This window comes from Solibacillus sp. FSL W7-1464, from assembly GCF_038004425.1.
Lineage (GTDB): Bacteria > Bacillota > Bacilli > Bacillales_A > Planococcaceae > Solibacillus.
In genome coordinates, this window is the sequence record NZ_JBBORC010000001.1 from 2531858 (window position 1) to 2993230 (window position 461373).

The 461373-nt window shown below is 39.7% G+C and carries 425 protein-coding genes, 40 tRNA genes, 3 rRNA genes, 3 pseudogenes, 5 riboswitches and 5 other annotated features (2 of these 481 only partly in view); of the genes and pseudogenes, 102 read left to right on the forward strand and 369 right to left on the reverse strand.

Annotated features, from left to right (window positions below; all coding sequences use genetic code 11):
- A protein-coding gene (locus MKZ25_RS12565) for an MFS transporter (RefSeq protein WP_340801801.1) crosses the window boundary here: on the reverse strand, positions 1 to 963 show its 5' portion. The gene continues 186 nt to the left of window position 1, outside the view; only the first 963 of its 1149 coding nucleotides appear in the window; the start codon lies at positions 961 to 963; the stop codon falls past the left edge of the window.
- 103 nt (positions 964 to 1066) lie between these two features.
- Here MKZ25_RS12565 and yeiL point away from each other — a divergent pair, with 103 nt between their 5' ends.
- The gene (yeiL, locus tag MKZ25_RS12570) at positions 1067 to 1735 is read left to right on the forward strand and encodes a transcriptional regulator YeiL (RefSeq protein WP_340801802.1); all 669 of its coding nucleotides are present in this window, start codon (positions 1067 to 1069) and stop codon (positions 1733 to 1735) included.
- A gap of 45 nt (positions 1736 to 1780) precedes the next feature.
- Here yeiL and MKZ25_RS12575 read toward each other — a convergent pair whose 3' ends face one another.
- Positions 1781 to 3013 (reverse strand): NupC/NupG family nucleoside CNT transporter, encoded by a 1233-nt coding sequence (locus MKZ25_RS12575; protein WP_340801803.1) that lies wholly within the window; start codon positions 3011 to 3013, stop codon positions 1781 to 1783.
- Positions 3014 to 3344: 331 nt separating this feature from the next.
- Entirely contained in the window at positions 3345 to 5840 is a 2496-nt protein-coding gene (gene recD2 / locus MKZ25_RS12580) for an SF1B family DNA helicase RecD2 (protein WP_340801804.1), read from the reverse strand.
- A 162-nt stretch (positions 5841 to 6002) separates the two neighbouring features.
- On the opposite strand from recD2, the gene hisA reads away from it, so the two are divergent.
- Positions 6003 to 6764: a phosphoribosylformimino-5-aminoimidazole carboxamide ribotide isomerase gene (hisA, locus tag MKZ25_RS12585; RefSeq protein WP_340801805.1), complete on the forward strand. Its 762-nt coding sequence runs from the start codon at positions 6003 to 6005 to the stop codon at positions 6762 to 6764.
- 101 nt (positions 6765 to 6865) lie between these two features.
- Here hisA and MKZ25_RS12590 read toward each other — a convergent pair whose 3' ends face one another.
- From MKZ25_RS12590 to MKZ25_RS12630, 9 genes are all read right to left on the reverse strand, one after another.
- On the reverse strand, positions 6866 to 7759 hold the full coding sequence (locus MKZ25_RS12590; protein WP_340801806.1) for a manganese catalase family protein: 894 nt from the start codon (positions 7757 to 7759) through the stop codon (positions 6866 to 6868).
- 65 nt (positions 7760 to 7824) lie between these two features.
- Positions 7825 to 8031 carry a YuzF family protein gene (locus MKZ25_RS12595; RefSeq protein ID WP_251689991.1) on the reverse strand — a complete coding sequence of 69 codons (207 nt, stop codon included), beginning with the start codon at positions 8029 to 8031 and terminating at the stop codon, positions 7825 to 7827.
- A gap of 70 nt (positions 8032 to 8101) precedes the next feature.
- Positions 8102 to 8548 carry a D-aminoacyl-tRNA deacylase gene (gene dtd / locus MKZ25_RS12600; protein WP_340801807.1) on the reverse strand — a complete coding sequence of 149 codons (447 nt, stop codon included), beginning with the start codon at positions 8546 to 8548 and terminating at the stop codon, positions 8102 to 8104.
- A gap of 18 nt (positions 8549 to 8566) precedes the next feature.
- Complete coding sequence (locus MKZ25_RS12605; protein WP_340801808.1) at positions 8567 to 10762, reverse strand: RelA/SpoT family protein; 2196 nt, start codon at positions 10760 to 10762, stop codon at positions 8567 to 8569.
- A 195-nt stretch (positions 10763 to 10957) separates the two neighbouring features.
- The gene (locus MKZ25_RS12610) at positions 10958 to 11470 is read right to left on the reverse strand and encodes an adenine phosphoribosyltransferase (RefSeq protein ID WP_340801809.1); all 513 of its coding nucleotides are present in this window, start codon (positions 11468 to 11470) and stop codon (positions 10958 to 10960) included.
- 16 nt (positions 11471 to 11486) lie between these two features.
- On the reverse strand, positions 11487 to 13808 hold the full coding sequence (gene recJ / locus MKZ25_RS12615; protein ID WP_340801810.1) for a single-stranded-DNA-specific exonuclease RecJ: 2322 nt from the start codon (positions 13806 to 13808) through the stop codon (positions 11487 to 11489).
- A gap of 234 nt (positions 13809 to 14042) precedes the next feature.
- The gene (locus MKZ25_RS12620) at positions 14043 to 14414 is read right to left on the reverse strand and encodes a LapA family protein (RefSeq protein ID WP_340801811.1); all 372 of its coding nucleotides are present in this window, start codon (positions 14412 to 14414) and stop codon (positions 14043 to 14045) included.
- A gap of 106 nt (positions 14415 to 14520) precedes the next feature.
- Positions 14521 to 16794 carry a protein translocase subunit SecDF gene (gene secDF / locus MKZ25_RS12625; RefSeq protein WP_340801812.1) on the reverse strand — a complete coding sequence of 758 codons (2274 nt, stop codon included), beginning with the start codon at positions 16792 to 16794 and terminating at the stop codon, positions 14521 to 14523.
- A 219-nt stretch (positions 16795 to 17013) separates the two neighbouring features.
- Entirely contained in the window at positions 17014 to 17322 is a 309-nt protein-coding gene (locus MKZ25_RS12630) for a post-transcriptional regulator (protein ID WP_340801813.1), read from the reverse strand.
- A 132-nt stretch (positions 17323 to 17454) separates the two neighbouring features.
- Here MKZ25_RS12630 and MKZ25_RS12635 point away from each other — a divergent pair, with 132 nt between their 5' ends.
- On the forward strand, positions 17455 to 18924 hold the full coding sequence (locus MKZ25_RS12635; RefSeq protein ID WP_340801814.1) for a putative polysaccharide biosynthesis protein: 1470 nt from the start codon (positions 17455 to 17457) through the stop codon (positions 18922 to 18924).
- On the opposite strand, the gene MKZ25_RS12640 is transcribed toward MKZ25_RS12635, so the two are convergent.
- From MKZ25_RS12640 to MKZ25_RS12675, 8 genes are all read right to left on the reverse strand, one after another.
- Positions 18904 to 19545: a DUF421 domain-containing protein gene (locus tag MKZ25_RS12640; RefSeq protein WP_340801815.1), complete on the reverse strand. Its 642-nt coding sequence runs from the start codon at positions 19543 to 19545 to the stop codon at positions 18904 to 18906. The genes MKZ25_RS12635 and MKZ25_RS12640 overlap by 21 nt on opposite strands.
- A 95-nt stretch (positions 19546 to 19640) precedes the next feature.
- Positions 19641 to 19901 carry a preprotein translocase subunit YajC gene (yajC, locus tag MKZ25_RS12645; RefSeq protein ID WP_340801816.1) on the reverse strand — a complete coding sequence of 87 codons (261 nt, stop codon included), beginning with the start codon at positions 19899 to 19901 and terminating at the stop codon, positions 19641 to 19643.
- Between the two features lie 128 nt (positions 19902 to 20029).
- Positions 20030 to 21187 (reverse strand): tRNA guanosine(34) transglycosylase Tgt, encoded by a 1158-nt coding sequence (tgt, locus tag MKZ25_RS12650; RefSeq protein ID WP_340801817.1) that lies wholly within the window; start codon positions 21185 to 21187, stop codon positions 20030 to 20032.
- A gap of 117 nt (positions 21188 to 21304) precedes the next feature.
- Positions 21305 to 22342 carry a tRNA preQ1(34) S-adenosylmethionine ribosyltransferase-isomerase QueA gene (gene queA / locus MKZ25_RS12655; protein ID WP_340801818.1) on the reverse strand — a complete coding sequence of 346 codons (1038 nt, stop codon included), beginning with the start codon at positions 22340 to 22342 and terminating at the stop codon, positions 21305 to 21307.
- Between the two features lie 15 nt (positions 22343 to 22357).
- Positions 22358 to 23362 carry a Holliday junction branch migration DNA helicase RuvB gene (gene ruvB, locus MKZ25_RS12660; RefSeq protein WP_340801819.1) on the reverse strand — a complete coding sequence of 335 codons (1005 nt, stop codon included), beginning with the start codon at positions 23360 to 23362 and terminating at the stop codon, positions 22358 to 22360.
- 15 nt (positions 23363 to 23377) lie between these two features.
- Positions 23378 to 23998, reverse strand: a complete 621-nt coding sequence (ruvA, locus tag MKZ25_RS12665) for a Holliday junction branch migration protein RuvA (RefSeq protein WP_340801820.1) — start codon at positions 23996 to 23998, stop codon at positions 23378 to 23380.
- A 152-nt stretch (positions 23999 to 24150) separates the two neighbouring features.
- Positions 24151 to 24933, reverse strand: coding sequence for a phosphotransferase (locus MKZ25_RS12670; RefSeq protein ID WP_340801821.1), 783 nt, complete (start codon positions 24931 to 24933; stop codon positions 24151 to 24153).
- 50 nt (positions 24934 to 24983) lie between these two features.
- On the reverse strand, positions 24984 to 26105 hold the full coding sequence (locus tag MKZ25_RS12675) for a LysM peptidoglycan-binding domain-containing protein (RefSeq protein ID WP_340801822.1): 1122 nt from the start codon (positions 26103 to 26105) through the stop codon (positions 24984 to 24986).
- 124 nt (positions 26106 to 26229) lie between these two features.
- On the opposite strand from MKZ25_RS12675, the gene MKZ25_RS12680 reads away from it, so the two are divergent.
- Positions 26230 to 26757 (forward strand): transcription repressor NadR, encoded by a 528-nt coding sequence (locus MKZ25_RS12680; RefSeq protein ID WP_340801823.1) that lies wholly within the window; start codon positions 26230 to 26232, stop codon positions 26755 to 26757.
- A gap of 51 nt (positions 26758 to 26808) precedes the next feature.
- On the opposite strand, the gene MKZ25_RS12685 is transcribed toward MKZ25_RS12680, so the two are convergent.
- From MKZ25_RS12685 to MKZ25_RS12800, 24 genes are all read right to left on the reverse strand, one after another.
- Positions 26809 to 28101 (reverse strand): FtsW/RodA/SpoVE family cell cycle protein, encoded by a 1293-nt coding sequence (locus MKZ25_RS12685; protein ID WP_340801824.1) that lies wholly within the window; start codon positions 28099 to 28101, stop codon positions 26809 to 26811.
- Complete coding sequence (locus tag MKZ25_RS12690; RefSeq protein ID WP_340801825.1) at positions 28091 to 28486, reverse strand: helix-turn-helix transcriptional regulator; 396 nt, start codon at positions 28484 to 28486, stop codon at positions 28091 to 28093. Before MKZ25_RS12690 ends, MKZ25_RS12685 begins: the two co-directional genes overlap by 11 nt.
- A complete protein-coding gene (locus MKZ25_RS12695) occupies positions 28479 to 29024 on the reverse strand; it encodes a sigma-70 family RNA polymerase sigma factor (RefSeq protein WP_340801826.1) in 546 nt (181 codons plus the stop codon). The genes MKZ25_RS12690 and MKZ25_RS12695 overlap by 8 nt, the downstream gene beginning before the upstream one ends.
- 451 nt (positions 29025 to 29475) lie before the next feature.
- A complete protein-coding gene (locus MKZ25_RS12700) occupies positions 29476 to 29865 on the reverse strand; it encodes a thiol-disulfide oxidoreductase DCC family protein (RefSeq protein WP_340801827.1) in 390 nt (129 codons plus the stop codon).
- A 10-nt stretch (positions 29866 to 29875) separates the two neighbouring features.
- The gene (pheA, locus tag MKZ25_RS12705; protein WP_340801828.1) at positions 29876 to 30748 is read right to left on the reverse strand and encodes a prephenate dehydratase; all 873 of its coding nucleotides are present in this window, start codon (positions 30746 to 30748) and stop codon (positions 29876 to 29878) included.
- Between the two features lie 157 nt (positions 30749 to 30905).
- Positions 30906 to 31361 carry an ACT domain-containing protein gene (locus MKZ25_RS12710; RefSeq protein ID WP_008405215.1) on the reverse strand — a complete coding sequence of 152 codons (456 nt, stop codon included), beginning with the start codon at positions 31359 to 31361 and terminating at the stop codon, positions 30906 to 30908.
- A gap of 17 nt (positions 31362 to 31378) precedes the next feature.
- Entirely contained in the window at positions 31379 to 32668 is a 1290-nt protein-coding gene (gene obgE / locus MKZ25_RS12715; protein WP_340801829.1) for a GTPase ObgE, read from the reverse strand.
- 12 nt (positions 32669 to 32680) lie between these two features.
- The gene (locus MKZ25_RS12720) at positions 32681 to 33196 is read right to left on the reverse strand and encodes a Spo0B domain-containing protein (RefSeq protein ID WP_340801830.1); all 516 of its coding nucleotides are present in this window, start codon (positions 33194 to 33196) and stop codon (positions 32681 to 32683) included.
- A gap of 188 nt (positions 33197 to 33384) precedes the next feature.
- Positions 33385 to 33681, reverse strand: coding sequence for a 50S ribosomal protein L27 (rpmA, locus tag MKZ25_RS12725; RefSeq protein WP_008405208.1), 297 nt, complete (start codon positions 33679 to 33681; stop codon positions 33385 to 33387).
- A gap of 13 nt (positions 33682 to 33694) precedes the next feature.
- Positions 33695 to 34036, reverse strand: a complete 342-nt coding sequence (locus tag MKZ25_RS12730) for a ribosomal-processing cysteine protease Prp (protein WP_008405207.1) — start codon at positions 34034 to 34036, stop codon at positions 33695 to 33697.
- 16 nt (positions 34037 to 34052) lie between these two features.
- Positions 34053 to 34361, reverse strand: coding sequence for a 50S ribosomal protein L21 (rplU, locus tag MKZ25_RS12735; RefSeq protein WP_008405205.1), 309 nt, complete (start codon positions 34359 to 34361; stop codon positions 34053 to 34055).
- Positions 34362 to 34375: 14 nt separating this feature from the next.
- Positions 34376 to 34453, reverse strand: a sequence feature (ribosomal protein L21 leader region).
- 45 nt (positions 34454 to 34498) lie between these two features.
- Complete coding sequence (locus MKZ25_RS12740) at positions 34499 to 35110, reverse strand: site-2 protease family protein (RefSeq protein ID WP_340801831.1); 612 nt, start codon at positions 35108 to 35110, stop codon at positions 34499 to 34501.
- Entirely contained in the window at positions 35111 to 35650 is a 540-nt protein-coding gene (locus MKZ25_RS12745) for a hypothetical protein (RefSeq protein WP_340801832.1), read from the reverse strand.
- A 217-nt stretch (positions 35651 to 35867) separates the two neighbouring features.
- Positions 35868 to 36665, reverse strand: a complete 798-nt coding sequence (minD, locus tag MKZ25_RS12750) for a septum site-determining protein MinD (protein ID WP_340803018.1) — start codon at positions 36663 to 36665, stop codon at positions 35868 to 35870.
- Positions 36666 to 36752: 87 nt separating this feature from the next.
- Positions 36753 to 37421, reverse strand: coding sequence for a septum site-determining protein MinC (locus MKZ25_RS12755; RefSeq protein ID WP_340801833.1), 669 nt, complete (start codon positions 37419 to 37421; stop codon positions 36753 to 36755).
- Positions 37422 to 37512: 91 nt separating this feature from the next.
- The gene (mreD, locus tag MKZ25_RS12760; protein WP_340801834.1) at positions 37513 to 38031 is read right to left on the reverse strand and encodes a rod shape-determining protein MreD; all 519 of its coding nucleotides are present in this window, start codon (positions 38029 to 38031) and stop codon (positions 37513 to 37515) included.
- Complete coding sequence (mreC, locus tag MKZ25_RS12765) at positions 38031 to 38948, reverse strand: rod shape-determining protein MreC (protein ID WP_340801835.1); 918 nt, start codon at positions 38946 to 38948, stop codon at positions 38031 to 38033. Before mreC ends, mreD begins: the two co-directional genes overlap by 1 nt.
- A 12-nt stretch (positions 38949 to 38960) precedes the next feature.
- Positions 38961 to 39977, reverse strand: coding sequence for a rod shape-determining protein (locus tag MKZ25_RS12770; RefSeq protein ID WP_079528052.1), 1017 nt, complete (start codon positions 39975 to 39977; stop codon positions 38961 to 38963).
- 385 nt (positions 39978 to 40362) lie between these two features.
- Complete coding sequence (radC, locus tag MKZ25_RS12775) at positions 40363 to 41061, reverse strand: RadC family protein (RefSeq protein ID WP_340801836.1); 699 nt, start codon at positions 41059 to 41061, stop codon at positions 40363 to 40365.
- Positions 41062 to 41072: 11 nt separating this feature from the next.
- Positions 41073 to 41666 (reverse strand): Maf family protein, encoded by a 594-nt coding sequence (locus MKZ25_RS12780; RefSeq protein WP_340801837.1) that lies wholly within the window; start codon positions 41664 to 41666, stop codon positions 41073 to 41075.
- A 106-nt stretch (positions 41667 to 41772) separates the two neighbouring features.
- On the reverse strand, positions 41773 to 42369 hold the full coding sequence (locus MKZ25_RS12785; protein WP_340803019.1) for a translation initiation factor 2: 597 nt from the start codon (positions 42367 to 42369) through the stop codon (positions 41773 to 41775).
- Between the two features lie 207 nt (positions 42370 to 42576).
- Positions 42577 to 43824 (reverse strand): bifunctional folylpolyglutamate synthase/dihydrofolate synthase, encoded by a 1248-nt coding sequence (locus MKZ25_RS12790; protein WP_340801838.1) that lies wholly within the window; start codon positions 43822 to 43824, stop codon positions 42577 to 42579.
- Entirely contained in the window at positions 43821 to 45092 is a 1272-nt protein-coding gene (locus MKZ25_RS12795; protein WP_340801839.1) for a bifunctional folylpolyglutamate synthase/dihydrofolate synthase, read from the reverse strand. The genes MKZ25_RS12790 and MKZ25_RS12795 overlap by 4 nt, the downstream gene beginning before the upstream one ends.
- Positions 45093 to 45186: 94 nt before the next feature.
- Positions 45187 to 47829 carry a valine--tRNA ligase gene (locus MKZ25_RS12800; RefSeq protein ID WP_340801840.1) on the reverse strand — a complete coding sequence of 881 codons (2643 nt, stop codon included), beginning with the start codon at positions 47827 to 47829 and terminating at the stop codon, positions 45187 to 45189.
- A gap of 57 nt (positions 47830 to 47886) precedes the next feature.
- Positions 47887 to 48274 (reverse strand) — a binding site (T-box leader).
- A 117-nt stretch (positions 48275 to 48391) separates the two neighbouring features.
- Here MKZ25_RS12800 and MKZ25_RS12805 point away from each other — a divergent pair.
- Complete coding sequence (locus tag MKZ25_RS12805) at positions 48392 to 48583, forward strand: hypothetical protein (protein ID WP_079528065.1); 192 nt, start codon at positions 48392 to 48394, stop codon at positions 48581 to 48583.
- Between the two features lie 50 nt (positions 48584 to 48633).
- Here MKZ25_RS12805 and MKZ25_RS12810 read toward each other — a convergent pair whose 3' ends face one another.
- The 16 genes from MKZ25_RS12810 to MKZ25_RS12885 form a co-directional block, all read right to left on the reverse strand.
- Entirely contained in the window at positions 48634 to 49239 is a 606-nt protein-coding gene (locus MKZ25_RS12810) for an alanine racemase (protein ID WP_340801841.1), read from the reverse strand.
- A 63-nt stretch (positions 49240 to 49302) separates the two neighbouring features.
- Positions 49303 to 50592, reverse strand: a complete 1290-nt coding sequence (hemL, locus tag MKZ25_RS12815) for a glutamate-1-semialdehyde 2,1-aminomutase (RefSeq protein WP_340801842.1) — start codon at positions 50590 to 50592, stop codon at positions 49303 to 49305.
- Position 50593: 1 nt separating this feature from the next.
- Positions 50594 to 51574 (reverse strand): porphobilinogen synthase, encoded by a 981-nt coding sequence (gene hemB, locus MKZ25_RS12820; protein WP_340801843.1) that lies wholly within the window; start codon positions 51572 to 51574, stop codon positions 50594 to 50596.
- On the reverse strand, positions 51571 to 52314 hold the full coding sequence (locus tag MKZ25_RS12825) for a uroporphyrinogen-III synthase (protein WP_340801844.1): 744 nt from the start codon (positions 52312 to 52314) through the stop codon (positions 51571 to 51573). The genes hemB and MKZ25_RS12825 overlap by 4 nt, the downstream gene beginning before the upstream one ends.
- Positions 52304 to 53236, reverse strand: a complete 933-nt coding sequence (hemC, locus tag MKZ25_RS12830) for a hydroxymethylbilane synthase (RefSeq protein WP_340801846.1) — start codon at positions 53234 to 53236, stop codon at positions 52304 to 52306. The genes MKZ25_RS12825 and hemC overlap by 11 nt, the downstream gene beginning before the upstream one ends.
- A 23-nt stretch (positions 53237 to 53259) precedes the next feature.
- Positions 53260 to 54087 carry a cytochrome c biogenesis protein CcsA gene (gene ccsA, locus MKZ25_RS12835; RefSeq protein ID WP_340801847.1) on the reverse strand — a complete coding sequence of 276 codons (828 nt, stop codon included), beginning with the start codon at positions 54085 to 54087 and terminating at the stop codon, positions 53260 to 53262.
- Between the two features lie 139 nt (positions 54088 to 54226).
- A complete protein-coding gene (gene hemA / locus MKZ25_RS12840; protein ID WP_340801848.1) occupies positions 54227 to 55582 on the reverse strand; it encodes a glutamyl-tRNA reductase in 1356 nt (451 codons plus the stop codon).
- A gap of 345 nt (positions 55583 to 55927) precedes the next feature.
- Complete coding sequence (locus tag MKZ25_RS12845; RefSeq protein WP_340801849.1) at positions 55928 to 58897, reverse strand: vWA domain-containing protein; 2970 nt, start codon at positions 58895 to 58897, stop codon at positions 55928 to 55930.
- A gap of 12 nt (positions 58898 to 58909) precedes the next feature.
- Positions 58910 to 60355, reverse strand: a complete 1446-nt coding sequence (locus MKZ25_RS12850) for an S-layer homology domain-containing protein (RefSeq protein ID WP_340801850.1) — start codon at positions 60353 to 60355, stop codon at positions 58910 to 58912.
- An 82-nt stretch (positions 60356 to 60437) separates the two neighbouring features.
- On the reverse strand, positions 60438 to 62138 hold the full coding sequence (locus tag MKZ25_RS12855) for a phosphate ABC transporter ATPase (protein ID WP_340801851.1): 1701 nt from the start codon (positions 62136 to 62138) through the stop codon (positions 60438 to 60440).
- A gap of 77 nt (positions 62139 to 62215) precedes the next feature.
- Positions 62216 to 62488: a putative motility protein gene (locus MKZ25_RS12860; RefSeq protein ID WP_340801852.1), complete on the reverse strand. Its 273-nt coding sequence runs from the start codon at positions 62486 to 62488 to the stop codon at positions 62216 to 62218.
- 92 nt (positions 62489 to 62580) lie between these two features.
- Positions 62581 to 63162, reverse strand: a complete 582-nt coding sequence (gene yihA, locus MKZ25_RS12865; protein ID WP_340801853.1) for a ribosome biogenesis GTP-binding protein YihA/YsxC — start codon at positions 63160 to 63162, stop codon at positions 62581 to 62583.
- Complete coding sequence (lon, locus tag MKZ25_RS12870; RefSeq protein WP_340801854.1) at positions 63162 to 65504, reverse strand: endopeptidase La; 2343 nt, start codon at positions 65502 to 65504, stop codon at positions 63162 to 63164. The genes yihA and lon overlap by 1 nt, the downstream gene beginning before the upstream one ends.
- 258 nt (positions 65505 to 65762) lie before the next feature.
- Positions 65763 to 67034: an ATP-dependent protease ATP-binding subunit ClpX gene (gene clpX / locus MKZ25_RS12875; protein ID WP_340801855.1), complete on the reverse strand. Its 1272-nt coding sequence runs from the start codon at positions 67032 to 67034 to the stop codon at positions 65763 to 65765.
- A gap of 384 nt (positions 67035 to 67418) precedes the next feature.
- Positions 67419 to 68708: a trigger factor gene (tig, locus tag MKZ25_RS12880; protein WP_340801856.1), complete on the reverse strand. Its 1290-nt coding sequence runs from the start codon at positions 68706 to 68708 to the stop codon at positions 67419 to 67421.
- Positions 68709 to 68817: 109 nt separating this feature from the next.
- Positions 68818 to 69807, reverse strand: coding sequence for a DUF3196 family protein (locus MKZ25_RS12885; RefSeq protein WP_340801857.1), 990 nt, complete (start codon positions 69805 to 69807; stop codon positions 68818 to 68820).
- Positions 69808 to 70146: 339 nt separating this feature from the next.
- Here MKZ25_RS12885 and proC point away from each other — a divergent pair, with 339 nt between their 5' ends.
- From proC to MKZ25_RS12905, 4 genes are all read left to right on the forward strand, one after another.
- Positions 70147 to 70956 carry a pyrroline-5-carboxylate reductase gene (gene proC / locus MKZ25_RS12890; protein WP_340801858.1) on the forward strand — a complete coding sequence of 270 codons (810 nt, stop codon included), beginning with the start codon at positions 70147 to 70149 and terminating at the stop codon, positions 70954 to 70956.
- 201 nt (positions 70957 to 71157) lie between these two features.
- Positions 71158 to 72387, forward strand: a complete 1230-nt coding sequence (locus MKZ25_RS12895; protein ID WP_079528102.1) for a saccharopine dehydrogenase family protein — start codon at positions 71158 to 71160, stop codon at positions 72385 to 72387.
- A 32-nt stretch (positions 72388 to 72419) separates the two neighbouring features.
- Entirely contained in the window at positions 72420 to 73580 is a 1161-nt protein-coding gene (nspC, locus tag MKZ25_RS12900; protein ID WP_340803020.1) for a carboxynorspermidine decarboxylase, read from the forward strand.
- A gap of 192 nt (positions 73581 to 73772) precedes the next feature.
- Positions 73773 to 74819 (forward strand): LLM class flavin-dependent oxidoreductase, encoded by a 1047-nt coding sequence (locus MKZ25_RS12905; RefSeq protein ID WP_340801860.1) that lies wholly within the window; start codon positions 73773 to 73775, stop codon positions 74817 to 74819.
- Positions 74820 to 74880: 61 nt separating this feature from the next.
- On the opposite strand, the gene MKZ25_RS12910 is transcribed toward MKZ25_RS12905, so the two are convergent.
- Positions 74881 to 76344 (reverse strand): protein adenylyltransferase SelO, encoded by a 1464-nt coding sequence (locus MKZ25_RS12910; RefSeq protein ID WP_340801861.1) that lies wholly within the window; start codon positions 76342 to 76344, stop codon positions 74881 to 74883.
- A 185-nt stretch (positions 76345 to 76529) separates the two neighbouring features.
- Between MKZ25_RS12910 and MKZ25_RS12915 the strand changes: the two genes are divergently transcribed.
- Both MKZ25_RS12915 and MKZ25_RS12920 read left to right on the forward strand, forming a co-directional pair.
- Complete coding sequence (locus tag MKZ25_RS12915) at positions 76530 to 77120, forward strand: biotin transporter BioY (RefSeq protein WP_340801863.1); 591 nt, start codon at positions 76530 to 76532, stop codon at positions 77118 to 77120.
- 106 nt (positions 77121 to 77226) lie between these two features.
- Positions 77227 to 77676: a universal stress protein gene (locus MKZ25_RS12920; protein ID WP_340801867.1), complete on the forward strand. Its 450-nt coding sequence runs from the start codon at positions 77227 to 77229 to the stop codon at positions 77674 to 77676.
- Positions 77677 to 77717: 41 nt separating this feature from the next.
- Here the strand turns inward: MKZ25_RS12920 and MKZ25_RS12925 are convergent, their stop codons facing one another.
- From MKZ25_RS12925 to MKZ25_RS12935, 3 genes are all read right to left on the reverse strand, one after another.
- Positions 77718 to 80903: a DEAD/DEAH box helicase gene (locus MKZ25_RS12925; protein ID WP_340801868.1), complete on the reverse strand. Its 3186-nt coding sequence runs from the start codon at positions 80901 to 80903 to the stop codon at positions 77718 to 77720.
- A 199-nt stretch (positions 80904 to 81102) separates the two neighbouring features.
- The gene (locus tag MKZ25_RS12930; RefSeq protein WP_340801869.1) at positions 81103 to 82146 is read right to left on the reverse strand and encodes an acyl-CoA dehydrogenase family protein; all 1044 of its coding nucleotides are present in this window, start codon (positions 82144 to 82146) and stop codon (positions 81103 to 81105) included.
- A gap of 20 nt (positions 82147 to 82166) precedes the next feature.
- Entirely contained in the window at positions 82167 to 82682 is a 516-nt protein-coding gene (locus tag MKZ25_RS12935; protein ID WP_340801870.1) for a DUF4242 domain-containing protein, read from the reverse strand.
- A 163-nt stretch (positions 82683 to 82845) separates the two neighbouring features.
- On the opposite strand from MKZ25_RS12935, the gene MKZ25_RS12940 reads away from it, so the two are divergent.
- The gene (locus MKZ25_RS12940) at positions 82846 to 83274 is read left to right on the forward strand and encodes a winged helix-turn-helix transcriptional regulator (RefSeq protein WP_340801871.1); all 429 of its coding nucleotides are present in this window, start codon (positions 82846 to 82848) and stop codon (positions 83272 to 83274) included.
- Positions 83275 to 83289: 15 nt separating this feature from the next.
- Here MKZ25_RS12940 and MKZ25_RS12945 read toward each other — a convergent pair whose 3' ends face one another.
- From MKZ25_RS12945 to MKZ25_RS12955, 3 genes are read right to left on the reverse strand one after another with little or no spacing between them, the layout of a single operon-like run.
- Positions 83290 to 84051 carry an ABC transporter permease gene (locus tag MKZ25_RS12945; protein WP_340801872.1) on the reverse strand — a complete coding sequence of 254 codons (762 nt, stop codon included), beginning with the start codon at positions 84049 to 84051 and terminating at the stop codon, positions 83290 to 83292.
- A 19-nt stretch (positions 84052 to 84070) separates the two neighbouring features.
- On the reverse strand, positions 84071 to 85009 hold the full coding sequence (locus MKZ25_RS12950; RefSeq protein ID WP_340801873.1) for an ABC transporter substrate-binding protein: 939 nt from the start codon (positions 85007 to 85009) through the stop codon (positions 84071 to 84073).
- Between the two features lie 11 nt (positions 85010 to 85020).
- Positions 85021 to 85797 (reverse strand): ABC transporter ATP-binding protein, encoded by a 777-nt coding sequence (locus tag MKZ25_RS12955; protein WP_340801875.1) that lies wholly within the window; start codon positions 85795 to 85797, stop codon positions 85021 to 85023.
- Between the two features lie 205 nt (positions 85798 to 86002).
- Here MKZ25_RS12955 and MKZ25_RS12960 point away from each other — a divergent pair, with 205 nt between their 5' ends.
- On the forward strand, positions 86003 to 86566 hold the full coding sequence (locus MKZ25_RS12960) for a GNAT family N-acetyltransferase (RefSeq protein ID WP_340801876.1): 564 nt from the start codon (positions 86003 to 86005) through the stop codon (positions 86564 to 86566).
- Between the two features lie 35 nt (positions 86567 to 86601).
- Here MKZ25_RS12960 and MKZ25_RS12965 read toward each other — a convergent pair whose 3' ends face one another.
- Complete coding sequence (locus tag MKZ25_RS12965; protein ID WP_340801877.1) at positions 86602 to 88395, reverse strand: carbon starvation CstA family protein; 1794 nt, start codon at positions 88393 to 88395, stop codon at positions 86602 to 86604.
- 365 nt (positions 88396 to 88760) lie between these two features.
- Between MKZ25_RS12965 and MKZ25_RS12970 the strand changes: the two genes are divergently transcribed.
- Together MKZ25_RS12970 and MKZ25_RS12975 are read left to right on the forward strand one after the other, a co-directional pair.
- Positions 88761 to 89057, forward strand: a complete 297-nt coding sequence (locus tag MKZ25_RS12970) for a KGG domain-containing protein (protein WP_340801878.1) — start codon at positions 88761 to 88763, stop codon at positions 89055 to 89057.
- Between the two features lie 280 nt (positions 89058 to 89337).
- Complete coding sequence (locus tag MKZ25_RS12975) at positions 89338 to 89889, forward strand: integrase (protein ID WP_340801879.1); 552 nt, start codon at positions 89338 to 89340, stop codon at positions 89887 to 89889.
- A 103-nt stretch (positions 89890 to 89992) separates the two neighbouring features.
- On the opposite strand, the gene MKZ25_RS12980 is transcribed toward MKZ25_RS12975, so the two are convergent.
- Entirely contained in the window at positions 89993 to 91657 is a 1665-nt protein-coding gene (locus MKZ25_RS12980; RefSeq protein WP_340801880.1) for a ribonuclease J, read from the reverse strand.
- A 163-nt stretch (positions 91658 to 91820) separates the two neighbouring features.
- Here MKZ25_RS12980 and MKZ25_RS12985 point away from each other — a divergent pair, with 163 nt between their 5' ends.
- Complete coding sequence (locus MKZ25_RS12985; RefSeq protein WP_340801882.1) at positions 91821 to 92504, forward strand: TraR/DksA C4-type zinc finger protein; 684 nt, start codon at positions 91821 to 91823, stop codon at positions 92502 to 92504.
- Between the two features lie 50 nt (positions 92505 to 92554).
- On the opposite strand, the gene MKZ25_RS12990 is transcribed toward MKZ25_RS12985, so the two are convergent.
- Positions 92555 to 93646 carry an NAD(P)-dependent alcohol dehydrogenase gene (locus MKZ25_RS12990; RefSeq protein ID WP_340801883.1) on the reverse strand — a complete coding sequence of 364 codons (1092 nt, stop codon included), beginning with the start codon at positions 93644 to 93646 and terminating at the stop codon, positions 92555 to 92557.
- A gap of 166 nt (positions 93647 to 93812) precedes the next feature.
- Complete coding sequence (locus MKZ25_RS12995; protein ID WP_340801884.1) at positions 93813 to 95117, reverse strand: globin-coupled sensor protein; 1305 nt, start codon at positions 95115 to 95117, stop codon at positions 93813 to 93815.
- A gap of 201 nt (positions 95118 to 95318) precedes the next feature.
- Here MKZ25_RS12995 and MKZ25_RS13000 point away from each other — a divergent pair, with 201 nt between their 5' ends.
- Positions 95319 to 96311 (forward strand): EAL domain-containing protein, encoded by a 993-nt coding sequence (locus tag MKZ25_RS13000; protein WP_340801885.1) that lies wholly within the window; start codon positions 95319 to 95321, stop codon positions 96309 to 96311.
- Positions 96312 to 96393: 82 nt separating this feature from the next.
- Here MKZ25_RS13000 and MKZ25_RS13005 read toward each other — a convergent pair whose 3' ends face one another.
- The 10 genes from MKZ25_RS13005 to MKZ25_RS13050 all read right to left on the reverse strand — a co-directional run bounded on the left by MKZ25_RS13005 (position 96394) and on the right by MKZ25_RS13050 (position 107180).
- The gene (locus MKZ25_RS13005) at positions 96394 to 97302 is read right to left on the reverse strand and encodes a glycine betaine ABC transporter substrate-binding protein (protein ID WP_340801886.1); all 909 of its coding nucleotides are present in this window, start codon (positions 97300 to 97302) and stop codon (positions 96394 to 96396) included.
- 142 nt (positions 97303 to 97444) lie between these two features.
- The gene (locus tag MKZ25_RS13010; protein WP_340801887.1) at positions 97445 to 98359 is read right to left on the reverse strand and encodes a glycine betaine ABC transporter substrate-binding protein; all 915 of its coding nucleotides are present in this window, start codon (positions 98357 to 98359) and stop codon (positions 97445 to 97447) included.
- Positions 98360 to 98560: 201 nt separating this feature from the next.
- The gene (locus MKZ25_RS13015) at positions 98561 to 100924 is read right to left on the reverse strand and encodes a bifunctional 2',3'-cyclic-nucleotide 2'-phosphodiesterase/3'-nucleotidase (RefSeq protein WP_340801888.1); all 2364 of its coding nucleotides are present in this window, start codon (positions 100922 to 100924) and stop codon (positions 98561 to 98563) included.
- 125 nt (positions 100925 to 101049) lie between these two features.
- Positions 101050 to 101667: a thiamine phosphate synthase gene (gene thiE, locus MKZ25_RS13020; RefSeq protein ID WP_340801889.1), complete on the reverse strand. Its 618-nt coding sequence runs from the start codon at positions 101665 to 101667 to the stop codon at positions 101050 to 101052.
- The gene (gene thiD, locus MKZ25_RS13025) at positions 101651 to 102463 is read right to left on the reverse strand and encodes a bifunctional hydroxymethylpyrimidine kinase/phosphomethylpyrimidine kinase (RefSeq protein ID WP_340801890.1); all 813 of its coding nucleotides are present in this window, start codon (positions 102461 to 102463) and stop codon (positions 101651 to 101653) included. The genes thiE and thiD overlap by 17 nt, the downstream gene beginning before the upstream one ends.
- Positions 102460 to 103203: a hydroxyethylthiazole kinase gene (gene thiM, locus MKZ25_RS13030; protein ID WP_340801891.1), complete on the reverse strand. Its 744-nt coding sequence runs from the start codon at positions 103201 to 103203 to the stop codon at positions 102460 to 102462. Before thiM ends, thiD begins: the two co-directional genes overlap by 4 nt.
- Positions 103181 to 103873, reverse strand: coding sequence for a thiaminase II (gene tenA, locus MKZ25_RS13035; RefSeq protein WP_340801892.1), 693 nt, complete (start codon positions 103871 to 103873; stop codon positions 103181 to 103183). The genes thiM and tenA overlap by 23 nt, the downstream gene beginning before the upstream one ends.
- 75 nt (positions 103874 to 103948) lie before the next feature.
- Positions 103949 to 104047, reverse strand: a riboswitch (TPP riboswitch).
- 66 nt (positions 104048 to 104113) lie between these two features.
- A riboswitch (TPP riboswitch) is annotated at positions 104114 to 104212 on the reverse strand.
- Between the two features lie 182 nt (positions 104213 to 104394).
- The gene (locus MKZ25_RS13040; protein ID WP_340801893.1) at positions 104395 to 105375 is read right to left on the reverse strand and encodes an NAD(P)H-dependent flavin oxidoreductase; all 981 of its coding nucleotides are present in this window, start codon (positions 105373 to 105375) and stop codon (positions 104395 to 104397) included.
- Between the two features lie 16 nt (positions 105376 to 105391).
- On the reverse strand, positions 105392 to 105604 hold the full coding sequence (locus MKZ25_RS13045; RefSeq protein WP_340801894.1) for an acetyl-CoA carboxylase biotin carboxyl carrier protein subunit: 213 nt from the start codon (positions 105602 to 105604) through the stop codon (positions 105392 to 105394).
- 13 nt (positions 105605 to 105617) lie between these two features.
- The gene (locus MKZ25_RS13050) at positions 105618 to 107180 is read right to left on the reverse strand and encodes an acyl-CoA carboxylase subunit beta (RefSeq protein WP_340801895.1); all 1563 of its coding nucleotides are present in this window, start codon (positions 107178 to 107180) and stop codon (positions 105618 to 105620) included.
- A gap of 262 nt (positions 107181 to 107442) precedes the next feature.
- Between MKZ25_RS13050 and MKZ25_RS13055 the strand changes: the two genes are divergently transcribed.
- The 4 genes from MKZ25_RS13055 to rpoN all read left to right on the forward strand — a co-directional run bounded on the left by MKZ25_RS13055 (position 107443) and on the right by rpoN (position 113205).
- Positions 107443 to 109524, forward strand: a complete 2082-nt coding sequence (locus MKZ25_RS13055) for a sigma 54-interacting transcriptional regulator (RefSeq protein WP_340803021.1) — start codon at positions 107443 to 107445, stop codon at positions 109522 to 109524.
- Between the two features lie 110 nt (positions 109525 to 109634).
- On the forward strand, positions 109635 to 110768 hold the full coding sequence (locus tag MKZ25_RS13060) for an acyl-CoA dehydrogenase family protein (protein ID WP_340801896.1): 1134 nt from the start codon (positions 109635 to 109637) through the stop codon (positions 110766 to 110768).
- Positions 110765 to 111802 carry an acyl-CoA dehydrogenase family protein gene (locus MKZ25_RS13065; protein WP_340801897.1) on the forward strand — a complete coding sequence of 346 codons (1038 nt, stop codon included), beginning with the start codon at positions 110765 to 110767 and terminating at the stop codon, positions 111800 to 111802. Before MKZ25_RS13060 ends, MKZ25_RS13065 begins: the two co-directional genes overlap by 4 nt.
- A gap of 125 nt (positions 111803 to 111927) precedes the next feature.
- A complete protein-coding gene (rpoN, locus tag MKZ25_RS13070) occupies positions 111928 to 113205 on the forward strand; it encodes an RNA polymerase factor sigma-54 (RefSeq protein ID WP_340801898.1) in 1278 nt (425 codons plus the stop codon).
- A 50-nt stretch (positions 113206 to 113255) separates the two neighbouring features.
- Here the strand turns inward: rpoN and MKZ25_RS13075 are convergent, their stop codons facing one another.
- From MKZ25_RS13075 to MKZ25_RS13115, 9 genes are all read right to left on the reverse strand, one after another.
- Positions 113256 to 114806, reverse strand: coding sequence for a class I adenylate-forming enzyme family protein (locus tag MKZ25_RS13075; RefSeq protein ID WP_340801899.1), 1551 nt, complete (start codon positions 114804 to 114806; stop codon positions 113256 to 113258).
- An 18-nt stretch (positions 114807 to 114824) separates the two neighbouring features.
- Positions 114825 to 115127 (reverse strand): AtuA-related protein, encoded by a 303-nt coding sequence (locus MKZ25_RS13080; RefSeq protein ID WP_340801900.1) that lies wholly within the window; start codon positions 115125 to 115127, stop codon positions 114825 to 114827.
- Positions 115128 to 116498, reverse strand: coding sequence for an acyclic terpene utilization AtuA family protein (locus MKZ25_RS13085; RefSeq protein WP_340801901.1), 1371 nt, complete (start codon positions 116496 to 116498; stop codon positions 115128 to 115130).
- A 12-nt stretch (positions 116499 to 116510) separates the two neighbouring features.
- Positions 116511 to 117299: an enoyl-CoA hydratase/isomerase family protein gene (locus MKZ25_RS13090; RefSeq protein ID WP_340801902.1), complete on the reverse strand. Its 789-nt coding sequence runs from the start codon at positions 117297 to 117299 to the stop codon at positions 116511 to 116513.
- A 4-nt stretch (positions 117300 to 117303) separates the two neighbouring features.
- Positions 117304 to 118383: an acyl-CoA dehydrogenase family protein gene (locus tag MKZ25_RS13095; protein WP_340801904.1), complete on the reverse strand. Its 1080-nt coding sequence runs from the start codon at positions 118381 to 118383 to the stop codon at positions 117304 to 117306.
- A 4-nt stretch (positions 118384 to 118387) separates the two neighbouring features.
- Positions 118388 to 119563, reverse strand: a complete 1176-nt coding sequence (locus tag MKZ25_RS13100) for an acyl-CoA dehydrogenase family protein (RefSeq protein WP_340801905.1) — start codon at positions 119561 to 119563, stop codon at positions 118388 to 118390.
- 4 nt (positions 119564 to 119567) lie between these two features.
- Positions 119568 to 120359, reverse strand: coding sequence for an enoyl-CoA hydratase/isomerase family protein (locus MKZ25_RS13105; RefSeq protein WP_340801906.1), 792 nt, complete (start codon positions 120357 to 120359; stop codon positions 119568 to 119570).
- 475 nt (positions 120360 to 120834) lie between these two features.
- Entirely contained in the window at positions 120835 to 122193 is a 1359-nt protein-coding gene (locus tag MKZ25_RS13110) for an acetyl-CoA carboxylase biotin carboxylase subunit (RefSeq protein ID WP_340801907.1), read from the reverse strand.
- A gap of 124 nt (positions 122194 to 122317) precedes the next feature.
- Complete coding sequence (locus MKZ25_RS13115) at positions 122318 to 123574, reverse strand: LysM peptidoglycan-binding domain-containing protein (RefSeq protein WP_445326869.1); 1257 nt, start codon at positions 123572 to 123574, stop codon at positions 122318 to 122320.
- A gap of 203 nt (positions 123575 to 123777) precedes the next feature.
- Between MKZ25_RS13115 and MKZ25_RS13120 the strand changes: the two genes are divergently transcribed.
- On the forward strand, positions 123778 to 124218 hold the full coding sequence (locus MKZ25_RS13120; protein WP_340801908.1) for a cell wall hydrolase: 441 nt from the start codon (positions 123778 to 123780) through the stop codon (positions 124216 to 124218).
- A 76-nt stretch (positions 124219 to 124294) separates the two neighbouring features.
- Here MKZ25_RS13120 and MKZ25_RS13125 read toward each other — a convergent pair whose 3' ends face one another.
- Positions 124295 to 124498 carry a hypothetical protein gene (locus MKZ25_RS13125; RefSeq protein ID WP_008405113.1) on the reverse strand — a complete coding sequence of 68 codons (204 nt, stop codon included), beginning with the start codon at positions 124496 to 124498 and terminating at the stop codon, positions 124295 to 124297.
- Between the two features lie 136 nt (positions 124499 to 124634).
- Between MKZ25_RS13125 and MKZ25_RS13130 the strand changes: the two genes are divergently transcribed.
- Positions 124635 to 124796 carry a hypothetical protein gene (locus MKZ25_RS13130; protein ID WP_340801909.1) on the forward strand — a complete coding sequence of 54 codons (162 nt, stop codon included), beginning with the start codon at positions 124635 to 124637 and terminating at the stop codon, positions 124794 to 124796.
- A 64-nt stretch (positions 124797 to 124860) separates the two neighbouring features.
- On the opposite strand, the gene MKZ25_RS13135 is transcribed toward MKZ25_RS13130, so the two are convergent.
- Entirely contained in the window at positions 124861 to 125013 is a 153-nt protein-coding gene (locus MKZ25_RS13135; protein WP_079528172.1) for a YpzG family protein, read from the reverse strand.
- A gap of 193 nt (positions 125014 to 125206) precedes the next feature.
- Between MKZ25_RS13135 and MKZ25_RS13140 the strand changes: the two genes are divergently transcribed.
- Positions 125207 to 125491: a hypothetical protein gene (locus MKZ25_RS13140; protein WP_079528174.1), complete on the forward strand. Its 285-nt coding sequence runs from the start codon at positions 125207 to 125209 to the stop codon at positions 125489 to 125491.
- Between the two features lie 42 nt (positions 125492 to 125533).
- Here the strand turns inward: MKZ25_RS13140 and MKZ25_RS13145 are convergent, their stop codons facing one another.
- The 17 genes and pseudogenes from MKZ25_RS13145 to MKZ25_RS13225 form a co-directional block, all read right to left on the reverse strand.
- The gene (locus MKZ25_RS13145) at positions 125534 to 126724 is read right to left on the reverse strand and encodes a M14 family metallopeptidase (protein WP_340801910.1); all 1191 of its coding nucleotides are present in this window, start codon (positions 126722 to 126724) and stop codon (positions 125534 to 125536) included.
- A 172-nt stretch (positions 126725 to 126896) separates the two neighbouring features.
- Positions 126897 to 127433, reverse strand: coding sequence for a hypothetical protein (locus MKZ25_RS13150; RefSeq protein ID WP_340801911.1), 537 nt, complete (start codon positions 127431 to 127433; stop codon positions 126897 to 126899).
- 144 nt (positions 127434 to 127577) lie between these two features.
- Positions 127578 to 128042 (reverse strand): hypothetical protein, encoded by a 465-nt coding sequence (locus MKZ25_RS13155; protein ID WP_340801912.1) that lies wholly within the window; start codon positions 128040 to 128042, stop codon positions 127578 to 127580.
- Positions 128043 to 128147: 105 nt separating this feature from the next.
- Positions 128148 to 128222: pseudogene (locus MKZ25_RS13160) on the reverse strand (DUF600 domain-containing protein); the annotation flags it as partial.
- Positions 128223 to 128273: 51 nt separating this feature from the next.
- Complete coding sequence (locus MKZ25_RS13165; protein WP_340801913.1) at positions 128274 to 129059, reverse strand: ABC transporter ATPase; 786 nt, start codon at positions 129057 to 129059, stop codon at positions 128274 to 128276.
- A 305-nt stretch (positions 129060 to 129364) separates the two neighbouring features.
- Positions 129365 to 130423 (reverse strand): YkvI family membrane protein, encoded by a 1059-nt coding sequence (locus tag MKZ25_RS13170; RefSeq protein WP_340801914.1) that lies wholly within the window; start codon positions 130421 to 130423, stop codon positions 129365 to 129367.
- A 173-nt stretch (positions 130424 to 130596) separates the two neighbouring features.
- A complete protein-coding gene (locus MKZ25_RS13175) occupies positions 130597 to 131247 on the reverse strand; it encodes an SIMPL domain-containing protein (protein WP_340801915.1) in 651 nt (216 codons plus the stop codon).
- 105 nt (positions 131248 to 131352) lie between these two features.
- A complete protein-coding gene (locus MKZ25_RS13180; RefSeq protein ID WP_340801916.1) occupies positions 131353 to 132294 on the reverse strand; it encodes a sensor domain-containing diguanylate cyclase in 942 nt (313 codons plus the stop codon).
- A gap of 204 nt (positions 132295 to 132498) precedes the next feature.
- Complete coding sequence (locus MKZ25_RS13185; RefSeq protein ID WP_340801917.1) at positions 132499 to 133125, reverse strand: precorrin-2 dehydrogenase/sirohydrochlorin ferrochelatase family protein; 627 nt, start codon at positions 133123 to 133125, stop codon at positions 132499 to 132501.
- A gap of 2 nt (positions 133126 to 133127) precedes the next feature.
- Positions 133128 to 134867 carry an assimilatory sulfite reductase (NADPH) hemoprotein subunit gene (cysI, locus tag MKZ25_RS13190; protein WP_340801918.1) on the reverse strand — a complete coding sequence of 580 codons (1740 nt, stop codon included), beginning with the start codon at positions 134865 to 134867 and terminating at the stop codon, positions 133128 to 133130.
- Between the two features lie 52 nt (positions 134868 to 134919).
- Positions 134920 to 136743 carry an assimilatory sulfite reductase (NADPH) flavoprotein subunit gene (locus MKZ25_RS13195; protein WP_340801919.1) on the reverse strand — a complete coding sequence of 608 codons (1824 nt, stop codon included), beginning with the start codon at positions 136741 to 136743 and terminating at the stop codon, positions 134920 to 134922.
- Positions 136744 to 136767: 24 nt separating this feature from the next.
- Positions 136768 to 136911, reverse strand: coding sequence for a YezD family protein (locus tag MKZ25_RS13200; protein WP_340801920.1), 144 nt, complete (start codon positions 136909 to 136911; stop codon positions 136768 to 136770).
- Positions 136912 to 136931: 20 nt separating this feature from the next.
- Positions 136932 to 137660: a sirohydrochlorin chelatase gene (locus tag MKZ25_RS13205; RefSeq protein WP_340801921.1), complete on the reverse strand. Its 729-nt coding sequence runs from the start codon at positions 137658 to 137660 to the stop codon at positions 136932 to 136934.
- Between the two features lie 14 nt (positions 137661 to 137674).
- Entirely contained in the window at positions 137675 to 138454 is a 780-nt protein-coding gene (gene cobA / locus MKZ25_RS13210) for a uroporphyrinogen-III C-methyltransferase (protein ID WP_340801922.1), read from the reverse strand.
- 520 nt (positions 138455 to 138974) lie between these two features.
- Positions 138975 to 140159, reverse strand: a complete 1185-nt coding sequence (locus MKZ25_RS13215; RefSeq protein WP_340801923.1) for a peptidase — start codon at positions 140157 to 140159, stop codon at positions 138975 to 138977.
- 126 nt (positions 140160 to 140285) lie between these two features.
- Positions 140286 to 141461, reverse strand: a complete 1176-nt coding sequence (locus MKZ25_RS13220) for an HD-GYP domain-containing protein (protein ID WP_340801924.1) — start codon at positions 141459 to 141461, stop codon at positions 140286 to 140288.
- Positions 141462 to 141844: 383 nt separating this feature from the next.
- A complete protein-coding gene (locus MKZ25_RS13225; RefSeq protein ID WP_340801925.1) occupies positions 141845 to 143296 on the reverse strand; it encodes an aldehyde dehydrogenase family protein in 1452 nt (483 codons plus the stop codon).
- Positions 143297 to 143607: 311 nt separating this feature from the next.
- Between MKZ25_RS13225 and MKZ25_RS13230 the strand changes: the two genes are divergently transcribed.
- The 3 genes from MKZ25_RS13230 to MKZ25_RS13240 are packed head-to-tail and all read left to right on the forward strand — an operon-like array spanning position 143608 to position 145827.
- Positions 143608 to 144486 (forward strand): carbon-nitrogen hydrolase family protein, encoded by an 879-nt coding sequence (locus MKZ25_RS13230; RefSeq protein WP_340801926.1) that lies wholly within the window; start codon positions 143608 to 143610, stop codon positions 144484 to 144486.
- On the forward strand, positions 144476 to 145156 hold the full coding sequence (locus MKZ25_RS13235) for a GNAT family N-acetyltransferase (protein ID WP_340801927.1): 681 nt from the start codon (positions 144476 to 144478) through the stop codon (positions 145154 to 145156). Before MKZ25_RS13230 ends, MKZ25_RS13235 begins: the two co-directional genes overlap by 11 nt.
- Complete coding sequence (locus MKZ25_RS13240) at positions 145156 to 145827, forward strand: GNAT family N-acetyltransferase (RefSeq protein WP_340801928.1); 672 nt, start codon at positions 145156 to 145158, stop codon at positions 145825 to 145827. Before MKZ25_RS13235 ends, MKZ25_RS13240 begins: the two co-directional genes overlap by 1 nt.
- A gap of 82 nt (positions 145828 to 145909) precedes the next feature.
- On the opposite strand, the gene MKZ25_RS13245 is transcribed toward MKZ25_RS13240, so the two are convergent.
- Positions 145910 to 146986 (reverse strand): aldo/keto reductase, encoded by a 1077-nt coding sequence (locus MKZ25_RS13245; RefSeq protein WP_340801929.1) that lies wholly within the window; start codon positions 146984 to 146986, stop codon positions 145910 to 145912.
- Positions 146987 to 147274: 288 nt separating this feature from the next.
- Between MKZ25_RS13245 and MKZ25_RS13250 the strand changes: the two genes are divergently transcribed.
- Complete coding sequence (locus MKZ25_RS13250) at positions 147275 to 147784, forward strand: nucleoside-diphosphate sugar epimerase (protein ID WP_340801930.1); 510 nt, start codon at positions 147275 to 147277, stop codon at positions 147782 to 147784.
- Between the two features lie 175 nt (positions 147785 to 147959).
- Here the strand turns inward: MKZ25_RS13250 and MKZ25_RS13255 are convergent, their stop codons facing one another.
- From MKZ25_RS13255 to MKZ25_RS13305, 11 genes are all read right to left on the reverse strand, one after another.
- Complete coding sequence (locus MKZ25_RS13255) at positions 147960 to 148109, reverse strand: hypothetical protein (RefSeq protein ID WP_340801931.1); 150 nt, start codon at positions 148107 to 148109, stop codon at positions 147960 to 147962.
- Positions 148110 to 149086: 977 nt separating this feature from the next.
- Entirely contained in the window at positions 149087 to 149587 is a 501-nt protein-coding gene (locus tag MKZ25_RS13260; RefSeq protein ID WP_340801932.1) for a metallophosphoesterase family protein, read from the reverse strand.
- A gap of 106 nt (positions 149588 to 149693) precedes the next feature.
- A complete protein-coding gene (locus MKZ25_RS13265; protein WP_340801933.1) occupies positions 149694 to 150287 on the reverse strand; it encodes an XTP/dITP diphosphatase in 594 nt (197 codons plus the stop codon).
- Positions 150287 to 151039 carry a ribonuclease PH gene (gene rph / locus MKZ25_RS13270; RefSeq protein WP_340801934.1) on the reverse strand — a complete coding sequence of 251 codons (753 nt, stop codon included), beginning with the start codon at positions 151037 to 151039 and terminating at the stop codon, positions 150287 to 150289. The genes MKZ25_RS13265 and rph overlap by 1 nt, the downstream gene beginning before the upstream one ends.
- A gap of 124 nt (positions 151040 to 151163) precedes the next feature.
- Positions 151164 to 151964, reverse strand: a complete 801-nt coding sequence (gene racE / locus MKZ25_RS13275) for a glutamate racemase (RefSeq protein ID WP_340801935.1) — start codon at positions 151962 to 151964, stop codon at positions 151164 to 151166.
- 16 nt (positions 151965 to 151980) lie between these two features.
- Entirely contained in the window at positions 151981 to 152424 is a 444-nt protein-coding gene (locus tag MKZ25_RS13280; RefSeq protein ID WP_340801937.1) for a MarR family winged helix-turn-helix transcriptional regulator, read from the reverse strand.
- Positions 152425 to 152497: 73 nt separating this feature from the next.
- Positions 152498 to 152719 carry a helix-turn-helix domain-containing protein gene (locus MKZ25_RS13285; protein ID WP_008405041.1) on the reverse strand — a complete coding sequence of 74 codons (222 nt, stop codon included), beginning with the start codon at positions 152717 to 152719 and terminating at the stop codon, positions 152498 to 152500.
- Positions 152720 to 152788: 69 nt separating this feature from the next.
- Positions 152789 to 153232 (reverse strand): acyl-CoA thioesterase, encoded by a 444-nt coding sequence (locus MKZ25_RS13290; RefSeq protein WP_340801938.1) that lies wholly within the window; start codon positions 153230 to 153232, stop codon positions 152789 to 152791.
- 140 nt (positions 153233 to 153372) lie between these two features.
- A complete protein-coding gene (gene sdhB / locus MKZ25_RS13295; RefSeq protein ID WP_340801939.1) occupies positions 153373 to 154149 on the reverse strand; it encodes a succinate dehydrogenase iron-sulfur subunit in 777 nt (258 codons plus the stop codon).
- 16 nt (positions 154150 to 154165) lie between these two features.
- Positions 154166 to 155911: a succinate dehydrogenase flavoprotein subunit gene (sdhA, locus tag MKZ25_RS13300; protein ID WP_340801940.1), complete on the reverse strand. Its 1746-nt coding sequence runs from the start codon at positions 155909 to 155911 to the stop codon at positions 154166 to 154168.
- A gap of 95 nt (positions 155912 to 156006) precedes the next feature.
- On the reverse strand, positions 156007 to 156621 hold the full coding sequence (locus tag MKZ25_RS13305) for a succinate dehydrogenase cytochrome b558 subunit (protein WP_340715903.1): 615 nt from the start codon (positions 156619 to 156621) through the stop codon (positions 156007 to 156009).
- Positions 156622 to 156892: 271 nt separating this feature from the next.
- Between MKZ25_RS13305 and MKZ25_RS13310 the strand changes: the two genes are divergently transcribed.
- The gene (locus MKZ25_RS13310) at positions 156893 to 157309 is read left to right on the forward strand and encodes a YslB family protein (protein WP_340801941.1); all 417 of its coding nucleotides are present in this window, start codon (positions 156893 to 156895) and stop codon (positions 157307 to 157309) included.
- A 96-nt stretch (positions 157310 to 157405) separates the two neighbouring features.
- On the opposite strand, the gene MKZ25_RS13315 is transcribed toward MKZ25_RS13310, so the two are convergent.
- The 15 genes from MKZ25_RS13315 to zapA all read right to left on the reverse strand — a co-directional run bounded on the left by MKZ25_RS13315 (position 157406) and on the right by zapA (position 174380).
- Positions 157406 to 158638 carry an aspartate kinase gene (locus MKZ25_RS13315; RefSeq protein ID WP_340801942.1) on the reverse strand — a complete coding sequence of 411 codons (1233 nt, stop codon included), beginning with the start codon at positions 158636 to 158638 and terminating at the stop codon, positions 157406 to 157408.
- A gap of 100 nt (positions 158639 to 158738) precedes the next feature.
- A complete protein-coding gene (locus MKZ25_RS13320; protein WP_340801943.1) occupies positions 158739 to 159224 on the reverse strand; it encodes a group II intron maturase-specific domain-containing protein in 486 nt (161 codons plus the stop codon).
- Positions 159128 to 160024, reverse strand: a complete 897-nt coding sequence (gene ltrA, locus MKZ25_RS13325) for a group II intron reverse transcriptase/maturase (RefSeq protein ID WP_340799763.1) — start codon at positions 160022 to 160024, stop codon at positions 159128 to 159130. Before ltrA (MKZ25_RS13325) ends, MKZ25_RS13320 begins: the two co-directional genes overlap by 97 nt.
- A 590-nt stretch (positions 160025 to 160614) precedes the next feature.
- Positions 160615 to 160793: riboswitch (Lysine riboswitch) on the reverse strand.
- 32 nt (positions 160794 to 160825) lie between these two features.
- Complete coding sequence (gene uvrC, locus MKZ25_RS13330; protein ID WP_340801944.1) at positions 160826 to 162616, reverse strand: excinuclease ABC subunit UvrC; 1791 nt, start codon at positions 162614 to 162616, stop codon at positions 160826 to 160828.
- A 135-nt stretch (positions 162617 to 162751) separates the two neighbouring features.
- Positions 162752 to 163066: a thioredoxin gene (gene trxA, locus MKZ25_RS13335; RefSeq protein WP_079528262.1), complete on the reverse strand. Its 315-nt coding sequence runs from the start codon at positions 163064 to 163066 to the stop codon at positions 162752 to 162754.
- A 270-nt stretch (positions 163067 to 163336) separates the two neighbouring features.
- Positions 163337 to 164314, reverse strand: a complete 978-nt coding sequence (locus MKZ25_RS13340) for an electron transfer flavoprotein subunit alpha/FixB family protein (protein WP_340801946.1) — start codon at positions 164312 to 164314, stop codon at positions 163337 to 163339.
- A gap of 57 nt (positions 164315 to 164371) precedes the next feature.
- Positions 164372 to 165145 (reverse strand): electron transfer flavoprotein subunit beta/FixA family protein, encoded by a 774-nt coding sequence (locus MKZ25_RS13345; RefSeq protein WP_008405030.1) that lies wholly within the window; start codon positions 165143 to 165145, stop codon positions 164372 to 164374.
- 62 nt (positions 165146 to 165207) lie between these two features.
- Complete coding sequence (locus tag MKZ25_RS13350; RefSeq protein WP_340801947.1) at positions 165208 to 165981, reverse strand: enoyl-CoA hydratase; 774 nt, start codon at positions 165979 to 165981, stop codon at positions 165208 to 165210.
- Between the two features lie 14 nt (positions 165982 to 165995).
- Positions 165996 to 166577 (reverse strand): TetR/AcrR family transcriptional regulator, encoded by a 582-nt coding sequence (locus tag MKZ25_RS13355; RefSeq protein WP_340801948.1) that lies wholly within the window; start codon positions 166575 to 166577, stop codon positions 165996 to 165998.
- A gap of 104 nt (positions 166578 to 166681) precedes the next feature.
- Positions 166682 to 168373, reverse strand: coding sequence for a long-chain-fatty-acid--CoA ligase (locus tag MKZ25_RS13360; protein ID WP_340801949.1), 1692 nt, complete (start codon positions 168371 to 168373; stop codon positions 166682 to 166684).
- 403 nt (positions 168374 to 168776) lie between these two features.
- Positions 168777 to 169190, reverse strand: a complete 414-nt coding sequence (locus MKZ25_RS13365; protein WP_340801950.1) for a DUF350 domain-containing protein — start codon at positions 169188 to 169190, stop codon at positions 168777 to 168779.
- Positions 169191 to 169260: 70 nt separating this feature from the next.
- Positions 169261 to 171627 carry an endonuclease MutS2 gene (locus MKZ25_RS13370; RefSeq protein ID WP_340801951.1) on the reverse strand — a complete coding sequence of 789 codons (2367 nt, stop codon included), beginning with the start codon at positions 171625 to 171627 and terminating at the stop codon, positions 169261 to 169263.
- A gap of 14 nt (positions 171628 to 171641) precedes the next feature.
- On the reverse strand, positions 171642 to 173357 hold the full coding sequence (gene polX, locus MKZ25_RS13375) for a DNA polymerase/3'-5' exonuclease PolX (RefSeq protein WP_340803023.1): 1716 nt from the start codon (positions 173355 to 173357) through the stop codon (positions 171642 to 171644).
- A 217-nt stretch (positions 173358 to 173574) separates the two neighbouring features.
- On the reverse strand, positions 173575 to 174114 hold the full coding sequence (locus MKZ25_RS13380; RefSeq protein ID WP_340801952.1) for a CvpA family protein: 540 nt from the start codon (positions 174112 to 174114) through the stop codon (positions 173575 to 173577).
- Positions 174115 to 174119: 5 nt separating this feature from the next.
- Positions 174120 to 174380 (reverse strand): cell division protein ZapA, encoded by a 261-nt coding sequence (gene zapA, locus MKZ25_RS13385; RefSeq protein WP_340801953.1) that lies wholly within the window; start codon positions 174378 to 174380, stop codon positions 174120 to 174122.
- A gap of 261 nt (positions 174381 to 174641) precedes the next feature.
- Between zapA and rnhC the strand changes: the two genes are divergently transcribed.
- Complete coding sequence (gene rnhC / locus MKZ25_RS13390; RefSeq protein ID WP_340801954.1) at positions 174642 to 175571, forward strand: ribonuclease HIII; 930 nt, start codon at positions 174642 to 174644, stop codon at positions 175569 to 175571.
- A 42-nt stretch (positions 175572 to 175613) separates the two neighbouring features.
- Here rnhC and MKZ25_RS13395 read toward each other — a convergent pair whose 3' ends face one another.
- Both MKZ25_RS13395 and MKZ25_RS13400 read right to left on the reverse strand, forming a co-directional pair.
- Positions 175614 to 175985 carry a VOC family protein gene (locus MKZ25_RS13395; RefSeq protein ID WP_340801956.1) on the reverse strand — a complete coding sequence of 124 codons (372 nt, stop codon included), beginning with the start codon at positions 175983 to 175985 and terminating at the stop codon, positions 175614 to 175616.
- 91 nt (positions 175986 to 176076) lie between these two features.
- Positions 176077 to 177600, reverse strand: a complete 1524-nt coding sequence (locus MKZ25_RS13400; RefSeq protein WP_340801958.1) for a DHA2 family efflux MFS transporter permease subunit — start codon at positions 177598 to 177600, stop codon at positions 176077 to 176079.
- 230 nt (positions 177601 to 177830) lie between these two features.
- Here MKZ25_RS13400 and MKZ25_RS13405 point away from each other — a divergent pair, with 230 nt between their 5' ends.
- Entirely contained in the window at positions 177831 to 178724 is an 894-nt protein-coding gene (locus tag MKZ25_RS13405; RefSeq protein ID WP_340801959.1) for a TetR/AcrR family transcriptional regulator, read from the forward strand.
- Positions 178725 to 178793: 69 nt separating this feature from the next.
- Here the strand turns inward: MKZ25_RS13405 and MKZ25_RS13410 are convergent, their stop codons facing one another.
- Entirely contained in the window at positions 178794 to 180239 is a 1446-nt protein-coding gene (locus tag MKZ25_RS13410; protein ID WP_340801960.1) for a DEAD/DEAH box helicase, read from the reverse strand.
- 22 nt (positions 180240 to 180261) lie between these two features.
- Complete coding sequence (locus MKZ25_RS13415; RefSeq protein ID WP_340801961.1) at positions 180262 to 181155, reverse strand: LysR family transcriptional regulator; 894 nt, start codon at positions 181153 to 181155, stop codon at positions 180262 to 180264.
- A 153-nt stretch (positions 181156 to 181308) separates the two neighbouring features.
- Here MKZ25_RS13415 and MKZ25_RS13420 point away from each other — a divergent pair, with 153 nt between their 5' ends.
- Entirely contained in the window at positions 181309 to 182499 is a 1191-nt protein-coding gene (locus MKZ25_RS13420; RefSeq protein WP_340801962.1) for a coenzyme F420-0:L-glutamate ligase, read from the forward strand.
- A gap of 139 nt (positions 182500 to 182638) precedes the next feature.
- Here MKZ25_RS13420 and MKZ25_RS13425 read toward each other — a convergent pair whose 3' ends face one another.
- From MKZ25_RS13425 to MKZ25_RS13440, 4 genes are all read right to left on the reverse strand, one after another.
- Entirely contained in the window at positions 182639 to 183526 is an 888-nt protein-coding gene (locus MKZ25_RS13425) for a glycine betaine ABC transporter substrate-binding protein (protein ID WP_340801963.1), read from the reverse strand.
- 1 nt (position 183527) lies between these two features.
- A complete protein-coding gene (locus MKZ25_RS13430; protein ID WP_340801964.1) occupies positions 183528 to 184391 on the reverse strand; it encodes an ABC transporter permease in 864 nt (287 codons plus the stop codon).
- Entirely contained in the window at positions 184384 to 185583 is a 1200-nt protein-coding gene (locus MKZ25_RS13435; RefSeq protein ID WP_340801965.1) for a quaternary amine ABC transporter ATP-binding protein, read from the reverse strand. The genes MKZ25_RS13430 and MKZ25_RS13435 overlap by 8 nt, the downstream gene beginning before the upstream one ends.
- Before the next feature lie 226 nt (positions 185584 to 185809).
- Complete coding sequence (locus MKZ25_RS13440; RefSeq protein ID WP_340801966.1) at positions 185810 to 186460, reverse strand: TrkA C-terminal domain-containing protein; 651 nt, start codon at positions 186458 to 186460, stop codon at positions 185810 to 185812.
- 331 nt (positions 186461 to 186791) lie between these two features.
- On the opposite strand from MKZ25_RS13440, the gene MKZ25_RS13445 reads away from it, so the two are divergent.
- Both MKZ25_RS13445 and MKZ25_RS13450 read left to right on the forward strand, forming a co-directional pair.
- Complete coding sequence (locus MKZ25_RS13445; RefSeq protein ID WP_340801967.1) at positions 186792 to 188186, forward strand: amino acid permease; 1395 nt, start codon at positions 186792 to 186794, stop codon at positions 188184 to 188186.
- A gap of 198 nt (positions 188187 to 188384) precedes the next feature.
- Positions 188385 to 188924: an ECF transporter S component gene (locus tag MKZ25_RS13450; protein ID WP_340801968.1), complete on the forward strand. Its 540-nt coding sequence runs from the start codon at positions 188385 to 188387 to the stop codon at positions 188922 to 188924.
- A gap of 416 nt (positions 188925 to 189340) precedes the next feature.
- On the opposite strand, the gene MKZ25_RS13455 is transcribed toward MKZ25_RS13450, so the two are convergent.
- Complete coding sequence (locus MKZ25_RS13455; protein ID WP_340801969.1) at positions 189341 to 189880, reverse strand: hydrolase; 540 nt, start codon at positions 189878 to 189880, stop codon at positions 189341 to 189343.
- A gap of 126 nt (positions 189881 to 190006) precedes the next feature.
- On the opposite strand from MKZ25_RS13455, the gene MKZ25_RS13460 reads away from it, so the two are divergent.
- Positions 190007 to 190480 carry a nucleoside-diphosphate sugar epimerase gene (locus MKZ25_RS13460; RefSeq protein WP_340801970.1) on the forward strand — a complete coding sequence of 158 codons (474 nt, stop codon included), beginning with the start codon at positions 190007 to 190009 and terminating at the stop codon, positions 190478 to 190480.
- A 49-nt stretch (positions 190481 to 190529) separates the two neighbouring features.
- On the opposite strand, the gene pheT is transcribed toward MKZ25_RS13460, so the two are convergent.
- The 7 genes from pheT to MKZ25_RS13495 all read right to left on the reverse strand — a co-directional run bounded on the left by pheT (position 190530) and on the right by MKZ25_RS13495 (position 199751).
- Positions 190530 to 192935 (reverse strand): phenylalanine--tRNA ligase subunit beta, encoded by a 2406-nt coding sequence (gene pheT, locus MKZ25_RS13465; protein ID WP_340801971.1) that lies wholly within the window; start codon positions 192933 to 192935, stop codon positions 190530 to 190532.
- 17 nt (positions 192936 to 192952) lie between these two features.
- A complete protein-coding gene (pheS, locus tag MKZ25_RS13470; RefSeq protein ID WP_340801972.1) occupies positions 192953 to 193990 on the reverse strand; it encodes a phenylalanine--tRNA ligase subunit alpha in 1038 nt (345 codons plus the stop codon).
- Positions 193991 to 194317: 327 nt separating this feature from the next.
- Positions 194318 to 194548: a binding site (T-box leader), on the reverse strand.
- A 68-nt stretch (positions 194549 to 194616) separates the two neighbouring features.
- The gene (qoxD, locus tag MKZ25_RS13475) at positions 194617 to 194898 is read right to left on the reverse strand and encodes a cytochrome aa3 quinol oxidase subunit IV (protein ID WP_340801973.1); all 282 of its coding nucleotides are present in this window, start codon (positions 194896 to 194898) and stop codon (positions 194617 to 194619) included.
- Between the two features lie 3 nt (positions 194899 to 194901).
- A complete protein-coding gene (qoxC, locus tag MKZ25_RS13480) occupies positions 194902 to 195501 on the reverse strand; it encodes a cytochrome aa3 quinol oxidase subunit III (RefSeq protein ID WP_340801974.1) in 600 nt (199 codons plus the stop codon).
- Positions 195501 to 197465 (reverse strand): cytochrome aa3 quinol oxidase subunit I, encoded by a 1965-nt coding sequence (gene qoxB, locus MKZ25_RS13485; RefSeq protein ID WP_340801975.1) that lies wholly within the window; start codon positions 197463 to 197465, stop codon positions 195501 to 195503. The genes qoxC and qoxB overlap by 1 nt, the downstream gene beginning before the upstream one ends.
- Positions 197466 to 197502: 37 nt before the next feature.
- Entirely contained in the window at positions 197503 to 198387 is an 885-nt protein-coding gene (gene qoxA, locus MKZ25_RS13490; protein WP_340801976.1) for a cytochrome aa3 quinol oxidase subunit II, read from the reverse strand.
- A gap of 602 nt (positions 198388 to 198989) precedes the next feature.
- Positions 198990 to 199751 (reverse strand): TrmH family RNA methyltransferase, encoded by a 762-nt coding sequence (locus MKZ25_RS13495; protein ID WP_340801977.1) that lies wholly within the window; start codon positions 199749 to 199751, stop codon positions 198990 to 198992.
- 124 nt (positions 199752 to 199875) lie between these two features.
- Between MKZ25_RS13495 and sspI the strand changes: the two genes are divergently transcribed.
- Complete coding sequence (gene sspI / locus MKZ25_RS13500; protein WP_008407703.1) at positions 199876 to 200085, forward strand: small acid-soluble spore protein SspI; 210 nt, start codon at positions 199876 to 199878, stop codon at positions 200083 to 200085.
- Positions 200086 to 200351: 266 nt separating this feature from the next.
- Here sspI and argF read toward each other — a convergent pair whose 3' ends face one another.
- Complete coding sequence (argF, locus tag MKZ25_RS13505) at positions 200352 to 201317, reverse strand: ornithine carbamoyltransferase (protein ID WP_340803024.1); 966 nt, start codon at positions 201315 to 201317, stop codon at positions 200352 to 200354.
- A gap of 290 nt (positions 201318 to 201607) precedes the next feature.
- Here argF and MKZ25_RS13510 point away from each other — a divergent pair, with 290 nt between their 5' ends.
- Positions 201608 to 202060 (forward strand): CoxG family protein, encoded by a 453-nt coding sequence (locus tag MKZ25_RS13510; RefSeq protein ID WP_340801978.1) that lies wholly within the window; start codon positions 201608 to 201610, stop codon positions 202058 to 202060.
- 204 nt (positions 202061 to 202264) lie between these two features.
- On the opposite strand, the gene MKZ25_RS13515 is transcribed toward MKZ25_RS13510, so the two are convergent.
- The 5 genes from MKZ25_RS13515 to MKZ25_RS13535 form a co-directional block, all read right to left on the reverse strand.
- Positions 202265 to 203377, reverse strand: coding sequence for a Ger(x)C family spore germination protein (locus MKZ25_RS13515; RefSeq protein WP_340801979.1), 1113 nt, complete (start codon positions 203375 to 203377; stop codon positions 202265 to 202267).
- A 13-nt stretch (positions 203378 to 203390) separates the two neighbouring features.
- Positions 203391 to 204503, reverse strand: coding sequence for a GerAB/ArcD/ProY family transporter (locus MKZ25_RS13520; RefSeq protein ID WP_340801980.1), 1113 nt, complete (start codon positions 204501 to 204503; stop codon positions 203391 to 203393).
- Positions 204500 to 206080, reverse strand: a complete 1581-nt coding sequence (locus MKZ25_RS13525) for a spore germination protein (protein WP_340801981.1) — start codon at positions 206078 to 206080, stop codon at positions 204500 to 204502. The genes MKZ25_RS13520 and MKZ25_RS13525 overlap by 4 nt, the downstream gene beginning before the upstream one ends.
- 196 nt (positions 206081 to 206276) lie before the next feature.
- A complete protein-coding gene (locus tag MKZ25_RS13530) occupies positions 206277 to 207365 on the reverse strand; it encodes a M42 family metallopeptidase (RefSeq protein ID WP_340801982.1) in 1089 nt (362 codons plus the stop codon).
- An 83-nt stretch (positions 207366 to 207448) separates the two neighbouring features.
- Positions 207449 to 207931: a dUTP diphosphatase gene (locus MKZ25_RS13535; protein ID WP_340801983.1), complete on the reverse strand. Its 483-nt coding sequence runs from the start codon at positions 207929 to 207931 to the stop codon at positions 207449 to 207451.
- Positions 207932 to 208021: 90 nt separating this feature from the next.
- Between MKZ25_RS13535 and MKZ25_RS13540 the strand changes: the two genes are divergently transcribed.
- The 3 genes from MKZ25_RS13540 to MKZ25_RS13550 all read left to right on the forward strand — a co-directional run bounded on the left by MKZ25_RS13540 (position 208022) and on the right by MKZ25_RS13550 (position 210225).
- The gene (locus MKZ25_RS13540) at positions 208022 to 208402 is read left to right on the forward strand and encodes a sigma-w pathway protein ysdB (RefSeq protein WP_340801984.1); all 381 of its coding nucleotides are present in this window, start codon (positions 208022 to 208024) and stop codon (positions 208400 to 208402) included.
- 90 nt (positions 208403 to 208492) lie between these two features.
- Positions 208493 to 209170, forward strand: a complete 678-nt coding sequence (locus tag MKZ25_RS13545; RefSeq protein ID WP_340801985.1) for an ABC transporter ATP-binding protein — start codon at positions 208493 to 208495, stop codon at positions 209168 to 209170.
- A gap of 2 nt (positions 209171 to 209172) precedes the next feature.
- Positions 209173 to 210225, forward strand: coding sequence for an ABC transporter permease (locus MKZ25_RS13550; protein ID WP_340801986.1), 1053 nt, complete (start codon positions 209173 to 209175; stop codon positions 210223 to 210225).
- A gap of 38 nt (positions 210226 to 210263) precedes the next feature.
- On the opposite strand, the gene MKZ25_RS13555 is transcribed toward MKZ25_RS13550, so the two are convergent.
- The 5 genes from MKZ25_RS13555 to infC form a co-directional block, all read right to left on the reverse strand.
- Positions 210264 to 210854 carry a peroxidase-related enzyme gene (locus MKZ25_RS13555; protein WP_340801987.1) on the reverse strand — a complete coding sequence of 197 codons (591 nt, stop codon included), beginning with the start codon at positions 210852 to 210854 and terminating at the stop codon, positions 210264 to 210266.
- Positions 210855 to 210981: 127 nt separating this feature from the next.
- Positions 210982 to 211242, reverse strand: coding sequence for a DUF1294 domain-containing protein (locus MKZ25_RS13560; protein WP_251686520.1), 261 nt, complete (start codon positions 211240 to 211242; stop codon positions 210982 to 210984).
- Between the two features lie 69 nt (positions 211243 to 211311).
- Positions 211312 to 211671: a 50S ribosomal protein L20 gene (rplT, locus tag MKZ25_RS13565; protein ID WP_340801988.1), complete on the reverse strand. Its 360-nt coding sequence runs from the start codon at positions 211669 to 211671 to the stop codon at positions 211312 to 211314.
- 77 nt (positions 211672 to 211748) lie between these two features.
- Positions 211749 to 211949, reverse strand: a complete 201-nt coding sequence (gene rpmI / locus MKZ25_RS13570; RefSeq protein WP_008407727.1) for a 50S ribosomal protein L35 — start codon at positions 211947 to 211949, stop codon at positions 211749 to 211751.
- A gap of 35 nt (positions 211950 to 211984) precedes the next feature.
- Positions 211985 to 212488 carry a translation initiation factor IF-3 gene (gene infC, locus MKZ25_RS13575; protein ID WP_039967350.1) on the reverse strand — a complete coding sequence of 168 codons (504 nt, stop codon included), beginning with the start codon at positions 212486 to 212488 and terminating at the stop codon, positions 211985 to 211987.
- A gap of 458 nt (positions 212489 to 212946) precedes the next feature.
- Between infC and MKZ25_RS13580 the strand changes: the two genes are divergently transcribed.
- Complete coding sequence (locus MKZ25_RS13580) at positions 212947 to 213783, forward strand: manganese catalase family protein (RefSeq protein WP_340801989.1); 837 nt, start codon at positions 212947 to 212949, stop codon at positions 213781 to 213783.
- Positions 213784 to 213843: 60 nt separating this feature from the next.
- On the opposite strand, the gene MKZ25_RS13585 is transcribed toward MKZ25_RS13580, so the two are convergent.
- The 15 genes from MKZ25_RS13585 to MKZ25_RS13655 form a co-directional block, all read right to left on the reverse strand.
- A complete protein-coding gene (locus tag MKZ25_RS13585) occupies positions 213844 to 214668 on the reverse strand; it encodes a manganese catalase family protein (RefSeq protein ID WP_340801990.1) in 825 nt (274 codons plus the stop codon).
- A 134-nt stretch (positions 214669 to 214802) separates the two neighbouring features.
- Positions 214803 to 216734 (reverse strand): threonine--tRNA ligase, encoded by a 1932-nt coding sequence (gene thrS / locus MKZ25_RS13590; RefSeq protein WP_251686517.1) that lies wholly within the window; start codon positions 216732 to 216734, stop codon positions 214803 to 214805.
- 569 nt (positions 216735 to 217303) lie between these two features.
- Positions 217304 to 218263: a primosomal protein DnaI gene (gene dnaI / locus MKZ25_RS13595; protein WP_340801991.1), complete on the reverse strand. Its 960-nt coding sequence runs from the start codon at positions 218261 to 218263 to the stop codon at positions 217304 to 217306.
- Entirely contained in the window at positions 218256 to 220997 is a 2742-nt protein-coding gene (locus MKZ25_RS13600) for a DnaD domain protein (protein ID WP_340801992.1), read from the reverse strand. The genes dnaI and MKZ25_RS13600 overlap by 8 nt, the downstream gene beginning before the upstream one ends.
- A 22-nt stretch (positions 220998 to 221019) precedes the next feature.
- Entirely contained in the window at positions 221020 to 221487 is a 468-nt protein-coding gene (gene nrdR / locus MKZ25_RS13605) for a transcriptional regulator NrdR (protein ID WP_079528369.1), read from the reverse strand.
- 248 nt (positions 221488 to 221735) lie between these two features.
- The gene (locus MKZ25_RS13610) at positions 221736 to 222755 is read right to left on the reverse strand and encodes a glyceraldehyde-3-phosphate dehydrogenase (protein ID WP_340801993.1); all 1020 of its coding nucleotides are present in this window, start codon (positions 222753 to 222755) and stop codon (positions 221736 to 221738) included.
- 185 nt (positions 222756 to 222940) lie between these two features.
- On the reverse strand, positions 222941 to 223537 hold the full coding sequence (coaE, locus tag MKZ25_RS13615) for a dephospho-CoA kinase (protein ID WP_340801994.1): 597 nt from the start codon (positions 223535 to 223537) through the stop codon (positions 222941 to 222943).
- A gap of 12 nt (positions 223538 to 223549) precedes the next feature.
- A complete protein-coding gene (gene mutM, locus MKZ25_RS13620) occupies positions 223550 to 224422 on the reverse strand; it encodes a bifunctional DNA-formamidopyrimidine glycosylase/DNA-(apurinic or apyrimidinic site) lyase (protein WP_340801995.1) in 873 nt (290 codons plus the stop codon).
- 12 nt (positions 224423 to 224434) lie between these two features.
- Positions 224435 to 227065: a DNA polymerase I gene (gene polA / locus MKZ25_RS13625; protein ID WP_340801996.1), complete on the reverse strand. Its 2631-nt coding sequence runs from the start codon at positions 227063 to 227065 to the stop codon at positions 224435 to 224437.
- A 541-nt stretch (positions 227066 to 227606) separates the two neighbouring features.
- Entirely contained in the window at positions 227607 to 229289 is a 1683-nt protein-coding gene (locus tag MKZ25_RS13630) for a methyl-accepting chemotaxis protein (protein WP_340801997.1), read from the reverse strand.
- Positions 229290 to 229702: 413 nt separating this feature from the next.
- Positions 229703 to 230143: a DNA polymerase I gene (locus tag MKZ25_RS13635; RefSeq protein ID WP_251686508.1), complete on the reverse strand. Its 441-nt coding sequence runs from the start codon at positions 230141 to 230143 to the stop codon at positions 229703 to 229705.
- A 166-nt stretch (positions 230144 to 230309) separates the two neighbouring features.
- Positions 230310 to 231383, reverse strand: coding sequence for a protease modulator HflC (hflC, locus tag MKZ25_RS13640; RefSeq protein ID WP_340801998.1), 1074 nt, complete (start codon positions 231381 to 231383; stop codon positions 230310 to 230312).
- Positions 231380 to 232351, reverse strand: coding sequence for an FtsH protease activity modulator HflK (gene hflK, locus MKZ25_RS13645; RefSeq protein ID WP_340801999.1), 972 nt, complete (start codon positions 232349 to 232351; stop codon positions 231380 to 231382). The genes hflC and hflK overlap by 4 nt, the downstream gene beginning before the upstream one ends.
- Positions 232352 to 232619: 268 nt before the next feature.
- Positions 232620 to 234158 (reverse strand): two-component system histidine kinase PnpS, encoded by a 1539-nt coding sequence (pnpS, locus tag MKZ25_RS13650; protein WP_340802000.1) that lies wholly within the window; start codon positions 234156 to 234158, stop codon positions 232620 to 232622.
- On the reverse strand, positions 234158 to 234868 hold the full coding sequence (locus MKZ25_RS13655) for a response regulator transcription factor (protein WP_340802001.1): 711 nt from the start codon (positions 234866 to 234868) through the stop codon (positions 234158 to 234160). Before MKZ25_RS13655 ends, pnpS begins: the two co-directional genes overlap by 1 nt.
- Positions 234869 to 235229: 361 nt before the next feature.
- Here MKZ25_RS13655 and MKZ25_RS13660 point away from each other — a divergent pair, with 361 nt between their 5' ends.
- The 3 genes from MKZ25_RS13660 to MKZ25_RS13670 are packed head-to-tail and all read left to right on the forward strand — an operon-like array spanning position 235230 to position 237734.
- Complete coding sequence (locus tag MKZ25_RS13660) at positions 235230 to 236003, forward strand: ATP-binding cassette domain-containing protein (protein WP_340802002.1); 774 nt, start codon at positions 235230 to 235232, stop codon at positions 236001 to 236003.
- 13 nt (positions 236004 to 236016) lie between these two features.
- Positions 236017 to 236955 carry a sulfonate ABC transporter substrate-binding protein gene (locus MKZ25_RS13665; RefSeq protein WP_340802003.1) on the forward strand — a complete coding sequence of 313 codons (939 nt, stop codon included), beginning with the start codon at positions 236017 to 236019 and terminating at the stop codon, positions 236953 to 236955.
- An 11-nt stretch (positions 236956 to 236966) separates the two neighbouring features.
- A complete protein-coding gene (locus tag MKZ25_RS13670; protein WP_340802004.1) occupies positions 236967 to 237734 on the forward strand; it encodes an ABC transporter permease subunit in 768 nt (255 codons plus the stop codon).
- Between the two features lie 43 nt (positions 237735 to 237777).
- Here the strand turns inward: MKZ25_RS13670 and mdh are convergent, their stop codons facing one another.
- The 5 genes from mdh to citZ form a co-directional block, all read right to left on the reverse strand.
- Positions 237778 to 238716, reverse strand: a complete 939-nt coding sequence (gene mdh, locus MKZ25_RS13675) for a malate dehydrogenase (RefSeq protein WP_340802005.1) — start codon at positions 238714 to 238716, stop codon at positions 237778 to 237780.
- 126 nt (positions 238717 to 238842) lie between these two features.
- On the reverse strand, positions 238843 to 239328 hold the full coding sequence (locus tag MKZ25_RS13680; RefSeq protein WP_340801943.1) for a group II intron maturase-specific domain-containing protein: 486 nt from the start codon (positions 239326 to 239328) through the stop codon (positions 238843 to 238845).
- Entirely contained in the window at positions 239232 to 240128 is an 897-nt protein-coding gene (gene ltrA / locus MKZ25_RS13685) for a group II intron reverse transcriptase/maturase (RefSeq protein WP_340799763.1), read from the reverse strand. Before ltrA (MKZ25_RS13685) ends, MKZ25_RS13680 begins: the two co-directional genes overlap by 97 nt.
- Positions 240129 to 240822: 694 nt before the next feature.
- Positions 240823 to 242085 carry an NADP-dependent isocitrate dehydrogenase gene (gene icd, locus MKZ25_RS13690; RefSeq protein WP_340802006.1) on the reverse strand — a complete coding sequence of 421 codons (1263 nt, stop codon included), beginning with the start codon at positions 242083 to 242085 and terminating at the stop codon, positions 240823 to 240825.
- 79 nt (positions 242086 to 242164) lie between these two features.
- On the reverse strand, positions 242165 to 243280 hold the full coding sequence (gene citZ, locus MKZ25_RS13695) for a citrate synthase (protein WP_340802007.1): 1116 nt from the start codon (positions 243278 to 243280) through the stop codon (positions 242165 to 242167).
- A gap of 262 nt (positions 243281 to 243542) precedes the next feature.
- Between citZ and MKZ25_RS13700 the strand changes: the two genes are divergently transcribed.
- Positions 243543 to 244511 carry an AI-2E family transporter gene (locus MKZ25_RS13700; RefSeq protein WP_340802009.1) on the forward strand — a complete coding sequence of 323 codons (969 nt, stop codon included), beginning with the start codon at positions 243543 to 243545 and terminating at the stop codon, positions 244509 to 244511.
- On the opposite strand, the gene MKZ25_RS13705 is transcribed toward MKZ25_RS13700, so the two are convergent.
- The 8 genes from MKZ25_RS13705 to MKZ25_RS13740 form a co-directional block, all read right to left on the reverse strand.
- Positions 244495 to 244884, reverse strand: coding sequence for an FxsA family protein (locus MKZ25_RS13705; RefSeq protein ID WP_340802010.1), 390 nt, complete (start codon positions 244882 to 244884; stop codon positions 244495 to 244497). The genes MKZ25_RS13700 and MKZ25_RS13705 overlap by 17 nt on opposite strands.
- 234 nt (positions 244885 to 245118) lie before the next feature.
- Positions 245119 to 246879: a pyruvate kinase gene (gene pyk / locus MKZ25_RS13710; RefSeq protein WP_340802012.1), complete on the reverse strand. Its 1761-nt coding sequence runs from the start codon at positions 246877 to 246879 to the stop codon at positions 245119 to 245121.
- 28 nt (positions 246880 to 246907) lie between these two features.
- Positions 246908 to 247867: a 6-phosphofructokinase gene (gene pfkA / locus MKZ25_RS13715; RefSeq protein WP_340802013.1), complete on the reverse strand. Its 960-nt coding sequence runs from the start codon at positions 247865 to 247867 to the stop codon at positions 246908 to 246910.
- Between the two features lie 155 nt (positions 247868 to 248022).
- Entirely contained in the window at positions 248023 to 248979 is a 957-nt protein-coding gene (accA, locus tag MKZ25_RS13720) for an acetyl-CoA carboxylase carboxyl transferase subunit alpha (protein WP_340802015.1), read from the reverse strand.
- Complete coding sequence (gene accD, locus MKZ25_RS13725; RefSeq protein ID WP_340802017.1) at positions 248972 to 249844, reverse strand: acetyl-CoA carboxylase, carboxyltransferase subunit beta; 873 nt, start codon at positions 249842 to 249844, stop codon at positions 248972 to 248974. The genes accA and accD overlap by 8 nt, the downstream gene beginning before the upstream one ends.
- 26 nt (positions 249845 to 249870) lie before the next feature.
- Entirely contained in the window at positions 249871 to 250506 is a 636-nt protein-coding gene (locus MKZ25_RS13730; protein ID WP_340802018.1) for a FadR/GntR family transcriptional regulator, read from the reverse strand.
- Positions 250507 to 250745: 239 nt separating this feature from the next.
- Positions 250746 to 253820, reverse strand: coding sequence for a DNA polymerase III subunit alpha (gene dnaE, locus MKZ25_RS13735; RefSeq protein WP_340802019.1), 3075 nt, complete (start codon positions 253818 to 253820; stop codon positions 250746 to 250748).
- A gap of 19 nt (positions 253821 to 253839) precedes the next feature.
- Entirely contained in the window at positions 253840 to 254784 is a 945-nt protein-coding gene (locus MKZ25_RS13740; protein WP_340802020.1) for a DHH family phosphoesterase, read from the reverse strand.
- Positions 254785 to 254876: 92 nt separating this feature from the next.
- Here MKZ25_RS13740 and MKZ25_RS13745 point away from each other — a divergent pair, with 92 nt between their 5' ends.
- The gene (locus MKZ25_RS13745) at positions 254877 to 255188 is read left to right on the forward strand and encodes a YtpI family protein (protein ID WP_340802022.1); all 312 of its coding nucleotides are present in this window, start codon (positions 254877 to 254879) and stop codon (positions 255186 to 255188) included.
- A gap of 47 nt (positions 255189 to 255235) precedes the next feature.
- Here the strand turns inward: MKZ25_RS13745 and MKZ25_RS13750 are convergent, their stop codons facing one another.
- Both MKZ25_RS13750 and MKZ25_RS13755 read right to left on the reverse strand, forming a co-directional pair.
- Positions 255236 to 256543 carry a DRTGG domain-containing protein gene (locus tag MKZ25_RS13750; protein WP_340802023.1) on the reverse strand — a complete coding sequence of 436 codons (1308 nt, stop codon included), beginning with the start codon at positions 256541 to 256543 and terminating at the stop codon, positions 255236 to 255238.
- Between the two features lie 212 nt (positions 256544 to 256755).
- On the reverse strand, positions 256756 to 257436 hold the full coding sequence (locus MKZ25_RS13755; RefSeq protein WP_340802024.1) for a metal-dependent hydrolase: 681 nt from the start codon (positions 257434 to 257436) through the stop codon (positions 256756 to 256758).
- 117 nt (positions 257437 to 257553) lie between these two features.
- On the opposite strand from MKZ25_RS13755, the gene MKZ25_RS13760 reads away from it, so the two are divergent.
- Both MKZ25_RS13760 and MKZ25_RS13765 read left to right on the forward strand, forming a co-directional pair.
- The gene (locus tag MKZ25_RS13760; RefSeq protein ID WP_340802026.1) at positions 257554 to 258642 is read left to right on the forward strand and encodes a M24 family metallopeptidase; all 1089 of its coding nucleotides are present in this window, start codon (positions 257554 to 257556) and stop codon (positions 258640 to 258642) included.
- Between the two features lie 188 nt (positions 258643 to 258830).
- The gene (locus MKZ25_RS13765; RefSeq protein ID WP_340802027.1) at positions 258831 to 259463 is read left to right on the forward strand and encodes a 5,10-methylene tetrahydromethanopterin reductase; all 633 of its coding nucleotides are present in this window, start codon (positions 258831 to 258833) and stop codon (positions 259461 to 259463) included.
- 64 nt (positions 259464 to 259527) lie between these two features.
- On the opposite strand, the gene ald is transcribed toward MKZ25_RS13765, so the two are convergent.
- Positions 259528 to 260661, reverse strand: a complete 1134-nt coding sequence (gene ald, locus MKZ25_RS13770) for an alanine dehydrogenase (protein ID WP_340802028.1) — start codon at positions 260659 to 260661, stop codon at positions 259528 to 259530.
- 330 nt (positions 260662 to 260991) lie between these two features.
- Between ald and MKZ25_RS13775 the strand changes: the two genes are divergently transcribed.
- Positions 260992 to 261438, forward strand: a complete 447-nt coding sequence (locus MKZ25_RS13775; protein ID WP_340802029.1) for a universal stress protein — start codon at positions 260992 to 260994, stop codon at positions 261436 to 261438.
- A gap of 59 nt (positions 261439 to 261497) precedes the next feature.
- Here the strand turns inward: MKZ25_RS13775 and MKZ25_RS13780 are convergent, their stop codons facing one another.
- The 9 genes from MKZ25_RS13780 to ezrA all read right to left on the reverse strand — a co-directional run bounded on the left by MKZ25_RS13780 (position 261498) and on the right by ezrA (position 271336).
- On the reverse strand, positions 261498 to 262439 hold the full coding sequence (locus MKZ25_RS13780) for a class I SAM-dependent methyltransferase (protein WP_340802030.1): 942 nt from the start codon (positions 262437 to 262439) through the stop codon (positions 261498 to 261500).
- Between the two features lie 146 nt (positions 262440 to 262585).
- Positions 262586 to 263092, reverse strand: coding sequence for a thiol peroxidase (tpx, locus tag MKZ25_RS13785; protein ID WP_340802031.1), 507 nt, complete (start codon positions 263090 to 263092; stop codon positions 262586 to 262588).
- A gap of 179 nt (positions 263093 to 263271) precedes the next feature.
- A complete protein-coding gene (locus tag MKZ25_RS13790; protein ID WP_340802032.1) occupies positions 263272 to 263763 on the reverse strand; it encodes an RDD family protein in 492 nt (163 codons plus the stop codon).
- 14 nt (positions 263764 to 263777) lie between these two features.
- The gene (gene sppA, locus MKZ25_RS13795; RefSeq protein WP_340802033.1) at positions 263778 to 264788 is read right to left on the reverse strand and encodes a signal peptide peptidase SppA; all 1011 of its coding nucleotides are present in this window, start codon (positions 264786 to 264788) and stop codon (positions 263778 to 263780) included.
- A gap of 244 nt (positions 264789 to 265032) precedes the next feature.
- On the reverse strand, positions 265033 to 266595 hold the full coding sequence (gene mbcS / locus MKZ25_RS13800) for an acyl-CoA synthetase MbcS (protein ID WP_340802034.1): 1563 nt from the start codon (positions 266593 to 266595) through the stop codon (positions 265033 to 265035).
- Positions 266596 to 266772: 177 nt separating this feature from the next.
- Positions 266773 to 266979 carry an alpha/beta-type small acid-soluble spore protein gene (locus MKZ25_RS13805; RefSeq protein WP_008407794.1) on the reverse strand — a complete coding sequence of 69 codons (207 nt, stop codon included), beginning with the start codon at positions 266977 to 266979 and terminating at the stop codon, positions 266773 to 266775.
- Positions 266980 to 267089: 110 nt separating this feature from the next.
- Positions 267090 to 268301, reverse strand: coding sequence for a tRNA uracil 4-sulfurtransferase ThiI (gene thiI / locus MKZ25_RS13810; protein WP_340802035.1), 1212 nt, complete (start codon positions 268299 to 268301; stop codon positions 267090 to 267092).
- A complete protein-coding gene (locus tag MKZ25_RS13815) occupies positions 268298 to 269446 on the reverse strand; it encodes a cysteine desulfurase family protein (RefSeq protein WP_340802036.1) in 1149 nt (382 codons plus the stop codon). Before MKZ25_RS13815 ends, thiI begins: the two co-directional genes overlap by 4 nt.
- Positions 269447 to 269632: 186 nt before the next feature.
- Complete coding sequence (ezrA, locus tag MKZ25_RS13820; protein WP_340802037.1) at positions 269633 to 271336, reverse strand: septation ring formation regulator EzrA; 1704 nt, start codon at positions 271334 to 271336, stop codon at positions 269633 to 269635.
- 142 nt (positions 271337 to 271478) lie between these two features.
- Between ezrA and hisJ the strand changes: the two genes are divergently transcribed.
- Positions 271479 to 272282, forward strand: a complete 804-nt coding sequence (gene hisJ, locus MKZ25_RS13825; protein ID WP_340802038.1) for a histidinol-phosphatase HisJ — start codon at positions 271479 to 271481, stop codon at positions 272280 to 272282.
- A 12-nt stretch (positions 272283 to 272294) separates the two neighbouring features.
- Entirely contained in the window at positions 272295 to 272774 is a 480-nt protein-coding gene (locus MKZ25_RS13830; protein ID WP_340802039.1) for a GAF domain-containing protein, read from the forward strand.
- A gap of 44 nt (positions 272775 to 272818) precedes the next feature.
- Here MKZ25_RS13830 and MKZ25_RS13835 read toward each other — a convergent pair whose 3' ends face one another.
- A complete protein-coding gene (locus MKZ25_RS13835; RefSeq protein WP_340802040.1) occupies positions 272819 to 274681 on the reverse strand; it encodes a sensor domain-containing diguanylate cyclase in 1863 nt (620 codons plus the stop codon).
- Between the two features lie 483 nt (positions 274682 to 275164).
- Here MKZ25_RS13835 and rpsD point away from each other — a divergent pair, with 483 nt between their 5' ends.
- The gene (gene rpsD / locus MKZ25_RS13840; protein WP_251686472.1) at positions 275165 to 275767 is read left to right on the forward strand and encodes a 30S ribosomal protein S4; all 603 of its coding nucleotides are present in this window, start codon (positions 275165 to 275167) and stop codon (positions 275765 to 275767) included.
- Positions 275768 to 275938: 171 nt separating this feature from the next.
- Positions 275939 to 276094: a YjcZ family sporulation protein gene (locus MKZ25_RS13845; protein WP_340802042.1), complete on the forward strand. Its 156-nt coding sequence runs from the start codon at positions 275939 to 275941 to the stop codon at positions 276092 to 276094.
- Positions 276095 to 276326: 232 nt separating this feature from the next.
- Here the strand turns inward: MKZ25_RS13845 and MKZ25_RS13850 are convergent, their stop codons facing one another.
- From MKZ25_RS13850 to tyrS, 3 genes are all read right to left on the reverse strand, one after another.
- Complete coding sequence (locus tag MKZ25_RS13850) at positions 276327 to 276944, reverse strand: Yip1 family protein (RefSeq protein ID WP_340802044.1); 618 nt, start codon at positions 276942 to 276944, stop codon at positions 276327 to 276329.
- 97 nt (positions 276945 to 277041) lie between these two features.
- Entirely contained in the window at positions 277042 to 278214 is a 1173-nt protein-coding gene (locus MKZ25_RS13855) for a PstS family phosphate ABC transporter substrate-binding protein (RefSeq protein ID WP_340802045.1), read from the reverse strand.
- A gap of 93 nt (positions 278215 to 278307) precedes the next feature.
- Positions 278308 to 279579 (reverse strand): tyrosine--tRNA ligase, encoded by a 1272-nt coding sequence (gene tyrS / locus MKZ25_RS13860; protein ID WP_340802047.1) that lies wholly within the window; start codon positions 279577 to 279579, stop codon positions 278308 to 278310.
- Between the two features lie 73 nt (positions 279580 to 279652).
- Positions 279653 to 279858 (reverse strand) — a binding site (T-box leader).
- Between the two features lie 101 nt (positions 279859 to 279959).
- On the opposite strand from tyrS, the gene MKZ25_RS13865 reads away from it, so the two are divergent.
- Entirely contained in the window at positions 279960 to 282830 is a 2871-nt protein-coding gene (locus MKZ25_RS13865) for a transglycosylase domain-containing protein (RefSeq protein WP_340802048.1), read from the forward strand.
- A gap of 52 nt (positions 282831 to 282882) precedes the next feature.
- On the opposite strand, the gene MKZ25_RS13870 is transcribed toward MKZ25_RS13865, so the two are convergent.
- The 5 genes from MKZ25_RS13870 to acsA all read right to left on the reverse strand — a co-directional run bounded on the left by MKZ25_RS13870 (position 282883) and on the right by acsA (position 289151).
- Positions 282883 to 284034 (reverse strand): acetylornithine transaminase, encoded by a 1152-nt coding sequence (locus MKZ25_RS13870; protein WP_340802049.1) that lies wholly within the window; start codon positions 284032 to 284034, stop codon positions 282883 to 282885.
- Positions 284031 to 284807 (reverse strand): acetylglutamate kinase, encoded by a 777-nt coding sequence (gene argB / locus MKZ25_RS13875; protein WP_340802050.1) that lies wholly within the window; start codon positions 284805 to 284807, stop codon positions 284031 to 284033. Before argB ends, MKZ25_RS13870 begins: the two co-directional genes overlap by 4 nt.
- Positions 284770 to 285993 (reverse strand): bifunctional ornithine acetyltransferase/N-acetylglutamate synthase, encoded by a 1224-nt coding sequence (argJ, locus tag MKZ25_RS13880; RefSeq protein ID WP_340802051.1) that lies wholly within the window; start codon positions 285991 to 285993, stop codon positions 284770 to 284772. The genes argB and argJ overlap by 38 nt, the downstream gene beginning before the upstream one ends.
- 197 nt (positions 285994 to 286190) lie before the next feature.
- Complete coding sequence (gene argC, locus MKZ25_RS13885) at positions 286191 to 287225, reverse strand: N-acetyl-gamma-glutamyl-phosphate reductase (RefSeq protein ID WP_340802052.1); 1035 nt, start codon at positions 287223 to 287225, stop codon at positions 286191 to 286193.
- Positions 287226 to 287423: 198 nt separating this feature from the next.
- Positions 287424 to 289151 (reverse strand): acetate--CoA ligase, encoded by a 1728-nt coding sequence (acsA, locus tag MKZ25_RS13890; RefSeq protein WP_340802053.1) that lies wholly within the window; start codon positions 289149 to 289151, stop codon positions 287424 to 287426.
- 164 nt (positions 289152 to 289315) lie between these two features.
- Between acsA and MKZ25_RS13895 the strand changes: the two genes are divergently transcribed.
- From MKZ25_RS13895 to MKZ25_RS13905, 3 genes are read left to right on the forward strand one after another with little or no spacing between them, the layout of a single operon-like run.
- Positions 289316 to 289948 (forward strand): GNAT family N-acetyltransferase, encoded by a 633-nt coding sequence (locus MKZ25_RS13895; protein ID WP_340802054.1) that lies wholly within the window; start codon positions 289316 to 289318, stop codon positions 289946 to 289948.
- Between the two features lie 25 nt (positions 289949 to 289973).
- The gene (locus tag MKZ25_RS13900; protein ID WP_340802055.1) at positions 289974 to 290621 is read left to right on the forward strand and encodes an acetoin utilization AcuB family protein; all 648 of its coding nucleotides are present in this window, start codon (positions 289974 to 289976) and stop codon (positions 290619 to 290621) included.
- The gene (locus tag MKZ25_RS13905) at positions 290618 to 291781 is read left to right on the forward strand and encodes an acetoin utilization protein AcuC (RefSeq protein WP_340803025.1); all 1164 of its coding nucleotides are present in this window, start codon (positions 290618 to 290620) and stop codon (positions 291779 to 291781) included. The genes MKZ25_RS13900 and MKZ25_RS13905 overlap by 4 nt, the downstream gene beginning before the upstream one ends.
- A gap of 77 nt (positions 291782 to 291858) precedes the next feature.
- Here MKZ25_RS13905 and ccpA read toward each other — a convergent pair whose 3' ends face one another.
- From ccpA to MKZ25_RS13920, 3 genes are all read right to left on the reverse strand, one after another.
- Positions 291859 to 292857: a catabolite control protein A gene (gene ccpA, locus MKZ25_RS13910; RefSeq protein WP_340802056.1), complete on the reverse strand. Its 999-nt coding sequence runs from the start codon at positions 292855 to 292857 to the stop codon at positions 291859 to 291861.
- 206 nt (positions 292858 to 293063) lie between these two features.
- Complete coding sequence (locus tag MKZ25_RS13915) at positions 293064 to 293825, reverse strand: 3-hydroxybutyrate dehydrogenase (RefSeq protein WP_340803026.1); 762 nt, start codon at positions 293823 to 293825, stop codon at positions 293064 to 293066.
- A gap of 126 nt (positions 293826 to 293951) precedes the next feature.
- Positions 293952 to 295037, reverse strand: coding sequence for a bifunctional 3-deoxy-7-phosphoheptulonate synthase/chorismate mutase (locus MKZ25_RS13920; protein WP_079528519.1), 1086 nt, complete (start codon positions 295035 to 295037; stop codon positions 293952 to 293954).
- Positions 295038 to 295214: 177 nt separating this feature from the next.
- On the opposite strand from MKZ25_RS13920, the gene pilM reads away from it, so the two are divergent.
- On the forward strand, positions 295215 to 297371 hold the full coding sequence (pilM, locus tag MKZ25_RS13925; protein ID WP_340802057.1) for a pilus assembly protein PilM: 2157 nt from the start codon (positions 295215 to 295217) through the stop codon (positions 297369 to 297371).
- 39 nt (positions 297372 to 297410) lie between these two features.
- Here pilM and MKZ25_RS13930 read toward each other — a convergent pair whose 3' ends face one another.
- The 9 genes from MKZ25_RS13930 to MKZ25_RS13970 form a co-directional block, all read right to left on the reverse strand.
- Positions 297411 to 297890, reverse strand: coding sequence for a YtxH domain-containing protein (locus tag MKZ25_RS13930; RefSeq protein ID WP_340802058.1), 480 nt, complete (start codon positions 297888 to 297890; stop codon positions 297411 to 297413).
- A gap of 39 nt (positions 297891 to 297929) precedes the next feature.
- The gene (locus MKZ25_RS13935; protein ID WP_340802059.1) at positions 297930 to 298439 is read right to left on the reverse strand and encodes a DUF948 domain-containing protein; all 510 of its coding nucleotides are present in this window, start codon (positions 298437 to 298439) and stop codon (positions 297930 to 297932) included.
- 362 nt (positions 298440 to 298801) lie between these two features.
- Entirely contained in the window at positions 298802 to 300100 is a 1299-nt protein-coding gene (gene murC / locus MKZ25_RS13940; RefSeq protein ID WP_340802060.1) for a UDP-N-acetylmuramate--L-alanine ligase, read from the reverse strand.
- Positions 300101 to 300245: 145 nt separating this feature from the next.
- The gene (locus tag MKZ25_RS13945) at positions 300246 to 303425 is read right to left on the reverse strand and encodes a DNA translocase FtsK (RefSeq protein WP_340802061.1); all 3180 of its coding nucleotides are present in this window, start codon (positions 303423 to 303425) and stop codon (positions 300246 to 300248) included.
- A gap of 210 nt (positions 303426 to 303635) precedes the next feature.
- Complete coding sequence (gene ytpR, locus MKZ25_RS13950; protein WP_340802063.1) at positions 303636 to 304250, reverse strand: YtpR family tRNA-binding protein; 615 nt, start codon at positions 304248 to 304250, stop codon at positions 303636 to 303638.
- A complete protein-coding gene (locus tag MKZ25_RS13955) occupies positions 304247 to 305062 on the reverse strand; it encodes a DUF1444 domain-containing protein (RefSeq protein WP_340802064.1) in 816 nt (271 codons plus the stop codon). Before MKZ25_RS13955 ends, ytpR begins: the two co-directional genes overlap by 4 nt.
- Positions 305063 to 305170: 108 nt before the next feature.
- Complete coding sequence (locus tag MKZ25_RS13960; RefSeq protein ID WP_340802065.1) at positions 305171 to 305689, reverse strand: hypothetical protein; 519 nt, start codon at positions 305687 to 305689, stop codon at positions 305171 to 305173.
- Between the two features lie 83 nt (positions 305690 to 305772).
- Positions 305773 to 306372: a DUF84 family protein gene (locus MKZ25_RS13965; RefSeq protein ID WP_340802066.1), complete on the reverse strand. Its 600-nt coding sequence runs from the start codon at positions 306370 to 306372 to the stop codon at positions 305773 to 305775.
- Positions 306373 to 306452: 80 nt separating this feature from the next.
- Complete coding sequence (locus tag MKZ25_RS13970; protein WP_340802067.1) at positions 306453 to 307529, reverse strand: M42 family metallopeptidase; 1077 nt, start codon at positions 307527 to 307529, stop codon at positions 306453 to 306455.
- Positions 307530 to 307675: 146 nt separating this feature from the next.
- Between MKZ25_RS13970 and MKZ25_RS13975 the strand changes: the two genes are divergently transcribed.
- Entirely contained in the window at positions 307676 to 307990 is a 315-nt protein-coding gene (locus tag MKZ25_RS13975; RefSeq protein ID WP_079528542.1) for a peptidase M4, read from the forward strand.
- 119 nt (positions 307991 to 308109) lie between these two features.
- On the opposite strand, the gene MKZ25_RS13980 is transcribed toward MKZ25_RS13975, so the two are convergent.
- The 6 genes from MKZ25_RS13980 to pepV form a co-directional block, all read right to left on the reverse strand.
- A complete protein-coding gene (locus tag MKZ25_RS13980) occupies positions 308110 to 308970 on the reverse strand; it encodes a YtnP family quorum-quenching lactonase (protein ID WP_340802068.1) in 861 nt (286 codons plus the stop codon).
- A 23-nt stretch (positions 308971 to 308993) separates the two neighbouring features.
- Positions 308994 to 309641 carry a tRNA (guanosine(46)-N7)-methyltransferase TrmB gene (trmB, locus tag MKZ25_RS13985; RefSeq protein WP_340802069.1) on the reverse strand — a complete coding sequence of 216 codons (648 nt, stop codon included), beginning with the start codon at positions 309639 to 309641 and terminating at the stop codon, positions 308994 to 308996.
- A gap of 65 nt (positions 309642 to 309706) precedes the next feature.
- Entirely contained in the window at positions 309707 to 310627 is a 921-nt protein-coding gene (locus MKZ25_RS13990; protein ID WP_340802070.1) for a diacylglycerol/lipid kinase family protein, read from the reverse strand.
- Positions 310628 to 310630: 3 nt separating this feature from the next.
- Positions 310631 to 311629, reverse strand: a complete 999-nt coding sequence (locus tag MKZ25_RS13995; protein ID WP_340802071.1) for a nuclease-related domain-containing protein — start codon at positions 311627 to 311629, stop codon at positions 310631 to 310633.
- Between the two features lie 167 nt (positions 311630 to 311796).
- Positions 311797 to 312648 carry a D-amino-acid transaminase gene (gene dat, locus MKZ25_RS14000; RefSeq protein ID WP_340802072.1) on the reverse strand — a complete coding sequence of 284 codons (852 nt, stop codon included), beginning with the start codon at positions 312646 to 312648 and terminating at the stop codon, positions 311797 to 311799.
- 19 nt (positions 312649 to 312667) lie between these two features.
- The gene (gene pepV / locus MKZ25_RS14005; protein ID WP_340802073.1) at positions 312668 to 314062 is read right to left on the reverse strand and encodes a dipeptidase PepV; all 1395 of its coding nucleotides are present in this window, start codon (positions 314060 to 314062) and stop codon (positions 312668 to 312670) included.
- A 326-nt stretch (positions 314063 to 314388) separates the two neighbouring features.
- On the opposite strand from pepV, the gene MKZ25_RS14010 reads away from it, so the two are divergent.
- Positions 314389 to 314610, forward strand: a complete 222-nt coding sequence (locus MKZ25_RS14010) for a DeoR family transcriptional regulator (protein WP_008408196.1) — start codon at positions 314389 to 314391, stop codon at positions 314608 to 314610.
- A gap of 193 nt (positions 314611 to 314803) precedes the next feature.
- On the opposite strand, the gene MKZ25_RS14015 is transcribed toward MKZ25_RS14010, so the two are convergent.
- Positions 314804 to 315514, reverse strand: coding sequence for a pseudouridine synthase (locus tag MKZ25_RS14015; RefSeq protein ID WP_340802074.1), 711 nt, complete (start codon positions 315512 to 315514; stop codon positions 314804 to 314806).
- A gap of 50 nt (positions 315515 to 315564) precedes the next feature.
- On the reverse strand, positions 315565 to 317181 hold the full coding sequence (locus MKZ25_RS14020) for a putative polysaccharide biosynthesis protein (protein WP_340802075.1): 1617 nt from the start codon (positions 317179 to 317181) through the stop codon (positions 315565 to 315567).
- A 262-nt stretch (positions 317182 to 317443) separates the two neighbouring features.
- Here MKZ25_RS14020 and MKZ25_RS14025 point away from each other — a divergent pair, with 262 nt between their 5' ends.
- Complete coding sequence (locus MKZ25_RS14025) at positions 317444 to 318697, forward strand: BaiN/RdsA family NAD(P)/FAD-dependent oxidoreductase (RefSeq protein WP_340802076.1); 1254 nt, start codon at positions 317444 to 317446, stop codon at positions 318695 to 318697.
- Positions 318698 to 318785: 88 nt separating this feature from the next.
- Positions 318786 to 319601 carry a cysteine methyltransferase gene (locus tag MKZ25_RS14030; protein WP_340802077.1) on the forward strand — a complete coding sequence of 272 codons (816 nt, stop codon included), beginning with the start codon at positions 318786 to 318788 and terminating at the stop codon, positions 319599 to 319601.
- Between the two features lie 40 nt (positions 319602 to 319641).
- Here the strand turns inward: MKZ25_RS14030 and trhA are convergent, their stop codons facing one another.
- A complete protein-coding gene (trhA, locus tag MKZ25_RS14035) occupies positions 319642 to 320283 on the reverse strand; it encodes a PAQR family membrane homeostasis protein TrhA (RefSeq protein ID WP_340802079.1) in 642 nt (213 codons plus the stop codon).
- A gap of 336 nt (positions 320284 to 320619) precedes the next feature.
- Here trhA and MKZ25_RS14040 point away from each other — a divergent pair, with 336 nt between their 5' ends.
- A complete protein-coding gene (locus MKZ25_RS14040; RefSeq protein ID WP_340802080.1) occupies positions 320620 to 321567 on the forward strand; it encodes a nuclease-related domain-containing protein in 948 nt (315 codons plus the stop codon).
- Positions 321568 to 321734: 167 nt separating this feature from the next.
- On the opposite strand, the gene MKZ25_RS14045 is transcribed toward MKZ25_RS14040, so the two are convergent.
- The 3 genes from MKZ25_RS14045 to MKZ25_RS14055 form a co-directional block, all read right to left on the reverse strand.
- Positions 321735 to 322169: a CoxG family protein gene (locus MKZ25_RS14045; protein WP_340802081.1), complete on the reverse strand. Its 435-nt coding sequence runs from the start codon at positions 322167 to 322169 to the stop codon at positions 321735 to 321737.
- A 162-nt stretch (positions 322170 to 322331) separates the two neighbouring features.
- Positions 322332 to 324746: a leucine--tRNA ligase gene (gene leuS / locus MKZ25_RS14050; protein ID WP_340802082.1), complete on the reverse strand. Its 2415-nt coding sequence runs from the start codon at positions 324744 to 324746 to the stop codon at positions 322332 to 322334.
- A gap of 112 nt (positions 324747 to 324858) precedes the next feature.
- Positions 324859 to 325073, reverse strand: a binding site (T-box leader).
- A 51-nt stretch (positions 325074 to 325124) separates the two neighbouring features.
- Positions 325125 to 326294, reverse strand: a complete 1170-nt coding sequence (locus MKZ25_RS14055) for an MDR family MFS transporter (protein WP_340802083.1) — start codon at positions 326292 to 326294, stop codon at positions 325125 to 325127.
- Positions 326295 to 326427: 133 nt separating this feature from the next.
- Here MKZ25_RS14055 and MKZ25_RS14060 point away from each other — a divergent pair, with 133 nt between their 5' ends.
- The 3 genes from MKZ25_RS14060 to MKZ25_RS14070 are packed head-to-tail and all read left to right on the forward strand — an operon-like array spanning position 326428 to position 328411.
- The gene (locus MKZ25_RS14060) at positions 326428 to 327384 is read left to right on the forward strand and encodes a TIGR01212 family radical SAM protein (protein ID WP_340802084.1); all 957 of its coding nucleotides are present in this window, start codon (positions 326428 to 326430) and stop codon (positions 327382 to 327384) included.
- Positions 327381 to 327962, forward strand: a complete 582-nt coding sequence (locus MKZ25_RS14065; RefSeq protein WP_340802085.1) for a class I SAM-dependent methyltransferase — start codon at positions 327381 to 327383, stop codon at positions 327960 to 327962. Before MKZ25_RS14060 ends, MKZ25_RS14065 begins: the two co-directional genes overlap by 4 nt.
- A 41-nt stretch (positions 327963 to 328003) precedes the next feature.
- Complete coding sequence (locus tag MKZ25_RS14070; RefSeq protein WP_340802086.1) at positions 328004 to 328411, forward strand: pyrimidine dimer DNA glycosylase/endonuclease V; 408 nt, start codon at positions 328004 to 328006, stop codon at positions 328409 to 328411.
- 18 nt (positions 328412 to 328429) lie between these two features.
- Here the strand turns inward: MKZ25_RS14070 and MKZ25_RS14075 are convergent, their stop codons facing one another.
- Both MKZ25_RS14075 and MKZ25_RS14080 read right to left on the reverse strand, forming a co-directional pair.
- Positions 328430 to 329893, reverse strand: a complete 1464-nt coding sequence (locus MKZ25_RS14075) for an alanine/glycine:cation symporter family protein (RefSeq protein ID WP_340802087.1) — start codon at positions 329891 to 329893, stop codon at positions 328430 to 328432.
- A 129-nt stretch (positions 329894 to 330022) separates the two neighbouring features.
- The gene (locus MKZ25_RS14080; RefSeq protein WP_340802088.1) at positions 330023 to 330826 is read right to left on the reverse strand and encodes an alpha/beta hydrolase; all 804 of its coding nucleotides are present in this window, start codon (positions 330824 to 330826) and stop codon (positions 330023 to 330025) included.
- Between the two features lie 253 nt (positions 330827 to 331079).
- Here MKZ25_RS14080 and MKZ25_RS14085 point away from each other — a divergent pair, with 253 nt between their 5' ends.
- Positions 331080 to 331592: a gamma carbonic anhydrase gene (locus MKZ25_RS14085; protein ID WP_251686428.1), complete on the forward strand. Its 513-nt coding sequence runs from the start codon at positions 331080 to 331082 to the stop codon at positions 331590 to 331592.
- 104 nt (positions 331593 to 331696) lie between these two features.
- Here MKZ25_RS14085 and metK read toward each other — a convergent pair whose 3' ends face one another.
- A complete protein-coding gene (gene metK / locus MKZ25_RS14090; RefSeq protein WP_340802089.1) occupies positions 331697 to 332893 on the reverse strand; it encodes a methionine adenosyltransferase in 1197 nt (398 codons plus the stop codon).
- A gap of 264 nt (positions 332894 to 333157) precedes the next feature.
- A riboswitch (SAM riboswitch) is annotated at positions 333158 to 333273 on the reverse strand.
- A 198-nt stretch (positions 333274 to 333471) separates the two neighbouring features.
- On the opposite strand from metK, the gene pckA reads away from it, so the two are divergent.
- Positions 333472 to 335058 carry a phosphoenolpyruvate carboxykinase (ATP) gene (gene pckA, locus MKZ25_RS14095; RefSeq protein WP_340802090.1) on the forward strand — a complete coding sequence of 529 codons (1587 nt, stop codon included), beginning with the start codon at positions 333472 to 333474 and terminating at the stop codon, positions 335056 to 335058.
- A gap of 289 nt (positions 335059 to 335347) precedes the next feature.
- Here the strand turns inward: pckA and MKZ25_RS14100 are convergent, their stop codons facing one another.
- The 9 genes from MKZ25_RS14100 to MKZ25_RS14140 form a co-directional block, all read right to left on the reverse strand.
- Complete coding sequence (locus MKZ25_RS14100; RefSeq protein WP_340802091.1) at positions 335348 to 336127, reverse strand: alpha/beta hydrolase family protein; 780 nt, start codon at positions 336125 to 336127, stop codon at positions 335348 to 335350.
- The gene (locus MKZ25_RS14105; RefSeq protein WP_340802092.1) at positions 336111 to 336578 is read right to left on the reverse strand and encodes an NUDIX hydrolase; all 468 of its coding nucleotides are present in this window, start codon (positions 336576 to 336578) and stop codon (positions 336111 to 336113) included. Before MKZ25_RS14105 ends, MKZ25_RS14100 begins: the two co-directional genes overlap by 17 nt.
- 66 nt (positions 336579 to 336644) lie before the next feature.
- Positions 336645 to 336953 carry a transposase gene (locus tag MKZ25_RS14110; protein ID WP_340802093.1) on the reverse strand — a complete coding sequence of 103 codons (309 nt, stop codon included), beginning with the start codon at positions 336951 to 336953 and terminating at the stop codon, positions 336645 to 336647.
- Between the two features lie 169 nt (positions 336954 to 337122).
- On the reverse strand, positions 337123 to 337608 hold the full coding sequence (locus tag MKZ25_RS14115) for a group II intron maturase-specific domain-containing protein (protein WP_340801943.1): 486 nt from the start codon (positions 337606 to 337608) through the stop codon (positions 337123 to 337125).
- Entirely contained in the window at positions 337512 to 338000 is a 489-nt protein-coding gene (locus MKZ25_RS14120) for a reverse transcriptase domain-containing protein (protein ID WP_340802094.1), read from the reverse strand. The genes MKZ25_RS14115 and MKZ25_RS14120 overlap by 97 nt, the downstream gene beginning before the upstream one ends.
- On the reverse strand, positions 337976 to 338728 hold the full coding sequence (gene istB / locus MKZ25_RS14125) for an IS21-like element helper ATPase IstB (RefSeq protein ID WP_340716297.1): 753 nt from the start codon (positions 338726 to 338728) through the stop codon (positions 337976 to 337978). The genes MKZ25_RS14120 and istB overlap by 25 nt, the downstream gene beginning before the upstream one ends.
- Complete coding sequence (gene istA / locus MKZ25_RS14130) at positions 338728 to 340281, reverse strand: IS21 family transposase (RefSeq protein ID WP_340716296.1); 1554 nt, start codon at positions 340279 to 340281, stop codon at positions 338728 to 338730. The genes istB and istA overlap by 1 nt, the downstream gene beginning before the upstream one ends.
- An 87-nt stretch (positions 340282 to 340368) precedes the next feature.
- Positions 340369 to 340869 carry a reverse transcriptase domain-containing protein gene (locus MKZ25_RS14135; protein WP_340802095.1) on the reverse strand — a complete coding sequence of 167 codons (501 nt, stop codon included), beginning with the start codon at positions 340867 to 340869 and terminating at the stop codon, positions 340369 to 340371.
- A 569-nt stretch (positions 340870 to 341438) separates the two neighbouring features.
- Positions 341439 to 341882 carry a Dps family protein gene (locus MKZ25_RS14140; RefSeq protein ID WP_340802096.1) on the reverse strand — a complete coding sequence of 148 codons (444 nt, stop codon included), beginning with the start codon at positions 341880 to 341882 and terminating at the stop codon, positions 341439 to 341441.
- A gap of 205 nt (positions 341883 to 342087) precedes the next feature.
- Between MKZ25_RS14140 and MKZ25_RS14145 the strand changes: the two genes are divergently transcribed.
- The 3 genes from MKZ25_RS14145 to MKZ25_RS14155 all read left to right on the forward strand — a co-directional run bounded on the left by MKZ25_RS14145 (position 342088) and on the right by MKZ25_RS14155 (position 343574).
- Positions 342088 to 342240 (forward strand): hypothetical protein, encoded by a 153-nt coding sequence (locus MKZ25_RS14145; protein ID WP_340802097.1) that lies wholly within the window; start codon positions 342088 to 342090, stop codon positions 342238 to 342240.
- Positions 342241 to 342242: 2 nt separating this feature from the next.
- Complete coding sequence (yidD, locus tag MKZ25_RS14150) at positions 342243 to 342476, forward strand: membrane protein insertion efficiency factor YidD (protein ID WP_340802098.1); 234 nt, start codon at positions 342243 to 342245, stop codon at positions 342474 to 342476.
- A 105-nt stretch (positions 342477 to 342581) separates the two neighbouring features.
- Complete coding sequence (locus MKZ25_RS14155) at positions 342582 to 343574, forward strand: metal ABC transporter solute-binding protein, Zn/Mn family (RefSeq protein ID WP_340802099.1); 993 nt, start codon at positions 342582 to 342584, stop codon at positions 343572 to 343574.
- A gap of 49 nt (positions 343575 to 343623) precedes the next feature.
- Here the strand turns inward: MKZ25_RS14155 and MKZ25_RS14160 are convergent, their stop codons facing one another.
- The 5 genes from MKZ25_RS14160 to MKZ25_RS14180 form a co-directional block, all read right to left on the reverse strand.
- Entirely contained in the window at positions 343624 to 345060 is a 1437-nt protein-coding gene (locus MKZ25_RS14160) for an o-succinylbenzoate--CoA ligase (RefSeq protein ID WP_340802100.1), read from the reverse strand.
- A gap of 78 nt (positions 345061 to 345138) precedes the next feature.
- Entirely contained in the window at positions 345139 to 345963 is an 825-nt protein-coding gene (gene menB / locus MKZ25_RS14165) for a 1,4-dihydroxy-2-naphthoyl-CoA synthase (RefSeq protein ID WP_340716047.1), read from the reverse strand.
- A 21-nt stretch (positions 345964 to 345984) separates the two neighbouring features.
- A complete protein-coding gene (menH, locus tag MKZ25_RS14170; protein ID WP_340802101.1) occupies positions 345985 to 346797 on the reverse strand; it encodes a 2-succinyl-6-hydroxy-2,4-cyclohexadiene-1-carboxylate synthase in 813 nt (270 codons plus the stop codon).
- Positions 346779 to 348512: a 2-succinyl-5-enolpyruvyl-6-hydroxy-3-cyclohexene-1-carboxylic-acid synthase gene (gene menD / locus MKZ25_RS14175; RefSeq protein WP_340802102.1), complete on the reverse strand. Its 1734-nt coding sequence runs from the start codon at positions 348510 to 348512 to the stop codon at positions 346779 to 346781. The genes menH and menD overlap by 19 nt, the downstream gene beginning before the upstream one ends.
- On the reverse strand, positions 348505 to 349887 hold the full coding sequence (locus MKZ25_RS14180) for an isochorismate synthase (protein ID WP_340802103.1): 1383 nt from the start codon (positions 349885 to 349887) through the stop codon (positions 348505 to 348507). Before MKZ25_RS14180 ends, menD begins: the two co-directional genes overlap by 8 nt.
- Before the next feature lie 241 nt (positions 349888 to 350128).
- On the opposite strand from MKZ25_RS14180, the gene MKZ25_RS14185 reads away from it, so the two are divergent.
- Complete coding sequence (locus MKZ25_RS14185) at positions 350129 to 351046, forward strand: 1,4-dihydroxy-2-naphthoate polyprenyltransferase (RefSeq protein WP_340802104.1); 918 nt, start codon at positions 350129 to 350131, stop codon at positions 351044 to 351046.
- A 41-nt stretch (positions 351047 to 351087) separates the two neighbouring features.
- On the opposite strand, the gene MKZ25_RS14190 is transcribed toward MKZ25_RS14185, so the two are convergent.
- From MKZ25_RS14190 to MKZ25_RS14430, 49 genes are all read right to left on the reverse strand, one after another.
- Positions 351088 to 351432 (reverse strand): TraR/DksA C4-type zinc finger protein, encoded by a 345-nt coding sequence (locus tag MKZ25_RS14190; protein ID WP_340802105.1) that lies wholly within the window; start codon positions 351430 to 351432, stop codon positions 351088 to 351090.
- A 64-nt stretch (positions 351433 to 351496) separates the two neighbouring features.
- A complete protein-coding gene (locus MKZ25_RS14195; protein ID WP_340802106.1) occupies positions 351497 to 352255 on the reverse strand; it encodes a MerR family transcriptional regulator in 759 nt (252 codons plus the stop codon).
- A 94-nt stretch (positions 352256 to 352349) separates the two neighbouring features.
- Positions 352350 to 352976, reverse strand: a complete 627-nt coding sequence (locus MKZ25_RS14200; RefSeq protein ID WP_340802107.1) for an NUDIX hydrolase — start codon at positions 352974 to 352976, stop codon at positions 352350 to 352352.
- 74 nt (positions 352977 to 353050) lie between these two features.
- Positions 353051 to 353122, reverse strand: a tRNA-Glu gene (locus MKZ25_RS14205).
- Between the two features lie 2 nt (positions 353123 to 353124).
- Positions 353125 to 353215: transfer RNA gene (locus tag MKZ25_RS14210), tRNA-Ser, on the reverse strand.
- A 14-nt stretch (positions 353216 to 353229) separates the two neighbouring features.
- Positions 353230 to 353305, reverse strand: a tRNA-Asn gene (locus MKZ25_RS14215).
- A 9-nt stretch (positions 353306 to 353314) separates the two neighbouring features.
- Positions 353315 to 353391, reverse strand: a tRNA-Ile gene (locus tag MKZ25_RS14220).
- 11 nt (positions 353392 to 353402) lie between these two features.
- Positions 353403 to 353476, reverse strand: a tRNA-Gly gene (locus MKZ25_RS14225).
- A gap of 3 nt (positions 353477 to 353479) precedes the next feature.
- Positions 353480 to 353555: transfer RNA gene (locus tag MKZ25_RS14230), tRNA-Phe, on the reverse strand.
- A gap of 5 nt (positions 353556 to 353560) precedes the next feature.
- A tRNA-Asp gene (locus tag MKZ25_RS14235) sits at positions 353561 to 353636 on the reverse strand.
- A 3-nt stretch (positions 353637 to 353639) separates the two neighbouring features.
- Positions 353640 to 353714: transfer RNA gene (locus tag MKZ25_RS14240), tRNA-Met, on the reverse strand.
- 45 nt (positions 353715 to 353759) lie between these two features.
- Positions 353760 to 353852: transfer RNA gene (locus tag MKZ25_RS14245), tRNA-Ser, on the reverse strand.
- A 20-nt stretch (positions 353853 to 353872) separates the two neighbouring features.
- Positions 353873 to 353949 (reverse strand) — tRNA-Ile (locus tag MKZ25_RS14250).
- Positions 353950 to 353956: 7 nt separating this feature from the next.
- A tRNA-Met gene (locus tag MKZ25_RS14255) sits at positions 353957 to 354030 on the reverse strand.
- 28 nt (positions 354031 to 354058) lie between these two features.
- Positions 354059 to 354134: transfer RNA gene (locus MKZ25_RS14260), tRNA-Ala, on the reverse strand.
- 8 nt (positions 354135 to 354142) lie between these two features.
- Positions 354143 to 354219: transfer RNA gene (locus tag MKZ25_RS14265), tRNA-Pro, on the reverse strand.
- Positions 354220 to 354227: 8 nt separating this feature from the next.
- Positions 354228 to 354304, reverse strand: a tRNA-Arg gene (locus MKZ25_RS14270).
- A gap of 19 nt (positions 354305 to 354323) precedes the next feature.
- A tRNA-Leu gene (locus tag MKZ25_RS14275) sits at positions 354324 to 354412 on the reverse strand.
- A gap of 6 nt (positions 354413 to 354418) precedes the next feature.
- A tRNA-Gly gene (locus tag MKZ25_RS14280) sits at positions 354419 to 354493 on the reverse strand.
- Positions 354494 to 354539: 46 nt separating this feature from the next.
- Positions 354540 to 354624 (reverse strand) — tRNA-Leu (locus tag MKZ25_RS14285).
- Between the two features lie 18 nt (positions 354625 to 354642).
- A tRNA-Lys gene (locus MKZ25_RS14290) sits at positions 354643 to 354718 on the reverse strand.
- A gap of 6 nt (positions 354719 to 354724) precedes the next feature.
- Positions 354725 to 354800: transfer RNA gene (locus tag MKZ25_RS14295), tRNA-Thr, on the reverse strand.
- Between the two features lie 9 nt (positions 354801 to 354809).
- Positions 354810 to 354885, reverse strand: a tRNA-Val gene (locus MKZ25_RS14300).
- Between the two features lie 984 nt (positions 354886 to 355869).
- On the reverse strand, positions 355870 to 356355 hold the full coding sequence (locus MKZ25_RS14305; RefSeq protein WP_340801943.1) for a group II intron maturase-specific domain-containing protein: 486 nt from the start codon (positions 356353 to 356355) through the stop codon (positions 355870 to 355872).
- Positions 356259 to 357155 (reverse strand): group II intron reverse transcriptase/maturase, encoded by an 897-nt coding sequence (ltrA, locus tag MKZ25_RS14310; protein ID WP_340799763.1) that lies wholly within the window; start codon positions 357153 to 357155, stop codon positions 356259 to 356261. The genes MKZ25_RS14305 and ltrA (MKZ25_RS14310) overlap by 97 nt, the downstream gene beginning before the upstream one ends.
- A 584-nt stretch (positions 357156 to 357739) precedes the next feature.
- A tRNA-Glu gene (locus tag MKZ25_RS14315) sits at positions 357740 to 357811 on the reverse strand.
- A 2-nt stretch (positions 357812 to 357813) separates the two neighbouring features.
- Positions 357814 to 357904: transfer RNA gene (locus MKZ25_RS14320), tRNA-Ser, on the reverse strand.
- Between the two features lie 13 nt (positions 357905 to 357917).
- Positions 357918 to 357993, reverse strand: a tRNA-Asn gene (locus tag MKZ25_RS14325).
- 6 nt (positions 357994 to 357999) lie between these two features.
- Positions 358000 to 358076: transfer RNA gene (locus MKZ25_RS14330), tRNA-Ile, on the reverse strand.
- 11 nt (positions 358077 to 358087) lie between these two features.
- Positions 358088 to 358161: transfer RNA gene (locus MKZ25_RS14335), tRNA-Gly, on the reverse strand.
- Between the two features lie 3 nt (positions 358162 to 358164).
- Positions 358165 to 358240: transfer RNA gene (locus MKZ25_RS14340), tRNA-Phe, on the reverse strand.
- A 5-nt stretch (positions 358241 to 358245) separates the two neighbouring features.
- Positions 358246 to 358321, reverse strand: a tRNA-Asp gene (locus tag MKZ25_RS14345).
- A 3-nt stretch (positions 358322 to 358324) separates the two neighbouring features.
- Positions 358325 to 358399: transfer RNA gene (locus tag MKZ25_RS14350), tRNA-Met, on the reverse strand.
- A 45-nt stretch (positions 358400 to 358444) separates the two neighbouring features.
- Positions 358445 to 358537 (reverse strand) — tRNA-Ser (locus MKZ25_RS14355).
- Between the two features lie 20 nt (positions 358538 to 358557).
- A tRNA-Ile gene (locus MKZ25_RS14360) sits at positions 358558 to 358634 on the reverse strand.
- A 7-nt stretch (positions 358635 to 358641) separates the two neighbouring features.
- A tRNA-Met gene (locus MKZ25_RS14365) sits at positions 358642 to 358715 on the reverse strand.
- A 28-nt stretch (positions 358716 to 358743) separates the two neighbouring features.
- Positions 358744 to 358819 (reverse strand) — tRNA-Ala (locus MKZ25_RS14370).
- 8 nt (positions 358820 to 358827) lie between these two features.
- Positions 358828 to 358904 (reverse strand) — tRNA-Pro (locus MKZ25_RS14375).
- Positions 358905 to 358912: 8 nt separating this feature from the next.
- A tRNA-Arg gene (locus MKZ25_RS14380) sits at positions 358913 to 358989 on the reverse strand.
- 19 nt (positions 358990 to 359008) lie between these two features.
- Positions 359009 to 359097, reverse strand: a tRNA-Leu gene (locus MKZ25_RS14385).
- Positions 359098 to 359103: 6 nt separating this feature from the next.
- Positions 359104 to 359178 (reverse strand) — tRNA-Gly (locus tag MKZ25_RS14390).
- Positions 359179 to 359224: 46 nt separating this feature from the next.
- Positions 359225 to 359309: transfer RNA gene (locus tag MKZ25_RS14395), tRNA-Leu, on the reverse strand.
- An 18-nt stretch (positions 359310 to 359327) separates the two neighbouring features.
- A tRNA-Lys gene (locus MKZ25_RS14400) sits at positions 359328 to 359403 on the reverse strand.
- 6 nt (positions 359404 to 359409) lie between these two features.
- Positions 359410 to 359485: transfer RNA gene (locus MKZ25_RS14405), tRNA-Thr, on the reverse strand.
- Positions 359486 to 359494: 9 nt separating this feature from the next.
- Positions 359495 to 359570, reverse strand: a tRNA-Val gene (locus tag MKZ25_RS14410).
- Positions 359571 to 359579: 9 nt separating this feature from the next.
- Positions 359580 to 359695, reverse strand: a 5S ribosomal RNA gene (gene rrf, locus MKZ25_RS14415).
- A gap of 162 nt (positions 359696 to 359857) precedes the next feature.
- Positions 359858 to 362786: ribosomal RNA gene (locus MKZ25_RS14420) — 23S ribosomal RNA — on the reverse strand.
- A 318-nt stretch (positions 362787 to 363104) separates the two neighbouring features.
- Positions 363105 to 364660 (reverse strand): 16S ribosomal RNA (locus MKZ25_RS14425).
- Together the 16S, 23S and 5S rRNA genes with 20 tRNA genes alongside form the textbook arrangement of a ribosomal RNA operon.
- A gap of 324 nt (positions 364661 to 364984) precedes the next feature.
- On the reverse strand, positions 364985 to 365875 hold the full coding sequence (locus tag MKZ25_RS14430) for a DMT family transporter (RefSeq protein WP_340802108.1): 891 nt from the start codon (positions 365873 to 365875) through the stop codon (positions 364985 to 364987).
- Positions 365876 to 366020: 145 nt separating this feature from the next.
- Here MKZ25_RS14430 and MKZ25_RS14435 point away from each other — a divergent pair, with 145 nt between their 5' ends.
- Positions 366021 to 366740 (forward strand): MgtC/SapB family protein, encoded by a 720-nt coding sequence (locus MKZ25_RS14435; protein WP_340802109.1) that lies wholly within the window; start codon positions 366021 to 366023, stop codon positions 366738 to 366740.
- Between the two features lie 14 nt (positions 366741 to 366754).
- Complete coding sequence (locus MKZ25_RS14440; RefSeq protein ID WP_340802110.1) at positions 366755 to 367744, forward strand: cation diffusion facilitator family transporter; 990 nt, start codon at positions 366755 to 366757, stop codon at positions 367742 to 367744.
- A 49-nt stretch (positions 367745 to 367793) separates the two neighbouring features.
- Here the strand turns inward: MKZ25_RS14440 and MKZ25_RS14445 are convergent, their stop codons facing one another.
- The 3 genes from MKZ25_RS14445 to yugI form a co-directional block, all read right to left on the reverse strand.
- The gene (locus MKZ25_RS14445) at positions 367794 to 368957 is read right to left on the reverse strand and encodes an iron-containing alcohol dehydrogenase (protein ID WP_340802111.1); all 1164 of its coding nucleotides are present in this window, start codon (positions 368955 to 368957) and stop codon (positions 367794 to 367796) included.
- Between the two features lie 68 nt (positions 368958 to 369025).
- The gene (locus MKZ25_RS14450; RefSeq protein ID WP_340802112.1) at positions 369026 to 370270 is read right to left on the reverse strand and encodes a Glu/Leu/Phe/Val family dehydrogenase; all 1245 of its coding nucleotides are present in this window, start codon (positions 370268 to 370270) and stop codon (positions 369026 to 369028) included.
- A 230-nt stretch (positions 370271 to 370500) separates the two neighbouring features.
- Positions 370501 to 370875 carry a S1 domain-containing post-transcriptional regulator GSP13 gene (gene yugI / locus MKZ25_RS14455; protein WP_340802113.1) on the reverse strand — a complete coding sequence of 125 codons (375 nt, stop codon included), beginning with the start codon at positions 370873 to 370875 and terminating at the stop codon, positions 370501 to 370503.
- Between the two features lie 246 nt (positions 370876 to 371121).
- On the opposite strand from yugI, the gene MKZ25_RS14460 reads away from it, so the two are divergent.
- Both MKZ25_RS14460 and MKZ25_RS14465 read left to right on the forward strand, forming a co-directional pair.
- Positions 371122 to 372450, forward strand: coding sequence for a sodium-dependent transporter (locus MKZ25_RS14460; RefSeq protein ID WP_340802114.1), 1329 nt, complete (start codon positions 371122 to 371124; stop codon positions 372448 to 372450).
- Positions 372451 to 372567: 117 nt separating this feature from the next.
- Positions 372568 to 372774: a helix-turn-helix domain-containing protein gene (locus MKZ25_RS14465; RefSeq protein WP_340802115.1), complete on the forward strand. Its 207-nt coding sequence runs from the start codon at positions 372568 to 372570 to the stop codon at positions 372772 to 372774.
- A 37-nt stretch (positions 372775 to 372811) separates the two neighbouring features.
- Here MKZ25_RS14465 and MKZ25_RS14470 read toward each other — a convergent pair whose 3' ends face one another.
- A complete protein-coding gene (locus tag MKZ25_RS14470) occupies positions 372812 to 373072 on the reverse strand; it encodes a DUF1871 family protein (protein ID WP_340803027.1) in 261 nt (86 codons plus the stop codon).
- A gap of 78 nt (positions 373073 to 373150) precedes the next feature.
- Here MKZ25_RS14470 and MKZ25_RS14475 point away from each other — a divergent pair, with 78 nt between their 5' ends.
- On the forward strand, positions 373151 to 374326 hold the full coding sequence (locus tag MKZ25_RS14475) for a MalY/PatB family protein (RefSeq protein WP_340802116.1): 1176 nt from the start codon (positions 373151 to 373153) through the stop codon (positions 374324 to 374326).
- Positions 374327 to 374406: 80 nt separating this feature from the next.
- On the opposite strand, the gene MKZ25_RS14480 is transcribed toward MKZ25_RS14475, so the two are convergent.
- Entirely contained in the window at positions 374407 to 374640 is a 234-nt protein-coding gene (locus MKZ25_RS14480) for a hypothetical protein (RefSeq protein WP_340802117.1), read from the reverse strand.
- 22 nt (positions 374641 to 374662) lie between these two features.
- Positions 374663 to 375250, reverse strand: coding sequence for a peptidylprolyl isomerase (locus tag MKZ25_RS14485; protein WP_079524164.1), 588 nt, complete (start codon positions 375248 to 375250; stop codon positions 374663 to 374665).
- 207 nt (positions 375251 to 375457) lie between these two features.
- Between MKZ25_RS14485 and MKZ25_RS14490 the strand changes: the two genes are divergently transcribed.
- Both MKZ25_RS14490 and MKZ25_RS14495 read left to right on the forward strand, forming a co-directional pair.
- A complete protein-coding gene (locus MKZ25_RS14490; protein ID WP_340803028.1) occupies positions 375458 to 376666 on the forward strand; it encodes an MFS transporter in 1209 nt (402 codons plus the stop codon).
- 122 nt (positions 376667 to 376788) lie between these two features.
- The gene (locus MKZ25_RS14495) at positions 376789 to 378639 is read left to right on the forward strand and encodes a transglycosylase domain-containing protein (RefSeq protein WP_340802118.1); all 1851 of its coding nucleotides are present in this window, start codon (positions 376789 to 376791) and stop codon (positions 378637 to 378639) included.
- Between the two features lie 64 nt (positions 378640 to 378703).
- On the opposite strand, the gene MKZ25_RS14500 is transcribed toward MKZ25_RS14495, so the two are convergent.
- The 3 genes from MKZ25_RS14500 to MKZ25_RS14510 form a co-directional block, all read right to left on the reverse strand.
- Positions 378704 to 379264 (reverse strand): YufK family protein, encoded by a 561-nt coding sequence (locus MKZ25_RS14500; RefSeq protein ID WP_340802119.1) that lies wholly within the window; start codon positions 379262 to 379264, stop codon positions 378704 to 378706.
- Positions 379265 to 379365: 101 nt separating this feature from the next.
- Positions 379366 to 379572, reverse strand: a complete 207-nt coding sequence (locus MKZ25_RS14505; RefSeq protein ID WP_340802120.1) for a hypothetical protein — start codon at positions 379570 to 379572, stop codon at positions 379366 to 379368.
- 119 nt (positions 379573 to 379691) lie between these two features.
- Positions 379692 to 381191, reverse strand: a complete 1500-nt coding sequence (locus MKZ25_RS14510; protein WP_340802121.1) for a leucyl aminopeptidase — start codon at positions 381189 to 381191, stop codon at positions 379692 to 379694.
- Positions 381192 to 381348: 157 nt separating this feature from the next.
- On the opposite strand from MKZ25_RS14510, the gene MKZ25_RS14515 reads away from it, so the two are divergent.
- On the forward strand, positions 381349 to 381828 hold the full coding sequence (locus MKZ25_RS14515) for a divergent PAP2 family protein (RefSeq protein ID WP_340803029.1): 480 nt from the start codon (positions 381349 to 381351) through the stop codon (positions 381826 to 381828).
- 76 nt (positions 381829 to 381904) lie between these two features.
- On the opposite strand, the gene MKZ25_RS14520 is transcribed toward MKZ25_RS14515, so the two are convergent.
- The 6 genes from MKZ25_RS14520 to MKZ25_RS14545 form a co-directional block, all read right to left on the reverse strand.
- Positions 381905 to 382231 carry a YuiB family protein gene (locus tag MKZ25_RS14520; RefSeq protein ID WP_340802122.1) on the reverse strand — a complete coding sequence of 109 codons (327 nt, stop codon included), beginning with the start codon at positions 382229 to 382231 and terminating at the stop codon, positions 381905 to 381907.
- Between the two features lie 123 nt (positions 382232 to 382354).
- The gene (locus tag MKZ25_RS14525) at positions 382355 to 382852 is read right to left on the reverse strand and encodes an NUDIX hydrolase (RefSeq protein WP_340802123.1); all 498 of its coding nucleotides are present in this window, start codon (positions 382850 to 382852) and stop codon (positions 382355 to 382357) included.
- Between the two features lie 144 nt (positions 382853 to 382996).
- A complete protein-coding gene (locus MKZ25_RS14530; protein ID WP_340802124.1) occupies positions 382997 to 384208 on the reverse strand; it encodes an NAD(P)/FAD-dependent oxidoreductase in 1212 nt (403 codons plus the stop codon).
- Between the two features lie 149 nt (positions 384209 to 384357).
- Complete coding sequence (locus tag MKZ25_RS14535; protein ID WP_340802125.1) at positions 384358 to 385569, reverse strand: EAL-associated domain-containing protein; 1212 nt, start codon at positions 385567 to 385569, stop codon at positions 384358 to 384360.
- A 253-nt stretch (positions 385570 to 385822) separates the two neighbouring features.
- Positions 385823 to 387574 (reverse strand): methyl-accepting chemotaxis protein, encoded by a 1752-nt coding sequence (locus MKZ25_RS14540; RefSeq protein ID WP_340802127.1) that lies wholly within the window; start codon positions 387572 to 387574, stop codon positions 385823 to 385825.
- Positions 387575 to 387894: 320 nt separating this feature from the next.
- A complete protein-coding gene (locus tag MKZ25_RS14545) occupies positions 387895 to 388269 on the reverse strand; it encodes a HesB/IscA family protein (protein WP_340802128.1) in 375 nt (124 codons plus the stop codon).
- Positions 388270 to 388480: 211 nt separating this feature from the next.
- On the opposite strand from MKZ25_RS14545, the gene MKZ25_RS14550 reads away from it, so the two are divergent.
- Positions 388481 to 389173, forward strand: a complete 693-nt coding sequence (locus MKZ25_RS14550) for a DUF2225 domain-containing protein (protein ID WP_340802129.1) — start codon at positions 388481 to 388483, stop codon at positions 389171 to 389173.
- A gap of 52 nt (positions 389174 to 389225) precedes the next feature.
- Here the strand turns inward: MKZ25_RS14550 and MKZ25_RS14555 are convergent.
- Positions 389226 to 389518, reverse strand: a pseudogene (locus MKZ25_RS14555) (NifU family protein).
- A 28-nt stretch (positions 389519 to 389546) separates the two neighbouring features.
- Between MKZ25_RS14555 and MKZ25_RS14560 the strand changes: the two are divergent.
- Entirely contained in the window at positions 389547 to 389879 is a 333-nt protein-coding gene (locus MKZ25_RS14560) for a YuzD family protein (protein ID WP_008409039.1), read from the forward strand.
- Between the two features lie 95 nt (positions 389880 to 389974).
- Here the strand turns inward: MKZ25_RS14560 and MKZ25_RS14565 are convergent, their stop codons facing one another.
- Positions 389975 to 391042, reverse strand: a complete 1068-nt coding sequence (locus MKZ25_RS14565; protein ID WP_340802131.1) for an NAD(P)/FAD-dependent oxidoreductase — start codon at positions 391040 to 391042, stop codon at positions 389975 to 389977.
- Positions 391043 to 391320: 278 nt separating this feature from the next.
- Here MKZ25_RS14565 and MKZ25_RS14570 point away from each other — a divergent pair, with 278 nt between their 5' ends.
- Positions 391321 to 391560 (forward strand): YuzB family protein, encoded by a 240-nt coding sequence (locus MKZ25_RS14570; protein ID WP_340802132.1) that lies wholly within the window; start codon positions 391321 to 391323, stop codon positions 391558 to 391560.
- Positions 391561 to 391581: 21 nt separating this feature from the next.
- Here the strand turns inward: MKZ25_RS14570 and MKZ25_RS14575 are convergent, their stop codons facing one another.
- Positions 391582 to 392346, reverse strand: coding sequence for a TIGR01457 family HAD-type hydrolase (locus MKZ25_RS14575; protein ID WP_340802133.1), 765 nt, complete (start codon positions 392344 to 392346; stop codon positions 391582 to 391584).
- The gene (locus MKZ25_RS14580) at positions 392346 to 392798 is read right to left on the reverse strand and encodes a DUF86 domain-containing protein (protein ID WP_340802134.1); all 453 of its coding nucleotides are present in this window, start codon (positions 392796 to 392798) and stop codon (positions 392346 to 392348) included. Before MKZ25_RS14580 ends, MKZ25_RS14575 begins: the two co-directional genes overlap by 1 nt.
- A 91-nt stretch (positions 392799 to 392889) precedes the next feature.
- Here MKZ25_RS14580 and MKZ25_RS14585 point away from each other — a divergent pair, with 91 nt between their 5' ends.
- Entirely contained in the window at positions 392890 to 393156 is a 267-nt protein-coding gene (locus MKZ25_RS14585; RefSeq protein WP_340802135.1) for a DUF3055 domain-containing protein, read from the forward strand.
- A gap of 40 nt (positions 393157 to 393196) precedes the next feature.
- Here the strand turns inward: MKZ25_RS14585 and MKZ25_RS14590 are convergent, their stop codons facing one another.
- From MKZ25_RS14590 to MKZ25_RS14615, 6 genes are all read right to left on the reverse strand, one after another.
- Positions 393197 to 393544 (reverse strand): YutD family protein, encoded by a 348-nt coding sequence (locus MKZ25_RS14590; RefSeq protein ID WP_340732945.1) that lies wholly within the window; start codon positions 393542 to 393544, stop codon positions 393197 to 393199.
- Positions 393545 to 393699: 155 nt separating this feature from the next.
- Positions 393700 to 394611: a lipoyl synthase gene (gene lipA, locus MKZ25_RS14595; protein WP_340732946.1), complete on the reverse strand. Its 912-nt coding sequence runs from the start codon at positions 394609 to 394611 to the stop codon at positions 393700 to 393702.
- A gap of 112 nt (positions 394612 to 394723) precedes the next feature.
- Positions 394724 to 395494 carry a sporulation protein YunB gene (gene yunB, locus MKZ25_RS14600; RefSeq protein WP_340802136.1) on the reverse strand — a complete coding sequence of 257 codons (771 nt, stop codon included), beginning with the start codon at positions 395492 to 395494 and terminating at the stop codon, positions 394724 to 394726.
- A 42-nt stretch (positions 395495 to 395536) separates the two neighbouring features.
- Positions 395537 to 396640, reverse strand: a complete 1104-nt coding sequence (locus tag MKZ25_RS14605) for an HD-GYP domain-containing protein (protein ID WP_340802138.1) — start codon at positions 396638 to 396640, stop codon at positions 395537 to 395539.
- A 64-nt stretch (positions 396641 to 396704) separates the two neighbouring features.
- Positions 396705 to 398069, reverse strand: coding sequence for a bifunctional metallophosphatase/5'-nucleotidase (locus MKZ25_RS14610; protein ID WP_340802139.1), 1365 nt, complete (start codon positions 398067 to 398069; stop codon positions 396705 to 396707).
- Between the two features lie 25 nt (positions 398070 to 398094).
- Positions 398095 to 398946 carry a DUF72 domain-containing protein gene (locus MKZ25_RS14615; RefSeq protein ID WP_340802140.1) on the reverse strand — a complete coding sequence of 284 codons (852 nt, stop codon included), beginning with the start codon at positions 398944 to 398946 and terminating at the stop codon, positions 398095 to 398097.
- Positions 398947 to 399015: 69 nt separating this feature from the next.
- Here MKZ25_RS14615 and MKZ25_RS14620 point away from each other — a divergent pair, with 69 nt between their 5' ends.
- Positions 399016 to 399369, forward strand: a complete 354-nt coding sequence (locus tag MKZ25_RS14620) for a thioredoxin family protein (protein ID WP_445326883.1) — start codon at positions 399016 to 399018, stop codon at positions 399367 to 399369.
- 46 nt (positions 399370 to 399415) lie between these two features.
- On the opposite strand, the gene MKZ25_RS14625 is transcribed toward MKZ25_RS14620, so the two are convergent.
- From MKZ25_RS14625 to MKZ25_RS14715, 19 genes are all read right to left on the reverse strand, one after another.
- Positions 399416 to 399559 (reverse strand): hypothetical protein, encoded by a 144-nt coding sequence (locus tag MKZ25_RS14625; RefSeq protein ID WP_340802142.1) that lies wholly within the window; start codon positions 399557 to 399559, stop codon positions 399416 to 399418.
- 340 nt (positions 399560 to 399899) lie between these two features.
- The gene (gene sufB, locus MKZ25_RS14630; RefSeq protein ID WP_340802143.1) at positions 399900 to 401297 is read right to left on the reverse strand and encodes a Fe-S cluster assembly protein SufB; all 1398 of its coding nucleotides are present in this window, start codon (positions 401295 to 401297) and stop codon (positions 399900 to 399902) included.
- Positions 401298 to 401543: 246 nt separating this feature from the next.
- On the reverse strand, positions 401544 to 401984 hold the full coding sequence (sufU, locus tag MKZ25_RS14635) for a Fe-S cluster assembly sulfur transfer protein SufU (RefSeq protein ID WP_008408670.1): 441 nt from the start codon (positions 401982 to 401984) through the stop codon (positions 401544 to 401546).
- Entirely contained in the window at positions 401974 to 403203 is a 1230-nt protein-coding gene (locus MKZ25_RS14640) for a cysteine desulfurase (RefSeq protein WP_340802144.1), read from the reverse strand. Before MKZ25_RS14640 ends, sufU begins: the two co-directional genes overlap by 11 nt.
- Entirely contained in the window at positions 403203 to 404510 is a 1308-nt protein-coding gene (gene sufD, locus MKZ25_RS14645; protein WP_340802145.1) for a Fe-S cluster assembly protein SufD, read from the reverse strand. The genes MKZ25_RS14640 and sufD overlap by 1 nt, the downstream gene beginning before the upstream one ends.
- Before the next feature lie 18 nt (positions 404511 to 404528).
- Complete coding sequence (sufC, locus tag MKZ25_RS14650; protein ID WP_251690089.1) at positions 404529 to 405308, reverse strand: Fe-S cluster assembly ATPase SufC; 780 nt, start codon at positions 405306 to 405308, stop codon at positions 404529 to 404531.
- 611 nt (positions 405309 to 405919) lie between these two features.
- The gene (locus tag MKZ25_RS14655; RefSeq protein WP_340802146.1) at positions 405920 to 406858 is read right to left on the reverse strand and encodes a hydroxymethylglutaryl-CoA lyase; all 939 of its coding nucleotides are present in this window, start codon (positions 406856 to 406858) and stop codon (positions 405920 to 405922) included.
- Positions 406859 to 406871: 13 nt separating this feature from the next.
- A complete protein-coding gene (locus MKZ25_RS14660; RefSeq protein WP_340802147.1) occupies positions 406872 to 408068 on the reverse strand; it encodes a CaiB/BaiF CoA transferase family protein in 1197 nt (398 codons plus the stop codon).
- Between the two features lie 6 nt (positions 408069 to 408074).
- On the reverse strand, positions 408075 to 409409 hold the full coding sequence (locus MKZ25_RS14665; RefSeq protein ID WP_340802148.1) for an MmgE/PrpD family protein: 1335 nt from the start codon (positions 409407 to 409409) through the stop codon (positions 408075 to 408077).
- A gap of 64 nt (positions 409410 to 409473) precedes the next feature.
- On the reverse strand, positions 409474 to 410211 hold the full coding sequence (locus MKZ25_RS14670) for an IclR family transcriptional regulator (protein ID WP_340802149.1): 738 nt from the start codon (positions 410209 to 410211) through the stop codon (positions 409474 to 409476).
- A gap of 31 nt (positions 410212 to 410242) precedes the next feature.
- On the reverse strand, positions 410243 to 410953 hold the full coding sequence (locus MKZ25_RS14675) for an ABC transporter ATP-binding protein (RefSeq protein ID WP_340802150.1): 711 nt from the start codon (positions 410951 to 410953) through the stop codon (positions 410243 to 410245).
- Positions 410946 to 411674 carry an ABC transporter ATP-binding protein gene (locus MKZ25_RS14680; protein WP_340802151.1) on the reverse strand — a complete coding sequence of 243 codons (729 nt, stop codon included), beginning with the start codon at positions 411672 to 411674 and terminating at the stop codon, positions 410946 to 410948. The genes MKZ25_RS14675 and MKZ25_RS14680 overlap by 8 nt, the downstream gene beginning before the upstream one ends.
- Positions 411661 to 412650, reverse strand: a complete 990-nt coding sequence (locus tag MKZ25_RS14685; protein ID WP_340802152.1) for a branched-chain amino acid ABC transporter permease — start codon at positions 412648 to 412650, stop codon at positions 411661 to 411663. The genes MKZ25_RS14680 and MKZ25_RS14685 overlap by 14 nt, the downstream gene beginning before the upstream one ends.
- The gene (locus MKZ25_RS14690) at positions 412647 to 413519 is read right to left on the reverse strand and encodes a branched-chain amino acid ABC transporter permease (RefSeq protein WP_340802153.1); all 873 of its coding nucleotides are present in this window, start codon (positions 413517 to 413519) and stop codon (positions 412647 to 412649) included. Before MKZ25_RS14690 ends, MKZ25_RS14685 begins: the two co-directional genes overlap by 4 nt.
- 107 nt (positions 413520 to 413626) lie before the next feature.
- Positions 413627 to 414865 carry an ABC transporter substrate-binding protein gene (locus tag MKZ25_RS14695; protein ID WP_340802154.1) on the reverse strand — a complete coding sequence of 413 codons (1239 nt, stop codon included), beginning with the start codon at positions 414863 to 414865 and terminating at the stop codon, positions 413627 to 413629.
- Between the two features lie 12 nt (positions 414866 to 414877).
- A complete protein-coding gene (locus MKZ25_RS14700) occupies positions 414878 to 416251 on the reverse strand; it encodes a dihydroorotase (RefSeq protein ID WP_340802155.1) in 1374 nt (457 codons plus the stop codon).
- Between the two features lies 1 nt (position 416252).
- Positions 416253 to 416966: an isochorismatase family protein gene (locus tag MKZ25_RS14705; RefSeq protein WP_340802156.1), complete on the reverse strand. Its 714-nt coding sequence runs from the start codon at positions 416964 to 416966 to the stop codon at positions 416253 to 416255.
- A gap of 2 nt (positions 416967 to 416968) precedes the next feature.
- A complete protein-coding gene (locus MKZ25_RS14710) occupies positions 416969 to 418351 on the reverse strand; it encodes an FAD-dependent oxidoreductase (protein ID WP_340802157.1) in 1383 nt (460 codons plus the stop codon).
- Between the two features lie 11 nt (positions 418352 to 418362).
- On the reverse strand, positions 418363 to 419565 hold the full coding sequence (locus MKZ25_RS14715) for an MmgE/PrpD family protein (protein WP_340802158.1): 1203 nt from the start codon (positions 419563 to 419565) through the stop codon (positions 418363 to 418365).
- A 239-nt stretch (positions 419566 to 419804) separates the two neighbouring features.
- Here MKZ25_RS14715 and MKZ25_RS14720 point away from each other — a divergent pair, with 239 nt between their 5' ends.
- Genes MKZ25_RS14720 through MKZ25_RS14730 form a run of 3 tightly spaced genes read left to right on the forward strand, consistent with a single transcriptional unit; the run spans position 419805 to position 421956 of the window.
- A complete protein-coding gene (locus tag MKZ25_RS14720; RefSeq protein ID WP_340802159.1) occupies positions 419805 to 421058 on the forward strand; it encodes a 3-isopropylmalate dehydratase large subunit in 1254 nt (417 codons plus the stop codon).
- Positions 421048 to 421536: a 3-isopropylmalate dehydratase small subunit gene (locus MKZ25_RS14725; protein WP_340802160.1), complete on the forward strand. Its 489-nt coding sequence runs from the start codon at positions 421048 to 421050 to the stop codon at positions 421534 to 421536. Before MKZ25_RS14720 ends, MKZ25_RS14725 begins: the two co-directional genes overlap by 11 nt.
- Positions 421537 to 421956 carry a nucleoside deaminase gene (locus tag MKZ25_RS14730; RefSeq protein WP_340802161.1) on the forward strand — a complete coding sequence of 140 codons (420 nt, stop codon included), beginning with the start codon at positions 421537 to 421539 and terminating at the stop codon, positions 421954 to 421956.
- A 202-nt stretch (positions 421957 to 422158) separates the two neighbouring features.
- Here MKZ25_RS14730 and gltD read toward each other — a convergent pair whose 3' ends face one another.
- Positions 422159 to 423646 (reverse strand): glutamate synthase small subunit, encoded by a 1488-nt coding sequence (gene gltD / locus MKZ25_RS14735; protein WP_340802162.1) that lies wholly within the window; start codon positions 423644 to 423646, stop codon positions 422159 to 422161.
- A gap of 15 nt (positions 423647 to 423661) precedes the next feature.
- Complete coding sequence (gene gltB / locus MKZ25_RS14740) at positions 423662 to 428182, reverse strand: glutamate synthase large subunit (protein WP_340802163.1); 4521 nt, start codon at positions 428180 to 428182, stop codon at positions 423662 to 423664.
- A 118-nt stretch (positions 428183 to 428300) separates the two neighbouring features.
- Here gltB and MKZ25_RS14745 point away from each other — a divergent pair, with 118 nt between their 5' ends.
- Positions 428301 to 429203: a LysR family transcriptional regulator gene (locus MKZ25_RS14745; RefSeq protein ID WP_340732954.1), complete on the forward strand. Its 903-nt coding sequence runs from the start codon at positions 428301 to 428303 to the stop codon at positions 429201 to 429203.
- A 90-nt stretch (positions 429204 to 429293) separates the two neighbouring features.
- Here the strand turns inward: MKZ25_RS14745 and MKZ25_RS14750 are convergent, their stop codons facing one another.
- The 10 genes from MKZ25_RS14750 to MKZ25_RS14795 all read right to left on the reverse strand — a co-directional run bounded on the left by MKZ25_RS14750 (position 429294) and on the right by MKZ25_RS14795 (position 439734).
- On the reverse strand, positions 429294 to 430100 hold the full coding sequence (locus MKZ25_RS14750; RefSeq protein ID WP_340732955.1) for a MetQ/NlpA family ABC transporter substrate-binding protein: 807 nt from the start codon (positions 430098 to 430100) through the stop codon (positions 429294 to 429296).
- A gap of 153 nt (positions 430101 to 430253) precedes the next feature.
- Positions 430254 to 430922 (reverse strand): methionine ABC transporter permease, encoded by a 669-nt coding sequence (locus tag MKZ25_RS14755; protein ID WP_008408680.1) that lies wholly within the window; start codon positions 430920 to 430922, stop codon positions 430254 to 430256.
- The gene (locus MKZ25_RS14760; RefSeq protein ID WP_340716093.1) at positions 430915 to 431943 is read right to left on the reverse strand and encodes a methionine ABC transporter ATP-binding protein; all 1029 of its coding nucleotides are present in this window, start codon (positions 431941 to 431943) and stop codon (positions 430915 to 430917) included. The genes MKZ25_RS14755 and MKZ25_RS14760 overlap by 8 nt, the downstream gene beginning before the upstream one ends.
- Positions 431944 to 432087: 144 nt before the next feature.
- A riboswitch (SAM riboswitch) is annotated at positions 432088 to 432190 on the reverse strand.
- 61 nt (positions 432191 to 432251) lie between these two features.
- Positions 432252 to 432554, reverse strand: coding sequence for a thioredoxin family protein (locus MKZ25_RS14765; protein ID WP_340716094.1), 303 nt, complete (start codon positions 432552 to 432554; stop codon positions 432252 to 432254).
- Between the two features lie 7 nt (positions 432555 to 432561).
- Positions 432562 to 432888 (reverse strand): toprim domain-containing protein, encoded by a 327-nt coding sequence (locus tag MKZ25_RS14770; RefSeq protein WP_340802164.1) that lies wholly within the window; start codon positions 432886 to 432888, stop codon positions 432562 to 432564.
- Between the two features lie 89 nt (positions 432889 to 432977).
- Positions 432978 to 433358, reverse strand: a complete 381-nt coding sequence (gene gcvH, locus MKZ25_RS14775; RefSeq protein WP_008408686.1) for a glycine cleavage system protein GcvH — start codon at positions 433356 to 433358, stop codon at positions 432978 to 432980.
- A gap of 80 nt (positions 433359 to 433438) precedes the next feature.
- A complete protein-coding gene (locus MKZ25_RS14780) occupies positions 433439 to 433795 on the reverse strand; it encodes an arsenate reductase family protein (RefSeq protein WP_340802165.1) in 357 nt (118 codons plus the stop codon).
- 313 nt (positions 433796 to 434108) lie between these two features.
- Positions 434109 to 435893 (reverse strand): acyl-CoA dehydrogenase family protein, encoded by a 1785-nt coding sequence (locus MKZ25_RS14785; RefSeq protein WP_340802166.1) that lies wholly within the window; start codon positions 435891 to 435893, stop codon positions 434109 to 434111.
- Between the two features lie 163 nt (positions 435894 to 436056).
- Positions 436057 to 437229, reverse strand: a complete 1173-nt coding sequence (locus tag MKZ25_RS14790) for an acetyl-CoA C-acetyltransferase (RefSeq protein ID WP_339172880.1) — start codon at positions 437227 to 437229, stop codon at positions 436057 to 436059.
- A gap of 120 nt (positions 437230 to 437349) precedes the next feature.
- On the reverse strand, positions 437350 to 439734 hold the full coding sequence (locus MKZ25_RS14795) for a 3-hydroxyacyl-CoA dehydrogenase/enoyl-CoA hydratase family protein (RefSeq protein ID WP_340802167.1): 2385 nt from the start codon (positions 439732 to 439734) through the stop codon (positions 437350 to 437352).
- A 242-nt stretch (positions 439735 to 439976) separates the two neighbouring features.
- Here MKZ25_RS14795 and MKZ25_RS14800 point away from each other — a divergent pair, with 242 nt between their 5' ends.
- From MKZ25_RS14800 to MKZ25_RS14810, 3 genes are all read left to right on the forward strand, one after another.
- The gene (locus MKZ25_RS14800; RefSeq protein WP_079524204.1) at positions 439977 to 440294 is read left to right on the forward strand and encodes a thioredoxin family protein; all 318 of its coding nucleotides are present in this window, start codon (positions 439977 to 439979) and stop codon (positions 440292 to 440294) included.
- A gap of 139 nt (positions 440295 to 440433) precedes the next feature.
- Positions 440434 to 441627 (forward strand): MFS transporter, encoded by a 1194-nt coding sequence (locus tag MKZ25_RS14805; protein WP_340802168.1) that lies wholly within the window; start codon positions 440434 to 440436, stop codon positions 441625 to 441627.
- A 2-nt stretch (positions 441628 to 441629) separates the two neighbouring features.
- Positions 441630 to 442241 carry an NAD(P)-dependent oxidoreductase gene (locus tag MKZ25_RS14810; protein ID WP_340802169.1) on the forward strand — a complete coding sequence of 204 codons (612 nt, stop codon included), beginning with the start codon at positions 441630 to 441632 and terminating at the stop codon, positions 442239 to 442241.
- Between the two features lie 48 nt (positions 442242 to 442289).
- Here MKZ25_RS14810 and MKZ25_RS14815 read toward each other — a convergent pair whose 3' ends face one another.
- Positions 442290 to 443216, reverse strand: a complete 927-nt coding sequence (locus MKZ25_RS14815) for a hypothetical protein (RefSeq protein WP_340802170.1) — start codon at positions 443214 to 443216, stop codon at positions 442290 to 442292.
- Positions 443185 to 443709 (reverse strand): sigma-70 family RNA polymerase sigma factor, encoded by a 525-nt coding sequence (locus tag MKZ25_RS14820; protein WP_340802171.1) that lies wholly within the window; start codon positions 443707 to 443709, stop codon positions 443185 to 443187. Before MKZ25_RS14820 ends, MKZ25_RS14815 begins: the two co-directional genes overlap by 32 nt.
- 130 nt (positions 443710 to 443839) lie before the next feature.
- Here MKZ25_RS14820 and MKZ25_RS14825 point away from each other — a divergent pair, with 130 nt between their 5' ends.
- The 8 genes and pseudogenes from MKZ25_RS14825 to MKZ25_RS14860 all read left to right on the forward strand — a co-directional run bounded on the left by MKZ25_RS14825 (position 443840) and on the right by MKZ25_RS14860 (position 450427).
- Positions 443840 to 444367 (forward strand): C39 family peptidase, encoded by a 528-nt coding sequence (locus MKZ25_RS14825; protein WP_340802172.1) that lies wholly within the window; start codon positions 443840 to 443842, stop codon positions 444365 to 444367.
- An 85-nt stretch (positions 444368 to 444452) separates the two neighbouring features.
- Positions 444453 to 445544 (forward strand): endospore germination permease, encoded by a 1092-nt coding sequence (locus MKZ25_RS14830; protein ID WP_340802173.1) that lies wholly within the window; start codon positions 444453 to 444455, stop codon positions 445542 to 445544.
- Positions 445537 to 446394 (forward strand): spore germination protein, encoded by an 858-nt coding sequence (locus tag MKZ25_RS14835; protein ID WP_340802174.1) that lies wholly within the window; start codon positions 445537 to 445539, stop codon positions 446392 to 446394. Before MKZ25_RS14830 ends, MKZ25_RS14835 begins: the two co-directional genes overlap by 8 nt.
- 78 nt (positions 446395 to 446472) lie before the next feature.
- Positions 446473 to 446664 (forward strand): hypothetical protein, encoded by a 192-nt coding sequence (locus MKZ25_RS14840; protein WP_340718477.1) that lies wholly within the window; start codon positions 446473 to 446475, stop codon positions 446662 to 446664.
- The gene (gene tnpB / locus MKZ25_RS14845) at positions 446661 to 447014 is read left to right on the forward strand and encodes an IS66 family insertion sequence element accessory protein TnpB (RefSeq protein WP_340732394.1); all 354 of its coding nucleotides are present in this window, start codon (positions 446661 to 446663) and stop codon (positions 447012 to 447014) included. The genes MKZ25_RS14840 and tnpB overlap by 4 nt, the downstream gene beginning before the upstream one ends.
- 53 nt (positions 447015 to 447067) lie before the next feature.
- Complete coding sequence (gene tnpC / locus MKZ25_RS14850; protein ID WP_340732393.1) at positions 447068 to 448630, forward strand: IS66 family transposase; 1563 nt, start codon at positions 447068 to 447070, stop codon at positions 448628 to 448630.
- Between the two features lie 61 nt (positions 448631 to 448691).
- Positions 448692 to 449297 (forward strand): annotated as a pseudogene (locus MKZ25_RS14855) (spore germination protein); the annotation flags it as partial.
- Complete coding sequence (locus tag MKZ25_RS14860; protein ID WP_340802175.1) at positions 449294 to 450427, forward strand: Ger(x)C family spore germination protein; 1134 nt, start codon at positions 449294 to 449296, stop codon at positions 450425 to 450427. The pseudogene MKZ25_RS14855 and the gene MKZ25_RS14860, both read left to right, overlap by 4 nt.
- Positions 450428 to 450463: 36 nt before the next feature.
- On the opposite strand, the gene MKZ25_RS14865 is transcribed toward MKZ25_RS14860, so the two are convergent.
- From MKZ25_RS14865 to MKZ25_RS14885, 5 genes are all read right to left on the reverse strand, one after another.
- Positions 450464 to 451345, reverse strand: a complete 882-nt coding sequence (locus MKZ25_RS14865; protein WP_340716108.1) for a 5'-3' exonuclease — start codon at positions 451343 to 451345, stop codon at positions 450464 to 450466.
- A 68-nt stretch (positions 451346 to 451413) separates the two neighbouring features.
- Positions 451414 to 452898 carry a histidine ammonia-lyase gene (hutH, locus tag MKZ25_RS14870; protein WP_340802176.1) on the reverse strand — a complete coding sequence of 495 codons (1485 nt, stop codon included), beginning with the start codon at positions 452896 to 452898 and terminating at the stop codon, positions 451414 to 451416.
- A 251-nt stretch (positions 452899 to 453149) separates the two neighbouring features.
- Positions 453150 to 455147, reverse strand: coding sequence for an ABC1 kinase family protein (locus MKZ25_RS14875; protein WP_340802177.1), 1998 nt, complete (start codon positions 455145 to 455147; stop codon positions 453150 to 453152).
- Positions 455148 to 455160: 13 nt separating this feature from the next.
- The gene (locus tag MKZ25_RS14880; RefSeq protein WP_340802178.1) at positions 455161 to 455598 is read right to left on the reverse strand and encodes an OsmC family protein; all 438 of its coding nucleotides are present in this window, start codon (positions 455596 to 455598) and stop codon (positions 455161 to 455163) included.
- Between the two features lie 105 nt (positions 455599 to 455703).
- Positions 455704 to 456918, reverse strand: coding sequence for a carboxylate--amine ligase (locus MKZ25_RS14885; protein ID WP_340802179.1), 1215 nt, complete (start codon positions 456916 to 456918; stop codon positions 455704 to 455706).
- Between the two features lie 176 nt (positions 456919 to 457094).
- Here MKZ25_RS14885 and MKZ25_RS14890 point away from each other — a divergent pair, with 176 nt between their 5' ends.
- Positions 457095 to 457973, forward strand: coding sequence for a DUF4003 family protein (locus MKZ25_RS14890; RefSeq protein WP_340802180.1), 879 nt, complete (start codon positions 457095 to 457097; stop codon positions 457971 to 457973).
- Positions 457974 to 458066: 93 nt separating this feature from the next.
- Here the strand turns inward: MKZ25_RS14890 and sstT are convergent, their stop codons facing one another.
- On the reverse strand, positions 458067 to 459278 hold the full coding sequence (gene sstT / locus MKZ25_RS14895) for a serine/threonine transporter SstT (protein WP_340802181.1): 1212 nt from the start codon (positions 459276 to 459278) through the stop codon (positions 458067 to 458069).
- A gap of 207 nt (positions 459279 to 459485) precedes the next feature.
- Positions 459486 to 460424 (reverse strand): bile acid:sodium symporter family protein, encoded by a 939-nt coding sequence (locus MKZ25_RS14900; protein ID WP_340802182.1) that lies wholly within the window; start codon positions 460422 to 460424, stop codon positions 459486 to 459488.
- A gap of 170 nt (positions 460425 to 460594) precedes the next feature.
- Between MKZ25_RS14900 and MKZ25_RS14905 the strand changes: the two genes are divergently transcribed.
- The gene (locus tag MKZ25_RS14905; protein ID WP_340802183.1) at positions 460595 to 460804 is read left to right on the forward strand and encodes a hypothetical protein; all 210 of its coding nucleotides are present in this window, start codon (positions 460595 to 460597) and stop codon (positions 460802 to 460804) included.
- A gap of 34 nt (positions 460805 to 460838) precedes the next feature.
- Here MKZ25_RS14905 and MKZ25_RS14910 read toward each other — a convergent pair whose 3' ends face one another.
- Positions 460839 to 460997, reverse strand: a complete 159-nt coding sequence (locus MKZ25_RS14910) for a hypothetical protein (RefSeq protein ID WP_340802184.1) — start codon at positions 460995 to 460997, stop codon at positions 460839 to 460841.
- Positions 460998 to 461124: 127 nt separating this feature from the next.
- Positions 461125 to 461373, reverse strand: partial view of a hemolysin family protein gene (locus MKZ25_RS14915; protein ID WP_340802185.1) — the end only. Its footprint extends 819 nt past the window's final position; only the last 249 of its 1068 coding nucleotides appear in the window; the start codon falls outside the window, past its right edge — the gene reads right to left on this strand; the stop codon is at positions 461125 to 461127.

The following is a 461373-nucleotide window of genomic DNA, read 5'->3' on the forward strand; positions in this document are numbered from 1 at the left end:
CTGTGGTAAAGCTTTGGAAATATAGCGGATAAAGGCATAATGCGCCATTGCAAATGAAAGGGCGTGAAGTGCCTGAGATATGATAAACATCGGCATATTCGGAAATGCGTAAACTAGAATCCAACGAATGCTCGAGCCAATTGCCGCGATAAGCAATAATGAGGAAGGCTTCCATTTTGTCAAAATTGTATCGGCCTTATAAAAATAAAGAACTTCGAATACTACTGCGACATTTAAAATCATACCGATATAAAACGGATTGACATTCAGATCCTGTAAATAAATATAGCCGTAGTTATAGTATGATGCGTGTGCCCCCTGAAGCAGAATGACAACAAATAATACGATGATAAAGCTTTTCACTTCAAATAGGCCTTTCATCGAGAGCGTTTTTCGCTCCTCTTTTACAGGCGTTAAACTTAATACTTGAGGTGCAGGCATGAACTGAATGATGAGCAATGCTGCTAAACCTAAAATCATCATCCATAAAATCATATGCTCCCCGTACATCCCGCTGATCATACTGATGATCAGTACAGCGACGACAAACCCGAACGACCCTAACGAACGCGCTTTTCCATAATGTATGGATCCATGTTGCATTAATGTGGAGGCACTGCTCTCAACAGCCGGTAATAATGCCGGGTAAAAAGCACTGAACAGCAACGTCATTAAAAATAAGCCGCCGAATGAATTAATCGGTATGTATAGCAGCGTCACAATTAGTGAACTTGCTGTAAAAAAGATCAGTACATTTTTATTGCTCATCACTTTAGAAACAAACGGGAAAATAAACATCGTTGAGACCGCCCGTGCAACAAGTCCAAATCCCATTATGATACTCGCTTCTGAAACCGTAAGCCCTTTATCGTTAATAAGCCAACCTGTCCAATATGGCAGGAAAATACCCCATGTAATAAAGAACATAAAGAAGTTTTTCGCGAGCCAACGCTGATTATTCATAGTCTTCATCCTTTTTCATTTTTATTAAGTTGAATATTAACATGAGAAATACTACAATAATGTGAGAAATCTCATATTTAATTGGAAGGAGTTGCTCTATAATTTGAGAAAGTTACCAATAGATGAAAGTCTCTCATATATCGAAAAATACCCGATTTCCCAATACTTTTCATTTGATATCGTTCCATTTATCCATGTGTATGAATTCGATAAAGGCGAATTTATTTTCCATGAGCATTCCTTCCCCGACTATTTGTATTACATGGTTGAAGGAAAAGCTAAATTATATATTACCCATAAAAACGGGAAAATTTCGCTCATCGATTTTATTACAGCTCCGACATTTATGGGGGAAATGGAACTGTTAAATGCTGAACGCTATTCAAAAGGTATTCAAACTTTATCAAAGTCAGTTTGTTTTGCGATTTCGATTCAGGAAGTGAAGGAAAAATTATTGGCAGATCCTGTGTTTCTGAAAATGCTCTGTATTTTTTTAAGTCACAAAGCAACGACAGCAACAGCAAAATATACACAAAACCAGGCCTATCCGTTGGAAAACCGATTAGCCTCATTCATTCTACTATCATCAGATCAACAATTCTATAAAGAAAAACATACTGAAGTATGTGATTACTTAGGCGTATCCTATCGCCACCTGCTATTTGTCCTTGCACAATTCAGCGAAGCCGGCTATATAACGAAACAAAATCGCGGATATATTTTGACAAACCGGTCCGAACTGGAAAAACTTGCATCAGAAATTACGTATTAAAAAAAGACTGCGCTAAAATATTTTTAGCACAGTCTCTGAAATATATTAAATAAACATACCGGCAATTGCAGCTGATAATAATGATGCCAATGTTCCTGCAGCAACCGCTCTAATAGCAAGCTGTGCAATCATTGGACGTTTATCCGGTGCCATACCACCTAAACCACCGATTAAAATACCCATTGAGCTTAAGTTTGCAAAACCACACAGTGCAAACGAAATAATAATGGCTGTTTTATCAGAAAGCTCGCCGATAACTGGACCGAAGTTAGAGTAGGCAACAAATTCATTTAAAATTAATTTTTGACCGATGAATGAACCTGCACGTACTGCTTCATCCCAAGGAACACCGATTAAAAATGCCAGCGGCGCAAATACATAACCTAAAATACCTTCAAGCGTAATATTATCAAGTGCTGACCAACCCGTTAAATCACCAATCCATCCTGCAACGCCGCCTAAAAGACCGTTCAGTAAGGCAATTAATGCGATGAAACTTAATAGCATTGCCCCAACGTTTACAGCTAATTTCAACCCGTCAGATGCACCTGATGCAGCTGCATCAATAACATTCGTCGCTTCAGAGTTACGCTCTAATTTAAAGTCATCTTCATTCACTTCTTCTGTTTCAGGAATCATTAATTTCGCCATTACCAGTCCAGCTGGAGCAGCCATGAAACTCGCCGCCAGTAAGTATTCTAGTGGAACACCTAATAATGAATAGCCGATTAATACCGAACCTGAAACCGATGCAAGTCCACCTGTCATAACAGCGAACATTTGCGATTTTGTCATTTTATTTAAGAACGGACGAATTACAAGCGGCGCTTCTGTTTGTCCAACGAAAATATTGGCAGCAGCATTTACTGATTCCGCTTTTGTTGTACCTAATACTTTTGATAAGAAACCACCAATAATCTTAATGACAAATTGCATAATTCCCAAGTAGTAAAGGACAGAGATTAAAGATGAGAAGAAAATAATAATTGTTAATACGCTCATCGCAAATACAAATCCAACACTGTCAGGATTTGCTAAACCGCCGAATACGAAGTTAATCCCTTCATTCGCATAACCAATCAGCTTCTGAACACCTTCAGAAAGTTGCATAAGCTTTTCGCGGCCGTAAGACCACTTTAATACGATAAATGCAAAAATCAACTGGACAACTAATCCTGAAATAATAATTCTCCATTGAATTGCTTTACGGTTATTAGATAACCCGATGGCAATCAGTACGATTCCCACAATACCTATGATTCCCCATACGAAATCCATGTATGTGCACCTTCTTTTTTAGTTTTGAAAACCTTTTCATTTTGTAAATATTGACATCGAATTTCAGACGTCATATAAGTTTTTTTCATACTATCATATCCACACAAATAATATTAATTAATAGTTTCTTTCAAAAGTTCTGATTTTTCCGCAAAAATTTATCATTTTTTTATTATGCCCCGTTTTGTTTCAAACTTTTAATATATTTAAAACATTTTCCCTCTACCTTTGAACATAAACACATCATTTATTAAATTTGTCCAAAATAGTACATTTCCATGAGCAAAAAAACTAGCCATTCCCATTCAAACATGAACGAAAATGGCTAGTTCTATTCTTCATTGAAGTCATACGGAGAAATATTTGCCATACCAATTAATGGATGAATATATGGTGCTGTTTCTGCCGTTAAATGATTTGGCAACGATTCACCGATTTTATGTGAAGCTGAAACATTCAGGAGACCAAGCTGCTCTGTAGAAGGAATTTGCTTCACTTCCTTAACGGACGCATTTACCTCTTCTTTTTCCGGTAACTCTTCTGTCTTTTCAGCAGTGATAAATTCCGGATTTAATCGTGCCTTTAATGTTGTTAATCGAGTTAAATCATCAGTCTTCGCTAATCCATTCGCTAATACATCCGGCTCACCACATAAAATCAAAAAGTTTTTGGCACGTGTAATCCCCGTATATAGTAAGTTTCTGCGAAGCATTTTCGAGTAGCCTCTGACAATCGGCATAATGACCGTTTGAAATTCCGAGCCTTGTGATTTATGAATTGAACAGCAATAAGCCAATGTGATCTGATTTAAATCTGCACGCTGGTATGTTACTTCAATCCCATCATAGCTGACGATAAGCAAATCCTGCTTTTCCACAGTTTCCTTTGCACGTATTATGGAAATCACTTCACCCATATCCCCGTTAAATACATTATTATCCGGTTGATTCACTAGCTGCAGCACTTTATCCCCGATACGGTAAATCGTATCCCCGAAAACAAGTTCTTTTCTTGTCCCATCATTTGGATTGACAAGCTGCTGAATTTCTTTATTTAAATTATCGATGCCTGCAGGACCTTTGTACATAGGCGCCAATACTTGAATATCTCGAATTGCCTGTCCTTTTGCAAGCGCACCTTTTACAACTTGTGTGACAACGCTCGTTACTTGTCCGGCTCCTGCCTGAATAAACGAGCGGTCCGTTGTTTTTGCTGTCAATGTATCCGGGACTTTGCCTTTTTTAATTTGGTGGGCCATTTCGATAATTGTAGACCCTTCTGCCTGACGGTAAATATCCGTTAATTCAACGGTCGGAATTTGCTTTGATGCAAGCAAATCCTTTAATACTTGCCCTGGTCCAACAGGCGGTAACTGATCCTGGTCCCCTACAAAAACGACCTGAACATCTTCATGCAGTGCTTTTAAAAGCTGATGTGCCAACCACGTATCCACCATTGACATCTCATCGATGATGATGAGTCGTCCTACAACTTCACGCTCTGTTTCTTCATCCTTTTCCTGCCCATTAAATCCTAATAGACGGTGTATTGTCATTGCAGGCAATCCAGTCGATTCCGCCAGCCTTTTTGCTGCACGTCCAGTAGGCGCTGCAAGGACGATCGGAAACGGTTCCTCTTTTTCAGCATACGTTTTCGGATTTAATGATAACCCGTGAAGCTCAGCATATACTTCGACCAAACCTCGGACAACAGTCGTTTTTCCCGTCCCTGGCCCGCCTGTTAAAATCATTACAGCGGAATTGATCGCCGTTTCAATCGCCTGTGCCTGTGTTGGCGCATAGGTCACATCATACTGTTCTTCAATATCTCCAATTGCTTTTCGGATTTCATCTTTCGAGAAACTTTCGGCTATTTTGTTTTTTTCTTTCAATTCATTAATCTTACTCGCAATGCCCACTTCACTAAAATAAAGTGATGGCAAGTACATGCGTGTTTCTTCACCGGATATTTTCGATTCCTCTCGCATTTCGATAGCCGCTTTTGATATCGCTTCATATGGAATTTCAATGCGCTGACTTTGTTCAAGTATATCTTTCACTATTGGAAGCACCATTTCCGCGTCCATATAGACATGGCCTTCAGATAATGCTGCATTTGTCAGTACATGGAAAATAGCTGCTTTTATTCGATCCGGATGATTCCCTGTTATCCCCAGCTTCGCACCAAGTTCATCCGCACGTATAAATCCTACTCCTTCCACTTCTTCAATCAAACGGTAAGGGTTTTCTGTCAACAGCTGAATTGTTTCTTCACGATACGCCTGATAAATTTTCATCCCGAGCTGTGGTCCGAAGCCCCAATCGTTCAGCCGTACCATTACCCGTTCCAGTCCAAGGTTTTCCTCGATCGTTTGGCGAATATGTAATTTCTTTTCAGCAGATAAACGGGGAACAGCATCAAGTGCTGACGGATCTTCCAGTATTTTCGTGAGGGCATCCATTCCGAGCTTTTCTACGATAGTCTCTGCCGTTTTTCTGCCGACCCCTGTAAATAAGTCACTTGATAAATAATGGACGATCCCCTGCTCTGTTGTCGGCACTTCTTTTTCAAATGTGTCAATTTGAAACTGCATCCCGTATTTCGGATGACTTTTTAACTGCCCAGTAAAGCGGTATAGTTCATCATTTACCAATTGAGGAAAATAACCAACTACGATGATTTCTTTTTCGTCATACTGAATATTAGTTTCTTGAATTTTGACACGAACAATGGAGTACATATTCGTTGCATTATGAAAAATTGTTACAATTGGTCGACCTAAAATAAATAGCTTATTTACGTCAAACAAATTTAGATTTTCCGCCATTTTCATGCCACGCTTTCTAATAAATTGTAAGCCCATTTTATCATACCGATTAAAGCCTGTCTTACAATAACGCAAACAAGACATTACGTCTGATTTTTCTATTAATTTAGCTCACTAAAATGTTATGATACGTATAGAATGTAAGAGAAAGTAGTGAAGAACATGAATTTTAGACCTTGTATCGATTTACACGACGGAAAAGTGAAGCAAATTGTCGGAAGTACGCTTGGCTATGACAATAAAGAAGTGGTTGAAAATTTCACTTCTGACCAGGATGCCTCGTATTACGCTTCACTGTTTCTGCAGAACAAACTGACAGGTGGCCATGTTATTATGCTTGGACCAGGCAATGAAGAAGCGGCGATTTCTGCATTGCAGGCTTATCCGAACGGCCTTCAAATTGGCGGCGGTATTACAGCCGACAATGCACAGAAATATATCGATGCAGGTGCTTCGCATGTCATTGTGACATCATATATTTTTCATGACGGGCAGCTTGATATGGATCGCTTGCAGCAATTGGTTAAAACAATCGGCAAAGAAAAACTTGTCCTTGATCTGAGCTGTCGAAAACGTGATGGTAAATGGTATGTTGTAACAGACAAATGGACAAAATTCAGCGACTTCGAAGTAAATTCGCAGTCAATTAAGGAAATTGAAGAATTTTGTGATGAACTCCTCATTCATGCGGTGGATGTGGAAGGAAAACGAAGTGGTATGCAGGAAGATTTAGTACGTGATCTGGCGGAATGGACATCGATTCCAACAACATATGCTGGAGGCGTCCGTTCAATTGATGATTTGAAAAAGTTCGAATCGCTTTCAAATGGGAAATTGCACGTCACAATCGGTAGTGCCCTTTCCATTTTCGGCGGTGATCTGGACTTCCAAACAGTAGTGAATTACTGCGAAGGTATTACGTAGACAGCACGGATATAAAAATTTCAATAAAAACCATAAGAAACAACACTAAGATCCATTTTTCACTGAGTGAAAAATGGATCTTTTTTTAACACGCTTCTTTTTTACATATTGAACATAAGGCGTTTTGCGATCATCTGGAACTCTTCCGGACCGATTCCCGGTGCAAACTCTTCCGGCAATTCGTCCAGATCCGGCATCTTTGCACCTTTTGGCATCCCCTCTTCTACGATGAGCGGTGCATTTGTTGTCGGATGCGGTCCTTTCCAGATTTTATTTATATCCTGATAATCCCCTACGTAATTCCATGTAAATAATACATTTCCATAACCACGCTCTTCATATTTTCTCGCGTGGTCAAATACATGATTGTCGAGGCTCGGAATTGGAAGCATTCGTGTTACATCTACACCCGTCGCCATTTCCAGTGCTTTTGCGTAAGCCACAACATGTGTGCCGCCACGAACCAGTAAATAACCAATCATTTCGCGAGCTGTCGGATGATCCGTCATTTCATACACACGCATTTTATGTGTCCGCGCACCACACTCCAAGAAGAAATTATGCAGTAAATCGAGTACTAAATTCCCGCTGGAAAACACATATTCCCCGTTCCACGGTTTCCCCATCGAATCGACAGGTAAAGCTGTCTGCGCTGAAGCGATAAAACTCTGCGTATTGCGCATATTTTTGGCGTTCATCATCGGTGCCAGATTCGGGTTTCCGGAAAACGTCGTATCTTTGCCGAGTAAATTGATTGTCGTCGCCACGAGCTCCACATGTCCAAATTCTTCTGCTGTAATACTCGCAACTAAATCATAAAAAGGCTTTAATTTCTTTTTTCCCCGGAAATTAAATGATTGATACATATAGTTATTCAAAGTCGACATTTCGCCAAATTTCCCGCCTAATAATTCCTGTACCGCACTTGCAGCATTTGCGTCTCCATATTCAACCTGTGGTAAATCAATAAGTAATCGATTGACGCGTTGAAACAATATTGCACCCCCTAATTGTCATAGTAAGCTTATGACGATTAGGGGGTGCGTAGACCACATTCATTTCATTTTTTTAAAAATGGCATAATCCAAACGATTTTGTCGATACGGATATAAAATGGTGTCTGACACACATCAAGCACAATATAATCCGGACAGATTGCGGCCAATATTCCTTGCTGAACCCGATTCCCCTCTTGCTGGACAGCAACCATCTGCCCTAAATAGTTTTGGATCGCTTCAAGCCAGTACGCGTTTGGATATGTGTTCATTTGAACCAAAAAATCACTCCTTTGTATGCATACTGTACAATATGCGAAAAAGGAGTGATCCGTTCATTCATTATTTGCCTTTAGACTCAATCGTGATCGTTACAGGACCATCATTAATAAGTGCAACATCCATCATTGCACCAAAAACACCTGTTTCAACATGCAGTCCATTCGCCTTTAATTGTTCATTGAAAGCTTCCCATAAAGGTTTTGCCTGTTCGGGTCTTGCGGCTTCCACAAAACTAGGCCGCTTCCCTTTACGAGTATCCGCATAAAGTGTAAATTGTGAAATTGATAAAATATCACCGCCTGCATCTAAAATGGAACGATTCATCTTGCCGTCCTCATCTTCCCAAATGCGCAAGTCGGTAATCTTTTTCGCTACATAGTTGATATCTTCCTCTGTATCACTATGCGTAATGCCTACAAGCAGCACATAGCCTTTTTGAATGGCACCTGTTACTTGCCCATCGACTGTAACAGAAGCCTGTTTTGAACGTTGTAATATTACGCGCATCTTTTCCCCTACTATCTATTAATTAATTACACGCTGAACGGAGTAAATATCCGGTAGCTGTTTAATTTTTTCGACAACACGATGTAGCCCTGAAATATTGGTAATGGCAATCGTTAAATGAATCGTGGCAATTTTTTCACGATCCGCCCGACCTGTAACGGCCAAAATATTTGTTTTCGCCTCACTGACAGCATGCATGACATCATTTAAAATGCCTGGACGGTCATATGCCGAAATCTCTATATCCACAGGGTAGTCTTTACGAGTCTGCGTACCGTCATTTTCCCATTCCACTTCAATAAGACGCTCCAGGTTTCCGTCTTCCTGGATATTCGGACAGTCCGCACGGTGTACCGAAACACCGCGGCCTTTTGTAATAAAGCCGACAATATCATCACCCGGTACCGGTGTACAGCAACGTGATAAACGAATTAGTAAATTATCGATTCCTTTTACAATTACACCTGATTCCGTACGCTTTTTCGGTGTCGGATTGTTCATACTTTTAACGATTTTTTCGAGTGCTTCTTCCTGTTCACGCTCTTTACGCATTTTTTCGGCAAGACGATTGACGATTTGCTGAGCCGTAATTCCGCCTACGCCGACAGCCGCATATAAATCATCTTCATGGGTATAGTTGTATTTTTCAATCACACGTTTAATATTTTCCGGTGTTAAAACTTCCTTCATATCGAACTCTTGGGTCTTTATTTCTTTTTCAACGAGTTCTTTTCCTTTAACAACACTTTCTTCACGTACATGCTTTTTGAAAAATTGCTTGATTTTGTTTTTCGCCTGTGAGCTTTGTGCAATCTTGATCCAATCACGGCTCGGGCCGAATGATTGTTTCGAGGTTAATACTTCAACAATATCCCCTGTTTTCAATGGTGTATCAAGCGGTACCATTTTTCCGTTAACTTTTGCACCAATTGTTTTATTCCCGACTTCCGAGTGTACGCGGTATGCAAAGTCAATCGGCACAGAACCGGATGGAAGCTCAATAACGTCCCCTTTAGGCGAGAATACATATACCATGTCGGAGAATAGGTCGAATTTCAGTGATTCCATAAATTCAGCAGCATTCGATGATTCATTTTGGAACTCCAGAATTTCACGGAACCAAGTCAGCTTCTGGTCAATTGTTTCAGCGTTTTGCTCAACAGTTTTCCCTTCTTTATAAGCCCAGTGAGCCGCGATACCGAACTCCGCTATTTTATGCATTTCCTTTGTACGGATCTGCACCTCAAGCGGATCCCCATATGGTCCGATGACCGTTGTATGTAGGGATTGGTACAAATTTTGCTTTGGCATTGCAATATAATCTTTAAAGCGTCCGGGCATCGGTTTCCATAATGTATGGATAATCCCGATTACCGCGTAGCAATCTTTAATACTATCGACTAAAATACGTACCGCAAGTAAATCATAAATTTCATTAAATTGCTTTTTTTGAAGCACCATTTTGCGGTAAATGCTGTATAAATGTTTCGGACGACCAAAAATATCCGCTTCAATTTCCACTTCTTTCAACTGGGAATTGATTTCGTCCATTACGTTATCCAAATAAGCCTCACGTTCGTCACGCTTTTTCTTCATCAAGCTGACGATTCGGTAATACTGCTGCGGATTTAAATAACGTAATGCTGTATCCTCCAGCTCCCATTTCACTTTTGAAATTCCTAATCTGTGTGCTAACGGAGCGAAAATTTCCAGTGTTTCCTGTGAAATGCGGCGTTGTTTTTCTGCCGGCAAATGCTTTAATGTACGCATATTGTGCAAACGATCCGCCAGCTTAATTAGAATTACCCGGATATCCTGAGCCATCGCGACGAACATTTTCCGGTGGTTTTCGGCTTGCTGCTCTTCTTTTGACATATATTTAATCTTCCCAAGCTTTGTTACCCCGTCCACTAGCTTGGCCACTTCTTCACTAAATTCATTTACAAGATCTTCGCGCGTCACTTCCGTGTCTTCCACGACATCATGCAGAAATCCTGCCGCTACTGTTTCAGGATCCATCTGCAGCTCTGCCAAAATACCGGCCACTTGTACGGGGTGAATAATATATGGTTCTCCAGAGCTGCGGAACTGCTCTTTATGTGCTTCTTTCGCTACCTCATATGCTTTTACAACAAAGGTAACATGTTCTTCGTTCATATAGGATTTGACGAGCTCGAAAACATCTTCGGGCGCCAATATTTGTTCTTTCGCCATTATGAGTCCACCTGTTCTTTCTATTTTCGCTTTAAGTATAAATTCAATTGTATAAAAGATATCTACTAAATGTAAAGGCACGTGGGCATTTAGTTTTGCAGAAAGTCGAAATTTGTAGAATTATTGAACAGCTTCTAGTAGATAATTCATTGAAAAAAACTACCCCGTAAAGAATATACGGGATAGTTCAGTCGATTAATATTGAATTAAAGTTTTAATTGGAATATTGTTGATTTTGTTACGGCCATTCAATTCTGAAAGCTCGATAATGAATGCTGCACCCACTACTTCGCCACCTAATTGTTCGATTAAGCGAACAGTTGCTTCTACTGTACCGCCTGTTGCAAGCAGATCATCACAGATTAAAACTTTTTGGCCTGGTTTTACTGCATCTTTGTGCATTGTTAACGTGTCTGTACCGTATTCTAAACCATAATCTGCAGAAATCACTTCACGCGGAAGTTTTCCTGGTTTACGAACTGGTGCGAAACCGATTTCTAATGCATAGGCAACCGGACAACCAATAATAAATCCGCGTGCTTCAGGACCTACAATGATTTCAGCGCCAACTTCTTTTGCATATTTTACAATTTCATCAGTCGCATATTTATATGCCGGACCATTATCCATGATTGTTGTAATATCTTTAAAGCTGATGCCCTCTTTCGGCCAATTTTCAACTGTTGTTACGTACTGTTTTAAATCCATTCTTCCTATGTCCTCCTCAAGAACTCAATCGTTCATTAAACCATTGCTTAAGTTCACTGTATGTTGCATATAACAGCTTCTGCTCAAGTTCAATCTTTTGTGAACGCAATTTATATGACGGTGCTTCGGATAATGCTTTTTTCGGTGCATTTTCGTTTACTGTCGTCAAACCATTCTCTATTGTAACAAATCCTAGCTCAAAAAACACTTTTGTCATAAATTTAATTACTTCTATATTTAGTCCGATATGTTCGGATAATTGTCGAATATGTTGTTTCAAGTTAAAATCCGGACGTTTTTTCAGAAATCCGAAATACCATTTGAAGTGTTCCCTTGTCGGCATTCCATTAAAATATGCAGATTGATCGGTATTTAAATGAGCATAAATTCTTTCAATTTGAACATCCTGCAGTAATTTTTCCAGTGCGGAAACATTTTCCGGCAAATCGAGTAACACGATATTTTTGTGTAATTTATCAGTTTCAGCCTCTACTGTAAAATAGACAATTTCTTTGGGGATTTCCAGTTCGAAATGTTGTTTTGTCTGTTCGGAAAAAGCAATAAAATCTGTTTTTTCCACGTTAATTTTTGCAAGCCAGTTTGCTGTCTTGCTTTTCCCCCGGTAATCATATAGCTGCCATTCACTAACCCGGACATCCTGAATCATGAATTGCGGCTTTTTATTGCCCTGCCATTCATTGATTTGCAAATCCCCAACTAATGACAAAGCAACCCCATATGAAATTTCATCATGTAAGGACCCTTTATTGAACCCAATTGCATCAAGAGAATGGTATGGATCTTCCAGTTCCATCTTCAGATGATTTTCGCCTGAACCGATTTTGCGCATCGATTTTACTTTTACATCCTGAATTCCGAAAACCGGCTTCGGAAATTCTGTACCAAATGGAGCCAACTGCCGCAGTTCTTCAATCGCATCCACAGTAATTTCACTTAGCTCAATCGGCACATCAATCTGCATCTTCTGTACAAGCTGCTCTTCGGTTAAACAAAGGCGTGCCTGTTCATTTAAACGTGCACGTAATGATTCCACATGTTCTATCGGCAATGTCATCCCTGCTGCCATCGGGTGTCCACCGAAATGCGGTAATATATCACGGTTTTTCGCCAACTCATTATACAGATGAAATCCTTCAATACTTCTCGCGGAACCTTTCGCGATCGCTTTTTCATGGTTAAGTGAAAGAACGATTGTCGGACGGTAATATTTTTCGACTAATCGCGATGCAACAATCCCCACAACCCCCGGATTCCAGCCTTCCCCTGCTACAACCAGAACTAGAGAATCTTTTAGAGTAATATCACTTTCAATCATTGCCATTGCTTCATTTGTAATGTCTTCAACAATTTTTTTCCGTTCCATATTTTTATCATTCAGTTGGGTTGCCAATGCATTTGCCTGTAGCGGGTCTTCACTCATTAAAAAATGCACACCCGGCTCGGCACTGCCTAAACGCCCAATTGCATTAAGGCGCGGACCGAAATAAAAACCAACTGTTTCTTCATTAATCTCTCTCTGTTTTGATCCCGAAGCATCACAGATAGCTTTAACCCAAGGATTCGGCGACTGTTTTAATGCCTGCAAACCGCGCTGAACTAAATAGCGGTTTTCGCCAACGAGCGGTACTAAATCAGCAATTGTTCCGACCGCCACATATTCAAATAAATGGTCCGGCAACTCGCCATATAATGCATGCGCCAACTTGAAAGCAACACCTACTCCCGCAAGCTCACCAAACGGGTAATGACCCTCTGGGACACGTGGATGGATGATAACAGTGGCATCCGGCAAAACTTCACCGGCTTCATGGTGATCGGTAATAATGACATCCATACCAAGCTCTCTTGCCACTTTTACTTGTTCAATTCCGCTTATTCCATTATCGACTGTAATAATCAAATTTACGCCATCTTCATAAGCTTTTTTGAAAAGTTCTTCATTTGGTCCATATCCATGAATAAACCGGTCTGGAATGACAAAGCTGACATCTGCCCCCAAATCAAGTAAAGCATTAAGCAGCACTGTTGTACTTGTAATACCATCGGCATCGTAATCGCCGTATACGAGGATTTTTTCACCGTCATCCAATGCTTGTTCAATACGCATAACCGCGTCTTCCATCCCGGCCATTAAAAACGGATCATGATATTGGGTTTCATCAATTTTCAATAATGGCTTTGCCTGTTCTATCGTTGTGCAGCCACGGGCAATTAAGATTTTTGCTGCGATCGTTGAAATATTCAGCTGTTCACTAAATTGTTTTACAAGTTGCTCATCTTGCTGTGTAATCGTCCATAATTTTTGTGACTGTATCATATATATTCACTTCCTCACGCAGTTCATTATAACGGAAATCTATTACGTTTCCCAAATTTTCTTCTGATATTAATAGAAAAATTGATATGTAATTTCAGGAAAACTGCTCGTTAAAAACATTACATTGAACTGTCTCAACGAACGATTTTTCAATTGGATTATTAATGGCCAATAAAAAAAGCTATTCGGAACGGGCTTCGCGTTTCAAATAGCTGCCATGATGGTAGATGACCCTTAAATTTTCTCTGCTGTTCCGGCATCATCATCCGGAACTTCTTCTGTCACAAATGCGGAAGCGCCCCGTTCCCGAAGCTCGTTTTTCAGTCGTACTACCTCCGCATCCTTTTCATTGATCAGTACACGGGCTGCCTCAAGTTCTTTTCGAACGGCTTTCGTTTGCCTTTTGCCTCCGTACATGCGGAATGCCGAAAAACAAAAGCTGATGATAAAACCAATTAATACCGACCCTAAAATGACTAATATCAATGGCCAGCGCGCTTCTCCAAAAACATAATTGACCTGAACACTATCCACATTTACTGTAGCAAAAACAGCAATAATAATTGCAAAAATAAGTCCAACTACTAATGTCCATTGAATTTTCATATTAGTCTCCTCTCACACTTTATTTAAAAAATTTATTCCTTTTTTTGAGAGAGGGTAAACAAAAAACCGCGTAATTTGCAGAAGTGCAATTACGCGGTTCATATTTTTATACTTGCGGCTCGTCTGAACCCCATTGTTTTTTCTCTTTTTTCACAACAGAAGTACCTTTTTTGTCCATTTCACGGCATTTCAGTGAATACCAAACTTGTGCCGCGATACAGATTGAAGAATAGATACCTGTAATTAACCCGATTAATAAAGCGATCGAGAAGTTTTGAATTGAAGGAGCACCTAAGAAAATCAGTGCAATGACTACAACAATAACCGTCAATACCGTATTAACAGAGCGCCCCATTGTTTGACGAAGAGATTTGTTGACGATCAACGCAAGCTCTTCTTTCGTCGTAATTTTTTCGTGACGGTCAATATTTTCGCGAATACGGTCAAATGTTACAATTGTATCGTTTATCGAATAACCGACAATCGTTAAGACCGCAGCGATAAACGTAATATCTACCTCTAAACGCAGCATACTGAAAACCACAATGATAAAGAATACATCATGCAATAATGAAATGATGGCACCTAGCCCCATACGCCATTCAAATCGGATCGCTACATAGATAATAATCCCGAGTGCTGCCAATGCCAATGCATAGATTGCATTTTTTGCCAGTTCTTTTCCGACTGTAGCCGAAACAGTACTTAAGCTTGGCTCATGACCGTACTTTTCGTTAACCTGCGCTGTAAAATCAAGGACTTCCTGTTGAGAGAAGTCATCTTTGTAACGCATTACCGCGATTGACTGATCATCGCCTGAAATCACGACATCCTCGTTTGCAAAGCCGATTTCATCCAGATAATCTATAACTTCTTCCTGTACCAGTGCTGTCTCGGATTTTATCTCTACACGCGTACCACTTGAGAAATCAATTCCTAAATTAAGCTTGAATACACCAAGCACAACAATACCCGCTACTAAAATAAGTGTTGATATCGCATAGAATTTTTTACGGTTTCCAACGAAGTCGAACTTATCAAATTTCGTTGTCAAGTCAAGCGAAGTGATTTCTTCATCAAGTGAATGCTGTTTCGATCTGCTAATTCCGAACCATGCCGGATTATTGAAGTAGCCGCTGTTTACAAGTAGCCCCTGCAATAAGCGAGAGCCCCATACCGCAGTTACAAATGATAGTAAAATCGAAATAATCAATGTTGTTGCGAAACCTTTAACAGAACTCGTACCGTAGTAGAATAATACAACAGCAGCAAGTAAAGTTGTCAATTGCGCATCAATGATTGCCGATAGTGATTGTTTTGAACCTAATTTAAATGCGTCTTTCACAGTATGGCCAACACGCAGTTCTTCACGAATACGCTCAGCTGTTAAGATGTTCGCATCAACGGCCATCCCGATCCCTAATACAATCGCTGCAATCCCCGGTAATGTTAAGACAGCATTAATACCATTAAAGACGATTAATACTAAATATGTGAATACCGATAATGTAATAATTGAGATAAAGCCCGGTAAACGGTAGTAGATCAGCATGAACAGGAAGATTAACAGGACACCGACAACCCCTGCGAATACTGTATCATTTAAAGCATCTTCACCGAACTGTGCACCAACAGATGTTGAATAAATTTCCGTTAACTTAACAGGTAAAGAACCTGCATTTAATACAGATGCAAAGTTTTTCGTTTCTTCTACTGTGAAGTTACCCGAAATCATAACATCCGTTGTATTTAAAACTTGTGTTACAGAAGCAGCTGACTGGAATTTCTGCTCGCCTGGTGGCTTTTTGCTTTCTGCAGCATAGGAATCTACACCCTCTTCAAAATCCAACCAAACTACCAATAAGTTATTCGGTGCGCCCATGCTCATGACTTTTTGCGTCACTTCTGCAAATTTTGCCGCGTCTTTCAATGTTAAAGTTACAATTGGCTGGTTTTGCTGGTCAAATGACGCTGCTGCGCCACCTTCCTTTAAATCTGTGCCATCCAATAAAATATTATCATTTACATCACGGAATGTTAAATTCGCTGTACTTGATAATAGCTCACGAGCAGATTCCTGATCTGCCAATCCTGCAAGCTGTACACGAATCCGGTCTTCCCCTTCAATTTGAATGCTTGGCTCACTAACCCCAAATGCATTAATACGATTGTTCAATGCCGTTGTTGTATCCGCCAATACATCTTGGGTAACCGCCTGTCCATCAACCAGTGATTCCACTTCATAAAGCACTTCAAATCCACCCTGAAGGTCCAATCCAAGTTTTACATCGTTTAAAACCTTCTCTACCGTTGTGCCCATTCCTGTAAAAAGCAGTGCTACGACAAGAACGAACGTAATGATACGGTTTGCTAATTTCATTAAAAAATCCTCCTCAATATCACACTAAACGCGGTGTGATGTAAAACGTAAAAAAAAATTACCTTCCATAAATTATGTATTTATTACAATAATTTTCTGAATCACTTTTCAAAAATAACAATCCGATAGTTTGAAAAGCACAACACTCTCATTATGAAACAGCTAATGGAAACTGTCAAATTATTACTAGATAATTTATTATATAATTCTTATTTTCCCCTACTCTTTTAGCGGATGGAATAAAGTTTGCAGCTCTTCATTGGAAAGCCTTAAATTCATTTCATTGCGCTTAAAATCCTTAATTTGCATATAGCTTAACACTTCCGAAGCAGTTGCACCGAAAATACCGGCCGTCAGCTCATGCAATCGCATATTTTGCACATCTCTTTTGCGCCACACCTTATCGATGCAATATTTCCATAAATCCTGTTCTGTTATCGAATCATATCCATAGTAATGAAATTCCTCGATTTTGTTCGTCAATATAAGCTGTACGTTTTCGTAAAGACTGAAAAATGGAATTTGCATGTCGATCACTCCTGAACTTAGGTTTTAACTGCGATTACTATTGCATACTTTATTGTATATGAATGAAATTAAATTGAGAAGGGAGAAAGCAGAAGTTATTTGGGCTCATTTCTAAAAGGAACATTATTTTTAATGTTTGTCATATTTATTTCAAAATGTCTCGGGTTTATGTACAGAATGCAGTTTATGCGTATTGCCGGGGAGGAAGCGGTCGGGCTCTATATGACGGCTTATCCGACATTTATATTTTTCATTTCGCTTATCCAATTAGGTATTCCGATTGCCATCTCCAAACTGATCGCCGAATACACTGCGAAACGGAAAACGGAACATGTCACATCGGTCATGAAAACAGCAATCAAAATTTCCGCCATTTCGATTATTTTATTCAGCCCATTCATTTATTTTGCTATTCCGTATATCGCAAAAGTGCTTTTACATAATGAGAATCTTATTTTCACACTTTATATTAGCCTTTTCACAATTCCGATCGTTATCTTTTCAAGCTTGATAAAAGCATATTTACAAGGTTTAGCGAAAATAGCACCAACTGCATGGGCACAACTTCTTGAACAGCTAGTACGGATCGGTCTCATCGTCGCATTGCTGCCGTACTTTATTTCAGAGTCACCAGCATTGACAGCAGCTGCCGCGATGGGCATCACAGCAATTGGTGAGATTTTTTCATTACTGTTTTTAGCAATTTTTTATAAACGCTCAAGTAAAATGTTCAAAAAGGGGTCAACAGACACTTCCTTTACAAAACCGATTTTTAATATTGCACTTCCTTCAGCGGGCAGTAAATTGTTTGGTACATTCACATGGTTTTTGGAACCCATCATTTTCTTAAAAGCACTGACGGTTTCAGGATTGGCTGCAGGCGCTGCCACTACATTGTATGGAATCATCTCAGGTGTGCATATACCATTACTGCTGTTCCCTGCTTTCATACCTGCCGCATTGGCTATTGTACTTATTCCTGCAGTAAGCAGCGCACTGGCAAGCAGTAATTACCCGTTGCTGAATAAACGCATTACACATTCATTACGACTCTCTTCATTAATTGGCTGTATGGCCGCTACCGTATTTTTCATACACGGCGATGAGTTGACAATGGTGCTGTTTCATCTTGAAGAAAATCGTGGCTATATGAAGATATTGGCACCTATTTTTTATTTTTATTATATTCAGAGCCCGCTCCACTCCATTCTACAGGCACTCGATGAAGCACAGGCTGCCATGATGAATTCCATCTATGGAGGAATCGGAAAACTGTTTTTGCTTTTTTTCCTTGCCTCACAACCTGCCATTCAGGAAAAAGGCGCGATTATCGCTATAGGCTTTGGGGTATTAATTACATCCTTCTTACACATCGCTTCCATCAGGCAGCAGAAAAAGATTAATGTCGGTTTCCGTTTTTTCGTTCTGCCGTATGGTATTTTCATCCTTACTTGTTTTGTGCAGCCAATCATTGCCGCCGGAATGCCGCTTATCGTAAGTGTTGCCATTACAATTGGGCTTGTCTTGCTGTTACTTTTCATTACAAAGCAAATCCGTTTCAATGATTTCCATTACCTTCGTTCAATTTTTTCGCGCTCGTAATTGGACAAACCACTTTCCGTCTTCATAACTGCAGTAGAAGATATCGCGTATATTGGGATACCCGTTTATCAATAATTCATGAACGAGCCATTTTTCATCTTTACCAATAATTTTTAAATGTCTTTTATCAACATAGCCGTCCAAAATGAGAGGTAAAATAAATCCGCCTTGATCTTTTTGGTAGATCGACAGCTTTCCGGACTGTTCCAGAAAGGCGTAGGCAACATCCTGGACAGAGCAGACTCCCTGTTCGCGTAACTGCTGGAGCAAGTCATCGAGATTATAGCGCTGCTTTTTCATCTCCATTTCACAGATAAAACCATCACGAATAACAAGAGAGGGATCACCTTCAATAAAGTCACGCAGTTTTTTATTTTTTAATATGAGCCAGGAGTTTAAATATTGAATCAAAAACAATAAAATAATAGGCAAAACAGCTTTGAAGAATTGCCGATCATAATCGTCCAGTGCAATTGCAGCAATTTCGCCCATTAATACAAATATTGCCAGGTCCACTATACTGAGTTCACCAACTTCACGTTTACCCATAAGACGGAAAACAATCAGTAAAATAATATACAAAACAATTGTTCGGAATATAATTAATGTATAATCTTCCAATTGATTCACCTCTCATACAATAGCTTGTTCTAAATTGCATGAAAGATACAAAAAAGCTTGCGGAAAATTAATTTCCGCAAGCTTTTTTAGAACGTTTAAACCGTTTCAACACGACCAATTGCTTGGCGTTCGAATTTTAAACGTGTATTTCCGTCAACGATTAAATAGACTGTCGTATCTTCAATTGCATCAACTTCTCCGTGTAAGCCACCTACAGTAACTACTTTGTCACCACGTTTTAAGCTGTTTTGCATTGTAGCAGTTGCTTTTTGACGTTTTTGTGCCGGACGAATTAAAATGAACCACATCGCAACGAACATTACGATAATCGGTAAAAATTGTACTAAACCATCCATTTTCAAATTGCCCCCTTCCTCTATCTCTTTCTCACTTACCTAGTATAGTATAGAATTGCACGTTATTGCGCAAAAAACTCTTTTTTTTCTCAAAAAATTATATAGAATTTCGGTTTTCGAACATATTTTTAGAAGTTTTTAGCATTTGGCTTATTGTAACCGTATTTTTCAAAGAACTCTTCTTTGAAATCACCCAGACGGTCTTCGCGGATAGCCTGACGTACATCTTCCATCAATTTAATAAGGAAGCGCAGGTTATGATATGACGTTAAACGTAAACCGAATGTTTCTTCTGTACGCAATAAATGGCGCACATATGCACGCGTATAATTTTTACATGTGTAGCAGTCGCAATTTTCATCGATCGGCGTAAAGTCTTTTGCATATTTTGCATTTTTGATCACCATACGTCCTTCAGATGTCATTAATGTACCGTTACGCGCAATACGTGTTGGTAGTACACAGTCAAACATATCGATGCCGCGGATTGATCCGTCGATTAAAGAGTCCGGTGAACCTACACCCATTAAATAGCGCGGTTTGTCTGCCGGCATCATTGGAGCAGTAAAGTCCAATACTTTATTCATAATATCCTTTGGCTCACCAACTGATAAACCGCCGATTGCATAACCCGGGAAATCCAGCTCTACTAAAGCTTCAGCCGATTTACGGCGCAGCTCTTCATATTCTCCGCCTTGAATAATACCGAACAGTCCTTGCTCGTCAGGACGTTGGTGTGCTTCTTTACAGCGTTTTGCCCAACGTGTTGTACGGTCAACAGATGCTTCCATATATTCATATGTGGCCGGGAATGGCGGACATTCATCAAATGCCATCATAATATCAGAACCTAAGTCGTTTTGGATTTCCATTGCCTTTTCCGGTGATAAAAACAGCTTATCTCCATTTAAATGGTTACGGAAATAAACGCCTTCTTCTTCAATTTTACGGAATTTTGATAATGAAAATACTTGGAAACCGCCTGAATCCGTTAAAATCGGACGATCCCAGTTCATGAATTTATGCAGGCCTCCTGCTTCTTTTACGATATCATTGCCTGGACGCAACCATAAGTGATATGTGTTTGACAAGATAATTCCTGCATTCATTTCTTTTAATTCTTCAGGGCTCATTGCTTTTACTGTCGCTTGTGTACCGACCGGCATAAATGTTGGTGTTTCAAATGAACCGTGTGGTGTATGGACAATACCTAGTCGCGCACCCGTCTGTGCACATGTTTTAATCAATTCATAACGAATTGGTGATTGTTTTGTTGTTTCAGTCATAATAAAAAAATCCTCTCGTTTCTAAAGTAAACACAGTACTTCGAATGAAAACACCTACTAAGTTTAGTAGGTGTTGCACAAATCATTATTGTATATAGGTTTTTGTTTAATTGCAAATTACTTAGCCGGTCGGATAAACATGGCATCGCCAAAGCTGAAGAAACGGTATTTTTCCTTAACCGCTTGTTCATAGGCGTTCATAATTGTTTCCTTCGAGGCAAGTGCGCTGACAAGCATTACTAATGTCGACTTCGGTAAATGGAAGTTTGTAATCAGTCCGTCGATTGCTTTATATTCATATCCCGGATAAATGAAAATATTTGTCCATCCCTGTGAAGCAACAATTTTACCGTCATTTTTCGATGCAACTGTTTCAAGTGTACGGGTCGAAGTTGTCCCTACTGAGATAATCTTGCCACCTGCTTGTTTAACACGTTCGATTACAGTCGCTGCCTCTTCAGTAACACTGTAAAATTCAGAGTGCATATCATGATCCTCAATCGAATCCACACTTACAGGACGGAATGTACCAAGTCCTACGTGCAGTGTAATAAATACGACTTCCACACCTTTTGCTTTAATCGCTTCTAGTAAAGGCTGTGTAAAATGCAGACCTGCTGTTGGTGCAGCTGCAGAACCGCGCTCTTTCGCAAACACCGTTTGATAGCGATCTTGGTCATCCAACTTTTCACGAATATAGGGCGGTAATGGCATTTCACCAAGCTGATCTAAAATTTCATAAAAAATCCCGTCATATGTGAACTTGAATGTACGGCCGCCGTGCTCAAGCTCACCCGTACAAGTCGCCGTCAATAGTCCATCGCCAAATGTAACGACAGTGCCGATTTTAACACGCTTCGCTGGCTTCACTAATGTTTCCCACTCATCATCATTTGTCTGTTTCAACAGCAATAATTCAATGTTCGCACCCGTATCAGCTTTGACACCCATTAAGCGTGCCGGCAAAACGCGTGTATCATTCAACACTAAACAATCTCCTGCATTTAGCTCATCCAAAATATAACCGAATGTATGATGCTCCACTTCCAGTGAGTTCGGATTTACTACCATTAGACGACTCGCTGTACGGTCCAATAATGGTGTTTGGGCAATTAATTCCTCTGGCAAATAAAAATCAAAATCTTCTGCTTTCACGTTCAAAACTTCCTTCTATTCATTTTGTGTCGGCGGATAACCGAAATGGTCGTAACATAGATTTGTCGCAATTCGGCCCCGTGGTGTTCTTTGGATAAATCCGATTTGCAGTAAATATGGTTCATATACATCTTCAATCGTAATGCGCTCTTCACCGATCGATGCCGCTAATGCATCCAATCCGACAGGACCTCCGCCGAATCGTTCAATCATTGACTGCATCAATTTATGATCGATATGATCCAGTCCGCGAGGGTCGACTTGCAATAGTTCAAGTGCCTGTTCCGCCAGACTTGTGGAAACAATGCCATCTGCCAGTACTTGTGCATAGTCACGCACACGCTTTAACAATCGATTTGCAATACGCGGAGTCCCACGGGATCTACGGGCAATTTCAAATGCCGCATGCTTATCGAGCGATACACCGAACAATTCGCCTGATCGGATAACAATTTCTGCAAGTGACTGTTCATCATAATATTCCAAGCGCGATAATACACCAAAACGGTCACGAAGCGGGGCAGATAAAGCACCTGCTCTCGTTGTTGCACCAACAAGTGTAAATGGGGGCAATTCCAATCGAATCGAACGGGCTTCAGGTCCTTTTCCGACTACGATATCCAGACAGAAATCTTCCATTGCCGAATATAGCACCTCTTCAATCGCTCTAGGCAGGCGATGAATTTCATCGATAAAAAGTACATCTCCTGCTTCAAGAGAGCTCAAAATCGCTGCCAGATCGCCAGGCCGTTCAATCGCAGGACCGCTCGTCATCTTTACATTTACATCCATCTCGTTGGCTATGACGATTGCTAACGTCGTCTTCCCTAAACCTGGTGGTCCATAAAGGAGAACATGGTCAAGACTTTCCTGACGTAGCTTAGCTGCTTTGATAAAGATTTCCAGGTTTTCTTTCACTTTATCCTGGCCTATGTATTGCACTAGTCGTTGCGGCCTTAAAGATAGCTCGAACTGCTGCTCGGCATCTGTTGCTTCACCAGAAAGTACACGGTCTGACATGATTCTCACTCCTTTTTATTTCAATTTCAACAACAGTTTTAACGCCTGCTTAATATAGGCGTCTGTCGTAGATAATTTTTCGTCTTCACTTAATTGCGGTCTGATTTTATCGAGTTCTTTTTCTGAATAGCCTAATGCGACAAGTGCCAGCATCGCTTCCTGCAACTCATGCTCATTCGGATTCACTCCAAATAATGGCAGTTCGTTTTCCGCGCTCGGTAGCTCGACTTGGTCAAGCAGCATGTCCAGCTTCCCTTTTAAATCGAGAATCATCTGACGCGCTGTCTTCTTCCCGACGCCCGGGAAACGGATTAAAAATGCTTCATCTTCCATTTCAATTGCCTGGATGACAGACGTTGGATTTCCGCTCGCTAAAATAGCAAGTGCACCTTTTGGGCCGATGCCTGATACCTGAATCAGTTTTTTAAATAATTCACGTTGCTCCAAACTATTGAACCCATATAAATTTTGGGCATCTTCACGTACTTGCAGTGACACATAGATTTGTTGTTCACTTGCAGATGCACGGAATGCAAATGGATTTGGTGTATAAAGCATCCAGCCAATCCCTTGTTGCTCTAATACAATATATTCTGGGGTAACCCTAGTAACCTGTCCTTTTAAATAATCATACATCGTTTTATCCCTCACATTTCTTGCTCTATTATAGCATAAGAACTGTGAATTACCGAACGTATGTTGCTTCAAAAAGAAAAGACCGTCCTTAAAGACAGCCTTTAATAGTTTATCATATTCTTTTCCATCTATCATCGATAATAAACTGCGAATTAATTTTGCAATGTATCAATTTGCCTTGCAAAAGAATCATAATTTTTCATCCAGTCATGTACAATCGATTGAATAAATGGGTAGCAGGAAAGCTTTTGCCGGTCGCTGAGTTTCAAATAGAATAGACATTCCCTTAATATTTCATTCGGGAAAAACAGATAATGAAGCTTTTCCTGCGCTTTATGCAAATAATGATGGTCATTAACAAGTGGCTGAATTTCATACTGAACATGCGGCAATACACGATGAATCCATAAAATAATTTCATCTGATGCCTCTCCTAAAGAGGCTAAATCAAAATCGATAAGTTTTACGTCTTCACCACGTAGCATCACATTATGATGAACAACATCCCCATGTAAAATCGTTTGCTTTTCACTTGGAACTGTAATTTGGGCCATTAAACCTAAGGCATAGGAAGCATGATTGACTAAAATATCGTAATTGCTTTTTAATAAACGTCTCAGTTCTCTTTCATGGTTGATAAAACGCTCGAATCTCCTCGTCCACTTCTCCTGTAATCGATACGCGGACAAGATACCCAATTCCGCCCAAGGAATGACTTCATTTGTTTCATGCAGTTTTTCGATTGCATGCAGGGAAAGCTGCTGATGTTCAAAACGTTTATACTCCGCACTTTTCCCTTCAAACCAAAACTGCTTTAATATATGCGGCTCTTCATTTTCAACAAGTGGAATATGATATGGAAATTGTATATTTTCAAGCTCTCGATGAATCGCTTTAACTTTCTGTGCAACAAAACCATTTTCATAGTACTTCATAAAAAAGGACCCTTTATGTGTATCCCACTTCCAGCAATTTTCTTTAATTACTATTGACATGATTTCGGCGGATGTGGCATTTGTTGCATCTGAGGCATCGTATTTGCTGGATATGGCATCATTTGCGGCATTGTATTTTCTTGATACGGCATCATATGTGGCATTGTATTTTCTGGATACGGCATCATATGTGGCATTGTATTTTCTTGATATGGCATCATATGTGGGTGACAAGGGTTTGGTTGACGCATCATATGGTCAATTTCTTCATAATACTGGTGAACTAGGTGGTCCTTATCCTGGCAATGGTCTCTCTTCAATGAGGACTCTTCATGGAAAATCGGCTGCATCTGCATTTGCATCGGTACCGACATCGGCATTGGCTCCATATACATATTCGGTTGCATATGCATTGGGGATTCCATTGCCATTTGGTTACATTTCGAACATACTGGCATTTGTGGCATTGGCATTGGTTGCATCTGCATTGGAGATTCCATTGCCATTTGATGACATTTTGAACATACAGGCATTTGCGGCATTGGCATCGGCATCGGCATCGGCATCGGCATATGGTGACACGTTGGACACACAGGCATTTGCGGCATCGGCATTGGCATTGGCTGAATATATTGCGGCTGTTCGATAAAGATCGGTTGCGGTTGCGGCTGCGGCTGTTGAACAACCGGTTGCGGCGGCATTGGTGCTTGTTGCGGCGGCTGTACCGTCACCGTATTTTCAAATGTCGGCTGGACATGTACATTTGTTTGCCAGTTTGGCATTGGCATCGGCTGAGGTTGCTGGAAATAAATAATATCCCCTTGCCATATCGGTTTTTGCGGTTGTGGCATCGGCATCGGAGCCGGTACTGGAGCTGGGGCCGGGGCCGGCTTAACGATCTGCTCTTTTTTAGGCGCTGGAGCCGGGGCTGGTTTTGGCGCTGGAGCGGGTGTTGGTACCGGCTGCTCTTTAACAGACTTAGGCTGTTCCTTCACAGGTTGCTGCACTTCTTTTTTCGTAGTCGTGTCCGGTAAATAGATTTCCATTCCCGGAACAATATAGTCAGGGTTTGCTAAATGGGCGTTTAATCGCTTTAACTCATCAAAGCCAACCGCGTATTGCTTCGCGATTTTCCACAAAGTGTCTCCCTTTTGAACAATATGAACGCGCACTTCTTTCCTCCTTTTCTCGTAATAGCATATGCACAAATTGTGCTATTGCCACAATGTTCACGCTAAGCAAACGGTAAATATGATAAGATAAAAAGGAACTCGTATGCTAATTGAGGTGGATATATTGAAAAAATTATTAGGTGAAGAACGGCGTCTGGAACTGCTTGCATTGTTAAAAACTGCTGAACAGCCGATGACAGGTACGGATTTGGCGAAGCGTACAAATGTTTCAAGACAAGTCATCGTCAATGATATGAATTTATTGAAAGCACGAAATGAACCGATTGTAGCAACAAGCCAAGGGTATATTTATATGCATAACGTCCAGCAAAAACGCCTTCAGCGAAAAATTGTGTGTATGCACAATCCAAACGAAGCAAAAGAAGAACTTTTCATATTGGTCGATTGTGGGGTTACCGTCGAAAGCGTTATTGTCGAACATCCTGTATATGGAGAAATTACCGCTTCGATTATGGTATCTAACCGCTTGGAAGTTGAGCATTTTGTGAATCGCGTCCAGGAAACGAATGCTCTGTATCTTTCTGCATTAACGGATGGTACACACTTACATGTCATTAGCTCGACTTCTGAAGAGAGCCTGAATCTGGCCGAAGAGAAATTACGCCAGCGCGGGTTTTTGATTGAAAACTAATTTAAAACAGCTTATTCAAAAGACACTTGTCCGATGAATAAGCTGTTTTTTTTATGAATAATTCCGTTTTACTCCATACCTCGTGAATGTTTTCCTGCGATATACACTTAGTGCAATCCCGATGACAAATGAGTTTAATAGGAGAGATGTAAAACCATAACTTATAAAAGGAAGCGATAATCCGATAATCGGCAACCAGCCAAGGATCATCGCAATAGAATATCCAAACTGCATGCAATAAAAAGATACTGCTCCAATTACAAGCATTTTGCCATAGGAACGGGCTAATTGTTTTGCTTTCCAAAGTATACGAACTGCGATGGCGAATAAAACCGTTACAATAATAATCCCTGAGATATGACCAAATTTCTGAATTAGCAGTACTAAAGCAAAATCTGTATGGCCTTCCGGAATATAGCGAATCGTCTCAGCCCCAAACCATCCTGCTTCATTTAATGCATTTTTAACTGCCAAATAAACATAACCTTCCGTTGTCGCATAGCTGGCAGGATCCAAAAATGCGTATAACCGTACAAGCTGATATTCGTGCAGCCGGGGAATTATCAAGAACATACTGCCAGCTACAAACCCGCTCACAGCTAAACTTGTCACAATTTTTGTCTTGGCGGAATAACTGCTGACAAAAAACAATACCGTCACTACCCCTGCATAAATGAGGGCTACTATCAGGCTTGGTGCACGTAATATAAGCCACAACGGCAAAACAAATAAGACGCTTAGCTGCCAGATTTTAAGTTTTCTCTGCGTTAAAAAGCCTGCCCAAGCAATGATCAGCAATGGTAAAACGGTCCAGGCCTGAATTTGTAACGGTCCTACCATTAAATAGCTTTGCCCGTGCACCATAGCTGCAGGAAAATAATTTAACATCATTAACAAAATAAGTGCACCAAAATATATAGCCATGCTGAATCGTTCCAGCTTCCGATAATCGATGTACATCAGTGCTGCAATCAATATCACGGCACATACAAAGTGCAGCCATTTATTACGAATAAAATAATCGGTCATATCCGTTCCAAAAATGATGGTACTGTCAAATGTTACTATCGGGATAAAACTTGCACCTAACAGAATGGCAACTAAACCTATCAGCAGCCAGTCCACTTTCGGCCGATGAATTTTGTCCATCGATTTCCCGATTTCGGAAGGCGAACCCATTTCTTTAATTGCTTTTCGCTCCGCTTCCTCAGGTGTATACCCTTTTTTCATCCATGCATTTTTTGAATGTTCAATATGATGCTTTAATTCGTCATATACATGAACCTGAGCTTCCTTCGAACGAATAAATGCAGTTACTTTTCTTAAGAAGCTTTCAATCTGCATGCATACGAACCCCCATTAGACGTTCCTTCAATGTCAGTTTCACATGCCCGTCTTGCTGTAATTGTTTTTTACCGGTTTTCGTTAACTCGTACCGCTTAACGCCTTCCGTCCAATTGGCAAACACAAATCCATCGCTTTCCTGTTCATGAAGTATTGAATAAATCATCCCCTCATTGTTGACAACATCCTGTATTCCCCTTACATGGAGTAATTGCATAATTTCAATACCGGACCTTGCTTCGAAAAGAAGTGATAAAACAACTTTTTTCAACTCATCGACGCTTAACTGGCGCTGAATATTTTCTTTATGCTGCTCTGTAAATTTCGTGCTGGAAAAGGCAGTGCGATCCATCGCTTTTTTCAAGTTTTTTAAACGATCATCCATTTTCTTCACGCTCCAGATGTTTTTTTAATAGCTGCTTCCCTTTTCGAAGTCTTGTTTTTACTGTGTTCTCATTGATTTGCAGTACATCGGCCATTTCCCGCATCGTCTGATCTTCGTAATAACATAAATAAATCACTTCACGGTATTTGATCGGTAGCGCCATGACTGCCTTTACTAGGTTATCATCTTCCTGTTGCTGGATAACTTCCTGTTCAACGGAAATGCTGCTTTCCACTTGCATAAAAACTTCAGCATCTTTTGCTTCGACATTTTTGGCATACCAGCTTTTCAAATAATCTTTTGAATGGTTGATTGCAATGCGCCAAAGCCAAGTTTTTAACGACGAACCGTATTGGAATGATGGTAGTGCTTTGTAGCATTTCACGAAAATTTCCTGTGTCAGATCCTCGGCAACCGAGTTATTATGTACATATTGCATGACAAGCTTCAATACGTCTTCTCCGTAATGTTGCATTAATTCATCTATAATCTCTTCATTTGATAAGTTAACGGTATCATTTATTAAATAACTTTCCACCGGAATACCTCCTTTCACCAATTAGACGAGCCCCGTTACAGGAAAGTTTGTTTTTTTAATGGAACTTCCAATATATTTGCAGATTTTCTAAAATAAATTTTTATGTTCTAATAAAATGGCGGTTTTCTAATATACCGGCCGGATGTTCCAATATAGGATTCTTTTTTTCTAATATCGCAGCCGAATGTGCAAATATCGGTATGATTTGTGCTAATATCCCGCAGCAAAGTTCTATTATAAATGGTAAGCCTATTGTTTCAGCCTTATATATTAAAAAGTAAGCGTGCTGCATATTTGAAATTCTTGAAAGTTCTAATACCCTCACTACTTTTTCGAATAAATGGCCCAGTTCCTCTAATAAACGGCTCCACTCTTCTATTAAAAATGCCCCCAACGCAGCCGAACAATGAAAAAGTGCACTCAGCATGAAAGCAGAGTGCACCTGTATATTTTATAAAAATCGGTTTCGCTGTTCAGGTGACGGTAACATGCATTCCTGCTTTTTCCCGAACCATTTGTAGCGGTTTTTGGCTATCCAGCGATACACAGGATCTCGAACCGGTTTTGGTACAATGATAAATACATAAAACAGCTTCCACAAACCTGATAAATTCCGAGTGATTTTAAGCGCGGCCGTCGATTCCGTAAAATGCCTTTCCTCTTCTATAAACACAATACTATCTGTAGTTTCCGGCACATCATACTTTTTTAACAGAGCCATTCCAACTTCACTTTGAAGCGAGGCAAACTGAAATAATGCTTTCGGGTCACGTTGAATAATAAACTGGACGCTTGCATCACAGAAATTGCACTCTCCATCAAATAATAAGATTCGCTTCATATTTTTCACCTCATTCCGGTGTGGCGTATGTATAGTAAGTACCGAGTGACTTCACTTTGCAGCCTAGCGCAATCAGTTCTTCCATTGCACCTTTCATCATCGGTTCCTCTTCATCTGCTAGTATATCAGTAATGAAGAAATAATTCCCGAGCCCTGTTTTAAGTGGTCGCGATTCAATCTTGCTCAAATTCAGTTTACGCCATGCAAACACCGAAAGCACTTGATGAAGTGCACCAGATACATCTGTCGGTAATGTCAGCATAAACGTTGTTTTCGGTTGCGCCTGCAACGGTACTAAACCGTGCTTTATATTTTGCTTCGATAAAACGAAGAAACGCGTATGATTAAAATGGAAATCATGGATATTATGTTCAAGGATATGTAAATTATATTTTTCGGCGGCAGAAAGGTTCGCAACAGCAGCGATATAACGGTCTTCCGTTTGGGAAACTAGCTCTGCTGCGGCAGCTGTCGAAGCATATGATGTCTGTCTTACGTCGCCATGATTATAATATAAATACTTATGGCACTGGGCCAAAGCATGCGGATGTGAATAAATTTCCTCGATTGCCCCACTATTTTCCGCGAATTTTTTATTGACTAATAAATGCTGCTGGATTTTCGACATGACTTCAGCTGTAACGAAAAGATTGGATTCATGATACAAGTAGTCAATTGTCAGCGGGACAGAACCTTCCAGCGCATTTTCCACAGGGACAACCGCCAGCTCGACTTTTCCTTCCGATACGGCTTCAATGCATTCCGGGATGGATTTGTACGGGATATGCCAATCATGCGGGAACAATCCTTTTGTCGCTAAATATGTAAATGATGCTTCCGGACCTAGGTAAGCAACTCTTTTTTCCCAATTTTTTTCTGACATTAATAAGCACCTCGATTATAAGTTCTAAATTTTCTGGAAATTAACCCTATAGAAAAGCTGTCCAATATGCCCTAAAACCTATTGGACAGCAATTTTTATTTTATTATATTCTGATGTAATCGCACGGAGACATCTCCCTTTTCTCCATTGAAAAAAGTTAAAATGCGCCTGAACTGATCACTTCGGCAGATTCGATAAATTCAAGTTGATTTAAGCTACGAATAAGTTCATCCAGCTCATAAGACATGCTCGTCACATCTAAAGAAAGCGTCACATTGGCACGTCCTTGAATAGGAATTGTCTGGTGAATCGTCAGGACATTGCAATGGGCATCAGATACAGTTTCGAGTAATTTGGCAAGTGTACCCTTTCGGTCTTGTAATTGAATGAAAACCGTTAAAATACGCTCCTGCACAATCGAATGGAAAGGAAAAACTGCATCACGATATTTATAAAATGCGCTACGAGACAAATCCACTTCCTTTACCGCATCCCAAATGGAAGAAACAGATCCTTTTTGCAATAATTGTTTTGCTTCCAATGTTTTTTGCATCGCATCTGTCAGGACATCTTCACGCACTAAATAATATCGCTGATTTGCTACGTTTTTCATCGTCATCCCCCACTTAATTAGTCGACAAAGTCAAATTCGAATTCCATTAAACGTACAGTATCGCCATTTTGGGCACCACGTTTACGTAATTCTTCATCGACACCCATCGCACGTAATTGGCGAGCAAAGCGTCGAATACCGTCTTCACGGCTGAAGTCCGTCATTTTGAACAGGCGTTCGATTGTGTATCCTGAAAGAACATATGCACCATCATCATCACGCGAAATTTCGAAGTCGCCGCCTTGGCCTTCATGCTTGTACATTACGACTGCATCCGATTCTTCTTCAAGGACATCATGTAATAAGAATTCCGGTGTTACTTCTAAAAGATCCGCAATTTCAAACAGCAATGGCTTTAATCCTTGACGTGAAACAGCTGAAACCGGGTAAACTTTTATATCTTCTCCCACTTTCTTTTTGAACTCTTCCAAGTTCTCTTCCGCATTCGGCATATCCATTTTGTTTGCTACGACAATTTGAGGACGCTCAAGTAATCGTAAGTTATATTGTTCAAGCTCGTTATTAATTGTTACATAATCGTCATAAGGTTCGCGGCCTTCCATACCGGACATATCGATTACGTGTACAATTACACGTGTACGCTCAATGTGGCGCAGGAACTGCATCCCTAATCCGACACCTTGGTGTGCACCTTCGATTAGACCAGGTAAATCGGCCATTGCGAATGAACGGCCATCATCTGTTTCCACCATGCCTAAGTTCGGTACGATTGTTGTAAAGTGATAAGCACCGATTTTAGGTTTTGCAGAAGAAACAACAGATAATAATGTTGATTTACCTACTGAAGGGAAACCGACTAATCCAACATCCGCCAATACTTTCAACTCTAAAATTACTTCAAGCTCTTGACCCGGCTCGCCTTTTTCGGCTAATTCCGGTGCAGGGTTAGAAGGTGTCGCAAAACGGCAGTTACCGCGTCCGCCCCGGCCTGCTTTAGCAATTACAGCTTGTTGGCCATGTTCAACTAAATCGGCAATGACTGTTTTTGTTTCCGCATTCATCACAACTGTTCCCGGTGGTACTTTAACGATTAAATCTTCTGCACGACGACCGTGCATCCCTTTACTCATTCCGTGCTCTCCGCGTTCAGCTTTGAAGTGACGTTTGTAACGGAAATCCATTAATGTACGTAAACCTTCTTCTACTTCAAAAACAACGTTACCGCCACGTGCTCCGTCCCCACCTGCTGGACCACCATTCGGTACATATTTTTCACGGCGGAAGGCAACCATTCCATCCCCGCCGTCTCCACCTTTAACATAAATCTTTACGTGATCGACAAACATTTCTTTCACTCCTCATATGTGAAGAACATATTTCCAACTTGTATTCGTTTGTTCATATGTTTCCACATTAAAAATATTCTGTTCTATTGAAAATGGCGACTGTTCCCATTTTCCCTTTAAATGAAACGAAATATTCCATTTATCTTCATATGTTTCGATGTTTAACAGTAATTGATGCTCTTCATATGGATCAAGCTTGTCGTAAACATGAATAATTGTGTTTTCCAAGTATTGAACAATCGCTTCATCATACTTGCTTTGTATTGGTGCATTTACATTACTCGTCATGCTTAGTTGTAAAGCCGGATAGCGCCAACATAGGGTCTGAAGCCATTCCACTGTTTCCGCTAATTGAAGTCGATTGATGTTCGAAAGCATTTTACAATGTTCAGACTGATCAAAAATTACTTTTTTTGCCTCGTCCACTCGTCCTAAATCTAAGTTCATCTGGATTAAATGAAACTGATTCAAATAGTCGTGATTTGCAAAGCGCAATGCTTCACTTACAGTTAATTTTGAAACGGTCATTTTACACACCCCGTATTACAGTATTATTAGTATAACAAGTTTTTCATCAATTTTCCTTCCATACTTCATACCCATAACATATTCAATACTTAAGAAAATTTCAATCATCCATTTATAAAGGCATCTCTGTATTTTTGTGCAAAAATTTAAAAAGGACTGCAATAAATGCAGTCCTTTCATTGCAAGAATTATGCTTCTTGAGCTGTAGGGTATACAGATACTTTTTTCTTGTCGCGACCATAGCGTTCAAATTTAACAACGCCGTCAACTTTTGCGAATAATGTATCGTCACCACCGCGGCCTACGTTTGTACCTGGGTAAATTTTTGTACCGCGTTGACGGTAAAGAATTGAACCACCAGTAACAAATTGACCATCAGCGCGTTTAGCACCAAGGCGTTTAGACTCAGAGTCACGTCCGTTTTTAGTAGAACCTACACCTTTTTTAGATGCGAAGAATTGAAGATCTAAAGTTAATAATAACATTCTGTTCCACCTCCTAGATCATTTTATATTTCAATTCGATATATTCTGAATAGCTCGCAGTCATTGTATAGAACTGTGTCACCATTGTGTTCAGAATAACTTGTAATTTAGCGTCTGTTTCATCATTCAGTTCAGCTTGTGGAACAGTTACTTTTAAGTAACCGCCTTCAGCACCTTGTTCGATTTCAGGAGTAATTCCTGTAATTTGAGGGATTGCGTTTACTGCACCAAAGGCAACAGCAGAAGCACCTGCACAAACTAAATCTCGACCATAGATATCCGATAATGCATGTCCTGAAATTTCAAATCCATACGATTTACGATTTTCGTCACTATAAATAGTTACTGTAATCATGTCCATCACCTACTTATTAAGCGTTGATTGCTTCAACTACTAATTTAGTGTATGGTTGACGGTGACCTTGCTTACGACGGTAGTTCTTTTTCGCTTTAAGTTTGAAAACAGTAATTTTCTTTTGCTTACCTTCTTTAACAACTTTCGCTGTTACAGTAGCGCCAGCAACTGTTGGAGCTCCAACTTTAACTGTTTCTCCACCTACGAATAAAACTTTGTCAAAAGTTACGATTTCGTCAGCAGCCACACCTAGTTTTTCAACATAGATTTCTTGACCTGCTTCAACTTTGATTTGTTTACCACCAGTTTCGATAATTGCGTACATTAAAATGCACCTCCTCTTAGACTCAGACTCGCCCGGAATTGCAGGTGACCTATAAAGGTACTTAAACCTGTTCAGCGCGGTTGCAGTAGCACGGGTGCTACAAACAATAACATTAAAATACTACCACATCGAAATTATCAAGTCAACCGCTTCATTACTATTTTCTCAAAAGCAGAACGGTATTTCCGATATTTCCAATCTCCAATTACTTTGCTCCATAAAAAGAGGCTAATAATTACTAAAGATAATGATTGCGGCAATAAATATAATAGTACGATAATTGTTACAGTAAGTAAATAAAAAGAAGCCGTTAAATAAAATTCGAAAATTTTAGAAAACGGCCGCCACTTCAATATACTGTAACATACTATTCTTCCACCATCGAGGGGCCAAATGGGGATAAGATTAATGGCCAGAATAAACAACTGAACTTCTATTAATTTCGCACTCAGCATTTCAGGCAGAAATAAACTGATAAAAATCCCTAGACAAGTAGCAACCGGCCCTCCAATGGCGATAATGATCAGCTGATTATAGGAGAGCTGCAGTTCATCCTTAATCGTCATCTCCCCGCCGTACGGAACGATTTTACATTGTGTTATTTTCGCTCCGACAAGTTTTGCAGCGATAAAATGACCTAATTCATGAAATAATAGCGAAACAATAATAATGCTGTATAAAGCAATATCTCCATATAAAACAATTGATAAGAGCAGTAACAAAAATAATGGATGAATCGTAACCTTCATCTAAATCGGCTGTTCCTTTAGCCAGCGAATCGTATCTTCCATATTCAACACTTGCCCGTCACGTTCGATCTGAATGTAGAGTTCCCCGCTTTTTTTTGTTGCGACAATTGCTCCTTTTGTAACTGTCGTATAGGGCAATACATAAAAGTCGTCCACAAACCCAAACGTAACCGTATCGCCTGTATCATAAACAATCGAAACTGTTTTCCCGTTATATTTTGTATGACCTGTAAACACAATCATTCCATCATACAATGCATTTAATACAAACGGTTCATCATACACGAGTAAATATCCGTCATTAAAACGATCAATCGTCTGAAACAGCTGTAATTGACTAATCGATATATCTGCACTAACAGGGAGCTGCTGGTCTTCATTAGATAACATATTTACGACCGCCTTTCGCATCATGACTAAATCATCCGAACTGTAGACAACGGAATGGATGACACGTTTTGTAGCGATATCCCCATAATAATTACAGCTATAAACAATAACAAAGACAATACTCGCGATGAGCCACTGCCATTTTTTCAAGCTCACCATCCAATCTTTTTGCACTAGTATATGTTAGGAACGACAATACAATTCAAGAAAGCATGTACATATAGGGGACCTAATGGCGCGGGGAGCTGGCGGTTTAGCCTAGACGGGAAGTAACCCTGCTTCAAAGTGATCCAAATTGCAAAAACCTTTAATTTCATTAACAGAAAAAAAGCTGTACAGAATAATAGCATCCCATACAGCTTACTTCTTATTTAAACAATGCTTTCAGTTTTGCAAAAACGCCTTTTGGCTGATCATCTTCCAAGGACATTAACGGCACAGAATCCCCTAATATACGGCGAGCGATATTACGGTATCCCAATGATGCTTTATTATTCGGATTCATGACAATCGGTTCACCTTTATTGGATGAACTGATAACATCTTCACTATCGACAATGATTCCCAATAAATCAATCGATAAATGTGTCGTTACTTCTGTAATATCCATTGCATCACCGGTGTTCATCAAGCTTTTACGGATTCGGTTAATAATAAGTTTGGGCGGTTCAATCGGCTCCTGCTCCAATAGTCCGATAATGCGATCCGCATCTCTTACTGCTGAAATTTCGGGTGTCGTTACAACAATTGCACGGTCCGCACCAGCGACTGCATTGCGGTAGCCTTGCTCAATACCAGCCGGACAATCAATTAAAATATAATCAAATTCACGCTTCAACTCATCTATTAAAACTTTCATCTGTTCCGGGTTGATGGCGTTTTTATCCGTATTTTGGGCAGCAGGCAGCAAGTATAGACGTTCATCTACACGTTTGTCCTTTACTAATGCCTGATGAATTTTGCAGCGGCCCTCAATTACGTCCACTAGATCATAAATGATCCGATTTTCCAAACCTAATATAACGTCTAAATTACGCAGTCCGATATCCGTATCGACTAGACAAACTTTCTTTCCTTGAAGAGCCAATGCAGTCCCTAGGTTTGCAGTCGTAGTAGTTTTTCCTACTCCACCTTTTCCTGAAGTTATAACGATTGCTTCTCCCACATTAGCGGCCCCTTCCTTATATAAGGTAGCTTTTTGAGCTCCAGTATCATCAGTATTCTTAGAGAATAATAATTCTTCATCACTCATTTAGCTTCCTCCTTTGAATGTTGATAAATTCGGTCGTATATTTCTTATTTCCTGGATTCTATCATATGCTATTACATTATTTTCTCCAAGATAGGCAAAAATTTGATCGGTATTTTCCAAAATATATTGCGACTCGTTCGTCATTACTTCCACATAATTCCCAATTAATATATGTGTCGGTTCAAAATGGGACGCGGATACAATTGCCTGTTCATTGCCATCCATTCCTGCATGCACAATGCCCTTTAACTTACCCGCAATATGTACATTACCCCCTGCCTCAATACGCCCGTTTGGATTGACATCACCTAACACAAGAATATCACCAGTTACCCGAATTGTTTGTCCGGAACGCACAATTCCGACATATGTTTCAGAACGGCTTGTCTCAAGCAGTTTATGACTTTCTTCCAATGTAATGACATCACTTTGAATTTTCTTTACACATAGCTTTTGCTGTTCTTCCACAATCTCAGTAAGCTGATCTTTTTGCTCCTGTGTACAGTAACGTTTCCCTAAGTGCAATTGTACATCTATTTTACCATCAAGATGGCCGTCTGTAACTTTTTTTCCAAGTTCTTCTAACAATTCTGTAAAAGAACATTGATCATCCAAACGCAATACTAACCCATCTTTTGTTCCTTTAATATGGATAAGTTGTTTTTTCATAGCTTTTTCAAGTCACCTCGCGCTACATAATAACGAAAAGAAAACAACCGGATTATTGATCCGCTTTGTTTCTTTTCGTTTTTTTAAACTGCTATTGTGCCCGTTGAAATACACGAGCGTTAAGACAATATTTAAACGCCCATGCAAGCATTATCAAAAATAATAGATTACCAATTGTTGTCGGAACTAATCGATTCACTAGGAACGGCTGAAGCCCCATCGTTGTAAATTGGAGCATATAGAAAAATTCATATACAACAAATTCGAAAACAATCATTAGCAATAATGCCAAAATCGTAGAAAATACTAAATGTGGATGAACGCGTTTTACACACCAAGCCGCAATATAACAGATAGCAGGATATAAAACCGTATAAAGACCAATAATATTAATATAAAACACATCAAAACAAAGTCCAAAAATAAGACCATAAATCATGGCTTTTTTTCGGCTGTAATAAATGGATAGAAAAATTAAGTATAAAATTAAAAAACGCGGAATCAAATAATAGATTCCTTCGCCTAACTGTAATGGGGAAAATACGGCGAACTCGGATTCAAGTAAAAATAGCAAGACAGCAACGAAGCCAATTAAAAATCGAGCGAGCATTACTCATCCCCCTCATTTTCATCGGCCGGTCCATTTACTAAATCTTCATTTGTACTGCCGCCGTCGGAACCATCTACCGAAATTGTTTTGCGCTTAGCGATAATCACATGTTCAATCATTGAAAAATCTGCTGCTGGTTTGACATAGGCCATTTTCGTTAAACCGAAATCATCCGTTGTTACTTCTGTAATCTCACCGATTAAAATACCTTTCGGGAAGATTCCACCGAGTCCGGAAGACAATACTTTCCCGCCTTCTTTAACATCCACTTTAGAATCGATCCGCTTTAATAATAATTCGTTACGCTCAACGTCATAACCTTCTACTAAACCATGAATTTCCTTATTCTCCCCATCATGTACAACCGCTGATACACGATAGTTTTCATTATTCGTATAAAGCAGCTCCACTTCGGAAGTATACGGGGTTGCGATGACAATTTTACCAACTAGCCCTCGAGAAGTCATAACAGCCATGTTTTTTTCGACACCATGTGCTGTCCCTTTATTTAAAATAATTTTTTCTTCCCACTGATCAGGGTTTCTCGCGATGACCGTCGCCTGAATCGGGTCGAAATCACGCAAACTTTCCTCGATTGATGCGAGTTCACGCAATGAAGAATTTTCGGCCTTTAAAGTACTCACTTCCGCCTTTAGTACTGCAAAGTCTTCTAGACGCATTTTTAAGCGCTGGTTCTCTTCATACGTATTTAACAGCGAATCAATATTGCTAAAAATACCTGTTATGTAATTAGCCGGCTTTGCAACAAGCGATTGTGCAAAGCCAACTGTATCTTTAATAATTTTCTCGGGTAATGTTGCGTTATGACGATCACGTAAAGAGAAACCAATCAATGCCACTAGAAAAATCACGCTTACTAATAGTACAATTAACTTTTTATTAGAAAAATGTGGCACTGCCAGTCCTCCTTACTTCAATTGTTGTGCACGAATTAAAGCGATGTTGTCTAATGCTTTACCCGTTCCGATTGCAACACAATCCAGCGGATCCTCAGCAATAAATACAGGCATTTTTGTTTCGTCACTGATCACTTTATCTAAATTACGTAATAAAGCGCCACCGCCTGTTAAAACAATGCCACGCTCCATTACGTCTGCAGATAATTCAGGTGGAGTTTGTTCCAGTGTTTTCTTAACACCATCTAAAATAACAACAATAGCTTCATGTAAAGATTTTGAAATTTCATCTGATGTGATTTCAATCGTTTTTGGTAAACCAGTTAACAGGTCGCGTCCACGAATTTCCATCGTTTCGGCAGGTCCTTCTGCACGTGCCGTACCAATTTCTACTTTGATGCTTTCCGCTGTACGCTCACCAATTGTTAAGTTATATGTTTTACGGATATAGGCAATGATAGACTGATCCATTGCATCACCGCCAACACGTACTGATTCACTAGTAACAATACCGCCAAGAGAAATAACAGCAACTTCTGTTGTACCTCCACCGATATCAACTACCATCGAACCTGTAGGCTCCCATACCGGCAAGTTAGCACCGATTGCCGCCGCAAACGGTTCTTCAATTGTAAATGCTTCTTTTGCGCCTGCCTGACGGCTTGCATCAATAACAGCACGCTGCTCAACTGAAGTAATACCATATGGTACACAAATCATGACATTCGGTTTCTTCCAGTTAGAACCCGATGCTTTCATTGCTTCTTTTAAATAATATTGAATCATTGCTGTTGTAATTTCAAAATCGGCAATAACGCCATCTTTCATCGGGCGGATAGCCACGATAGAACCCGGTGTACGACCGATCATATTTTTTGCATCGTTTCCGACTGCTACAATATCGCCAGTTTTTGTATTTTTCGCTACTACTGATGGTTCACGCAATACAATTCCTTTACCTTTTACAAATACTAATGTATTAGCTGTGCCAAGATCGATCCCGACATCTTTATTCCCTAATCCAAACAAATTAAGTACTCCCTTTCTTATTAAAACGATTTCTAATTTATGATGCTAGCAAAATCATACGCTCTATTATAACGAATTACATCAAAAAATTATAGTGTTACAAGCACCGAATCGCGACTTTTGTCGAATGTTTTTTTCTACAACACTACTTTACTATTGTATTTCTATTTCCGTTACGAAACAAATAAAATTAATATGTAAGATTTAACAAAATCGCCACATGCTTATGACGAATATAACAAATAAAAGTTGCAATTGCGAAAATTGTCGACGAATACTTAAATCCGTAATAATTGTTATCGCAATGTAATAATATTCAATCTATAAAATACATACAAATTAAAAAGACAAACGATTAAACGTTTGTCCAGTTGCCTAGGTTTCCCTAGAAATATCCCTTTTCCTTCATACTTATAAATTGATGATCACCGATGATAACGTGATCGAGCAAATCGACTCCGACTATTTTACCGGCTTCATATAGTCTTGTCGTGACATCGATATCTTCCGGACTTGGTGTCGGGATGCCGCTTGGATGGTTATGGGAACAGATTATAGAAGCAGCGGAACGTTTTACAGCTTCGCGAAAAATTTCCCGCGGGTGGACGATGCTGGCATTCAGACTACCGACAAAGATGGTTTGCTTATGAAGTACCTGATTTTTTACGTTGAGAAAGAGACAGACAAAATGTTCTTGCTGTAATGATGTCATATCCTGCATTAAAAAGGTGGCTGCATCTTCCGGCGAGCGGATTGTAAAGCGTTCTTCCAAATCTTTTGATGCAAGTCGTCTTCCAAGTTCAATTGCAGCAAGCAGCAAAACTGCTTTTGCTTCCCCGATCCCTTTAATCTCGGTCATTTCTTCAAGTGTTGCATGCTTTAGATTATGCAATTTTTCGAAGTTGATCAATACCCGATTGGCTACTGTCAATACAGATTCTCTTTTTGTTCCGGTGCCGAGTAATATCGCAATGAGCTCCTGATTCGACAAACTTCTTGCACCTTGGCGGATGAGGCGTTCACGCGGGCGGTCTGCTTCATGTACGTCATGGATTTTCATATTCATTAACGGTTGGACCGTCATTTACATCACTCCTAAAATGATAGTTTTAGTAGTTGTAATGTAAGCATTTTTTGAACTAATGTAGCAATCGGTAATCCGACGACATTATTGTAGTCTCCTTCAATACGGTCAACGAGCATGGCGCCACTCGTTTGAATCCCGTATCCGCCTGCTTTATCATAAGGATCTCCTGTCTGAATATAAGCCTTGATCATTAGCGGAGAAACATTTTTAAATATTACTGATGTCACTTCAACAAATGTATGCTCTGTTCCATCCGCCAAAATAAGAGCTACAGCTGTCATCACCTCATGTCGGTTTCCTGCAAGCTTCGTTAAATGCTCTACGGCTTCTTCCTCCGAAACAGGCTTGTGCAGTATTTGATCATTGAACACAACAATTGTATCCGCGCCGATAATACAATGCCCCGGACATTTCCCGGACACATCACGCGCTTTCAATAATGCCACTTCCGTCACATATTTACGAACAGTATCGGCTGTGACACTTGTTTCGATAACATCGCTTGTCACAATTTCAAACGGGACATTCAGCATTTGGAGCAATTCCTTCCTCCTTGGTGAAGCAGAAGCTAATATTAGTTGTTCTTTTGTAGTAAAATTCATTTCCAATCCTCCTACATACTATAGTAACTGAGAATCGGAAATTTGAACAATGGCCAACATTTCTTACAAATATGTGAAAACCACGATTTTAATATGTTTTCAACAATTAAAATGTTACTTTCAAGCAATCAAGACTTTCAAAATAATTTATAAACATATGCAGACGAACAACACTCGGATTCGTCGAAAGCTTTGAAACTTCTGTCATAACCCCTGTCCAGTCCTCAGGTATCTGTTGTTTGTCAATTGCTTCTGCTTCCTCCGTAGATAAAGCTTTCGAATCTTTCAATGTGACCGGCAGCTGCAGTTCTGCAGGATTGGGACAGCTGCTCGCAATCGTAATATTTTTATAAAATCCGGTCGGCACAATCGTTAATGCGGATTCCACTTTTTCTGTATCCAGTCGGGACCAGACAAAATACTGTTCGCCCACCTTAACAACGGCTGCCTTATTTAACGTAGGATAAGTCCCTAAAAATTGCGCTGCACTATCAAAATTTGAAAAAACACCGTGCTGCAATGCAAAATACTGTTGCTGTACTTGCTGCTCTTCGGGTGTTTGAACAGTCGGGATTGTTTCTGCAGCTTCTTCGGTTGTCGTAGGTAATTGCAGAATAAAAACAAATAGTATGACGCCAGCAAGCCCTGTAATACATCCAATGAACATTGCTTGAAAAATGGCATTATTCCTTAAAGCTTTCATCGTTGCCACAGCTCCATCTCTTTTTCATACAACAATAGCAAAAAAGACATAAGAAAAGAGGAGACTGCTGTCGCCCCCCCTAAAAAAGTTTTCGCTATTATTCTTCTTTATTTGCAGCCCGCGTTTTCTATTAAGGCGATTCATACTATTCAAATTGCCGTATACTGCAATTTGCACACTTTTAACAGGTTTTGTGTCTGGTTGGCATCAGTGCATATTTCGTCGAATTTCACTCAGTAAATAGAGTGAACCGGTAACGATCCGCACTGTTCCATCGATTACAGGGCACTGTAAAAATTCATTTACATCGTCAATTATTTGTTTTTCCTTCGCTTGACTTCGTTCATAAAGAGTCACTGCCTGCATTGCACGTTCATTATGAATATTTGCGAAATAAAAAGCGTCACCGACTTCTTCCAATAACCGCAAAATAGTTTTGACATCCTTGTCCGCCAGTAAACCGATCACAAATTCGATTCGTTTGTTCGGAAAGTGCTCTTTTACCGTATCCGCCAATGACTGAATACTGGCAGGATTATGGGCTCCGTCAAAATAAAGGTTCGGGCGGATCTGTTCGAAACGACCGGCAAGTGAAGCATTGTCTACACCCGTGCGAATTTTTTTAACATCGAGCGGCAATTCGAAATGCTTTAAAACTTCCAGAAATGCCGTAATGGCCAATGCCATATTATGCCCTTGATGTCTGCCTAGTAGCTGACGCTGCAAATCAGAAATGTTGAGTTGCAGTAATGGATACTTATACGCTTCATTTCCTTCGTTTTTTGAAACGAAGAAGTCGATACCAAACTTGAATAACGGCACATTTTTTTGCACGGCTTCCTTTTCAAAAACTTCGGCAGCCTCTTCATTCATTTCTCCAATTACCGCCGGACGATTTTTTTTCAATATGCCGGCTTTATGATACGCAATACTTGTTAATGTATTGCCTAAAAAATTTGTATGTTCCAAAGCGATACTCGGTACAACCGAAACGATCGGAGTCACTACATTTGTACTGTCCTCTCGACCGCCCATCCCTGCTTCGATTAACACTAAGTCCGGTTTTTGCTCGGCAAAGTATAAAAGCGCTACCGCCGTCAAAAGTTCAAAGTCCGTCAGTTTCCCGCTAAGTCCGGCTTTCGCCAACTGCTGAAACATCAGATCCATCTGCTCATTTGTGATTGACCGGCCATCAATCTGGATTTGATCATGAACATCAACAATACATGGTGACATGAACTTCCCGACTGTTAATCCGTATTCTCGTGCCATCCCTTCAATAAAAGCCAGTGTTGAACCTTTTCCGTTTGTTCCCGCCAAGTGAACTACATTCAGCTGTTTTTCAGGCTCTCCAAGCAGACGGAGTGCGGATTCTATTGCGTCCAAACCGGGCTTGATTGCTCGTTCACTTTTCACTTGCCAACGCTCTTTGTATACATCCAGTAACGGAATCATGAAATCCACCCTCTTTCTGCAAACAGACAGCGCACTTCGGCGATAAAATATAAAGAGCCGGTAATAACGAGCAGCTCCTCATCGGCCAAATGATTCATTTCTTTTTCAATTAGTTCCTGCCAGTTCGAATGCATAAACTTTTTAGAATGTGTGCTCTGCTCATATAGCTGATTCGCTGTCGCCGCACGCGGTAAATTAATTTGTGTGAAGTGCATTTCTGATGCCACTTCATCCATTAATTTTATACTTACACCATGGTCCTTATCCTGTAAAGCCGCATAGACAAACTTTACTTTATGCTGTGGAGCAGTTTCTTTTAATGTATTAATAAGGGCAGTTGTCCCTTCCGAATTATGGGCACCATCCAAAATAATATTGTTGCGCACTCTTTCGAAACGCCCTTCCCACTTCGCTTGCTGCAAGGCCAATTTTACTTTTTGCGCATTAAAGGACGGAAGATATAATTGTGCTGCCGTAATGGCAAGCGCGGCATTGGCCATTTGATGTTCACCTGCCATTGCAAGTTCGATTTTGTCGATCAAGCTATTCCCGCGGTAGTCAAAATACGCACCGTTTTGATTCTCCACATAAAAGTGTTCACCCAATGTAAAGATCGGAGCATGTAGCTGCGCCGCCGTTTGCTGAATTACCGCGAGCGCTTCCGCATTTTTCACTCCGACCACGACCGGCTTCCCTTGCTTAATAATACCTGCTTTTTCCGCAGCGATTTCGGCATATGTCTCACCAAGCATATCCGTATGCTCAAGCGATATTGTTGTAATGACACTTACTTCCGGCGTCACAACGTTTGTCGAGTCCAAACGCCCTCCAATACCGGTTTCAAGCAATGCGATATCCAATGACTGCTCCGAGAAGTATTTTAGGGCAAGCAATGTCATGAACTCAAAAAAGCTCGGGAATTTCCGGCCCAATTTATTTTCAATAACTCCCGCAATTTCATTTGCAATACGCAAAAAGGCCTCATCGGAAATTTGCTGTTTATTGATTGTCACCCGTTCATTGGCACGCTCAAGATGCGGAGAGATGAAGGCGCCGACCGTTAAGCCGTGCTCCATAAAAATCTCGCGTGTGGCATTCAATGTTGACCCTTTTCCATTGGAACCGGCAAAATGGATGAATTTTGTTTTTTGTTCCGGGTTGCCAAGCGCATCGAGGATGATCTTTGCTGACTGTAATGGTTCACCTTTATACTGGCTTGCTTTTAATTTAAATATAAAATCTGTGCACTCTTCCATCGTTTGAAACATTATGTTCTCTCCCTAATACGCCTAATATGTAATCTGCTTTATTATAGCTGAATTAAAAGAAAGAGGCACCGTTATACGGTACCTCTCTTTGGCATTACATGTTTTTCAGTTCTGCAATGCGTTTTTCAACTGTCGCGTATTTTGCTTCATAATCCGCAAGTTTTTCGCGCTCTGTTGCTACTAATGCTTCCGGTGCTTTAGAAACGAATCGTTCATTCGATAGCTTTCCGGAAACTAATTTTACTTCTTTCGCCCATTTGTCGAGCTCTTTTTCAAGACGTGCAATTTCTTCTTCGATATTGATTAAGCCTGCAAGTGGCATGAAGATTTCTGCACCTGAAACAACTGCTGACATCGCCTGTGCTGGTGCTTCAAGATTCGCCCCGATTGTTAAGCCATCCGGATTACAGAATTTTTCGATATAGCCTTTGTTCACTTCAAGTACTGCCGATGTTTGTTCATCTTTTGCCGAAATCGTCATCGGCACTTTTTTGCTCATTGGTGTATTCACTTCTGCACGAATATTACGTACAGAACGGATAATATCCATTAACAGCTGCATATCGCCTGCTTCTGCAGTGAAGTTGAACGCCGGATTTACAGTCGGCCATGCAGCAACTGTAATTGACTCCCCTTCATGCGGCAAGTGCTGCCAGATTTCTTCTGTTACGAAAGGCATGAATGGGTGCAGTAAGCGCATCGTGTTGTCTAAAACGTGTGCAAGTACTGAACGAGTCGTTAATTTAGCTGCTTCATCTTCACCGTATAATGGCAATTTCGCCATTTCGATATACCATGAACAGAAATCATCCCAAATGAAGTTGTAAAGTTCACGGCCTACTTCACCGAACTCGTATTTATCAGATAATGTTGTAACACGTTCAATCGTTTCATTCAAACGTGATAGTATCCATTTATCCGCTGTAGATAGGTTACCTGTTAAATCGATTTGCTCATATGTCATGCCTTCCATGTTCATCAATGCAAAACGAGAAGCATTCCAGATTTTGTTTACGAAGTTCCAAGTAGATTCTACTTTTTCTGTAGAGTAACGCAGATCCTGACCTGGAGATGAACCTGTAGCAAGGAAGTAACGCAGTGAATCCGCACCGTATTGGTCGATTACATCCATCGGGTCAACCCCGTTACCAAGTGATTTGGACATTTTGCGTCCTTCAGCATCACGAACTAAACCATGGATTAAAACGTCTTTAAATGGACGCTCGCCTGTAAATTCTTTCCCTTGGAAAATCATACGGCTTACCCAGAAGAAGATAATGTCATAGCCCGTTACTAAAGTATTTGTCGGATAGTAGCGCTTGAACATTTCAGATTCTTCATTTGGCCAATCCATTGTAGAAAACGGCCATAACGCAGATGAGAACCATGTATCAAGAACATCTTCGTCCTGTGTCCAATTCTCAGCATCTTCAGGTGCTTCTTTACCTACATAAAGCTCGCCTGTTTCTTTGTTATACCAAGCTGGAATTTGATGTCCCCACCATAATTGACGGGAAATACACCAGTCATGGATATTTTCCATCCAGCGGTTATATGTGTTTTCAAAACGATTTGGTACGAAGTTTACTTTTTCGTTTTCATCAGCCTGCATTTTTAGCGCTTCTTCAGCAAGTGGTCCCATTTTTACGAACCACTGCTTAGAAAGGTACGGTTCTACAACAGCGTTCGTACGCTCAGAGTGGCCTACTTGGTGTACATGTGGCTCAATCTCGATTAATACGCCCGCTTCCTGTAAATCTGCAACGATTTGCTTACGGCATTCGAAACGGTCCATACCAGCATATTTGCCGGCTAAGTCATTCATTGTACCATCTTCGTTCATAACTAAAATACGTTCCAGGTCATGACGGTTCCCAACTTCAAAGTCGTTCGGGTCATGTGCTGGTGTCATCTTTACAACACCTGTACCGAATTCCATATCTACGTAGTCATCTGCAACGATTGGAATTTCACGACCTACGATAGGTAAAATAACTGTTTTTCCTACTAAATGTGCATAGCGCTCGTCTTCCGGGTGTACAGCTACACCAGAGTCGCCCAGCATTGTTTCCGGACGTGTTGTTGCAACGCGTAATTTACCTGAACCATCAGCAAGCGGGTACTCCATATGGTAGAATGCGCCTTCTACTTCTTTATGGATTACTTCGATATCTGAAAGAGCTGTTTTTGCAGCCGGGTCCCAGTTAATAATTCGCTCACCACGGTAAATATAGCCTTTTTCATATAATTTAACGAATACTTCTTTTACTGCATCCGATAAACCTTCATCAAGTGTAAAACGTTCTTTAGAGTAGTCTAAGCCTAAACCTAATTTCGACCATTGTGCACGGATGTGAGAAGCATATTCTTCTTTCCATTCCCAAGTTTTTTCAAGGAACTTTTCACGGCCAAGATCATAGCGGGAAATACCTTCACCGCGCAATTTCTCTTCAACTTTCGCCTGTGTTGCAATACCTGCATGGTCCATACCTGGTAACCATAGTGCATCATATCCTTGCATGCGTTTCATACGAATTAAAATATCTTGCAATGTTGTATCCCAAGCGTGGCCAAGGTGCAGTTTACCTGTTACGTTAGGCGGTGGGATAACGATAGAATATGGTTCCTTATCGCTTGTTGGATCTGCCTCGAAAAATTTGCCTTTTAACCACCATTCATAGCGGCCGGCTTCAGTTTGCTGCGGATCGTATTTTGTTGGCATTGTAATTTCCGTCATGATGAATCTCTCCTTTGTCGCCTTATTATTGGACATAAAAAAACTCCCTTCGTCTTTAAAAAGGACGAGGGAGTTAATTCGCGGTACCACCTTTATTTCCGATCGGGTTTAGTCAAGCGCTCGCATACTTCGTCACTTGCTTCTCTCGTCCACTCGTGAACTATATGTTCAACTCGCGTCTTCGTTCAGCTGCGTTCCTTGTCTGACAAGCGCTTTCTTTAAACCCTTTGTTTTAAAAGTCAAGCGCTCGCATCAAATATACGGCATTGCAATGCCCCAATCGGCACTTCATTCGATAACGGTGTTTAACCGGAACCTAGCTACTATCAGTTCACTAAGTCAGCTCCTAGGCTACCTTCTGCATGGTTGATGGAGAAACTTTTCAGCTACCGTTTCCTCTCTTGCCATCGTTCTCATACATACTCTTCCTAATCTTCGCTTCAATTATATAGTTGCACTTTATTTTAAGCTGTTTTTAATGAAATATCAAGCACGAATGGGGAATATACTTTAACACGTTATTTGTGCTCTTCACATATACTATGCAAAAGGAGTCTGGACATTGCGAAAAAACTACAATCCTTATTTATTGCCTCCATGGCTGCGGAAATTCCGTTTCTTTATGCGCCATTGTATTTTGCCGATTACGATTTTTCAGGCGATCCGAACTGTCTTACTTCCGACAACGGGTGATATATTATTGCTTGCCATTCTAATTTTATTTACTTACTTATTGCTCACAGATTTCATTTGAAATCAAGCAAAAAAATGTTCCGTAAGGTTCAATTCTTACGGAACATTTATTTATTTTTTCAATTGGATTTGCACGCGGCTATATGCATCGGCCAGCTGTTCCAGGAAATCGAGCTCATGGGGAACGGTTTGGGCCATCTGCGTAGATTCTACTTCTTTTTCCGCTTGAAGTCGGGGTTGTACTTCATCGACAGGCTGTTCGATAACGATTGGCTGTTCCACAGCGATTTCTTTCACTGGTGCCGGTACCTCTACTTCAGCAATTGCTTGTACCTTCTTTTCCACCTCACAATGGACTGCCCAGCTACATGAGCAATAGCCATTATTCGGCTCCACTTTAATATCATTTATGCGAAGTGAAACAGCTTCAATATCATCATTCGGAAAATCTACTGAAAAAGGCAGGGCGTATTCGAAATAACCTTGATCTTTTTCAATATCCATATGCTCGATATAGATACCTTCCTCAATTTCATCCTCACGTGCTACATGATCAAATTGAATATTTCCTTTTACTACATAAATTCCTCTTACTACGACGGAATCTTCGCTAATCTCTTCATGCCATTTCGGTTCGACTACTATTTTAGAATTCTCTTGAACATTTCCTAATTGCTTTGGAAATGTAAATGTCTCTTTCATTTCCCACTGTTGCATAAAAAATCCCCTCCCTACGCTTACATTATGCATAGAAAGGGGATTTATGATTTATTTATGAGATTATCTCGCTAATTTTTCAAAGACATTATGGAATGCCTGAACTGTTTTTGCGATATGTTCTTCTGTATGAGCCGTAGAAATAAATAGTCCTTCAAATTGGGATGGCGGCAGGAAAATGCCTTCTTCGGCCATTAGCTTGAAGTATTCAGCAAATAGCTCTAAATCCGAACTTTTCGCCGAATCAAAATCGATGACATCTTCGTTCGTGAAGAAGAAACCAATCATCGATCCTGCACGATTCACTGTATGCGGAATATTGTATTTCGTCGCAGCTGCACGGAAACCTTCTTCCAACTGGTCTCCCAGTTTGCGGAAGTATTCATATGAGTCTTTGTTCAGGCGGCTTAATGTTTCATAGCCGGCTGTCATGGCAAGCGGATTACCTGATAATGTACCTGCTTGATAAATCGGACCTGCTGGAGCGATTTTCTCCATAATTTCACGTTTACCGCCGAATGCACCAACCGGTAAGCCTCCCCCGATTACTTTACCTAAACAAGTAAGGTCCGGTTTAATTCCGTAATATTCCTGGGCACAACCATAGTCTACACGGAAGCCAGTCATTACTTCATCGAAAATTAAAACCGTTCCGTATTCTTCTGTCAGTTTACGCAGCCCTTCAAGGAAACCTGGCTGTGGCGGAACAACACCCATATTTCCGGCAACCGGTTCTAAAATAACTGCCGCTAAATCAGTACCGAATTTTTCGAATACTAATTTTGCAGATTCCAGATCATTATATGCAACTGTTAAAGTATTTTTGGCAATATCAGCCGGAACACCCGGTGAGTCAGGTAAACCAAGTGTCGCTACACCTGAACCTGCTTTAATAAGCAGTGAATCCCCATGACCGTGATATGAACCTTCAAATTTTAAAATTTTATCGCGTCCTGTAAATCCGCGCGCTAAACGAAGTGCAGACATTGTTGCTTCTGTGCCTGATGATACAAAACGAATCATTTCCACTGAAGGCAAACGATCCATAACAAGCTTCGCCAATTTGTTCTCTGAAACAGTAGGGGCACCAAACGATGCGCCTTTAGCTGCCTGATCCTGAATAGCCGAAACAACTTCCGGGTGTGCATGTCCTAAAATTAAAGGACCCCATGACAGGACATAGTCAATATATTCATTGCCATCAATATCTTTGATTACTGCACCTTTGCCCGAATCCATAAAAATCGGATCCAAGTTTACTGATTTGAATGCACGTACTGGAGAGTTTACTCCGCCTGGCATTAAATCAACCGCTTCTGTAAATGCTGCTTTTGACTTTTCATAACTACGCATATTATTTTTCCTCCAACCAACGACAGACGTCTTTTGCATGATAAGTAATGATTAAATCGGAACCTGCACGCTTCATACCTAGTAATGTTTCCATTACAACCGCTTTTTCATCGATCCAGCCATTTTGTGCAGCTGCTTTGACCATTGAATATTCGCCTGATACATTATACGCTACAACAGGTAATGGGAAGCTGTTTTTTACATCACGGATAATATCCATATATGCTAATGCCGGTTTCACAATCAGGAAATCCGCACCTTCTTCAACGTCCGATGTCGCTTCGCGAATCGCTTCCATTCGATTGGATGGATCCATTTGATACGTTTTACGGTCACCGAACTGTGGTGCTCCTTCTGCAGCTTCACGGAATGGTCCGTAATAGCTTGAAGCGTATTTCACCGCATAGGACATAATCGGAATATGCTGGAAGCCTGCTGAATCCAAACCTGCACGGATCGCCGTTACAAACCCGTCCATCATGTTCGATGGTGCGATAATGTCAGCTCCGGCTTTTGCTTGAGAAATTGCCGTACGCGCCAACACATCAAGTGATGGATCGTTTAGCACTTGATCGCCTTCAATAACACCACAATGACCGTGGTCCGTAAATTCACACAAGCAAGTATCTGCTACGACTAGAAGCTCGGGATGACGCTCTTTAATTAAACGTGTCGCTTTCTGTACGATGCCGTGATCGTGGAAAGCACCAGTACCGACTGCATCCTTTTCTTCAGGAATTCCGAAAAGTAATACCGCTCGAATGCCTAAGTCTACAATTTCATCCACTTCAGCAGCCAAGTTATCTAAAGATAATTGGAACACGCCCGGCATCGAGCTTACAGGATTTTTAATATTTTCGCCTTCAATAATAAACAACGGATAAATAAGGTCTTCTTTTTGTAGGTATGTTTCTTTTACGAGTGCACGCATCGCTGCATTTTGACGTAAGCGACGGTGACGTTGGAAATATAGTTCTGTCATTTTGTCTGTTCCTCCAGGATGAGCTGTTCAATTACAGCTTGCATCGTATAGATTTTCGGTTGCACGATTGGCCGAACCCCGTATTTTTCAAGGGCTGCTGTTGTGACATGACCAATCGATGCAAATTTCACATTTTGCCAATCTACATGCGGTACAATATGCTCAGCATAAATATCTACCGCAGAAGGACTGGCAAATATTACAATCGGGTGTTTTTCTGTCAGCAGACACTGTGTTAACTGGGAAAGAAATTTTCTGCACGGACGTGTTTCATAAACGGTCCATTCATCTGCTCCGGTACCTTCATGAATCGTCTTTTTTGCCATCGATCCACGTACAAATAATGCACGTTCACCTGACTTCATTGAAAATTCCTTCACAAATACATCCGCACTGTAAACAGTTGGCATAAAATGAATTTCATAGCCATGTTCCTGTAATAAAGCAGCCGTCTTTTCACCGACAGCCGCAATTTTCATTGTTTCAGGAATCATCTGTTCATGCCGGATACATTTATCAATAAAGCTTTTCACCGCATTTTGGCTCGTAAAAATGAGCCATTGATATGCAGGTAATTCACGAAAATAGAATTCATCTTCCTTAGAAACCTTTTCTACTGTTTCGATTAATGGATAATTATAGACTTTCCCGTCGTGTTGCTCAATCAATTGCTCTACAGACCTGACAACCGCCGATCCTGTAATAATCAATGTTTTTCCTAAGAGCTCATTACTCGGCATCTAACTCAGCCTTTACTTTTTGAATTAAGTCAAAGGCACCTTGCTCAGTTAATTTTGCGGCAACTGCTTTTCCGACTGCATCCGCGTCAGTCCCTGTTAACGTTTCTTTATACGTTACAGAAGCATCCGGTGCTGCCACTAAACCCGTTAAAGTTATTGTTCCGCCATCTACAGTTGCATACCCGGCAATCGGCACTTGACAGCCACCATCCATCGCAGCTAAAAATGAGCGCTCGGCATGTGCTGTAGTCCAAGTTGTAGCATCCGTTAATTTCGCCAGTTGCTCAAGCAGCTCCGTATCATCCGCGCGGCATTCAATCCCTAACGAACCTTGTGCAACAGCCGGAAGACAAATATCTGTCTCTAAATATTCAGTTACGACATCTTCGCTCCAGCCAAGTCGTTTCAATCCTGATGCCGCTAAAATAATGGCATCGAAATCTTCTGTTTCCAGTTTTTTGAGACGTGTATCTACATTTCCGCGAATCCACTTAATTTCAAGATCGGGACGTGCTTGTAATAACTGTGCGCTACGACGTAATGAACTCGTGCCAACAATTGCACCTTTCGGCAGGTCGGCAAATTTCACATGACCATTTGAAATGAAAGCATCACGTGCATCTTCACGTGGAGGAATACAGCCAATGATTAGTCCTTCAGGCAATACAGCAGGCATATCTTTCATCGAATGCACAGCAAAGTCGATTTCTTTATCATATAGAGCTTGTTCGATTTCTTTAACGAAGAGACCTTTACCCCCAACTTTAGAGAGCTGTACATCTAAGATACGGTCGCCCTTTGTTACAATTTCCTTAATTTCAAAATCAAATGGTACGCCAGCTTCTTTCAACTCATTAATAAACCAGTTTGTTTGTGTTAATGCTAATTTACTTTTTCGAGATCCTACAATAATTTTTCTCACGTTACTCCGACCTTTCTATTCTGCTAAACCCACAGATGGAAATTTGATAATTTGCTGCCAAGGAAGAAATTAATGACTACGAGTAAAAATAAGTAAACATGTACTTTTGCATATACCATGCCAATTAATTTCCCTCTCTGATGCAGCAAGAAAATAATTAAGTAAACTATCGATACGATAAACGAACCTAAAATCTTCACATCGAAAATTGAAACATTCTCTAATGTTAAAAATGCCCATTCCAACCCTAATATTAAACTTATTAATAGCAATGGAATGCCAATAATCGTAGATAAATTTATCCACTTAACCATTTGCTGTAAACTTGGCAATCGTGACCATAAATTCGTCAGCTTTTTTTGCTTTAATATGCGATATAAAATTAAATACAGCAACGAGAAGACGAACGCAACAGAAAAAGCTGCGTAAGACACAATCGCAAAACTAATATGGATTAACAGCATTTCCGAAACTAATGAATCACCGACAATCTGATCGTTCGTTTGCGGTGCAAATAAATGAATTGTCATAAATACAAAGCTCAATACATTAATAAAAAACACCGGCAAATCAACTCGTACGATGCAATGAAGGACAATCGAAAGTGTCGTTAACAGCCATGCATAAAAGAATACCCCTTCATACAACGACAATATCGGAAATCGCTTCGTTTCAATAATAAACAGGACGATAAATAAAGTTTGCAGCACCCAGACGATTGAAACAAACCAGAAAGCTACACGTCTGATTTTTATATTTTTATAAAGGTAGTCTGTGAAATAAAGTACGATACAGAGCCCATAGAGAATGATCATGAGCTCGTATAATCTTGTCATTACCATTTCTGTCATATGCACCTTCTCCTGATGGAAACTTACTAAAAAAAGCGCTTTCGCTATCTATAATTTTACCATATAGATACGAAAACGCTTATGATTTATTTGAATAAAGTGCTTCAATAAGGCTCAATGTCTATTGGCTATTGTTCAATTAATAAGAGAAACCTGGTTTTAAGGTTACCTCTTTTGCTGTTTCACTGTTTTTTATTTCAGGGCGTAATTGCTGTACTTCTTGCTGCACTTCGTCTTCAATACCGAAAATTTGCTGGAATAATGCAAGCTGTGCTTCCGCATTTTTTTCGTTCGCAAGTTCTTTTGCTTGTAGAATCGGCGTTTTCAAGAGCTGATTAATAATCGATTTTGTATGCTTGTTTAAAATTTTGCGTTCGCGCTCCGTTAAATTCGGCATTTTGTTTTCGATACTCATCATTGTTTCTTCTTGAATAGATGCCGCTTTCTTACGCAAGGCAGAAATAACCGGCACGACACCAAGTGTATTAAACCAATCTTTAAATTGAATAATTTCCTCTTGAATCATCGCCGTGATTTCATTTGCCGCACGTTCCCGTTCAGCCAAGTTTGCTTGTACAATTCCTTGAAGGTCGTCAATATCGTACAGGAATACATTGGACACATCGCCGATACGCGGATCTAAATCACGCGGTACCGCAATATCGACCATAAATAAAGGATCGCCTTTACGGAATTTCGCTACATCTTTCATTAAATCATAATCGATAACATAATCTGTTGCCCCAGTTGAGCTGATAAGAATATCCGCTTCAAGCAATGTACATTGCAGTTCATTCATCGCTTTAGCATCTCCATCAAATTTCGATGCCAAGTTTTGGGCTTTTTCAAATGTACGGTTAATCACCGTTACTTTTCCTACGCCATTTCCGTATAGGTTTTGAATGGCAAGTTCCCCCATTTTACCGGCACCTAAAATGGCTACGTGCTTATCTTTTAATGAACCAAAGATTTTTTTTGCAAGCTCTACGGCAGCATAAGACACAGAAACGGCATTTTCCCCAATCGCTGTTTCATTATGGGCACGTTTTGCGAATGTTACGGCCTGTTTAAATAGTTGGTTATAGACTGTACCCGTTGTACCGATTTCCTGACCTTGTAAAAAACTTTTCTTTACTTGTCCCAAAATTTGCGTTTCCCCAAGCACCATGGAATCAATACCAGCCGTTACACGGAATAAATGGTTTAAAGACTCATCTTCTTCACGGATGAATAAGTGATCTTCAAACTGTTCCATCGGTATGTTAAACCAGTTCGCCAAAAATTGTTTAATATAATAGCGACCAGTGTGTAATTGATCAACGACCGCATAAATTTCTGTCCGGTTACAAGTAGAGATTATTACATTTTCCAATATGCTTTTTTGCTTTTGCAGCGCTTCCATAGCATTCGGAAGTTCCGATTCGATAAACGAGAGCTTTTCACGAATTTCTACTGGCGCTGTTTTATAATTCAGGCCTACTACTAATGTATGCATGAACCCCCACACCTCACACGTTCTAATTCATAGATTTTATTGTAACATAATGACAGCATGATTCTAGTTTAGTTTGTGAACATGCTATGAAAGTATATCCTAAACCTGCTTAACAAAATCCAAAAACAACCTTTAATTTGTCAGTGGATGTTAAAACCTTTGTATCTATACCCTAACTTCAGAAAAATACATCTTGTCCCAAAGAGTGCAAGATGAAGTATTTTCCTGAATGGAATTGAATTGTTAAATTAGAATTATTCTAATGTAAGTTTAACAAAGTTCGACACAGATTTCAATCATTCAAACTAAAAAAGAAGCCCACTTTATAAGTGAGCCTCTATTTTGTCACATATTATGGATCTTAGTCCCTATAATGTTGCCGGCTCCATCGAGTGCCTGGAATTCAACTTCTGTATATAAATCAAATTCCGGGAACTCATATAAATTCGGTCTATGCATAAAACGTGACGAACCCCGCGCCGGGAGATCGTAGCGAATATCCCCTGCCGGCGACTTGAATACCACCCTTACACCTTCGATATCGCCACAGCCTGTATTGATATCGGCAATGATGGTTACTTGCGTTTCAAAACGCACATCCGTCCGGTTAAAGATTGTATCCCCTACTAAACAGCTGCTATTCACAGCTGGTGTATTGCATAAAATCGTTGTAATAACCGCTTGTAATGCACCATGCAAATTTTCAATTTCCGAAATATTTTGATAGGTTCCCTTTGTCTGGGTAGAAATATCCTGCAATAACTTTGCATTAATATTTTTGTAGGAGCCAACAGAAACCGTATGGATAACAACACCTTTATCTTGTGCCGCCTTAATCATTTTATTCAAGTCTTTATTACTAGCTTTCCCGTCCGTCACTAAAACAATTGCTTTGCTCGTATTAAGATCATTAGAGAAACTATTTAAGGCTATATTCAATGCGGAAATGATATTTGTTCCGCCTGAACGTTTCGTAATTAATAAATTTGGCATTTGAGCAACAATATCAGCGTCATCGTTTGCCTCAAAATCCGTTTTCGTATTGAAACGGTATACATGTGTAGGATTCGCCTGTAGCTGTTTAATTGTTTGTTTTACTTTATCTTTTGTTATATTTCCGCGATCATTGGCATTCATTGATCCTGAATGATCGACTACGAATATTACTTCCGAATCAATCGCACACAGGTTATCTTCAAAGCGTTGATTCGTATAAACCGAGTCGGATGCAGTTACACCGCTTAAGCCTGATAGAACTTGTTGATAACGCGGATCCATATCTTGAATCCGCGCTTTTGCTTGCGATTTCCCATTCACAAGTTCATAGAAATAGACAACTGCCGCACCGCCTTCAAACCGTACACGCTGTGTCACACCATTAAATATGATATCCACTGTGCCATTGAAGTCTGTAATCATTCGGCCACCCGGTGCGATTACCTGAACGATTACTTTTGTAAACTCGTCCGTCCCGGGCGGATGTTGCTTCAGCTGTTGTTCTAAGTACAGCGCATCCAGCTTAGCCACTGCCGCTTCAAGTTTAGTAATCACATTCGGGTATTGATTTCTCAGACTGGCTAGATCATTTTCCCCTAAACGACCATACATCGCTTCGATCACATTTACCGACTCTTCATGTGCTAATGTAATTTGCTCTGCACTTGGTAAAATGCGATCTGTTAAATAGACGAAAGGTGCTTGTTGCATCCCCATATCTATAACTTTTTGTAAATCGTACGTAGCTCGACTTTCATTGTTTACTGTGTACATGACATTCACATTACGTTCAGCAACAATGCTCTGTAAAATTTGTTCAAATAACCATACTGAAATTGTCTGCCCTTCCAGTTTCAAATCTGCATTTCCGTATTGAATATCTTTGGAGTAGGCTGGAGCCTCCTCTTTTCCAATAACAGGGTGAGTGTAAGCTTCCCATTTGTAGCCTGACATCCTTTTAACACTCGTATTTAAATTTTGAACGGTAATTATTCCATTCGGAGTAAATGGGACATTCCTTTGGGCCAGTTCATTCATCGTCGAATCTTCGAAGATTGCTGCCCTATCCACTATTTGTGCTTCTGTTACTGCTGCAATTTCTGAAGTTTCATTATTATTATTTCCTAACTCCAGTACCCCTTCAGGCAGTGCCGGCAATGGCCTTACTACCGAAACAGCTGTGTCCCTTTTCAATTCCGGTTGGCCAGGACCAAACAGCTCGTACGAAATACGTAACTCCGGTTTTGGTACATAACGGATTGATACTTCAATCGGTTGGTTTCGGTAAGTATAGTATTTGTCAGACGGGTTAACCATTTCAAAGCGGATTGTGTCGACAACTGTATTTGTCAGGGCTGGAGCCGTTACGAATACATTCAGATCCGGTCCATCGGTAGTTACCGTATTTTCTCTGTTCCCCTCGCTGGATGTCGAAATTTTTGCGCCGGCTTGTGAAGTCACCCTGAATTGTAATGACTCATCATACGGAATTTCATTTCCGTAACTATCGCGTAATTCAATTGAAATTAACGATGAATCGACGCCATTTGCAATAAGTTCTTCATTGGCTATATCGACTCTTTTTACAGAGCCATTTGTTTCAGGACTGCTTGTTTTATCATCCGTATTCTCTCCAGGTACGGTAGGAATAATTACCGTCCCGTCATTTGGCTCGCCACCAAAATTGGCTGGCAATGTAATTTTATTATTGTCATTACCTGCCGGAGCACTCGCTAAGCCTTCAATCGCTATTTTCCCTTGCTGATTGATCCTGTACATAAATGCTGCCAATTCACCACGCGTCAAGTTACGTGACGCTTTATAGTCGGCATACGTACGCTTACCAGTTGTACCGGTCGTAAGTTCATTCATGTATAAATATTGAACCGCTTGGATTTCTGATAAATCAAGCCCGTTTACTGCTGCGTACAGTTGTGCAAATTGACCACGGGATATACTAGCATTCCTTCTTACTATGCTGTTTGCACCGAAAATCGGGAGGTTCAATTCCTTATAATAACTATAGAATATATCTCTATTTTCCGTATCTAAGTGGTAGGTCTGGTCCAGCTTCGCAAAAAACTGTACTACTTGCCATTCTTTTACGGTAGAATTCGATTGAAATTCATTTCCACCCATTAGCTGTATATAGTTATTATCAACTGTCCATTTTATAGCTTGATAATTGGTGTTTGTTTTAGGTATGTCTGAAATTTGCTTCTCAGCTGCTTGTACTTGTAACGATCCGAATGGGAACATAGCAAAAAGTACAAGTAAACAAGCAAGTAAAATCGCCGGACGTTGTTTTTGTTTCGTCATCTTTGCAACCCCTTAGTTAAAGAACAGAATATTATCTCGGTAGTTCTCTTTTAAATCTGATTCTAAGTAGCGTAAATAGCGTTCAATAATTGCTGCCGATTCCGCTCGTGTTAATGTGTTTTTTGGGTTAAAGTTTCCGTTGCTGCCTGCCATCAAACCAAGTTCTGTAACAACATAAATCGAATCACGTGCAAAATCCGAAATTCGGTGATCATCTCTATATTGTGTCTTATAACCCGGGTCTGGTGCTTTTCCTTCCAGACCAAGCGCACGTACGAGAATCGTAGCCGCTTCTTGACGAGTTAAAAATCCGTCCGGCACAAAAGTTATTGGTGTTACACCTTTAATAACGCCTTTATTTACTGCTGCCACTAAGTAGTTATAATCTTTTGCCGTACGTTTCACATCTTTAAAAATAGCCGGTTGTGTCGCTTTTTTACGCTTATTTTGATCTTCTAATACACGTAAATCAATCGCTTTACCTATTGCAATAGCAAAATCATAGCGTTGAGCTGGTGTATTTGGTGAGAAAAAGTTCGATTGATCATCAAGAATTCCCAGCGAGTATAACTTTTCAATATTTACCCGTGCCCAGTTTGTAGATAAATCGCGGAATTTCGGAATTTTCAGCATTTCGAGCTTTGGCATATATGCAATATCACTTGCTACTATTCCCCGGCTTCTTGGTAAGTTATATTCATATTCAGATAAAGAATCTGCTGAGCTAATTGTTTTGTAATTGCCGTAGAAACTAGAAAGTGACGCATCACTTTGGTTGTACTCAAGCGTACGCGATTTTGCTGTAGATACTTTGTTTCTTACTGTACCAATTGTGCCATCTTCAAATCCGATTTCAAAATCGGTAATTTGCGTTTCTGTAGCCCCCCAGAAGTTTTCATACCCTTCATTACGGCTATTAACATCTACCGTAATTATTTTTGTCACAGCATCTTTTCCGCGGCCGATTGTTTCAGTGTACGTTTTACGTGCAATCGCTTCTCCTGAATAATAATCCGACGCTGGCCGTTTATCTGTTATTGTACTTTTTGACAGCTGGTAATCTGCCAATGTAAATTCGCGCGTACCGACTGTAATTTTTTCAGTATATTTCGTTACACTACCGGTTGCCGAACTTTGACCGACTTGGTCATAATTTGTTACGTCATATGTATACGTGAAGTTACGCGTTAATTTTTCCTTATTTGGACCTGTTAACGTAAATTTATATGTCTCTGTTAACTTCCCTTTTGATTCTTTCGAAGTGACAGAAACATTTTTGCTTGTGCCCGTAAATTTAATCGGTGATCCTGTTAAAAAGAAATATTCTTCATATTCATATTCATTTTTGATTCCGCCCGTTAAATCAATCGACTGGGCCGAACTTGTTGCAGGTGAGAGAAGCAATGCCACGATTAATGCGATTGCCGCCAGATATGTTAACCTATAAGTTTTTTTCAAAAATTCGTACCTCATTTCTTTTGATTTCCAAAGTAAACTGGTATGCAGGGCAAGCTTCCCACATACCAGTTACCACTTTTATTTATTCATTGACCATTAATACATATACTTCTGATGTCGATCTCGCAATGGCCGTAACATGATCGGATTTTTTTATGTCTTCCATTTTAATTACTTCCCCATTTTTTACAATCATCGCTTTTGTCAAATCTAATGTGAGCGCACTGTAAGTGAAGTTCCAATGTCCATCTTTCCCCCATTGGCTGCTATTTTTTACAGAAAGCAGTTTCCTGTCAGAATTTACTCCATCAACTTGTCCTGTTAACGTTAAGGAAGCTCGTTTTTCATATGGTACAAAATAGATTCCTTGAATATGACCATCCTTCATATAGAAATAACTATAGTAAGGGTTTGGTGAATTTGTATAGCTATCAAACAAATCTAAATCCAGTTTTGGAATGACTTTTAACGGCCGATTTACATCCCACTCATAAGCAATTGTCGAATTACTAAAAGCGAATTGGGTCTTTTGATTATTCGTAGTCCAGAAATGATTATCAAAGCGTTCCAAATCAGATAATGTCACTTGATAGCCATCTCGATCTGCCCGATTAATTCGTCCATAATAAAGCTCATACTTTGATAGATTAGGTGCTAAGTATGCATCGTTGGAAATATTTACAATATGTGCATATTCACTCTTTGTTGCTCCATCAGTTAACACATAAGCTGTAGTAGAAATTGGCAACTGTTTTTGGTTCAATGCAATTAATCCATCCGGCTCTACTATGCGCCCATTTCGAATTAAAATGGAGCCGCTGTGATAACGTAAATTTAAAGAGTTATTCAGCTGGAATGAATTCAGTCCGATATTTACCTGCGTAATCGGCTGGTAATAAGTACGCTCATTTTTATTAAGGACGATAATCTTTTCGATTACTTCCTTGCTAAACTGTTTTTTTGTCACAAAATAGAGTTCACTATTCCGATAGTTATTAAGGTCGCTTTTCGATATTTTCTTATTTCCTACAAAAATACTCGTATTATTTGTAAAGTTAAAGGTCTTCTGTTGATCTGTATCTTTCATACCATACATCCAATTCAATAGCGGGTGTGCATTTTTAACATTCAACGTATTTTTATTTGTATTAACTGTATTCAGAGTCGCTTTATATAAATCTTCTACCATATTGGCTGTGTTCATAATGTTAATTTCCGCAATAGTCGAAGTGTTCGCCGTCGCAAACGTCAACTGAACACGATCCCCTACGTAAAGTGCAGTTAAATCTACAAATGACTTCCCTTTAAAAACAGCCGTATTATTCGTGACTGTAAAGGTTCTTGTTGAAGAACCGTCCAATTTCACTCGAATTTGTAAACCATTCGGGACAAGTTCTGTGACTACTCCGGTAAGTTGCTTACTATTTTCAATAATCGCACCGCCACCAGCATCATTCGTTGAACTGCGCATTTCCGTAATTCGCCCTAGATTTAGCTTGATTGTGACATTCATGCCGGCTTTAAATCCGTCAATTGTTGTTAACGTATTATTTATGTAATATTGTCCGGTATTCGCTAAGTTAAATGCAGCGGTTTTGCCCGCGCTATTTTTTAATGTCACACTTTTTAGCGTACGTGTAACCGCCCCGCCTTTCTCTTCTACTTCTGTATAATTTGCCTTTACAAATGTATATGTAGCAGATGCTTCAGCATGTTGGCCTATCGGGAAAATTGTTAAAGCAAAAGTAATTGCTAATAATAGCATTGACAATTTCTTCAGCAATTTTTTCGCCTCCTTTTTTATAGCGATTATGTATCACTTCTATTCGTTTCTCGTTTTATATCGTTATGATAATAGCTTTAATTGAACAAATTGATATCTCCATCTTTATATAAAGAAACATCGATTGTGTGTCCTAACCTTGAGTGTAGTGTATCGATGACTTCAAGCAATCGTTCTGCGTTATGTTCTTTAAATTCTATCGCCTGTTTGGCAACAGCTAATGAAACAATTTGCATTAGCTGTCCTTGCTTCATCGACACCGGTAAGTTGCAATTTCCAAATGTAACACCTCCTTCCATTTTTATCGGCAAATCGAACCATTTATAAAGTAATAAGTATGATTTGTCCAATAAAAAAGAACAACTCCGAAAATTATTCGAAGTTGTTCTCACCCGGCTAAAGCGTCCACTCAAAGAAGAGCGGTGTTTTAGCACTTTAGTTATTACATACGCGATTCGATTTCATCCCATGCCTGTTCCAGACCAAGACCTTTTTCAGAAGAAAAAACGATTAATGGATCCTGTTTATCCATTTGTAATGTTTCCCGAACAATCTTTTTATGCTTATCCCATTTCCCTTTTGGAATTTTATCGGCCTTTGTTGCGACAACAATTACCGGGATATTATAATGCTTTAAAAAATCATACATCATGCAGTCATCTGCCGTTGGATTGTGGCGAATATCAATAATTAATACTACTGCTCTTAATTGTTCGCGACCCATAAAGTACTGCTCGATCATTTTTCCCCATGCAGCACGTTCTGATTTTGAAACTTTTGCATAGCCGTAGCCTGGCACGTCAACATAATAGAGCTGTTCTTCGATTTTATAGAAGTTCAGCTGTTGCGTTTTACCGGGTTTTGACGAAATACGCGCCATTGCTTTACGGCCGATCATACGATTGATAAACGAAGATTTGCCGACATTTGAACGACCCGCTAAAGCGAATTCAGGTAACCCGTCTTCCGGGAACTGTTCTGGTCGGACAAAACTGCCGATCATTTCTACGTTATGGACTTTCATTACTTATTAAAACCTCCATCTAGTGCGAGCGCAAGAACTTCTTCCGCTTGTGAAACTAGTTTAAATGTGAGTTGCTCACGAATTGTTTCAGGAATATCATCAATATCACGTTCATTATCTTGCGGAATGATGATCGTCGTTAATCCCGCACGGTGGGCACTTAACGATTTCTCTTTTAAGCCGCCGATCGGCAGTACACGACCCCGTAATGTAACTTCTCCAGTCATTCCAATTTCGCGTTTGATTGCTTTTCCAGTTATTGCAGACACAATAGCAGTCGTCATCGTAATACCTGCTGATGGACCATCTTTTGGTACTGCCCCTTCCGGAACGTGGACATGAATATCGTGCTGATCGAAATAATCAGCATCCACACCTAAATCATTTGTTAAAGTGCGGACAAATGAAAGTGCGATTTGTGCGGATTCCTTCATTACATCGCCAAGCTTCCCTGTTAAAATTAATTTACCTTTACCAGGTGTTAATGAAACCTCGATCTGTAATGTATCTCCGCCGACTGTCGTATAGGCAAGCCCTGTAGCTACACCTACTTGGTTTTCCATTTCTGCCTGTCCATAGCGGAAGCGGTGTTTACCAAGCATCTCCACCAAAACTTTGGAGTTGACCGTAACTTTTTTCTTTTCACCGGATACAATTTTTTTCGCAGCTTTACGGCAAACAGTCGCAACTTGACGTTCCAATCCACGAACACCCGCTTCACGTGTATAGTAACGAATTAAATCTGTAATTGCTTCATCTTTTATTGCCATTTGCGCCTTCTTTAAACCATGTTCCTTCATCTGTTTCGGAATCAAGTGGTTCTTAGTAATTTCTACTTTTTCGAATTCTGTGTAACCTGCAATATTGATGACTTCCATACGATCCAGTAATGGTGCAGGAATCGTACTTAAATCATTTGCTGTTGCAATAAACAGTACATCCTGCAGATTGTATGGCTCTTCAATGAAGTGATCACTGAATGTATTGTTTTGTTCCGGATCCAGTACTTCAAGCATTGCAGCAGACGGATCCCCACGGAAATCATTAGACATTTTATCGATTTCATCCAGTAAAAATACAGGATTAGTCGTGCCTGCTTTTTTCATCCCTTGAATGATACGTCCAGGCATTGCGCCGACATACGTACGGCGGTGACCACGAATTTCAGACTCGTCACGTACTCCGCCAAGTGAAACACGGACAAATTTACGGTCAAGGCTTTCTGCGATAGAACGCGCTAAACTCGTTTTACCAACGCCCGGAGGTCCTGCTAAACATAAAATCGGACCGCGCAATGAATTCATTAATTGACGTACTGATAAATATTCCAAAACGCGCTCTTTGACTTTTTCCAATCCATCATGATCGCGGTTTAGAATTTCTTCAGCATAGGCAATATCAATACGGTCTTCCGTTTTTTCTGTCCAAGGGATCGATACAAGCCATTCCAAATAGTTGCGGATGACGCCACTCTCTGCACTTGCAGCAGGTAACTTTTCGTAGCGGTCCAGTTCTTTCAACGCAACTTTTTGTGTAGACTCCGGCATTCCGGCACTATCGATTTTCTTTCGAAGTTCTGCAATTTCACCCGTTTTTCCTTCGCGATCACCAAGCTCTGTTTGGATTGCTTTCATTTGCTCACGCAGATAATATTCTTTCTGCGTACGCTCCATCGCCTGCTTCACTTTTGTACTGATTTTTTTCTCAAGATTTAAAATCTCCTGCTCGTCATGCAAACGAATCATCAAGTGGTCTAAACGCTTTTTAATGTTCGTAATATCGAGCACTTCTTGCTTTTCATTAATTTTGAAAGGCAAATGAGATGCAATGACATCTGCTAATCGACCCGGTTCTTCAATATCAAGCACCGATTCGATTGTTTCCGTCGTAATTTTATTTGAAGATTTTGCGTATTTTTCGAAATACGATAACACTGTACGCATTAAAGCTTCCGTTTCTGCATCTTTGTGCAGCTCATCTTCAAATAGTTCCAGATCTGCAGTTGTAAATTTCCCGGAATCTTCATAACGAACCATTTCCGCACGGTTTAAACCTTCAACCAGAATACGTAAAGTTCCATTAGGTAGTTTTAGCATTTGTTTTACTTTCGCTAATGTTCCCATTTTATAAAGATCTGCTTTTCCCGGTGAGTCAACACGTAAATCTTTTTGAGTTACCAAAAAGATTGTGCTATCTTCAAGCATCGCATGTTCTAGTGCTGCAATAGAACGTTCTCGACCCACATCAATATGTAAAACCATCGTTGGGTATACAAGAAGTCCTCTTAACGGTAAAACTGGCATATTAGTTAATTTTTTTGTCACGCGGGTATTCACCTCCATCCAAATCTTAAAAACAACCCGCAATATAAGTATGTGTTAATTCCTTGCCAATTACGCCTAAGCATAACTGTGTCCAGATTTTTCCGAGTTCATGTGCTCCAAATGCTGGTGCAAACTTGTAAAAACATTTCAAAATCTGTGAAATCCGGCGATAATATCCGAACCTTTATGTATACACGTTTTGTAAGAAAAAGCTGACTTTGGACTTGCTTGAGAAGTCTAAGTCAGCTACATAGTTGGAATCCATTCAGCTATAAATTAAGCTGAAGTTTTTTTGTTGTCGTCTTTTTTCAATTCAGACCCATCATCTAAAATTAACTTCGGATCTGCTTTATCACGAATTGTTTCAGCTGTGATGATACATTTTTTAATATCTTCACGAGAAGGCAATTCAAACATTACATCAAGCATTGTCGCTTCGATGATTGAACGAAGTCCACGGGCACCTGTTTTGCGTTCGATTGCTAATTTAGCAATTTCAACAAGCGCTTCATCTTCAAACTCCAGTTCTACATCATCCAGCTCCAACATTTTTTGGTATTGTTTTGCTAAAGCGTTTTTAGGTTCAGTTAAAATTTGTACTAATGCATCAACATTTAACTGCTCTAAAGTAGCCAATACCGGTAAACGTCCGATAAATTCCGGAATTAAACCGAATTTCAATAAGTCTTCAGGAATTAACTGAGACATAATTGAAGCATCTTCATCGATACCTTGGTTCTGTGTTGAAGCAAAGCCAATTACTTTTTCGCCTTGACGACGTTTAATAATTGTTTCGATTCCATCAAATGCTCCACCTACGATAAACAGAATGTTCGATGTATCGATTTGAAGGAACTCCTGATGCGGATGCTTACGTCCGCCTTGTGGAGGAACACTTGCAACTGTGCCTTCTAAAATTTTCAGTAATGCTTGTTGTACACCTTCGCCTGATACGTCACGTGTAATTGAAGGATTTTCAGATTTACGAGCAACCTTGTCAATCTCATCAATATAAATGATACCCTTTTCTGCACGTTCTATATCATAATCTGCCGCCTGGATCAGTTTTAAAAGAATATTTTCAACATCCTCACCAACATAACCTGCTTCAGTTAAGCTTGTCGCGTCAGCAATTGCGAATGGTACATTTAAAATACGCGCCAACGTTTGAGCAAGTAAAGTTTTACCGCTACCAGTTGGTCCGATTAATACGATATTCGATTTTGATAATTCAACATCATCAATTTTTGAATTCGAATTAATACGTTTATAGTGATTATATACAGCAACTGCCAATGCTTTTTTTGCACGTTCTTGTCCGATTACATATTCACCTAAAATATTTAAAATCTCTTTAGGTTTTGGAATTTCATTGAACTCGATTTCCTCTTCGATCCCTAACTCTTCCACTACGATCTCTGAGCATAGTTCGATACATTCATCACAAATATATACGCCTGGTCCTGCAACCAGTTTACGAACTTGTTCTTGTGGTTTACCACAAAAAGAGCATTTTAAATTGCCTTTTTCATCATTAAATTTAAACAATTTGGTTCACCCCTATTCAAGCAACAATCTTACAAGATTCTAGTTGTTTTATCAAATAAATTGATTGCGCGTTGTTACTAGCTTATTTTATGTCCTATTAAACTTTGCTGGCTGTTCAATAGTTAATGAAGTTATATTGTAACTTTTTATCATTAAATATTCAAATGAACCAACTATTATATGTATGTATTCAAAGGTAGAAAACAAGGCACGGGAATACCGTACCTTGTCAAAATCTCATTTTATTCAATCCGTACTAGTTTTAACTTTATGTTAGACGGTAGTCCAGGATAAAACCGGTACTTGTCGGCACTGATTCTTGCTTCACCATGGTCATGAATCAGTACAGGATCAAATTCGAATTCGATTATTCAAAACAAATAATTAGTTAGAAATTTTAGCGTTTTCAACTAGGAATTCAACTGTTTTTTGAGTGCGGATATCGTTCTCAAGAACTTGAGTTCCACCTAAAGCAGTTAAAATTTGGTCGTTTGACATACCGAATTGAGCAGCCATTTTTTCAACTTCTGTATTGATATCTTCTTCAGATACTTCAATATTTTCAGCTTGACCAATTGCTTCTAAAACTAAAGATACACGTACACGGTTTACAGCTTCTTCAGCCATTTGAGTGCGTAATGCTTCTTCATTTTGACCTGAGAATTGGTAGTAAAGATCTAAATTCATGCCTTGCATTTGTAAACGTTGACCGAATTCTTGAACCATGCGGTCAACTTCAGTGTTGATCATTCCTTGTGGAACTTCAACTTCTGCATTAGCAGCCGCTTTTTCAACTAACTCGTCGCGTAATGATGCTTCAACGTCCGCTACTTTGTTAGCTAAAGTTGTTTCTTTTAATTTAGTGCGCAATGCTTCTACAGTTTCAACTTCTGGATCGATTTCTTTAGCGAACTCATCAGTTAAGTCTGGTAATACTTTAGTTTTAACTTCTTTAACAGTCACAACGAATTTCGCTTCTTTACCAGCTAATTCAGCAGCATGGTACTCTTCTGGGAAAGTAACTACTACATCTTTCGTTTCACCAGTTTTTGCACCTACTAATTGCTCTTCGAAACCAGGAATGAATGAACCAGAACCGATTTCTAATGCGTAGTCTTCACCTTTACCGCCTTCGAATGCTTCTTCACCAACAAAACCTTCGAAATCGATTACAGCTGTATCGCCTTCAACGATTGCTTCATCTTCTTTAATTTCTAATTCAGCTTTTTTAGCTAATTGAGCGTCGATTAAAGATTGAACTTCTTCGTCTGTTACTTCAGCTGATCCTTTTGTTACTTCTAAACCTTTATATTCACCTAATTTAGGTTCTGGTTTCACAGTTACTGTTGCAGTGTATGTGAAGTCAGTACCTTTAGCGAAATTCTCAGTACCCGCGATTTCAGGGTAGTCTACTGGCTCAATACCAGCTTCGTCTAAAGCAACTGGGTATGAAGAATTGATAACGATTTCTAAAGCATCTTGGTAAAGAGCTTCTACACCGTACATTTTTTCAAATACGTTACGAGGCATTTTCCCTTTACGGAAACCTGGTACGTTAATTTGTTTTACTACTTTTTTGAAAGCTTGGTCTAAAGCTTTATCAACTTCTGCAGCTTCTACAGTAACCGTTAATAAACCTTCGTTACCTTCTTGTTTTTCCCATTTTACTGACATATATATTACCTCCAAAGTTAACATTCGTTTGAATAAACAAACTCGTCATATATATTGTTTGACAACCATTTTAGTATAACATAGATGCTCAATGTTTCAACTTTTTTCACTACTCTTGCAAATCCGACATTTTTTCTATATTTTGTAAAAAACTTACTATTTCACCATTCATTTCTCTGTCTTCTCCGAACATTGTTTTCACATAACCGATATAGCCTTCTGCAACTTCTTCAGTAGAATAACCGTCCCATCCAAACGGATAAAGGACGATTGCATGCTTGTCGATCAAGTGCAGTGCAAACTCCAATGCCGAAGGTTCCTGCGCCAATCGTTCCGCTATGGTTCCCGTAATTTCTGTATACTGATTCAGCTTCGTCGGCAATGGAAAATTCACCGGATTAAATTCTTTGGACTGAGCAAACTTCGTTACAGTAATCGTCATATCTACTTCCTGTTCAACAAGCAGGATGAGCAGTAAACTTTTTATAAACGGTTGGACTTCATCGTTTTCAATGATGGCTCTCAATTCATCTGAATAGGGACGGATATTCTTTTCCGTAAGTTCATGAATCAGCATCATTTGCCGTTGTGCGGACATCTCCAAAAACTCTGTAGCCGTAAATCCCTCAAGTTCTTCATCTTCAATAATTGGTGCTTGAAAATGGGATTCCTGGTTTTCGGCAATATGGGCGTTCAGATTTTTTAAACGTTCAAACTTTTCCACTTCATGATCAGGAATTAACTGTTCGTCAAACAATGATTCGATGATTTTCTCAACTTGTTTAAATTGGCGTAATTGCATGCAGATTGTTAAGTACAGTTCCATTACTTCAAAGTACATATTAGGACCTATCGCAAGCAATTCCTCGCATACTTGTTTCGCACGTTCGAAATTTTTTTCTTCATATAATGAGTACGCAAATATACTAAGTGACATTTCATCCCCTTCACCTAGCAACAAAGCTTGCTCAAATAACTCATTGGCTTCTTTGTATTGGTTGTTTTCTGCCAAATGTTTCGCTTCATTAAATAACCGGTCCGTCATTCCGGGGAATAAAATTACTTTTCCATGACCATTATTCTTTTTATTTTCTTTCATCTAATCACTCCATCGGCGACAAAGTAATGCTGTTGCATTCTTCGTCCATTGCATTTATTTTAACGTTGTTTATACATTCCAACAATAATTACTCAAAATTATAGTTATATACAATTTATTACTCGATTACATGTTTAATCCGATAAGCCTTTTCCCTCAATGTTCCCGTTCTTCCTTGGAAATAATCTGATTTATTGATAATAACGACAGAATAAATGTTATTTTTGTTCACGGAAAAAGTCGTTCTGGTTGCATTGACCGACCAGTGCGGTATACTAAGCGCTATGAATATTTTACGTAATAAATATAAATACCTTAATTGAAAGAAGGATATATAAAATGAAATTTGGATTTATCGGCCTTGGAAACATGGCTGGCGCGATTATTCAAGGCATGATTACAAGCGGGCAATTTAGCGCTGCCGATGTATACGGGATGAATCGAAGCCGCGAAAAAACCGATGACCTTGTACATAAATACGGTATTCATGCAACCGATTCGATTGAACAATTAATGAAACAAATCGATGTGATTGTCATCGCTGTTAAACCTCAAATGTTTGAAAATGTTTTACCTTCTATTAAACAGCATCTGACAAATAAACATATCGTCATTTCAATCGCTGCCGGGAAATCACTCGATTATTTACATGATGAACTTGGAAGCGAAACGCCTATTTTCCGCGTTATGCCGAATATCAACGCAACAATCGGCGCATCCACAAGTTGTTATTCAACACAGAAAGCAAGTGCCGATCAAAAAGCAATCGTTGAGAAACTTTTTGCTACAGTCGGAACAATTGTCGAGCTTCCTGAAAACCTGTTCTCAATCTTTACAACAATCGGTTGTGCATCTCCTGCCTTCACTTACCTTTATATCGACTCCTTGGCACGTGCGGCAGTTCGTGAAGGGATGCCAAAAGATATGGCACTTCAAATTGCGGCAAGCTCTGTATTAGGCAGTGCGCAAATGGTTTTACAGTCCGATTCTCACCCATGGGCATTAATCGATCAAGTCTGTTCACCGGGCGGAACGACAATTCAAGGTGTCACTTCCCTTCAAGTCAATCACTTTGAAAGTACCATCTATGAAGCCGTTGATGCCGTTACGAATCGTGATACATTTTTGCAAAAACAGACAGTTAAATAGAAATGCTTGCCCAGTGTATATGACTTCCACTTGGCATTTTCTTTTTATATACAAAAATGATATTAAATTAAGTTATTAATTTCTCTCAATTCCTCAAAAAAAATACGAGAACATAATTGCTAACTACCGTACTATTCTATATAATCAATCTTGTTTCAAAAATGAAACCAAAAAATTATAGATTTGGAGCGTGACAAGAAATTGGGTAAAGCATTGATTATTGGAGCTGGCGGAGTAGCTAGCGTTGTCGTACATAAATGTGTACAAAACTCAGAAGTATTCGAAGAGATTATGATCGCAAGTCGAACAAAATCAAAATGTGATGCTTTAAAAGAAAAATTAGATGGTGGAAAAACGATTATTCACACAGCACAAGTGGATGCGGACAACACCGAGGAACTAATTGACCTAATCAATGGATTTAATCCAGATGTGGTGATCAATGTAGCTTTACCATATCAAGACTTAACTATTATGGATGCATGTTTAGCTACGAAGACTCACTATGTAGATACAGCAAACTACGAGCCTTTAGATACTGCTAAATTCGAATATAAATGGCAATGGGCGTATAAAGAGCGTTTTGAAGAAGCAGGCATTACTGCGCTTCTAGGTTCAGGTTTTGACCCAGGTGTAACAGGCGTATTCACAGCGCATGCACAAAAGCATCATTTCGATGAAATTCATTACATCGATATCGTTGATGCAAATGGTGGAGACCACGGACTTCCATTCGCAACAAACTTCAATCCTGAAATCAACATTCGCGAAATCACTGCGAACGGACGTTTCTGGAAAGATGGCGAGTGGGTTGAAACGGAGCCTTTAGAATATAAAACAGTTTATAACTTACCGGAAATCGGTGAAAAAGATTGCTACCTTCTATACCATGAAGAATTGGAATCTTTAGCGAAAAACATTAAAGGTTTAAAACAAATCCGCTTCTGGATGACGTTTGGCGAAAAATACTTAACACATTTAAACGTTCTTGAAAATGTAGGTATGACTTCAATTGAGCCAATCGAATTCCAAGGACAAATGATTCAGCCAATCCAGTTTTTAAAAGCTGTTTTACCAGACCCGGCTACATTAGGTCCACTTACAAAAGGTAAAACAAACATCGGCTGTATCGTTCGCGGTATTAAAGACGGTAAAGAGAAAACTTACTATGTATACAATGTATGTGATCACCAAGAATGCTACAGAGAAGTTGGTTCACAGGCGATTTCTTACACAACTGGTGTACCGGCAATGATCGGCGCTATGCTTGTAATGAACGGCGAATGGCAAAAACCAGGTGTATGGAATGTGGAAGACTTCAATCCAGACCCATTCATGGATGCACTAAATAAATGGGGATTACCATGGCACGAAACAGAAAACCCTGAATTAATCGACTTGGAATTCACTTCTGCTGGAGAAAAAGCGTAATGGCAGATTTTAAAAATACGAAAAAACCTGTGATGGCCGCTGCTCTTGCAGCAGAAACAGGCATCGACTGGTCACAGGCACCATCTCCTGCCTTCGTAGTGGACGAGCGATTACTTGAGCGCAATTTAAAACTGTTGAAATCCGTACAAGATCGTACGAATTGCGATATTTTACTTGCACTTAAAGGCTTTTCTATGTGGTCAACATTTCCGATGGCACGCAATTATTTAGCGGGGATTACATCTTCCTCACTATTTGAAGCACGCCTTGGTTTTGAAGAATTCGGCAAGGAAGTACACGCATACGCTCCTGCTTATGCAGAGCATGAAATCGATGAGTATTTAACTTATGTCGACCATATTGTATTTAACTCATTTGATCAGTTAAATAAATACAAAGACAAAGTGTTAAATCACGAGAAAAATATTTCAATTGGTTTACGTGTAAATCCTGGTTATTCAGAAGTGGAAACACCTCTGTACGACCCTTGCTATATTAACTCGCGTTTAGGTATTCCGGTGGAGTCATTCCGTCCGGATGAACTTGACGGTGTTGAAGGCATTCACTTCCATGCAATGTGTGAGCAAGGTGCTGAAGTTCTGGAGCGTATTTTAGTACACTTTGAAGAGAAATATGGTGAATACTTGCATCAGATGAAGTGGATCAACTTCGGCGGAGGACACCATATTACAAAACCAGGTTATAATGTTGAGCTATTAGTCAGCTTAATCAACCGCATCCAAGAAACATATGGCGTAAAAGTAATTTTAGAACCAGGCGAAGCAATTGCACTGAATACAGGATATTTAGTGGCGACAGTGCTTGATATCGTGCAAAACGGTATGGAGCTTGCGATTGTCGACTCTTCTGCTACTTGCCATATGCCAGATACACTTGAAATGCCTTATCGCGCGCATATTATCGGTTCGGGGCAGCCAAACGAAAAAGCTTACACATATCGTTTAGGCGGCATGACTTGCTTAGCAGGTGACATTATCGGAGACTATTCTTTTGATGAGCCGCTTCAAGCAGGCGACAAACTTGTCTTTACGGACATGGCCCATTACACAATGGTAAAAACGCATATGTTCAATGGTGTAAATTTACCAAGTATTTGCACTTACAATGAACAAGATGGAGTAAAAGTAATTCGTACTTTCCAATACGAAGACTACCGTAACCGTCTATCTTAATTAACAATACAGGGTAACTAAAACATCCATTTTCTCCTTGAGGAAATGGATGTTTTTCTGTTTCCAAAAATTCCGAACCTGCTAGAATTGTTCCCCCATTATGATTTGTAGAAGGATGCTAATTAATATAGAAATTCAAGAGTATATGATAAGCTTACTTTTAGTAACTCACTTAAGGAGTGTCTTATAATTATGAAGAAATTTGAATTCGGCATTTATTCCCTTGCTGATATTGGCATTGATCCTTTAACAGGAAAAACCCCCTCTCCTTCACAGCGTTTAGAGGATATTTTACAGATGGCGGATTTAACGGAAAATTTAGGGCTGGATGTGTTCGGTGTCGGCGAGCATCACCGTCTTGATTATGTCGTATCTGCCCCGCCTGTTGTCTTGTCTGCAATTTCTCAGCGGACAAAACATATAAAATTGACGAGTACAACTACCGTTTTAAGTACGGTAGATCCAGTTCGGCTTTTTGAAGATTTTGCAACGCTTGATTTACTTAGCAATGGACGAGCCGAAATTTTAGCAGGTCGTGGTGCATTCATTGAATCTTTCCCGCTTTTCGGGTATTCAACAACTGACTATGATGCTTTATTTGAGGAAAATTTACTTTTGCTTCAACAATTAAATTCCCAGGAACGCGTAACATGGAGTGGTCAATTCCGCCCGGCTTTAAATAATGCGGAAATCGCTCCAAGACCCTTTAATCAGGAAATTCCTATTTGGGTTGGTGTTGGCGGTACCCCGGAAAGTGCCGTTCGAGCAGGTCGTGTCGGAGTTGGAATGGCACTGGCAATATTAGGCGGTCCCCTTGATCGGTTCCAGCCATTAGTGAACCTTTACCGAAAATCCGGACAGCATCATCCCGAAAAATTAAATGTTGGAGTTACCGGTCACCTTTTCATTGCGGAAACAACGGAACAGGCACAGGAGCAATTTTACCCTTACTATAAAAATTATTGGCAGTATGTCAATCAGCAAGGCAGTTTCACCTTCCAGTTATCTTTTGAACAATTCATCGAAATCACTGGACCGAACATGGCATTATTTGTTGGAAGTCCTGAAGATGTTGCGGAAAAAATTATTAAACAATATGAATTGTTCGGGCATAGCCGATTTTTGGCGCAGCCGGATATTGGCGGTCAACCATTCGAACTTGTAAAAAACAGTATGAACTTATTTGCCAACGAAGTCGTTCCTGTTGTCAGAAACCACATTGAAATGAACTCTCTATAGTTTCCATCGCGAATGAAAACGAGCATGGCAACAACTTTTACGTTGTACCATGCTCGTTTTTTTAAGTTCCACAATAGCTGACAAACGGTGGTTCTTCGTCTGTCGGTGGCTCTGTATATTTTTTGTACTGCTCCGTTATATTAAACGGACTTGTCAGCACTTGCAGCATCTCGGCAAACATTGACGGGTCGCCTTCTGCAAATTGTTCAATTGCCTGTTCCACAAAATGATTCCTTGGAATAACCGCAGGATTAACAGACTGCATTACTCGCATCGTTTCATCAACCGTTGTGTCCTGCTGTTCAATCCGTTCAAACCAAGTTGTTTCCCACTGCTTAAATGCGTCTGACTGGAACAAGTCATTATTCGGTCGCTTACCTTCCGACAATGCACGCAACGTATTTGTATAATCCGCTTCATGTTCTTCCATTAAATTCAGCAGATCATCAATCAGCTTTTCATCCTTTTCATCAATTGAAAGAAGACCTAATTTTTCCCGCATTTCACTATAATAATAAGCTTCATATATAGAGGGGAATTTTCCAAGAATATTTTGTGCCAGTTGAACTGCTTCCTCTTCATTTTCATGAAGGAGCGGCAGCAAACTTTCTGCAAAACGTGTTAAGTTCCATGATGCGATCGGTGGCTGATTGCGATAGGCATAGCGCCCCTGTCGATCAATCGAACTGAAGACAGTAGACACGTCATACGTATCCATAAACGCACATGGACCGTAATCGATTGTTTCACCGCTGATTGTCATATTATCGGTATTCATTACACCATGAATAAAACCGACGCTTTGCCATTTCGCTATAAGAGCCGCTTGTCTGTCAAGCACCGATTCAAGCAATGCAAGATAGCGGTTTTCTGCATGCAAAAGCTCGGGATAATGGCGCTGGATTGCATAATCAGCCAAAGCTTTTAAGTCATCCGCTTCACCAAATGCGGCCGCATACTGAAACGTTCCGACCCGCAAGTGACTTGCGGCAACACGAGTTAAAACAGCGCCTTCCAAAGCCGTTTCACGATAGATAATATCACCGGTTGCCGTAACGGCCAAGCTGCGAGTAGTTGGAATCGAAAGTGCATGCATTGCCTCACTAATGATAAACTCCCGCAACATCGGACCGAGTGCAGCACGTCCATCGCCGCCACGAGAATACGGTGTAAGACCGGATCCCTTCAACTGAAGATCAAATCGTTCCCCATTTTGCGAGAGGTGCTCTCCGATTAATAACGCTCTTCCGTCGCCTAGCATATTAAAATGTCCGAATTGATGCCCCGCATAGGCTTGTGCAATTTGCGCTGCACCATCCGGCATTTCATGTCCCGCCAAAATAGCGGCACCATGCTCTTTTAATTCCTGAGCATCTAAACCAAGCTGCTCTGCTAATGTACGGTTAAAGATGACGATTGAAGGTGATGTCACTTCATTAGCGGTTACATGGGAATAAAAAGTTTGCGGCAACTCCTTGTAACTGTTATTAAAACGAAAACCGAAATTCTGCTTTTTATCTGTCATTGTTTTCGCCTCATTTCTTTCAAAGATGCATTTATTATAAACTTTTTGTCACAAGTTAACCAAAATTACGTCCGGTTACATTTATATGTTAACTCACTAAAAATAACAGTTGACACAAAACGAAACTAATTCTATATTTATGTTAACTAAAAATATACAGAAGTTAACTTTAAGGGGAGTAATGTATGGAGACTGTTCACAAAACACAAAGCTTTAAAACAATCGATTTAATTTACAGTGCACTTTTTGCGACACTTATTATGGTTGGAGCAAATATTACATCATTCGTACCGTTTCTAACGGTCGGCGGTGTACCGATAACACTACAGGCATTTTTTGCAATATTAGCAGGTTTAGTACTTGGATCAAAAAAAGGAGCCATTGCATGTGCAGTGTATATGTTTATCGGGTTAGCAGGGGCACCGGTATTCTCTAAATTCTCGGGCGGATTTTCGGCGATTCTACTTCCGACATTCGGCTTTATCGTAACATTTATTATTAGTGCCTATATTGCCGGTAAAATTGCCGAAAAGTTTCAGACGAGACTTGCCTATATTATTGGCGCACTTGTTGCGATGGCAGTTAACTATATTATAGGAACAACCTGGATGTATTTTGCCTATACATTATGGGCGTCTGCACCTGAAGGTTTCACCTACAACATGGCATGGCTTTGGATGATTCCTCCAATGCCTAAAGATATTATACTTTCAATTTTTGCCGGATTCTTCGCTTATCGCATTCAAAAGATTCTGAAAATACTACCTACTAAATAAATATAGATTGCAATTGAATTCCTCATCTCATGTTCTCGGCGTCATCATTATACCGAGATTCATCTATTTGATATACTTTATCCAATAGATGAAGGAGGAATTTCATATGGCAAATCATTATGAAAATATAGTTGTTGCAGTAGATGGTTCAGATGTTAGCGAACTCGCTTTTCAAAAATCGATTGATATAGCAAAACGAAATATTGGCTCGACTTTACACATTATCCATGTAATCGATACGAGCTTCTCCGCATCTTTTGATATGCTTTATGATAATATGGTTGAATTGGTTCGAAAACATGGCGAAGTTTTATTGGACCGCTATGAATTGGAAGCAAAAGATGCCGGTATTCCTGCGATCAATAAAATCTTAACAAAAGGTACGCCTAAGACGATTTTAGCAAGAAGGCTTTCAGAGCATGCGCCAGCAGATATTATCATTTGTGGTGCAACCGGCTCGAATGCTGCCGAGCAGATGTTCATGGGCTCTACTACAGAAGCAATCGTTCGGCATGCTACATGCGATGTTTTGATTGTACGTACACCAGAAAAATAAAAGAGGTTATGAGGTGCATAAAAATGCCCTCATAGCCTCTTTTAGATCATTAAAATTTCCCGGATATCCTGCTCTGTTAAAGTTCCCTTCGACGATTCATCACCGTCCAATATATCGGAAATAAGCATTTTCTTCTTCTGCTGAAGCTCACTCATTTTTTCCTCAATCGTTCCGTTTGCGATCAGCTTAACAACTTGTACAACTTCCTTTTGCCCCATACGATGGGCACGGTCAGCTGCTTGTTCCTCGACTGCCGGATTCCACCATAAATCATATAAAATGACGGTATCTGCCCCTGTTAGATTCAGTCCAGTACCACCCGCTTTTAATGAAATCAAAAACAGATCCCGCTCGCCACCATTAAATGAGTTACAAAGTGCAATCCGCTCTTCCGAAGGCGTTTGTCCGTCAAGGTAAAAATATTGTTCCCCGCGCTTGAAAAGCTCTGTCGCAATCATTTTCAACATTTGCGTAAACTGTGAAAATATTAATACCCGTCGGCCGGATGCCTTCGCTTGTTCCAATAACCGGAACAGCTGCTCAAACTTTGCGGAACCACCCTTATACCCTTCGACAAACAGTGCGGGGTGACAGCAGATTTGACGCAGTCTCGTAATTCCCGCCAAAATTCGAATACGGTTTTTATGGAACGTTTCTTTGTCCAGGTGCTTCATTGTATCAACACGCAATTTCGCCAAATAGGCGGCATATAACGCTTTTTGCTCCGGTAACAGTCCGGCTTTTTCTATCATTTCCTTTTTTTGAGGTAACTCTCCTAATACCTGTTCTTTCATTCGGCGAAGGAGAAACGGACGTACTCTTCGTGCAATATCTTTTCGCTGCATATGGCGAAACTCCTCCAGCTCGCGGAACAGCTGCGGAAAAATAACACGGTAAATCGACCATAATTCCGATAATGAGTTTTCAATCGGTGTTCCTGTTAAACCAAAGCGATTTGTCGCATTGATTCTTTTCACCGTTCTTGCTGTCTGTGTTACCGGATTTTTAAATGCCTGCGCTTCATCAAAAAATACCGTATGAAAATGCTGGCGTTCATAAAATGCGCTATCTTTACGTAATAACGGATAGGTTGTAATAATGACATCATGATCTTCCATTGTACGCAGTAAATGGCGCCGCTCCGATACTTCCCCATCAATGACAATCGCTTCGACTTCCGGTGCAAACTGCATGAACTCATAAAGCCAATTGTATGAAAGCGATGATGGACAAACGATTAGAACCGGCTGTTTGTTAGCACGGATTATCGGCAATTCAGATACGATAAATGCAATACTCTGTACAGTTTTCCCAAGACCCATATCATCTGCAAGCACACCGCCGAAGCCATAATTCGAGAGCAATTTCAACCAGTTAAAACCATGTTTCTGGTAATCCCGAAGAATCGGTTCCAGGCTATCAGGAACTTCAAATGTCAATGATTCAGGATGTAATAACTGGCCTGTAAACTGTTTAAACGATTCTTCCGCTTCGAATATATCACTTTGTTCAAATTGCTCCAAAAACGGCAGACTATCCAATATCGGCATATTAAACGTTAATTCATACTCATCATCCTGAGCTGGAATTGCGCGAAGGAAGCGCTGAATTTCTTCTATTTCCCTCGTCTCCAGAGACAGCAATGCCCCATCTTGTAAACGATAATATTTTTGCTTCACTTTGATGGCCGCTAAAATTTCTTTAATTTGCTTATTCGAAACGCCATCCATTTCAAATTTAAATTCAAGCCAATTTGTCCGTTCCTTTTGGACATTCACCCGGATTTTCGGAAAGTTATTTTCTTTGGCAATCCGCAGCTTAACAGAATTTGTTGCATAGATTTTTGCGAGTTTTGTGAGCTTTGGAAGCTGGTGATATAAAAACTCATATTCAAGTTCCTCATTCTGCATATAGTAGCCGCCATCCGTTTTTGTAAAGCCGCTTTCATCCATCATCGCTAATACCGCCGCTTCCTTTTCAATATCCCTTATGATGAACACGTCATCCGAAAGCTGATCATCCAATGGTTGAATGACAAACTGCCCGTACTGAAATTCCACACCTGCAAGGAAACGGTTTTTCAGACGGTCTAAATAAATGTTTACTACTAAAGGGGTTTCCATCTGTTTTACCGAAAGCTCCCGGGCCATTTCGACAATACCTATTTTTTTCAGTTTAGGTATGACCTGTTCCCGGAAGTAATCCCAGTGTAAAGGTTCAATTGTTAAGAAAGATTTTTGCTGAAGCATTTGCTTTAATTCGAAAAGCTGCTTCATGCTGTCATCACTCATTTGTGTCAGTTCGCCTTCAAATAGCACTAACCGGTAACTCGGAAACAAGACAGCACGTTCAATTCCTTCTATATAAAGCTGATACTCTTCCCCTTTTGCTTCAATGAAAAAACGAAGTGCTGTAGGCTGTGTTCCAACCTTTGCATCGCTATAGCTTTCGTATTGATGCAATAACGAAACATTTTTCGTATTCGATATCAATGTAGCAAGCACATACCACGATGAAGGCGGAATGATCAGCAAATGCTGCTCCTGATTTTGTACAGGCATATCATTATAAAGCGCATCATCATCCACAATTTTACTCAGTAGCTGTAAGATGGCATCATGCTGCTCGTCAAAACAAAACTGTTCAAAATTGTATTGTGTATTATGAGAAATCCGGTAAGATTTTTTATTTTTTATATGCGTTAAAAACTCCCGAATAGATAAAATTTGATCTCCATTAACTTGTAGCTGCATTCCAATAACCGGGTCTTGGTCTGTAAACTGTACAGGTGTTATTAAGAACTGTACATCCATTACTTCCCGCTTTTCAAAGTGGCGCTGCTGACTTGTCGTTTGTACTGTCTGTTGCTTAAAAATAGAAAGAAAGCTGTTTTCAGAAATAAAAGTTTCATCGTACTCATCCTCTGGGAGCGATTGCGCCTTATTCTTGTTGAGATTATAAATAGCGATTAGCACCGCTGCTACATGTTGACAGCTCTTACTGAAATCCCCCAATGTCGGACAACTGCACGATGTTTTAAACTGATTTTCTCCTTCTTTTTCTATACGGACAACGAATTGTTCCGTGCTTTTTACAACCGCTTCTCCATACATATCCGTATAATGCAGGAAATTCACTTTTCCTGTTTGATAAAAAGTTTGGCCTTTTTTAAAAGAAACGGTTCCGCATAGATTTTTTATTTGTTTTTCAGATAGTTTTATATCCATGCCGATCCCCCTTTTTCTATTCAATCCATTTTCTCATGCCACTCATTGAATTACTAGTTCGAAGCAAAGATGAAAAAGCCTCTTGCTCTTTCGTAATTACGATATGAGGTGAGAAAATGAAGATAATTGAAAGCTAAAAAATATCATTTCTCTCCTCAGAGAAAAATGATATTTTCGGGTTATCCTTGCCTATTTATACTCAAGCAAAAGATGATTTGATTTTTTCCAGATGTCGGACTGTTGGCGTCAAGTTGGCAAAGAAGTAAGCTTCACGCAGTTTGCGGGATGGTACACTTCCAGCGACATAACCGGCAGCTCCATTGTGTATCATGTTCGCCTGTACAGCAGCTAATGTATCGTGTACTGCTTGCAGTCGTGTATTGACAATTTCCTTCAATGACAAATTGCTTGCCAAGTTGTTCAACTCTCCATTAATTCTTTCATATTGATCGCGCAGTTCGGCTGCCTGTACTTTCAAGTATTCATTGCAGCCATTTTGCTTCGCTTTTACTTTTTCAATACCTTCAACTGCTGCGGCGATTACACCTGCACCAAGCGGAACTTGATAATAAATAAACGTAGGGCGAATAACATCGCAAAATGCTTTCGCATCCTCGGAAATAACAAAGTCTTTCGTAATTAAGACTTGATCGAATTTGCATGAATAGGTCGCGCTGCCATTCACTCCAAGGAAACCAAGTCGTTCATTCATGTCAAGCCCTTTACTATCAGTTGGGACAAGCACCAAAATTTCATGATCATCGACTGTTGCAACGGCACCAAAGTAATGGCGATTTCCCAAGTTGGATACAGCCGGCAATGTTCCATTAATGACATAGCCTTCTTCTGTCTTTTCTGCCTTCAGGTGAAGTTTTTCCAATCCGGAATAGTACTTCATCGCATTCGATAAACCTGTTGCACCGAGTTTTACGCCGGTTTCCAGCTCGGATAGTATTGTCTGCTTTAAATATGTGTTATTACTATTACGTAAATAAGTTAATGCGGCTAAATGGCACCAAACACAAAACGCTGTTGTCATACAAACCTTTGCCGTTTCACGAACAACCGCTGCCTCATCCTGTAATAGCGTCGGTTGGTCCTTATTTGCCGATTGGAAGAAACCAGCCTCACTTAGCGCTAAAATATAATCTTCTGCATAATGTGCCTGCTCATCGACCTTCTTCACCACGGGTTTCAGTTTTTCATCGATGATTCGTTCTAACAATTCTTTGTTCAATGCCATTGTCCCCGCATCCTTTCCTTTTAGTCTGCCAATTCCGTTAAAGATGTGATCGGTGTTTGTACTGCTTCACGTGCACGTTTTACAGCTGCTTCATCCGGTGCATCATAGAAACATAAACATTTTGTCATATCTTCACATACATACGTACGAGAGAATTTTACATCTGGAACTTCTTCGTATTTTACCGAATTTTTCTTTTTACGCTCCAAATATTTTTCCATTGTGATTTCTGCAGGGATTTCCCATTCTACCAGGTAGTTTACTTGCTCGCCGCCTGCTTTGACTTCATCAAGTTCTTTCCCGATTAAACGCACTTCCTTTACTAAATCAATTGCAATACCTTGTGTTTGCAATGCTGTTTTTACTGCTTCCTCATCAGTTGCTTCAATAATGAAATAGCCACGTGAAAAATCTTTCGCCACTTGAACTTCGATTACCCCAACGCCTTCTGTAGCATGCACTTTTTCGACTAATGCCGAAAATGCTTCCTTTGAAGAAACTTCATTGATTGTTGATTCTACTAAATATAAACTCATTGTATTTTCCTCCTAATAGTAAATGTTAGATTGTTATATATTCAAATAGGCGTTCTGATCGAGCGCACTATGAATATCCATTTCAAATGTCCTTTTCAGGTTAAAAAAATTAACTCGCTTTGCATAAAATTAATGTTTATACTTGTATCAAGGAGGCGAAAACATGAAAACACGCTATGACTTACCTTGTAACATTGCACAAACATTAAATATACTTGGTGATCGTTGGACACTTCTCATCATTCATGAACTGCTGATTGGTGAAACGAACTTCAATGATATTAAACTGAAACTTCCAGGTTTATCAGCAAATATTCTTTCAAACCGGTTAAAAGAACTGGAAGATGCACAGATCGTCCAAAGTGAGCTATATTCCATCCATCCACCACGTTACCGTTATACATTAACGGAAAAAGGTACTGCCCTTGAGGATGTTTTCAATTCGATGATTATATGGGGTGCTGATCATCTGGAAACCTGCTATAAAGAAATCGTCGGTCCTGATGAACACCGTGTAGAAATCGGATATTATTCTACTGAAACAGGCGAACGCGTTGACACAATTCATATACGGCCGTTAAAAACTGTCTAAAATCTTTAGGCAGTTTTATTTTGCGCCTCCCCAAATGCGGTTTACCCAGCTTTCAAAATGATGAATGCCTTTATCCAGTAAAAGACCAAGTACTCCGATTACAACAATACAAGCCATAACTAAATCCAGACTCAAAGAATTTCGTGCATCGACAATTAGAAATCCTAGACCCGATTGCGCACCGACCATCTCACCGGCTACGAGGAAGATCCATGCAGAACCTAGCGCCATATGCAGTCCATTTGCGATCATCGGAAATGAAGCCGGCAATATAATTTTTCTCATTGTCTCAAAAGGACTCATCTCAAAATTCGATGCAATACGTAAATACGTTTTATCGACTTTTTTAACCGCTGATACCGTTGACAATAAGACCGGGAAAAATGCAGCGATAAAAATAATAACGATCGCCGGCATATTCCCGATGCCGAACCATAAAACGATAAATGGTGACCACGCAATCGGCGAAACCGGTCGCAATACTTGCACAACCGGATCAAGCACTTTCCAGACAGCCGGCAGTCTTCCTAAAATCAGCCCTAATGAAATGGCTGCAACGACAGCAATCAGATAACCTGAGAAAAATCGAAATAAACTAATTTGTATATGTCCAAACAGCGTACCATCGGAAATGATCGCCAGTAACGCTTCCCCCACTTTTAAAGGCGGAGGGAAAAGTGCCGACTGATGCCCGCCTATCATAATTGCAGCTTGCCAAACGACAAGTAATAATAGAAAGCCTAGTGCAATCGGGGACAATTTCTTCACTACCGCCATACTATCCCTCCGTCCTCTACTAATTTACAAAGCTGGCATCAACAAAATCTTCATAGGAAGGCGGGTTTTCGGATAATCCCATTTCCAGTAATGCATCACGCAAAATCGCATAACTGTCCTGTTCAATGCTTAAGTTGTCGTAGGAAATCCAATCCAATGAAATATCCAGTACGTTTTCTTCAACTGTTAAATATTGACCAACAACTTCATGCATATGGTCGTCTTTACCTTGTGCAAGCTCTCCGCCCGCTACATAGTCATCGACAAACTTTCCTGCCAATTCTTTATTGTCCTTAATAAACTGACCGCGTAATACTAAACCGCAATCAATGGAATCCTGCCAAATTTCTTCTGACTGATAAAGCACTTTCCCATTTTCCAATGCAACAGAAATCGCACCAAACGGCTCAGCAACTACATAACCGGCAATACGCCCTTCCGCTAAAGCTGCGGGCATTTCCGCCGGAGGCAATTCAATCACATCTACTTCATCGTAAGCAATGCCATGCTTTTTCAGCATTTCATAGAGCAAAATATTATGCGTTGAAAACCTGCTTGGAATCGCAAAAGATTTCCCTTTCAGTTCTTCCACGGAATTGATATCTTTACCACCGATCAATACATTGCCGTCCCGGTGACCAAGTGCCACCGCTTTCAGATCAATGCCTTTTTCTTTTGCATTCATCGCTAATTGGATCAATACAGATGCCCCGTCAATTGCACCAGTATTCAGTGCATCCATCAGCTCAGGCCAAGACCCGAACTTCACGAGCTCTAAATTGTAATCTTCATACTTTTCATCATTCTGCATATATAACGGGACTGCATGCGTAATCGGTAAATAACCGATTTTAATCGTTGGCTTTTCACCGTCACCTGCAGAACTTCCTTCATTCGTCCCGCATGCCGACAACAATGCCACGAACAGCATTGTCATGATCAACACTACCTTTTTCATCTACTATCCTCCTAAATATTAAATTCGATTGCTGCTTTATCATGAGTAAATTGGAATTCATTGAATATGATTTCACGGTAATGCTGAAAATCCGTATCAGCACGATCGCGTTCATTTGGCAGCTTCAGCAAAACTTCTTTATGAATTTCACCTGGATTTGACTTCATGATTAGAATCCGGTCTGCCAAGTAAATCGCTTCATCAATGTCATGGGTTACTAATACAATCGTCATCTTCTCGCGCTGCTGAATTTGTTTCAATTCATCCTGTAAATAATAGCGTGTAAAGGTATCAAGCGCGCCAAACGGCTCATCCATTAAAATAACTTCCGGTTGAATGGCCAATGCACGGGCTATTGCTACCCGTTGCTGCATACCGCCTGAAAGCTCACCAGGCAATGCATTGGAACGGTCTTCCAATCCTACCATCTGTAGATAATGGGCCGCTCTTTTTGTAACTTCAGCAGTCGTTAAATCTGAATTCTCAATCCCGAGCTCCACATTTTTCCGAACAGAGCGCCATGGCAGCAGTCCGTAATTTTGCATCAGCATAATACAGCGCTTACTAGGTTTTGTCACGGCAGTCCCATCAAGCAGGATCTGTCCCTGATTAATTGTTTCGAAGCCTCCGATGCAATTTAGCAATGTACTTTTACCACAACCGCTTTTTCCTAAAATGGCAATGACTTCACCATGATTTATATTAAATGAGACGTCCTTTAAAACTGTAGGACCTTTTTCTCCATACGACTTGGAAACTTCATTAATTTCAATCTTTGCTGTCGACAACTACTTTTCACCCCAATACCGATTATTCAACTTGGTTTTATATTATATGAGTTATATTATTATACTTACTTAAATAAAACAACCTTATTTTTTAATTTATTTTTATTTTCTAAAAAATAATCGGATATTTTTTGAATATAATGTAAAATGGAGCAATCTACTATACGTAGGTTTGTCACGTTTTATCGGAAAGTGAGGTCATATAATGAAAAAAGTAATATTAATTCCACAAGCACTTAGCTATGCTAAAGAAATCCATCGTTTATCCCAGGCACCCGAGGTGAAGAATGCACTCGGACTTCCAACTCAATCTGTGGAAGATACGGAAAACTTTATTATTAATACACTTCTGGAGGAATCTGAAGGGAAAACGATTTCCCGTTTAATTCTGAATGAAGAAGAACAATTGATCGGAATAACAACACTGATGTTCATCGATCAGTCCAATAAGCAATGCCATATCGGAAGCTGGATTGGAGTGGATTATTGGGGACAAGGCTATAATCTTGCCTCTAAAATCGAACTATTAAAAATAGCATTTGAATACTTACATCTTGAGGTAGTATTCGCCGGTGCCCGTACAGTCAATTTACGTTCTCAAAAAGCACAGGAAAAACTTCCGTTCATCTCTTTAAATATCGAACAGCAATTTCCGGAAGAACATTTGCTGCTGGAAAAAAGACAAAAGCAGCCGTGTATTTTAAATGCTGTTTTCAGGGAAGACTTTCTCAACTATTTATACCCAACACAAAAAGAACGGAAAATTTAGAGATTACTCTAATTTCCCGTTCTTTCTTATGTGTATCAGTTAGCAGTTGCTTGTTTTGTGAAACGTGGATGCGCCCACAGTTCACGCCATTTGATGACTGATGTAATTACAATGATCAATCCTAATGTCAGCATAATAATCGATAAAATACCGTTTAAAATATTGTAACCACCCGCCATATCGTTCCAGTAAACATTTTTCACCATCCAGAATCCTGCTACATTTACCGTAATGTATAAATACACTAACGGAATAAAGCAAGTTAAAGCATAAATACGTTTATCCGCTACTTTCAATACGAATGTTACACCACATACCAGACCAATGGAGGCCATCAACTGGTTGGATACACCGAACAATGCCCAGACAGAAGCAATGTCGCCTGAATTTAATAAGTATCCCCACATGATACAGGCCAATGCACTTGCACCAATTGCACCTGGGAGCCAATCCGTCTTTTTCAGCGGCTTATAAACATTTCCTAAAAAGTCTTGAATTAGGTAACGTGCTGTACGTGTACCTGCGTCAATAGCAGTTAGAATAAATACTGCTTCAAACATAATAACAAATTGATAGAAGTACGCGGTTAAATGGCTAAACCACTCTACTCCTGCAAATATGGATGCCATACCGACTGCAAGTGTTACGGCACCTCCAGTACGCCCCTCTAAATCCATACCAATCGCTTCTGACAGTACCGGTAAATCGACTACCGTCATGCCTAATTTCGCGAATGCTTCAGGTGAAGAGTTAATCGCAAAATAATCTGCCGGATGCAATACAGTTGCAGCAATCAGTGCCATTACCCCAACGACACATTCTACGAGCATCGCACCAAAACCAACTACACGAATATCATCCCAGCGGTTTAACATTTTCGGTGTCGTACCAGATCCTACAAACGCATGGAAACCGGAAATAGCTCCACAAGCGATTGTAATCGAAACGAACGGCCATACAGGACCTGCTACGATTGGACCACCTCCCAGGAAGTCAGGCATAATCGCAGGGAATTGAATTGTCGGATTAATAATAAACACACCGATGATTAAAGCAACAAATACCCCTATTTTCATGAAACTGCTTAAATAATCACGAGGTGCCAGTAAGAACCATACTGGTAAAGCAGCAGCAAAGAAAGCGTAAATCGGCAAGAGAATCGATAATGTTTCACGGTCCAATGTTAATAGATCGCCCAACCAAGTGCCTTGAATAGACGGTCCATAGAATACCGCCCCAACAAGGAGTAAGACCCCAAGTATTGTGGAAATCTTCAAGTTTCCTGTGAATTTATTGATTAGACCCATGAGCATTGCAATCGGTATCGTTGCGGCAACTGCAAAAGTTCCCCAAGGGTTTTCTGCTAAAGCTCCTAAAATAACCATTGATAAACCGGCCATTGTAATAGTAATAATGAATAGCATCGCTAATCCTGTACAAAAACCGGCAACAGGCCCAAGCTCTTCACGCATAACTTCCGATAATGACTTCCCGCCTTTTGTCATCGAAGCAAATAATACAACGGCATCATGTACAGCTCCCCCGATAACAGCACCAATCAATAACCAAAGATAACCCGGCAAATAACCGAATTGTGCGGCTAAAATCGGTCCAACTAACGGTCCTGCTGCTGCAATTGCTGCGAAGTGATGCCCGAAAGCTACCCAACGATTTGTTGGCACATAATCTTGTCCGTCATTTTTTTCGTTTGCAGGTGTTGGCGTATCTTCGTTAATCTTCAATACTTTTTTTGTAAAGAAAATTCCGTAAAAACGATAGGCAATCACTAAAATACATATTGCCCCAATTACTAATGTAATTGCATTCATTTCATTCTCCCCCTATGTATCTCTCTTTTTTGTAATATAACAATAACAAATTCCAAAACTGTTGTATCACAATTTTTCTAATTAACTGAAAATTGTGCACAATAGCTATTTTATCATACTAAGCTAGCTAAATAATTAAAATTATCAAAATAGTATAAATAATTCCCTTTTACAATGCTTTACATATCAATGTTATATGAACACTTTCTTCCACAAAAAGACTCCATCCTTCATTTCTAATAATTTTATATCATTTATTTGTAATATAAATGAAATATAATTAATGTTTATTATAAAGTGAGATGGGAATTTAACTAGTAAGCTTAGCAATAAGCTAAAAAATTTTCACTAGGAGGATGTAAGAAATGGCTAACAACAACAAACGTAATCAGAATCAGAATGACGGATCAATGACGGTTCAAGAAGCGGGTCGTAAAGGCGGAGAAGCTACATCTAATAACCATGGTAGAGAATTTTACGAAGAAATCGGCCGTAAAGGTGGAGAAGCGAGCAGCGGAAACAACCAAAGCGGTAATAACAACAATAATAACAACAGCGGCAAAATGAGCCGTGAAGAAGCTGGACGTAAAGGCGGAGAAGCAAGCCGCAGAAATAATAACAGCAACAATTCCAACAATAAAAACAACAAAAATAACTCTTAATCATTTGACTCACCTTGAAGACAGGTTAATTCAAAATGTAAATATTATTTATTTACGTTAATAAGGATGTTTGCCGTTTAGAAGAATGGCAAACATCCTTTTTTGTATGCATTTACTCGCCTATCCAAAATTTCTTTCCCACAGTATATATACCCAAACAAATTACTTGAAAATATTATACGAGAATTATATATTATTTTATGCTCGCTCTATTTTAAGTGAGCGTTTTATTGTGTTTTCTAATTTATTTTATATATAAAGAAAAGGAAAGAGTGCGTACATGCAACAATATACAAACGAATTTTTATATGAATTAATTCATTCCACTATAAAAGCTACCGGTCTCACTATAATGCTGGAAGAAGACCATTCCGGTGTAAATATGAGCTATAATTTTATAACAAATATTGTTAGTTTCGATGTAACACGATTAGTGGAAGCTGCTCGAGAACTAGCAAGCATTCCATTTGATCACTATGTAAAAACGATTACACTTCATGAACTAGGTCATGCCATTGACCGCCCTGCACTGGATGCTTCTTTAACCAGAACCCTCGATTATTTTGAGATGCGAGATCAGTATTCTACTAAAGAAATATTTAAAAATCCCGATTTACTAGGTATGATTATTGAAGAACATCAAATGAACATAGCCTTTGAAGAAACAGCATGGGCTAATGCAGAAAACCTGAATCAAAAATTACAAATGATCGATCAAAATTCATTTGAATTAATAAAAAAACATAGTCTTTCCACATATATCAGAAATTATGAAGAGGATTTGGCAGCCTACAAACAGCTACTGGAAAAAACAGAGCTTCAGCCTGCTTAATTTTGGTGATGCCAAACAAAATTCAAAAATATGCATGTAACAAAACAACGATCTTGAAAGCGAACATTTCCTTTCAAGATCGTTTTTCTTTAATAATTTAATTTTATATTTCAATAATTATCGGCAAAATCATTGGCTTTTTCATTTTTAATGTAAAGATATATTGATCTACTGCATGCTTAATCGCTTTTTTCATAGCAAAAGGATTGGCTTCATTGAAGTTTTCTACAGCTGCCTGGGCAATTTCGTTAATGTCATTTATTAATCCTTCTGATTCTCTTGCATAGACAAATCCGCGTGAAATACTGTCCGGACCTGAAATAATGGAACCATCGAATTTACTGATCGTGACAACGATAACTAGCATCCCGTCTTCGGATAGCTGCTTTCGGTCTCGCAGTACAATTTCACCGACTTCATCACTTCCAGTACCATCCACATACGTATCTCCCGCTGGAATTGCACGCGTTTGCCGTGCTTCCCCGGCTTTAATATCGACAATCTCACCATTTTTAAGAATAAATGTATGCCCTTTTTCTACTCCAACCGCTTCCGCCAATGAACGGTGAATATGAAGCATGCGGTATTCTCCATGAATCGGAATAAAATATTTTGGCTTCATGAGTGTCAGCATCATTTTTAAATCTTCTTGATAGCCATGTCCGGAGACGTGCATACCGGTAATGCTTGAATTTCCGTAAACTACATTTGCGCCAAGCTGAAACAGATTATCAACTATTTTTGAAACATCTTTTTCATTTCCCGGTATAGGAGAAGCTGCGAATATAACTGTATCACCTTGGACAACTTTGACATCTCGATTACGACCAGTTGAAAGTCGGGAAAGCGCAGCTAATGGCTCCCCTTGGCTTCCTGTACATAATATTACTGCCCGTTCCGGCGGTAACTCTTTTAACTCTCTTGGTTCGATAAGCATCCAGCCTGGAATATCCAAGTAGCCAAGTCGCATCGCTACAGACGTAACATTGACCATGCTGCGACCTAATAATACAATTTTCCGGTTCGTCTTTTTTGCTGCTTCGACTATTTGATGAATACGATTTACATTGGATGCAAACGTAGAAATGAAGATTTTTCCGGTCGCCCTTTGAAACGCCTCATCCAAATGACGTCCAATTACTTGCTCGGATGGTGTAAATCCCGGACGTTCAGCGTTTGTACTTTCGGAAATTAGCGCAAGCACCCCTTCTGAACCGAGGGCTGCCATTTTATGAATATCTGACGTTTGATCATTAACAGGTGTAAAATCAAATTTAAAGTCACCAGTATGAATGACTTTCCCTTCAGGTGTATGAAAAACAATCCCTAAACAGTCTGGGATACTGTGGCTCGTCTTAAAAAATGTGAGTGATAATTGGTCGAAACTAATTTGTGATTCTGCATTGATCTCATTTAATTCTGTGTCGCGGAGCAATTTATGCTCTTTCAATTTCAATTCAATTAACCCGAGTGTAAATCTGGAAGCATATATTGGCATATTAATTTTTCTAAGCAAATAAGGGATACCGCCAATATGATCTTCATGTCCATGTGTTACGACTAAAGCTTTAATTTTATGTTTGTTTTCCTCCAAATAACTTAAATCCGGAATAATCAAATCGACCCCTAATAAACTTTGATCCGCAAATTTCCCGCCACAGTCAACGATAACCAATTCTTGTCCATATTCAATGACATACATATTTTTTCCGATTTCATTAATGCCGCCGAGTGCGAAGATGGATAGTGTGTTTTCAGTATTTAGCAACTTCGAGTCCTCCTATAGGATGGATATTTTTACGTGTGTATAAAATTTCGCCTTATACACTAGTATTTCTAATTTAAAACAAAACTATACGAAAGCAGTTCACGATGTTTTGAAATAATTCAACGTATTTCGCCCATACTACTATTGAAAGGAATTGATTATGATGCTTAGTGAAAAACAGCTTACTAAATTAAAACGACTGCTCATCGAACAAAAAAGAGAATTAATTGGTGATGTCAATACAAATGAAAATGAAATCATTGCACGCGCCAGTTTAAGGGATTCTACTGATGAACTATCTACTATCGACAATCATCCCGCGGATTTGGCGACCGAATTATATGACCGTGAAAAAGATATGGCATTAAAAGTTCATAGTGATGACTTATTGGGCCAAGTCGAAGCAGCATTTGAACGGATGAATGACGGTACATATGGAGTTTGTGCAAAATGCCAAACAGAAATCCCATATGATCGGCTGCAAGCAATTCCATATACCACTTTTTGTATTGAACATAGTGATGCAAAAACTCCTGCAACTGATCGACCGGTTGAAGAACAACTGCTCCATCCGGGTGTTGACAACTCCTTTTCAAACCGGGAAAAGGATGATGAACTGCAAGATAACGAAGACTCTTTCCAAATCGTCGCACAGTATGGAAATTCCGATACACCAGCAGATTTTGAAGGGGATTTCGATCACTACAATGATTTATATAAAGACAAAGATGATGAGGATACGTATTCCGCACTGGAAATATTGCATGTTTCAAAAGAAGATTATCTTCAGGGGCAAATTTCCAAAGAATATGCAGATGAAGCACGTAAATATGATTATTTAGAATGACCGCAATATAATCAAAAAGCCGAGAATTTCTGTTTTCTCGGCTTTTTACTTTATTTCGCGATTTTTAAAACGGGCTTAATCGTAGTCCCTTTTTTTGAGTCTTCAAAAGCTTCGTTAATCTGTTCAAATTCATAAAACTTAACAAGTCGATCAAACGGGAATTTCCCATCTTTATAATAGTTGACTAACTCCGGTATAAATACGCGAGGTACCGAATCTCCTTCGATGACCCCCATCATTGTTTTCCCTTCCGCCATAATATCGTTATGGACATCAATTGCCATCTCTGGTGTTACGCCTACAATGGCACAAGTACCTAATGGCCGTAATGCATTTAGGGACTGTTTCACAACGGGTGGCACACCTGTCGTTTCAACTGCATAATGTGAACCGCCGTTTGTAATCTTTTTCACCTCGGCAACGACATCAACATTTCTTCCATTTAGTACATGTGTTGCTCCAAGTTCTTTTGCAAACTCCAATCGGGAATCATGGACATCCACGGCAATAATTTGTTTACAGCCGACAATTTTTGCTGCCATCAACGCAGACAAACCAACAGCACCGCATCCGTATATGACAATTGTGGAACCAAATTGTGGTCGAAGGCGATTTAGTACTGTTCCGGCACCTGTTTGAATCCCACAGCCAAGAGGACCAAGCAACGCTAAGTCGACATCTTTATCTACTTTTACTACATTTCGCTCATGTGCTATTGCGTATGTTCCGAATGAAGACTGGCCGAAGAATGTTGCTAACTCGGTACCATCTTTTGAAAGGCGTGTTGTATAGTCATTTTGGACACCGCCAAAGTTGAGTGGATTAAACGTATCACAAACTGTTGGATGGCCGGTCAAACAGTTTGGACATGAACCGCAATGTGCAAATGAAATGACAACATGGTCACCCTTTTCTAAACTTGTTACGCCTTCCCCTACTTCTTCCACAATGCCTGATCCTTCATGGCCAAGAACAGCTGGAAGTGGAGCAATTGCTAAATCACGTGCTACCGCATCTGTATGACAAACACCAGTTGCTATAATTTTTATCAATACTTCATTTGCTTTTGGAGATCCAAGTTCCACTTCCTGCAAGACGAAATCTTTTCCCTGTGCTTCAGTTACAGCTGCTGTAATTTTCATTTCTTTGTGTCTCCTTTTTTGTTAATTTATTCTCACCTACCTTACTATTCCCAATCATTTTGTAATTACTCTTAATTATAAAAAGCGGCTCATAAAACAAAAAACTGTGTAAAAGCATTTGCACTTTTACACAGCCTTATTCATTACTCAACAGTCAAAAAAATTATTACAGATGGGTAGTCATTTGATAAAGTTCATCTGCAGTGGTTGCAACATCTCTCGTTTCTTGACCGATATTGCTAATCACACTTGTTAAGTTTGTTATATCCATTGCGACTTCTTTTATTTGTGCTTCATTTTGTTCGATTGCCATTAAAATCTGCTGGAATTTCGTTTGAGTATTAATAGATACGTCCAAACCTGAATCTACCCTAGACTGGACAGCATCAATCATTTGAACAGCAGTCGATGTTAGCAACGTGGATGTCTGAATAAGGTTGGTTATATTCTCTACTGAACTTTTCGATTGCTCTGCCAGTTTACGTACTTCCTGTGCGACAACTGCAAACCCTTTGCCATGCTCACCTGCTCTTGCTGCTTCAATCGAGGCGTTTAATGCCAGTAAATTTGTTTGGTCGGCAATATTTTTTACAAGCGCTACAATATTGATTATTTGTTCTGAAGAGACTTTTAAATTTCCTATTAATTGTCCCATTTCAACCGTGCTGTCTTTAATTTCAAGCATCTCTTGCTCCAGCTTCGCAACTTCATTTTTCCCAGTCAATGCATCTGTATGAATATGTTGGACAATAGCGACATTGGATTTGATTGTATTGTTTATATGTGATGTGTGACTATTAACTTGTTCAATTGATTGGTTCGTTTCTTCCGTTAAATCAGCCAGGTTTTGAATAATGGCCGATAATTTATCCTTTAATTCAAGTTTGACAACATTATATTGCTGTCTTCGAAGGTTTTGATTTTCCTTTTCATATTCTTCCAATACAATCTGCATTTCCAGGTTAATAAGTTTTGACACATTTAATGTAATTTGTTCTCTAAGTACAAGGTCTGCTATATCTTTACCAATGAGCACAATCATCGTTTCCTGCAATTTTTGAAATGTACCCATATACCATTTCGGGTCCAAACCAATTTTGAAATGCATGCGGGCAAGTTTCCGTTTTGCTTCGATTGTTTCTTCATTAAAAACGCCATCAAACATAGAAATAATATACGAATTCAATGTTTTCTTTAAGCGATCTATTTTTGTGCGTTCTTCAATTATTTTTTTTAGTGATGGTACAGCTAATACATTTTCATAAAATACATCCGTAATCTCTGATACACCGGCAGTAATTGCAGGTTGATACGATTTTATGTAACGTAAATTCTTTTCGTCTATTCCGATTAATTTCATCTGCTGCTCTAATTCCGGCATGCTTGCAAATTGTATAATAGGCTTAAAGCACTCCATTTCCGCCAATTTACTTTCTTCATCTCCCGATTTTCGCTTCCAAAATATCACCATTATCGTCACCCTTACATTATGTATAGTATTTGTATAACGTTATTCACTATTTTTTATAAATATTACTGCTTTTCAATCTTTTTAATATACAAACATTGTACATCCTATATAAGCAAATGTATATATTATTAATTTTTTTTATAGTATATTTGTACTTAATAGTATAAAGTAAAATCAAAACTTATATGCGAGGGGAAACTCATGTCCTGTAAAAACTGTATCGTATCTGAATTACAGTTTGATATTTTATTAGAAGGCGAAAAAAATATAGCTATGATGGATATGATTGTCGATCACTTTAACCGCCGGAATTTAACGATTATTAAAAAGAATCAGCTCGTAAAAATAAAAGAATCGGGTGTAAAGGAGTTTATTGACTTTAGCAGAGATTACATGGAACCCGAACAGATTTATTTTAGAATTGATGATATGGCTTGGAAGTCTATTGCTGAAATTGAAAACGTTTTGGAAATGCAATGGATTGATGATGTCATACATAGAAATGCGATTGTCAGCTATTCACAGCCTATCGTAAATAACAAAAAAGAAATATATGCTTATGAAGTGCTGTCACGCTTTAGCCGTGAAGATGGATCGCTTATATATCCAAATGAAATTTTCACTGCAGCTAAAACCCGGGGGCGCTTGTATGCATTGGACCGTTTATGTCGTATGGCTGCTGTAAAATATGCTGCCGTGCTTCAGAAAAAAACATTTATCAATTTCATTCCTACATCGATTTATTCCCCGGAATATTGTCTGCAGTCAACGGTGAAGCTTGCTAAACTGCTGCAAATTGACCCGAATCAATTTGTCTTTGAAGTCGTCGAATCAGAGCAGGTCGATGATATTGAGCATTTAAAATCGATTTTGAACTACTATAACGGAAAGGGCTTTCAATATGCTTTGGATGATGTAGGAGAAGGGTATAACACACTGGAAATGCTCGCCGACATGAAGCCGCATTATATGAAGCTTGATATGAAGTATGTACAAGGTGTAAAAAATGATCTTGAAAAACAACATACAGCTAAACAGTTTTTAAAGAAAGCCGTTGAAATTGGCGCAACACCTCTTGCTGAAGGGATTGAAACCGAAGAAGATTTTGAATGGCTAAAACAAATTGGCTATGAACTTTTCCAGGGATATTTATTTGGAAAACCAAGCGTCGAGCCACAGCGTTCCATTGGATAAGAAAAAGCTATGTGCAAAGTGTTCCCACTACTGCACATAGCCTTTTTTATCTTAGATTTACTCTAAAGATCATATTCGTAATTTACTTTTTTGGATCCAAATCCTCAATTGAATCGATATCCATATATGCTGGTACGACTAAACCATTTTGTGTGCCTTTTAAGTTCTCTCCTAAATCCACTATATCTTCCTTATGCTTTTTGTAAAATGCATCATGTGTGGTTGGAAGTGCTGCAGAAAGTGAGGCATCTCCCTCACCGCTAGCAATAGCCTGGAACATAATGGCTGGATCAACCGGAATCACATTAACTTTATACCCTAATTCATCAATCACTTGTTTCATGACACTGCTTGATGCTAATTCCGAATCCCAAGTAGTAGTAATTAACTTTAATTCTTCCCCGTTTCCTTTTGCAATACCTTCAGTCCATTTATTCACTTTATCTTCATTCTTTTGAATCCATTCCGCAGCAGCCGAATCAAAATCACTATTTGAAGCTTCCAGCATTACTTGTTCTACATCTTCCGGTTCCCAATTAAATCGGTCAAGAACAGTATACAAATCAGGTAAATCTTCCTCTAACCCTTTTCTTACAAGTGTATTCGTATACTCTTCCCCACCTAAAGCTCCTTTTGGATCCTCCAATATCTTTAAATCGTAAGCTGAGAATTTCCAATGAGGCTTCCAACCTGTAACAATAATCGGTTCCTCATTACGAATTGCTTGATCTAAACTACCTATCATACCGGCTGTCGAACTCTCTTGTAATGTCCAGCCCTCCAGATTTTCATATTGTTCTAATGCGTCATATGTAAGACCTGTTAATCCAGCACCAGGTTCAATACCAACTATTGTATAGCCCACTTCTTCACCAAGACTGACTTCATTTCCATTTGAACTATCACTGCTGCCTGTATCATCTCCGCATGCTGCTAATAACAATGCTGCAGACATCCCCATAGTTAAACCTAAAGTTTTAAATCGTTTCAAAATATTTCATCCCCTAAAATCTGAATTTATCTACTCCCAAAAAGCGACAACCCCATTTTAACTACAAGTTGTTACTTTTGTCAAACTGGAGGTCCAAATAAATAATATAAGCCCCGTATAGTCTCTACGGGGCTTATATTATTTATTCTTTTGGCTTTAAATCTTCAATCGAATCAATCTCCACATATGCCGGTACAACAAAACCATTTTGTGTGCCTTCCAGATTTTCACCTAAATCCACAATATCGTCTTTATGTTTGTCATAAAAGGCTTTATGAGTTGTCGGTAACCATGGTGCAACTGTTACGTCTCCTTCACCTGTTGCGATTGACTGGAACATAATGGCCGGGTCAACCGGAGTGACTTCAGGTTCGTACCCTAATTGTTCCAGCACAGTTTTTATTACACTGCTTGATGCAAATTCCGAATCCCATGGTGTAGAAATGATTTTTACTTTCTCGCCATTTCCCTGTGCTATATCTTTTGTCCATTCACTTACTTTGTCTTGGTTATTTTCGACCCAATCGGCTGCTGCGACATCAAAGTCTCCATCTTCTTGTGCATCATACATCACTTTTTCCATATCTTCCGGTTCCCAATAAAAGCGGTCAAGTACTGTATATACATCAGGAAGGTCCTGTTCCAACCCTTTTCTGGCAAGTGTTTGAATGTTTTCCGCGCCGCCTAGAATACCTTTAGGATCTTCAAGTATTTTTAAATCATAAGCAGAGAATTTCCAGTGTGGTGTCCAGCCTGTCACTATAACCGGTTCTTCATTCCGGATTGCCTTATCCAGTGTACTCAGCATTCCGGCAGTTGAACTTTCCTGTAATGTCCAGCCTTCCAGATTTTCATATTGTTCCAATACATCATGGGATAGGCCCGTCAGACCGGCTCCGGGTTCAGTGGCAACAACGGTATAATTCACCTGTTCACCAATACTGGAAGACGATGCGCCTGTTGAATTTTCTTTATTTTCCGTATCATCTCCGCAAGCTGCGAGTAGAAGTGCTGAAGACACCCCTAGAGTAATACCTACTGTTTTTATTTTGCTCATCTTCTCATCCCCTAAATTGAAATTTATATACAAAAAAAGTAACAACTCAATACTAACAACAGGTTGTTACTATGTCAAACGGATTCATCTTAGAAATAGTTACTATAAAGTCCGTCGTTCTTACTCGTGACTGGAATTCCAAAAATACAAAAAAACCTGTAGACAGAAAAAATGAATTCTTCGTCTACAGGCATTTTTTAATTATTTTGTTTTTAAACCATACTTTCCAAAACCGTCTGTACCGTCTCCAATATACTTAATTGCACTATTTTCATCTAAAACATCAACTGCATTTTTAGAAGATTCAAATACAACGTTAACACTATCCGGAATCGGAGCGAATTTCCAGTTACCATCTGCTGTCGGATCGATTGTTTTTTCGGCTAAAATATAATCGATAATTGCCTGGCGGTTTTCATCCGGATAAATTTCAACCGCTGTCGCATTACGAACACCCGGGAATGTACCGCTTGCACGATAGTTATTCGTTGCTACGATAAATTCCTGTGCCGCATCAATTGGCTTGCCGTTATATTGCAGATTGACAATACGTGATGCTTGTTCGTTTACTAAATTTCCGTCCTCATCGTATTTTGCCGGTTTAGTTACATCAATTTCATACGTCACACCGTCAATCACATCATAATTATATGAACGGTATTCGGCATTGATTAATTGCTGTTCATCTGACTTTGCTGCATCAATCTGATTGAATTGGCCTGCAGACATTTCCAGCCATTCTTTCACATCCGCACCTGTTACTTTCAACATAGCAAGTGTATTATCATATAAATATAAATCTGCTACATTTTTAATCGCTAGCTCGCCTTTAGGTACAAACGTATAGTATTCCGGATCACTTCTTGTTCCTGCTTTGAATGGTGCACCCGCTGATAGGACAGGAAGGTTTTCATACGCTGTACCTTTCAGCTTTTCTTTCACATAGATTGATTGGGCATCCGTTACAATTTGAATGGAAGGATCATCCTGTACTTGCGAGAAATAACTGTGAATGTTAGCTGTCGTTGTCCCTACTGCCTGACGTACGTACTTAATTGTTCCTTCATGCGCTTCTTTCACGCTTTCTACAACCTCAGTGCTGACAGTGTCATTATCTTTTGCGATTTCACGCACCGCGCCGTTACCTGTTGTAACATCCCAAGCGTTGCCTTTTTTCTCTAGCTCTAGATCAATGACCCCTAAATGACTACCGAATTTGCCGGCCATAACAATCGGCTTACCGTTCATTGTTCCTTTTTCAATGTCCACATTTTTTATAGAGCTATCCACTTCACCCGGGAAGACACCATGGGCATGCCCTGTAATGATGGCGTCCACATCTTCAATTGTAGATAATAAATATGATACATCCTCTTCGCCTTTTTCATGTGTAGCATCTCCCATACCTGAGTGTGAAAGCACTACGACAACATCCGCCCCTGCTTCTTTCATTTGCGGAACGACTGTTTTAACAGCGTCCACCGAATCATCGACTGTTACTTTTCCTTCTAAATTCGCTTTATCCCATTTCAAAATTTGAGGTGGGACAATACCTGTCACCCCAATATTAATTTTCGTTTTTTCACCGTTCGAATCGACTACATCTTTTTCAATCATGATATATGGCTTATACATTAGTTCCTTTGTCGCTGCATTGCGCACATTGGCGTTAACATACGGGAATGGGGCATCATCCGTTACTTCATCGATAAATTCCAAGCCGTAGTTAAACTCGTGGTTACCGTATGTCGCCGCATCATAATCAAGTGCAATCATCGCAGCAATCGATGGATGAATTTCACCGTCTTTTAATTTTGTTACGGACTGAATATATGAGCCAAGTGGTGTTCCTTGTATGGCATCTCCATTGTCAAACAGCACTGTATTTGGATTTTCCTCACGCGCCTTTTCGATAAGTAGCGCAGTTTTTGCCAAACCTAAACTATTCGTTGGCGTATCTTTGTAGTAATCATAGTTTACAATATTTGTATGAATGTCCGTTGTGCCTAAAATACGTAATGAAACCGTCGTGTTTGCTTTTACCGGACTGTATTCTTCCAAAAAGCGCTGAAGAATTTTTTGCATCTGCGCTTCTGTAACAAAATCATTCGGGCGGATCGTACCGTCTTCAAAACCTGTCAGTAACCCTGTTGCTACTGCTTTGGCCATTTCCTGGCGATTGCCTTGTCCAATTTTATTTGCGTCTTTAAACTGATCCAATACCTTTTCAGAATATGTTTTCTCATCCTGTAATCCTCTTGCCGCAATAAGGAAAGCATGTGTGCGTGTCAGTTTTTCGTTCGGTGCAAATTCGGTTGGAGTTTTACCTTTAATTAACTTTAATTCCACCGCTTTTTCAATATAAGGTTTAAGTGAATCAGGTACATCCTGGAATTTTACAGACTGTCCTGTACCTATCTCTACTCCCAAGGCATCAATTACACCTTTCACAAACTCTCCACGTGTCATATTTTCATTCGTAGTTGCTGGTGCCGCTGAAACTGCTGACATGCCACTCGCTAAAAGTGTTAGCGTTAAGGCTGAAGCAGATAGTTTTTTCAACATTCCTTTCACTCCCATATTCTGTAATGTACATCAGAACTATCATACTAAATTACCAGAATAGTGGAAAAGAGTATTTTGGTACAGGCTTTTTCTATTAAAATAGGACTTTTTTTACAAACTTCAATTTAAAGCATATTTACAGTTTCATTTATAGTATTACTATGACTGATTGCCGAAATAACGGCTACTCCATTTACTCCGGTTTGCCTGACAATGAAACTGTTTTCAGTGGAGATTCCGCCAATTGCTACAATCGGGAATTTTGGATACTGAGATTTCGCTTCCTCCAACAGCTTCAGCCCTACCGGTGCCCTCGCATCATCTTTTGTTGAAGTTTCATAGATTGGACCAATCCCCGCATAATCTGCCCCATTGGCAATGGCCAATTCCAGTTGCTCCATTGTATGAACCGATACCCCGACGATTTTACCTTTCGCAAAAGATCTAAACTTTTCTACCTCGGTATCTTCCTGACCTACATGAATCCCATCTGCATTTAATGTTAATGCAAGTTCGACATCATCATTGATAATGAATGGTACTTTATATATTTGGCACAGCTTTTGGCATTGACGGGCAAATTGAATATACTCATCGCCTTTTAAAGAATTTTTTCCTTTTTCCCTCAGCTGGAACATCGTAATTCCAGACTGTAGCGCTTCTTCCAAAACAATCAGCGGGTCGCGTATACAATTGATTGTTCCCATTACAAAATATTTATTTAAATCAAAAAACATGGACATTGCACAACCCTCGCTGTTCATGATAGGCGAAATGATTTGTCGGACCAAACCCGTGACCGATATTGAGCGGATGACGAATTGCCAGCTGCACATATTTTTTTGCTTCTATAATGGCTGCCTCTATCGATCTTCCTTTTGCCATTTCCGCCGTGATTGCTGCCGAAAATGTACATCCTGTTCCATGGGTATGCTTCGTATCCACTCGCTCGGTTTTCATTTTAAATGGTTGCTCCCCGCGAATGAAAACAGTATCTGTCGCATGCTTACTGTTTAAGTGGCCACCCTTTATGACGACACATTCCATCCCTAGACTTAATAATTCCTGCGCCGCTAATTTGATATCTTCTTCCGTTTGAATTGTATACCCAGTCAGGATTTCCGCTTCCGGAATGTTCGGTGTACAAACAGTTGCAAGCGGCAGTAACTTTTTCTTAAGGGCCGTTGTTGCCTCCTGTTCCAGTAAACTGGCCCCTCCTTTTGCAATCATGACCGGATCAACGATTAGCGGAATTTCTGTGTCTTTTAGTAACGCGACAATAGCTTCGATAATTTCCGCACTAAACAGCATCCCTGTTTTAATTGCCTTTATCTCAAAATCCTGAAGTACCGCTTTTAGCTGAGCTTGCACGAAATCGGCCGTTGTCGGATAAATCCCATGCACCCCTTCGGTATTTTGTGCAGTCAGTGCGGTAATGACCGATGTGCCAAATACACGTAGTTCCTGAAACGTTTTCAAGTCTGCTTGGATGCCTGCACCGCCACCGCTATCCGAGCCTGCAATTGTACATGTAATCATCGTCGTCCCTCCGCTAAATTTTCTAGTTCATTCAAGAAATTTGTGTGGAAAGTTCCTATAGCTGCAACAGAATTGGCACTTGCCTGTTTATATTCGTTCAGCAGCGTTAGTAAGTCACCAAACGGTTCTTTACTGTTTGCAAGCACTGCAGCACAAAATGCACTCAGCAAGCAGCCGCTCCCCGTCATCTTTGTCACTTTTTCATGACCACCCGTTACAAATTCGACTCTATCCCCATCCGTAATAACATCTTGTTCACCTGTAACGATCACAATAGATTGATAGTTGGTAGCCAATAGTTTGGCAGTCGCTGCAACATCTATATCCCCAATGCCGCTATCAACACCTTTGGAAGACCAATCCGCTCCCGCAAGAGCCGCCAGTTCTCCAATATTGCAGCGGATGACATCAATCTTTAAAAGGTCTAGCAATTGTTGTGCTGTTTCAGCTCGATACTTCGTTGCCCCTGCCCCAACCGGATCGAGAACAACCGGAGTATGATGCTTATTTGCACTCAGTCCAGCTTGCTTCATCGAATCTACTGTCCGTTCATTCAAAGTACCCATATTCAAAAGTAATGCGTTTGACTGTGCAGCCATTTCCCCCGCTTCTTCTATCGCATCCGCCATTACTGGTGAAGCACCCACCGCCAGCAATCCATTTGCTGTAAAATTTGCGACGACATAGTTTGTAATACAATGGACTAACGGCTGGTTTTTATGAATTGCTTGCAGGCTCATTGACATACACCCCTTGTTTCCAGCTTTGCTTCGTCCAAGGCATCTCCCAGAACATCCATTCGTAATAGCAGCTTTTCTTAAAATGTTCCTGTAATACCTTTAGCTTTGCCGGTTGTTCTTTCGCATATCGATCCAGCATCGATTTTTGTAATTCAATATTTTGTAGCATCTCATCGGACGCATATAGTGCAATCCACTGTTCATAAAGGGGGACATTCGGGCAGGCATCTTTTAACCTTTGCCCAATTTCCTGATACAGCCATGGGCAAGGTAAAATTGCCGCAAATGCTTCTGCTACATCTCCGTTATGTACTGCATTGTACATATGGCTTACATAGTTATAGGCTGCTGGAGCCGGTTCGAATTGTTCCAACTCCTCCGCTGTCACCCCTAATTCTTGAAACGTTGTACGGTGTAACTCCAGCTCTGCGTCATGAATAAATTTTGCTGTTTGCAGAAAATATTGAACATCGTCATCCGAAGTCGCTTTTGCAGCTGCCAGAGCCAGAACTTTCGTATAATGTTTTAAATAATACGCATCCTGCAGCATATAAAACTTAAAATTCTCCAGCGGTAAACTCCCATCTGCAATACCTTGTACAAATGGGTGATAGAAGCTGGCCTCCCAATAAAAATCCGTTTCTTTCCTTACCTTTTCACAAAATCCCATTGTTACTCCTCCTTTTTGTTGGCGGAAGCACAAAAAAGACGCCTCAATATAGAGAGACGTCCCCAAAAAGTGTACGTACCACTTTTCATTGCTCCCTACGTCCGTATTAACGGCCAGGTTCCAAGGGTCAGGTTTTAACCTTCTCAACACTGCTGTGTCCCCCCGCAAATCAAATGCTTGTCTATTTGCAAAAGAAAGACTCCACGTAAAGGATACGCGGAGCCAAAGTAAGTACATATGTATAGCGTGTACTTTGCTCCCTACGTCCGTATTAACGGCCAGGTTCTAAGGGTCAGGTTTTAACCTTCTCAACACTGCTGTGTCCCCCCGCAAATGCATTTAATTACCCTGAGTGTAACAAACTACTTCAAACCGGGCAAGTGAATTCAAAAAATTATGAAATTACTCTCACACCTGCGGAAAGCTTCCCGGCATATAAATGAATTTTTAGCGCTCAGAAAAAAATGCTATTTTCCCTCAGAGAAAAATAGCATTTGTGTTTATTTCACACTCACTGACAACTATTGTAAATGGGCTACAGCCGATCTTTTGCCTGTCAATTCGTCATAAGCCTGTGCATATTCTTCAGCCAGTTTATCAACAAATTGCTGTGTAGAAGTAATCTCTTTAATTGCACCAATCCCTTGCCCGCTTCCCCAAATATCTTTCCAGGCTTTTACCGTATTATCATTGAAGTTCATTGCAGATGGATCACTTTCTTTTAGATTATTCGGATCCATCCCCGCATTAACGATAGAACCTTTCAAATAATTCCCGTGGATTCCTGTAAATAAATTGCTGTAAACAATATCTTCTGCTGAACTATCAACAATCATCTGTTTATATTCTTGGTGAGCAAAGGCTTCTTCAGTCGCGATAAACGGTGAGCCAATATAGCCGAAATCAGCTCCCATCGCCTGTGCTGCCAATACCGAATGGCCTCGTGCGATTGATCCTGATAAAGCTAACGGACCGTCAAACCATTCGCGGATTTCCTGTATAAGCGCAAATGGGCTCTGCTGACCAGCATGGCCTCCTGCACCGGCTGCTACTGCAATGATACCGTCCGCACCTTTTTGAATCGCTTTTTTTGCAAAATAATTGTTGATGACATCATGGAAAACGACGCCTCCATAGCTATGTGCTGCCTCAAAAACTTCTTCACGTGCCCCAAGTGAAGTAATAATAATTGGAACTTTATATTTTACACAAAGCTCCATATCCTGTTCCAGCCGCTCATTTGTTTTATGAACAATCTGGTTAATCGCAAATGGCGCTGCCGGCCGATCCGGATTTTTGGCATTATAACTTTCCAGCTCCTCTGTAATTTCTGCTAACCATTCATCCAACTGGCTTGCCGGTCTTGCGTTTAGCGCAGGCATCGACCCAACAATTCCTGCCTTGCATTGTGCAATGACCAATTTTGGATTGCTGATAATAAACAACGGTGCCCCAATTACTGGAATCCGTAAGTTTTGTAAAATTTCTGGAACATTCCCCATCTAAAATCCCCCTTGTTCAATCAATTACAACTAGTACTTCTTCAGCTTCCACAAAGTCGCCTTCCGCTACCGCTATACGATTCACTTTACCACTTTTTTCAGCAGAAATCGGTATTTCCATTTTCATCGACTCTAAAATCGCTATTTCCTCACCTGCTTCGACTTGCTGACCTTCTACTACAAGCAGCTTCCAAAGTGTTCCTGCCATCATTGCTTTTACTTCACTCATCCTATACTCCCCCTTAGCTTAAAATCGTGCCATGCTTTTTGGCAGGCAACAAATAGTCCTTATTTTCAAATGTTTCATAACGTGCAATCAATTCATCCCTTAACTCGCTTGGAACAATTAAATCATCTACCACTAAATCACTTGCAAGTTTTTGGATATCATAGCTGGCACGGTATTCATCTCGTAATTGTTGAACTAGCGCCGCCTTTTCAGCCGCGTCTTCAATGGCAGCAATTTTATTGAAGTACACTGCGTTAATGGCTGCTTCCGGTCCCATAATAGCAATTTCAGCAGATGGTAGCGCAATCGTTGTATCCGGATCATATGCAGGGCCTGCCATTGCATAAATACCAGCTCCATAGGCCTTACGGACAATCACACACATTTTAGGCACCGTTGCACAAGAACTTGCATAAATAAAATTACGGCCTCTACGCAATATCCCCGCATGCTCCATTTGACTGCCTACCATAAACCCTGGTGTGTCACATAAATATAGAAGAGGGATATTGTAGGCATCGCATGTCCATACAAAGTTAGCACCCTTGTCGGCTGATTCCGGGAAAATGGCTCCCCCTTTAATTTTTGGCTGATTTGCTACAATTCCGATAACCTTGCCATTCATTCGGGCAAACCCTACTACAAGCTCTGATGCATATTCTTTTTGCACTTCCAAAAAGCTATCTGCATCGACAAGAGCATCGATTAATTCATGGACATCATATGCTTTATTCGGATCTTGCGGAATAATTTCATCAATCAGTGCCGGATTGATTTTCGGTAAAACTGCTTCCCGCTCTGGTAACGGGGCATCAAAACTGTCCGGCAGATAGGATAATAATTTGCGTACTACTTCTGCCGCCTCTTCTTCACTTTCTACACGAAAATCGATAGAACCACTTTTCGTCGCATGCATTTTTGCCCCGCCCAAAGTTTCGACATCGATCTTTTGACCCGTTGCCATCTGTACCATACGCGGAGATGCAATCGCCATGCCTGCCATTTTATCGACCATAATTGTAAAGTCGCAAAATACAGGCATATAGGCAGTCCCGGCAAAACACGGTCCATACAGCACACCGATTTGAGGAATGCGACCTGACATCACACTGTGATTATAAAATACTCGCCCGCCTGAATGTTTTGCTACATGATAACCACCCGCTTCATCAATTCGGCCACCGGAAGAATCGATTAAATACAGAACCGGACGTTTTGCACGAATGGCTGCTTCCTGAATACGCAAAATTTTCTCGCCGTGCATATCCCCAATTGATCCAGCTTTAACCGTAAAATCATTGGCAGTAAAAAATACAATCCGTTCATCTATGTGGCCTGTTCCTACAACAGCACCATCCCCAGGTAGATCCGGTTTCGTCGAACGGGCAAAAATACCCGTTTCATATAGTAGTTTCTGGTTATCGAATATTAATTTCAAACGGTCACGAACAAATAATTTCTGAGTATTTTTCAGTTTTTCATGACCACTTTCAGGTCCGCCCTTTTTAATTCGACCGATTTCTTTTTTTATTTTTTCTTCGCGAGTCAAAGTAGCTTCTTTTATCATTTCATTCATTAAGTATCTCCTCCTCTTCGTTATACAGTTCTATATGCAATAATTGTGCCAATACCTGGACGCAAAATTTAAACTCCAGATCTATGCAAATCTGTAAACAAAACTGGACACCTGTATTTACGATTTTTACAACTTTTTCTCGAAAAGTTTACTTTTTTATCCTTAAAATCATGTTTTAACTATATATTAAATACGCTAAAATTGTTATATTTTAACTATGTTACTTTTATAACTGTACAATTTAGGGGTGATTATTTTGTTCGTGAAAGATTATGCAAATACTGATTATATTCAATTGAACGCAGACCAAACCGTCCAGGAAGCAATTGAAGAATTTTTAAAAAAGAAACAAGATATTTGCTGTGTCATTGAGGATGGCCGCTTGAAGGGACTTGTAACAAAATCACGCATTTATCGTTCAGTACTTGAAGACTCTACATTACAAACTCCTCTAAGAAACATCATGAAAGAACAAATCATCACAGTAAATACATCGACTAGCGCTGAAAAAGCAAAGGATATTTTAGTGCAGGGAAATGTTGGACATGCCATTGTACTAACCGAACAGCAAGAAATTTATGGTGTGTTAACGACTGCAGATCTCATTCAAATGTTTTTAACGGGTTACCAGAACATTACTACCTATATGCATACATTAATCGAAAATATCCATGATGCTATCATTACTGTCAATACATCGCTGCAAATTACGGGTTTCAACAAATCTACCATTGATATCTATCCTTTTTTACAGAAAAATTTTATGAATTCACCTATTATTGCAATTGATGGCACGCTTGAAGAACCATTGCTCGAAGTCATTCAAAAAAATAAGCAGCTTAATCAGATTATTTCCATTAATAACCGAAAATTTGTAACAACATTTATACCATTAATCGAACACGAAAAGCTTGTCGGTGCGATGACGATGTTCCGTGATATAACGGAAATTGAAGCCATTTCCACAGAACTTGCATCGACGAAAAAGCTGGAGAAAATGATTGATACGGCTCTTGAACTCTCATTTGATGCTATTTTAATCGTTAACTGTTCCGGTGAAATCATCCGGACAAATTCAGGCTTCCATTCATTATTTAATATTTCGGAAAATTCAGTGAAATTAGAAGACATTGCCCCGGAAATTGCTAAACAAATCCATAAAAAAGAATCGATTGAACTGCTCAAAATCAACAGCAAAACATGTCTTGTCACATGTAAACAGCTATATGACGGCTCACAAGTATTTGGAACATTGATTACGATTATGTCCGAACAGCTAAGCATATGGAAAAACGTACTCGAACATATTGAAGTAGTTGAACAAAATGTACCTATCTTAAAATCAGCTATGGATGATCTGGAACAGGTAAATAGTCCGTTTAACAAAATCGTCTCAAAGAGTTTGCAAATGAAACACCTCAAAAAGGAAGCACTAATCGCATCTGACTCCCATTTACCGATATTTATATCGGGGGATAACGGTACCGGAAAAAGTATGCTTGCTAAATGTATTCATGAAGCTTCTAACCGAAAAGGCAGTTTCATAACGGTCAATTGTGCAGCGATCCCACAGGAACTAATAGAAGCAGAATTTTTCGGATATTCGGACGGTGCCTTTACTGGCGCAAAACGTGGCGGTAAACCCGGGAAATTCGAACTTGCGGACCAAGGCACCCTTTTCTTGGACGAAATTGGTGACATGCCGCTTTCGTTACAGGCTAAACTTTTGCGTGTATTGCAAGAACAGGAGTTTGAAAGACTAGGAGATACGAAAACAAGGAAAGTGAATGTACGCATTATCACAGCAACGAACAAAAATATTGAAGAACTCGTAGAAAACAAACTTTTCCGTGAAGACTTGTACTACCGTATTCATGTGATCCATTTGCATATGCCCTCATTAAAAGAGCGCAGAGATGATATAAGCCTACTAGCAGAAACCTTCCTGCAGCAAATTGTCCAGAGGGATCAAAAAGAAATTTTAGGTTTTACACCGGAAGCCATGAACTTGTTGACAGCATTTACATGGCCGGGTAATGTGCGGCAACTCGAAAACATCATTGAACGTTCTAGCCATTTCTGTGATGGCCGTTTTATTCAAATACATCATCTACCAAAGGAATTCCAAACCCAATCCGTTACCGTTCAGGAGTCGCAAGACCTAAGCCGAAAAGATTTGCACGATGATTTAGAGAAAAAACTATTAATCGAGACATTGCAACAATGCAAAGGGAATAAATCTAAAGCCGCCAAAAAGCTTGGTATTAGTCGAACTGCCCTTTACAACAAGCTGAAGCAATTTGAAATAGACGAACAAAAATTACTTTCTCCTTTGATCATCTGAATCGATCGTTCATAGCCTCGTTCCAATTTTAAAATGGATCACCATTTGTTTAACGAATTCTTTGGCATCATTTTTGCATAAAGTTTTTAAAAGGGAGAGGGTGAAGCGAAATGAGTTATTTCACAGAGCAACATGAACAGCTGCGTATAGAAGTGCGACATTTTATCGAAAAGGAAATTATACCGAATATTGTTCATTGGGAGCGTGAAGGACAATTTCCTAAGTCATTGTACAAAAAACTTGGGGACAAAGGTTACCTAGGTTTGCGTTACCCGACACATGTCGGCGGGCAAGGGTTAGATTACTTCAGCGCCGTCGTTTTTGTAGAAGAATTAGCACGTTGCGGGGCTGGCGGAGTACCTTTGTCAATCGCAGTTCAAACGGATATGGCCACACCGCCGATTGCTGAATTCGGCGACGATTATCATATCGAAAACTTTGTACGACCTGCATTACGGGGAGAAAAAGTAGGTGCAATCGGAATTTCAGAACCAAATCATGGTTCCAACGTTGCAGGGATTGAAACACGTGCAGTACTTGACGGCGATGAATATATAATAAATGGTTCGAAAATGTTCATTACGAACGGGACGAATGCCGATTTTATAACACTGGTAACGAGGACAAATGAACAGAAGGGTCATAAAGGAATTAGCCTCATTATCGTTGAGTTGGATCGTCCAGGCGTTACGGTTACAAAAAAACTGGATAAATTAGGGATGCGCTCTTCCGATACTGCTGAAATTGTATTCGAAAATGTGCGTGTTCCGAAAAAAAATCTACTAGGTTCTGAAGGCAAAGGTTTTGCACAAATCATGTGGGAGCTTCAAGGGGAACGAATGATTGCCGCGCCGCTGGCAATAGGAATGGCGACATTTGTCTACGAACAGACGGTGCAGGCACTTGAACAGCGAACATTCGTAACAGATAAGCAATACGAGTTGCTGGCCCTTATGTTTACAGAACTGGAATCAGCGAAGTCTATCGCTTATGCTGTTGCCGAGCAATTTAATCAAGGTAAAGTGCCAAGTCTTGAAATATCGATGGTGAAATTTGCGGCTGGAGGTTCGGTCATTAAAATTGCCGAAATAGCGATGCAAGTATTAGGTGCAGAAAGCCTGGCTTTTACAAACCCGGTTCAACGGATCTGGCGCGATACACGTGTAAATCGAATTGGTGGCGGTGCAGATGAAATTATGAAAGAAATTATAGCCAAACAATTGGGATTAGAGGTGAGTGTATGAGTATTTATAAATTGACAGAAGAACATCAACTTTTCCGTGCTTCAATCAAAAAATGGACGGATCAAAAACTCGTACCTGTTGTTACTGATATGGAGCATGCCAAAAGAATTGACGAATCTCTCATCGAATCGTTGGACCAGCTTGGTTTTTTGTCAGCTGCATTGCCAGAAGATAAAGGCGGATTCGATGCAGACGTAATATGGCAGGTTCTATTACTGGAGGAAATTGCAAAAGCAGGGTCTGTCGGCTTTACACAAGTCGTTAAACAACATGCTGCCCTCGGTATACCGATTGTGCAAAAACACTTCCCGCATATCAATTTTAATGATAGCGAGAAACCTTTCTTTACGTATGTACAAAAAAAAGATGGCGCAACACAATCTGTAATAATAAACGGTCAAAAAGCCGATTTTGTGATTGTCCATAATATCGATCAGTACACACTGGAAATGTACTCACGGAATGATCTCGTACTACAACAAGCAGATGACTTAGTCGGCTGGCATACTGCCCAGCTCGCGCTTGCTGGTTTGTCCGACAGTGGGATGCCCATTGAAACAATTTATCTGTCAAAAGAGCAAAGCCTTTACTGGCAGGCGACAAATCATTTATTTGATGCCGCTGTTTTTTATGGGGTTGCAAAAAAAATATGCGCGGAAACGACTAACTACGCAAAAACGCGTATCCAATTTGACGGGCCTTTAACTCAGTTCCAAGTTGTCCGCCACTCAATCGTGGACCAGGCAATTGCGACAGAAAAATTGTTGCAATTGCTTTATGTCACTGCTTTTAATGATACAAACCCGGCATATATCAACCAATGTTTTGCACTGCATTTGTATGTACTCAATGAAATTCATCTAATTACTGACCGAAATGTTCAAATACATGGCGGCAATGGCTTTATGATGGAATATAATGCCCAGCGGTACTGGCGGGATAGCCAAATGTACCGTGTACTTAGTACAGAAACTGCATACGGCGCAAATGATATCGGTAAAATATTATTGAATACACCAATCTCCACATATTAACTCTTTTAATGCCTAATAGCGTTTCCTTCTAGAAAAGTCACATTATTCATACAACACGTGACTTTTCTGGAATTTCTGCTATATAAAAATAATGAGCGCCTGTTAAAAGAAAGGATGTATATGGAATGAATCTAAACTATTCTTTACAGACTAGCCTTTCTCAACAAATCACACCTCAAGTCATACAGCATTTAGCAATATTACAATTGCCTGCCATTGAACTACAACAATTGCTGCAGGAAAAAATAATGGAAAATCCATTGCTAGATTTTGTAGAAAATCCGATTGAAAAGCCCTATGATTGGCTACATACCGCTTCAGTAAAAAGTATAAGAGGAAGATCAAACAGCGAATTTCATTTCACATCTAAAACGCTAACCCGTGAATTTTTATATGAACAGATTCCTGTATTTTTATCGGCACAACAAAAGACGATTTTTCACTATTGTATAGAATCATTAGATGAACGGTTATTTTTAAAAGATACACCTGCTCAAATCGCTGAACATCTCCGGATTCCGATAGAAGAAGCGTCAGAAATTATTTCCTGTTTACGAAAGTTTGAACCGACCGGTGTAGGCGCAACCGACTTTATTGATTTTTTGAAAATGCAAATAGAAAATGATGAGGATGCGCCAAAATTGGCACTCGAATTTATTCAGTTTGAATTAAATGCTATCGCCAAAACCGATATCAGGAGCTTATGTACGAAGTACAATCGAGATACATCCGACGTTGTAGAGATAATAAATTATATTAAGCAATTGCCACGTACACCTGTCGTTACGCTTCATGAACCGGCACCATATATTATGCCTGATGCCTCCATCAAAAAAGTCGATCACACCATCTTAATCGAATTAAATGACCGGGCTACGCCTTCCATCAAGCTTCACAATGTATATGTTGAGCTTTTGAAGCAGGAGGACCAATCGTATTTGCAAAAGTGCCTTCGTGAATATACGACACTTGTAACAGGAATCGATTTCCGGAAGAAGACACTTTATGCCATTCTCGACTATATAGTGCTTACCCAGTTTTCCTATTTTGAGAACGGCTGCAAAACTCTGAAACCGATGGGCTTAAAGGATGTGGCACAGCATCTGCAATTGAATGAATCTACGATCAGCCGTGCGATTAAAGGAAAGTATATTGAAACAGATTACGGCATCATCCCCATCCAGGATTTATTTGTAAAATCAGTTGGCAACTCAACACCTGAAAGTATAAGCAAAGTAATTGCCAAAATTATCTCGACCGAGCCAAAAGAAAAGCCTTACAGCGATCAGCAGCTCGTTCATTTATTGCAAGCACAAAATATCGACATATCGAGGCGTACAATTACAAAATACCGCGAGCAGCTTGGAATACCAAGTTCTAAAAAAAGATTGTTTCTATCATAAAAAAGCGGATTCGGAATAATAGACCGAATCCGTTTTTTTCAATTGCCTGATTACCCGATTTCTTGGCCTGCATATAAATTCGTATATGATGAGCGCAGCACATGCTTTTGGATTTTTCCAGTTGTTGTCATCGGGAATTCTTCCACAACGACAATCTTCTTTGGTATTTGATAGCCTGCTAAATGCTCGCGGCAATAGGCGATAATATCTTCCTTCGCCCCTTCGCCCCTCAATTTTACAAAGGCCGTTACAGCTTCGCTCCATTTCGGGTGTGGAAGGCCGACAACAACACAGTTTTCAACAAGTGGACAGTTTAATAATTTTTGTTCTACATGGATAGAGGGAACGTTCTCTCCGCCTGTTTTAATCAGATCTTTTTTGCGGTCCACAAAGACCAATAAGTTGTCCTCATCTAAGTAACCTAAATCTCCCGTATGATGCCAGTCATATGCCCGCGCTTCCTTTGTCGCTTCAGGATTATTCAAGTAACCGATCATGACATTGGGTCCTCGATGGACAATTTCACCCACTTGCCCATTCGGCAATATATTTCCCATGTCATCCATTATGGCTAAATCATTTGTTAATGCCGGTCCCCCCCAGTAGCTACCTTTTTTAAGAAGCTGATGTTCCGGTCGGAAAAAGACTGTCGCCGGGTAAATTTCAGTTTGACCCGAAGCTAGCCAGCAATCTGCGCCGAGACCGTTAATGATCGCTTCCAATGTTATCTGATCCATTGGGGCCATTGCATATAAGCAAGATTTCAACGTACTCAGATCATAGTTTTCACGTTCCGGATGTGACATCACTGCGCGATACATCATCGGCAGCAGGAATGTAAAGTTGATTTTTTCCTGCTGGACGAGCTTCATTAATTCCACAGGGTCAAATTTTCGCAGAACCGTAATTTTTGCACCTAAAATGATACATACTTGTACGAATGTATGCTGAGCACAATGGAAGAACGGCATCGCACCTAATGTCGATAACGAACGGTCAAAGCCGAGTTCAATAATGTTTCCCAGCGCAGCCAACTGTACCGATAAATGGGACATCATGACGCCTTTCGGATTACTTGTTGTACCGCTCGTAAACATAATGTGTGCCATATCGCGATCATGAATATCCACAACCGGCTCTTCAGCACCTTCATCCTCAAAAGCTTTTAAGAATGATTTCGGAATATCATTGTCGGATATAATCAAACATTCGTACTGTGATAGCAACGCTTCATGTGCAGTGTACAAAATCTCATCTATAATTACAATTTCTGCTGATGTTTCTTTCAACACATATTCAAAATCACTCGATAACAAGCCTGCATTTAATGGTACCCATACCCCCGCGGCCTTTTGAATACCATACATGGCTACAATATGTTCATAGGAATTCAAACAGATTGTTGCGACACAATCTCCTTTTTTCAGCCCTTTATTTAATAGATAGTTTGCAAATTTGTTTGTGTCCACAAATAATTGTTGGTACGTAAAGCGTTTTCCCCCGTCTACAATCACCTCTTTATTCGGATACATCCAAGCTGTTCTTCGAATAGCGTCACCAACAGCCACACGATTTAACATTGTTACCGGATTTTGCATCATTCCACTCTCCCTTTAATGTTAAAAAATCGACATACGCAACAAATTACTTGCGAAACACTTCCCCAAATTATCAACCCGTAATGATGCTGAACCACCTCCCGCAAGTGCGTCACTTAATACAAAGTTTAGACCGTAAATACTGGGTACTTCATAACGGACGACCTCTCCCTTTACCAGTCCTTGAAAATGTTGTGCCACTTTTTCTGCTGTAACATGCTCATGCAGCAATTTATAATCTTTTGGATCTTTTGCAAATAATGCGATATTCACCTTATTTCCTTTGTCACCACAGCGTGCGTTGGCGATTTCCACTAATTTCATTTAGCTTACCTCCTGCGCAATGGTCTCGAAATGTATTTCTACTTGTGGCTCAATGATTGTGCGATCTACTAGCGTAGCCCACATGCCAAGCAGCTGTCTTGGCGCCAAATTTATTAGGCCCCCAAGTGATGGTGGTCCATTTAAAGCGAGTGGCGGAACTAAACGCGGAATGAGATTCAGCATACGTTTATCATTTCCTCTGGCGACAAGCCGCAAGTATATTTCATTTATCGAGTCATCCGGAGGTGTCGCCAGCGGTCCGTGCAATGAGTTATAGCCTAAATAATCGAAATGCAGTTCATCGACCGGTATTTTCTTGTCACGTACCTGCTGCTCGATAATTTGTGCAGCACGTCTTGCCTTATTAAATGCATGCGGCCAGCTATATCCGATTAAGGTTTGGATCATATAGCCATTGGTGTAGCCCATCACGACTTTTAACCGTTCTGGTGCCGGCTTGCCGAAAACATTGGAAACCCGGATTTCATTTTTTGCAACTTCTTCTAGCTGTACATGCGACAAATCAGCCACTACATCCGGCGTAATATAATTTGCCGGATCATGGATTTCATAGAGCAGTTGCTCCCGCACTGTATCAAATGAAACAAGTCCACCGCTTCCGTCAGCTTTTGACACCACAAATGTACCTGTCTCATCAATTTCAGCAATCGGATAGCCGATTTGGTTAAAATCGATTTCTTCCCAATTCCCGCTATAATTCCCACCCGTCGATTGCGCAGAGCATTCTAATAAATGCCCCATCACAATGCCATGTGCAAGCTGATTCCATTGATCCTTTTTCCACCCAAACTCGAATGCAGCCGGTGCTAAAAATTGTGCAGAATCGGTCGTTCTCCCAGTAATTACGATATCAGCTCCTTGTTGCAACGCTTCTACAATTGGCCAAACTCCCAAATAGGCATTGGCGAATAAGTATTCACGTTCGGCGTTAAAAACTTCACCACTATCAATATGGGCAAGTGAAATTCCTTGCTGCTGCCATTGAGGGAGATTTGGCATAACATCATCCCCTGTAATAACTGCTACTTTTAACTCGCTAATTCCAAGGGATTTCGCCACACGGATGATTTCATCTTTTGCAGCCATTGGATTGACGCCCCCTGCATTTGTGAGCAGCTTGATTCCTTTTTCTTTTACAAATGGCAGCAAAGCTTTCATCGTATTGCTCAAATCTTTTGTATAACCGCTTTGGTCATCTTTTGCTTTATCTTTTGCTAAAATCGCCATCGTCAGTTCAGCCAGGCAATCGAAGCAAAGATAGTCTACATCGCCATATTTTGCCGTATATAAGGCACCCTCAATCGTGTCACCATAAAAGCCTTGCGCAGCACCAATTCTGATTTTTTTCATTGAATCCACCTCCTATTTCCCGCTCCATTGCGGCATTCGTTTTTCCAGAAATGCCTGGGCACCTTCGCGTACATCTGCGCTTTTAAAGCTGACAAGCCTCATTGTGGATAGAACTCTCATCGCCTCTTCCACTCCCATCTCAGCTGTTTCTTCAAATGCGCGAAGCCCCATTTTAACTGCCAAAGGACTAAATTTAGCCATTTCGCTTGCTTTTTCAATAGCAACGGGCAGCAACTGTTCTCTACTTACTACCTCATGCAATAATCCAACTGCCTTCGCTTCATGTGCGGATAAGATACGCGCACTAAGCATCAATTCCAGCATATGCCGTTCTCCAACAGCTCTTCGCACTAACGGCAAAATGACATATGGTACTAAGCCTAGCTTTAGTTCAGTTAAACCGCATTTTGCATCTTCCGAGCCAATTGCAATATGGCAAAGTGCCACAATACCCGTACCTCCGCCTAGAGCTGCGCCATTGACTGCTCCGATCAATGGCTTTGTCAGCTCTCGACGCATTTGGAAAAGCTGTGTACTCCGCAAGCCGTCCTCATATAAAGTAGGAACATCCATTGATACAAATTCCTGAAATTCGGCTAAATTTCCGCCTGCACAAAAACTTGACCCATTGCCGGTCAATACAATCGCACCAACATTTTCATCGGCATTTGCAGTACGCAAAGCAGCAATGAGCTCATCCGTCATCTGTGTAGAAAGTGCATTACGGTTTTTTCCATCGTTCATCGTAATGACTGCAACACGTTTCTGTACTTCATATAGTAATTTCCCGATTCGTTTCACCCCCTCAAACTTGTTGTTCAACACGTTTGTTTGTTTTCAATTGTTCAATTAATGCCTGTTTATGCTCAAGGGAAGTACCCAATGTCAAAGATGTCGTGACAGCCCTGTTGGACCATAATTGTAAATCCGTTTCCAGCGAGTAGCCATTTCCTCCCCATAATTGATGGGCCATTAACGTAATTTCGCGATATGCTTCATTTGCGGCAATTTTCGCCATACGTGCAAATTTCTCAGCTTCGGCATCATTGTGATCAAACAGGAACAATGCTTTATAGGCGAGGAGTCGCGCTCCGCGATACGCACTATACATATTCGATAAGTGGTGTTGTACCGCTTGGAAACTTCCAATAGGGGCTTCAAACTGTTTACGTTCGTTTACATACTGTACGGTCTGATCAATGACGCTTTGCATGCCACCTACCATTTCTATTGCCTGAAGTGCTGCAAACTGTAGCTGTAAATTTGCCAATTGTTTGGGTAGTATAGAGGAAGGTAGACAGTGTGCTTTTACGTTGTTCATTTGTAAAACCATTAATCCTTGTGTGCCGAACGTCTGTTGCTTACGAAATTCAATTTCACTTTTTTCAACCAGAAATATGCCATAGCCTTCCGGTGATTTCGCATTGACAAAGATTAAATCGACCTCATTTGCAAATGGAATAAACGCTTCTTCCCCCGTTATTGTCCATGTATTGTCAAGGTGCTTTGATGCCCATATCTTTGTTTTCCCCGATAGATTACCTATTGAAAAAACTGCACTTTTTCCTGTTGTCAACTGCTGTGAAATTCCCCCTACATTAAGCTGTTTGCAGAGCAGTGCCGCCTGGACTGTCGTATAAAGAACCGGTGAGCATAATCTATATCCTGCTTGTTCCAGAACAATGCCTTGTTCAATAAGCGAACTCCCGCTGCCGCCATCTCCTTCCTCAATCAGCATTGTCGCCCATCCCACATCAGCCAGTTTATCCCAAAAGGATTGATTGATTTTATTGGTGCGTACCAGTTGGAGATTCCATTCATTTGCAAAAAACTTTTTCGCAATCTGGCCCAGTAATTTTTGTTCATCTGTAAACAGTAATTGCATTTGCTTACCTCCTCGCCAGCTGTAATCCGCGTTGTGCAATTATATTTCGCTGCACTTCATTCGTACCTCCGCCAAATCGGTAAAACGGCGCAATACGGTATTGATGCTCGGCAAAACCTCGAAGGGGCGCATCTTCATCAGTGCTGTGCAACTGTCCCGAAGCCCCAAATATATCCATAGACAATGCAGCAATATTTGCCCGAAGCTCACTGCCATACACTTTTACAATAGCTGCATCTACAGAAACATCCTGGCCATCCTCAAGCTTGGAAATCGCTTCATAGCATAGTAAACTGCAAATCTCAACAGCTATTTCTGCTTCTACAAGTTTTGCCGCAATCACAGGGTTTTCTATAAGCGGTTCGCCCATCTCTTTTGTTTGTTGCGCAAAATCGATTGCCTCTTCCAACATCCGCTCGCTAATGGAAGCATCACCAATCGTAATGCGCTCCAAATTCAGGGCAAAGTTGACAATGCGCCAGCCGTCATTTTCATTCCCGATTAAGTGATTTATCGGTATACGTACATTTTCAAAAAAGATTTCATTGACCGTATGTTGACCCCAGGTATGGATGGGTGTAATAGAAATCCCCTCAGCACTCATCGGCACTAAAAACATCGATAGTGTTTGATGCCTTCCTTCCACATCTCCAGTCCGCGCTAGCAACCATTGATGTGTCACACGGTGGCCAACTGTATTCCAAGTTTTTGTCCCATTAATCACCCATTCATCACCTTCACGAACTGCGGTAGTACGTAAATTGGCTAAATCGGTGCCTGCACTCGGCTCTGAATAACCTAGGCCAAACGTCATCTTTCCATCAAGTATTAACGGCAAAAATTGAATTCTATTTCGTTCGGTTCCGAATTTGCTTATTGCGTTGATGACCATACTTGTAATACTGCTCACATAGTAGGGAGCTTCTACACGGTTGATGGATCGATTGAAAATGTATTTTTCCATTTCAGTCATTTCCAGACCGCCAAGCTCTTTTGCAACATCAATTTTATTCCAATTACGATCGATAACTTTCTGTTCAAATGAACGCTCTAATGGACCTGCTTCACATTTTTCATGTGCGTACATTTCTGCCAACAGCTCATCAGTTACCTCTGTCCTTAAAAACTGTTCGATCTCATTTTTCCACGCTTGCTGAGCAGATGTAAAATAGAAGTTCACCTCTTCACCTGCTTACTTCTGTCTGTATATATTGCGGTGAGCGTTTTTCGATAAACGCCCGAACACCCTCTTGCCCTTCAGCACTTGTTGCACGTACAGCCAATGCATTTGATTCTAATGACATTTGTGTTTCCAGACTTTCCTGGAAAGAATGGTAAATCAGTTTCTTAGTCTCTCCATATGCCTCCATTGGACCTTTAGCCATCTGCTTTGCCAGGTCAATGACATACGGCAGCAATTCATCCTGGGGCATAACATCGTTGACAATCCCCCATTCTTTTGCTTCTGCCGCTGATAATTGGCGATTTGTATACAACAATTCAAATGCACGGCGCACCCCAACAATTCGCGGGAGGAAATACGAACCACCTCCATCCGGATTGAAGCCGATTTTATTGTAGGCCATCACAAAACGTGCATTTTCGGACGCATAGATTAAATCGCAGGACAGTGCCATACTCATGCCCCCACCTGCTGCCGTTCCGTTTACTGCTGCAATTAACGGTTTATTCATCCTTTTAAATAATGAGATTGCCTGATGGAAATAACCTGTTACTTTTTTGATAAGCTCACCTAAATCCTTATCTTCAGCAAAGGTTTTAAGGTTCCCACCTACCGAAAATACGGACCCGCATCCCGTTAACACCACTGCTCGAATTTTGGGATTTTCCGAACAATGAACCGCAATATCAAACATTTCCATTGCACTTTGCAATCCGACTGCATTCCCAGTTTGAGGACTATTTAATGTAATAATGGCCACATGATCTTGAATTTCTAATAGAACTTCATTCAAATGGAACACCTCTTTATATATATTTAGTCTTTCGCCAGACTATACTTTTCTTTATGCAATAACGATGCCAACAGCAAAAAGAGGAGAGGCCGGGACATAAGTAGAATGACCGTTAAATAACAGGAAAACCTTTATTAAGAAACGGATATTTTGCAAAATTGATTGGAATGCAGGGCGACTCCTGCGGGAATAGCGTGACGCCTGAGACTACAGGCTCAGGCCACGCCCGCGGAAAGCGTCCCGGAATGTAAATCAATTTTAACGCTCAGCAAAAAAATGCTATTTTTCTCTCAGAGAAAAATAGCATTTTTGGGTTATGTCCCAGCCTCAGCATATATTTTGATCTATTTATTCTTATTATGTTTAATTAAAAACAAGCATCAGATTCAAATGTGTAAATGAAACTATACAAAATGGTGTAAACCATTGTTCAAACTGCGTAGCAACTTAAATTGGAAAGTTTACACTACAGTTATTATTTATTGACCATAACATTCGGCATATAATACTGCTCTACAAATTTTGTATTTGTATTTCCTTTTTTAAATTGTTCATTTGAAATAATATTTAACAGCATCGAAATATTTGTCTGTATGCCTTCTACAACATAATTTTTCAACGCTTCCTCTAGCCTTGCACAAGCTTCGGGACGGTCAATTCCCGTTATGATAAGTTTTGCGATCATCGGATCATAATACGGTGTAACTTCATGACCCGATTCGACGGCAATTTCATGGCGAATCCCTTCTCCTTCCGGCAGTACCAAATTGGTGATTTTACCTGGCGAAGGGAAAAATGTGATGGGATCTTCCGCATAAATACGTACTTCGATGGCATGCCCATTTCTTCGCAAATCCTGACGTGTGAAGTTAAGTTTTTCGCCATTCGCAATTTTCAACTGCCATTCCACTAAATCCAGGCCTGTAATTTGCTCTGTGACCGGATGTTCAACTTGTAGGCGCGTATTCATTTCCAAAAAATAAAAATCCTCATTTTTATCTACTAAAAATTCAATGGTACCCGCATTTGTATAGCCGATTGCAGCTGCCGCATCCACTGCGGCATCTAGCATTTTTGTTCTTGTCTCTTCTGAAATAAATGGTGAAGGAGCTTCTTCCACGACTTTTTGATTTCGTCGTTGAATCGAACACTCACGTTCAAATACAGGGATAATTTGACCATGTTCATCTGCTAGTATTTGTACTTCCACATGATGCGGTTCATCGATAAATTTCTCGATAAACATTGTCCCGTCCCCAAAGAAACTCTTTGCACGTCGTTGATTCCCATCAAATGCTTTCTGTAACTCCCCATCATTATGAACAAGCTGCATACCGATACCGCCTCCGCCCGCGGAAGCCTTTAACATGACCGGGTAGCCAAGACGGGTGGCGATTTGTACCGCTTCTTTTGCATCTGCTATTGGATTATTGACACCCTGGACAATGGGTACGCCTGCCTGTTCCATCATTTTTCGTGCTTCCAGCTTGCTTCCCATCGATGCAATAACTTCTGCTTTAGGTCCGATAAATATTAAACCGGCTTTTTCTACCTCTTTTGCAAAAGTCGCATTTTCCGATAACAGTCCATAGCCCGGGTGAATAGCATCCGCATTAGCTTCTAATGCTATTTTAATGATTTCCTTATAATTTAAATAACTTTCTGCAACCGGCGCCTTACCGACTCGATATTTTTCGGTTGCATCCATCGCATGTAAACTTGATTCATCTGCATCTGAATAGATCGCCACCGTGTCAATACCTAATCGATGGCAAGTACGCATGACTCGTCTTGCGATTTCTCCTCTATTGGCGACTAATACTTTTTTAAACATCACTTTTCCTCCTTATACATCTGGTCTATACTAACGTTTTCAACATGTTCTCTTCCATCGATGACGATGTACTTTACTGATGCAAGTTATATGCCAAACAATAAGGAGGTTTCAGTGGACTGTTCTATTTTTTCACCACATTAAAATTAGCTCCGATGAGTTGCCAGTTTTGCGGGAATGGCAATCCTAATTTCCAATAGCCGACACCGCGCAAATTCAAGCGCTTTACTAAATCAAACTTTGCCTGGATGGAACGTGCGTCCTCAAACCAGACAATATGTGAACGGCCCTGCTCATCATAGTAATTAAAGTATGGGGCCTGTGCAGTATAGTCAAATTGGATAGCCGCATTGTAGCGTTTTGCCACTTCAATTGCACGTTGAGGGCTTATTGCTTCTGCATAATCGCCTCCTTGGACAAACGGTAATGTCCAATCATAGCCATATAAATTTTGCCCCAGTAAAATTTTACTTGCAGGAATTTCTGTTAAAGCATATTGTACTACTTGCTCGACTTGCGGCAGCGGAGAAACGGCCATTGGAGGTCCCGCAGAATATCCCCATTCATATGTCATGAGCATAACAAAATCCACTATTTCGCCATGTGCCTTATAGTCATGCCCCATAAACCATTCCCCTGGCTGATCAGCTCTCGTTTTGGGAGCCAATGCGGTAGAAACCGTATAACCTTCCGCATGCAAACGCTCGACAGCTCTTCGAAGAAAATTATTATAAGCTTCCCGCTGGTCACGTGATATACGTTCAAAATCAAAATGGATATCCGAGATATTCCCGATACGTTTTGCTTCTGCTATGATATTGTCCAGCAGTAAATTTTGGACCGCGACACTTTGGAAAATATCCCGTGCAAGTTCAGCGCTAAACTGATAATCTTCGAGATTAGTAATCGCCATTGCTATACTTGTTTTCTCTTGTTCAGCAATCTCCGGTAAAGGATTAATGGTCGGTGCTTTTAATGAACCATCCCGGCTCACCTCATAACTGAATACAGCTAAGTACGTTAAGTAAGGATTTGCCTCGCGAACCTGATCCAGCAGCATTTCGTTTATTTCATTTCCTCTTGGTTCTACATATGCCAAAATTTCTGCGGATCTTTTGGATGCTTCCGGTATATACAATGAGGTGCCAATCATCAGCAATGCATCCGGACTCAACCCATTTGCTTGCGCGAGCGTTGTATAATTTACTTGAAAACGTTGACCAATAGACCATAAACTATCCCCCGGCTGTACAATATAATATTGCCCTTTCAGTGGAACGACCAATGCTTGCCCGATCACTAACCGAGCCGGCTCCGGAATTTGGTTGGCTTCCACTATACTTTGCACCGTTGTTCCATAAGCCTGTGCGATGGCCCACAATGTTTCACCCGGTTGTACAACATGAATTTGAATTGTCCGCCCTCCTTTTTCTATGTACTAATTTATGAACTATATCCCTTATTAATGCGGAAAGATAAGTTAGAAATACATAAGTAATAACAAGATACAATTTTTAACCGTTTTCATTTATTCATATGCGCAACCGGGTTAACTGTTTCATACTATAGTTGTGAGGTGAAAAAATGCCAAGAGTAAAATACCGGGATGCCGACATTGATTTAATCGCTCGAATGATGCGGGCCGAGGCGGAAGGCGAAGGAAAACAGGGGATGCTGTACGTGGGAAATGTAATTGTAAACCGAGCTATCGCCACATGCCTGGATTTTAATGATGTGAGAACGATTGAGCAGGTTATTTTCCAGGTACAGGGGAATAACTATTCTTTTGAGGCGGTTCAAAAAGGGAATATGTTTTATCAAAGGGCCAGAGAGACAGAAAGAAGATTAGCTAAACAGGTGCTGGACTATTGGAGACAACATCCAGCGAAATATGCACTTTGGTATTTCAACCCATATGGTCCTTGTCCTCCAACATGGTACGATCAGCCTTTTACAGGTCAATTTAAACAGCATTGCTTTTATGAACCGATAGGCGGTACATGTGACAGTGTTTATCAGGGCTAACTGTATTTATTGCTCCAATCTATAAGAAAAGCCTTGCACAAATTATGTGACAAGGCTTTTATCATTACTTTATCAGCTATTTTTTATTTGACTGCTGATTTTTATCGTGGTTTGTTTTATTATTTTTATTTTTTAATTTCGAATCGAATTCTTCCGCAAATTCCGCTGTATTATCTTCCGGATTCCGATTGTGACTTGTTGTATTCCGGTGTAATTCTTTATAAGTTGAAAAAGGATTATGTGTGCGTGTATTCATCGTCTCTTTGCTGTTTTTGCTCATATTTCATCACCTCCTACTGCCTTAATGTGCACAGCTGAGGATGTTTTATGCTTTTTTCAGGCGGACTCAATTTTTGTAATGAAAAATTGCCGGAAAGCCATATTAAGAAGGAATCAAAATTGAAAGGAGCATACAAATGGGCAGAGATGATAGTAAGAGTAAAGGAACGAATAAACAATCATTACCGCAAACACCGAAAAACATGAAAATTGCACCTAACAAAGTAAGGGAAGAAATTGCAAATGAGCTGACGGAGCTCCATCAGCAAGCTCAAAAAGGAAAACGAAAAATGTATTAATATGAAAATGGCCTTCATCACAGTATGTACTGTAATGAAGGCCTGATTTACTTCAAGACAAAGGTTAGAACTGTCTCGCTTTCGCATTAATTCTCAAAATCTGGTTGTTCAAAGTTACCTCTGTTTCCCCTTTGATTTGAGATTTTTGATGCTTATCGCTCGTCCAGTTATGGTGGATCTTCTTAGATTTTGGATCTGTGAAACCCTTCTTATCCATTCGTTCCGCCTCCCTATGTTCAAAAGTGAATCAATATTAGTATGGCTGTTTTCGCTACAGTTATTCCCTGTAAATATAAAAAATGATGGTGCCACTCCTAACAATTTCGAATTTCTTCCGCGTATGGAATCATTGCATCCACCAATACTAAAAGTGTGAATCAGTCAATTTTCTTTGGAAAGGATGAGGAACAATGGCTAAAAAAAGTTCAGGTACACCTAGCTGGAAACAAAATCACCCGATTACTTTATTATCCAACTCCGTTGAACGAACAGAACGTGCAGTAAAACAGGCAATGTCCCACCCGGAAGAGTTTGCCGTTGAACATGCATTCAATTCAATGGAGCGTACCGAAAATGCGCTTGCCAATGCATTGCAAAGACAGGAGCATTTGGATATTGTCGAGCAAAATATATCCAAACTAGACGAGCTAAAGCAAAGCATCCTGGAAATTGATGAAAGCTTGAAGGATTCATAAAAGTTCCCCCGTTACATCTATGGACGTAACGGGGGACTTTCTTTACATATAAAGTGCACTTAAAAAAATTCCTAAAGCTTCTTCGTAAATTTCACCAAACTGGCTGATTGGCAATGGGTTCGTTCCTAGTCCCAGTTCGACTGTAAAACCTGGGCGGCGCCAATCCTGAATAAACCAGTCTTTATACCCCGCATAGCTTTCAATTGTCTGCACCGGCTTATATCCGCTTACCCTTGCAAATACATTGACAAGCTGTTCTGTTTCAGGAGGTTCCAATCCCATGAATCCCCAATAAATAACTTGCCCTTGTGTATGGAAAGCCAAGACGCGCGCAAAATCCCGTTCAACTGTCAGTCCGGCCATTGCGATGGATTCCGGTTCGGATAGCGGACTTTCCCCACCATAGTCCCGCGGCCCAGGCGTTTGCGGATTTCTTTCTCTTTCCCGTTCCCATTCAGCGGGGAACTGGTCGTTCAGATCAACCCCATTAATATTCGCTTTCCACGCTGAGAAATCTGTACTGCCGCCATTCCACCCGATAAGCTTGTTGCGGATACTTTCATCCTCCGGAGGTCCATTCAGCACTAAATCCACTCCGTCCGGATTTACCATAGGTACAATATTTAAATTGGTTTGATTGTACAATGGCAATGTATAAAGCCCTCGTATTGCACCATTGTTCGTAAGCGACAGGAGATAGTCATTAAGAAACGTCATGACAACCGGTGTCGTAATCCACTCATTGGCATGAAAAGAAGCATTAAAATGCACACGTTTCTGCCCGTTCCCCATCGTGAGCCCCGGAATTTCTTTATCTAATACAGAATTGCCGATCGGGTCATTAACGATAAACGGATAGATTGCCTGCAATGACCGAATATCCTGCACCATCGTCCTGTAATCATAATCCTGTTCACCATTCACAACTCTCCATGTTACACGGACAGGCAACAGCAGCCGTAGACCGACTTGAAGTACGTATGGACTGAGTACAGGATTGAGCAGAAAAAGCGCCTCCATCGGCATATTAATTCTTTGTGCTATCGACCAAATCGTATCTCCACGTTGAACCGTATATGGACTTGTCACATAACCGGGAATCTGAACGGGTTGGTTGGGCATTAGTGCCTGTGCATTCAAATTCCGGTTTGAGTCAAGTATCAGCTGAAAAGGAACATTAAAAACCTGGCTGTAATACCAAAAGGAATCACCCGGCCTTACGAAAATTTCCACAAAGCTCCTCCCTCAATAAAATCTTCAATAGGAAAGTATATGAATGCGGGGGAATATTTAACACGGTTCGAGAAATGACTAATTCAGGATCTTCCATAGCTTTCGTTATCCCCAAATATTTCGAGATTATCTTATTTCTATAGTAGAAAATAAGAGCACAAAAAAGAAGCAGTCAATTGCTACTGCTTCCCTCCAAATTTAATAGATCAATTTCATTTTCATCATACCAGTACTTTTCTGCTCTATCTATGTATGTTAAAAAGTCTTCGTAGACTCCTGTCCAATTTTCCGGTACAAAGTCCTCGTAGGAAGCTGGTTCTGAATAAAGTGAGTAGAGTTTTCTTTTATCGAAATTTACGTATAACGAAGGCATAAAACTATAAAAAGTGTCCTCTTTTGTTTCAGTAAGTAAATTTAATTTAAGCCTTTCTCTTAATTCTTTTGCTGAAACAGCATACTTTGCCATTCTTGGCGCAAATTCTGCATATGAATCCTCATCTAATATATCTATGCCTTTCCTTTCATCATCTTCTTCGATAAAAGAACCCATATTTCCAAGTCCCACTTCTTTAAGTTTCTTTCTATATGCCTCTTCTAGTTTTTTTCTATCTAAAAACCACAAATCTTTCTGTGAAACATACCATTTGAAATGATTATCAATTAATACACCTACAATAATATTCTCAAGTGCTTTAGGTTCCAATAACATATGTTTCAACTCCGTTTTATTATTTTTCTTACTCTACGTTTTCGAACCAAATTTTCTATTTTGAAATCATTTACCAATTTAACTCCAGGTAATAATTCACTTTGAATATTTGAAAATTCCTCGATTAATATATTTTCATCAAACTTATTCAACTTCATTACCTTCAGATAGTCGAGCTATTAGTTCAACTTCATCTTTTGTCGGGGTATCTTTTATGCCAATTATGTTTCCTTGCTTATCCCATTCAGTATATTTTAAACAAATGCCAAACTTATACTCTCCTACAAATTTGAGTTCTTCGCTTTCATACCAAATTTTTCTTATACATCTCGTTTGTCCTTTTACCATGTAATCTGCAGATTTTACTTTTCCATTATTGTAAAATTTTATATAATCTCCTTCTTTAAAACCATTTTTACAATAACAATAATACGCAATATTCCCATTATCAAATAATTCGTAAGCTAAACCTGTAAATGGCTTTCCTCTTTCATCTTCTGGATTGTCTAGTACTTCGTCGCTGTATGAGGTAAACCATAATTCCTCATCAAAATCTATACCATGAATTAATACATATTCTTTACTTAGTATATCCTTTTTATTTTCCACTTTTTTTCACCTCTGAACTATACTCAAATCCTTCAGTAATAAAGTTACAATGTGGGCAGGTCGGCATCATCATACCGAACTTCACCCGTACCCTTCCCAACAACTATTATCGACGTACTCTAAACAAATAGCCACCATATCTGTTTGTAATTCTGAAAAGTAATCCTCAAATACCTTCACATAAACACCCCTAATTCTCTATACTTGTAAACCTCATACGACCATGTCCCCCTAACTTTGTTTTACTTTTCTATTATTTTTGACTGCACTTTCCGTGTTCAGATAACCGTTTATATCAAAATTGAAGCTTTTAAATCTTATTTTGCAATACAGTATGACAAGCTGCTCCGGCAATACAAAGATGAGTGTATAAAATATGCCAAAAGGCAAAAAGACGAGCGTGATTGTTTCATATAAATCGGACGAACCGAATTTCACAACAAATTGAATAAGAAAAACAAGGGCCGTACTGCCGATGATTACAATCGGAATATAGGATTTCGTTTCAAATTTACCACGCATTTCTTCGCTCCTTGACCCTGCTCGGTAATGCCCTTTTTTAAGAAGTAAATAAAAGCGGATCCATGTAGCTATAAACAATACGCCTGCAATGGAAAGTGTAATCCAAGTTAAATTTAGTAGAGATTCAACTGTTGCACCGTCCTGTTCCCCTAAAAGAAATAACGGGGACAGGAAGAAAAATACGGAAAAATTTTGTGTCATGATAATCGACAGGAAGTACTGAAGCTTCTCCATCTTTTTAAAAACGAAAGGAATAGCGAATAGAAGAGACAATAAAATAATGATCCCTGTAAACCACATATGAATTGTTTTAATGTTTTCGTATTTTGGATAGATTGTGTATTTACCTGCAATATTATAAGTCAGATAGAAACACAGTGCTTGCAGGAAAATGCCTAAAACAAGCACCGATGTCAATGAATTCGGACTTTGTCTACCAGACTCCAGCGGTCCCCGTAATACTGAGAAATCTTGTTCGGATAGTTTTTTTAGCATGCGTGAAAACCTCCATTTCATCTCAATACTATATAACCTTAATTATTCAGGTCAATACGGATTCGACAAAAGAGGGAGTTTATACTAAGTATTAAATTTTATATAAGTAAACACTATCATTTATGTATCTTCATTTTGAAAAAATTTATAACCTATGTCCTTTCGTTTTCCAAGGAAATCAAAGTAAGTTCTTACCCTTGAATTACTTAACGGCAAATTCAGAACTCACTTCGACATCTTGGTATTGTTAGCCCCAGAAATTAACTTAAGGTCTATCTGGCAATCTTGCGGCTCTTAAGGGAGTTTCAACTTACCTTCCGATTACTCGATTTAAATAATGCTGAAATTAAAATACAAAGTATTAGCCCTATACCTAAATATCCCATTACGACATACAACCTACTAATCAATGTTGTAAAGCCGACTAAACTAATCGCAAAACCAACGATACATAACAGATTGACCGTGACCTTAAATGCAAAACGATCCGGTTTTACGATTCGTACAGCCAGTATATAAAGAGTTCCTACAGCGGTACTGTAAATCATTGCCAGCAGCACGAAGGACATAATGATTCCTACAGCAGGATGAATTTGTTTTGCCAGTTCCAGTGTCGGCATCTCCACACCTGCCACAATATCCATTTTGACAAATAGGGCAATATTAATGAGCAATATAAGCAAACCTAGAATAATGCCTCCTAAAGCACCGCCTCTTCTTGCAACCTTTCTATCTGTAGCCGTGCCCCCCATTACAATAAGCATTGCCGCACCTCCCGCAATATTGTACGAAACATATATGACAGCACCAGAAAACCAGTGCGGGGTTGCAGAAGGCTGACTTTTTGCGATTGCATTCAGTTCACTTATTGGATAATTCATCGTAAACAATGAATAAATTAAAAGGATAAAAATGATACCAAGTAAATAAGGCATGAGCGCCGCCAGCATTTTAATGATACTTTCCACATTAAGCATCAGTGTTACTACAACGAGCAGCGCCATTAACAAGCTGCCCACCGATGCATTAACACTGTACATTTGATTGAATGTAGAGCCTGCCCCAGCCAGCATAACAACCGCAACCCCGAACAGCACAAAGGAAATCAGCTGATCCAGTACCGTACCAAAAAAGCGTCCACCAATAAAATGAATCCCTTCCTTATGGGAAGTTGTCTGCAAATCCGAACCAATCTGTGCAAGTGTCATCCCCAACATCGTAAAAATAATCGTTGCTACAATACATCCAAACACACTCATTAACCCAAAACTAGTAAAGTACTGCATAATCTCCTGGCCTGAAGCAAAACCTGCACCGACAACTAAACTGACAAACGCCCCTGCAATTTGAATACTCTTTTTCAATTCGCACCTTCTTTATATTTCTATTTATCATAGATACTTTATGTACAGGCATGTAGAAAACATGCTTGAATATAAAAAGAAGAGAATTCATGATGAAAGTCGTCGCAACAAAAAATACTTTAACCGCTATTTTTCTGGGCGGTTAAAGTATTATAGAGTGAAATATAATTCTTCTAATAACTAAACTTTACACGAACAGATGCGCTTACTGTCATTGTTCCAGGTTCTATCGGCGTCACTACCTGTCGGCTGCTTAACTGCATCGCCTTGTACGGAATCGGAGCAATCGTTTGCTCTTCGATTATTTCCACCGGCACTGTGTGTAATGTGACGCGCATCGTTTTAGCCATAGCTGTTGCTTTCCCTACGGCATCGATCAGTGCAAACTGAAGGGCCTGCCGGTAGTAAACATCTGTATCCGCTATTTTAAACTCGATAGCGGATACATGGTTTGCTCCATTTTGAATTGCCGTATCAATTACCGTCCCTACTTGACCAATATCGGCTATTTTCACTGCTATGGCGTTCTGTACTTCGTAGCCCCTTAGCACCTGTTTTCCATCTATGAAATCATAGGTTGGAAAGATATTGTAAGCAGCTGTCTGAATCGATTCTTTTGGAATCTTTAAAGCCATTAGTGAGTCCAGTACACGATTCATAATGACCGCATTTTCCCGCTGAATCGTACTGACATTTTCTCCTTGCGTCCGAACTTCGATTTGTACTTGCGCATAATCAGGCTGAGCAACAATTTCACCATTCCCTGTAACGGTCATTTCCCGTGTGATAGGGACTGGTTGAAACATCATTTGTGGGTGATGCAAGACCTTCCACCTTTCTTATAGCCGGTTTCTGTTATACTATGCACTTTATTACGTGGAGTTGTTTAATGCTATGGTGAATTAAGGATAGTTTCAAAAAACATTAAGTCAAAAAAATTTATAAGTATTCTTACCCGCCATTTTTGCCTGATATAAAGCTTTGTCCGCTTGTTTTAGGAGTGTTTTCAGACTGGAAGTATTTTCTGCCGCATACTGGACTATGCCAAGACTTGCGGAAAGTTGGTATTCGTTATCCCATGTATTGAGATACTCAAGAAGTATTTCAGCCTGCTTGGCAATTTCTTCCCTAGAAGAGATATATGGTAAATTTATAATAAACTCATCTCCCCCCAACCTCGCTGCAAATACATTTTCCTGATCTTTAATAAATTTTTCAATTCTTGATGATACTCTTTTTAGAATTTGATCCCCTGCGTCATGACCATGCAGATCATTTATCTTTTTAAACCCATCCAAATCAAGAAAGAATAAAGTCCCTCCTAATTCTGAATATTCCTTGAAAAATGCGAAAAGGAATTGCCTGTTGTATAGTCCCGTCAAAGAATCTTTATAGGCCAGTTTTTCCAGCATTAAATAATATGAAAACATCTTCGCTACTTTTTGAAGTAACCTGATGCTTTTTGTATCAAAGTGAGCAGCATGATGATGTACAACACACAATGTGCCAAATTTTTCGCCATTTTCCAGGGAAATCGGGATACCCAGATAGGAGTTAATATTAATTTTTTCGCTTATTTTTTTCAGCTCTTCAAAATCCGTTTCTTTACTTATATCCTCGAATATTAACGGTTGATTTTTTTCGAAATCAATTTGATTACATGCCGTTTGATTAAGTGTTATTGCCATTCCTTCAGCCAATAAAATATGTGAATCTTCATTTGAAAGTTTAAGAATAACTTGCTCATTTTCCGTAAATGAACTTAAATAAATCAGTTTGTCGGGCATAATTTCTTTAGCTAGTTCTAATACATCACTGGCGAGTTTATTAAAATTTTGATACATCTTTAATTCCTGCATTGGTAACACCATGAAATTACCCCCATTCTAGAATATCCGTTTGAAGTTATAGATTATATAAACATTGAAAGTTTTTATAGTAACAGTTAATTATCTCAAATCAATATTAACATATATAAATATGTCGTTATCCATAATTCATTTTCTTCCACTTTGCCTATTTTACATAAATAAGGAAATAAAAAAAGGAGCAGTCATTTGTAACTGCTCCCTAATTTATCTTATTTCAGGATAATAAGGTAATTCTAATAACTTTTCTATAAAAATTGTTCGTTGAATAGAATTGGATTGATAATATTCGTCCAAGCATTCCTTTAACAGAGTACGCTTTTGTTCTTTTGAAAATTGACCACCTTTCACCAGTTGCCGGACTTCCTTTAAAAATGATAAGTATTCCGGGTCAATCCCGTCAACAATGGCTGCGAAGTCGTCCCGCAGATTTTTGGCGAGCATCGGACTAATACCACTCGTTGTCACCGCAATCGTAATTTCATTTTTCTCGTACATTGCCGGAAAATGAAACGAACTATTTGCCGGATCATCGACAATATTAAGGAGCTGGTGCGGGTGGCAGCTTTCTTTAACCAGTTGATTTACCGCTGCATCATCTGTAGCGGCGATGACAAAAAGTGCGCCTTGCACATCACTAGTTTGAAAAGATCTTTCAATATACTTGATTCCACCATCATCTACAAGGGCCTGCAAACGTTCGTTAAGCACTGGACTTACGACTGTAATATCCGGTTGGAAGCGTAATAACGACTTGATCCGCTTAGCCGCAATTTTTCCGCCTCCTATTACAGCCACTTTTTTATCCCGTATATTGACCATCATCGGAAACATCGTCAGCTTCGCACTTCGCTTAGTACATGGAATTGTCGGCCATCCGTTACTGCATCTACATAACCTTTACGAATCGTGAAATCACCGAAATGTTCGCCTTCGATACGTTCTTTTGCATACTCAGAAAAAATTGGTGCAAGGATACTTAAAATTTCTTCTTCACCGATATTTTCTTTGTAGATTTTGTTTAGGCGCTGCCCTTTAAAGTCGCCGCCCAAGTACAAATTATATTTTCCCGGTCCTTTTCCGATAAAGCCGATTTCGCCCATTGCTGCCCGTGAACAGCCGTTCGGACATCCTGACATGCGGATTCCGATCTCGGTTTCACGCAGTCCGTTATCCGCCAATATCTCATCAATTTTTGTAATCAATGAAGGCAAATAGCGCTCCGCCTCTGCCATTGCCAAGCCGCATGTCGGTAAAGAGACACATGCAATTGAATTGCGGCGCAGTGCTGAGTAATGTGCACCGTCCGTAATGTTGTAGGTATTTAACAACTTATCAATGACTGTCTTTTTCTGTGGGGTTACATCAGCGATTAAAAGATTCTGGTTTGGTGTTAATCGGAAAACCCCTGTATGCACTTTCGCAATTTCACGCAAGCCTGTTTTTAACTGATAATCCTCAAAATCTTTAATACGCCCGTTTTGGATAAACAATGTAAAATGCCACTTTCCATTTTTGCCTTTTATCCAGCCGTACTCATCTCCTGTACGATTGAATGTGTATGGTCTTACTACTTCTAGCTCCCACCCTAAACGGTGATGCAGTTCTTGTTTAATAAAATCCAAACCTTTTGTATCCACCGTATATTTAAAGCGGGCTTTTTTACGTTCCGCCCGATTTCCGTAGTCGCGCTGGATTGTTAAAATTTTTTCGGCTGTTTCAAGCAGACGTTCTTTTGGGATATAACCGATTAAACGTCCTAATTGCGGGTATGTTTCTTTATCACCATGTGTCATACCCATCCCTCCGCCTACCGCGACATTGAAGCCCAGCAGCTCGTCATTTTCGATAATGGCAATAAAACCAATATCCTGTGAAAATACGTCAATATCATTGCTCGGTGGAACAGCAATACCGATTTTAAATTTACGTGGTAAATACAGGGCACCGTAAATCGGCTCTATTTCTGTTTCCTGTGTTCCATCGTAAACTTTTTCCCCATCGAGCCATAGTTCATGGTATGCACGAGTACGTGGCAGTAAATGCTCACTTAACCTTGCGGACCAATTATAAACTTCTTCATGAAATGCCGATTGATTCGGGTTAACATTACACATCACATTCCGGTTTACGTCACCGCATGCTGCGATACAGTCAAGAAGTGCTTCATGGATTTCCGACATATACTTTTTGACATTCCATTTTAAAATGCCATGCACCTGGAATGCCTGACGAGTCGTTAACTTCAGCGACCCATTCCCGTACTTTTCGGCCATCTCATCCATTACAAGCCACTGTTCCGGTGTTGCCGCGCCTCCTGGTGTTCGGACACGAGCCATAAATTGGTAGGCTGGCTCCAGCTTTTGCCGTTCACGTTCTGTACGCAGATCACGATCATCCTGCAAATAGCTCCCATGAAATTTCATGAGACGATTATCATCATCCGGAATTCCCGAACTGATTGGATACTGCATTGTTTTCTCTAAAGTCCCACGCAAATAATTACTTTCGTCTTTAATACGCTCGACATCATTCGGTTTACCCGGCTGTGGGGGAAGTACGATTTTCTGACTCATCTGCCTATCTCCTATCTCTGTTAAAATTAACGGTCAAAAACTGCTAAATGGTTTAATATACGTCTCGCTGATAACGTTTTTGGCTTTTCAGCTCATTAAAATATATTGAAACTTCTTCATCTGTTTTGCCGCCCTGTTCCGCAACAATTCGGCGCAATGTCTGATCCACATCATGTGCCATATATTTCTCATCACCACATACGTAGATGACCGCACCATCATTGATCCATCTATATACTTCTGCTGCATTTTCAAGCAATCGATGCTGTACATATACTTTCTGTTCTGTATCGCGAGAGAAGGCTACACATAAATTCGTCAATGTCCCATCTTTCAGCCAGCGCTGAAGTTCAGTCTGATACAGGAAATCTGTAACAAAATGCTGGTCACCGAAAAACAGCCATGCACTGCTTTTGATTCCTTCCTCCGCACGTTCTTCCAAAAATGAACGGTACGGCGCAATGCCTGTACCGGCACCTATCATAATAATTGGTGTTGTTGTATCTTCAGGCAGACGGAAATTCGGGTTTTTATGAATATAAACCGGAACCTTATCCCCGATTTCAATTCGCTCTGCCACTTGCCCCGACACAACTCCTAGACGTTCACGTTCATCTACTTCATAGAAAACTTTACCGATTGTTAAATGCACTTCTTCTTCATTTGCCTTTTGGCTGCTTGCAATCGAATAGAGGCGCACCGGATTTTTACGAAGCTGATCAACAAATTGCTGGGCAGTCCAGTTGAAAGGACCAAAAGTTTGCACAACATCCAGCAAGTCGCGTCCATAAATATATTGTTTCAATTTCACATCATCTTCCAGCAACTTCTCCAACTTTTCATTCGTTGAAAAGGCAGCCAGCTTTTGTAGTAATGGTTTGGTCAAAACGGTAATTTCAAAATGGAAAGTGAGTGCTTCACTTAATGTTTTAGACTGGTCTTTCACAGATACTATTTCCGAGCCTTCAAAGCCAAGTGATAATAGTAATGCGGTTACTAAGTTTGCATCGTTTTCCGGAAGGATGCCGACACTGTCACCTGGTTCATAAGTCAAACCGGACCCTTCCAATGAAAGCTCCAAATGCTGCGTTTGCTTATTCGATCCACGGCCATTTAAGTTGATGCTTTCCAGAACTTCCGCATAAAAGGGATTATTTTTATCGTATACGGATTCTTCAGATGTCCTTACCGTAACCGGAGACTTTTGTAATTCCGGCAGTTTGTCCGGCGTATTTTGTGCCAGTGCTTCCGCGACGTTCCCGATCCACTCGGATGCAAGATCGTCATAATCCAAATCACAGTCAATGCGAGGTACCAGCCGATTACCGCCCAGTTTTTCTAATTGTTCATCAAAATCAATTCCTGTTTTACAGAAAAATTCATACGAGCTATCGCCTAACGATAATACAGAGAACGATACATCCTCCAGTTTCGGTGCACGTTTTCCATAGAGGAAGCTATGGAAGGAAATCGCATTATCCGGTGGATCACCTTCACCATGCGTGCTTGTAATAATGAAAATATTTTTCTGTTTCTTCAGATTATTCACTTTAAAATCGGACATTGCTGACAGGGCGACCTCAATCCCCTGTGATTCCAGAGCCGTTTTCAATTTATTTGCAACACTTTGTGCATTGCCAGTCTGTGAACCGTATAAAATGGTTGCCTCCTGTTTGACCGCCTCCAGTACTGCAACGGTTTGCCCTTGTTCAGTAACCGTTACTTCAAGCGGCTGACTGGAATCTTCAATTGTTTGTATGGCGCTTAAATAACCGTTTAACCAAACTCTTTGATAGTCCGTTAATGTCGGATAAAGCTCATTGATTAATTTTGTCTGTGCCTCGGAAAATGGGCTATTATGCAGATTTAACGTCAAAACTTCCACCTCGCGAATCTTGTTTTATTTCAATCTTATTTTTTCGTTTTTTTCAATTTGTACAACATGACCGTCCTGAATAACTAAAGTCACTGTTCCGTATTTGACGGATGCAACCGTATCTTTAATTTTCTCGATCGTTTGGGTAAGTTCATTTGATTTCGTCATTATTACATGCCTCCTAATTTTCAGATAACCTCTTGCACTCTTTCCAGCAAAACATTCCGTACTTTTTCGTTATAGCCTAAATGGCTGCATAAAATAACGGAAGATGGATCAAAGTCAAGCGACAGTATTTTCTTTTCGATTCCTACACTTAAAAGTCCTGAAAACAATAAATAAGGTACAATAAAAACTTGCTTTGTGTGCTTGGTTTTCAGTTCAACCAATGTCTGTTCAAAAGAAGGACCTGCACCATATAAAAAACAGGATTTCACTTCCCGGAAGCCGTAAGTCACCTTTAGCTGTTCACTGATTATCGCCATATCTTTTACTACGGCATTGTCGCTGCTACCTCTGCCGATCAATAATACTTCTGCGTCTGCATTAATCGGCACCTGCTGTTCAACAATTCTTTCATAGACTGTTTCAATTAAAGCTGAATGAATTCCAAAAGTGCGCCCGATTGTAAAATTCACATGAGGAAAACGTTCTTTTGCGATCTTTATTTCGGCAGGTATATCTTCATTGGCATGCTGGGCCGTTAATAATAAAATCGGGACAACGGAAATATGTGTTGCACCTTGATTGACACAGTTTGCAATGCCTTCAACAATATTCGGCTCGACCAGTTCCAAGAAGGCGGTTTCCTGAATTTCGACGTCTACATACGATTTTGTTTTATCAAGAAACTGTACCGCTTCTTCAACCCCCTTATGCAAACGTGTGCCGTGCCCGACATATAAAATTGCCTTCATCCCAGTCACCTGCCTTACACAATTTTTTCCTTCAATCTTTTATCCTGTTGTACTGTCTGCTCATACCATGCTATTTTTTCGCGTAATGCGACGACTTCCCCCACAATAATGATGCTTGGGTTTTTTACATCGTTTGCTCTGGCAATATCAACGATCGTCCCAAGAGTGCCTGTTATCGTCTGCTGTTGTTTGAAAGTTCCCATATGTACTAATGCAACGGGTGTTGATGCGTCACGTCCATACGTTAAAAGTTGCCGGCAAATATAAGGTAAATTACCTACTCCCATATAGATGGCAAGTGTATCAATTCCCTTTGCCAAACTCTCCCATTGTATGGAATCGTCCTTTCCTTCACGCATATGTCCTGTGACAATCGCAAAACTGGAGCCCAATTCACGATGCGTAACCGGGATACCTGCATAGGCGGGTGCCGCAATGCCAGATGTAATGCCCGGCACGATTTCAAAAGGTATGCCGTTTTCCGCTAAAACTTCCGCTTCTTCAGCACCACGTCCAAAAACAAATGGATCGCCGCCTTTTAATCGGGTCACCGTTTTACCTTTCAAAGCATGGTGCACTAAAGAAAGGTTGATATTTTCCTGAATCATTGCATGACGGTTCGGCAATTTGCCGCAAAAGATTAGCTGTGCCCCGCGCTTTGCGTAAGAAAGCAAGTCATTGTTAATTAATCGATCATATAAAATTACGTCTGCTTCTTGTATACAACGCAAGCCTTTTACGGTAATTAAATCCACATCACCAGGACCTGCACCTACAATATATACTTTCCCCATTCAATTACTCTCCTTTATAAAAATAAAAGTCCCAATATTCTTACAATAAAACATATGATACATGGAAATTTTCTACAAATCAATAATACCAAGTAAAAAAATATGAATAATTAGAATAATAGTCCAAACCGATTATTTTTAATTACTCTTAAAGTCTTTCATAAAAATAAGCTAAACAAATTCGTTTAGCCCATTTTAATGTTACACAACTCTATATAGCAACGACCAATACTGTTAACAAAGGTAAAAAAAGAAAAGGCACTAAAAATACAGCCTCCTCTAATGTGTTTGGTGAGAGAAACGTATTTTTAGCGCCTTTAGTTGTCTAATCAGCACAAAATTATTTATTAAGAAGTAGGTTACTTATTCAATCCCTAGTAAAGCACTTAACTATAAAAGTGTTAACAGTATCGTACCGATTTAATTCTTATTCGTCAAGTAGGTTTTTAAAATAATTTAAATTTTCAGGAAACTAAGGGAAAAGCACTGCACTTGGTTTATACAAATTCAGCGCTTTCTCTCAGTTTTCATCCTTCTGTTTTCTTGATACAAAAACAAGCAAGAAAAGCATGAACATAGTCATTACCAAAAATACAATGGCATCCCAAAATGCGGCACGATTGCCTGCTCCGACAAGGTTCAAATAAATAGTTGTGTACGTATAGTAAAGCTGAGGTACAAAATACAGGACTGCCAGAATTAATGTTAATACAACTCCCACTATGTAAACCACACTATACAGGCGAATCATATTCCATTCATTTTCAAATATTTCTTTATAAGTTTCTTTATCTTTTTGATGTTTTTTAAATAAGGAGTTCAAATAGATTTTGCCGTTTTCCATCAAGTTATAACAGCCTGTTAAATTTTCCACAACATAATAAACATCCGTTTTCATATAGAAACAGCATTGGTAGATACATTTTATGAAAATATCCAACACGATGATCCCAAGAATTCCTATGAAACCTGAATACGGAAAAAGAAGCATTAGAACGAGTGACAGGAAAAGAATGACCTGCTCAAAGGACATTCCGGCAAGATACAGGATATTTCTCTTTTTTTGATCGAGTTTCCAAGCTTGAGTGAGGTCTGTTTCAAAAACTATAAATAACAGCCGATTTCCGATACTTAATTTAGCAGGCAAGTCATGCGCTCGAATGGCAAGAATATGTCCGAACTCATGAATGAAAATTAGTACTAAAGAAATGGATAGATATATAAGAATATTCAACACCATAGAATCGAACAGGAATATATCTTTGTAATGAGGAAAAAGCTCCGGATTCAGTATGAGAATGATGATGTTTGCAATGAAGAGAAGCATGTAGATTTTGTTCATCGCTCCATTAAAAAATAGACGCCCCACCGAATACGGAATCCATAGAAAACCACCCGAACGTGATGTGAATTTAGCCTGCTCTTTTTTTACGATCACACCATCTACTTCGTGAACAAGTCCTAACTCCAACAGCTGTTCTACAAAATCAATGATATCCACTTCTTCATGTGGGTACGATTTTTTTAACGCTTGTTCAATTGACACAAGTTCCTCACCATTTTCCAAACGTTTGATAGCATCAATACCAATCTCAGGCAGTTCAAAAAAATCACCGGAAACCGGCTCTTCTACAATATAATGTTTTTTATCTTTTCGAATGGATAACGGACATAGCGTTATTTCGGATTGAAAGGATACCTTCAAAATCTAGCCTCCTCTATAAATTAAAATAGGATGCTATAATTATAGCATCCTAAGTACGTACTTATAATTTTGGTATAAAGAAACACCACCAGCAAGTAACTTTAATTTTTTTTAATTTACGTATTTTCATGCTTCTCTCCCCCTCTCAATTCCAGTATTACAATTGGTTTTAGAGATTCGCACCCATTCCGGGTAAACTTGTTTAAATAACTCTACCAATTTCGGATCAAATTGACTTCCTTGTCCTTCGATAATGCGTTGATATGCTACTTCTAATTGAAGTGCAGGACGATAGGATCTGGATGAAGTCATCGCATCAAAAGCATCCGCTACCGCAGTAATTCTCGCTAAAAAAGGAATTTCTTCTCCGGCCAGTCCATCCGGATACCCTTTTCCATCCCATCTTTCATGGTGGTGATAAATTACGTCTATATTATCTGCAATGCCTTCAACATCCCGAATGGCTTTTGCACCAACAACAGGATGTGTTTTAATTATATCAAACTCTTCATCCGTCAACATACCAGGTTTTGTCAAAATTGAGTCAGGAATGCTAACTTTTCCAATATCATGTAATAGACAGGCGTAATAGAAATAGTTTAACTCAGCAGGTTTAAACTTCTCTGTAGCCTCTGCCATTTTCATTGCATAAGCCGCTACACGTTCACTGTGTCCACGTGTATAAGGGTCTTTCAACTCCAAAGTAGCAATAACTCCTTTAACAATCCCTTCTAATTGTTCATCATAGGAATATTTCAATGCTTTAATATAATTTAAGAAACGATGAAGTAAGATAAAGGAAATTAACGCTAGTATTATATTAACAATTATAGGAAATAAAATAACGGGATCCTTTATAAATAAGCCTACCAGAATATATTTTAAAATGACACCTAAAGTTACATAATATGTAAATTTTTTACTGACGAATATAGGAGAGAAAAGGATTAAAACAACTTCTACTAAATTTCCGCTTGTGTATGCGAGAGTACTATCCTTATAATACAAAATGTCTGAAAATAGGTTAGTAAAGAAATAACCGAAAAATATTATATATTTTACAAACCCAGTTTTATTCCTTTTAATTAAATAAATAGAGAAAGGAATAAGCCCTAATATGATGCCATATTTAACATACATAAAATCGTACCAGACGGTGCTGTTACTACCCGTATCAAGCCATGGAAAATGTGGAAAAAGACCATAATATAAAATATCATAACCTAAAAAAACGACATAAAATAATAATAAAAATAGTACCGTTGAATTCTTTTCTTCTTTTAAAAAAGTAGTTTTCTTCATTTTTTACCTCACAATTAAATTACTACTCAATAGATCTTATGTTACACGTACCATTATAGCACGAGTTTGGAAATTAGTTCTATATATCCATAATTTAAATTTCCCGTTTTTTTATTTATTTACTCTTTTAACCATAATATATCCACTATGTACCTATATTTTTTAATAAAGAATATTCATTAACTACTTTCAATAAGGCTATCTCAACAATACTCCTATATCTTATGCAACACAATTCCTAATTTTAAATATTTCTATTAACTTAAGTTTATACAAACACTTTAAGTCACCTAAATCTAAAGACTCATTTAGACAAAAAATTCACCTCCTTAAATATAAAAAGACCTAATCTCAAATGTTGATTAGGTCTAATCTTATAAATATTAAAACGGGTACTCTCGTGGGTCTGTCTGAACTGAAATCCATTTTGTCGTTGTAAATTCATGGATTGCCCATTCACCGCCATAACGGCCCAAGCCTGAAGCTTTCTCACCTCCAAAGGCAACAATCGGTTCATCATTCACTCCCTGATCGTTGACATGAATCATTCCCGTAATAATCTGTTTAGCCACTTCAACACCTTGTTCTGTTGTACCGGCATGAACGGCACCGCTCAGTCCATAGTCACTGTCATTAGCAACACGAATCGCTTCCTCTTCACTATCTACAACAATTACACCTACAGCAGGTCCGAAAATTTCCTCCTGTGCTATCGGCATATCATTTGTAACATTCGTCAAAATAGTAGGAGCCAGTACATTTCCTTCCACTTCACCCCGTAAAGCGTATTCCGCACCTTTCTCGATACTTTGGTCGATTAATCGTTGAATTCGGGCGATTTGTTTATTATTAATGAGCGGACCGACAACCACATCATCATTTTTAGGATCCCCGTATTTAATTTTGGATGCTCTATCCACAAATGCTTTTATAAACGCATCATAAGCCGGACGTTCAACAACAATCCGATTCAGCGACATACAAATCTGTCCGCTGTTTAAAAATTTACCGAAAGCGGCAGAAGCAGCTGCTCTTTCTACATCTGCATTCTTCAAGACGAGCATGACATTGTTCCCGCCAAGTTCTAGAGCCACACGTTTTAAATTTCTTCCGCATACCTCTCCAATATGGCGTCCTACCTCTGTAGAGCCGGTAAAAGAAATAATTTGAGGAATAGGATGCTCAATAAATGAATCTTTAATTTCGGATGAGCTGCAAACTGTAATATTTAACAATCCTTTAGGAATGCCGGCCTCTTCAAAAACTTCACCCAAAATAAGCCCGCCTGAAATCATTGTCTGCAGATCCGGTTTAAGCACAACTCCATTCCCCGTTGCCAATGCCGGAGCAAGTGAACGCATCGTTAAATGGAACGGGAAGTTAAATGGACTAATAATCCCTACTACCCCCGCCGGATTGTGATATACCCGATTCTCTTTTCCTGGAATGATGGATGGCATGATTTTCCCATGCATCCGGAGCGGGAATGTAGCCGCTTCTTTCATTATGCCAATCGCGCCACTAATTTCAATATTGGCTTTCGTGTGGGAAGCCCCGTTTTCTTCAACTAAAATCTGAACGATTTCTTCTCGTCTTCGCTCTACAATTTGGGCAGCTTTTTCTATGATTGCTTGTCTTTGATAAGCATTAACCTGTTCCCATTCTTTTTGTGCTTCTTTGGCAGCTTGATACGCCTCATCTATGTCTTTTTCATTTGCCAACCGAATTTCTGCAATCGTTTCCTCGTTGTAAGGATTCTGGTCTACATATACTTTTTCGCTGTTTCCTTCTCTCCATTCGCCACCAATAAACTGCTTATTCCAATTTTTATTCATAGGTATCATCCTTTCCAACGTTAAAAGCGGTAGAATTTCACTCAAAATGCACGCGTCTTCATTAAATGCATGTACATATATCACTTAATACCCTTGATTCGTCATTTTATTACCAATCATTTTCTTTTATTTTCTTATAAGAACATTCTCTTCTACTTAAGCAATTTGCCACGTTAGTATAAGTGAAAATCTTCACAATATACATGAGCTATGGGTGCATTTTCAAATACACATTGAAATAAACTGAAAAACATACTATTATTCCCAGTAATATATTGGTAATATTATGTAAAAATAACAAGGAGGTCCATATGAAACTACGTGTCTCATCCGTTCAATACCATCTTCATACGATTCGATCATTTGAGGAGTTTGCTCAGCAAGTTGACCATTACGTGCGGGCTGCCCTTGAATTTGAAACAGATTTTATTTTATTCCCTGAGTTTTTTACGACGCAGCTGTTATCAATAGGAAACATTAAGGGGGAACCTCTTTCCATCAATGAGCTTCCTGACTTTACAGTGCAGTACCTTGATCTATTTACAAGCTTAGCTGTTAAAACAAAGACGCATATTATCGGCGGTACCCATGTCATACGGAACAATGACAAACTCTACAATGTCGCTCACTTATTTTATCCGGATGGCACTGTTGCCACACAGGCGAAACTTCATATTACCCCAACCGAGGTAAACGAGTGGAACATGGCGGCAGGCGAAAGGCTACACCTTTTTGATACAGAAAAAGGTAGAATTGCAATTTTAACATGTTACGATATTGAATTCCCTGAAATCGTACGAATGGCAAAAGCTCGTGGTGCAGATGTTATCTTTTGTCCCTCTTGTACAGATGATCGCCACGGTTTCCATCGTGTACGATACACAAGCCATGCCCGCGCAATTGAAAACCAGATATATGTTGTTACCGCTTCTACAGTCGGGTCGCTCCCAACCATTGATTTTATGCGCATGAATTTTGGACAGTCCGCGCTTATTGCACCAAATGACGTCCCGTTCCCGCCGCGTGGAATCGTCGTTGAAGGAGAGCTCAATAACGATATGGTTGTTACGGGGGATTTAGATCTGACACTGCTTTATCAAGTACGCGAAAAAGGCTCAGTAACAACGTGGCGTGACCGTCGTACCGATTTATACAATGATTGGGAAAGCAGTTTTATCAATGTACCGTAAACAGTTTTATGTGTTTCAAGACAGCATGCCAATCCTTGCGACAATCCGGAATTACACGCCTGCAGATTTTGATGCCCTTATCCGTATTCAACAGGATTGCTTTCCTCCCCCGTTTCCTTCAGAGCTTTGGTGGAGTAAAGAACAGCTTGTAAGTCATGTTACACATTTCCCGGAAGGTACACTTTGCATTGAAGTGGATGGGCAACTCGTCGGTTCCATGACATCATTGCTCGTTGATTTTGACCCAAATGATCCCATACATACGTGGGAAGACATAACGGATAACGGCTATATCCGTACACACGATCCAAATGGCGATACACTCTACATTGTTGACCTTTGTGTGAGCCCAGCTTATCGCAGTTTAGGGCTTGGCAAATGGCTCATGCTTTCGATGTACGAAATCGTCATTGAGCAAAAGCGCGTTCGTCTGCTTGGCGGCAGCCGGATGCCGAACTATCACCACCATGCCGAGCAGCTTTCACCAGAAGCGTATATTGAAGCCGTTTTGCGTGGTGAAATACACGACAAGGTCATTTCGTTTCTACTACGCTGCGGTCGCATGCCAATACAAGTTGTCCCACATTATTTAGAGGATAAAGAATCGCATCATTATGGTGTATTAATGGAATGGCGCAACCCTTTCGTCCAAATCAAGGAGGCTTATTAATGGATTATCATCGCATTACATCGATTACCGATCCGCTGTTTGCAGATATGTATGAACTATTAAAAACGGTGTTTCCACCGGAAGAAGTATTAGCATTTGAATTATGGAAAGAACCGCTGGAAGATCCAAGCATTCGCGTATTTGTCGCTGTCCATGAAAGTGAAGTCGTTGGGACAACAGAATACCGTTACTATGAGGATTTAAATGTGGGCATGACCGATTTTACAATTATCGGACGGGAAGGTATTGGCGTCGGGCGATTTTTAGCAACTAAACGTGCGGCAGATTTACAAGCATTGGCCCAGAAAAACAACAGGGAAATGGCGGGCATGTTTGCAGAAATCTATGACCCGTATCGTGTAGATGACCACGGCTTTGGCGGAGTAAAACCAATGGACCCGTTCGTACGCCGTGAAGTGTTATCACATTTAGGCTACAAACGCCTAAACTTCCCGTACGTCCACCCATCATGGCAGTTGGACGGGACAGCTGTTAGCGGACTTGATCTATGCTTTATGCCGGCCGACTATGAGCAAACAGAGTTGAATGCACCGCTTATTGCAACATTTTTAAAGACGTACTATGCTGTATTGCCGGTGAAACCAGATGCATGGGTAGAGATGATCAAGGAGCTCGATGCTAAAGAAAGTGTGGAATTGTTGGCAATCTAGTAATAATAAATTTCAAAGAAACAAAAAAGCTGCCGTCTGCAAAACACAGATGACAGCTTTAGTTTTTTCAGGTTCCCTGTAACTATAACCCAGTATGATTTTTTCGATCCATCAACTTAATGTATTCGTCTAAATAAACTTTTTCTGCATTGGAAGCTCTATCCACTGTATTCATGGCGCGGTGCCATAATGGATAAATAGGTTCCAGTGCTGTCAGGTCATTAATTTGTGAGATCTCGTCGTTTGTTAATTTCAAATTATATGATGCAATATTTTCATGCAACTGTTCTTTCGTTCTTGCAGACAAGATAATTGAATCTACATTTGGTCGATCACGCAGCCATGCAAGAACAACTTGCGCTATAGTTGCTTTATGTTTAGACGCAACATCTTGCAGTAAATCGATTAGATTATAAAACAAATCCGGATTTTTAATATATGTTTCCGGCCAGCCATTCCCTTGTCTCGTACCTGGTTCGAACATTTTGTTTCTTGTAAATTTACCAGTAAGCAGCCCCTCACCAAGTGGAGACCTGATACTGTTAGCAATGCCCAATTCTTTACCGGCCGGCAAAATTTCGTACTCTGCTTCACGAGATTCCGGTGTGTAATAGATTTGCTGTGCAATTGGCGGTATCATATTATTTTCTACTGCCCATGTATGGGTCTTCGCAAGTGCCCACCCGTTGTAATCGGCTACACCCCAATGACGAATTTTCCCTTTCTTAATTAAGTCATTCATCTCCTGGACCGTTTCGCTAACGTCTACTTGACCGTCCCAACAATGTACGTAATATAGATCAATATAGTCCGTACCTAGTCTTTTTAATAGCGTATCTATCGATGAATCAACATTGATTAAAGCTCCCGTATCGGTTGGTTTATCGATCAGCTGAAATCCTTTTTTACTGCTGATGATCATATCCTGGCGTTTATCTCGTATCGCTTTGCCAAAAATAACTTCCGCATCACCTTTCGCATACATATTCGCTGTATCAAAATGGTTGATGCCCTGATTCAGTGCATAATCCACCATATAATTTGCAGTTGCCTGTTCCATGGGACCCGCTTCTTCAAGACCATTTGTACTAAACATCACCGTACCCAATGCATATTTAGAAACTTTCAAATCTGAATTGCCAAATAAATTATAATCCATCATTATCCCTCCTATGCCTTGTGTTTTCCCATGTTCCCTATTAAATAAAACATTCTACGACCCTTTCTTGATATATTAAGCAATTTAAGTATATAGATTAGAATCCGTTAAAAGAGCTATTTAATAATCTCCTTATAACCTCTGAAACACTATGCGGGATATGAGGGAGTCAAAAAGAAGTTGATTAATACAAAAATTCGGGTAAGAAAAAATAAGTGAAATGTTGCACAGGGGGCAATGAACGAATGAGCACCCCCCTTTGCTGTCAAAACCAATCGTCGGAAGGAAGTGTTTGAGTTGAGTAAAAAGAAAGAAATCAAAAAATTAAAAGATCATGCATTTGCGGACCTTTGTTTAATCGAAAAAGAATTTCAGCAGATTGTAAAAAATACTTCGAATCAATCAGGTGCTTTTAAATGGGTGGACTTATTGAGCGATTATGAATTGGAAGAGTTTTATGGACGCCGCAGAGACCGAAAATATGCAACGCTTACAGTTGAGTTGTATTCATTAACCGAACAACTGCTAAAAGACATTTATAAAGTTTATTTTAAGCATAAATATAAAAATAAATCTGATATGAATATCATTCTTGATTTAGAGAGGAAACTGGGGGACCACTTAACTTTTAAGAATAATACTAAATTATTGGCAAACCTCAGAAGTTGTATTGTTCATGAAGAATTCTCTTTAAAGTCTGCAAGAAAAAAAATATATATAAAAAAGAAAAACAGAATTCTATTCAAACAATTGATGAAAGATGTTGATCTGTATATTGAAAATATCGCAATGAAATGATTTTATGCGAAGCTGTATTCAGTCTCCGGTAAATCCAACTACTAATCACAATCCGTGCAAATGAAAAGGTCAGCCAGCAGTACTGGTCGACCTGTTTCATGGGAGTATAAATTCGATAAAATAAAAAGCTACACCTAATATGATGTGACTCAATTAATATACTACAGTTAAGAGTTCAGATTGTGAGTACATAATAAATAACATAAAGCCAACCGAACAGACCATGGATAATCGCCCACAATACAGATTTATTAACGCTCCATGAAATAATGATAGCAAGCACCATACCAAAACTTACACCACCAATTTCAATCTTCAAAATCACCCATCCCCTCTGCTGTCATATCAATTTCACAACATGTATAATGCAGCATCTTCCCATTCATAGCATCCTTCCAATATTACTCTCTACTTCATGGTAAGAAATCATCAATTCCAAATCACGAAAATGCAGATGGCACTTGTCTTCATTTGGATATATCCACAATTCTTCGTAGGTTTTTTCCCTGGTGATAGTTTATTCGTTTCGCTCTCCACAAATGATAATTATAGTTGTGCAATCTCCTCTTTAATTTGTAATTAGAATCATGAACAAATTTCAAATAAGATTCCAAGCTTTGATAGTTTCTTTTAACCGGACTTTGTTCACCATGCACACATTTTATACACTTAACAATTCAATTTTATATGCTTTATAATACGAAACTCGGAATTCACCTAAAAAAAACTGCCCGAAACCTAATTTACAAGGTTTCGAGCAGTTCTTTTTGTATTATGTTGGCCATAATCACTTGTTACGTCCCAGGAGGGATTCGAACCCCCGACCGACGGCTTAGCTTACCACTATAGTTTTCACTACTTATACATCTGTATAATTTGTTGGTCTGGACTATAACTTCACCATTTCAGGTGCGACACGTTTAGTCTCTACGGAACCTCCCACAATTACTTGCAGCAAACATTTTACCTGCATAAAGCCATTCAAATGTTCTCGTTTCCTCGGTATTGCCATCAGCATAATCTGTTAAGGGTTTACCGATACGGTGTCGTCCACTTTATACGTTACTTTTCCGTATAAAGGCTCCTATTTACTTAAAGGCCGTTGCTCTATCCTGCTGAGCTACTGAGACAATTTCTTTAAACCAATTGGTAATAAAGACATTTTTTATTATATGGTATATTATATTTAAAGTCAACAAACAAATTAAACAAAATTATTATTTAACTAAAATAATTTTCCATTCGCTAAATTCTGTATTAAAAAAGTGAAGCCCTCATTACTTCAAGGCTTCACTTTGATAATTAACGCTCATAAAATAATTCATCGATCAAATTATTATTATCGTCATAACATTGTAATGTGAAATGTGTGGAAGTTATTGTCAGAGTAACAAATGACTTTTCTTCAATCCGGCGTGGCTTCAGTAAGCTGCCCGGATTGATAAATAAAATGTCATCAATATATTCCGCGCCCAGGATATGTGAATGACCAAAACATACAATTTGTGCGCCGACTTCCTTTGCGCGGTAAATCAGTTTCATCGGAGAGTTTTTCACATCGTATAAATGCCCGTGTGTCACATACACACGATCTCCATTTACCTGAAACAGCATCTCTTCCAAATAGTTCTGGTCATGATCACAATTCCCCTTCACACGCTCTACTCCTTGCAGAACAGGATGTGCATACGGCAGTTCGCTATCACCGCAATGGATCACTTTATCCGCATCCGGATGGTAGCCCTTTACACGTTCAATGATTTCCTCGTCACTATGGGTATCACTCATAATCAATAGCTTCATTCGTATCCACATCCTTTACATTTCTATTCCTAGTGTGACAGCATTGAAAAGAAAATTCAATCACCAATATACAAATTATTACAATTCACAACAGATACTGGAACTGTTATTTCAGAAACTCCGCTAACTGTAATGCCAGTTTGCGAATGGCATTGCCTCGGTGTGAGATGGCACCTTTTTCTTCTGCAGACAGCTCCGCCATATGTTTTTCCAATGCAGGTACATAGAATATTGGATCATAACCGAATCCGTTAGTACCTTTCTTTTCGTGTGCAATCACACCTTCACAAGTACCGAATACTGTTTTTGTTTCCATATTTGGACCTGCGATCGCCAATGCACAGCAGAAACGGGCTGTACGCTGTTCTTCCGGTACGTCCTTCATGTTTTCCAGCACTTTTACCATATTCGCCTCATCGTCATGATCGCCGGCATAACGTGCTGAATACACACCAGGTTCACCGTTTAATGCATCGATCGCTAAACCGCTGTCATCCGCAATTACGATTTGACCAAGCATGTTCGCTAATGTTTCCGCTTTTAAAATTGCGTTCTCTTCAAAAGTTGTACCTGTTTCTTCAATTTCCACATCCGGAGCAACCTCAAACATCGTGACAACCTCATAGCCGAACGGTCCGAATAATGCTTCAAAGTCTTTTGCTTTTCCTTTGTTCTTTGTTGCGATGACTACTTGTTTCATTATGCTTCCACCTTTCCGATCAGTTTTGCGATGTCACCTAGTGCTGTTTTTTGCATGTCGATTAGCTGTGCAATACCGGCTTCTCCTAAATCGAGTAATTCATTCAGTTCTGAACGGCTGAATGTCGCTTCTTCGCCTGTTCCTTGTAATTCCACAAATTCGCCGGCACCTGTCATAATAACGTTCATATCGACTTGTGCAGATGAATCTTCAACATAGTTTAAATCCAAAACTGCGCCAATATTTTCTAGTTTTCCGACACTAGTGGCAGCTAAATAATCTGTTACGGGGAATTTTACGAACGGCTTGTCAACACCTAGTTTTGCAATTGCCTGTGTCATCGCTACAAAAGCTCCTGTAATCGATGCAGTACGCGTTCCGCCGTCTGCCTGAATCACGTCACAGTCAATCCATACCGTTTTTTCACCTAGCGCTTCTAAATCAACGACAGCACGTAATGCTCGGCCGATTAAGCGTTGAATTTCCATCGTGCGGCCACTTACCTTCCCTGCAGAGCTTTCACGGCGTGTGCGTTGCTCTGTAGCGCGTGGCAGCATGGAATATTCAGCCGTAATCCAGCCTTTACCTTGTCCACGTAAAAAACCAGGTACTTTTTCTTCAATCGTTGCAGTACAAATCACCTTTGTATTACCAACTGTTATCAATACCGAGCCTTCCGGATGCATTAAATAATTATTATCAATTTGAACTGGACGTAATTCATTCACAGCTCGTAAGTCATGTCTAGTCATTCGTGACCTCCTCAATTTGTTCGCGCACTTATCTTATCACAATTTAAGAAGGGTCTAAAGCAGAAAAGCAAGACATAGAAGGAAAAAGCTCAAATTAGACAAAAAGCCTAATTTGAGCTATCAACTATTTTCCGAATGTAATTTTACGGATATCCAATTCACCTTTTTCCAGCCAACGATCTGCTATAGAACGGAAAATCGGCACGGAACCAGATGCATGCAGAATATGCTTCGGCGGTTCTTCATCTGTTCGTAATTGTCCTGTATAGCTTAAAATCGCTTCGACATCTTTTGCCGTTTCTTCGGCAGATGACAGGACATGTACTTGTGAGCCTACTGCTGCCTCAATTTGCTTTTGTAAAATAGGATAATGTGTACAGCCTAAAATGACTGTATCAAATCGCTCATCTTCAAGCGGCTTTAATCCTTTCGCAACAAGGTCATACGAAAATTGGCCTTCGTATTCGCCACTTTCAACAAGTGGCACAAATGTCGGACAGGCAAGTGGAATTATCTTCGCTTTTGTCGATAATGATTTCACCGCTTCTTCATATGCGCCACTTTTGATTGTGCCTTCTGTCGCAAGTACGACAACTTCATTGCGCTTTGTCTTTTTTATGGCTGCTCGTGCCCCTGCATTAATAACTCCTAAAACCGGAAATGGCATATGTTTTTGCAGACTTTCCAATGCAACGGCAGTCGCAGTATTACATGCAATGACAAGCATCTTCACATTCATCTTTTCGAGTGCTTTTGCCATCTCCCATGTAAAAGTCCGGACTTCTTGCTTTGTGCGTGGCCCATAAGGACATCGCGCCGTATCGCCTATATAATATATTGTTTCGTTCGGCAAAAGCTCCATAATCGCTTTTGCCACTGTTAATCCGCCAACTCCGGAATCGATAACACCAATTGGGGCATTCACTTGTACCGCCTCTATCCTATTTCATTAATAAATGTAGTTTTTGTAATGTTCTTGATAATTGTTCAAACTCTTCTGCGTTAAATTCCTGTGTAATTTCCCGCAAATAATTTTGTCTTTTAAAAATTACTTCCTGGATAATTCTTTCGCCTTCAGGTAAAAGATGAATCCGTACAACACGTCGATCATTTTCGTCACGTACACGCTGTACCAATTCATTTTTCTCCATCCGGTCCACTAAATCTGTCGTTGTCGAAAATGCTAAATACATTTTCGTCGACAAGTCACCGATCGTCATATCACCCGATTCATGCAACCATTGCAATGCAATAAATTGCGGAGGTGTAATCGTATAATTGCTTAGAATTTCTCGACCTTTTTGTTTGATTAAGTGTGAAATATATCTTAGTTCTTTTTCTAGGATTGCTATAGATTCAGAGCTATGTGTGCTGTGATCTTTCATCTACTCCATTCACTCCTCGATGCGATTCATAGTTCTATTTTGAAGTTTTTTTCATAAAATAGCAAGCATCGAATCAGTATATTGACAATTCCTGAAGTCTCAAGAGCTCAAGAATTGCTTGCGTACGACTTGATACACCCAGCTTTTGAATCGTATTGGAAATATGATTACGAACGGTTTTTTCACTAATGCCTAGCTTAGTTGATATTTCCCGTGTTGAATAGTCCTTTATTAATAGCTCAAAAATCTCGCGTTCTCTTTTTGTTAACAGCGAACGATGCTGCGGACGATTCATTTTGCAACACCCTCCTATCCTCTTCTTTGTACATTATGTCGAAAATACAAAGCGGGTGAGGGCATTTAACTATTTCCCAAGCAATAATTTTTTTTGATCTTCGAGTAACGGGACCCCTTTACCCGTGTCACTGCTCAATTGTACTAGCGTTCCACGCCCTGTATAGCAAACTTCATTTTTTTCATTTTTCACCAAATAATGCAAATCCATGGAAGATGTGCCGATTGATGCAGTTTTTACAAATATTGTCAACTCTTCATCAAAAAACACTTCTTTCAGATAATCACACTGAATATCTGCCACAACGAGCATATTTCCCGTTTCCGAACCAGCAGCAAAATTGAACCCTAATGCCTTAAAATATTCGATACGTGCATACTCGAAATAGGCAAATACTTTTGTATTATTTACATGCCCGTACATATCTGTTTCTGAAAATCGTACCTTGACCTTTGCAGAAAACGAAAACCCTGCCATCCATTCTGTCGCATCCTGAATATATGTAGCCCGCATAAAAAATCCCCCTTTGTTTGTTTAACTCATCATCCCCTGATAATGAATACTCATTCATTATATCATAATTTGTCAGAAAGCAAAAAGCGATCAAAACAAAAAGACCCTCACCAAGGTGAGGGTCAATTATATTCATTCGATTAGTCAACCATGTGGTCAGAACCGAAGAAGTTTTTGAACATTTGAACTGTTGTTTCACGGTTAAGTGCAGCGATAGATGTTGTTAAAGGAATACCTTTTGGACAAGCAGCTACACAGTTTTGTGAGTTACCGCAGTTTGCAAGACCACCGTCGCCCATGATTGCATTTAAACGTTCGTCTTTATTCATTGCACCTGTTGGGTGTGTGTTGAATAAACGTACTTGTGATAATGCAAATGGACCGATGAATGATGCTGATTCAGAAACGTTTGGACATGCTTCCATACATACACCACAAGTCATACATTTTGATAATTCATAAGCCCATTGACGTTTGCGCTCTGGCATACGAGGACCTTCACCTAAATCATAAGTACCATCGATTGGTACCCATGCTTTAACTTTCTTAAGTGCATTAAACATGCGCTCACGGTCTACTTGTAAGTCACGGATAACCGGGAAAGTTTTCATTGGCTCTAAACGAATTGGTTGAGTTAACTTGTCTACTAATGCTGAACAAGATTGTTGCGGACGTCCATTGATTACCATTGAACATGCACCACAAACTTCTTCCAGACAGTTCATATCCCATGATACTGGAGTCGTTTTTTGACCATCAGCAGTAACAGGATATTTTTGAATATGCATTAGAGCAGAGATAACGTTCATACCAGGACGGTAAGGAACTTCAAACTTTTCAACGCGTGTAGCACCATTCTCATTGTCTTGACGAACGATTTCTAACTTCACTGTTCTATCAGTATTTACTGTTTCCACTGTTCAGTTCCCCCTTCTACGCTGAGTAGTCGCGTTTACGTGGTGGAATTAACGAAACGTCTACATCGGCATAAGTAATAATTGGTTCGCCCGTTGCCGGATCGAACTTCGCCATAGTTGTTTTTAAGAAGTTTTCATCATCACGTTCCGGGAATTCAGGCTTAAAGTGAGCCCCACGAGATTCGTCACGTAATAATGCACCCTTCGTCATAACTTTAGCTAAATATAGCATGTTCTTTAACTGACGAGTGAAGTGAGCACCTTGATTCGACCATTTTTGCGTGTCGTTAATATTGATGTTTTCCCAACGCTCTTGAAGCTCAGTTAATTTCGCATAAGTTTCTTCTAATTTTGCGTTTACACGTACAACAGTCATGTTATCAGTCATCCACTCACCAAGTTCTTTGTGTAATAAGTAAGCGTTTTCTGTACCATCCATTTTTAGGATAGCTTCCCATTTCTCTGTTTCTTCCTGTACGCGACGCGTGTAGATTTCTTCAGGTAAATCTTCTGCATGCTTTTTAAGTCCTTTAATGTACTTAACAGCATTTGGTCCTGCAACCATACCACCGTAAATCGCTGATAATAATGAGTTCGCACCTAGACGGTTTGCACCGTGTTGTGAGTAATCACATTCACCAGCAGCGAATAAACCAGGGATTTCAGTCATTTGGTCATAGTCAACCCATAATCCACCCATTGAATAGTGTACCGCCGGGAAGATTTTCATCGGTAATTTACGTGGGTCATCACCTACGAATTTCTCGTAGATTTCGATAATACCACCTAATTTAATATCTAATTCATGAGGATCTTTATGGGATAAGTCTAAGTATACCATGTTTTCCCCATTAATACCCAACTTTTGATTTACGCACACGTCAAAAATCTCACGTGTTGCGATGTCACGTGGTACTAAGTTACCGTAAGCAGGATATTTCTCTTCTAGGAAGTACCAAGGCTTACCGTCTTTATACGTCCATACACGTCCGCCTTCACCACGAGCAGATTCAGACATTAGACGGTTTTTGTCGTCTCCAGGAATCGCTGTCGGGTGAATTTGAATCATTTCACCGTTTGAATATGTTGCACCTTGTTGGTAAACAATCGATGCTGCAGAACCAGTGTTGATTACTGAGTTTGTTGTTTTACCGAAGATAATACCAGGACCACCTGTTGCCATAATTACAGCATCAGAACGGAATGAGCGAATTTCTTCAGTACGTAAATCTTGTGCTACGATACCGCGGCAAACGCCTTCGTCATCAAGCACCGCACCAAGGAATTCCCAGTGCTCAAACTTTGTAACTAAACCAGCTACTTCGTGTGCACGAACTTGCTCATCTAGAGCGTATAGTAATTGTTGACCAGTTGTCGCACCAGAGAATGCTGTACGGTGCATCAACGTACCACCGAAACGACGGAAGTCAAGTAAACCTTCTGGAGTACGGTTGAACATTACACCCATACGGTCCATTAAGTGGATAATACCAGGTGCTGCATCACACATACCTTTAACTGGTGGTTGGTTCGCTAAGAAGTCGCCACCATAAACTGTATCATCAAAGTGGATCCATGGAGAATCCCCTTCACCTTTTGTATTAACTGCTCCGTTAATTCCGCCTTGTGCACATACAGAGTGTGAACGTTTAACCGGAACTAACGAGAATAATTCAACTTCAGTACCAACTTCAGCTGCTTTAATCGTAGCCATTAAGCCAGCAAGACCGCCACCAACGACGATAACTTTACTTTTTGCCATGATTATTTCTCACTCCTCATTAATTGCTAATAACTTTAACTCATATTCCATTCCATCCAGAACCTTAACTATGTAGTAGTGATCAAGTTAAGTGATTAGACGAATGCTAAGATAGCTGCAACACCAACGATTGCTAATACTACGAAAATTAACAACGTAACATAAGTTGCGATTCGTTGAGATTTGTTAGATTGCGTAATACCCCAGCTTACTAAGAACGACCATAAACCATTCGCTAAGTGGAATGCTGCTGAAACGATACCTAAGATATAGAATACTAACATTAATGGATTGTCAACGATTTCAACCATCATATTAAATTCAACTTCAGCACCTAATGCTTTTTGGATACGTGTTTGGAAAATATGCCATGCAATGAAGATTACAAGGAAAATACCTGTGAAACGTTGCAATGCGAACATCCAGTTACGGAATGTGCTGAAACGTCCAGTGTTGTATGTTGCAGTGAAAGCAATATACACTCCATAGAATCCGTGGAACATTAATGGAATATAGATAATAATCCATTCCATCGCTAACAATAACGAGTGTGGAAGCAATTCCATAACACCTGTTGCGTTATTGTAAGTTTCTTCACCGCCAACTGCAGTGAAGTTCAGAAATAAGTGGAACACCAAGAACAACCCGACAGGAACTACACCTAATAACGAGTGTAAGCGGCGCCATAAAAATTCACGATCTTTCGACAAAACTGTTACCCCCCTTAGTACTTGAAATACACATGCGCAACGTCTCAAAATTGTAAAAGTTGGGATGTTGACTGCGCATTTCATCATGGTACAATATTATGACATGTCCATTGTACTCTCAACAGATACTAGCGTCAAGGCAACGCAGGATATTTTATAATCATTTTAAAGACGGTTTTACGCTGTTTTGAGAACCGTTTTTTCTGCTTATAACTCATTTCTTCATGAAAGAATGAAAATTATAAGAAAATTTATGAAAGAGGTTTTTTATATGGAAGGGTACAAAATGAAAACGATTCCAACTTTTGGCTACGAAATCATTCGTGACCATCTTCTTCCTTCTATTCTAGGAAAGCATGAAGAAGATGTTTTATATTGGGCAGGTAAAGAAATTGCAAGAAAGTTTCCGTTATTTTCGATGGATGAACTGCCTTCATTTTTTATGGAAGCTGGCTGGGGCCAATTAGTTCTGGAAAAGGAAACGAAGGACGAACTTCATTACATACTTATGACAACAGAGGAATTGCCACTCAATATTGTACAACGTTGTTTCCGTCTTGAAGCTGGCTTTTTAGCAGAGCAAAAACAAAAGCAGCTTGGCTATTTAACGGAATGCTATGAAGAGAAAGACAATGACAAACATATCGTAAAATTTACGTTAAAATGGGATTTAAAAGAGAAAATTTAGTCTTCAACTTCTAATAATTGCCTACTGCTGAAGCAGCAATTTTACTCAATAAAATAGCTGGAAATAAGCTGCTGCAGCTCATTTCCAGCTATTAATTTAAGAAGCGGTTACTTCTTTCATCGCCAAATTAAATTCCTCATGCAGTACATTCGCTGCCCGGACCATTTCTTCCTGTGGAACAACTACAGACACTTTAATTTCCGAAGTGCTGACCATTTTTACAGGAATATGCTCACGGCCTAAGCGTGCGAACATGCGAGCCGCCACCCCCGGATTGGATGCCATCGCAGAACCGATAATGGAGACTTTCGCTAAACCTATTTCAAAATCCGCAAAACTAAAACCAAGTGAGAGTTTACTAGTTTCCAGTACCCGTAAAGCTTCTGCAAACTCATCTTTTGAAATTGTAAATGAAATGGTCGGTTTCACGCCATCAATGACTGCTTGAACAATAATATCCACATTGATATCATTTTCTGCTAAAACACTAAACACTTCTGCCAATGACGCGGTTTCATAAGAATCATAGCCAATCGTCAAACGTATAATATCCGATTCGTAGGCTACACCGCGTACAAGTAAGTTTTTCTCCATGTCTACATCCCCTTTAATAAAAGTGCCTTCCACGTCCTGTACGAAAGAGCGTACAATAAGCGGTATATTGTATTTTTTGGCAAGCTCAACCGCACGTGGATGCAAAATTTTAGCCCCTAAATTTGCAAATTCCAACATTTCATCATAAGAAACTTCAGGTAGTTTCCTAGATCCCTTTACAATTTCTGGGTCCGCTGTAAAAATTCCTTCAACCGATGAAAAAATCTCGACACGCTCTGCTTCGAGGGCAACCGCCAGTGCAACTGCTGAAGTTTCAGAACCCCCTTTGCCGAATGTTGAAATATTGTCTGTCCCCGTAACTCCTTGAAAACCTGCTACTATGACGATTTCTCCTAATGCTAAATGCTCCTGAATCCGTTTACTGTCGACCTGATTGATCCTCGCATTACCATGTTTTTGATTTGTATGGATACCTGTCTGCCATCCAGCAAGCGACACAGCTTTCCCTCCATGCTCCTGAATTGCCATTGCAAGCATTGCACTTGTTATTTGTGTCGCTGATGAGACAAGTGCATCCATTTCCCGTTTCGACGGCTCATCGGTAATTTCAGCAGCATATTGTCTCAATTCTCGTCGTATAGCGGGCATTGAAGAAACGACAACGACTAAGTTTATGCCACGTCCTTGCTCCTTTATCACTTTTTTAGCTACCTGTACGATTTTTTCCGGCATAGTCAATGCCGGACCACCAAACTTTACTACAACTGTCTCCATTCTTTTCCCTCCTTAAATTGAATAATCGAGTAGGAGGCTAGCCATTAATTGGCTAGCCGACCTCTCACACCACCGTACGTACGGTTCCGTATACGGCGGTTCAACCTTTTGAGTATCTTTGCTCGTAAAATTGGGACAGGTCTTTCAGTCCCCATTTTACGAGCCTTTTATTTGGAATGGCTTGGTGTAGAACCTCGCTTCGTGATATTCGCCAGTACCCTTTTCTTGAATGCGCCGTTTTCATCGCTTCATCATGTTGGATTCCGTATTGGCGTAATTTCACATATTTAGTTCGTGGTAGCTTCCACCGTTTCCATATTAATTGACGTAAGCGATGGTTTAACCATCCCTGTAATTCTTGGATGAAAGTTTTCATGTTGGCAACTCCATAGTAATTAATCCAACCAACCGTTGTTTGATTGATTCTTTTCACAATCTCACTAAATGTCCCTGTTCGTTTACGACTCGTCAGTATTCTTAGCTTATCTTTTAGTCGTTTCTTGGCGGACTTGATTGGTCGGTATCCCACTTTCCCGACAGATTTTGTAGATGAAACCCTAAGAATGTAGCTGCTGTTGCGCCACACACTTTACTTTTCTGCTCATTGATTGTGAGACCCAGTTCATCTTCGATAAAATTCTTGACACTGGTCATGACGCGTTCACCTGCTCTTGGTGACTTTACATAAATCACAAAATCATCCGCATAGCGAATGAATCGGTGTCCTCGTTTTTCTAACTCTCTATCTAGCTTGTTTAAATACACGTTTGCTAGAATTGGAGAGAGTGGACCCCCTTGGGGTGTACCTTCTGTCGTTTCAATGAGGATGTCCTTGTCCAATATGCCTGAGCGTAAGAATTTCCATATTAGCTTAAGTACTATTTTATCTGTTATGAATTCTTCCAAATAAGCTCGTAGTCGCTGGTGATGAATCGTATCGAAGTAACTTTTCAAGTCACAGTCCACCACTGTTCGATAACCTTCCTCGTAATATTTCTTAGCGAGGGCAATTGCCTGGTGTTGGTTTCGACCTTTTCGAAAGCCAAAACTTTTGTCTGAAAAGTGTGGATCAATTATTGGTTGGATGACTTGTAGAATGGCTTGTTGAACAACTCTGTCCAATACACATGGTATACCTAGATATCGTTTGGAGCCATCCGCTTTTGGGATAGCTACTCGTTTCACTGGTTGAGGTTGGTAGGAACCATCTTTTAATTTCCTTTTCAATGGTTCCTCATATTTTATTAAATGCGCCTTCAGTCCATCAACCGTGATACCATCGATTCCAGGTGCTCCTCCATTTCCTTTTACTTTCTTATATGCATTCCATAGGTTTCTATGGGACGCAATTCTGTCAATTAAATTGATACTTTCTTGTTTCTTCATTTCCATGTTTACATCCCTACACGCTCTTATATACTCTTTCGCTTCCAGCTTATCCCTCTATAAGTAGCCATCTATTCGGTCTATACCTTGATGTTTTCTGTGTTTTGGCGGGATGTCTCCACCTCCTTGTTTCTTTCAAGATTTAAAAGATTGTTCGGCCCTTCATCTTTTGTCGAAGACTACTATGGCTTCTGCTGACTTCTCTTGATTCATCCATTTATCACTAAACAAATTGTTAATTGAATAACCCTCAAGAGACCTCCCCGGGTAAGCACAACCGCCTTCCTCTCATGTAACTGCCAGATTTACTGTATGGGATTTGGGCAGTATTGGACTTCGCTTTGTTTGGCAAGCTCATCCGTCCCAAGTCAGCCTTTTATCTGATTTCTGTTCGTCAGTTCGAGAGTTTGCGTCCGACTTCCTTCAGATTCCACGTCACCATGGACACCCTTGTCTTTCGCTAACAGTTCCTACTGCCAAGCCTGTAGTGGACTTTCACCACCAGGCTGTTGTGCATGCCGGGCACACCAAAAAGACGACTTCCCATGTTTATGGAAAGCCGCCGTCAATACAAATAATAATTATAAGTTTTTCAGGATAGCCCTCCAGAACATAAAGCTCTGACAGTTTTACATCTCTTAAATGCAAAACCAGCAAACTGCGCGAACAATACGCACTTCACTTCGGCAGGGTCCCCTTTCGATTGCTGTCAATGGAATTGTTCTTCCTCGAGCAATGTACTGTTGAATACTGCGCCTCTATCTTAGTAAATATTGAATTGTCTTATATATTAGCACACCATTATTCATTATTCAATGGTGCTTCATGAAAATGACGATAGATAACATCCGCCAGCTTTGCCGGCACACCGGACTCCTGCAACTGCAATTCGCTTGCCTCGCGAATTTTTTTCACTGACCCAAAATATTTCATAAGCTGCTGTTTCCGTTTCGGACCTACACCTTCGATCCCATCAAGAACAGATGTAATTGCATTTGTCTGGTGCTGCTGACGTAAAAACGTTATCGCAAAACGATGGACCTCATCTTGAATACGCTGCAATAAATAGAAACCGTCACTTGTTCGCTTTAAAGGGACTACTTCCGGAGGCGTACCAAATAAAAGCTGTGACGTATTGTGTTTTTCGTCTTTTGCCAGTCCTGCTATCGGAATGACTAACCCAAGCTCGTCTTCAATTACTTCACGTGCGACTTCCATTTGCCCTTTTCCTCCGTCAATAAGGATCAGATCAGGCAATGGCAGATTTTCCCGCAGTACACGTGTGTAACGGCGCCGGATTACTTCCTGCATCGCACCATAGTCATCATGTTTAGCCGCTTCCCTTGTTTTATATTTCCGGTATTCCTTTTTCGCCGGTTTTCCGTCTATGAAAACAACCATCGCCGAAACCGGATCCGCACCGTGCATATGACTGTTATCAAATGCTTCTATTCTTAGCGGCAATGGGATTTGCATCGCTTCTGCAAGCGCTTCACAAGCCCCCACTGTCCGTTCTTCTTGACGTTCAATCAACTGGAACTTTTCATGAATGGCGATTTCCGCATTTTTCATCGCTAGATCAACAAGCTCTTTTTTGGAACCGCGCTTCGGTGTCAGCACTTTCACATTCAACAGCTTTTGTAAAATGGTTTCGTTGATCGACTTCGGCACAAAGATCTCTTTTGGCAATAGATGATGCGGCTGTTCGTAAAAACGGCCTACAAATGTTAAAAACTCCTCTTCCGGCTCATTATAAATCGGGAAAACCGAAACATCCCGCTCAATGAGTTTCCCTTGACGCACGAAAAACACCTGAACACACATCCAGCCTTTTTCCACTGCATAGCCAAATACATCCCGGTTGCTCAAATCATCCGTGACGATTTTTTGCTTCTCCATAATCTGATCGATATGGGCAATCAAATCCCTGAATTCCTTCGCCCGTTCAAACTCAAGATTTTCTGCAGCATCCATCATTCTTTTTTGAAGGTCTTGTTTAATTTCATCGACGCCCCCATTTAAAAACTTCGAAATTTCATCAATCATTTCGTCATACACTTGTTTTTCGATATCCTTTACACATGGTGCCAAACATTGCCCTAAGTGATAGTACAGGCATACTTGGTTAGGCAGGTGAGTACATTTACGAAGCGGATACAGCCGGTCCAGTAATTTCCGCGTTTCATTCGCCGCATAGGCATTCGGATACGGTCCGAAATATTTTGCTTTATCCTTCTTCACTTTTCTTGTCGTAATAATACGAGGATATCGTTCGTTCGTAATTTTTATATAAGGATACGTTTTATCATCCGTTAGTTTCACATTATATTTCGGGTCATGAAGCTTAATAAGGTTCAGCTCAAGAATAAGGGCTTCCAAATCGCTTGAAGTCACAATATACTCGAAGTCTTCGATCTCACTGACCAGTCTTGCAGTTTTACCGTCATGGCTTCCCGTAAAATAAGAACGCACTCGATTTTTCAATACTTTCGCCTTGCCAACGTAAATAATCGTGCCTTGACGGTCTTTCATAATATAACAGCCTGATTCGTTCGGTAATATTTCTAGTTTTGCTTTAATAATTGCATTCATCTCATCACCTATTTAATATGTCCTTTCTTTCATTTTAACTGATTGGGGTATAAGAAAAAAGCCGTACACCTTATACGGCATACGGCTTTTTGACATATCAATTGCGCCTTGGCACTTAAATGACCAATGGTTTAATTATTTGTTGTCGTTAATGAAATCGATTAATGCTTCTTTTGGCATGAAGCCAGCAGTTTTTGCTTTTACTTCACCATCTACGAATAATAGTAATGAAGGGATTGACATGATTTGGTATTCTGCAGCAGTAACTTGGTTATTATCAACATCAACTTTTACGATTTTAACATCGTTGCCGATTTCTGTATCTAACTCTTCAAGAACTGGAGCGATCATTTTACATGGTCCGCACCAAGTAGCCCAAAAGTCTACTAAAACTGTGCCGTTTGAAATTTCTTGTGGGAATGTTTGATCTGTCGCGTGTACAATTGCCATATTAAATAGCCTCCTTAAATAACATATGGTTGTAGTATAGCATGTTTTCCCAATTAAACAGTAGTAAAATGCTTGGGAATATAAATGTACCTCAAATTCAGCGTTTATTTCTGATATCGTATCAATGCTTATTGAGGATATTAGAATATGTATACCCTTTATTTAAACATTTTAAAGCTTTATACGTACTCCATCTTCATATGCACCTTCCAAACTACAACATTTAAAACAAAAAAGCTCCCTTCAAAAGAAGGAAGCCCCTAATTACTTTTAAGCATTTACTTTAAGTGCTTTAAACTCTTCGATTAACATTGGCACTACTTCGAATAAGTCACCAACAATACCGTAGTCTGCTACTTTAAAGATATTTGCTTCTGGATCTTTGTTGATTGCAACGATAACTTTTGAGTTCGACATACCAGCTAAATGCTGAATCGCACCAGAAATTCCCGCAGCGATGTATAGGTCAGGTGTTACAACTTTACCAGTTTGGCCGATTTGTAATGAGTAATCGCAATATTCTGCGTCACATGCACCACGAGATGCGCCAACTGCTCCGCCTAGTAAATTAGCAAGCTCTTTTAATGGCTCAAAACCTTCTTCGGATTTAACGCCACGACCTCCTGCTACAACTACTTTTGCTTCTGAAAGGTCTACACCTTCAGTTGATTTTCGTACAACCTCTTTGATGATTGTACGCAAATTTGTAATATCAACCGATACTGATGATACTTCACCAGTACGAGAATCGTCTTTTACTAATGGCGGAATATTGTTTGGACGGATTGTCGCAAAAATAATCCCATCGTTGATTTTTACTTTTTCAAATGCTTTACCAGAATAGATCGGGCGAACGAATACTGTATCATCGCCAGCTCCCTGAATTTCCGTAACATCTGAAATTAAACCAGATTGTAGACGTGAAGCAATTTTTGGCGATAAGTCTTTACCTAAAGAAGTATGACCGAAAACGATTGCTTCTGGATTTTCTTGTTCTACTACTGCTAAAATTGCTTGGCTGAATCCGTCAGATGTATAGTTTTTCAAGTGCGGATGTTCTACTGTAATAACGCGGCTCGCTCCATATGCGATTAATTCCTGCGTTAAACCAGCTACTGCATCCCCAACTAATAAACCTACTACTTCACCGCCGTCAGCGATTTGTAAACCTGCTGCAATTGCTTCGAATGAAACGTTACGTAAGCTCCCTTCGCGAACCTCACCTAACACTAAAACTTTCTTTGACATAGAATATCCCTCCATTACCATCTTCGTAAAAAATTTTTGTACGCTAGTTGACTTTTATTAGACTACTTTTGCTTCGTTATGAAGTAAGTTTACTAATTCTTTTACCTGTGCAGAAAGATCGCCTTCTAATACACGACCAGCCGCTTTTTGTGGCGGTAAATAAATTTCAACTGTTTCCACTTTTACTTCAACATCGTCTTCATCGATGTCCAAATCATCCAATTCCAGTTCTGCAAGCGGTTTTTTCTTCGCCTTCATAATACCTGGTAATGATGGGTAACGTGGCTCGTTTAAACCTTGTTGAGCTGTTACTAATAATGGTAATGATGTTTCTAATACTTCAGCGTCCCCTTCGATATCACGCACAATCTTTACGTTCGTGCCGTCGATTTCCAATGAAGTAATTGTTGTTACGTAGTTAATGCCCAGCAAGTCTGCCAAGCGTGGACCCACTTGTCCCGAACCACCATCGATCGCTACATTTCCTGCTAAAATTAAATCTGCTTCTTTGTCTTTTAAATATTCCGCTAAAATATAAGCTGAAGAATATTGGTCAAGCTCATCTAAATCATCTTCTGTATTAATCAATACCGCTTCATCGGCACCCATTGCTAAAGCTGTACGTAATTGCTTTTCTGCATCTTCGCCACCGATTGTCACAACTGTTACTTTACCGCCTAATGCGTCGCGCTTTTGAATTGCTTCTTCAATAGCGTACTCATCGTATGGGTTGATGATGAATTCTGCACCATCTTCTTGAATCTTACCGCCGGATACGACGATTTTTTCTTCTGTGTCAAAAGTACGTTTTACTAATACAAAAATATTCATAATCTAGACCTCCTAAAAGCTTTTTAATTTTAATCCCGAAAAAAAGGGAAGAATACATTTTTTTATTTGCCAGTAAATACCGGCTCACGTTTTTCAATAAATGCTTGGATTCCTTCTTTAGCATCTTCAGAAACAAATACTTCACCGAAGCTGTTTGCTTCAGCATTTACTCCATCGTAATAAGAAGATGGTTTCGAGTAATTCAGCATTTGGATCGCTGCTTTAAGAGCAATTGGTGATTTCTTCGCAATTTTTTTAGCGATTTTCAATGTTTCAGGCAACAGCTCTTCATCGGAAAAAGCACGGTTTGCTAATCCCCATTCAACAGCTTCAGTCCCGGAAATCGGGTCGCTTGTAAACATCATTTCCGCCGCTTTTGCTACACCAACATATCGTGGTAATCGCTGTGTTCCTGCAAATCCGGGTATTAAGCCTAATGATAGTTCAGGTAAGCCTAATTTAGCCGATGCGGTTACAAAGCGCATATGGCATCCCATCGCTAGTTCCAAGCCCCCGCCTAATGCTGCACCATGTATTGCGGCAATAACCGGTTTACCGAATGTTTCGATACGTTCGAAAACATCTTGTCCATTTTTCGCCAATCCTGTAAATGCTTCTCCTGACTGTACGCTTGTAAACTCTTTAATATCCGCACCTGCAGAGAAAAAACGTCCTTCGCCATGCAAGACAATGACACGTACATTTTCATCTTCTTCTACAGCGTCTAAAAGTGCATCCACATCTTGGATTAAGCCTTGTGAAAGTGCATTTGCTGGTGGTCTTGAAATCGTTGCTATTGCGACCCCTTCTTCTACTTTCCAACTTAGAAACTCCATCCTCTACATCCCCTTTATGCTTTTAGTGCGTTTAGCAGTAACTGCTTTACTTTCGGAGCTTGCTCTAATAAATCATATCGATTTTCATTCATTACCCAAGTTGTCGTAATTTCGTCAATTGTACCAAACACCATTTGTCTCGCAATACGGACATCCATCGTCTGGTTGAATTCGCCATTTAGCATACCTTCGATCAAAATTTGATCCAGTAAAATTAAGTATTCTTTTAGAATAGAATTAATTTTCAGTCTAATTTCTTTATTCGATTGCCGTAGCTCAAGCTGAGTTACAGTTGCCAAGTGACGATCACTTGATAGAACTTGGAAATGATTTTCGATCATTTTACATAACTTATCGGAAGCAGTTTCCCCACTTTTTATTATAGCCTGTAAATTCTCTGCGAAAATACCCATTTTTTCCTGGAATACAGAAATTAGGATATCTTCTTTGTTTTTGAAATATAAGTAGATTGTACCATCGGCAACCCCAGCTTGTTTAGCTATTTTTGAAACTTGGGCTTGATGATAACCATTTTCTGCGATAGCAATGACTGCTGCGTCTACTATTTGCATATATTTGGGTTTGTTTCGTTTCAAGCAGATCACCACCAAAAAAAATATGAAAACATGAATGACCATTCATTCATGTTTTCATATTATAGTTTGTTCTGCATTCTGTCAATAGTTTGCTAAACAATTAATTATTTTGCTTCTTGTTGTGCCATTTTCTGTTTTTCTTCTTCAATAAGTGTACGACGCAAAATTTTTCCTACGGCTGTTTTCGGCAGCTCTTGACGGAATTCATAGAAACGCGGCACTTTATAAGCAGCCAGGTTTTTACGGCAATACTCGTTCAGTTCTTTATCTGTTACAGATTTACCCTCTTTAAGAACAATGTATGCCTTTACGGTTTCTCCACGGTACGGATCCGGTATACCGGCAACAACACACTCCTGGATGGCCTCATGCTCATACAGCACTTCTTCCACTTCACGCGGGTAAATATTAAATCCGCCTGCAATAATCATATCTTTTTTGCGGTCAACAACATAGAAATATCCCTTCTCATCCATATAACCTAAATCACCCGTTAAAAACCAGCCATCTGCAAATGTCATTGCTGTTTCTTCAGGACGATTCCAGTAGCCCTTCATAACTTGTGGTCCTTTTACCGCTATTTCGCCGATTTCACCTACTGGCAACACTTCTGTTTCACCTGAACGTAAAATCACCGCTTCGGTATTTGGCCAAGGTAAACCGATCGAACCGTTGATACGGTGGTCCCAAATCGGGTTCGCATGTGTAACTGGAGAAGTTTCGGTCAAGCCGTATCCTTCTACTAAACGACCGCCTGTCAATTCTTCAAACTTTTCCTGAACTTCCAGTGGCAATGCAGCAGAACCGCTTAGACATGCCTTAATTGACGATAGATCATATTTTGCTAAATCCGGGTGATTCAACAAGCCGATATACATTGTTGGGGCACCGGGGAATAATGTTGGTTTTTGTTTATCAATCGTTTTCAATGCTTGTTCTGCATCAAATTTCGGAAGTAATACCATCTTGCCTTGCTGCATGACCGATAAAATTAATACCGTTGTCATACCATATACATGGAAGAATGGTAATATGCCTAAAATTATTTCTTCACCCTTTTTACATTTATACATCCATGCATCACACATTAATGTATTTGCAATCAGGTTTTTATGCGTTAACATAACACCTTTCGGGTAACCTGTCGTCCCGCCAGTGTATTGCAATAATGCCAAATCATCTTCAAAGTCAAAGTCTTGCTCGATTTTATCCGTTTTCGCCATTTTCATGATTTCTGTGAACAGGTGGTTTGTGCCGCTATGTTCCACCTTTACACTGAAACCGTACTGTTTCTTCTGAATGAACGGATACACCAAGTTTTTCGGGAACGGCAAGTAGTCTTTAATTCCTGAAACGATGACATTTTCAATATTTGTCTCATGTAATATTTTCATTGCCCTTGGATATAAAATATCCATCACTAATATTACTTTTGCACCGGAATCCGCCATCTGATATTGCAGCTCACGTTCTGTATAAAGCGGATTTGTCTGAACGACAACGCCTCCTGCATACATCGTACCATAATAGGCGATTACCGCTTGCGGACAGTTCGGCAGCATGATTGCTACACGGTCCCCCTTCTCCACCCCTAGAGAACGCAGGTAGTTCGCAAACTTCAACGCTGATTCATAAAGCTCTTTGTACGTAAGCTCGCGCCCCATGAAGTGTATAGCCACTTTATTAGGCATCGACTCAAATGCTTGTGTTAAAAAATGGTGCACAGGAATTTCCGGCAGCTCAATAGAATGCGGGACTTCTTTTGGATAGCTTGCCAACCAAACTTTTTCTGTCATAAAACTCCTCCCCTTTGATAAAGCTTTACTTGTTTATAACATTATAATGAAAATTGGAAATGGTTTCAAACTATTTTCATAGATATGCACAATATATTCTCGCTCATACACATATTTTCTCATTAATTATTTTGACTTTTATAGTAATATTGAATTGAAAACATATAGGACCATTCGTTTAGTATGGAAATATACTTTTTCAATAAAGTTTTAAAATAAATAAATATTTTTTTATTTAATCTCATATAAATTTGCCAGCCTAATGAAAAAAGCAAATGAACTGACTAAATGCTAGTTCATTTGCTTTAATGTTTAGAGTGTCATCATGTAGTAAATGCCGACTGCGAGAAAAATGAAACAGACGACGAGTAAGATTTTCGATAATGTTTCCATGTGTATGCTCCTATGAAATACTTGCTCCGATAACAAATGACAAACCGAGAGAAATTGTGAACGAGATAAATCCTACTGAACGGTTGTCTGCAGCAATCTCCTCATCCACATTAAATTTCGGTGTTAAAAACTCAAATAAAAAATAGGCAAAGATCAATAACGTAAATCCGAACAAACCCCAACCAAGCATTTCAATAAATGAAGTATGCTGATTAATTGAATACCTGAAAATATTACAGACGCCTAAAATTTTTCCTCCAGTTGCTAAAGCGACCGCGACATTTCCATTTTTAATTTCATCCCAATTTTTATACTTTGTTACGACCTCAAATAAAATCATCGATACGAATAGGCAAAGGACTACCACACTAAAATAGCCTGCTGTTTCTACGAGAGGATGGTGCCAAAAGTCTAATCCCAGCAATCCATTTTACCCCCTTAAATTATTTTCTTTCTATGTTTAATATTACCGCATCCTTTAAAAGGAGCAACAACTATTTTAGTTCTACAACTGTCACACCGAACCCGCCTTCGCCCGCTTCACCATATCTGTATGATTTGACGCGCTTATGGTTTTTCAGGAAGTTCTGAATCCCTTGGCGTAATGCCCCTGTGCCTTTACCATGAATAATCGATACACGCGGATAGTTCGCTAATAATGCATCATCCAAATACTTTTCTGTGCGAATAAGCGCTTCTTCATATCGTTCTCCGCGTAAGTCAAGTTCAAGTTTCACGACGCTGTTACGATTTTTTACATTCATCATCGGACGAGTAACTTGTTCTTTTTCCGGCTTCACATATTCTAAATCAGATTCGGGCAGTTTCATTTTTAAAATCCCAATTTGAACAACCCATTCATTTCCAGCTTTTTGCAGGAGTGTTCCTTTCTGACCGTAGCTTAAAACTTTCACTTCATCGCCCACTTGCAGATTCTGCTTACGTTCCCGGGCAGCAACAGCCTTTTGAAGCACTTTATTGTTATCAATCGGCGCTGCATTATCTAAACGCTTTTTCGCATCGATTAACTCATGCTCTTTCACCGATAATGCGGCATTTTCTTTCATTTTTCTTAGCTCAGCAATAATCGATTCCGCTTCCTTCTTCGCCTCATCGACAATTTTTCGAGCCTTGTCTTTCGCTTTTTTCTCCAGGTTTTCCTTTTTCTCATCATAAATACGAAGACGTTCTTCCAGCTCTGCACGGATTTTTTGTGCATCTTCCAGTAAAAGATGGGCTTCGTCGGCTTCACGTTCAGATCTTAATCGGCTTTCTTCTAGTGACGCAATCATAGACTCTACTTCATGACGGTCAGTACCTGTAAAGGATTTTGCATGGTCAATTACATTTGAGCTTAATCCAAGACGTTTGGATATTTCAAATGCATTGGAACGACCCGGCACTCCGATCAACAATCGATAAGTCGGGCTAAGTGTTTCAATATCGAACTCTACACTTGCGTTGACAACAGAAGGACGGTTATAGCCATATGCCTTCAACTCCGGATAGTGGGAAGTCGCCATTACACGTGCACCGCGATCGACTGTTTCATCCAGTATGGCAATTGCAAGAGCAGCACCTTCTTGCGGATCCGTACCTGCGCCAAGCTCATCGAATAAAATCAATGATTTTTCATTAAATTTGCTTAAAATGTCTACTATATTCACCATATGAGATGAGAAAGTTGATAATGACTGTTCGATTGACTGTTCATCACCAATATCAGCAAAGATTTGGTCAAACACTGCTAACTCCGAACCATCCATTGCCGGAACAGGCAGTCCACACTGGGCCATTATTGTACATAGTCCTACTGTTTTCAGTGTTACTGTTTTACCACCTGTATTTGGTCCTGTAATAACAATAGCTGTAACATCTCGTCCAAATTCAATCGTATTGGCAACAGCCTCTTCAATCGGCAAGAGCGGATGCCGTGCTCGGACCAGTCGTGTATAACCTTCTTTATTCATTTTTGGCATTGTGCATTTATTTGCTTGTCCGTATTTTCCTTTTGCTAAAATAACATCCAGTTCTCCAAGTAACTGCACTAGAACGAATATTTCATGACCGACTTCCTGTACCTTTAATGTAAGCTCGGATAAAATGCGCTCAATTTCTGCCTTTTCTTTCACCTTTAGACGCTGTACTTCATTGTTCGCTTGAATCACCGCATCAGGCTCAATAAATAATGTTTGACCTGAAGCGGACTGATCGTGGACGATTCCGCCATAATGTGAACGATACTCTTGTTTAACAGGGATTACGAAGCGGTCATTACGAATCGTAATAATCGCGTCAGACAGCATTTTCGTTGCATTCGAACCACGTGTAAGACTTTCCAGCTTTTGACGCACTTTCGATTCTTCTGAACGCAAAGACTGGCGAATTGAGCGTAATGCAGCGCTTGCTGAATCAAGCACTGTACCATTATCATCGATACAATCATTAATTTCATGCTGCAATGCCGTCAAGACAGGCATTTGTTCTTTACGTTCAATAAAATGCGGGATTTCAATAGTATTTTCCGATTCGATATCTTCAATGAAATTTCTTAGAATCCGGCTTGCCCGTATTGTGCTTGCAATTTCCATTAATTCCATCGGGCTGAGCATACCGCCGATTTGTGAGCGTCGTGCATGTGGTCGGACATCAAAAATGCCGCCCAACGGTACATTGCCTTTCACACGCAAAATCGCGAGCCCTTCATCCATTTCTTCCAGGAGTTCGACTACTGTATCGTAATCCGTTTCCGGTACTAGTTCATCGATTGCCTGTTTTCCGATAGAGTTTGTACAAAAGGCTGCTACTTGCTCGCGTACTTTATGAAATTCTAGTGTTTTCAATGCTCGTTGTTCGATCATGAGAACACCTCCTATTACTTTTCTTTATTTTTCGCAATAAATGCTTCGAACTTTTCTTTTGACCATGTATTGACGATCAGATCTTTTTTTAGCCATGCTTTTTGTGCGTATTTGACACCGATGTCCATAAAGCGCAGCTGGTCAATTGCATGCGCATCCGTATTGATGGCGATTGGTACATTTTTCTCCATTGCCAGCATTAAATATTCGATGCTTAAGTCCAGTCGGTATGGATTTGCATTGAGTTCCAATATTTTACCATGTTCTGCCGCCCATTCGATCAATAACGGCACATCCGGATCATAGCCTCCGCGCTGCCCGACAATTCGGCCTGTCGGGTGAGCAATCATATGGACATACGGATTTTCTACCGCTGTTTTTAAACGCGCCATAATTTTGTCCTGCGATTGTGTAAAACTTGAGTGGATCGATGCAATTACAAAATCCAATTCTTTTAAAATATCGTCTCCAAAGTCTAATGTCCCATCAGGCAGAATATCCATTTCCGTACCTCTGTAAAGTCGGAAATTAGGATTTGCTTCGTTAAATGCACAAATATCGAGCTTTTGCTGCTCAAGTCTCTCAGGTGTTAAACCATTGGCCACTTTTAAGTATTGCGAGTGATCGGTAATGACCGCATGGGAATACCCGATATCTATTAAAGCTTGCCCCATCTCGCTAACTGAATGCGCGCCATCAGACCAAGTTGTATGCATATGAAGATCCGCTACGATATCTTCCAGCTTCACCAGCCCGCTCAACTCGTCCAGACGATCTAATTCTTTACCGCTTTCACGTACAGTCGGCGGAATATAAGGTAAGTTAAAATGCGCAAAAAACGCTTCTTCCGATTCAAATGTTACGACAGTGCCGTCTTCCTGCTCGACACCATATTCACTAATTTTCTTCCCCATTGATTTTGCAAGCTGACGCATGCGTACATTATGGTCTTTCGAACCGGTGAAATGATGAAGTGCTGTTGCAAATTCTTCACGCGTCACTAAACGGAAATCCACACTTACCGGTTCTTCACGGTCCAATACAACGGACACTTTTGTATCCCCGGCTGCAACAGTTTCCAATATTGCGAGGCGAGTTAAAATTGCTTCACGTACAACTTCATATTCTTTTGTTGCCACGATAAAATCAACATCTTTACTCGTTTCCGCAACACGCCGGAAGCTCCCTGCAACCGAGAACAGCTCCACTTCAGGCAAACTTGCTAAAAGCTCGTTAATTTCCAATACGACAGGCTCAAGCTGCCAAATAGGTAACCGCTCAGCGCGGGAACCAAATGTTTCAAGTTCTTTTAAAATTTTTTCCTCTGTTTTTGCCGCAAACCCGGCTAGCCCTCTTACTTGTCCAGCCTCACATGCTGCCTTTAATGTGGCTGCATCCACTATGTTCAGTTCCTGATACAATTTGGCAAGCTTTTTACCGCCTAAACCCGGTAGTTTCATTAATGGAACGAGTCCTTTCGGTACGACTTCCTCCAGCTCTTTCAATACAGTCGATTCCCCGATTTCCATCATCTCTGTAATAACCGCTGCCGTTCCTTTGCCGATCCCTTTAATTGCTGTAATATCATCAATTTCGCTTAGGCTGCGCTCATCTGCTTCAAGTGCAGCTGCCGCTTTTCGAAAGGCGGATACTTTGAACGGATTTTCTGCCTGCAGCTCCATATATAAAGCGATTTTTTCCAATGTACGAATAATAATTTTTTTGTTCATCATCATTGTCTCTCCTTTAAAAAAGCTCCTCCCGAAAATCGAGAGAAGCATTCGCATGATTTTCAAATCAATTACGCCTCGGCATAATGGTATCCGATCCGGCTAAAGATCCACGGTTCGCGGATAAGTCAGCTGTTTTAGCACAATGCGATGCTTTCTAGGTTGACTTCCTTCTTTAGTAACTCCTTTTCCGAATTTAGGACACCCGCTAAATAAGTTAGTTTTTTTGAATATACCACCAATTTTGGAACATGCTCGTAATAATCGGTGTATGCTCAAGTATGAGTCCTGCCAAAATCGAACTGTCAATGAATGTCTGAATCGATTCCACAGGCAGCAATGCCACAACATACAGCCCGATAAACAAGACAAGATACATTTCGATAAATCCAAGAACTGCCCCTAATACATAGTTTAGAGAACTTAATACAGGTAAATACGTTAAAAAATCAAACATCGACCCGACTATTTGCAAGGCAATCTTAACTGCAAAGAAAATAATGGCAAACGCAAAGACGCGATAGAATGTACGGTCAACATCGAGTGAATCCAGAACGAGCGTCATTGTTGAACCTTCTGTAAATCCTGGATACGGAATCCATAAAACAAATTTTTCTGCAAGCGGTTTATAATAAATAATCGCTACAATGAGGGCAATAATAAAACTTCCGATATTAATCAGCTGAACAACGAACCCTCGTTTCGCTCCAACTATAAGACTAATGATAAAGACTGCAAGAATAATTAAATCCAACATGTATGTCAACCCTTCAAATGTTTCAATTGTATTTCTAGTTTTTCAAATTTCTCTTTTAATAAGAGATAGTCGTGCACAGAATTAACGGCTGTTAATACAGCAAGCTTCGCTGTATCTAAAGATGGATTATGGGCACTGATTTCCCGCATTTTGTCGTCCACTAATGAAGCAACAAGACGCATGTGGACCGATGATTCTGTTCCTACCATTTTATATGTATTACCATATATTTCTACGGAAATGCGATTCTTTTCTTGCTCAGCCAAAATAATCCCTCCAGAAAAAATAAGTGAACAGTAACGAATAAACTTTTTCGTTCTTTGCCAATAAAAGAGTGAACGCAGAACTGATTGATTCTATTATATAACGATGCCATTTTCCTATTGTACATCATAACATTTCCAATTTCACTATCGCAACACCATGTCCCGAATGTTCCTGTGAAAGAAGCATACATATGTAAGTTCCCCTTTTTTTTCAAAAAAGCTATACTACATAGTAATACATCGTTTTTGAAAGGATCGATTATGACAAATATCGTTTTACTTTGCAGTGCTGAACAACAGCAATCAATTCAACAATTCTATAAAGACGCTCTTATTGAACGAAAAGCTCCCGGCGTTATTTTTGCTGCAAAACTTGCAGATACGGCTATTACTGCATATAAGTCAGGGAAAGTAATGTTTCAAGGGGCTGGTGCAGAACGTGAAGCGGCACGCTGGGGGCAAGCAGGTGCTTCAACGGCTAAAATTGCCTCCACGAAAGGTGATACACTTCCGGACAATTTTGCGTCATTATCAGTTTTAGGCTCAGATGAGACTGGAACGGGCGATTACTTTGGCCCTGTAACGGTTGCCGCTGTCTATGTTCCCGCAGATAAAATAGCGCTCGTCCAGGAACTTGGTGTGAAGGATTCCAAACAATTGACTGATGACTATATGCGACAAATTGCTCCGGACTTGATGAAGGTATGCGTTCACAGTATTTTGACGCTGCGCAACGATAAATACAATGCAATTCAGGCACGCGGGTATTCGCAGGGGAAAATTAAAGCGCTGCTGCACAATCAGGCATTAAAGCATGTACTGACAAAAATAGCACCGGAAACCCCGCAATATATTTTAATCGACCAATTTGCAGAGCGTGGAATTTACTATAATCACATTAAAAATGAAAAAGAAATTGTCCGCCAAAATGTCCTGTTCTCGACTAAAGCAGAAAATCTGCATGTAGCTGTTGCTACTGCATCGATTTTGGCGCGTTATGCATTTCTTAAAGAAATGGATCGTCTTGCCAAAGTGACAGGGTTCCCTCTTCAAAAAGGAGCAAGCGGCAAAGTCGATGAAATGGCCGCTAAAATTTGGTTGAAGCATGGCGAGGAGACGCTTCGTTCCCTAACGAAATGGCATTTTGCCAATACGGAAAAAGCACGCAAACTTCTGCAAAAGAAAAAATAGAAAAATGAGCTGCCGCCATCAATTGGCAACAGCTCTTTTGTATTATTTTTCCATTACCGCAAAATAATTTTCCTCATCATCGGCAAAGTTGAAAACTTTCCCGAAAGGCATCTTCATAAATTCCCCGACCGTAATACCTTTTGCCTTAAAATCTTCATACAGTTCCTCTAAATTTTGTGCATAGAACATTAATGAAGGTGTAGACAAATTCAATTCCGGAGACATTTCTTCAATTTTCTTTTTATCATGTAATACAATGGTTGTCTGTGTTTCATCTTTTGGTGCAATCGTAATAATCCGCATGCCGTTATTGATGTCGGAAACTACAGTAAATCCTAAGTTTTCAGTCCAGAAATTTTTTGACTGTTCCTGGTCTTCTACATACAACATGACTTGCCCTAATTGTTCAATCATTTTTCGAACTCCTTTTTATAAAGCGTACTTTACCCAAGTATAGCAAATAAAAAAACGGCAGGAGTAGAAAACACCCGCCGTTACAATTATTTTATTTTTTTTCAGGAGCTGGTCCCGTATAGTCCTCACGTTTCGTCACATCAACACGTTTAATAAATAAAGCTAACACTAACGCTACCACTGTAATTGCTGCTGCTACGAAGAAACTGTACGTAATTCCGTCCAGCATTGCCTGTTGCATTAATTGTGCTTGGGCCTGTGCAATTTGCTCAGCAGTCGGCTGTACTGCAGATGAAGCGTTCGCTTGCATATCCGCAGCAATTTCAGCTGCACGTGTTTTAGTATGTGAGTTGAAGATTGTTACTAAAACAGCTGTACCAATTGCCCCTGCTACTTGCTGAGCTGTATTGTTCATCGCTGTACCATGCGGATTTAAACGGTTCGGTAATGCATTTAAACCGTTCGTCATAATTGGCATCATAACCATTGAAATACCTAACATACGAATTGTGTAAATCGAAATAATAAATAAGTAAGTTGAATCAACTTCCAAATAACCTAATCCGATCGTTGCTAATGTTGTAATCGTTAATCCGATAACCGCTAAAATACGCGGGCCAAAACGGTCGAATAATTTCCCTGTAATCGGCGACATAATCCCCATTACTATCGCACCCGGTAACATCATTAAACCTGCTTCAAACGGTTCGATTCCACGAACATTCTGCACATAGGCAGGTGTTAAAATCATCCCCGAGAACATCGCTACAGATAATACCATTGATACGACAGATGCTAAAGCGTATGAAGGATATGTGTAAATACGTAAATCCAGTAGCGGCTGCTCTAAACGGAACTGGCGAATGATAAACCATGCTAAGCCAATTGCCCCTACAGTAATTGTTCCCCATACTTCAATTGCTGACCAGCCAGCTGAACTAGCTGTACTGAAGCCGTATAATAATCCGCCAAAACCAATTGTAGACAATCCAATTGAAAGTATATCGATTTTAGCGTCACGATTTGGAAGAACATCTTCCAGTTTCCAAATTGCCAATAATAGTGATAAAACGGCAATTGGAAGAATCATTTTGAACAGTACGCTCCAGTCATAATGTTCAACAATCCATCCAGATAAAGTCGGCCCGATTGCTGGTGCCAATACCATTACTAAACCGAACATCCCCATTGCCTGTCCGCGTTTTTCAACCGGGAAGCTAATTAGCATAACGTTCATTAAAACCGGTGCCATTGTAGCTGCACCAGCTGCCTGAATCATACGGCCTGCCAGTAAAAATCCAAAGGTAGGCGCAAATGAAGCCAATGCTGTACCGATAACGAAAATCGACATCGATATAATGAATAAAGGTCGTGTTCTGAACTTTGTAATTAAATATGCAGAAGCCGGAACCAATACCCCGCTCACTAGCATATAGCCTGTCGCTAACCATTGTACTGTCGAATAATCTTCAATATCAAAGGCAGCCATAATAGATGGTAATGCTACGTTTAATAATGTGTTATTTAAAAATGCTACAAACGCCCCGACGAATAATACGGCGATCATTAAATACGGGGGCTTTTTAAATGTTTTTACATCTTGTGTCTGTTCCATAATTTTATTTCCCTTCTCTAATCTTTCAATCTTCCTATTTCTGTACTCGAACTATTTTATACTCAGAGTCCAATAAATTCAACAATTTTATACTCGCAGTCTAAAAACATTGCGAATACGCGCTTCAAACAGTAGAATGAGAGTATAATTCAGTGTATATATTTCAAAAAAAATCACATTTATTATGTTATATGCAAAGGAAATCGTTTTAATTGATATGGAGGAAGTTCATGAATCAACGAAAAAGACAGGTACTTGATAGTGCATTGCAGCTTTTTATCGAAAAAGGCTTTCATGAAACATCAATACAAGACATTTTAGACAAAGCGCTTATTTCAAAAGGGACATTTTATAATTATTTTTCTTCTAAAGTGGAATGTTTTAAGGCGATTATGGAACAGACCCGGTACGAAGCAAGCTTATTACGCCATGAAATGCTGCTGAATCAAGATATTACCGATGAAAACTTATTATTGGAACAAATTCTCGTTCTTATGCAAATCAACAAAAAACAAAACTTAATATCCGTGTTCGAAAATATTTTCCAGTCGAACGACAAGGAGCTCCGTCATTTATTGGAACGCTATCGCCTATTGGAAATTGAGTGGGTATCCAATCGTTTCACAGATATTTTTGGCGAAGAGGTCCGCCCCTATTCACTTGAGCTTGCCATTATTTATTTTGCGATGGTTCACCATTTAACCTATTCCCACCGCCTCTTCTACAGTGAAATGATCGACCAGAAGAAAATATTGCAAATAGCACTTCGCAATGTGAAAGCAATTTATCCTATTATGTTGGAAAATGGTGAAATCCTCGTTACACAGGACGCCCTTCAACTAGTGGAAGAGAAAACAATTTACCAGTCGATTACAAAGAACGATTTAATCGAAAAGGTTAAGGGCTTCCTTGATCAGTTAAAACTGGATACTGACAATATAGTGGGTGCACAATTCACTGAAAGTATACTGGATGAGCTGCAGCGTAAAGAGCTGCGTCTTCCGGTTATCGAAACATTGCTTAAGCCTTTCCGCGAATCATTCGCAAACACACTGCACGCCGGGGAAAATGTCGAGCTTGCAAATTTATTATGGTACTTTATCAAAAACGTGGACCAGAAGTGATGTTCGCACCTGATTCCTTTTCCAATAAAAAAGTCGTATTGAACGTCATCTGTTCAATACGACTTTTTATTAGTTATTGCTCGTTGAGATGTGGACTTTCAGTTGCTTGCCTTTAATTGGTGTTGTTTTCATCGCTTTTAATACTAGATTACCTTTGCCATTTAAAATTTCCACGAATGTAGATGTATCCAGAATCGTAATAATGCCGATATCTGCAGCGGTCATTCCCGGAATTTTTGCGATCGTTCCAACAAAATCAATAGCACGCAGCTTTTTCTTCTTTCCGCCGTTAAAATAGAGCTTCGTAATGTTGGCATCAACTTTGGCATTCTTTTGTTTTTTCTTTTGTGGTCGGCTTTGCATCTTTTTATCAAACGCTTCCGCCTTTGCCTCTACTTCTTCATGTGTCGGCAAATCCACCTTTGGAATTTCAAATCCGATCAGTTCTTCAATTCCAGCAAGGAAGTCATGTTCAAACGGTGTCACAAACGTGACAGCCTTCCCTTCCTTGCCGGCACGTCCTGTTCGACCGGTACGGTGTACATACGCTTCTTTTTCCATCGGTAAATCATAGTTAATCACCAATGAAATATTCTCGATATCAATACCGCGCGCCGCCACATCTGTTGCCACTAGATAACGGAAGTCTCCGCGTTTATAATCATTCATGACAAGTAGACGAGTTGACTGGTCCATACCGCCATGCAGCTTATCGACACTGTATTCGCGATCATATAAATAATCGTGCAGTGCATCGACACGATCTTTCGTACGACAGAAAATAATGCACGTATCCGGATTTTCCACAACCGCAATTTTTTCAACAGCAGCTGTTTTTCCCTCGTCCTGTACTTCAATAACCGCATGCTCAATTTTTGGCGCAGCCTCTTCTGAATGGACTTCAATATCAATAGGATTATTTAAATAATTGGAAGCCAATTTTTTTATCGTTTCCGGTACTGTCGCTGAAAACAGCATCGTTACTTCACGATGCTCTACATGAGTCAGTATCGCTTCAACTTGCTCGATAAAACCCATGTTAAGCATTTCATCTGCTTCATCAAGAACAACATAGCGTATTTTATCAAGCTTCAATGTTCCCTTTTCGATATGGTCCAGTACGCGTCCAGGAGTACCAACTGCAATATGTGTTTTTTGCTTTAATTCGTCCTGCTGATAACGGAACGGCTGTTTTCCATATAGTGCGGCAGCTTTAATGCGTTTGTAACGTCCGATATTGGTAAACTCTTCTTTTACTTGGACAGCCAATTCACGTGTTGGTGTTAATACTAGTGCTTGTGGCTTGTTTTCAATCCAATCAATATTTTCGCAAATTGGAATCGCAAAGGCAGCCGTTTTCCCGCTTCCTGTTTGTGCTTTTACAATTAGATCTTGTTCCTTTAATGCATGGGGCAACACTTTTTGCTGAACTTCAGTCGGTGTGCTGTAATCCAAATCTTTAAGCGCACGCTGTAATTCTGGTGATAATGGATAGTCGTTAAAATTAGTTGTCATATTTATTCCTCATTTTCTTCTATTAATGAATGATTCCCGGATCAACAATAGCGATAAATTTTCTCGTTGCTTTTGAAAGTGAAACATTTTTCAAATGGACAATTCCTAAATTACGCTTAGGAATTGGCTGTTGGAGCTCAATTTCATATAAAAGCCCTTTATCCAAGTAATCGATCGCAAACTCCTTTGTTACACTTGCGACGCCTAAATTAATTTTTGCAAATTCCAATACTAAATCATGTGAGCCTAACTCGAATTCAGGTGAAATTGTGTAGCCTTGTTCTTTTAAATAGTTTTCCACATAATTACGGGAGTTTGCCTTTTTCTCCAAAAAAATTAATGGCAGCTTCATGAGCATATCAAGGCGAATTGGCTTTTTAGATAAATTTTTATATTTTTGTCCGCACACAAATATATCATGAATTTCCTTACAAGGGATAACTTGAAGCTGTGGATCTTGAATCGGCAAGTTACATATGCCCAAATCCGCTTCCCCTGATTTAATAAAAGCTAATATTTCATTCGTAGTCCCGTTTAAAACCTTTAGTTTAATGCCAGGATATTTAATATGGAACGCCTCTAAATAAGGCAGTAAAAAGTATCTTGAGATCGTATCCCCGACTCCAATACGCAAAACGCCTGTACGCAAATTTTTAAATTCGGCGATTTTTTCTTCACCTGCGTCTAAAATACCAAGAGCTGAATTGACATATTCATGTAACAATTCACCTTCTTCTGTTAAGGTTACCCCTTTTGGTGTTCTGTTAAATAACACTGTATCAAGTTCTTTCTCAAGTTTTGAAATAGACTGGCTAACGGCAGGCTGTGTCATATATAAAGCAATTGCTGCCTTTGAAAAACTTTTGCTTCGGCTCACTTCATTAAAAATGCGATATGCCTCCAACTTTATTATCATATAACCCTCACTTATATCTGATATTAGAATTATTAATTTTACTTATATCACATGAACAGGTTATAGTAAACATTGTGAGATTACTTATGTTTTACTTAATAGTAAGCAAAGACAATTAAAATATAACTTACAGCTATTGAAGGAGAGATTATTTTGGAACGTGTAGTAGGTACGGTTGTACGAGGTCTTCGTGGCCCAATTATTAATGAAGGGGACGATATTGTTCAAATCGTTTTTGATACAGCGTTAAATGCTGCAAAGACAGAAGGCTTTGACATTGAAGATCGTGATATTGTGACAGTGACAGAATCTGTTGTTGCACGTGCACAAGGTAACTACGCTAAAATTTCAGATATCGCATCTGATGTAAAAGCTAAATTCGGTGATGACACTGTAGGTGTAATTTTCCCGATTCTTTCGCGTAACCGCTTCTCGAACATTTTAAAAGGAATTGCAGCAGGTACAAAGAAAATCGTTCTTATGCTAAGCTATCCATCTGATGAAGTGGGTAACCATTTAGTATCATTGGATGAGCTTGATGAAAAAGGGATCAACCCATGGACTGATGTATTGACAGAAGCTGAATTCCGTGGTCATTTCGGTTTTAACAAACATACATTTACAGGTGTAGACTACATCGAATATTATAAAGAATTAATCGTTGAGCAAGGTGCGGAAGTTGAAGTCATCTTCTCGAACAATGCAAAAACGATTCTAGATTATACGGAAAGCATTTTAACATGCGATATTCACTCTCGCTTCCGTACAAAACGTATTTTAAAAGCTGCTGGTGCAGAAAAAGTTTATGGTCTTGATAATATTTTAGCTGAATCTGTAAACGGATCTGGCTTCAACTCTAAATACGGATTACTTGGATCAAATAAATCGACAGAAGATGGCGTGAAATTATTCCCGGACAACTGTCAGCCAATCGTTGATGACATCCAGGCTAAAATTTTAGCAGCTACAGGAAAACTTGTAGAAGTAATGATTTACGGTGATGGTGCATTTAAAGATCCAGTCGGCCAAATTTGGGAGCTTGCAGACCCTGTTGTATCACCTGCTTACACGCCAGGTCTTGACGGTACTCCGAACGAAATCAAGTTGAAGTATTTAGCGGACAATGATTTCGCTAACCTGCATGGTGAAGAGCTGAAAGATGCGATCAAAGAATATATCAACAATAAAGAAGAAGATTTAACTGGTAATATGGCTGCACAAGGTACAACGCCTCGTAAGCTGACAGATTTAATTGGTTCATTATCTGACTTAACTTCCGGTTCAGGCGATAAAGGAACACCAATGATCTACATCCAAGGTTATTTCGATAATTATACAAAATAAAAAATAGACTCAATTCCCCGCTCCGGGAGTTGAGTCTTTTATTTGTATTTAAATAAGTTCAAACTAAAACGGTGCAAATTTGAATTTCACAATTTGCACCGTCACTTTGTTTAAAAGTAATTTTATAGATTTTTATGATTTATTTCTCAATACCTTCTGTCCACTTGTCCACAACGTCTTGGTTTGCTTCAACCCATTGTTGTGCAGCTTCTTCAGGTTTTGTTCCTGAGTAGATGTTCAGCATAACTTCTTCGATATCTTCTGTTGTCCATTCAAATGCATCTAAAATCTTGAATGCATCAGGTGATTCTTTTTCCAAGTTTTGACGGACAAATGTATGAATACTTTCTTCTCCGCCGAACACTCCTTCAGGATCTTCTAAATACTTCAAATCGAAGTTGGCGAATTTCCAGTGTGGGCTCCAGCCTGTTACAACGATGTCTTCTTCGTTTTTAATCGCCTGTTCTAAAGCTACTGTCATCGCACCAGATGAAGATGGCTGTAACGACCAAGATTCCAGGTTTGGATAAGTTTCAAGTGCTTTTTCAGCCGCTGCAACTACACCCGCACCGGCTTCAATGCCTGTAATAGTCGAAGCTGCTTCTGTCGATAAATCAGCAATTGATGTTGCTTCCATATAGCTTGGTACAACTAACCCGATTTTTGCCCCTTGTAAGTTTGGTCCTAAATCTTCTACATCTGCACCGTATTTTTCATACTGTGACGCGTGTGTGGCAGGCAACCAGCCAGATACCATCGCATCTGCTTCACCTTTTGATACAGCTTCCCACATGATGGCATTGTCCAATGGTGTAATATCAACTTTATAGCCGACACTTTCCAGTACTTCTGCCACTACATACGTAGATGCAACTTCTGAGTCCCATTCTACATAGGCTAATTCAATTGAACCTAAATCTTCTGATGATGACGTTTCTTTTTTCTCTGTTGTATCATCTCCACACGCAGCTAATAATAGTGCTGCGCTCATTGCTGTTGCTGCAGGCATCCATTTTAATTTTTTCATTTTACTTTCCCCCATTTGATTTTTCTTTATTTAAACTTTGTGTTAAACGGTCTACAATAATAGCAAAGATTACTAGACTGATCCCCGCAACAAACCCATTACCGATTTGCGCTCGTTGTAGAGCCGATAATACTTCACGGCCTAAACCCGGTGCACCGATCATTGAGGCAATAACGACCATTGATAGCGATAATAATACCGTTTGGTTAATACCGGCCATAATTGTAGATCTTGATAGTGGCAGTTCCACTTTCACTAATTTTTGAGTGAAAGTACTACCATAAGAATCCGCCGCTTCGATTAAATGAGTCGGAACTTGACGGATACCGAGATTTGTAAAACGTACAGTTGGTGGTAATGCGAAGATTACTGAGGCAAATACACCTGGTACGACACCAATTCCGAAAAATGCAACAGCTGGAATTAAATAAACGAATCCAGGCATTGTTTGCATAAAGTCTAAAATTGGTTTCAAAATTTCTTCTAATACTTTTGATTTTGACATGAGGATTCCAAGGGGAATACCGATTACAATCGCGATTAAACTAGAAAACAGCACGAGTGTAAAAGTATTCATAAGCTGATCCCATAAGCCTTGGTTCAATATGAACAGTAAACCAATGATTGAAAAGATGGCTAAGCCGAATTTTTTACCTGTTGCGAAAAATGCTAACACGGCAATGATTAAAATAAATACATACGGCGGAATAGCTGTTAATCCGGATGTAACCAGATCCATCAGATCTTCACCATTATTTTGAATAAAACGGAATTGGGCTGAAAAAGTGTCTGTAACTATATCCATCAAATCTTCAACTTTTTCCGCTACCGGTAATGGCGTTGCTAAATTTAAAATTTTACTCATTGTCTACACCTCCGTTTTTTTCAGAGGCTAACGACTCTAAAACAACTCCACGGATTAGTACTCCGCGCAGTTTTCCGTCTTCGACTACTGCAACCGGTGTCGGAGAATCGGAAATAACCGATAAAATGTCCTGTATTACTGTGGATGGCTCAACAATCGGCATATCATTGCGTAAAATTGTTTGCAGTGACTTTTCACCGGATTGTGCAAGCTCCAGTGCATCATTTGCAGTAATATAGCCTAAATATTTTCGGGCTTTATCTACTGCGAGCAGAACACTTACTTTATCTTCTCTCATTCGCTGCAACGCAACTTTCGGTCCTTCATGATCAATTTGAATTGTCATCGGACGAATCATCGCATTTTCCGCCGTCAATACTTTCGAACGGTCTACATCTTCAAGGAATGAGCGGACATACTCATTTGCAGGGTTAGTCAAAATTTCTTCCCCTGTCCCTACTTGTATGATCTTTCCATCCTTCATAATGGCAATACGGTCTCCAATACGAAGTGCTTCATTTAAATCATGTGTGATAAAGACAATTGTTTTTTGTAAATTAGCTTGTAACTCCAACAGCTCATCTTGCATTTCTTTACGAATGAGCGGATCAAGAGCAGAAAAAGCTTCATCCATTAATATGATTTCTGTATCATTTGCCAACGCCCGTGCAAGTCCTACACGCTGCTGCATACCACCTGATAATTGATCTGGATACTGGTCTTTATAGGAGAGCAACCCTGCATTCTGTAAAGCCTTTTCTGCTTTTAATCGTCTTTCCTCTTTAGGAACGCCTCTGACTTCCAGGCCATACTCTGCATTTTGTAAAATGGTACGTTGCGGGAATAATGCGAAGTTTTGAAACACCATGCTCATTTTTTCCCTGCGAACAAGCTGCAGGCTCTTTTTATTGAGCTTTGTAATATTTTGATCATCTATATAAATATCACCACTCGTCGGTTGAATGAGACGATTGAGTAAACGTATTAATGTAGACTTCCCACTTCCTGAAAGCCCCATAATTACGAAAATCTCACCTTCTTCAATTGTCAAACTAGCTTCATATACACCTACAGTAGCATTTGTCTCTTTTAAAATCTGTTCTTTGGATTTCTCTTGCTTCACGAGCTTTAATGCCTGTGATGTATTTTTTCCAAATACTTTAGTGACTCGGTCTATTTTAATTTTCCCCATAATCCACTTCCTAATAATAATTAATTTCACGCTAGTAACAACTTTGTATTTATCTCGAGTTGTTAAAAGCAACAACTTTTATATTAATAGACGTTGTTACTATTGTCAAATAAGAATTGAGTTTTTTCTCTCCTATCTAGAAATAAAGTCCTTGAAACAGAAAAAACCACTCCCCAGATACAATGAGAGAGTAGTTTGTTTTTGTTATAAATTTGACGATGTTTATCTATTCTGATTGAAAGTTGTTACTTTCTAGTTGTAAAAAGTGTTTTACATTCGAATAGCATTCTTCTTTACCAATAAAAAATAATGTATCTCCGGCGGATAATGTTGCATATGGCCCAGGCGAAACAATTAGCTCATGATCTTTTTTGATTCCTATTATTGTAGCACCTGTTTCCTGCCAGAAATTGATCTCACCAACATTTTTAGATAGGAATGGACAATTATCAGTGATATCAATTTGAAAAGGTACGAACGGGTTTATCGATTGATAGCGGCTTGTCCGGTTGACCATTTCTCCTAATGTATCCTGGAAATGATGCAATTCGTCTATTTGGCGGTCAATACTATCAGTTAATTGCTTTTGCAAATCTCTTATCGATTTAACACCTGTTAAACGCTGAATGTATTTAGCCGCGTTTTCATAGGAAACGATGACAACACCGCTCCCCTTTGTCGCTTCTACTATATTTAAATCCTGCAGAACAGCAATCGCTCTTCTGGCGGTTTCAGACGAAACACTGTATTGAGATGCCAGTGACGAACGGGCATAAATCTTCTCCCCGACAACATATTTTTTTTCAACAATTTTAGCGGCAATATCTTCTGCTATCACTTGATATTTAGGCTGCTTAATTTGGATTTTCTTCTCCATTATTTGCACTCCTTTGTGCTGTGTTCAGTATGCATATGCGAAATTCATGTAATTATACTATACCGAAATTATATACCTTTTTATAAAAACCACAAACAGTTCACTGATTTTCAACAATTTAACTCTAACTGTTTCTAAAATATGGTAGTGATAAATAAGGTTTTTTTTTCTGTAAAATACTAACAATAACATTATTAACTGTTGTATTCGAGTTATTTCTCGTTTTTTCGACAAAGCTCGCACTTTAGCACTTCAACTCAATAAACTTGTTTATTATTCTGAAAAATAATGATAAAATTTTGATTATTGTAAATTAGAAAAAGGTGTATTAATGAAAAAAATATTTAGAAAAAAACCAATCAATGACCTTTTACTTAAAAGCGGTAACATGCAACTGCCCAAAACAATCGGTCCTTTTGATTTGATTATGTTAGGTGTCGGTGCCATTGTCGGTACAGGCATTTTCATTTTACCAGGGACGGTCTCTGCGCTCCATGCAGGTCCGGGAATTGTCTTCTCCTTTACGATTGCTGCAGTCGTCTGTGCTTTAGCAGCCCTATGTTATTCTGAATTTTCTTCTACTGTACCCGTTGCAGGGAGTGCCTATTCATATAGCTATATCGTTTTTGGTGAAATTATCGCTTGGCTTGTCGGTTGGGCGTTATTACTGGAATACGGGCTCGCAACAGCTGCCGTGGCAACAGGCTGGTCAGGTTATTTTGTTTCGCTGCTGGAAGGGTTGAGTATCCATTTACCGGTCGCATTGACAGGGGCTTTCAGTCCTGAAAACGGTACTTATATTAACTTGCCTGCAATCTGTATTATATTCGCCATTGGTGCTTTACTATCATTAGGAATGAAAGAATCGACGCGTTTTAATGCATTATTGGTCGCAATTAAACTTGGTGTTATTTTATTGTTTATTGTAGTGGGTATCTTTTATGTAAAGCCGGATAACTGGACACCCTTCTTGCCTTTTGGAATGAGCGGTGTATTCACAGGTGCAGCGCTCGTATTTTTTGCCTACTTAGGGTTCGATGCTGTATCTTCTGCTGCCGCGGAAGTAAAAAATCCACAGCGGAATATGCCAATCGGAATTATCGGTTCCCTGCTTGTCTGTACAGTATTGTATGTTGTAGTTTCGCTCGTACTGACAGGAATTGTTCCTTATACTGACTTGAATGTAACCGATCCTGTATCTTACGCGATGCAAGTCATCGATCAGGAATGGGCAGCGGGAATCATATCGCTCGGGGCTGTCATAGGGATGATGACTGTTATATTAGTCATGATGTACGGTGGGACACGATTGTTGATGGCTTTTGCCCGTGATGGTTTAATGCCTAAAATGCTGGCGCAATTAAGTGAAAAGCGCAAAATGCCCGCTAAAAATACGTGGCTGTTTACAGTGATTATTTCATGTTTTGCAGGATTTGTACCATTGGACTTGTTGGCGGAACTTGTAAATATGGGTACATTGGTTGCATTTATTTTCGTATCTGCCGGCATTTTGTATTTACGTAAAAATAAAAACTTGCCGCAAGATCGATTTAAAGTACCTTTTTATCCTGTTTTACCAATCTTATCATTTATTTTATGTATTTTTCTGATTACACAACTTTCCTTGCACACATGGATTGCTTGCGGTATTTGGTTTGTTATCGGGATAATCGTTTATTTTACGTATGGTAAAAAACATTCAACGATGAATTCTAAAACTGAATAATAAAAAAGAACAATATCTGCTCTAAAAAAGCGCAGCAAATTACTGGAACTAATTTGCTGTGTTTTTTTTTATTGAAATCCTACCCTGTAGTTGCATAAATTTTCTGACCTTATTAAATTGTTTGTTTTTGAACCTTTTACACAGGCCAACGAATTGCTAATATGAGAGATAATTTCAAGCAAGGGAGCGTCAATTATTATGGAATCGTCACGATCACTCACTACTTCATCAGAAAAAACAAAAGATTTAATTATTACGAGCCTTCTTATATCACTCGTATTCGTAGCCACATTTTTCATTAATATCCGTTTGCCGATTGCTGCAAATGGAGGGCTCGTTCACTTAGGTTCTGCCATGCTTTTTATTATCTCCATTTTATTTGGTCCGAAGAAGGGCGCAATGGCCGGAGCATTCGGTATGGCACTGTTTGATATTTTATCCGGCTGGACATTGTGGGCACCTTTTACATTCATCACACGGGGTCTACAAGGCTATATTGTAGGTAAAATTGCTACAATGCACGGAAAAAATGGCGGAAGCATTATTTATAACTTTGGAGCTATCGTTATCTCGATTCCATTTATGCTTGGCGGTTATTATATTTGTGAACGTGTTCTTTATGGAAACTGGGTCATTCCACTAGCTTCAATTCCAGGAAATCTCGTTCAGAACACAGTAGGTCTTCTCATTGCACTACCTGTATGTATCGCTTTGAAAAAACTGCCTCTTTTCAAATAAAAAATTGAGGCCCGGACATAAGGAATAACCATTAAGAGAAAAGATATTATTAAAAAACGGATATTTGAAAAATTGATTGGAATGCAGGGCGAGTGTTCGTGCTGACGGTTTTACCTTTCGCACTGCTAAAACACCAGCTGACGGCTACGCCTTTCTCTACAAGATTTTCTCTGTGACGAAAGCGTAAGCGACAGTCACAAGCAAAGCTTCCTACGGGAATAGCGTGACGTCTGAGACTAGGAACAAAAGCTAAGAACGCCACGTCCTGTGGCAACGCTTTTGTGACCAACATCCTGTTGGCCTCACGCCCGCGGAAAGCGTCCCGGAATGGAAATCGATTTTAACGTTCAGTAAAAAACGCTATTTTTCTCTGAGAAAAATAGCGTTTTTGGGTTATGTCCCGGCCTCAATCTATTTTATTTTACAAGCTTGCTGATTGCTTTGAATGTATCGCCTTTTGCTACTTGCTGCATTTCGAATAATGCCATTTCCACACTAGTTACTTGGGCACCAAGCTGCATCATTTTTTGGATGCCTACCTCTCGATTACTTGCTGTTCGGGAAGACACACAGTCTGCCAGCACTTCAACTTCATAACCGTTTTCCAGTAATTGAGCAGCTGTTTGATATACACAAATATGCGCTTCAATTCCGGCCAATAAGATCTTTTTGCGTCCTGTTTGCTGTAATGCTTGTACAAATTCCTCAGTATCATAAGCGCTGAATGTAATTTTTTCAATCGGTTTTTCATCTGTTAAATGCTCCGCAACTCGCTCATCTGTCGGACCAAGCCCTTTCGGATATTGCTCAAGCCATAAAATAGGTAATTCCAATAATTTTGCCCCTTGTACCATTGTGGCGATATTACCTACAACGAGTGCGCTTTCCTCAACAACTTGCGCCAATTTCCCCTGAATATCGATCAGTACTAATACTGCTTCTTCTTTTTTTAACATGAATATACCTCCCCTAAGTTGCATTCTTCTCTATTATACTGAACTTTTCCATTAAATGAGTAGTAGATGCTCCATTGAAACGTAACGCATGACGCTGTATAGTAAAAAGAGAAATGGAGGATATACATGTTGCGTCTTAGTTGGCTCATTAGTATGGGCATCAGTTTATTTGGAGTATTGATCATCCAGCACTTTTTCACGGTAAAACCGGATGATGTTGCAAATGGAGGAAATCTTGGTGCACTTGGTTTGGCACTTGTGGCACCATTTATTATACTTAGTTTATTTATTACGTTTCGATTCTTTACGGAAAGTGCAAGAAATGCAAAAGATCAACTTATGCGTATGATTTATTTAGTATTTGGAGTTGCGCTGTTAGTGGCGTTCATCTATTATGCCATTGATTTTTCAAACAATGTGTATGCGTCCCTCGGCGGTGATACGAAGACACCCGGTTCCACAATCTATCGTTTCCCTCTATTAAATGAGTATACGAATCACGTTTTTCTTAACTTTTATACGTTTGGAATTGTCCATACATTAAGTGCTTTAGTCGGCGCTGTTACAGGAATGGTCAAGCCTGCCAAACAATCTCCGTAATAACAAAACCCGAATGGTCATTGAACCATTCGGGTTTTGTTATTGTTAATTAGCGTACTTCTGCACCAGCTGCTGCTAATGCTTTTAATACTTTATTGTGCGCTGCGACTACTTCTTCATCTGTTAATGTGCGCTCCGGGTCGAAGTATGTTAATGAGAAGGCTACTGATTTTTTACCAGCCGTCATTTTCTCCCCTGCATAAACATCAAATACTTTAACTTCTTTCAATAAAGAAGTTCCTGCACCTTTAATAATACTTACAATTTCACCAGCTGGAGCTGCTACATCCAATTCTAGTGCGATATCACGACTCATTGCCGGGAAGCGCGGAATCATTGAATAAACAAGCTCTTCTTGTGTTGCACTTAAAATAGCATTCAAGTTCAATTCAGCTACATATGTTTCTTTTACATCAAATGCTTTTTGTTCTTGCGGATGAAGCTGGGCAATGACACCCACTTTTTCGCCATCTAATAATACATCAGCTGTACGACCAGGATGCAGGCCGTCTGCTTGCGCTTTTACATAGCTTACACGAGATGTTAAGCCTAATTTTGCAAACACCGCTTCTACAATACCTTTTGCAACGAAGAAATCAACATTTTTCTTTTCTCCCTGCCATGTATTATCAATCCATTTACCTGTTAGCACAAGCGCTAAGTGCTCTTCTTCAAATGGTAGCTCTTCGGCAGTTTGTCCAAGGAATACTGAACCAATTTCGTATAATGCTACCGTTTCCGCTTGACGGGCTACGTTATAGCTTGCTGCCTCAACTAAGTGAGGAATTAAGCTTTGGCGTAATGTTGAGCGTTCTTCAGACATAGGCATTAATAATTTTGTCGTTTCTTCAGCTTTTAATGCAAACTTTTGAGCGTGCGCTGCTGATGTTAATGAGTAAGTTACCGCTTGATAAAGACCGGCACCTTCCATAACGTTGCGTACAATACGACGTCCTGCTTGATATGGCGTTAAGCGGCCAACTTGATCACTCGCTGGTAAGCTTACAGGAATCTCATCATAGCCATACATACGTGCAATTTCTTCAACGATGTCTTCAGGAATTTTAATATCTTGACGACGCGTTGGCGCATCAATGATCAATAAGCCATTTGCTGCTTCCACATCAAATTTTAAACGCTCTAAAATAGACAGCATATCCTCTAAAGAAATCTTCATACCTAAACGGCCGTTAATAAAGTCCGGTGATACAACAACACGAGCAGGTGACTTATCAAGTTCATCAACTAGCACTGTACCTTCAAGTACTTCCCCTCCTGCTAATTCAGCAAGTAATTGTGCTGCACGCTCTGCTGCAGGAAGAACACGATTCGGATCAACACCTTTTTCAAAACGTGCGGAAGAATCCGAACGTAAGCCGATTTCTTTTGAAGTACGGCGGACAGAAGCCGGATTGAAGTATGCAGATTCGATTACTACTGTCGTTGTAGTATTTGATACTTCTGATTTAGCACCGCCCATAACACCTGCAACCGCTTCAGCTTCTTGGCCATTTGTAATGACAAGATTGTGGCCAGCCAATTTACGTTCCTGATCATCGAGCGTTGTCATCACTTCGCCATCGCGAGCCATACGCGTCACGATTTCACCAGTTGCCAATTTATCATAGTCAAATGCATGTAATGGTTGACCGTATTCCATTAATACATAGTTTGTAATATCAACTACGTTATTATGTGGTCGTACTCCTGCAGACATAAGCGCATGCTGCAGCCATAATGGAGATTCTTTTACTTCAATATTTTTTACAACTTTTGCTGCATACATCGGGTTGGCTTCTTTATCTTCTACCGTTAATTTTAAAACATCTTCCGCTTTTTCGGCAGAAGCTGTAAAATCGATTTCCGGTAATTTTACCTCTTGAGATAAAATTGCTGCCACTTCATAGGCAACACCTAGCATGCTCATTGCATCCGAACGGTTCGGTGTTAAACCAAGCTCAAGCACTGTGTCACGTAAACCTAAAACATCTAATGCATCGGTACCTGGAACTGAATCCGCTGGCAGTACATAGATTCCTTCAGCATAAGCTTTCGGCACTAAACGGCCTTCAATCCCCAACTCTTGCAGTGAACAGATCATTCCGTTTGATTCTTGGCCGCGTAATTTTGCTTTTTTAATTTTAATGCCGCCTGGCAATTTTGCTCCTGGACGCGCTACAATGACTTTTTGACCTGCATCTACATTTGGTGCACCACATACGATTTGTTGAAGCTCTTCTTCTCCAACATCCACTTGGCATACATTTAATTTATCTGCCTCAGGGTGTTTTTCTTTTGATACAACATGACCCACAACTACATTCGACATGCCTAGTGAACGGTCAATTACTGCATCTACTTCAATCCCCGCACGCGTAATTCTTTCTGCTAATTCATTTCCTTCCAATGAAGAAATGTCTACATATTGACTTAACCATTTTAATGAAACTAACATTTATATTGTCCTCCTTCTTACACTTCTGCCTGGTGGAATTGTGATAAGAAGCGTGTGTCATTTGTATAGAAATGACGAATATCATCCACACCGTATTTTAACATTGCGATACGTTCTGCACCGATACCGAAAGCAAAACCTGAAAGCTTAGTTGAATCGTAGCCAGCCATTTCAAGTACGTTCGGATGTACCATACCGGCACCTAAGATTTCGATCCAGCCAGTTTGTTTACATACATTACAGCCTTTTCCTGAACATTTATGACAAGATACGTCTACTTCAACAGATGGCTCTGTGAATGGGAAGAATGATGGACGAAGGCGGATTTCGCGTTCTGCTCCAAACATTTTCTTCGCTAGCGCATCAAGAGTTCCTTTTAGGTCGGACATTCGGATATTTTCACCGATCACTAGACCTTCAATCTGCATAAATTGATGTGAGTGAGTTGCGTCGTCTGTGTCACGTCGGAATACTTTACCCGGGCAGATTACACGGATTGGTTCGCCTTTTTTGGCTTCCATTGTACGTGCCTGAACTGGCGACGTATGTGTACGTAATAACGTTTCTTCTGAAATATAGAATGAATCCTGCATATCACGGGCCGGGTGACCTTTAGGCAAGTTCATCGCTTCAAAATTATAGTAGTCTTTTTCTACTTCCGGTCCTTCTACGATTTCGTAGCCCATTCCTAAAAACAGGTCTTCGATTTCTTCGATTACACGTGTTAACAGGTGACGGTTTCCTGCACGCACTTTAGCGCCTGGTAACGTAACATCGATTGATTCGTTTTCAAGCTGGGCTGAAATTGCTGCTTCTTCTAATACTGCCACTTTCTTTTCAAGTTCAGCTGTTACATTTTCGCGCACAGTGTTAACTAGTGCACCCATTTTTGGGCGTTCTTCTGCAGAAAGTTTCCCCATTCCTTTTAATAAGTCCGTGATTGGTCCTTTTTTACCTAAGTACGCAACACGAACTTCGTTTAATGCTTTTAAGTCAGCTGCATCGGCAATTTTGGCTAATGCTTCTTGTTCCAGTTGCTTTAATTGTTGTTCCATTTACAAAGTCCTCCTTATAATATTTGTGGATAAAATCTTTCTCTTATACCCCGTTGTTTTCCGTTCCGGCGGACGCGTTTCGCGGGCGGGCGCCAATCCTCCTCGTCGCTTTGGTGCTCCTGTCGCTTCGCTTTCGTCGCAAATAAATTTCCTGCGGTGTATCGGCTGTCCCGCTATTCCCGCAGAAAGCTTGCTTGTGACGAAAGGCGCTAGCCGTCAGTCACACTCGCCGCCTGCACTCCAAACAACTAGTCTCGTTCATAAATAAACTCCACTGTTAACATTAATATCCACAATATCAGAAAATAAAAAATCCTCGTCCCCTAAGAAAGGGACGAGGACGAGTTTCGCGGTACCACCCTAGTTATTGCGCAATTGCAATCACTTCATTGGAGCTAACGACTATGTCTAGCCGGCAATCCTTTCACCACAAGTGGATCCCGGATGCTGCTCGCGGGGTGAACTTCACTATACAATTTGCTAGCAAGCTTTCAGTCATTGGCTTGCATTCCCTAAAACAAATGTTGTATACCTACTCTTCCCGGTCAACGCATTTCGTAATATATTCTCCAACTAGTTTAATGCATTTTTGTACATTTTTCAACTAGCTGGAGTGTTTTTCATCATTACATATCCCAAAGAAGGATTAATAAAGAACCTAAAACAGTCAATACTACTAAACCGATTCCGTATACGATGTTCGAGTAGATAGCCCACTTGTCATTTGTTTCACCAGCGTGCATGAAAACAATAAACTGTAAACCAGCTTGAATGAATGCTGTTACTAAAAGGATAACCATCCCAGTTGTGAATGACATATCTGTAAAGTAAACAAGCATTGCAATCACTGTTAAAATCAGTGAAAATACGAAGCCCATAATTTGGCCTTTTGGAAAGAACTTAGCCATAGATTACATCATTCCTTTCAAGTAAATGAAACTGAAGATGAAGATCCAAACAACATCCAGGAAGTGCCAGTATAGTGAGAATACAAATGTTTTCCCTGCTGTTACTGAGTTAAGTCCACGTTTGGCAATTTGGATCATTATGAAGATTCCCCAGAATAAACCGAACGTTACGTGAAGACCGTGTGTTCCTAACGTTGTTAATAAAGCAGATGTGAAGGCACTAGTTGTAATACCTGCACCAACATGTACATAGTGTACAAATTCATAAATTTCTACAGATATGAATGCTGCACCAAGCAGTAATGTTACACCCATAAATGACAATGTCGCTTTTTTACTGCCAAGACGCATCGCATGAATGGCTAAACCGATTGTAAAACTAGATGTTAAAAGAATGAATGTCTCTGCCAGTACTGGACCGATTTCGAAAATCTCAGCAGCAGTTGGACCGTCACCTGTACGACCAGAAAGAACAAAGTATGATGCGAATAATGTACCGAATAACATAATTTCCGCACCTAGGAAAGTCCAGAATCCGAAGATTTTCAGGTTATTTTCCTCTGTAGAATATTCCAATGGAACATTGTTATTAACTTTACCCATTATTTCGCACCTCCTTCTTTATCATATTTTTTTTCGATTAATTCAACTTCTTCTTTATGGATATGGTAGCCATGGTCGTCTTCTAGAGAACGGTAACCCATACAAGCTAAAATACCGATTAAGCTGATGATAGCTAAAGTAAACATACTGAATACTAGAGCGAAACCACCGATGAAGAAGAATATTGATAAAATAAATGTTTGACCTGAGTTATTTGGCATGTGAATATCTTGAATTTCACCTTTGAATAACTTCGTGCCATTTTTCTTAGCATCCCAGAAAGCTTCTGAAGTTGAATCAGTTACATCTGGAGTAATTGCAAAGTTGTAGTGTGGAATTGGCGTATGTGTTGCCCACTCTAGACCACGTGCATCCCATGGATCTGAACCGATGTCGCGTGGAGAGTTTTTGAAACTGTACCAAATGTTCCATACTAGCATTAAGAATGAAATCGACATGATTCCGGCACCGACGAACGATACCATATTTAATGTACTGAAACCTGAAGCTTCAGAGTAAGTGTACATACGACGTGCTTGACCATCTAAACCAGTGATATACATTGGAATGAATGATAGTACGAAACCAAATGACATTACCCAGACAGTAGCTTTACCTAGTCGCTCATTTAACATGAAACCGAACATTTTTGGCCAGTAGAATGTTAAACCAGCTAACATCGCGTAAACAACACCAGGGATGATTACGTTATGGAAGTGAGCTACTAAGAACATTGTGTTGTGGTATTGGTAGTCAGCTGCTGACATCGCAAGCATAACCCCAGTTACACCACCAAGTGTGAATAAAGGAATGAAGTGCATTGCATACAACATTGGTGTCGTAATAACAATTTTCCCTTTATAAAGTGTGAATAGCCAGTTGAAAATTTTAACCCCTGTTGGGATCGCAATTGCCATTGTTGTGATCGAGAAGATCGAGTTCGTGAATGCACCTTGACCCATTGTAAAGAAGTGGTGAGTCCATACAGCGAACGAGAATACTGAAATTACGATCAGTGACCAAACCATTGACGTGTAACCATATAAGTTACGACGTGCGAATGTCGAAATAACTTCAGAGAAAATACCGAATGCAGGTAAGATCAAGATATAAACTTCTGGGTGACCCCAAACCCAGAACAGGTTGGCCCAAAGCATGTCCATACCACCGTCACCGATAGCAAAGAATTTAGTATCCCATAGACGGTCCATCGTACCCATTGCTAAAGCAACTGTTAATACCGGGAACGCGAATACGATAATTAAGTTTGCAATAAGCGCTGACCAAGTGAACATTGGCATTTTGAATAATGTCATCCCTGGTGCACGCATTTTAAAGATTGTCGTAATGAAGTTAATACCTGTCATTAACGTTCCAAGACCGGCAATTTGTAGTGCCAGCATGTAATAGTTTGTACCAACTGATGTACTGAATTCATTATCCGCTAACGGGAAATATGAAGTCCATCCAGCATCAGGAGATCCACCAACGATGAATGAGATATTGAATAATCCCATACCCATGAAGAATAACCAGAATGCTAAGTTGTTTAAACGTGGGAACGCAACGTCACGTGCCCCGATTTGTAATGGTACTAAAAAGTTAAAGAAGAATGTAATGAATGGCATCGCCATGAATAAAATCATGACTACTCCGTGAGTTGTAAATACTTCGTTATAGTGCTGTGCGTCTAAGAAACCGTTTTCTGGAACAGCTAACTGTAAACGCATCATTACGGCATCGACCCCACCGCGGAAAAGCATAACTAAAGCAGTGATTAAATACATGATACCGATTTTTTTATGGTCAACAGTTGTAATCCATTCACGCCATAAATAGCCCCACAATTTAAAATAAGTAACGATCGCTACTAACGCGATTGACCCTAAAACTATAGAAGCCATTGCGATATAAATTAATGTGCTTGGGTGTGGAACTGCAAACTGTGCAAAGAATTCCGACATAGTAGTACTCCTTTCGAAAAGTTGTTACTTTCAAAAATTAGTGTGAAGAATGATCCTCTTCAACTTCTTCTTCTGAAGATTCATCATGGTTGTGTTCCGGAGCTGGTGAGAACTCTAGATGTGTACCTGTATAAGTTTGTTTACCAAGATGACCTGGCTCTAATAATTCATCAAACTTCTCTTCTGTTAATGGAGCAGCCGTTTCATGAACATCTGACACCCACTCATCAAATTCTGTTTGAGTTAATGCTGTTACATCAAAAATGTTTTCTGCTGTACCACGACCTGAGAAGTTCGCGTTACGTCCCCAGAATTCGCCTGGGTTGTCAGCAGCTAAGTGTAATGTTGTTACCATGTCTGCCATTGCGTATTTCTGACCGCCAAGTTGTGGAATCCAGAAACTTGTAATTGGACCGTAAGAATAAAGTTTAAATTCAATTGCACGTCCAGCAGGAATGTATAGGTAGTTTACTGTTTCAATACCTTGTTCCGGATAGCTGAAGTGCCATTTCCAGTTAGATGATGAAGCATAAATAACTAAAGGTTCCTGATCTTCATATTCTTGAGGAACATTCTCAACAATGTAGTTACTCTTAACAGAAACAAATGATAAGAAAATAACGATGATTACAGGAATACCAATCATAAATGTTTCTACAAGCCAGTGACCATGAATATGCGGTGGCTCGTAATCTGGACTTTGTTTTGATGCACGGTATTTAAATAACATAAACACCAAAATTGCTAATACTGTTAGAACAATCCCTGACATTAAGTAAATTAATAACATTGTGTCATCGGCTTGTCTTTGAGCTTGAGGACCTTTAGGATCAAGTACTGCTAACTTATCGTTACAGCCTGCTAATAGAATAGCACCTAGTCCCATGAAAGAGAGTAATGTTCCCTTCATATTTACTTTCATAGTTGGACTCCTTTCCAATTAAATAGAGCTTGTTAGATTTTGCTTAAGCGCTTTCATGTGAGAGCGAAAATAAAATAACGACGATAGTGCGACTACGAATGAATAATTTCACTTATTACTATTTACACTATGCATATAGTGGCAAATAGCCAGACCATCAATTCATCACCATTTAGAACTTTAAATTGAATCCCATAAATAACAGTTTGCACACTATTTTAAAAAGCATTATTTTATTTTTTTGTTGTGACAACTTAAGGCGTCTGTCTAACCTACTTAGATTTTAGTTAAACATCATATGGGTGTCAAAACATCAAAATGGAAAAAACCCTTCTTTCTGCCATTTTTCGAGCAATTCTTTTTTAGTATTTTAAAATAATGACGACAAATGCAGTAAAATAGAGCAATTGCGAGCAAAAAGATAACCCCATTTCAAAAATGACATTTCTATGAACTCGTTAAAGTTCATATTTTGCGACTAATCAGAAAGCTCAATAACTTTCTATTTATGGATTTTATTACCACTTTTCTCCTTATTTTTTAAAAGAAATGGGATTTTATAAGTATTTGCTTACAAAATCCCTCACCAACTTTTCACCTGTTTATTTTACAAATGAATACAATAAAATTCCCGTTGCAACTGCTACATTCAAGGATTCTGCCCCGCCTAAAATAGGTATGATGATGTTCTGGTCTGTTTTTGCCAAAATTTGCGGATTAATACCACTTCCTTCATTACCCACAATTAATGCAAATGAATCACTTGGTTCCACTTTTTTGTATGAAATCGATTCTTCTAATGAAGTGCCATACACACGGATACCATCAGCCTGCAGGTTTTCCACCCATTCCATCAAGTCGCCACGGACGACTGGAATATGGAAATGGGAGCCTTGTGCAGAACGCAATGATTTAGGATTAAATGCATCCACACTGCCCTTCCCTAAAACAACAGCATCAATTCCGGCTGCATCTGCAGTTCGGATCATCGTACCGATATTTCCAGGATCTTGGACTGCATCGACTAATAATACTTTGCGCCAATTGAATTGCTCATCTTCGGAGATTTGGCGCTGCTTACAATGGGCAAATACCCCTTGGGAATTTTCAGTTTCCGCGATTTCTTTTGACACCGTATCATTAACATGGACTAAAACCACTTCGTCTATTGCCCATAATAATGGCAGATCAACACCATCACGCACAATAATTTGCACGATTTGGTCTTTATGCTTCAAGGATTCTTCCACTAAATGAAACCCTTCTACAATATATTCTCCTGTTTTTTCACGTTCCTTACGTTGGGTAACAAGCTTTTTCCAATGCTTTACTAGCGCATTTTGTGTTGATTCGATTCTTTTCATCATTTCCCGTCCTTTTTTACGTACTCGATTGTATATTCTATCACAATTAATTTGTAATCCATAACGCAATGCTATGTATAAAGTTGATTATTTTGAGCAAAGTATAGGGAAAAGGAGGTTTCATATGGATTTTCAAATTCGACAAGCAATTACAGCCAATGTAACAGGCTCAGATGCCGCTGAATTCCAGGATATTGTCAACGATGCAATTGCACGTGGCGAAGAACATTTACTTCCAGGGCTTGGTGTATTTCTGGAAAAATGGTGGAATGGTGCAAGTGAAAGTGAGCGCAGCGAATTCTCACAAAAACTGGCAAAGCAATTTGTCAGCTAATATTTAGCATAACCACCTATCATTCAATTATGATGCCAAACAAAAAAGCAATCCGGCGTCTCCCGGATTGCTTTTTCTATGTAGTGATGGGGCATTCCATCTTGAATACAGACATCACTTGTAGTTCTTCATGAATCGTCACAGCGTCTCCCGTTGTTATTCATGTTGGACTACTACATTATTCATTTGCCCTTCCTGCCTATAAATAATGTATGGTTCACAGCGGCGACTACAACCCGTAGTACAGCCTGCTGTACCTTGCTTTTTTACGCCAGTAAAGATACTAAAACTGCTTTTTGTGCATGCAGGCGATTTTCTGCTTGCTCAAATATATAAGAATTTGGACCGTCAATAACTGACGTCGCAACTTCTTCCTCACGATGTGCCGGTAAACAATGAAGGAACATATAATCCGGCTTTGCATGGGCTACTAATTCATCATTGATCTGGTAACTTTCAAAATCCTTCAGTCGTTTTTGAGTTTCTTCCTCTTGCCCCATTGATGTCCATACATCTGCATAAACAGCATCTGCATTTGTAACAGCTGCCACCGGGTCATTAGTTACCATAATTGTACTGCCGTTACGAGCAGCGATCAGCTGTGCTTTTTCGATAATACGCGTATCACATTCATATCCTGGCGGTGTGGCTACTGCTACATGCATACCAACATGTGCTGCGGCAACGATAAGCGCATGTGCTACATTATTTCCATCACCTACATAAGCGATTTTTAATCCTTTCAATTCCCCTTTATTTTCGGCAATTGTTTCAAGATCCGCTAATGCCTGACATGGATGATCTAGATCTGTTAAACCATTAATAACTGGAACCGAAGCATTATCAGCCAATTCTTCAACCATTGCGTGGGAGTTGGCACGGATCATGATTCCGTCTAAATAACCTGACAATACTCTTCCTGTATCTGAAATCGGTTCACCACGTCCAATTTGCATATCACGCGCATTCATATACATACCATATCCGCCAAGCTGCTGCATGCCTACTTCAAACGATACACGTGTACGCGTTGAACTTTTCTCAAAGATCATGCCAAGTGTTTTACCTTCCAATAATCGTGGGCATTTGCCCGCTTTTGTTATTATTTTTAATTGTGTTGCAAGTTCAAGAAGTTGCTTCACTTCTTCACTCGTATAGTCAAGCAATGTTAATAAGTCTTTTCCTTTTAAACTTTCAACAGGCTTTAATTGCACCTCTTCTAATAATTTCATCATTACACACCTCTGTGAGCTTTATGTTGTTTTTATTATACAAATGAATAATTATAAAATCAAGTGAATTATTATAAATTATTTAAATTAATTTAATTGTTCAATAATTACCTTCATCATGATACTACTTCTTCAAAACAAAATAATTACTTAAACGATACTTATAATGATTAATGAAGAAAATTTATGATTTTCATTGAATTCCTATTCATTTTTTAGCATACTATTTACAGCGGTACTTTTTGGAAATAATTTACTCGTACTGCTAATTGATTTTAGGAGGAGTTATTATGCCGAACGCTATCCATACAGTGCAATTACCATTATCAAACGATGTAATCTGGAATTTTCTAAAGGATTACAACAACTGGGCACCATTAATCCCAGGTTATATCGTGCATGAAGCACAACATGATACACAGTTCACTTGGACTTTACTTGCAGATTTAGGATTTACGAAAAAAAAGATTACACTTCAAGTCGATATAACGGATTCAATTGAACCAAGTGCTGTAAAGTTTAACATTAAAGGCTTGTCGGACACCTTTGATGGTAACGGCTATTTTAATATTGCTGCCGACAATAACGAATCCGTTCAAGTTACAGGAAGCCTTGATCTATCTGCAGGCGGTTTTATGGGGATGATGATCAACCCTGTATTGGAAAGTTTCGTACCTAAAGCGACGACCGATTTGACGAACTCAATCGAAACAAAGCTTACTGCCCTACATGATGTAAAATAAACAAAAAACCATTAACTTTCCCGATAACCGGAAAATTAATGGTTTTTGCTAATTATAATGAAGGTTTGCTAGCAAGCTTCAACATATGACACACTTGATTTATCAACACTAACGTGACCTCGCTCGCTTAATTCAAATACAAATAGTAAAAAAGATTCCGAAAAACCCCAACCTTTTCTACAAAATCAGTTTAATTATTAAATTCTATTGAAACACCCCATCGCGGACAATTTGTGATTCCACCTTAACATTCACTTTCATTTGCGGATATAACTCATACCATTTTTCTTTATCGACGATTACATTGCGTACCCTTGCCCTAAAACGCTCACCAAAGTTAAATATATCCGAGTTTACGTCCTGACTGTACTTAATAATTCGCTTTATTTCACTTTCGATTTTATGATTGATTTCCTTTTCAAGTTTTTCAATTGTTTTTGGTTCATCTACAATTAAATCAGCATTAATTTCCCTTAAACGACATTCCATTTTTATCGTTAAGTCAAACTCAGGCACTGATGGATCCACAAGTTTAAGTATTGGCTTAGAATCAATTGTATCAATCGCTACTGCCAATTCATCAAATGATTTTTCAGCTAAGCCATCCAGCGTTGATTCGGGCAATTCCAATTGTAATGTACCATTATGAGTTCGCTCTCTGATCATCATTATATACATTGTATCATCAGCAGAAATCTGACCGACGACTTTACTGTCTTTAAAAAGGGCCATACCTGTGATGATAATATTTTCTTCCTCTTTTTTGATTATCGGAAGGGCATAGCTTTTTACTAAAGAATATTTATCTCTATTCACTTCATGGAGAGTTGATGAGAGCGCATGATGATGTTCAATATTTTGCTGGATTAACTGGTAAATATGTTGTCCAATATCCGTTATATTTTTATAGTTATATTCCAGTAACTCTTTTATATCACCTTCAACAATGGCTAAATAGGTAGCGTTACTAATTTCAGCACTCATTTTTAATATGTGTAGATTGTGGTCCAACCCTTCTTTGGCCAATTTCTCACCGAACAATACAACCCGCAATTGACCTGAACCTGTTATTTTTGAGGTTTTTAAGTCAATTTTCGTCCGTGCCCACTTACTTGTTGCAGCTGTTGCAGATTGAATCTCTACCCGGCTTTCCAAATCTTGATTAATTTGTCTAATTACTGCGGTGGAAGACAGCTCTCCTCCATCTTCCAATTCATACCCGACTAATGTCATTAAACTTATATTTTCTAAAATTTTCTGTTCTGCACAGCCACCTAAGATAAATGTAAAAGCGATTACTATAATGAGTTTTTTCATATAGCCAGCTCATTCATTCCTTTCCCGCCCTCTGTCTGGAGACTGATTTTTTTATAAAAGCAATTAAATACAGAACCATCGGATAAATCAGCACAATAATAAATGCTATATATCCAAACTTGTTATTGAATTCATAGATTTCACTTCTTGTTTCAATGAAGAAAGATGCTATAAATATTAAAGAAAACATGCCTAAAATAAATTTCATTTCTGAAATATTGGCAATTCTTTTCATGCCCCTGAAAGCCGACCATGCATATAAACAGAGATTCGGTAATATTACAATCATCCAAAAACAGACAGTAATAAGTTCAATCCTTTCAAGAAAAGGAAGACGAATATTACTAAAGAGGGATAATGTTGCCCAAATTGTACGCTCAAGCTGTTCCCCACTAAAAAACGTTAACGTAACAATCATGACAAACAAATACAGAAACATTGTAAAAAACAACCCTAAAGAAACATATTTTTTTGCTTTCTCTTTTTCCTTAATAAAAGGATAAAGTGTATGAATCACTTCAAATCCCGCTATGGTAAAGGTCATGTAATAGGCGCCTTTAAGTAATTCAACTAAATCAGCGCTGAGTACAGGCAATAAATAATTTACGTTAGCATAATTCAAAGGAATTATTAGCGCAACAGGAATCCATAACCCTAAAAAAAAGCTAAAAAAACAAATCCCGATTATTGTCCGAAGACCTGCAGTAAAGCCGTATAGTACCAGAATCATCAATGTAATCATAATAAAAGAAGGCTTTAAATCCGGAAAAACCCAAGCATTGATAACGTCTGTATAATTCCTTATAATTGCAAAAAAAGCTAAGCTGCTATAAATGACCAAAAGTAAATTAATAAAATTACCGATATATTTGCCGAATAGATCGAGGTTAATGCCAAAAATATCCTCGGTTTCATACATTTCCAATAACTTCAATGACATAAATATCGAAAGATAGGCGACCAAAAAACTAATAATAATGGAAATCCAGGCGTCATGCTTTGCATCTTGATAGATTACCGCCTGAAATCCATGAACCCCTACTCCAATCTGGGAAGCACAAATAATATAGAAAAGTAGCGGGGCATTAAACATCTCATTTGTTCCGATTTGCAATTTATTTTTCATTCTTTCACATTCCCATCATTCTTCTGACCATCCTGGCTTGATGAAAATTCAGCACCGTCTACTCTTGTAGTTGCCGATTTGCGAATAGTAATTCGATATGGAAAGCGAATTATACTGTCGCCCCAGCTTCGAATTCTTGGAGGATAAAATGGCGACAAATAAGGGGCACCCAGGCTTGTCAGTCTCAATAGATGAATCAATAAAATACAAAATGCGAGCATTATTCCATAAAAACCCCAAAATCCCGCAATAATAATAATCGGAAAACGAATAATCCTAATGACATTCCCCATCATGTAACTTGGTGTAATAAACGATGACAAGGCACATAGCGCAACAATAATGATCAGGATATTACTAGTAATTCCCGCTTGTACAGCTGCTGTTCCTAATACTATACCGCCTACAATCCCTATTGTTTGTCCTATTTTTGTCGGCAACCTTGCCCCTGCTTCACGAAGCAATTCCATAATCAATTCCAAGAAAAGCGCCTCTAATATCGGAGGAAAGGGAACTCTGGCCCTTGATTCACTGAGCGGAACTAGCAACGACTGCGGAATGACCTCGTAATGAAAAGTTAAAGCCCCTACATACAGTGGTGTTAAAAAGATGGAAATTAAAATAGCGACGAATCTTAAGAGCCTTAAAAATGTTGCGATTGGCCAACGTAAGTTTTTATCTTCTCGGCTCTGAAAGAATTCAAAAAAGCTGTATGGGCAAAGAATTGCCATTGAACTCCCATCAACAAGAATCCCTACTTTCCCGCTCAGCAATCCATCACAAAATCTGTCTGGACGTTCTGTTATCAACATTTGCGGGAATAAGGAAAGCTTATTGTCATCAATTAATTCAGACAGTTCAGCACTATCTATTATGTCTTGAATATCAAGTGCTTCAATTCTTTGCCTTATTGTATTAACATTCTGTTCCGCCACAATTCCTTTAATATACATTACTGAGAGTGCGGTATTTGTTTGTTTACCAACCTTGAATTTTTCATTTCCCAAATTCGGATTTGCTATATATCGCCGAACAAGTGAAATGTTGGTCGACAAACTTTCATTAAAACCAACTTGTGATCCAATTACTTGCGATTCATTTTCCGGAGGTGTTAAACCTCGTGACTCTCTCGCAGGTATAATGACAAGTATCGCACAGTTATGTCCTTCTACATGAATAACAACTGCTCCTGTCAGCATTGTATGTACACAATCAGTCATTTTATCTGTCTCATTAATTTGTGGAAGCGGCAATTGACTTATGATTGTTTCCGGTGATTCGTTTTTAATATTTTGTAAAGCCGGCAAAAGTTTTAAGTTTAAAATATCTTCTTTAATTAAATTATCCACAAACATAATCGTAATTTTTTCAGTTACATTGCGTACGACCAAATCGGCTGGTGACTGTACCGTCTCACTCATATCCTGAATAAAAATTTTAGTAGTTTCGGAAATGGTCTCACTTTTTTGTGTTTTGTCAGATGCCTGTTCTGGCATTTCTTTTTTTTGAGAAGATGGCGGTAATGTTTCAGTTTGTTTTTTGCGTAGCTCATTTTTTTTCTTTTTGCTAAAAAACATACTATTGCCCCCATTCTTAAATAATTAATAGAACCATTATTTCCCTATATTATTTTTCTATTCATCAAATAACGATTTCTTTGTAAATTTCGTTAATGAAAGGCAAAAAAAAATCAATTTCCCTTTCGGAAAATTGATTTTTATTTTACCTGGTCTCTACATATTCACTATATAGTTCAAGGTCGTAAATTCATTTTTATTCAAATGTGATTTTATTTACCGCATCACGGTCTAATCGTTTAATTACTTCTACAATTAATTTCACTGCATTATCATAATCATCACGGTGCAGGATGCCTGCGTGTGAGTGGATATAACGTGTTGCAACACCGATTGCCAATGATGGTACACCATTTGCTGTAATGTGGATAGAACCTGCGTCCGTACCGCCGCCGGCCATAGCTTCGAACTGGTATGGAATGCCTGCTTCTTCAGCTACGTCCAAAACAAATTCACGTAAGCCTGTATGTGATACCATGGAAGCATCATATACGACAATTTGTGGACCTGCGCCCATTTTTGAAGTCGACTCTTTCGGTGTCACACCAGGTGTATCACCTGCAACACCTACATCTACAGAAAAACCGATATCCGGCTGTACTTTAAATGATGATGTTTTCGCACCGCGAAGGCCGATCTCTTCCTGTACATTCCCGACACCATAAACAATATTCGGATGCTTTTCGTCTTTTAATGCTTTCAGTACATCAATTGCAATTGCACAGCCAATTCGGTTGTCCCATGCTTTCGCCAATAGATGTTTTTCGTTTTTCATTACGTTGAATTCGAAATATGGTGTAATCATATCGCCTGGACGTACGCCCCACTCCATTGCTTCTTCTTTTGAAGTGGCACCGATATCAACGAACATTGATTTAATGTCGACTACTTTATTACGAACATCAGCCGGTAAAATATGTGGCGGCTTTGATCCGATCACACCGATAATTTCTTCCCCTTTGCGCGTTGTAATTGTCACGCGTTGGGCAAGCATTACCTGGCTCCACCATCCGCCAACTGTTTGGAAAAACACGAACCCTTTATCATCAATGCGTGTCACCATGAAACCAACTTCATCCAAGTGGCCCGCAACCATAATTTTCGGACCGTTTTCATCGCCTACTTTTTTTGCGATTAAACTGCCTAAGTTATCTGTTTCTACTTCATCTGCATAAGGTGCGATATATTTTTTCATCACTTCGCGTGGTGCACGTTCATTTCCTGGAATGCCGTTTGCATCTGTTAAATCTTTGAACATTTGTAATGTAGCATCGAGCTTTGTCATGTCGGTTTCCCCCTAATAATTACTCATCTTTATTATAGCGACAATATTTCGAAATGTGAAATAGTTTCTCGACATTATGTAAATTAATAGCCATTTCGTTGCCGCTCATAATTCTTTTCATTCTTTAATTCATATGCCTGCAAAACATCATCAATTGTAAAATTCAAATTATAGGCAATTATACTGTACTGTTTCCACATAGCACTGTAATTTTCTTCTGTTTGGTGCTGCAGAAATGTCAGAATCGTCTGTGTTGTATTAAGAAATGTTTCAGTTAACTCTTGCTTCTCCTTTAAATAGGGCCATTCCTCCAATAGAAAGCCGCGCATATTTCCGAGCGAAAGTATAAAGTGCACCGAATCGACAAACTCCTCCAAAAGTACAGCTCTTTCCGATGGTCCCTTCGTTGACCAAAATTTGAAACAGCGAGTTTCGTTAGCCAGTTCACTTAGCTCGACTAATAATGCAAGCCCTTTTTCGGCAAACACATCCTTATGTACATGTTGATTTTCTTCAATAAACCGGTCAAGCTGCCGCTGCTTTTCAAATAATTGCCGAAATTGCATCAAATCATCCCTCTTTTTCAAAATAAAATGAAACTTTTTATACTACTCAATCGTATAGGAGGGAATCACCGTAAGCAAGGAGGAAGTTTCATGGCTATATTGTTACGAATTGCCATCATCCTTCTCATCATTTACATATTTTATAGAGGGGTACGCTACTTAATCGACCCAAAGCGTAAATTGGATGAGGCCTATGAAAATGGACAATATTATTTTTATGATGATGTGAAAAACATTCGGAAAAACTTTTTCATAACGTATAAGGGGGCATTATTTGAAGGAGAAAAGTATTTAGGTACGACTGACAATGCATTTGAAGTCGTCAGTATTTTCGTCTTTGTCCATGATGCGATGAAACTTCAAGGGTTTACGAAAGAAGACTTTTTGTATTTGGAAAATGAGATTCTCATGAATTATCCAAATGCCTCGATCAATTGGAAAAACCCGATCGAGCAACTTATGAAAGATTAACTGGAGATAGCGAACCTCATAATTGTGAGGTTCGCTTTTTTTTGAAACCTTTTTCTTCTATTTCCGTATAAATGGATGAGGTGAAAGATTATGGAAGTATATATTAAAAAAGCAGGTTACATACCAAATAAATCAAGTATAGAAGAAATTGAATTTTCGATGCAGCCCGGCACAATTATCGGTTTAATTGGAGGTAACGGCGCAGGAAAAAGTACTACCATTCAATCTATGCTCGGTGTTATACCTTATTTTGAAGGAGCAATCACCATCCCCTCCTATAGTTATGTTCCGGAACGCCCATTATTATATGAGCATTTCACACTGCGCGAGCATCTTCAATTTTTAATCGAAGAATATACTGACAGCACACTTTGGGAAAAAGCAGAGCAGTTACTTACACTTTTTCAGATTGACCAGCGGCTGGATGATTTGCCAATCTATTTTTCAAAAGGGATGCAACAAAAAGTCATGCTTGTATTGGCTTTTTTAATCGAACGACCACTCTACATATTGGACGAACCATTCATGGGTCTTGATCCCCGGGCTATGCGGGAACTGCTGGTTTTAATCGATGAACGTAAACAGCAAGGTGCGTCCTTTTTACTGTGCACACACCAATTAGAAATGGCTGAAATGCTTTGTGATCATTACATTCTTCTTCATGAAGGAAATATCCAAGCTAAGGGTACATTGAGTGAGCTTCAACAAATGATCGGGCAACCTCTTTCTTTGCTGGATATCTTTTATGAATTGCAAGGCAGGTTATAACGATGTTTACTAAACGGCTTTATCGCTCGTATCAATTTAATTTCAAACTAATTCAATCAATTACAGATTGGACAGTCCTCCTATACCTTGTAGTGCCCAGCGTCATTATCGGCTTTTTCTTATATCGCGATATTGCTGGTGATTTTCAAGTATTGGAGCTTCAGCCTCTTCCCTTACTCCTTCTGTTATTCGGGATTAGCTTCTTTTTAGTTAAACCATCTTTACGCCTCTTTATATATGATGCAGATCTGTTATTTTATAAGCAGCATGGAAGGAAAATTCATCATATAAAACTATGGGGTTATTGGTATTCATTTTTGCATTATAACTTTGTCCTTGTAATTTTATTATTGCTCGCTTCTCCCTTTATCATATTGCCATTTTGGAAAGTTCTTTTCGCTTTAAATATAATAAGCGTACTCCATATATGGATACAGTATAGTTGTCAAAAGTGGTTTACAAAATGGCCGTTGCTATTCATTGTTCACGCACTCATTATTTTTAGCCTCAGCATTTTGCCACTATGGGGAATTTCTATATTACTTCTTGCTGTTCATCTACTTTTACTAAATACTGTACTAAGCAATCGATACTGGACAATTGAAACACGCTGGGAATATGAGGCCTTTTACAGTTGGATGAAGCGCATTTATCAATTCAGCCTGGAAATGCGTTATTATATGCCAGCTAAAACGAAGCAGCCGCTTATTTTACTTGCGAAAAAGAAAATATTAAGTAGACATCGGATCGATAATTTAATTTATAAAACATTATTGAGAAAACTGAATTACTTAAAATCGCCAGTTCAACTCATTGTCATTAGCATTGGCCTTCTCTTTGTTCTACCTATGTGGGCAAAAGCAGTGGTTCTCATATTTTCTTTTATCGGTTTAAATGTTGCCCTTAGCTCTATTCTCAATGAAATTAAACAAGCTACTTTTTTTCAATTAATGTCTGTTCAGGAAAAAGAGTGGCTACAGGCAAAAAAACGTATCAAGTACCGTTTTTTTGCTCCGATTAGCGTTGTCATGATGCTCCTATTCATTATCATTTAACACAGAAACGGATGCTGCATTTTACTGCAGCATCCGTTTTATCGATTATGTCCGTAATGATCTGGATTCGCGACCGCCCCAATTGTACTTACCCAGCGGTTTGTATAATTGAAGAAACCGGCAACAAATGCGGCTTCCAATATTTCATGATCATTAAAGCCAGCCTCACGTAGAAGATCAACTTCTTTTGTTGTTATTTCATTTGGATATTTTGTTACACTGTAGGCATAATCACATAATGCACGCTGCTTTTCCGTAAGTTTTGCAGAGCGGTAATTGTATGTTAATTGGTCTACCCACCCAGGATTTTTTGTTATTCCGCGAAGGACATCACTATGTGAAGTGAGGCAATAATTGCAATTATTTGTCGAAGAAACTACGAGGCCGATCATTTCCTTGTCCGCTAACGACAAATACGTTGTTTCTTCGTTGAACAAAGAATATTTAAATTCCAAAAATCCTTTAAACTGATGCGCATTCAATGGAAGAATTTTAAATAAATTATTCACAAAACCATTTTGCTCCAGCTGCTTTTCAACATGCTGATCAAAAAGTTGCTGTATATCTTCCGGTATTTCTCCTTCGCTTGGCTTTTGTAAATAAGACAGCTGTTCTTCGTATTTAGTCATTTCATTACTCCCCGTTTTTAAATTTACTGAATTCATTATAAATTACAACTATTAATCTAACAAATGAACAATCTGTTACTCAACATAAAAAAGCATAGACAATTTTAGTCTATGCTTCCGGATGATATTAAAATAGCTGAACGAGTAAGAATACGTGAATTGCTCCAAGTAAAGGAAAGCCAAATGCAAATTTGTTGTGCTTTGTTTTATGACGGAATAAGTACATTCCTAATACACCGCCAAGTGCCCCTCCTAGAACGCCTAATGTTAATAATGTCCGTTCGGAAATACGCCATTCCTTCTTTTTAGCGCGCTCCTTATCTATGTACATATATACACATAATACGAGTGAAACCACTGCCACATATGAAAGTGCTGCTAATTCCATCTGAATCCCCCTAGTCAAAAAAAGACTGATAAGGAGCAAATCCCTATCAGCCTTTATTATATACTAAAATTATTTAGCGACTGCTTTTTTAGCTTCTTCAGCTAATTGAGCGAATGCTGCGCTATCAGTTACAGCTAAGTCAGATAACATTTTACGGTTAACTTCGATACCCGCTACTTTTAAGCCGTGCATTAAACGAGAGTAAGATAAACCGTTCATGCGAGCTGCTGCGTTAATACGAGTGATCCATAATTTACGGAAATTACGTTTCTTTTGACGACGGTCACGGTATGCATATTGACCTGATTTCATTACTGCTTGGTTAGCTACTTTGTATAAAGTATGTTTTGAACCGTAGTAACCTTTAGCTAATTTTAAAACTTTTTTGCGACGAGCGCGTGTTACTGTTCCGCCTTTTACGCGTGGCATAGTAATTACCTCCTGCTAATTCTTTCGAATGCTTAATTTTTTATTTTTGTTATTAATAATCTTTTAAACGGTCAAGATTATTTCATGTAAGTTAATAATGTACGGATACGCTTGAAATCGCCTGAAGTTGCAACTTTCGCTTTACGTAAGTGACGTTTTGCTTTAGTTGATTTGTTAGCGAATAAGTGAGAGCCATAAGCACGGTCAAATTTTAATTTACCAGTACCTGTTTTTTTGAAACGTTTCGCAGCTCCACGGTGAGTTTTCATTTTTGGCATGTCGATTTCCTCCTAAACTTGTTACTACATACGTATTATTTCTCTGTCTTCGGTTGAAGAACTAAGAACATGCTTCGGCCTTCCATCTTCGGTTTTTGTTCAACCGTAGATACTTCAGCACAAGCTTCAGCAAAGCGATCTAGCACACGCTGACCGATTTCTTTGTGTGTAATTGCACGACCTTTAAAGCGAATTGACGCTTTAACTTTGTCACCTTTTTCAAGGAACTTAATCGCGTTACGTAATTTCGTTTGAAAATCATGTTCATCGATCGTCGGGCTCAAGCGAACCTCTTTCATTACGATTACTTTAGAATTTTTACGAATTTCACGGTCTTTCTTTTGCTGATCAAACTTAAATTTACCATAGTCCATGACACGAGCGACTGGTGGCTTGGCTTGAGGGGCCACAAGGACAAGATCCAAGTTAGCACGAGCGGCAATTTCCAACGCTTCAGTACGCGTTTTTAAACCAAGCTGATCACCATTGTGATCAATTAGACGAAGTTCTCGCGCGCGGATGCCTTCGTTTACATACATGTCTTTGCTAATATTAATCCACCTCCAAGGGTTTGTCGCGAATACATGAGTTGGTGTAAAGTATAACCCTGTCGAACGGTACACCTCTGCGTGATGTCCATATGTTCTTTTCATTTTTACAAACAAAAAGGACGGACATTTGAGATGTCCGCCCGCTATATGTGCATACGCATTCATGCGCAAAACAATTCAACGTTTCTGATACCTGCTCGTAACTTTTATAAAAGCACTTGTCAGGTGAGAAGCGGGCAGCCTCTACTTTCAAACTTTAGTATTCATAACTTAAACAATCTTACCATGTGCCCAAAATAACGTCAAGCATTTTTATATAATTAATTTTATTGTTACTCCATTTTTTGAAAAATAAATGAAACTAATTTTCAGTTCCAGGTTTTACTTGGAAGATTCGTGGTATCTAATTAGGGACTCACATTTTATCGATAGGAGGAATTTTTAATATGTTCAGACATCAAAAAGAATTACAATTTGAGGTAAAAGTTGAAAGACCAGATCCATTATTAGCGAAACAAATTCAGGAAGTGCTAGGCGGGCAGTTCGGTGAAATGAGTGTAATGATGCAATATCTGTTCCAAGGCTGGAACTGCCGTGGTGAAGAAAAATATAAAGATTTATTAATGGATATCGGCACAGAGGAAATCGGTCACGTTGAAATGCTTTGTTCTTTAATAAGTCAATTACTTGACGGTGCATCACCGGATGACCAGCAAAAGATTGCACAGGACCCAATGATGAACTCAATTATGGGCGGCATTAATCCGCAACATTTAATTGTCAGCGGTTTAGGAGCTACTCCAAAAGACTCGAACGGTGTACCATGGAATGCCGGTTATATTGCAGCGAGTGGTAACCTGCTGGCAGACTTCCGCGCAAACTTAAATGCAGAATCACAAGGCCGTTTACAAGTTGCGCGTTTATACCATATGACAAAAGATGAAGGTGTACGTACTGTATTCAGAAAAATGCTGGCACGCGACCGTTATCACCAATATCAATGGATGGCAGCTATTAAAGAGCTTGAAGAAAAGAAAGGTTTCGTCGTTCCTGCTTCATTTGCACCGGAAGACGAGTTGGAAGCTCAGCCGCATGCCTATGAATTATGGAGCTTATCAGAAGGTACAGCTTCTAAAAATGGCCCGTGGGCACAGGGCACAGCACCAGACGGAACTGGGGAATTTGTATTCTTGGATAACCCGGCACCAATGGGACAAGTACCTAACCCAGTCGTACCGCCAACAACTTTACACCATGATATTGATGTAAATAAAAAATTATAATCCACTATAAAAACTGTCCTTGACTTGTTATCACTTACAGGTCGGGGACAGTTTTTAGTTTTACATCATATTTGGAGGTGTATCGAATATAGTTGGAGGTGCTGGCCGCAAAGCAGGAGCCGGCGCAAAAGGTTGTGGGTGCTCCACATAATTAAAGACACCTTCCCCGTCCATACTTGGTCCGTGTGCCCAACGCCCGTGCGCACTTTCATTGCCACGGGAGAAGTTAAATAATGTATAGGCAACTTCTCGTTTTTCCAGCTCTTTAGGGAAAGTACTTGGCACGACAATATTTTCCTGTGCCTCTAATTCTTTAATCGCTGCAACCCACTGGTTCTGATGCATTGTATCTCTTGCAAGCAACCACGAAAACATATCACGTACCCCCGGATCATCCGTCTCATAATACAGACGCGCTACCTGTAGGCGCCCTTGTGATTCGGCATTCAGATTCGCACGGAAATCCGCCAGTAAGTTTCCGCTTGCTGCAATATAGCCGGCATTCCATGGCACACCATTGGAATCCTTCGGTGCAGCTCCTAGACCACTAACGATTATATGTTGCGGGTTACTGCCGCCTAAAATTGCCGCTATCAGCGGGTCCTTTGCAGCCTCATCTAATAGTATCGGTTCTACTCCATCCAGCAATCTCGCAATCATTGTTGATATCATTTCTATATGTGCCAGTTCTTCAGTGCCAGTATCCATCAGTAAGTCACGGTATTTTTCGTTACCTCTCGTATTCCAGCCTTGAAACAAATATTGTAAGGCTACCGACATTTCTCCAAACTGACCTCCGAGAATTTCCTGCATTTTACGGGCCATAACCGGATCCGGTTTACACGGCTTGGCTTCATATTGCAGTTCCTTTATATGATAAAACATTCATTCACTCCTTTTATATTTCCTACTATATGCTTTTACCAAAAAAATGCTTTTAAAATATAGAGAATGCAGCCTAAAAAATTGGGGCAATAAAAAGAAGGCGTCCCACACAAAGCAGGACGCCTTCTTCTATACTATTTCTTCACTTCTGCTGTAATGTCTGCAAGGAACTGTTCAAAGCTGATTGTTTCCGAATCCTTTGAACCGTAGCGGCGGATATTAACTGCATTTTCTGCCACTTCTTTATCTCCAAGTACAAGCATGTACGGAATTTTTTGCATTTGTGCTTCACGGATTTTGTAACCTAGTTTTTCTTCACGGTCATCCATTTCTACACGGATACCAGCTGCTGCCAATTTTTCTTGTACTTCGCGTGCATAATCATAATGCACTGCGTTTGATACAGGAATAATTGTTGCCTGCACCGGTGCCAACCATGTTGGGAATGCCCCTTTGTATTCTTCGATCAAGAATGCTACGAAACGTTCCATTGTTGATACAACACCACGGTGGATAACTACCGGACGTTGTGGCTGACCGTCTTCACCAATGTAAGAAAGGTCAAAGCGTTGTGGCAATAAGAAGTCAAGTTGTGCAGTCGATAAAGTTTCCTCTTTACCAATTGCAGTTTTTACTTGAACGTCCAGTTTTGGACCATAGAATGCTGCTTCGTCTTCTGCGATGAAGTAGTCATACCCTAGCTCATCCATTGCTTCTTTTAACATTGCCTGTGCCGTTTCCCACATTTGATCGTCATCAAAGTATTTCTCTGTGTTGTTCGGATCGCGGTAAGAAAGACGGAATGAGAAGTCTTTTAGATCAAAGTCTTTATATACTTCTAAAATCAGTTCCACTACTTTTTTGAACTCGGCTTTAATTTGGTCCGGACGTACGAAAATGTGCGCGTCATTTAATGTCATCCCGCGTACACGTTGCAGACCAGATACCGCACCACTCATTTCATAACGGTGCATTGTGCCTAGCTCCGCGATACGAATTGGTAGGTGGCGGTAAGAGTGCAGACCATTTTTGAATACCATCATATGGTGAGGACAGTTCATTGGACGTAAAACAAGTGTTTCATTGTCCATTTCCATTGGAGGGAACATGCCGTCTTGATAGTGCTCCCAGTGTCCTGATGTTTCATATAATTTTTTCGAGCCAAGTACTGGTGTATATACATGTTTGTAGCCTAAAGATAATTCTTTGTCTACGATATAGCGTTCAATTGTACGGCGGATTGTTGCACCGTTTGGTAACCAAAGCGGTAAACCTTGACCAACTGTTTGGCTAGTCATGAATAAATCCAATTCTTTACCGATTTTACGGTGATCACGTTCTTTTGCTTCTTCAAGCATTTGAAGATGGTGTTTCAACTCGTCTTTTGTGAAGAATGCAGTACCGTAAATACGTTGCAGCATTTTGTTGTCTGAATTACCGCGCCAGTAAGCACCCGCTAATGATAATAGTTTGAACTCTTTTAATTTGCCTGTAGATGGTACGTGTACACCACGGCATAGGTCAAAGAAATCACCTTGGTAGTAGATTGATACTTGATCATCTGCCGGAATTGCTTCAAGTAGTTCCAATTTATACTCGTCGCCAACTTCCTCGTAAATTTTCTGTGCTTCATCACGAGAAACGTTTTTGCGCTCGATTTCGATGTTTTCAGAAATGATTTTTTTCATTTCTTTTTCGATTGCCGGTAAGTCTTCTGCAGTAATCGGTGTTGGTGAATCGATGTCATAGTAGAAGCCTGAATCGATGACTGGACCAATACCTAATTTTGCGTCCGGGTATAGACGTTTTACTGCCTGTGCTGTTAAGTGGGCAGTTGAGTGACGAAGGATTTCTAGGGCTTCGTCTGATTTGTTTGTAATGATTTCGATCGCACCATCTTGTTCGATTCCTGTTTTTGCATCGATTAGTGTGCCGTTGATTTTACCTGCTAATGTTGATTTTTTAAGTCCTGGGCTGATTGAGCCTGCAACGTCCAATGTAGATGTTCCCTTGGCGAATTCCTTTACTGCGCCATCCGGGAATGTTAATTTGATCATTTCTGACATGTTGTTGTCCTCCTTAATATTATTGTGGCAAAATATCCATTTACTTATCCGTTAGTCTCCGTTACGGGCGAATGCTTTCCGCGGGCACGGCCTGAGCCTGTAGTCTCAGGCGTCGTGCTGTTCCCGCAGGAAACGCAGTTTGTAGCGAAAGGCGATAACCGTCAGCTACACTCCTCGCCCTTCACTCCGACTAACTATATTTTTACGTATCATCAATAAAATACTCATTTCAAAATGATAAGCAAAATAGGCAAAATAAAAAGCACCGTCCCAACAAAGGGACGATGCTGTATGCTCGTGGTGCCACCCTTCTTCCTTCTTCGTTAAAACGAATCAGAAGCTCTCGGTCAGTTAACGTACTGAGAAACGATGACGGATTGGCCCCGTCACTGCTCGAAGGTAGTAAAGTATAACGCTTATGCTAGGAAGCTTGCAGCCATGTCTTCCCTCTCTAAAAGCCAGTTCGTTAAACTTGTTGTCCTTTTCAATGCATTTATTGTTTATTTACGTACAAAGTATACGCTCGATTTTGCAGAAATGCAATATTGAAAATTAAAACTCTCAAAATTTTATTTTCTGCGGTTTGTTCCCGTAATTTCAAGCGGTGTCGTTAATGCTTGTACTCGCTGTAAAATACGGCCCGATTTCATTTCATCAATTGCCCCATGTTCAGTTACGGACCATTGTTCTTCCAGCTGTTTGTAATTGAAGTTTGAAGAGATGAATGTCGGCAATTTTTCCGCCATACGGTAATGCAGGATCGAGCCGATAATTTCATCTCTTGTCCATGTAGAAATCGGCTCAGAACCTACGTCATCGAGCATTAATACCGGTACCTTTTTTACAAAGTCGATTTTCTGTTCAATCGATCCTTCTGTTACCGACGACTTCAACTCACGGATGAATTCCGGCATATATACTAATAAAGTTTGAATACGTTCTTTCGACAAAGCATTTGCGATGGCGCCTAAAATATAGGTTTTCCCAACACCAAATGTGCCGTATAAATACAGCCCTTTTGCAGGAAGCTCTTTCGTCTCACGGTATTGCTTTCTGAATTCAACCATAAACTGTGTCGCAGCCATGCGGGAGTTATCGTTCATATCCATTTCATTGAAGTCTGCGTTCAGGACATCTTTCGGCATATACATCGTCTTCATCATTGAAGCTAATTCACGCTGATCATCTTCTTTAATCATTTGTTCGCACTTGCGGTAAATAATATTAATCTGACCATTAGAAAGCATTAATTGCGGAACATGGCCTTTATAGAAATTTTGACACTGTGATGTAGAACCGGCTCCGCAGCAAGTGTGCTTTTGCTCTACAAATTCGAAAAGAGTCGTCATTCCATATTGGATAACAGCCGAGTTTTCCGTCATATTATGGTCATTCATAAACTGCTTTACACTTGGATGTGAAAGGACCCGGTTTTTTAGTTCATTATATTTTTGCTCAAATGATGGGATATTTATTTTATTGAGCGAATCTTTTATTGGTTCGATCGTACTCACCTGCTTTTTAGTCACTATTTAATTGCTCTAATAATTTTTTGCGCTGCTCTTCAAAATCAATCTGGTTTTGAGTATCGCTGGAATTAGCTTGCTGTACAGGTTCCTGATCTTTTTCTTTAAACCAATCCGGAACAACGCCAACTTTTCTTGCCCCGCGCTGTTTGTTTTTCTTATCTTGCATTTCAGTATAAATCTTCGCTTGATTAATCGTCTGAATTTTATTGTTTCGCCATGTATTTGCGACACTGTTAATATATTTTTCAGGCAATGCACCTTCTGTTTTTTCCATTACATACTCTAACATGTAATTTACGACAGCCGGGATCATTTTGTAATGCAAGATTAATTTTTCCGCTGTTGCGACAACATACGCAAACGGCTCATGACCTTCGTTCAACTCTTTTGTAAAAACATATGGTGTCGCTTTTTCATAGCGGGCCAATTCTGGTGTGAACACATAATCCTGAGGATAATATTTCGGTAAATCCTGCTCGGTAATTTTTACGTCCACTTTATTTTCTTTATAATTCGATTCAATGTAAGCAAGTGCATCTTTAGCCAACAGGATATTTTTCAGCTGCATATTCAGTGCAAGCGTCTGAATTTGGTTACGTCCGAAACGGCTCGTTTTATTCGTTAAAATAAATTCAAGAATGGCGTTGACCACTCCGACTTTAATACCGTGTTTCAATACGAGATCATCCACTTGCTTCACCAGCATTTCAACAGGTTCTTTCCCGTTAAGCAGATTTTTCATGAAATCATATGGCAATGTTTCATCAAAAGCCGGAATCCATTTTGACATATCCTTAACGGTAACTTTAAATGCAAGCGGTGTATCCATCGTAATTTTAGAAGCCTTCAACTGTGTTCCATCGCTTTCTTCTACAATACGGAGTGCTTCTAAAGCATTTGCAGGCGGGTTTAACATCCAGTTTCCAGCGATAGACTGCACAAAATTTTTCGTCAGTTTCCCATTGCTCTCATTATAGGCATACTCCATCAGCACATTGACTGCACCTACCGATAGGCCTTGCTGCAATACGAGTTCCTCGGCTAAATCAACAATAAATTTCACCGGCTTTTTCCCTTTATACAATGATTTCAGGAAGTAATAAGGAAGCGTTTTATCATAGTGAATCGATTGGTCATCTACTGTTAAATAATCTTCTGTCACTTTAATAAGGTTGCGTTCATTCCGCTTCTCAATATAGTCCAAGGCTTGCTCAGCTGATTTGATTTGATTGTACCGGATTTCAGATGCCAGCGCTTCTACAAACGATTCCGGCAAGTTGCCTTTTGTCGAATCCCATACATGACGAATGATGACGTTTGCCACTTCAATCGGGATATCATAAGAACTGTAAAGCGATTCTGCTAGTTTTACATGCCCTGAAAATGGTTCTTCACCATGTGTCAAAATCAGCAAATACTGATAAGGTGTAGAATTTTTAAAGTCAACGAGTGCAGGGTCAGGAGAATCGGTTTTCGAGTTATTATTTTCTTCAACTTTTTTCAAGTCGTCATTCGTAACCGTAATTTGAGATAGATTTTTCGACTTACGATCCCGGTAACTATGTTCAGCTTTTGCAATTTCCATTGTATTTCCAGCGGTTTTCGCACCTTTTTTCAGCCAGTTGTTCATGACAACCTTCATAAAGTTTTTATTATAATTCAATTCATCATTCATTGAAATATAATGGATCAAAACATTCAATGTGCCGTAAGAGACCCCTTTTCTAATGAAATTGTTAAATTCCATTACAATGGATTCCGGGGGCAAATAACCATTAAATTTTTGGAAAACTTCAATCGGTGAGGTTTTTTCCAAATACTCAATTAAACCTTCTTTATCATTTATATTTTGCTGTTTTTTTGCAGGAGCGGTATTAACTACTTCTACTGAATGGAAGATGTCCTGTTTTCTGACCAGTTTGGGCTTTGCGACACCTACGTTCAGCTGGTAGTATTCTTCACAGCGTTTTTCAAGCTCTTTTTTCGTTAATCCTTCATCTGTATCCCATGCGAGTAACACGATTCTTTGCATATCCGTAACAGAGAAATTGTACATAAATGCTAATTTGGCAATGGCGATTTTAATATCCAGTGTAAACAATCTACTTGGAATTAAGTTTTGGCTCATGCCCATCATGAAGCCTTTGAAATCAAATAAGTCATACTCAAACGGGTACGACATTTTTGAACGTTCATTTACCGAACCTGTATTTTCCTGCATAACTTGCTTTAGCTCAGCTTCCGTTATTGCAACAAATGCATCATTAAAACTGCATGTCACATCCTTGTATCCATGTAAAGAAATATCATGTTTCGTTAGTTTACTTCTTAACGACTCATACTGTTCACGGCCGATTTTTCGTAAAAGCGCTACAGAAAGAATTGAATCGTCAAAGAAGTCATGGCCCGTCAATGGCGGATATAAAATATATTTCATCGATTTATAGGAATCCATCATCTTTTCAAATGTCTTCACTAAACCGATTGCTTCTAATACAATTCTTGCTTGCAGTAATTGCTTCGGTTTAAAACTTAATGAATCGAGCAGGTTGCTGTGAAAACAAGTAGCTTTTTCGTGTTGCTGTGTTTCAACCCATAACTTTAAATATAGTGCGGTAGCTTCAACACCGATAATCGGCTGATAGCATAATTGCAATGCAAGCTGATGCTCACTAGTGATAGTTTGAGGGCAATGAATTTCACAATGGTCATATGGATTTAGCTGATTCATCATTACCATTTATCCCTCCTAACACTTATTTGTCGTTTGACTGACGGGTCATGATTTCTTTCAGTTCCTCAATAAATACAGTAATATCTTTAAATTGGCGGTAAACAGATGCGAAACGTACATAGGCTACTTCATCAATTTTCGCAAGTCGATCCATTACCATCTCCCCGACATCTTCCGAGCGTACTTCCGCATTACCTAATCGGCGCAGTTCTTTTTCAATTGAAAGAACGATCTCCTCTAATTGTTCTAATGCAACCGGCCGTTTTTCACATGCGCGAATTAGTCCTCGCAATACTTTTTCACGGCTGAACTCCTCGCGTGAGCCATCCTTTTTCACAACGATTAACGGGGTTTCTTCAATTTTTTCAAATGTCGTAAAGCGAAAGGCACATGATTCACATTCACGACGTCTGCGAATTTCTTTATTATCATCAACAGGTCTTGAGTCTACAACGCGTGTCCCATTGTATTGACAAGCTGGACATCTCATATAATAATTTCTCCTAAAAGTTAGTTTAATCCTATTATAACAAAAACAACGCGCTTGAAATAGTGCTTCACGCGCGTTGAAATTTTCCAATGGAAAGTCATTCAATTATATAGTGCATTGTTGCTTCACACAATAGAAAAAGCCTTTTGCAAAAATAATTTACTTTCTGCAAAAGGTTCTTTCTGTATCATTAAGGCGCGTGCTTATGCCTTTTTAAAATGAACAACCACACTTAATAAAGCAATAAATTATGCATTTACTACAGCTAATTCATTTGCAATTTTTTTCGTTAAGTCTACTACGCGAGCAGAGTAACCCCACTCATTATCATACCAGGCGATGACTTTCACTTTACGGTCACCTAATACAATCGTAGTTAAACCGTCTACAGTAGATGAGTATGTTGTTGTATTGTAGTCAGAAGACACTAATGGTTCCATAGAGAAGTTTAAAATACCGTTCATTTTGCCTTCAGCTGCCGCTTTAAATGCTGCATTTACTTCTTCTACTGTTACATCTTTTTCTACATCTACAACTAAATCTACTAAAGAAACATTTGGTGTTGGCACACGTAATGCCATACCGTGGATTTTCCCGTCCAATTCCGGTAATACAAGACGCAATGCTTTTGCCGCACCAGTTGAAGTAGGGATGATTGATGATCCACAGTTACGTGCACGACGTAAATCTTTGTGAGGATTATCAATGTTATTTTGATCGTTTGTGTAAGCGTGAACCGTTGTCATTAAACCGTTTACAATACCGAACTCATCGTTTAATACTTTTGCTACAGGAGCTAAACAGTTTGTTGTACAAGATGCATTTGAAATGACATCATGCTTTGTTAAATCCAACTTATCGTCATTTACACCTAAAACAACCGTAATATCTTCATTTTTACCAGGAGCAGTTAAAATAACCTTTTTCGCGCCAGCTTCAATATGTTTTGCTGCTTTATCACGGTCATTGAATTTACCAGTTGCTTCAATTACGATATCAACACCCATTTGAGCCCATGGTAATTTTAATGGATCACGTTCACTAACTAATTCAACACGTTTGCCATTTACAATTAAGGCACCTTCGACTGCTTCAACAGTTCCAGGGAACATTCCATGATTTGTGTCATACTTAATTAAATGTGCTAACGTTTCAGATGGATAGCTTGCGTTCACTGCTACGATATTCACGTCACCGCGCATCATTGCTTGTCGGAACACCATACGACCAATGCGGCCAAAACCATTAATTGCAATAGAAACTGTCATATTATTTAAATCCTCCTAAAAGTACGATTCATTCATTTTATTTATTCGATGATTAGTATAACACATTTTCTAAAAAGGTGAACATATTTAATACACTAAATTAAATTTGTTATTTTCAGATAATACATACCCGCAAAATTAAAACCTCAACCAACTTTTTAATAAAATTTGTTGAGGTTATTATTTTACTTCAGTACATTCCACTCATACAAAATATTTTGAAGCTGAATAGCTGTATCTTCCAGCGTGCAGTTATTATGTATAACCGCATCAGCTAACTTCTCTTTTTCTTTGACTGGAATCTGTGTTGCAATACGGGCGTTTGCTTCTTCTTCCGTAAAGCCGTTTCGTTCCATTAAGCGCTTCAGCTGCACCTCTTTGTTTACGGAAACAACAATAATTTTTTCAACGAAATGTTCCAGCTTACTTTCAAATAACAGCGGAATATCCATGAAAATATTTTTTTCGCCAAACGAGATAAACTCATCACGCTGACGCAGCATTTCTTCACGAATAGCCGGATGTATGATGCCGTTTAAAGTTTTTCGCATTTCTTCATTATGAAAAATCATACTACCCACTTTTGCCCTATCCATTGAACCATCCTGTGCTATGACTTCCGGTCCGAATGCTTCTGCAATCTTTTTTAATGTCGGTGTGCCAGGCTCGACGACTTTTCGTGCTACTACATCTGCATCAACGATTGGCAATCCGTATGACTCAATCATTTTTGCAACTGTGCTCTTTCCGCTGGCAATACTACCTGTTAACCCAATAATCACAGCAATTCCCCTTTACTTTTGACATTGCGGACAATATGTCGATGTTCTTCCCGCGATGACGATCGATTCTGTATTTGTTTCACATGCAACACATTGCTTTTTTCCATACATTTTCAGCCGATGCTGCATTGTCCCTGCACCGCCATTAATACTGCGGTAATCCGAAATTGTCGATCCGCCCGAATCAATGCTTTCCTGCAACACATCACAAATGACATGAAAGAGTTTCGTCTTTTGCTCACGACTTAACTCACTTGTTATTTTCCCCGGATGAATAAGCATTTTGAACAATGCTTCGGTTGCATAAATATTGCCGCAACCGGAAATCACCTGGCCGTCCATGATGACTTCCTTAATCGGTTTCTTTGAGAACTTCGGTTTTTCGCTTTGCATAAGGAAAAAATCACAGGCGATTTTATCAAATGGCTCCGGCGCCATTTTTAACAATGGAGGATGGTCGGCAATTTCCTTAATAAAGCGCAGTTCGCCAAAACGGCGGATATCAGCATAGACAAGCAGCTCTCCGCTTGCCAATGTGAATATCGCATGAATATGCTTACGGAATTTTTCTTCTGTTATTTCCAGCACATCATTCACAACAAACCATGCGCCACTCATACCTAAATGATTCACTAATATAAAACGTTCATCATTTTTCTTGAGATGAAAGAATATATATTTCGATCTGCGCTCCAGTTTATCGATTGTCATATCGCGTACTAATAGTTCAAATTGTGAAGGCTTTGCATTTTTTACAATCGCCTGTTTACCTGCTTCATGTGATGTATAAACGACATCCGATAAAGAGACAGATTCAATCGTTTTCCCTTCTACGATTGGTCGTAAATCACGTACGACCCCTTCTACTTCTGGTAATTCCGGCATAAATGGTACTCCTTATTTCGCATCGTACCATGTAGGACCATATGAAAACTCAACCTTTAACGGCACACTTAACTTAATTGCATTTTCCATAACTTCAGGTACGATACGTTCTAAAATTTCAACTTCTTCTTTTGGTGCTTCAAAAATAAGCTCATCGTGTACTTGCAATAATAGCTTCGTCTGTAATCCTTCTTGTTCAAGACGAGCATTCATGTCAATCATTGCTTTTTTAATAATATCCGCTGCACTTCCTTGGATCGGTGTGTTCATCGCAGTACGCTCCGCAAAACTTCTTAAATTGAAGTTCGAGCTTGTGATGTCCGGCAAGTAGCGGCGGCGATTTAAAATCGTTGTAACGAAGCCGGCTTTTTTGGCCTCTTCAATACTTGTGTCCATATAGTTTTTTACACCCGGGAAGCTTTGCAAGTAGTTTTCGATAAAAATTGCCGCTTCTTTACGTGTAATATCAAGGCTTTGCGATAAGCCATAATCACTGATTCCATATACGATTCCAAAGTTTACAGCTTTTGCTGTGCGACGCATTAAGCTTGTCACATCGTCCGGGTTTTCAAGATCAAACACATCCATTGCCGTACGCGTATGGATGTCCATTCCTTGCTGGAATGCCTCCACAAGCGCTTCATCACCGCACATATGAGCCAATACACGCAGTTCGATCTGAGAATAGTCAGCAGCAAACAGAATCCAGTCTTTTTTTGACGGAACAAATGATTTTCGAATTTTACGCCCTTCTTCCAGGCGAATCGGGATATTTTGTAAATTCGGGTTTGTTGAGCTTAAACGCCCTGTTGAAGTTAATGCCTGCTGGAAACGGGTATGCACTTTGGAATCCTCTTCATGAACTTCTTTAATCAACCCTTCAATATACGTTGACTTCAGTTTTGCGATTGTTCGGTATTCCAGAATATGCTTTACAATATCATGCTCGGACTGCAGCTTCTCCAGCACATCGGCAGCTGTTGAATATCCTGTTTTCGTCTTTTTAATGACAGGTAAGCCAAGCTTATCAAACAAAATGACACCAAGCTGTTTCGGTGAATTAATATTGAATTTCTCGCCTGCCAGCTCATAAATTGTCGCTTCCATTACTTCAAGCTTCGCCTTCAGTTCATCACCCATTTGACGCAATGTACCGATATTGACCGTTATCCCTTCACTCTCCATCTTTCCTAAAATATGTGCAAGCGGCAGCTCCAGATTTTTGTATAATTCAAACTGTTCATTTTCCTTCAGCTTTTGCTCTAAAACTGGCTGCAGCTTCCAAACTGCCACGGCTTTTCTGCTTACATGTTCAGCTACATGATCTGCCCCAGGAACAATCCACTTTGCCCCTTTCCCGTAAATTGCTTCATTGGACTGAACGTCCTGATAACCGAACTCTTTTGCAAGTGTTGCAACATCATCACCTGAAATCGAAGGCTTTAAAATGTATGAAGCTAACAATAAATCAAACTCCACACCTTTTAGCTCAATCCCTAAACGATGGAGCATTGCTTGTGTCGCTTTGCTGTCTACAATGTATTTCTTCTTTGTTTCATCTTGTAGCCATGCTTTTAACTCAGCATTATCAATCACATTATCAATCGCTGTATATACCGTACGTTCCCCGTCTGCCAAGGCTAAACCGAGAGCATTACAGCTATGGTAATGTTCATTTTCCAACTCCAGGTGGATCGCCATCGTATCTTTTAACATGTCGGCCGTAATAGCCTGCACATTTTCAAATACTAATTCAGCTTGTTCCGTTTCCACTGCTTCAAAATCGCTCTTTTCGATTAATGATTTAAAGCCAAGCTCCTGCCATACATCAAGAAGTGATTCCTCATCCGGACCTGAATAAGCTAAATCATCCAGTTTAATCGTAAGCGGTACATCTGTATGAATTGTCGCAAGCTTTTTTGATAAGTGCGCCATTTCTTCATTATCTATCAGTTTTTCTTTCATTTTCGAAGCTTTCAATGTATCCATCGCTTCATATAGTTTTTCAATCGTACCGTGTTCCTTTAATAATTTAATCGCTGTTTTTTCACCAACGCCCGGTACACCCGGAATATTATCCGATTGATCGCCCATAAGCCCTTTCATATCGATAATTTGCTCCGGCGTCAGTCCATACTTTTCTTCAATATGTGCTGGTGTATATTTTTCGATATCGGTAATCCCTTTACGGGTAATATATACTGTGACATCCTCTGTTGCGAGCTGCGTTAAATCCTTATCCCCTGAAACAACGATAACTTCCATCCCTTGTGCGGCAGCCTGTTTCGCCAGTGTTCCGATAATGTCATCTGCTTCGTACATTTCCAGCTCATAGCGTTTAATCTTATACGCATCAATCAGCTTTCGAATATAAGGGAATTGTTCGGAAAGCTCTGGCGGAGTTTTTTGACGTCCCCCTTTATATTCACCGAATGATTCATGACGAAAAGTCGTTTTGCCGGCATCGAACGCAACAAGCATTTGTGTCGGATTTTCCTCACCGATAATTTTTTGCAGCATTGTCGTAAATCCGTAAGTCGCATTTGTATGAATTCCACTGTCATTCGTCAGCAGCGGCAATGCAAAAAAGGCGCGATAAGCCAATGAGTTTCCATCTAATAAAAGCAATTTTTGTTTTGTCATGCGCGTTCCTCCATTAATCAATTTCACCTCGGTGTGATTACGCTCAGATTCGAGTCAGGTTTGCAGGATACGAATCAGTCGTCCGGCGCTTCTAACCTGATTTTCTTTTAAATACTCTTTGCCGAATCTGTTGCTCCAACCGGAGGCATCAACTTCTGGCGTGTGTTCAAAACGCACCGAAAGAAGTTACATTACGATTGTATGTTCTCCTTCTACTTTAGCGATTATTGCGGTGAATTGCCAACATAAACGCAATTTCTTCTTCAATAAAATTCATATTCGCCACAATTAAGCAGGACACTAAGCGACTGTCGCTCCAAAGGACTTGGGCATCAGCAGGCAATATCCTCTAGTCGCAATGACTCATATCATCTAAAACTTCACCTTATAATCCTTCTACAAACGGAAACCTTCCAAAACATGTATTCCCCGACTAAAAAGAAAAAATCCAGATGAATGCAATATAGCATAATCTGGATTTTTCCATCATTGGATTAAGTTCATTTAGTCTAGAAGTTATTTATACAATTAAAGAAAATCTTTATATTTTGAAGTGATTAATTTGTCCTTTTAACTTAATAATCATTTCATTCAATTCGTGTGCGATACTCAGCATTTCTTCAGTCGATGCTGTCTGTTCTTCTATTGATGCAGCAATACTTTGAGAATGCTCATTGGATTCTTCCAATGACTGAACCGTTACATCCGTTGTTTCAAGTACCAGATTAGAGTCCGTTGCGATGCCTTGGAATGCATCGGTTACATTTTGAATTTCATTTTTCATATTATCCACTAATTTAGAAATTGTATTAAATGTTTCAACAGCCGAATAGATCGTAATGCTTTCCTGCTCGATTTTTGTCACTACATTATTAATTGCAACAACAGATTCATTTGAGTCTTTCTGCATTTCATTAATCAACGTCGTAATGTCGCTCGCCGAATTCGCTGATTGTTCTGCCAATGAACGAACTTCATCCGCTACTACTGCGAACCCCTTCCCGTATTCCCCGGCTCTAGCCGCTTCGATTGCCGCATTTAACGCAAGTAAGTTGATTTGATCTGAAATACTTGAAATAATTTTCGTGATTTTACCAACTTCTAAAGAACGGCTATTCATTTGTTCTGTTTTCATTAATGACATTTTTGCCGTTTCATTAATTGTTTCGATTCCTGCAACAGACTTATGAATAACTTCTATTCCTTGTGTTGCGACAGTATTGGTATCTATCGCCTCCTGTGCCACTATTTTCGTGACATTAGAAATTTCTGCAATTTTAAACGCAATCTGTTCTACTGCCACCCGGTTTTGAACAGCACCTTCTGTAATCAACTCAGTGCTAGAAGCAATCTCCTGAATCGCGCCCGATACCTGATTCGATGTAACTGTTAACTGTTCGACCGTTTCTTTCAAAATCGAAGAACCTTCCTCGACATGATCGGATGTGTCGACTACATGATAGATAGTCTCTCTCAATTGCGACTGCATATCCGAGAAGCTAGTCGATAAACGACCGATTTCGTCATGATTATGAACTTCCAATTGTTTGGATAAATCACCCTGTGCCACAATTTCAGTGTGATTTAAAAGCTGATTTAAAGGATTCACAATTTTGTTTGAAACGATAACCGCTATAATTGAACCTATAATCAATGCAGCAAGCAGTGAAGCAAAAATAATTGTAATTAACAATCTATTCAATTCATCAACAAAATCTGCATCCGCATCCAATCCCAGAACAGAATCCGTCCCGGGAATTTGAAGAAAGGTTGATTGATGTTTACCATAATCATCTTCATAAATATCGCTCGCCACTATTTCCGTTGTGGAAAGTGCTGCTGTCTGATCTTCTGTAAAAGGAAGCGGTGTCAGGTAATCTTCCGAATTCCCCAATACGAGAATAACTTCCTCTCCGTCGACTTTACTCATAATATAGGCATTTTCCAAATCAAACTCATTTTGGAAATCGGTTGTGAATGCCAGTAATTTTTCATATGAAGCCTTGTTTTTCTTAGCATCATTCACTATACCCGTGTCAAAAAGCGTACTGAATTTTTCCATACTCAACAATAAGTTTTGATTATGCTGCGGAATGATCTGATTATTGATCAAATTGCTGGATACCAAGAATAGAACCGAACTAAAAACAATACCTAACAAAATAATCGGTACTAAAATTCCTAATAAAATTCTGGTTTTTACTGAATTAAATTTTTTTAACATTTATCTTGCTCTTCAAAACAATTATGAAATTGTTTTAACCAAGCGTCCCCCCCAAATTTAGTTATTCGCATACAAGTTTTCTTCTTTTTCTACATATTTCATAATAAGATATAGTCATTTTGTGCCAGTGATTCACTACAAAAGAAAATGACAGCAAACGTCGCGCCCTGCTCGTAAGGAATACGACAACTTCTATGTATGGATCATTAATGAAAAAACACGCATTATTACCTAATTTTTCTGAATATATAAGTATTTTTACCCTAAAAAAAATCATTTTATTCTATGCACAAATGACTATGCTTGTTATATTATACACATTTTTTTAAATTTGCCTATTTATTTTCAATTTCTTTAAATAATCTTGTTATAAAAAAAACCGCATGGGATAAAATCCCCCGCGGTCTAATTATCTATTTAATTTTATTTTTGAACTTCACAACATGTACACCGTTTTTTTCTTCTTTATAAAAAATTTCTTCAAAAATAACCGTTAATAAAAATGCATTTAAAAATGGAATGATGACATACATCGGCATCCCGCCTAAATCGTATGGCATTAACCCGCGCGCAAATACTTCTACGAATCCAATCTGTGTGAAATAAAAGATCATGCCAATACCTACTTGCCAAATTGGTCGTTTATCTTCACGTTTTTCAAACCATAATACTTTTTTGAATGAATCCCGTACATCTTCTGCAATAAATAAACTTAATACTAAAATAGCAATAAATAAAATTGGTATATGAAAAATTTCCACCTTCACGAAATTAATATTAGATTGATAAAAAAGCGCCGTTACAGATGTTGCCATAATAAAAGCGATTAAACTATTCTGTATTACTTTACTCAAACTTCGCCACTCCCCCTGTATGAACTAACTATACTATAGTATAACAGTAAAATAATAGTTTCCAATAATATAATTTGAAAATTTAATGAAGTTAAATAATGTAATTTTTTCCACACAAAGAAAAAGCCATTTGGAACGGTTACATTCCAAATGGCCTTCACATATTTTAATCCAATTGACCGGATAAAAGTTTAGCATATGGCGAGTCTGACGGGATAATAATCATTGTCTCATTGCCGATTGTTTTCTTGTATGATTCCAACGTTCTGAATAGACTGTAGAATTCCGGGTCTTTCGAGTAAGCGGCATTATAGATTTGTGCAGCCTGTGCTTCACCCTCTGCACGGATGACAGATGCTTCTTTATTTGCTTTCGCAAGTGTTACCTGTACTTCCTGATCTGTTTTTGCCTCTTTACTGCGCTTTTCCGCATCCCCTTCAGAAAGATACTTTTGCGCAATCGATTGACGTTCCGAAACCATTCTTGTATAAACAGACTGCTCGTTTTCCTCCGGTAAATCCGTACGGCGAATACGGACATCAATTACTTCAATACCGAAATTGGCTGAATCGATTAACTCATTGACACGCTGTGTAACACGGTCATTAATATTCCCGCGTTTCGAATCTTTTTCATTAATAATATCGCCGTATTCCGTCTGACCGAACTCTGTACGAAGTGCCGAATAAATGAATTCCTCCATACGATTCTCCGCATTCAGCAACTGTCCGGCATTTGAAATTAACGCCTTTGGATCCGTAACACGCCAAACCGTATAGTTATCGATTATAATTCGCTTTTTATCCTTCGTACTGATCTCTTCTTCTGTCATATCATGTGTCATTAAATTGCTTGGAAGAGTCGTCACACTTTGAATGAACGGGATTTTCATATGAAGTCCAGGTTCACTTTCGTACTTCACTACTTCCCCGAACTGGCGAACTACTTTATATTCGTTTTCTTTTACGATATACAGATTCGCAAATACGATGATTAATACAGCAAATACAACAGTTAATACAATTGCAGAAGATACCCATTGCTTTACATTTATCGGCTTTTTATCTTTCTTTAATGGTGTAGGTGCTTTTTTGGCTTTTGTCTCACCATTATTTACTTGTTGATCAGAATCATTTGCTTTCGGTACTTCCTTAACTTCTTTCGATCCTTTTTTGTTGCCGAACAGTTTTTTCACAAATTCATCTAAATCGCCATCAAAATTATTTTTGTTGTTACTCATTCACTTTTGCTCCCTTCTTTTTTCTCTTCTGTAGAAGGAGGTGTCGTTTGCATTGGCTGAATCGGCAAGTACTTCATCGTACCACTGCCGTCATCATTCATAATATAAATTTGGGCATTCGGTAAAACTGCCTCCAATGTTTCGAGCACTAATCGTTCACGTGTAATATCCTTATTCAGTCGGTATTCATCATAAAGCTGGTTAAATAGCGCTACTTCACCTGTCGCTTGCTCGATACGCGTAGCCTTTTCACCTTCTGCTTTTGAAAGAATTGCAGCTGCTTCACCAACCGCTTCACTAACACGCTGGTTTTCATACTTTTCAGCTTCGTTAATCTTTGTATTTTTTGTCTCCCGTGCATCGGTTACATCTGTGAATGCTGCACGTACTTCCTCATTCGGAACTTCTACATCCTGCAGCTTTACTCCTAAAACTCCAATACCAATATCGTATTTATCGATTAACGATACTAGCAATTCACGTGTCTCTGCTTCAATATCCGCTTTACCATCCGTTAATGCCTCATCGATTGTCGAGCTGCCAATGATTGAACGTATCGCACTGGATGTCGCATTATGTAAAATTGTTCGCGGCTCCTGTGAACTAAATAAATATTTTTTTGGCTCAACAATACGCCATTGAACTACAAGATCTGTTAAAACAATATTTTCATCACCTGTAATCATTTTTGTTTCTTTATCGAATGTTTCCACCGTTCCATCCGGATTTTGCTTATAGCCGAACTGTAAACTGTATGTTTCTTTTGATAAAATCTCTACAGACTGAATTGGCCACGGCAATTTAAAATGAAGTCCTGAATCTTGTATTGTTTCATCCGCTTGACCAAATGTAATCACTACTGCCTGTTCCGATTCATCTACTGTATACCAGGATGTCGTCACAACAATAACTGCTACAACAGCCATGAGAATAAGTGCTACCCACATTAATGTTCTTTTTACACTCATCGTATAAAGCCTCCTTACTTTTCAATTTCTTCTTACTTCTACGGGATACCAATTGTAAAAGTTTCATATTTTTTCAAATTGAGTAGGCAAAAATTTCAAACACGAAAAAACTGCGCAGTAAGCCTTCATTTTTCTGCGCAGTTTCTTCATTATAATATTTTAATCTTTGCTAAGCGTTACTTTCTTTTAGAAACGGGGGTTTCTATTAAGAACTATAACACCGCAATATAAAGTTCAATTGAATGTTTTGTAAATATAATGTTAAATTTTAATCTTTCAATGGCAGAAATACTTTAATGCTTGTCCCTTTTCCTACTTCACTTTCTACCATGATTTTACCGTTATGTGCTTCAATCAAATGTTTCACGATAGACAAACCAAGACCTGTCCCCCCCGAATTTCGGCTTCGGGCCCGGTCCACCCTGTAAAATCGCTCAAAAATACGGGAAATCTCCGCTTTTTCAATACCGATTCCTTCATCTTTCACTTCAAATATCCCGTATTGATCATTGGCACTAATACGCAGTGTAACGGTTGTTTCTTCTTTAGAATAGGCAATCGCATTATTAATTAAGTTCGTAAAAATTTGCATCAGACGATTGACATCACCTAAAATAACCGCATCCTGCTCTATCTCCACATCAAACTGCATATTTTTATTTTCCAATTGCGCGCTTGTCAAATCAACAACCCGAACTAAAATATCCTGCAGCTTTGTCGGCACTACATCGAGTGTAAAGCCATGTCGTTCAATTTTTGATAGCTCGAGCAAATCATTGACGAGCACCTGAATCCGATTGCTTTCATCATGTATAATCGTCAAAAAAGATAACAGCATCTGCTCATCTTTAAATGCACCGTCCAGAAGTGTCTCGGAAAATCCTTTAATCGATGTAATAGGTGTACGGAGCTCATGCGAAACATTCGCTACGAAATCTTTACGAATCTGCTCCAATCGCACAAGTTCACTTATATCATGCATAACAATTACGACACCCAGCCAGCGTCCATGTTCCCCAACAACCGGCGCTCCGTAAACTTGCTCATAATATTCTTCATTTGCGATTTCCATTTCAAGCTGCTGTCGATATGGTAATTCTGTTAAAAATACATGATCGATAAACTTTTCAAGCTCTTTCGGCAATCCGAGCATCATAAAATTCTTGCCAATGAGTTTTTCTTTAGGCAGCTCAAACAATGTTTGGAATTTCCTGTTCACAATTGAAATATTGCCTTCGCGGTCAATCATCATTAATGCACTGCCCATATTCTCGATTAAAGTTTTCAGACGCTCTTCTTCAATTGCTCTTGTTTTTGTAATATCCTGTAAATTACGCGCCAAAATATTAACTGAATTTCTTAGCTCGACAATCGTAGTCGGTCCATTCGCAAAAGCGCGAGCACGATAATTCCCTTTTGAGAGCTCTCTGGCAGTTTTCGTAATATTAATAATCGGTGTAATAAAATTGCTCACAACACGGTATGCCATAAAGCTCATAATGACTAAGCCGCCTAATAATAATGCGGCAATAATTAAATAGATTTTTTGCTTTGTACTTTGCAGTCCTTCTGTATGCCGATCAATTGCATAAGTGCCTATAATGGCTTCTTTCTGGGTTTCAGTAAGTTCAATCTGTTCCTGAACGATCACTTGCTCCAATTGCTGTTCAGAATCCTTTGTTACCTCATGGACAAACTCATCTGCGAAAAATGGAAAAAGCTGCCCTATGAACAGCCCTAGAACAGCTAAACTTGACCCAATTACTAAAATAAACGAATAAAATAAACGATTTTTCATTGCGTTCATTATTTTTTTGGCTCCTCAAATTTATAACCTAAACCACGGATTGTTTTAATAAACAATGGTTTACGACTATTTTCTTCGATTTTATCCCTTAGATGACTAATATGTACGTCTACGATTCGAGTATCTCCGGCAAAATCATAGTTCCATACAGCACTAAGCAACTGATCTCGCGTTAATACGCGGTTTTTATTTTCAAGTAAGTAAACGAGGAGTTCAAATTCTTTCGGCGTGAATTCCAAAGACTCTTCATCGATAAATGCTTCAAATCGTTCAGGGAAAACTTTTAAATTGCCGAATGAATAGACAACTTCACTCGATTCAACTGTTTCTTCCACTACCGGTCCAGAAAAACGTCGCAATACAGCCTTCACACGGGCAATTACTTCACGCGGGCTGAATGGCTTTGTCATATAATCGTCAGCACCGAGCTCCAAACCTAATACTTTATCAAATTCATCGTCTCTCGCAGTCAGCATAATAATCGGTATATTGATGCGCAAACGTCGTAATTCTTTACAAACTTCAACACCATCAAGTTTTGGCAGCATTAAATCCAATAAAATCAGATCCGGTGTTTGTGCTACTGCTGTATCAAGACCCGCCTGACCATCATGGGCCAATAGAACGTCAAAACCTGCTTGTTCCAAGTTATATTTTAATAATGTTGCAATTGGCATTTCATCTTCTACTACTAAAACTGTTTTAACCATTATAAGTTCCTCCAAAATCGATTTGAAACCCCCATCTCAAAATCAATCTTCCAGTGGTTGGCTATCAACTATTTCGTAAATATGTACTGATTAGAGCACTAAGTTCATAGTAACAACTTTTTTTGAAAAGTACAATTATTCCTCTGTCCAGCAACTTATTTATCCATTATTAACTACTGCAATCTTTAATTCTTACTAATTCTATAAGGAAAATTACTTTCACTATTGACTGAATATTTATTATTATGGTAACATTTAGAAAAATTGCTTGTGCTGTTGATGAATTGACAGTGAAAATTTTTTAAAAACAATTCCGAGTAATTCAATATGTTAAGTATTTTAACGGAAAGTAGGTGCTTCCATGACAAATGGAATCAATATTGAGTTAGTAAATTTAACAAAAAGTTTCGGTGAAAAACAAGTGTTAAAGGATATTAATCTAACAATTCCCGCAGGACAATTTGTTGCAATCGTCGGGAAAAGCGGATGCGGAAAAAGTACGCTTCTTCGTATTATTGCTAATTTAGAACAAAAAACTGCCGGGGAATCATTAAAGGACGGTATTCAACAGGAAGACTTTTCAGGTGTTCGCGTCATGTTCCAGGAAGATCGTTTACTCCCATGGCTGTCTGTTTTAGAAAATGTAGGAGTTGGCACAGAGTTGAAAAAGGATTGGCAGCCGCTCGCTTTAAAGTCACTTGAACACGTAGGTTTAAAAGACCGTGCAAAAGAGTGGCCACATGTACTGTCAGGAGGCCAAAAACAACGTGTTGCATTAGCACGTGCGCTCAGTGCACAGCCGAGACTTTTATTATTGGATGAACCGCTTGGTGCTTTGGATGCATTGACACGACTGGAAATGCAAAATTTAATTGAACAATTATGGTTAAGTCAAAAATATACATCGTTACTTGTGACACATGATGTGGCAGAGGCAATTACATTGGCAGATCGAATTATTTTAATCGAGGACGGGAACGTGGCTTTGGATTTGCCGGTAAAACTTCCTCGTCCAAGAACGCGGTCAAATCCGCAATTTGCGGAGCTTGAGGAAATTCTGCTTCAACATTTATTGGGACGACAAACAAAAACAGAAACACCTATCAAACAAAAAGAATTACAGGCAATTATATAAGGAGGCATTACAAATGAAAAAACTATTATCTGTCTTTTTACTTTTAATCTTATCTATTATTTTAGTCGGGTGCTCGTCATCGAATGCCGAAAATAAAAAGGTTCGAATCGGTTATCAAAAAAACGGGACTACATTGTTATTAAAGGCGAATGGAGAACTTGAATCACGTTTAAAAGAATTAGGCTATTCAGTGGAATGGTCTGAATTCAATACTGGAAGTTCCATTATGGAAGCATTAAACTCAGGAGCAATTGATTTTGCCAATGCAAGTGATGCCCCTTCCATGATGGCATTATCAAAGGGTATGAATTTCAAATATATCGCAGGTGAAGAATCATCTCCTCAAACAGAAGGGATTTTAGTAAAAAATGATAGCTCAATTCAGTCAATCGAACAATTAAAAGGCAAAAAGATTGCATACAATAAAGCTTCCATCTCCGAATATTTACTAGTTACTGCTCTGGAAACAGTTAATCTGACACTGGATGATGTAGAATCCGTTATTTTAAGTCCTGCCGATGCGACGATAGCATTTCAAAACGGTGAGGTTGACGCCTGGGTTACGTGGGATCCGTATATGACGGTTTCCGAAAGTAAAGGCAATCGAATTTTAGCTACAGGCGAAGGCATTGTGGAACATCGCGGCTTCTACTATGCATCTGATAAATTTATTGAATCCAACAAAGAAGCAGTAGTTGCCTATGTGGAAGAACTATCTAAAGTCGGTGAAGCCATCGATACAGATTCAAGCGATGCAGCTGAAATTCTTGAAGAGAATACAGGTATCGCTGCTGATGTTTGGGTAACAAGCTTAGCCCGCCGTTCATCTGTCGCTACTTATCTGGATGAAGCTGCACAGGCAGATTTACAAAGATTAAATGAAGATCTTTATGACATTGGGTTAACGACTGATCTTGTAGAAAATCTCGAAAACTATATTTGGAAACCATAAGAGGTGAGATAATGAAGAAGAAAAAATGGATTCATTTGATTGAGCCGTGGATCATTCCTATTTTAATTATTGTCATATGGGAAGTATCGAATAAAACAGGTATCCTTGCTAATACAATTTTGCCTGCCCCTTCCGATGTAGTAAAGGCAGGCTATGAACAAGCCGTTTCCGGAGTTCTGTTTGAACATCTTCAAATTAGTACAACACGTGCTTTAATCGGATTCCTGATCGGCGGAAGCATCGCTTTTGTAATCGGTATTTTAAACGGAGTCGTCCCTTTTGCACAGCGATATTTGGATACAACTATTCAAATGCTGCGTAACATTCCGAATTTGGCACTTATTCCATTAGTTATTATATGGTTTGGTGTCGGTGAAGAAGGAAAGATTTTCTTAGTGGCCATCAGCGTATTTTTCCCGATTTACGTCAATACATACCATGGCATCCGCAATGTTGATCCACGGTTAATCGAAATGGGGAAAATTTATAATCTTTCGAAATACAAATTGTTTTTTAAAGTAATTATATTAGGTGCAATGCCATCCATTTTAGTAGGTATCCGCTACTCATTAGGAATAATGTGGCTTACTTTAATTGTTGCAGAAACGGTTGCAGCAAGTTCGGGAATCGGCTATATGTCGATGAATGCCCGAGAGTATATGCAACTTGATATTGTTGTATTGGCCATTATTTTATATGCTATTTTAGGAAAGATTGCGGATTCCATCGCAAAACTATTGGAGAAAAAATTATTGAAATGGAACCCCGTGTATCAGTAAACAAAAAGGGCTTCGGTGTAATAACCGAAACGCCCTTTTTTCGTTATTTCAGTGCTTTCATTACATCTTTAACAGCATCTGCAGATTGATCAAGCGCTGTTTTTTCATCTTCTGTCAGCTCAAGTTCGAATATTTTCTCAATACCCCCGGCACCTAATAATGTCGGAACACCTAAGTATATTCCTTCATATCCATACTCGCCTTCTAAATAGGCAATTGCCGGCAATACTCGTTTCTGATCTTTTAAAATTGCCTCTGCCATTTCCACCATCGCCGCAGCCGGTGCATAATAAGCTGAACCATTACCTAACAGATTCACGATTTCGCCGCCACCTACACGGGTACGCTGTACGATTTCCTCTAAACGGTGTGCAGGGATTAAACTTTGTAAAGGAACGCCGCCAACCGAAGCATACCGTGTTAAAGGCACCATTGTATCCCCGTGGCCGCCTAATACAAGAGCGGATATATCTTTTACCGAGACATTCAGTTCCTCGGCAATAAATGCGCGGAAACGGGCAGTATCCAATACACCGGATTGACCAATAACCCGATGTTTTGGGAAACCTGATTCTTTAAATACTGTATAGGTCATCGCATCAACTGGATTTGTGAGTACGATGATTGTTGCATCAGGTGAGGTACGGGCTATTTCTGATGCAACGGCTTTCATGACCCCCTGATTAATCTGAACTAAATCGTCACGACTCATTCCTGGTTTACGGGCAACACCCGCAGTTATTAAAACGACATCCGAGTTTGCTGTATCCTCATAATCGGAAGAGCCTTTTACATAAGAATCAAAACCTTGTACCGGCGCTGCTTCCCACATGTCCAATGCTTTCCCTTTCGTAGGATTTTCTGCTGATGGAAGATCAATAATTACTACATCGCCTAATTCTTTCTGCGCTGCTAAAAATGCTGCGGTTGCACCAGTAAATCCACTGCCAATAACTGAGACTTTTTTACGTTTTAATGTCATCTAGAACCACTCCTTCATCGTAATTATCTGTACACATGAAAAATTATATAATCGAGTAGGAGGCTAGCCATTAATTGGCTAGCCGACCTCTCACACCACCGTACGTACGGTTCCGTATACGGCGGTTCAACCTTTTGAGTATCTTTGCTCGTAAAATTGGGACAGGTCTTTCAGTCCCCATTTTACGAGCCTTTTATTTGGAATGGCTTGGTGTAGAACCTCGCTTCGTGATATTCGCCAGTACCCTTTTCTTGAATGCGCCGTTTTCATCGCTTCATCATGTTGGATTCCGTATTGGCGTAATTTCACATATTTAGTTCGTGGTAGCTTCCACCGTTTCCATATTAATTGACGTAAGCGATGGTTTAACCATCCCTGTAATTCTTGGATGAAAGTTTTCATGTTGGCAACTCCATAGTAATTAATCCAACCAACCGTTGTTTGATTGATTCTTTTCACAATCTCACTAAATGTCCCTGTTCGTTTACGACTCGTCAGTATTCTTAGCTTATCTTTTAGTCGTTTCTTGGCGGACTTGATTGGTCGGTATCCCACTTTCCCGACAGATTTTGTAGATGAAACCCTAAGAATGTAGCTGCTGTTGCGCCACACACTTTACTTTTCTGCTCATTGATTGTGAGACCCAGTTCATCTTCGATAAAATTCTTGACACTGGTCATGACGCGTTCACCTGCTCTTGGTGACTTTACATAAATCACAAAATCATCCGCATAGCGAATGAATCGGTGTCCTCGTTTTTCTAACTCTCTATCTAGCTTGTTTAAATACACGTTTGCTAGAATTGGAGAGAGTGGACCCCCTTGGGGTGTACCTTCTGTCGTTTCAATGAGGATGTCCTTGTCCAATATGCCTGAGCGTAAGAATTTCCATATTAGCTTAAGTACTATTTTATCTGTTATGAATTCTTCCAAATAAGCTCGTAGTCGCTGGTGATGAATCGTATCGAAGTAACTTTTCAAGTCACAGTCCACCACTGTTCGATAACCTTCCTCGTAATATTTCTTAGCGAGGGCAATTGCCTGGTGTTGGTTTCGACCTTTTCGAAAGCCAAAACTTTTGTCTGAAAAGTGTGGATCAATTATTGGTTGGATGACTTGTAGAATGGCTTGTTGAACAACTCTGTCCAATACACATGGTATACCTAGATATCGTTTGGAGCCATCCGCTTTTGGGATAGCTACTCGTTTCACTGGTTGAGGTTGGTAGGAACCATCTTTTAATTTCCTTTTCAATGGTTCCTCATATTTTATTAAATGCGCCTTCAGTCCATCAACCGTGATACCATCGATTCCAGGTGCTCCTCCATTTCCTTTTACTTTCTTATATGCATTCCATAGGTTTCTATGGGACGCAATTCTGTCAATTAAATTGATACTTTCTTGTTTCTTCATTTCCATGTTTACATCCCTACACGCTCTTATATACTCTTTCGCTTCCAGCTTATCCCTCTATAAGTAGCCATCTATTCGGTCTATACCTTGATGTTTTCTGTGTTTTGGCGGGATGTCTCCACCTCCTTGTTTCTTTCAAGATTTAAAAGATTGTTCGGCCCTTCATCTTTTGTCGAAGACTACTATGGCTTCTGCTGACTTCTCTTGATTCATCCATTTATCACTAAACAAATTGTTAATTGAATAACCCTCAAGAGACCTCCCCGGGTAAGCACAACCGCCTTCCTCTCATGTAACTGCCAGATTTACTGTATGGGATTTGGGCAGTATTGGACTTCGCTTTGTTTGGCAAGCTCATCCGTCCCAAGTCAGCCTTTTATCTGATTTCTGTTCGTCAGTTCGAGAGTTTGCGTCCGACTTCCTTCAGATTCCACGTCACCATGGACACCCTTGTCTTTCGCTAACAGTTCCTACTGCCAAGCCTGTAGTGGACTTTCACCACCAGGCTGTTGTGCATGCCGGGCACACCAAAAAAAGGGAGAAAACATAATGTTCTCTCCCTTTTCAACAATATTTGACTCTAAAATCAAAAGTAATACTTTTCCATTATTGTAAAATTATATAACAATATTATTCATTGCTAAACAATTTGTTCATAATTTCACATATATAGGCAAATGAGTAAAACTTTTAATTAGAAGTTTTCGATTAATTTTGAAGCGAATTCAGAACATTTAACTTCTGTAGCGCCATCCATTAAACGTGCGAAGTCATAAGTTACATATTTAGAAGAGATTGTTTTCTCAACTGAATTAGTAATTAAGTCCGCAGCTTCTTGCCATCCTAAGTGCTCAAGCATTAATACGCCTGATAATAATACTGAAGATGGGTTTACTTTATCTTGTCCAGCATACTTAGGTGCAGTACCGTGAGTAGCTTCGAAAATAGCGTGACCAGTTAAGTAGTTAATGTTAGCACCTGGAGCGATACCAATACCACCAACTTGAGCAGCTAATGCGTCAGAGATGTAGTCACCATTTAAGTTCATAGTTGCTACTACGTCAAACTCGTTAGGACGAGTTAAGATTTGTTGTAAGAAGATATCAGCAATAGAATCTTTTACGATGATTTTGCCTTCTGCAACAGCTTTAGATTGTGCTTCGTTAGCAGCAGCTTCGCCTTGCTCAGCTTTGATTGCATCGTATTGGTTCCAAGTGAATACTTTGTCGCCGAATTCAGCTTCAGCTACATCGTAACCCCATTGTTTGAATCCACCTTCAGTGAATTTCATGATGTTACCTTTGTGTACTAAAGTTACTGATGGACGGTTGTGAGAAATAGCATACTCGATTGCAGAGCGTACTAAACGTTCAGTACCTTCTTTAGATACTGGTTTAATCCCTAAACCAGAAGTTTCTGGGAAGCGAATTTTGTTAACGCCTAATTCGTTTTGTAAGAAGTTTAATAATTTCTTTTGCTCGTCAGAACCAGCTTTGTACTCGATACCAGCGTAGATATCTTCTGTGTTTTCACGGAAGATTACCATGTCAACATCTTCTGGACGTTTAACTGGTGAAGGAACACCGTCAAAGTGACGTACTGGACGTAAGCAAACATATAAATCCAACTCTTGACGTAATGCTACGTTTAGAGAGCGGATACCGCCGCCGATTGGAGTTGTTAAAGGACCTTTAATAGCGATTAAGTATTCGTTGATTTTTTCTAAAGTTTCAGCTGGTAACCATTCGCCAGTTTTGTTGAATGCTTTTTCACCTGCTAATACTTCTAACCATTCGATTTTCTTTTCACCGTTATAAGCTTTTTCTACAGCTGCGTCAATTACGCGAGATGCTGCTGCCCAGATATCTGGACCGATACCGTCACCCTCGATGAAAGGAATAACTGGATTGTTTGGAACGTTTAATTTACCATTCTCTACTACGATTTTGTTAGTCATTGGAAATTTGCCTCCTAATAATCATAAATCTAGGACTGTGTCAAATCACAGTCCTAGATATTTTAACATACTTTTTTAATTAGCGCTCGTTAATTGGAACGTATTTTTGCATATCTGGACCAACATACTCCGCACGAGGACGGATTAGACGGTTGTTTGCATATTGCTCTAAAATGTGCGCTACCCAACCTGAAGTACGAGATACTGCGAAGATTGGTGTGAATAAGTCATGCTCGATACCTAAAGAATCATATACTGATGCTGAGAAGAAGTCTACGTTTGCAGGTAATTTCTTTTGCTCAACGATCATGTCATGGATTTTCACTGACATATCGTATAATTCTGGTTTGCCTGTTAATTTAGTAAGCTTTTCAGACATTACACGTAAGTGAGGTGCACGTGGGTCGCCTTTACGGTATACGCGGTGACCGAAGCCCATGATTTTTTCTTTGTTATCTAATTTGTTTTGAACCCAAGATTCAACTTTATCGATTGAACCGATTTCAGTTAACATTTTCATAACTTGCTCGTTAGCACCACCGTGTAATGGGCCTTTTAATGCGCCGATTGCAGAAGTTACGCCAGAGTATACATCTGATAATGTCGCAACACATACGCGTGCAGTAAATGTAGAAGCGTTTAATTCGTGGTCAGCATGTAAAATTAATGCTTTATCGAATGCTTCAATTTCGATTGCTGCTGGTTCTTCACCTTTAAGCATATATAAGAAGTTTGCTGCATAACCTAATTCTGGTTTTGGAGCAACTGGTTCTTTACCTTGACGTACACGTGCAAAAGTAGTTACTACTGTACCAATTTTCGCTTGTAAACGGATTGCTTTACGGTAGTTTGCTTCAGCATCCATTACATCAGCTTCTTCGTCAAATGCACCTAACATAGATACCGCTGTACGAAGTGCTGCCATTGGGTGCACTGTGTTTAAAGGCATAGATTTGAATAAATCTGTGATTGCCGCTGGAATTTCCATATTTTTAGCTAGTTCTTCTTTTAAGTTAGCTAATTCTTCAGCGTTTGGTAAACGCGTGTTCCATAACAAGAATACTACTTCTTCAAAAGTCGCATTGTTAGTTAGGTCGTCGATGCCATACCCTACATATGTAAGTGTATCATCGATAATTGAAGAAATTTTCGATTCTGCTGCTACGATACCTTCTAAACCTTTTGTTGCTGACATAAAAAATCGCTCCTTCACTTAGTAAATTAATTTTGTAAGTGCTTTCTTTTTACTCTATTAAAAAGTCGCACACTCATATCGTTCTGCTCAATTGAACCTATAAGTAAATCGCTTACAAATTTCATTATAATCAATTTTGACGGCTTTGTGAATGAATTAGTATGATTTTAGGAAAAAACCACATATGTGATAGAATTCATGCAAAAAAGAGAATTTATAATTTGTAATGAGTTAATCAAGGTATTAATTAGGAGTGAGATAAATGGATTATACAAATAAAACAAACCAATGGCTAGTAAAAAGTAGGAACGTTATCGTTCTTTTACTTTATTTCATCCTTTTTTATTTCATTCCGCCTATTATTTTTGGTCTGTTTTTCGCTTACTTACTATTTCCCGTCTTCCTCTTTTTCAAGCAGCAATTTAGACTGCCTTTCTTTCTCGTAGTCATCATACTTTCCGTCTTTCTATTTTCGGTTGTCGTCTCGGTAATCATGCTCATCATTCACAGCTTTATCACCATTCTTCCTCAGCTGCAGTCAACACTCTTGTCACTGGACAGCACTTATATGAAACATCCGCTCCTTCCATTTATTGTAGAAAAACTACAAAGTTTAATAAGGGACTTGCTGTTCTATACAATCAATTTTATAAAAAATAGTTTTCAATCTATATTTGAATTTTTCATTTTCATTGTGACATTCTACTTTGCTTTGATGGAAAGCTATAAAAACCGATTATGGTTTTTCGCTTATATTCCGAAAGCTTATCGCACTACATGGGCCCGCTACTTCCAGAAAGGCATGGAGCTTATTGGCCGCTTTATCGTAGTGGAAATGCAATTGTTTACGCTGACGTTTATCCTGCTATGTATAGGGTTTTATTTTTTAAAGTTTGAAGCATTTGTTATTAAAGCTTTTTTAATTGCTTTTGCGGATTGCCTGCCTTTTTTAGGAATCGGAATTTTCCTCATTCCCGTTTCTATTTATTATTTTATAGTAAACGAACCGATAATGGGCATTGCTATCCTGGTTCTGTACTTCACTGTACAAATGATAAGGCAGCTAACCGAATCCATGCTTTGGTCCCATACGTTGCATTTACGTATGATCCACACATTTCTGATCAGCGCTGCCTCAGTTTTATTATTCGGTTTTTACGGTATCATCCTCAGTCCGATCCTGCTGATGATTGCCATTAAAGTGAAACAACATGCTATTTTTGCAAAATAACAACTTGTCCTCTTTTCATTTTTTTACGTAAAAAGTAAAAGATAACCGGCTTAAATAAGTTGCGAGTAATACCAGATACAAATAACAATCCAAGAATATCCGTTATAAAGCCCGGGACTGCCAACAAAATACCGCCAGCAAAAATCATAAATGTTTCAATGACCGGTACTGCAGGCGGCTGACCTTGCTGCATGCTTTTCTGAATATCCTGTATCGATTTTGTACCGCGTTTTTTGGCGATCAACAGTCCTGCAATGGATGTGAAAAGTATTAATAACAATGTATAAAAAACACCGATCGCGTTTCCAATTACGATAAATGCCGCAATTTCCGCGAATACGAGTGCAAGAAATCCAAATAAAATCTTTTTCATTTATGAACCCCCTCTTCTTCTATTTTATACGAAACAGCGAAGAAAAAGTTTCAAAAGCTTAAGAAGAGGCTGGTACATAACCCAAAAACGCTATTTTTCTCTGTGAGAAAAAATAGCGTTTTTTGCTGAGGTTAAAAATATCCGTTTCTTAATAAAGGATTTCCTGTTATTTTACGGTCATTTTACTGTCCCAGCCTCTTTGCTGTAGTCCATTAAATTTTACGGTTATTCATCTTAAAGAACGCTGGCGTGTCCTTTGTAAATGACACCTGTTTCGGCATCCATTGTGATTTCCTGTCCGTGCTGAATTAAAGTAGTTGCTTCTTTTACACCGACAATTACAGGAATACCTAAGCTTAAGCCAACTACTGCAGCATGGGAAGTTAACCCGCCTTCTTCAGTAATAATACCTGCGCATTTTTCGATCGCCGGCATCATTTCACGGTCAGAGCCAACTGTTACAATGATTGCTCCTTCTGTTTCGTAAGCTAATGCTTCTGCTGCATTGTTGGCGATAATTGCATTACCAACAACCGACAGTTTACCAATACCTTGTCCACGTGCCAATAAGTCACCAATTACATGTACTTTCATTAAGTTCGTTGTGCCTGCTTCACCCACAGGAAGACCGGCAGTAATCACAACTACATCTCCATGGCTGACAAAATCATGTTTTAGCGCTTCATCAACAGATAACTCTAAAATCTCATCCGTTGTAGATACACGCTGCGTTAAAATTGGTTTAACGCCCCATACTAATGTCAATTTCTGTGCGACATTTGGCTGACTTGTAACTGCGATGATCGATACACCCGGTCGATATTTTGCAATCATTCTTGCCGTATTTCCGCTTTCAGTCGGAGCTAATACTGCTTTTACACCAAGGTTAATCGAAGTATAGGCAACTGCCTGAGAAATAGCTTCTGTCATATTTGCTTCTTTTTCACGGCTTCGTGTTGATACAATTGCACGGTAATCCAGAGCATTTTCAGTACGAATCGCAATTTTGTTCATTGTCGCTACTGACTCTACCGGATAAAGACCTGCTGCTGTTTCTCCCGAAAGCATGATTGCATCTGTACCATCCATAATTGCGTTTGCAACGTCTGATGCTTCTGCACGAGTCGGACGCGGGTTGCGTTGCATGGAGTCCAGCATTTGTGTAGCCGTAATAACAGGTTTCCCTACTTGGTTACATTTTCTGATTAATGATTTTTGTACTAGTGGTACTTCTTCTGCAGGAATCTCTACACCCAAGTCCCCACGTGCCACCATTAAACCGTCTGAAACTTCGATAATTTCATCGATGTTGTCAACGCCTTCCTGGTTTTCGATTTTCGGGATAATTTGAATATGGCTGCCGTTATTTTGTTCCAGCAGCTCACGAATTTCGAGTACATCCTTTGCTGTACGAACAAATGAAGCGGCGATGAAATCGATACCTTGCTCAATACCGAATAAAATATCCGCTGCATCTTTGTCTGTAATACCAGGTAATTTCACAGAAACGCCCGGTACATTCACACCTTTTTTATTCTTTAAAATACCAGCGTTTTCAACGATTGTATGGATCAACCCATGTTCCGTATCTTTCGCAAGTACACGCAATTCGATTAAGCCGTCATCCAATAAGATGATATCGTTTTGATCTACGTCTTCAATCAGCTGATCATATGTGATGGAGAAACGTGATTCATTTCCTAAAACTTCTGTCATTGAAATATCGATTACTTGTCCTGTTACTAAATGCAACTCACCGTTTTCCATAGTGTGTGTTCTGATTTCAGGTCCTTTTGTGTCCAATAAAATTCCAACCGGTTTTTTCATGCGTTCTGCTGCATCTCGTATTGCAGCAATACGGTTTGCATGTTCTTCATGATTACCGTGTGAGAAGTTTAAACGGGCAACATTCATCCCTGCATCAATTAACTTTTCTAACATTTCTGGTGATTCACTAGCTGGTCCAATAGTACAAACAATTTTAGTTTTTCTCATAGTTTTGTCATCTCCGTTTTTATGCACTTTAAATTGAAAGCTCTTTTGATAATGTATACAAACTTAAGTCTGCTTGGTGCTTTGTTTCAAATGCTTTTCTTAAATCATAATCGATTATAGCGTGATTTTTCACGCCAACGGCTCTTCCACCTTTGTTTTCCAACAATAGCTCTACCGCTCTTGCACCAAATCTACCTGCTAAAACGCGGTCCCGAGCAGATGGAGAACCTCCCCGTTGTATATGACCTAATACAGATGTACGAATTTTAATTCCTGTACGTTCTTCCAAAAGCTGCGCAAGTTTATGACCATTCATTACACCTTCCGCTACAATAATAATACTATGGCGCTTTCCACGAGCTGCCCCACGCTCAAGACGTGTTACAATATCATCCAGCTCATACGATTCTTCAGGTATTAAAATCGATTCCGCACCCGCGGCCAAACCTGCCCAAAGAGCAATGTCTCCTGCGTCGCGGCCCATTACTTCAATAACAAACGTATTTTCATGACTTGTTGCCGTGTCTCGGATTTTATCGATTGATTCAACGACTGTATTAAGTGCCGTATCAAAGCCAATCGTATATTCTGTACCAGGTACGTCATTGTCGATTGTACCGGGAATGCCAACACACGGGAATCCTTTATCTGATAATTGCATGGCTCCACGATAAGTACCATCCCCGCCTATGACAACTAACCCTTCGATTCCCTCTTCTCTCATGCGTTCGATTGCTCTATTTTGAATATCATCCTGTTTAAATTCAGGGAAACGTGCTGAGTACAGTTTCGTTCCGCCTCGTTGAATAATATCGCCAACAGAACCAATATCTAAAAGTTCGAAGTTCCCATTATAGAGACCTTCATAACCATGATATACTCCGACAACATCTACATTATGAAAACTCGCTTTACGAACGACTGCACGAATAACAGCATTCATTCCCGGGGCGTCTCCACCACTCGTTAAAACCGCAATCTTCTTCATACGACCTTTTCCTCCTATTACGCTGTTACTAACCACATTAACAGAAAATACGCTCATATGTAACTATTCTAGAAAACAAATTGTAAAGCTTTTGAAAAAAATGAAGAATGCGCTCGCACGCATTCTTCAAAGTATACTACTGTTATAAAACAACCTTATTGTTCTATATACTGCCCAATATTTTTAAATTTCATATAACGATTTTCAACTAATTCTTCTGCATTTTCTTTATTTAAATCATTTAAAACGTTTGTAAGATATTCTTTCATAAATACCGCCTGCTGCTCAATATCCTTATGGGCACCGCCGGCAACTTCCGGAATAATCCCATCAATAACTTTAAGCTGCTTTAAGTCGAGGGCTGTTATTTTCATCGCTTCAGCCGCTTCTTTAGCATAGCTTGCATCCTTCCATAAAATTGATGCAGCTCCTTCAGGGGAAATTACCGAATACGTTGAGTTTTCAAGCATCAAAATCTTATTTGCAACCCCTAGTGCAAGCGCACCGCCACTTCCACCTTCACCAATTACAATACTAATGATCGGTACCCGAATTCCGGCCATTTCAAACAAATTCCGCGCAATCGCTTCACTTTGTCCGCGTTCCTCAGCTGCTTTCCCCGGATATGCCCCTTTCGTATCGATAAAGCAAATAATTGGGCGTTTGAATTTTTCTGCCTGTTTCATTAAACGTAACGCCTTACGGTAGCCTTCAGGATGAGGCATACCAAAATTGCGTCGAATATTTTCCTTTGTCGTTTTCCCGCGTTGGTGGCCAATAATCGTAATTGGCTGACCATTGAATGATGCAATCCCGCCGACAATTGCTGCATCATCTTTAAATGTACGATCCCCATGCACTTCGATAAAATCTTCAAAAATACGCTCAATATATTCAAGTGTTGTTGGACGGTCAGCATGGCGGGCTACTTGCACACGGTGCCAAGGCTCCATATTTGCATATACGTTTTTTTCAAGTTCCTGCAAGCGTGTTTCCAACTTGTCAATTTCACCGCTCATATCCACATCTGCTTCCGTGGCAATTGTTTTCAGCTCTACAATTTTTTCACGAAGTTTTACAACCGGTTCTTCAAATGCCATTAATTTAGACATGCGATACGCCTCCCTGTACATGCAGCTTAACGATTGTTGCAATTTTGTCGCGCATTTCTGTCCGGTTAAAAATTGCATCAAGCTGTCCATGATCTAATAAAAATTCTGCAGTCTGGAAATCATCCGGCAGCTTTTCACGTACCGTTTGTTCTATTACACGACGTCCCGCAAACCCAATCAGACTTTGAGGCTCTGCAATATTATAATCGCCGATCGATGCAAAACTTGCCGATACACCACCTGTAGTCGGATGCGTTAATATTGATATATATAGTAAGCCTTCCTCGCTATGGCGCTTTAAAGCAACGCTCGTTTTTGCCATTTGCATTAATGACAAGACCCCTTCTTGCATTCGCGCACCGCCACTTGCCGTAAAGATAATGAACGGCACTTTCAGCTCTGTCGCCTTCTCTACAGCACGGGTAATTTTTTCGCCAACAACGGAACCCATCGACCCCATTCGGAAATGAGAATCCATTACCGCAACAACGACCTGCATCCCTTTCAATGCACCTACACCTGTCAATACAGCTTCATTTAACCCTGTCTTCTTAATATCCGCTTCCACTTTTTCAACATAGGCAGGGAAGTTTAACGGATTGGTAGTTTGAAGATGATCATCCATTGAAACAAACGAACCCTCGTCTAAAAAACAGGCAATTCTTTCATTGGCTTTTAAAGTAAAATGATGCTGGCACTTTGCGCATACTTTTAAGTTTTTTTCGAGTTCTTTTGTGACATGAATCGTTTTACATTTAGGACATTTTGTCACGATGCCTTCCGGAAAGGATTTTTCATCTTCTTTTTTAGTAATATTATCTGTATTTTTTTTACGACTAATTGTAAATAAATCACGAATCGCCATCGTAATCCCCCTTTATATTCACATAATCATTCTTTAATAATGACCATCCATTTTTCATATGAATCAATTGCTTCGTGTATATAACCCATTTGCAGTGAAGCAAGCAGTATTTTTAATTCCATTTTCTCTTCTTCTGTAATCTCATTTGCCAATAAATTATTGCTGAAAGAAAGAAGCTGGAGCCAAATTTTTAATGCAAGCCGGTTACCTGAAACGATCATACACTCACGAAGTATGTCTTCTCTTTTTAACTCCTGCCCTAGCTCTACTTTTATAAAAAAGCTCTCCCAAATCGGCAGTGCCCTCAAATTTTCAGACTGGCAAACAATTCGAATCGCTTCTTTTTCATGCATTTCTCTCGTTGCATGCACATCCGCAATCGATTTTTCGTCCTGCAAAATAAATGATCCGACGATTTCAACAAACTGATGGTGCTGCATACTTGCCAAATATGTACCACCGCCATGCCTTGTTTCGATTAAACCAAGAAGCTCCAGACTGCGGAGTGCCTCCCGAACCGAAGACCTTCCCACTTGCAGCTGTTCGCTTAACGTTCTTTCTGAAGGAAGCTTTTGCCCTTCCTGAATATTTTGTTCCGCAATTAAATCGTGTAATTGCTTAACAATTTGAATAAACATCTTTTTTGCGGGCTTATCTTCCACATATTTCACCTCACCGTGACTAACGAGTTCCATTATTATTAACAAAAGTGGTCAGACCAGTTACTAAAGTAAGAATACAAAATGTTTTTCACATTGTAAAGAGAAAATATAAAACTTATATTTTATATATAATAAAATTTGCGAATATATAACCGGATTTACGTTTTTTCGATAAATTTAGATGAATCCATATAAAAAGAGCGCCTCTAAAGCTAGTAGAAGGCGCTCTTTAATACTATTTATTTTATAATAATCTGTTTAACTTTTATTTGTTGTTTATTAAATCGATGCTCGTAAAACCCCTCGATATAGAGCAGTCCCTCTTCCTGAATTTTCCCGGCAACTAGCTCATATTCTTTCGGGAATAATGTTAAAGACACCGTACCAAACTCATCTTCCATCTGAACAAATGCCATCAGTTCCCCGCGCTTTGTGCGGAGCTGACGCATTTCCCGAACTTGACCGATCATTTTTACGAATGCATTGTCTTTAAGCTGCGCCAACGTCTGAACAGTTGCGGTTACTTCCGGGTAATGGCTTCGCAATTTTACGATCGGATGATCTGATAAGTAAAAACCGAGCACGTCCTTTTCATACTGCAGCTTGATTTTTTCCGGCATTGGGGATGTTTCACTATATTTCGGTTTGCCGAATGCGAGCAGTGCCCCTTCAAACAAGTCATCCCCGCCCGGTCGTACGAAATCGGCCTGTTTTTGCGCACCTTCAATAGTAGCGAGTAAAGTGGCACGATCCTTGCCGAATTCATCGAGTGCGCCTGCTTTAATGAGCGGTTCGATAATTTTTCTGTTGAAATTCGCTGTCGTCAGCGTCACTGCCAAATCAAATATAGAATCAAAGGACTTCTGCCTTTCTTCCCGCGCAATTAACAGCTTTTGCATAAATGGCTGCGGTACTCCTTTAATCACTGATAAACTAAATCTGATTTTCCCGCTTTCCACTTTAAAGTGGCGCATACTACGATTGATCGACGGCGGCAAAATTTCGATTCTCTTAGCTTTTGCCTCCATTAGGATTTGAGCAAGCTTTTCCGGATTCCCCGTTGCATTTGTAAGAAGGGCAGCATAAAAATTGACCGGATAATTGGCTTTCAAGTACGCCATCTGATAAGAGATGACACTATATGCAACAGCATGGCTTTTCGGGAAGCCATAATCGGCAAACCGGACGATCAGTGCATACACTTCTTCTGCCGCCTGCTGTGTATAGCCTTTTGTTAACGCGCCTTTTACGAAAGAGGCTCTCTGCTGTTCTAGTACATCCCGATTCTTTTTGCTCACAGCTCGACGAAGTAAATCAGCCTGTCCAAAAGAAAAGCCCGCCATCACATTCGCAATGCGCATGATCTGCTCCTGATAAATAATAACGCCGTATGTTTCTTCCAAAATCGGTGTTAAATGCGGATGCGGCATGATTACCTGTTCTTTTTTATGTTTTCTTCTTGCATACATCGGAATAAATTCCATCGGGCCCGGTCGATACAATGCATTGACTGCAACAATGTCTAAAAAGTGGGTCGGTTTAATTTCACGGAGTGCATTTTTCATGCCATCCGACTCTAGCTGGAAAATACCATTCGTGTCGCCATTTTGTAAAAGTTCAAATGTCTTCTCATCATTGAGCGGAATTTGATTAAAATTGATTTGAGTATTATGGGTAAACTGAATCGACTTCCGTATTTGCTCTAAAATCGTTAAATTCCGGAGCCCTAAAAAATCAATTTTCAATAATCCGTTTTGCTCTACTTCCTGCATCGGCCACTGCGTTAAAAATATTCCGTCATGTCCTTCTTCGATTGGTACGACATCGACTAATGGAACAGGACTTAAAACAACTCCTGCTGCGTGTGTCGACGCATTTCTTGGAAGTCCTTCCAGCCGAAGAGATGTTTGAAACCACTTTTGGCGGATTGGCTCTGCTGTAATCCAGGCTCTTAAGTTTTCCGACATTCCATATGCTTCTTTCAGTGTAATTCCGGGCTTATTCGGTATCAGCTTTGAAATCATTTCCAATGCTTCACTTTCGAAATTAAACATACGGGCAACATCGCGGGCAACCGCTTTTGCAGATAGTGTACCGAACGTAATAATTTGTGCGACATATTGTTTGCCATATTTTTTCGCAACATACTGAATCACTTCATGCCGTCTCGTATCTAAAAAGTCGATATCGATATCCGGCAATGTAATACGCTCCGGATTTAAAAAACGTTCAAACAGCAAATCATATTGCAATGGGTCCACCTGTGTAATCTCGAGTGCAAATGCGACAAGAGAAGACGCGGAAGAACCACGGCCAGGGCCTGTTAATATTTGCGCTTCACGGGCAAACTTCATAAAGTCCGCAACAATGAGAAAATAATCCGAATAGCCCATCGATTGGATCACATGAAGTTCATAGTTTATCCGTTCAACATACTGAGTTGGCAATGTGTGCATATTTAAACGATGCTGTAAACCAGCCACTACTTGCTGCTGCAGCAAGTTTTCCACTGTCTCTCCTTCGCCAACCGGAAACTTTGGCATATAGACATTCGTTGTGTTTATTTCAATTTGACAGCTCAGTAATAGATTTTCCATTTGTATGAGCCATTGTTGCTGATCATGAAACTTCTGCTGCCACTGTTCTGCTGTCAGTAAATGATTTTCCTGTTTATTGCTTTCTACAGCATCACTAAGTTTTACACCGGTGTGAATGGCCTGTGCCACTTCATAGGCAAAAAAATCCTCGTCATTAAAAAACAGACTTTCATGTGTCGCAACAATCGGCAGAGCATTTTTTTCAGCAAGCTGCACTGCCGAACTTTCCAAACCTGCCGTGGCGGATAAACGGGAAATCCCGATATATACTTCAGCCGGATAGGCCTTAATAATTTCGTTCAATAGTGGTTCTGCTTTCTGCTGCAGCCATAGTGCCTGCTTTTCAAGCACAGGTACCATAAATGCAATCCCTTTCCCATAGGCAAGCAGCCACCTTAACGGAATCGTTTGCTCCGGTCGAATAGCGATACTACTGGAAATTTTTAATAAGTTACGATACCCTTCATTTGTTTTAGCATATAAAACAAGCGGTAATGATTCGTCTTCCGTCATTTCAAGTTGAATTGTCAAGCCTACTACCGGATGAATTCCTGCCCTTTTCATTTCAAACCAAAAAGGCAAAAGTCCGTACAATTTCGTATTAACAATTGCACAGCTTTTTGCCTTTTGCTGATGTAAAAAAGGGATGAGCTCATCTATACGAATTGTACTTTTCAATAAATCGGCACTTGTCCGTACTTGCGGATATACAGCCACCCGTCATCCCTCCATCATATTATTTATATTCACTGCAAATGACTTTTAAATCTTCAATTACTCGATCAGCTTCTTCCCAAGAATAAGCTGTGGCACCGGATGCCAGCGGATGTCCGCCCCCATTATACTTTTTCGCCAAGCCGTTGATAACCGGACCTTTCGAACGTATACGAACGCGTATTGTATCATTGTCTTCAATGAACATCACCCATGCTCGGATATTCTTTACATTGCCCAATGAACTGACTAATAGCGATGTTTCGGATGGTGTAGCATCATATTGCTGTAATATGGCTGCAGGCAATTTAATCGAGGCCGCACCGTTTTCGTCCATTTCAAAATGCTGGTATATATAACCTTGAAGATTTAATAGTTTACGTTCCATTTCGTACATACCATCAAATACTTCATTTCGGTCGAAATTATATTGTACAAGCTGTCCTGCAGTTTCAAATGTTTTCGGGCTCGCACTCGGATATAAAAAACGCCCTGTATCGCCGACAATTCCTGCAAATAACAGGCGTGCTGCTTCATCTGACATATTCCAATCTGCATACGTATTACCTTCTTCGTATAGTTCATAAATCATTTCACTGCATGAACTAGCATCCGTATCCACCCATAACAAATCACCGTAAGCATCATCATTCGGGTGGTGGTCTATTTTAATAAGAAAGTCACCGTTTACATAGCGCTGATCATCAATACGTTCTGTATTCGCAGTATCTGTCACAATGACCAGTGCATTTTTAAACTGTGCATCTTCAACTTGCTGAGGAGATGCCATGAAAGATAATGAGTCGTCATGCTCACCGACTGTGTATACCGCTTTCTCCGGATAATTTGCCCGGATTAATTCTGCCAGCCCTATTTGTGAACCATACGCATCGGGATCCGGTCTTACATGGCGATGCAGTACAATTGTTTCATATTGTTTAATTTTGTCAATTATTTGACGTTTCAATACATTTCCTCCTCGTCCATAATGAATACCTATATCATTTTCCTTTAAAAATCGTTACAATATTTAGTAGTTTGGCTATTAGGAGGTTCAATATGGTTTACTTAAATTTTCTGTTTGTTGCCTGTATTATAGCGTCACTAGTATTTTATTTTTATTTTAAAACTAAGCAGTTCCGTTCGACACTGCCTATCCGTCGTAAATGGTATACTGCGAAAGCCGGAGTTGCGCTTGCCGCGTTTCTCATCTTCTTTGGTCTGAATGCAACGATTTTGTATCCGGATATTCTCGGGTTTGCCGTTGCAGCTGTTTTCCTTATCATTGGTGCCGGTTTAGGCGTCAATAACTATAAACGGATGCAGCATGAAGGCCGATACATAAAAGAAGAATATGAACTAAACAGGTAATAGTACGGGGTCAGTTGAAAGCGATTTACTTTCAGCATGACCTTTTTTTATCGTTCTAATAGCTGGAATGTCATCATCGCTTTTCCTACAAGATTTGTCGCGCTGTATACTTCAAAGTCCATTTTCACGAATTTACGGGACATGTCCAAAATTCTAGGACGGACCGTTAATACGCTTTCCATCTGAACTGGCTTGATAAAGTAAATATTCATATTTTCTACTACCGCTTCCCCACGCTTACGGCGCTTCAATGCAAAAGCACCGACTTCGGATAATAGGATGGTAAAGGCTCCATATGAAATTGCACCGAATTGATTCGTCATTTGCGGTGTAACCGTAAATTCTACTTCAATGTCCTCTTCACCCATGACGCGCATTTCATTTTTCACTAAATCATCAATCGTCTCGCCATGCTGAGGTTGCCGCTGTGCTAATTGAATCGCCTTCAATACATCCTGACGACTGATAACCCCTTTTAACAGCCCTTCTTCATCGATAACAGGAAGCAGGTCGATTCCTTCCCATATCATTCGGTGTCCCGCAGAAGCGACACTTGTTTTCATCGATGCAGCAATCGGGTTCTTCGTCATTACTTTATCAATCGGCTCTGATTCTTCTTTCCCGATTACGTCCTTGCTCGTGATCATACCGACAAGTCTGTTTTGACCTGTTACTACAGGGAAAGCCCCGTGTGTCGTACGACGGTTCTGTCTATGGAAATCCTCAATTGTATCATTATTTTTTAATACAGCCGTATCTTCCATCGGGACATATACATCTTCAATCAGTAAAATATCTTTTTTAATCAGCTGGTCGTAAATCGCCCGGTTGATCATCGTCGCCACTGTAAATGTATCATACGTTGTCGAAATTATCGGCAGATCCAATTCATCGGCCAGGTCTTTATTGGATTCTATTGTATCAAAACCGCCCGTAATTAAGACAGCTGCTCCTGTTTTCAATGCATATTCATGGGCCTGTGTACGGTTTCCGACGATGAGCAGGCTCCCTGCATCTGTATAGCGCATCATATCATCAAGCTTCATTGCACCAATTACAAACTTCGTCAATGTTTTATGGAGACCTGATTTCCCGCCTAAAACCTGTCCATCTATAATGTTTACAATTTCAGCAAATGTTAAGCGTTCAATATTTTCTTTCTTTTTCTTTTCAATTCGAATCGTTCCTACACGTTCAATTGAGCTTACAAGACGTCGATTTTCAGCTTCTTTTATCGCTCGGTAAGCTGTTCCTTCACTCACTAGCATTTCCTTTGCAATTTGACGAACCGAAATTTTATCGCCAACTGGTAGTGATTCAATGTATTGTAAAATCTTCTCGTGTTTCGTTGACAATTACATCACCTATTTCTCATCATTCATTTATGTCTTTAGTGTACCATATTTAAACAGCGCAATTATACTAATTTCAATACATATACCCGTATAATTGCTTATAAATGTAAGGAAAAGCTCAAGGAATAAATAAGACAAACTGCCCAACAAATTAGTGTTGGGCAGTTTAAGTGTTAAGTTTCAATTATAGAATTGATACAGACAGCCGGAAGTTAGAACTTCACAAATTCACCTGGCTGCAATACTTGGACTTCTGCGTCTTCAACAAGTTTCGCAAAGTCGGCAGGATCTTGTTGGATCGGCGGGAATGTATTGTAGTGAACCGGTACTACAATTTTCGGCTTCAATAACGAAACCGCATAAGCAGCATCCTCAGGTCCCATTGTAAAGTTGTCGCCAATCGGTAAAAAGGCAATATCAATCGGATGACGTTTTCCGATTAACTCCATATCCCCAAATAATGCCGTATCACCAGCATGGTAAATTGTTTTACCCTCTGCCGTAAATAAAATTCCGGCAGGCATTCCCATATAGATAATTTCGTTGTTTTCCGTTACGTATGAAGAGCCATGAAATGCCTGGGTAAATTTCACTTTCCCGAATTCAAATTGGCGGGCACCACCAATATGCATATTGTGGACTCTGCATCCCTGCCAACCTAAATAGTCCGCAAGCTCATTTGGAGCAACTACAAGTGCATCATGCGTTTTTGCCAATTGGACAGTATCTCCAACATGATCATTATGTCCATGTGTCAGTAAAATGACATCCGGTTTTTCATTTTCAACCTTTAAATCTGTCTGTCCATTTCCATTAATGAAAGGGTCTATTAAAATCGTAGTCCCATTTGTCACAATCTTTACGACGGAATGGCCGTGAAATGAAATTTGCATATAACATACCTCCTAAAATAACCTTCCCTGTATCATTCGATATTTATGCATAATTCTCCTTTTTTTGATATGCTTATACCGCGAATTCATTATTTGAATAACAAAGGAGTTTATACAATGTCGAAATTGAAACAATTACAAAATCATTTATTTGAAAATGGTTGGGATGCTGCTTTTATTACAACACCTGACAATGTCTTTTACTTTTCCGGTTTTAGAAGTGAGCCGCATGAACGCTTACTTGGAGTTATGGTATTTAAGGATGCAGAACCATTTTTAATTTGTCCGAAAATGGAAATGCCGGATGCGGTAGCAGCAGGATGGACTTTTGACGTTGTCGGACATGAAGATACAGAAAATGCCTGGGATGTTGTCGCAAAAAGTGTAGCGGATCGCAATATTGCCTTTGACACATTGGCTATCGAGAAATCTCATTTAACGGTTGAGCGTTTGGAAGCGATTCAAGAACGTTATGAGCAATTGAAATTTGAAGGTATTGATGAAAAAATTAACGCGCTCCGGATTTCAAAAGACGAAACGGAACTTGAAAAATTACGTAAAGCTGCCCAGTTAGCAGACTATGCAATTCAAGTTGGTTGTGATGCAATCGCAGAAGGTGTAACAGAAATGGAAATTTTAAATACAATCGAATCAGCTATTAAGGCAAAAGGCTATGCAATGAGCTTCGATACGATGGTATTGGCAGGAGAAAAAGCAGCTTCTCCTCATGGCACACCTGGCAACCGCAAAGTAAAAAAAGGTGACCTTATCTTATTTGACCTAGGTGTTATTTACGATGGGTACTGTTCAGATATTACGCGAACAGTAGCATTCGGCCAGCCAAATGACGAACAAATTGAAATTTACAATGCTGTTCGCCGCGCAAACGAAGCAGCAATTGATGCAGTTAAACCAGGAGTCCGCGCAATGGACTTGGATAAAATTGCCCGAGATGTCATCACAGATGCAGGCTACGGCCAATATTTCACACACCGTTTAGGTCACGGTCTTGGTATTTCTGTTCACGAGTTCCCGTCAATCAACGGGGCCAACGAATATACCCTAAATGAAGGTACAGTATTTACAATTGAACCCGGCATCTATAAAACGAATGCTGCAGGCGTGCGTATCGAAGATGATGTAGTTGTAACAAAAGATGGTGTAGAAGTACTTACATCATTTACAAAAGAACTTGTAATTCTATAATATATTATTAATAGTTATTTTGATTGAATAGAAACTATTAGATTTGCATATACTAAGCGAGCAGGCCCTTTTGAAAGGGTTGCTCGCTTTTTGTTATGTACTTTACAATTTTTAACTGGTTTTCTAACAGCAAAAATGTGGAATAGAATATTAATTACTTAAGAATAACCGAAAGGAAGTGGTGCATTATGAAAAAATGGTCATTTACAACGCTACTTATAATTGTGCTTACACTATTGCCAATAAGTCAAATTGAATGGGGTACGCAAGCCGAAGCTAGTCAAACAGGTAAAACTAATAATGAAGCCATTTCAAATAATGCATCAACGGACAAAGCGGTAAAGGAAAAAGCCCCTGTCTCAAATAGCTTTATGCCAAAAGTAAATCGCAGTTATACGTATAAACCATCTTTTGAAGATGCCGGTCAAAAAACCTATACGGCTTCTAAAAATAACTCGATCGAAAACTCGGTAGAATTGCTGGAAAATGATTATATCGGTTATACGTATATTGAAGATCAGCAGCAGCTTGCATTAGGTGTTGCGTATTCAGATATTTTTTTCTTCTCATTAAGCTATCCGATGAAAGAAAAGACAACAATTACCGATACGGATTATTTATATGATGGCACGACTGAAACAACACCAGTATATGTTGAAAGTACAAGTGCAACAGTTAAAACAAAAGCAGGGACGTTCCACAATGTAGTAGTGCTAAATTATCCAAACGGCTCGAAAATCTACTTGGCAAAAGATCACGGTATTATTCGTATTACCGATTTTGAAGGTAACATTACAACTGAATTAATTTCGGTTAAATAAAATGACCTCATAAAAAAATCCGCTACGTTTGGTTTCGTAGCGGATTTTTGCTGTAAAATGCTTATTAATTTAATCCTGTCAGTGCACCTAATACATCTTCTACTTCTGCAAATTCCAGCCCTTGTGCATCTGCTACTGCACGGTATACAACTTTACCGTCCAATGTATTGACACCGCGTTTTAAAGCAAGGTTGTCCAGGCATGCACGTAAAAAGCCTTTATTCGCAATTTGCAATGCATAAGGAACCGTATTGTTTGTTAACGCGATCGTCGACGTACGCGGAACCGCTCCTGGCATATTTGCCACAGTATAATGCACAACACCGTGTTTCACAAATGTTGGATTGTCATGCGTTGTTACTTTTTCAGATGTTGCAAAACAACCGCCTTGGTCAATCGCAATATCAACAACAACAGATCCAGGTGACATCGATTGGATCATTTCTTCAGTAACTAGCTTTGGCGCCTTCGCTCCAGGAATCAGTACTGAGCCAACCACTAAATCCGCAGAACGAACAGCATCTGCAATATTATACGGATTGGAAATTAACGTTTGAACATCACGTCCGAACAAATCATCAAGCTGGCGTAATCGTTCAGGATTCAAATCGATAATTGTAACATCCGCTCCCATGCCGACTGCTACTTTAGCTGCATTTGTTCCCGCAATACCACCGCCGATTACTGTTACTTTACTGCGAGGAACGCCTGATACTCCACCAAGCAAGATACCTTTACCGCCCGGCAGCTTTTCTAAATAATGTGCGCCGATTTGTGTTGCCATTTTACCTGCAACTTCACTCATCGGTGTTAATAATGGTAAAGAACCGTTTGGTAATTGAACTGTTTCATAGGCGATACCGATTACTCGATTTTCAAGTAAAGCTTTAGTCAACTCTGGCTCTGGCGCTAAATGCAAGTACGTAAATAGTATTAACCCTTCACGGAAATACTTGTATTCGCTTTGTACAGGTTCTTTTACTTTTAAAACCATTTCTCCAGCCCATGCTTCATCCGCTGTTTGCACAATATGGGCACCCGCATCAATATAGTCCTGATCCGTAAATGCAGAACCTAATCCTGCACCTGTTTCAATGTATACTTCGTGACCATTTGCAATTAATGACAATACCCCTGCTGGTGTCATCGCAACTCGATTTTCGTTGTTCTTTATCTCTTTCGGTACCCCTATTTTCAACGTAATTCCTCCCTTTAACAATCACTTAGAAATATGCTTAACATAAATCAAATCCATTTTACCAATTTTACCAGCAAATTAGTAGAGGATTTTGAATGTAAATTCTATTCTGAAAAGTGATAGGGTCCTCATGCCTTACAACTGTATGGAAAATCCTATTATTTTGCGGAGAAAAATATTTTATAATAGTAAAACAGAATACTAAACATCCAATATTTGTGACTATTTTATGGAATTTATAGTATTTCATTTACATATCAGCGCAGAAATTATGTTCATAGGAAAATTATTTGGTATAATATAGTTATAGATAATTAGGAGGTATGGAAAATGGCAAACCAATATAAAAGCATTGTAGTAGCAGTAGACGGCTCGAAAGAAGCAGAATATGCATTCCGTAAATCAATCGATGTTGCAAAACGCAATGAAGGTGCAACACTCAACCTAGTAAACGTTATCGACACACGTTCTTTCGCAGCTATAGAAGCTTATGACCGTTCAATTGCTGAGCGCGCCCAACAGCATTCCGAAGAACTGTTAAGCGGTTACAAAAAACAAGCTGAAGCAGAAGGCGTTGAAAACGTTAACCTGATTATTGAATATGGCTCTCCTAAAAATATTATTACAAAAGATCTTTCAAAAGTTGTGGAAGCAGATTTAATTATTTGTGGCGCAACTGGTTTAAATGCAGTTGAACGTTTCCTGATCGGTTCTGTATCTGAAGCAATCGTTCGTTCAGCTACATGTGACGTATTAGTAATCCGTACACCGGAGTGATTTAAACAAGTAAAATACAAAATGCCATCTTCTCAATTTGAGTCGATGGCATTTATCATTTATCGTTTCTGATTATTGCTTTCTTTCCACATGCTGACTTTTTCAAAGAACATCGCAAGAGCATCACGGTTTGACATCTTCGGCACTTTTGCCAGTAAAACCTCACGCGGTGCTTTTAACTGCTCGCTTTGCTTTTGTAAAATTAGGATACTTTTCTCGTGCGCTTTTGATGAGAACAGGTTGTCCGGCAATTGGATGACCGCCTGAATCCACGCATGTCCTTTAATATACTGGTGAAGCTGTTTTGCCTGATCGGATTCGAATAAATTTGCCGGAATCAGGAAAAACCCAAAGCCACCTTCTTTTGTATAATTTAAAGATTGCTCGATAAACAGATGGTGTGCATAGCTCATTCCCTCTGCCGCGCATAATTCGTAGTCAAGTGCTACTTCTTCATTCGGATAATACCCTACAGGCAAGTCGCATACTACCGCATCAACCGGATCCACTAACAGTTTTTCCAGTGCATCCTGACGGAATAGTGTAACAGGTTGTTCGATAAGGTCTCCTGTCGCTGCCGCCAGTCGAATTAATAGATCATCGACTTCCACACCGGAAGCAACCACTTTTCCTTCCAATGAATTCATGACCGTAAAGAGTAAATTCCCTGTACCGAGTGCCGGGTCCACAATAGAGATGGTCCCGTCCGATAATTCCTGGTCAAAGCACTGCTCTACAAAATGGCTTACAATAAGCCCCAGTGTATCAGGTGTCATTTGGTGGTTTGGCTGTGCACTTTTACGCATCCCTTTTAAAATCGCAATTTGGATTGCTTTACGCATATCTTCCTTCGTTGCACCTTCTACTTGCCACTCAAATTTTCCGTCCAGTGTGTCTTCCAAAGTTTGCAGTAACGCTTCCAAATAATCCTGCTCCTGCTGTGCTGCAATATTTTCCGCGTTGTCATTAATATATTTGAAAATTTGTTCAAACTTCTCCATTAACTTAACTCCCTCATTCCAATCATTTGGATTTCTCGCTCGATTGCGACATATCCGCTAAATGAACAACCCACTCAATCATGAAACATTGAGTGGGTGTTAATCATACATGTAATTACTTTACAACAAAATCAATCAAAACGAAATTATTTTGATAGTGCTTTTACTGCTTCGATGGCAGCATCATAATTGGGGTGGTCTGTACCTTCTGGAACATATTCCACATAAGCAACTTTCCCTGTTTCATCAACAACAAAAATTGAACGTGCTAAAAGGCGTAATTCTTTCATATGTACGCCATATGCTTCACCGAATGATGCATCGCGGTGGTCTGATACTGTTACAACATTATCGATACCCGCAGCTCCACACCAACGTTTTTGAGCAAATGGTAAATCCATTGACACTGTGTAAATCACAACATTGTCACCTAAGTTTGCCGCTGCTTCGTTAAATGTACGAGTTTGCTTATCGCAAACACCTGTTTCCAATGAAGGAACAACCGAGAATAAGCGAATTTTACCTTCAGAATCTTTTAAAGTTACTGGTGATAAATCGTTTGCAAGTACTGTAAAATCCGGTGCTTGATCACCAACTTTTACCTCATTACCGATTAGTGTTACTGGATTGTTTTTAAATGTTACTTGTGCCATATTAAACGCCTCCTTTATATTCCCTAATATTACTAAAAAAGATTTAGCAATTGCAACTAACTGAGCTCGTATTCAGAAACAAAAAGAAAAGAGCTGTTTTTATAAGATAAATCTTACAAAACAGCTCTTCTCCAGCTTAGAAGGTGTCGATAGTTATTTATTTCCCTTGCTACTATTTTCTAAACATCTTTTGTATAAATATTTTCATGAACAACGACCGTGTCGGCAAAATAATCGGCAATGCTTTTGTTGTTTGGTGAAAATGCGACAATTAAGTATGGTAAGTATAATAATGTCCCATTAATGAATCGGCCTACCCCTTCACGGAAAAGTACGGTCATCCAATCCAATGATTCCCCGTCATCTTTTTCAACCTTTATTCCAAACGTCATCTTCCCTAATGTTTGCCTGAAAAACTTTGTCATAAGCACAAAATAAGCATAGAAAATAATTCCCGAAAGAATTGTCATCGGCGCATACCAGACATCGCTGGCAACGTCCCAATTCATCAATGCAAATACCGGTTTGATCGATACGCCGATAATGGCACTAATGACAACCGAATCCAACAGGAACGCCCAGAAGCGCATCCAGAAGCCGGCTGTTTTTTGTTTAATAGAAGGCGGCTTTACGACAGATGCCTCATCCACTACTTCGATTATGTCAGTCATCGTAATCCCTCCTATTAGTAGTCACCATATAAATACATCATACGAGGTGAATTTGTCGTCGAAATAATTTTGGACAATACTTCAGACTCGGCAGATGGTCGCAACATCGTTCCCAGCTTCACTCCTAATAAAGAACCCCAGCTTGATGTATCCATTGTATATTCAAACAGCGCTGCATCTTCCAATCCATAATCCGCGCGTAATGCATTGATCGTCGCTTCTTCATTTCCGATTTCATCAACTAACCCTGCACGCAATGCCTGAGTACCGCCTAATACACGGCCATCTGCTACTTTCTTTACTTGCGCTTCAGACATATTACGTCCAGCCTCGATAATATCAACGAAATGCTCATAAGATTCATCGATCATTTCCTGCAGCATCGCCAGTTCCTCTTTTGTGGATGGTCGTACACCGCCAAACATGTCTTTATGTTCACCTGATTTGATTGTTTCAAATTCGACTCCAAAGTTTTCGGCTAATTTCCCATAATTAATCGATTGCATAATAACACCGATCGAACCGGTAATTGTTTCACGTTGAGCAAAAATCTTATCTGCCGGTGCTGAAATATAATAACCGCCAGAAGCAGCCATTGATCCCATCGATACATAAATTGGAATTTGTTTTTCCTCTTTTATTTTCAATAATTTCTGGTATATTTCCTCTGATTCAATGACACCGCCACCTGGAGTATTTACAGATAATACAATCCCTTTAACAGTATTGTCTTCCAGTACAGCATCCAATTGCTCCATAAACAGCTGGTGGTTGTAATCGACCGTTTCCCATATGCTCGGTTCTCCAACATCCTGGATTACGCCATCTACTGTTAAATGTGCAATTCGTGTCGTTAAGTCTCCTTTTTCCACTACGTTTTCGTATGTGAGCGATTCCGTACCCATAAAATTGTCGATACTAGTAAAGAAATCGGTCTTAAAAATCGAAATGATCGTATTGATCCCAATAGAGAAAAATAATAATACGGCGGCAATAATTAGTGCCACAACTCGTTTTGTCTTCATTTTCACGCCTCCTCAATATATGTACGAAACTATTTTACAAAAAGTTTCATCGAACTCCATTTTCTTCAGCGATTTTGACACAACAGCATTTTAACAATCAACCTTTAGCTGTTTTCAAATGGGGAAGCCTTATTTTTATTAATTCAGCTTATAAGTACTGGCATAAAGAAGTTAAAAAAAGGCGGCAAATTTCGCCACCTTTTTTAATTACCCGGGAAATAATTGTCGAACAATGTTATTTCCCTTATTTTACGCGCAATTCTACTCGACGGATTTTCCCTGAAATTGTTTTAGGTAATTCGTCTAAAAACTCGATAATTCGAGGATATTTATATGGTGCTGTCAGCTGTTTCACATGGTTTTGCAGTTCTTCTACAATCGTCGGACTCTCTTTTAACGAGACTTCTTTAAGAACGATAAATGCTTTTACAACATTCCCCCGAATTTCGTCAGGACTTGCAACAACAGCACATTCCTGTACTGCAGGGTGCTTTGTTAACGCATCCTCTACTTCAAATGGTCCGATTGTATAGCCTGATGAAATAATAATGTCATCATTGCGCCCTTCAAACCAGAAATAGCCGTCTTCATCCTTTGTCGCACGGTCACCTGTTACATACCAATCCCCGCGATATTGAACCGCTGTACGCTCAGGATCTTTATAATATCCTTTAAATAAAGCAGGAGTCGATTTGTGTACGGCAATATCCCCGACTTCACCAGCCGGTACAAGGTCACCATCTTCATTAATCAAATCAATGATATTTCCCGGTGTCGGTTTCCCCATCGAGCCAGGGCGCAATTCCATATTTAATAATGATCCGATTAACAATGTATTTTCTGTCTGACCATAGCCATCACGTACAGTTAATTGATGCTCACGCTCAAATGTTTCGATCACTTCGCGGTTAAGAGGCTCACCAGCTGAAACGGCGCTGCGCAATGAAGTTAAATTAAATGAATTTAACTGATCTAATTTCGCCATCATCCGGTATTCTGTCGGCGTACAGCAAAGTACATTAATTTGTTGCTGTTCGATTAAGTGTAAAAACTGTGTCGGATCAAACTTCCCTTTGTACACAAACCCTGTTGCACCACTGCCTAATACAGCAAGAAACGGACTCCAAATCCATTTTTGCCATCCCGGAGCTGCAGTTGCCCATACTGTATCGCCATCACGTACTCCAAGCCACTCAGCTGCCGTTGTACGTAAATGTGCATATCCCCAGCCATGTGAGTGCATTACGGCTTTCGGATTCCCAGTCGTGCCTGACGTATAGGCTAAAAACGCCAGATCATCGGCTTTTGTCTCAACAGAATCGAACTCGTTTGACTGCTTCCCTGCAAGCGCCATTAATGAAGTCCATCCTTCTTTTTCATTCCCGACGATAAAGCATTCTACATTCGCTAAATTTTCTACCTGTTCGAATTCATTTACGAACTGTTCCATCACGATAATTGCCTTGGCCTCTGAATGGTTTAGACGATAATCGATATCTTTTGCCCGCAGCAGTTCCGAACTTGGAATAATGACCAAACCTGCTTTTAGTGCCCCAATATAGGAAATATATGCTTCTAAACAGCGAGGCAGCATAATTAAAATGACATCTCCTTTTTTTAATCCTTGTGCATAAAAGGCATTTGCAGCCTGGTTTGCTCTTTGTAGCAATTCTTCGTATGTATAACGCTCTTGGTGTCCGTTTTCTTCCTGAAATACTAATGCTGTTTTTGAGCTTTTATTATCATGCTTTTCAAATTCATTCACAATATTATAAATTTCTGGTGCAACTAATTGATTTTCATTCATTTTGATACTCCCCTTTGTTTGAAAAAAATGAACCTTACATATTTAGTATAATAATCATTTTCCGTAATATCAAAATATTCCGCCACTTTTTATTGCATAACTAATATTATTTATTAACAAAATAAAAAAGAAGCGCTACTTTAAAAGCAGCGCTCCTTTCTTTAAAACGTATTATTATTATTGGTTTTGGTTGCCGCGTAATTGCTGCTCAGCCATCTGTACTAGGCGTTTCGTAATTTCGCCACCTACAGAACCGTTTGCACGAGATGATGCGTCTGGACCTAATTGTACACCAAATTCTTGTGCAATTTCATATTTCATTTGATCTAAAGCTTGTTGTGCACCAGGTACACGTAATTTGTTTGAGCTGTTGTTGTTTGCCATCTGTCTCTCACCTCCTTGTGACATTAGAATGCACCGGGAGGAAAGATTAATACATAAAAAACACAGGTAAATTATAGCTCGATTAGGAAATCATTATCAGTTCCAAAAAATTATAATAAATCAGCGAATTTATCTTCTTTTACTTCCTTCTGAGGGAACTGATATACTTCGCGGTTTTTAACAGCACGATCAATTAAATCATCGAATTCCGTAAAGCTTTCAAAACGCTGAACCTTTTCTAGTTTTGGTTTTGTTTTCGGACTGGATGGTGTAAATATTGTACAGCAATCCTCAAATGGTTGAATTGACGTTTCGTATGTGCCTATATCTTTTGCAATTTTGATGATATCGTTTTTATCTGCTGAAATTAACGGACGTAAAATAGGTGTATTTGTCACATCATTAATTGCCGTTAAGCTTTCCAATGTTTGTGAAGCGACTTGCCCTAAGCTTTCGCCTGTTACAATACCTAATGCGCCAATGTCTTCACGTACTTTATCTGCCACTTTCATCATCATACGACGTGTTGATGTCATTGACATATTATCTGGCACCGCGTCTTTTACTGCTACTTGCAGTTCTGTGAACGGGATGACATGCAGGCGAATATTTGCACCGAATTTTGTTAATTCATTTGCAAGTTCCTTCACTTTTTGTAATGCATTATCGCTCGTATATGGCGGACTGAAGAAATGAATCGCATCCAATCGAACACCGCGTTTCATCATTAAGTAACCGGCAACAGGGCTGTCAATACCGCCTGAAAGCATTAACAGTGAACGTCCGTTTGAACCAATCGGCATACCTCCAGCACCTTGGATCACTTGAGCCATCATATAGATCGCGTCTTCGCGAACTTCAATTCGAAGTGCGAAATCCGGTTTCTTTACCTGTACTTTAAAGTTCGGGAAATTCGGTAAAATCGTAGCTCCCATTTCACGTTGTAATTCATGCGTGTCCAACGGGAAAGTTTTATCTGTACGATGCACTTCAACTTTAAACGTCAAATCGCCTTTATCGCGATAGTCTTCTAAAATTTCAAAGGCCAAAGCTTTCATCACATCCAGATCTTTTTCACAAGATGCAACAGGGCTGATTGATTGGATTCCGAAAACATGTGGTAAACGATCCATTAGTACATCAAATTTTTCCTGATTTTCTACTTCAATAAACATACGGTCACGCTCTGCACGGATTTTCAGTGGTGCAATATCGTTAAATGAATAACGTACATTATCACGTAAACGGCTGATAAAATCTTTTTTGTTACGACCTTTTGTTGATAATTCACCATAGCGAACCAAAATTTCTTTAAAAATCATTGCGTAATATCTCCTTTTAATTCTTTCATTACGATTGTGAATTGCTCTTTGAATGAAACAATATCTTCGTCTGTATTGATTGCGCCCAAGCTTAAACGGAGTACTCCGTTTTTATAGCGGCTATCGATATTTAATGCTTCCACAACATGGCTTGTTTTCGTCTGTTTTGAAGAGCAGGCACTTGATGTTGAAACGATAATATCACGTTTTTGTAGTGCATTTATTAAAATCTCGCCTTTAAGTCCTCTTACACTGAACGATAAAATATGCGGTGCACCGTCTTTTGGTGAAAGGACATATACTTCCTGCCCGAATTGCTCAAAGAAATGATGGAGATCTGCAGACCATTTTCTAAAGTTCTCAACATTCCCCGGCATGCCCTCAATAGCTAAACGGGCCGCTTTTGCCAATGAAACGGCTTGCGGCACTGCAACCGTACCACTTCTTAATCCAAACTCTTGTCCACCACCGACGATAAATGCCTTCAGTTGTGGTTTTTTACGGAATGCTAACAAGCCACTTCCTTTTAAGCCTTGAATTTTGTGACCTGAAATGGAAATGACATCTGGACCATTGTCTCCGTCAAAAAAGACAGGCAGCTTTCCGAAACTTTGAATCGCATCCACATGGAACATCGCCTGGCATGTACGGTGAATGATTTGGGCTGCTTCCTTAATTGGCTGAACAGCTCCGATTTCGTTATTCACATGCATAATGCTCACTATAATAGTATCTTTGCGAAGCTTTTGCTGCAGTTCCTCTAAAGATATGACTCCATATTTATTTACTTTTAGGTAATCGATTTCATATCCTTCTTCTTCCAATCGCTTGACCGCTTCCAAAATCGAAGGATGTTCTATTTCTGTCGTAATAATATGCTTGCCTCTAAAATTGCTAGATTTAGCAAGACCAAAAAGCGCTGCATTATTTGATTCCGTACCTCCGGAAGTAAACAAAATATTCTTTTCCTCTGTATGAAGAATATTCGCCAATTGCTCCCGAGCTTTTGTGAGTAAGGCGTTTGACTCGACACCTGCACGGTGAATCGATGCAGGGTTGGCATAATATTGTTCATTCACTAACATAAATGTCGCCAAGACATCTTTGTGCGGCTTCGTTGTTGCACTATTATCTAAATATATCATCTATACTCAACCTTCTTTTTAAAACTAATTTGTCTTAAACTTACTGATATTACAGTGTCCTGCTTATATTCATCACTTACCAAAGAGAGAGGTTGTGTTAATCGTCAATTTGACGATTAACACAACCTCATAAATGTGCTTATTTATTATAACGCTAAATGGATCAACATGTAACCGTTATGCTTATTATTTTGTAAGCAGCTGCTCCTGAACGAGCTCCTCAATGCGTTTGATTGCATTTGGATCGATGATTTCAACCGCTTTCGCTGCATCTTCCAGTGCTTTTATGTAGCGGAATTTCTTGAATGCGTCTTCAGCTTCAAGTAAATTTTCATGTACTTGTCGATTCGTTGCCCTGTAGCGATTTCCAAACTGAATAAGACGTTCAATAATTAATACGTTCTCAATCATTTCCTGTGCTTTTTCATGTGTTTCTTCAATCGATTGCTTTGCATTAAGTAAATGCTGGTTTACTTGGATAATATTTAACGGTACTTCCTGCAAGCTTTGGACAACTACAAAAATCTGTTCTGCTGCTTCTTCTAATCTAGCATCCATCTCTTCCGGAATTCCAGGAATATTGGCACGTCCAAGCAGGCGCTCTGTATCTTGCAATAAACGCTTCAATGTTTCCAATTCGGCTCTTGCTTTATTTTCATCAATACGGAGATTTTTCAGTTTATTCGAGAATTTTTCCTGCTCTTCGGCGATTTGCTCGATTTCATCAGTAATTTCTTTTAGCTCTTCCTGCAAGCTCGAGTAAGCAGATTTTTCTTCTTGAACACGTGTTGATAACAATTCATAGCGTCTTTGTAAAACTTCCAAATGCTTTAGGCCTACTTTAGGTATTTCCGCTTCTTTATCCTGTAAACGGTAGCTATGCTGTACATAAGCGACTTCATCATTGATGTCTTTTGTAAGACGCATCACATCATTAATCACGCTGTACATGCCGGAACAGTTTCGTTCCACATACTTTCTTGCCATTACTTCTTTTTCCAGCAAATTATAGAAATGGTCGATTTCATCATTAATTGTTTGGATTCGTGGCGAAACAGCTGGCAGGTTTAGTTCAGCAATTGCCGCTTTCAACATTTCCAGTTCACTCTCAAGCCCATTCAAATATTCAGTCAGCTCTAAATGGCGTAAATAATACTTTTGTTCTTCCATTTCACGCTGGCCATTACGAAGTTCATAAATTGCAGTTGGGATTTTAGTTTGAATTTCCGTAAGGAGTGTCGGCACATCATTTAATAAACTGAAAATTTCCTGTGCTTCATTGTTAAGTTGGAGGACTATTTCACGTGCCTGCAAATAGTTGCCGTCTTTTGTTAACTCATCAAACTCTTCAAATTTTGGTGTGAATTGCTCAAGCTTTTTTTCCAACGCTTCCAAAGCCGGTCCAAATGAATGCTGGTGTGCCAAAATTGTTTTGCGTGCAGAACGGTAATATTCTTTCAGCTGCTCGATTTCGATTCGGTTTTTCTCTTCACTGCCGATCAATTCATCCAGTTCTGTTATAATCTGCACTCGTACTTGCTCACATTTTGTAAGCTCTTGTTCAATGTCGCGTTCTGTATTTGTTGCTTTGTTAAATTTAAATCGGTCGACAAATTCTTCCGCATCAAATAACAATTCGTCAATTTTCGGAATTTGCTTATCGACAACATCCAACCAACGATTACGCCAGTTTTCAAACAGTTCTTCTGTTTGACCGTTCATATTAAGGGCTTTTACTTTCGCCAGCTCCTCAAAAATCGGATAATGTTGTATTTGTAGTTTTTCCTTATCTAATCGTCCTATTTCTGCATTATGCTTGCGCCTTACTACTAAGCCTGCCATTAATAATGCTAATAGTACGACGACAACAATGATGATATACTTTATCATTGTAAGCCCCCTAATCCCAAATAAAATCAATATTTTTAGCTATATACGTAATATTAATAATAACATGTTTTTTTATATTTGTTTAACTATTTCCAGCTTTTTTTACTTTTAAATTCCATAATTTTGAAGGAAGGTCATTCAATTGAAACGAGACGGTCATATACACACACCTTTTTGCCCCCATGGTACTACAGATTCGATAGAAAAATATGTCGAAAAAGCGATAGCAAGCGGTTTTAAAGAAATTACTTTTACGGAGCATGCTCCTTTACCCGAAAACTTTGTCGATCCAACGCCTGACAAGGATAGCGGAATGAATCCTGCTTATTTGATGGATTACTTTAAAGAACTGAAGCGAGCAAAAAAACAGTATCAAACTGATATTAAAATCAATATCGGCTTAGAGGTCGACTATATTGTCGGCTATGAACACGAAACAAAACAATTTCTTAACGACGTCGGTCCATTACTGGATGATGCGATTTTATCCGTACATTTTTTACATTTCCAAGACGAGTATGTATGTATTGACTTTTCACAAGAAATATATTTACAATTTGCCAATAAGGTTGGCGGCATTCTTCCTATGTATAAGCTATACTACGAAACTGTGAAAAAGTCGATTACGGCGGATTTAGGCTTATACAAACCTAAGCGTATAGGACATCCTACATTGATTCATAAATTTCAGCTTGCACACAACGAACAAATCGATGATACAGCTGACATTGATGAACTATTAAAGATGATGCAGACCGGTCATTATGAACTGGATTTTAATAGTGCTGGTCTAAGTAAACCGTATTGTAAGGAGACATACCCTCCTTATCCGTTTGTGAAACAGGCAATTAATTTACAAATTCCAGTTATTTTCGGTTCTGATGCCCATACAGTAGCGGATTTACATCAGCATTATGAAATATTACAGAAAAAAATAACTTTTTAATCGGAGGATTCTATGTTTGGAAATATTACTTATAACGGAACACTAACAGAACAGTACGAACAGCTGTCGAAACAGCTGGATGCATTGCTGGAAGGCGAAAATAACTTAATCGCAAACTTGAGTAATGCATCAGCTTTATTAAATACTTTTTTAAAAGAAATTAACTGGGTAGGATTTTATTTAATGAATGAAGGCGAATTGGTGCTTGGTCCATTCCAAGGCTTGCCTGCTTGTGTACGAATTCCTGTCGGGCGCGGTGTTTGCGGCACAACGGTTGCCAATAAGCAAACAATGGTTGTAGACGATGTTCATGCTTTCCCTGGTCATATCGCTTGTGACGCGGCATCAAAATCGGAAATTGTTATACCTGTAATTAAAAATGGTGTCGTTTTAGGTGTTTTAGATATCGACAGCCCGGTTGAAGCACGTTTTACTCCAGAAGATAAAGATGGTTTGGAAAGATTTGTGGATGTACTGTTAAAACATATTTGATCGCTAAAAAGGGAGTGCCCGAAAAATGATTCCGGGTACTCCCTTTAATATTGCAGTTCCATTGGTTTTTCATATACACACAGACGGTTTTTTCCATTTCGTTTAGCATGATATAGTGCAATATCCGCTTGAACAAACATATTTTTAAAATCCGGACGGCTGCTTTTATGCCACGTAATCATGCCCGCAGAAACCGTAACCGAAGGATTAGTTACATTTGGCACCATTTGTACAATCGAATCCGCAATTTCAATTGCTTCTCTGTCTGAAATATTCGGAATATAGACGGCGAGCTCTTCACCGCCCCACCGCGAGCAGATGCCCCTTTTCCCTATTTCATTTTGCAGTCGTCTAGCAATTTGTACGATTACTTCATCTCCGACTTGATGCCCATATGTGTCATTAACCTTTTTAAAGTTATCAATATCAATTAACAGGAACATTCCTGAATCGTCCGTTTGAATGGACTTTTCCACGTATGAATCGGAATAACTTCTTGCGTATAGCTTTGTTAAATGGTCCCGATCCACCATCTCCTGAAGTTTTTCACGTAAAACAGAATTAGAAATAGCTAATGAAGAATGATGAATAAGCGATTGCATTAATTTAAAGCTATCAAAGGAGAAGAAATACGGCTCTTTATGCAATACGATACTAAACCCGATAATATCTTCTTCAACAATCATCGGAATAGCCATTATCGACTTATACACAATGTCTCCTGGAATAAGACGGCTGAAATCCGCAATAAACACTGGCTCTTGGGTCGTCTGGAAATGTTTTTCCACATGTTGGATATATACATTGCACGCTGCTTGATTGAAGAGCTCTGTACACGCTTCGGTCATGACATACTTTTCACCTTCTTTAAACAGGAAGCCAATTTCCATAGGCTGAAAAGATTTCAACATTTGCTTTTGTAAAAATAAAAGCATTTCACTGATCGGCAATTTCATATTTAAACGGTGGGAAGTTTCATTGATTAACTGTAAGTCCGTGATGAGACGATGTGATTGATGATAGAGTTTTGCGTTTTCCAATGCATTTCCTGAAGCTTGGGCGAGCATCCGGATAAATTCAATTTCTGAACTTGTGTATGAGTAATTGATGGGTGCATTTACTTGTAAAATCCCATATATTGCTTGTCTTCCTTTTATAGGTACATTTAATAATCGACGGTTTTGTTCAACGGCTATATCTTCTTTCACTTCACCCGACACGAAAGACTCGATTGTCGCAGGCCGCTCTGACAAATAATCGAAAGGCTTTATTTTCACTCTCGTTTGACGGTCTTGGTCATTTGACAAAATCAGCTCTACCTCAAGACCCGGGAAATTTTCTTCGATTGTAATAAGCACATTTTCCAAAATTACATCAATATCCATCGTCGAATGGAAAAGGTCCGTCATCCAATATAATTTACGGTACTTTTGCTCATTCGAATAAACTTCGTACTTTTTTGTTAGAAATTTATAGGAAGCGGATATCTCCCCTACTATATCTTCTGTCAGCACTGTTTGTAGAGGTGCGTTGACAGGGTTATATTTAAATATAATAATAGCTTCTATTTTATCATTTATTATAAGTGGCATAACATCTGTATGATTTTCAAAATACGGATGTTCTCTTAAAAACCCAGGTAACTTCACAACTTTATTACCATTAAAATAGGGCTGAATAAAATCTAATGTTACATCAACATTCAGTATTTCTAAGTTGTCGATCGGTTTCAATTTATTTTCGCTTACATGAAATAAAAAACAATGCTCCATATTAAAGTGTTTAGTTAGACTTTCTTCTAATAGGAAAAAGTATTCATAAAATTTACTTCGTCGTAGTTTCGAATTTATACAAAGGCTTAATATATCCGATTTAAATTGATCAATCTTGTGTTGATTTTCCACCATTAAATCACCTTTTCTTTACTATTGCGATGTCGGTTCATTCACTTAACCTCAAGTATACACGCTTTATGTCTTATTGACTATTCAAATTTGTTATATTTTTCTAATAATCACCTCAATTTGATTTGTTTTTTATGTATTCAAGAATTTTACCGTCCTTATCTACTACCCACTTTTATGCTTAAATACCCACAAAATTAATAATTTTTTTTCATTTTATTTTACTTCATATTATATTTAAAAAATAATACTCCTTTGTTGACGGATGAATAAAAAAAAGATACAATAGCCTTTGTGTAAAATGAATGCAGTAGTTGTATAACTTAAATGTAGTATTTTATTCCTTCTGTCTAGACAGAATGGTGTATTGCGTAACCCTTTCGGCTGCATGGGCGAAGATACATGAAAATAGAATACCGTTTAATGTCGGGTACAACTGGTTTTTTCTTTTACAACAAAAACCAATTTTAAGGAGGAGACACAATTATGTCTCGTTATACAGGTCCATCTTGGAAACTATCTCGTCGTCTTGGTATTTCATTAAGCGGCACAGGTAAAGAAATCGCAAAACGCCCTTACGCACCAGGTCAACACGGCCCGAACTCTCGTGGTAAAAAATCAGAGTACGGTCTACAATTAACTGAAAAACAAAAATTACGTCATATGTACGGTATGACTGAACGTCAATTCAAAAACACTTACCTACGTGCTGGTAAATTACAAGGTGTACACGGTGAAAACTTCATGATTTTACTTGAAACTCGCCTTGACAACCTAGTTTACCGTTTAGGTTTAGCTCGCACTCGTCGTGCAGCTCGTCAATTAGTTAACCACGGTCACATCTTAGTTGATGGTAACCGCGTTGACATCCCATCTTACTCAGTAAAACCAGGTCAAACGATCTCTTTACGTGAGAAATCAGCTAACCTTTCAGTTGTTGCTGAATCAATCGAAGTAAACAGCTTCGTACCAGAATATTTATCATTCGATGCAGACTCTAAAGTAGGTACTTTCGTACGTTTACCAGAGCGCTCTGAATTATCTGCTGAAATCAACGAACAATTCATCGTAGAGTTCTACTCTCGTTAATCTTTCGAGTTTCAGATATATTCGAATCAAACCATCAAGCCCTGTTCATCAGGTGCTTGGTGGTTTTTTTATTCCTTAAATAAATTTCAGCAAAACTTTTAAAAATTTGTTCAATCGCCCCGATCAACCTTTCTTCGTTGAATAGGATAACGAGGAAAGGGGGTGAATTTAATGGGTTACGGATATGAAGGGTATCAACAACAAGCAAACTACGGTGGTTACGGCTGTGGTGGCGGTGGTAACAGCGGCGGTAATAGCTCAACTTTCGTTCTGATCGTTGTTCTATTCATTCTTTTAATTATTGTCGGCGCTACTTTTGCTTACTAATAGCATCGATTCACAAAATCTTTAGCTAGCCAGTAATAATTCCAACTACTTATTACTGCTTTTCACGCCATTAGGGTCACTTCCCCCAGTGACCCTTTTAATTTTTAGTTTTTAATTTCTGCACAATAGACAACATACAAGCCCGCCAACAATAAAAAAGATGCTGTACGCTCATATAGCGGCAGCATCTTTAAATTATATTTTGAATACATAGTAATTTTATAAATGTATTTTAAAACACAAAGCCAAAGTACATTGCTCCTAGTACAGCAATTACTATAAATGAAGCAAAAAATGCTTTCCACTTAGAAATACGGTGGACTTCCGATATTCCAATCACTGTAATGACATATGTCCATATACTGCTAATAATAATCAGAGTTCCACAAACAAATTGCAGAATCAAATCACCTAGTGACGTCTCCATATACGAAATCGAGAAAAAAGATTGTGGTGCGAATTGCATCCAGAAAAGCAGAACCGGCAATATCCAAATATAAGGAATCATTGTCACACTGATCATGCGGAACATTTCTTTAAACTTCCCTGTACCACCGAAAGCTTTTGCTGAAAGTGTCAATACGCCTGCCGATAAAAATGTAGAAATAAAATACAGTAGTAGACTAAATAGAAATGTTGAATAAACGATATCCCCCAATGTAAATTGTCCTGTAAATTCTTTGCCGATAAAGCTGATTAGATTGCTAGCAAACACACCGATAATACCAACGAAAATGAAATAAGATAACTTTTTAGTTGTTAACACATAACGAATAGTATCTCGGGGTTTAACAGCAATGCTTAATATGGCATGTCGATCATCGACTGTACCTGTTAATTGCTCGCTCAAAATAACATCCCCCTAAAAATATGTATATATTCTATTATACTGATACTTTTAAGGTGATACAAAGTTATTGCTCCTTTAGTAGCATACCAACCTTTTACTAATCGGCAATTTTAAGAGAGACATAGCCGGCCTTTTCCACTAATGCCTGTCCTTCTTCCGAAAGCACCCAATCCACCAGTTTCTTAACATTTCCTGTTGGCTCTCCTGCTGTCACAATATAAAATTCGGAAGCGATCGGATACGAATTATTCCGAATCGTTTCTCTTGTCGGGGCAACTCCGCCAATTTCCAAAAGTTTGATCTCTTTATTTTTAACCATCTCATTTGAATAGTAGCGGAAAGTATAACCTATTGCATTTTTATAATTTTTATACTGGGAAACTTCATTGATAATTCCGCCCATTCCTGTCGCTATATCTTCAGTTGGCGCTTCCATCAATGGGGTATCCCCCATTAGCCGTTGCAGTGCTGTTTGCGATCCGCTGTCCTGAGGTCTTTGGAACGCCCGGATTGCATCATCTTTTCCGCCCACTTCTGACCAGTTTGTAATTTCTCCGGCATAGATTGCTTTAATTTGATCGAGTGATAAACGATTGACATTATTTTTACTGTTGACGAAAAAGACAAATGCTTCTTTTCCGATTGGCGTCATATGAAGTGTAATCCCCCGTTGTTTCGCCTGGTTAATTTGTGCATCGGAAGGGCCCGCTGCAAAAATCATATCCGTATTTCCGAAAATCAGATTTGTATAGGCTTCATGCGTCTGGTTGACCACAACTTCACTCTCGTAAGGATTGTATTCTTTTTCCGGATATACATGCTCTGTAATGGCGGCATACAATGGATACAATGCCGTTGCGCCATCGATTTTCGGTAAAGGTTCCTCCAGCTTTAAAGTCGGCTTTTTCTCCAATTGAACTAGTTTATTTTTGTCAGTAAATGGCTCATACTGATAAATATCCACTTCCGCGTCAACAGTCGGCACTCTATTATCGAACCACTTATAAACAGGTTGGACCGAACTGGCGACTAAGACGATTCCGGCGACTGCCCAATAGATTTTTACACGTTTACTGTTATTATAAAATACATTAAAAGTCACAAGCACATAACCAATATATATTATGAATGCAGCGGAAATTACTAACGGGATATAATGAAACTTGCCGCTAAACGCAACAAAAAATAGCACTATGAAAGTAAAAAAACAAACAGTCAGCAAGACAAATATTGAAATGACAATTTTCCCTAAATACGATTTATTTTCCATTACTATCCCCCCTAACCTATACGTTCTTTATGAAACAAGAAATTCCTTTAAAAAAACGTCTTGGAATACTGCATTCCAAGACGTTTTAATTAATTAAGCAAATTTAACCATATGGTATTTCTTCTTACCCCGACGGATAATAGCAAATGCATCTTCCAAACGGTCTTTCGCATCCATTACATATTCCAGATCGGTAATTTTTTCACCGTTCACACTAATCGCTCCATTAGTAACATCTTCACGTGCTTGACGTTTCGATGAGGAAATCCCTGCTTCTACGATTAATTCCACGATATTTTTATCCTCTTTTGCCACTTCTACAGAAGGTACACCAGAGAAGGCTACTTTCATTTCTTCTACTGATAATGCTTTTAAATCACCAGAGAATAATGCTTTTGTAATACGCTCTGCTGCTTCCAAACCTTCTTCACCGTGAATCAGACGTGTCATTTCTTCAGCCAACGCTTTTTGAGCTTTACGTAAATGCGGCTCTTCTTCGACACTTACTGCCAGCCCTTCAATCTCTTCACGTGTCAGGAATGTGAAGATTTTCAGGTATTTCACAACATCTGCATCCGCTGTGTTGATCCAGAACTGGTAGAACTCGTATGGTGATGTTTTGGCAGCATCCAGCCATACAGCACCACCCGCTGTTTTCCCGAATTTTGTACCGTCCGCTTTTGTTACAAGCGGAATTGTAATGCCGAATGCCTTCGCATTATCATCATGAGTTTTACGAATCATTTCCAAGCCCGTTGTAATATTGCCCCATTGATCCGAACCACCTACTTGAATACGAACGTTGTGGTGATCGTATAAGTGATTGAAGTCAATACCTTGGATTAATGTGTATGCAAATTCAGTGAATGAAATACCCGAATCCAGGCGTGATGCAACCGTATCTTTATTTAAGATGTAGTTAACATTGATCAGTTTCCCGTAGTCACGAAGGAAGTCGATTAATGTCATTGGACCGACCCAGTCATGATTGTTTACAAGAACAGCGCTGTTTGCCGCATCCGATGAAAAGTCGAATAAGCGCTCCATTTGCTTTTTAAGGCCTTGTACATTTTTTTCGATTTGGTCCATCGTCTGTAATTGACGCTCTTCAGAACGGCCAGATGGATCCCCTACTGTGCCTGTCGCTCCACCAACTAATAAAATCGGTGTATGACCTGCTTTTTGGAAACGACGTAATGTGAGCAATGGCACGATATGCCCGATATGCATCGAATCCGCTGTCGGGTCAACACCTACGTATAGGGAAACCTTTTCCTCGTTTAACAGCTTTTCCATACCTTCCGCGTCTGTTTGCTGGTATAACAGTCCGCGCCATTCCAAATCTTGCAGTAATTCGTTTTTCATTTGTTTTCTCTCCTTTTACATGATGCGTCATTTACTTGTAAGGAAACGAAAAACGTCCCTACACGCAAATGCATGCAGGGACGTCAAATTATTATTTAACGCGGTACCACCCGGCTTGAAGAAATTTCAGTCTTTCTTCCACTTTAAGCGTCTATAACGTGACGACCCGTTCAGGCTCCAAGTACGTAATTCATAAATGCGCTATGTCTAGCTTTCACCAACCGCTAGCTCTCTATGCAGGGAACACATTTACTACTGCAAACTCTTCGTTGCCGGAAATTTATATTTCTATTCTACCTAGAATATAGTTGATGTCAATATTTATATTCGCTTATATCTCAAATATGCTATAATAAACAAGATTTTAGGAGGTCGATGATGTGAGAGAATGGCTCGAAAAATTAAATAAAAAAATCGAAATCCTTGCTTCTTCAGAACGAATGCGCTACATCCGAATTGGAGGCGGTGTATTCTGGAATTTAACATTGCTGGCGATTATTTTTACAGCTGCGACACTGTTGTTTGTCGGAGGTGTCGGCGCAGGTTACTTCGCATCATTAACAAAGGATGAACCTTTGCGATCGAAAGAAGAAATGCGCGAACAAATTTTCAGCTATGAAGAAACAAGTGAACTTTATTTTGCGAACGATATTTACATAGGAAAAATCCGAACTGATTTAGACCGACGTGAAACATCGCTTGCCAATATATCCCCATCCTTAATTAATGCTGTACTTGCTACAGAGGATGAATATTTCCGGGAACATACCGGGATTGTACCAAAAGCAGTATTACGTGGATTACTGCAGGACGTATCCAACTCGTCAACACAGACAGGTGGCTCTACCCTTACACAACAATTAATAAAAAACCAAATATTAACGAATGAAGTTTCATACGAACGTAAAGCAAAGGAAATTTTACTTGCGTATCGTTTGGAACATTTTATGACAAAAGAAGAAATACTTGAAGCATATTTAAATATTATTCCGTACGGCCGAAACTCTTCAGGTCGTAATATTGCCGGCATCGAAACGGCTGCACAAGGTATTTTTGGTGTGTCCGCATCTAAACTAAACTTACCGCAGGCAGCTTATATTGCCGGCATCCCACAGGCACCTTTCACATACACACCTTTTACAAATAAAGGCGAGCAAAAAAGTGCGGAAGGGATACAGCCGGGCATTGACCGTATGAAAACGGTCCTTTATCGCATGCAGGAAGCAGGCTATATTACTGAAAAAGAGTATAACGAAGCAATTGCCTATGATATTACACAAGACTTCAAAGGTTATGAAATCCGTCCCGAAGAAAAATATCCTTGGTTGACTGCTGAGCTTGAGCTGCGTTCGAAAGAAATTTTCGCGGAAATACTCGCTGAAAAAGACGGTATTGACCCGGACCGTTTAAAAGAAGAAGAAAATTTAAAAGAAAAGTATACAATACTGGCTGACCGTACAATACGTTCCGGCGGTTATCGTATTTACTCAACGATCAATAAAGAAATGTATGATGCGATGAGAAAAGTGACGGAAGAATTCACTTTATATGGACAAACATATAAGAAAAAAGAAAAAGATCCGGAAACAGGCGAAGAAATCGAAGTGGATGTTCCCGTACAAACCGGAAGTATTGTTATTGATAATAAAACCGGCCGCATACTAAGTTTCGTCGGGGGACGCGACCATACTATCACACAAGTAAATCATGCAACGAATGCCTTCCGTTCAAACGGATCGACAATGAAGCCGTTACTTGCCTATGCACCGGCACTCGATTATGGTTTCATCGGTGCAGGAAGTCCAGTTGTCGATGTAAAATTTGTACGTCCAACTGACGGCTATGACCCTATAAACTATAACCCGAATCAGGAATTGGGAATTATACCAGCAAGACAGGCCGTTGCATCATCTCAAAACTTGGCCGTCCTTCGTTTATATGATTCCATTTTAGATCGTCGACCGGCAACCTATCTGGAAAAAATGGGCTTCTCTAAATTACAGCCGCAAGATTATGAAAACCTCTCTACCGTTCTTGGCGGTTTGAATATCGGGGCTTCAGTTGAAGAAAATACAAATGCTTATGCAACATTTGCCAATAACGGACAATTTATCGATGCATATATGATTGAACGCATTGAAGATCTGGACGGCAATATTGTTTATGAACATGAAGTTGCTCCGGTTGATGTATTTGCACCGGAAACAGCATATATAATGACCGATATGCTGCGCGATGTTATGAAGCCGGGTGGTACAGCTACATTGGCGAAAAGTCAGCTGAAATTCTCGTCTGACTTCGCTGCAAAATCGGGTACAACGCAGGACCATAACGATGTCTGGCTAGTCGGTTACAACCCGAATATTTCGGTAGGAGTCTGGATGGGTTATGAAAAGCAGCGTACCCTAAATGTATTCAATAACCGTTACCAGCATCCAAGTAACCGGGTGAACCGTTTATGGGCAAATTATCTGAATACACTTTATGACATCAACCCGGAACTCGTAGGTACGAAAGAAACATTCAAAAAACCTGAAGGCGTTGTGACAAGATCATTTTGTGGCATTTCTGGCCTGGCACCTTCTACTTCTTGTGCCAATGCCGGTTTAGTCACTTCCGATTTATTTAATAAAAATGTATTTTTACCGACACAGCCTGATGATAGCTTTGTATCTTCCACATCAGTTGTTATTAACGGCAACACATATGCTGCATTACCGAATACACCTACTGAATTTGTCCAAATGAGCGGTTTCGGATTAAATCAGGCCTTCGTTGACCGTATGTTAGGTTGGCTTGGTGGAGATGCATCAAAATTATTGTCATTCAGTTCAGGCAAGGGCGTTGTAACCGGTGCTCCATTCTCGGCAGACAGTGCACCGCCGCAATCTGTATTTGCGACATTGGCAAACGGTTCACTTTCATGGTCAGCTTCACCATCAAATGATGTTGTTGGCTATCGCGTGTACAGTGTGTCCGGCCAGGGAAGGTCACTTGTACGTTCATTAAAGTCTTATGAAGGTTACCGGGTTCCTGTTTCCCCAGGCGTTCGCTATATCGTTGTAGCGGTCGATATTACAGGATTGGAATCAGGCGCTTCGAACGAAGTCGGAGAAATTGTGGAAACTGCTCCACCTGCTCCACCGGAAACAGAAGAAGAAAATGTTGAACCTGAAGAAATAATCGAAGAACCTGAAGAACTCGATGAAATTGAGGTTGACGTTGATCCTGCTGAACCATCAGGAGAATAATATCAAAAAATCTCACCAACTAGAAAAAAGTTGGTGAGATTTTTTATTGCAATTAAATTGATACATGTTCCTCTTTTAATACATCTTTTAATAAATTAACCGCTTCATCGATTTCTTGTTCGCTAACCGTTAAAGGTGGTAATAGACGAATCACTTTCGGGCCGGCTGCAACCGTTAATAGACCCGCTTTATCCAATGCGGCAACATATGGTGCGACATCTTCGCCACCAAGGCTCAGACCAAGCATTAGGCCTTTACCCTGAACCGAATATTTATCTTCCGGAAAAGCTTCTTCCAGTTTTTTAATTAAATATGCCGATTTTTGTTCAACATTATCCAAAAAGGCATCATCGAATATTTGATCGATAACTGTTTGTGCAACGGCCACACCCAATGGATTCCCGCCGAATGTTGTACCGTGTGTCCCGGCACTAAACGTGTTAAACAGCTTTTCTGTCCCGAGAATCCCCCCAATCGGGAAACCGCCACCGAGACCTTTTGCCATTGAAACAATATCCGGTTTGATGGCTGTCTGCTCAAATGCAAAACGTGTCCCTGTACGTCCGATGCCTGTTTGTACTTCATCAACAATGACTAAAATATCCGATGATTGCTGAATTTCATGAATAGCTTTCGCGAACTCATCCGTTGCAGGATTTACTCCGCCTTCACCTTGAATCATTTCAAGCATAATTGCAGCAGTATCTGCATCAACTGCAGCTTTTAATGCTTCGACATCATTAAACGGCAATGTAATAAACTCGCTTACTAAAGGGCCGAAGCCGTTACGTACTTTATCTTGTCCGGTTGCACTCATCGCACCAAATGTACGTCCGTGAAAGCTCTGTTCAAACACAATAATCTTATGTTTTCCTGTATGTTTACGTGCTAATTTAATAGCTGCTTCATTCGCCTCTGCACCACTATTACAGAAAAATGCATACGATAAATGCAAATCTTTCACTAATGATGCAGCAAGTTTTTCCTGTCCCGGACTTTCAAATAAGTTACTAATATGCCACAGTTTCTGACTTTGTTTTTGAATCGCTTCAACGATTGATGGATGTGCATGCCCTAAACTACAAACAGCAATGCCGCTCGTGAAATCTAAATATCTTTTCCCTGTCGTATCGAATACTTCTGTTCCTTTTCCTTCGACAATAGCAAAAGGTCTTCTCGCGTAATTTTGGAATAATGCACTCATTTCACTAGCTCCTCACTTAAAATAGTCGTCCCGGTTAAAGTCTCATTGACAATTTGTACAGAAGGTATACCCGCCTTCAAACAATTAAGAGCGCCTTGCACTTTCGGAATCATTCCGCCGTAAATATGCCCTTCGTCAATCCATTGTTCGATTAAGCCTGGTGTCACTTCTTTCTGGTATTCATCCTGTATGCGAATACCGGCGACATCCGTCACAAGCAGGAGACAATCCGCCTCAACGGCCAATGCAATTTCACTTGCCACTGTATCGCCGTTAATGTTCAGCGCCTGCCCATCCTTTGTTGCACCGATACATGCAATGACAGGTACAATTCCAGCATCTATCAAAGAGTTTAACATATTAATATTAACATGCTTCACTTCGCCTACATATGCGTAAGTTTCATAATCTAAATATTCACTTTCCAGCAGCCCGCCATCAAAACCATTGAGTCCGATAGCAGAAATATTCGCTGAATGGAGCTCATGGACGAGCAAAGGATTTACTTTCCCAATTAAAGTTGACTGCACAATACCGATCATTTCTTCACTCGTTACACGCAGTCCGTTTACTGTATGGGACTGAATTCCGGCAGCGGCTAATTCGCGGTTAATTGCAGGACCTCCGCCATGTGTAATAATGAGTTGGATTCCTTGTTCCTGCAATGCTTTGAAATTGCGAAAGAAGGCCTCGTTAAGACCTTCTAATGTGCTGCCACCAAGCTTGATGACCATTTTACGAGCGGTATGATGCGTTGATTTGAACGTAGTCATAAGTCAAGTCACACCCCCATGCAAACCCGTGCCCTTTACCGACTTCCAGTGACACATATATTTTTACTTCATGCTGTTTTAAAATTTCGATGAGCTCTTCTTCCGAAAATTTGATTGGTTCGCCGTTTTCCACCATTGTTGCTCCACCGATTTTAATTGTAATTTTATCGGGATCGATTACAGCGCCAGAATAGCCAACTGCTGCAATAATACGCCCCCAGTTTGCATCACAGCCAAACACTGCTGTTTTTACAAGTGGTGAACCTACTACTGTTTTTGCGATTTTACGAGCTTCTTCATCTGAAACCGCTCCATCCACTTCTACTTCAATCAGCTTTGTCGCGCCTTCCCCATCACGTGCAATTGACTTTGCTAAATCTTCTGCTACAAGACGCAGTGCTGTGTAAAAGTTTTCCCAGTCAGGATGTGCAGGAGATAGCGGTTCATTTCCTGCTAAACCGTTTGCCATTACAATAACCGTATCGTTCGTTGATGTATCACCATCAACTGTAATCGAGTTGAATGTGCAATCCGTTACACTCGATAATGCTTTTTGCAGCTCTTCTGATTCAATATTGGCATCTGTTGTAATAAACCCGAGCATTGTCGCCATATTCGGTTCAATCATGCCTGAGCCTTTAGCCGTTCCTGAAACAATTATTTCCTTGCCGTCAATGATCGTTGCATAAGTTGTATTTTTCATTACTGTATCCGTCGTTAAAATTGCCTGGGAAAAATCAATCCCGCTTTCAAGCTTTGAATCCGGATTTAAAAGCTCTACACCTTTTTTTACGGGTTCCATTTTCATTATTTCCCCGATGACACCTGTAGAGGCTACTCCTACCAGATTAGATGCGATGCCAAGCTTTTGTGCGGCAAGCAGTTGCATTTCATATGCATCCAATAGTCCTTGTTTGCCTGTGCATGCATTGGCATTTCCTGAATTTACGATGATCGCCTGCATTTTTTTCGATTCATAAACAACTTCTTTTGTTACTTTCAGCGGTGCTGCCTGGACTGCATTTGTCGTAAATACACCGGCAACGCTAGCTGGTACTTCGCTTATTAAAATTGCTAAATCTTTTTTCTTATGTTTAAGTCCGCAATGAACACCTGCTGCAGTAAACCCTTTTGGCGATACGATATTTTTGCTTGATAATTTTTTCATCTCTATTGTTGAAGTCATCTAATGACCCTCCCCTAATTGTCCACGTCATAATATACGGGTGATTTCCATTCCAGGTCGGACGCTTTCCGCCGAGGATGGCGGCAATTTATTGCGGCCACCGCAGAAGCAGCGTCCTGATGAATGAGAAGGCACAATCCACTCGCCTCCCCTCCATTCCGATCAACTTGTTTTTCATTTTTTCTTATCTTGATAAATTAAATAAAATACGGAACGAGTTGTAAGCCCGTTTGCTGCGGGAGACCGAATTGAACATTCATGTTCTGAATTGCCTGCCCCGCTGCTCCTTTAACCAAATTATCGATCACACCGACAATCGTTGCCCGATTTGTCCTTTCATCGAGCTTCACGTATATGTCGCAATAGTTCGAACCTTTTACGCGATTTGTTCCTATTGCGGAAGCTTCTTGAATGACACGGACAAATGGATGGTCTTTATACGTTTCTGTTAAACAGTCCACTAATTGTGCTTGTGTCACACCTTCAGTTACTTGAGCATAGGAAGTTGCTAAAATACCTCGTGTCATCGGGACTAGATGTGTATTAAACGTGATTGTTGTTTCAATATCGGTAAACATTGAAATCGCTTGTTCGATTTCGGGAATGTGCTGGTGTTCATTAATTTTATAAATCGAGAAGCTTTCATTTGCTTCACTGAAATGTGTTGCTTGTGAAGGTTTATTACCTGCCCCTGAAATTCCGCTCTTTGCATCAATGACCAGGAAGCCAGGGTCAATTAACCGATGTTTTATAAGAGGCAGGATAGATAATAATACGGCCGTCGGATAACAGCCCGGATTGGCAATTAAATCTGCCTTTTCTATAGCTGGCTCATTCCACTCCGTTAATCCGTACACACTTCGCGCCACTACTTCCTGTGGAGCCGGATTTTTTTTATACCATGTTTCATAGCTTGCTAAATTTTTCAGTCGGAAATCCCCTGATAAATCAATTAGTTTTGGTCCTCTCTCAACTAAAGACGGGAAAATCGTACTTGATACCCCCGAAGGTGTACTTGCAAAGACGACATCATATTCCGCCAATGCATCATCATCCAATTTGAGTAATGGCTGATTATAAATATCCGTTAAGTGTGGAAATTTATCCGAAAATTGAGTCCCTTCATCCGAGGAGGTAAATAATCCAATTTCTTCTATTTCCTTATGATTATGCAAAAATCGTAGTAGTTCTAATCCACCGTAACCTGTTGCACCAATAATACCTGCTTTCATGTTGTCACCCCGTCATTTTTATATGGCTAATACTTTTCTACGAATCTAAATGATAAAAATAAGTATAAGTATGTATAATTATTTAGTCAACTGTATTTTTATATAATTGTAGATTATTCTAAATTATCGTTCAATAATAATACAAAAAGGCGCCTACATATGTAAGCGCCCCGATTTAAGAAGTACCGGCATATAAAGTTAATCTTCCATTGTAGATAGATCGCCTGCCGGTAAGTCCAGTTCCCATGCTTTTAACACACGGCGCATTATTTTACCGCTTCGGGTTTTCGGCAGCTTATCTTTGAATTCAATTTCACGTGGTGCTGAATGGGCGGATAACCCTGTTTTTACAAAGTCCCGAATATTCGCTTCTAGCGTTTCGCTCGGCTCCACTCCTTCACGCAATGAAATAAATGCCTTAATAATTTCTCCTCGTACAGGATCTGGTTTTCCAATTACACCCGCTTCCACCACATCAGGATGTTCAAGCAGTTTACTTTCCACTTCAAATGGCCCAACCCGTTCTCCTGCCGTCATAATAACATCGTCCACGCGACCTTGAAACCAGAAGTAACCTTCCTCGTCCATAAATGCAGAATCTCCTGAAACATACCATTCTCCTTTTAAAAAATAAGATTCATAGCGTTCTGGATTACCCCAAATTTGCCGCATCATCGCAGGCCATCCTTTTTTGATCGCCAAATTCCCCATCGTATAAGGCGGTACTTCATTGCCTTGATCGTCTACAATCGTTGCATGAATACCCGGCACTGGTTTTCCCATTGAACCTGGCTTAATATCCATCGATGGATAGTTACAGATTATATGGCCTCCCGTTTCCGTCATCCACCATGTATCGTGAATACGATGGTTTAAAATCTCCATTCCCCACTTCACTACTTCCGGGTTCAATGGTTCACCGACCGATAAAACGTGACGAAGTGTAGAAAGGTTATATTTGCCGATAATATTCGGACCTGCACCCATCAACATCCGAAATGCAGTTGGCGCACTATACCATACCGTGACACCATATTCCTCAATTGCTCCATACCAGGCTTGCGGACTGAAGCGCCCCCCTATGACAACATTAGTCACACCGTTTAACCAAGGTCCAAAAATTCCGTAAGCTGTACCGGTCACCCAACCAGGATCGGCTGTGCACCAGTAAATATCGTCCTCCTTTAGATCCAGTACCCACTGTGCTGTCTGGTATTGCTGAACCATTGCATAATGGACTTGCAATACCCCTTTTGGTGCACCCGTTGAGCCGGATGTATAATGCAAAATGGAGCCATCTTCCTTATCGACCCATTCAATGTCAAAATCCCGAGATGCCTCTGCAAAGTATTTATTAAAATCTAAAATCTTATCCGTTTCTTCAATATTTTCCCCGACTACAAAGACCGTTTTTAAATGCGGTAGCTTTTCCAGCGGTACTCTGTTCAACAATTCAGGCGTTGTTATGATTGCTGTCGCCTCACTGTCCATTAAACGGTCATACACGGCACCTTCCATAAATGCTTCGAATAATGGACCTACTATTGCGCCAATCTTCAATGCACCAATTAAGCTGAAATAAAGTTCCGGCGAGCGCGGCATAAAAATAAAAATACGTTCACCTTTTTTTAAATCCGCCTTTTCTTTCAACACATTCGCCGCTTTATTCGAAAGACGTTTCATATCATAAAAAGAATATGCCTCATTCCGGCTCCCATCATTATAATAAAGAGCCACTTTGTTTTTGCGGTGTGTTGATGCATGCCGGTCAACTGCCTCATAAGCAATATTGACTTTCCCCGTTTCAAACCAAGAAAATGCTTTTTCACTATGTTGCCAATCATGATTTGCAGCTGTTTCCTCATAATTTTTTAAATTATGTTCCCCCGGAATAACTGCAAGCTTTTCCATTGTTTTCGTCCCCATGAAAAATCCCCTTTCATTAAAAACTACAATCATTTTACAATAAAAATACTATAATAGGCAAAATATTTAAAACTTTCAATCAATTTAGTTACATCTCGCGAATTTAAGCGTATTTTCGCATGAAATAGAGTATAATAGATGTATTAAAAGCAGGTGGTGTGATTATGATTCATGTGAAAAATTATTATAGTCTTGAATTCAAAACGGGGAATGGTAATGTTTTAGTAGAAGGACCCGTTTCTTCCGAAAAACTTGCTACCTACACATTACATGAAGATTTAAAAGCTTTTAGACCTTCCCATCAGCAGCATGAAGCACTTGTCGGAATTGCTAAGCTTGAAGAAGGGCGCATTGTTGTCATTCGGCAGGATAATATAATCGTCGGCTATGTTACGTACCTCTATCCGGATCCGCTGGAGCGCTGGTCAGAAGACCGGATTCCAAATATGATTGAGCTTGGTGCCATTGAAGTCATACCTGCTTTTAGAGGATCAGGTGCAGGCAAAAAATTATTGGAAGTATCATTTATGGATGATGCTTTGGAAGATTATTTAGTGATTACAACTGAATATTACTGGCATTGGGATTTAAAAGGAACAGGTTTATCTGTATGGGAATATCGGAATATGATGGAGAGAATGATGACCTCTGTCAATTTCGAGTATTATGCAACAGATGACCCTGAAATAACTTCCCATCCTGCCAACTGTCTAATGGCACGTGTGGGGGCACGTGTGGGAAATGAGACATTGGAGAGATTTGACAGACTTCGCTTTAGAAATCGTTTCATGTATTAATTCTTATCACAAAGGGGAATGAACTATGATCGTCGAAGAAATTATGCACAGAAAGATACATACACTTCTGCCTGAAAATACCGTGCGGGATGCTGTGCGTCTTATGCGGGAAAAAAATATACGCCATGTACCAATTGTAAACAAAGACAATCTGGTTGTAGGAATCATAACAGATCATGACTTAAAAAATGCTTTACCTTCCCGGTTGCGCGAAGAACCGGACTCTACGGTTTATGATGCCCCAATCGGGGAAATCATGGTCAAAAATCCGATAGTCGGTCATCCGCTAGACTTCGTTGAAGAAGTTGCCATGACTTTCTATGATGCTAAAATCAGTTGCCTGCCTATTGTCACTGCCGGAAAACTGGTTGGTATCGTAACAACGACTGATTTACTGTATACCTACATCGAATTAACAGGCGCTCATAAACCCGGCTCTAAAATTGATATCCGGGTAAATGACAAACCCGGCATGCTGTTTGAAATAACGAAAGTCTTCCATGATAATAAGGCAAATGTATTAAGTGTTCTCGTATATCCCGATGGTGAAAATGTGAAGTCCCGAATTGTAAGTGTCCGTCTGCAAGTAATCAATCCGCTGCATATTATTGAAGAGTTGCGAAAGCAAGGATACGATGTATTGTGGCCAAACCTGCCTGGCATTACATTATGAAAAAAGCTGTATTTATTTATTCACCGGAACAACTTACTTACAAATTTTCGGACACCCACCCGTTTAACCATAAACGATTACACTTAACGATTGATTTACTGAAAAATATCGGTGCACTCCAAAATGAGGATATCGTCCCTGCCCGTATTGCAACAGATGAAGAAATTGCACTGGCCCACGACATGCAGTATATCGAAATCGTAAAAAAAGCTGGTCATGGGGAGTTAACCGTCCAGCAAGGGGAACCATATGGTATTGGAACAGAGGATACACCGATTTTTAAAAATATGCACGAAGCAAGCGCGCTGTTGGTCGGCGGGACCTTACAGGCGGTCGATCAGGTACTGCAGGGAAAAGCCCAGCACGCATTAAACTTGGGCGGCGGTCTCCATCACGGATTCCGCGGAAAAGCATCCGGTTTTTGCATTTATAATGACAGCAGTGTAGCCATTAAATATATTCAGGAGAAGTACGGCCTGCGCGTTTTATATGTAGATACTGATGCCCATCATGGGGATGGCGTTCAATGGTCCTTTTATGATGATCCGAATGTATGTACATTGTCGATTCATGAGACGGGCCGCTATTTATTTCCGGGTACAGGCAATATTACAGAGCGCGGGAACGGTGAAGGATACGGTACTTCTTTTAACTTCCCGATAGATGCGTTTACAGAAGATGAAAGCTTTCTGGAAATATATGAACAGTCAATGCGGGAAGTATTTGAATTTTTCAAACCCGATGTCGTACTGACACAAAATGGTGCAGATGCCCATTATTTTGACCCGCTCACACATCTGTACGGGACAATGAATATTTATAAAGAAATACCGAAGCTTGCGCATAAATTGGCACATGAATATTGTGAAGGCCGCTGGATTGCTGTAGGTGGCGGAGGGTATGATATTTGGCGGGTCGTTCCGCGGGCCTGGTCCCATATTTGGACAGAGATGACCGATCAGCCTGCTCCGACTGGACCGTTACCGCAGCAATGGCTTGATAAATGGCAAGCGGAATCACCTGTTCCGCTAATCCCGACCTGGAATGACCCATACCCATTATATGACCCTATTCCGCGCAAAGCTGAAATTGAGGAAAAAAATGCACGAATGCTTGAAAAAGCACTACATATAATTCGGACAGAAAAAAACCGTTCGTAACGGTTGCAATAAATATCGTAAAAATTTTGAAGCGATAAATAAAACAAAGCGCCTGTCAGCTGTAGACAGGCGCTTTGTTATTTACTCGAACCACGCTTTTCAATGCGGTGAGGCAAGATGACATGCTGCTGTTCAACTTCCTCTTTGTTCATATACTTCGTTAATAATCGCATTGCGACCGCTCCAATATCGTATAAAGGCAATACAACACTTGTAAGTCTTGGGCGTACCATGCGCGCTAGTTTGGAATTTTCGAAGCTGATGATTTCAACATCATTCGGTACATTTTTTCCTTTATCTTGAATGCCATGTACGAGTCCAATGGCAAGCTCATCATTTCCGACAAAAATGGCTGTAGGCGGTTGCTGCAGTTCACTTAAATTCGCCCAGCTTTCCAACCCGTCATCATAAGAGCCGTCCCCGGCAACAATTAATGCTTGGTCTATTTCGATATTTGCTTTTTCCAGTGCATCTTTATAGGCTGCAAGTTTATGCTGGCCATTTACTGTATACTGCAACGGACCTGAGACAAACGCAATTCTCGTATGTCCATTATTAATTAGTGTTTCTACAGCTTCAAATGCCGCATTATAATAGTCAATGTTTACAGAAGCCACTTTTTCAGTTGAACTGATGGAACCTGCCAATACAATCGGTACAGGACATGCTTCCACCGCACGTTGAATATTTTCAGTTACCTCTTCACTCATCATGACAATACCGTCAACTTGCTTTCCTAGCATCGTATCAAGTAAAGACAACTCTTTTTCTTCATTTTGATCTGAATTTGCTAAAATAATATTATAGCGATACATTGTCGCAATATCTTCAATGCCTCGTGCAAGCTCAGCATTTAAATTATTCGAAATATCAGGGATGATGACTCCTACCGATGTTGTTTTTTTGCTTGCCAAGCCACGTGCTACTGCATTTGGACGATATTCAAGACGCTCAATCACTTCCAGCACTTTTTTTCTTGTTGCAGGCTTAACATTTTGATTTCCATTTACTACGCGAGATACGGTTGCCATTGATACATTCGCCTCACGTGCAACATCATAAATTGTGACAGTCAAAAGTTTCTCCCCCTTTTTATTATAGTGATACAAGTTTTTATAAACGACTAGTAGAACTAATTGTTATGTATAGCTTCATCATATAATATTTTCAATTCTATTTTCAATCTAAAACCTAGTGAATACCTGGTTTTTTCATCAATTGTCTTAAAATATTCAAAAAATGTGCTATCAACATGATAGCACCTGTTTAAATTCGCCTTTTTTTATTGAACGGTGTACCCGCCATCCAATACAATGGCCTGTCCCGTCATCCCTATTGCTGCATCACTGCATAAGTAATTGACTAGTGCTGCAATCTCAGAAACATCAATGAGCCGCTTTTGGGGCACTAAAGGATAGAGTACTTGCTCCAATACATCTTCAACCGCTATATTACGTGTTTTCGCTAAATCCTGAAATTGATTTCTAACCAATTTCGTATCGACATAGCCGGGACAAATTGCATTTACTGTGATTCCATCTGCAGCTGTTTCTAGTGCCGCTACTTTTGTTAATCCGATTACACCATGTTTAGCGGTATTATAGCCGGCTTTTCCTGCAAATCCGACTAAACCATTGATGGATGCGATATTAATTATTCTGCCAAAGTTTTGCTGTTTCATAATAGGTAACACGTACTTCATGAAAATAAAGGGTCCAACAACCATTACCTTCTGCATCAATTCAAAAATTTCCGTATCAAATTCCTCTATCATCGATACATGCTGAAAACCTGCATTGTTGATCATGACATGTAGTGCACCAAACTGTGAAATAACTGTATCGATCGTTTCCTTAATTTGGCCTTCATCGCTGACATCACACAGAAGGTAATTTAGATCCGGCCGTTCTGTAATTGCTTCTTTTAGTCTTTCTTCATTTTTATCTGAAATAATAACTGTCATCCCATTGTTTGAGAGCTCTTTAGCAATTTCAAAACCGATTCCTTGTGCTGCTCCGGTAATTAGCGCAATTTTTTGCACAATGTCATTCCCCCTTAAATAAGGTATTTAGAAAAAATTGTAATTTATTTCACTGCTCTTCGTCAAATTAAAACGAGCACAAATACATAAAGGCCCATGTTGAATGACTCAACATGGGCTTATTAATGATTATTTTGACACTTCGTATTGCTTCATGAATTTTAAAAGCTCATCATAGTAAGCATTGAATGTCGGGATATCCATTTGCTGTTGCTGATCCGATAATGCAATTGATGGATCTGGATGCACTTCCGCCATTACACCGTCTGCTCCAATAGCGATGGCCGCTTTAGAACATGGTAATAATAAATCACGGCGACCTGTAGAGTGCGTCACGTCCACCATTACCGGTAAATGTGTTTCTTGTTTTAAAATCGGAACTGCCGAAATATCAAGTGTGTTACGAGTTGCTTTTTCGTATGTGCGAATACCGCGCTCACATAAAATAATATTTTCATTACCTTTTGACATGATGTATTCTGCTGCATGGATGAACTCATCAATCGTCGCTGCTAAACCTCGTTTTAATAAGACTGGCTTATTCGTTGCACCAGCAGCTTTTAATAGTTCGAAGTTTTGCATATTACGTGCACCGATTTGAATCACATCGATGTAATCCAATGCATGATCTAAATCTGCAGGTGTTACGATTTCAGTAATAACACCTAAACCGTATTCTTTTGAAACATCTTTTAAAATCTTTAGCCCGTCCAGACCTAATCCTTGGAAATCATACGGAGATGTACGTGGTTTGTATGCTCCGCCGCGGATTAATTTTAAACCTTTTTCTTGGATTGTTGCAGCTACTGCAGCAACTTGCTCATATGACTCAACCGCACATGGTCCAAATACGAAAGAAGGAGCGCCTGTACCGATTAACTCACCGTTAACATTAATGACAGTATCTTCTGACTTTTCTTTACGTGAAACGAGTAATTCTTTTTTCTTTTCTGCTTCTAGTTGTTTAAGTGCTGTTTTGAAGATTTGTTTAAAAATATAATCAACCGTCATTTGATTTAACGGACCGTTATTGTTTTCTTTAATTAAGTCAAGCATATGGCGCTCACGTAGCGGATCATAGCGATTGACACCTTGCTTCTCTTTAATCTTACCAATTTCTTCTACTACGGATGCACGTTCATTTATTAAACGTAAAATTTCTAAGTTCAAGCTGTCAATCTGGCTGCGTAAGCTTTCTAAATCTTGCTGATGCATATTCCTCTACCCCTCTTCTTTGCGTATCCGGCACTTTCAGATAAATAAAAAGTATGATACATTTTTAAGTAATAATCTTATTATAATCAAACTATTGTAGAATGTCACGCATTTTTAATTTAGCGCTTCAACTCGTTAAAGTATATTGTGATAATAATAGAAAGGAAGCGTTTTCATATGGCAAACAAATTGTTCGCACTTGATATCGGAACACGCTCCGTTGTCGGCATTATTCTAGAGCAACATGCACATACTTACCATGTCGCCGATATTTTAGTAAAAGAACATAAAGAGCGTGCAATGGTTGATGGCCAAATACATAACGTCCTGTATGTAGCACAGCTTATCCAGGAAATTAAGACCGAATTAGAAGAAAAACACGGACCTTTGGAGAAAGTGAGTGTCGCAGCAGCCGGACGTGCATTAAAAACCGAACAGGCCAGTATTTCCGTCCCTATCAAAAACCGACCGATCTTTACGGAAGAAGATATTAATCGCCTGGAACTGCAAGCCGTTCAACAGGCTCAGCAGCAACTATTGCTTCATAAGGAAGAGACAAAAAATAATCATTATTACTGTGTCGGCTATTCTGTTTTGTATTTCCGGCTGGATGGAGAAGAAATCGGGAGCCTGCTCGATCAGCAAGGCGATGAAGCATCTGTTGAAGTCATTGCCACATTCCTTCCACGCGTAGTTGTGGAATCATTGCTTGCGGCATTAAAACGTGCCGATCTAGAAATGGAAGCCCTCACTTTAGAACCGATTGCCGCTATAAATGTTCTTATCCCTCCTTCCATGCGCCGCCTAAATGTAGCACTTGTTGATATTGGTGCCGGAACTTCGGATATTGCTATTACAGATAAAAGTACGGTTGTAGCATACGGGATGGTGCCAACTGCCGGTGATGAGATTACTGAAAGTTTAAGTGACCATTACTTACTGGATTTTCCGGTCGCTGAAATAGCAAAAAGACAATTACATACGAGCGAGGAAATTCTCATTCAGGATATTTTAGGATTTGACCAATATTTCCCGCGTGAAGAAGTGATCAAAGAAATATATCCCGCCATCGAAAACTTGGCAAAGTCCATAGGTGAGGAAATTTTACGGTTAAACAACAACACGCCTCCAAAAGCGGTCATGTTAGTTGGTGGCGGGAGTTTAACACCTTACTTGCCGGAAGAAATCGGGAAAACATTAAATTTACCGTCTAACCGTGTAGCGGTCCGTGATGTGAATGCCATTCAGAACCTGACTCGCGCAGAACATATTGCCGCAACCCCTGAACTTGTGACACCGATCGGGATTGCGATTGCAGCACAAAAGTCACCGATCCATTACATGTCCATAAAAGTAAATGAACAAATTATAAGACTATTTGAGTTGAAGGAAATGACAGTCGGGGATGCATTTTTGGCTGCGAACATCCGGGCAAAACAATTATACGGCAAACCTGGACATGGTTTGTCGATTACTGTGAACGGTCAAAGTATTCTTGTACCAGGAGAGCATGGGCAGCCGGCACAGATCATTTTAAATGGTGAAAATGCCTCCATTAAATCCCTTATTAAAAATGGAGATCAAATAGAACTGATTCCCGGAAAAGACGGGACAGGCGCTTCTGTTACGATAGGAGAAATAATTGATCTTGCTTCTTTAAAAACTGTGACAATTGAGGAAAAGCAATACACTATTGAACCTAAAGTACTTGTAAACGGTAAAATCGTAAAATTGGATACACCTTTACAGGACCGAGACGTAATTGTCATCGAAACAATCGAAACAGTGGAAAATATATTGGAATCATTGAACCAATCTGTGAATATACAACAGTTCCAATCATATTTTGTTCATATCGACGGGAAACCTCTATCCTTCCCTGATTTTTCATCACAGCTTTTCATTAACGGAAAGCCGGGGAAACTTCATTACCCTGTTCAAAATGGAGATATCATTACATTTGAACAACGTCATTTACCAACAGCTGAACAACTTGCAGCACATTTAAATTTGTTATTGGAAGAAAAAGCGGTTGTAACGTTCCAGCAAGAACAGGTGGAACTTGTTAAAACAGCCCGTGAGTTTTCGGTAAATGGTCAGGTAGTACACCATGAAGCATCAGTGCCGAATGGGGTTACAATTAATATTATCGAAAAAGATACAAGCAAATGGATTTATCAGGATGTCTTTCGATTTTCAAACTGGCAGCTTCCTGCTACATTTAAAGGATCATTTACGATTTTACGTAATGGACAGCCCTCTTCATTTGATGCTGAAATATTCGGTGGCGACCAACTTGAAATTCAGCTGACTGATCCACCGGTTGTGGAATAATAAAAAACGGCTCCCAATACTTTTGGGAGCCGTTTTTTCTTATTCTACATCTGTATGGCGTGTTGAGTTTGGTGCGATATCCGGGTCTGTATTTACGCTATCGGGATCCGGAGATTCAGCAGCGAGTACTTCTTCATCTACCATTTTATCAAGTGGCAATGGTTCTTCGCCTTCTGATGAAGCTGTCCCATCCAGGACAGGAGGCTGTTTTGCTGTTTTAGCTTTCACTTTTTCAACAATTGAAGAAGATTGCTCTTTTAACTGCGTTGATAGCTGTGCTGTCTTCTCCTTTGCCGTGCCGGAAAGTTCAATACTTTTATCCTTTAATGTTACAGCTTGTACCGCTACATCATTACGCATTTCACTGCCCGTCTTCGGTGTAAGTAATAAAGCTGTTGCAACACCGACAATCCCGCCTACTAATGCGCCGATAACAAAATCCTTAACATGAATTTTTTCATCATCATAAATTGAATCATTTAATCGGTTATAATCATAGTTTACGCGTTTTTCTTCCATTTCAAAAACTCCCCCTTGTGATTAAGTATCATTTTCCCTTTACTTACGTTTTAAGAAACCGAATTTTGACTTCTCGCCTAAACTTGGTGGTGTTTCATTTGTTTTAGTACTCGTATAAATAATATCTTCTTCATTGATCGGCTTGCGCTGACGCCATTGGTCTGCAATCCCCATCGCTACATTACTCCATTGAACGACTTGCGCAATTTTATCTTCATTTTTATGCACTTCTGTTGAAATCGATGTAGTAATGCGTTGAACTGATGAATTCAAATTATTCACAGAATCCCCCACACCTTTTACAGCATGCATTACTGAATTTAACTTCTCCGATTTATCTGAAATATCATCTGCCAATGCATTAGTTTTTGTAAGCAGGCTTGTCGTCTCACGTGTAATGCCTTCCATTTGCCCTTCAATACCGGCAACTGTTCCCGCGATTGAATTCAATGTATTCTTAACAGAAAACAACGTCATACCAATACTTACACATAGGACTAAAAATCCGATTGCAGCCACCAATGCCGCAATATAAAGTAATACTTCCATCAAATATAACCTCCTCTATCTAGTTCCATTTATTACATTCGACAAAAATTGCGACAATCCTTTTCCTAGAAAAGCATTTTTTCCACAAAACCCTTAAGAAATACTAGCTTTTCTTACGTGAATACTGTTAATTTGTTATTTATTTATTCACTAAAGGCGAATGACATTTTGTCCATGCTTTCATATTCCCCAATCTCTTGATGAATAAAACCCTTTATGAATAGAAGTTCGATCAATTATCCCGCCTTGACATCAAAACCCGGTTGCGTCGGACCAGCACGATGTTGGTCGTTACAGGACGTTTCTCTTTATGTATGGAAAAACAGCTTATCCTTTTACTTATAGGTTAAGCTGTTTTTCAATTAGTTCAAAATGGCTTCAAATGCATCTTGATATTTATGAACATCTCCCGCTCCCATAAACAGGAACACGGCATTTTCATGTTTTTTAAGTTGATCAACTGTATCGGTTGTTAAAACAGTACAGCCTTCGATTAAGTTAGCTAAATCATGAATCGAAAGCTCTCCTTGTTTTTCGCGTGCTGAACCAAAAATATCACATAAATAGGTTGCGTCGGCACCGCTCAAGCTATCCGCAAAGTTTTGTAAAAATGCTTTCGTTCGAGTAAAGGTATGCGGCTGGAATACCGCAACAACTTCACGATCAGGATATTTTTGTCTCGCTGATTGCAAAGTTGCCGCAATTTCTGTAGGATGATGTGCATAATCATCTACTAAAATCGCATTACCTACTTTTGTTTCAGTAAAGCGACGTTTTACACCGCCATACGTATTAAGACGTTCTTGAATCAGCTTGGCTGGAACCCCTTCATAATGACAAAGTGAAATTACCGCCAACGAGTTTAAAATCGTATGGTCACCGAATAACGGGATGAAGAATTTACTGTAAAACTCATTACGTACATAAACATCAAATTCCGTACCTTCCGATGTTTTAACGATATTACGCGCTGAAAAATCATTAGCTGGATCAAAACCATAGTAGACTACTGGTACATTGGCTTGAATCTTCTGAAGCTGTTCATCATCTCCGCAAGCAATAATAGCTTTATTCACTTGTAAGGCCAGCTGTTGGAAAGCATCATATACATCGTCAATGCTTGTGAAATAATCCGGATGATCAAAATCGATATTCGTCATAATCGCATAATCCGGATGATACGCTAAAAAGTGGCGACGGTATTCACATGCTTCCATAACAAAATATGAAGCATCTTTTTTACCTGAACCAGTACCATCACCGATTAAATACGATGTCGGCATATAACCGCCTACAACATGGCTCATAAGACCAGTCGTAGACGTTTTACCATGTGCACCTGTAATGGCAATAGAAGTATAGCGGTTGCTGTATTCACCTAAAAACTTATGGTAGCGAATGACCTCAATCCCTAACTCGCGTGCACGCACTAATTCTGGATGATCATCGTTGAACGCATTCCCTGCAATAACTGTTAAATCTTCTTTAATATTATTTTCATCAAAATTTAAAATTTCTATTCCTCGGTCACGTAATGGTTGCTCCGTAAAATAGTATGTTTCATAGTCGGAACCTTGAACTTGCTCTCCTGCATCAAATAGAATCTGTGCCAGGGAACTCATGCCTGAACCTTTAATACCGGTAAAATGATAGCGTGTCATTATTTATAAAACCCTCCTAGGATACGAAGACCCCATTGAATTATCCATTTATTGTTTCAAAGTATGCCTACATTATAGCACTAAATACACGTTACGATAATTGAACGACAATTCTAATTTTTTATTTGTTCAATTTACTAGTGCTTTAGCCTCCAAATTGTTCAAACAGCTCTTCTTCTGTGATATATACATCTCTCGGTTTGCTTCCTTTTGGTTCTGAAACATAACCATGTCGCTCTAACATATCGATTAATCTAGCTGCCCGATTATAGCCAATATGATAACGGCGTTGTAAAAGGGATGTCGATGCTGAGCCTTGTTCAAATACAAATCGGCATGCCTCTTCAAACAACTCGTCTTGTTCCTCGATTGTTTCTGAGCGTTTTAATAATTCTTCCTGTTTAAAAATATATTGTGGCTCACCTTGTTCACGTACATACTCGATTATTTCTTCGATTTCATCATCTGTTACAAATGTGCCTTGAATACGGGTTGGAGCCGACATTCCATTTCCTAAATATAGCATATCTCCGCGTCCCAGCAATCGTTCTGCACCCTGTGAATCCAATATTGTACGGGAGTCGATTTGTGAAGATACCGAAAAGGCGATACGCGTTGGAATATTGGATTTTATCAGGCCAGTTATAACATCTACGGATGGGCGCTGTGTGGCAACAATTAAATGGATGCCTGCAGCACGGGCCTTTTGCGTTATTCGCACAATGCTGTCTTCCACATCCTGTGGGGACATCATCATTAAATCCGCCAACTCATCGATGACAATTAATAAGTAAGGAAGCTTCTGTGCATACATACCATTTGCATCACACATTTTATTATATGCTTCTATTTTACGTGCACCGCTGTGCATAAATAACTCATAACGTCTTTCCATTTCCTCAACTGCCCATTTTAACGCTGCAGTCGCTGCTTTGACATCTGTAATAACAGGGCTGACTAAATGCGGAATATGGTTAAAAGGCGCAAGTTCCACCATTTTCGGGTCAATCAGCATAAGCTTTAATTCATTCGGGTTTGCCTTATACAGAAGACTGACCAAAATCGAGTTAATACATACCGATTTACCCGATCCTGTCGCACCGGCGATCAGACCATGCGGCATTTTCCGTAAGTCGATTGTGACCGGCTTCCCTGTTAAATCCAAACCAAGTGCTGCCTCCAACGGTGAATCCGAATCTTTAAACGATGCTGATTCTGTCACTTCCGAAAGGCGCACCGAACGAGAAATCCGGTTAGGAATCTCAATACCGATTGATCGTTTCCCCGGAATTGGCGCATCGATACGAATGTCTTTTGCAGCTAATGCCAATTTTATATCATCCGTTAAATTGCGGACTTTGCTAACCTTCGTTCCGTGCCCTACTGTAATTTCAAATTGGGTAACGGCCGGTCCTTGGACAATCGATTCAATTTGTGCCTGCACTTGGAAATGCGACAGTGCTTCGACTAAATTTTCGCCCTGCTCATCCATCCAGTCGCGGTCTTCCACCATTTCCTCCGGCGGTACTAAATATTCAAGAGGTGGTTTTACATAAGGTATTCTTTTAACTGGAGGTGCTTCTATTACTGTCTCAGCTTCCTCTGCTATCACTTCTTTAGTAGAATGTGCTTTTTCGTCTGCTGTTTCTTCAACAATTGGCTCTTCCTCTTTAATCGTCGGAAGTTCTTCCACCTCTTGGATTTCCGGTACTTCTTGAACGTTCAAGGTTTCCGGAACTGCTTCCACTACAGCTTCCGTAGTTGCCGAAACTTCTAATAGCTCTTCCACTTTTTCAGGTATCTCGGATTCACGTTCCAGTAATCCTACAGATGTAGAAGTCGATGTCCTCATCATTTCCTCTTCATACTGATTAGTTGGTTCATGTTTCACCACTTGCTCGTTAAAAGTAGTGACTTCCACATTTTCCTGCACTTGTCGTACTTCATTCTGAGTTGGCTCTGTTTCTTGATTCACAGTTTCTGTTTCATCATTCTTTACATGCTGCACGGTATTCGCCAGTTCAGTATGAACTTCATCCGTCTCTTCAACCGGATGAATAATATCTTTTTGCTTTATTTCGTCTACTTTATTATTTTTACTTTGCAAGCTAAGCTGCTGTTCAACAAATTGCTTCGTCATCAGTTTTTGTTTGTCTGATTTCAGCATCACCACATTAAAAGGAACACGGCTTCTTGTACTGATTGGCTGTACTGAATCCGTTTCTTCCTTCTTCTCTTCTACTACGATAGCGTCTTCAGATGGGGGCATTTGCTCCACATTTAATTGACCGATGTGTATCGTTGAATTTTCAATTGTTACATGCTTCACTTGGACATCATTGATTATTTCTGCAACGGAAGATTCATCTACTACAGCCTCTTCCAATTCATTTTCTACCTCGATAACCGCTTCTGTCAGTTGTTCAACTACCTCTTCTTCCAGCGGTTGCTGTTCTTCTTCAATTGATTCTTCCATTTCGACTAAAACCATTTCTTCTTCACGCTCACGTGTAGGTTCTGCCTCAGGTTCTGATTCTGGTATAAGTAATTCAGTTTGTGTAATTTCTGCTTCTGAACTAGAATCGTATCTTCCATGCTCAGGATTTGCCGGAGCTTGCTGTTCTTCTTCGTTTGATGGTATAACAACCGGATCAGTCGGCTTTTTTGCCGTTTCATTATGTTCTGGTTCAATTATTGATTTATGTTCCTGCTCTTCTTTTTTAAGCTTTTCATCCTGCTGCTTTTCAATTAACTTTTCAATTGGTGACGGCTTTTTAAAACCATGTACAGGTGATGGTACATCTGTAGGAATAAAACGTTTCCTAATTTCGATCGGTTTTAAAATCTGTTTATTTTCAGTTCTTTCAGAGCGGACAGGCTTATTGTGACGTATCGCTTCCCGTTCCTCTTTTAAATTCGGCATTCGGCGGACGGGGTCTCTTGTATGTACGACATTTGTGTGGCCTTTTCCTTTGCGGCGGCGTTCAAGTAAATCTCGGATACCGGATATTTCAACATCATATACTTCCTTGGCTGTATGCTTTTGCAAATAATTAGGAAGTGTAAGTTCTTCCTTTTCATCATCATAAAAACGCGTCGTCTTTCGCTGTCCATCATCTTGCTTTACCGTTTCCTCGTAATCATCTTCTATTAGAGGGAATCGGAATGTATTTTTCGGCGCTTCATTTTCTTCCTGATATTTTTGCTGCTGTGTTTGTTTTGTTTGGTGTATTTCATCCGATTTTGGAGATTCTTCATACTCATCATATTCTTCATCTGAATCCATTTTAAATAATTTATTAAATTTATTTTTAATCCAACTCATAAATACCACTTCTTTCCTTAAAAACATTGCCGTACAAATTCCACTATTTGCAACGGTCTTTATTCTTATTTAAATTGCGGTGTATAAATAATATACACCTCAAAAGCATATCATATTTGCTCGGTAAATGCGCTTTGTCGCTAATATTTTTAAGGATAAAAAAAAGTTAGTATGAGAGACTCAGCTCAACATACTAACTTATCGTACTTATTAACGAGATGGGACTTCGAATGGGCTTCCTACTTCTGCAGAATCGTCCAGTACTAAAATCCCTTTTACTTCAGGTGCGCCTGGAATTGCCAGTTCACGCGCAGAGCAAAGCATACCGAATGAATCTTCCCCACGTAAGTTTCCTTCTTTGATCAATAAACCAGAAGGCATCACAGCGCCCACTTTAGCAACAACTACTTTTTGGCCTGCATCTACATTCGGTGCACCACATACGATCTGTAATGTTTCATCCCCAACGTTAACTTTACAAACACTTAGTTTATCTGCATTTGGATGCTTTTCTTTTGTCTCAACATAGCCAACTACAAATTTTGGTGAAAAGTCTACATCTAAAGAAATTTCCGCGCCGTTTGCTTTTAAAGCCGTTTCTAATTTCTCTACAAGTTCCGGTGTTACTTCCACATTTCCTGCAACATCCAGGTCTACGTATTTGCTAGCATTAAAAAGGTTAAATGCTTTCACTTCACCAGTTGTTTCTTCTTTTAAAATGGCTACATCGCCAGCGCGCTCCATCGCTGTTTTAACGATTGGCTCCATTGATAATTGTACTAATAGGACATCTCCTACATGTGCTTTGTTGTAAGCTACTTTCATTTTTCGTCTTGCTCCTTTTTTACTTTGTTTTTCGCTAGGATAAATATTGGTTCTAAATGACCGTTTTCATATACAAATGACAGGCTCGTAATCGGCACCGCGCCAACTGTAAAGAAATGCATTGTCATCTGCGCTAATACATCATACCCTACTTCATTCCGAATATCACCAATAATTAATACATCCTGATGCGGGACAGATACCGTCATTTCGCCTTCAATTTGGCTTTCCATTTCCTTTAAAAAGCTTTCGTTTAAAATACGGCTTGCATCATAACCGTCATTCTGATTTAAAAAGTAATAAACATTGCCCGAAACTTCATCACGTTTTACAGAGGTCGGCAATTTTTTTACAGAAAAACGGGCTGCTTCTCGTATATGCTCCTCTGTTACATTTAACTTCGGCAACATTGATTCGTCAATTAAGCGATACGTTGTACCTAGATCAAGCGCATAATAAATACGTGTTTCTGCCGTATGATCTGTCATGATAAAAGCATGGCCATCATTCGATTTTTTTGGGAAGGAAGTTGAGCGGATAATCGGATAAACAGAAGCAAGTCTGCCAAAGCCCTGTTCTTCTTCCCGTTGCATTGCTAAAAATGTTTGCTCAATTGTATAAATCACTTCATCGATTGCCTGCTGTTTTTTCGTTTCGTACTTCGTTAAAATTTCGGGTAAAGAGATATCCATTCCTCGCCCGATTTTTTTATGTTCAAGACGTAATTTATCATGTTTTTCATCGAATGTGAATGTGAAGTTTGCCTCACCTAACTTAGTCTTCAGTTCAGCTACTAACTGTTTCGATTCCATTCAACCACTCCTTTATCTAATCAAAAACGGCTCACAAATGTGAACCGTTCCATTTACTTCATCTATTGTAACAAAAAAGCTATGTGATTACTTTATTCGACGCTTCAACTAGTTAATCACTTTCACTGTTTTCACAATCTCCATCATTTCCTGTATTTTCTCGTCAATTTTCTTACCCTCGGAAATAGTAGACAACTTAACGCCTCCTAAATTGACGATCAGCTCATATTTCTCTTCAGGAAATTTTGTGACAGCAGAAAATCCGAATTGGCCATCCGATTCGAAAGTTTTTTCTTCTACAATTTCATTTTTGTTCTCCTGCTTTAACAAGTCATACTGCAACTGACTGTTTTCCGGTTCATTCTGATTAACGAATAATATATAGGAATCTTTACCATTCAGAATCGTATAATTCAATTCATCGATTCCTTTTTGAATACTATATCCTTTTGGCAAGTATAGCTGTATATGTCCAATCGTTTTGTTTACTTCGTTCGGTTCGCTGCTAAACATTATTTCAGCATTTTCCATCCCTGCCTGTGCTTGTTCTTCGACTGTTTGATTGCATGCTGATAATATAACAACAAGTGAAGTAAGCAAAAACGCATATATCCATTTACGACTCATTGTATTCCCTCTCTTTCAAACCTTCAAACGTATCATAATAATTTTCCGAGCCGTAATGCAACGAATGTGCTCTACATCCGGTCCTATTGCTCTTTATTTATTTTAAATAAAATTTGACCGACTAATAACTTAACGATATGTTCAAACATTTCTTTTCGGTCGATTAAATTATTAGAGAAAATACCAACTGCTCCCTGATGATGACGAATATTTTCGCTATCTGTATAGACGTCCATCACCGGTCCAAGTTCCTTCCCCATACGAAGCTCCTGAGCTATTTCTTCAGGTAGGGCAAATTGAGCTCCTGAACTGGCAATGACCGTGCCATCCTTTAAAACAGCCGCTCCCCAGTTACAGCAATACATAGTTCCTTCGATTTCATCGACACCGCCTTCAAGTCCAAATGTCATATCCGCATTTGTCAGCATCATCGTGTGACGCGCACGGTTGATCGCACCTTGTCTCGTTTCTTCGTTTGAGAAGGGCTGAATCGATACATCTGAAGGTACTTCCATATTTTCGATTGTGGCTTCAGGGAAATACTGTTGGACAATTGCTTCCACAGCGCCTAATTTCGCCTTATTTTTCGATCCTACTGCTACTCTCATTATTTCATCTCCAAGCTGTTCGTTTTTAAACCGTCTATACCTGTAAATTGGTTTCCCGATTTTTATGTAAGTCACGTTAAACCTATTGTCCGCAACCCAAAAACAAGAATGCGATAAGTTCGCATCCTTGTATTATAATATAATATTGAATTTTTTTATACGTTTGCACGAATAGATTCGATTGTGGAACGGTCTGCACTTTGAATTAATTTAACTAGCAGTTCTTTAGCCGCCGCGTAGTCATCCACATGAATAATCGAAGCAGATGTGTGAATATAACGTGAACAAACCCCGATTACAGCTGAAGGAATGCCGTCATTTTGAGTGTGCACACGTCCTGCGTCTGTACCACCTTGGGAAACGAAATACTGGTACGGAATATTGTTTGATTCTGCTGTGTCCAGCACGAATTCACGCATACCACGGTGTGTAACCATTGAACGGTCCAAAATTCGGAGCAATGTTCCTTTGCCCAGTTGACCGAATTCATTTTTATCGCCAGATGTATCATTCGCCGGTGATGCATCCAATGCAAAAAACAGATCAGGCTTGATCATATTTGATGAAACTGCTGCACCGCGTAAACCGACTTCTTCCATAACATTCGCCCCAGAATAAATATGGTTCTTCACTTCCTGACCGTGAATCTCTTTTAAAAGTTCAACCGCCAAACCACAGCCGTAGCGGTTATCCCACGCTTTTGCCATAATTTTTTTCGGATTGGCCATCGGTGTGAATGGACATACCGGAATAATGGATTGCCCTGGACGTACACCTAAATTCATCGCATCTTCTTTTGAATCTGCACCGATATCGATCAGCATATTTTTAATATCCATCGGTTTAGAACGTTCCGCATCCGTTAATAAGTGCGGCGGAATTGATGCAATAACACCCGGAATTTCACGGTCTTTTGTATAGACCGTAACGCGTTGTGCCAGCATAACCTGATTCCACCAGCCGCCAAGTGTCTGGAAACGGATCATGCCGTTTTCAGTAATGGAAGTAACCATGAATGCGACTTCATCCATATGACCAGCGACGAGTATTTTTGGCGCTTGTTCATCTTTTGCTTTACGCACACCGAATACGCCGCCTAAATTATCCTGGATAACTTCATCAGAATATTTTGCTAATTCCGAGCGCATAAAATTGCGGACTGCACGCTCATTCCCTGGCGCACCAGGAAGTTCTGTTAATGTTTTAAAAAGAGCAAGTGTATCTTGATTCATTCTGCAACACCTCTAAATGTAGATTTGCCTTCATTATAACACAAATTGCAAGCAATATTTCGACTTTCGAACCTTCTATTATTTTTACTCTATTTTCAGAATATGATAAAGTAAATGTAGTCACTATTTTGAGGAGGTATTTTGAAATGAATTTAAAAGACTTTACAATAGGGGTAGTAACAGGGATGGCAGCAGCTGTCATTGTTAAAGAAATGAGCAATCGCGTCGCACCATTTGCGAATCCAGATCATATTTTAGCCAACATCAAAGATGAATTTAAAAAACATGCACCAATTGATGGTTCTTGGATTTACATGAAAACAGAAAACTTCAGTAACGGTTTTACAGAAACTCCGGTCTATCGTGGAGGAATTTCCCGCACTATCAACGGCGAGCTTGAAAACTATGAGTTCGCAGCAGATGCCCGTTCCGGTGCCATTGTAGATATTAAACAAATATAATGTAACGGATGCGATGACGTAATTTCAGTCATCGTATTTTTTTGGGCATCGATAAAAGTATTTTAGTCCAACCGATAATAAAAGCACCTGCATCGAAAATTATGCAGGTGCTTTCGTGTTTACTTAATTAATGCCGGTTTCGAACGTTCCAAGCTGTCTTTTACTTCCTTGCCTGTTGCATCCCACTGAATCATGCGGTAATACGCATCATGGTAGAAGATAAAGCGGTAGCCATTTGCCAGCGCTTCTTTCATTAACTTTTCTTTCGCAAATACGCTTGTCATCGGGTAATCATCATATGCCAATACCCAAAGCGGATTTTGATGGGCATGTGTCGGCATAATATCCGCCATATGTAGCGCCACTTCACCATTTTGTTCCAGACGGATAATCGCATGTCCTTCACTATGGCCGCCCGTATGAATCATTTTCAAACCTGGAGCCACTTCCAGCTCACCCTCATATGTTGACACTAAATGCTGAACAGGCTCCCAGTTTTCTTTCCAATACGTATTCTTTGAACGGATATTCGGATTGCGCATTTCGTCCCATTCAATCTGTGTCGTGTGAATAACTGCATTCGGGAAAACCGGAACAAGCTTGTCCCCTTCCCACTTCGTTAAGCCGCCAGCATGATCAAAATGCAGATGTGTCATTAAAATCGCATCAATATCACTTGGCTGTAATCCAGCTTCAGCTAAGCTTTTTTCAATTGTTGATTCTTCGGAAACTCCGAAATTGCGCAACTGCTTTTCATTTAACTTACCGGCACCTACACCAGAATCGATTAAGTAATTTTTCCCCTCGTATTGAATTAAAATCGGTTCACATGCTAATTCAATCTGGTTCAATTCATTCACCGGATATTTACGAGACCACAGTGCTTTTGGCACTACCCCAAACATAGCCCCGCCATCCAGTGCTGTAACACCCCCATGTAACCATGTCAGTGTCATATTGTGAAATTCAAATCGATCCATTTCTCCATCCCCCTAAACCGTTATTATTTCGTCTTGTATTGGCATTCTAGTCGATATATTGGCTGACCGAGCTTCGAGAATTTCTCCTCGTATTCTGTCATAATATTATCTTCCGGCATATTCGCATGTAAGTCTAGTGATACATAATTTAATGCCATACCATACTCGTTCATACTTACGAGTGAATATTCAAAAAGACCACGGTTATCCGTTTTGAAATGGATTTCACCGTTATCAACTAAAATGTTCTCATAAATTTTCAGGAAACCTTCATGTGTCAGGCGACGTTTTGCATGTCGCACTTTTGGCCATGGATCCGAGAAGTTCAGATATACACGGTCCACATCCCCTTTTCCGAAAAACTCTTCCAGCTTCGCGCCATCAACTTTTAATAAACGCAAATTCGATGGTTTGTTAGCTGCTTCAATTTTTTCAAGGGCACAAACGATAACACTATCAAATAATTCAATTCCGATATAGTTAATATCCGGATTTTGCAGTGCCATCCCTAAAACGAATTGCCCTTTACCCGTACCAACTTCGATATGAATCGGGTTGTCGTTGCCGAATACTTCATTCCACTTACCTTTATAATCTTCCGGATTTGGAATAATTACATCAGGATGTTGTTGAATATATTCCGCTGCCCATGGTTTATGCTTTAATCTCACTTACTTATCCTCTTTTCTATTGTGTAGCTGCCTCATATTATAACGGAAAATAGCTTCGTTTGCTTTTATTTTGCTAAATTCCATATATTTTTATGAACGGTTATTTGAACTTTATTTTGACCGAGTGCTAATTTTTGTATTTCTCCATCTGCATGTGCCATGACCGGTTCATCAAAAATCAACTGTGCTTCCGTTGCTGCAAATTGCTCGACTTCCTTTAAAAGGGTATGCTTCCCAAAAAATACGGTCCCAAACAGGAATAATAATTTCCACTTCGATAAATTGGAGACGACTGTCAGTTCAAACTGACCATCGGATGTATTTGATTCAGGAGACAACTTCATTCCCCCGCCAAAATAAGGCTGATTGCTTGCCGTTACAAACCATACATTTTGATATTGCTTCTTTTTCCCTTCTTGGAAAATCGTGAGCTTGAACGGTTTATATGTAAAAAGCGCGTGAATGACATAAAAAGGATAGCTCAGCTTTCCTAGTTTCCATTTATTAAGCGACCTCTTCAGCGTGGACTTGTTAGCGATGTCCGCCACTAATGCATCAAACCCCACACCAAAATTATTAACAAAGTATTTTGTTGACCCGTTGAAGTTTACTACTCCACAATCATGGGAGGTGCTTTTTACTGTTTCTATAAACCGCTCTAACTGTTTATTCGTTTCGAATGCTTCATACCCCCTGGCAAAATCATTGCCAGAGCCGGCTGAAATTGCCCCTAAATAGACATTTTCAAAATAGACTGCACCATTCAGCACTTCGTGAATTGTTCCATCTCCGCCAATGGCAATAAGACAGATGGGGTTTTCCTTTTTTGCTCGTCTGGCAATATCATTTGCAAGCAATAGCGCATGCCCTTCGTATTTTGTCCTATGGATTTGATACGGGATTGCCAACTGCTGTTCAAACTGACGCCAACGCTTCATTCCCTGACCGTTTCCTGCGCAAGGATTAATAATAAAATGAACTTCCATTTATCAATCTTCCGTATTTTCCGTATTCCAAATATCCCGATGAAAAGATGTCGTTTGGACTGTATTTAGTAGGGCTTGTGCACCCCGTATTTGCATATGCTTCATGGGCGAAACAGTACGCGCTAATTGCCCCATCCATTCAGGAAATTTCCGTTTATCCACAAATGAAACGCCATACATTGTTCCGGGATAATCGATATAGCCATTTCGTGTTAATAACACTTTACGAATTGGCAGTTCAATATCATTCTGATGAAAAATCTGTTCGACCACTTTTTCCATCCGGTTTAATTGAATTAAAGGGCTAAGCACTTTTTTTTCATTTTTCCCGACCTTTTTTAACCAGAAGCGTTCGCTATTTGCTATATATACTGCCTGACTTTCCTGTTCCAGAACCGTAATACATAGACATTCTGTCGGTGTCATAATGATAATATCCAATTCTATCGGCGCTTTTTTCACACGTAAAATCGGATAATAGAAGATTAAGTAATTGTCCGGTAATGTTTGTAACATAGATCGCAATAATGTATCGCGCATAAATTTTGGATCGACATAAGATTTTTCGCGTAATGTCGAGCTCGCCCACTTCATTTGGAAATGAAAAAACTGATCGATGAACATTTTCTTAAGTTCTTCTAATGTTTTTGGCGTATAGACAAGATTCGGTTCAAAAATCAGTGTTGTATCCTCTTCTTGATGTAAATTTTCTTCTACTGCCCACTCATTGGAAATGGTCACTTTTTCGATATCTTCTTGTTCTTCTTCGATAACATCTACTTCTTTTTTGAAAGGAAAAAGTTTTTGGAACAGTGATTTTTTCTTCTCTTCCTGTACTTCTTCCTCTATATGTTCCCAACGTTCAATTGTTCCTCCGGTCTGCCATTGATACTTTATTCGCTCCCACTGATTTTGCTTTAAGCGAATAAACTGTGTTGGATAGCGTGCCAAGTCAATTTCGTATCGTGAAATATAATCTTGAAGTTTTATTAACTGAGCCATTTTATCTTCTCCCTAAGTTCATTCCTAATCTTCATTACTTTATATTTTACAGGTTATCCGCCAAAAAAAATAGCGCATTGCCGATAAGCAATGCGCTATTTTTAAATTAAGGAATTATAATTTCCCCATAACATCGGGGTTGATTTCCATTCCGGGTCGGAAATAGATTAAGCCTTAATCCCTTTTGGAATTTTTGTTTCAAATTGAGCTTGTAATTTACGTGTCCATTCGCCTGGTGTACCGTTGCCGATAACAGTACCGTCAATTTCAATAACCGGAGTTACTTCTGATGTTGTTGAAGAAACGATTACTTCATCCATTGAAAGCAGCTGCTCTTTCGTCATTGCCTGTTCGTTTACAGTAAGACCGATTTCCGCTGCACATTTAATAATTACTTGGCGTGTAATTCCATTTAAAATCAGGTTATTGGCTGGGTGTGTATATAGTACACCTTCTTTGATTCCGTAAATGTTTGAAGATGAACCTTCTGTAATAATTTCATCACGGTGTAAAATCGCTTCATAGCAACCTTTTTCATAAGCTTCCTGTTTTGCAAGAACCGCACCAAGCAAGTTTAGTGATTTAATATCACAACGTAACCAGCGAATATCTTCCACAAATGTAGCTTTTACACCTTTTTCAAAGTTTTCTAATGGGCGTGGATTTTCTTTTGCATTGCCTGTAATTACCGGTTTCACATCATCACCTGGGAAAATATGGTTACGAGGGCCGGCACCACGTGTAATCTGGAAGTATACATGACCTGTGTCAATGTTGTTCGCTTCTACAAGTTGATGCAGTAATTGGTGTAATTTATCTTTTGTATATGGAATCGTAATGCGGATCTTTTCAGCACTGTCATAAAAACGGTCAATATGTTCAGTTGCTGTGAACAGTTCCCCATTATATACTTTCACGACTTCATATACACCGTCACCGAATTGGTAACCGCGGTCTTCCTTGTCCACCAGTACTTCTTCATTTTTTACAATTTGATCATTCCATAAACTAAAGCTCATCTCAAATACCACCTTTTAATTAGTTAGTTGCTAAATTTACGATTGCTTCTGCATAAATGGCAGTCGCTTTTATCAAGTTTTCAATATCAACAAATTCATCTGCCTGATGGGCAACATCCTGTTCGCCTGGGAACAGCATTCCGAATGCTACCCCTTTTTCCATAACGCGCGCATAGGTGCCACCGCCAGTTGAAAGTGGCTTCGAATAGTCATTGCTGTATTTGCGATAGACTTGTAGCAATGTTTGAACCAATCCATCTTCCTCGCTTACATAATGCGGGATTGAATTGCTCACTACATCTAACGAAAAAGCTTCGTGCTGTAATAACGTCTGTACTTTCGTTATTTTTTCTTCAAACGGATACGTCACCGAATAACGCATACTCACTTCAATTGACGCACCACGCTCATCAAAGTTTACGATTCCAGGGTTTAATGTTGTCGGTCCCGACATCGCATCTTCAAATTGGAAGTCCAATGCTGTTCCAAAATGATCGTTGTCAAAAACACGGACGATAAAATCAACAAACGACTTGCTTTGTTTTGTCCCCAAAACATTTTGTAAAAATTTCGCTAAATAAACCGCTGCATTTCGTCCCTTTTCCGGTTCCATTGCATGAGCTGATTTACCTTTCACAACAATTATAATCCCATTATCATTTTTAGTGAAAGTACCTTCAACATCATTTTCTTTTAAATATTTCAGAAAATTCTCACTTGTGCTTTTTTCGGCATATTTTAAAGTAGCGGTTGCTTCATCCGGCACCATATTTGTGCGGCTGCCTGCATAGAATGACAGTAATTGCTCATTGCTTAATCGTTTTTCTTTACTAGAGAACGTTAAATGGGCAATACCTTTTTCAGCGTTGATTAGCGGAAAATCAGCATCAGGTGCAAAACCAATTGTCGGCATTTCCTCTTTTTCGAAGTAGCGTGTTACGCATTGGAATCCGCTTTCTTCATCTGTACCAATAATCATACGTACACGTTTTTTCAAAGGGATTTTCGCATCGTGGATCAGTTTCATCGCCAGCCAGGCAGCCATTGTCGGACCTTTGTCATCAATCGCACCACGGCCAAATAATTTTCCATCTGCCACTTGTCCTTCAAACGGAGGGTATGTCCAGCTTGCAGCATCTCCGGCAGGTACTACATCTACATGGCAAAGCACACCGACAAGCTCTTCACCTTGCCCCATTTCAATATGGCCGGCCATATGGTCAATGTTTTTTGTAATCATCCCTTGCTCGATACCTTTTTGAAGCATGAATTCCAATGCTGCTTTCGGACCAGCACCGAAAGGCATTATTTCAGAAAAATTACTCTCATCTTTTACACTTTCTATCTGAATCAATTGCTGTAATTCTTGAATAAGCTCTTCTTTTCTTTCCTGAGCCAGTTGTAACCAATCCATCACTACACCTCATTTTTATAATATTGTTATTGTACTCCTTCTTGTTAAAATTACAATAATCATTTGACAAATTCATTGCTATCTCTATTTCTAGGAATATTAAATATATGAATTTTCTGTAAAAATAGTGTTTTTCGTCTCTCATTTCTGGAAATCTGTTTAGTTTTCCGCTATAATGTATGTGTCAGAACATCTATTCTGACCAAACTTTCAGAAAAGGGGATGTCTAAGGCAAACTACTAAAGCCTAAGTGCACTCCGCACATATTTTGTCGTCCGCTAGTCTTATGCCATGAGAATTTAAGATCGAAGGAGTGGTTTTTAGAAATGAAGCCAACTACTGATAGAATGCTTAATCGTATTAAAGACGTGTATATGTTTATCCTGAATAAAGGAGAAGTGACTACACAGGATTTAGTCGAAGAGTTTAACATCACTCCTCGCACCATTCAAAGAGATTTGAATGTGTTAGCCTTCAATGACTTGGTAATGAGTCCAAGTCGGGGTAAATGGACAACGACGAAGAAAAAAGTAAAAATGACATCTTAGAATTCTTGAAAGCGGCTGATTCTTTATTTTGTGAGAAAGGACTAATTGTCCCAACATAACGTAAGGTGTCGATCAGTTACACATGAAATATTATGAACATTGCTGAGTCAGCAAGCGTTCACTTAGTTCTTGACACATAGAACTAAAAGAAGCGAATGCCTTTTCGTCGGGGCATTCGCTTTTCCTTTGTTTATTATTTTTTCGTTAAAAGATCAAGTTCCTGTTCTGTCAGCTCACGGTATTCACCTAATGGCAACTCTTCATCAAGCTGCAATGTTCCCATCGACAGACGTTTTAAATACGTAACCTTCTTGCCTACCGCCTCAAACATGCGCTTCACTTGATGGAATTTACCTTCTTGGATCATCAGTTCAATTTCCGATTGTTCACCAGACATTAATATTTTCAATTCCCCGGGCTTTGTATGATAGCCATCATCCAATGTAACCCCCTGTGCGAATGCTTCGATATCGGCTTCCGTTACTACTCCGTCAATTTTCGCGTAATACCATTTTGGCACATGCTTTTTAGGAGAAAGCAGATTATGTGCTAAATTACCGTCATTTGTAAGTAGCAGCAGCCCTTCCGTATCTTTATCCAAACGACCGACAGGGAATGGCTCAAAATGCCGATAAGCCGGATCGAGTAGATCAATGACCGTTTGATCGTAACGGTCTTCTGTAGCTGAAATGACACCCGGTGGTTTATTCATCATTAAATAAATAAACTCCACATACTCCACACGCTCGCCAAATACCGAAACATTTTGCTTTTCAGGATTCACATGCATTGCCGAATCATTTACTGTAACACCGTCCACTGTTACAGCTTTTTGCTTTAATAATAGTTTAACTTCTTTTCTTGAGCCGTAGCCCATATTAGCCAGTAATTTATCTAAGCGCATAAAGTCCTCCATGAAAAAAGGGGACGCCTTTTAGTGAGACGTCCTCATTTTTATTTTACTAATTTTAATTTACGTGCAATTTTTGTGAATTTTTCACCTAATAATAGTTGGGCTAACCCTAGTCTATAAGATATCGCACCATAAAGAATCGCACCGACCCCTGCACAAATAATTGCATACAGTAGTGCCAGCATTTTCGTAGTGGCCGGAGCAATCGCTGTTAAAACAATATGTGTAATCCATACCGCTAACGCCATCGCGATTGTCAAAATAATAATTAGTAGAATACGTCGTAAAACAACTGTCGCATCGTAATCTGTCACTTTTTTCAGAACAAAAATATTGATTGCGATTGTCGCTCCATAGCCAAGTGCTGTCGCTAAAATAGCACCATCAACCGACATAAGATGAATAAGCGGTGTATTTAAAATTGTTTTTGTAAGCAAGCCGACAAGTAAACTGAAGATTACCCACTTTTGGTAATTGACCCCCTGTAACATAGCAGCAGTTACTGAAAATAGAGCAAAGAAAATGGCAAGCGGTGCGTAGTGACTTAATACTTGTGTTCCCATTTCGCTGTAGGAATAGAAGAAATGATATAAATCTTCCGCTAAAATTGAAATTCCGATCGCTGCAGGTACAGTAATAAACAGCAGTACTTGATACGTTTTATCCATCGAACTATGTACTTGCTGCAAATTGCCCTGCGTATAAAATTTCGTCACCGTCGGAATAATGGCCATCGAAAAGCCTGTAGCCAAAACAACTGGAATCATGACAATTTTTTGAGTTAACAAGTTAAGCATTGTAAAATACGGCTCATAAATTTCCGCCGGAATTCCACTGGCATGCATTGCACGATTAAATGTCAGCAAATCGATAAGCTGGAATAATGACCCCCCCAATCCGACGAATACAACAGGAATCGAATATTTAAATATTTCTTTGTACATCTCCGAATAAGGAAGTCTCTGTTCTCTTGGGGCTACAACCTGAACAGCCTTAATCTCGGGACGCAGCTTTTTCCAGAAATAAAACAATGTCAAAAGCCCGCCAAGCGCGCCAATAAATGCGGCAAATACCGAGAAATTAATTGCTGTTATCTCATCACCGTCCATAACTTTGACGACAATGAACGCTCCAACTAGTAAAAAGACGATGCGCACAATCTGTTCAATCAGCTGTGAAACAGAAGTCGGCAAATAATGTCCGTATCCTTGCAAGTAGCCACGTACTAAACTCATAAACGGCACAACAATTAATGCATAGCTCACCCACTGGATAACGTTCGCAACTTGCTCCACAGTAAATGTCTGTTCTTCACTGCCAATCACTATATTTGCCAGCGGCGTTGCCAGCAGATTCATTAAAATAAACGCTACAATTCCTGTAAGCGTCATCAGTAAAGCACCTGTTTTTACAAGTCTGCGGCCGGCATCGAAATCCCCGAGCGCATTATATTTCGATACGAATTTTGATACTGCAATCGGCAGTCCCGCGATGGCAATACTCAACATAATATTATAGGGAATGTAAGCGTAATTGTATAAAGCAATATTATCTTCACCTACAATGGCATAAAACGGGAAAATATAAATTAACCCTAAAAGCTTTGATAGAAACAACCCGATTGTTAATATGGCTGTTCCTTTCATTAATGAAGACATGAAATAACCTACCGTTCTATATGAAATTCTCTCTGTATAACAATTCACTTACAATACGAGTTCGTAAAGCAAGTTATTTATTTACATTATTTAACTTCCTTCTTGTGACGGTCCTTTCATTAAAAAGTTCCCGTACATTTCCTTTTACAAGTTTACATGTGAAAGACCATTTACTCAAATAGTTTCTTCACTTCGTGTATAATAAGTAAGAGAAAAATCCGTTGAACGAAAAATTATCGCAAAAGAAAGTGAGAAATTATCTATGTATGATGTAATTGTAATAGGAGGCGGTCCATCAGGATTGATGGCAGCAATCGCCGCAGCCGAACAAAACAAAAAAGTGCTCCTCCTTGAAAAAGGCTCAAAACTTGGTAAGAAATTGGCTATATCAGGCGGTGGACGCTGTAACGTAACAAATCGACTATCAGCGGAAGAAATTATTAAACATATACCCGGAAACGGACGCTTTTTATATAGCCCCTTTACCGTTTATAATAATGAAGATATTATTGCATTTTTCGAAGGACTTGGCGTGGCATTAAAAGAAGAAGATCACGGGCGTATGTTCCCTGTATCCAACCGCGCACAAGATGTCGTTGATGCACTTGTCAATGAAATGAAACGATTAAAGGTGGAAGTCCGTTTACACACGGCAGTTAATAAATTGCTCATGGATGATGAAAAAATATATGGTGTACGATTGGAAAGTGGCGAAGAAATCCGTACAAATGCTGTTGTTGTAGCAGTCGGTGGTAAAGCTGTTCCTCAAACAGGCTCAACTGGAGACGGTTATCCGTGGGCGGAACGTGCAGGTCACACGGTTACTACGCTTTACCCTACAGAAGTTCCGGTAACATCAAAGGAACCGTTCATTCAATCACGTGAGCTACAAGGGCTGGCATTACGCGATGCCGCAGTCTCTGTTCTGAATAAAAAAGGAAAAGTTCTTGTAACACATCAGATGGATATGCTGTTTACACACTTCGGTTTAAGCGGTCCTGCCATTTTACGATGCAGCCAGTTTATTGTAAAAGAACAGCTGAAATCTGGCAGCGCACCCGTACAAGTACGAATTCAATCATTACCGGAGTATAACGAAGAAACATGTTTCCAAATGTTAAATAACACAATTAAGGAAGATCCGAAAAAAGCGGTGAAAAACTTATGGAAATCACTTGTTCCGGAACGTTGGCTCTTATTTTTAATGGAGCGTGCAGGTATTGACGCACAGTTAACAGGCATAGAATTATCTCAGGAGAAGATTCGCAATTTTGCACGTGAACTTGTCGCATTTACGATGGACGTTCACGGTACCCAACCGATTGAAAAAGCATTTGTTACAGGGGGCGGTGTTTCGGTAAAAGAAATAGAACCAAAAACAATGGCTTCCAAGAAAAAACAGGGACTCTACTTCTGTGGTGAGATTTTGGATATTCACGGTTATACAGGGGGTTATAATATTACTTCCGCGCTTGTAACAGGTCGAATTGCGGGTATGAGTGCGGGTCAACAGTAACATTTCTGATTTTAATCGAAAAATACTAGAACTGCTCATCATTCCCTAGTATCATAAGAGGTATGTACACTCAGGAGGATACGGCACGATGAATAATTCTCAAAATAACCAGACCATGCTTTATTTAGCATCAGATGAGCTAATGCAAACGCATTTATCTTGCACTAAAATAAGCAATCGTAATAAAGATGAATTCACCTTTTCCATTCGTGTTTTTTGCTATGTCGAAAAAAATGACTCCTATGCGAAAAGTGTTCCATTATATTTGATACTCGGCTTAAATAAACAAGGTGTCGGCATGACTTTGGCTGTCGATTTAGTCAATATCCCAAATGTGTGCCCGACACAATTAAAAAAGATTGTTGAACATTTGCAAAAAAGTCCGGCACTATTGCTAATCGTCTGTCAACAGCTCGATAAAATTGCTTCTTCTTCATCAATCGAAGAGGCGGTGCAAGCAAAACTGGCAAAGCATTTCTTCATTGAAAATGCGCCGAAAGGGATTACAAGCTTTACGACAAACCGTCAGGCAAATAAACTGTACTGGCTCGCGCATAAAAATCAAATGATTTCAGATATGGATTCATTTAAATTAGATGGTGAAGGCGGTCATATTGGATTCACCGTTCAGGTGGGCTTTAAACATGATTTTATTATGCAATGCTATGAAGTAGATTGCATGATGCATATGTTCAATGAAGACGAAAAGCTCGGCTATTATTTTGAGCTATATTTGGATCAGGAAAATTACCATCATCAGCTACTATATGAAACGTTGCCGGATCAGTTCATGGAGAACAAAACATTTTTAAATCAGGTTTTGGAAGAAATGAAAAAACGCAACGAAGAACAGTACGACGATTATTTACAGGATTTAATCGAAAAGTTTACAGCGAGTATATGAAAAAGAGTCAATCCCCAATAGCGGGATTGACTCTTTTGATTTATACATATAAGTAAATTGCGAAGAACATCGCCACACTGCCGCCCATAACAAATAAGTGCCAAATTGCATGGTTGTACGGAATGCGGTCATTTTTGTAAAAGTAAGTGCCGACCGTATACGAAAGCCCACCGATTAATAATGTGGCAAAGCCTGCGATGCCTATGTGTGCAAATAACGGCTTGGCAACAAAAATAATAAGCCAGCCCATCCCGATATAAACAAACAGTGACAGTAATTTAAAACGGTAAACAAAAAATTGTTTCAGCACAATACCGATTGCTGCTAAAATCCATTGAACCGCAAAGATTGTCCAACCTAATTTGCCGCCAATTGCGACTAATACGATCGGTGTATATGTTCCTGCAATCAGTAAAAATATTGAGCTGTGATCGAGCTTTTTCAGAAATGTTTTATGTTTCGGCCATGAATGATACATCGTTGAAGCAAAATACAGGCAAAACATGGAGATACCAAAAATAATATAGCTGACAAGCTCTAATGTTGTGCCTTGATGCTGGGCTTTGTTTACTAACAGCAATGTTGCGGGAATTGTCAGCAATGCGGCAACTCCGTGTGTCAGCCCATTCCAAAATTCTTCTTTTGTACTATATCCACTTTGTTCCATCATGATTTGTGTCATAAAGCCACCTCTTTCATTGTTCAATTATAAAAAAATGTATCCAGTTGTTATAGAAGAACTTGTCATACTTTACATATGATATTTATCATGGATTTGCTGGAAACCTTTTATTATGACTAAATAATATGTTCTGTTGACTAAATTCATTAAAGTATTGACTAAATTCATCCTTATAGTGACTAAATCCCTCCGTTTATTGACTAGATTAATGATTTACGATGAATTGTGCATGATAAACAGACAATATCCGTATGAAAGATTTTTAAAAAAGGAAGTTTCGGCAATTCACTTCCATTCAAGAAATAGGCTATATAGAATTGATTTGGAGGTGTTTTTTTGAAAAAATCGAATCATTATTTATTCATTGAAGCAGCCATCCAGCGGATTCTCCCAAATGATCCGGAAGCTGTCGCATTTCAAGAAGAATTTTACCGTATGAAAGCCGGGTTTGCAGGTGAAAAAAAGCTGAAAAATGCCCTAAAAGATTTCCCATTTAAAAGCGATTATTCTATTTTTTATAACTTTGAATGTGTAAATGACCGCGGTTTTACCCATCAAATCGATGCCCTGCTCATTACTCCGTATTTCATCCTCATTTTCGAGGTAAAACAACTTTCAGGAAAACTCTATTATAAGCCTGTTTTTCACGAATTTACCCGCATAACAGAAAATCAAACGCGCGACAACTTTCCAAATCCCTTTGATCAAGTGTACCGCCATAAACTTTTTATCAAACAATTTTTACAAAAATTAAATATAACGATGCCCGTCCTTCAATTAGTTGTGATAGCCAATTACCGCGCAGAGCTTGACATCTCATTGGAAGGTTTCCCGATTATCCATTTAAGCGGATTGCCTCGTCATTTAGAAAAACTTTATGCGGAAAATAACCATAAAAAGGTCAATATAGCGTATATATGCTCCCAACTGAAAATGTTAATACAGCCTTTGCCTGCCAGAAAAGCCATTTCACGCTGCCGGTTAAAAACGGGTGTGTTATGCCAAAAATGCGAGTATATAAGCCGGATGCATTATCAGCGCGGAATTTGGCAATGCGAAAAATGCCACTCAAAATCCCGGGCAGCTTTATTTGAAGCACTGCATCATTACCGGGTGCTGATCAGTCCTCGTATTTCAAATAAAGATTTTCGTGAATTTACGGGCATAAAAAGTACTTTTGCTGCTTCAAAAATATTGTCGAAGCTCAATTTAGAGAAGTATGGTGCAACAAAAGGCCGCTATTATCTAATTCCTGAAGATATTTATTATAAGGGCGATGACTAATATGAGAAGCATTGGCAAAATAACAGCGTCCGTTGGCTAAATAAGAGTCCCCATTGACTAAATCATTACAGGTATTGGCTAAATTCCCTCCATTTTTGGTAAAATTCCCGGTACCTCTGACTAAAAAACCCTACCGGATATATTTTTCCGGTAGGGTTTTGCGGTCATTACGCTTGAATATGACGAGCGATTTTTTCTGTTAAGCGAGTCGTTACTTTCGGCAATAATACTTTAATAGCCGGATTTAATACTGCACCTGAAAGACCGCCGGCAGTTACTTCAACTGTACCTGTCATATATGTACTGCCATCTTTCGGCTCGGCTGTAAATTCACCGCCGCCTTTAATATTATCCGATAGCCCCGTAATCTCGAATTTGATTTTAGAAGGCTCATTCATTTCGACAATTTTAATCTCGATTTCAACTTTTTTCTTTAAGCCTTTAAAGTTTCCTTCGAATGTCCAATGTGATGTTTGGGCATCCAGTTCTTTATGCTCTTTGTAAGCCGGAACTAATACAGCCCATTTTTCAATTTTACTTACAAAAGCCCATACTTTATCCTGGCTAACCGGAATTTGTACTGAATGTGATGCTTGTGCCATGTTGTTACACTTCTTTCTTCAATTCATTTAATGTGACCATTTACTATTCTAGTATTACATAGAAACCGTGTGGACAACATAGTTATTTTAGCTTTTCATGCAAGATCTAAATAAAAATGCACGGTGATTTTTTATGAAAACACCGTGCATTTATTTTATTTATTATTTAACAACGATATTGACTAATTTACCCGGGATGACAATTACTTTCACAACTGTTTTTCCTTCGATAAATTCTTGTACTTTGCTGTCTGCTAAAGCAACTTTTTCCAGCTCTTCTTTAGTAATATCTTTAGCTACCGTTACTTTTGCACGTACCTTACCTAAAACTTGTACAACAACTTCGATTTCATCGTCTACTAGTTTCGACTCATCGAATGTTGGCCATGTTGCATACGTAATTGTATCTTCATGTCCTAAAATTGACCAAAGTTCTTCGGCAATATGCGGTGCGATTGGTGATAAAAGCTTCACGAAGCCTTTTGCATATTCTGTCGGAATTACTTCCGCTTTATAGCAATCATTAATGAAGACCATCATTTGTGAAATCGCTGTGTTGAAGCGAATGCCTTCATAGTCTTCCGTCACTTTTTTCACAGTTTGGTGATACACTTTTTCCAATGTCGTATCAGAAGAATCCTGAATTTTTGCAGCCAGCTTTCCTTCATCTGTTACGAATAGACGCCAAATGCGATCTAGGAAACGACGTGCCCCGTCAAGACCGTTCGTGCTCCATGCAACAGAAGCTTCCAATGGCCCCATGAACATTTCGTATAAACGTAAAGTATCTGCACCGTGTGAAGCGATGATGTCATCCGGGTTTACTACGTTGCCTTTTGATTTAGACATTTTTTCATTGCCTTCACCTAGAATCATCCCTTGGTTAAATAACTTTTGGAACGGTTCTTTCGTATGAACAAGTCCTAGATCATAAAGCACTTTATGCCAGAAGCGCGCGTATAGCAAGTGAAGTACCGCGTGCTCTGCACCACCGATATAAATATCGACCGGAAGCCAGTGTTTTAATAATTCCGGATCTGCAAGCGCCTGATCATTTTTCGGATCGATATAGCGCAGGAAGTACCATGATGATCCAGCCCATTGCGGCATAGTATTCGTCTCACGGCGTCCTTTTTTGCCTGTTACCGGATCGACTACATTCACCCATTCTTCAATATTTGCAAGTGGTGATTCACCTGTACCTGAAGGACGGATATTTGTTGTTTTCGGTAATTCCAATGGCAGCTCTTCTACAGGAATCGTAGTCATTGTGCCATCTTCCCAGTGAATGACTGGAATTGGTTCACCCCAATAACGTTGACGGCTGAATAACCAGTCGCGTAGACGGTAAGTAATTTTCTTTTCCCCTACACCATTTTCCACTAACCATTCGATTGCCTTCGCAATGCCGTCCGCTTTGTTTAATCCGTTTAAGAAGTCCGAGTTAATGTGCGCACCGTCTCCAGTGAATGCTTCATTCTCGATGTCTCCGCCTTCAAGAACCGGAATAATTTCTAAATCGAACTCTTTCGCGAATTCATAGTCACGCTCATCATGTGCAGGAACAGCCATAATTGCACCAGTTCCGTATGTTGCCAATACATAATCCGCAATCCAGATCGGCACTTGCTTACCGTTGATCGGATTCACTGCATAAGCACCTGTGAATACACCTGTTTTTTCTTTTGCTAAGTCCGTACGTTCCAAATCAGATTTCAATGATACTTTTTCCAAGTATGCTTCTACCGCTTGTTTTTGCTCCGCAGTAGTAATTTCAGCTACTAATTTATGCTCTGGAGCTAATACACAGTATGTCGCACCAAATAATGTATCCGGGCGTGTTGTGAATACTTCGAAGTTTTTGTCTGTGTCAGCAACTGTGAATTTCACTTGTGCGCCTTCAGAACGGCCGATCCAGTTACGTTGCATTTCCTTGATTGATTCCGGCCAGTCAACATCGACTAAATCATCGACTAAACGGTCTGCATACTTTGTAATACGCAGTACCCATTGTCGCATCGGACGACGTACTACCGGGTGACCGCCACGCTCAGAAACTCCGTCGATTACTTCTTCGTTTGCAAGTACTGTACCTAATGCTTCACACCAGTTTACTGCCACTTCATCTACATATGCTAAATCCATTTCCACTAACTTCGTGAAAATCCATTGCGTCCATTTGTAATATGACGGATCCGTTGTATTAATTTCACGGTCCCAGTCATAAGAGAAGCCCAGCTCATTAATTTGACGTTTAAATGTCGCGATGTTTTTTGCCGTAAATTCAGCCGGGTCATTTCCTGTATCAAGTGCATATTGCTCTGCAGGTAGACCGAATGCATCCCAGCCCATTGGATGAAGAACATTATAGCCTTGCATACGTTTAAAACGTGATAGAATATCTGTCGCTGTATAGCCTTCAGGGTGTCCTACGTGCAGACCCGCACCTGATGGATACGGGAACATATCCAATGCATAGAACTTCGGCTTATCCATTTCATTTTCAGTTTTGAATGTTTTATTGACATCCCAGAACGTTTGCCACTTTTTTTCAATTTGCTGATGATTAAAACTCACAATAATTCCTCCTTAAAATATATTCTTGCTGTGGTTTATGTATTTTAGGCGCATTATCAATGATTTAACAGAATATTTAAAAAATAAAAAAATCCCGTCCCATCTTATGATAAGAAGGGACGAGAGGTATTTTTACTCCCGCGGTACCACCCAAATTAGTGACGCAGCACTCAGCTTCATTTCTTAACGCGAATACACGGCCATTAGCTACTATTACTTCACTAAAGCAAACTCCGAGGCGAGTTCAACTTGACACTTACCGGCTTCCACCTGCCGCCAGCTCTCTATAAAGTGCATCCGTTTACTATTCCTCATCACAGTCAATATTATTATTTCATTCATTTTAACGAATTCAGCACAAAAGTACAAGTAACTGTTTTATGTTTGTTCTTTTCTTAGCGTACGATCAAACACCAGACAAGGAATAATTGCGATGACAATGAGTATCGATAATATAAGCATTAAAATTTGCATACCATATAAATCTACCATTAACCCGCCAAACACAGGCCCGATCATCCGTCCAATTGTTGATGCACTATTGACGAGCCCTTGATAGAAACCTTCTTGTCCATGTGGCGCCAATTTATTGGCAATCATCGGAATTACCGGTGTAAAGAATACTTCCCCGAACGTCAAAATGACCATCGCCGCAGCAAACATCTTAAAGTCCTGGGCAAAATAAACAACGATATAGGATAGCGACATCAATATGAGCCCAAGCACCAGCTGATGTTTTATTTTGTTTTCCCAGCGTGTGACAAGCGGGCGGATAATCGGTTGAACTGCAACGATCATGAAGCCGTTGATCGTCCATAGTAAACTGTATTCGGACAGGCTCATTCCCAGCCCTTGTGTATAAGAAGAAATGGTCGCACTCCATTGAGAGTAGCTCAACCAGCAGACAATTAACGAAATACTTAATATACTGATTGCCACAATCGGTCCCCTGTTTCTTCTTTTTGTCTCATTACCTGAGAACGGTTTAGTGGTCAGTCCCCTCATATCAAACCGCTTATAGGTCGTGATGACAAGCACAAAAAATACACAATAGAAAAATAGATTCGCACTAAATACATAGTCAAATTTAATATCGGCAACAATACCTGCCAGTGCCGGACCAATTGCGACCCCTACGTTGTTGGCCAAGAAGATCGAATTAAACGCACGTCGACCCCCTTCTGGCCAGGCACTCCCTGCTATCGCATAAATCGCCGGGTATACAATCCCTCCACTAAAGCCCAACATCGTTAAAAATACAATGTACTGCGGCCAGTCATGCCAAATGGTCAACAGAGTGATTGAGATTAAATTAAATACAACCCCAATTAAAATTGCTTTATAGCCACCTAATTTATCAAATAAATAACCGCCCACTAGATTGCCGAACACACCTGCCAATGAATTTAGCATGAGGACAATTCCAGCGGTAGTTAAAGATTTTCCTAAATGATCATGAATATAAATACTATTTAAAGGCCATAAAAATGAATTTCCGACCGTATTTACGAATGTGCCAATAATTAAAAACCATACTTGTTTCGGCACTCAACTTCCTCCTTCAATATTTGCTCAATTTACTAGTTTATTCTTTAACAGGAAATTGTACAAGAAAAAGATTTCTAGTAGGACACGATGTTCTGTCCGTGTTAGAATAATACGTTAGAGGAGTGAACAAGGAATGACTGAAACAAATTTCCCTTTCCCGTCAGACGGGAAACGTTATTATACATGGAACCGCTATTTACGAAATGAATTCGGAAAAAAAGTTTACAAGGTTGCTTTGGATGCCGGGTTCGATTGCCCAAACCGTGACGGTACGGTCGCTTTTGGCGGTTGTACATTCTGTTCGGCAGCAGGATCAGGAGACTTTGCAGGCAGTAAAGTCGATCCGATTCCCGTACAGTTCGAAAAGATCAAAGCAAAAATGGAGAACAAATGGAAAGACGGCTTAACTATGGCGTACTTCCAGGCGTATACAAACACACATGCTCCACTGGAAGTTTTAAAGGAAAAATTCGAAGCCGCACTTGCATGTGAAGGAGTAATGGGGCTTTCGATTGCAACAAGACCAGATTGCCTTCCGGATGATGTTGTAGAATATTTGGCTGAGTTAAATGAGCGTACGTATTTATGGGTTGAACTGGGGCTTCAAACGGTTCATGAAAAAACAGCGAATTTAATTAACCGCGCACATGATTACGCTACATATGTAGAAGGTGTTAACAAACTGCGCAAGCATGGCATTCGTGTCGTAACACATATTATTAACGGATTGCCTTTAGAGGATTACGAGATGATGATGGAAACAGCCCGTGAAGTGGCAAAACTTGATGTACAAGGAATTAAAATCCATCTGCTGCACCTTTTAAAAGGAACACCGCTTGTGAAGCAATACGAAAAAGGCATGCTGGAGTTTATGGAAAAGGATGCTTATATTCAGCTCGTTGCAGATCAGCTGGAAATTATTCCGCCTGAAATGATCGTCCACCGTATTACAGGAGATGGTCCGATCGATTTAATGATCGGTCCGATGTGGTCTGTCAACAAATGGGAAGTTCTGAACGGAATCGATGCGGAGCTGGAACGTCGCGGTTCTTACCAAGGTAAGTTTTATAAGGCGGATGTGACAAAATGAAATTAGAACGTGTTCTTCAATATGCCCAAACCTTATTGGAAATGTCCGTTTCCGAAGGTGATATTGCGGTAGATGCAACAGCAGGAAATGGACATGATACGCTTTTTCTGGCAAATCTCGTTGGAGATGACGGCTATGTATATGCGTTTGACGTACAAAAGGAAGCGGTTGATGCCACACTGCACCGTCTGCTCGACAATGCACTTGAACACCGGGCAATCGTTTTAAAAGACGGGCATGAAAATGTAGCAAACTATATTCACAAGCCTGTTTCAGCCGCAATTTTCAATCTTGGGTATCTGCCAGGCAGCAATCATGAAATTGTGACAAAGCCGAATACTACGATCCAAGCCATTGAAAGTCTATTAAAGCTGTTAAAAGTTGGAGGAATGATCGTTTTAGTCGTTTATCATGGGCATGAAGGCGGAAAAGACGAGCGCGATGAAGTGATTCGCTATGTAAGTGATTTACCGCAAAAACATGTACATGTTTTACGCTATGAGTTTATGAATCAGAAAAATAATCCCCCGTTTATCATTGCGTTAGAAAAAGTAAAAGAATTTCCGATAGAGGGCTAAGTTTTCTTAGCTCTTTTTCATATCTTTAATGAGGTGAAATAATGCGTTTATGGCATACCGAGTTAATCCCTTTTATTCCGAAAAGTCAGCTGCTTGCCCAGTGGCGTGAGCTGAACAGCATTTTCGTGAAGGAAGACAATCATGTACTGATCAATTATATTTACGAGTACCCGAAAGAGGATTTATATATTTATACACAAATCGTTCTGGAGGAAATGCGTGCCCGCGGCTTTACGATTCGTACAATCGATAAGATGGATCGTTATTTTGCCGATCTTCGTATTCCCGAAAACTATCCGCCATACAGCCGGCATCATAATGATGAATATTTAACAATTTGCTACTACAATTTATATGAAAAGTATATTCGCGGCCAAAAAGATTTTACTACCGAACAGTTCGAAGCATTGCAGCAGTATTACTCAATGAAAAAAGGAGCAGCTTTTTAAAGAGCTGCTCCTTTTATTCTATTGATCTCTCTTATATGTCTCCCAGAAATCTGCATTTTTAATACCGAGTTTTTTCGGATCAAATACTGGGTCTTTTCCTTCTTTTTTCTGTTGCTCATAATCTTTCAGTGCAATGAGAGCCGGCTTCATGATGAATAATAGCATAATGACGTTAATCCATACCGTTAATCCTAAACCGACATCACCGAATGCCCAAGCTAAATCGGATGTTTTAACTGTACCGTAAAATGCCGAAGCCAATAACACGAATTTCATTAAGAAGATACCGATCCGTCTTGCACTTCCATTGAACATATATGAAACATTCGTTTCAGCAATATAGTAGTATGCCATTAATGTAGTGAATGCAAATAGGAATAATGAAATTGCGACAAACCCTGAACCAAAGTTATTCAATGATGGGAACGCATCATTTACAGCAGCTTGTGTAAAGCCTGAATACGTAATCGTCTCATCCATTTTCGCCTCGATCAGAGCCCCGTCCTGACTACCTTCATGGACATTGTAAGTTCCCATGAATAAAATCATTAATGCTGTTGCAGAACATACTAAGATTGTATCAATATAAACTGAAGCCGCCTGTACCAATCCTTGCTTAGCAGGATGCGAAACTTCTGCAGCTGCCGCCGGATGCGGTCCAGTACCTTGACCGGCTTCATTTGAGTAGATGGCACGTTTTACTCCCCAGAAAATCGCACTACCAATCATCCCGCCAAATACAGCATCTGTAGCGAAAGCGCTACGGAAAATTAAAGCAAATACTTCAGGCACAGCTGTAATATTCATAATAATAATAATACCTGCTACTAACAAATAAGCTAATGCCATGAATGGTACTAAAATTTGCGCTGCATTTGCAATTCGCTTAACACCACCAAAAATAATGACTGCTAATAAAAGAATCGTAACAAGACCTGTAATCCATGGTTCAATCCCGAATGCATTATCAACCGCACCTGCAATGGCATTTGCCTGAACACCAGGCATTAAAAATGCGACGGATGCGATCATTGCCACAGCAAAAATAACTCCTAATGCACGAATTCCAGTTGTTTTTTCAATGTAGAATGCCGGACCACCTCGATATTGCCCATCTTTTTTCTCTTTGTAAATCTGGGCTAATGTCGACTCCATATACGCCGTCGATGCTCCGATAAATGCTGTAACCCACATCCAGAACACTGCACCCGGTCCACCGAATGCAATAGCAGTTGCTGTACCTACGATGTTCCCGGTACCTACACGACCTGATAATGCGATCGATAGTGCTTGGAACGAAGATACTCCTGCTTCCGACTTTTCTCCCTTAAACATTAGCTTGAACATGTCTCCAATTAACCTGACTTGTGCAAACTTTGTAAGGATTGAGAAGAACAAACCAACGATTAAAATACCATAAATCATTACTGGACCCCATAAAATATCATTGGCCCATCCTACAAAATCATTCAAAAAATCCATGTTATACCCCCTTGTTGAAATAATGTATTAATTCGAAATTTAGTATATTACAAATATTCCAAAATTTCGATATATTTTTTTATTTTAAAAAAAATAACCTAACAAATTGCAATTTTGTTAGGTTTATTTCTATTCAATAATATATCCCAAATCTCTTAAAACATTGTTAATATAATCAATCGTAAATTTAAAGACATCTTCCCGTTCCAATTCAAAATACAGGCTATGAAGGCAGCCCTTCCACTGTTTGTAGTGAAACTCGGAAAGCGTATGCTCAGTAATCCACTTTTTTGATGTACTGATGTCTGTTACTTTATCATTTTCACCCGTCATTAATAATACAGGGATATCCGGAAACTTCAATTCCGGGTTACGTATTGTCCGTGTCATCTGCTGCCAGTCGCGATACCATTTCACGGTCACCATACTCGTTAACGGCAGTTGTTCTTTCAGCTCCATTAACACATCTGTATTCCGGGTAAGGTGGTAAGGCTCCAACTCATGTTTCAGCTTAACATTCGAAGTAATGGCGCTGAAGCTCGATAAAGCATTCGACAATTTTCCCGGTGCCAGTTTTAAATTAAACCAAGGGGATGTTAAAACAACACCCGCACATTCTATTTTATTGTTCTGGAGCACATACGCAGCGATTGCAGCCCCCAGCCCATTGCCTACGATAAATAGCGGTAAGTTATATTCAAGTGCCACTTTCAACAACACTTTTGTATACTTGTAATATTCTTTAAAATCTTCGTCATGATACTTTGTATACTTTCCTTGCTCTCCATGTCCCGGCAAATCCCCCATTACAACATGAAAGTGGGAACTGCGGAACTTTTCGATTAACCATGCGTACCACCGATGATGTTCATATGCGCTATGAATAATAACGACTACGGCTTTTGGTTGTTGCTCTGTTTCCCATTTCCACATGGCCATACTCCTTTTACATATAAATTATTTTTATGACATAAACACGAGACCTTTAAAATTAAGTCTGAGTTTGCCGATATCAAAAAGTTATGATGTTGCACCTTCTTTAATATCGGCATCATTATATTACTATTTATTCGTTTAATTATAATACATTCCGATTCAAAAGAAATGTTAATTGAAAATTCTTCACGTTTTGTTACGATATCTATAGATTTATCTACAATTCTATAGAAGAAATGAGGAAATGAAAATGATTTACCCCTATAAGGATAAAATACCGACAATCCACCCTTCTGCATTCATTGCCGATTATGCCACAATTACCGGTGACGTAACAATCGGGGCCGAAACTTCAATTTGGTTTAACACGGTAATCCGCGGCGATGTGAACAAAACTATAATTGGCGACCGTGTCAGCATCCAGGATTTGAGCTGCCTTCACCAAAGTCCCGCTTACCCTCTCATCATTGAAGATGAAGTAACAGTAGGCCATCAAGTTACATTACATAGCTGTACAATTAAGAAACGCGCTTTAGTTGGTATGGGTTCCATCATACTGGACGGGGCAGTTATAGGCGAAGGAGCGTTTATCGGTGCCGGCAGTCTAGTACCACCCGGAAAAGTGATTCCTCCCAATTGTTTGGCGATGGGGCGCCCGGCAAAAGTTGTGCGTGAAGTAACAGCTGAAGATCGCGCAGATATGGATCGGATTATTTCCGAATATGTGGCGAAAGGACAATACTATAAATCCCTTCAGAAATAGTTTCACAATCATATTGTTAGTCGAAATCTCTACCTATAATATAGGATGTTTACTGGAAATCATAAAAAAGGAGCTATCCATTTATCTGGATGCTCCTTTTTTTATTAAATTCCTGCTTTTGCTTTTAATTCAGCTGCTTTATCCGTATTTTCCCATGGCACATTCAAATCTGTGCGGCCGAAATGTCCGTATGCTGCTGTTTGTTTATAGATAGGGCGTCGTAAATCAAGCATTTTAATAATGCCTGCAGGACGTAAATCGAAAAGTTCACGAACCCAGTTTACGATTTGTGATTCTGCTACTTTTCCTGTACCAAACGTATCAACTGCGATTGAAACAGGTTGTGCAACACCGATTGCATACGCCAACTGCACTTCAGCACGGTCTGCTAAGCCCGCTGCTACAATGTTTTTAGCAACATAGCGTGCTGCATATGCTGCAGAGCGGTCAACTTTCGTTGCATCCTTACCAGAGAATGCTCCGCCACCGTGACGTGCATAACCACCGTAAGTATCAACGATAATTTTACGACCTGTAAGTCCTGCATCTCCTTTAGGGCCGCCGATTACGAATCGACCTGTTGGGTTGATGAAGTACTTTGTAGCTCCATCCAATAAATGAGCAGGAACTACCGGTTTAATAACGTGTTCCTTAATATCTGTTTGGATTTGTTCCAATGTTGCTTCTTCATCGTGCTGTGTTGAAATAACGATTGTATCCACACGAACAGGCTCATTGTTTTCATCGTATTCGATTGTTACTTGTGTTTTACCATCCGGACGCAAATATTCCAATTGGCCTGATTTACGTACTTCTGTTAAACGACGCGCTAGTTTATGAGCTAAAGAAATAGGCATCGGCATAAGTTCGGGAGTTTCGTTACATGCATAACCGAACATTAAACCTTGGTCACCGGCACCGATTGCTTCAAGTTCGTCCTCTGTCATTGATCCTTCGCGTGCTTCCAAAGCCTGGTCAACACCTTGTGCAATGTCAGGTGATTGTTCTCCTACAGCTACTAGTACTGCAAGGTTTTCAGCATCAAAGCCGTACTTACCGCGTGTATAGCCGATTTCTGCTACTGTATCGCGTATAATACCTTTCATATCTACATAAGTAGAAGTTGTAATTTCACCAGATACTAATACTAAGCCTGTTGTTACCGTAGTTTCACAAGCTACACGTGCATTTGGATCTGCAGCTAAAATAGCGTCTAAAATGGCATCCGAAATTTGGTCACAAATTTTATCCGGATGTCCTTCCGTTACACTTTCTGATGTAAACAGTCGACGATTTGTCATGTCATTTCCTCCTAAATCACTTTGGCAATTGTTTTTTATTGATACGGTACTCATTACCCATGTCCGTTATATTGCAGCAATTACACAAATGCGTATCCGCTTTTTAACGTCAAGCTATATTTGCTTTAACACGAGGGTCTGAAAGGCTGTAACTATCTAATTTTCGCTTAGCACGAAATTGTAAATCAAAATAAAAAAAATCCTTTCTCTCATAGCCGTGTTCATCACACGTGAGGAAAGGATATTACGTTTCGTTACCTTTCACTCTTATCGTTCAAGGGAAATTTTGCCCTTGCATCAGGTTGGCACCAACACGTATAAAATATACGCAGGTTGCCGGGTTTCATAGGGCCTGCCCCTCCACCAGCTCGGGATAAGAGTATCCGTTCAATTAAACATCTTACGCAAAAAAGCAAGTGCTGTCAACAAATTTTGACTTTTTTCGATACGTAAAAAATTGCGAAAAAATAATTTGCAATTAGTATAGATTATTTCACTTAATGTGTTATACTATTTTTGAATTAGGAATCAACTCCCCTCTATAAGGGAATACTATAAAAAAGGATGGTATTTAATAGATGAATTCGGTAGAAATTGCTAACGAGCTGAAAGAACTTTTAAACGGGGAAAATATCAAAACTCAATTATCTGTTCCACAACTAATTGAAAAAGCTACATCACGTGGAGAAGCAACGCTAACAGTTGAAGGCGCATTACGTGCCGAAACAGGCAAATATACTGGCCGCTCTCCTAAAGATAAATATATAGTAGAAGAAGAAATTTCAAAGGACAAAATCGATTGGGGTAAAGTAAACCGTCCGATCTCAGCAGAAGTATTTGATAAACTTTATGTAAAAGTTGTAAATTACTTAAAAGAGCGCGACGAGTTATATGTATTCAACGGTTTTGCTGGTGCAGACAAAGAGTCTCAATTATCTATTAAAGTAATTAACGAATATGCTTGGCATAATCTATTCTGTCATCAATTATTCATCCGCCCAACAGCAGACGAATTGGCTAAACACGTTGCCGAGTTTACAATCGTATCTGCACCAAACTTCAAAGCAGATCCGGAAGTAGACGGTACTGGATCGGAAACGTTCATTATAACATCTATCGAAAAGAAAATCATCTTAATTGGCGGAACTGAGTACGCTGGCGAAATGAAGAAGTCCATCTTCGGTATTATGAACTACTTGTTACCTGAACAAGGTATCTTCCCAATGCACTGCTCTGCTAACGTTGGTGAAGAAGGCGATGTAGCATTATTCTTCGGTTTATCCGGTACAGGGAAAACAACGTTATCAGCTGACAAAGACCGCAAATTAATTGGTGATGACGAGCACGGCTGGTCTGACAACGGTGTATTCAACATTGAAGGTGGTTGCTATGCTAAAACGATCAACCTATCCGCTGAAAATGAGCCGGAAATCTACAATGCGATCCGCTTTGGTTCAGTATTGGAAAACGTTGCGGTAGACCCTGAATCACGCGAATGCGACTATGCAGACGGCTCATTAACTGAAAACACACGTGTCGCTTACCCAATCGACTTTATCGACAATATTGTCTTACCATCAGTAGCAGGGCATCCAAATACAATCGTCTTCTTAACAGCCGATGCATTTGGTGTATTACCTCCTATCTCTAAATTGACTAAAGAGCAGGCAATGTATCACTTCCTAAGCGGCTTCACTTCTAAACTTGCCGGAACGGAACGTGGTGTAACAGAGCCGGAACCAGTATTCTCTACATGCTTCGGTTCTCCATTCCTACCGCTTGCTGCAACAGTTTATGCAGAGCAATTAGGTAAGAAAATTGATGAGCACGGTTCACAAGTATTCCTAGTAAACACTGGTTGGACTGGTGGCGAATACGGTGTAGGTAGCCGTATGAAGCTTTCATACACACGTAAAATGGTCCGTGCTGCAATTGAAGGGCAATTAAATAACGTTGATACTACAAAAGATGCTGTATTCGGATTAAACATCCCAGTAGCAGTGGAAGGTGTACCATCTAACGTATTAAACCCTCGTGATGCATGGGCAGACAAAGCTGCATATGACAAAAAAGCTGCTGAACTTGCTGAACTGTTCAAAAACAATTTCAAGAAATTCGAGAATGTTGATGAAACAATCGTTCAAAAAGGCGGCCCATTAGTATAATTTACTAATCAGCTATGTTTATTCAACTGAAAGAGACTTGGACATAACCCCAAAAACGCTATTTTTCTCTGAGAAAAATAGCGTTTTTTTGCTGCGCGTTAAAATTGATTTCCATTCCGGGACGCTTTCCGCGGGCGTGGCCTGAGCCTGTAGTCTCAGGCGTCACGCTATTCCCGCAGGAGTCGCCCTCCATTCCAATCAATTTTGCAATATATCCGTTTCTTAATAAAGGCTTTCCTCTTATTTAACAATAATTCTACTTATGTCCCTGCCCTTTTTTGTTGTGTATCTATTGGCGTTTCATCCATTCACATAAGTTTTTCACAGTGTCACGGTTTAGGTTTGGAGGATAATGATGCTTTAATCCGGATGAGTACCATGTCACAACAGATTTCCCTTCTTTTTTTAAGTACTGCTCCAATTTATAGGCATGCTCTATATCAACATGCTGATCTTCTGTTCCATGAATAATAAGTACGGGGTTTTGAAGTTTATCGATTTCAAATAATGGTGTACGGTTATCATAGTTTTCCGGTACTTTATTTGGAGTACCGCCTACTATTCTTTTTAAGCCGCGCCGCATATCAACACGTTCCCAATATGTCGCTGTTGCATCCGATACACCTGCCCAAGTTACGAGCGATTTAATATCATTACGTAAAATCGCTGTCCACAATACCATTAACCCGCCGCGGGAAAAACCATATAAATTCACTTTGTCTACCTGAATAAATTGTTTCAGGACTTCTATGCCGTTAACCGCATCATAACGGTCATCGCCGGCAAATTCGTCCTTACCTTCCCCTCCGCGATTTCCCCGATAATACGGGGCAAATACAACGAAGCCTTGCATCGCAAATTGAGCAATGCGTGCAGGTCTGACCATGCCGATTGATTGGAGTCCCCCACGCAAATATAAAAGCGCCTCATATGTACCAGAGACTTTAGGACGCGCCAATAATCCTTTTACACGCAGCCCTTGTGACCAATACGTGATTTCATCTAATCGGATATGAGGATTGGGTGACGGGTAATTGCGTATCGAAAAAATCTTACCATTGTCGTTCATGATTTTTCACTTCCTGCAACATCTTTTTCATTCCTGCATCCCGCATATAAAAACTTAATTTTGGCTGCTGCCAAAGTTCTTCTTCTGTCAGCCATAACATGCCTTCTGTTTCATGGTCTCCCGTAAAAGGCTCAATGTCCTTTACTTTAGCAGTAAAGACCGCTTTGCAAAAGGGAATCTCATCATGCACAATATAGTAGGCAAACCATTTTACATCTTCTATGACCACATTTGCTTCTTCGTAAACTTCACGGATAGCCGCTTCGTATAATGTTTCGCCGGGCTCCTGCTTGCCGCCTGGAAACTCTACGCCACGACGATGATGAATCGTGCATAGCCATTTCCCCTCATATTGCACGAGTGCCAATACATGCTTAGGTTCAACTTCGAAAGGACCTTCATCAAATCTTAAATCTACTTTTAAATTATTTTCATCGATAAATGTAAACATCTTTTCGCTCAACTCCTACTATACAGTGTAACGAACAGATGTCTCCCGTTCAATCAAATCGCCTAATTAGCGAGTAAAGTACGGCAGTTGCTCTACGAATTTCTTCGCTTCCTCATCACCGAATTCATGAATGAGGGCATAGACTTTTTTTAGACGGTGGTCGATCTCATGATTTAATCTGTCCAAATGATATGGAATAAACGGCATATGGGCGCGAAAGGCATTTGACGCCTCCAACTGTTGCATCTGATTGAACAGTTTCATAAATACTCGCGCTTTTAAAGGTTCCATTTTCAATACGAATTCATAGGATGATCCCGGATGCAAATTGCAGGTTAAATTGGCGACGGATATATAAACATTATTTTTTTCCATTATTCTCACCTCATAGTTAAGGTGGTCTGCAATAATCTCGTTTATACATTGGAAGTAATCGTGCAGTCAGTCTGTAGTCCAATGACCTCTGAAATCGAGTAGGAGGCTAGCCATTAATTGGCTAGCCGACCTCTCACACCACCGTACGTACGGTTCCGTATGCGGCGGTTCAACCTTTTGAGTATCTTTGCTCGTAAAATTGGGACAGGTCTTTCAGTCCCCATTTTACGAGCCTTTTATTTGGAATGGCTTGGTGTAGAACCTCGCTTCGTGATATTCGCCAGTACCCTTTTCTTGAATGCGCCGTTTTCATCGCTTCATCATGTTGGATTCCGTATTGGCGTAATTTCACATATTTAGTTCGTGGTAGCTTCCACCGTTTCCATATTAATTGACGTAAGCGATGGTTTAACCATCCCTGTAATTCTTGGATGAAAGTTTTCATGTTGGCAACTCCATAGTAATTAATCCAACCAACCGTTGTTTGATTGATTCTTTTCACAATCTCACTAAATGTCCCTGTTCGTTTACGACTCGTCAGTATTCTTAGCTTATCTTTTAGTCGTTTCTTGGCGGACTTGATTGGTCGGTATCCCACTTTCCCGACAGATTTTGTAGATGAAACCCTAAGAATGTAGCTGCTGTTGCGCCACACACTTTACTTTTCTGCTCATTGATTGTGAGACCCAGTTCATCTTCGATAAAATTCTTGACACTGGTCATGACGCGTTCACCTGCTCTTGGTGACTTTACATAAATCACAAAATCATCCGCATAGCGAATGAATCGGTGTCCTCGTTTTTCTAACTCTCTATCTAGCTTGTTTAAATACACGTTTGCTAGAATTGGAGAGAGTGGACCCCCTTGGGGTGTACCTTCTGTCGTTTCAATGAGGATGTCCTTGTCCAATATGCCTGAGCGTAAGAATTTCCATATTAGCTTAAGTACTATTTTATCTGTTATGAATTCTTCTGTATTTCGCAAGTTAAATATGAGCCAATTGTTAATTAAAATATGAGCCACTAAAAATTGCTCTGTTCGATCCATTCTTTCGTTTCTAAAATTCGATAGGAGCCACCAATCATGTTGATGATGTGCGCTCGATGCGTGAGTCGATCGGTTAAAGCTGATGTTAATACTGGATCGTGGAATACTTCTTCCCAGCGTTCAAACGTTAGATTACTTGTTATAATTGTCGCTGCTCGACCGGCACGTAACGATAAGTGCGTGAACAGAAGTTCTGCTCCTTCTTTATCGAATGAAATGTACCCGAGTTCATCGATGATGACTAAATCATACTTCTCAAATTTTAGTTCAAAGGAGCGCAATGTTCTCGCAGAACGGCTTTCCTTTAATTGATTCACAAGTGATGCTACACTTGTGAAATACACTTTATAGCCCGCTAAACAGGCTTCAATGCCTAATCCAATCGCAAGATGGGTTTTACCGGTACCAGGTGAGCCAATTAATAATACATTTTGCTTCTCCTGTATAAACTTTAGTTCCTTCAAATGAGGAAGGCGAACCGCCGCATTTTGCGGCAGTGCCTCTACATCTAATTCCTCTAATAGCTTTTTCTCTGGGAAGTTGGCTAATCGAATTCGATTAGCTTTTGCTCGCACGTATCGGTCCTCCATTTCCTGTTTTAAAGCGAAATAGAGAAAGTCAGCCGGGGTTGTATGTTGTTCAAATAATACTTCTTGTTCAAGTAAAGAACGAATACTTGGTAAACGTAATTCTTTACACATTTCAATCATCTCTTTTTGCTTGTCCATTAATGAACCACTCCTGTTCCTTTAGAATGAAATAATGCTGCTAATGAAGATAAATTATCTAAAGATTGACTGGTGACATCATCTTGGCCAGTTAAAACAGTACGTACTTCAGCTGACTGTTCTGCTAAGAAAATGATTTTTTCCGTTGTTAGATGAACCAAAGGGTTCTTTTCTAGTTCAGTAATGACTTCTAGTACTCTTGTTAGGCAATCTCGTTCTTTGACATAAACAAGTAGTTCTAGAAAATCTTTTTCATTTCCGATATAATAGCGGTGGTAGATATTTTTTATATCTTTTGGTGCTTGGCTCAAACATTCACTTTGGGCTAAGGCACCTTTTTTCTTTTCCAAGGTGTTTAAATAGTGGTAGATATTCATCACCCAGGCATGAACTTGCCAGCTTCGTTTATGCTTCGCGATGCATTCACCTTCGCTAAATAGAAGCACTTCCTCTGCACGAGCTTTTAACTTAATGTATTCTCCTACATGCCCCTCGGGTACAGAGTAGCGATTGTGACGGTAGGTAACCGTACTATATTTATCCACACGTAGCTCCACTAATTCTGCAGGGTCGAACGGTGCCGCTGTTAAACTGCCAGCTCGTTCAGCTTTTTCTTCCAACATCAATTCATGATGTGTTTTCTCTTTCAAATAATGAACGCGACCATTTAATTTTTCGATAATAGAAACTAAATACTCCTGTGCCTCTTCTAAAGAAACAAACGTATCTCGATGCGCAAATGCTTTGCGACGTATGTATTCCACACTTCGCTCCACATGGCCTTTTTCATTGCCTTTACGAGGCTGACAAAGTCGTATTTGAAAATGATAATGCAAGGATAAACTTTTCATACCGTCGGTAATAAAACGATCATAACCGATAAAGTTTTTGACAACTGTACGCATATTATCGTATGTAAAAACGTGTGGCACAAAGCCTAAAGCTTCGATACATTTTACGTGTGCATCCTGTACACAAACCATTGTTTCTGATTCGTAGAGTCGCGCAAAGCGATCGTTACTATAGGCTAGAGTAAATACGGCCATTGAAAAACTTCTTAGTTTTCCATCGATAAATAACTTTACTTCTCCCCAATCAAACTCAATTTCACGACCAACTTTAGGCTCTTGGCGGATGAATACTTCCTTTTGCTTCTTTTCCTCACGATTCACGAAATTGCGAACTGTCGTATAGCCGATTTTAAACCCTTCATCTAAAAGTTTGTCATGTATATCAATAATCTTTAATTGCTGCTTATGCATATTTACTTCACGCTTATTTTCATTCTGTTTCATCATCTCGCGAATACGCTTCATCACCGTATTTGTTAAAGCTCTCTTTTTTCCCTTACGCTTTTTATATGCCGGAGGCGTAACGTAATTATCTGTAATCGGTAAATTCCTTGTATCTTGTTGTCTTGCCGCTAAGTCTTGTTCGATATATTTCTTAACAGTATTTCGTGACATATTAAGCTTCTCTGCAATTTGACGCTGACTTGTATTGTGCTGGTAGTACTCAATCAATACCAATTGCTTTTTCTCCAAACTGATCACCTCTATATCCTCCTAACTTTTAACAGTTAGGATTATTTTGATATAAAGTGGCTCATATTTCAATTGCGTTTGTGGCTCAGTTTTAGCTTAACAAATACATTCTTCCAAATAAGCTCGTAGTCGCTGGTGATGAATCGTATCGAAGTAACTTTTCAAGTCACAGTCCACCACTGTTCGATAACCTTCCTCGTAATATTTCTTAGCGAGGGCAATTGCCTGGTGTTGGTTTCGACCTTTTCGAAAGCCAAAACTTTTGTCTGAAAAGTGTGGATCAATTATTGGTTGGATGACTTGTAGAATGGCTTGTTGAACAACTCTGTCCAATACACATGGTATACCTAGATATCGTTTGGAGCCATCCGCTTTTGGGATAGCTACTCGTTTCACTGGTTGAGGTTGGTAGGAACCATCTTTTAATTTCCTTTTCAATGGTTCCTCATATTTTATTAAATGCGCCTTCAGTCCATCAACCGTGATACCATCGATTCCAGGTGCTCCTCCATTTCCTTTTACTTTCTTATATGCATTCCATAGGTTTCTATGGGACGCAATTCTGTCAATTAAATTGATACTTTCTTGTTTCTTCATTTCCATGTTTACATCCCTACACGCTCTTATATACTCTTTCGCTTCCAGCTTATCCCTCTATAAGTAGCCATCTATTCGGTCTATACCTTGATGTTTTCTGTGTTTTGGCGGGATGTCTCCACCTCCTTGTTTCTTTCAAGATTTAAAAGATTGTTCGGCCCTTCATCTTTTGTCGAAGACTACTATGGCTTCTGCTGACTTCTCTTGATTCATCCATTTATCACTAAACAAATTGTTAATTGAATAACCCTCAAGAGACCTCCCCGGGTAAGCACAACCGCCTTCCTCTCATGTAACTGCCAGATTTACTGTATGGGATTTGGGCAGTATTGGACTTCGCTTTGTTTGGCAAGCTCATCCGTCCCAAGTCAGCCTTTTATCTGATTTCTGTTCGTCAGTTCGAGAGTTTGCGTCCGACTTCCTTCAGATTCCACGTCACCATGGACACCCTTGTCTTTCGCTAACAGTTCCTACTGCCAAGCCTGTAGTGGACTTTCACCACCAGGCTGTTGTGCATGCCGGGCACACCAAATAAAAACGACCCCGCATTTGGAGTCGTTTGTCCGATATTATTTGCCTAAATAAGCATTTAACATCCATGTATGTTTCTCGAGGCTTTGGAATTGGGCGTTCAGTAGATCCTCTGTACGATCATCGCCTTCTTCTGAAGCTGTTTCCATAGCCTTATTTAAAGCGTCCATAATCGTATTGAAGTCTTTGATTAAGATAGAAACCATTTCCTCTGTTTCTTCTTTTCCTGATGCTTCTTCAATTAAAGAAAGGTCTAAATGTTCCTTTAATGTTGCAACAGGTTTGCCGCCCTTCGTTAAAATACGTTCCGCGATTTCATCTAAATTTAATGTTACTTCATTGTAAAGCTCTTCAAATTTTACGTGTAATGTAAAGAATGATGGTCCGTTTACATACCAGTGATAGTTATGTAACTTTGTGTACATTACCGACCATGTTGATACTAAATCATTTAATTGAGTGTTTAATTGTTTCTTTGCCATTGTCCTTCACCTCATAAATTATATTTAAAATTTCTAAGCGAAATTTTAATCCTGATATATAATCAGCTTACTATTTCTATTATTTTTAGAAATGTATCATGCTTGTATTATATCCGTTCTTCCACTTCTTAAAACATTTAGTTCAACCATTATTCACATCCTCCACATTTTTTCCTGTAAAATGGAAGGAAGCGAGGTGAAAAATATGAGTTTACCTATTGTATTGATTATTATCGTAACGATTATGGGAATATTCGCATTCTCTATTATTTTACTTGCCCGAAAAAACAGCGTATCATTAAAACAAACCGTTGATGCCAAACCAGTTCGGACTTATAAAAATGGAGAGCAAAAATAGCAATGAAAAAACTGTTTATCGGATTAATTCGTCTTTACCAAAAATATATTTCGCCTATGACGCCACCTTCTTGCCGGTTCCATCCGACATGCTCACACTATGGAATTGAAGCAATTCAAAAACATGGTGCAATTAAAGGATCGATCATGACCGTTATTCGAATACTAAAATGTCAGCCGCTACATCCAGGTGGATTCGATCCAGTACCTGAAAAATGGCCTTCGAAAAAAAAATAATTTTCGAAGCCTTTTTTTATTGTTTTTTTTTATCGAATCCTGTAAGATTAAAAATGTTCAAAAATACAAATCGTAATTATTACTATTTAAGGAGATTTATTTACAATGAAAAAATGGTTTTCAATCATTTCGATGTTTACACTTATTTTATTATTAGCTGCTTGTAACGCAGACGATACTAAAAAAGATACAAGCGAATCACAGCAAAATGAAGATGCCCTTTCTGTTTATACAACTGTTTATCCATTGCAGTATTTCACAGAACAAATTGGCGGGGAATTTGTTGATGTCTCTTCTATTTATCCAGCAGGTGCAAATGAACATTCATTTGAACCAACCCAAAAAGATATGATGGCGTTGGCAGATGCGGATTTATTTTTCTATGTCGGTCTTGGATTAGAAGGTTTTGTTGAAAATGCACAAAAAACTTTGGCAAATGAAGATGTAAAATTAGTTGCTACAGCTGCTAATGTAACGGAAGATCAGCTCCATATTTCAACAGGACATACACATGCCGAACAAGAGGAACATGATGACCACGGACATGATCACGGCGAAGAGCACGCACATGAAGAACATGATGCCCATGTATGGTTATCCCCGGTTATTTCACAGCAATTGGCATTAACGATTAAAGATGAACTTGTCGCGGCATTACCTGAACATGAAGCTATATTCAATTTAAATTACGAGCAATTAGTAACAGAACTTGCAGCATTGCATTCAGAATTTGAATCGATGGCCGCAGCTACGACGAAGAAAACTTTCTTTGTATCGCATGCTGCATTCGGATATATTGCAGGACATTACGGTTTCAATCAAGTTCCTGTAGCTGGTCTTAACTCACAAAGTGAACCTTCGCAAAAGGAGTTAACGGCAATTGTTGATTTAGCAAACAAAGAAGATATCCAATATATTTTCTTCGAACAAAACGTTTCATCAAAATTAACGGAAATAATTCAAAAAGAAGTAAATGCAGAAACATTAACATTGCACAATTTAAGTGTTTTAACAAATGAAGATATTCAAAACGATGAAGACTACTTTACATTAATGCGTCAAAATATGGATGTCCTCAAACAAGCTTTAAGCAATTAATAACAAAAAGGTCCAAGCATAAAATAGCTTGGACCTTTTTCTTTCGGCATCACTCTTCCAGCAGCTGCATCAGCTTTCTTCGCAAAAGCTTATTGGAGCCGCTTCGAGGTAAGCGGCTGACAAAATGAACTTGTTTCGGGACTTTATAATTTGCTAAGTGATGTGTGCAGAATTCAATGATTTCTTGTTCTGTCATCTGTTTTTTTACAACAATAAAGGCAACAGGTACTTGCCCCCATTTATCATGCTCGATTCCACAAACACCCGCCTCTTTAACATTCGGATGTCCGAGGAGAATATTTTCAATTTCAGCCGGATAAATATTTTCGCCACCTGAAATGATCAAGTCACTGCGGCGATCGACGACATATAAATACCCTTGTTCATCTAAATAACCGACATCTCCTGTATGAAGCCAGCCATCGATGGTCGTCGGTTTGTCTTTAAAGCGTCCGATATATTTCGGTGTTACATGAGGTCCGCGGATTAAAATTTCACCTATGGCATCCCCGTCTTTTTCATCAATTTTAATTTCATTGAAAAACAGCGGCTTCCCGGCCGAACCGATATGTGTCATGGCATCTTCGTTTGCCAATGTTGCAGTTTGTGAAGATGTTTCAGTCATACCGTAAGTTTGGGCAACACGTAAGTCCAATTTTTCCGCACGCTTTAAATAATCGACCGGTACTGGACCCCCACCTGCCAATGCAGTTGTAAAATGCGGATGCGCTTTTTGACCAGCCTGCTCCATTTCAGAAAGTATATTTTCCAATATGACCGAAACGACCGACATTTTTGTAACCGTACCTTCGATAATTTCCTGAGCACACTTTTTGGCATCGAATTTTTCATATAAACGTATTTTCATCCCATACAGCAATGAACGGACAACAATCGAAAAACCACTTATATGAAAAATCGGAACAGTACAAAGCCATGTATCCTTCTCTGAAATGCCTAAGTTCAATGCCGAGCTGATCGCGCTGGAACTATGGTTCGAAACAGTTTGGCAAACGCCTTTAGGAAACCCTGTTGTTCCGGATGTATACATGATCGTCAGTGCAAAGTCCTCTTCCCACTGGGCTGCAATTTCATATTCCGACTCGGCTGTCTCATAGAGCTTGGAAAACGCAATGATCCGGGAATCATCCGGAAGTTTGGCAAGCTCCTCATCGGCCACTAATATCGCGTCCACTTCCGCATCTTCAACTTGATACGCAAGCTCCTGCTTAGCTAGTCTTCCATTTAAAAGCACCATTTCACACTGTGCCTGCATACATGCATAAAGCAGTTCGATTAAAGGAGGTGTTGAAGGTGCTAATATCGCTACCCTTTTTCCATTCGTTAAACGAAGTGTATTTAATTTATATGCTAAGCCGACAGACTTTATATAAAGCTCATTAAATGTCCATTGCTCGTCATGAAAGCTCAGTGCAACCCGATTCGGTGTTAAATAGGCCCGTTGCTTTATCCAGTTTGGCTGCATCTATTTTTTCCTCCTATCGTAAAGAAAAGGGATGTCCAAAGTTTTCGGACATCCCTTTTGAATAGTATAACGAACAAATCAAGGGAAACGTGGGAATTGACCGAAGTCTGGTTTACGTTTCTCTTTGAATGCATCGCGGCCTTCTTTTGCTTCATCAGTTGTGTAGTAAAGAAGTGTCGCATCACCGGCAAGCTGTTGGATACCAGCTAAACCGTCTGTGTCTGCGTTCATTGCAGCTTTTAGGAAACGTAATGCTGTTGGAGACATTTCCAGCATCTCTTCACACCATTTTACTGTTTCATCTTCTAACTGCTCATATGGTACAACTGTGTTTACTAAGCCCATTTCAAGTGCTTGCTGCGCATCGTACTGACGGCATAAGTACCAGATTTCACGAGCTTTTTTGTGTCCTACGATACGGGCCAGGTAACCTGAACCGTAACCAGCATCGAATGAACCGACTTTAGGTCCTGTTTGACCGAAACGTGCATTTTCTGCAGCGATTGTTAAGTCACATACTACGTGCAGTACGTGGCCGCCGCCGATTGCATAACCTGCTACCATTGCTACAACCGGTTTCGGAATTTTACGGATCAACGTTTGTAAATCTAAAACGTTTAAACGAGGAATTTCGTCATCGCCTACATAGCCGCCATGACCGCGTACTTTTTGGTCGCCGCCTGAGCAGAATGCATGCTCGCCCTCACCTGTTAAAATAATTACGCCAACACGCTCATCATCACGAGCACGTGTGAAAGCATCGATCATTTCCGCTGTTGTTTTTGGACGGAAAGCGTTGCGAACTTCTGGACGGTTAATCGTAATTTTTGCGATTCCGTTATAGTATTCATACTTAATATCTTCGTAAGTATGTAAAGATGTCCATAGACGTTGCTTTGTCATATATATTGCCTCCTAATTCGGTTATGAAATCGTTTCCTTTACTATTGTAGCAAACTTTGTCGGATTTTCCACATGAATTGCGTGGCCAACTGCTGGAATAATAAGATGATTTGCTTTTTCAATAAGCTCTTGCATTTCATTGTTTAATTGAACGAATTTTTCGTCAAGCTGTCCGGTAACTAGTGTCACAGGCATTGTTAATGTATTAAGCTTACCCCAAAGTTCCGGCATTACACCTGTCCCCATACCACGCAGACTATTTGCCAGACCGATTTCTTTTTGCTGCATGCGCTCTGATCGAATTTCCTGCTGTACTTCTGCAGGAAGACTTTTTTGAGATGCAAACAGCGGGATATTTTCCCATTTGTTAACGAATGATTCAATCCCATTGGCAAGTATCTTTTCAGCGAGTGTATCATCCGCCTGTTTTCGTATAGTACGCTGCTGTTCATCCAATAGGCCTGGAGAAGAACTTTCCAAAAGCAGATGCTCGATTCCAGACGGATAACAAACCGCATAGCTAAGCGCCACACGACCTCCCATCGAATAGCCTACAAGCGTAAAAGTATCAAGCTGTAATTGATGGAACAGTTCATGCAGCAGTTCCACTTGAAATGCCATCGAGTAACATTCAACAGTAGTCGGTGCTGCTGTTTTACCATGTCCGATCAGATCAACAGCGATACACCGGATGTTTGACGGCAGTTGCGAAATAATCTTTTTCCAAGTATTTGTGCTCCCTGTAAAACCGTGGAGAAATACAATCGTTTGAGCTTCCTGTTCATTCCACTGTTCAATATGCACTTCCAACCCTTTTACAGTGAATCGAGCCATTGTTCCATCACCTCATGAATCCGTGCCCATAGCTGACGATGCTGCTTCACATTCTCTTCCCGATTTGTGAAAGCTTCGATTAATTTAATGGATGTTTGTTTTTCCGCAGACAATGCAGCCGTAAATTGATCCAATGATGTTGCATTTACGTAATCCAGCCCATACATTTTGGCCATTTGTTCGAATGTCAATGCAGTCGGTGTACCAAAAAGATCTTCATAATGCTCCTCTACCTTCGATTGCGGTAAATAAGAGAAAATGCCGCCACCGTCATTATTCATGACAATTACCGTTAAATCGCACTCCTGATATCGGCTCGCCACAAACGCATTGGCATCATGTAAAAATGCTAAATCCCCAATCAATAAGTACGTTTTACGGTTTTTGCGACCATTACTGAAGCCAAGTGCTGTAGATGTTACCCCATCAATCCCGTTTGCTCCGCGGTTTGCGAAAATTTGGACAGGACGATTTTGTGTAAGTAAAAACGTATCGATATCACGAATCGGCATACTGCTGCTGACATAAATGTCGGCGTCTTCCTCAATACTTGTAAGGAATGCCTGTACCATTGCCCCTTCGTCATCGGCAAATTGACTGTACTTTTCAATAACATCAGCTGCTAGCAGATCTGCCATTTTCCAAAATTGAACGTAAGCCATTTCTGCTTGGGAATGCCCTAACTTCACATCTGACAGCCATTCTCCTGGCAAGGCATGAATGAAATGTGTCGACATATGAGTAGAATCTCTATACATCGGATCTTCATCGATGACAATGTAGCTTTGCGGGTTTGCCTGTACGATAAACTGCATTAAAAATTTAGAAACAGGCTGTGCCCCGAAACGAATGACCGTTTGTGGTCGGACATTTCGCTTGAAGCGCTCATTTTTCATCAATGCATCATATGTAGTAATCGCATAGATTTGGCAATCTTCCGGTATTTCTGTGCGCAGGTTCGATAAGCTTTCCATCATTACCGGCCATTTCACTTCACGAATAAAATCCCATAAATGTTCCGTGTTCGTTCCTAGCGGCAATTCCCCTACGATCAGGATTCCGGTCGTTGTTTGTTCGATGATTTCTGTCAGTTCAGCTACCGCTTGCTTGGCAGGCTGAAGCTCATTTGTATAGCTTTTAATATAGGTTGAAACCGGCAATGTTTCCGCAAAATCGATGATTAACGGTTCACGGAAAGGTATATTTAAATGGACCGGTCCAAACGGTGCTGTTGTTGCAATATTTACCGCACGCACTGTATGGCGTTCGATAAATGGAAGCGTTTGCGGTGCCTCATCCGGAATCGGAAATTCTGCCGACCATTTTACATTTTCACCGTATAACCGCACTTGATTAATCGTCTGAGGTGCTCCTACTTCACGCAATTCATGCGGACGGTCTGCTGTTAAAACGATTAGCGGCACTCGTGCATATTTTGCTTCGACAATGGCCGGATAGTAATTGGCCGCCGCTGTTCCCGAGGTACAAACGAGTACGACTGGTTTTGCAGTCGATTTAGCTAAGCCCAGCGCATAAAAGGCTGCGGCCCGTTCATCGACTTGGCGATGCATTTCGATTTCCTTCGTTGAGGCAAATGCATAGGCAAGCGGTGTAGAGCGGGAGCCGGGACTAACGACAACCTGCTCAACACCTGATGCTACTAACGCTGACACAATTGTGTAAACATAATTGGATAATACTTCACGTTCATTCATGTAACTGGCCTCCTAAAGCTCGAAGCATTGGACGGAATTTCACGAGTGTCTCTTCATATTCCGATTGTGCTTCCGAATCTTCGACAATGCCTCCGCCTGCATATAAGTACGCTTTATCCTGTACTAACGCTGCCGAACGAATTGCTACTGCAAACTCGCCGTTTCCATCGGCATCCAGCCAGCCGATTGGTGCCGCATACAGCCCTCGGTTCATCGGTTCATATGTTCGGATTATTTTCATTGCCTGTTCACGCGGGACACCGCCTAAAGCTGGTGTTGGATGCAAATGTTTTACGAGCTGTAAAATGGTCGCATCTTCATTCAACTGTCCTTCAACTGGTGTATATAAATGCTGGATATCACGAATTTTTAATAGCTTCGGTCCATGAGGGACTTTTACTCCCTTACAATTTTTGTTAAATGTATCGGTAATCATCTCAACCACATAATGATGCTCACCAAGGTTTTTCATATCGCTCAGCAACGTTTTTCCTAATTCCTCGTCGGCTTCAGCTGTTGTACCGCGCTTAATCGAGCCTGCCACACATGAAGAATAGGCACGTCCGTTGTCTACTTTGACTAAACGTTCAGGTGATGCACCGTAAAACAGTAAATCACCATGCTCCAAGCCAAACAAATAGCTCTCCGGCTGCTCATGTACGACATGCGATAAAATTTGCGGAGATGTAATCTTTTCCTCAAATTGCAATGCTAAAGATCGTGCAATGACAACCTTTTGCGCCTCGTTTGCTTTGATCAGGCTTGTCACTTTATTGATGGAGTTCAAATATTCCTGCTTAAATGGTTCCATATAGCTTGTCATCGTCGGTTTCGGATAAGTTTTCACTTCCTTCACCTGTGCTGCATGAATAAGTTCATCACGTTCTTTACGAAGTGCTTCAAACGTTTTCGCGCTGTTTTCCTCATCCGTAATATAGTTGATTGTTACATAAGCTTTATCATTGCGAATAACTAATTGATGTGTTGCGACAGTAAAATAGCTTTGCGGGAAGTTTGTCCATTCTGCCGAAACTTCATTTTGTGGATCAAAAGTAAAGCCGCCGAAAAGGATTGGCTGCAGATGCTGATCTTCCTGTATAATTTGACTCGTCAGTTTTTTCCATTCATGTTCTACTAAATCAAAACGGGCGTCAGACGCATTGTTTTCGATTGTATAGGCATGTCCTAAACCAACCAATGTAAAGGTTTTTTCACGATTTTGCCAGTAGTTGCGTTTTCCATTATACTTCGATTCGCCCGCCGCAAAAAATGCCAATGCGGATAATCGGCTTACTTCGATTGTTTCCATATAAAAAATTTGCTTTGAATTTGAGCCTACTTCTATTTCAGTGGCGTTGTACCACTTGTGTTGCATGAAAATTCCCTCCGTCATGTTGCAAATTCACTAAGTATGATGCAAGTATAGCGTTATTTTAATACGTACCTGAATTTTTATATAATTTGCTCATTTTTTTGCGTTCGCGCAGTAAATAATACCTTCCTATCATAACATTTTTCGAGCAAACGTTACATGTATTGACCCTTCACTCTGTTCAATTTGTTTTATTTGCATTACAATAGTTTAGATAATTGTATTTAGTTAGGAGCGTTTTTTTATGACAAAAGTCGTTGAAGCGGACAAGGGATTTAAAGTCTGGTGGCATTTAACACGTCCCCACACATTAACAGCTTCATTTGTACCTGTATTATTAGGTACGTCTATGGCACTTTCAATAAATCATGAAATAATTCATTTCGGACTATTTTTTGCAATGCTTATTGCCAGTATGCTGATACAGGCAGCAACGAATATGTTCAATGAATACTATGATTATAAACTTGGCCTGGATAATGAAAACTCAGTCGGTATTGGAGGCACAATCGTCCGACATGGGGTAGCACCAAAAACAATTATGGCTATCGCGCTAAGCTTTTACGCTATCGCGATGCTATTAGGCGTATACATATGTGCCATGACATCCTGGTGGCTTGTTGCTGTCGGTCTTGTATGTATGCTGATCGGCTATTTGTATACTGGAGGACCGTATCCGATTGCCTATTCACCGTTCGGGGAGCTGGTTTCAGGGGCAGTAATGGGTATGGGTATTGTTCTAATTGCCTTCTTTATTCAAACAGGAGATGTAACAGCTGATGCTGTAATTATTTCTGTGCCGAGTATGATTTTAGTTGGGGCAATTATGCTATCTAATAATATCCGGGATATTGTTGGAGATACAGAAGGCGGACGTAAAACGATGGCCATTTTAGTTGGCCGACATAACGCTGTAACAGTACTTGCTGGTTTCTTTATTGTTTCGTATATTTGGATCATTGTTCTTATCGTTCTTGGTCATTTGACACCATGGGCACTACTAGTATTATTAAGCGTTAAGAAACCGTTTGAAGCGATTAAGTTATTCCGAGCGAAAGAAAAACCGCTTGAAGTAATGCCGGCAATGAAATTTACAGCCCAAACCAACACGATTTTCGGTTTCTTGTTGGCTGTAGGTCTATTAATTTCATATTTTATTTAAAACTGGTAGAGGTATGTTGAATGATCAACATACCTCTTTAACTATTCAGTCACTTCTTCTACATGATCAATACATGTTAGAGTTGTCGGAACCGCTTCTAAACGCTCAAAGGGAATCTCTTTCCCACATACGATACATTCCCCGTACGTACCCTCATCCATTGCGTTTAAAGCCGTTTGAATTTTTTCGATTTCGTCTTCCTTCAATTCACTTAATGTTTTTTCTGTAACAATTGTCGTTAAATCTGTTGCTGCGTCTGCCGGATGATTATCAACTGCAGTTATTTCTGTATCCTCTAAAGGAGGTTCTTCACTAACATGTTCCTGCAACGTTGCAAGCTCCTCTTCCAAAATGCTGCGTAATTGTTGTAATTGATTGATATCCATATAAAATCCCCCTTTTTTCCATTAATAAAATATTACCTATATGAGGATTTCTAAACATCTTTTCTTATTTGTTCGCTGCATAAACAGTGATTACATCATGCAAAAACTGTGTAGCACCGGTACCGATACGCTCATCATAGTAAGCAGTAAACCGTTCATCGCCTACATACATTTGTGCTAGGCCTATATGTGCTTCTGGAGTATACTTTGCCCAGGAGAAGCTTAGCCAGCGTTTATGAAGCTCCGCTGCTTCCATAGCAACGTCTGACGTTACGTCACCGGACACCATTGCTTCTTTTAATCGTTCAAATAGTTGGTTCTCCAATTGCTGCATTGCATTAAATTGCTCTTCAGTCATATCCTTAAATTTTTTATTGCTTGCATCCACTTGAGACTCACCGTATTTCTCACGTACTTCCTGGCCGTAGTTCTTCTCGTTTTCTTCAATCAATTTGTTTTTAAACACGTCAAACTTTTGTTCATTTGTCATTTTAATTTCCCCTTCCATCGTTTGGATTGTTTGTTCTATTGTTATTAGTAAGTCGTCGATATATCGTTTTTTCTTTTGCAAAAGCTCAGATTGTTTTTTTAGTGCTTCTTTTACTTCATAATCAGGATGACCGAGCAATTTTTTTATTTCCTCTAACTTAAAATCAAGCTCCCGATAAAATAGTATTTGCTGTAACCGGTCAATATCCTGTTGACTATATTGACGGTAGCCATTTTCCGCAACTGCAGAAGGTCGCAGCAAACCGATTTCATCATAATAACGCAGTGTGCGTGCACTCACACCCGAAAGCTTTACTAGTTCGTTAATCAGCACGTGATCACCTCCTATTTAGTACTATAAAGGTTGACGCAACGTGAAGGTCAATCGTGAATTAACTTTTTTGATAAAAAAGAAGCTAACCTAAATTTCAGGTTGCTTCAATTAACTTTTGTTTCATTCTCGGGATAAACTCAAGCAAATAACTTTCAGGCAGTGTAGACATTTGCTCCAGTCCGATTTGCTTCGTTTCATAATGACGTTTTTCATTTATGTATTTATAACCCGATACTTCAATTTTCTTTATTTTACTGGTCGCGAGCAATATAAATTGATTTAAGTCAACAGAGTATATACCATCCAGTTCTTCTCGTTGAAGAGTGAACTGCTCAATTCCTCCCCTTAACTCATATATAAACACATTTGCAAACTCATAATCCTTAATTTTTTCATTGTCTATACTGTACGGAATGACCCCAAGAGATATTAATTGCGAAAACCTAACGTTAATCCCTACTTCTTCCTCTAATTCGCGTACACCATCTTCAACCGTCTCCGATGCGAGTATATGACCGGCTGCTGTAATATCAAATTGATTTGGATAATCCTTTTTATTTTTACTTCTCAACTGTAAATAAATGCGCCATTCAGAATCTGTTCTTTCAATAATCCAGCAATGAAATACTTCATGCCAATAACCGTTTGCATGAATGAAATCACGTTGTTCAATACCAGTTTGCTTATAATATTGATCAAATACTTTTAAATATTCGTTCACTGGAATCTCTCCTTTTTATACAAAAAAACGCTAAGTACATGTAAAAGTACTTAGCGTTTCCGCTTTTCTATGTATGACCCGTACGGGATTCGAACCCGTGTTACCGCCGTGAAAGGGCGGTGTCTTAACCACTTGACCAACGGGCCGATGGCGGAGACAGAGGGATTTGAACCCTCGCGCCGCTTACGCGACCTACACCCTTAGCAGGGGCGCCTCTTCAGCCTCTTGAGTATGTCCCCAAAAATAGAAAAAATGGCTCCGAAGGCAGGACTCGAACCTGCGACCTGCCGGTTAACAGCCGGATGCTCTACCAACTGAGCTACTTCGGAATAATACTATGGTGGGCCTAAATGGACTCGAACCATCGACCTCACGCTTATCAGGCGTGCGCTCTAACCAGCTGAGCTATAGGCCCTATTTAAAAACTGGAGCGGGTGATCGGAATCGAACCGACAACATCAGCTTGGAAGGCTGAGGTTTTACCACTAAACTACACCCGCAAATGGTGGGTTTGGACGGAATCGAACCGCCGACACTTAGAGCTTCAATCTAATGCTCTACCAACTGAGCTACAAACCCACAAATGGCGGTCCCGACCGGGATCGAACCGGCGATCTCCTGCGTGACAGGCAGGCATGTTAACCGCTACACCACGGGACCATTTGGTTGCGGGGGCAGGACTTGAACCTGCGACCTTCGGGTTATGAGCCCGACGAGCTACCACTGCTCCACCCCGCGATAATATGATGGTTGAATCTGTTTAAAGTACCCAGTTTGTAAAAATGGAGGAGGTAGAGGGATTCGAACCCCCGCGCGGTGTTACCCGCCTGTCGGTTTTCAAGACCGATCCCTTCAGCCAGACTTGGGTATACCTCCATTATGATTAGTACGTTAACTGGTGGACCTTACAGGACTCGAACCTGTGACCGGACGGTTATGAGCCGTCTGCTCTAACCAACTGAGCTAAAGGTCCTTTAAGATGGCGGCAGAGGGAGTCGAACCCACGACCTTTCGGGTATGAACCGAGTGCTCTAGCCAACTGAGCTACACCGCCAGGATCTTTATTTTGGTTACAAAAAATATGGTGGAGCCTAGCGGGATCGAACCGCTGACCTCCTGCGTGCAAGGCAGGCGCTCTCCCAGCTGAGCTAAGGCCCCATAAATGATGGTCGGAATGACAGGATTCGAACCTACGACCCCTTGGTCCCAAACCAAGTGCTCTACCAAGCTGAGCTACATTCCGAAATAATATGGCGCGCCCGGCAGGAGTCGAACCCACAACCTTCTGATCCGTAGTCAGACGCTCTATCCAATTGAGCTACGGGCGCATATTGTTTATTGTAAAGATGGTGCCGAGGGCCGGAATCGAACCGGCACGGTGATCACTCACCGCAGGATTTTAAGTCCTGTGCGTCTGCCAGTTCCGCCACCCCGGCATTTTTTGGAGCGGAAGACGAGGTTCGAACTCGCGACCCCCACCTTGGCAAGGTGGTGTTCTACCACTGAACTACTTCCGCAAAATGCATAAGATATTTTTACTCTGACAGTATTATGAAATTAAAATGGTGCGGGTGAAGGGAGTCGAACCCCCACGCCTTGCGGCGCTAGATCCTAAGTCTAGTGCGTCTGCCAATTCCGCCACACCCGCAGCAGACAATATAAAAACTGGTGAGCCATGAAGGACTCGAACCTTCGACCCTCTGATTAAAAGTCAGATGCTCTACCAACTGAGCTAATGGCTCTCTAAATGGTGCCGGCGAAAGGAGTCGAACCCTCGACCTACTGATTACAAGTCAGTTGCTCTACCAACTGAGCTACACCGGCATTTAGAAATGGTGGAGGATGACGGGCTCGAACCGCCGACCCCCTGCTTGTAAGGCAGGTGCTCTCCCAGCTGAGCTAATCCTCCAATGGGTATATGCTGATTATTTTTTCGTAACCGCATGTCCTTTCTCTTAAGGACAAGATTTATATTATCATTACTTTTTTTATAATGCAATACCTTTTTTGAAATTATTTTTATAAAATATATTTATTTTCTAATTTTTCCATTTATTCATCTATGTTGCAGATGAAAACGTTTACTTAGTATAACGAAATTCTAATATGTTTCACTTACTTTATCAAGACTTGTTTTTAATATTTATAAATCATTCTGATATAATTATTAATATTACTTATAAATATTTAGTGTTTTAGAATATACGACTACTTATTTATACATTTTATATACTAAAGCTGTCAAGAAAATATCCGTACATTTATCATTATTTTTTAAAGTAATGATAGAATAACCATTTTAAAGATTTCCACCTATTGGTTTCTAAATGTACTCTTTATCTTTATATTTTTTCCAGTGTTTTTCAATGTTTTATGTTATTCTATCATAATAATATTCATATTAAAATGCACTTAAAATGATGCTATTTCGTTAGCTGATGTTTGTACCTGCCGTAGCTTTATTTAGAAACTACGAATCTGATGTTAAATCCTTGTTATCGCCTTTTAAATTGCTTTTACCAGCTTTTTGTTAAGCCGGGGATATGAATACCTCTACATACATTATTCGTAGAAAATCGGTTTAAACAGTCCTCTAAACTAGCGGCAACTAAACTATTTGCATTGTCATTCCAACTTTCATTAAATAACCGGAAAACCTCTGTTCCTTTTCCCAAGCAGTAGCCATTAAATTATATTCGTCTAAAGTGAATTCCGGTTGCCGGTTAATTGACTCAACACAGGTTTTATAATTAAGAAATTATTCAACCCTTGAAAATAGCAGCATTGTTTATTATCTTAAGAGAGCTTTTAACGCAAATCGAGTAGGAGGCTAGCCATTAATTGGCTAGCCGACCTCTCACACCACCGTACGTACGGTTCCGTATACGGCGGTTCAACCTTTTGAGTATCTTTGCTCGTAAAATTGGGACAGGTCTTTCAGTCCCCATTTTACGAGCCTTTTATTTGGAATGGCTTGGTGTAGAACCTCGCTTCGTGATATTCGCCAGTACCCTTTTCTTGAATGCGCCGTTTTCATCGCTTCATCATGTTGGATTCCGTATTGGCGTAATTTCACATATTTAGTTCGTGGTAGCTTCCACCGTTTCCATATTAATTGACGTAAGCGATGGTTTAACCATCCCTGTAATTCTTGGATGAAAGTTTTCATGTTGGCAACTCCATAGTAATTAATCCAACCAACCGTTGTTTGATTGATTCTTTTCACAATCTCACTAAATGTCCCTGTTCGTTTACGACTCGTCAGTATTCTTAGCTTATCTTTTAGTCGTTTCTTGGCGGACTTGATTGGTCGGTATCCCACTTTCCCGACAGATTTTGTAGATGAAACCCTAAGAATGTAGCTGCTGTTGCGCCACACACTTTACTTTTCTGCTCATTGATTGTGAGACCCAGTTCATCTTCGATAAAATTCTTGACACTGGTCATGACGCGTTCACCTGCTCTTGGTGACTTTACATAAATCACAAAATCATCCGCATAGCGAATGAATCGGTGTCCTCGTTTTTCTAACTCTCTATCTAGCTTGTTTAAATACACGTTTGCTAGAATTGGAGAGAGTGGACCCCCTTGGGGTGTACCTTCTGTCGTTTCAATGAGGATGTCCTTGTCCAATATGCCTGAGCGTAAGAATTTCCATATTAGCTTAAGTACTATTTTATCTGTTATGAATTCTTCCAAATAAGCTCGTAGTCGCTGGTGATGAATCGTATCGAAGTAACTTTTCAAGTCACAGTCCACCACTGTTCGATAACCTTCCTCGTAATATTTCTTAGCGAGGGCAATTGCCTGGTGTTGGTTTCGACCTTTTCGAAAGCCAAAACTTTTGTCTGAAAAGTGTGGATCAATTATTGGTTGGATGACTTGTAGAATGGCTTGTTGAACAACTCTGTCCAATACACATGGTATACCTAGATATCGTTTGGAGCCATCCGCTTTTGGGATAGCTACTCGTTTCACTGGTTGAGGTTGGTAGGAACCATCTTTTAATTTCCTTTTCAATGGTTCCTCATATTTTATTAAATGCGCCTTCAGTCCATCAACCGTGATACCATCGATTCCAGGTGCTCCTCCATTTCCTTTTACTTTCTTATATGCATTCCATAGGTTTCTATGGGACGCAATTCTGTCAATTAAATTGATACTTTCTTGTTTCTTCATTTCCATGTTTACATCCCTACACGCTCTTATATACTCTTTCGCTTCCAGCTTATCCCTCTATAAGTAGCCATCTATTCGGTCTATACCTTGATGTTTTCTGTGTTTTGGCGGGATGTCTCCACCTCCTTGTTTCTTTCAAGATTTAAAAGATTGTTCGGCCCTTCATCTTTTGTCGAAGACTACTATGGCTTCTGCTGACTTCTCTTGATTCATCCATTTATCACTAAACAAATTGTTAATTGAATAACCCTCAAGAGACCTCCCCGGGTAAGCACAACCGCCTTCCTCTCATGTAACTGCCAGATTTACTGTATGGGATTTGGGCAGTATTGGACTTCGCTTTGTTTGGCAAGCTCATCCGTCCCAAGTCAGCCTTTTATCTGATTTCTGTTCGTCAGTTCGAGAGTTTGCGTCCGACTTCCTTCAGATTCCACGTCACCATGGACACCCTTGTCTTTCGCTAACAGTTCCTACTGCCAAGCCTGTAGTGGACTTTCACCACCAGGCTGTTGTGCATGCCGGGCACACCAAAAAAAACGCTAAGTACATATAACAGTACTTAGCGTTTTCCGCATTTCTATGTATGACCCGTACGGGATTCGAACCCGTGTTACCGCCGTGAAAGGGCGGTGTCTTAACCACTTGACCAACGGGCCGATGGCGGAGACAGAGGGATTTGAACCCTCGCGCCGCTTACGCGACCTACACCCTTAGCAGGGGCGCCTCTTCAGCCTCTTGAGTATGTCCCCAAAAATAGAAAAATGGCTCCGAAGGCAGGACTCGAACCTGCGACCTGCCGGTTAACAGCCGGATGCTCTACCAACTGAGCTACTTCGGAATAATATGGTGGGCCTAAATGGACTCGAACCATCGACCTCACGCTTATCAGGCGTGCGCTCTAACCAGCTGAGCTATAGGCCCTATTTAAAAACTGGAGCGGGTGATCGGAATCGAACCGACAACATCAGCTTGGAAGGCTGAGGTTTTACCACTAAACTACACCCGCAAATGGTGGGTTTGGACGGAATCGAACCGCCGACACTTAGAGCTTCAATCTAATGCTCTACCAACTGAGCTACAAACCCACAAATGGCGGTCCCGACCGGGATCGAACCGGCGATCTCCTGCGTGACAGGCAGGCATGTTAACCGCTACACCACGGGACCATTTGGTTGCGGGGGCAGGACTTGAACCTGCGACCTTCGGGTTATGAGCCCGACGAGCTACCACTGCTCCACCCCGCGATAATATGATGGTTGAACCTGTTTAAAGTACCCAGTTTGTAAAAATGGAGGAGGTAGAGGGATTCGAACCCCCGCGCGGTGTTACCCGCCTGTCGGTTTTCAAGACCGATCCCTTCAGCCAGACTTGGGTATACCTCCATTATGATTAGTACGTTAACTGGTGGACCTTACAGGACTCGAACCTGTGACCGGACGGTTATGAGCCGTCTGCTCTAACCAACTGAGCTAAAGGTCCTTTAAGATGGCGGCAGAGGGAGTCGAACCCACGACCTTTCGGGTATGAACCGAGTGCTCTAGCCAACTGAGCTACACCGCCAGGATCTTTATTTTGGTTACAAAAAATATGGTGGAGCCTAGCGGGATCGAACCGCTGACCTCCTGCGTGCAAGGCAGGCGCTCTCCCAGCTGAGCTAAGGCCCCATAAATGATGGTCGGAATGACAGGATTCGAACCTACGACCCCTTGGTCCCAAACCAAGTGCTCTACCAAGCTGAGCTACATTCCGAAATAATATGGCGCGCCCGGCAGGAGTCGAACCCACAACCTTCTGATCCGTAGTCAGACGCTCTATCCAATTGAGCTACGGGCGCATATTGTTTATTGTAAAGATGGTGCCGAGGGCCGGAATCGAACCGGCACGGTGATCACTCACCGCAGGATTTTAAGTCCTGTGCGTCTGCCAGTTCCGCCACCCCGGCATTTTTTGGAGCGGAAGACGAGGTTCGAACTCGCGACCCCCACCTTGGCAAGGTGGTGTTCTACCACTGAACTACTTCCGCAAAATGCATAAGATATTTTTACTCTGACAGTATTATGAAATTAAAATGGTGCGGGTGAAGGGAGTCGAACCCCCACGCCTTGCGGCGCTAGATCCTAAGTCTAGTGCGTCTGCCAATTCCGCCACACCCGCAGCAGACAATATAAAAACTGGTGAGCCATGAAGGACTCGAACCTTCGACCCTCTGATTAAAAGTCAGATGCTCTACCAACTGAGCTAATGGCTCTCTAAATGGTGCCGGCGAAAGGAGTCGAACCCTCGACCTACTGATTACAAGTCAGTTGCTCTACCAACTGAGCTACACCGGCATTTAGAAATGGTGGAGGATGACGGGCTCGAACCGCCGACCCCCTGCTTGTAAGGCAGGTGCTCTCCCAGCTGAGCTAATCCTCCAATATTCTAGCGAAGCGACGTCCTACTCTCACAGGGGGAAGCCCCCAACTACCATCGGCGCTAAAGAGCTTAACTTCCGTGTTCGGTATGGGAACGGGTGTGACCTCTTTGCCATCATCACTTCACTTGCACATGGATGTGCTGGCGTCTACGTTACCACAGGACGTGGTGCTTTTAGTAGACGTTCCTTAATTGGCTTCCAATACACGAAGTGTCTTGAAACCCTTAAAAGAATTTTCATTCTTTCAAAACTGGATAAACGTTTCATTGAATTTTTGCAATAAAATGTGGTTAAGTCCTCGACCGATTAGTATTCGTCAGCTGCATACGTCACCGCACTTCCACCTCGAACCTATCTACCTGATCGTCTTTCAGGGGTCTTACTTACTTGCGTAATGGGAAATCTCATCTTGAGGGGGGCTTCATGCTTAGATGCTTTCAGCACTTATCCCGTCCATACATAGCTACCCAGCGATGCCTTTGGCAAGACAACTGGTACACCAGCGGTATGTCCATCCCGGTCCTCTCGTACTAAGGACAGCTCCTCTCAAATTTCCTACGCCCACGACGGATAGGGACCGAACTGTCTCACGACGTTCTGAACCCAGCTCGCGTACCGCTTTAATGGGCGAACAGCCCAACCCTTGGGACCGACTACAGCCCCAGGATGCGATGAGCCGACATCGAGGTGCCAAACCTCCCCGTCGATGTGGACTCTTGGGGGAGATAAGCCTGTTATCCCCGGGGTAGCTTTTATCCGTTGAGCGATGGCCCTTCCATGCGGAACCACCGGATCACTAAGCCCGTCTTTCGACCCTGCTCGACTTGTAGGTCTCGCAGTCAAGCTCCCTTATGCCTTTACACTCTACGAATGATTTCCAACCATTCTGAGGGAACCTTTGGGCGCCTCCGTTACTCTTTAGGAGGCGACCGCCCCAGTCAAACTGTCCGCCTGACACTGTCTCCTACCCCGCTAAGGGGCATGGGTTAGAAGTTCAATACAACCAGGGTAGTATCCCACCGACGCCTCCTTCGAAGCTGGCGCTCCGAGATCTCTGGCTCCTACCTATCCTGTACAAGTTGTACCAAAATTCAATATCAGGCTACAGTAAAGCTCCACGGGGTCTTTCCGTCCTGTCGCGGGTAACCTGCATCTTCACAGGTACTATAATTTCACCGAGTCTCTCGTTGAGACAGTGCCCAGATCGTTACGCCTTTCGTGCGGGTCGGAACTTACCCGACAAGGAATTTCGCTACCTTAGGACCGTTATAGTTACGGCCGCCGTTTACTGGGGCTTCAATTCACAGCTTCGCTTGCGCTAACCGCTCCTCTTAACCTTCCAGCACCGGGCAGGCGTCAGCCCCTATACGTCACCTTACGGTTTTGCAGAGACCTGTGTTTTTGCTAAACAGTCGCCTGGGCCTATTCACTGCGGCTTCTCTAGGCTATGCACCCAAAGAAGCACCCCTTCTCCCGAAGTTACGGGGTCATTTTGCCGAGTTCCTTAACGAGAGTTCTCTCGCACACCTTAGGATTCTCTCCTCGACTACCTGTGTCGGTTTGCGGTACGGGCACCTCTCACCTCGATAGAGGCTTTTCTTGGCAGTGTGAAATCAGGAACTTCGCTCATACGAGCTCGTCATCACAGCTCAACGTTATAGTATGCGGATTTGCCTACATACACGCCTTACTGCTTGAACACGCGCAACCAACGGCGTGCTTACCCTATCCTACTGCGTCCCCCCATTTCTCAAACGGTGAGGAGGTGGTACAGGAATATCAACCTGTTGTCCATCGCCTACGCCTATCGGCCTCGGCTTAGGTCCCGACTAACCCTGAGCGGACGAGCCTTCCTCAGGAAACCTTAGTCATACGGTGCATGGGATTCTCACCCATGTTTCGCTACTCATACCGGCATTCTCACTTCTAACCGCTCCACCAGTCCTTCCGGTCTGACTTCAACGCTGTTAGAACGCTCTCCTACCACGCATACTCAAAGTATGCATCCACAGCTTCGGTGAATCGTTTAGCCCCGATACATTTTCGGCGCAGCGTCACTCGACCAGTGAGCTATTACGCACTCTTTAAATGATGGCTGCTTCTAAGCCAACATCCTGGTTGTCTAAGCAACGCCACATCCTTTTCCACTTAACGATTACTTGGGGACCTTAGCTGGTGGTCTGGGCTGTTTCCCTCTTGACTACGGATCTTATCACTCGCAGTCTGACTCCCGTGTATAAATATCCGGCATTCGGAGTTTGTCTGAATTCGGTAAAGCGAGATGCCCCCCTAGTCCAAACAGTGCTCTACCTCCGGTATTCTCAATCACGAGGCTAGCCCTAAAGCTATTTCGGAGAGAACCAGCTATCTCCAGGTTCGATTGGAATTTCTCCGCTACCCACACCTCATCCCCGCACTTTTCAACGTGCGTGGGTTCGGGCCTCCAGTGAGTGTTACCTCACCTTCACCCTGGACATGGGTAGATCACCTGGTTTCGGGTCTACGACCACGTACTAATTCGCCCTATTCAGACTCGCTTTCGCTGCGGCTCCGTCTTCTCAACTTAACCTCGCACGTAATCGTAACTCGCCGGTTCATTCTACAAAAGGCACGCTATCACCCATTAACGGGCTCTAACTACTTGTAGGCACACGGTTTCAGGATCTATTTCACTCCCCTTCCGGGGTGCTTTTCACCTTTCCCTCACGGTACTGGTTCACTATCGGTCACTAGGTAGTATTTAGCCTTGGGAGATGGTCCTCCCGGATTCCGACGGAATTTCACGTGTTCCGCCGTACTCAGGATACACTCTGGAGGGAATGGACTTTTGACTACAGGGCTTTTACCTCGTCTCGCGGACCTTTCCAAGTCGCTTCGTCTAATCCATTCTTTTGTAACTCCGTATAGAGTGTCCTACAACCCCAAAGAGCAAGCTCTTTGGTTTGGGCTCTTCCCGTTTCGCTCGCCGCTACTCAGGGAATCGAATTTTCTTTCTGTTCCTGCAGGTACTTAGATGTTTCAGTTCCCTGCGTCTGTCTTCAACACGCTATGAATTCACGTGAAGATACTATCCGATTAAAGATAGTGGGTTCCCCCATTCGGAAATCCCCGGATCAAAGCTTACTTACAGCTCCCCGAGGCATATCGGTGTTAGTGCCGTCCTTCATCGACTCCTAGTGCCAAGGCATCCACCGTGCGCCCTTATTAACTTAACCAAAAGTTAACACTTGGATAAAATCCAAGATTTAAGTTTACACGTCAATTGCTTGACTTGTTTAAATATCTATAAAATAGAAATTTGATTTATTGCTTTCAATGTCGTTTTATCCAGTTTTCAAAGAACGAAGCAGCTGACTTCAATCACATCGTGACAAAGCTTCACTGATTTTGCTTCATGCAGCTTTGCGACGTAAGCGCAAGCGTCAGGAGCAAGTTATTGAAGTGTTCCATTCAATTAAGAATGAACCTTCAAAACTGAACAGCAACCGTTAATGTTTCATTCCCCGAGGGAATGATTCCGAAATAATCCTTAGAAAGGAGGTGATCCAGCCGCACCTTCCGATACGGCTACCTTGTTACGACTTCACCCCAATCATCTATCCCACCTTCGGCGGCTGGCTCCATAAAGGTTACCTCACCGACTTCGGGTGTTACAAACTCTCGTGGTGTGACGGGCGGTGTGTACAAGGCCCGGGAACGTATTCACCGCGGCATGCTGATCCGCGATTACTAGCGATTCCGGCTTCATGTAGGCGAGTTGCAGCCTACAATCCGAACTGAGAACGGTTTTATCGGATTAGCTCCCCCTCGCGGGTTGGCAACCGTTTGTACCGTCCATTGTAGCACGTGTGTAGCCCAGGTCATAAGGGGCATGATGATTTGACGTCATCCCCACCTTCCTCCGGTTTATCACCGGCAGTCTCCTTAGAGTGCCCAACTGAATGATGGCAACTAAGAATAAGGGTTGCGCTCGTTGCGGGACTTAACCCAACATCTCACGACACGAGCTGACGACAACCATGCACCACCTGTCACCGTTGCCCCCGAAGGGGAAACTATGTCTCCATAGTGGTCACCGGGATGTCAAGACCTGGTAAGGTTCTTCGCGTTGCTTCGAATTAAACCACATGCTCCACCGCTTGTGCGGGCCCCCGTCAATTCCTTTGAGTTTCAGTCTTGCGACCGTACTCCCCAGGCGGAGTGCTTAATGCGTTAGCTGCAGCACTGAGGGGCGGAAACCCCCCAACACTTAGCACTCATCGTTTACGGCGTGGACTACCAGGGTATCTAATCCTGTTTGCTCCCCACGCTTTCGCGCCTCAGTGTCAGTTACAGACCAGACAGTCGCCTTCGCCACTGGTGTTCCTCCAAATCTCTACGCATTTCACCGCTACACTTGGAATTCCACTATCCTCTTCTGCACTCAAGTTCCCCAGTTTCCAATGACCCTCCCCGGTTGAGCCGGGGGCTTTCACATCAGACTTAAGGAACCACCTGCGCGCGCTTTACGCCCAATAATTCCGGACAACGCTTGCCACCTACGTATTACCGCGGCTGCTGGCACGTAGTTAGCCGTGGCTTTCTAACAAGGTACCGTCAAGGTAGCGCCAGTTACTACGCTACTTGTTCTTCCCTTGCAACAGAGTTTTACGAACCGAAATCCTTCTTCACTCACGCGGCGTTGCTCCATCAGACTTTCGTCCATTGTGGAAGATTCCCTACTGCTGCCTCCCGTAGGAGTCTGGGCCGTGTCTCAGTCCCAGTGTGGCCGATCACCCTCTCAGGTCGGCTACGCATCGTTGCCTTGGTGAGCCGTTACCTCACCAACTAGCTAATGCGCCGCGGGTCCATCTTATAGTGACAGCAAGACCGTCTTTCAACTTCAAAACATGTGTTCAAAAGTGTTATTCGGTATTAGCCCCGGTTTCCCGGAGTTATCCCAATCTATAAGGTAGGTTACCCACGTGTTACTCACCCGTCCGCCGCTAAAATTTTAAAGGTGCAAGCACCAATAAAATTTCCGCTCGACTTGCATGTATTAGGCACGCCGCCAGCGTTCGTCCTGAGCCAGGATCAAACTCTCCATAAAAGTAGTTTGAAAGCTCATTTGCTTTGCTAGCGATCCAACTTCGTTAGAAGTTGGAATCTATTGTTTGCTTCATTTAAGAAGCTTGTTTCATTAACGTTGCTTGTTCAGTTTTCAAGGTTCATCGTGCTCCCAAAAGGAACTTCTCAATGTTATCATTTCATAACTATCATGTCAATAACATTTTCTAATATTCTTTCGCTTCAATAGCGACTTCCAATAGTATATTACAATGTTTTATTGAAGTCAATAATTATTGTGAAATATTTTTGAAGTAACCATCCTCTTGAGGACAAGTAATAATATACCCCAAAAGGATAGTTGAAATCAAGCTTTTTTTCTAAATAACTTTTTCAAGTCTACTACAAACAACATAATCCCCAAAATAACAATCAATCCGCCTACAATTTGCGAAACAGTCAAATATTCATTGAAGATAAAGATTGCAAGTAACGCTGCACCCACCGGTTCGAATAAAATCGCAATCGAAATGACATTCGTACTTGTCCATTTCAATGCCCAGTTGAAAAGATTATGCCCTAATAAGTTTGGAATAATCGCCAATAAAATAAACCACATCCAATCAATCGCCGGATACGGACCGAATGATTCCCCTTTTATAATAATATAAAAGAATAAAGTAATTGTACTTACGGAATACACGACCATTGTGTAAGTAACAAGTGATAATCTTTTCCGTACATCTTGCCCGAACAATAAATAACCTGTTATTAAGGCACATGCAATCAATGCTAATATATCCCCGTAAAGTGCCGTACCGCTAATTTTGAAATCTCCCCAGCTAATAAGGACGCTGCCTAAAATAGCAACGCCCCCTGCAATGAATGTCTGGAGCGTTATTTTTTCTTTGAAAAATAAATACGTCCCAATAAATGCAAATAGCGGCTGCATTGTTACCAATACAGTAGAGCTGGCTACAGAAGTGTAATTTAATGATTCAAACCATAATATAAAATGAAATGATAAAAATACCCCTGCGATTGAAGAAAATACCCAATCACGTTTTGACAGTACTTTTATTTCATTGCTATATTTCATTAAAAACCACGGGAGCATTATCAATATCGAAAACAGCATACGGTAAAATGCAATAACTCCAGCATCTGCACTTGCAAGTTTTACAAAAATCGCAGAAAGGGAAACAGAGATTACCCCAATTATTATAGGAATATACGGGTGGATTGGTGGTCTTTCCACTAAAACCCCTTCTTTCTATATATCTATATTATCTAATACGAAATATTTTGTGATACCTCATATTCACATTATCAAACTATACCTTATTAAAGATTTTTTTTCGAGAGGATTTGAATTCCATTTTATATGAAGGAGATGTTTGGATATGGAATGGTTAGCGAATGATAAATTTACGGTAGAAATTTTATTAAAATTACTAATTGCGGCTACACTAAGTTTAATAATTGGTATCGAAAGGGAATTGAAAAAGAAACCAGTCGGTCTAAAGACAAGTTTAGTAATCGCGACATTCAGTTGTTTACTTACAATCATCTCAATTGAGACTGCCTATTCAACTCCTGCTCGGGACGATATTAACATTACGATGGATCCATTGCGTTTAGCCGCGCAAATTGTAAGCGGTATTGGTTTTTTAGGAGCCGGTGTTATTTTGCGTAAAGGGAATGACAGTATTACCGGGCTTACGACAGCCGCCATGATTTGGGGAGCCGCCGCTATCGGAATTGCTGTAGGCGCAGGTTTTTATATTGAAGCATTTATTACGGTCCTTATTGTCGTATTGGGAATTGAACTTCTTGCTCCCTTCCTATTGAGGTTCGGTCCAAAACGTCTAAGAATGCGCGAAGTTTCTTTAATTATTAATACCGACCAGGCAGACAATATAAAAAATGTCGTCGATTATCTGAGGGAGCATGATATGTATATCGATAATATTTCAATTCGAGATGTACCATTTTCCGAAAAATTATTACATGAAATCGATATACGATTATCTACCGTCGAAACGAACCATACTATCGAACTTTATAACCGGCTCCGAAAATTGGATTATGTAGTAAATATTAAAATTGAATATTTAGATTAACGGAGGAAAACGCAATGGGAGAACTATTTAAATTACTCAAAGATGGTAATAAACCATCCTTACTAGCTGCATTCGTCAATACATTTTTAGGTACGATTAAAGGGGTTGCTTTCTTCTTTACAGGAAATGTTGCCATGTTTGCCGAAATGATGCACTCTTTCGGGGACGCCGCCAACCAATTTTTCGTATTCATCGGCTCCGCCCTGGCAAAAAAGGCTCCTACTCCAAAATTTCCGAATGGATACGGACGTATTGTTAACTTAGTCTGTTTGGGCGCCGTTTTAATTGTAGCAATCCTTTCATATGAAACAATTAAAGAAGGATGGCATCATTTTATGCATCCTGCAACGGAATCATCCGGAATTTGGATTGCCCTTAGTGTATTGGCAATCGGTATCATTCTAGAAGCTTTTGTTTTAAATAAAGCCGCAAAAGAAGTACTTCATGAAGTTGGTGTCGAACCTAAAGGGATTATAATTCTCCAGTCCGCAAAATATTTAAAGCGCGCAAAACCGGCGACAAAACTTGTTTGGATGGAAGACTTAGTGGCAACAACAGGTAATGTGCTCGCGTTTTTAGCAATTGTCATTGCGTATTTCACAGATTTTTACCGATTGGAAGGATTTATTTCAATGATAATCGGTTTAATGATGTTTTACGTAGTAGGCCGTGTCTTTTTAGATAATGCACGTGGAGCGATCGGTGAAACAGACGAGGAAATGCTGGTTCATATCGGGAATCTTGTCATGGAAGATCCTAATGTAACGGATATCGCACGACTTGAAGTAATTAAAGAAGGCGAATTTTTACATGTCGAGCTCATTGCGGAAACAGATCCGAATCTGTCACTCGCTTATTTGGATGATGTACGAGACCATTTAACAACACTGCTGCTAAATCAAAAAGGCGTGACAAAAGTTACGATGGCGTTTGATGAAGATAATGGCGAACGCAGCTGGACCCATACCGCAACAAAACCCGAATCAGAAAAAGGCATGATTTAATCAATAAAAGGAAGCTGGTCCTATTCGACCGCTTCCTTTTTTCACGTTCTTATAAAGACATTTCTAAAATTTTGCGTACATCGTCTGCTTCAAGTTTGTTGAAGTTACCGAATGGACCATACACCATACAATGTTCCACCATCTGGTCGAAGTATGTCGCATCAATTTCGTAGTCAGCCAAGCGATTCGGGGCACCAAGAGATGTCCAGAATGCAGATAATGCGTCAATACCTTCCAATGCAACTTGTTCCTCTGTTTTGTTTGTCGGATCAACATTGAATACATTAACCGCTATTTTTGCAAAACGGGACGGATTCACATGTAAATTATGCTTCATCCAGTTCGGGAACAAAATAGCTAAGCCGCCAGCATGTGCAATATCGTAATACGCTGAAACTGCATGCTCGATATTATGTGTTGCCCAGTCACCACGTGAACCTAATGCCAGGAAACCATTTAAGCCGATTGTCCCTGCAAGCATTAATGTTTCACGATGCTCATAGTTGGACGGATCTTTCAATGCTTTTGGCGCAACATCAATCAGCGTACGTAAAATCCCCTCACTCATTTCATCTGTAATCGGCGTGTTTGTCGCATTGTTAAAATACTGTTCAAAAATATGCGACATTGTATCAACAACACCATTTACCGTTTGGTTTGCCGGCACTGAATAAGTATAAGATGGATCTAAAATCGAGAATTTCGGGAAAGTTGCCGGACTGCCCCAACCATACTTCTCTTTTGTTTCTAAATTCGTAATAACCGAACCCGAGTTCATTTCAGATGCTGTCGCAGCTAATGTTAACACAGTCGCCAATGGTAATGCTTCAGTTGCCATTACTTTTCTTGTGACGATATCCCAAGCATCCGCTTCCACCTTTGCACCAGCAACGATTAATTTAGCGCAGTCAATTACCGAACCGCCCCCTACTGCCAATACGATATCTATCTGATTTTCTTTACAAATTTCAATACCTTTACGCGCTGTTTCTACACGAGGGTTTGGCTCGACACCCGATAATTCGAAAACGTTCATATTCAAGTCATCTAAAATGGCCATAATATCATCGTATACACCATTCGATTTAATACTTCCTCCACCATAAACAATTAAAATGTTCTGGCCGTATTGCGGAAGTTCTTTTCGTAAATGTTCGATACTCCCTTTACCAAAATGAATCTTTACCGGATTGTAAAATGAAAATTCGTTCATCAATGGTTCCCCCTATTTTTCAAAAAAGTCCCACTCCATAATAGGAGTGAGACTTAATAATATAATGATTATACCCATCCACGGAAGCGAGAGGCCTCGGCAGTGCGGCGTACACCTACCATATATGCAGCTAAACGCATATTAATATTGCGGTTTTGTGCTGTTGTGTAGACATTTTCAAACGCTGCAGTCATTTTTGAATATAATTTTTCACGTACTTCTTCTTCCGTCCAATAATAACCCATATTGTTTTGAACCCACTCAAAGTAAGACACTGTTACACCACCGGCAGATGCTAAAACGTCCGGTACAAGAAGAATACCGCGCTCTGTTAAAATCTTTGTCGCTTCAGCTGTTGTTGGACCATTTGCTGCCTCCACAACGATGTTTGCTTTAATTTGATGTGCGTTGTCCGCTGTAATTTGATTTTCAATGGCAGCAGGCACTAAAATATCGCAATCCAGTTCCAGAAGCTCTTTGTTTGAAATTGTATTTTCAAACAATGTCGTAACCGTTCCAAACGAATCACGGCGATCTAATAAGTAATCGATGTCCAAGCCGTTCGGATCATGCAACGCACCGTGTGCATCTGAAATACCAATAACTTTTGCACCTAAATCACTCATGAACTTCGCTAAGAAACTACCTGCGTTACCGAAGCCCTGAATAACTACTCGTGCACCTTTAATATCGATGTTGCGTTTTTTTGCAGCTTCTTCGATGACAATTGTAACACCTTCCGCAGTTGCACGGTCGCGACCTTGCGATCCGCCAAGTACGATTGGTTTACCTGTAATGAATCCTGGCGAGTTAAATTCATCCATACGACTGTACTCATCCATCATCCAAGCCATAATCTGAGCATTTGTAAATACGTCCGGAGCCGGAATATCTTTTGTTGGACCAACTACTTGACTGATTGCACGAACATAGCCGCGACTTAATCGTTCAATTTCGCCCATCGACATTTCGCGCGGATCACAGATAACGCCACCTTTACCTCCACCATATGGAAGATCAACAATGCCGCATTTTAACGTCATCCACATCGAAAGCGCTTTCACTTCCTCTTCCGATACCATAGGGTGGAAGCGTACGCCACCTTTTGTTGGGCCTACTGCATCATTATGCTGTGCACGATAGCCGGTAAATACTTTTGTTGTCCCGTCATCCATTTTCACAGGTATACGCACACTCAACATACGAATCGGTTCTTTCAACAATTCATACATTGCTTCATCATAGCCTAGTTTATTTAATGCCTCATGAATTACTTCTTGAGTTGATGTAAATAAGTTCAAATTTTCAGCCATTTTATAATTCGCCTCTTTAAATTTTGATGTATTTGGGTCTTTCCGCCAACATTGTAACATACTTTATTCAGACTTTGTTAAATATTTAGCCACATTTTATACACTTTTAATATTTCCGTTGATAATAAACAAAGAAAGCGCTTTTTTCATAAAATTTGCTCAAAACCGACCTATTTTATCCATAAAAAAACATGTTCAATTTACTTGAATATAAATTGAACATGTTCTGCTTAATGTCCGGATTGTTCGATCCAATCTTTCAATTTTTCTTTTAAAATTTGAAAGCCGTCCGCATCCACTTCATCAACCCGATCTTGCAAAGTACGCCGAGGCGGCATGTCCTTTTTTCGATGAAACGGTACTTCCTGCAATTCGCGAATCGATAAGCTTATTTTTTTTTGATCTGTATCCACATCCAGAACTTTAACTTGTATTTCATCCCCGACGGATAAAAAATCACTTACATCCTTCACAAAACCGTATGTGATTTCAGAAATATGCACAAGTCCCTGCGTATATTCATCTAAAGCAACAAAAGCTCCGTATGGTTGAATTCCTGTCACTTTACCCGTTAGCACGTCACCCACTTCAATTTTTTTTGCCATACTTTGTTCCTACCTTCTTTTCGTATATACGTAAATGTCATGTTAAATTATAACATATGAGATGGGCTGTAACAAAGAATCGCCTTAATCTAGCGTTTTTAATGCATTAAATAAGAGTCCTTTTAAAAAAATATGAAATTTTTTTCTCTTTCAATTTACTCTTCCGATAAATTCACAAAACTTTTTGCTAAATACGTGATTTGTACTGTAAAATGAGTACTTGCATATATATGAGGAGGTTTTGTTTTGTCATCTAGAGATCAATTTACATCTAAGATAGGATTCATCCTTGCGGCAGCAGGAAGCGCAATCGGTCTTGGCGCGATTTGGAAGTTCCCCTATATGGCGGGTACGAATGGCGGTAGTGTATTTATTATTTTGTTTGTTATATGTACTGTTTTAATTGGCTTGCCGATATTGATTGCGGAATTTATGATTGGACGACGCGGTCAAAAAGATCCGATTACATCGTTTAAAGAGCAGGCTCCAAATAAACCTTGGTTTATGATCGGTTGGATTGGCCTTGTGGCATGTGGGTTAATATTATCCTTCTATAGTGTTGTAGGTGGTTGGATATTAAGCTATATACTTCGGGCAATTAGTTTTTCACTTACAGGACAAGGGGCTGATTTCAGCACTTTGTTTTCAGATATTATTTCGAATCCTTGGGAAGTATTGATCGCACAAGCTGCTTTCATGCTTTTAACATTATTCATTGTTCAAGCCGGAATCAAAAACGGAATTGAAACTGCAAGTAAGTGGATGATGCCGATTTTATTCTTATTTTTCATTTTACTGTTTATCCGTTCCATTACATTGGAAGGTGCGATGGAAGGCGTTAAGTTCATGTTCATTCCAGACTGGTCATACTTGAACGGCGATACGTTAATGTTAGCGTTAGGTCAAGCCTTCTTCTCTCTTAGTATTGGAGTTGCGGCAATGATTACATACGCCTCTTATTTATCTAAGAAAGAAAAAATTGTAACTTCTGCAGCAAATGTAGCGAGTATGAATATCGCGATTTCATTATTGGCGGGACTTGTTATATTCCCGGCAGTATTCGCATTAGGCTTCTCTCCTACAGAAGGTCCGGGATTAGTATTTATTATGATTCCAGCTGTTTTTGAACAATTGCCGTTTGGCGGGTTTTTGTTGCTTGTATTTTTCATCCTGCTTCTGTTTGCGACAGTTACTTCAGCGATTGCATTACTGGAAGTGGTCGTTTCAATAGGTATTCGGGAAAAAACAGCTCAGCGTAAAAAAGCTTCCTGGTTGTTTGCGTCAATTATATTTGTCATCGGTATTCCCAGTGCATTATCATTCGGAATTCTATCGGACATCACCGTTTACGAACGTTCCATTTTTGACTTTGTCGATTATGTAACGAGCGCGATTTTAATGCCGATCGGTGCCTTTTTAACTTCTATTTTTGCCGGATATTATTATTCAAAGAAAATATCTCGTGAAGAAATGCAGGCATCACCAGTTGTTTATCATTGCTGGCTGTTCATTGTACGCTATGTAGCCCCACTATCAATTGCGGCTATCTTTATTAACAAAGTTTTCTTTAGTTAAGCTAGAAAAACTTGTTCGATATAAAATTCGGACAAGTTTTTTTATTTTTACAATTAAGAGGACTATATACGTTGTTGTTCATATGATAGTAAACATATACGGGGGAGGAGACGGGAAATGAAATTGCAGTTTCAGGAACAGTTAAAAACTTTACGCTCGGAAAAGAATTTATCAATTGAAGAGCTTTCATTACGAACACAAGTAAGTATGGAAAAACTGACAGCCTACGAAAACGGTGAGCAAATTCCTTCAACCCAAACCATTTTAATTTTATCGACTGTTTTGGAAGTACCGGTTTCTAACTTAATCGACGGATTACATTAAAATGCGGGCGACCTCAATTTACAGGTCGCCTGCATTTTTAAATAATACACTTCGCTTCGAATTTTACGGCAATTAACTTATATGCGATGGCAACACATTGCTCGAAAGGAATCCATTGTTCAAAAGAGTATTCATAAACTCTTTGAATGACTTTCGCCAATGTTGTTGGATCGTCAATATTTTGAAGCGCTGCGACAACATCTGCCGTTTCAGTAGCATAGCTTTCGGAACCGTATCTAAAAGGATCCCACTGCTCCAATAACTGTACACACTTTTGATTCATTTCAATATTATCCATTTGATTCACCTAACTACCTCTTATAATAGTTAGTATGATACCATAATCTGAAAGAAAGCATAAGAAAAGAGGGTTCAAATGTCTATTTTTAATAAAGTTCATGAGCGTCGCAGTTCCGCATCCGTAAAATGGGATATGATGAATGTCGTCTACAATTTGAAAGATACAACAGAATTACTGCCGATGTGGGTAGCAGATATGGACTTTCCTCCACCTGCCGCTTTAACAGAAGCGTTAAAGACTCGATTAGAGCATCCTATCTTCGGCTACACGTTTGCCGACAACGATGTAAAAAATGCGATTGTTCACTGGTATAATACCCGCCATCAATGGACGATTGATCCGGATACGATTATTTTCCAGCCAGGCGTTGTGCCGGCAATCGCGACCATTATCGAAACATTTACAGAACCTGGCGATAAGATCGGGATGTCCACACCGGCTTATCCGCCATTCACCAATGTACCGGCTGCTCAGAAACGTGAAGTCGTGACATGTGAATTAACCGAACAAAACGGTCATTATACGATGAATTTTGAGGAACTTGAAGAGATGTTCCGCTCAGGTATTAAACTGTTTGTTTTATGTAATCCGCATAATCCCATCGGTATCGTATGGTGCCCGGAAGAACTGGAACAGTTAGTTGCACTATGTATTCAATATGATGTGTATCTATTATCCGATGAAATTCATGCCGATATTTCAATTCAAAAAGCGTATACACCTGTCTTAACATTATCCAATGCTAACGAGGCAAAAATCATCACATGTATTGCACCAACTAAAACTTTCAATATCGCCGGTATTCATGCCGCAATGATTGTTGCACCGGACCGAAAACTATATACAGCCATCGAAAAAAATACACAGGCTCACGGGAATTTAGGTTTAAATACATTTGCTTCGACTGCTGTAAAAGCTGTCTATACAGAAGGAGCACCGTGGTTGGACGAGCTTCTTGGTTATTTGAAGAACAATATGGAGTACGTAGTGAAGGAATTGAACGCTATTGAAGGACTTGTAGTGGAGATTCCCGATGCCACGTATTTAATGTGGATTGACTACCGCAAAACAGGGATTGAAGAAAAGGAACTGATGGCACGCCTTCTATCTGTAGGGCAAGTTGCGTTGGATCCAGGAACAAAATACGGGGATGCAGGAAAAGGCTTCTTACGCATCAATGTTGCTTGTCCATTTGGATTGTTGCAGGACGGGGTTGAACGTATTAAACGAACGATGGCGACATTCGAATAGTAAATCAAAAGGGGCAGCCCGGAATTATCAATTTCCGGGCTGCCCCTTCTTCTATTACATCATCTTGATTATTGTTTTTGTTATTCTTCCTTAGCATTTTCTTTAGCAATTCGCGCATCACGTTCTTTTAATGCGCGTTCTTCTAAAATTTTAGCCTGTGCTGCCTGACGAGCAGCGATGCGGCGGACGAACCGGAATGTAAAAAAAACAATAATCAGTAAAATGGCGAATTCAATTGCCGCGGGAAGATACAATGACTTGTCTTCCGGGAAATATAAAAAGCCACCAGAGAAATTCATTAAAAATTGGTTCACTTGCCCACACGTCCTTTAAAAATTAGTCAATTACTGTGATTGACTCAATCTTAACATCTTCTTTAGGCTTATCATGCATATTTCGGTCAACTTTAACAATATTGTCAACAACATCCATACCTTCAACAACTTGGCCAAATACTGTATGCTTGCCGTCCAACCATGGTGTACCGCCGTTTTGTTTGTAAAACTCAACTTCCTCTTTTGACCAGCCGCGCACTTCCATTTGTTTTAGCATAGATACTTCAACTTGAGGTGCTTGAACGATGAAGAATTGAGATCCGTTCGTACCAGGACCTGCATTGGCCATTGATAGTGCGCCGCGGATGTTCATTAGTTCAGGAACACACTCATCTTCGAATGTACCGCCCCAAATAGACTCGCCGCCCATACCAGTACCAGTTGGGTCGCCACCTTGAACCATGAAGTTCGGAATTACACGGTGGAAAATAATACCGTTATAGTAACCTGATTTTGCATGACCTAAAAAGTTTTCAACTGTTTTTGGTGCGTGCTCCGGGAATAATTTAATTTTGATTGAACCCATAGTTGTGTTCATTTCTACCATTACTTCGCCTGGATTTAGTTCTTTCGATAATTGTGGAAACATTTTTGTCTCTCCTTTAAATAAATTGTGGAATGGATGGGTATAGGTATAGAAACCAAACTTCCCCTTTTAATACCAAGTCCAAGTTTACCATAACTCTAATATTTTAAGCCAATAACTTGTGAGGAACTTCCTTCGTATTACGAAATAAGTTATACTAAACACTAAATATTAAATAAAAAGGAAGAATGTGATATTTTGAAAAAAAATATGAGACATAATTTCATCATCATTTTAATATCGAACTTCATTGTTGCGGCTTCTGTTACGATGATTATGCCGTTCCTGTCTTTATATATCGATACACTCGGTGATTTTTCGGATGACTATGTGCAAACATGGGCAGGAATTATCTTTGCTGCAACCTTTATTACAGCATTTTTAATGTCTCCGATCTGGGGGCGGATTGCCGACAAATACGGGTACAAGCCGATCATGATCATCAATTGCTTCGGCGTTGGGTTAAGTATCTTTTTAATGGGCTATGTTCAAAATGTCGAGCAGTTCTTTGTACTCAGGCTTGCGATGGGTGTTGTAACCGGTTTTATCCCTACTTCCATTGCGTTCATTAGTAAGCACACTCCAAAAGAAGTAGCCGGGAAAACGCTCGGGACATTGCAGATGGGCAGTGTTGGAGGGACATTATTCGGTCCAGTATTAGGCGGATTAATGGCCGATACTTTCGGGTTTAAGTACACTTTTCTCATTACAGCAGTCACAATTACAATTGCGGCGATTATTATTATTTTCGGCATTCATGAACCGGCCATTATCCGTAAAGTTAAAAATGCCATTTATTCAAGGAAAAATGTCATTTGGGCCATTTTCCACCACCGACTCATCTTAAATGTAATGTTCGTCACTTCACTCATTCAGATCGGGAACTTTAGTATTCAGCCATTGCTGTCCCTTTACGTATCCGAACTTACCCCTTCTCAGGAAGTCGCCATGCTCGCCGGCGTTACCTTTAGTGCTGCCGGGCTTGGTAATATATGTTTTGCTAGATTTTGGGGGAAATTGGCCGACCATTACGGATATGAACGAATTTTATCGTACTTGTTAATCCTTGCTGTCGTTTTCATCATTCCACAGGCATTCGTTACTGAGTTATGGCAGTTGATTATACTGCGATTCTTATTCGGTATTATCTCCGGCGGTCTCATTCCGATTACGTCCGCACTTATTCGCCGTGAAGCACCGATAGAAGTGCAAGGAGAAATTATGGGATACAACCAGAGTTTCCGTTTCCTTGGCAATATTATCGGGCCGGTATTAGGCGGGGTCGTAGCAAGCTTTGGCGGGATCCATTCCGTATTTTATACGACCGGCCTATTATTTTTAATCGGTTTTGTCATTATGAGCTTTTTGAAAAAGCTTCCGACTCAGTATATGGACGAGATGTTGAAAAAACATGCTTAAATGTTCAATGTATATATGGTATCCTTTAAAAAACAACGGATGATTACGGTTAATACGTTTTCATTTTGTTGTTTTTTGTTTGGGCAGTTTTAATGAATATCCTATTTGGGGGCCAATTATCCATGAAACAACTTTTCGGCTACATTGTCATTTTATCCAGCATTCCTTTACTTCTTCTGATTGGAAATGAAGTTTGGAAAGAAATGGCGAAAGCGGAGCAATATGAACAATTAATCAAGCAATCGATTGTGCTCCCTGAAGTAACTTCCACATCGCCCATTACTTTATACGATGCAAACAACAAAATTTTCAGTGAAGAATATACGGAGTGGTCACAGCCACTTACGCTGGATGAAGTCCCTGAAATTGCAAAACAGCTATTTATATACAGTGAAGATGAAAGTTTTTATGAACATATCGGTTTTGATGTGAGTGCAATCGCCCGCGCGCTCCTCGCGAATAAATCTGAGCAGTCCATCCAGCAGGGCGGCTCCACCATTACACAACAGCTTGTCCGTATGCGTTATTTAACAACGGACAAAACATACGAGCGGAAATTGATGGAGCTTTTTTACGCTTACGAAATCGAGAAATCCTATTCAAAAGACGAAATTTTCGAGATGTATTTAAATGAAATGTATTTCAGCAATCAAGTATATGGAATCGGAGCTGCAGCAACTTATTATTTCAATCGGCCATTATCAAAACTTTCCATTCCCGAAATCGCTTTTATCGCGGCTATTCCGAACAATCCTTCATTATATGATCCGGTCAAGCACTTCGAAAATACAAAGAGCAGACAGGGACGGTTGATCGATAAACTGACAGAGCATGGGGTTATTACAGCAGATGAAGCAAAAACGTATAAAAACGAATCGATTCAATTAAGCATTAAACAAAAGGCACAGCAGTATCCGAGCTACAGTACATTCGTTTTACAGGAATTGAAATGGCTCATTGCCGAACAAACAGGCTACCGTGAAAAAATTGACAATACAGAAGATAAAATGGAAAAGGAATTTCTGCAGTTAGAGCTGCAGAAAAAAACGGATGCTATTTTACGTCAGGGTGTTCATGTATATACTGCGCTACAACCTGAGAAACAGCGACAGGATGAAGCGGCCATTAACCGTATTTTACCGAAAGGCGATTTACAGGCAAGTGCCACGATTATTGATAATGAAACTCGCGAAGTGATCAGTATTTTTGGCGGGAAAGATTATAGAAAGCATGATCTGCACCGTGCATTTCAATCACCAAGACAGCCGGGCTCTGCATTTAAGCCGATCAGTGTGTTTGCCCCTTACTTTGAAGAAACATCGGCAACGCCTTATTCGATCGTAAATGGCGGTCCGTACTGTGTCGGGAATTTCTGCCCGGACAACTATGGACGGATCTGGTACAACAATATTACAGTGGAATCAGCATTCAAAAACAGTGTTAATACAAGTGCTTTACGATTGTTTAATGCCATAGGGGTTGAAACAGCATTTCGTTATATTAACCGGTTCAGTTTTGAATCGATTATTGAAAAAGACCGCACTTTTGCCGCAGCATTGGGCGGGTTAACCTATGGTGTAACTTCACTGGAAATGGCCGATGCATACTCCAGCTTTATCGACGGCTATTATACCCCTGTCCATAGCATTCGAAAAGTAACGGATTTATCGGGAGAAACGATTTTTAGCAAGCCTCATAAACGGGAAGAAATATGGTCTGCTTCGACAACGAAAACGATGCGCAGCCTTTTAAATGAAACGGTCGCGAGCGGTACGGGGAAAGGACTTTATAGCTCATCCGGCTATATCGGAGCCAAAACCGGTACGACGAACGAATTTAAAGATTATTGGGTTGCCGGATTGACGGATGATTATACGGCAGCTGTATGGATCGGGTATGATCAGCCCCGTTCAATGGAAGCGATTGAGCGTGCAAAAATTCACTTTTCTATATTCAATGCCATAACAGAATAAAAAAAGCTTGTTAGTTTTAAATAGCGCACCTCCCCCGCTAAAATCCTAACAAGCTTTTTGTATACTATGCGAACGGCAAGCTCGCAAGAATACCGTTGTACAGCTTAATAACGGCATAGACGACTATAGCCAATAAAAGAAACCAGGTAATTACTTCATAAAAGATTAATCCGATCAAACCTGGTATGGACATAGACTGACTCTTTTTATAAACATTGTAAATAAAATAACAAAAAACCGTAAACACAAAAATGCCGACTAGAATCGGTAAGGATTGACTCCCGATTACCGAAGCAAATGCTCCAAAAAAGAAGACCACATATCCACCACGTGCAGCATGGATCGTTTGCCCTTCTTTATCTTTTGAGAAGAACAGCATCCCAAGCTCATGAATCGTTTCTCCGATCAGCTTCAATGCTGAAAAAATCATGAAAAATAGTAGCACAAAAACAATCAGCAAAACGAAACGCAACTCCAGATCCGATAAAAATTCACGCATTCCATTATAGACACCGATTGCATGAAGTAATTGCAGCGATTCTGATATTGCCAACATACTGAATGAAAAACTGAATAAAATAATTGTAATGAATGGTAAGTAGCCATATAAATATGGATTTTTCATAATTTTGTTCCCTCAAAACTCGTAATTTGTCTTTTCCTCATCATAGCTAACTATGAGGGGACGAGCAAGCCTCTCCTTCTCCTTCACTACTTACCGCATTCTTACCAGTAACGTCTCGGATAGCGCTGATAATAAGGCGGGTAGTAGTAATTAGGCGGATACGGTTGATAATACGGCGGATATGGCCCGTATCGATTATTGTTCAATGAACCTCCTAAAAAACCTCCTAAAAAGCTCCCTAAAAATGGAACTCCAAATGGATATCCGAATCCAAAACCTGGATTATAGTAACGATTGCGATTAACCATGTTCATGTCCTCCTCCCTTATGAATAGTGTATTCATAATTATGAGAGCCACTAGTCACCCGCCTAAAAATGAAAAAGATGCCTTGCAAGTTTTTCCTTGCAAAGCATCCTGTATGATAATTAGTTATCGCGCAATTCTACCAGTGTTGCCAAAGTACGCACCATCGCACCTGTGCCGCCTTTTGGTCCTAGTGCATGCGGTGCATCCGCATCAGAAGTCCCTGCAATATCAAGGTGAACCCAAGGAGTTCCTTCTGCAAACTCTCCAACGAAGCCACCACCGAAAATCATATGGCCGTCACGTCCCGGCGAGTTGTTCAAATCCGCAACATCCGATTTACGGATACGCTTTTTATCGCTTTCTGTTAATGGTAAACGCCATACGAACTCACCTGTTTCAAGTGCCGCCCCCATAAACTCTTCGAAAAATTCTTCGTTATTTGTTAAAGCACCTGTTTTATCTTTGCCCAGTGCAACGATTACTCCGCCCGTTAATGTTGCTACATCGATTAAATAGTTCGCACCTTGCTGTTTCGCATATGTCATAGCATCCGCCAATACTAAACGGCCTTCCGCATCTGTATTTAATACTTCAACCGTTTTGCCGTTGTACATCGTAATAACATCATCCGGCTTAAATGCATCTCCTGATACCATATTGTCTGTAGAACCGATGACCGCAACGACATTTTGTTTCGGACGTGTTTCACCGATAATGCGCATTGCACCTAGAACTGCTGCCGCACCGCCCATATCGCCTTTCATGCCGACCATGCCTTCACGCGGTTTTAATGAGTAGCCGCCTGTATCGTATGTTACCCCTTTTCCGACAAAGCCGATTACATCTTCCCATTCCGGTTTCCCTTTATATTTCAATGTGATTAAACGCGGCTCTTCTACAGAACCTTTATTGACAGATAAAATACCGCCCATACCGAGTTCTTCCATTTGTGCTTTGTTTAAAATCTCAACCTCTAAACCATAAATATTGGCAAGCTCTGTTGCATAATCTGCCAAATCACTTGCTGTCAGTAAATTAGGAGGTAAGTTGATCAGTGTACGCGCTTCATTTACCGCATCCGCATAAATTTTACCTACTTCAAAGTTACCGATCACATCTTCCATATTCGCTTCCGTAACAAATTGAATTTGATCAAAATATGTTTTCGGCTCATTTGAAGACGTTTTATAATTTTGTACTGAATAATAGCCTAAATTCAAACCTTCACCAGCTAAATACGCAACTTCCGCTTCTTCCAGCTGATCTGTTGTAAACGATTCTATCCAAACTGCCGCATCACTTACTTTTGATGCCTTCAGTTCTTTCCCGACTGCTGCAAATACTTCACGTAATTCGTTCGCTGTTATATTTTTGCGTTCGCCGAGACCGACAAAGTAAATACGTTTAAGTGAAGAGTGGCTGCCTGAATACGGTAATTTCGTAATTTTTTTTGTGTCTGATGAAATTTCACCTGCATGAAGCCATGCGTCAATGATATCTCCGTAAAATCCGCTGAACGCTGACCAGTTTTTCATTTGTTCACGATGTTTTTGTACTCCGATAATCAATGTTTCAGAAGTTTGTGTTTCAAACGTTTTTGCTGTTGATTCAATATTCATAGTTAAAAACCTCCTAATGTATAGTTTCATTATATACAACTTTTTTTAATTCGGGTAACGAAACATCCAATAATTTTTATTTTTCTGCAAGTTTAAATTCAAACGAATATAGGGAAAATGATATAATTATAGCAATGAGGAGAAAGTAGGTGTAATTATCGAACTTCTACAAAATACGCCGCTTTGGCTTGGGGTTTTTGCGATTGTTTTTGCGCAGATTTTAAAAGTACCGATTCATTTTATCGTAACGAAAAAAGTGGATTGGAGCTTACTGACATCTACCGGCGGAATGCCAAGTTCCCATTCTGCAGCTGTAACAAGTGTTGCGACGGCGGTCGGTATCGAGACCGGATTTGATTCACCGACTTTTGCTGTTGCAGCGATGCTGGCAGGAATCGTCATGTACGATGCGAGCCATGTCCGCTTTCAGGCTGGACAACATGCGGCCGTTTTAAACGAAATTCGCCACGATCTCCGTTTGTTTTTTGATGAAATTAAACGTTGGCCGGAAATGAATGAACAAGAAAAAATAGAGGATTTGAAAACATTATTAGGTCATAAAAAAAGTGAAGTATTCATCGGGGGATTGGCAGGAATTGTTTTTGCGGCATTATGGTACACCATTCAAATGTTATAAAAAAAGGATTATGCTAAAGGCTAAACCGGCTTTTAACATAATCCTTTTATTTTTTCGGGAGTTCCGATGAAGGAAACTAGAACATGCGATATCCTGCTTTTCGCAGCGCAATCATAACAAAGCCCGATACGATTGCCCCGCCAAAACCACCGGATAAGACAACAATATCTACAATCTTTAATGCTTGAACTTTATCGATTAAAGCTGGAAATGCTGTCCCCGCCTTAAAGAAATAATCCAAAAAGCTTACTTCATCAATAATAAAAATTACGACAACCGGATAGACGATAGCCATTAACCATGTCATCCGCAATAACATATTCAATAAAAAGCCGATACCGAAAAACATGACAAAAAATAATACGACGGAAATGATTACTTGTACTAACGAAACATCATTCATGTTATGTATACCCCCATTAATCTATCATAATTTTACATGATATAACGGGTCCTTTCAATTCAACATCCAAAATAATGTATAGAATACTAATATTGTCAAAATTCCTTCATAAAGTAAATGTTTTTATTTTTTGAAAAACAGATGATATTCGCTATAACCGAATACGTCCCCAGGGTTTACACCTTCGATAATCGGATGAATATGCTGTGCTGCATGCTGGTTTGCCATTTCTCTGAGCATGACCGATGAGAGTTCATGATGAATAATTTCACTCGGTGCCATCCAGCACGCTTCCCCGATTTCTCTTTCCTGCAAAGTAAAAGGCTGATCATTATCGACAGGCTTACAATAAAAAATCGCCATATTGTCACTAATATCATTCAGTATTACACCGGAACGAAAGCCGACAAGTCCCTTTACTTCGCAATCAATTCCCGTCTCCTCCAATATTTCACGCATCACAGCTGTCGTAACGGTTTCAGCCGGCTGGACAAACCCTGCCGGTAAAGACCAGGCACCTTTTAGTCCCCCATATGTTTTTTTTACGAGCAGCCACTCTCCTGCAGAATTTTCAACAATTGCGGCGACTCCAAGCCATACTTTTCCACGATCCTTTTTCATAAATAACAATCCCCCTTTGCTTTGATAAAGTTGCACTTCACTCTCCACTGTTTAGACCCTGCTTACATGTTGATTCCAGTTAATACGGTGTAAAAAAACTTGCAAAGGATGCGATACACACTCGTTTGCAAGTTTGAAGTTCGTTTATATAAATTTGAATTTCCCTTTTTTCAACGTTAAGCCGACACCGCCGACTAAATATAATGCGCGGTCATCTACGACTTTCTTTAATGCCGATGCTGGCTTCCCTGTAAATTTACGGCCAAATGCTGTTCCAATAGCATCTTCTTGACCTAATGAACAAACAGCTCCCTTATCATCGTAAGCAAATATTTCTGTCGGCTCATCATACATTAGATGCTTTATATTTTTTGCAATAATCTCACCTTGCTGCATTGCGATTTGAGCTGTCGGCGGGTATGGTCTGCCTGCTTCCTCATTCAGTAAAAATGCACAGTCTCCCACTACAAATACATCATCAAAGCCTGGTGCGCGCATATCTTCCCGAACTGCAATTCGTGCGCGGTTCGATTCAATACCGGAAGACTCGATTAAAGCATTTCCGCGTACTCCCGCAGCCCATACAACTGTACCGGCTTTAATGAATTCCGTGTTTTCTTCATTTAATTTAATGTTCACACCTTCAGCCGTTGCTTCCACAATCGGTGTGCCGATAGAAAATTCCACACCTTTTTTACGCAATTGCTCCTGCGCATACTCGACTAACTCCGGATCAAATCCAGGCAATACAGTCGGTGCTGCTTCTACACAAAGAAGACGTACTTTTTCCTGAGGAATATCAAATTCTCTGCAAAGCTCAGGAATCCGGTTACCCAGCTCCCCTAAAAATTCTATGCCTGTAAAGCCGGCACCACCTACAACAATTGTAAGTTTACTGTCGTCCTTCACTTCATCCAATGTCCAAGAAGCAAACTGATATTCAATATGCTCACGGACTTGGCGTGCGGTATTGATATTCGTCAATGATAATGCATGTTCCTTCAGGCCAGGAATACCGAATGTTTCCCCTTCGAAGCCTAAGCCGATCACTAAATAATCATACGAAAACTCACCAGCTGATGTTTCTACTTTCTTTGTATTGACATCAATATTTTCTACATTCGCAATGACGAACGTTACATTGTGATTAATAACTTTTGAAATCGGATAACGTGCTTTATCCGGAGAAATCGTACCTGCCCCTACTTCATGAAGCCAAGTTGTTTCATAATGATAGTCGTTTTTGTTCACTAAAATAATTTCTGCTTCATTTGCATTGATTAATTTTTGAAGATTTACAATTGTTGTTAATCCCCCATACCCTGCGCCTAATACTAAAATAGTCGGTCTCTTCATTCAATCAAACCCCTTCATTTTAATGAACCGGCACTATAAATCTCTTTGCATTTTTATAGAACGCCAGTAAACGCTTTTTTGCTGAAATACTAACATAATAGTAGCGTTTTTCCGGTATGATTTCAAACAAATGTATATTATTCGATCTGTCAATTTACAATATTATGTTCATATAAATAATCGTATTTAATGTCAATAAACAAGAACTCTTCATTTGAAATAGCCATTGAATACGTACGTGTCAACTCGCCTGTTTCAATATCACTGTATACGGAAGACAATTCGCCTTTATTGTCTTTTGTCATTTTAATAATGTTCAACAGGAAGTACGGTCGCCAGCTCCAGTTTTTGCCGATGATAGCTTCCTGCTTTTCCCATTCCCCATCGTTCCAGCGGATATTCGGGGATGTTTGGAATCCATTGCTGTCACAAATATAAATACGAAATGCGCATTTTTCCAAAGCGTTTGCCAGCTGTATCAGTTTATCAATCCTTGAAGTGGATGGATTGACCTGTTCGACTGTTGAACAAATCATCCGTTCTAGACGTTTCATTTCCTCATACTTTTGCAGTAGCAGTTTCTTTTCAGTCGCAATAAACTGTTCACAATCTTGGCGGAAACGTTCTTTTAAAGAATCGCGTACTTGAAGCTCTTTATGCGGCAGTTGCAAATATGGCCCTTTGAAATATCGTGTACCGTTTTTCCAGCCGTGCTGTAATTGATATACCGTTTCAATATTTTCGACTAATAATTGCGTCCCCATCTTAACAGCAAGTGTACGGATTGTTGAAAATGCATGGTTTTGCGCACCCCATAAATTGTAGTTCAACTGGCTCACATTAATTTTAAGAATGGCCGGTTCAAGCAGTAAAATATTTTCAAGCTGTGTTTGTGAGCCGACATCTGCCAATGCTATTTTTATGCCATATGTTTTAATATAGCGAATTAAATGTTGCAGCTGACTCATCTCCCCTTCGTAAAGATGTTCCGTCATGACAAGGGTAATATTTCGGAGGTTCGATTCAGCGACTGTTTCTTTCAGCATCGTAAAATAACTTTCCCCAAAATCCAGCAAAAGCAGTTCGGGGTTGCATGGAATATACAAACCGACATCATCAATTAAATGTGCGACATTTTGCAACGATCTACGCACAAAAATCTGTTCAATTTCTGCTCTAATATCTGCTGGTACGTCTTTTTCATATGTAAATTGCTCGATATTGATCGGTTCTTTTTCATTTTCACTTTCCACTTGGCCTATCGCTTCATAAGCCACAATGCGATGTCCATCTGCACTATAGATTGGCTCATATAAAATTTCGATTTGATCTAACTTATCCAGTAATTCTAAAACACTCATTTAAAAAGCCCCCTAGCAGTATGGTAATAAATCTATAATAATTCAAACCTTATAATAATACAAAACCATCCAATAAAACATAGTTATTTTATAGGTAATATAAGTTTTGAAATTATAATGATTTATTCTGCAAATGAAAAGGTAAAATGCCCCCAAAAAAACCTTTAGCGGAAGTTCCCTGCTAAAGGTTTCGAGAATGGTTACATTTTTTTCACATGGTTGCTCTACTGCAGCGCGTACTGACGAAAAATAATTAAAGTTTAAACTCTCTTACTAATTTATTGAGTTCTTCTGCTAAATTGGCAAGTTGTTTCGAACTTCCGGCTACTTCCTCCATAATACTGCTTGTTTGTTGAACAGATGCTGCAGTTTGTTCAATGCCAGCCGCCGATTCTTCAGATACCGATGCAACTTCTTCAACAGAACTGTTCATTACTTGTGTACTACCTGAAATCTCGGATAAGTTTTGGCCGATCGTTGTAATACTATTTACCATTTCTTTTACAGCATTACTGATTCCTTCGAAAGTTTCACCTGTTGACTCAATTTGTGTTTTTCCTTGCTCGACTTCTTTATACCCCAGTTTTAGTGAGTCAGACACAAAAAAAGTTTCCTTTTGAATATTGTCTACGATACCCGTAATATCTGTTACAGAATTAGATACTTGCTCAGCCAGCTTTCTTACCTCATCAGCAACTATAGCAAATCCTTTCCCGTGTTCTCCAGCCCTTGCAGCTTCAATTGCCGCATTTAAAGCAAGAAGATTTGTCTGATCGGCTACATCCTTAATGACGGTAACTAGGTTTGATATTTCCTGTGATTGCTTGTCTAATCCTGCAACCTTTTTAACGGACTCATTTACAATGGAATGGATTTTTTCCATCTGTTGAATGGATTTTTTCATTAATTCCGATCCGTCATTGGTCATATTTAATACGACTTTTGAATTCTGCTCTATCCGTAACCCATTCTCATTTGCATCAGTGACTCTTTCGACAAAAGTATTCATTACCGATGCTAATTCACTTGCATGATTAGCCTGTGTTTCTGAACCGGCAGCTAATTGTTGCATAGTAGATGCCACTTGTTCCGATCCCATTCTCACTTCATCGGCAGATTGTGATAGTTCTTCACTTTGACTAGTTAATGACTCTGAAGTTTCGGAAACCTTTTTCATCGAATTTTTAAGATTTTTATGTAATAAATTGATGGCATCCGCCAATCTGCTTATTTCATCTTTTGATTCAACTAGCAGCAGTTCTTTCGTTAAATCACCATTTGCTAGATGTCCCATCTGTTCCGTTACTTTAACGATCGGTTTAGTAATAAGATTTGCATAGAACCAAATGATGATTACCCCTAAAAGAATTGAAATACCCATAACAGCAAGAATAATATTCAACAGCTCTGTAGCAGGTTGATTAAAATCCATCATATAGGTACTCGCAGTTACTACCCAATCCCAGCTTGGATCCACTTTTGAATAGGAAACTTTCTCTTCAATCTGTTCTTTATTATTTGGTAATGCTGAATTATATAAAGTAAACCCACCGCCGTTATTCGCTGTTTCAATCATTTCTTGAGCGAATTTCACGCCATTTTCATCCTCATCTTCCCATGCACTAGCACCCTCTTTAGATGGATGTGCAATACGAGTTCCATCTTGACTATACACAATCATATAGCCATTTTTCCCAAGATCAATTGAAGAATTTATAGGTCGAATCCCATCCCCATTCTTTTCGCCTAAAATAAGCTCCTTCACTTTCTCTTGTGCACTTTCAAGTGAAATATTTCCCTTTTCAACTTCCGAATTATAAGCATCAATTGTTGCAAGTGTAAATTCAACACTGTTTTGCAAATTTGTTTTACCTATCTGCTCTAAGCTAGTAGAGCTTTTCTGGTAACTTGTCACACCAATTACTATCATCGGAACAATCAATAGTAAAATAGAAATTCCGATTAACTTGGATTTAATAGAAAAGAATTTAGATTGTTTTTTCAATTATATACACCCCTTGTATTTATATATTTAAACTTTTATTGGTTACTGCAACTAATTAACCTCCCTAGTTATAGAATTAATTGACTATTACTTGTGACAAAAAGGAGTATAAATTACTTTTCTGTAACTATAAAATATAGATAAAAGTACTAGTTTTACTTCCCGAATGTTATTTTAACCCAATTTTTTACTTAAACCAACATATTTTTACATAATATACTCTCTCAGTTGTTTATTTTCTATTTTAGGCACAAAAAAAGTCTCCATGAATTGTCATGTTTACTAACATAACAACTCAAAGAGACTCTATTCACATTCCATTATTCACATGGTTGCTCTACTGCTGGTCGTGCTGCCGCTTTAAAGCTTGTGCCGCATCCGCATGATGCAAGTGCGTTCGGGTTGTCGATTGTAAAACCGCCGCCCATTAATGATTGTTTAAAATCAATTTTCGTGTCTTGTAAAATACCCGCGTCTTCTTTTGATACGATAATTTGAATCCCGTGTTGGTTATCAACGAAGTCATCTTCATTTATTGTTTGCTCAAATGCCATACCGTATGAAAGACCACTGCAGCCCCCACCTTTTACGGCTACACGCAGACTCGCATTTTCTTCTTCGTTATGAACCATCATTTCTTTGACTTGAAATGAGGCCGCTTCTGTTAAAATGATTACTTGTTTTTCACTTGCCATTCCAGTCACCTTCTTTCTTTTATTTATCATAACAATTGTAAAACCTATCTGACAACAAAACTGCTCTCCCTGATTATATTCCTGCATTCAGTAAAAACATACAAGGATAAAATACCTAAAAATTTCACACAAATTCAGTAAATTACTCACATTTCTTTAGGTTTCCTTGCTATAATGAAGAAACATAAACAAACGAAAGGTATGAACCTTTATGGAAATTTCCCCATTTTACGAAAAGACAGTGAGCTGTATTCATTGCAAGAAAAATTTTTCTACACTTAAAGTTCGTACCAAATCCATAAAAATTGAACATACAGAATCCGACTTCCAACCTGTCTATACTGACAATCATGTGCATGCATTACATTATAATGTATTTGTCTGTCAGCATTGCGGGTTTTCGTTTACTGAAGATTTCAGTAAATATTTTGCTCCAGGTGTAAAAGAACAAATCAATGAAAAAATTTGCAGCCATTGGGTACCGCACAGTTTCAGTAAAGAGCGTTCTGTTTTTGAGGCGATTCAAACATATAAACTTGCCTTGTTCTGCGCAACAATTAAAAAAGAAAAATTCGTTATCACTTCCGGCTTGGCATTGCGCTTGGCATGGTTATATCGATCCCTAAAGAATGACGGACAGGAACAGCGCTTTTTAAAATTGGCCCGTGATCATTATATGGAAAGCTATTCAACGGAAGACTATGCAGATACAACAATGTCCAGTATACGAATTGTATACATGATTGCTGAACTGTCCCGTCGCATCGGGGATTATGAAAATGCAACACGCTTCTTTTCACGTGTAATTGAAAGTCAGCGTGTAGGCGGTGAAGCCAAACTTGTTAATATGGCAAAAGAACAATGGGAATTAGTTCGTGAAGAGCGCGGTAAAATCGCCCAATAAAAGAGAGCTGCCAAGTAAGCGATAACTTTCTTGGCAGCTCTTTCAATTTGAATTAGAAAACTTGTTCCACTTCGACGATACCTGGCACTTCTTCTAAAAGTGCACGTTCGATACCTGCTTTTAGTGTGATTGTAGAACTTGGGCAGCTACCGCATGCGCCTAATAAACGCAATTTAACGATACCTTCTTCAATATCTACCAATTCACAGTCTCCGCCGTCACGTAATAAAAACGGACGTAATTTATCTAAAACTTCTTGTACTTGTGCATATTGTTCTGTTTCTGTCATTTTGCTCGACTCCCTTCATTAAAATCATTATAATGTGAAGGAGCAAAAAAATCCATTATTGAATAACGAAAGGTTGGAATTCCTATGTCACAATCTCATCCAGTTATAGAAGTATTCGGCGCTGACATCATCTGTGCCAGCTGTGTAAATGCACCATCTTCCAAAGATACATACGAATGGCTCCAAGCTGCAATTTCACGAAAATATCCGGAACAGCCGTTTACTATCCGCTATATCGATATTGAAGGTGTAATTGATAATGAACGTGATCAAGATTACGCAAACCGTATTCAAGAAGATGAATTTTTCTACCCTTTGGTTCTTGTCAATGATGAAGTGGTTGGCGAAGGCTATGTGCAGATTAAGCCTGTATTTACAGCGCTCGAATCGGCGGGCTTTGTACCAACTGAAGAGTAAATTATAACATAAACAAAAAATTCAATTTTCTCCTTGAGGAAATTGAATTTTTTTGTTTAAGGTCAAACTGATTTCCTTTGCAGGGAAATTTAATTTTAGTTTTCGTTTTGCTTTTTATAGTACCAAAGCAGACCCGACTTCATAAGGCGTGCAATGCGTCCTGTTACCGTTGTATCAGCCAGATGAACGAAGCCTTGCTTTTTACCAAGGGAGCCCATAAAGCCTTTCATTTTGATTTCTGAAAGCTTTTCTGGTAGCGGCTCGCCTTTCCAGCGCATTTTTAATACTTTAACGATACGTTCACCCTGTTCTTCAGCCAGTTGTGCTGTTGGAGGTAAATGTGAAGAAGCACAGTCTCCTACTACAAATACATTTTCATCTCCAACTACATGATAATGATCCGTAATGATCGGACGATTGAATTTATCTTTTTCAACATCCAGTTCACGAACGATTTTCACAGGCTGTACACCAGCTGTCCATACGATTACGTCAGCCTCAATTACTTCATCATGGTTGTATAAACGGCCTTCTTCCACACGTGTAATATTCGATTCCGCAATTACATCCACGTTGTGTTTAATAAACCAAGACTTAATATACTCACTTAGCTTTTCCGGGAAATCGCGTAAAATACGGTGTGAGCGGTCAAATAATTTAATTTTTAAATCTGAACGGCTTTCACGCAGTTCACTTGCAAGCTCGATTCCTGAAAGACCTGCACCAATAATGGCAACTGTCGAACCTGGAGCCAATCCGCATACTTTTTCGAAAGTTTTACGTGATTTGGCGATTGTTTGAATACTATATGTGAATTCATCGGCACCCGGCACTCCGTGATATTTATCGATACAGCCCAGACCAATAACAAGCTGATCATACGAAAGCTCCTCGCCGTCACCCAAGTAAATTTTTTTATCTTCACGGTCGATGCGTACTACTTCTCCGTACACGCATTTCAAGCGCTCATGTACCGGAAATGCAACACGGACTTCCTTATCTGTTGAAGTACCTGCAGCAAGTGCATAAAATTCTGTTTTCAAACTATGGAATGGTGTACGATCTACCAATGTAATCTCTACATCTGCCGGTAAACTTGGTAATAGACGAAGTAAGATTCGCATATTTCCGTAGCCGCCACCTAATAATACTAACTTTTGCATAGCATATTCCCTCATATCTGTAAGTAATCAATTACGAAGCATTAACGCATCATAATTGTGTTCACAAAGTTTCCATAAGTATTATAACTGTTTGTGATAAGTTTCACAATATATTAAATGATATTTTGTGAATTTATTCACATAAGTTTGTTTTATCCTATTTTTTATTTATTTTGAGGCAATTACAGCAGATTCAAACATGTATTGAAAGATATTAAATCGGAGAAATTGACGTTCGCAGCAAAAAAAAGTAGGATTGCTAATAGTGAGGTGACAACATGTTAAATCCATTAGTCGAATTTTGCATCAGCAACTTAGCAAATGGTGCGCAACAAGCATATGAACAACTGGAGCAGGATCCTGATATTGATGTATTGGAATATGGCTGCTTAAGCTACTGCACGAAATGTGCCGAAAACTTTTATGCCGTTGTTAACGGGGATATCGTTGAGGCAGATACTCCAGAAGAGCTTACGAAGCGCATTTATAAATATATAGAAGAAAATCCGATGTGGTAAACGTCCCACATCGGATTTTTTTTATTTCATAAGTTCCATTAAATCATCTACACAATACGTTGGCAGCTTGGCTTGCTGTTTTACAATTTCAGTAGGAGTAACTCCCGTATTGACATGAATCGTATCACAGCCGAAGTTTATACCACATAAAATATCGGTATCATAATTGTCCCCGACCATGACCATTTCGCTCTTTTCAAAGTGATGCTCTTCAGCAATGATCTGCAGCATGACCGGTGATGGTTTTCCCACGAAGGTCGGTGTAACCCCCGAGACATTTGCTACTAATTGAACAAATGACCCATTCCCGGGAGTAAAAGCCGTTTCATTCGGAAATTTAATATCGCCATTTGTTCCGATGAGCATTGCGCCATTCTGGACATAGTCACATGCTTTTACAAGCTTCTCATATGAGATTTGACGGTCGATGCCCATTACAAGCACATCGCTCTGCTCATCGGTAATCTCTAGCCCTTGCTCGATTAAAGCGGTACGAATGCCCAGTTCCCCGACAACATTCACTTTTTTATTTGTACTCATCTTTGCTACATAGGCTGCCGTTGCAAGCGAGCTTGAATAAATATGATCGAGCGGCGCATCTATGGCAATATCTTGTAAAACCTGCTGCAGTCTTTCACGGGTTTTCGATGAATTATTCGTTAAATAATATGGCTCGATTCCCTCATTCTGCAACCGGTGAACAAATTTCACGGCAGAATCGATCGCTTCACTCCCCCGATAAATTGTCCCGTCCAAATCAAAGCAAAACGCTTTATAAGGGAACATTATGCCTGTTCCTCTGGCAAAAATGCTGAAACAGGTCCTAATTCATTCGTTAAGTAATCGTGAACTTTTGGGGAGAATTGTTTTAGTATATTCAGGTTTGCTGTTAGTACATTTAAAATTTCTTCACTATCTACAGCGATAAATTCACGAACGATCATTTTGCGTAAGCCTACAACCGCTTTTAATGGTGCATCCATCTCTTCTGTAATCACTTTTTCATCAACGAAAATATCGATAATGTCTTCGTAGCTTCCAGGGTCACGCATAATAAAGCCGTCAATCACCAAATTTCCTACATCCATCATCGCTTCCATTACATTATGGCCGATACGTTGTAATGCCAGCTTATGAATATCATCTGCCAACCAGTTTTCAGTCGATTCAAAGATATTCAATAACTCGTCCAAGTGTGCTAAGTTGTTTGTAATTTTATTTCTATCTACGAAGTACATAGATAAAGCCTCCATTCAATCAATAAAAGTTGATAGTGTTTTCCTTTATATAGTACCATATTCTATAGAGATGGAAGGGGTACAAAACAAAATGGAACGATTTTTCTTATATGATGATGTAGAAGATACAAAAACGCGCTTCGTCAGCTTTGCCGGAAAGACACAGCGTTATGATTTAGCTATATTACAAAGCAGTCGCTTCTTCGGAAAAGTACTTGTTCTTGATATCCAGTTCGGGCGTTTTGCCATTATTGGAGCAGATGATGTGGAAGAGCCTGGTTATTTAGAACATGTATACAACCGTACGGAAGAAGATACGGAAGACTTACGTGAATATTTACGTGAACTATTAAGCTAAAAAAAGAGGAGGCGCTATACGACGCCTCCTCTTTTGTACGTTATTCAGCTGATTCAACCGGCTCTTCTGCCTCAGTTTGTTGTGCAACTATTTGTTCTTTTTTTTGTTCTTGTGCACGGCCTGTTTTTTGAAGTATAAAATAGGCGCATCCAAAATTACAATATTCGTACAAATAGTCTTGAATCGTACTAATTTTTGTATCAAACGTGGATTTTTGATTTTTATCATCAAAGAATCCTTTTAAACGTAGTTGACCATAACCCCAGTCCCCTACAATATAATCATATTTCGATAAAATATCTGAGTATCGTGCGATAAATGCATCTTCCTGAAAACCTTCCCGTACATTTTCGATCACTTCATAAGCATACCCATCTGCAATAATCAAACTAGACACCACCTATCTATTTCCATGTTAATGAATATTGAACATGAAAGCAATATTCACAACAAATTTTATAGGTAAATATGGTGAAATCAGCTATAGTCCGTTTTTCGGTAAGTATTATAATACCAGCCTAAATTAAGTAAAACGTCTATTTTCTACAATGTGACACTTGATTGTTTTGCTGCATTCACTTGTTCATCCGCATGGTAACTACTGCGTACTAACGGACCTGCTTCACAATGGCTGAAGCCTTTTTCCATAGCGATTTTACGCAGCTTGCCAAACTCGATTGGAGAGTAATATTTTTTTACCGGTAAATGTTTTTTTGTCGGCTGTAAATATTGGCCGATTGTCATAATATCAACATTGTTTGCACGCAGGTCATCCATTACTTCATAGATTTCCTCCAACGTTTCTCCTAAACCGATCATTAAAGAAGATTTTGTCGGAATATCCGGCTGCATTTCTTTTGCTCTGCGCAAAAATTCCAGTGAACGGTCGTATGTTGCTTTTGCCCGAACACGTGGTGTCAGACTGCGTACTGTTTCGATATTATGGTTTAATATGTCCGGTTTTGCATCCATTAAAATACGTAAACTTTCTTCACGGCCGCTTAAGTCGGATGGTAGTACTTCCACAGAAGTTAACGGGCTTTTACGGCGGATTGCACGTACTGTTTCCGCCAATACTTCCGCGCCTCCGTCTTTCAGGTCATCACGCGCTACCATTGTAATAACAACATGTTTTAAGTTCATTAACGCAACAGAATCTGCTACGCGCTCCGGTTCAGCCAAGTCCAGTTCATTAGGCAAGCCAGTTTTAACTGCACAGAAACGACATGCACGTGTACATACCGAACCTAAAATCATCATTGTTGCTGTACGACGCTCACCCCAGCATTCGTGAATATTCGGGCAGCGAGCTTCCTCACATACCGTATGCAAATTATTGTCTCGCATCAATTTTTTTAATGCTTTGTATTCGTCATTCGTATTCAGCTTAATTTTTAGCCACTCCGGTTTACGCAAGTGTTCTTCCCTCGGATTAGTTGGTTTACAAGATGTCATATCATTTACTCCCCTCACTCAAATGCTACGATGTTCTGATGTCAGAGTATCATATTAACTAATTTCCAACAACCGAGTATTCTTATTATTTGAATTTATCATAATTAAGTTACTATTCATAAGGGATTGGTACTTCGATAGACGGCTGTGCCCCTTCACCTGCACTATAAATATGCGGCACTGTTCCTCGTACTAAACCAATTGCGATCGGAATTTTCTGTTCGACTGCTGCTGACTTGCTGGCAAATGGCACGATAATCTGGACATTTACTCCAATAAGCAAATTCACTTCTACAATTGCATTGTTAATGCCAAACTCACTTACCGTTGATTCAACATCGCTGCTTACATTCCCGATAATATGAAAGCGAATCGGAATTTTCGGCCCTAAATTTCCGATAATCGGAAGGTTTAAAGCCTGCCCTAACGGTACGAAAAATACGATTCCGTCCCCGGCTTCCATTTTACCTACGTCATATTCTACATTTTCCAAATTCGGCAAATGTGATAAATCTCCATTTTCGGCCTGTTCTAAATACTCTTTTACTAATGCTGTTGTTTCTGCTCGCACTTGGTTAATTATTTCCGTATTAAATTTTGTCGTAATCATATCATCAGATTGGGTCGGTAAATCGACGATGACATCATTTACATCAAGCACACTTGATGTTCTGGAATTAATTGCTTTACTTACTACATACGAAGCTACTTTAAATGTTTGGACTTCGGCGTACTGCAAATAGGTTGGCATTAATCTATCGTTAATAACATATATACTAAAACAAACCATACCGACAATACTGACGATAACGATTGTTACGGCATTATGCATTTTACCTTTTTTCCTACCATAGGAATGCCACTTTCTTTTACGAAAACGCAAAAAAAATCCTCCTTCCCATAAAATATGAGAGGGAGGTTTTTTCTATTCAATATTTTCGTCAAAATCTACATCCACTTTTTGAATGTCGACTGTCGGGTAATCACTTAAACATAGTTCATATGTAGCGTCCAGCATTTTTCCGTCTTCCTGGAAAACCCGTATCCAAGGACGTGTCACATCAACAAGATTTTGCTTTGAAACAATTCCTCGTCTTCCATCTGACAGCAGCACAATTGATCCATTTGCATAATGGACAACACTCCGTTTAAATGCCTGCATAACCTTTGCATCAAACTGCATCCCGTTACCTTTATCTATGATTGCAATCGCTTCTGACGGCAACATTTTCTTTCGGTATATCCGATTTGACGTTAATGCATCAAATACGTCTGCAACCGCGATAATTTTTGCAAACGGATGAATTTCGTTGTTAACAAGTCCCCGCGGATATCCGCTTCCATCAATTCGTTCATGATGCTGAAACGCGCAATGTGCTACAAGCAACGACACTGAATGTAAATTGCGTAATAAGTCAAACCCGTAACGGGCATGATTTTTCATCTCTTCGTATTCTTCATCCGTTAAGTTACTCGGCTTTAATAATATATCAGGCGAAATAAGCAGCTTTCCCACATCATGTAAAATAGCCCCAATTCCAATTAATCGTATATCTTCATATGAATAGCCCATTTCTTTAGCAATCGCGATCGAATACAATGCTACTTGGAATGAATGCTGGTAAATATACTTGTCATATAAATAGGCATCTGTCAGCACCATTAATACTTCTTCGCTATTTATGATGGCGTTCATAATATCATCGACAATTAAGCCAATCACTTTGGACTGTTGATCCAGCACAAAGGATGCCTGATCCCGTTTCGCTTTTTTAACATTTTCAAATGATTTTGTCATATTTTTAACGGCTTCCATTCTTTTTAACGGAGCAATTGTTTCTTCTATTTCTATTCCGGCTGAGAGTTTGTCATCAATGTATAAATAATGAATATTCAGCTCTCGCAGCCTATCAATAATCCGGGTTGTTACAACGACATTTTTATGAAGCAGCGGATGACCGGCTTCATTCCATATCGTCCTGCCGACCGCCATACCTTCTTTCAAAACATTTATCGATATTAATCGCATCTATATTAATTTCTCCATTCTTCTATTACGTTCATTATATAATTGGAAAGAGACTTTCGGGAAGTTACTGAAACTTTTTTATGCAATAATTTTTGAAGACGTCCCGAATGAATTCCGGTAGCATATATTGTTTTTTCGCGTATTTAAAGCTTGGGAAAAAATAACCGAATGTAAACAGATCCAGCGTTGCTAAACGATAGATTCGATCAGGTATCATGCGTTCCCCATTAATATATAATTCACGCTGTTTCGTCATCACAATGCCGTAATTCAATATTTTCCCGAAAATAACGCCCCTAAAGCCAAGGCCTTTTAATTCAAGACGCGGCCATTCTTCATTTTCGGATTGAGTGAAAATTTCTTTTAATTCATTGCCTGTTATTTCAACGACACATATATTTATCGGATGCGGAAAAATTTTATGAATATCATATGTAGAAATCAACCCTTTACGCAGCGGTTCGACAAAAATTCCGGCATTGAACATAACACAATCCGCTTCTGTATAATCATACATACACTCTGCAAATAAATCCGATAATTGGGAGCGGTGGAACCATTCTTTGTTGTATGGTTTCGTTAATGTGAAGACCGGTTTTTTCAAAATAGCCTTTGCCTCTTTTTGAAGGCTGTTTACCCATTGCTCTTCATCTTCGACTGTCGGTAAAAGCGCGTTTTCAAATAGCTGATCCGATTTTTCTACTACTTTCCGGGTCTTGTGGTCAAATTCCATCGTCAACTGACCTGTATATTGCCCAAATTTTCCGCCTCCAGTTAGAAGGACATTGTTTTCCATTTGGCCTTTTTCAAATACATGATGTGTGTGCGAACCGAAAATCACATCGATTATCGGACACTCCTGTGCCAGCAGCTCATCTTCTGTAATTCCTAAATGCGATAAACAAACGATTATATCTGCCTGCTCTTTTAGTTTAAATGCCAGTTTCACAAGCTCTGTACGCGGGTTTGTTACATCCCATCCAAGCTCCTTATAGAAAAGATCGAATGGGGCAGTCGCAGCTATTACAGCGATTTTTGTACCGTACTGAGTCGTCAGTATTGTATAAGGCTTCATCCAACGGGGATTTTCTTCTGACTGGGAGTACAGATTGGCGACAACCACCTCGAACTTTGCATCATCATATAACTGATAGAGCAAATTATAGGAGAGCGTTATGCCTTCATTGTTTCCAATTGTCACAACATCATAATCAGCATCATTCAGCATTTTGATATTCCCCTTGCCCAGTGTTGCCTCTGTATATAAATTTGACCGATCCAAATGATCTCCTAAATCGACCAAGAAGCTAGTTTCACCTTTATCGGCCAATATTTGACGTTGTATTCGAATAAACGACTGACTGCGCTTCCAGTACGTAAAATGACTATGCAAATCATTCGTATGGAATATATGAATTATTTCTCGCACTTTTGCATTGCCACCTCGCTTTACGTTATTCTTCAAAAAGACCTAATTGCTTTGGCGCTAAACCATTAAATTCAAGATCAAGAATTTGCTGCATTCGTTTTGCATTTTTTGCTGCATGCCCTCCGGAATTATTATTAAATAATACAAAGACATGTTTTGATTGACTAGCCAAAAATCTTACTTCCTCTGCAAGTTTCTGCAATTCTTCTTCATTATAATCATATAAAAACCGTACTTTGCGCCAGTTTTCCCCATGCCCTATATTCCGCCAGCCATGAACATTACGCCCATGAATACGCACGAGCACCTTCTCACTAGTAGCAATTGGTACAAAAGGAGCGGAGCCGCTGCCTGCCTGCGGTTCATCACACACTGTATGAATCAATTGATGATCTTTTAAAAATTGCAGTGTCTTCTCTTTCATTTGCTGGCTGTACCAAGTTTGGTTTCGAAACTCAATAGCAACAGGATAACCCTGTAATTGCTGCTTTATATAGCGGATATACTGAACATTTTTCCCTTGGCAGTCAAACCAAGGTGGAAACTGAACTAGTACCATTGCAAGCTTACCGTGTTTTTTAAATGTATCGGCACAATTTCGGAATGCGTTGAACATATCATTTTTCGTCTCAAATGGAAGTTCATCGCGTAAATGACCAGTCATGCCCTGATAAGCCTTCACGACAAATTGAAAGCTCTCCGGTGTATCCTTGCACCATTTCTCCACATTTGCCGGTGACGGAATCGCGTAAAAGGATGTATCTAATTCTACGACAGGAAAATGCCCGCTATAATCAAATAATTTATCTTTTGCTGCTGTAACTTCACTATAAACTTCCGGGTGATCTCCCCAACCAGTTAAACCGATTGAAATCATCGTTCTTCACCTCTCTAGCATTGTATAATACCTTACCCGCTTCAATGTTCATTCATTGCAAAACGCTACATTTCCTATCATAATAATAGAAAAAAGGAGGACAAGTTTATGCATATTTTACAATCAACAGAGGAATTTGAGCAATTTAAAAGCAATTCTGCCGTCATTTTCGAATTTACGGCTGACTGGTGCGGAGATTGCCGTTTCATTGATCCGTTTATGCCCGAAGTCGTTGAAAAATTCCCGGAGTATAAATTCGTTAAAGTAGACCGCGATAAGTTTTTGGATTTATGTATTGATTTAGGAATTATCGGCATTCCTAGCTTTTTAGCGTATGAAAACGGCACGGAGCTTGGACGCTTCGTCAGCAAAGACCGTAAAACGCAACAGGAAATTGAAAACTTCATTTCCAATTTAAAATAGAAAAAAGCTTCAAACGCATAAATAGTCGTTTGAAGCTATTTTAATATTATTTAATAATACCTTCATGCTCTTCATTTTTCATAACTTTACCGTTCTTCTTTTCCCCTAAAGCCCAAAAAGTGAGTGCTACCGCAACTACCACTACAGCACCAGGAACCCCTAAAGCTATTGGCCAAAATAAGTTTTCCATTTTTGTCGCTCCTTTATCAATATTCTTCTCATACTATTATTCCATTTAATACAATTATTGTAAACGAATACTCCGTGCTTTCTGAAATCTTTCCAGTAAAGTTGTTAATTTCTTCACGAATTCAACACAATTTTGCTAAATTAACAGATTTGCATTTGAGGTATGGGACGCCCGGCAAATAATTTTAGTCAAATTATTTACCTTTTTAGTCATCTTATTTAGCAATTTAGCCAACGCAACTTCCTATTTAGCCAACTTCGGCATTTTTTAGTCAAAATAAATATTCGGCAATAAAAAAAACCTGTCTCCGATAAAGCGGAGACAGGTGCCTGGATAAAAATTATCCGATTGAACCTTCCATCTCGAACTTGATTAGACGGTTCATTTCTACTGCGTATTCCATTGGTAATTCTTTTGTAAATGGCTCGATGAAGCCCATTACGATCATTTCTGTCGCTTCTTCTTCAGAAACACCACGGCTCATTAAGTAGAATAACTGCTCTTCAGATACTTTTGAAACTTTCGCTTCGTGCTCTAAAGATACGTTATCATTTAAGATTTCGTTGTATGGAATTGTATCAGAAGTAGATTCGTTATCCATGATTAATGTGTCACACTCGATGTTCGAACGTGCACCTTTAGCATTTTTACCGAATTTTACTTGACCAAGATACGTTACTTTACCACCTTGCTTAGCAATCGATTTTGAAACGATTGTTGAAGATGTGTTTGGTGCCAAGTGAATCATTTTCGCACCAGCGTGCTGGTGTTGACCTTTACCAGCAATGGCAATTGATAATGTCATACCACGTGCGCCTTCACCTTTAAGGATACAAGCAGGGTATTTCATTGTTAATTTTGAACCGATGTTTCCGTCGATCCATTCCATTGTACCGTTTTCTTCAACTACTGTACGTTTTGTAACAAGGTTATATACGTTGTTCGCCCAGTTTTGAATCGTTGTGTAACGGCAGTAAGCGTTCTTTTTAACGATGATTTCTACTACAGCCGAGTGTAGAGAGTTTGTTGTGTAAACTGGTGCTGTACAACCTTCTACGTAGTGTACAGATGCATCTTCGTCTACGATGATTAGCGTACGTTCGAATTGACCCATGTTTTCAGAGTTAATACGGAAGTATGCTTGTAATGGTGTGTCTAATTTAACGCCTTTAGGCATATAAATAAATGAACCACCAGACCAAACTGCAGAGTTTAATGCTGCGAATTTGTTATCTGTATAAGGGATTACTGTACCCCAGTGTTTTTTGAAGATTTCTTCGTTTTCTTTTAATGCTGAGTCAGTATCTTTAAAGATAATCCCCAAATCTGTAAGGTCTTGTTTCATGTTGTGGTAAACTACTTCAGATTCATACTGAGCAGATACACCTGCAAGATATTTTTGTTCAGCTTCCGGGATACCTAATTTATCGAATGTTGCTTTGATTTCTTCAGGTACTTCATCCCAAGAACGTTCTGTTGCTTCAGATGGTTTTACGTAGTACGTGATTTCATCGAAGTTTAATGACGCTAGGTCACCGCCCCATTGAGGCATTGGCATTTCATAGAATTTTTCAAGAGCTTTTAAGCGGTAGTCAAGCATCCACTGAGGCTCATCCTTCATACTTGAGATTTCACGAACGATATCTTCTGTAAGTCCACGTTCAGAACGGAAAATTGATACGTCCTTATCATGGAAGCCATACTTGTAATCGCCGATTTCAGGCATTTTTTTAGCCATGTTGTCTCCTCCGTTCATTATCTTAAAGTGTTCAAGCGCTCGTTCAGCTGTGAGGGGTCAAAACGCCACGTCCTGTGGCATGGACCCCAATGACTCACATCGTGTGAGCCTCAGACGTTGGACAGTCCTGACAAGTGTGCTCGCACACACAGGAAGGAATCGAAACGTCTGAACAGCTAGCGCCTTGACCTGGATAAATAGAGAAGTGCTAAAATGTGCATAAACACACTTCAGCCTTACTGCTATTTATTTCTTTTCGTTGTTTACGCCTTTTTCCATCGCTTTCCAAGCTAATGTAGCGCATTTAATACGTGCCGGGAATTTTGCTACACCTTGCAGTGCTTCTACATCCCCAAGATCGTACTTTTCATCATCAAAATCTTCGCCCAGCATCATTTTTGAAAAAATATCAGCCAGTTCCAAAGCTTCGTCCAATTTTTTGCCTTTAACGATTTGCGTCATCATTGATGCTGAAGACATGGAGATTGAACAGCCTTCTCCATCGAACTTCGCATCTTCCACGACACCATCGTTCAGCTTCAGTGTTAAATGGATACGGTCACCGCATGTAGGGTTATTCATATCGATCGTCACACTGTTTTCTTCAAGTGCCCCTTTGTTACGAGGGTTTTTATAGTGGTCCATAATTACGGAACGATAAAGTTGATCTAAATTATTAAAAGACATCGCCAAAATACTCCTTCGCTGAGCGCAATCCTGCAACTAAACGATCCACATCTTCTTCATCATTGTACATGTAGAAGCTTGCTCGAGCAGTTGCTGTTACTTGAAGCCATTTCATTAAAGGTTGGGCGCAATGATGTCCCGCACGAACAGCGATTCCACTCATATCCAATACTGTCGCAACATCATGTGGATGTACGTCATCAAGATTAAATGTAACGAGTCCGCATCGTTTCATCGGGTCACGTGGACCGAAAATCTGAAGACCGTCAATCGTTTCCAATTGATCCATTGCATAACCCGCCAACTTATGTTCGTGGGCTGCAATATTGTCCAAACCGATTTCCTCTAAAAAGTCGATTGCTGCACCTAAGCCAATTGCACTTGCAATGATTGGCGTACCACCCTCGAATTTCCACGGTAACTCTTTCCATGTTGATTCATGTAAGCCTACAAAATCAATCATTTCTCCGCCAAACTCTACTGGTTCCATTTCTTCAAGAAGCGCCTTTTTACCATATAGTACCCCAATTCCAGTTGGCGCACACATTTTATGTCCTGAAAACGCTGCGAAGTCAACATCCAAATCTTGAATATCGATCTTCATATGCGGTGCTGCCTGCGCTAAATCCGCAACAACTACCGCGCCATTTTCATGGGCAATCTGTGCAACTTCTTTAATTGGGTTGATCGTACCTAATACGTTAGAAACATACATCATAGAAACAATTTTTGTTTGAGGCGTAATTGTTTCACGTACTTTTTCCAACGAAATTGTACCGTCTGCTTCAAGGTCGATATATTTTAATACCGCCCCTTTTTCTTTTGCAAGCTGTTGCCATGGAATAATGTTTGAATGGTGTTCCATGTACGTAATGACAATTTCATCACCTTCTTGTACATTTTGACGACCATAGCCTGAAGCAACCGTATTAAGTGCTGTTGTTGTACCACGAGTAAAAATTACTTCCTGTGTTGAACTGGCATTAATGAATTTACGAACTTTTTCACGTGCACCTTCATAGGAATCCGTTGCACGGTTACCAAGTGTATGGACACCTCGGTGAACGTTTGAGTTATCTAAATTATAGTAATTTGAGATTGCTTCAATTACTTGAATTGGCTTTTGAGATGTAGCCGCACTATCCAAATAAACTAAAGGATGTCCATTGACTTCCTGATTTAATATTGGAAAATAACTTTTAATATCGTTAGGTATCATTATCGAACTTTCCTTTCGATAACCTCCGTCAGCTGCTTTTTAACGCCTTCGATCGGCAATTTAGCAACAACTGGCGCAAGGAATCCGTGAATTACAAGGCGCTCTGCTTCTGCTTTAGAAATACCACGACTCATTAAGTAGTACAGTTGAGTTGGGTCAACACGTCCAACAGATGCCGCGTGTCCTGCTGTTACATCATCTTCATCAATTAACAGAATCGGGTTAGCGTCACCGCGTGCACCTTCTGAAAGCATCAGTACGCGAGACTCCTGTTCTGCATTTGCTTTTGTACCACCATGCATAATATGACCGATTCCGTTAAAGATTGACTGTGCAGAATCTTTCATTACACCGTGTTTTAAAATTTGACCGTCGGAATTTTTACCCCATTGACGGATTAATGTTGTGAAGTTAAGTTTTTGATCTCCGCTACCTACAGTTACCATTTTGAAATCTGAAGTAGAGTTATCTCCAATTAAGTTTGTAGTATTTTCATAAATTGTATCTGAGTTTGTCATTAAACCTAATGCCCAGTCAATTTTTGCATCGCGCTCAGCATGTCCACGGCGGTTTACATAAGCAGTATAGCCATGTGCCAAGTTGTCTACTGCACCGAATGTTACTTGTGCATTATCTTTCGCGACTACTTCTGTTACAACGTTTACTTGACCATGTGCTTCATCGAATGTAGAAATATAAGTTTCAACATAAGTAACAGCCGAAGATTCTTCTGCCACTACTAACACGTGGTTAAATAATGAAGCTTCTGCATCGTCATTTAAAAATACAACTTGTAGAGGTGCTTCGATTACAACGTTGCGTGGCACGTATACGAAAATACCACCGTTTACTAGTGCTGCATGGTAAGCAGTTAATTTATGCTCGTCCACTTTTACAGCTGTCGTCATAAAGTATTTTTCTACTAAATCTTTATGATCGCGAACTGCTGTTTGAATATCCGTGAAAATTACACCTTTGCTTTTCAGTTCTTCTGAAACTTTAATGAACGCTGGTGTATTGTTGCGTTGGATATACAGGTTTTCTTGTGTTTCAATATCAACTACTGATTTCACCTCTACAGGCAGTTCTTCCAATGAATTGAATGGAGCGCTTTCCACTGTATGGTTCGGGAAATCAATGAAGTTCCACTTTTTAATGTTCGTTCTGTCTGGTTTTGGTAAGTCAAGCGCAGCAGCTTTTTCCATTGCGCTCACACGGAAATCAGCAAATGTTGCTGGTTCAGCATGTTTTTGCGAGAACGAGCGTACTTCTTCTGCTGATAACGCTAATTTTGTTTCAACCGTCATCTTCGTCGTCCTCCTTAATTATGCTTCTGTTACTTCTTCAGTATCTTCAATGCCTAATTCAGCTTTAATCCACTCATAACCTTCTGCTTCCAGGCGTTGTGCTAATTCAGCACCACCTGATTTTACAACTTTACCTTGCATCATTACGTGAACATGGTCAGGTGTGATGTAGTTTAATAAACGTTGGTAGTGAGTGATCATTAAGCAGCCGAAACCTTCGCCGCGCATTTCGTTAATACCTTTTGAAACTACTTTTAATGCATCGATATCTAAACCAGAGTCGATTTCATCTAAAATACCGAATGTTGGTTTGATCATCATCATTTGTAGAATTTCGTTACGTTTTTTCTCACCGCCAGAGAAACCTTCGTTTAAGTAACGTTGAGACATTTCTTCAGGCATTTCAAGGAATTCCATTGTTTTATCTAATTCACGGATGAATTTCATTAATGAGATTTCTTGTCCTTCTTCACGACGAGCATTAATTGCTGAACGTAAGAAGTCCGCGTTTGTTACACCAGGAATTTCTGATGGATATTGCATAGCAAGGAATAAACCTGCTTGTGCACGCTCATCTACTTCCATTTCTAATACGTTTTCACCATCAAGGTAGATTTCGCCTGATGTTACTTCATATTTTGGGTGACCCATAATTGCAGAAGCTAATGTCGATTTACCAGTACCGTTAGGACCCATGATCGCATGTACTTCGTTTGTATTGATAGTTAGATTTACACCTTTTAAAATCTCTTTTCCGTCGATTGCAACGTGAAGATCTTTAATTTCTAATGTTGACATTAAATTACCTCCAAATATTCATTTGCATACTTTCTGTACGCCAAATTAAGTTCATTACCAATCTTACCCGAAATGAATGTTGGTTGCAAATAGTTTAGAATGATTTTAATTAAAAAATGTCTATCATTCTTGTAAAACACTTTACTGCAGTTTATTTCTACTATTTAAATAGTGATAATTTAGCTTTTAATTTTTTCAATAGGAATCTGTTAATTGAGAATTAATTTCACTTCAAAATTAGGTGCTTGTATACCAACTAATCCGAAGGGAGTAATATTTTGCATGGAAAAGGAGTGGGACTAGGAAGATTTCTGTTAAACAGACGAAGGGTAGGATGATATAAAAAGCAAAAATCGTGATTTTAGTAATTCAATTGGGTAAGGGACAGGGCAGGGTTTGGAGTAGTGCCGTATATATTTCACTTAAATACAGACATTAGCTAAAGTATATTTTTAGACGTATTAGAAGTGTGATATCTATACAAGTACTTATACTCTATAGTAATCAAGGTTATAATACATACCTTTTATCAAAAAAGAAAAAGGATTTCGCATAGCGTGACTTGTAAAGACACGTAAGCAGAAAATCCTCAATCAAAACATGCATTTTCTTTATAGATCGCCTTTTTTTATTTGTTTACCAGGCGCTATTGATAAATCTTTATTTGGTCCAGCTTTCATTATAAAACTATTCACATAGGATGGATAATCCATTTCGTTTTGGCGAGCTATACGAATGACTTTGTCTAAATCTACCCCTGTAGAAATCCCCATTTCTTCAAATCCGTGGACAAGATCCTCTGTTGAAATATTTCCTGCTGCAAGAGGCAAATACGGACAGCCGCCAATCCCTCCGATTGAACTATCAAAATCACGAATACCTACTTCATAGCCAGCTACTGCATTTGCAAATGCCATTCCCCGTGTATTGTGTAAGTGTAATGAAAACTTAAAATGCGGAAACTCTTCTTTTAATTTAGAAATGACTTCTTTCACTAAATAGGGATTCCCCATACCCGTTGTATCTGCTAATGAAATATCGTTGATACCAATTCGGTTGTATTCTTCACAAATTTTTAGGTGGCGCTCTATTGGTACAGGTCCTTCGTAAGCACAGCCAAATGATACAGCAATTGAACCGCCGACTTTTATATTATTTTCAAGTGCCTTTTCAAATATTGCTTCAAAATCTCGCATGGCATCAAATGTTTTTGCATTAGCATTATGGAGACTATGGGAATCTGTAGCTGAAAGCATGAGCTTCACCTTGTCGACCCCCACATCAATTGCTCGATTTAAGCCACGCAAGTTAGGAATAAGAGCACGATAAACAATATTCTTATTCCTTTTTATTTCACGAAAGACGTCCTGTGCATCTTTTAATTGCGGAACTGCTGTAGGATGTACAAAAGAGCTGACTTCAATTTCTGCAAAACCACAGTCTGCCAGTTGATTTAAATAGTGAATTTTATCAGCTGTAGGGATATCCTGTTTTATAATCTGAAAACCGTCACGAGGACTTACTTCAGCAATATTTATCTTTTCATACATTATAAAAGCCCTCCTACACAATATTTTTATCTTTTAAATTCTTAATTTCCATGTCACTTAAACCAACAAGGTCTTTTAAAATTTCATCAGTGTGCTCACTTAAATCGGGACCGACATTACGAATAGTACCTGGCGTTTCTGAAAATTTCGGAACAATTCCCGGCATTTTTATCGAACCCAATCTTGGGTGATCGATTTCTACTATATTTTCTCTACTTTTAAATTGTGGATTTTCAAAGATGTCTTTTATACTATTAATTGGACTGATTGGTACACCGAATTCATCTAAAAGGGCTTGTAATTCATCTCGGTCCCACTTTTTCACAAAATCTGCTACAATGCCATTCGTTAAATTAAAGTTTTCCAATCGCACTTTATTAGTATAAAATTTCTCATCGCTTAACATATCTTCTCTATTCATTGCCTTCGCTAAGCGTTCAAACGTTCGGTCAGAACTTGTTACTAATACAATCCAGTGCCCGTCCTTTGTTTGAAATGTACCTGCTGGACTTGAATGACCGGACAAACCAGGTGAACGCTCTTTTATAATGTCATTTTGATCATAATCTGCTACTAAAAATTCCATCATTCGGAATACCGATTCATATAATCCCATATCAATCATCTGCCCATTACCGTCCTTTGCATCACGATAATAAAGAGCGGCTGTAGTGGCAAAGGCTACATAAACACCAGTAATATAATCAACTAATGAAAAAGATGGACTGATCGGTGGACGGTCTGTATATCCATGTAAGTATGTGAATCCACTAAAAGCTGTCGCGGGTGTGCCAAATCCTGCTTTTTCAGCATATGGACCGGTTTGGCCATAGCCACTTACACGCATTAATATAATTTCAGGGTTCGCTTCCTTCAATACATCGTAACCAATACCCCATTTTTCTAATGTACCGGGTCTAAAGTTTTCAATAACTACATCTGACTGAGCCACTAATTTTTTTAAAATCACTTGACCTTCTGATGTATGTAAATCCAATGTCAGGGATTTTTTGTTTCTTGCTAAAGCAGGCCATCTCAATGGCTCTGATTCTTTAAAGGGTCCCATACTACGTAATGAGTCTCCACGATTTGGCATTTCAACTTTAATAACATCAGCGCCAAAGTCTCCTAAAAGAGTTGCACCAAATGGAGCAGCTATCATTGTTGATAAATCTAAAATTCTAATTCCTGTCAGTGGTCCGAAACCCATCTAAAGTCACTCCCTTAAACCTTTATTTACTATGTCTATTATTCTTCCTAAATTAGTTTCTGTTTCTAAATTTTTTATAAACTGAACAATTTCATCTTGCGCCTCGTCAGTCAAAATAAGCTTTGTATTACCTTTAAACTTTTCTTCTAGTGCTTTGAAATCAGTTTTTTTATCTGGTCCACCTAATGCATAATCCTGACGATGCTCAAAAATCTCACCTGATTTCAACTGGATTTCTACTTTCGCCGGCATTACGTCCGGGTAGTTTATATCCATATCCTGATCATGATAAACAGTGATTCGGTTAGCCAATTGGTTAATGGCTACATTCTCAATATACTTTTTTTGGAATAATCCATGGTCTGTACGTTTTGTATTTGCCCAAGCTGCCAGCGCAAATGGAATGCTGAATTTTGAAGATAATGAATTTTCTGGATTTTTACGATGTAAAGTAGCAGCTCTTTCATATGTGAATACTTTTACTGTTTCTATATTTTCAATGTCAATTTCATGTTGCAAAATTAAATTCTGAAATACTTCAAGTGGTACATGAACATATCGACAAAAGGCATGGAATTTAAAATACCCTTTTTTAATGGCCTCAACTTCATTTTTATAGGGAAGTGTCGTATCAAAACTATCCCCTAAAATACGTCCGAAAATCACTTCAGCATTTTTGTTCGGTGCCTTGAAATTCGATTTTGTTAATTGCCAAGCTCTGATTCCACCTATAATACTTTCAGCAATATACACATTTCGTACTTGTGCCCCTTCTAATGCGGCTGTCCATTGGGTTGGTGTTGCAAAGGTTGCAGCGATATCCAATAATCTAGCAAGCGTATCCTCATCTGCATTATGAATAATTGCCAATGCAGTCGCTGACCCTAACACTCCCCAGGTACCATGTGCATGTAAAAAGCTTTTTAAATTCGTAATTTTCCCGAAATGCGTTGTAGCTTCGTAGCTCTGAACAAAATCATAGATAAATTGTTCGCCAGTATAGGAGGAATTTTGAGAAGCGTGTAATAAAAAAACAGGAAAGATATGAACAGAAGGATGCCCTTTACTCCATTGATTTCCTTCATCTAACTCAACTGCTACAGAGGCAGTTCCCATCACAAATGCGGCATCCATCAAAGATAAAGTCGCATGATTACCAGGGATTTTTTGCCCTCCTGTTTCAAAGGTTTGTAGGGTTTGAACTAATAATTTTTGTTCTTCCTCATTCATGCCAATGATTAAAGCGCTTAAAGTATCTAAAAATGTCATTTTTACGACATCGATTAATTCTTTTTCAATTTTTAGTGGCGTGTTAATAATGTGATTAGCAATAGCATACATATTGTTCCTCCTGCACATAATTTGCCATTTACTGCTGCTTCAGAATGAAACAGCAGATTTTTTATTATTCTGCATAACCCATATAAAGAGAGATTTTTTTAGCTGTTTGTATACAACGTGCTTTCAGTAATGCCGTTCTTTCTTCAGTTAACCGTTGTAATGGTCCCGCTAAATTTATTCCAGCAACCAATTGCCCATTTACACCTAATATAGGCGCCGCAATAGAATATGTCCCCAAAATTCGCTCACCATGTGTAATCGCATAACCCGTTTCTTTAATTTCCTGTAACTCTTTCTTAAATTCTTCCATATTTATAACATTCAGCTCTTCTATTTCAATTAATAAAGGTGATAATTCTTCGGCAGGTAAAAAAGCTAACATAACCTTACCTGAAGCACCTAAATATGCAGGTTTTCGTTCTCCGATCCGCACAAAGTTACGGATATCCAGGGGGGAATCAATTTTTTCAATACAAACCCGATGTATTCCGTCTAAAATATTCAATTCAACTGTTTCTTTAGTTTCTTCCATTAACTCTTTCATGTAGGGAAGAGCTACTGTTCTATAGTCCAAATTCATTTGATATATACTACCTAAACGAAAAAATTGATACCCTAACGAATACTCATGAGTTGCTTCATTTCGCTGTATAAAATTCAACTTTTCAAGAGTATCCAATATTCTAAACGCCGTACTTTTAGGAATATTCAACTCTTCTTGAATTTCCTTTATAAATAACGTTGGCCTATCAATTGAAAAGAGTGTTAATATCGTTGTCATTTTTTCAATTGATTTAATCATTCAATCATTCCCTTTCAATTAACGTAACGCATTACGTAACAATACCTAAATAAGCGGCCTTCAGATTTTCATTATTTAAGAGGTCGTTCGCTTGACCTTCAATTACAATTTCTCCATTTTCAAGGACATAGCCGCGATCGGCGATTTGCAAAGCTTGATTTACATTTTGTTCAACTAATAAAATTGTCACACCATTTTGTTTTATTTCTGATATTATATCAAATACCTGCTTTGTTAGTAATGGTGATAAGCCAATGGATGGCTCATCTAAAATGAGTAGTTTTGGTTCAGTCATCAATGCTCTTCCAATTGCTAACATTTGTTGCTGACCACCACTCATTGTTCCTGAAATTTGTGTCTCACGTTCTTTAAGAATCGGAAATAGCTCATAGCAGTAATCCAAGTTTTTCTTAAAGTTGTTTCTTGCTGTTTTTGTATAAGCACCCATTTCTAAGTTTTCCAATACAGTCATATCTGTGAATAACTTTCGATCTTCCGGTACTTGAATAAGTCCTGACTTTACGATAAATTCCGTAGATTTTTTATTTAGTAAAACATCATTGAAATATATCGATCCAGAAGTAACAGGAATAAGGCCTGATATAGCTCGTAACGTGGTTGTTTTACCCGCACCATTGGTTCCTAAAATACTGACAACCTCACCTTTATTTACATGAAAGCTTAAATTTCTCAATATATTAAGGTTTCCATATCCAGCTGACACTTCTTCAATCCTAAGCATGCTCAGTCACCTCTTCTCCCAGATATGCCTCCATTACAAGAGGATCTTTTGTAACTTCATGAGGTGATCCTTCTGCAATTTTTTCTCCTAGATGCATTACTACAACGCGATCAGAAAGTTGCATTACAGCAGACATTAAATGTTCGATAAAGAAGATGGTTGTTCCGTTATCTCGAATTTCTTTTATTAGAGCGATAAAGTCATTCACTTCAGTCGGGTTTAAACCTGACATTACTTCATCTAAAAATAATATTTTAGGATTTGTTGCCAAAGCACGTGCTACCTCTACTTTCTTTTGTTCAGCAAAGGTTAAATCTTTCATTCGTTCATGCATTTTATGGGACATTCCTAAATAACGGAGCTGTTTTTCTGCAAGTTTTTCTGCCTCATGAAATTTAGATACCTGGTTAAATGCACCGACCATCACATTTTCCAATAATGTTAAATTACCAAAAGGTTGTACAATCTGAAAAGTGCGTGAAATTCCATGACCACAAATAACTTCCGGTTTCTTCCCCTGAATCTCTTGTCCTCTCAACGTTATTTTACCTTCTGTTGGAACATGATAGCCACAAATCGAGTGGAATAAAGTAGTTTTCCCTGCCCCATTCGGCCCGATCATTCCTAAGATTTCTCCTTCATGTAATTCTAGCGAGACATTGTTTACGGCAACTAATCCTGAAAAGCGTTTTGTTACATTTTCTAGTTTAAGTAGCGTCATCTACTTTCCCCTCCTTTTTTAACTTACGCTTCCTTAGTTTCTCCTGCACCCACCCTACAATTCCTTCAGGTAAGAATAAAATAACAAGAACTAATATTAAACCATAGACCATTAAGTGGACGCCTGCGAATCCTCCAAAGTAATGAGCTGTTAATTCACCTAACGGGATAATAATTAAAGCACCAATAATCGGCCCTAAAATTGTTCCCATTCCCCCTAAAATTGCAGGTAAAATAATGGCTACTGATACATCATTTCCAAATGTAGTAGGTGGCGCAATATATAGAATGTATTGTGCATAGAACGCTCCTCCAAGGGCCGTTAATGCACCACTTATCGCAATTGCTGTCATTTTCGCGCGGAATGTATTTACACCCAATGATTGGGCAGCGTCTTCATTTTCACGAATGGCAATTAAGCTGAATCCTAACCGTGATCGACTTATCCAAAATGTGATTAATGTTACAATAATCAACATAATTAAAATAATATAATAATAAGAAACCCGGCTTGAAAATTGGAACATTAACGGATCATTACCAATCGGTAAGTTAAAGCCTAATGTCTTATTGAAATAGTCTAAGTTTTGGACGAGTATTCGTAAAATTTCTGCAAATGCTAATGTTCCTAAACTAAAGTAAGCACCTCTTAATTTATAGCGGAAAGATAAGTAACCAATGAATAATCCAATTAGAATTGCGACAAATGCGCCTGCAAACATTCCTATCCAAGGGGAAATATCATATTTCATGAATAATGTTGCAGAAATATAGGCTCCCGTACCGAAGAACATTGCATGACCAAATGAAAATTGACCCGCATAACCGCTCAAAATATTCCAAGCCTGAGAAATCAATGCGCTATATAAAATTAAAACTCCTATATGCAAAAAATACTGACTGTCTGTAAATAAAGGGAATATAATGAATAAAATTAAACCAATTCCATAAAGTAATGAAGTTTTCTTTAGATTCATCGCGCTTTACCTCCAAACAGTCCATTAGGTTTTAGTAGCAGGACAAGGATAAAAATTACATAAGGAACAAGCTCTTTAAGGCTCCCAGGTAAAATTGCACCACCAAGTGCTTCTGTTACTCCGATTAACACACCGCCAACGAGAGCACCTAAGAAGTTACCTAATCCACCCAAAACAACAACTACAAAAGCTATTAGGATGAAACTGGATCCAACCGAAGGAGATGTATAGAAAAACGGTGTAATTAACGCTCCCGCAATACCCGCTAGGGCTGCACCAATACCGAATGCAATGTAATTAATCTTTTTAATATTTACACCAACTAATGCAGCACCACCTGAATTCATTGATGTTGCCCGTATGGATTTACCAATATATGTTTTCCTCAGGAAGAAGAAAAGACCAATAGCTAAAACAATAGTAAATCCAAATGCAATTAATTTGGTTGTATGAATATTTAAATTCAAAAATGAAATTGAATTAGGAATTCCATCTACAGTTACGCTTCGGAAATCTGGCTTAAAAACTACTAATGCTAAGTTTTCAATAAATAATGTAATACCTAATGTTACTAATAATTGATTATGATCTGGTGCACCCGCCATACGTTGTAAAATACCACGTTGCATACCTGCTCCTATAAAAAAGAGAACTAGGGCACTTAATGGCAAAGATAAATATGGGCTCAGTCCAAATAATGCAAAACACCAATATGAAACATACATACCTAGCATTAACAATGCACCTTGTGCAAAGTTAATAATCTTCATTACACCAAAAATCAGCGTTAAACCGATTGCAACAAGTCCGTAAATTCCCCCCATTAAAATGCCATCGATCAGTGACTGAAATAATAGTTCAGCGTTCATACAATCCCCCCTTTTTTACTTGTAGGAATAAAATTTTTAAAATCAGTAATTTATGTAAAGAAAGAGAGTAAAAAATCCCCTCTCTCTTCATTTACTTTCTAGTGTTGTTAGTTTTGAGGATAAACTGGTTCCTCAACTTTGTATTCTTCAGGGCCAACAACATATGAAACTCCATCTTTAATCTGGTTCAAAACAGCACGGGCATTAATATTTTGACCTTTTTCATCAAATTCAATAATTCCTGCTGCTAAGATATGTTCTTCAAGCTTTGTTTTCGAAATTTCTTCACGAATTTTTGCACGATCTGTCGTTCCAGCTCTTTCAATTGCATCAAGTAAAACAACTGTTGCCATGTATGAATATGCACCATTCGGACCAAGGTCACGACCAAATTTTTCCTTATATTCTTTAGAAACTTCATTAGCTAAGTCACTTTTTTGATTGATTGTATAGTTAACATCCATAATATTTGAATTAATTTTTTGGTGTTCTGTTAAGAATGAGGCATTACTAAACGCACCATTTGCGACTCCAATGATTGCTTTTGGAGTAAAATTAGAATTTTTAATTCCTTCTACAAGCATTACACCATCACGTAAATACGTAGTTGCTACTACAATATCCGGTTTTACAGCTGAAATTTTATTAATAGTAGAAGATAAATCTGCAGCAGATGCAGCATGCGGCAATACATTAACAACTTCTATATTGTAGTCATCTGCAAGATCTTTAATTGCCGATGCAATACTCGTACCAAAAACACTATCTTCATGAACCAGTACAAGCTTTTCCAACTTGTCATCTGCATTTTCATTCAAATCTTGTAATATATCTAAGAAATCTTTTGAGAAAGTAGTCGCAGCCGGTTGTAAACGATACGTATATTTAAAGCCGCGTTCTGTAATTTCGTTAGCTGAACCAATATCGATTACAAATGGAATCCCCGCACGCTCTGCCTCTTGTGTCGCTGGTAAGGCAACACCGGAAGAATATGCCCCAATAATGCCTAATGCTCCTTCACGTCCAAGTTTTTGAACCTCGGAAATCCCTTTTTCTGGTGAACCTTCATGGTCGGTTTCAATCAATTCAATTTTCGCTCCGCCCAATGATTCGATTCCGCCTGCTTCATTTCGTTGTTCAACAGCCAGCTTAACAGCATCCCGCATCTCCTGGCCCTCTAAAGCTAACCCCCCACTTAAAGGGTGCAGCGAACCAATTTTAATAATATCTGCAGATGTTGAACCTAAATTTTCAGCTTGACCTGTCCCACTACCGGCCTCGTCACCACAAGCCGCAATAACCAATGTCAAAACAAATAACCCAAATAATAAACCCCATTTTTTCATAATTTTCCCTCCTTAAATTGATCTGAATATAAATTTACCGCGACCGCTTTCACCTGTAATTTCTCCCTTATCAACTATTAGATCTCCTCTGTTGATCGTATAGCTCGGCCATCCAAAGAGTTCCTGATTATCGTACAACGAATAATCTGATTGATCTGATAATTCATGCGCTTTTAACGTTTTACTTGAGTTTAAATCAACTATTGCAAAGTCTGCATCCGCACCGATTTCAATTCGCCCTTTACTTTCCAAGTTGTATGATTCTGCAATAGACAAGGACATAATATCCGCTAAACGTTCTAAAGGAATATTCCGCTTTTTATAACCTTCTGTTAGCATTAGAGGCAGGAGTCCTCCGACATTAGGGAATCCAAATAATGTATCCCAAGTATTTCCAGAACCATTGAGTTTCTTTTCTAAATTACTTGGTACATGATCTGTCCCGATTGCATTGATCAGGCCACTTCGAATACCTTCCCAAAGCGCTTCCCCATCTTCCAGACCATGAATTGGTGGTCCAACCTTCCCCTTAATCCCTACTTCATGCTGATCATGTAATACTAAATAATGGGGACATGTTTCAACTTTTACATTTCCTTCTGCAAGCCAAGGAGTATTCTTTAAAACTTCTACACTTTCTTTAGATGTTAAGTGGACAATATATACATTACCTTTGTGTACTCGATTCATATAAAGTGTACTTAACAAAGATTCTGCTTCAGCATAACCTGGACTAGTTTTAGCCCAAGTTGATAAACCTTCATCTTCACCAGATGCTTGTAATTGCTTTGTTAAACTACGATTTATATCCATATTTTCGCAGTGTACAGCTAATAATAACTTTGGTGAAATTTCGTTGAATTTATCGAAGATGCGTCCTATATCATAGGCTGATAAATCAATACCATCTGTAATTTTGAATTTATCATTTAGCTGACGCTCATAATTCCTGAAGAATTTAAATGATGTAATTCCCTCACGGTGAACCAGTTCTTCCAGTTCGTCCAGATGTTCTTCTTTCATTATCCCTAAGCTGTATGTGTAATCAACATAAGCATATTTTCCAACACGCTCTTTAACTTTCGGAAACCATTCCAAATAGCTTACTGGCTGGCGATCAAAGTTAATGACTGTCGTAACTCCACTTAATGCGTGCTGCTTTGTATCTTCAAAGTCTTCTTCCATAGAATTATAGATTCCCAGATGTTGATGCGGATCTATTACTCCGGGAAAAATATGAAGACCTTTGGCATCAATTGTATGTTTTGCCTCTACTAATTCTTTATAAAAACCAACAATTTTCCCGTCTTTCACTCCAATATTTACATTTTTAACGCCAACACGCGGAAAAACTACCTCACCATCTTTAATGAATAAATCTAACATGCTATCTCACCTCTTCTTTTTCAACATTTAAACTTTCGAAATATTCTACAATATCTTCAGAAGTCATTACATCGCAATACTTCATCCATAAATCCAATAGCGCCGCCTTATGTGAAAGGTCAATACGATCAAATACTGCATCCTCAACGATTGCAACATTATAATTATGTGTTACTGCATCAACCGCAGTCGCACGAACACACCCACTTGTTGAACCTCCGACAATAATTAAAGAATCAACCTTTAGTTTCACTAAATAACTAATAAGCGGCGTTCCAAAAAATGCACTAGCATAACTTTTATCAACCACAATATCATTTTCATTTGGTGCTAAACACTCTAAAATATCCGCTGCAGGGTTACCGTCAATGTATTTTGTTTGGTCACGTTTCGCTTTTGTTGAGAAGGAATCGAATTGAATTGACTTCTTCTGTACATTTCGAGTAAACAGTACCGGAATGCCATTTTTAGCAGCATGTTTTTTTAATTCTTCAATTTTGCGGATCCCTTTCCATGCGATGTCTCCACCACCACTCGGCCATTGCTCAAGTTGTTCTTCAATTGGTTTATCTGCGCCAATATAGTTTGGCTGAGCATCAATAATGACCAAAAGTGGGCGTTTTCCTAGTCCCCGACTTTGACCATATCCGCCTTTTTCAATAACAATCCGATCCGTTTCTGTTAATAATGACTCCCATGGTTTTGTTGTTGGCATCTTTATATCCCCCTCGATAATTGTTGAAGTTCAGTTACTGCATGCAGTCCTGCAATACGACCGAAGCCCATTGCAGCTAATAGACCGTTCCCTGACATATATCCGTACGCCGCTTTCCCTGATACACCAGTTGCACAACCACCAACTGCATATAAATTTCCAATTACTTGTTTTTCATCATTTAAGACTTGGGCAGAAGGATTAATTTCCAATCCGCCTTGAGTATGGAACAATGCTGGACTAACCTTAATTGCATAAAATGGTGCTTCAAGTTTTTTCTCAAAAGAAGTACGATGAAATTCATCTGGATGCCCATCTTTTTGACTATTAAAGTTTTCGAATGTTTCTAGGAATACTCCTGAATCTACTTGAATTTTTTCTGCTAAATCTATTATGGTATCTGCCTTTTTATATGCTTTCATTTCATCCATTTGCTTATAATCTTCTATTGATAAGAGCTGTTCATGAATAAATTGATCGTAAATGATATAGCCGTATTGAGAGGGTTGCTTTAATACTTCCTTTGCAAATTCTGAATAACCATGTGCTTCATTGCCAAATCTTTTTCCTTCGGTATTAATATAGAAGCCACCCATCATAATTGTCCCCCACGTTACGAGTAAACCAGTATTTTCATTGACGGCAGCATGCCCTTGATAGGCAGTTAAATGTGATGTAGCAGCACCTATTTTTTTACCGGCAAGTATTCCTTTTCCGGTATTTGCTTCATAACCAAAATACATAGCATCTGCAATTTCAGGAATATATTCATGAACCATTTCTTTATTTCCACCAAAGCCATTTGTAGCTAAAATAATTTTCTGTCCTTTAATTTGTTGTAACCCATCCACTGTCTGCACGGTAATTCCAATTGCATTTCCTGCATCATCTGTAATAATTTCCTGTAATTCCGATTGATAAAGAATATATAAGTTTTCATATTTTAAAGCATTTTTCTTCAAGAGCTTCATCAATTCGGCACCTGAACGTGATGGTGGTGCATGCATTCTGTAATTTGTATGACCCGGGTATTTAAATTCAGTGATTACAGACATTTCGATAGTTAAAGAATCATTTAACCATTCGACTAAAGGACCTGAAATTTCAGCAACAGCTTTTACTTGTTCCAAATCGCTTTCATAGTGATTTTTCTTTTGAATATCCCCAATCATAATTTCTACAGTATCTTCAACACCTAAATCTTTCTGAAAACGAGTATTACATGCCGGTATCATTCCGGCGCTTGCTGCTGTGTTTCCGAGTAATAAATTCGTCTTTTCGAACAAAGCTACTTGCTGACCTGCTTGAGCTGCTGTAATAGCAGCAACTAAACCGCCACCACCGCCACCTACAACGATTACATCTACTTCTGCATCCCAACTCATCATTTTCCCTCCTAAATTAACAACTTATAAGGAAGTGTTCTCAACTCAAGTATTTCTTCTGCAAGTTTGGAAGATTCCTCTAGCGTCATATACGGTAAAAGTTGATGCTGAAACTTTTCCTTTAATAGTCCTTCTAATTCTGAGATTGGCTCTTCACCGAAAGCACCTTTTTTTTCAACAATAATCTCTTTATTTTTCAGATTAATTATGAGCCTTGTTAGCCTTATTTCTGGTAATAAACTATTTATTTCATCAGAAGTACTTACAAATACTTTTCTAGCAATCTCATTGGCTGTATTATCATTTAATGTTCCATTCGTAGAAGTTACTATTTCTTGAGCAATAGCATATGGAATTGAAAATTTCCCAGCGAATTTATTGGAAGGCTGCTGGTTATTTAATTTAGAAGCACTAGAATAAGTTATTACTTCAATTGATACAATTTCATCTATAGCGATTTCTTGTTGAAGCATTGCTTCTTTTAAAGCATCAATTGGCCCATGACAGAAGCGACAACTGCTATAAAACTTAAAATATGTAGCGGCTATATAAAAATTTGTGCGGTCATCGTTCCATTTCTCTAAATTAATATTATTTCCTAAAATACTTCCGAAGATCTCTGTAATTGTCTCATTACTGGAAGACATTCCGTTTTGAATTAAAGAAGGTAAAAACAGCAGGTTAACATTTACTAACCCAATTAAAGAATTCCTCGCTTCATGTCCCTCAAGTACGGATTGCCACAAAGTCGGGAACGAAAACTGAGCACTTAATAATAAAGCATTTTTTATTTTATTCTCATCCCAGTTTTCCAGTTTTGCAATTGCTGCAGCTCCTCCTAAAATGCCCCAGTTTGCATGCGGATGAATGTTCGATTTCAGTGTTATTATTTCACCAAACCTTGCCCCTACTTCATAGCCGGTTATAAAAGCAAGCAACACTTCGTCATAGGAAGCATTTTTCTTCTTTGCAATTTGCAATAATGATGGTAAAAAGTGGCACGCCGGATGCCCTTTTGCTCTTGAATTTCCTTCATCCAATTCATCTTGCACAAGTTGAATTCCTTGCCATAAAACTTTTTCATACTCATCTTCGCTTTTTTCATAATACATAACCCCAATAGAATCCAATAATATGAATTGAGCTCTCCTTCTTATATCAGGAGGCACATCTTCTATTTTCATTTCCAAAATAAAACGGATAATGTCTTCCAATACATCCACCCCATTCCGCATTGTGGAACGCGTCTTTTTTTATCTTAATTTAAACAATAATTCCTTTCAATAAAAAAATCAATAAGTTTCTATATTTTCTGACAAAATTATTAAAAGCGCACTAAACAGCTATTTTGTGTTTATTAACAAATAAATTGACATTTTACTATAATTGAGTTTAAATTCAATTTATATTATAAAACACAACGCGTTTCGCATTGTGGAACAGGAGTGATAATTTGGGACAAACAATTATTGAGAAAATCGTATCCAATCATGCCGCTTCAAAAGTATTTGCTAATGATTTAACTGTTGTGGATGTAGATTTTGTGATGGCATCTGATACAACAGCACCGTTGGCTATTAAAGCATTTGAAAATATGGGAGGAGAAAAAATCTGGGATTCTTCTAAAATGGCATTAGTTATTGATCACGCTTCCCCTGCACCGAACCAGAATATCGCTTCATTGCATGATCTAATGCGTCAATTTGCGGAGGAGCAAAACATTAAGCTTTATGATATTGGCGATGGCATTTGCCACCAATTAATGATTGAAAACAAACATGCAAACCCTGGGCAACTTATATTAGGGGCTGATTCGCATACTTGTTTATATGGTGCAGTTGGAGCATTTTCAACAGGAGTAGGTTCAACAGATTTAGCCGGAGCTATGATGACAGGAAAAACATGGATAAAGGTTCCAGAAACAATCTTAATTGAAATTAATGGTGAACTTCAGCCAAGTGTTTCAGCAAAAGATATTGTTTTATATGTTGTGGGCAAAGTCGGGATACAAGGGGCTACTTATGATGCCATTGAATACAAAGGTTCAACAATAGAAGCCCTTTCTCTAGATAGTCGTATGACCATAGCTAGTATGTCCATTGAAATGGGCGCAAAAGCAGGTATCATCCATACGTTAGGTTTGAAACTGGATCAGGAATTTGAACATATATTACCCGATGAAGATGCAATCTATAAAAAAGTAATTCAAATAGATGCGACAAAAATTACACCACAGATTGCTATTCCCCACTCGCCTGATAATGTGCGCTCCATTAATGAAGTAGAGGAAATCAATATTCAACAAGCTTTTATCGGTAGTTGTACGAATGGTCGACTGGAAGATCTACATGCTGCTGCTCAAATTTTAGAAGGTAAGCATATCCATCCGAAAGTTCGTCTGTTGATTGCTCCTGCTTCTAGGCAAGTATTTTTAAATGCATTGGCAGATGGGACCGTTCAAACTTTAACTGAAGCAGGCGCAACTTTCCTTCCATCAGGATGCGGGCCATGTGTAGGTACTCACCTAGGTGTTCCAGGAAATGATGAAGTAATAGCTTCTTCAACTAATCGAAACTTCCAAGGACGTATGGGTAACCGTAATTCAAACATTTATCTCGGTTCTCCTGCATTCGTAGCTACAGCCGCGCTTAACGGTAAAATTAGTAATCCACAGCAATATGATGGAGGTATATCTAATGAAAATTGAAGGTATGGCACATGTATATGGAGATAACATCGATACAGACCGTATTATCCCAGGTAAATATACGAAAACTTTAGATTTACAATCTTTAGCTGATCATGTGATGGAAGACTTAGATCCTGATTTCAGTAAGAAAGTTAAAAAAGGAGATATCATTGTCGCGGGAGAAAATTTTGGGTGTGGATCATCTCGTGAACAAGCACCACTCGCACTAAAAACCGCAGGAATATCTTTAATTATCGCTAATTCATTTGCCCGAATCTTTTTCAGAAATGCAATAAATATCGGGCTTCCTATAATAGAAGTAAAAGATTATAACATTCAAACAGGTGACATGGTGGCTGCAGATTTGATTGATGGGGTAATCAAAGTTAATGGTCAAACGTTTGTAGGGACAAAAATGCCACAAGTCATGGTCGATATTTTAAATGACGATGGACTAGTAACTTATTTAAAAAAACATAAAGCATATCATTTATAGATGATGGATGAGAAAAAGTATATTGACAGACTACAACAGCTTTTAACCGATGCAATCAAGCAAAATGGAAAGCCATTTGCCGCCCTTATTGTTATTAATGATGAAATCGTGGCCGAAGCCATTAATGAAACCCACCTCACTAAAGACCCTACTGCTCATGCAGAATTATTGGCAATACAACGAGGTTATAAACATTTAACAAAAGATCAATTACCACATGCCATCCTTTATGCTAGTGGTGAACCATGCCAAATGTGTGTCACCGCCGCACAGTATGCTGGCATCTCTAGAATTGTTTATTATTATAATATTGAAGAACTCAAAACCGTTTATCCATACGAATCAACTATTTGTTCGTTGGAAATTTCCAAACAAAAACCCAATAAATTATTGAAACACATTCAAAAATCAAGTTTATAGCCGATGATATTAAAATTGTAACTGCATCCCAAAATTAGAGTCCAACTAATTTTGGGATGCAGTTTCTATAAATTGATATTCAATTTTATAGGGTTATAAAAAAATATAAGGCACCTCCTATTCGCTAGAACAGAAAGTACCTTATTTCCGTCACTATTTAGTCGATTAGTGGCTCTTGATATTAGAAATAAATATTTATTATTTAATATTTATCTCCCACCAATACTTCGCTTAAATAATAATGAACACTTGCAGCTACCCCACGTCCTTCTTTGATTGCCCACACAACAAGGCTTTGGCCCCGGCGTGCGTCACCAGCAGCAAAAACGCCCGGAATACTTGTTTCGTAGTCTTTAACCGATGCACGGATGCGGTTATTCGTTAATTCCACTCCGAAATGTTCAGGTGTTTCTTTTTCAGCACCTTCAAAGCCGATTGCGACAAATACGTGCTGTGCCGGCCATACTTTCTCAGTACCAGGCAACTCTTTAAAGTAATGGAAGCCATCCTCGCCTAGAATTTTTTCCATTTGAATTGTGTGAAGTGCTTTTACATTACCAATGCTGTCTTTTTCTATTCTTGTAGTCTGAATGCAATACTCCCGCGGATCACGGCCAAATTTCGCATCAGCCTCGGCATAAGCATAATCCATTGTGTAAATGTTCGGATCTTTCGGCCACATCGTTTCATCTGTACGAGTAGTAGCCTGTTGTGGATGTTTACCGAATTGGTATACTGAACGGCATTTCTGACGGAGAGCTGTTGCTACACAGTCAGCCCCTGTATCACCACCACCAATTACAATGACATCTTTCCCTTCAACATTTAACGCCTGATTATCCGCAAAATCAGAATCTAGCAAGCTTTTTGTAACATCCGTTAAATAGTCCATTGCTAAATGAATATTGCCTGCATCGCTTCCTTCTAAATGAAGAACTCGTTGTTTTTGTGCTCCCGTACATAAAATGACAGCATCGAAATCGGCTTGTAATTGCTCCTTCGTGATATCTTTACCGATTTCTGTGTTCGCAACGAAATCGATTCCTTCTACAGATAATAAATGGACACGACGTTCTATCACATCTTTTTCGAGCTTCATATTCGGGATGCCGTACATTAATAATCCGCCAAATCGGTCAGAACGTTCGAACACCGTTACCGAATGGCCAAGCTGGTTCAGTTGATCTGCTGCTGCCAAACCTGCAGGACCTGAGCCGACAATCGCCACTTTAAAGCCAGTTCGGGATGCCGGGATTCGCGGTGTGATCCAGCCATTTTCAAACCCTTTATCAATGATTGTACGTTCGATCGATTTAATTGCGACAGCCGGATCCGTAATGGCAAGTGTACATGACCCTTCACACGGGGCAGGACAGACACGTCCGGTAAATTCAGGAAAATTATTCGTCATATGCAAACGTTCCAACGCTTCCTGCCAATGCCCTTTATAGACTAAGTCATTCCATTCAGGGATGACATTTTGAATCGGACATCCTGCTGCAGTACCACGAATTTCAATCCCCATATGGCAAAACGGTGTTCCACAATCCATACAGCGCGCACCTTGTGTCTGTAATTTTTCATCAGATAGCCTGCTTGTATATTCACCCCAATTTGAAAGACGCTCTAGTGGTCGTTGCTCCTGAACTTTCTCTCGTTTAAATTCCATAAAACCCGTTGCTTTTCCCATGCTAGAAACCCCCTCTTATTTTGTGCTCACAAGCTTCTTCTGACTAGTCGTCACTTCCGTAAATGCCTGCATTGCTGCATCGTCCTTTGTAGAACCGGTTGCAGTGTAGTGGTTGATTTTATCTACCATTATTTTATAATCCGTTGGCACAACTTTTACGAACTTCGGAACGAACTGCTCCCACTTCGCTAACACATCCAATGCGTATGAACTATCTGTTTCCTCCAAATGCTGAATAATTAATTGGCGAACAGATTCAATCTCCGCTTTGTCTGTCATTTTCTCAAAATGGATCATTTCCATATTGCATTGTGCTTTGAATTTCTCCTCATCACTCGGCAGAATATATCCGATTCCGCCGGACATTCCGGCACCGAAGTTTTGACCTACATCCCCTAATATAACGATTTTCCCGCCCGTCATATACTCACAGCCGTGATCTCCAATTCCTTCAACAACAATTTCAGCACCTGAATTACGAACACCGAATCGATGTCCCGCACGCCCGTTGATAAAGGCTTTACCGCTCGTTGCCCCGTATAAACAAACATTTCCGGCGATGACGTTTTTCTCCTGTTCACCTTGAATCGGTGCAATGGCCGACACTTTTCCTCCTGACAAACCTTTGCCGAAGTAGTCATTAACATCCCCGACTACGCGCATTGACATTCCTCTCGGGATAAATGCCCCGAAGCTTTGACCAGCATGGCCTGTAAACGTTAAGTTGATTGTGTTGTCAGGTAAGCCTGCTTCGCCGTATTTACGGGAAATTTCACTGCCGACAATTGTTCCAATGACACGGTCTGTATTTTTAATCGGATAGCTTAATTCGATACGTTCATTGCCTTCAATTGCCTTTGAAACATGCGGCAATAACTCGCGTAAATCAAAACTTTCCTCTATATTATGGTTTTGCTGATGCTGCTTCGTGCGTGTTCCTTGGATTTGATGAAGCAGTGCCGTTAAATCAAGCTGGCTTGCTTTCCAATGTTTTGCCGTACGATCTGAAATTTGCAGTACATCTGTACGACCGACCATCTCTTCTACTGTACGGAATCCTAAAATACTCATATATTCACGCATTTCTTCTGCAACAAAACGCATATAATTGACAACATGATCAGCTGATCCCATAAATTTAGCACGGAGTTCCGGATTTTGTGTTGCTACACCTACCGGACAAGTATCCAAATGACAGGCACGCATCATGACACAGCCTAAAACGATTAACGGTGCTGTCGCAAAACCAAATTCCTCTGCTCCTAAAAGTGCAGCCATTACGACATCTTTCCCAGTCATGAGCTTGCCGTCCGTTTCCAGTGTCACTCGGTCGCGCAATCCGTTGAGCATCAATGTCTGATGCGCTTCAGCTAAACCAAGCTCCCACGGTAAACCAGTATGCTTAATCGATGTTTTCGGCGATGCCCCTGTACCGCCGTCATAGCCCGAAATGACGATGACATCTGCTGCACCTTTAGCAACACCTGCAGCAATTGTCCCAACCCCTGCTTTTGCTACGAGTTTTACAGAAATTCTTGCGTGACGGTTTGCGTTTTTCAAATCGTGAATTAACTGTGCCATATCCTCGATCGAGTAAATATCGTGATGCGGCGGCGGTGAAATTAACCCTACCCCAGGAGTAGAACCGCGTACATCCGCTACCCATGGATATACTTTATTGCCTGGCAGTTGACCGCCTTCCCCCGGTTTCGCTCCTTGCGCCATTTTAATTTGCAGCTCATCGGCATTTACTAAATAATGCGATTTCACTCCAAAACGACCTGAAGCAATTTGTTTAATTGCACTGCGTTTGTTGTCACCATTTGGTTCGATTGTAAAACGGGCCGGATCTTCCCCACCCTCACCAGAATTCGAGCGTGCGCCTAGACGGTTCATCGCTACCGCTAACGTTTCGTGCGCTTCTTTCGATAACGAACCAAACGACATAGCCCCTGATTTGAAACGTTTCACGATGGAATCCACTGACTCGATTTCTTCCATTGGGATTCGGCGGTCATTCTTTTTAAAGTCGAATAAATTACGTAAAAACCCGATTCGCTCCTCATTGGCCATTTCCGCATACATCCGGTATAAACCAAAATCATTTTTACGTGTAGCCCACTGGAGTGTATGAATTGTTTTCGGATTGAACGCATGATGCTCTCCGTCTGCACGCCATTGGAAATCTGAACCTGATTGCAGTTGTGCTGACATCGATCGCATTGCTTCCTCATGGCGTCGTCTTGCTTCTTCACCGATTGTCTTTAAGTCTATTCCGTCAATTTGCGAAGCCGTACCTGTAAAGTATTCGTCAATCACTTCTTTTGAAATTCCGACTGCCTCGAACACTTGGGCACCGCGATAAGATTGGACGGTTGAAATCCCCATCTTCGACATCACTTTTACGACACCGTCTGCTGCACCTTTCCGGAATTTTTGAACCGCTTTTTCAAATGGTACAGATAAATGACCATTTTCAATTGCCTCATGAATTGTTGCATATGCTAAGTACGGGTGAATGGCATCAACGCCAAAACCGATGAGTGCAACAAAATGATGTACTTCCCGAACTTCCGCGCTGTTAACGATAATGCTCGCCTTCGTACGCAAGCCGATTCGTACTAAATATTGATGGATTGTACTTGCTGCCAGAAGAACAGGCATCGTTAACTGCTTAGCATCATCCATATAGTCCGACAGCACAATAATTGTCTTGCCGCCAAAGATAGCCGCTTCTGCTTCTGTTTTGATTCGGTTAAGTTCGCTTTCTAAATTTTCCGTAAATTTCAGCGAGATTTCCGCTACTCCAAAATGTTCTTCGTTATTATTTATAATTTGCTCGTATTCTGCAGTCGTTAATACCGGCGTTTTCAGCAGGAGGCGACGTGCATTTTGCGCATTCGGCTGTAATAAATCACCTTCCGCTCCAAGCAATGTCATTGTCGATGTTACGACATGTTCACGAATGGAATCAATCGGCGGGTTTGTCACTTGTGCAAATAGCTGCTTAAAGTAATTAAATAAGGATTGCGGTCTATCTGACAGAACAGCTAATGGTGTATCATTCCCCATCGAACCAAGCGGATCTTTCCCTTCATTTGCAAGAGGTACAATATATTTTTGTACATCCTCAAATGTGTAGCCGTGAATTTTCTGGCGTAATGTCAGATCATTTATTTCAGGTAACTGCTCATCCTTCACTTCAAGCTTGATCATATTTTCTTCCAGCCATGCTGCATAAGGTTTTTCTGCCGCGGCTTCGGATTTCAGCTCGTCATCCGAAATGATTTTTCCTTGTTCCAGATCAATTAACAGCATGCGACTTGGGCTTAATCGGTCTTTATAAAGAATGTCTTCCTCAGCGTAATCAACAACCCCAGTTTCAGATGAGAAAATAACATGATCGTCTTTCGTCACATACAGTCTTCCTGGTCGCAAGCCGTTACGGTCCAAAATTGCTCCGATCTGTTTGCCGTCCGTGAAGCAAATTGCAGTCGGTCCATCCCATGGCTCCATTAAGCTGGCATGATATTGATAAAACGCTTTGCGATCTTCATCAATGCGCGGATTTTCTGTCCATGGCTCCGGAATCATCATCATCGCTGTCTCTGCAGGTGAACGTCCAGCTAATACGAAAAATTCAAAGGCATTATCAAGCATCGAAGAATCCGAACCTGTCGTATCAATAATCGGCAATAGCTTTTCAAGGTCATCCCCAAACGCTTCAGATACGAACTGCTGCTCACGTGCACGCATCCAGTTTATATTGCCGCGTAATGTGTTTATCTCCCCATTATGGATAATATAGCGGTTCGGATGGGCCCGTTTCCAAGATGGAAATGTATTCGTTGAGTAACGTGAATGCACAAGTGCCAATGCGGATACAAAGCTTTCATCCTGCAGATCCACATAAAATTCACTTACTTCTTCTGGTGAAAGCAAACCTTTAAAAACAATCGTCTGACTTGAAAGACTTGGTATATACAGTTCGAATTGTTGCTCCGTTGCCCAATGTTCAAGCTGTTTGCGGATGACATATAATTTCCGTTCGAATGCCTTATTGTCGTTTTCGTTTGACCGAATAAATACTTGGCGAACAACCGGTGCAGTCGATTTAGCAATCTCACTTAAATTTTCTTTATTTGTCGGAGCAGTTCTCCAGCCGATTAGTTGCTGATTTTCCTGTTCAATTAATTCGTTCATCTTTTGTTCAATTTTTAGGCGTTCGTCTTCATTTTCTGTAAAGAAAACCTGACCGACACCATATTCACCCATTTCAGGTAAATTAAGTTCCGTACAGTTTTGTTGAAAGAACGCATGTGGGATTTGAACTAACAGCCCTGCCCCATCACCTGTCTTGCCGTCCCCGCCGCGTCCTGCACGGTGTTCTAAGCGACATAACATTTCCAATCCTTTTTTTACAATCTGATGTGAAGGTATTCCTTTTATATTTGCATACATGCCGATACCGCATGCGTCATGTTCAAATTCAGGATTATATAACCCTTGTGCTTCTGGTAACTGATGAAAACTCATATTCATTCCCCCTCATTCTTTCAATCCCTTATTTACATTTTAAAGTTTTCGAAATAATATAAACAATATATAGTTTGGATATAAACAATCTACTTTTTAGATGAATGGGGTGGGAATTGTGGAATTAAGACAGTTACGTTACTTTGTAGAGGTGGCAGAACGGGAGCATATTTCTGAAGCAGCGGAGCATTTACACGTTGCCCAGTCTGCAATCAGCAGACAAATTGCCAACTTGGAAGAAGAACTCGGCACACCGCTTTTTGAACGAATTGGGCGTAACGTAAAGTTGACACCGGTCGGGAAGATTTTTTTGGAACATTGTATTACCGCACTCAAGGGAATTGATTTTGCTGCAAAGCAGGTGGAAGAATATCTGGATCCGGCAAAAGGGACAATTAAAATAGGTTTCCCTACAAGTTTGGCAAGCTATGTATTGCCGACCGTCATTTCCGCGTTTAAAAAAGAATACCCGGACATTTCTTTCCATTTACGACAGGGCTCCTATAAGTATTTGATTGATGCGGTTAAAAATCGCGAGCTGAATTTAGCTTTGCTTGGGCCATTACCACCAAAAGACGAAGCAATAAATACGACTGTACTGTTCAGTGAAAACATCCATGCTTTGTTGCCTGCAACACATCCACTAGCAAAAAAAGAGTCGATTAACCTTGTCGATTTGCGTCATGACCAGTTTGTACTTTTTCCGGAAGGTTATATTTTAAATAAAGTGGCTGTTGATGCATGCCGCTCTGTTGGTTTTATACCGAATATTACTACCGAGGGAGAAGATATGGATGCATTAAAAGGGCTTGTAGCGGCAGGTATCGGTGTGACACTTTTACCGGAAAGTTCACTCTACGATTCAACACCGCGCATGACCGTCAAAGTGCCGATCGCCATTCCTAATATAAGACGCACAGTCGGCATCATTGCACCGACATCAAGAGATCTTGCCCCATCCGAAGAAGTATTCGTCAAATTTATATCTAATTTTTATTCTCGATTAACAAGGTTCCAATAATAGACGTGGACAGAAATAAAGTACTGACGCACAGTAAAAAAACCCATTTTCTCCAGTATATTTAAGAGAGAAAATGGGTTTTTGATTATTTTATTCGCCTGAGACTGGTACTACAGAGCCGCCCCACTCTTCAACGATAAAGTCTTGAACTTCTTTTGAGCGTAATGCTTCTACTAATGCTTTAATTTCTTTTGAATCTTCATCGCCAGATTTAACTGCAATAATGTTTACATATGGTGATTCACTAGACTCGATTGCGATTGAATCTTCCAATGGGTTGATGCCGTTATCGATTGCGAAGTTTGAGTTGATCAATACCGCGTCACCTTCTTCATTTTCGTACATTTGCACTAATAATTCAGCTGCTGTGTCTGCATCGAACACAAAGTTTTTCGGATTTTCAACAATGTCTTTTGTTTCCGCTTTTGTTTTATCGATTCCTTCAGCTAACTTGATTAATCCCTCTGCTTCAAGTAATGAAAGCATACGTCCGTGGTCTGCTACTGAGTTGGAAAGTAAAATTGTTGCACCTTCAGGAAGTTCTTCTAAAGATGAATATTTTTTAGAGTAAACACCGATTGGCTCGATGTGAATACCGCCAGCATTTGCAAAGTCATAATCGAAATCCGCTTTTTGTGCTTCGAAGTATGGAATGTGCTGGAAGTAGTTTGCATCTAAATCACCGTTATTTAAATCCTGGTTTGGTAATACGTAATCTGTATAAGGTTCGATTTCCAGCTCGATACCTTGTTCCTCTAAAATTGGTTTAACTTTTTCAAGAATTACTGCGTGTGGTGTATTTGATGCACCAACTACTAATTTTTCATCTTCGCCGCCACATGCTGCTAAAGCTAGTACTGAAGCTCCTAAAATAACGCTTGATAATAATTTCTTCATCTGTTTTACCTACCCTTTTTTTAGTTTGTTCAGTTTATCGAAACCTTTTTTATATTCTGATTATTTTTCTGATGGACGCGCACTTTTTAAAAGTTTGCGTCCATATTGTTTCGATGCACCAATATTTATAATTACGGCCTAAAAAGCCACTAACTATCGTTTGTCCACTCTTGCTGTAATGAAGTCCCCAATATACTGGATAATAAATACGACAACTAAAATTAAAACAGTTGCCATTAATGTCACATCTGTTCGGTTACGCTGGAAACCGTCAAGGAATGCCAGGTTACCTAAGCCGCCCGCACCGATAATGCCGGCCATTGCTGTATATCCTACTAAAGCGACAGCTGTAACCGTAATACCTGAAATTAATGCTGGTAAGCTTTCCGGAATCAGCACTTTCCAAATAATAGTAGAAGTTTTCGCTCCCATTGATCGGGCCGCTTCAATGACACCTTTATCAATTTCTCTCAATGCTATTAATACCATGCGCGCATAAAACGGTGCTGCACCGATTATTAGCGCAGGCAATGCTGCATTTGCGCCACGGATTGTTCCAAGTAAAAACTTTGTGAACGGAATCAATAAAATGATCAGGACGATAAATGGAATCGACCGGAAAATATTTACGAATGATCCTGTTAAAAAGTGGACAATTTTATTTGCCCATAATTGATTGTCGCTCGTTAAAAATAAGACAATCCCAATCAGAAGTCCGAGTATAAATGTGATGACTGTCGCAACAGCCGTCATATAAATTGTTTCATATGTTGCTTCGAGCATTTTACCCCAGTCGACGTTCGGAAATAATTGATTAAACATGCTCAATCACCTCCGTTTGAATTTCCTGTTTCGCTAAAAAGCTTAATGCTTCCGCGACTGCTTTCGGTTCGCCATTGATATGAATAAACAATGTACCGAATGAACCGCCCGTTGTATTCGAGATTTTACCATGGACAATATTTACAACTACGTCAAATTGCTTGATCATTTGCGAGATGACAGGCTGTTCTGTCGTTGCCCCGGCAAATATTAATTTGGCGATTTTGCCTCCTGGATAGTTGGCAAAAATTTGTTCTAGTGATGCTTGTGTTTCCTGCGTTTCACCAGAAGCCTGTGATACGAAGTTTTTCGTAATTGGTGCTTGAGGATGCTGGAACACTTGCAATACATCACCTTGCTCCACAACTTTTCCGGCTTCCATTACCGCTACTCTGTTACAGATTTTGCGGATAACATGCATTTCATGTGTAATGAGTACAATTGTAAGACCGATGTTTTTATTAATATCGAGCAGTAATTCCAAAATGGAATCCGTTGTTTCCGGATCAAGCGCTGAAGTCGCTTCATCACATAAAAGCACTTCCGGGTTGTTTGCCAACGCTCTTGCAATGCCCACACGCTGCTTTTGCCCGCCGGACAACTGAGAAGGATACGCTTTCCCTCTTCCTTTTAAACCAACGAGTTCAATCAGCTCTTCCACTCGCTTTTCACGGTCAGCTTTTGAAACTCCTGCAATTTCAAGTGGGAATGCGATATTTTCTTCGACTGTACGGGACCAGAGCAGATTGAAATGCTGGAAAATCATACTTATTTTTTGACGCGCTTCTCGTAATTTTGCCCCGGAAGCTTTTGCAATATCCTGGCCGCCTACAATGACAGACCCTGTTGTTGGCTTTTCCAAACCGTTCAGCAGGCGGATCATTGTACTTTTACCGGCACCACTGTAGCCGATAATACCGTATATTTCTCCTTTGTTAATCGATAAACTTACATTATCAACTGCCGTAAGTTTACCGTTTTTCGTGTTATACACTTTAGTAATATTTTGTATATCAATCATCGGTTGTACTCCTTCTAAATCGAAATAACCTGCTTGCTATTTCAAAATCATGTTCTTTTTCATCCAAAACCTCCGTTGAATGAAAAAAACCTTTCTACCATGACAAGTAGAAAGGTTTCACATACATTTATACGGTAAACCGTTCTCTCATCTTTCAAAGTTTAAACTTTGTGTGAATTGGCACCTTTGCGTAAACGCTGGTTGCCGGGCTTCATAGGGCACTTCCCTCCACCTCTCTTTATAAGAGTAACGTTATTAAGTTTTATTATTATGAATGTTACTTTATCACGACAAAGTGAATACGTCAATTACTTTTTTAATATTTCATACAAAAACGGTACGGATTTAAACGCATAAATTTTATCCGTTAGTTCCCCGTTGTCTGAAACGATTAAACAAGGTACACTTTCAATTTTCAACTCATATGGCAAATCCCCTAAATAATTGATATTTGCCATACCAAGTGGTAAATCTGGGAGTAATTTCTCAATTACATCCAACATTTTTTCCGACACTTCACATGTGCCGCACATAGGCGTATATAAGAAAAAAGCTGTCTGATCATGCTGTTGTACGTTCTGTTCCCACTGCTGTTTCGTCCATTGTTCCATTATACTGTCATCCTTCTTTTACTATAAATTTTGCCTGTAGTAAAATATCCCTTAAGATTTTAGTAGGTGTTTTTTCTACTTCAACGTATTCGTGAGGTATGATAAGCTGCGTCGCTTCGGGATATGCACGGTTCATCAGTTTACGTAACTTTTCACCATTTTTATCTGCATCAAACATTGTGATAATTTCATCATGCTCATAGTCTTCCAATAAATCAATCAAATTGACTTCACTAATCGTCCCATTTGTACAAATAATCGTAACGTCTTCCGCTAAAATCGGAATCAATCGCAATTTATCGGCACGACCTTCTACAACGATGCATTTCCCCATATAACACGCTTCCTTTCATCCGTCACCTTTATGTATAGAATAACAAAAAAACACTAAAACCTTTAATTAGAAGGCTTTAGTGTTTCATATTATTGTTCGATTAATGCAGTGTAAGCATCTGCGTCTAATAATTCTTCAACTTCTGCTTCACTTGTTAACTCAACCGTAACCATCCATGCATTGCCGTATGGAGATTCGTTTACGTATTCAGGATTGTCCAGTAATTCTTCGTTGATTGCAACAACTTTACCAGAAAGTGGTGCATATAGTTCAGAAACTGTTTTAACAGATTCTACACTACCGAATGGCTGATCCTTTGAAATTTCATCGCCTACTTCAGGTAACTCTACGAATACGATATCGCCTAGTTCAGATTGTGCGAAATCCGTAATACCGATCGTTGCTTTACCGTCTTCAATTTTAACCCACTCATGCTCTTTTGAATAACGTAATTCTTTTGGTGTGCTCATTTGAAAACCTCCATGTCATATGTAGTACAATCAAGTTCATTTTGCCATATTTCGTTCGGAAATACAATGTGAATAACTGTTTATTTCCAAGTTTCTAAGAAGTCAGACTCCTTAAATCCTAAAGTTAATTTTTTACCATCTGTTACGATTGGTCGCTTAATTAACATACCATCTGATGCTAATAGCTCTAACTGCTCATCTTCGGACATTGTCGGCAGTTTGTCTTTTAGGCCTAACTCACGATATTTCATGCCAGATGTATTAAAAAATTTCTTTAACGGCACTCCGCTTGCTTCGTAAATGGCTTTAATTTCCTCTTTCGATGGTGTCTGTTCTACGATATGAATATTTTCATAGTCCACACCTTGCTCATCTAGCCATTTTTGCGCCTTTTTACAAGTTGTACATTTCGGATATTGAATGAATTTTACTGTCATATAAGTACTCCTTTTGCCCTGGATTTTCCTATATTGTAACGGATATAGAAGGACAAATCAAAAATGTGTTCGCATTATCGGAGCAGTTTTTATTAGAAGATGTATGAAAATATTAGAACATGCCGGACTTATATTAGAAGAATGGATTCACTTATTTGAACCTTTGAGTGACATATTAGAAGATATGGTACTTATATTAGAAGTTCTGAAATATATTAGAACTTCTGAAATTATATTAGAACATTTTACGATTTATTAGAAAATCCATAGAAAAACCGGGTGCACGGCCATGCACCCGATTACAATCAAATTATTAAACTACATATTTTTCTGCTTCGATCAGTTTCGCTGCAGCTTCACGTTTTTTCGGAATTAAGTTGTAAGGGTTGTTGCGCGTTAATTTACGTAATGCCGATAAAATCATACGTGCATCGTCACCTTCAACTGAAGCGATTAATGTTTCTTTCGCTTCTTTTTCGATCTCTGCGAATGCTTCCTGACAGAAAATTTGAGTATAAAGAATTTTTTGTGCTGCTTTTTCTTCTCCGTCACGCTCGATTGCTTTCTGTGTACGGATTACTGCAGATTCCATTGCGTATAATTGGTTCGCAATATTCGCGATGTTCACTAACAGCTCTTGCTCTGCATCCAGTTTTGCGCCATAGCGTTGTGCTGCTGCACCTGCTGCAAGTACTGCGATCTTCTTCGCATTTTTCACTAAATATTTCTCTTGCTCTAATGCACCTTGACCAATTTCTTCAGGCATAAGCATTAATAGTTCGTTTTGCAGTTCTTGCGCTACTTGTAAAAGCGGTAACTCACCTTTTAATGCTTTTTTCATAAATGTGCCCGGTACGATCATACGGTTAATTTCGTTTGTACCTTCGAAAATACGGTTAATACGAGAGTCGCGGTAAATGCGTTCTACTTCGTACTCAGCCATAAAGCCGTAACCGCCGTGTAGCTGAACCGCTTCATCCGCTACGAAATCCAATGTTTCAGAACCGAATACTTTTGCGATTGAGCACTCAATAGCATATTCAGCAATTGCTGCTGCAATTGATTTGCCGTCTTTTTGCTCTTCGTCAGATAACTGGCTTAAACGGTCTTCGAAGTAACCAACTGTACGGTAGTTTAACGATTCAGATGCATAAATGTGAGAAGCCATTGATGCGATCTTTTCTTTCGTTAAGTTGAAGTCCGATAATTTTGTTTTGAATTGCTGGCGTTGGTTTGTATAAGCAACCGCTAATTCAAATGCACGTTTAGATGCACCTACAGTACCTACTCCTAATTTATAACGTCCGATATTTAAAATGTTGAATGCGATAATATGACCGCGGCCTACTTCACCAAGTAAGTTTTCTACAGGCACTTCTGCATCTTCTAAAATTAATGTACGAGTTGAAGATGATTTAATCCCCATTTTCTTCTCTTCCGGACCTACAGAAACACCCGGGAATGAACGCTCAACGATGAATGCTGTAAATTTATCGCCATCGATTTTCGCGTATACAACGAATACATCTGCAAAGCCTGCATTTGTAATCCATTGTTTTTCACCATTTAACACGTAATGTGTGCCTGCTTCATTTAACTTAGCTGTTGTTTTAGCGCCTAATGCATCCGAACCTGAACCTGGCTCTGTTAATGCATATGCTGCGATTAAAGCACCTGAAGCTAACTTCGGTAAGTACTTCGTTTTTTGATCATGGTTACCGAATAATACGATTGGTAATGAACCGATCCCAACATGGGCACCGTGCGTGATTGAGAAACCGCCAGCCGGTGACATTTTTTCTGCGATTAATGCAGAAGAAATTTTATCTAAGCCTAAGCCTTCGTATTCTTCTGGCACATCAGCTGCCAGTAAACCTAAATCTCCTGCTGTTTTTAATAGACGTACAGAGTGATCGAACTCATGGTGCTCCAAGTTTTCAACTACTGGTAATACTTCGTTCGTTACGTATTCCTGTGTTGTTTGAGCAATCATTTTTTGTTCATCTGTGAAATCTTCCGGTGTAATTACTCGGTTAATATCCACGTCCTCGATTAAAAAGCCGCCACCTTTAATAATGCTGTTTGTTGTTTGTGCCATTATAAATTCCTCCCTAGTTTCCTTTGTGATTGTTTATTGTGTTGTTTTCCGTTTCGGTTACGCTTTCCGCGGGCACGGCCTGAGCCTGTAGTCTCAGGCGTCGTGCTTTTCCCGCTGGAGTCGAACCTTCACTACAAACAACACTTATTGTTTCCCCAGACAATTAAAGAACTTCAAATACCCCTGCTGCGCCCATTCCGCCGCCGATACACATTGTTACGACACCGTATTTACCGCCGCGGCGTTTTAATTCATTGATCAGCTTCACTGTTAGAATCGCACCTGTTGCACCAAGCGGGTGACCTAATGCGATTGCCCCTCCGTTAACATTCACTTTCTCCATATCAATGCCTAGCTCACGAACAACTTGAATTGATTGAGATGCGAATGCTTCGTTAATTTCCCACAGGTCTACTTGATCTTGTGTAATCCCTGCAATTTCAAGCGCTTTCGGTACTGCTACGATTGGTCCGATACCCATTACTTCCGGTGGAACTCCGCCGACAGCAAATCCTAGGAATTTAGCCAGTGGCTGCATGCCCTGTTTCTCTGCTTCTTCACGGTCCATTACTAGTACTGCTGCTGCACCGTCAGAAGTTTGTGAAGCATTTCCTGCTGTTACAGAACCTTTAACATTGAATGCTGGACGTAATTTTGCCAACGTTTCTACCGATGTACCTGGGCGAACCCCTTCATCTGTATCAAAGATCGTCACTTTTTCTTTTAACTGGTTGTTTTCATCGACGTAATATTCCGTTACTTCAACCGGAACGATTTCGTCTTTGAATTTACCTTCTTTAATCGCTTTTTCTGCTAACTCGTGTGAACGTACGGCAAATGCATCCTGCTCTTCACGTGTTACATTGTAACGATTCGCTACCTCTTCAGCTGTGTGACCCATACCGATATAGTATTGTGGTGCATCTTCAGCAATTTTCGGGTTTAGACGAACTGTATTACCAGTCATCGGAATCATACTCATCGATTCTGTACCACCTGCAACGATTGCTTTTGCATGGCCAAGCATAATACGCTCAGCTGCGTAGGCAATTGTTTGCAGTCCTGATGAACAGAAACGGTTCACTGTTAATGCCGGTGTTTCATCCGGTAACCCTGCCAATGCCCCAACTAAGCGGGCAACATTCATCCCTTGTTCTGCTTCTGGCATTGCACATCCCATAATTAAATCATCAACCGGACCTTCATAGCCCGCACGCTTTAATGCTTCTTTTACTACGACTGCACCAAAATCATCTGGGCGAGTGTTCGCAAGTGATCCTTTTTTCGCACGTCCGATTGGTGTTCGTGCTCCTGCAACGATAACGGCTTCACGCATAATGATGTTTCCCCCTTGTGATTAGCCGGCAAGTAAACTCGTAAGCTAGTTGCCGGCAAAATATTTCAATTAATACATCGTTTTAGAAAAGTCTGTCGCTCTCTGCGGCGCGGACTTCTATTAGTTGCGTAATGGCTTTCCTTTTACGAGCATGTGCTGCATACGCATTTGTGATTTTTGGTCTGCAACCAGTTCCAGGAATGCTTGTTTTTCCAAATTTAATAAGTACTCTTCCGACACTTCTGTTCCGTATGGTACTTTTCCGCCTGCGATTACATACGCAAGTTTCTTCGCGATTTTCAAGTCATGCTCTGTAATATAGCCTGAATCGAACATTCCTTGAGCCCCTAACAATAATGTTGCATAACCTGGTGCGCCTACTACTTTCACCGGCTTTTTCACTGGTGCGGTATAGCCTGCATCCGCAAGTGCAAGTGCTGCCTGTTTTGCATCATAGATTAAATGATCCGGATTTACTGAAATACCGTCCGCAAAGTCCAGGAAGTTGTTTTCGCGTGCTTCTTCACCAGAAGTTGAAACTTTCGCCATTGCAATTGTTTCGAACACTTTGTTCGCGATTTGCTGGTAGTCTACATCTACGCCATTTGGCAAGCCTTTGATGAACTTTTGATAAAGGCCTAAGTTACCGCCGCCTCCTGGGATTAAGCCGACACCTACTTCTACAAGGCCCATGTATGTTTCTGCTGACGCCTGGATATGTGCAGCCGGTAAACATACTTCCGCTCCGCCGCCCAATGCCATTTGGAATGGTGCCGCAACAACCGGTTTTGTTGAATATTTAATACGGCGCATTGCTTGCTGGAATGATTTAATAACAAAGTCCAGTTCGAAAATGTTATCGTCTTGTGCTTCCATTAAAATCATGGCAAGGTTTGCACCGACACAGAAGTTTTTACCTTGGTTCCCGATTACGAGACCTTTAAAGTTTTTCTCCACTTCATCAATCGCATAGTTGATCATTTGAACAATGTCTAAACCGATTGCATTTGATTTTGAGTGGAATTCAAGCAATGCGATTCCGTCACCTAAATCGATTAGGCTTGCACCTGAATTCGATTTGATCACACCGTGTTTTTTCTTGTAACGTTTTAAGTCGATCGCTTTTTCATTCACCGGCACTTTTACATATTCTGAACCGTTGTAATAAGCTAGATCGCCATCGATTTCCGAGTAGAATGTTTTCAGGCCTTTCTCTAGTAAACCTTTAACGAATTCAGGAATTTCACGGCCTTCTTCTTTCATTTTAGCGACTGATTTTTCTACGCCGATTGCATCCCACATTTCAAATGGACCTTGAGCCCAGCCGAAGCCCCATTTCATCGCATTGTCGATTGCAACGATATCGTCTGCAATTTCACCTACTAATTTCCCAGAGTAAATTAATGTCGGTGCGAATGAATTCCATAATAGTTCCCCAACTCGGTCATTTGCATAAATTAAAACTTTTAATTTACCTCCTGGACCTTTTGCTTGTTTCGCCATTTCCAATGATGGTGCTGCAAGTTTCGTAGTAGGTTCATATTCAAATGTCGATAGATTCAATTGCAGAATTTCTTTTCCTACTTTTTTGAAGAATCCTTGACCCGATTTCGCGCCGATCCAGCCATTTGAGATCATTTTCTTCAAAATAGGTGATTCTTCAAATACTGCCTGTTCTTCACCTGTTGTCTGGTCATATACATTTGTTGCAACATGTGCAAAAGTATCAAGACCAACAACATCCAATGTGCGGAATGTCGCAGATTTCGGACGGCCGATTAGTGGTCCTGTTACTGAATCTACTTCACCTACTGTATAGTTACGTGCAATCATTTCGTTCATTGTCACGATTAGGCCGTATGTTCCGATTCGGTTTGCGATAAAGTTCGGTGTGTCTTTTGCAATAACAACACCTTTACCTAATACATCCTCGCCGAATGTTTGCATAAAGTTTACAACTTCCTGTTTTGTTGTATTAGCCGGAATGATTTCCAGTAATTTTAAATAGCGTGGCGGATTGAAGAAATGTGTTCCAAGGAAATGTGCCTGGAAATCTTCTGAACGCCCTTCCGCCATTGCATTAATGCTAACCCCTGATGTATTTGATGAAATGATTGTGCCTGGTTTACGTACAGCATCAATCTTTTCGAATAATCCTTTTTTAATATCTAATCTTTCTACGATTACTTCAATAATCCAGTCAACATCTTTCAGCTTTTCTAAATCATCGTCAAAGTTACCTGGTGTAATTAATGCTAGATTTTTTTTCGATGAAAGTGGTGCTGGTTTTTGCTTTAGTAATTTTTGCATTGCCGAAACTGCAAAACGGTTTTTTACAGGTTTTGAATCAAGTGTTAACCCCTTAGCTTCTTCTTCCTTTGTTAATTCGCCCGGAGCGATATCCAATAACAATGTAGGAATCCCGATATTCGCCAAATGTGCTGCAATCCCTGAACCCATTACCCCTGAACCTAAAACCGCTACTTTTTCAATTTTGTAAGACACGAGCACTTCCCCCTTTTCCCTTTGAATGAACAGTCATTCATTTTGAAATCAAAAAAAAACTTCAAACAGCTTTTCTGTTCTTAGTGTAGATTATTTTGACAATTTAAGCAATAATTTTCTCGCAATTTTAAATAAATTTATTATTCTTATATTTTTATTGCTAGAAGGTACATATATTAAGCTAAATTACTTTTCGTAAGCTGTCATAATCGTGTACAATGGGCGTAAGGAGCGTGATTAATATGCAAGAAATTACAACAATTGAACAATTCACAGAACTGACAAGCACTGAAAAACCAGTAATCGTAAAATTCTTCGCTGGCTGGTGCCCGGACTGCACACGTATGGATATGTTTATCGATCCAATTATTGAAGAGTACAATCAATATGACTGGTATTCAATCAACCGTGATAACTTCCCGGATTTAGCGGAAAAATATCAAGTAATGGGGATTCCATCATTACTAATCTTCAAAAATGGTGAAAAATTAGCACACTTACATAGCGCTAATGCAAAATCACCTGCACAAGTAGAAGAATTCTTAAACGCACAAGCATAATATGTAGTTACGAATGAATCCAAAAGTTTACCGCTTTTGGATTTATTTTGTTTATTTTTATAAGTTAAAGCGCTAGTCATAATGCGGTTTTTTAATTACAATGGATTACGTGAAATTTTATTGTAAGAAAGGAAAATTTATGACGTCAGATCAACGAAAAAAGCTTGCTTTACTTATGCTTAACATGTTTATTGCTGTTGGGAGTTTTGGGATTATCATTCCAATTATCCCTGCCTATTTAAAAGAAATCGGGCAAGGCGGAACAGCTGCAGGTTTAATCATTGCGATTTTTGCATTCGCACAATTTTTAGTATCACCTATCGGGGGGAAATGGACGGATAAGTATGGTCGTCGCCCGCTCATTAATATCGGACTGCTTACGCTGGCTATTTCGATGTTTATTTTCTACTTTGCTGATTCCATTTGGCTGCTTTACTTATCACGTGCTATCGGCGGAATTGGCTGTGCGTTCCTAATTCCTGCGATTTTCGCATATGTAGCAGATATTACAACAATGGATCAGCGTGCAAAAGGAAATAGTTTTATTTCAGCCTCGATGTCACTTGGTATTGTAATCGGACCAGGTATTGGAGGTTTTTTAGCGGATTTCGGACTTAAAACACCGCTTCTTGTTTCAGCGATAGTCGGACTTGTTGCGTTTGTTGTTTCATACTTTACATTGGCGGAGAGCCAGGAAGAAAAGGTGGAAATTCCACAAGGCGAAAATACATCAATGGTAAAGGATATTGTTTTATCTGTTAAAAAGCCGTTCTTTATTCCACTTATTATTACACTGATCATGAGCTTCGGTTTAATGTCTTATGAAACGGTTCTAGGGCTTTATGTGGATGATAAATTTGGCGCAACACCTCAGGAAATTGCCTTTATGGTAACATCAACAGGTTTGGTCGGTGTAATTATGCAATTATTTGTAGTCGACCGCCTCGTAAAAACAATCGGTGAAGTAAATGTATTAAAATTGTTTTTAATCGTTACCGCTTCCGGCTTCTTCCTGTCGATTATCGCAGGAAGCTATACGATGTTCTTTGCGATTTCGTTATTAATATTCCTTGCGACATCGATTTTGCGTCCTGTATTAACGACATTAATTTCAAAAATGGCGGGTAATGAGCAAGGATTTGCAATGGGTATGAACAACGCTTATATGAGTATCGGCAATATTATGGGTCCTCTTCTTGCAGGCGCATTATATGATATCGATATTCTATACCCGTTTATCGCAGGTTTAATCATATTAATTTTCACAATCATTCTTACTTTTATGTGGAAAGGTATTAAGATTCAAAAAGCAGCATTAAAAGGGGGCCATTAATCGTGAAAATTATTGTATTCGGGGCAACTGGCGGCGTTGGACAGCATTTTGTTGAAATGGCTGTTAAGGCTGGTCATACAGTTACCGCATTTGTACGTACACCTGAAAAATTAAAAACTGCCGATGTAACAATTATTCAAGGCGATGCATTTAATGCTGACCAAGTGGCTGAGGCGGTCTTCGGACATGACGCGGTTATTTCATGTTTAGGTTCAAGTACAGGTGTAAAAAAATCCAACGAACTTGAAACGATGGGCAAAAATATTGCGGACGGTATGGAAAAAGCCGGCGTAAAACGTTTAGTGTACTGTGCTTCAGCAGGAGTAGACGGAGAAATACCCGGTGTGATGGGTAAATTGATGATGAAAATGCTCGCAAATCCATTAGCCGATCACCGTGCAGCGCTTAACTATTACAAAACTAAAAACATTACGTACACAATCGCACGTCCAATGGGCTTAAAAGATGAACCGTTAAAAACCGATTATAAAGAAGCAGTCGATACGGTTCCAAAAGGTTCAAGCTCGATTCCAAGAGCCAGCGTGGCCCACTTTATGGTGAAAGCATTGGATGATGCCCAATACGAAAACAAATCAGTTGGTTTATGCAGCTAGATTTAAACAGACGAAAACTACCCCAAAAGCTTGAGGTAGTTTTCGTTTTTATTTGGCTTTATTGATTTCTTTTATCTTCTCGGCTAAATGACTGAAATGATCGGCCAGTGCTTTTGGAATTTTGAATAAAGTTAAAGTATTATTTACTATATCATGTTTTTTTACATAGCTTGCATCATTGCTTTCACTGAACATTAGCTCCAGGCTTTCTCTATTTCCATTTTCATATTCGATATCAATCATGTACTCAGGTATACCTAAACGAATGGGCTCTTCATTCACGGTTGCCTGATTGAATAATTCATTTACCTCATCTAAATCTTCATCTAAAGTATAGGCATATGTCCCAAGACCGCCGATTTTATAAATTCCCAGCGATTGAATTTCATCTTCCAGTAGAATATCACTAGTTTTAGGTATATCCTCAAAAGCAATCGGTATAGTATATTCAATACCTTTCTCATCTACAAGGATACGAGGAGCAGTCCGTGTTAATGTCCAGCTAAAACCGTTATCTCCTGTAATGAAATATTGGTTATTTTTTGTTTTGATTTTTATATTTGTATATCTTTCCTCGAATAATTCCCCCGAGTAGGGTATTTCATCTTCTGATTTAGGTTTTTCTAAATAAAGGCGTGTATCGCTTGTGTAATAAAGTGTTCCATTATTAAATACATACATTAATCTGCTATCTCTACGATTTTGCATCATCATGTCATGAAAATGTTCAGGTTTTGCCAAATACAGATTTTCATCTTCCGTACCGAGCGCCAACTGTTCTTCCGATTGCGGCATAAAGTAAAGCATACCACCTACAACAAAAAGCAATAGTAATACGATGGCAGGTTGCATGAAGGGCATCCGCTTTTTACGATGCTGTTTCCCATCCAGTACTTTTTGTACAAATGCCTCATCCAAAAGCGGTTGTCTGCCGATTGTTTCATCAATTGCTTGCTTCACTTGAGAATTCGTCATGCCATTCACCACCTTTTAATTGTTCTCTTAACTTCTCGCGTCCACGCCTCAGCCTAGTTTTCACGGTATTGTCCGAAATTGATAATAAATGTGCGATTTCGTCGATTTTCATTTCCTTATAATAATAGAGAATGATAATTTCACGGTATTTAATCGGCAGCTCCAAAACTAGATTTCCCAGTATTTGATTTTCGCTTCGTTCAAGCACTTGCTGTTCAGCAGATTTGGTACCTTTAAAAATTTCCTGAATTTTATTTGTTAAAATGGTATTTTTATAGCTCCAGCTGCGTAAATAATCATAACTACGATTGATCGTCATTCGGTATAAATACGTCCGGTAACTCGCATCGCCACGAAATTGCCCACGCTGCTCATAAGCTTTTAACAGCACGTCCTGTACAATATCTTCTGCCATTTCTTTATTTTTCACATATGTATAGGAAAGTCGAAGCAATTCTTCGCCATGTGTTCTTATAAACACTTCAAGCTCCATTTTCTTCCCCCCTTTGTTTTAATTGCTGACCGTTAGACGGAGCTGTTTTATTTTTAGTTTCAACTTTTAATGAATATTTTTTCTAATTGTGGGTATTAAACTACTTTATAACTATTTGGAGGTTTTGTGTATGCGAGTATTATTAAATGTGAATGGCAGGTCACAATATAGTTCGGACATCCGGCCTGAATATCAAAACTCAGCATGCGGCCCTACGACTGCACATGTTATTTTGAATTACTTATGCGAAGATGAAACGATCCGCTCAAAAAATGTTAACGAACTTTATCAATTTTTAGGTGGCACAAAAATCGGACTTTTCAAATGGCGGATGATCAGAAACCTACGTCGACTACTCGGAGATGACTGGTGTATAGAAGAATGTACATTAACTCAGGCGATTGAGCAATTACGCTTAGGTAATCCGGTAGCGATGAAGTTTGATGTGTATTTTACCGGGCAGTTTTTGAAAAGTTATACCCCTCTCTATAAATACCACTGGGTACCTTTAATTGGTTATGAAATAAAAGACGATGAACTATACTTAACCATTCATGATAACGGAGGCCGCAATCGTGACAGTCAAATCCGAACTTTTAAGTATGATGACAACCGCAAAATATTAAGCTTCGTTAAAATCGAAAAGGAGCAGCATTAGCATTTATGCTAGTGCTGTTTTCTTTTTTCTGAATAAATGATTAGTCGATTGGCTATTACTGTAAAAAAAACTGCGAGGATACATTATGAAATCAGTTGGCTCTATTAGTCTTTTACATATTATTTTTTTAACGATGACATTCATCGGATTAAAAAACCACGTCACAATTATTCCATCCTTATTACATGGAGCAGGTCGTGATGCTTGGTTTTCTGTTATTTTTTCAATATTTTTGATGATTCCCTGGTTAGTTCTTCCTCTTATTACAATAAAAAAAATAAAAGAAGAGTCTCTTCGTACGTATTTACTAAACAATTACCCTAAGCTGGGTAAAGTGCTTATCTTTATCATTGCTTTTTACTTACTTCTCATGGCCGTTATTACAATGCATGAAACATTACAATGGGTTTCAACAACTTTTTTGCTGCAAACGCCGCCATTGCTTTTGTTTTTCTTTTTTACTGTTGTATGCCTTTTACTGGCAACATCCTCCATATTAACGATAACGATGGTCAATGTTGTCGTATTGTTTGTTGTCGTAGTTCTAGGTTTCTTTATCGCTTTTGTTAATATTCAAGTGAAAGACTATGCATTGCTGCAGCCATTTTTCGAGCATGGATTTACACCGGTTTTCAAATCGATGGTCTATCCTGCTTCCGGCTTTATTGAGCTTTATTTGCTCGTTTTTATTCAGCAGCACTTTAAAACAAAGCTTAAATTTTGGCATTTATTAATCATGCTCTTTTTACTATTTGGATTAACACTAGGTCCCTTATTGGGGGCAATTGCCGAATTTGGACCAACTGAGGCTGCTAAACAGCGCTACCCCGCATTTGAAGAATGGCGAATTGCCTCAATCGGAAGCTTTATAAACCATATCGATTTCTTTTCTATTTACCAGTGGCTTACAGGAGCATTTGTCCGTATTGGTTTTATATTATTCATAACAATCGAGCTATTAGGGCTCACTGGTCAAAAGAAGAAAGTTTGGGAATATATTTTTCCGATCTTTGTTTTTTGCTCACTGCCTCTTTATTTACTTGATGACAGTATATTTAGCAAATGGAAGGGGCAATATTTTCTAATAAGTACTACGTTATTCTTTTTCGTACTTTCAATTATTCTCTTTATATTAGCAAATCGAAAACAAAAGCGAAAGTTGGAATATAATGATTGAATACGCTACCTTAAAAAAGCAATTTGATAATTGTGCTGATATTCGCTTTCAAACATTTAACTTTCCTGCAAGCAACGTTATGCTCATCACCTGTGAAGCGATGACAGATAATCATTTATTCAATGAAGTAGTCGTACCCCGATTAAGAATGGCATGCCAACAAAAGGAACAATTTGATGAGGCAGTATTAATGCAGAAATTGCATCTTCCCCAGCTACTGAAAATTGAAGGTTTGCAAGAAGCTGTTACGAATGTATTTAGCGGATTTGTTCTTATTTATATCGAGAATTTAAATATACTGTTATGCAGCAATATTGAAAACAAGCCTAATCGAAGCCCTGAGGAATCAAACTTAGAAGTAACTATTAAAGGTCCACGTGATAACTTCATTGAAGATTTAGGTGTAAATATTGCTCTTATCCGCAAACGTCTGCCTACGAATTCATTAAGTGTTGAAAAGATAACGTTAGGGACACGTTCAAAAACAAAGATCGCTATTTTATATTTTAATGACATTGCAGATTTATCTATCTTGAAACAATTAAAAAAACAACTCTCTGAAATCGATACAGATGTTATTTTAAGTGGTGAATTAATAATGGAACGGATGAATAAAATTTCATATTTAATTCCTTTAAATGATTCTACAGCTCGTCCTGATTTTGCGATGCAATCACTCGTTACTGGACGATTTATCATTTTAGTAGACGGAATTGCATACGCAATTATCACGCCCACCAATATTCTATCATTATTAAAGTCCGGAGAGGATAATGATTTCCCATCCATATTCAGCTCGTTAGAAAGATTATTACGTTTATTCTGCATATTAATAGCGCTTTTACTGTAAGCCCGTAATCAAACAACGCATATAAAACAGCAGGCACCTCCGGTACGATAAATGTATCAATCAAAGGAGGTGCCATTTATGTCTAAAAACAAATTAACCATTGTTCCCGTCAAACTCGATCCTCTTCCAGTTGAAACTTCTTCGAATCATTCTCTTCAATACACTGCTGAGCCAAGTTGTGTAATTAAAACCGCTGTGGCTGAAATTTCCTTCTTCAATGGCGTAGATGAGCGCATTATCCAAACCATTATGAAGGAGCTGAAGGGATGAAACAGGATTTTACGAGCGTGCAAAACATCTACATCATCTGCGGCAAGACAGACATGCGTAAAGGAATTGATGGTCTCGCAACGCTCATTCAAGATTCTTTCGAATTGGATCCGTATAGTGATTCTATCTTTCTGTTTTCTGGATGGAGCAAGGATCGTTATAAATGTTTGTATTTCGATGGAGATGGCTTCGCCATGCTTTATAAACGATTAGATAATGGGAAATTACAATGGCCAAAAGATGAAAATGAGGTACGCAAACTTTCGCAACAAGAGCTTCGTTGGTTATTAGAAGGATTATCTCTGCAACAGCCAAAGGCGATTGCAAAATCTACAAAAGGTATCTTTTAATAGCCCTATTTTAAGTGGTATAATCATTCATAACTTAAATTGAACGAAATGTGGTGAATGATTTGGGAAACGCTTCAAATGAAAAAGTGATTCAATTATTGGAAGAACAATTAGCCTACACAAAAGAACAAAATAAAAATTTAACCAAACAAATTGAAGCATTGACTGAACAAATTCGCCAATTAACAAAAGCTTTATACGGTTCTAAATCAGAAAAATCAAAGTATCAAGCACCAGATGGACAAGGCTCATTATTTGAAGACGATCCGTCTTTTAACGAACCTGAGCAAACAGAAGAACAAAGCACCGAAACGGTTAGTTATACGGTTACTCGTAAAAAGACAAATAAAAAACGAAATGACTCGTTTCATGAGGATATAGAAATTGAAGAAATTCATCATCACCCAGCCAACTTAGCTTGTGACTGCTGTCTTGGGGAGATGGTAGAGTTCAGTTCAACGTTGATACGTGAAGAGGCAAAATTTATTCCAGCCTCCCTGAAGCGTGTGCAACATTTTGAACATGTGTATGAGTGCAAAACGTGTAAAAACGATGCCCTACTAAAAGCTCAAATTAAACGAGGTAAAGCACCGCAAGGTCCAATCCAAAGAAGCATTGCCGGTCCTACTGTTTTGGCAAAGCTTATCTACGATAAGTTTATCCAGTACTTACCTCTTTACCGTCAGGTAAATGAATGGGAGCGCCATGGACTACATACAAATGATAAAAATCTATCCAATTGGGTAATACGTGTGGCAGAGGATTGGCTTCAACCGCTTTATAATTTGATGAACCAATTATTAACGGCAAAATCTGTGTTGCATATAGATGAAACCTATGCACAAATAATTAAGCGTTCAGATGGAAAGCCAGCTCAATCAAACGCTTATAACTGGGTATGTCGCAGTGTACAAAGTGAAGGTCCCATTATCGTTCTATTTAAGAGCGCTCTTTCTCGAGGGCGCGCTGTATTAGAAGATTTAATTAAGGGATTCAAAGGCACTGTGATCTGTGATGGGTATTCAGCTTACGGTCAATTACCTCATGTTCAATTCGCCAACTGTTGGGCTCACGTACGCCGTTATTGGCTAAAAGCCGATAGTAAAAATGGACGAATAGGCGTGCAGTATTGCGATCGGCTGTTTCATATCGAACGAAAAATCAAACATCTTTCACCGGAAGAGCGCGTGCAAGTTCGCCAACAGGAAGCAAAACCGATCGTCGATGAATTTATGGATTGGATTGATCGTTCGCCTTTCTTCGGTAAAAATGCCATTGCGAAAGCAGCTGAATATACATTAAGCCGTTCATCGGAGTTAAAGGTTTTCCTTGAAAATGGGTATGTCGCCATTGATAACAATCCCGCTGAAAATGCCATTCGTCCAAATGTCATTGGTCGCAAAAACTGGCTCTTCTCCGTGAGTGAAGCAGGTGCTAATGCGAATGCCATTTGTTTGAGTTTGGCTGAAACGGCCAAAGCAAACGGAATTGATTTTTATCAGTACTTGGTAAAGCTGATGACGGAATTACCTAATATATCGTTTCATCAACAACCTGAGATTTTACATAATTACATGCCATGGTCAGAAAATATTCAAGCCACATGTGCAAAATAGCCAGCTAACTGAAAAAAATTTCAGTTAGCTGGCCGTTCGTCGTGCGTACCGTGAAGGTGCGCTATTTTTTATATTTCGGGCTTACCTTTTACTACCGGCTTTTTGGCTTGCGTTAACAACATTCCATCAAGAGCAGCTCCCAATTCAATTACTTGCGACAGTTGTACAAACCAATACGGGCTCCCCGCTTCCTGCAGCTATAGAAATGCTTGGAATGCTTTTTATGTTTGAGTTATTTCGTGAAGCGGGATTACGCTTACCGAGTATTTTAGGTGGAACGATCAGTGTTGTAGGAGGGTTAATTATAGGTGATGCAGCCATTCGAGCTGGGATTACTAGTCCGGCAATGATTGTTGTCATAGCCATTTCAACGATTGCTACCTTTACACTTGTCAATCAGTCCTTCGTTACGACGATCAGCATGCTGAGAATTGTATTTATTCTTATTACATCGATTTTAGGACTTTTCGGTTTCTTCTTATTGATCTATATTTGCCTTGTTTATATCGCAAATATCCGTGTATTTGGTGTTCCTTATTTAAATATAGCAGTCAATTTGAGCTGGGATAATATAAAAATGTCCCTTTTCCGTCCACCAGCAACTTCGAACACTAAACGACCGGAAGTATTAAATGTTAAAGATAAAACAAAGGAAAAAACAAAATGAAAAAATTGCTTTTATTTCCATTGTTACTTTTAGTTGCTGGCTGCTGGGATACAAATCAGCCTGAACGTATGTATTATTTACTTGGCCTAGGAATCGATTATAAAGATGGTCAATATGAAATTTATAGTCAAGTTGTTGCTTTCACTAATATTGCTAAAAGCGAACAGCCAAACCCGGAAGCTACGCAGGCTGAAGTTGGGATTGCCAAAGGAAAGACATTTGATGAAGCATTTTTTAATTTATATCAAACGATGGATGAGCGCTTCTTTTTAGGGCATTTAAACTATGTTCTCTTTTCGGAAAATATCGCAAAGGAAGGTAAAGTAGAACCTGTTATCAATTCCCTTATCCGATACAGGGAATGGAGGTATACAACTTGGGCTTATATTACAGATTCACCACTTAAGGAAGCTTTGCTCATCACACCCATTATTAATAAATCCATTACCCTTTCAAAGGTATCCGACCCGCTCAGTTCATTTAATCAGTCATCCCGGGTCCGTCCTATACAATTACGGGAACTTATGATTCATTTGAATGAACCTAGTCATGAAGCCAATATACCATTTATCGAAATTAGCGAAAACTGGTCAAAGGAAGATGGACCAGATCCTGTCTATTCATTTAAAGGCATAAGCATTCTCGGTAAGAACTCTGGTTTAAAAGGGAACTTATTAGGCGACGACCTAAAAGGTGTTCAATGGCTAGAGAATGAAACAGACCGCTCAGATATTACCGTTAAAACGGAAGAGTTTGAAGAATTATATACAACGACAACAGTTGACGAAGTGCGTTCTAAAATTACACCAATTGTTTCCGATAGTAATGTGCAATTCGATTTACAAGTTCAATTGGTTGTTCAAACAAATGAAATGCTTAATGAAGATAAAATGGATTTATTAGAAAGTAAGATTAAGGAGCAAGTAAAAAAAGAAATCGAGCAAACCTATAAAGCTTCATTAGAATTTGACTCCGATATATACCGGTTATCTGAAATATTGTACCGAAAAAATTTGAAAACATGGAAAAAGTATGAGCAAGATGGGAAAATTCCTCTTGACGAGTCTACTATTCGGAATGTGGATGTGGAGCTTGTAAGAGTCAAAGGGAAACGTATCATTTCCCATTAAAAAGAGGTTGCGCAGATGTGCACAACCTCTTTACATTTATTTATAAATAGAACGTGCATGCTTTGCAATCAGTCGATAGCCATGCTGTTCAATATGATCAAACAGCTCCGGAGCATAGGGAGATAAGGCTAATTGATCCAACTCCACGTCAATTGGTACTTCACAATGGATGGTAGCCAATTGATGCGATAAGCGTAACATCGCTTCGTTTTCACTAATTTTAATACGCTGACCCGGTTTTAATGTTGGCAACGCTTCTAAAACGCCATCGATGGAACCGTGATTTTGAATTAGCTGTAACGCTGTTTTCGGTCCGATTCCCTTAACCCCAGGGTAACCGTCACTCGTGTCTCCCATAAACGCTTTAACTTCCGCGAATTGTTTTGGCGCAATGCCATATTCCTCTACAAATCGGCCTTCCGTATAAACATCGTATTCTGTATAGCCCTTTTTCGTAAAGGCAATCGTTGTCGAAGGGTTTAGTAATTGCAGTAAATCTTTATCACCGCTAATTACAGTAATTTGTGCATCGTCTTTCCACTTCTCAATCATTGAGCCGATTAAATCATCCGCCTCAAGACCTTGTGTACCAAAGTTTTGCCACCCGATCATTTCCGATACTCTTTTAGCCATATCAAATTGCGGCAGCATCTCTTCCGGTGGTGCAGGTCGATTTGCTTTATAGCCATCGTATAGGTCATTGCGGAAAGTAACTGCGCCCATATCCCAGCATACCGCCAAATGTGTCGGCTGCATCAGATTTTGTGCTGTCAATACATGACGGGCAAAGCCTTGAACACCGTTTGATGGTGTCCCGTCATCTAAACGTATAAATTGATTCATTGCGGCTGACGCAAAAAATGAACGAAACAATAGCGCCATTCCATCAACTATTAATAAATGTGGTTTTGTTGTCATAATAAATCTCCTCTTTCTACTAAACACTTATTATAACAAAAGCACCGGTAGAATGTAGCTGTAAATACTTACCCATTCGGTTTCAAGTAGTCGATAATACGATTCACGTCTTTGCTGAAAATACGATCCTCCGTCATAGCAGGTGCTATATTGCGAATATCTTTCCACTTCTCATAGAGTTTGGGCGACATGTTCTCTACACCCCTGTATTCCACTGCTTGTGCTGCACAAAATGCCTCAATCGCCAGTACATTTCTTACATTTGCAATAATCATGCGTGCATGGCGAGATCCTGTCGTACCCATTGATACATGGTCTTCCTGGTTCGCAGAAGACGGAATGGAATCAACGGATGCAGGGTGTGCCAATGTTTTATTTTCCGATACTAAACTTGCAGCGCTATACTGCAAAATCATCGCGCCTGATTCAAGTCCTGGATTCGCACTTAAAAATGCTGGCAATCCCTCATTTAACTGCGGATTTACTAATCGTTCAATCCGGCGCTCTGATACATTGGCCAACTCCGCCATGCCGATTTTCAGAAAGTCCATCGCAAATGCAATCGGCTGCCCATGGAAGTTTCCTCCTGAAATGACTAAACCGCCATCATCAAAAATAAGCGGATTATCTGTTGCTGCATTTATTTCGATTTCGAGCTTTTCTTTAACGTAATTCAATACTTGCCAGCTCGCCCCGTGGATTTGCGGGATGCAGCGAAGCGAATACGGATCCTGCACACGCTTTTCCCCTTGATGAGTAATAAGTTTGCTGTCCTTTAACCAATCACGCATACGCTCTGCCACAGCCATTTGTTCTTGCATGCCGCGCGCTTCATGAACAGCTGGATGGAAAGCATCGATTATCCCGTATAAACTTTCCATCGTCATTGAAGCAATCCATTCACTTGCATAAGCCAGTTTCTCGGCTTCCAAGTAATTGACTACGCCTTGTGCAGTCATTGCCTGGGTTCCATTGATTAACGCAAGACCTTCTTTTGCCTGCAGTTCAATTTTCGGCAGTCCCAGCTGTTCAAATATTTCATGTGACGGATGTTTACCACCATTTACAAATACTTCCCCTTCCCCAATGACCGCTAAAACTAAATGAGAAAGTGGTGCTAAATCTCCGGATGCTCCGAGTGAACCTTGCTGTGGAATTACAGGAATTATGTCTTCATTAACCATCCATAACAGCCGCTCCAGCACTTCCAAGCGGATACCTGATAACCCTTTTAATAATGCATTTAATCTAAGCACCATCATCGCTTTTGCAACGTGTTCCGAAAAAGGCTCCCCAAAACCGCATGCATGCGAACGAATTAAATTAACTTGCAGCTTGCTTACTTCATGCTCTGCAATTTTCACATCGCTGAACTTTCCAAACCCTGTATTAATCCCGTATACGGTTTTATCCTGCTGAACAATCCTTTCCACTGCGTCACGGCTTTTAACAACACTTACTTTAGCTTCTTCCGCTATCTCTATTTTTTCCCCATTATATAAAATACGCCCCAATTGTTCGATCGATAAATTTTGACCGTTTAACTGAATCATTTACCGCACCCCTTTTAACTATTCTTATCTCTCAAATTTATTATTGTTTAAATAGCAGTTAATTGCTACTAAAATTTCACAATTAAAATCATACTTGAGTTGAAAAAGCTTATTTTAAAGGCTTTGTACGTTTTATTTCTAAAAAGTTATTCACCTGCTAATACATTAATCTTCTAGCGATTTAGTATTTTATTATAGTAAAGTGCTAAAGCGAAAAAGGACAAAAAAATAGAGATCCCGTAATAGGATCTCTATTTTGTACGCTTCATATCTCGGATTGCTTGAATCGATAATCGTACGAGCAAGATCGCACATAAAAACAAACCTAAATAAGCAGCCGTATTTAAATAAATTGCATAAGCATTATGAATAAATTGAGAGATTGCTAGTAATGCAACCGATATAATTCCAAATGTAATTCCGACCATCAGCAAAACAAACCTTGAAAACAGCTGTGTTACAAACATGGAATTCGCTTTATCCGAAAAAATATCATGATGCAAAATGATTTTACCGCTCTCCACTTTTCTGAATAACTGATCTAGACGGCGCGGTATTTTCCGTAGATTCGGCAACATCAGTGCCAGTTCTTCTTCGATTAAGTCTTTCGTCTCTACCGGATGTTTGAACGGTTTCAGGAAGCTTGATTTCAAATAATCATTGGAGAAGTCTTTTACTTCACTGAAAATCCTGAATCCTGGGCAAATAATAGACAATGTACCGTCTAATGTTACAATGGCACGTAATGCCACGTTGACGGACGGATAGAAATGAAGTCCAAATTCACGCACAACAGAGAAAATGGAGTACATTAGCTCATCAGTCGGAATCGTAGACACATAGTTGATTTTCAGCAGAATCTGGCTAATTGCCTGCTCCATTTCGTGCCGATTGATCTGCTCGGCATTTTCTACAAGCTGGGCAATCCCATCAACAACAAGCGCTGCATCGTTTTGATGAATTCCGACAAGGAAGTACTTTAACCCTTCCTGCTGCAATTCAGCTAAACGGCCGACAGCTCCATAATCGAGAATCGCGACACGTCCGGTTGTTTCCTCAATATAAATATTCCCCGGATGCGGGTCAGCATGGAAAATCCCAGAAACAAGCGTTTGTTCCAAAAACGAATACAATAATGTTTTTGCAAACTGATGACGGTCAATGCCTAAATCTGTAAATAGTTCATTCGCTACTGTAACTGACTTCCCTTTTATATATTCCATTACCACAACATTGGAATTACTGCATTCCCGGTATACTTTCGGCACTTTCACATCAATACTGCCACGTTCTACAATTTTGGCAACCTGCTCCATATTACGGGCCTCGATATTAAAATCGATTTCTTCCTTCAACGCCATGCTGAAGCCTTTCGCCAAATCGTAAAAGCCCAAGTTTTCGGCCCACTGTGATTTGCTGGTAATCCATCTGGCAAACTCCATTAAAATCGATAGATCATCCTGCATTATATTTTTCACGTCAGGTCGTAAAAACTTCACAACGACAGGTTCGTCTGTTTCCTTTAACACCGCTTTATGTACTTGACCGATCGAAGCGGAAGCTAACGGTGATTTATTTATATAGGAAAAGATTTGATCCGTACCCGCATTAAAATTTTCAGCAATTATTTGGTCAACTTGCTGTTCGGAAAGGGGCTTTACATGTTGCTGAAGCTTTTCAAGTTCATCAATAAAAATCGGTGACAAGAGCTCTTTACGTGTTGATAGTACTTGTCCAAATTTAATAAATACCCCGCCGCACTGCTCAAGTGTATCCCGTAATGCTTTTGCGAGTTCACGTTCATCTTCGCGGGCACGGGCGTATTTCATCGTTCGTGTGACTCCGTTCGTTACAGCAATCCCCACTACTTCACGTAAACGTTTTTGACGCTTCCAGTACGTAATGAGTGTTTTAAAATACGAACGTCTGCCGACAGGTGTGCCGTTTTCATTCAATTCTATCGAATCAAACAACTCGAAAAACAGATAAAGCAGCATCGAAATAAGAAGCATACTGCCGAACCAGATAATAGTTGTTATGTTGACAACATTTGAAACGATTCCCTGGTCATAATAGTCCGATCCGCGCAAATATGTATACCAGAAAACAAAGGTAGTCAGTGAAACACTGATCAGCACGGATAATAGTCTTTTCATCAAACTTATTTGTGAGCCGATTAAACGGCCGCTAATAAAGAATATCAGCGCTGATGCAATGAGCAGCTGTATTATTACTGAAATGAAATCCATTCAAATCGCCCCTTTAGGTCAAAGTTAAATGTGTATGCACTTCTACATTCCCTTTTAACGCTTTGCTAATCATACAAGTTTCCTCTGCCTTATATGCATAGCGCTCCGCTATCCGGCGGGCACGTTCATCTTCTTTGTTCTGCAGGTCAATAGCGACATAATGGTGGATCGCTTTGTATGTAAAAACACCATTCGTCACATCAACAAGCCCTTCTGATTTCAAATCCAGCTTTGCGTCAATTTGGCTTCTCTCCAGCATTGCCGCCAGTGTAATTAAATAACAGGTAGCCGCGGCACCTAGGAGCATTTCATCCGGGTTTGTCCCAACACCGGGTCCATCCATTTCGGGCGGAATCGATATTTGTGTCTGCAATCGTTCGGTTTTCAAGTCCCCAACCGCATTTCGCCCTCCTGGCCAGTCAATCGTTAACTTAAAAGTATGTACCGCCATAAATATCACTCTTTTCAATTTTCTTTAACTATAACATTTTGGTCCAAAACTTTCAGATTATTAAAACAGCCGATCAACAGAAAGCTCCTGTTAATCGGCTGTTTTTTACCATACGTTTTGTTTATATTTTTTATAGTAGTTGACCTGACGGATAAACATGTAGATTTTGCGCTTAAAATGCTTGTCCTGTTTGTAGAACAACGGATTTACAAGTTTCTTTTCCTTGATCAGACGTCGAATATCCTTTTTCACCGTTTCATCGTAAACGAATTTCTTCAATACAATTTTCGGAACGACTGAAAACAGGACATCTCCTTTTAAATACGAGCAAGGTTTCGGAATATCGTAAATCAGATCTTCCACAAAGTTGCGCGCCAAATTATGACCCATTGCATTAATATAATAACTAGAACGACCTTGACGAATATTTACTTCGAACACTTTAAACTTCCCGTCACGCTCATCGTATTTCAAATCAAAGTTACCGTACCCGCGATAGCCGACCGCTTCCAAAAAGCCGCGCAGCTTCGTCATCACTTCTTCGTTGTAGCGGGTTATAAGCGCTGTGTAATTGCCGATCGCTGTTTTCGTATGTTCCTGAAGGACAACTTGTGCAAACGATACAAGCTGTGTTTCCCCTTTTGCATTAACATAGACTACCGAATCCCACATTGCTGTATCATCACCGGGAATATAATCCTGAATAATGAGTTCTTCCTGGTAGCCGCTATTTTTGATCATATCGATTACTTTTTGAACTTCTTCTTTGCTTTCCACTTTGAAAACTTTCGCCTGGCCTTCAAAAGGATGACGGCTGTATTCAATTCCGTTACTCGGTTTAATAATAACCGGATACATCATTTCGGTTTCAAATGCACCATCTGTTTTGCAGTCGTAAAATACAGTCGTTGGTATATCGATGCCGTATTGTTCGCACAGCTTATAGAAATTGGATTTGATCTGCAAGTCATTCATTAAATTCTCATCGATATAGTTGAACACGAAGTAATCTCTTAAAATTGCACGGTTTTCAATGATTAAACGGACGTATAAATCGTTTGTACCGATTAAAATCAGTTTTTCCGCTTCATTTTCATATTTCTTCGCTACGCTAATTAATATTTTGGCAAACTGATCCGGTTCACCAAGTTTTTTGTCATATTCAATCGCACGCGGAATATTGCTCAAGTTCGTAAAAGGCAAAACACCTTTTCCTACTAGAATCGGACGGATTTTATATTCTTCATGGAAAGAAATCGCCATGTTATATGCATTAATATCAGTACCGACAATAATCGGTAAAAATGGTTGTCGAGTCATTACTATACTACCTCTCAATCTGTTCAACGGTCTTCTTATTTGATTTATCACTTATTTATCATACAATACTCTATCGATTTATGCTGTATTTTGTAAACGGTTTTTATTATTTCCCGTGTATTTTAATGAAACTTCTCCCCGTTTAAAACGTACGTATTAAGGAAGAGGTGATCGGGATGAATGCTCAATTACAATTATTTTTTACAAACATTGATAAAATCGTTTTATATTTTGGGGCAGATGCAAAATATTTTTATATTGACCTTGCATTAAAGCTGACTGTCCGCAATATCGTGTTCAACTATGAAGATTATGAAAAAGTCCGTCAGCAGATCAAAACCAATACAAAATGGTATAACTTTGCCCGGATTAATACTGAAATCATTAATACATACTTTGTTCATTATGCGAACAAACCTGAAAAAGTCAGTGAAACTTTAAATCTACATAAAATACTGACAAAGCAGTTTAACCGCCATGATGACAGCTATATTGCGGCTGCCTATTTAAAATCTGAAGAACAGATCGAGCGAATCGATCTGTTAATTAAAGATTTTATGTACAAAGAAAGCGTAAAACATGCGCCACTAAAACTTTCCACTAGTGCGATGCTTGCCGGACGGGCGGAAGACACAAAAGTACTGGCAAATAGTGTGGAACAGTATTATCAGTCACTTGTGTCAATCGGTTTTGAACGTACAAAGGACACGACCAATACAGCTGTCATTTTAACAATCGGAACAGGAGATTTTCATCACGAAACCTTTGCCCGGTTAAAAGAGCTGACGACGTATATTAAAAAGACAGAAATAACACTTACAACGCACCGTTACAATACGATAGCCCTGCTCTCACTCGCCAAGTTTGAAGTTCACCAATTTCCGGCACTCCATGATATGCATGAAGAAATCTGTCGCTTTTTAAAATTGGATCGGATGCATTTTAACTCTCTGCTTGTAGCAACCCAAATATACACATCGACCGAAGCAATCGGTAACCTATCTTTATATGATTCTCCACATTTATTTTCTCTGCTGCAGACCATTCAAATCTAGAACATTATAATAGCCACATTTCTGTTGGCGATGCTCATTTAACAATAAAAAACTGTGCCGAACCGGAATTGATTCCGTTCAGCACAGTTTTTATTAGTTTTGTTTACGTTCTTTCGCATATTCAGCAGCTGCTGTAAATACGATATCTGTTGAAGAATTCAATGCTGTTTCACAAGAATCCTGGATTACACCGATAATGAAACCAATTGCCACGACCTGCATCGCAATATCGTCCGAAATCCCGAATAAGCTACACGCTAACGGAATCAGTAACAGCGAGCCGCCCGCAACACCAGATGCACCTGCAGCTGATACTGCAGCCATTACCATTAAGATGACCGCAGTGAGGAAATCAACTTCGATTCCTAATGTATGAGCAGTTGCCATCGTCAGTACAGAAATTGTAATGGCTGCTCCGCCCATATTGATTGTTGCACCTAATGGTATCGATACAGCGTATGTATCTTTATTTAATTTCAGCTTTTCCGCCAATGCCATATTGACCGGAATGTTGGCCGCTGAACTACGTGTGAAGAAGGCTGTAATCCCACTCTCTTTTATAGATGTGAAGATTAGCGGGTACGGATTTCTTCTTGCTACCGCATATACAATTAGCGGATTCACAACGAGGGCCACGAAGAACATTGTTCCTACTAAAATCAGAATTAGACGGGCATATTCCCCTAAAGCTGAAAGACCTGTTGTAGAAATCGCTTCAAAAACTATTCCTAAAATACCGAATGGTGCTAAGCTAATGATCCATTGTACAACTTTCGTAATCGCCTCCGAAAAATTCGCAAGCACACCTTTTGTAGAATCATTGGATGCTTTTAAAGTAATTCCTAAAACAACTGCCCAAGCTAAAATGCCAAGATAATTTGCATTCATAATGGCAGTTACCGGATTTGTCACGATGTTGAACAGTAATGTTTCAAATACTTCAAGGATTCCGCTAGGCGGAGTCACATCCTGTGCTGCTGTTTTTAATGTTAATACTGTCGGGAAGATATAGCTTGCAATGACTGCTACAAATCCTGCCGCTAATGTCGCAACCCCGTATAAAGCAAGAATCATCTTCATATTTGTTGCTTTGCCGCCAGCATGTGAAGCAATCGCATTAATGACAAGCACAAACACCAAAATCGGTGCAACTGCTTTTAAAGCTGAAACGAACAGAGTACCTAGAATGGTAATACCACTTACTGCTTCAGGAATCGTCAGTGCTAAAATTACGCCAATAATTATACCAACAATAATACGGTTTACTAAGTTAATGCTGTTCCATTTCTCGAACATTCTCTTCATAATTTCCCCCGCTATTCTAAGATGTTACATTGCTTCTGGATGTTTGAGACAAGTAATTGATTTGATTATTACACTACAACAATTCTCCGACTGAAGCTCATTTTAATATAACTCTTCAAAATTTAATGATTTCTCTAGAACAATAATACAATGTGCGACTAAATAACACAACTGTATTTTCCCACAGTACACTATTCATATTCGTCTTTACTCTGTCGCTGAATTTTTTTGAATTATTTTATAAAATATTGAAGCTAATACTTGCTGAAATAACATCCCGAAAACGACCGGCATTGCTACTTTCGACGGAAAATATGTAGTAGCGATAACGACCCCTACCGCTATATTCCGCATTCCTCCATTAAAGACAAAAGTCGCCTGGTCCGCCTCAGATTTCCAAAACAGACGGCCTAGTAAAAGAGAAAATACATAACCCGAAACTGCTAAAAACAGAACAACGGCAATCACTTTCGCAAGTTCCAAATCGATTGTTTTTACATACGGAGCGATCGCACTACTATTAATCATAATAATTCCGAACAAACAGATTTTTGAAATTAAAGACATTGGTTTCCCATATTGTTCGAACAGCTTTCCTTTTGTCCATTCATTGACGAGGATACCTACTATCGAAGGCAGAACAATCATCCAAATGAGATCAAAAATAAGCGCTGGCGTATTTAGCGATATGGACTCCCCGACAACTAAATGCAAAATTAAAGGCATAAGTATCGGAGCAAGCAATGTATCGATCAAAATGATGGCGAGTGATAAAGGCAGATTTCCTTTACTGATCGTCACCCAAATGACGCTCGTAACTCCTGTTGGAACAGCAACCGAAATAAGGAAACCGATTGTTAATAGACGGTCATCGAATATGAGCTCCGCCAGAAAGAACGCCCATAAAGGCATAAGTATATGTAGAAAAGCAATCATAAATAAAATTGTTTTAGGGTATTGTTTAAACACTTTTATATCGCGGAATTTCAGATTCAAACTGCTGATGAAAGTCATCACTGCAAATAATAACGGGACTAGAAAAAGGAAATGTGTCCCGATTTTTTCGAGCAGAACACCGATGACTAAGCTAAGCGGTGTTAATACCGGCATCCACTTTTGAATAAATTGGTTGAGCGATTGTACCATGCACTGCGCCTCTTTTCATGAATTAGTATACCTTTACCGAATTGTAACATAAGCACAATGCGCCCGGACAAGATGAAAATCAGCCTTCTATTAAGCAATGGAACCATTTAAATAGATATGTCAGCCGACATTATGTTATTTTTATGATATGTATTTAAGGAGGTTTTACAGTGTCATTATCTAAAAAAGGCTATCTTGTACTATTTATCGGGATCCTTTTATTAATCAGTTCCATCTTCTTCACAACTAATTGGAACATAACAGCATGGCTAGTATTATTTAGCGTCAGTCTTCTATTCTGTACAGTCGGAATCATTATGTTAATTGTCAATTTAGTTAAACAAATAAATCTGGAAAAGCAGAATAAGTTAAACAAATGAAAAAATGAGCAACCTTATTGTTGGTTGCTCACCTTTATTTTTCTTCCTTTACGGACAGGATGTTTACGGCGTCTTCGTATTGAATGCGTACGGTTTTTCTGGCACGTACTGACGATCTTGCTTTTACCTGAACTTGCTTTTTTTCGCCATTATGCTCAATTTCCACTAGGAAGCATTTTGCCCCACATTGCATTTTCTTCAACTCCTTATTCCATCAATTATAACGACAATTCTCCTGATAATCTATTTGTTGGGCTTTCGTCAATACAGCAAAAAAGCCGTAAATAATGGACGTTACGACCATCATTTACGATCTTTTTCTATGTTGAGGGAACGATAATTTCCCCATCATCTTCATCTTCAATTTCTCCCACAATTTCGGACAGGATATCTTCCATCGTCACTAGACCAATTGTGATTCCTTTTTCGTCCGTTACAATTGCCATATGGTTGCGCGATTGCTGCATTTTTAAAAACACATCTTTTATCGCTACCGTTTCTTTATAGCGGGGAATCTCACGAATGTACGTAGCGAAAGGATTCGTACGCCCTGCAGCAATATCTGTCAG

Excerpts from the sequence above, each read along its gene's own strand:
- MKZ25_RS12575 (WP_340801803.1), bottom strand. The coding sequence starts at position 3,013 with ATGGATTTCGTATGGGGAATCATAGGTATTGTGGGAATCGTACTGATT.
- recD2 (WP_340801804.1), bottom strand. The coding sequence starts at position 5,840 with ATGGCGGAAAATCTAAATTTGTTTGACGTAAATAAGCTATTTATTTTA.
- hisA (WP_340801805.1), top strand. The coding sequence starts at position 6,003 with ATGAATTTTAGACCTTGTATCGATTTACACGACGGAAAAGTGAAGCAA.
- MKZ25_RS12595 (WP_251689991.1), bottom strand. The coding sequence starts at position 8,031 with ATGAACACATATCCAAACGCGTACTGGCTTGAAGCGATCCAAAACTAT.
- dtd (WP_340801807.1), bottom strand. The coding sequence starts at position 8,548 with ATGCGCGTAATATTACAACGTTCAAAACAGGCTTCTGTTACAGTCGAT.
- MKZ25_RS12605 (WP_340801808.1), bottom strand. The coding sequence starts at position 10,762 with ATGGCGAAAGAACAAATATTGGCGCCCGAAGATGTTTTCGAGCTCGTC.
- MKZ25_RS12610 (WP_340801809.1), bottom strand. The coding sequence starts at position 11,470 with ATGGATTTAAAACAGTACGTAACAACAGTTGAAAATTGGCCGAAAGAG.
- recJ (WP_340801810.1), bottom strand. The coding sequence starts at position 13,808 with ATGATACAGTCACAAAAATTATGGACGATTACACAGCAAGATGAGCAA.
- MKZ25_RS12620 (WP_340801811.1), bottom strand. The coding sequence starts at position 14,414 with ATGAAAATTCAATGGACATTAGTAGTTGGACTTATTTTTGCAATTATT.
- secDF (WP_340801812.1), bottom strand. The coding sequence starts at position 16,794 with ATGAAATTAGCAAACCGTATCATTACGTTCGTTCTTGTCGTAGCACTG.
- MKZ25_RS12630 (WP_340801813.1), bottom strand. The coding sequence starts at position 17,322 with ATGCAAATTCCATTTTTCAGTCTTTACGAAAACGTACAGCTTATATTG.
- MKZ25_RS12635 (WP_340801814.1), top strand. The coding sequence starts at position 17,455 with ATGTTTGTCATATTTATTTCAAAATGTCTCGGGTTTATGTACAGAATG.
- yajC (WP_340801816.1), bottom strand. The coding sequence starts at position 19,901 with ATGGATGGTTTAGTACAATTTTTACCGATTATCGTAATGTTCGTTGCG.
- tgt (WP_340801817.1), bottom strand. The coding sequence starts at position 21,187 with ATGACTGAAACAACAAAACAATCACCAATTCGTTATGAATTGATTAAA.
- ruvB (WP_340801819.1), bottom strand. The coding sequence starts at position 23,362 with ATGTCAGACCGTGTACTTTCTGGTGAAGCAACAGATGCCGAGCAGCAG.
- ruvA (WP_340801820.1), bottom strand. The coding sequence starts at position 23,998 with ATGTATGATTATTTAAAAGGACAGGTTACTAGGGTTACCCCAGAATAT.
- MKZ25_RS12670 (WP_340801821.1), bottom strand. The coding sequence starts at position 24,933 with ATGAAGTACTATGAAAATGGTTTTGTTGCACAGAAAGTTAAAGCGATT.
- MKZ25_RS12685 (WP_340801824.1), bottom strand. The coding sequence starts at position 28,101 with ATGCAGATTGAAAGCTTCTTAAGAAAAGTAACTGCATTTATTCGTTCG.
- MKZ25_RS12690 (WP_340801825.1), bottom strand. The coding sequence starts at position 28,486 with ATGGATGATCGTTTAAAAAACTTGAAAAAAGCGATGGATCGCACTGCC.
- MKZ25_RS12700 (WP_340801827.1), bottom strand. The coding sequence starts at position 29,865 with ATGAAGCGAATCTTATTATTTGATGGAGAGTGCAATTTCTGTGATGCA.
- pheA (WP_340801828.1), bottom strand. The coding sequence starts at position 30,748 with ATGTCAGAAAAAAATTGGGAAAAAAGAGTTGCTTACCTAGGTCCGGAA.
- MKZ25_RS12710 (WP_008405215.1), bottom strand. The coding sequence starts at position 31,361 with ATGAAAAACGTAGCAAATCAGCGATATTATTTAGTGCGTGAAGATGTC.
- obgE (WP_340801829.1), bottom strand. The coding sequence starts at position 32,668 with ATGTTTGTCGATCACGTAAAGATTTATGTTAAAGGTGGAGACGGCGGG.
- MKZ25_RS12720 (WP_340801830.1), bottom strand. The coding sequence starts at position 33,196 with ATGACCGTTTCAAAATTAACTGTAAGTGAAGCATTGCGCTTTGCAAAT.
- rpmA (WP_008405208.1), bottom strand. The coding sequence starts at position 33,681 with ATGTTATTATTAACTTTAGATCTTCAATTCTTCGCATCTAAAAAAGGT.
- MKZ25_RS12730 (WP_008405207.1), bottom strand. The coding sequence starts at position 34,036 with ATGATTACAGTAACTATTTATAGTGACGAAAATCGTAAATCGTATGGA.
- rplU (WP_008405205.1), bottom strand. The coding sequence starts at position 34,361 with ATGTACGCAATTATCGAAACTGGTGGTAAACAAATCAAAGTTGAAGCA.
- MKZ25_RS12740 (WP_340801831.1), bottom strand. The coding sequence starts at position 35,110 with ATGAAGGTTACGATTCATCCATTATTTTTGTTACTGCTCTTATCAATT.
- MKZ25_RS12755 (WP_340801833.1), bottom strand. The coding sequence starts at position 37,421 with ATGAAAAAACAACTTATCCATATTAAAGGAACAAAAGATGGGTTAGTA.
- mreD (WP_340801834.1), bottom strand. The coding sequence starts at position 38,031 with ATGCTCGCTCGATTTTTAATTGGCTTCGTTGCTGTCTTGCTATTTTTA.
- radC (WP_340801836.1), bottom strand. The coding sequence starts at position 41,061 with ATGACGGTCCAACCGTTAATGAATATGAAAATCCATGACGTACATGAA.
- MKZ25_RS12780 (WP_340801837.1), bottom strand. The coding sequence starts at position 41,666 with ATGAATTTTACTACAAAAGAACAACTAATATTAGCTTCTGCTTCACCA.
- MKZ25_RS12785 (WP_340803019.1), bottom strand. The coding sequence starts at position 42,369 with ATGAAAGCTTTAAGGAATAATGCCATTTTTCAAGCAATGTTCATTGGA.
- MKZ25_RS12790 (WP_340801838.1), bottom strand. The coding sequence starts at position 43,824 with ATGATTCCGTTACTGGATGTATACAAAGAGCGTTGGCAAGTGAAAAGT.
- MKZ25_RS12795 (WP_340801839.1), bottom strand. The coding sequence starts at position 45,092 with ATGTTTCAAACGATGGAAGAGTGCACAGATTTTATATTTAAATTAAAA.
- MKZ25_RS12800 (WP_340801840.1), bottom strand. The coding sequence starts at position 47,829 with ATGACGGAAATTACAATGCCAACAAAATACGATCCGCAGCAAACTGAA.
- MKZ25_RS12810 (WP_340801841.1), bottom strand. The coding sequence starts at position 49,239 with ATGCAACAGTGGGAAATGAAAGAGACATTTACATTTCCAAAGCAATTA.
- hemL (WP_340801842.1), bottom strand. The coding sequence starts at position 50,592 with ATGCGTAGTTATGAAAAGTCAAAAGCAGCATTTACAGAAGCGGTTGAT.
- hemB (WP_340801843.1), bottom strand. The coding sequence starts at position 51,574 with ATGACAGAACTATATTTCCAACGTCACCGTCGCTTACGTCAAAATGCA.
- MKZ25_RS12825 (WP_340801844.1), bottom strand. The coding sequence starts at position 52,314 with ATGCCGAGTAATGAGCTCTTAGGAAAAACATTGATTATTACAGGATCG.
- ccsA (WP_340801847.1), bottom strand. The coding sequence starts at position 54,087 with ATGACAGAAATGGTAATGACAAGATTATACGAGCTCATGATCATTCTC.
- hemA (WP_340801848.1), bottom strand. The coding sequence starts at position 55,582 with ATGCATACATTAGTAGTAGGCCTGAATTATAAAACAGCGCCAGTAGAA.
- MKZ25_RS12845 (WP_340801849.1), bottom strand. The coding sequence starts at position 58,897 with ATGACGAAACAAAAACAACGTCCGGCGATTTTACTTGCTTGTTTACTT.
- yihA (WP_340801853.1), bottom strand. The coding sequence starts at position 63,162 with ATGAAAGTCCATAACGTAGAAATGATCGGCAGTTTTGTCCGACCAGAA.
- lon (WP_340801854.1), bottom strand. The coding sequence starts at position 65,504 with ATGGAGGTGAATACCCGCGTGACAAAAAAATTAACTAATATGCCAGTT.
- tig (WP_340801856.1), bottom strand. The coding sequence starts at position 68,708 with ATGTCAGTAAAATGGGAAAAACAAGAAGGTAACGAAGGTTTATTAACG.
- MKZ25_RS12885 (WP_340801857.1), bottom strand. The coding sequence starts at position 69,807 with ATGAAAGAAAATAAAAAGAATAATGGTCATGGAAAAGTAATTTTATTC.
- proC (WP_340801858.1), top strand. The coding sequence starts at position 70,147 with ATGAAATTTGGATTTATCGGCCTTGGAAACATGGCTGGCGCGATTATT.
- nspC (WP_340803020.1), top strand. The coding sequence starts at position 72,420 with ATGGCCGCTGCTCTTGCAGCAGAAACAGGCATCGACTGGTCACAGGCA.
- MKZ25_RS12905 (WP_340801860.1), top strand. The coding sequence starts at position 73,773 with ATGAAGAAATTTGAATTCGGCATTTATTCCCTTGCTGATATTGGCATT.
- MKZ25_RS12910 (WP_340801861.1), bottom strand. The coding sequence starts at position 76,344 with ATGACAGATAAAAAGCAGAATTTCGGTTTTCGTTTTAATAACAGTTAC.
- MKZ25_RS12915 (WP_340801863.1), top strand. The coding sequence starts at position 76,530 with ATGGAGACTGTTCACAAAACACAAAGCTTTAAAACAATCGATTTAATT.
- MKZ25_RS12920 (WP_340801867.1), top strand. The coding sequence starts at position 77,227 with ATGGCAAATCATTATGAAAATATAGTTGTTGCAGTAGATGGTTCAGAT.
- MKZ25_RS12925 (WP_340801868.1), bottom strand. The coding sequence starts at position 80,903 with ATGGATATAAAACTATCTGAAAAACAAATAAAAAATCTATGCGGAACC.
- MKZ25_RS12930 (WP_340801869.1), bottom strand. The coding sequence starts at position 82,146 with ATGGCATTGAACAAAGAATTGTTAGAACGAATCATCGATGAAAAACTG.
- MKZ25_RS12935 (WP_340801870.1), bottom strand. The coding sequence starts at position 82,682 with ATGAGTTTATATTTAGTAGAATCAACAATCAATGAAGTTTCTTCAAAG.
- MKZ25_RS12940 (WP_340801871.1), top strand. The coding sequence starts at position 82,846 with ATGAAAACACGCTATGACTTACCTTGTAACATTGCACAAACATTAAAT.
- MKZ25_RS12945 (WP_340801872.1), bottom strand. The coding sequence starts at position 84,051 with ATGGCGGTAGTGAAGAAATTGTCCCCGATTGCACTAGGCTTTCTATTA.
- MKZ25_RS12950 (WP_340801873.1), bottom strand. The coding sequence starts at position 85,009 with ATGAAAAAGGTAGTGTTGATCATGACAATGCTGTTCGTGGCATTGTTG.
- MKZ25_RS12960 (WP_340801876.1), top strand. The coding sequence starts at position 86,003 with ATGAAAAAAGTAATATTAATTCCACAAGCACTTAGCTATGCTAAAGAA.
- MKZ25_RS12965 (WP_340801877.1), bottom strand. The coding sequence starts at position 88,395 with ATGAATGCAATTACATTAGTAATTGGGGCAATATGTATTTTAGTGATT.
- MKZ25_RS12970 (WP_340801878.1), top strand. The coding sequence starts at position 88,761 with ATGGCTAACAACAACAAACGTAATCAGAATCAGAATGACGGATCAATG.
- MKZ25_RS12975 (WP_340801879.1), top strand. The coding sequence starts at position 89,338 with ATGCAACAATATACAAACGAATTTTTATATGAATTAATTCATTCCACT.
- MKZ25_RS12985 (WP_340801882.1), top strand. The coding sequence starts at position 91,821 with ATGCTTAGTGAAAAACAGCTTACTAAATTAAAACGACTGCTCATCGAA.
- MKZ25_RS12990 (WP_340801883.1), bottom strand. The coding sequence starts at position 93,646 with ATGAAAATTACAGCAGCTGTAACTGAAGCACAGGGAAAAGATTTCGTC.
- MKZ25_RS12995 (WP_340801884.1), bottom strand. The coding sequence starts at position 95,117 with ATGGTGATATTTTGGAAGCGAAAATCGGGAGATGAAGAAAGTAAATTG.
- MKZ25_RS13000 (WP_340801885.1), top strand. The coding sequence starts at position 95,319 with ATGTCCTGTAAAAACTGTATCGTATCTGAATTACAGTTTGATATTTTA.
- MKZ25_RS13010 (WP_340801887.1), bottom strand. The coding sequence starts at position 98,359 with ATGAGCAAAATAAAAACAGTAGGTATTACTCTAGGGGTGTCTTCAGCA.
- MKZ25_RS13015 (WP_340801888.1), bottom strand. The coding sequence starts at position 100,924 with ATGTTGAAAAAACTATCTGCTTCAGCCTTAACGCTAACACTTTTAGCG.
- thiE (WP_340801889.1), bottom strand. The coding sequence starts at position 101,667 with ATGTCCATGTTTTTTGATTTAAATAAATATTTTGTAATGGGAACAATC.
- thiD (WP_340801890.1), bottom strand. The coding sequence starts at position 102,463 with ATGATTACATGTACAATTGCAGGCTCGGATAGCGGTGGCGGTGCAGGC.
- thiM (WP_340801891.1), bottom strand. The coding sequence starts at position 103,203 with ATGAGCCTGCAAGCAATTCATAAAAACCAGCCGTTAGTCCATTGTATT.
- tenA (WP_340801892.1), bottom strand. The coding sequence starts at position 103,873 with ATGGGATTTTGTGAAAAGGTAAGGAAAGAAACGGATTTTTATTGGGAG.
- MKZ25_RS13040 (WP_340801893.1), bottom strand. The coding sequence starts at position 105,375 with ATGGGGAATGTTCCAGAAATTTTACAAAACTTACGGATTCCAGTAATT.
- MKZ25_RS13045 (WP_340801894.1), bottom strand. The coding sequence starts at position 105,604 with ATGAGTGAAGTAAAAGCAATGATGGCAGGAACACTTTGGAAGCTGCTT.
- MKZ25_RS13050 (WP_340801895.1), bottom strand. The coding sequence starts at position 107,180 with ATGAATGAAATGATAAAAGAAGCTACTTTGACTCGCGAAGAAAAAATA.
- MKZ25_RS13060 (WP_340801896.1), top strand. The coding sequence starts at position 109,635 with ATGAGTTATTTCACAGAGCAACATGAACAGCTGCGTATAGAAGTGCGA.
- MKZ25_RS13065 (WP_340801897.1), top strand. The coding sequence starts at position 110,765 with ATGAGTATTTATAAATTGACAGAAGAACATCAACTTTTCCGTGCTTCA.
- rpoN (WP_340801898.1), top strand. The coding sequence starts at position 111,928 with ATGAATCTAAACTATTCTTTACAGACTAGCCTTTCTCAACAAATCACA.
- MKZ25_RS13075 (WP_340801899.1), bottom strand. The coding sequence starts at position 114,806 with ATGATGCAAAATCCGGTAACAATGTTAAATCGTGTGGCTGTTGGTGAC.
- MKZ25_RS13080 (WP_340801900.1), bottom strand. The coding sequence starts at position 115,127 with ATGAAATTAGTGGAAATCGCCAACGCACGCTGTGGTGACAAAGGAAAT.
- MKZ25_RS13085 (WP_340801901.1), bottom strand. The coding sequence starts at position 116,498 with ATGAAAAAAATCAGAATTGGTGCTGCGCAAGGCTTTTATGGTGACACG.
- MKZ25_RS13095 (WP_340801904.1), bottom strand. The coding sequence starts at position 118,383 with ATGCAATTACTGTTTACAGATGAACAAAAATTACTGGGCCAGATTGCG.
- MKZ25_RS13110 (WP_340801907.1), bottom strand. The coding sequence starts at position 122,193 with ATGTTTAAAAAAGTATTAGTCGCCAATAGAGGAGAAATCGCAAGACGA.
- MKZ25_RS13120 (WP_340801908.1), top strand. The coding sequence starts at position 123,778 with ATGCCAAGAGTAAAATACCGGGATGCCGACATTGATTTAATCGCTCGA.
- MKZ25_RS13125 (WP_008405113.1), bottom strand. The coding sequence starts at position 124,498 with ATGAGCAAAAACAGCAAAGAGACGATGAATACACGCACACATAATCCT.
- MKZ25_RS13130 (WP_340801909.1), top strand. The coding sequence starts at position 124,635 with ATGGGCAGAGATGATAGTAAGAGTAAAGGAACGAATAAACAATCATTA.
- MKZ25_RS13135 (WP_079528172.1), bottom strand. The coding sequence starts at position 125,013 with ATGGATAAGAAGGGTTTCACAGATCCAAAATCTAAGAAGATCCACCAT.
- MKZ25_RS13140 (WP_079528174.1), top strand. The coding sequence starts at position 125,207 with ATGGCTAAAAAAAGTTCAGGTACACCTAGCTGGAAACAAAATCACCCG.
- MKZ25_RS13150 (WP_340801911.1), bottom strand. The coding sequence starts at position 127,433 with ATGTTATTGGAACCTAAAGCACTTGAGAATATTATTGTAGGTGTATTA.
- MKZ25_RS13165 (WP_340801913.1), bottom strand. The coding sequence starts at position 129,059 with ATGCTAAAAAAACTATCCGAACAAGATTTCTCAGTATTACGGGGACCG.
- MKZ25_RS13180 (WP_340801916.1), bottom strand. The coding sequence starts at position 132,294 with ATGGTGTTACCAATGCAGGAATTAAAGATGTATCAAAATTTTAATAAA.
- MKZ25_RS13185 (WP_340801917.1), bottom strand. The coding sequence starts at position 133,125 with ATGTTTCCGATGATGGTCAATATACGGGATAAAAAAGTGGCTGTAATA.
- cysI (WP_340801918.1), bottom strand. The coding sequence starts at position 134,867 with ATGAGTCAGAAAATCGTACTTCCCCCACAGCCGGGTAAACCGAATGAT.
- MKZ25_RS13200 (WP_340801920.1), bottom strand. The coding sequence starts at position 136,911 with ATGACGAAATCAAATGAACTTACCCAAACGATCGAGAAAATTAAAGAT.
- MKZ25_RS13205 (WP_340801921.1), bottom strand. The coding sequence starts at position 137,660 with ATGAAGGCAATTTTATATGTCGGGCACGGCACACGTTTGCATAAGGGG.
- cobA (WP_340801922.1), bottom strand. The coding sequence starts at position 138,454 with ATGGGGAAAGTATATATTGTAGGTGCAGGTCCTGGTGATGTGGATTTA.
- MKZ25_RS13220 (WP_340801924.1), bottom strand. The coding sequence starts at position 141,461 with ATGAAGAAAACTACTTTTTTAAAAGAAGAAAAGAATTCAACGGTACTA.
- MKZ25_RS13225 (WP_340801925.1), bottom strand. The coding sequence starts at position 143,296 with ATGAATAAAAATTGGAATAAGCAGTTTATTGGTGGCGAATGGAGAGAA.
- MKZ25_RS13230 (WP_340801926.1), top strand. The coding sequence starts at position 143,608 with ATGAAACTACGTGTCTCATCCGTTCAATACCATCTTCATACGATTCGA.
- MKZ25_RS13235 (WP_340801927.1), top strand. The coding sequence starts at position 144,476 with ATGTACCGTAAACAGTTTTATGTGTTTCAAGACAGCATGCCAATCCTT.
- MKZ25_RS13240 (WP_340801928.1), top strand. The coding sequence starts at position 145,156 with ATGGATTATCATCGCATTACATCGATTACCGATCCGCTGTTTGCAGAT.
- MKZ25_RS13245 (WP_340801929.1), bottom strand. The coding sequence starts at position 146,986 with ATGGATTATAATTTATTTGGCAATTCAGATTTGAAAGTTTCTAAATAT.
- MKZ25_RS13260 (WP_340801932.1), bottom strand. The coding sequence starts at position 149,587 with ATGAAGCTATTGATTATGAGTGATACCCATAGTGACGAGGAAATCATT.
- MKZ25_RS13265 (WP_340801933.1), bottom strand. The coding sequence starts at position 150,287 with ATGAAACAAGTAGTCATCGCAACAAAGAACAAAGGAAAAGCAAAAGAC.
- rph (WP_340801934.1), bottom strand. The coding sequence starts at position 151,039 with ATGACTAGACATGACTTACGAGCTGTGAATGAATTACGTCCAGTTCAA.
- MKZ25_RS13280 (WP_340801937.1), bottom strand. The coding sequence starts at position 152,424 with ATGAAAGATCACAGCACACATAGCTCTGAATCTATAGCAATCCTAGAA.
- MKZ25_RS13285 (WP_008405041.1), bottom strand. The coding sequence starts at position 152,719 with ATGAATCGTCCGCAGCATCGTTCGCTGTTAACAAAAAGAGAACGCGAG.
- MKZ25_RS13290 (WP_340801938.1), bottom strand. The coding sequence starts at position 153,232 with ATGCGGGCTACATATATTCAGGATGCGACAGAATGGATGGCAGGGTTT.
- sdhA (WP_340801940.1), bottom strand. The coding sequence starts at position 155,911 with ATGGCAAAAAGTAAAGTTATCGTCGTTGGTGGCGGTCTTGCTGGCTTA.
- MKZ25_RS13310 (WP_340801941.1), top strand. The coding sequence starts at position 156,893 with ATGGAAGGGTACAAAATGAAAACGATTCCAACTTTTGGCTACGAAATC.
- MKZ25_RS13315 (WP_340801942.1), bottom strand. The coding sequence starts at position 158,638 with ATGGAGACAGTTGTAGTAAAGTTTGGTGGTCCGGCATTGACTATGCCG.
- ltrA (WP_340799763.1), bottom strand. The coding sequence starts at position 160,024 with ATGAAGAAACAAGAAAGTATCAATTTAATTGACAGAATTGCGTCCCAT.
- uvrC (WP_340801944.1), bottom strand. The coding sequence starts at position 162,616 with ATGAATGCAATTATTAAAGCAAAACTAGAAATATTACCGAACGAATCA.
- trxA (WP_079528262.1), bottom strand. The coding sequence starts at position 163,066 with ATGGCAATTGTACACGCGACAGATCAAACATTCCCACAAGAAATTTCA.
- MKZ25_RS13340 (WP_340801946.1), bottom strand. The coding sequence starts at position 164,314 with ATGTCAAAGAAAGTTTTAGTGTTAGGTGAGGTTCGCGAAGGGAGCTTA.
- MKZ25_RS13345 (WP_008405030.1), bottom strand. The coding sequence starts at position 165,145 with ATGAATATTTTTGTATTAGTAAAACGTACTTTTGACACAGAAGAAAAA.
- MKZ25_RS13350 (WP_340801947.1), bottom strand. The coding sequence starts at position 165,981 with ATGGAGTTTCTAAGTTGGAAAGTAGAAGAAGGGGTCGCAATAGCAACG.
- MKZ25_RS13360 (WP_340801949.1), bottom strand. The coding sequence starts at position 168,373 with ATGACAGAAAAAGTTTGGTTGGCAAGCTATCCAAAAGAAGTCCCGCAT.
- MKZ25_RS13370 (WP_340801951.1), bottom strand. The coding sequence starts at position 171,627 with ATGATCGAACAACGAGCATTGAAAACACTAGAATTTCATAAAGTACGC.
- polX (WP_340803023.1), bottom strand. The coding sequence starts at position 173,357 with ATGAACAAAAAAATTATTATTCGTACATTGGAAAAAATCGCTTTATAT.
- MKZ25_RS13380 (WP_340801952.1), bottom strand. The coding sequence starts at position 174,114 with ATGTTGGATTTAATTATTCTTGCAGTCTTTATCATTAGTCTTATAGTT.
- rnhC (WP_340801954.1), top strand. The coding sequence starts at position 174,642 with ATGACAAATATCGTTTTACTTTGCAGTGCTGAACAACAGCAATCAATT.
- MKZ25_RS13395 (WP_340801956.1), bottom strand. The coding sequence starts at position 175,985 with ATGATTGAACAATTAGGGCAAGTCATGTTGTATGTAGAAGACCAGGAA.
- MKZ25_RS13400 (WP_340801958.1), bottom strand. The coding sequence starts at position 177,600 with ATGGAACAGACACAAGATGTAAAAACATTTAAAAAGCCCCCGTATTTA.
- MKZ25_RS13405 (WP_340801959.1), top strand. The coding sequence starts at position 177,831 with ATGAATCAACGAAAAAGACAGGTACTTGATAGTGCATTGCAGCTTTTT.
- MKZ25_RS13410 (WP_340801960.1), bottom strand. The coding sequence starts at position 180,239 with ATGACAACTAATTTTAACGACTATCCATTATCACCAGAATTACAGCGT.
- MKZ25_RS13415 (WP_340801961.1), bottom strand. The coding sequence starts at position 181,155 with ATGATAATAAAGTTGGAGGCATATCGCATTTTTAATGAAGTGAGCCGA.
- MKZ25_RS13425 (WP_340801963.1), bottom strand. The coding sequence starts at position 183,526 with ATGAAAAAATTAAAATGGATGCCTGCAGCAACAGCAATGAGCGCAGCA.
- MKZ25_RS13430 (WP_340801964.1), bottom strand. The coding sequence starts at position 184,391 with ATGAGTAAAATTTTAAATTTAGCAACGCCATTACCGGTAGCGGAAAAA.
- MKZ25_RS13435 (WP_340801965.1), bottom strand. The coding sequence starts at position 185,583 with ATGGGGAAAATTAAAATAGACCGAGTCACTAAAGTATTTGGAAAAAAT.
- MKZ25_RS13440 (WP_340801966.1), bottom strand. The coding sequence starts at position 186,460 with ATGGAGAAGAAAATCCAAATTAAGCAGCCTAAATATCAAGTGATAGCA.
- MKZ25_RS13445 (WP_340801967.1), top strand. The coding sequence starts at position 186,792 with ATGAAAAAAATATTTAGAAAAAAACCAATCAATGACCTTTTACTTAAA.
- MKZ25_RS13450 (WP_340801968.1), top strand. The coding sequence starts at position 188,385 with ATGGAATCGTCACGATCACTCACTACTTCATCAGAAAAAACAAAAGAT.
- MKZ25_RS13455 (WP_340801969.1), bottom strand. The coding sequence starts at position 189,880 with ATGTTAAAAAAAGAAGAAGCAGTATTAGTACTGATCGATATTCAGGGG.
- MKZ25_RS13460 (WP_340801970.1), top strand. The coding sequence starts at position 190,007 with ATGTTGCGTCTTAGTTGGCTCATTAGTATGGGCATCAGTTTATTTGGA.
- pheT (WP_340801971.1), bottom strand. The coding sequence starts at position 192,935 with ATGTTAGTTTCATTAAAATGGTTAAGTCAATATGTAGACATTTCTTCA.
- pheS (WP_340801972.1), bottom strand. The coding sequence starts at position 193,990 with ATGGAACAACAATTAAAGCAACTGGAACAAGAAGCATTAGCCAAAATT.
- qoxD (WP_340801973.1), bottom strand. The coding sequence starts at position 194,898 with ATGGCTAAGTTCTTTCCAAAAGGCCAAATTATGGGCTTCGTATTTTCA.
- qoxC (WP_340801974.1), bottom strand. The coding sequence starts at position 195,501 with ATGGGTAAAGTTAATAACAATGTTCCATTGGAATATTCTACAGAGGAA.
- qoxB (WP_340801975.1), bottom strand. The coding sequence starts at position 197,465 with ATGTCGGAATTCTTTGCACAGTTTGCAGTTCCACACCCAAGCACATTA.
- qoxA (WP_340801976.1), bottom strand. The coding sequence starts at position 198,387 with ATGAAAGTAAATATGAAGGGAACATTACTCTCTTTCATGGGACTAGGT.
- MKZ25_RS13495 (WP_340801977.1), bottom strand. The coding sequence starts at position 199,751 with ATGAAAAGAATCGAATCAACACAAAATGCGCTAGTAAAGCATTGGAAA.
- sspI (WP_008407703.1), top strand. The coding sequence starts at position 199,876 with ATGGATTTTCAAATTCGACAAGCAATTACAGCCAATGTAACAGGCTCA.
- argF (WP_340803024.1), bottom strand. The coding sequence starts at position 201,317 with ATGAAATTATTAGAAGAGGTGCAATTAAAGCCTGTTGAAAGTTTAAAA.
- MKZ25_RS13510 (WP_340801978.1), top strand. The coding sequence starts at position 201,608 with ATGCCGAACGCTATCCATACAGTGCAATTACCATTATCAAACGATGTA.
- MKZ25_RS13515 (WP_340801979.1), bottom strand. The coding sequence starts at position 203,377 with ATGAAAAAACTCATTATAGTAATCGCTTTTACATTTATCTTAGGTGGC.
- MKZ25_RS13520 (WP_340801980.1), bottom strand. The coding sequence starts at position 204,503 with ATGAAAAATAAATTGCAAATCGGAACAAATGAGATGTTTAATGCCCCG.
- MKZ25_RS13525 (WP_340801981.1), bottom strand. The coding sequence starts at position 206,080 with ATGTTTTTTAGCAAAAAGAAAAAAAATGAGCTACGCAAAAAACAAACT.
- MKZ25_RS13530 (WP_340801982.1), bottom strand. The coding sequence starts at position 207,365 with ATGACAAAGCTCGATGCTACATTACAAATGTTCAAAGATTTAACAGAT.
- MKZ25_RS13535 (WP_340801983.1), bottom strand. The coding sequence starts at position 207,931 with ATGCAATTTCGGCAATTATTTGAAAAGCAGCGGCAGCTTGACCGGTTT.
- MKZ25_RS13540 (WP_340801984.1), top strand. The coding sequence starts at position 208,022 with ATGGCTATATTGTTACGAATTGCCATCATCCTTCTCATCATTTACATA.
- MKZ25_RS13545 (WP_340801985.1), top strand. The coding sequence starts at position 208,493 with ATGGAAGTATATATTAAAAAAGCAGGTTACATACCAAATAAATCAAGT.
- MKZ25_RS13550 (WP_340801986.1), top strand. The coding sequence starts at position 209,173 with ATGTTTACTAAACGGCTTTATCGCTCGTATCAATTTAATTTCAAACTA.
- MKZ25_RS13555 (WP_340801987.1), bottom strand. The coding sequence starts at position 210,854 with ATGACTAAATACGAAGAACAGCTGTCTTATTTACAAAAGCCAAGCGAA.
- MKZ25_RS13560 (WP_251686520.1), bottom strand. The coding sequence starts at position 211,242 with ATGGAATTAGCAGCACTTTCATATGTGGCAGTGGTTTCACTCGTATTA.
- rplT (WP_340801988.1), bottom strand. The coding sequence starts at position 211,671 with ATGCCACGCGTAAAAGGCGGAACAGTAACACGCGCTCGTCGCAAAAAA.
- rpmI (WP_008407727.1), bottom strand. The coding sequence starts at position 211,949 with ATGCCAAAAATGAAAACTCACCGTGGAGCTGCGAAACGTTTCAAAAAA.
- infC (WP_039967350.1), bottom strand. The coding sequence starts at position 212,488 with ATGTATGTAAACGAAGGCATCCGCGCGCGAGAACTTCGTCTAATTGAT.
- MKZ25_RS13580 (WP_340801989.1), top strand. The coding sequence starts at position 212,947 with ATGTTCAGACATCAAAAAGAATTACAATTTGAGGTAAAAGTTGAAAGA.
- MKZ25_RS13585 (WP_340801990.1), bottom strand. The coding sequence starts at position 214,668 with ATGTTTTATCATATAAAGGAACTGCAATATGAAGCCAAGCCGTGTAAA.
- thrS (WP_251686517.1), bottom strand. The coding sequence starts at position 216,734 with ATGTCAGAAATGATCAAATTAACATTCCCGGATGGCGCAGTAAAGGAA.
- MKZ25_RS13600 (WP_340801992.1), bottom strand. The coding sequence starts at position 220,997 with ATGATGAATCAGCTAAATCCATATGACCATTGTGAAATTCATTGCCCT.
- nrdR (WP_079528369.1), bottom strand. The coding sequence starts at position 221,487 with ATGAGATGTCCAGCTTGTCAATACAATGGGACACGCGTTGTAGACTCA.
- MKZ25_RS13610 (WP_340801993.1), bottom strand. The coding sequence starts at position 222,755 with ATGACAGTTTCTATTGCAATTAATGGTTTTGGCCGCATTGGTCGTATG.
- mutM (WP_340801995.1), bottom strand. The coding sequence starts at position 224,422 with ATGCCGGAATTACCAGAAGTAGAAGGGGTCGTACGTGATTTACGACCA.
- polA (WP_340801996.1), bottom strand. The coding sequence starts at position 227,065 with ATGACAAAACAAAAATTGCTTTTATTAGATGGAAACTCATTGGCTTAT.
- MKZ25_RS13630 (WP_340801997.1), bottom strand. The coding sequence starts at position 229,289 with ATGTTAAAAAAATTTAATTCAGTAAAAACCAGAATTTTATTAGGAATT.
- hflC (WP_340801998.1), bottom strand. The coding sequence starts at position 231,383 with ATGAGTAACAACAAAAATAATTTTGATGGCGATTTAGATGAATTTGTG.
- hflK (WP_340801999.1), bottom strand. The coding sequence starts at position 232,351 with ATGAGTGTAAAAAGAACATTAATGTGGGTAGCACTTATTCTCATGGCT.
- pnpS (WP_340802000.1), bottom strand. The coding sequence starts at position 234,158 with ATGAACGCAATGAAAAATCGTTTATTTTATTCGTTTATTTTAGTAATT.
- MKZ25_RS13655 (WP_340802001.1), bottom strand. The coding sequence starts at position 234,868 with ATGGTTAAAACAGTTTTAGTAGTAGAAGATGAAATGCCAATTGCAACA.
- MKZ25_RS13660 (WP_340802002.1), top strand. The coding sequence starts at position 235,230 with ATGACAAATGGAATCAATATTGAGTTAGTAAATTTAACAAAAAGTTTC.
- MKZ25_RS13665 (WP_340802003.1), top strand. The coding sequence starts at position 236,017 with ATGAAAAAACTATTATCTGTCTTTTTACTTTTAATCTTATCTATTATT.
- MKZ25_RS13670 (WP_340802004.1), top strand. The coding sequence starts at position 236,967 with ATGAAGAAGAAAAAATGGATTCATTTGATTGAGCCGTGGATCATTCCT.
- mdh (WP_340802005.1), bottom strand. The coding sequence starts at position 238,716 with ATGACATTAAAACGTAAAAAAGTCTCAGTTATTGGCAGTGGATTTACT.
- ltrA (WP_340799763.1), bottom strand. The coding sequence starts at position 240,128 with ATGAAGAAACAAGAAAGTATCAATTTAATTGACAGAATTGCGTCCCAT.
- icd (WP_340802006.1), bottom strand. The coding sequence starts at position 242,085 with ATGACTAACAAAATCGTAGTAGAGAATGGTAAATTAAACGTTCCAAAC.
- citZ (WP_340802007.1), bottom strand. The coding sequence starts at position 243,280 with ATGTCAGCAACAAAAGGTTTAGAAGGTATCGTAGCAGCAGAATCGAAA.
- MKZ25_RS13700 (WP_340802009.1), top strand. The coding sequence starts at position 243,543 with ATGGATTATACAAATAAAACAAACCAATGGCTAGTAAAAAGTAGGAAC.
- MKZ25_RS13705 (WP_340802010.1), bottom strand. The coding sequence starts at position 244,884 with ATGAAAAAGATTTTATTTGGATTTCTTGCACTCGTATTCGCGGAAATT.
- pyk (WP_340802012.1), bottom strand. The coding sequence starts at position 246,879 with ATGAGAAAAACTAAAATTGTTTGTACTATTGGACCAGCTAGTGAATCA.
- pfkA (WP_340802013.1), bottom strand. The coding sequence starts at position 247,867 with ATGAAGAAGATTGCGGTTTTAACGAGTGGTGGAGACGCCCCGGGAATG.
- accA (WP_340802015.1), bottom strand. The coding sequence starts at position 248,979 with ATGTCTAAATTAATGGCATTTGAAGAACCGGTTGTAAAACTTCGTGAA.
- accD (WP_340802017.1), bottom strand. The coding sequence starts at position 249,844 with ATGGCGATTCGTGATTTATTTACAATTAGTCGTAAAAAAAATACAGAT.
- MKZ25_RS13745 (WP_340802022.1), top strand. The coding sequence starts at position 254,877 with ATGGTTTACTTAAATTTTCTGTTTGTTGCCTGTATTATAGCGTCACTA.
- MKZ25_RS13755 (WP_340802024.1), bottom strand. The coding sequence starts at position 257,436 with ATGCAAATTTCATTTCACGGCCATTCCGTCGTAAAGATTGTGACAAAT.
- MKZ25_RS13760 (WP_340802026.1), top strand. The coding sequence starts at position 257,554 with ATGTCGAAATTGAAACAATTACAAAATCATTTATTTGAAAATGGTTGG.
- MKZ25_RS13765 (WP_340802027.1), top strand. The coding sequence starts at position 258,831 with ATGAAAAAATGGTCATTTACAACGCTACTTATAATTGTGCTTACACTA.
- MKZ25_RS13775 (WP_340802029.1), top strand. The coding sequence starts at position 260,992 with ATGGCAAACCAATATAAAAGCATTGTAGTAGCAGTAGACGGCTCGAAA.
- MKZ25_RS13780 (WP_340802030.1), bottom strand. The coding sequence starts at position 262,439 with ATGGAGAAGTTTGAACAAATTTTCAAATATATTAATGACAACGCGGAA.
- tpx (WP_340802031.1), bottom strand. The coding sequence starts at position 263,092 with ATGGCACAAGTAACATTTAAAAACAATCCAGTAACACTAATCGGTAAT.
- MKZ25_RS13790 (WP_340802032.1), bottom strand. The coding sequence starts at position 263,763 with ATGACTGACATAATCGAAGTAGTGGATGAGGCATCTGTCGTAAAGCCG.
- sppA (WP_340802033.1), bottom strand. The coding sequence starts at position 264,788 with ATGAAGACAAAACGAGTTGTGGCACTAATTATTGCCGCCGTATTATTA.
- mbcS (WP_340802034.1), bottom strand. The coding sequence starts at position 266,595 with ATGAATGAAAATCAATTAGTTGCACCAGAAATTTATAATATTGTGAAT.
- MKZ25_RS13805 (WP_008407794.1), bottom strand. The coding sequence starts at position 266,979 with ATGGCAAACAACAACAGCTCAAACAAATTACGTGTACCTGGTGCACAA.
- thiI (WP_340802035.1), bottom strand. The coding sequence starts at position 268,301 with ATGATTTTTAAAGAAATTTTGGTTCGCTATGGTGAATTATCAACAAAA.
- MKZ25_RS13815 (WP_340802036.1), bottom strand. The coding sequence starts at position 269,446 with ATGATATATTTAGATAATAGTGCAACAACGAAGCCGCACAAAGATGTC.
- ezrA (WP_340802037.1), bottom strand. The coding sequence starts at position 271,336 with ATGATAAAGTATATCATCATTGTTGTCGTCGTACTATTAGCATTATTA.
- MKZ25_RS13830 (WP_340802039.1), top strand. The coding sequence starts at position 272,295 with ATGTTTGGAAATATTACTTATAACGGAACACTAACAGAACAGTACGAA.
- MKZ25_RS13835 (WP_340802040.1), bottom strand. The coding sequence starts at position 274,681 with ATGGTGGAAAATCAACACAAGATTGATCAATTTAAATCGGATATATTA.
- rpsD (WP_251686472.1), top strand. The coding sequence starts at position 275,165 with ATGTCTCGTTATACAGGTCCATCTTGGAAACTATCTCGTCGTCTTGGT.
- MKZ25_RS13845 (WP_340802042.1), top strand. The coding sequence starts at position 275,939 with ATGGGTTACGGATATGAAGGGTATCAACAACAAGCAAACTACGGTGGT.
- MKZ25_RS13855 (WP_340802045.1), bottom strand. The coding sequence starts at position 278,214 with ATGGAAAATAAATCGTATTTAGGGAAAATTGTCATTTCAATATTTGTC.
- tyrS (WP_340802047.1), bottom strand. The coding sequence starts at position 279,579 with ATGAAAAACGAATTACTGCAAGATTTGGAATGGCGCGGACTGTTATAC.
- MKZ25_RS13870 (WP_340802049.1), bottom strand. The coding sequence starts at position 284,034 with ATGAGTGCATTATTCCAAAATTACGCGAGAAGACCTTTTGCTATTGTC.
- argB (WP_340802050.1), bottom strand. The coding sequence starts at position 284,807 with ATGACTACGTTCAAATCAACGCATCATACCGCTCGTAAAATGGTCATC.
- argJ (WP_340802051.1), bottom strand. The coding sequence starts at position 285,993 with ATGACTTCAACAATAGAGATGAAAAAATTATCAAGCAAAAATATCGTA.
- argC (WP_340802052.1), bottom strand. The coding sequence starts at position 287,225 with ATGAAAGCAGGTATTATTGGTGCAACAGGTTACGGTGGATTAGAACTA.
- acsA (WP_340802053.1), bottom strand. The coding sequence starts at position 289,151 with ATGGGGACGAAAACAATGGAAAAGCTTGCAGTTATTCCGGGGGAACAT.
- MKZ25_RS13895 (WP_340802054.1), top strand. The coding sequence starts at position 289,316 with ATGATTCATGTGAAAAATTATTATAGTCTTGAATTCAAAACGGGGAAT.
- MKZ25_RS13900 (WP_340802055.1), top strand. The coding sequence starts at position 289,974 with ATGATCGTCGAAGAAATTATGCACAGAAAGATACATACACTTCTGCCT.
- MKZ25_RS13905 (WP_340803025.1), top strand. The coding sequence starts at position 290,618 with ATGAAAAAAGCTGTATTTATTTATTCACCGGAACAACTTACTTACAAA.
- MKZ25_RS13920 (WP_079528519.1), bottom strand. The coding sequence starts at position 295,037 with ATGCATCAGCAAGATTTAGAAAGCTTACGCAGCCAGATTGACAGCTTG.
- pilM (WP_340802057.1), top strand. The coding sequence starts at position 295,215 with ATGGCAAACAAATTGTTCGCACTTGATATCGGAACACGCTCCGTTGTC.
- MKZ25_RS13930 (WP_340802058.1), bottom strand. The coding sequence starts at position 297,890 with ATGGAAGAAAAACGCGTAAACTATGATTATAACCGATTAAATGATTCA.
- MKZ25_RS13935 (WP_340802059.1), bottom strand. The coding sequence starts at position 298,439 with ATGGAAGTATTACTTTATATTGCGGCATTGGTGGCTGCAATCGGATTT.
- murC (WP_340802060.1), bottom strand. The coding sequence starts at position 300,100 with ATGACACGCTATCATTTTACCGGTATTAAAGGTTCAGGCATGAGTTCC.
- MKZ25_RS13945 (WP_340802061.1), bottom strand. The coding sequence starts at position 303,425 with ATGAGTTGGATTAAAAATAAATTTAATAAATTATTTAAAATGGATTCA.
- ytpR (WP_340802063.1), bottom strand. The coding sequence starts at position 304,250 with ATGAAAGTAGCTTACAACAAAGCACATGTAGGAGATGTCCTATTAGTA.
- MKZ25_RS13955 (WP_340802064.1), bottom strand. The coding sequence starts at position 305,062 with ATGGAATCGAAACAGTTAGTAGCTGAACTGAAGACTAAGTTAGGTGAG.
- MKZ25_RS13960 (WP_340802065.1), bottom strand. The coding sequence starts at position 305,689 with ATGAGTCGTAAATGGATATATGCGTTTTTGCTTACTTCACTTGTTGTT.
- MKZ25_RS13970 (WP_340802067.1), bottom strand. The coding sequence starts at position 307,529 with ATGAATCAAGATACACTTGCTCTTTTTAAAACATTAACAGAACTTCCT.
- MKZ25_RS13975 (WP_079528542.1), top strand. The coding sequence starts at position 307,676 with ATGAATTTAAAAGACTTTACAATAGGGGTAGTAACAGGGATGGCAGCA.
- MKZ25_RS13980 (WP_340802068.1), bottom strand. The coding sequence starts at position 308,970 with ATGGATCGATTTGAATTTCACAATATGACACTGACATGGTTACATGGG.
- MKZ25_RS13990 (WP_340802070.1), bottom strand. The coding sequence starts at position 310,627 with ATGGAAGTTCATTTTATTATTAATCCTTGCGCAGGAAACGGTCAGGGA.
- MKZ25_RS13995 (WP_340802071.1), bottom strand. The coding sequence starts at position 311,629 with ATGGCTCAGTTAATAAAACTTCAAGATTATATTTCACGATACGAAATT.
- dat (WP_340802072.1), bottom strand. The coding sequence starts at position 312,648 with ATGAGCTTTAGTTTATGGAATGATCAAATTGTAAAAAATGAAGAAGTA.
- pepV (WP_340802073.1), bottom strand. The coding sequence starts at position 314,062 with ATGGATTGGTTACAACTGGCTCAGGAAAGAAAAGAAGAGCTTATTCAA.
- MKZ25_RS14010 (WP_008408196.1), top strand. The coding sequence starts at position 314,389 with ATGAAGCCAACTACTGATAGAATGCTTAATCGTATTAAAGACGTGTAT.
- MKZ25_RS14015 (WP_340802074.1), bottom strand. The coding sequence starts at position 315,514 with ATGCGCTTAGATAAATTACTGGCTAATATGGGCTACGGCTCAAGAAAA.
- MKZ25_RS14020 (WP_340802075.1), bottom strand. The coding sequence starts at position 317,181 with ATGTCTTCATTAATGAAAGGAACAGCCATATTAACAATCGGGTTGTTT.
- MKZ25_RS14025 (WP_340802076.1), top strand. The coding sequence starts at position 317,444 with ATGTATGATGTAATTGTAATAGGAGGCGGTCCATCAGGATTGATGGCA.
- MKZ25_RS14030 (WP_340802077.1), top strand. The coding sequence starts at position 318,786 with ATGAATAATTCTCAAAATAACCAGACCATGCTTTATTTAGCATCAGAT.
- trhA (WP_340802079.1), bottom strand. The coding sequence starts at position 320,283 with ATGACACAAATCATGATGGAACAAAGTGGATATAGTACAAAAGAAGAA.
- MKZ25_RS14045 (WP_340802081.1), bottom strand. The coding sequence starts at position 322,169 with ATGGCACAAGCATCACATTCAGTACAAATTCCGGTTAGCCAGGATAAA.
- MKZ25_RS14060 (WP_340802084.1), top strand. The coding sequence starts at position 326,428 with ATGACTGAAACAAATTTCCCTTTCCCGTCAGACGGGAAACGTTATTAT.
- MKZ25_RS14065 (WP_340802085.1), top strand. The coding sequence starts at position 327,381 with ATGAAATTAGAACGTGTTCTTCAATATGCCCAAACCTTATTGGAAATG.
- MKZ25_RS14070 (WP_340802086.1), top strand. The coding sequence starts at position 328,004 with ATGCGTTTATGGCATACCGAGTTAATCCCTTTTATTCCGAAAAGTCAG.
- MKZ25_RS14075 (WP_340802087.1), bottom strand. The coding sequence starts at position 329,893 with ATGGATTTTTTGAATGATTTTGTAGGATGGGCCAATGATATTTTATGG.
- MKZ25_RS14080 (WP_340802088.1), bottom strand. The coding sequence starts at position 330,826 with ATGTGGAAATGGGAAACAGAGCAACAACCAAAAGCCGTAGTCGTTATT.
- MKZ25_RS14085 (WP_251686428.1), top strand. The coding sequence starts at position 331,080 with ATGATTTACCCCTATAAGGATAAAATACCGACAATCCACCCTTCTGCA.
- metK (WP_340802089.1), bottom strand. The coding sequence starts at position 332,893 with ATGACAAATCGTCGACTGTTTACATCAGAAAGTGTAACGGAAGGACAT.
- pckA (WP_340802090.1), top strand. The coding sequence starts at position 333,472 with ATGAATTCGGTAGAAATTGCTAACGAGCTGAAAGAACTTTTAAACGGG.
- MKZ25_RS14100 (WP_340802091.1), bottom strand. The coding sequence starts at position 336,127 with ATGAACGACAATGGTAAGATTTTTTCGATACGCAATTACCCGTCACCC.
- MKZ25_RS14105 (WP_340802092.1), bottom strand. The coding sequence starts at position 336,578 with ATGTTTACATTTATCGATGAAAATAATTTAAAAGTAGATTTAAGATTT.
- MKZ25_RS14110 (WP_340802093.1), bottom strand. The coding sequence starts at position 336,953 with ATGGAAAAAAATAATGTTTATATATCCGTCGCCAATTTAACCTGCAAT.
- MKZ25_RS14120 (WP_340802094.1), bottom strand. The coding sequence starts at position 338,000 with ATGGATCGAACAGAGCAATTTTTAGTGGCTCATATTTTAATTAACAAT.
- istB (WP_340716297.1), bottom strand. The coding sequence starts at position 338,728 with ATGGACAAGCAAAAAGAGATGATTGAAATGTGTAAAGAATTACGTTTA.
- MKZ25_RS14135 (WP_340802095.1), bottom strand. The coding sequence starts at position 340,869 with ATGAAGAAACAAGAAAGTATCAATTTAATTGACAGAATTGCGTCCCAT.
- MKZ25_RS14140 (WP_340802096.1), bottom strand. The coding sequence starts at position 341,882 with ATGGCAAAGAAACAATTAAACACTCAATTAAATGATTTAGTATCAACA.
- MKZ25_RS14145 (WP_340802097.1), top strand. The coding sequence starts at position 342,088 with ATGAGTTTACCTATTGTATTGATTATTATCGTAACGATTATGGGAATA.
- yidD (WP_340802098.1), top strand. The coding sequence starts at position 342,243 with ATGAAAAAACTGTTTATCGGATTAATTCGTCTTTACCAAAAATATATT.
- MKZ25_RS14155 (WP_340802099.1), top strand. The coding sequence starts at position 342,582 with ATGAAAAAATGGTTTTCAATCATTTCGATGTTTACACTTATTTTATTA.
- MKZ25_RS14160 (WP_340802100.1), bottom strand. The coding sequence starts at position 345,060 with ATGCAGCCAAACTGGATAAAGCAACGGGCCTATTTAACACCGAATCGG.
- menB (WP_340716047.1), bottom strand. The coding sequence starts at position 345,963 with ATGACAAAGCAACGTCTATGGACATCTTTACATACTTACGAAGATATT.
- menH (WP_340802101.1), bottom strand. The coding sequence starts at position 346,797 with ATGGCTCGATTCACTGTAAAAGGGTTGGAAGTGCATATTGAACAGTGG.
- menD (WP_340802102.1), bottom strand. The coding sequence starts at position 348,512 with ATGAATGAACGTGAAGTATTATCCAATTATGTTTACACAATTGTGTCA.
- MKZ25_RS14180 (WP_340802103.1), bottom strand. The coding sequence starts at position 349,887 with ATGCAACACAAGTGGTACAACGCCACTGAAATAGAAGTAGGCTCAAAT.
- MKZ25_RS14185 (WP_340802104.1), top strand. The coding sequence starts at position 350,129 with ATGACAAAAGTCGTTGAAGCGGACAAGGGATTTAAAGTCTGGTGGCAT.
- MKZ25_RS14190 (WP_340802105.1), bottom strand. The coding sequence starts at position 351,432 with ATGGATATCAATCAATTACAACAATTACGCAGCATTTTGGAAGAGGAG.
- ltrA (WP_340799763.1), bottom strand. The coding sequence starts at position 357,155 with ATGAAGAAACAAGAAAGTATCAATTTAATTGACAGAATTGCGTCCCAT.
- MKZ25_RS14435 (WP_340802109.1), top strand. The coding sequence starts at position 366,021 with ATGGAATGGTTAGCGAATGATAAATTTACGGTAGAAATTTTATTAAAA.
- MKZ25_RS14440 (WP_340802110.1), top strand. The coding sequence starts at position 366,755 with ATGGGAGAACTATTTAAATTACTCAAAGATGGTAATAAACCATCCTTA.
- MKZ25_RS14445 (WP_340802111.1), bottom strand. The coding sequence starts at position 368,957 with ATGAACGAATTTTCATTTTACAATCCGGTAAAGATTCATTTTGGTAAA.
- MKZ25_RS14450 (WP_340802112.1), bottom strand. The coding sequence starts at position 370,270 with ATGGCTGAAAATTTGAACTTATTTACATCAACTCAAGAAGTAATTCAT.
- yugI (WP_340802113.1), bottom strand. The coding sequence starts at position 370,875 with ATGGCAAAAAAAATTGAAGTGGGTGACGTGCTAACGGGTAAAGTGACA.
- MKZ25_RS14465 (WP_340802115.1), top strand. The coding sequence starts at position 372,568 with ATGAAATTGCAGTTTCAGGAACAGTTAAAAACTTTACGCTCGGAAAAG.
- MKZ25_RS14470 (WP_340803027.1), bottom strand. The coding sequence starts at position 373,072 with ATGGATAATATTGAAATGAATCAAAAGTGTGTACAGTTATTGGAGCAG.
- MKZ25_RS14475 (WP_340802116.1), top strand. The coding sequence starts at position 373,151 with ATGTCTATTTTTAATAAAGTTCATGAGCGTCGCAGTTCCGCATCCGTA.
- MKZ25_RS14485 (WP_079524164.1), bottom strand. The coding sequence starts at position 375,250 with ATGTTTCCACAATTATCGAAAGAACTAAATCCAGGCGAAGTAATGGTA.
- MKZ25_RS14490 (WP_340803028.1), top strand. The coding sequence starts at position 375,458 with ATGAGACATAATTTCATCATCATTTTAATATCGAACTTCATTGTTGCG.
- MKZ25_RS14495 (WP_340802118.1), top strand. The coding sequence starts at position 376,789 with ATGAAACAACTTTTCGGCTACATTGTCATTTTATCCAGCATTCCTTTA.
- MKZ25_RS14500 (WP_340802119.1), bottom strand. The coding sequence starts at position 379,264 with ATGAAAAATCCATATTTATATGGCTACTTACCATTCATTACAATTATT.
- MKZ25_RS14505 (WP_340802120.1), bottom strand. The coding sequence starts at position 379,572 with ATGGTTAATCGCAATCGTTACTATAATCCAGGTTTTGGATTCGGATAT.
- MKZ25_RS14510 (WP_340802121.1), bottom strand. The coding sequence starts at position 381,191 with ATGAATATTGAATCAACAGCAAAAACGTTTGAAACACAAACTTCTGAA.
- MKZ25_RS14520 (WP_340802122.1), bottom strand. The coding sequence starts at position 382,231 with ATGAATGATGTTTCGTTAGTACAAGTAATCATTTCCGTCGTATTATTT.
- MKZ25_RS14525 (WP_340802123.1), bottom strand. The coding sequence starts at position 382,852 with ATGAAAAAGGATCGTGGAAAAGTATGGCTTGGAGTCGCCGCAATTGTT.
- MKZ25_RS14530 (WP_340802124.1), bottom strand. The coding sequence starts at position 384,208 with ATGAAGAGACCGACTATTTTAGTATTAGGCGCAGGGTATGGGGGATTA.
- MKZ25_RS14535 (WP_340802125.1), bottom strand. The coding sequence starts at position 385,569 with ATGAGTGTTTTAGAATTACTGGATAAGTTAGATCAAATCGAAATTTTA.
- MKZ25_RS14545 (WP_340802128.1), bottom strand. The coding sequence starts at position 388,269 with ATGGCAAGTGAAAAACAAGTAATCATTTTAACAGAAGCGGCCTCATTT.
- MKZ25_RS14550 (WP_340802129.1), top strand. The coding sequence starts at position 388,481 with ATGGAAATTTCCCCATTTTACGAAAAGACAGTGAGCTGTATTCATTGC.
- MKZ25_RS14560 (WP_008409039.1), top strand. The coding sequence starts at position 389,547 with ATGTCACAATCTCATCCAGTTATAGAAGTATTCGGCGCTGACATCATC.
- MKZ25_RS14565 (WP_340802131.1), bottom strand. The coding sequence starts at position 391,042 with ATGCAAAAGTTAGTATTATTAGGTGGCGGCTACGGAAATATGCGAATC.
- MKZ25_RS14570 (WP_340802132.1), top strand. The coding sequence starts at position 391,321 with ATGTTAAATCCATTAGTCGAATTTTGCATCAGCAACTTAGCAAATGGT.
- MKZ25_RS14575 (WP_340802133.1), bottom strand. The coding sequence starts at position 392,346 with ATGTTCCCTTATAAAGCGTTTTGCTTTGATTTGGACGGGACAATTTAT.
- MKZ25_RS14580 (WP_340802134.1), bottom strand. The coding sequence starts at position 392,798 with ATGTACTTCGTAGATAGAAATAAAATTACAAACAACTTAGCACACTTG.
- MKZ25_RS14585 (WP_340802135.1), top strand. The coding sequence starts at position 392,890 with ATGGAACGATTTTTCTTATATGATGATGTAGAAGATACAAAAACGCGC.
- lipA (WP_340732946.1), bottom strand. The coding sequence starts at position 394,611 with ATGACATCTTGTAAACCAACTAATCCGAGGGAAGAACACTTGCGTAAA.
- MKZ25_RS14605 (WP_340802138.1), bottom strand. The coding sequence starts at position 396,640 with ATGCGATTAATATCGATAAATGTTTTGAAAGAAGGTATGGCGGTCGGC.
- MKZ25_RS14615 (WP_340802140.1), bottom strand. The coding sequence starts at position 398,946 with ATGATTTCAATCGGTTTAACTGGTTGGGGAGATCACCCGGAAGTTTAT.
- MKZ25_RS14625 (WP_340802142.1), bottom strand. The coding sequence starts at position 399,559 with ATGGAAAACTTATTTTGGCCAATAGCTTTAGGGGTTCCTGGTGCTGTA.
- sufB (WP_340802143.1), bottom strand. The coding sequence starts at position 401,297 with ATGGCTAAAAAAATGCCTGAAATCGGCGATTACAAGTATGGCTTCCAT.
- sufU (WP_008408670.1), bottom strand. The coding sequence starts at position 401,984 with ATGTCTTTTAATAATTTAGATCAACTTTATCGTTCCGTAATTATGGAC.
- MKZ25_RS14640 (WP_340802144.1), bottom strand. The coding sequence starts at position 403,203 with ATGATACCTAACGATATTAAAAGTTATTTTCCAATATTAAATCAGGAA.
- sufD (WP_340802145.1), bottom strand. The coding sequence starts at position 404,510 with ATGACGGTTGAAACAAAATTAGCGTTATCAGCAGAAGAAGTACGCTCG.
- sufC (WP_251690089.1), bottom strand. The coding sequence starts at position 405,308 with ATGTCAACATTAGAAATTAAAGATCTTCACGTTGCAATCGACGGAAAA.
- MKZ25_RS14655 (WP_340802146.1), bottom strand. The coding sequence starts at position 406,858 with ATGTATGAAAAGATAAATATTGCTGAAGTAAGTCCTCGTGACGGTTTT.
- MKZ25_RS14660 (WP_340802147.1), bottom strand. The coding sequence starts at position 408,068 with ATGGGTTTCGGACCACTGACAGGAATTAGAATTTTAGATTTATCAACA.
- MKZ25_RS14665 (WP_340802148.1), bottom strand. The coding sequence starts at position 409,409 with ATGTATGCTATTGCTAATCACATTATTAACACGCCACTAAAAATTGAA.
- MKZ25_RS14670 (WP_340802149.1), bottom strand. The coding sequence starts at position 410,211 with ATGATTAAATCAATTGAAAAAATGACAACGATATTAACACTCTTTTCA.
- MKZ25_RS14675 (WP_340802150.1), bottom strand. The coding sequence starts at position 410,953 with ATGCTTAGGATTGAAGAAGTGTCAGCTGGATATGGAAACCTTAATATA.
- MKZ25_RS14680 (WP_340802151.1), bottom strand. The coding sequence starts at position 411,674 with ATGACGCTACTTAAACTAGAAAATGTAACAAAACGCTTTTCAGGATTA.
- MKZ25_RS14685 (WP_340802152.1), bottom strand. The coding sequence starts at position 412,650 with ATGAATCTAAAGAAAACTTCATTACTTTATGGAATTGGTTTAATTTTA.
- MKZ25_RS14690 (WP_340802153.1), bottom strand. The coding sequence starts at position 413,519 with ATGAACGCTGAACTATTATTTCAGTCACTGATCGATGGCATTTTAATG.
- MKZ25_RS14695 (WP_340802154.1), bottom strand. The coding sequence starts at position 414,865 with ATGAAAAAATGGGGTTTATTATTTGGGTTATTTGTTTTGACATTGGTT.
- MKZ25_RS14700 (WP_340802155.1), bottom strand. The coding sequence starts at position 416,251 with ATGTTAGATTTATTCATTAAAGATGGTGAGGTAGTTTTTCCGCGTGTT.
- MKZ25_RS14705 (WP_340802156.1), bottom strand. The coding sequence starts at position 416,966 with ATGCCAACAACAAAACCATGGGAGTCATTATTAACAGAAACGGATCGG.
- MKZ25_RS14710 (WP_340802157.1), bottom strand. The coding sequence starts at position 418,351 with ATGAGTTGGGATGCAGAAGTAGATGTAATCGTTGTAGGTGGCGGTGGT.
- MKZ25_RS14725 (WP_340802160.1), top strand. The coding sequence starts at position 421,048 with ATGAAAATTGAAGGTATGGCACATGTATATGGAGATAACATCGATACA.
- MKZ25_RS14730 (WP_340802161.1), top strand. The coding sequence starts at position 421,537 with ATGATGGATGAGAAAAAGTATATTGACAGACTACAACAGCTTTTAACC.
- gltD (WP_340802162.1), bottom strand. The coding sequence starts at position 423,646 with ATGGGAAAAGCAACGGGTTTTATGGAATTTAAACGAGAGAAAGTTCAG.
- gltB (WP_340802163.1), bottom strand. The coding sequence starts at position 428,182 with ATGAGTTTTCATCAGTTACCAGAAGCACAAGGGTTATATAATCCTGAA.
- MKZ25_RS14750 (WP_340732955.1), bottom strand. The coding sequence starts at position 430,100 with ATGAAGAAATTATTATCAAGCGTTATTTTAGGAGCTTCAGTACTAGCT.
- MKZ25_RS14755 (WP_008408680.1), bottom strand. The coding sequence starts at position 430,922 with ATGTTTAATCAATTATTTCCGAACGTCGACTGGGGTAAAATGCTCGAA.
- MKZ25_RS14760 (WP_340716093.1), bottom strand. The coding sequence starts at position 431,943 with ATGATTGATATACAAAATATTACTAAAGTGTATAACACGAAAAACGGT.
- MKZ25_RS14765 (WP_340716094.1), bottom strand. The coding sequence starts at position 432,554 with ATGGAACAATGGACGAAACAGCAGTGGGAACAGAACGTACAACAGCAT.
- MKZ25_RS14770 (WP_340802164.1), bottom strand. The coding sequence starts at position 432,888 with ATGGGGAAATGCATCGTTGTAGAAGGTCGTGCCGATAAATTGCGATTG.
- gcvH (WP_008408686.1), bottom strand. The coding sequence starts at position 433,358 with ATGAGCACACCAAAAGAATTACGTTATTCAAAAGAGCATGAGTGGGTT.
- MKZ25_RS14780 (WP_340802165.1), bottom strand. The coding sequence starts at position 433,795 with ATGACAGTAAAATTCATTCAATATCCGAAATGTACAACTTGTAAAAAG.
- MKZ25_RS14785 (WP_340802166.1), bottom strand. The coding sequence starts at position 435,893 with ATGGCACAAACAACAAACAGCATTATTAAAGGTGGCGGCTTTTTAATC.
- MKZ25_RS14790 (WP_339172880.1), bottom strand. The coding sequence starts at position 437,229 with ATGCGTGAAGCCGTTATCGTTGCAGGAGCACGAACACCAATCGGACGT.
- MKZ25_RS14800 (WP_079524204.1), top strand. The coding sequence starts at position 439,977 with ATGCAAGAAATTACAACAATTGAACAATTCACAGAACTGACAAGCACT.
- MKZ25_RS14805 (WP_340802168.1), top strand. The coding sequence starts at position 440,434 with ATGACGTCAGATCAACGAAAAAAGCTTGCTTTACTTATGCTTAACATG.
- MKZ25_RS14815 (WP_340802170.1), bottom strand. The coding sequence starts at position 443,216 with ATGACGAATTCTCAAGTGAAGCAAGCAATTGATGAAACAATCGGCAGA.
- MKZ25_RS14820 (WP_340802171.1), bottom strand. The coding sequence starts at position 443,709 with ATGGAGCTTGAAGTGTTTATAAGAACACATGGCGAAGAATTGCTTCGA.
- MKZ25_RS14825 (WP_340802172.1), top strand. The coding sequence starts at position 443,840 with ATGCGAGTATTATTAAATGTGAATGGCAGGTCACAATATAGTTCGGAC.
- MKZ25_RS14830 (WP_340802173.1), top strand. The coding sequence starts at position 444,453 with ATGAAATCAGTTGGCTCTATTAGTCTTTTACATATTATTTTTTTAACG.
- MKZ25_RS14835 (WP_340802174.1), top strand. The coding sequence starts at position 445,537 with ATGATTGAATACGCTACCTTAAAAAAGCAATTTGATAATTGTGCTGAT.
- MKZ25_RS14840 (WP_340718477.1), top strand. The coding sequence starts at position 446,473 with ATGTCTAAAAACAAATTAACCATTGTTCCCGTCAAACTCGATCCTCTT.
- tnpB (WP_340732394.1), top strand. The coding sequence starts at position 446,661 with ATGAAACAGGATTTTACGAGCGTGCAAAACATCTACATCATCTGCGGC.
- MKZ25_RS14860 (WP_340802175.1), top strand. The coding sequence starts at position 449,294 with ATGAAAAAATTGCTTTTATTTCCATTGTTACTTTTAGTTGCTGGCTGC.
- MKZ25_RS14865 (WP_340716108.1), bottom strand. The coding sequence starts at position 451,345 with ATGACAACAAAACCACATTTATTAATAGTTGATGGAATGGCGCTATTG.
- hutH (WP_340802176.1), bottom strand. The coding sequence starts at position 452,898 with ATGATTCAGTTAAACGGTCAAAATTTATCGATCGAACAATTGGGGCGT.
- MKZ25_RS14875 (WP_340802177.1), bottom strand. The coding sequence starts at position 455,147 with ATGGATTTCATTTCAGTAATAATACAGCTGCTCATTGCATCAGCGCTG.
- MKZ25_RS14880 (WP_340802178.1), bottom strand. The coding sequence starts at position 455,598 with ATGGCGGTACATACTTTTAAGTTAACGATTGACTGGCCAGGAGGGCGA.
- MKZ25_RS14885 (WP_340802179.1), bottom strand. The coding sequence starts at position 456,918 with ATGACTCGACAACCATTTTTACCGATTATTGTCGGTACTGATATTAAT.
- MKZ25_RS14890 (WP_340802180.1), top strand. The coding sequence starts at position 457,095 with ATGAATGCTCAATTACAATTATTTTTTACAAACATTGATAAAATCGTT.
- sstT (WP_340802181.1), bottom strand. The coding sequence starts at position 459,278 with ATGAAGAGAATGTTCGAGAAATGGAACAGCATTAACTTAGTAAACCGT.
- MKZ25_RS14900 (WP_340802182.1), bottom strand. The coding sequence starts at position 460,424 with ATGGTACAATCGCTCAACCAATTTATTCAAAAGTGGATGCCGGTATTA.
- MKZ25_RS14910 (WP_340802184.1), bottom strand. The coding sequence starts at position 460,997 with ATGCAATGTGGGGCAAAATGCTTCCTAGTGGAAATTGAGCATAATGGC.